This is a genomic window from Rahnella sp. JUb53, assembly GCF_004346065.1.
Taxonomy (GTDB): Bacteria; Pseudomonadota; Gammaproteobacteria; order Enterobacterales; family Enterobacteriaceae; genus Rahnella; species Rahnella variigena.
Window position 1 is genome coordinate 1 of sequence record NZ_SLYT01000004.1, and the last position, 461,373, is coordinate 461,373.

388 protein-coding genes and 2 tRNA genes (1 of these 390 only partly in view) are annotated in these 461,373 nt (G+C 51.4%); 166 read left to right on the plus strand and 224 right to left on the minus strand.

Features of this window, described 5'->3' with window-relative positions:
* The first annotated feature begins 115 nt into the window (after positions 1 to 115).
* The 5 genes from EC840_RS10575 (at position 116) to EC840_RS10595 (ending at position 6,374) form a co-directional block, all read left to right on the plus strand.
* Positions 116 to 736, plus strand: a complete 621-nt coding sequence (locus EC840_RS10575) for a DUF3320 domain-containing protein (protein WP_243701053.1) — start codon at positions 116 to 118, stop codon at positions 734 to 736.
* A gap of 175 nt (positions 737 to 911) precedes the next feature.
* On the plus strand, positions 912 to 1,610 hold the full coding sequence (locus tag EC840_RS10580) for an RluA family pseudouridine synthase (protein WP_132965230.1): 699 nt from the start codon (positions 912 to 914) through the stop codon (positions 1,608 to 1,610).
* 212 nt (positions 1,611 to 1,822) lie between these two features.
* Complete coding sequence (gene shiA, locus EC840_RS10585) at positions 1,823 to 3,142, plus strand: shikimate transporter (RefSeq protein WP_129639779.1); 1,320 nt, start codon at positions 1,823 to 1,825, stop codon at positions 3,140 to 3,142.
* A 119-nt stretch (positions 3,143 to 3,261) separates the two neighbouring features.
* Positions 3,262 to 4,710: an AMP nucleosidase gene (locus EC840_RS10590; protein WP_120161347.1), complete on the plus strand. Its 1,449-nt coding sequence runs from the start codon at positions 3,262 to 3,264 to the stop codon at positions 4,708 to 4,710.
* 233 nt (positions 4,711 to 4,943) lie between these two features.
* Positions 4,944 to 6,374 (plus strand): EmmdR/YeeO family multidrug/toxin efflux MATE transporter, encoded by a 1,431-nt coding sequence (locus EC840_RS10595; RefSeq protein ID WP_129639778.1) that lies wholly within the window; start codon positions 4,944 to 4,946, stop codon positions 6,372 to 6,374.
* 9 nt (positions 6,375 to 6,383) lie between these two features.
* Here EC840_RS10595 and EC840_RS10600 read toward each other — a convergent pair whose 3' ends face one another.
* Both EC840_RS10600 and EC840_RS10605 read right to left on the minus strand, forming a co-directional pair.
* Positions 6,384 to 7,070, minus strand: coding sequence for a response regulator (locus EC840_RS10600; RefSeq protein ID WP_129640096.1), 687 nt, complete (start codon positions 7,068 to 7,070; stop codon positions 6,384 to 6,386).
* Positions 7,070 to 8,722: a sensor histidine kinase gene (locus tag EC840_RS10605; protein WP_132965232.1), complete on the minus strand. Its 1,653-nt coding sequence runs from the start codon at positions 8,720 to 8,722 to the stop codon at positions 7,070 to 7,072. The genes EC840_RS10600 and EC840_RS10605 overlap by 1 nt, the downstream gene beginning before the upstream one ends.
* A 369-nt stretch (positions 8,723 to 9,091) precedes the next feature.
* On the opposite strand from EC840_RS10605, the gene EC840_RS10610 reads away from it, so the two are divergent.
* From EC840_RS10610 to citG, 8 genes are read left to right on the plus strand one after another with little or no spacing between them, the layout of a single operon-like run.
* The gene (locus EC840_RS10610; RefSeq protein ID WP_120161342.1) at positions 9,092 to 10,456 is read left to right on the plus strand and encodes a 2-hydroxycarboxylate transporter family protein; all 1,365 of its coding nucleotides are present in this window, start codon (positions 9,092 to 9,094) and stop codon (positions 10,454 to 10,456) included.
* A 34-nt stretch (positions 10,457 to 10,490) separates the two neighbouring features.
* Positions 10,491 to 11,378 carry a fumarylacetoacetate hydrolase family protein gene (locus tag EC840_RS10615; RefSeq protein ID WP_132965233.1) on the plus strand — a complete coding sequence of 296 codons (888 nt, stop codon included), beginning with the start codon at positions 10,491 to 10,493 and terminating at the stop codon, positions 11,376 to 11,378.
* The gene (gene citC / locus EC840_RS10620; protein WP_132965236.1) at positions 11,365 to 12,459 is read left to right on the plus strand and encodes a [citrate (pro-3S)-lyase] ligase; all 1,095 of its coding nucleotides are present in this window, start codon (positions 11,365 to 11,367) and stop codon (positions 12,457 to 12,459) included. The genes EC840_RS10615 and citC overlap by 14 nt, the downstream gene beginning before the upstream one ends.
* Before the next feature lie 15 nt (positions 12,460 to 12,474).
* Positions 12,475 to 12,765, plus strand: coding sequence for a citrate lyase acyl carrier protein (gene citD / locus EC840_RS10625; RefSeq protein WP_112289882.1), 291 nt, complete (start codon positions 12,475 to 12,477; stop codon positions 12,763 to 12,765).
* Positions 12,762 to 13,637, plus strand: a complete 876-nt coding sequence (citE, locus tag EC840_RS10630) for a citrate (pro-3S)-lyase subunit beta (RefSeq protein WP_132965238.1) — start codon at positions 12,762 to 12,764, stop codon at positions 13,635 to 13,637. The genes citD and citE overlap by 4 nt, the downstream gene beginning before the upstream one ends.
* Positions 13,638 to 13,667: 30 nt before the next feature.
* Positions 13,668 to 15,194 carry a citrate lyase subunit alpha gene (citF, locus tag EC840_RS10635; RefSeq protein ID WP_132965240.1) on the plus strand — a complete coding sequence of 509 codons (1,527 nt, stop codon included), beginning with the start codon at positions 13,668 to 13,670 and terminating at the stop codon, positions 15,192 to 15,194.
* Positions 15,194 to 15,733, plus strand: a complete 540-nt coding sequence (citX, locus tag EC840_RS10640) for a citrate lyase holo-[acyl-carrier protein] synthase (protein WP_132965242.1) — start codon at positions 15,194 to 15,196, stop codon at positions 15,731 to 15,733. Before citF ends, citX begins: the two co-directional genes overlap by 1 nt.
* Positions 15,711 to 16,550: a triphosphoribosyl-dephospho-CoA synthase CitG gene (citG, locus tag EC840_RS10645; RefSeq protein WP_132965245.1), complete on the plus strand. Its 840-nt coding sequence runs from the start codon at positions 15,711 to 15,713 to the stop codon at positions 16,548 to 16,550. Before citX ends, citG begins: the two co-directional genes overlap by 23 nt.
* Before the next feature lie 91 nt (positions 16,551 to 16,641).
* Here citG and EC840_RS10650 read toward each other — a convergent pair whose 3' ends face one another.
* Together EC840_RS10650 and EC840_RS10655 are read right to left on the minus strand one after the other, a co-directional pair.
* Complete coding sequence (locus EC840_RS10650) at positions 16,642 to 17,118, minus strand: DUF805 domain-containing protein (protein ID WP_129639769.1); 477 nt, start codon at positions 17,116 to 17,118, stop codon at positions 16,642 to 16,644.
* Positions 17,119 to 17,181: 63 nt separating this feature from the next.
* On the minus strand, positions 17,182 to 18,252 hold the full coding sequence (locus EC840_RS10655) for a LacI family DNA-binding transcriptional regulator (protein WP_129639768.1): 1,071 nt from the start codon (positions 18,250 to 18,252) through the stop codon (positions 17,182 to 17,184).
* Positions 18,253 to 18,530: 278 nt separating this feature from the next.
* Between EC840_RS10655 and EC840_RS10660 the strand changes: the two genes are divergently transcribed.
* Entirely contained in the window at positions 18,531 to 19,787 is a 1,257-nt protein-coding gene (locus EC840_RS10660) for a maltoporin (protein WP_112289868.1), read from the plus strand.
* Between the two features lie 322 nt (positions 19,788 to 20,109).
* Here the strand turns inward: EC840_RS10660 and EC840_RS10665 are convergent, their stop codons facing one another.
* The 6 genes from EC840_RS10665 to EC840_RS10690 all read right to left on the minus strand — a co-directional run bounded on the left by EC840_RS10665 (position 20,110) and on the right by EC840_RS10690 (position 27,347).
* Positions 20,110 to 20,427, minus strand: a complete 318-nt coding sequence (locus tag EC840_RS10665) for a glucose PTS transporter subunit EIIB (RefSeq protein ID WP_112289867.1) — start codon at positions 20,425 to 20,427, stop codon at positions 20,110 to 20,112.
* Between the two features lie 80 nt (positions 20,428 to 20,507).
* A complete protein-coding gene (locus EC840_RS10670) occupies positions 20,508 to 22,577 on the minus strand; it encodes a beta-galactosidase (protein ID WP_132965247.1) in 2,070 nt (689 codons plus the stop codon).
* Between the two features lie 65 nt (positions 22,578 to 22,642).
* A complete protein-coding gene (locus EC840_RS10675) occupies positions 22,643 to 23,794 on the minus strand; it encodes an arabinogalactan endo-beta-1,4-galactanase (RefSeq protein WP_243701064.1) in 1,152 nt (383 codons plus the stop codon).
* Positions 23,795 to 23,858: 64 nt separating this feature from the next.
* Positions 23,859 to 24,710 (minus strand): sugar ABC transporter permease, encoded by an 852-nt coding sequence (locus EC840_RS10680; protein ID WP_013574912.1) that lies wholly within the window; start codon positions 24,708 to 24,710, stop codon positions 23,859 to 23,861.
* 13 nt (positions 24,711 to 24,723) lie between these two features.
* On the minus strand, positions 24,724 to 26,025 hold the full coding sequence (locus tag EC840_RS10685; protein ID WP_132965653.1) for a sugar ABC transporter permease: 1,302 nt from the start codon (positions 26,023 to 26,025) through the stop codon (positions 24,724 to 24,726).
* A gap of 95 nt (positions 26,026 to 26,120) precedes the next feature.
* A complete protein-coding gene (locus EC840_RS10690) occupies positions 26,121 to 27,347 on the minus strand; it encodes an extracellular solute-binding protein (RefSeq protein WP_132965251.1) in 1,227 nt (408 codons plus the stop codon).
* 276 nt (positions 27,348 to 27,623) lie between these two features.
* Between EC840_RS10690 and ugpC the strand changes: the two genes are divergently transcribed.
* On the plus strand, positions 27,624 to 28,727 hold the full coding sequence (gene ugpC / locus EC840_RS10695; protein WP_129639764.1) for a sn-glycerol-3-phosphate ABC transporter ATP-binding protein UgpC: 1,104 nt from the start codon (positions 27,624 to 27,626) through the stop codon (positions 28,725 to 28,727).
* Between the two features lie 54 nt (positions 28,728 to 28,781).
* Here the strand turns inward: ugpC and EC840_RS10700 are convergent, their stop codons facing one another.
* A complete protein-coding gene (locus tag EC840_RS10700) occupies positions 28,782 to 29,051 on the minus strand; it encodes a PAAR domain-containing protein (RefSeq protein WP_112289855.1) in 270 nt (89 codons plus the stop codon).
* Between the two features lie 86 nt (positions 29,052 to 29,137).
* On the opposite strand from EC840_RS10700, the gene vgrG reads away from it, so the two are divergent.
* From vgrG to EC840_RS10730, 6 genes are all read left to right on the plus strand, one after another.
* Positions 29,138 to 31,681: a type VI secretion system Vgr family protein gene (vgrG, locus tag EC840_RS10705; protein WP_132965253.1), complete on the plus strand. Its 2,544-nt coding sequence runs from the start codon at positions 29,138 to 29,140 to the stop codon at positions 31,679 to 31,681.
* Between the two features lie 10 nt (positions 31,682 to 31,691).
* Positions 31,692 to 33,818: a DUF3274 domain-containing protein gene (locus tag EC840_RS10710; RefSeq protein ID WP_132965255.1), complete on the plus strand. Its 2,127-nt coding sequence runs from the start codon at positions 31,692 to 31,694 to the stop codon at positions 33,816 to 33,818.
* Entirely contained in the window at positions 33,815 to 34,507 is a 693-nt protein-coding gene (locus EC840_RS10715) for a hypothetical protein (protein WP_132965257.1), read from the plus strand. The genes EC840_RS10710 and EC840_RS10715 overlap by 4 nt, the downstream gene beginning before the upstream one ends.
* 222 nt (positions 34,508 to 34,729) lie before the next feature.
* A complete protein-coding gene (locus tag EC840_RS10720) occupies positions 34,730 to 35,836 on the plus strand; it encodes an ABC transporter substrate-binding protein (RefSeq protein WP_120161463.1) in 1,107 nt (368 codons plus the stop codon).
* A gap of 51 nt (positions 35,837 to 35,887) precedes the next feature.
* On the plus strand, positions 35,888 to 37,861 hold the full coding sequence (cirA, locus tag EC840_RS10725; RefSeq protein WP_132965259.1) for a catecholate siderophore receptor CirA: 1,974 nt from the start codon (positions 35,888 to 35,890) through the stop codon (positions 37,859 to 37,861).
* 84 nt (positions 37,862 to 37,945) lie between these two features.
* Positions 37,946 to 38,905 (plus strand): D-2-hydroxyacid dehydrogenase family protein, encoded by a 960-nt coding sequence (locus EC840_RS10730; protein WP_132965261.1) that lies wholly within the window; start codon positions 37,946 to 37,948, stop codon positions 38,903 to 38,905.
* A gap of 77 nt (positions 38,906 to 38,982) precedes the next feature.
* Here EC840_RS10730 and EC840_RS10735 read toward each other — a convergent pair whose 3' ends face one another.
* Entirely contained in the window at positions 38,983 to 39,315 is a 333-nt protein-coding gene (locus EC840_RS10735) for a DUF496 family protein (protein WP_013574907.1), read from the minus strand.
* Between the two features lie 157 nt (positions 39,316 to 39,472).
* Positions 39,473 to 40,570: an FUSC family protein gene (locus tag EC840_RS10740; RefSeq protein WP_112291615.1), complete on the minus strand. Its 1,098-nt coding sequence runs from the start codon at positions 40,568 to 40,570 to the stop codon at positions 39,473 to 39,475.
* 255 nt (positions 40,571 to 40,825) lie between these two features.
* On the opposite strand from EC840_RS10740, the gene EC840_RS10745 reads away from it, so the two are divergent.
* Both EC840_RS10745 and sbcB read left to right on the plus strand, forming a co-directional pair.
* Positions 40,826 to 41,884, plus strand: a complete 1,059-nt coding sequence (locus tag EC840_RS10745; RefSeq protein ID WP_132965263.1) for a lipopolysaccharide heptosyltransferase family protein — start codon at positions 40,826 to 40,828, stop codon at positions 41,882 to 41,884.
* 155 nt (positions 41,885 to 42,039) lie between these two features.
* Positions 42,040 to 43,467: an exodeoxyribonuclease I gene (sbcB, locus tag EC840_RS10750; RefSeq protein WP_132965265.1), complete on the plus strand. Its 1,428-nt coding sequence runs from the start codon at positions 42,040 to 42,042 to the stop codon at positions 43,465 to 43,467.
* A gap of 734 nt (positions 43,468 to 44,201) precedes the next feature.
* On the opposite strand, the gene EC840_RS10755 is transcribed toward sbcB, so the two are convergent.
* Together EC840_RS10755 and EC840_RS10765 are read right to left on the minus strand one after the other, a co-directional pair.
* A complete protein-coding gene (locus EC840_RS10755) occupies positions 44,202 to 45,578 on the minus strand; it encodes an APC family permease (protein WP_112291930.1) in 1,377 nt (458 codons plus the stop codon).
* Between the two features lie 460 nt (positions 45,579 to 46,038).
* Positions 46,039 to 47,457, minus strand: a complete 1,419-nt coding sequence (locus EC840_RS10765; protein WP_129639393.1) for a glutamine synthetase family protein — start codon at positions 47,455 to 47,457, stop codon at positions 46,039 to 46,041.
* A 392-nt stretch (positions 47,458 to 47,849) separates the two neighbouring features.
* On the opposite strand from EC840_RS10765, the gene puuD reads away from it, so the two are divergent.
* From puuD to EC840_RS10780, 3 genes are read left to right on the plus strand one after another with little or no spacing between them, the layout of a single operon-like run.
* On the plus strand, positions 47,850 to 48,653 hold the full coding sequence (puuD, locus tag EC840_RS10770; protein ID WP_132965268.1) for a gamma-glutamyl-gamma-aminobutyrate hydrolase: 804 nt from the start codon (positions 47,850 to 47,852) through the stop codon (positions 48,651 to 48,653).
* A gap of 4 nt (positions 48,654 to 48,657) precedes the next feature.
* Complete coding sequence (puuR, locus tag EC840_RS10775; RefSeq protein ID WP_112291936.1) at positions 48,658 to 49,215, plus strand: HTH-type transcriptional regulator PuuR; 558 nt, start codon at positions 48,658 to 48,660, stop codon at positions 49,213 to 49,215.
* A 50-nt stretch (positions 49,216 to 49,265) separates the two neighbouring features.
* On the plus strand, positions 49,266 to 50,579 hold the full coding sequence (locus EC840_RS10780; protein ID WP_132965270.1) for an FAD-binding oxidoreductase: 1,314 nt from the start codon (positions 49,266 to 49,268) through the stop codon (positions 50,577 to 50,579).
* A gap of 54 nt (positions 50,580 to 50,633) precedes the next feature.
* On the opposite strand, the gene EC840_RS10785 is transcribed toward EC840_RS10780, so the two are convergent.
* The gene (locus tag EC840_RS10785; protein WP_112291939.1) at positions 50,634 to 50,828 is read right to left on the minus strand and encodes a hypothetical protein; all 195 of its coding nucleotides are present in this window, start codon (positions 50,826 to 50,828) and stop codon (positions 50,634 to 50,636) included.
* A 194-nt stretch (positions 50,829 to 51,022) separates the two neighbouring features.
* On the opposite strand from EC840_RS10785, the gene EC840_RS10790 reads away from it, so the two are divergent.
* Positions 51,023 to 52,750, plus strand: a complete 1,728-nt coding sequence (locus EC840_RS10790) for a potassium/proton antiporter (protein ID WP_132965275.1) — start codon at positions 51,023 to 51,025, stop codon at positions 52,748 to 52,750.
* Between the two features lie 45 nt (positions 52,751 to 52,795).
* Here the strand turns inward: EC840_RS10790 and osmE are convergent, their stop codons facing one another.
* Complete coding sequence (gene osmE, locus EC840_RS10795; protein WP_112291944.1) at positions 52,796 to 53,128, minus strand: osmotically-inducible lipoprotein OsmE; 333 nt, start codon at positions 53,126 to 53,128, stop codon at positions 52,796 to 52,798.
* 242 nt (positions 53,129 to 53,370) lie between these two features.
* Here osmE and EC840_RS10800 point away from each other — a divergent pair, with 242 nt between their 5' ends.
* Positions 53,371 to 53,970 (plus strand): cupin, encoded by a 600-nt coding sequence (locus EC840_RS10800; protein WP_129638017.1) that lies wholly within the window; start codon positions 53,371 to 53,373, stop codon positions 53,968 to 53,970.
* A gap of 7 nt (positions 53,971 to 53,977) precedes the next feature.
* On the opposite strand, the gene EC840_RS10805 is transcribed toward EC840_RS10800, so the two are convergent.
* The 5 genes from EC840_RS10805 to EC840_RS10825 all read right to left on the minus strand — a co-directional run bounded on the left by EC840_RS10805 (position 53,978) and on the right by EC840_RS10825 (position 60,908).
* Positions 53,978 to 55,570, minus strand: a complete 1,593-nt coding sequence (locus tag EC840_RS10805) for a methyl-accepting chemotaxis protein (RefSeq protein ID WP_207914757.1) — start codon at positions 55,568 to 55,570, stop codon at positions 53,978 to 53,980.
* 244 nt (positions 55,571 to 55,814) lie between these two features.
* A complete protein-coding gene (locus EC840_RS10810) occupies positions 55,815 to 56,882 on the minus strand; it encodes an ABC transporter ATP-binding protein (RefSeq protein WP_120161291.1) in 1,068 nt (355 codons plus the stop codon).
* Complete coding sequence (locus tag EC840_RS10815; RefSeq protein ID WP_013574892.1) at positions 56,875 to 58,644, minus strand: iron ABC transporter permease; 1,770 nt, start codon at positions 58,642 to 58,644, stop codon at positions 56,875 to 56,877. The genes EC840_RS10810 and EC840_RS10815 overlap by 8 nt, the downstream gene beginning before the upstream one ends.
* 87 nt (positions 58,645 to 58,731) lie before the next feature.
* Complete coding sequence (locus tag EC840_RS10820) at positions 58,732 to 59,820, minus strand: ABC transporter substrate-binding protein (protein ID WP_132965279.1); 1,089 nt, start codon at positions 59,818 to 59,820, stop codon at positions 58,732 to 58,734.
* A 197-nt stretch (positions 59,821 to 60,017) separates the two neighbouring features.
* Positions 60,018 to 60,908 (minus strand): SDR family oxidoreductase, encoded by an 891-nt coding sequence (locus EC840_RS10825; RefSeq protein WP_132965281.1) that lies wholly within the window; start codon positions 60,906 to 60,908, stop codon positions 60,018 to 60,020.
* Positions 60,909 to 61,026: 118 nt separating this feature from the next.
* On the opposite strand from EC840_RS10825, the gene EC840_RS10830 reads away from it, so the two are divergent.
* Positions 61,027 to 61,971: an AraC family transcriptional regulator gene (locus EC840_RS10830; protein WP_132965283.1), complete on the plus strand. Its 945-nt coding sequence runs from the start codon at positions 61,027 to 61,029 to the stop codon at positions 61,969 to 61,971.
* A 59-nt stretch (positions 61,972 to 62,030) separates the two neighbouring features.
* Here the strand turns inward: EC840_RS10830 and EC840_RS10835 are convergent.
* Positions 62,031 to 62,118, minus strand: a tRNA-Ser gene (locus EC840_RS10835).
* Between the two features lie 195 nt (positions 62,119 to 62,313).
* Positions 62,314 to 62,401: transfer RNA gene (locus tag EC840_RS10840), tRNA-Ser, on the minus strand.
* Between the two features lie 387 nt (positions 62,402 to 62,788).
* Here EC840_RS10840 and yccA point away from each other — a divergent pair.
* Together yccA and tusE are read left to right on the plus strand one after the other, a co-directional pair.
* Positions 62,789 to 63,454 (plus strand): FtsH protease modulator YccA, encoded by a 666-nt coding sequence (gene yccA, locus EC840_RS10845; RefSeq protein WP_112287404.1) that lies wholly within the window; start codon positions 62,789 to 62,791, stop codon positions 63,452 to 63,454.
* A gap of 107 nt (positions 63,455 to 63,561) precedes the next feature.
* The gene (tusE, locus tag EC840_RS10850; RefSeq protein ID WP_112287395.1) at positions 63,562 to 63,891 is read left to right on the plus strand and encodes a sulfurtransferase TusE; all 330 of its coding nucleotides are present in this window, start codon (positions 63,562 to 63,564) and stop codon (positions 63,889 to 63,891) included.
* 6 nt (positions 63,892 to 63,897) lie between these two features.
* On the opposite strand, the gene yccX is transcribed toward tusE, so the two are convergent.
* The gene (yccX, locus tag EC840_RS10855; protein ID WP_112287394.1) at positions 63,898 to 64,176 is read right to left on the minus strand and encodes an acylphosphatase; all 279 of its coding nucleotides are present in this window, start codon (positions 64,174 to 64,176) and stop codon (positions 63,898 to 63,900) included.
* Between the two features lie 98 nt (positions 64,177 to 64,274).
* On the opposite strand from yccX, the gene rlmI reads away from it, so the two are divergent.
* Together rlmI and hspQ are read left to right on the plus strand one after the other, a co-directional pair.
* A complete protein-coding gene (gene rlmI, locus EC840_RS10860) occupies positions 64,275 to 65,468 on the plus strand; it encodes a 23S rRNA (cytosine(1962)-C(5))-methyltransferase RlmI (RefSeq protein WP_132965285.1) in 1,194 nt (397 codons plus the stop codon).
* 137 nt (positions 65,469 to 65,605) lie between these two features.
* Complete coding sequence (hspQ, locus tag EC840_RS10865; protein ID WP_112287392.1) at positions 65,606 to 65,923, plus strand: heat shock protein HspQ; 318 nt, start codon at positions 65,606 to 65,608, stop codon at positions 65,921 to 65,923.
* Positions 65,924 to 66,015: 92 nt separating this feature from the next.
* On the opposite strand, the gene EC840_RS10870 is transcribed toward hspQ, so the two are convergent.
* Positions 66,016 to 66,429, minus strand: coding sequence for a CoA-binding protein (locus tag EC840_RS10870; protein ID WP_120506888.1), 414 nt, complete (start codon positions 66,427 to 66,429; stop codon positions 66,016 to 66,018).
* Positions 66,430 to 66,617: 188 nt separating this feature from the next.
* Here EC840_RS10870 and EC840_RS10875 point away from each other — a divergent pair, with 188 nt between their 5' ends.
* Both EC840_RS10875 and mgsA read left to right on the plus strand, forming a co-directional pair.
* The gene (locus EC840_RS10875) at positions 66,618 to 67,268 is read left to right on the plus strand and encodes a DUF2057 family protein (protein ID WP_112287390.1); all 651 of its coding nucleotides are present in this window, start codon (positions 66,618 to 66,620) and stop codon (positions 67,266 to 67,268) included.
* A gap of 118 nt (positions 67,269 to 67,386) precedes the next feature.
* On the plus strand, positions 67,387 to 67,848 hold the full coding sequence (gene mgsA, locus EC840_RS10880; protein ID WP_112287389.1) for a methylglyoxal synthase: 462 nt from the start codon (positions 67,387 to 67,389) through the stop codon (positions 67,846 to 67,848).
* Positions 67,849 to 67,925: 77 nt separating this feature from the next.
* Here the strand turns inward: mgsA and helD are convergent, their stop codons facing one another.
* Complete coding sequence (helD, locus tag EC840_RS10885; RefSeq protein WP_132965287.1) at positions 67,926 to 69,980, minus strand: DNA helicase IV; 2,055 nt, start codon at positions 69,978 to 69,980, stop codon at positions 67,926 to 67,928.
* Positions 69,981 to 70,174: 194 nt separating this feature from the next.
* Here helD and EC840_RS10890 point away from each other — a divergent pair, with 194 nt between their 5' ends.
* Entirely contained in the window at positions 70,175 to 70,636 is a 462-nt protein-coding gene (locus EC840_RS10890; RefSeq protein ID WP_112287387.1) for a YccF domain-containing protein, read from the plus strand.
* 37 nt (positions 70,637 to 70,673) lie between these two features.
* The gene (gene yccS, locus EC840_RS10895; protein WP_132965289.1) at positions 70,674 to 72,818 is read left to right on the plus strand and encodes a YccS family putative transporter; all 2,145 of its coding nucleotides are present in this window, start codon (positions 70,674 to 70,676) and stop codon (positions 72,816 to 72,818) included.
* Between the two features lie 27 nt (positions 72,819 to 72,845).
* Here yccS and EC840_RS10900 read toward each other — a convergent pair whose 3' ends face one another.
* Entirely contained in the window at positions 72,846 to 73,475 is a 630-nt protein-coding gene (locus tag EC840_RS10900; protein WP_120161272.1) for a TfoX/Sxy family DNA transformation protein, read from the minus strand.
* Positions 73,476 to 73,691: 216 nt separating this feature from the next.
* Between EC840_RS10900 and sulA the strand changes: the two genes are divergently transcribed.
* Positions 73,692 to 74,198 (plus strand): SOS-induced cell division inhibitor SulA, encoded by a 507-nt coding sequence (sulA, locus tag EC840_RS10905; protein WP_132965291.1) that lies wholly within the window; start codon positions 73,692 to 73,694, stop codon positions 74,196 to 74,198.
* Positions 74,199 to 74,555: 357 nt separating this feature from the next.
* On the plus strand, positions 74,556 to 75,629 hold the full coding sequence (gene ompA, locus EC840_RS10910; protein ID WP_132965293.1) for a porin OmpA: 1,074 nt from the start codon (positions 74,556 to 74,558) through the stop codon (positions 75,627 to 75,629).
* A gap of 162 nt (positions 75,630 to 75,791) precedes the next feature.
* Here ompA and matP read toward each other — a convergent pair whose 3' ends face one another.
* Entirely contained in the window at positions 75,792 to 76,250 is a 459-nt protein-coding gene (matP, locus tag EC840_RS10915; protein ID WP_112287382.1) for a macrodomain Ter protein MatP, read from the minus strand.
* Positions 76,251 to 76,460: 210 nt separating this feature from the next.
* Between matP and EC840_RS10920 the strand changes: the two genes are divergently transcribed.
* Both EC840_RS10920 and fabA read left to right on the plus strand, forming a co-directional pair.
* On the plus strand, positions 76,461 to 78,227 hold the full coding sequence (locus EC840_RS10920; RefSeq protein WP_129638008.1) for a Lon protease family protein: 1,767 nt from the start codon (positions 76,461 to 76,463) through the stop codon (positions 78,225 to 78,227).
* 68 nt (positions 78,228 to 78,295) lie between these two features.
* A complete protein-coding gene (fabA, locus tag EC840_RS10925) occupies positions 78,296 to 78,814 on the plus strand; it encodes a bifunctional 3-hydroxydecanoyl-ACP dehydratase/trans-2-decenoyl-ACP isomerase (RefSeq protein ID WP_013574872.1) in 519 nt (172 codons plus the stop codon).
* Between the two features lie 155 nt (positions 78,815 to 78,969).
* Here fabA and rmf read toward each other — a convergent pair whose 3' ends face one another.
* From rmf to rlmKL, 6 genes are all read right to left on the minus strand, one after another.
* Positions 78,970 to 79,137, minus strand: a complete 168-nt coding sequence (rmf, locus tag EC840_RS10930; RefSeq protein ID WP_013574871.1) for a ribosome modulation factor — start codon at positions 79,135 to 79,137, stop codon at positions 78,970 to 78,972.
* A gap of 275 nt (positions 79,138 to 79,412) precedes the next feature.
* The gene (gene pqiC, locus EC840_RS10940; RefSeq protein ID WP_129638007.1) at positions 79,413 to 79,982 is read right to left on the minus strand and encodes a membrane integrity-associated transporter subunit PqiC; all 570 of its coding nucleotides are present in this window, start codon (positions 79,980 to 79,982) and stop codon (positions 79,413 to 79,415) included.
* Positions 79,982 to 81,619 carry an intermembrane transport protein PqiB gene (gene pqiB / locus EC840_RS10945; protein WP_165353165.1) on the minus strand — a complete coding sequence of 546 codons (1,638 nt, stop codon included), beginning with the start codon at positions 81,617 to 81,619 and terminating at the stop codon, positions 79,982 to 79,984. Before pqiB ends, pqiC begins: the two co-directional genes overlap by 1 nt.
* Before the next feature lies 1 nt (position 81,620).
* Positions 81,621 to 82,886: a membrane integrity-associated transporter subunit PqiA gene (gene pqiA, locus EC840_RS10950; protein ID WP_132965295.1), complete on the minus strand. Its 1,266-nt coding sequence runs from the start codon at positions 82,884 to 82,886 to the stop codon at positions 81,621 to 81,623.
* An 83-nt stretch (positions 82,887 to 82,969) separates the two neighbouring features.
* Entirely contained in the window at positions 82,970 to 84,874 is a 1,905-nt protein-coding gene (locus EC840_RS10955; protein WP_132965297.1) for an ABC transporter ATP-binding protein, read from the minus strand.
* A gap of 5 nt (positions 84,875 to 84,879) precedes the next feature.
* Positions 84,880 to 87,000, minus strand: a complete 2,121-nt coding sequence (rlmKL, locus tag EC840_RS10960; protein ID WP_132965299.1) for a bifunctional 23S rRNA (guanine(2069)-N(7))-methyltransferase RlmK/23S rRNA (guanine(2445)-N(2))-methyltransferase RlmL — start codon at positions 86,998 to 87,000, stop codon at positions 84,880 to 84,882.
* Positions 87,001 to 87,110: 110 nt separating this feature from the next.
* Between rlmKL and EC840_RS10965 the strand changes: the two genes are divergently transcribed.
* Positions 87,111 to 88,214 carry a YcbX family protein gene (locus EC840_RS10965; RefSeq protein WP_112287375.1) on the plus strand — a complete coding sequence of 368 codons (1,104 nt, stop codon included), beginning with the start codon at positions 87,111 to 87,113 and terminating at the stop codon, positions 88,212 to 88,214.
* A gap of 154 nt (positions 88,215 to 88,368) precedes the next feature.
* Here EC840_RS10965 and EC840_RS10970 read toward each other — a convergent pair whose 3' ends face one another.
* Together EC840_RS10970 and pyrD are read right to left on the minus strand one after the other, a co-directional pair.
* The gene (locus EC840_RS10970) at positions 88,369 to 88,914 is read right to left on the minus strand and encodes a cell division protein ZapC (protein WP_112287374.1); all 546 of its coding nucleotides are present in this window, start codon (positions 88,912 to 88,914) and stop codon (positions 88,369 to 88,371) included.
* 184 nt (positions 88,915 to 89,098) lie between these two features.
* The gene (gene pyrD, locus EC840_RS10975; RefSeq protein ID WP_129638004.1) at positions 89,099 to 90,109 is read right to left on the minus strand and encodes a quinone-dependent dihydroorotate dehydrogenase; all 1,011 of its coding nucleotides are present in this window, start codon (positions 90,107 to 90,109) and stop codon (positions 89,099 to 89,101) included.
* A 314-nt stretch (positions 90,110 to 90,423) separates the two neighbouring features.
* On the opposite strand from pyrD, the gene ssuE reads away from it, so the two are divergent.
* The 5 genes from ssuE to ssuB are packed head-to-tail and all read left to right on the plus strand — an operon-like array spanning position 90,424 to position 94,794.
* The gene (ssuE, locus tag EC840_RS10980; RefSeq protein ID WP_112287372.1) at positions 90,424 to 91,005 is read left to right on the plus strand and encodes an NADPH-dependent FMN reductase; all 582 of its coding nucleotides are present in this window, start codon (positions 90,424 to 90,426) and stop codon (positions 91,003 to 91,005) included.
* Positions 91,006 to 91,023: 18 nt separating this feature from the next.
* Positions 91,024 to 91,998, plus strand: a complete 975-nt coding sequence (locus tag EC840_RS10985) for a sulfonate ABC transporter substrate-binding protein (protein WP_132965301.1) — start codon at positions 91,024 to 91,026, stop codon at positions 91,996 to 91,998.
* A gap of 59 nt (positions 91,999 to 92,057) precedes the next feature.
* On the plus strand, positions 92,058 to 93,212 hold the full coding sequence (ssuD, locus tag EC840_RS10990) for an FMNH2-dependent alkanesulfonate monooxygenase (RefSeq protein WP_120161253.1): 1,155 nt from the start codon (positions 92,058 to 92,060) through the stop codon (positions 93,210 to 93,212).
* A gap of 11 nt (positions 93,213 to 93,223) precedes the next feature.
* Positions 93,224 to 94,015, plus strand: coding sequence for an aliphatic sulfonate ABC transporter permease SsuC (ssuC, locus tag EC840_RS10995; RefSeq protein ID WP_132965303.1), 792 nt, complete (start codon positions 93,224 to 93,226; stop codon positions 94,013 to 94,015).
* Positions 94,012 to 94,794 carry an aliphatic sulfonates ABC transporter ATP-binding protein gene (gene ssuB, locus EC840_RS11000; RefSeq protein WP_132965305.1) on the plus strand — a complete coding sequence of 261 codons (783 nt, stop codon included), beginning with the start codon at positions 94,012 to 94,014 and terminating at the stop codon, positions 94,792 to 94,794. Before ssuC ends, ssuB begins: the two co-directional genes overlap by 4 nt.
* Positions 94,795 to 94,878: 84 nt before the next feature.
* On the opposite strand, the gene pepN is transcribed toward ssuB, so the two are convergent.
* On the minus strand, positions 94,879 to 97,494 hold the full coding sequence (gene pepN / locus EC840_RS11005) for an aminopeptidase N (RefSeq protein ID WP_132965307.1): 2,616 nt from the start codon (positions 97,492 to 97,494) through the stop codon (positions 94,879 to 94,881).
* Between the two features lie 410 nt (positions 97,495 to 97,904).
* Here pepN and EC840_RS11010 point away from each other — a divergent pair, with 410 nt between their 5' ends.
* The 5 genes from EC840_RS11010 to EC840_RS11030 all read left to right on the plus strand — a co-directional run bounded on the left by EC840_RS11010 (position 97,905) and on the right by EC840_RS11030 (position 105,389).
* Positions 97,905 to 99,317: an MFS transporter gene (locus EC840_RS11010; protein ID WP_181955480.1), complete on the plus strand. Its 1,413-nt coding sequence runs from the start codon at positions 97,905 to 97,907 to the stop codon at positions 99,315 to 99,317.
* 336 nt (positions 99,318 to 99,653) lie between these two features.
* On the plus strand, positions 99,654 to 100,859 hold the full coding sequence (gene pncB / locus EC840_RS11015; protein ID WP_132965309.1) for a nicotinate phosphoribosyltransferase: 1,206 nt from the start codon (positions 99,654 to 99,656) through the stop codon (positions 100,857 to 100,859).
* 284 nt (positions 100,860 to 101,143) lie between these two features.
* The gene (gene asnS, locus EC840_RS11020) at positions 101,144 to 102,544 is read left to right on the plus strand and encodes an asparagine--tRNA ligase (protein WP_112287365.1); all 1,401 of its coding nucleotides are present in this window, start codon (positions 101,144 to 101,146) and stop codon (positions 102,542 to 102,544) included.
* Between the two features lie 300 nt (positions 102,545 to 102,844).
* Complete coding sequence (gene ompC, locus EC840_RS11025; RefSeq protein WP_276320299.1) at positions 102,845 to 103,957, plus strand: porin OmpC; 1,113 nt, start codon at positions 102,845 to 102,847, stop codon at positions 103,955 to 103,957.
* Between the two features lie 241 nt (positions 103,958 to 104,198).
* Positions 104,199 to 105,389, plus strand: a complete 1,191-nt coding sequence (locus EC840_RS11030) for an amino acid aminotransferase (RefSeq protein WP_132965311.1) — start codon at positions 104,199 to 104,201, stop codon at positions 105,387 to 105,389.
* Positions 105,390 to 105,464: 75 nt separating this feature from the next.
* Here the strand turns inward: EC840_RS11030 and EC840_RS11035 are convergent, their stop codons facing one another.
* The 7 genes from EC840_RS11035 to cmoM form a co-directional block, all read right to left on the minus strand.
* On the minus strand, positions 105,465 to 106,112 hold the full coding sequence (locus EC840_RS11035) for an MBL fold metallo-hydrolase (RefSeq protein ID WP_129637998.1): 648 nt from the start codon (positions 106,110 to 106,112) through the stop codon (positions 105,465 to 105,467).
* Positions 106,113 to 106,161: 49 nt separating this feature from the next.
* Entirely contained in the window at positions 106,162 to 106,713 is a 552-nt protein-coding gene (locus EC840_RS11040) for a YcbK family protein (RefSeq protein ID WP_112287402.1), read from the minus strand.
* A gap of 179 nt (positions 106,714 to 106,892) precedes the next feature.
* Complete coding sequence (ldtD, locus tag EC840_RS11045; RefSeq protein ID WP_132965313.1) at positions 106,893 to 108,743, minus strand: L,D-transpeptidase; 1,851 nt, start codon at positions 108,741 to 108,743, stop codon at positions 106,893 to 106,895.
* Positions 108,744 to 109,096: 353 nt separating this feature from the next.
* The gene (gene mukB, locus EC840_RS11050) at positions 109,097 to 113,545 is read right to left on the minus strand and encodes a chromosome partition protein MukB (protein WP_120161234.1); all 4,449 of its coding nucleotides are present in this window, start codon (positions 113,543 to 113,545) and stop codon (positions 109,097 to 109,099) included.
* Positions 113,542 to 114,273 carry a chromosome partition protein MukE gene (mukE, locus tag EC840_RS11055; RefSeq protein WP_112287359.1) on the minus strand — a complete coding sequence of 244 codons (732 nt, stop codon included), beginning with the start codon at positions 114,271 to 114,273 and terminating at the stop codon, positions 113,542 to 113,544. Before mukE ends, mukB begins: the two co-directional genes overlap by 4 nt.
* On the minus strand, positions 114,254 to 115,576 hold the full coding sequence (gene mukF, locus EC840_RS11060) for a chromosome partition protein MukF (RefSeq protein WP_112287358.1): 1,323 nt from the start codon (positions 115,574 to 115,576) through the stop codon (positions 114,254 to 114,256). Before mukF ends, mukE begins: the two co-directional genes overlap by 20 nt.
* Positions 115,573 to 116,358 carry a tRNA uridine 5-oxyacetic acid(34) methyltransferase CmoM gene (gene cmoM, locus EC840_RS11065; RefSeq protein WP_132965315.1) on the minus strand — a complete coding sequence of 262 codons (786 nt, stop codon included), beginning with the start codon at positions 116,356 to 116,358 and terminating at the stop codon, positions 115,573 to 115,575. Before cmoM ends, mukF begins: the two co-directional genes overlap by 4 nt.
* A gap of 147 nt (positions 116,359 to 116,505) precedes the next feature.
* Between cmoM and elyC the strand changes: the two genes are divergently transcribed.
* Positions 116,506 to 117,285 (plus strand): envelope biogenesis factor ElyC, encoded by a 780-nt coding sequence (gene elyC / locus EC840_RS11070; protein WP_132965317.1) that lies wholly within the window; start codon positions 116,506 to 116,508, stop codon positions 117,283 to 117,285.
* A gap of 10 nt (positions 117,286 to 117,295) precedes the next feature.
* Here elyC and EC840_RS11075 read toward each other — a convergent pair whose 3' ends face one another.
* The 15 genes from EC840_RS11075 to EC840_RS11145 all read right to left on the minus strand — a co-directional run bounded on the left by EC840_RS11075 (position 117,296) and on the right by EC840_RS11145 (position 133,771).
* On the minus strand, positions 117,296 to 118,189 hold the full coding sequence (locus tag EC840_RS11075; protein WP_112287355.1) for a YcbJ family phosphotransferase: 894 nt from the start codon (positions 118,187 to 118,189) through the stop codon (positions 117,296 to 117,298).
* 193 nt (positions 118,190 to 118,382) lie between these two features.
* Positions 118,383 to 119,135, minus strand: a complete 753-nt coding sequence (gene kdsB, locus EC840_RS11080) for a 3-deoxy-manno-octulosonate cytidylyltransferase (protein WP_132965319.1) — start codon at positions 119,133 to 119,135, stop codon at positions 118,383 to 118,385.
* A complete protein-coding gene (locus tag EC840_RS11085) occupies positions 119,132 to 119,314 on the minus strand; it encodes a Trm112 family protein (protein ID WP_056771818.1) in 183 nt (60 codons plus the stop codon). Before EC840_RS11085 ends, kdsB begins: the two co-directional genes overlap by 4 nt.
* 395 nt (positions 119,315 to 119,709) lie before the next feature.
* The gene (locus EC840_RS11090; RefSeq protein WP_132965321.1) at positions 119,710 to 120,933 is read right to left on the minus strand and encodes a winged helix-turn-helix domain-containing protein; all 1,224 of its coding nucleotides are present in this window, start codon (positions 120,931 to 120,933) and stop codon (positions 119,710 to 119,712) included.
* A 96-nt stretch (positions 120,934 to 121,029) separates the two neighbouring features.
* On the minus strand, positions 121,030 to 121,242 hold the full coding sequence (locus tag EC840_RS11095) for a cold-shock protein (protein WP_112287352.1): 213 nt from the start codon (positions 121,240 to 121,242) through the stop codon (positions 121,030 to 121,032).
* Positions 121,243 to 121,502: 260 nt separating this feature from the next.
* The gene (locus EC840_RS11100) at positions 121,503 to 121,712 is read right to left on the minus strand and encodes a cold-shock protein (RefSeq protein WP_013574839.1); all 210 of its coding nucleotides are present in this window, start codon (positions 121,710 to 121,712) and stop codon (positions 121,503 to 121,505) included.
* 349 nt (positions 121,713 to 122,061) lie between these two features.
* Entirely contained in the window at positions 122,062 to 123,051 is a 990-nt protein-coding gene (gene lpxK, locus EC840_RS11105) for a tetraacyldisaccharide 4'-kinase (protein ID WP_129637991.1), read from the minus strand.
* Positions 123,048 to 124,796, minus strand: coding sequence for a lipid A ABC transporter ATP-binding protein/permease MsbA (msbA, locus tag EC840_RS11110; protein WP_112287350.1), 1,749 nt, complete (start codon positions 124,794 to 124,796; stop codon positions 123,048 to 123,050). Before msbA ends, lpxK begins: the two co-directional genes overlap by 4 nt.
* Positions 124,797 to 124,834: 38 nt before the next feature.
* Positions 124,835 to 127,081, minus strand: coding sequence for a DNA internalization-related competence protein ComEC/Rec2 (locus EC840_RS11115; protein ID WP_132965323.1), 2,247 nt, complete (start codon positions 127,079 to 127,081; stop codon positions 124,835 to 124,837).
* A 282-nt stretch (positions 127,082 to 127,363) separates the two neighbouring features.
* Positions 127,364 to 127,648 carry an integration host factor subunit beta gene (ihfB, locus tag EC840_RS11120; protein ID WP_013574835.1) on the minus strand — a complete coding sequence of 95 codons (285 nt, stop codon included), beginning with the start codon at positions 127,646 to 127,648 and terminating at the stop codon, positions 127,364 to 127,366.
* A gap of 60 nt (positions 127,649 to 127,708) precedes the next feature.
* Positions 127,709 to 129,382: a 30S ribosomal protein S1 gene (gene rpsA, locus EC840_RS11125; protein WP_095925166.1), complete on the minus strand. Its 1,674-nt coding sequence runs from the start codon at positions 129,380 to 129,382 to the stop codon at positions 127,709 to 127,711.
* A gap of 156 nt (positions 129,383 to 129,538) precedes the next feature.
* Positions 129,539 to 130,237, minus strand: a complete 699-nt coding sequence (gene cmk / locus EC840_RS11130) for a (d)CMP kinase (RefSeq protein WP_112287348.1) — start codon at positions 130,235 to 130,237, stop codon at positions 129,539 to 129,541.
* Positions 130,238 to 130,435: 198 nt separating this feature from the next.
* Entirely contained in the window at positions 130,436 to 131,719 is a 1,284-nt protein-coding gene (gene aroA, locus EC840_RS11135; protein WP_112287347.1) for a 3-phosphoshikimate 1-carboxyvinyltransferase, read from the minus strand.
* 104 nt (positions 131,720 to 131,823) lie between these two features.
* Positions 131,824 to 132,909, minus strand: a complete 1,086-nt coding sequence (gene serC, locus EC840_RS11140; protein ID WP_132965326.1) for a 3-phosphoserine/phosphohydroxythreonine transaminase — start codon at positions 132,907 to 132,909, stop codon at positions 131,824 to 131,826.
* A gap of 172 nt (positions 132,910 to 133,081) precedes the next feature.
* Entirely contained in the window at positions 133,082 to 133,771 is a 690-nt protein-coding gene (locus tag EC840_RS11145; RefSeq protein ID WP_132965327.1) for a YetF domain-containing protein, read from the minus strand.
* Between the two features lie 160 nt (positions 133,772 to 133,931).
* Between EC840_RS11145 and ycaO the strand changes: the two genes are divergently transcribed.
* The 3 genes from ycaO (at position 133,932) to pflB (ending at position 139,412) form a co-directional block, all read left to right on the plus strand.
* Positions 133,932 to 135,695, plus strand: a complete 1,764-nt coding sequence (gene ycaO, locus EC840_RS11150) for a 30S ribosomal protein S12 methylthiotransferase accessory factor YcaO (protein WP_132965329.1) — start codon at positions 133,932 to 133,934, stop codon at positions 135,693 to 135,695.
* 501 nt (positions 135,696 to 136,196) lie between these two features.
* Complete coding sequence (gene focA, locus EC840_RS11155; protein WP_112287343.1) at positions 136,197 to 137,054, plus strand: formate transporter FocA; 858 nt, start codon at positions 136,197 to 136,199, stop codon at positions 137,052 to 137,054.
* Between the two features lie 75 nt (positions 137,055 to 137,129).
* Positions 137,130 to 139,412, plus strand: coding sequence for a formate C-acetyltransferase (gene pflB / locus EC840_RS11160; RefSeq protein ID WP_112287342.1), 2,283 nt, complete (start codon positions 137,130 to 137,132; stop codon positions 139,410 to 139,412).
* Positions 139,413 to 139,862: 450 nt separating this feature from the next.
* On the opposite strand, the gene EC840_RS11165 is transcribed toward pflB, so the two are convergent.
* Positions 139,863 to 140,123 carry a hypothetical protein gene (locus tag EC840_RS11165; protein ID WP_129637986.1) on the minus strand — a complete coding sequence of 87 codons (261 nt, stop codon included), beginning with the start codon at positions 140,121 to 140,123 and terminating at the stop codon, positions 139,863 to 139,865.
* A gap of 122 nt (positions 140,124 to 140,245) precedes the next feature.
* On the opposite strand from EC840_RS11165, the gene EC840_RS11170 reads away from it, so the two are divergent.
* A complete protein-coding gene (locus EC840_RS11170; protein WP_129637985.1) occupies positions 140,246 to 141,334 on the plus strand; it encodes a hypothetical protein in 1,089 nt (362 codons plus the stop codon).
* 34 nt (positions 141,335 to 141,368) lie between these two features.
* On the opposite strand, the gene EC840_RS11175 is transcribed toward EC840_RS11170, so the two are convergent.
* The 26 genes from EC840_RS11175 to EC840_RS11295 all read right to left on the minus strand — a co-directional run bounded on the left by EC840_RS11175 (position 141,369) and on the right by EC840_RS11295 (position 159,367).
* Positions 141,369 to 141,587: a DNA-binding transcriptional regulator gene (locus EC840_RS11175; protein ID WP_129637984.1), complete on the minus strand. Its 219-nt coding sequence runs from the start codon at positions 141,585 to 141,587 to the stop codon at positions 141,369 to 141,371.
* Between the two features lie 85 nt (positions 141,588 to 141,672).
* A complete protein-coding gene (locus tag EC840_RS11180) occupies positions 141,673 to 142,836 on the minus strand; it encodes a phage late control D family protein (RefSeq protein WP_129637983.1) in 1,164 nt (387 codons plus the stop codon).
* A 2-nt stretch (positions 142,837 to 142,838) separates the two neighbouring features.
* Positions 142,839 to 143,297, minus strand: coding sequence for a phage tail protein (locus EC840_RS11185; protein ID WP_129637982.1), 459 nt, complete (start codon positions 143,295 to 143,297; stop codon positions 142,839 to 142,841).
* Between the two features lie 12 nt (positions 143,298 to 143,309).
* Positions 143,310 to 145,775 (minus strand): phage tail tape measure protein, encoded by a 2,466-nt coding sequence (locus EC840_RS11190; RefSeq protein WP_132965331.1) that lies wholly within the window; start codon positions 145,773 to 145,775, stop codon positions 143,310 to 143,312.
* Positions 145,768 to 145,887 (minus strand): GpE family phage tail protein, encoded by a 120-nt coding sequence (locus EC840_RS11195; RefSeq protein ID WP_198659659.1) that lies wholly within the window; start codon positions 145,885 to 145,887, stop codon positions 145,768 to 145,770. Before EC840_RS11195 ends, EC840_RS11190 begins: the two co-directional genes overlap by 8 nt.
* 32 nt (positions 145,888 to 145,919) lie before the next feature.
* A complete protein-coding gene (locus EC840_RS11200; RefSeq protein ID WP_129637980.1) occupies positions 145,920 to 146,222 on the minus strand; it encodes a phage tail assembly protein in 303 nt (100 codons plus the stop codon).
* A 57-nt stretch (positions 146,223 to 146,279) separates the two neighbouring features.
* Positions 146,280 to 146,798 carry a phage major tail tube protein gene (locus EC840_RS11205; RefSeq protein WP_112287336.1) on the minus strand — a complete coding sequence of 173 codons (519 nt, stop codon included), beginning with the start codon at positions 146,796 to 146,798 and terminating at the stop codon, positions 146,280 to 146,282.
* Between the two features lie 11 nt (positions 146,799 to 146,809).
* A complete protein-coding gene (locus EC840_RS11210) occupies positions 146,810 to 147,997 on the minus strand; it encodes a phage tail sheath protein (RefSeq protein ID WP_112287335.1) in 1,188 nt (395 codons plus the stop codon).
* A 134-nt stretch (positions 147,998 to 148,131) separates the two neighbouring features.
* Positions 148,132 to 148,584 carry a tail fiber assembly protein gene (locus EC840_RS11215; protein ID WP_129637979.1) on the minus strand — a complete coding sequence of 151 codons (453 nt, stop codon included), beginning with the start codon at positions 148,582 to 148,584 and terminating at the stop codon, positions 148,132 to 148,134.
* A 7-nt stretch (positions 148,585 to 148,591) separates the two neighbouring features.
* A complete protein-coding gene (locus EC840_RS25505) occupies positions 148,592 to 150,376 on the minus strand; it encodes a phage tail protein (protein ID WP_240783281.1) in 1,785 nt (594 codons plus the stop codon).
* A 14-nt stretch (positions 150,377 to 150,390) separates the two neighbouring features.
* Positions 150,391 to 150,921, minus strand: a complete 531-nt coding sequence (locus EC840_RS11225) for a phage tail protein I (protein WP_129637978.1) — start codon at positions 150,919 to 150,921, stop codon at positions 150,391 to 150,393.
* Entirely contained in the window at positions 150,914 to 151,822 is a 909-nt protein-coding gene (locus EC840_RS11230; protein WP_129637977.1) for a baseplate assembly protein, read from the minus strand. Before EC840_RS11230 ends, EC840_RS11225 begins: the two co-directional genes overlap by 8 nt.
* A 4-nt stretch (positions 151,823 to 151,826) precedes the next feature.
* Positions 151,827 to 152,177, minus strand: coding sequence for a GPW/gp25 family protein (locus tag EC840_RS11235; RefSeq protein WP_129637976.1), 351 nt, complete (start codon positions 152,175 to 152,177; stop codon positions 151,827 to 151,829).
* A 17-nt stretch (positions 152,178 to 152,194) separates the two neighbouring features.
* Positions 152,195 to 152,836: a phage baseplate assembly protein V gene (locus tag EC840_RS11240; RefSeq protein ID WP_129637975.1), complete on the minus strand. Its 642-nt coding sequence runs from the start codon at positions 152,834 to 152,836 to the stop codon at positions 152,195 to 152,197.
* A gap of 147 nt (positions 152,837 to 152,983) precedes the next feature.
* The gene (locus EC840_RS11245; RefSeq protein ID WP_129637974.1) at positions 152,984 to 153,613 is read right to left on the minus strand and encodes a hypothetical protein; all 630 of its coding nucleotides are present in this window, start codon (positions 153,611 to 153,613) and stop codon (positions 152,984 to 152,986) included.
* An 87-nt stretch (positions 153,614 to 153,700) separates the two neighbouring features.
* Positions 153,701 to 154,159, minus strand: a complete 459-nt coding sequence (locus tag EC840_RS11250; RefSeq protein ID WP_132965333.1) for a phage virion morphogenesis protein — start codon at positions 154,157 to 154,159, stop codon at positions 153,701 to 153,703.
* Complete coding sequence (locus EC840_RS11255) at positions 154,152 to 154,619, minus strand: phage tail protein (protein ID WP_132965335.1); 468 nt, start codon at positions 154,617 to 154,619, stop codon at positions 154,152 to 154,154. Before EC840_RS11255 ends, EC840_RS11250 begins: the two co-directional genes overlap by 8 nt.
* On the minus strand, positions 154,582 to 154,827 hold the full coding sequence (lysC, locus tag EC840_RS25510) for an Rz1-like lysis system protein LysC (protein ID WP_243701054.1): 246 nt from the start codon (positions 154,825 to 154,827) through the stop codon (positions 154,582 to 154,584). Before lysC ends, EC840_RS11255 begins: the two co-directional genes overlap by 38 nt.
* Complete coding sequence (lysB, locus tag EC840_RS11260; RefSeq protein WP_132965337.1) at positions 154,709 to 155,131, minus strand: Rz-like lysis system protein LysB; 423 nt, start codon at positions 155,129 to 155,131, stop codon at positions 154,709 to 154,711. Before lysB ends, lysC begins: the two co-directional genes overlap by 119 nt.
* On the minus strand, positions 155,128 to 155,637 hold the full coding sequence (locus EC840_RS11265) for a lysozyme (protein WP_132965340.1): 510 nt from the start codon (positions 155,635 to 155,637) through the stop codon (positions 155,128 to 155,130). Before EC840_RS11265 ends, lysB begins: the two co-directional genes overlap by 4 nt.
* Positions 155,621 to 155,830 (minus strand): holin, encoded by a 210-nt coding sequence (locus tag EC840_RS11270; protein ID WP_015696635.1) that lies wholly within the window; start codon positions 155,828 to 155,830, stop codon positions 155,621 to 155,623. Before EC840_RS11270 ends, EC840_RS11265 begins: the two co-directional genes overlap by 17 nt.
* 2 nt (positions 155,831 to 155,832) lie before the next feature.
* Positions 155,833 to 156,036, minus strand: coding sequence for a tail protein X (locus EC840_RS11275; protein ID WP_132965342.1), 204 nt, complete (start codon positions 156,034 to 156,036; stop codon positions 155,833 to 155,835).
* The gene (locus EC840_RS11280) at positions 156,036 to 156,518 is read right to left on the minus strand and encodes a head completion/stabilization protein (RefSeq protein ID WP_165929031.1); all 483 of its coding nucleotides are present in this window, start codon (positions 156,516 to 156,518) and stop codon (positions 156,036 to 156,038) included. Before EC840_RS11280 ends, EC840_RS11275 begins: the two co-directional genes overlap by 1 nt.
* A 106-nt stretch (positions 156,519 to 156,624) precedes the next feature.
* On the minus strand, positions 156,625 to 157,374 hold the full coding sequence (gpM, locus tag EC840_RS11285) for a phage terminase small subunit (RefSeq protein ID WP_132965346.1): 750 nt from the start codon (positions 157,372 to 157,374) through the stop codon (positions 156,625 to 156,627).
* Between the two features lie 3 nt (positions 157,375 to 157,377).
* On the minus strand, positions 157,378 to 158,478 hold the full coding sequence (locus tag EC840_RS11290; RefSeq protein WP_132965348.1) for a phage major capsid protein, P2 family: 1,101 nt from the start codon (positions 158,476 to 158,478) through the stop codon (positions 157,378 to 157,380).
* A 43-nt stretch (positions 158,479 to 158,521) separates the two neighbouring features.
* Positions 158,522 to 159,367, minus strand: coding sequence for a GPO family capsid scaffolding protein (locus EC840_RS11295; RefSeq protein WP_132965350.1), 846 nt, complete (start codon positions 159,365 to 159,367; stop codon positions 158,522 to 158,524).
* 164 nt (positions 159,368 to 159,531) lie between these two features.
* Here EC840_RS11295 and EC840_RS11300 point away from each other — a divergent pair, with 164 nt between their 5' ends.
* From EC840_RS11300 to EC840_RS11320, 4 genes are all read left to right on the plus strand, one after another.
* Positions 159,532 to 161,301, plus strand: coding sequence for a terminase ATPase subunit family protein (locus tag EC840_RS11300; protein ID WP_132965352.1), 1,770 nt, complete (start codon positions 159,532 to 159,534; stop codon positions 161,299 to 161,301).
* 1 nt (position 161,302) lies between these two features.
* The gene (locus EC840_RS11305; protein ID WP_132965354.1) at positions 161,303 to 162,316 is read left to right on the plus strand and encodes a phage portal protein; all 1,014 of its coding nucleotides are present in this window, start codon (positions 161,303 to 161,305) and stop codon (positions 162,314 to 162,316) included.
* Between the two features lie 630 nt (positions 162,317 to 162,946).
* Positions 162,947 to 163,870: a DUF4747 family protein gene (locus EC840_RS11315; protein WP_132965358.1), complete on the plus strand. Its 924-nt coding sequence runs from the start codon at positions 162,947 to 162,949 to the stop codon at positions 163,868 to 163,870.
* A gap of 4 nt (positions 163,871 to 163,874) precedes the next feature.
* Positions 163,875 to 164,474: a hypothetical protein gene (locus EC840_RS11320; RefSeq protein WP_132965360.1), complete on the plus strand. Its 600-nt coding sequence runs from the start codon at positions 163,875 to 163,877 to the stop codon at positions 164,472 to 164,474.
* Between the two features lie 35 nt (positions 164,475 to 164,509).
* Here EC840_RS11320 and EC840_RS11325 read toward each other — a convergent pair whose 3' ends face one another.
* The 5 genes from EC840_RS11325 to EC840_RS11345 are packed head-to-tail and all read right to left on the minus strand — an operon-like array spanning position 164,510 to position 168,089.
* A complete protein-coding gene (locus EC840_RS11325; protein WP_132965654.1) occupies positions 164,510 to 166,780 on the minus strand; it encodes a replication endonuclease in 2,271 nt (756 codons plus the stop codon).
* Positions 166,781 to 166,787: 7 nt separating this feature from the next.
* On the minus strand, positions 166,788 to 167,066 hold the full coding sequence (locus EC840_RS11330) for a DUF5405 family protein (protein ID WP_132965362.1): 279 nt from the start codon (positions 167,064 to 167,066) through the stop codon (positions 166,788 to 166,790).
* Positions 167,067 to 167,068: 2 nt separating this feature from the next.
* Positions 167,069 to 167,287, minus strand: a complete 219-nt coding sequence (locus EC840_RS11335; protein WP_132965364.1) for a TraR/DksA family transcriptional regulator — start codon at positions 167,285 to 167,287, stop codon at positions 167,069 to 167,071.
* On the minus strand, positions 167,287 to 167,529 hold the full coding sequence (locus EC840_RS11340; RefSeq protein ID WP_037036054.1) for a DUF2732 domain-containing protein: 243 nt from the start codon (positions 167,527 to 167,529) through the stop codon (positions 167,287 to 167,289). Before EC840_RS11340 ends, EC840_RS11335 begins: the two co-directional genes overlap by 1 nt.
* Before the next feature lie 59 nt (positions 167,530 to 167,588).
* Positions 167,589 to 168,089, minus strand: a complete 501-nt coding sequence (locus EC840_RS11345; protein ID WP_013574791.1) for a hypothetical protein — start codon at positions 168,087 to 168,089, stop codon at positions 167,589 to 167,591.
* A 313-nt stretch (positions 168,090 to 168,402) separates the two neighbouring features.
* On the opposite strand from EC840_RS11345, the gene EC840_RS11350 reads away from it, so the two are divergent.
* On the plus strand, positions 168,403 to 168,675 hold the full coding sequence (locus tag EC840_RS11350) for a hypothetical protein (RefSeq protein ID WP_132965377.1): 273 nt from the start codon (positions 168,403 to 168,405) through the stop codon (positions 168,673 to 168,675).
* Here the strand turns inward: EC840_RS11350 and EC840_RS11355 are convergent.
* Both EC840_RS11355 and EC840_RS11360 read right to left on the minus strand, forming a co-directional pair.
* Complete coding sequence (locus tag EC840_RS11355) at positions 168,653 to 168,865, minus strand: hypothetical protein (protein ID WP_132965379.1); 213 nt, start codon at positions 168,863 to 168,865, stop codon at positions 168,653 to 168,655. The two genes, EC840_RS11350 and EC840_RS11355, sit on opposite strands and share 23 nt — an antisense overlap.
* Before the next feature lie 64 nt (positions 168,866 to 168,929).
* Positions 168,930 to 169,301, minus strand: coding sequence for a Cox family DNA-binding protein (locus EC840_RS11360; RefSeq protein ID WP_132965381.1), 372 nt, complete (start codon positions 169,299 to 169,301; stop codon positions 168,930 to 168,932).
* A gap of 100 nt (positions 169,302 to 169,401) precedes the next feature.
* Here EC840_RS11360 and EC840_RS11365 point away from each other — a divergent pair, with 100 nt between their 5' ends.
* From EC840_RS11365 to pflA, 3 genes are all read left to right on the plus strand, one after another.
* Complete coding sequence (locus tag EC840_RS11365; protein ID WP_015696620.1) at positions 169,402 to 169,701, plus strand: helix-turn-helix transcriptional regulator; 300 nt, start codon at positions 169,402 to 169,404, stop codon at positions 169,699 to 169,701.
* Between the two features lie 102 nt (positions 169,702 to 169,803).
* Positions 169,804 to 170,790 (plus strand): tyrosine-type recombinase/integrase, encoded by a 987-nt coding sequence (locus tag EC840_RS11370; RefSeq protein ID WP_015689581.1) that lies wholly within the window; start codon positions 169,804 to 169,806, stop codon positions 170,788 to 170,790.
* Positions 170,791 to 170,887: 97 nt separating this feature from the next.
* Positions 170,888 to 171,628, plus strand: a complete 741-nt coding sequence (pflA, locus tag EC840_RS11375; protein WP_120161208.1) for a pyruvate formate lyase 1-activating protein — start codon at positions 170,888 to 170,890, stop codon at positions 171,626 to 171,628.
* A 202-nt stretch (positions 171,629 to 171,830) separates the two neighbouring features.
* Here pflA and EC840_RS11380 read toward each other — a convergent pair whose 3' ends face one another.
* The 12 genes from EC840_RS11380 to lrp all read right to left on the minus strand — a co-directional run bounded on the left by EC840_RS11380 (position 171,831) and on the right by lrp (position 188,841).
* Positions 171,831 to 172,976: an MFS transporter gene (locus tag EC840_RS11380; protein ID WP_120161206.1), complete on the minus strand. Its 1,146-nt coding sequence runs from the start codon at positions 172,974 to 172,976 to the stop codon at positions 171,831 to 171,833.
* A gap of 133 nt (positions 172,977 to 173,109) precedes the next feature.
* Positions 173,110 to 173,682, minus strand: coding sequence for a ferredoxin-type protein NapF (locus EC840_RS11385; RefSeq protein WP_129638963.1), 573 nt, complete (start codon positions 173,680 to 173,682; stop codon positions 173,110 to 173,112).
* Positions 173,682 to 174,290 (minus strand): Tat proofreading chaperone DmsD, encoded by a 609-nt coding sequence (gene dmsD / locus EC840_RS11390; RefSeq protein WP_132965383.1) that lies wholly within the window; start codon positions 174,288 to 174,290, stop codon positions 173,682 to 173,684. The genes EC840_RS11385 and dmsD overlap by 1 nt, the downstream gene beginning before the upstream one ends.
* A 70-nt stretch (positions 174,291 to 174,360) precedes the next feature.
* Positions 174,361 to 175,218 (minus strand): dimethyl sulfoxide reductase anchor subunit family protein, encoded by an 858-nt coding sequence (locus EC840_RS11395; RefSeq protein ID WP_112287302.1) that lies wholly within the window; start codon positions 175,216 to 175,218, stop codon positions 174,361 to 174,363.
* A 1-nt stretch (position 175,219) separates the two neighbouring features.
* Positions 175,220 to 175,837: a DMSO/selenate family reductase complex B subunit gene (locus EC840_RS11400; RefSeq protein ID WP_132965385.1), complete on the minus strand. Its 618-nt coding sequence runs from the start codon at positions 175,835 to 175,837 to the stop codon at positions 175,220 to 175,222.
* An 11-nt stretch (positions 175,838 to 175,848) separates the two neighbouring features.
* Entirely contained in the window at positions 175,849 to 178,296 is a 2,448-nt protein-coding gene (gene dmsA / locus EC840_RS11405) for a dimethylsulfoxide reductase subunit A (protein ID WP_112287301.1), read from the minus strand.
* A gap of 81 nt (positions 178,297 to 178,377) precedes the next feature.
* Positions 178,378 to 180,834, minus strand: coding sequence for a selenate/tellurate reductase subunit YnfE (gene ynfE / locus EC840_RS11410; protein WP_132965388.1), 2,457 nt, complete (start codon positions 180,832 to 180,834; stop codon positions 178,378 to 178,380).
* A gap of 201 nt (positions 180,835 to 181,035) precedes the next feature.
* Positions 181,036 to 182,328 (minus strand): serine--tRNA ligase, encoded by a 1,293-nt coding sequence (gene serS, locus EC840_RS11415; protein ID WP_112287299.1) that lies wholly within the window; start codon positions 182,326 to 182,328, stop codon positions 181,036 to 181,038.
* A 107-nt stretch (positions 182,329 to 182,435) separates the two neighbouring features.
* Positions 182,436 to 183,779, minus strand: a complete 1,344-nt coding sequence (locus EC840_RS11420; protein ID WP_132965390.1) for a replication-associated recombination protein A — start codon at positions 183,777 to 183,779, stop codon at positions 182,436 to 182,438.
* A 7-nt stretch (positions 183,780 to 183,786) separates the two neighbouring features.
* Positions 183,787 to 184,398: an outer membrane lipoprotein chaperone LolA gene (gene lolA / locus EC840_RS11425; RefSeq protein ID WP_120161194.1), complete on the minus strand. Its 612-nt coding sequence runs from the start codon at positions 184,396 to 184,398 to the stop codon at positions 183,787 to 183,789.
* Positions 184,399 to 184,680: 282 nt separating this feature from the next.
* Positions 184,681 to 188,226 carry a DNA translocase FtsK 4TM domain-containing protein gene (locus EC840_RS11430; RefSeq protein ID WP_132965392.1) on the minus strand — a complete coding sequence of 1,182 codons (3,546 nt, stop codon included), beginning with the start codon at positions 188,224 to 188,226 and terminating at the stop codon, positions 184,681 to 184,683.
* Between the two features lie 120 nt (positions 188,227 to 188,346).
* Positions 188,347 to 188,841 carry a leucine-responsive transcriptional regulator Lrp gene (gene lrp / locus EC840_RS11435; protein ID WP_013574775.1) on the minus strand — a complete coding sequence of 165 codons (495 nt, stop codon included), beginning with the start codon at positions 188,839 to 188,841 and terminating at the stop codon, positions 188,347 to 188,349.
* A gap of 732 nt (positions 188,842 to 189,573) precedes the next feature.
* On the opposite strand from lrp, the gene trxB reads away from it, so the two are divergent.
* The 5 genes from trxB to infA all read left to right on the plus strand — a co-directional run bounded on the left by trxB (position 189,574) and on the right by infA (position 195,262).
* Positions 189,574 to 190,542, plus strand: coding sequence for a thioredoxin-disulfide reductase (gene trxB / locus EC840_RS11440; protein ID WP_120161190.1), 969 nt, complete (start codon positions 189,574 to 189,576; stop codon positions 190,540 to 190,542).
* A 129-nt stretch (positions 190,543 to 190,671) separates the two neighbouring features.
* The gene (gene cydD / locus EC840_RS11445) at positions 190,672 to 192,438 is read left to right on the plus strand and encodes a cysteine/glutathione ABC transporter permease/ATP-binding protein CydD (protein WP_129638971.1); all 1,767 of its coding nucleotides are present in this window, start codon (positions 190,672 to 190,674) and stop codon (positions 192,436 to 192,438) included.
* A 2-nt stretch (positions 192,439 to 192,440) separates the two neighbouring features.
* Positions 192,441 to 194,162 carry a cysteine/glutathione ABC transporter ATP-binding protein/permease CydC gene (cydC, locus tag EC840_RS11450; RefSeq protein ID WP_132965394.1) on the plus strand — a complete coding sequence of 574 codons (1,722 nt, stop codon included), beginning with the start codon at positions 192,441 to 192,443 and terminating at the stop codon, positions 194,160 to 194,162.
* A 53-nt stretch (positions 194,163 to 194,215) separates the two neighbouring features.
* A complete protein-coding gene (aat, locus tag EC840_RS11455) occupies positions 194,216 to 194,950 on the plus strand; it encodes a leucyl/phenylalanyl-tRNA--protein transferase (protein ID WP_129638973.1) in 735 nt (244 codons plus the stop codon).
* Positions 194,951 to 195,043: 93 nt separating this feature from the next.
* Positions 195,044 to 195,262 carry a translation initiation factor IF-1 gene (infA, locus tag EC840_RS11460; protein ID WP_002211347.1) on the plus strand — a complete coding sequence of 73 codons (219 nt, stop codon included), beginning with the start codon at positions 195,044 to 195,046 and terminating at the stop codon, positions 195,260 to 195,262.
* 231 nt (positions 195,263 to 195,493) lie between these two features.
* Here the strand turns inward: infA and clpA are convergent, their stop codons facing one another.
* Together clpA and clpS are read right to left on the minus strand one after the other, a co-directional pair.
* Complete coding sequence (gene clpA, locus EC840_RS11465) at positions 195,494 to 197,776, minus strand: ATP-dependent Clp protease ATP-binding subunit ClpA (protein WP_112287293.1); 2,283 nt, start codon at positions 197,774 to 197,776, stop codon at positions 195,494 to 195,496.
* Between the two features lie 27 nt (positions 197,777 to 197,803).
* Positions 197,804 to 198,124, minus strand: a complete 321-nt coding sequence (gene clpS / locus EC840_RS11470) for an ATP-dependent Clp protease adapter ClpS (RefSeq protein WP_013574769.1) — start codon at positions 198,122 to 198,124, stop codon at positions 197,804 to 197,806.
* 394 nt (positions 198,125 to 198,518) lie between these two features.
* Here clpS and cspD point away from each other — a divergent pair, with 394 nt between their 5' ends.
* The gene (cspD, locus tag EC840_RS11475; RefSeq protein WP_015696601.1) at positions 198,519 to 198,740 is read left to right on the plus strand and encodes a cold shock-like protein CspD; all 222 of its coding nucleotides are present in this window, start codon (positions 198,519 to 198,521) and stop codon (positions 198,738 to 198,740) included.
* A gap of 294 nt (positions 198,741 to 199,034) precedes the next feature.
* A complete protein-coding gene (locus EC840_RS11480) occupies positions 199,035 to 200,024 on the plus strand; it encodes a VirK/YbjX family protein (RefSeq protein WP_132965397.1) in 990 nt (329 codons plus the stop codon).
* On the opposite strand, the gene EC840_RS11485 is transcribed toward EC840_RS11480, so the two are convergent.
* On the minus strand, positions 200,021 to 201,754 hold the full coding sequence (locus EC840_RS11485) for an ATP-dependent endonuclease (protein WP_112287291.1): 1,734 nt from the start codon (positions 201,752 to 201,754) through the stop codon (positions 200,021 to 200,023). The two genes, EC840_RS11480 and EC840_RS11485, sit on opposite strands and share 4 nt — an antisense overlap.
* Before the next feature lie 189 nt (positions 201,755 to 201,943).
* Here EC840_RS11485 and EC840_RS11490 point away from each other — a divergent pair, with 189 nt between their 5' ends.
* The 7 genes from EC840_RS11490 (at position 201,944) to EC840_RS11520 (ending at position 211,631) form a co-directional block, all read left to right on the plus strand.
* Positions 201,944 to 202,843, plus strand: a complete 900-nt coding sequence (locus EC840_RS11490; RefSeq protein WP_112287398.1) for a lysine exporter LysO family protein — start codon at positions 201,944 to 201,946, stop codon at positions 202,841 to 202,843.
* A gap of 167 nt (positions 202,844 to 203,010) precedes the next feature.
* A complete protein-coding gene (gene hcp / locus EC840_RS11495) occupies positions 203,011 to 204,663 on the plus strand; it encodes a hydroxylamine reductase (protein ID WP_132965656.1) in 1,653 nt (550 codons plus the stop codon).
* Positions 204,664 to 204,669: 6 nt separating this feature from the next.
* A complete protein-coding gene (gene hcr / locus EC840_RS11500) occupies positions 204,670 to 205,683 on the plus strand; it encodes an NADH oxidoreductase (protein ID WP_132965399.1) in 1,014 nt (337 codons plus the stop codon).
* A gap of 294 nt (positions 205,684 to 205,977) precedes the next feature.
* Positions 205,978 to 207,699 (plus strand): ubiquinone-dependent pyruvate dehydrogenase, encoded by a 1,722-nt coding sequence (poxB, locus tag EC840_RS11505; RefSeq protein ID WP_132965401.1) that lies wholly within the window; start codon positions 205,978 to 205,980, stop codon positions 207,697 to 207,699.
* Between the two features lie 188 nt (positions 207,700 to 207,887).
* Positions 207,888 to 208,901 carry a low-specificity L-threonine aldolase gene (gene ltaE, locus EC840_RS11510; protein WP_132965403.1) on the plus strand — a complete coding sequence of 338 codons (1,014 nt, stop codon included), beginning with the start codon at positions 207,888 to 207,890 and terminating at the stop codon, positions 208,899 to 208,901.
* 84 nt (positions 208,902 to 208,985) lie between these two features.
* Positions 208,986 to 210,440, plus strand: coding sequence for a DUF2867 domain-containing protein (locus EC840_RS11515; RefSeq protein ID WP_132965658.1), 1,455 nt, complete (start codon positions 208,986 to 208,988; stop codon positions 210,438 to 210,440).
* 156 nt (positions 210,441 to 210,596) lie between these two features.
* A complete protein-coding gene (locus EC840_RS11520; RefSeq protein WP_112287286.1) occupies positions 210,597 to 211,631 on the plus strand; it encodes an NAD(P)-dependent oxidoreductase in 1,035 nt (344 codons plus the stop codon).
* A gap of 37 nt (positions 211,632 to 211,668) precedes the next feature.
* Here EC840_RS11520 and EC840_RS11525 read toward each other — a convergent pair whose 3' ends face one another.
* Positions 211,669 to 212,517 (minus strand): N-acetylmuramoyl-L-alanine amidase, encoded by an 849-nt coding sequence (locus EC840_RS11525; protein ID WP_129638980.1) that lies wholly within the window; start codon positions 212,515 to 212,517, stop codon positions 211,669 to 211,671.
* Positions 212,514 to 212,840 carry a heavy metal-binding domain-containing protein gene (locus tag EC840_RS11530; protein ID WP_112287284.1) on the minus strand — a complete coding sequence of 109 codons (327 nt, stop codon included), beginning with the start codon at positions 212,838 to 212,840 and terminating at the stop codon, positions 212,514 to 212,516. Before EC840_RS11530 ends, EC840_RS11525 begins: the two co-directional genes overlap by 4 nt.
* 189 nt (positions 212,841 to 213,029) lie before the next feature.
* Here EC840_RS11530 and EC840_RS11535 point away from each other — a divergent pair, with 189 nt between their 5' ends.
* The 9 genes from EC840_RS11535 to sanA all read left to right on the plus strand — a co-directional run bounded on the left by EC840_RS11535 (position 213,030) and on the right by sanA (position 221,871).
* Positions 213,030 to 213,611 carry a lipoprotein gene (locus EC840_RS11535; protein WP_112287283.1) on the plus strand — a complete coding sequence of 194 codons (582 nt, stop codon included), beginning with the start codon at positions 213,030 to 213,032 and terminating at the stop codon, positions 213,609 to 213,611.
* 210 nt (positions 213,612 to 213,821) lie between these two features.
* Positions 213,822 to 214,550, plus strand: a complete 729-nt coding sequence (artP, locus tag EC840_RS11540; RefSeq protein WP_112287396.1) for an arginine ABC transporter ATP-binding protein ArtP — start codon at positions 213,822 to 213,824, stop codon at positions 214,548 to 214,550.
* Between the two features lie 47 nt (positions 214,551 to 214,597).
* Entirely contained in the window at positions 214,598 to 215,329 is a 732-nt protein-coding gene (gene artJ / locus EC840_RS11545) for an arginine ABC transporter substrate-binding protein (RefSeq protein ID WP_112287282.1), read from the plus strand.
* Between the two features lie 12 nt (positions 215,330 to 215,341).
* Complete coding sequence (gene artQ / locus EC840_RS11550) at positions 215,342 to 216,058, plus strand: arginine ABC transporter permease ArtQ (RefSeq protein WP_013574753.1); 717 nt, start codon at positions 215,342 to 215,344, stop codon at positions 216,056 to 216,058.
* Entirely contained in the window at positions 216,058 to 216,726 is a 669-nt protein-coding gene (artM, locus tag EC840_RS11555) for an arginine ABC transporter permease ArtM (RefSeq protein ID WP_132965405.1), read from the plus strand. The genes artQ and artM overlap by 1 nt, the downstream gene beginning before the upstream one ends.
* A 226-nt stretch (positions 216,727 to 216,952) precedes the next feature.
* Positions 216,953 to 217,687 (plus strand): arginine ABC transporter substrate-binding protein, encoded by a 735-nt coding sequence (locus EC840_RS11560; RefSeq protein ID WP_129638982.1) that lies wholly within the window; start codon positions 216,953 to 216,955, stop codon positions 217,685 to 217,687.
* 298 nt (positions 217,688 to 217,985) lie between these two features.
* Complete coding sequence (gene cdd / locus EC840_RS11565) at positions 217,986 to 218,870, plus strand: cytidine deaminase (RefSeq protein WP_129638983.1); 885 nt, start codon at positions 217,986 to 217,988, stop codon at positions 218,868 to 218,870.
* 158 nt (positions 218,871 to 219,028) lie between these two features.
* A complete protein-coding gene (locus EC840_RS11570; RefSeq protein ID WP_120161169.1) occupies positions 219,029 to 220,726 on the plus strand; it encodes an NAD-dependent malic enzyme in 1,698 nt (565 codons plus the stop codon).
* Between the two features lie 227 nt (positions 220,727 to 220,953).
* Complete coding sequence (sanA, locus tag EC840_RS11575) at positions 220,954 to 221,871, plus strand: outer membrane permeability protein SanA (RefSeq protein WP_132965407.1); 918 nt, start codon at positions 220,954 to 220,956, stop codon at positions 221,869 to 221,871.
* A 105-nt stretch (positions 221,872 to 221,976) separates the two neighbouring features.
* Here the strand turns inward: sanA and mglC are convergent, their stop codons facing one another.
* The 7 genes from mglC to EC840_RS11610 form a co-directional block, all read right to left on the minus strand.
* The gene (mglC, locus tag EC840_RS11580) at positions 221,977 to 222,987 is read right to left on the minus strand and encodes a galactose/methyl galactoside ABC transporter permease MglC (RefSeq protein ID WP_112287276.1); all 1,011 of its coding nucleotides are present in this window, start codon (positions 222,985 to 222,987) and stop codon (positions 221,977 to 221,979) included.
* Positions 222,988 to 223,005: 18 nt separating this feature from the next.
* A complete protein-coding gene (gene mglA / locus EC840_RS11585; protein ID WP_112287275.1) occupies positions 223,006 to 224,541 on the minus strand; it encodes a galactose/methyl galactoside ABC transporter ATP-binding protein MglA in 1,536 nt (511 codons plus the stop codon).
* A 226-nt stretch (positions 224,542 to 224,767) separates the two neighbouring features.
* The gene (mglB, locus tag EC840_RS11590; RefSeq protein WP_132965409.1) at positions 224,768 to 225,766 is read right to left on the minus strand and encodes a galactose/glucose ABC transporter substrate-binding protein MglB; all 999 of its coding nucleotides are present in this window, start codon (positions 225,764 to 225,766) and stop codon (positions 224,768 to 224,770) included.
* A gap of 249 nt (positions 225,767 to 226,015) precedes the next feature.
* Complete coding sequence (galS, locus tag EC840_RS11595) at positions 226,016 to 227,059, minus strand: HTH-type transcriptional regulator GalS (RefSeq protein WP_129638987.1); 1,044 nt, start codon at positions 227,057 to 227,059, stop codon at positions 226,016 to 226,018.
* A gap of 270 nt (positions 227,060 to 227,329) precedes the next feature.
* Positions 227,330 to 228,484, minus strand: a complete 1,155-nt coding sequence (yeiB, locus tag EC840_RS11600) for a DUF418 domain-containing protein YeiB (RefSeq protein WP_129638988.1) — start codon at positions 228,482 to 228,484, stop codon at positions 227,330 to 227,332.
* A gap of 114 nt (positions 228,485 to 228,598) precedes the next feature.
* Positions 228,599 to 229,264 carry a GTP cyclohydrolase I FolE gene (gene folE, locus EC840_RS11605; protein ID WP_112287271.1) on the minus strand — a complete coding sequence of 222 codons (666 nt, stop codon included), beginning with the start codon at positions 229,262 to 229,264 and terminating at the stop codon, positions 228,599 to 228,601.
* A 126-nt stretch (positions 229,265 to 229,390) separates the two neighbouring features.
* Positions 229,391 to 230,518 (minus strand): YbfB/YjiJ family MFS transporter, encoded by a 1,128-nt coding sequence (locus tag EC840_RS11610; RefSeq protein WP_132965411.1) that lies wholly within the window; start codon positions 230,516 to 230,518, stop codon positions 229,391 to 229,393.
* A 199-nt stretch (positions 230,519 to 230,717) separates the two neighbouring features.
* On the opposite strand from EC840_RS11610, the gene EC840_RS11615 reads away from it, so the two are divergent.
* The 3 genes from EC840_RS11615 to fghA are packed head-to-tail and all read left to right on the plus strand — an operon-like array spanning position 230,718 to position 233,685.
* On the plus strand, positions 230,718 to 231,647 hold the full coding sequence (locus tag EC840_RS11615; RefSeq protein ID WP_132965414.1) for a LysR family transcriptional regulator: 930 nt from the start codon (positions 230,718 to 230,720) through the stop codon (positions 231,645 to 231,647).
* A 44-nt stretch (positions 231,648 to 231,691) separates the two neighbouring features.
* Positions 231,692 to 232,816: an S-(hydroxymethyl)glutathione dehydrogenase/class III alcohol dehydrogenase gene (locus tag EC840_RS11620; protein ID WP_112287268.1), complete on the plus strand. Its 1,125-nt coding sequence runs from the start codon at positions 231,692 to 231,694 to the stop codon at positions 232,814 to 232,816.
* Between the two features lie 11 nt (positions 232,817 to 232,827).
* The gene (gene fghA / locus EC840_RS11625; protein WP_129638990.1) at positions 232,828 to 233,685 is read left to right on the plus strand and encodes an S-formylglutathione hydrolase; all 858 of its coding nucleotides are present in this window, start codon (positions 232,828 to 232,830) and stop codon (positions 233,683 to 233,685) included.
* Between the two features lie 607 nt (positions 233,686 to 234,292).
* Here the strand turns inward: fghA and gsiD are convergent.
* The 5 genes from gsiD to EC840_RS11650 all read right to left on the minus strand — a co-directional run bounded on the left by gsiD (position 234,293) and on the right by EC840_RS11650 (position 240,728).
* Positions 234,293 to 235,213 carry a glutathione ABC transporter permease GsiD gene (gsiD, locus tag EC840_RS11630; RefSeq protein WP_112291500.1) on the minus strand — a complete coding sequence of 307 codons (921 nt, stop codon included), beginning with the start codon at positions 235,211 to 235,213 and terminating at the stop codon, positions 234,293 to 234,295.
* An 8-nt stretch (positions 235,214 to 235,221) separates the two neighbouring features.
* Positions 235,222 to 236,142 carry a glutathione ABC transporter permease GsiC gene (gene gsiC, locus EC840_RS11635; protein WP_112291498.1) on the minus strand — a complete coding sequence of 307 codons (921 nt, stop codon included), beginning with the start codon at positions 236,140 to 236,142 and terminating at the stop codon, positions 235,222 to 235,224.
* Between the two features lie 109 nt (positions 236,143 to 236,251).
* Complete coding sequence (gsiB, locus tag EC840_RS11640; protein ID WP_113877517.1) at positions 236,252 to 237,808, minus strand: glutathione ABC transporter substrate-binding protein GsiB; 1,557 nt, start codon at positions 237,806 to 237,808, stop codon at positions 236,252 to 236,254.
* Between the two features lie 59 nt (positions 237,809 to 237,867).
* Positions 237,868 to 239,724, minus strand: a complete 1,857-nt coding sequence (locus tag EC840_RS11645) for a dipeptide ABC transporter ATP-binding protein (RefSeq protein ID WP_132965415.1) — start codon at positions 239,722 to 239,724, stop codon at positions 237,868 to 237,870.
* On the minus strand, positions 239,721 to 240,728 hold the full coding sequence (locus EC840_RS11650) for an isoaspartyl peptidase/L-asparaginase (RefSeq protein ID WP_132965416.1): 1,008 nt from the start codon (positions 240,726 to 240,728) through the stop codon (positions 239,721 to 239,723). The genes EC840_RS11645 and EC840_RS11650 overlap by 4 nt, the downstream gene beginning before the upstream one ends.
* A 275-nt stretch (positions 240,729 to 241,003) precedes the next feature.
* Here EC840_RS11650 and tsgA point away from each other — a divergent pair, with 275 nt between their 5' ends.
* Complete coding sequence (gene tsgA / locus EC840_RS11655) at positions 241,004 to 242,200, plus strand: MFS transporter TsgA (RefSeq protein ID WP_113877514.1); 1,197 nt, start codon at positions 241,004 to 241,006, stop codon at positions 242,198 to 242,200.
* A 75-nt stretch (positions 242,201 to 242,275) separates the two neighbouring features.
* On the opposite strand, the gene EC840_RS11660 is transcribed toward tsgA, so the two are convergent.
* A complete protein-coding gene (locus EC840_RS11660; RefSeq protein WP_013574728.1) occupies positions 242,276 to 242,509 on the minus strand; it encodes a DeoR family transcriptional regulator in 234 nt (77 codons plus the stop codon).
* A 242-nt stretch (positions 242,510 to 242,751) separates the two neighbouring features.
* Here EC840_RS11660 and moeA point away from each other — a divergent pair, with 242 nt between their 5' ends.
* Together moeA and moeB are read left to right on the plus strand one after the other, a co-directional pair.
* Positions 242,752 to 243,996, plus strand: a complete 1,245-nt coding sequence (moeA, locus tag EC840_RS11665; protein WP_165929025.1) for a molybdopterin molybdotransferase MoeA — start codon at positions 242,752 to 242,754, stop codon at positions 243,994 to 243,996.
* A gap of 2 nt (positions 243,997 to 243,998) precedes the next feature.
* The gene (gene moeB / locus EC840_RS11670; protein ID WP_113877512.1) at positions 243,999 to 244,760 is read left to right on the plus strand and encodes a molybdopterin-synthase adenylyltransferase MoeB; all 762 of its coding nucleotides are present in this window, start codon (positions 243,999 to 244,001) and stop codon (positions 244,758 to 244,760) included.
* 183 nt (positions 244,761 to 244,943) lie between these two features.
* On the opposite strand, the gene EC840_RS11675 is transcribed toward moeB, so the two are convergent.
* Positions 244,944 to 246,536 carry an ABC-F family ATPase gene (locus EC840_RS11675; RefSeq protein WP_132965418.1) on the minus strand — a complete coding sequence of 531 codons (1,593 nt, stop codon included), beginning with the start codon at positions 246,534 to 246,536 and terminating at the stop codon, positions 244,944 to 244,946.
* Between the two features lie 40 nt (positions 246,537 to 246,576).
* Between EC840_RS11675 and EC840_RS11680 the strand changes: the two genes are divergently transcribed.
* The gene (locus EC840_RS11680; RefSeq protein ID WP_132965419.1) at positions 246,577 to 248,106 is read left to right on the plus strand and encodes a recombinase family protein; all 1,530 of its coding nucleotides are present in this window, start codon (positions 246,577 to 246,579) and stop codon (positions 248,104 to 248,106) included.
* 36 nt (positions 248,107 to 248,142) lie between these two features.
* On the opposite strand, the gene EC840_RS11685 is transcribed toward EC840_RS11680, so the two are convergent.
* Together EC840_RS11685 and EC840_RS11690 are read right to left on the minus strand one after the other, a co-directional pair.
* The gene (locus EC840_RS11685) at positions 248,143 to 248,631 is read right to left on the minus strand and encodes a glycoside hydrolase family protein (RefSeq protein WP_132965420.1); all 489 of its coding nucleotides are present in this window, start codon (positions 248,629 to 248,631) and stop codon (positions 248,143 to 248,145) included.
* A 9-nt stretch (positions 248,632 to 248,640) separates the two neighbouring features.
* A complete protein-coding gene (locus EC840_RS11690; RefSeq protein WP_132965421.1) occupies positions 248,641 to 249,003 on the minus strand; it encodes a hypothetical protein in 363 nt (120 codons plus the stop codon).
* Between the two features lie 37 nt (positions 249,004 to 249,040).
* On the opposite strand from EC840_RS11690, the gene EC840_RS11695 reads away from it, so the two are divergent.
* Entirely contained in the window at positions 249,041 to 249,649 is a 609-nt protein-coding gene (locus tag EC840_RS11695; RefSeq protein WP_243701055.1) for a GNAT family N-acetyltransferase, read from the plus strand.
* Positions 249,650 to 249,698: 49 nt separating this feature from the next.
* On the opposite strand, the gene EC840_RS11700 is transcribed toward EC840_RS11695, so the two are convergent.
* The 11 genes from EC840_RS11700 to EC840_RS11745 form a co-directional block, all read right to left on the minus strand.
* A complete protein-coding gene (locus EC840_RS11700; protein ID WP_132965422.1) occupies positions 249,699 to 250,232 on the minus strand; it encodes a hypothetical protein in 534 nt (177 codons plus the stop codon).
* Positions 250,225 to 250,392: a hypothetical protein gene (locus EC840_RS25280; protein ID WP_165929026.1), complete on the minus strand. Its 168-nt coding sequence runs from the start codon at positions 250,390 to 250,392 to the stop codon at positions 250,225 to 250,227. Before EC840_RS25280 ends, EC840_RS11700 begins: the two co-directional genes overlap by 8 nt.
* Positions 250,393 to 250,401: 9 nt before the next feature.
* Positions 250,402 to 250,866: an endonuclease domain-containing protein gene (locus tag EC840_RS11705; protein ID WP_132965423.1), complete on the minus strand. Its 465-nt coding sequence runs from the start codon at positions 250,864 to 250,866 to the stop codon at positions 250,402 to 250,404.
* On the minus strand, positions 250,841 to 251,146 hold the full coding sequence (locus EC840_RS11710) for a hypothetical protein (protein ID WP_132965425.1): 306 nt from the start codon (positions 251,144 to 251,146) through the stop codon (positions 250,841 to 250,843). The genes EC840_RS11705 and EC840_RS11710 overlap by 26 nt, the downstream gene beginning before the upstream one ends.
* A gap of 109 nt (positions 251,147 to 251,255) precedes the next feature.
* Positions 251,256 to 255,098: a hypothetical protein gene (locus EC840_RS11715; protein WP_132965427.1), complete on the minus strand. Its 3,843-nt coding sequence runs from the start codon at positions 255,096 to 255,098 to the stop codon at positions 251,256 to 251,258.
* Between the two features lies 1 nt (position 255,099).
* Entirely contained in the window at positions 255,100 to 255,513 is a 414-nt protein-coding gene (locus tag EC840_RS11720; protein ID WP_132965429.1) for a hypothetical protein, read from the minus strand.
* A 65-nt stretch (positions 255,514 to 255,578) separates the two neighbouring features.
* Positions 255,579 to 256,232, minus strand: a complete 654-nt coding sequence (locus EC840_RS11725; RefSeq protein WP_132965431.1) for a DUF2163 domain-containing protein — start codon at positions 256,230 to 256,232, stop codon at positions 255,579 to 255,581.
* A complete protein-coding gene (locus EC840_RS11730; protein ID WP_132965433.1) occupies positions 256,229 to 256,801 on the minus strand; it encodes a hypothetical protein in 573 nt (190 codons plus the stop codon). Before EC840_RS11730 ends, EC840_RS11725 begins: the two co-directional genes overlap by 4 nt.
* A 48-nt stretch (positions 256,802 to 256,849) precedes the next feature.
* The gene (locus EC840_RS11735) at positions 256,850 to 259,102 is read right to left on the minus strand and encodes an SHOCT domain-containing protein (protein WP_165929027.1); all 2,253 of its coding nucleotides are present in this window, start codon (positions 259,100 to 259,102) and stop codon (positions 256,850 to 256,852) included.
* Positions 259,103 to 259,166: 64 nt separating this feature from the next.
* The gene (locus EC840_RS11740) at positions 259,167 to 259,529 is read right to left on the minus strand and encodes a hypothetical protein (RefSeq protein WP_132965437.1); all 363 of its coding nucleotides are present in this window, start codon (positions 259,527 to 259,529) and stop codon (positions 259,167 to 259,169) included.
* Positions 259,529 to 259,870, minus strand: a complete 342-nt coding sequence (locus tag EC840_RS11745; protein WP_207914756.1) for a cytochrome — start codon at positions 259,868 to 259,870, stop codon at positions 259,529 to 259,531. Before EC840_RS11745 ends, EC840_RS11740 begins: the two co-directional genes overlap by 1 nt.
* A 129-nt stretch (positions 259,871 to 259,999) precedes the next feature.
* On the opposite strand from EC840_RS11745, the gene yecR reads away from it, so the two are divergent.
* Positions 260,000 to 260,323 (plus strand): YecR family lipoprotein, encoded by a 324-nt coding sequence (yecR, locus tag EC840_RS11750; protein WP_132965440.1) that lies wholly within the window; start codon positions 260,000 to 260,002, stop codon positions 260,321 to 260,323.
* A 193-nt stretch (positions 260,324 to 260,516) separates the two neighbouring features.
* Here the strand turns inward: yecR and EC840_RS11755 are convergent, their stop codons facing one another.
* The 10 genes from EC840_RS11755 to EC840_RS11800 form a co-directional block, all read right to left on the minus strand.
* Complete coding sequence (locus tag EC840_RS11755) at positions 260,517 to 260,990, minus strand: hypothetical protein (protein ID WP_132965442.1); 474 nt, start codon at positions 260,988 to 260,990, stop codon at positions 260,517 to 260,519.
* Between the two features lie 68 nt (positions 260,991 to 261,058).
* Positions 261,059 to 263,809, minus strand: a complete 2,751-nt coding sequence (locus EC840_RS11760) for a tail fiber domain-containing protein (protein ID WP_132965444.1) — start codon at positions 263,807 to 263,809, stop codon at positions 261,059 to 261,061.
* Between the two features lie 40 nt (positions 263,810 to 263,849).
* Entirely contained in the window at positions 263,850 to 265,520 is a 1,671-nt protein-coding gene (locus tag EC840_RS11765) for a hypothetical protein (protein ID WP_132965446.1), read from the minus strand.
* 10 nt (positions 265,521 to 265,530) lie between these two features.
* Positions 265,531 to 265,947 (minus strand): hypothetical protein, encoded by a 417-nt coding sequence (locus EC840_RS11770; protein WP_132965448.1) that lies wholly within the window; start codon positions 265,945 to 265,947, stop codon positions 265,531 to 265,533.
* Positions 265,922 to 266,233: a hypothetical protein gene (locus EC840_RS11775; protein WP_132965450.1), complete on the minus strand. Its 312-nt coding sequence runs from the start codon at positions 266,231 to 266,233 to the stop codon at positions 265,922 to 265,924. Before EC840_RS11775 ends, EC840_RS11770 begins: the two co-directional genes overlap by 26 nt.
* A gap of 70 nt (positions 266,234 to 266,303) precedes the next feature.
* Positions 266,304 to 268,241 (minus strand): phage major capsid protein, encoded by a 1,938-nt coding sequence (locus EC840_RS11780; protein ID WP_132965452.1) that lies wholly within the window; start codon positions 268,239 to 268,241, stop codon positions 266,304 to 266,306.
* A gap of 67 nt (positions 268,242 to 268,308) precedes the next feature.
* Positions 268,309 to 269,844 carry a phage portal protein gene (locus tag EC840_RS11785; protein WP_165929028.1) on the minus strand — a complete coding sequence of 512 codons (1,536 nt, stop codon included), beginning with the start codon at positions 269,842 to 269,844 and terminating at the stop codon, positions 268,309 to 268,311.
* A complete protein-coding gene (locus tag EC840_RS11790; RefSeq protein WP_132965456.1) occupies positions 269,831 to 270,316 on the minus strand; it encodes a hypothetical protein in 486 nt (161 codons plus the stop codon). Before EC840_RS11790 ends, EC840_RS11785 begins: the two co-directional genes overlap by 14 nt.
* Positions 270,317 to 270,355: 39 nt before the next feature.
* Complete coding sequence (locus tag EC840_RS11795; RefSeq protein WP_132965458.1) at positions 270,356 to 272,263, minus strand: terminase gpA endonuclease subunit; 1,908 nt, start codon at positions 272,261 to 272,263, stop codon at positions 270,356 to 270,358.
* A gap of 887 nt (positions 272,264 to 273,150) precedes the next feature.
* Complete coding sequence (locus tag EC840_RS11800; protein WP_132965460.1) at positions 273,151 to 273,651, minus strand: hypothetical protein; 501 nt, start codon at positions 273,649 to 273,651, stop codon at positions 273,151 to 273,153.
* A 579-nt stretch (positions 273,652 to 274,230) separates the two neighbouring features.
* Between EC840_RS11800 and EC840_RS11805 the strand changes: the two genes are divergently transcribed.
* Positions 274,231 to 275,085, plus strand: coding sequence for a phage antirepressor KilAC domain-containing protein (locus tag EC840_RS11805; protein WP_132965462.1), 855 nt, complete (start codon positions 274,231 to 274,233; stop codon positions 275,083 to 275,085).
* Between the two features lie 121 nt (positions 275,086 to 275,206).
* Entirely contained in the window at positions 275,207 to 275,953 is a 747-nt protein-coding gene (locus EC840_RS11810; RefSeq protein ID WP_132965464.1) for a hypothetical protein, read from the plus strand.
* Between the two features lie 123 nt (positions 275,954 to 276,076).
* Here EC840_RS11810 and EC840_RS11815 read toward each other — a convergent pair whose 3' ends face one another.
* From EC840_RS11815 to EC840_RS11835, 5 genes are all read right to left on the minus strand, one after another.
* A complete protein-coding gene (locus EC840_RS11815) occupies positions 276,077 to 276,973 on the minus strand; it encodes an abortive infection family protein (RefSeq protein ID WP_132965465.1) in 897 nt (298 codons plus the stop codon).
* A 548-nt stretch (positions 276,974 to 277,521) separates the two neighbouring features.
* Positions 277,522 to 278,109 (minus strand): hypothetical protein, encoded by a 588-nt coding sequence (locus EC840_RS11820; protein ID WP_132965467.1) that lies wholly within the window; start codon positions 278,107 to 278,109, stop codon positions 277,522 to 277,524.
* Between the two features lie 327 nt (positions 278,110 to 278,436).
* Positions 278,437 to 278,673, minus strand: a complete 237-nt coding sequence (locus EC840_RS11825; protein WP_132965469.1) for a hypothetical protein — start codon at positions 278,671 to 278,673, stop codon at positions 278,437 to 278,439.
* A gap of 121 nt (positions 278,674 to 278,794) precedes the next feature.
* Entirely contained in the window at positions 278,795 to 279,685 is an 891-nt protein-coding gene (locus EC840_RS11830) for a hypothetical protein (RefSeq protein ID WP_132965471.1), read from the minus strand.
* 293 nt (positions 279,686 to 279,978) lie between these two features.
* A complete protein-coding gene (locus EC840_RS11835; protein WP_112291485.1) occupies positions 279,979 to 280,866 on the minus strand; it encodes a nucleoside-specific channel-forming protein Tsx in 888 nt (295 codons plus the stop codon).
* Between the two features lie 352 nt (positions 280,867 to 281,218).
* On the opposite strand from EC840_RS11835, the gene EC840_RS11840 reads away from it, so the two are divergent.
* Positions 281,219 to 281,680 (plus strand): antitoxin Xre/MbcA/ParS toxin-binding domain-containing protein, encoded by a 462-nt coding sequence (locus EC840_RS11840; RefSeq protein ID WP_132965473.1) that lies wholly within the window; start codon positions 281,219 to 281,221, stop codon positions 281,678 to 281,680.
* Positions 281,677 to 282,135, plus strand: a complete 459-nt coding sequence (locus tag EC840_RS11845; RefSeq protein WP_129638996.1) for an RES family NAD+ phosphorylase — start codon at positions 281,677 to 281,679, stop codon at positions 282,133 to 282,135. Before EC840_RS11840 ends, EC840_RS11845 begins: the two co-directional genes overlap by 4 nt.
* Positions 282,136 to 282,172: 37 nt before the next feature.
* On the opposite strand, the gene EC840_RS11850 is transcribed toward EC840_RS11845, so the two are convergent.
* Together EC840_RS11850 and EC840_RS11855 are read right to left on the minus strand one after the other, a co-directional pair.
* Positions 282,173 to 282,625: a DMT family transporter gene (locus EC840_RS11850; RefSeq protein ID WP_112291479.1), complete on the minus strand. Its 453-nt coding sequence runs from the start codon at positions 282,623 to 282,625 to the stop codon at positions 282,173 to 282,175.
* A 3-nt stretch (positions 282,626 to 282,628) separates the two neighbouring features.
* Positions 282,629 to 283,063 (minus strand): DMT family transporter, encoded by a 435-nt coding sequence (locus EC840_RS11855; RefSeq protein ID WP_112291477.1) that lies wholly within the window; start codon positions 283,061 to 283,063, stop codon positions 282,629 to 282,631.
* Between the two features lie 102 nt (positions 283,064 to 283,165).
* Between EC840_RS11855 and EC840_RS11860 the strand changes: the two genes are divergently transcribed.
* The gene (locus EC840_RS11860) at positions 283,166 to 284,095 is read left to right on the plus strand and encodes a LysR family transcriptional regulator (RefSeq protein ID WP_112291475.1); all 930 of its coding nucleotides are present in this window, start codon (positions 283,166 to 283,168) and stop codon (positions 284,093 to 284,095) included.
* Between the two features lie 553 nt (positions 284,096 to 284,648).
* Here the strand turns inward: EC840_RS11860 and EC840_RS11865 are convergent.
* From EC840_RS11865 to betI, 4 genes are all read right to left on the minus strand, one after another.
* Positions 284,649 to 285,116, minus strand: coding sequence for a GNAT family N-acetyltransferase (locus tag EC840_RS11865; protein WP_132965475.1), 468 nt, complete (start codon positions 285,114 to 285,116; stop codon positions 284,649 to 284,651).
* Positions 285,117 to 285,204: 88 nt separating this feature from the next.
* On the minus strand, positions 285,205 to 286,890 hold the full coding sequence (betA, locus tag EC840_RS11870; protein ID WP_112289405.1) for a choline dehydrogenase: 1,686 nt from the start codon (positions 286,888 to 286,890) through the stop codon (positions 285,205 to 285,207).
* A gap of 24 nt (positions 286,891 to 286,914) precedes the next feature.
* Entirely contained in the window at positions 286,915 to 288,384 is a 1,470-nt protein-coding gene (gene betB, locus EC840_RS11875) for a betaine-aldehyde dehydrogenase (protein WP_132965477.1), read from the minus strand.
* Between the two features lie 44 nt (positions 288,385 to 288,428).
* Positions 288,429 to 289,010, minus strand: coding sequence for a transcriptional regulator BetI (gene betI, locus EC840_RS11880; protein WP_112289407.1), 582 nt, complete (start codon positions 289,008 to 289,010; stop codon positions 288,429 to 288,431).
* Between the two features lie 235 nt (positions 289,011 to 289,245).
* On the opposite strand from betI, the gene EC840_RS11885 reads away from it, so the two are divergent.
* Positions 289,246 to 291,300, plus strand: coding sequence for a choline transporter (locus tag EC840_RS11885; protein WP_112289408.1), 2,055 nt, complete (start codon positions 289,246 to 289,248; stop codon positions 291,298 to 291,300).
* Positions 291,301 to 291,375: 75 nt separating this feature from the next.
* Here EC840_RS11885 and EC840_RS11890 read toward each other — a convergent pair whose 3' ends face one another.
* Positions 291,376 to 292,251, minus strand: a complete 876-nt coding sequence (locus EC840_RS11890; protein WP_132965479.1) for an alpha/beta hydrolase — start codon at positions 292,249 to 292,251, stop codon at positions 291,376 to 291,378.
* 170 nt (positions 292,252 to 292,421) lie between these two features.
* Between EC840_RS11890 and leuC the strand changes: the two genes are divergently transcribed.
* Positions 292,422 to 293,852, plus strand: a complete 1,431-nt coding sequence (gene leuC, locus EC840_RS11895) for a 3-isopropylmalate dehydratase large subunit (protein WP_132965481.1) — start codon at positions 292,422 to 292,424, stop codon at positions 293,850 to 293,852.
* Complete coding sequence (gene leuD, locus EC840_RS11900) at positions 293,839 to 294,447, plus strand: 3-isopropylmalate dehydratase small subunit (protein ID WP_132965483.1); 609 nt, start codon at positions 293,839 to 293,841, stop codon at positions 294,445 to 294,447. The genes leuC and leuD overlap by 14 nt, the downstream gene beginning before the upstream one ends.
* A gap of 23 nt (positions 294,448 to 294,470) precedes the next feature.
* Here leuD and EC840_RS11905 read toward each other — a convergent pair whose 3' ends face one another.
* The 5 genes from EC840_RS11905 to EC840_RS11925 form a co-directional block, all read right to left on the minus strand.
* Positions 294,471 to 295,397, minus strand: a complete 927-nt coding sequence (locus tag EC840_RS11905) for a LysR substrate-binding domain-containing protein (protein WP_129639001.1) — start codon at positions 295,395 to 295,397, stop codon at positions 294,471 to 294,473.
* Positions 295,398 to 295,402: 5 nt separating this feature from the next.
* A complete protein-coding gene (locus tag EC840_RS11910; protein WP_113877503.1) occupies positions 295,403 to 296,512 on the minus strand; it encodes an endonuclease/exonuclease/phosphatase family protein in 1,110 nt (369 codons plus the stop codon).
* Positions 296,513 to 296,656: 144 nt separating this feature from the next.
* Entirely contained in the window at positions 296,657 to 298,333 is a 1,677-nt protein-coding gene (gene eptB / locus EC840_RS11915; RefSeq protein ID WP_132965485.1) for a kdo(2)-lipid A phosphoethanolamine 7''-transferase, read from the minus strand.
* 236 nt (positions 298,334 to 298,569) lie between these two features.
* Positions 298,570 to 300,003, minus strand: a complete 1,434-nt coding sequence (locus tag EC840_RS11920; RefSeq protein WP_243701056.1) for a heavy metal sensor histidine kinase — start codon at positions 300,001 to 300,003, stop codon at positions 298,570 to 298,572.
* Positions 299,996 to 300,670: a heavy metal response regulator transcription factor gene (locus EC840_RS11925; protein WP_113877501.1), complete on the minus strand. Its 675-nt coding sequence runs from the start codon at positions 300,668 to 300,670 to the stop codon at positions 299,996 to 299,998. Before EC840_RS11925 ends, EC840_RS11920 begins: the two co-directional genes overlap by 8 nt.
* A 213-nt stretch (positions 300,671 to 300,883) precedes the next feature.
* Between EC840_RS11925 and EC840_RS11930 the strand changes: the two genes are divergently transcribed.
* The 4 genes from EC840_RS11930 (at position 300,884) to EC840_RS11945 (ending at position 303,542) form a co-directional block, all read left to right on the plus strand.
* A complete protein-coding gene (locus tag EC840_RS11930; protein ID WP_112289412.1) occupies positions 300,884 to 301,507 on the plus strand; it encodes a hypothetical protein in 624 nt (207 codons plus the stop codon).
* A gap of 39 nt (positions 301,508 to 301,546) precedes the next feature.
* The gene (locus EC840_RS11935) at positions 301,547 to 302,188 is read left to right on the plus strand and encodes a cytochrome b/b6 domain-containing protein (RefSeq protein ID WP_132965487.1); all 642 of its coding nucleotides are present in this window, start codon (positions 301,547 to 301,549) and stop codon (positions 302,186 to 302,188) included.
* Positions 302,181 to 302,945 (plus strand): molybdopterin-dependent oxidoreductase, encoded by a 765-nt coding sequence (locus EC840_RS11940; protein ID WP_112289414.1) that lies wholly within the window; start codon positions 302,181 to 302,183, stop codon positions 302,943 to 302,945. Before EC840_RS11935 ends, EC840_RS11940 begins: the two co-directional genes overlap by 8 nt.
* An 87-nt stretch (positions 302,946 to 303,032) precedes the next feature.
* Positions 303,033 to 303,542, plus strand: a complete 510-nt coding sequence (locus EC840_RS11945; protein WP_132965489.1) for a helix-turn-helix domain-containing protein — start codon at positions 303,033 to 303,035, stop codon at positions 303,540 to 303,542.
* On the opposite strand, the gene EC840_RS25515 is transcribed toward EC840_RS11945, so the two are convergent.
* Positions 303,539 to 303,721, minus strand: coding sequence for a hypothetical protein (locus EC840_RS25515; RefSeq protein ID WP_243701057.1), 183 nt, complete (start codon positions 303,719 to 303,721; stop codon positions 303,539 to 303,541). The genes EC840_RS11945 and EC840_RS25515 overlap by 4 nt on opposite strands.
* 14 nt (positions 303,722 to 303,735) lie before the next feature.
* Here EC840_RS25515 and EC840_RS11955 point away from each other — a divergent pair, with 14 nt between their 5' ends.
* A complete protein-coding gene (locus EC840_RS11955) occupies positions 303,736 to 304,362 on the plus strand; it encodes an IS3 family transposase (protein WP_132965493.1) in 627 nt (208 codons plus the stop codon).
* 254 nt (positions 304,363 to 304,616) lie between these two features.
* Here EC840_RS11955 and ompX read toward each other — a convergent pair whose 3' ends face one another.
* Positions 304,617 to 305,144: an outer membrane protein OmpX gene (ompX, locus tag EC840_RS11960; protein WP_112289432.1), complete on the minus strand. Its 528-nt coding sequence runs from the start codon at positions 305,142 to 305,144 to the stop codon at positions 304,617 to 304,619.
* A gap of 411 nt (positions 305,145 to 305,555) precedes the next feature.
* Here ompX and rhtA point away from each other — a divergent pair, with 411 nt between their 5' ends.
* The 11 genes from rhtA (at position 305,556) to EC840_RS12015 (ending at position 317,161) form a co-directional block, all read left to right on the plus strand.
* Positions 305,556 to 306,539 (plus strand): threonine/homoserine exporter RhtA, encoded by a 984-nt coding sequence (gene rhtA, locus EC840_RS11965; protein ID WP_132965495.1) that lies wholly within the window; start codon positions 305,556 to 305,558, stop codon positions 306,537 to 306,539.
* 215 nt (positions 306,540 to 306,754) lie between these two features.
* On the plus strand, positions 306,755 to 307,318 hold the full coding sequence (locus EC840_RS11970) for a fasciclin domain-containing protein (protein ID WP_095922755.1): 564 nt from the start codon (positions 306,755 to 306,757) through the stop codon (positions 307,316 to 307,318).
* Positions 307,319 to 307,382: 64 nt separating this feature from the next.
* Complete coding sequence (locus EC840_RS11975) at positions 307,383 to 307,964, plus strand: sigma-70 family RNA polymerase sigma factor (protein WP_112289416.1); 582 nt, start codon at positions 307,383 to 307,385, stop codon at positions 307,962 to 307,964.
* Complete coding sequence (locus EC840_RS11980; protein WP_132965497.1) at positions 307,961 to 308,638, plus strand: anti-sigma factor; 678 nt, start codon at positions 307,961 to 307,963, stop codon at positions 308,636 to 308,638. Before EC840_RS11975 ends, EC840_RS11980 begins: the two co-directional genes overlap by 4 nt.
* 455 nt (positions 308,639 to 309,093) lie before the next feature.
* Complete coding sequence (gene dps, locus EC840_RS11985) at positions 309,094 to 309,597, plus strand: DNA starvation/stationary phase protection protein Dps (RefSeq protein WP_112289418.1); 504 nt, start codon at positions 309,094 to 309,096, stop codon at positions 309,595 to 309,597.
* A gap of 653 nt (positions 309,598 to 310,250) precedes the next feature.
* A complete protein-coding gene (locus EC840_RS11990) occupies positions 310,251 to 311,027 on the plus strand; it encodes an ABC transporter permease (RefSeq protein WP_132965499.1) in 777 nt (258 codons plus the stop codon).
* Entirely contained in the window at positions 311,024 to 311,689 is a 666-nt protein-coding gene (locus tag EC840_RS11995; protein ID WP_132965501.1) for an ABC transporter ATP-binding protein, read from the plus strand. The genes EC840_RS11990 and EC840_RS11995 overlap by 4 nt, the downstream gene beginning before the upstream one ends.
* A gap of 92 nt (positions 311,690 to 311,781) precedes the next feature.
* A complete protein-coding gene (locus EC840_RS12000; RefSeq protein ID WP_132965503.1) occupies positions 311,782 to 314,187 on the plus strand; it encodes a glycosyltransferase in 2,406 nt (801 codons plus the stop codon).
* Positions 314,187 to 315,092, plus strand: a complete 906-nt coding sequence (locus EC840_RS12005) for a hypothetical protein (protein ID WP_132965505.1) — start codon at positions 314,187 to 314,189, stop codon at positions 315,090 to 315,092. Before EC840_RS12000 ends, EC840_RS12005 begins: the two co-directional genes overlap by 1 nt.
* Before the next feature lie 12 nt (positions 315,093 to 315,104).
* Entirely contained in the window at positions 315,105 to 316,208 is a 1,104-nt protein-coding gene (locus EC840_RS12010; protein WP_243701058.1) for a stealth family protein, read from the plus strand.
* A gap of 161 nt (positions 316,209 to 316,369) precedes the next feature.
* Positions 316,370 to 317,161: a hypothetical protein gene (locus EC840_RS12015; RefSeq protein WP_132965507.1), complete on the plus strand. Its 792-nt coding sequence runs from the start codon at positions 316,370 to 316,372 to the stop codon at positions 317,159 to 317,161.
* A 57-nt stretch (positions 317,162 to 317,218) separates the two neighbouring features.
* On the opposite strand, the gene EC840_RS12020 is transcribed toward EC840_RS12015, so the two are convergent.
* From EC840_RS12020 to EC840_RS12045, 6 genes are all read right to left on the minus strand, one after another.
* Positions 317,219 to 318,769 carry a hypothetical protein gene (locus tag EC840_RS12020; protein ID WP_132965509.1) on the minus strand — a complete coding sequence of 517 codons (1,551 nt, stop codon included), beginning with the start codon at positions 318,767 to 318,769 and terminating at the stop codon, positions 317,219 to 317,221.
* Between the two features lie 102 nt (positions 318,770 to 318,871).
* The gene (locus EC840_RS12025; RefSeq protein WP_132965510.1) at positions 318,872 to 320,119 is read right to left on the minus strand and encodes a capsular biosynthesis protein; all 1,248 of its coding nucleotides are present in this window, start codon (positions 320,117 to 320,119) and stop codon (positions 318,872 to 318,874) included.
* A 42-nt stretch (positions 320,120 to 320,161) separates the two neighbouring features.
* Positions 320,162 to 322,195: a capsular polysaccharide biosynthesis protein gene (locus EC840_RS12030; protein WP_132965512.1), complete on the minus strand. Its 2,034-nt coding sequence runs from the start codon at positions 322,193 to 322,195 to the stop codon at positions 320,162 to 320,164.
* Positions 322,195 to 323,871, minus strand: coding sequence for a polysaccharide biosynthesis/export family protein (locus tag EC840_RS12035; RefSeq protein ID WP_112289426.1), 1,677 nt, complete (start codon positions 323,869 to 323,871; stop codon positions 322,195 to 322,197). Before EC840_RS12035 ends, EC840_RS12030 begins: the two co-directional genes overlap by 1 nt.
* 54 nt (positions 323,872 to 323,925) lie before the next feature.
* Positions 323,926 to 325,014, minus strand: a complete 1,089-nt coding sequence (locus EC840_RS12040; protein WP_181955487.1) for a capsule biosynthesis protein — start codon at positions 325,012 to 325,014, stop codon at positions 323,926 to 323,928.
* Between the two features lie 195 nt (positions 325,015 to 325,209).
* Positions 325,210 to 326,196, minus strand: coding sequence for a KpsF/GutQ family sugar-phosphate isomerase (locus tag EC840_RS12045; protein WP_132965514.1), 987 nt, complete (start codon positions 326,194 to 326,196; stop codon positions 325,210 to 325,212).
* Between the two features lie 533 nt (positions 326,197 to 326,729).
* Here EC840_RS12045 and EC840_RS12050 point away from each other — a divergent pair.
* From EC840_RS12050 to ybiO, 5 genes are all read left to right on the plus strand, one after another.
* Positions 326,730 to 326,996: a DksA/TraR family C4-type zinc finger protein gene (locus tag EC840_RS12050; protein WP_132965516.1), complete on the plus strand. Its 267-nt coding sequence runs from the start codon at positions 326,730 to 326,732 to the stop codon at positions 326,994 to 326,996.
* A 413-nt stretch (positions 326,997 to 327,409) separates the two neighbouring features.
* Positions 327,410 to 328,153, plus strand: a complete 744-nt coding sequence (gene glnH / locus EC840_RS12055) for a glutamine ABC transporter substrate-binding protein GlnH (protein ID WP_013574683.1) — start codon at positions 327,410 to 327,412, stop codon at positions 328,151 to 328,153.
* 111 nt (positions 328,154 to 328,264) lie between these two features.
* Positions 328,265 to 328,924, plus strand: a complete 660-nt coding sequence (gene glnP / locus EC840_RS12060) for a glutamine ABC transporter permease GlnP (RefSeq protein WP_013574682.1) — start codon at positions 328,265 to 328,267, stop codon at positions 328,922 to 328,924.
* Positions 328,921 to 329,643, plus strand: a complete 723-nt coding sequence (gene glnQ / locus EC840_RS12065; RefSeq protein WP_113877487.1) for a glutamine ABC transporter ATP-binding protein GlnQ — start codon at positions 328,921 to 328,923, stop codon at positions 329,641 to 329,643. The genes glnP and glnQ overlap by 4 nt, the downstream gene beginning before the upstream one ends.
* Positions 329,644 to 330,141: 498 nt before the next feature.
* On the plus strand, positions 330,142 to 332,349 hold the full coding sequence (gene ybiO, locus EC840_RS12070) for a mechanosensitive channel protein (RefSeq protein WP_240783310.1): 2,208 nt from the start codon (positions 330,142 to 330,144) through the stop codon (positions 332,347 to 332,349).
* Positions 332,350 to 332,751: 402 nt separating this feature from the next.
* Here ybiO and EC840_RS12075 read toward each other — a convergent pair whose 3' ends face one another.
* The 3 genes from EC840_RS12075 to rlmF form a co-directional block, all read right to left on the minus strand.
* Positions 332,752 to 333,021, minus strand: coding sequence for a helix-turn-helix transcriptional regulator (locus EC840_RS12075; protein WP_132965518.1), 270 nt, complete (start codon positions 333,019 to 333,021; stop codon positions 332,752 to 332,754).
* 582 nt (positions 333,022 to 333,603) lie between these two features.
* A complete protein-coding gene (locus EC840_RS12080) occupies positions 333,604 to 334,914 on the minus strand; it encodes a PAS domain-containing methyl-accepting chemotaxis protein (protein ID WP_113877485.1) in 1,311 nt (436 codons plus the stop codon).
* A 344-nt stretch (positions 334,915 to 335,258) separates the two neighbouring features.
* On the minus strand, positions 335,259 to 336,227 hold the full coding sequence (rlmF, locus tag EC840_RS12085) for a 23S rRNA (adenine(1618)-N(6))-methyltransferase RlmF (protein WP_112287765.1): 969 nt from the start codon (positions 336,225 to 336,227) through the stop codon (positions 335,259 to 335,261).
* 206 nt (positions 336,228 to 336,433) lie between these two features.
* Between rlmF and EC840_RS12090 the strand changes: the two genes are divergently transcribed.
* Complete coding sequence (locus tag EC840_RS12090) at positions 336,434 to 337,063, plus strand: flavin reductase family protein (RefSeq protein WP_132965520.1); 630 nt, start codon at positions 336,434 to 336,436, stop codon at positions 337,061 to 337,063.
* An 87-nt stretch (positions 337,064 to 337,150) separates the two neighbouring features.
* Here EC840_RS12090 and EC840_RS12095 read toward each other — a convergent pair whose 3' ends face one another.
* From EC840_RS12095 to dinG, 4 genes are all read right to left on the minus strand, one after another.
* The gene (locus EC840_RS12095; RefSeq protein ID WP_132965522.1) at positions 337,151 to 339,013 is read right to left on the minus strand and encodes a M3 family metallopeptidase; all 1,863 of its coding nucleotides are present in this window, start codon (positions 339,011 to 339,013) and stop codon (positions 337,151 to 337,153) included.
* A 112-nt stretch (positions 339,014 to 339,125) separates the two neighbouring features.
* Entirely contained in the window at positions 339,126 to 339,467 is a 342-nt protein-coding gene (locus EC840_RS12100) for a zinc ribbon domain-containing protein YjdM (RefSeq protein ID WP_112287762.1), read from the minus strand.
* A gap of 219 nt (positions 339,468 to 339,686) precedes the next feature.
* Entirely contained in the window at positions 339,687 to 340,649 is a 963-nt protein-coding gene (ybiB, locus tag EC840_RS12105; protein ID WP_132965524.1) for a DNA-binding protein YbiB, read from the minus strand.
* A 44-nt stretch (positions 340,650 to 340,693) separates the two neighbouring features.
* Positions 340,694 to 342,868 carry an ATP-dependent DNA helicase DinG gene (gene dinG / locus EC840_RS12110; RefSeq protein WP_112287760.1) on the minus strand — a complete coding sequence of 725 codons (2,175 nt, stop codon included), beginning with the start codon at positions 342,866 to 342,868 and terminating at the stop codon, positions 340,694 to 340,696.
* A 322-nt stretch (positions 342,869 to 343,190) separates the two neighbouring features.
* Between dinG and EC840_RS12115 the strand changes: the two genes are divergently transcribed.
* Both EC840_RS12115 and EC840_RS12120 read left to right on the plus strand, forming a co-directional pair.
* Positions 343,191 to 344,300, plus strand: coding sequence for a porin (locus tag EC840_RS12115; protein ID WP_113877481.1), 1,110 nt, complete (start codon positions 343,191 to 343,193; stop codon positions 344,298 to 344,300).
* 210 nt (positions 344,301 to 344,510) lie between these two features.
* Positions 344,511 to 345,317 (plus strand): 5'-nucleotidase, lipoprotein e(P4) family, encoded by an 807-nt coding sequence (locus EC840_RS12120; RefSeq protein WP_132965526.1) that lies wholly within the window; start codon positions 344,511 to 344,513, stop codon positions 345,315 to 345,317.
* A 561-nt stretch (positions 345,318 to 345,878) separates the two neighbouring features.
* Here EC840_RS12120 and EC840_RS12125 read toward each other — a convergent pair.
* The 4 genes from EC840_RS12125 to yieE form a co-directional block, all read right to left on the minus strand.
* Entirely contained in the window at positions 345,879 to 346,712 is an 834-nt protein-coding gene (locus EC840_RS12125; protein ID WP_113877479.1) for an ABC transporter ATP-binding protein, read from the minus strand.
* Positions 346,712 to 347,794, minus strand: a complete 1,083-nt coding sequence (locus EC840_RS12130) for an iron ABC transporter permease (RefSeq protein ID WP_112287858.1) — start codon at positions 347,792 to 347,794, stop codon at positions 346,712 to 346,714. The genes EC840_RS12125 and EC840_RS12130 overlap by 1 nt, the downstream gene beginning before the upstream one ends.
* A 243-nt stretch (positions 347,795 to 348,037) precedes the next feature.
* Entirely contained in the window at positions 348,038 to 349,513 is a 1,476-nt protein-coding gene (locus EC840_RS12135) for an amino acid permease (RefSeq protein ID WP_112287857.1), read from the minus strand.
* Between the two features lie 131 nt (positions 349,514 to 349,644).
* Complete coding sequence (gene yieE, locus EC840_RS12140; protein ID WP_112287856.1) at positions 349,645 to 350,517, minus strand: DNA-binding transcriptional regulator YeiE; 873 nt, start codon at positions 350,515 to 350,517, stop codon at positions 349,645 to 349,647.
* A 190-nt stretch (positions 350,518 to 350,707) separates the two neighbouring features.
* Between yieE and EC840_RS12145 the strand changes: the two genes are divergently transcribed.
* Entirely contained in the window at positions 350,708 to 351,820 is a 1,113-nt protein-coding gene (locus tag EC840_RS12145; protein ID WP_243701059.1) for a YeiH family protein, read from the plus strand.
* Between the two features lie 89 nt (positions 351,821 to 351,909).
* Positions 351,910 to 352,776 carry a deoxyribonuclease IV gene (gene nfo, locus EC840_RS12150; RefSeq protein ID WP_132965528.1) on the plus strand — a complete coding sequence of 289 codons (867 nt, stop codon included), beginning with the start codon at positions 351,910 to 351,912 and terminating at the stop codon, positions 352,774 to 352,776.
* Between the two features lie 80 nt (positions 352,777 to 352,856).
* Here nfo and fruA read toward each other — a convergent pair whose 3' ends face one another.
* Genes fruA through fruB form a run of 3 tightly spaced genes read right to left on the minus strand, consistent with a single transcriptional unit; the run spans position 352,857 to position 356,635 of the window.
* Complete coding sequence (gene fruA / locus EC840_RS12155; RefSeq protein ID WP_129639021.1) at positions 352,857 to 354,557, minus strand: PTS fructose transporter subunit IIBC; 1,701 nt, start codon at positions 354,555 to 354,557, stop codon at positions 352,857 to 352,859.
* Positions 354,558 to 354,572: 15 nt separating this feature from the next.
* A complete protein-coding gene (fruK, locus tag EC840_RS12160; RefSeq protein ID WP_056778537.1) occupies positions 354,573 to 355,508 on the minus strand; it encodes a 1-phosphofructokinase in 936 nt (311 codons plus the stop codon).
* Positions 355,505 to 356,635: a fused PTS fructose transporter subunit IIA/HPr protein gene (gene fruB / locus EC840_RS12165; protein ID WP_112287853.1), complete on the minus strand. Its 1,131-nt coding sequence runs from the start codon at positions 356,633 to 356,635 to the stop codon at positions 355,505 to 355,507. Before fruB ends, fruK begins: the two co-directional genes overlap by 4 nt.
* Positions 356,636 to 357,127: 492 nt before the next feature.
* Between fruB and EC840_RS12170 the strand changes: the two genes are divergently transcribed.
* The gene (locus EC840_RS12170) at positions 357,128 to 358,342 is read left to right on the plus strand and encodes a sugar efflux transporter (protein ID WP_129639022.1); all 1,215 of its coding nucleotides are present in this window, start codon (positions 357,128 to 357,130) and stop codon (positions 358,340 to 358,342) included.
* Here EC840_RS12170 and EC840_RS12175 read toward each other — a convergent pair.
* Positions 358,339 to 358,593 (minus strand): YkgJ family cysteine cluster protein, encoded by a 255-nt coding sequence (locus EC840_RS12175; protein ID WP_112287851.1) that lies wholly within the window; start codon positions 358,591 to 358,593, stop codon positions 358,339 to 358,341. The genes EC840_RS12170 and EC840_RS12175 overlap by 4 nt on opposite strands.
* A gap of 245 nt (positions 358,594 to 358,838) precedes the next feature.
* Here EC840_RS12175 and yeiP point away from each other — a divergent pair, with 245 nt between their 5' ends.
* Together yeiP and EC840_RS12185 are read left to right on the plus strand one after the other, a co-directional pair.
* Positions 358,839 to 359,411 carry an elongation factor P-like protein YeiP gene (gene yeiP / locus EC840_RS12180; protein ID WP_112287850.1) on the plus strand — a complete coding sequence of 191 codons (573 nt, stop codon included), beginning with the start codon at positions 358,839 to 358,841 and terminating at the stop codon, positions 359,409 to 359,411.
* A 294-nt stretch (positions 359,412 to 359,705) separates the two neighbouring features.
* A complete protein-coding gene (locus EC840_RS12185) occupies positions 359,706 to 361,175 on the plus strand; it encodes a fructuronate reductase (protein WP_132965530.1) in 1,470 nt (489 codons plus the stop codon).
* Between the two features lie 104 nt (positions 361,176 to 361,279).
* Here EC840_RS12185 and EC840_RS12190 read toward each other — a convergent pair whose 3' ends face one another.
* Together EC840_RS12190 and EC840_RS12195 are read right to left on the minus strand one after the other, a co-directional pair.
* Positions 361,280 to 362,011 (minus strand): FCD domain-containing protein, encoded by a 732-nt coding sequence (locus EC840_RS12190; protein ID WP_129639024.1) that lies wholly within the window; start codon positions 362,009 to 362,011, stop codon positions 361,280 to 361,282.
* Positions 362,012 to 362,260: 249 nt separating this feature from the next.
* Entirely contained in the window at positions 362,261 to 362,572 is a 312-nt protein-coding gene (locus tag EC840_RS12195; RefSeq protein WP_129639025.1) for a hypothetical protein, read from the minus strand.
* A gap of 211 nt (positions 362,573 to 362,783) precedes the next feature.
* On the opposite strand from EC840_RS12195, the gene EC840_RS12200 reads away from it, so the two are divergent.
* The 8 genes from EC840_RS12200 to yejF all read left to right on the plus strand — a co-directional run bounded on the left by EC840_RS12200 (position 362,784) and on the right by yejF (position 373,044).
* Positions 362,784 to 363,767, plus strand: a complete 984-nt coding sequence (locus tag EC840_RS12200) for a GTP-binding protein (RefSeq protein ID WP_132965532.1) — start codon at positions 362,784 to 362,786, stop codon at positions 363,765 to 363,767.
* Between the two features lie 51 nt (positions 363,768 to 363,818).
* A complete protein-coding gene (locus EC840_RS12205; protein WP_112287845.1) occupies positions 363,819 to 364,532 on the plus strand; it encodes a phosphatase PAP2 family protein in 714 nt (237 codons plus the stop codon).
* A 427-nt stretch (positions 364,533 to 364,959) separates the two neighbouring features.
* A complete protein-coding gene (gene mepS / locus EC840_RS12210) occupies positions 364,960 to 365,535 on the plus strand; it encodes a bifunctional murein DD-endopeptidase/murein LD-carboxypeptidase (RefSeq protein WP_113877468.1) in 576 nt (191 codons plus the stop codon).
* Positions 365,536 to 365,701: 166 nt separating this feature from the next.
* Positions 365,702 to 367,285, plus strand: coding sequence for a cyclic di-GMP phosphodiesterase (locus EC840_RS12215; RefSeq protein WP_243701060.1), 1,584 nt, complete (start codon positions 365,702 to 365,704; stop codon positions 367,283 to 367,285).
* Positions 367,286 to 367,481: 196 nt separating this feature from the next.
* Positions 367,482 to 369,287, plus strand: coding sequence for an extracellular solute-binding protein (locus EC840_RS12220; protein WP_113877467.1), 1,806 nt, complete (start codon positions 367,482 to 367,484; stop codon positions 369,285 to 369,287).
* 10 nt (positions 369,288 to 369,297) lie between these two features.
* Positions 369,298 to 370,392 carry a microcin C ABC transporter permease YejB gene (locus EC840_RS12225; protein WP_112287842.1) on the plus strand — a complete coding sequence of 365 codons (1,095 nt, stop codon included), beginning with the start codon at positions 369,298 to 369,300 and terminating at the stop codon, positions 370,390 to 370,392.
* Entirely contained in the window at positions 370,392 to 371,435 is a 1,044-nt protein-coding gene (locus EC840_RS12230) for a microcin C ABC transporter permease (protein WP_112287841.1), read from the plus strand. Before EC840_RS12225 ends, EC840_RS12230 begins: the two co-directional genes overlap by 1 nt.
* A gap of 1 nt (position 371,436) precedes the next feature.
* A complete protein-coding gene (yejF, locus tag EC840_RS12235) occupies positions 371,437 to 373,044 on the plus strand; it encodes a microcin C ABC transporter ATP-binding protein YejF (protein ID WP_132965534.1) in 1,608 nt (535 codons plus the stop codon).
* A gap of 55 nt (positions 373,045 to 373,099) precedes the next feature.
* Here the strand turns inward: yejF and EC840_RS12240 are convergent, their stop codons facing one another.
* Positions 373,100 to 373,444, minus strand: a complete 345-nt coding sequence (locus tag EC840_RS12240) for a YejG family protein (protein ID WP_112287839.1) — start codon at positions 373,442 to 373,444, stop codon at positions 373,100 to 373,102.
* Between the two features lie 679 nt (positions 373,445 to 374,123).
* Here EC840_RS12240 and EC840_RS12245 point away from each other — a divergent pair.
* The 3 genes from EC840_RS12245 to EC840_RS12255 are packed head-to-tail and all read left to right on the plus strand — an operon-like array spanning position 374,124 to position 377,805.
* Positions 374,124 to 374,741 (plus strand): sorbitol dehydrogenase family protein, encoded by a 618-nt coding sequence (locus EC840_RS12245; RefSeq protein WP_112287838.1) that lies wholly within the window; start codon positions 374,124 to 374,126, stop codon positions 374,739 to 374,741.
* The gene (locus tag EC840_RS12250) at positions 374,741 to 376,396 is read left to right on the plus strand and encodes a GMC family oxidoreductase (protein ID WP_113877465.1); all 1,656 of its coding nucleotides are present in this window, start codon (positions 374,741 to 374,743) and stop codon (positions 376,394 to 376,396) included. The genes EC840_RS12245 and EC840_RS12250 overlap by 1 nt, the downstream gene beginning before the upstream one ends.
* Positions 376,393 to 377,805: a cytochrome c gene (locus tag EC840_RS12255; RefSeq protein WP_132965536.1), complete on the plus strand. Its 1,413-nt coding sequence runs from the start codon at positions 376,393 to 376,395 to the stop codon at positions 377,803 to 377,805. Before EC840_RS12250 ends, EC840_RS12255 begins: the two co-directional genes overlap by 4 nt.
* Positions 377,806 to 377,860: 55 nt before the next feature.
* On the opposite strand, the gene EC840_RS12260 is transcribed toward EC840_RS12255, so the two are convergent.
* The 3 genes from EC840_RS12260 to idnO form a co-directional block, all read right to left on the minus strand.
* Positions 377,861 to 378,784 (minus strand): leucine-rich repeat domain-containing protein, encoded by a 924-nt coding sequence (locus EC840_RS12260; RefSeq protein WP_132965538.1) that lies wholly within the window; start codon positions 378,782 to 378,784, stop codon positions 377,861 to 377,863.
* 216 nt (positions 378,785 to 379,000) lie between these two features.
* On the minus strand, positions 379,001 to 379,744 hold the full coding sequence (locus EC840_RS12265) for an SDR family oxidoreductase (RefSeq protein WP_112287835.1): 744 nt from the start codon (positions 379,742 to 379,744) through the stop codon (positions 379,001 to 379,003).
* A gap of 8 nt (positions 379,745 to 379,752) precedes the next feature.
* The gene (idnO, locus tag EC840_RS12270) at positions 379,753 to 380,517 is read right to left on the minus strand and encodes a gluconate 5-dehydrogenase (protein WP_113877461.1); all 765 of its coding nucleotides are present in this window, start codon (positions 380,515 to 380,517) and stop codon (positions 379,753 to 379,755) included.
* A gap of 205 nt (positions 380,518 to 380,722) precedes the next feature.
* On the opposite strand from idnO, the gene EC840_RS12275 reads away from it, so the two are divergent.
* The gene (locus EC840_RS12275) at positions 380,723 to 381,706 is read left to right on the plus strand and encodes a LacI family DNA-binding transcriptional regulator (RefSeq protein ID WP_132965540.1); all 984 of its coding nucleotides are present in this window, start codon (positions 380,723 to 380,725) and stop codon (positions 381,704 to 381,706) included.
* A gap of 333 nt (positions 381,707 to 382,039) precedes the next feature.
* A complete protein-coding gene (locus EC840_RS12280) occupies positions 382,040 to 383,392 on the plus strand; it encodes an MFS transporter (protein WP_037036162.1) in 1,353 nt (450 codons plus the stop codon).
* Positions 383,393 to 383,437: 45 nt separating this feature from the next.
* Here the strand turns inward: EC840_RS12280 and EC840_RS12285 are convergent, their stop codons facing one another.
* Positions 383,438 to 384,643 (minus strand): Bcr/CflA family multidrug efflux MFS transporter, encoded by a 1,206-nt coding sequence (locus EC840_RS12285; protein WP_132965542.1) that lies wholly within the window; start codon positions 384,641 to 384,643, stop codon positions 383,438 to 383,440.
* A 27-nt stretch (positions 384,644 to 384,670) separates the two neighbouring features.
* Entirely contained in the window at positions 384,671 to 385,378 is a 708-nt protein-coding gene (rsuA, locus tag EC840_RS12290) for a 16S rRNA pseudouridine(516) synthase RsuA (protein ID WP_112290097.1), read from the minus strand.
* A 319-nt stretch (positions 385,379 to 385,697) separates the two neighbouring features.
* On the opposite strand from rsuA, the gene EC840_RS12295 reads away from it, so the two are divergent.
* Both EC840_RS12295 and rplY read left to right on the plus strand, forming a co-directional pair.
* Positions 385,698 to 387,461, plus strand: coding sequence for a DEAD/DEAH box helicase (locus EC840_RS12295; RefSeq protein WP_132965544.1), 1,764 nt, complete (start codon positions 385,698 to 385,700; stop codon positions 387,459 to 387,461).
* Between the two features lie 150 nt (positions 387,462 to 387,611).
* Positions 387,612 to 387,902, plus strand: coding sequence for a 50S ribosomal protein L25 (gene rplY, locus EC840_RS12300; protein WP_113877459.1), 291 nt, complete (start codon positions 387,612 to 387,614; stop codon positions 387,900 to 387,902).
* 233 nt (positions 387,903 to 388,135) lie between these two features.
* On the opposite strand, the gene yejK is transcribed toward rplY, so the two are convergent.
* A complete protein-coding gene (gene yejK / locus EC840_RS12305) occupies positions 388,136 to 389,140 on the minus strand; it encodes a nucleoid-associated protein YejK (protein ID WP_119822553.1) in 1,005 nt (334 codons plus the stop codon).
* A gap of 322 nt (positions 389,141 to 389,462) precedes the next feature.
* On the opposite strand from yejK, the gene EC840_RS12310 reads away from it, so the two are divergent.
* On the plus strand, positions 389,463 to 389,690 hold the full coding sequence (locus EC840_RS12310) for a YejL family protein (protein WP_104921319.1): 228 nt from the start codon (positions 389,463 to 389,465) through the stop codon (positions 389,688 to 389,690).
* A 24-nt stretch (positions 389,691 to 389,714) separates the two neighbouring features.
* The gene (gene yejM, locus EC840_RS12315) at positions 389,715 to 391,496 is read left to right on the plus strand and encodes an LPS biosynthesis-modulating metalloenzyme YejM (protein WP_120162038.1); all 1,782 of its coding nucleotides are present in this window, start codon (positions 389,715 to 389,717) and stop codon (positions 391,494 to 391,496) included.
* Positions 391,497 to 391,571: 75 nt separating this feature from the next.
* Here the strand turns inward: yejM and EC840_RS12320 are convergent, their stop codons facing one another.
* The 4 genes from EC840_RS12320 to EC840_RS12335 form a co-directional block, all read right to left on the minus strand.
* Positions 391,572 to 392,078, minus strand: a complete 507-nt coding sequence (locus EC840_RS12320; protein WP_132965546.1) for a protein disulfide oxidoreductase — start codon at positions 392,076 to 392,078, stop codon at positions 391,572 to 391,574.
* On the minus strand, positions 392,065 to 392,637 hold the full coding sequence (locus EC840_RS12325; RefSeq protein ID WP_240783350.1) for a DsbA family protein: 573 nt from the start codon (positions 392,635 to 392,637) through the stop codon (positions 392,065 to 392,067). Before EC840_RS12325 ends, EC840_RS12320 begins: the two co-directional genes overlap by 14 nt.
* A gap of 11 nt (positions 392,638 to 392,648) precedes the next feature.
* On the minus strand, positions 392,649 to 394,694 hold the full coding sequence (locus tag EC840_RS12330) for a protein-disulfide reductase DsbD domain-containing protein (RefSeq protein ID WP_132965548.1): 2,046 nt from the start codon (positions 394,692 to 394,694) through the stop codon (positions 392,649 to 392,651).
* A gap of 67 nt (positions 394,695 to 394,761) precedes the next feature.
* Positions 394,762 to 395,127: a copper resistance protein gene (locus tag EC840_RS12335; protein ID WP_113877454.1), complete on the minus strand. Its 366-nt coding sequence runs from the start codon at positions 395,125 to 395,127 to the stop codon at positions 394,762 to 394,764.
* A 193-nt stretch (positions 395,128 to 395,320) separates the two neighbouring features.
* On the opposite strand from EC840_RS12335, the gene EC840_RS12340 reads away from it, so the two are divergent.
* The 4 genes from EC840_RS12340 (at position 395,321) to EC840_RS12350 (ending at position 398,463) form a co-directional block, all read left to right on the plus strand.
* The gene (locus EC840_RS12340; protein WP_112289970.1) at positions 395,321 to 395,563 is read left to right on the plus strand and encodes a DinI family protein; all 243 of its coding nucleotides are present in this window, start codon (positions 395,321 to 395,323) and stop codon (positions 395,561 to 395,563) included.
* Between the two features lie 222 nt (positions 395,564 to 395,785).
* Positions 395,786 to 397,558: a penicillin-binding transpeptidase domain-containing protein gene (locus tag EC840_RS12345; protein ID WP_113877453.1), complete on the plus strand. Its 1,773-nt coding sequence runs from the start codon at positions 395,786 to 395,788 to the stop codon at positions 397,556 to 397,558.
* 245 nt (positions 397,559 to 397,803) lie between these two features.
* Positions 397,804 to 397,929, plus strand: a complete 126-nt coding sequence (locus EC840_RS25680) for a hypothetical protein (protein ID WP_255563977.1) — start codon at positions 397,804 to 397,806, stop codon at positions 397,927 to 397,929.
* Between the two features lie 147 nt (positions 397,930 to 398,076).
* Positions 398,077 to 398,463: a helix-turn-helix domain-containing protein gene (locus tag EC840_RS12350; protein WP_112289967.1), complete on the plus strand. Its 387-nt coding sequence runs from the start codon at positions 398,077 to 398,079 to the stop codon at positions 398,461 to 398,463.
* A gap of 120 nt (positions 398,464 to 398,583) precedes the next feature.
* Here the strand turns inward: EC840_RS12350 and ompC (EC840_RS12355) are convergent, their stop codons facing one another.
* The gene (gene ompC, locus EC840_RS12355) at positions 398,584 to 399,711 is read right to left on the minus strand and encodes a porin OmpC (protein WP_112289966.1); all 1,128 of its coding nucleotides are present in this window, start codon (positions 399,709 to 399,711) and stop codon (positions 398,584 to 398,586) included.
* Between the two features lie 777 nt (positions 399,712 to 400,488).
* On the opposite strand from ompC (EC840_RS12355), the gene EC840_RS12360 reads away from it, so the two are divergent.
* The 3 genes from EC840_RS12360 to EC840_RS12370 all read left to right on the plus strand — a co-directional run bounded on the left by EC840_RS12360 (position 400,489) and on the right by EC840_RS12370 (position 403,338).
* A complete protein-coding gene (locus tag EC840_RS12360; RefSeq protein ID WP_243701061.1) occupies positions 400,489 to 402,519 on the plus strand; it encodes a DUF4034 domain-containing protein in 2,031 nt (676 codons plus the stop codon).
* A gap of 97 nt (positions 402,520 to 402,616) precedes the next feature.
* Entirely contained in the window at positions 402,617 to 402,928 is a 312-nt protein-coding gene (locus tag EC840_RS12365) for a type II toxin-antitoxin system HigB family toxin (RefSeq protein ID WP_132965550.1), read from the plus strand.
* Positions 402,925 to 403,338, plus strand: a complete 414-nt coding sequence (locus EC840_RS12370; RefSeq protein WP_113877451.1) for a helix-turn-helix domain-containing protein — start codon at positions 402,925 to 402,927, stop codon at positions 403,336 to 403,338. Before EC840_RS12365 ends, EC840_RS12370 begins: the two co-directional genes overlap by 4 nt.
* A gap of 594 nt (positions 403,339 to 403,932) precedes the next feature.
* Here the strand turns inward: EC840_RS12370 and EC840_RS12375 are convergent.
* The 4 genes from EC840_RS12375 to EC840_RS12390 form a co-directional block, all read right to left on the minus strand.
* Entirely contained in the window at positions 403,933 to 405,102 is a 1,170-nt protein-coding gene (locus EC840_RS12375) for an HlyD family efflux transporter periplasmic adaptor subunit (protein ID WP_132965553.1), read from the minus strand.
* 17 nt (positions 405,103 to 405,119) lie between these two features.
* Positions 405,120 to 407,297 (minus strand): type I secretion system permease/ATPase, encoded by a 2,178-nt coding sequence (locus EC840_RS12380; RefSeq protein ID WP_132965555.1) that lies wholly within the window; start codon positions 407,295 to 407,297, stop codon positions 405,120 to 405,122.
* Between the two features lie 50 nt (positions 407,298 to 407,347).
* The gene (locus EC840_RS12385) at positions 407,348 to 408,724 is read right to left on the minus strand and encodes a TolC family outer membrane protein (protein ID WP_113877063.1); all 1,377 of its coding nucleotides are present in this window, start codon (positions 408,722 to 408,724) and stop codon (positions 407,348 to 407,350) included.
* 78 nt (positions 408,725 to 408,802) lie between these two features.
* Complete coding sequence (locus EC840_RS12390) at positions 408,803 to 422,689, minus strand: Ig-like domain-containing protein (protein WP_132965557.1); 13,887 nt, start codon at positions 422,687 to 422,689, stop codon at positions 408,803 to 408,805.
* A gap of 689 nt (positions 422,690 to 423,378) precedes the next feature.
* On the opposite strand from EC840_RS12390, the gene EC840_RS12395 reads away from it, so the two are divergent.
* Genes EC840_RS12395 through rcsB form a run of 3 tightly spaced genes read left to right on the plus strand, consistent with a single transcriptional unit; the run spans position 423,379 to position 427,934 of the window.
* On the plus strand, positions 423,379 to 424,548 hold the full coding sequence (locus EC840_RS12395; protein WP_112289502.1) for an MFS transporter: 1,170 nt from the start codon (positions 423,379 to 423,381) through the stop codon (positions 424,546 to 424,548).
* Positions 424,549 to 424,585: 37 nt separating this feature from the next.
* A complete protein-coding gene (rcsD, locus tag EC840_RS12400) occupies positions 424,586 to 427,279 on the plus strand; it encodes a phosphotransferase RcsD (RefSeq protein ID WP_129639040.1) in 2,694 nt (897 codons plus the stop codon).
* Between the two features lie 4 nt (positions 427,280 to 427,283).
* Entirely contained in the window at positions 427,284 to 427,934 is a 651-nt protein-coding gene (gene rcsB, locus EC840_RS12405; protein ID WP_013574620.1) for a response regulator transcription factor RcsB, read from the plus strand.
* A 64-nt stretch (positions 427,935 to 427,998) separates the two neighbouring features.
* On the opposite strand, the gene rcsC is transcribed toward rcsB, so the two are convergent.
* Entirely contained in the window at positions 427,999 to 430,857 is a 2,859-nt protein-coding gene (rcsC, locus tag EC840_RS12410; RefSeq protein ID WP_132965559.1) for a two-component system sensor histidine kinase RcsC, read from the minus strand.
* Positions 430,858 to 430,999: 142 nt separating this feature from the next.
* Positions 431,000 to 433,651: a DNA topoisomerase (ATP-hydrolyzing) subunit A gene (gene gyrA / locus EC840_RS12415; RefSeq protein WP_112289497.1), complete on the minus strand. Its 2,652-nt coding sequence runs from the start codon at positions 433,649 to 433,651 to the stop codon at positions 431,000 to 431,002.
* A 259-nt stretch (positions 433,652 to 433,910) separates the two neighbouring features.
* Here gyrA and ubiG point away from each other — a divergent pair, with 259 nt between their 5' ends.
* Complete coding sequence (ubiG, locus tag EC840_RS12420) at positions 433,911 to 434,633, plus strand: bifunctional 2-polyprenyl-6-hydroxyphenol methylase/3-demethylubiquinol 3-O-methyltransferase UbiG (RefSeq protein WP_112289498.1); 723 nt, start codon at positions 433,911 to 433,913, stop codon at positions 434,631 to 434,633.
* A 69-nt stretch (positions 434,634 to 434,702) separates the two neighbouring features.
* Here ubiG and EC840_RS12425 read toward each other — a convergent pair whose 3' ends face one another.
* Positions 434,703 to 438,491, minus strand: a complete 3,789-nt coding sequence (locus EC840_RS12425) for an autotransporter outer membrane beta-barrel domain-containing protein (RefSeq protein WP_132965561.1) — start codon at positions 438,489 to 438,491, stop codon at positions 434,703 to 434,705.
* A 709-nt stretch (positions 438,492 to 439,200) separates the two neighbouring features.
* On the opposite strand from EC840_RS12425, the gene nrdA reads away from it, so the two are divergent.
* The 3 genes from nrdA (at position 439,201) to yfaE (ending at position 442,947) form a co-directional block, all read left to right on the plus strand.
* On the plus strand, positions 439,201 to 441,483 hold the full coding sequence (gene nrdA, locus EC840_RS12430) for a class 1a ribonucleoside-diphosphate reductase subunit alpha (RefSeq protein ID WP_112289500.1): 2,283 nt from the start codon (positions 439,201 to 439,203) through the stop codon (positions 441,481 to 441,483).
* Between the two features lie 72 nt (positions 441,484 to 441,555).
* Positions 441,556 to 442,686 (plus strand): class Ia ribonucleoside-diphosphate reductase subunit beta, encoded by a 1,131-nt coding sequence (gene nrdB / locus EC840_RS12435; RefSeq protein WP_013574613.1) that lies wholly within the window; start codon positions 441,556 to 441,558, stop codon positions 442,684 to 442,686.
* Complete coding sequence (gene yfaE, locus EC840_RS12440; RefSeq protein ID WP_113877058.1) at positions 442,687 to 442,947, plus strand: class I ribonucleotide reductase maintenance protein YfaE; 261 nt, start codon at positions 442,687 to 442,689, stop codon at positions 442,945 to 442,947. It abuts the gene before it with no gap.
* A gap of 618 nt (positions 442,948 to 443,565) precedes the next feature.
* On the opposite strand, the gene EC840_RS12445 is transcribed toward yfaE, so the two are convergent.
* Both EC840_RS12445 and EC840_RS12450 read right to left on the minus strand, forming a co-directional pair.
* Positions 443,566 to 444,771 (minus strand): nicotinamide mononucleotide deamidase-related protein YfaY, encoded by a 1,206-nt coding sequence (locus tag EC840_RS12445; RefSeq protein ID WP_132965563.1) that lies wholly within the window; start codon positions 444,769 to 444,771, stop codon positions 443,566 to 443,568.
* Positions 444,772 to 445,020: 249 nt separating this feature from the next.
* The gene (locus tag EC840_RS12450; RefSeq protein WP_112289960.1) at positions 445,021 to 445,566 is read right to left on the minus strand and encodes a YfaZ family outer membrane protein; all 546 of its coding nucleotides are present in this window, start codon (positions 445,564 to 445,566) and stop codon (positions 445,021 to 445,023) included.
* A gap of 321 nt (positions 445,567 to 445,887) precedes the next feature.
* Here EC840_RS12450 and EC840_RS12455 point away from each other — a divergent pair, with 321 nt between their 5' ends.
* Positions 445,888 to 447,321, plus strand: a complete 1,434-nt coding sequence (locus EC840_RS12455; protein WP_113877056.1) for a catalase — start codon at positions 445,888 to 445,890, stop codon at positions 447,319 to 447,321.
* A gap of 101 nt (positions 447,322 to 447,422) precedes the next feature.
* On the opposite strand, the gene menE is transcribed toward EC840_RS12455, so the two are convergent.
* The 13 genes from menE to nuoJ all read right to left on the minus strand — a co-directional run.
* The gene (gene menE, locus EC840_RS12460) at positions 447,423 to 448,796 is read right to left on the minus strand and encodes an o-succinylbenzoate--CoA ligase (protein ID WP_132965669.1); all 1,374 of its coding nucleotides are present in this window, start codon (positions 448,794 to 448,796) and stop codon (positions 447,423 to 447,425) included.
* 17 nt (positions 448,797 to 448,813) lie between these two features.
* Entirely contained in the window at positions 448,814 to 449,815 is a 1,002-nt protein-coding gene (gene menC, locus EC840_RS12465; RefSeq protein ID WP_132965565.1) for an o-succinylbenzoate synthase, read from the minus strand.
* Entirely contained in the window at positions 449,815 to 450,672 is an 858-nt protein-coding gene (gene menB / locus EC840_RS12470; protein WP_112289949.1) for a 1,4-dihydroxy-2-naphthoyl-CoA synthase, read from the minus strand. Before menB ends, menC begins: the two co-directional genes overlap by 1 nt.
* On the minus strand, positions 450,659 to 451,456 hold the full coding sequence (menH, locus tag EC840_RS12475; RefSeq protein WP_132965567.1) for a 2-succinyl-6-hydroxy-2,4-cyclohexadiene-1-carboxylate synthase: 798 nt from the start codon (positions 451,454 to 451,456) through the stop codon (positions 450,659 to 450,661). Before menH ends, menB begins: the two co-directional genes overlap by 14 nt.
* Positions 451,453 to 453,126, minus strand: coding sequence for a 2-succinyl-5-enolpyruvyl-6-hydroxy-3-cyclohexene-1-carboxylic-acid synthase (gene menD, locus EC840_RS12480; RefSeq protein ID WP_113877052.1), 1,674 nt, complete (start codon positions 453,124 to 453,126; stop codon positions 451,453 to 451,455). The genes menH and menD overlap by 4 nt, the downstream gene beginning before the upstream one ends.
* 23 nt (positions 453,127 to 453,149) lie before the next feature.
* Positions 453,150 to 454,487, minus strand: coding sequence for an isochorismate synthase MenF (gene menF / locus EC840_RS12485; protein ID WP_132965569.1), 1,338 nt, complete (start codon positions 454,485 to 454,487; stop codon positions 453,150 to 453,152).
* A gap of 233 nt (positions 454,488 to 454,720) precedes the next feature.
* The gene (locus EC840_RS12490) at positions 454,721 to 455,029 is read right to left on the minus strand and encodes a DUF883 family protein (RefSeq protein ID WP_112289943.1); all 309 of its coding nucleotides are present in this window, start codon (positions 455,027 to 455,029) and stop codon (positions 454,721 to 454,723) included.
* Positions 455,030 to 455,146: 117 nt separating this feature from the next.
* Positions 455,147 to 455,662: a DUF1097 domain-containing protein gene (locus EC840_RS12495; RefSeq protein ID WP_113877051.1), complete on the minus strand. Its 516-nt coding sequence runs from the start codon at positions 455,660 to 455,662 to the stop codon at positions 455,147 to 455,149.
* A 205-nt stretch (positions 455,663 to 455,867) separates the two neighbouring features.
* Positions 455,868 to 457,328, minus strand: a complete 1,461-nt coding sequence (gene nuoN, locus EC840_RS12500) for an NADH-quinone oxidoreductase subunit NuoN (RefSeq protein WP_112289939.1) — start codon at positions 457,326 to 457,328, stop codon at positions 455,868 to 455,870.
* Positions 457,329 to 457,334: 6 nt separating this feature from the next.
* The gene (gene nuoM, locus EC840_RS12505) at positions 457,335 to 458,864 is read right to left on the minus strand and encodes an NADH-quinone oxidoreductase subunit M (protein WP_112289938.1); all 1,530 of its coding nucleotides are present in this window, start codon (positions 458,862 to 458,864) and stop codon (positions 457,335 to 457,337) included.
* A gap of 97 nt (positions 458,865 to 458,961) precedes the next feature.
* Positions 458,962 to 460,809, minus strand: coding sequence for an NADH-quinone oxidoreductase subunit L (gene nuoL, locus EC840_RS12510; RefSeq protein ID WP_132965571.1), 1,848 nt, complete (start codon positions 460,807 to 460,809; stop codon positions 458,962 to 458,964).
* Positions 460,806 to 461,108: an NADH-quinone oxidoreductase subunit NuoK gene (nuoK, locus tag EC840_RS12515; protein ID WP_004936014.1), complete on the minus strand. Its 303-nt coding sequence runs from the start codon at positions 461,106 to 461,108 to the stop codon at positions 460,806 to 460,808. Before nuoK ends, nuoL begins: the two co-directional genes overlap by 4 nt.
* A protein-coding gene (gene nuoJ / locus EC840_RS12520; RefSeq protein WP_120162063.1) for an NADH-quinone oxidoreductase subunit J crosses the window boundary here: on the minus strand, positions 461,105 to 461,373 show its 3' portion. 292 nt of this gene lie beyond the right edge of the window; only the last 269 of its 561 coding nucleotides appear in the window; its start codon lies off the right edge, out of view — the gene reads right to left on this strand; the stop codon is at positions 461,105 to 461,107. Before nuoJ ends, nuoK begins: the two co-directional genes overlap by 4 nt.

Sequence of the window (461,373 nt, forward strand, 5' to 3'; positions counted from 1 at the left end):
CCGCCACAGTGCCTGTGAGGATCAACCCCCTGCAGCTTATGAAAGTGCCTGGTTCATGAGGCACGGAACAGTCTAGGAAACTAGGGTCTATTCAGTCGCAAGTTTGATTTCACCTGTGGCAAATGATGAAGAAATTGCAGCCCCCATTGAGAGGGTCAGGCAAAAGGAGGCGGAAAATGACGATATTGGCAGCCCAGTGCCTGCCATAAAATATGCCTCTTCTGTCGTCCCGGATATTGCGAAAATCTCCCCTACGGGTAAGTACAAGATCAATGATTTGCAGGAATGGAGCAGCAAAACTAATGCCGAGAAATTTTATGACCCTGAATACAATGAAACGCTCAACGGCCTCATTGAGGCCGTAGTGACAACGGAATCACCTGTTCTTGAAACCACGTTAATACAACGAATTTCCCGGGTTCACGGTTTTAACCGGGCCGGCAGATTGATCAGGGAACGTGTGATGGAGGTCGTCGATAAGCACTATCATATTGCTACCGATCACTATGGCGAAAATTTTGTCTGGCTATCTGCCGGTCAGCGTGCCGACTGGAATAGCTATCGCTTACCAGCAACAGAAAATGATATCCGGCTGGTTGATGCCATTCCCAGCGAAGAACTGTGCGCGCTGGCGCTGGACACCAGTGGAGAGAACAAGATTGCTGAAATGGCTAAATCACTCGGCATTAAACGTCTGACGACTCAGGCAAGACAAAAGCTTGAATCTTTACTCTGATAATTCACTGGATTCTCAGGGTTAATTACTGACTGAGCCTGACCAGAAACGCCCGCTTAAGGAAACTTAAGCGGGCGTTTTGCTTTGGTGTGTTTCACTCTTCACCTGCCCGACAGGTCGCCACCTGCTTTAAAATTCGTTATCATCCGGTCCCACTCTTCCGCCGGTTAGTCTGATGTCTGCGATTATTGATACCTTTATTGCCCCGCCGTGCCATGAAACGATTGAGATCCTCTTTCAGGACGAGCATCTGGTGCTTATCAATAAACCCTCCGGACTACTCAGTCTCTCTGGGAAAAATCCGCAAAATTTGGATTCTGTTCATCACCGGCTGGTAAAGCTATTCCCCGGTTGCACCCTGATCCATCGTCTGGATTTCGGCACTTCCGGTCTGATGGTGCTCGCCCGTAATAAAGCGATAAATGCTGCCCTCTGCCAGCAGTTCAGCCAGCGCACCGTGACCAAAATCTACAGCGCATTGCTCTGCGGGCATTTGCAAGATGATGAAGGGGTGATAGACGCGCCGATTGCCAAAGACCCGGCGCTGTTCCCGCTGATGTCGATTTGTGCAATCACTGGCAAGCCTGCCCGCTCCGGCTATCAGGTGGTTGAGCGCTTTTATCATAAGCTGGAGGACGGAACGTCGCTGCCGTTAACACGGGTTCAGCTGATGCCGGAAACCGGGCGCACTCACCAGCTTCGCATCCACTGCCAGCAGATGGGTCATCCTATTTTAGGCTGTGACCTGTATGGCGGCCGCCTGCTGCCCGGCACAGAACAGACTCCGCGGCTGATGCTGCACGCCAGCGAACTGCACTTTGTACACCCTGTCAGCCTGGAGCGGATAGAAGCCCGCAATGCCAGCCCGTTCTGAATGAGAAATTTCCTGTAAAACCCCTGTCAGCCTCCTTCCCCGCATTAAATTCCCTTCACTTTGCAAAAGCGTTTTTAACCTGACGGTTGACGCTGTAGTCTCAGTAGCGGTTTTATTTTGCTGTGCGCCAGATGAAACCCGCTTAACTGTTTTAATAAATAAAAACGCTAATAACTAAAAGTTTAGAAATCTGAGGAACAGACAGGACAATTATGGACTCCATGCTCACCGCCCCCCGCCCCGATGAGGAGATAATTTCACATAACCGTGCCCGCCGGGCTGCCTGGGGCAGCTTCGTTGGCGCAGTCGTAGACTGGTTCGATTTTCTGCTGTACGGCATCACCGCAGCGCTGGTGTTTAACAGCGAGTTCTTCCCGCAAATCGACCCGGCAATGGGCACGCTCGCCGCATTTGCTACTTTCGGCGTCGGCTTTCTCTTTCGCCCGCTCGGCGGCATTGTCTTCGGCCATTTCGGCGATCGTCTGGGCCGCAAACGGATGCTGATGATGACCGTCTGGATCATGGGCATCGCCACCGCGTGCATCGGTATTCTTCCCTCTTTCGCGACGATTGGCTGGTGGGCTCCGGCGCTGCTGGTCACGCTGCGCGCTATTCAGGGGTTTGCCGTCGGGGGTGAATGGGGCGGCGCAGCGTTGCTGGCTGTCGAAAGTGCGCCTGCCGGAAAAAAAGCCTTCTACAGCAGCGGCATTCAGATGGGTTATGGCGTCGGCCTGTTACTCGCAACCGGTCTGGTGTCTTTGATAAGCAGCCTGACAACGGATGCGCAGTTCATGAGCTGGGGCTGGCGTTTGCCGTTCCTGTTCAGTGTTGTGCTGGTACTCGGCGCGCTGTGGGTGCGTAACGGTATGGAAGAGTCGGTCGAGTTTGAACGCGCTCAGGAAGAGCAGCCAAAAGAAGCAAAAAAACGCTTACCGGTATTCGAAGCACTGTTCCGCCATCCCGGCGCATTTCTGAAAATCATCCTCCTGCGCCTGTGTGAATTGCTGACGATGTACATTGTCACCGCGTTTGCACTTAACTATTCGACGCACAACCTTGGGATGTCGCGTGAACTGTTTCTGAATATCGGACTGCTGGTCGGCGGTATCAGTTGCCTGACTATTCCCCTGTTTGCCTGGCTTGCAGACCGTTACGGGCGTCGCCGCATTTACATTACCGGCGCACTCGTTGGCGCACTGAGCGCCTTCCCGTTCTTTATGGCGCTGGAAGCCCGCTCCATTGTTGGCGTAGTTATCTTCTCGTTGCTGCTGGCAAATATCGCCCACGATATGGTGGTCTGCGTCCAGCAACCGATGTTCACGGAAATGTTTGGCGCGGGTTACCGCTACAGCGGTGCGGGTGTGGGGTATCAGGTCGCCAGCGTGGTCGGCGGTGGATTTACGCCGTTTATTGCCGCTGCGTTGCTGAATTTCTCAGGAGGGGAATGGCATTCTGTCGCCATCTACCTGATGGCCGGTTGTGTGCTCTCGGCCCTCACGGCGATGTTTATGAAAACGTCTCAGCCGCACTGAACCGCCACCTGTTAAAAAAGCATCATCCGGAACAGTTGCGCGAATAAAACATTGGCGGCAGCGCGCAGACAAGCCATATTTAGAGTGAATGATGACGAAAGAAGCACAAAGGAAAACGTATGGATAACAAGTCCCTCACCGCTTCACAGGCGATTGAGAAGCTCGAAGAGATGTATAACAGCTCTGTGGCCGCATTGCGGGTGGCGATTAAAGACTTCATCGTTGAGGGGACACTGCCTGACATCAGTGCGCGTGCCGCCGGGTTGTTTGTTTACCCGGAATTACGTGTCACCTGGGACGGCGTAACGCCCGCTAAAAACCCGACCCGCGCTTATGGCCGTTTTTCCCATCCCGGCCGTTATGCCAACACCATCACGCACCCTGAATTGTTCCGTCACTATCTGCTCGAGCAGCTGTCCCTGCTGGAAGAGGAATATGAAGCGGTAATTGAAGTCGTCCCTTCCCAGCAGGAAATCCCGTATTCCTACGTGATTGACGGCTCAGATCTGATGCTTGACCGCTCAATGAGCGCGGGTCTGGCGAAGCATTTTCCGACCACCGAACTCTCGCAAATTGGCGATGAAACCGCAGATGGCCTCAGTTATCCCGGCGATATCTTCCCGCTGTCGCATTTTAATGCCCTGCGGGCGGACTTCTCGCTGGCGCGCCTGCGTCATTACACCGGCACACTGATCGAACACTTTCAGCCGTATGTACTTTTCACCAACTACACCCGCTACGTGGATGAATTCGTCAGCTGGGCGTGCGCGCAGATTGCCGATCCTGAAAGTCCTTACGAGGCGCTGGCCTGCGCGGGCAGTGTATTCATTACCGCAGAGACGCAGAATCCGGAACAGGCAGTGTCTGATCTGGCCTGGAAAAAGCATCAGATGCCTGCCTATCACCTGATTGCCCGCGACGGCTCGGGTATTACGCTGGTGAATATCGGCGTGGGTCCGGCGAACGCCAAAACCATTTGCGATCACCTGGCCGTCTTACGGCCACACGTATGGCTGATGATTGGTCACTGCGGTGGATTACGTGAAACGCAGTCGATTGGTGATTATGTTCTGGCACACGCCTATCTGCGTGACGATCACGTTCTGGATGCCGTTCTGCCGCCAGATATTCCTATCCCGAGCATCGCTGAAGTGCAGCGCGCACTTTACGACGCAACGAAAAAAATGAGCGGAATGCCGGGTGAGGAAGTGAAGCAACGGCTGCGCACCGGTACGGTTGTGACCACCGATGACCGTAACTGGGAACTACGTTACGCCGCGTCGGCACTGCGCTTTAATCTCAGCCGTGCCGTGGCCGTCGATATGGAAAGTGCGACAATTGCCGCGCAAGGTTACCGTTTCCGTGTGCCTTACGGCACGTTGCTGTGCGTATCGGATAAGCCATTGCACGGTGAAATCAAACTGCCGGGCCAGGCGAACAAATTCTACGAAGGCGCCATTTCAGAACATCTGCAAATTGGCATCTGCGCTATCGACCTGCTGCGCGCCGAAGGCGATCATCTGCATTCACGCAAATTGCGCACGTTTAATGAGCCGCCTTTCCGCTGAAAACCACTCTGAACTCCCCTGAATAGTTCGGGTTGCAGGCAGGCGGCAAGTTTGATAATCCCGATGAGCTGACATTCAGTCAGTGATTCGGGTTGTTAAACGCAGCCAGCGCATCTGCGGCACGAAATATGACGGGGAATTAAGGATTTCCATAAAAAGACTTTGCATATTGCGGAGTCTTTTACCATCATAAATTAAAACGCTGTTCTACTTTCTTCCACACTGGAACTCTCTTGCAAAACGTCATCGTCTCTTTGCGCAAAGCCATCGAGCGCACGCCCTGGTATCCGAAACGGCGTTCTTACCGCACGTTGTTCTGGCGCGAAATAACGCCCCTCGCTGTCCCGATCTTTTTTGAGAATGCCTGCGTCCTGCTGATGGGCGTACTGAGTACTTTTCTGGTCAGTTGGCTGGGTAAGGAAGCGATGGCGGGCGTTGGCCTGGCCGACAGTTTTAACATGGTGGTGATTTCGTTCTTCGCGGCGGTCGATCTGGGGACTACCGTTGTCGTTGCCTTCAGTCTGGGAAAACTCGACCATGAACGCGCCCGCGCTGCTGCCCGTCAGTCGCTGGCCATCATGACCGTTTTCGCGGTGCTTCTGGCCATACTTTTGCAATTTTCCGGGCATGTGATTATCGACATGATCGCCGGAAATGCGGAGCCGGAAGTCAAAGAACTGGCGCTGTCTTATCTGCAAATGAGTAGCTGGAGTTATCCGGCGGCGGCCATCGCACTGATAGGTTCCGGTGCGCTGCGGGGTGCGGGCAACACCAAAATCCCGATGTTATTGAATGGCGGGATGAACATCCTCAATCTGGTGATCAGCAGCGTGCTGATTTACGGCTGTTTTGGCTGGCACGGTCTGGGCTTTATCGGTGCCGGTCTGGGGCTGACTATCGCCCGTTATATCGGTGCGATTGCGGTCATTTTTGTGCTGATGGTCGGTTTCAACCCTTCGCTGAAAATCTCCCTGAAAAGTTATTTCCTGCCACTTAATACCAATATTTTGCGTGAAGTGCTGGGCATCGGTATCCCGGCCAGTATTGAATCCGTGCTGTTTAACGGCGGTAAATTACTGACACAGGTTTTTGTGGCGGGCATGGGCACCAATGTCATTGCCGGTAACTTTATTGCCTTCTCGATTGCCGCACTGATCAACCTGCCGGGGAATGCCCTGGGGTCAGCTTCTACCATCATTGTCGGTACGCGCCTGGGTAAAGGGCAAATTGCTCAATCCGAGCGCCAGTTGCGCCACATATTCTGGTTATCCACTTTCGGGCTGTGCGTGCTGGCGTTCCTTTCCGTGCCGTTTGCCGGATTGCTGGCGCGGTTTTACACCAATGAACAAGACGTTATCGACGTCGTAAAAATCCTCATCTGGCTGAACGCCGCCTTTATGCCTTTCTGGGCCGCGTCCTGGGTATTACCTGCAGGACTAAAAGGCGCACGTGACGCACGTTTCACAATGTACGTCTCGATGCTCGGCATGTGGGGTTGTCGTATTGTGGTGGGCTATTTCCTCGGTATTGTTCTTGGTTTTGGCGTGGTTGGCATCTGGCTGGGGATGTTCCTCGACTGGATCGTGCGCGGAATATTCTTTTACTGGCGCATGGCGAGCGGTCGCTGGCTGTGGAAATACCCGAAAACGAAAAGAACCGAATAGTTTTGACTGCTACGCCCGCCGGTACATCCGGCGGGGATGGCCAATTTTCCCGTACAGCATTTCGACTTTCAAATCTCCTTTCTGCACACAATGTTCAAGATAACGCCGGGCAGTGGTTTTACTCAAACCGGTTTCACTGACCACTTCATCCACTGAATAGCAACGCCCGCTCTCCTGGATAAAGATACCTTCCACAAGATTAAGTGTATTTTCCTCGATGCCTTTATTGCCCGCTTTCGGCGTAAAATCCTTCGCCTGTAGCTGGTAAAGACTGTCGACGTTTTGCTGATCCACCACTTTCCAGGCACGCTGCGTCTGGCTGAACTGAATAAAACGCTCCAGCGATTGTTGCAGCCGGTTCCACGACACAGGCTTCAAAATATAATCAAAAGCCCCGCAGCGGATCGCCTGACTGCACGTGTTCATGTCACTGGCCGCTGTAATAAAGATCACCGAACAGTGGGTCTTTTTAAGCAGGTCATTTTCAATTAATGAAATGCCCTGACCGTCAGGTAAATAGTTATCCAGCAGCAGGAGCTGCGGTCGTTTTGCTTCTATAAGTTCTCTGGCTTCGCGCAACGTTGTTGCTACACCCGCCAGTCTCAGCCAGGGATGATTGTCTATAAGTTCGGCATAAAGCTGTGCCAGCCGGTTTTCATCTTCCACAATCATTACGTCAATTATTTCAGCTTGCATCATTTACTCACTTCCGTATTTTCCGGTTGAAGGTACTCTGCTGTATGACCTGGAACTCCGTTACCGTTGGGGATAAAAACAGAGAAAACAGCACCGGTTGGCACATTGTCGGAAACCTCAATACTGCCGCCAGCATGGCTGACATAGCTGGCGACCAGATGCAGCCCAAGGCCGTGATCCCCTTCCGGCTTTGAAGTCACACCCATCGAAAATATGTCTTCCCGCCGTTCCTGCGTAATACCCACTCCGTGATCTGCCACTTCAATCACCAGTTCATCCTGGCTGCAAACGATATACACCTCGACCGGCCCTGCCTCGCTACCGCGCAGCAGCGTAGCTTCAATGGCGTTATCCAGCAGATTTCCGATAACTGACATCAGCTCAGTTTCACTCAGTGTTGCCGGCAACCGGGTTATCTCACAGGCCGGATCAAACTCCAGCACGACGCCCTTTTCACGGGCACGGGCATATTTACCCAGTAGCAATCCGCACAGTCTGGGTGAGCAAAAACGCGCCGAGACAAAATCCAGTATTTCCTGTGCATTTTCTGATTGCGCCTCGATGTAGCGTATGGCCTCGTCATAACGCCCCATATGCAACAAACCCGCGAGCGTCGCTGTCCAGTTAAGCTGTTCATGACGCATGATGCGCAGGTTATCGGCATAACGTTGCACCTGACTGAGCTGGATGCTGAGCCGGTCGATATCGCTGCAATCGCGGAAAGTAATCACCCAACCCTGCAGCTGATTTTCCAGCATGATCCGCACCCGGCTGGCGATCACCGTCAGGTTATTGAACAGGCAAATTTCATCGTGAATATCTTTTTCCAGCATCACCTGCGGAGTGAAAAAACCGACCGGAACGATGACCTGCTGAAGCGGGAGACCGCGCAATTCACGCGACGGCGCATCCAGATTCAGTAATTTTTTAGCGGCCTGGTTGACCACCGCCACGCGAAACTGGTCATCAATGGCGATCACGCCTTCGTAGATAGACTCCATCAGGGCTTTTTGCTGACGCACCAGCAGACCGATGTCGCGCGGTTCCAGCGAGAACATCTGCTTTTTGATCGAGCGGGAGAAAAACCAGGAGAAAGTAAACAACGCCACCAGCAACGTGGCTGCGGCCAGTAAAATGCTGATCACTTTCTCGAGTGTCAGGCTATTAATGTGGCTGGTCAGATACCCGACCGAGACGATACCGATCACCTGATTTTCAGCATTGCGGATGGGTGCTTTGCTGCGCAATGACAATCCGGCGCCTCCCAGCCTGATTGTGGTGGTACTTTTACCGGCCAGCACCTCTTTGTTATCACCGCCGATCAGCGTTGACCCCAGCCTGTCGGCATCGATGGAGTGAAACAGATGCATCGCTTTCCCGTCGCCGATCACCATATAACTGGCATCACTGTGTGCAGAGACATTCTTCATTAAATGGTTAATTGCTGAAATATCCTTATTTTCAACTGCGTTTATTAATGAGGGAATAAGTGCAATTTCGTCTGCCTGAACTTTTGCACGAATACCCATATCGTCATACAACTGTCTCTGAATATCCTGATAGTAATAAATGCCCACTATCGAAAGCAGCGCCATAAATAACATAACAAGATAAGTAAAAAGTTTTATCTGAAAAGAAGGCCGAAACCGCATCAGGCAACCTGTAAACAAACAGTGATATTAATAACAGTGCAGGGATATTATCACCGGGCGGTATTCCAGTCAGAGTGGAGAATAAAAGTTGCGAGGCGTGCCGCAGAACATCGCCCGCCAAAGCAAGCCACGGGTGGCGAGATACATAATTCACAACAGTTATTTCACCATAAATTAACAGCAATATTATAATTACAAATAACACCATAAAAACCACGAAAAAATAAACTCAGCCACTTTATGAATTTAATTAAAACCATAAAAACCTTTCACTCCTTTAAAATACCGTTTCTAATTTGTGGCACCTCACATATTAGCGGGCATTATCTCTCTTACACTCCCTGCACAAATTGACACAGGGGATTCATCATGAGTACAACCGACGACACCTATTCTGTTCCCGCGGGATCTTCACCCGCAAAACAGCTCTCATTAAAAGAAAAATGGTGGCATATTCTCGACACCTGGAAGATCGGCATTATTCCACTGCCTTTATTTGTCATGGCTGGCGTGCTGATCGCCATTGATTGCCTTGATGGAAAACTGCCCAGCGATATTGTGGTGATGGTCGCTACTTTAGCGTTCTTTGGTTTCGCCTGCGGTGAGTTCGGTAAGCGCCTGCCTTTCATCGGCAAGATGGGCGCGGCGGCGATTTGCGCCACCTTTATCCCTTCCGCACTGGTCTATTACGGCCTGCTGCCGGATGTGGTAGTGGAATCCACCACTAAGTTCTATAAAAGCACCAACATTCTTTACCTCTATATCTGCTGCATTATCGTCGGCAGCATTATGAGCATGGATCGCAAAGTGCTGATCCAGGGTTTCATGCGCATCTTCTTCCCGATGCTGTGCGGTGAAGTGGTCGGCATGTTAACCGGCATGGGCGTTGGCCTGGCGCTGGGCATGGAACCCTTCCAGATTTTCTTCTTCCTGATCCTGCCGATTATGGCCGGTGGCGTCGGTGAAGGGGCTATTCCGCTTTCCATCGGTTACGCGGCATTACTGCATATGGATCAGGGTGTGGCGCTCGGTCGCATTCTGCCGATCGTCATGCTGGGTGGTCTGACCGCTATCGTTATTTCCGGCTCACTCAATCAGTTAGGTAAACGCTATCCGCATCTGACCGGCGAAGGCCAGTTGATGCCGACGTCCAAAAATGCCACCGCTGACAGCAGCAAACTGAGCAGCACCGGCGGTAAAGTTGATGTCACCACCATTGCCGCAGGCGCGTTACTGGCCGTTCTGCTTTATATGGTGGGCATGCTGTTACACAAACTGATTGGTCTTCCTGCACCTGTCGGCATGCTGTTTGCGGCGGTTGCGCTGAAACTGGCGCACGGCGTTTCACCACGCCTGCTGGAAGGTTCTCAGGTGGTTTACAAATTCTTCCAGACATCTGTTACCTATCCGATTCTGTTCGCCGTGGGTGTGGCAATCACACCGTGGAATGAACTGGTCGCCGCATTCACCCTTTCTAATCTTTTGGTCATCGTCAGCACCGTTGCGGCGCTGGTTGCGACCGGTTTCTTCGTTGGCAAGAAAATTGGTATGCACCCGATTGATGTTGCCATTGTCTCCTGCTGCCAGAGCGGTCAGGGCGGAACCGGTGATGTCGCGATCCTGACCGCCGGTAACCGTATGCAACTCATGCCATTTGCGCAAATCGCCACCCGCATCGGCGGCGCGATCAATGTCTCCGTGTCGCTGCTGGTGCTCGGCAACTTCCTCGTCTGAGGCTGTGTGAAATCTCTTTAAATCAGGACCTAATATGAAACTGGCAAGCTATCTCTATCAGGGGCGCAAGTCCTACGGCATCGCGACCGACAAGGGCATGATCGACCTCGGTCGTCATCTCGGGAAGCGTTATCCGGACCTCAAAGCCCTGCTGGCAGGCAATGCGCTGTCGCAGGCTCAGGAACTCGCCGCCCTGCCCGCTGATCTGGATTTCGCCGACATCACGTTTCTGCCGGTGATTCAGAATCCGGAGAAAATTCTCTGTGTCGGCATGAACTACGCCGAAAAGCGCAAAGAGTTTGATCAGCATAATCCGGCACCGACGCTGTTTGTGCGGTTCGCTGATTCTCAGACAGGTCATGCCTCCCCCATCATCAAACCGAGCCGTTCCGTTGAGTTTGACTATGAAGGTGAACTGGCGGTGATTATCGGTTCTGCGGGGGAAAATATCGCACGTGAAGACGCCCTGTCGCATGTCGCCGGATACAGCTGTTACATGGACGGTTCCGCCCGCGACTGGCAGCACACGTGGTTTACCGCCGGTAAAAACTGGCGTCAGACCGGCGCATTTGGGCCGTGGATGACCACCGCCGATGAGATCCCCGATCCGCACACGCTGGCAATCCGTACCTGGCTCAACGGCAATATGGTGCAGGACGACAACACCTGCAGCATGATCCACAAAGTGGCTGAACTGATTGAATACATCAGCACCTTTACCTCGCTTCATGCCGGTGACGTGATCATCACAGGTTCACCCGGCGGTGTGGGCAAAAAACGTGTGCCGCCGCTGTTTATGAAACCCGGCGACCGCATTGAAGTGGAAATCGAAAAGATTGGTCATCTGAGCAATGTGATTGTCGCAGCAGACATGAAGATTGCCCCCCGTCGTCACGCGAGCCCGGCTTATGTTCAGTCGTAATACGCCTGACTTTCACGTCATCTCTGTCAGCAAGCCACCAAAAGGCATGATTGAGGACATTCGTGCCCTGCTTCAGCAAAGTCAGCTGGGCATGGATGATGACATTGAACAGTTTGTGGTGGCCTGTTCAGGCCACCGTGTAGTCGGCTGCGCAGGTCTGGTCAGTAACACCATTAAATGCGTCGCCGTCGCGTCCGGCTGGCGCGGTGAAAATCTCAGCGCCAGATTGCTCGGTGAAGTTGAGAACCTGGCGGTTCAGCGCGGTAATTTTCATCTGTTTCTCTATACCCGCCCTGCCAATCTGGAGCGTTTTCGCGGCTGCGGATTTTATCCGCTGGTGCAGTGGGATGATGTGGCCGTACTGATGGAAAACACGCCGGTGGGTATCAGTCATTACTGTCGTTCGCTGCAACGTCACCTTCACCACGGTCAGCGTATCGGTGCGGTGGTGATGAATGCTAATCCGTTTACCCTCGGCCACCGTTATCTGGCAGAACAGGCGGCCGCCACTTGTGACTGGCTGCATGTGTTTGTGGTCAGCGAAGACGTGTCGTATTTCCCGTTTCAGGAACGGCTTGAAATGGTGCGTCAGGGCGTCGCGGATTTGCCTAACGTGACCGTGCATGCCGGTTCGGAATATCTGATTTCGCGCGCGACCTTTCCCGGTTATTTCCTCAAGGATGCCGGGCTGGTCAATCAGGCATGGAGCGTGATGGATTTGCTGATTTTTCGTCAGTACATCGCTCCGGCATTAGGCATTACCCATCGGTTTGTCGGCAGCGAGCCTTTTTGTCCGGTCACCCATCAGTACAACTGCGACATGCATGACTGGCTGGAAACGCCCGGCCGCTCGGCCTCACCGCCACTGAGCGTTATCGAATTGCCACGGAAACGCCATGCCAGCGGCAGAGCCATTTCCGCATCCGAAGTGCGCGCATTGCTCAAAACGCAGCAGCTGGCCCGTATACGCGACATCGTTCCGCCCGGCACTTATGCGCACCTGAAACAGCATTATTGCGTCACGGCGGCGGTTGAAACGACGCACGACGACGCACTCACTATTTCACCCTCACTTTGTTAACTGCAGGAAAAACGAATGAAAATTATGAAGGAGGCGCTGGCAGGAACGGTTGAATCCAGCGATTTGCTGGTAAAAATCGCCCCGGCCAGTGAGCTGACGGTGATCATCAACAGTGAAGTCATCAAACAGTTTGGCGACCAAATCCGCAGCGTCGTCAATGAAACACTCAGCGCCCTCGCGGTCACTGAAGGTTTGCTGATTATCGACGACAAGGGCGCGCTTGATTGTGTGATCCGCGCGCGCGTTCAAAGTGCGGTAATGCGTGCTGCACAAGCCGAAGAGATTAACTGGGAGACATTACGATGAAGAAACTGCGCCGCAGTATGCTTTTCCTGCCCGGAGCCAGCGCCGCCATGCTCTCCACCGCGTTTATCTATCGCCCGGACTCCATCATGTTTGATCTCGAAGATGCTGTTTCCCTGCGCGAAAAAGATACCGCACGCATTCTGGTATTTCATGCGCTGCAACACCCGATGTATCGCGATATTGAAACCGTAGTGCGCATCAATCAGCTCAGCACACCGTTTGGCCTTAAAGATTTAGAAGCCGTAGTACGCGCAGGCGTGGATATCGTACGTTTGCCGAAAACTGATACGCCGGAAGATATCTTTGAGCTGGAAGCACATATAGAGCGCATCGAAAAAGAGTGTGGTCGCGAAGCGGGCTCCACCAAAATTATGGCTGCCATTGAATCGGCCATTGGCGTGATCAATGCCGTGGCGATCGCCCGCTGTTCACCGCGCCTGATCGGCATCGCACTGGCAGCTTTCGATTATGTGATGGATATGCAGACAGAACGCGGCGACGGCACAGAGCTGTTTTATGCCCGTTGCGCCCTGCTGCACGCGGCCCGTGCGGCGGGCATTGATGCCTTCGATGTGGTGTATTCCGACATCAACGATGAAGCCGGTTTCCTGCGCGAAGTCGAACTGATCCGCAAAATGGGCTTCAACGGAAAATCTCTGATCAACCCGCGTCAGATTGAGTTGCTGCATAACGCTTACGCACCGACCCCGGAAGACGTGGATTATGCGAAACGGGTGATTGCCGCCGCCGAAGAAGGTGAACGCAAAGGGCTGGGGGTGATCTCGCTCAACGGCAAGATGATCGATGGTCCGATCATTAATCACGCGCAGGTAGTGCTGGAACGCGCCAGTGCGTCTGGCGTCCGCCGCTAGCCCTCAAATTTGCACAGGAATATCAATACAATGAGTCATTTAACTGAAATTTTGCACAGCGAATATCCGCAGTTAAAACACCTGGTTGCCTTTGATGGTGCGCACCGGACGACACCTTATCTTTCTGATCCCGATGCCCGTTTGCACCGTAAACTTTGCACTTCACTGGAACAGGCGATTGCCCGCAGCGGCCTGAAAGACGGTATGACCATTTCCTTCCACCACGCGTTTCGTGAAGGCGATCAGGTCATTAATAACGTAGTCGCTATGCTTTCAAAACTCGGCTTTAAAAATCTCACGCTGGCGTCCAGTTCGCTGATGTCCTGCAACGATGCGCTGATTGAACATATCCGCAGCGGCGTCATCAGCCGGATTTACACCTCCGGAATGCGCGGCAAACTGGCCGACGCCATTTCTCACGGACTGATGGAAGAACCGGTACAAATTCACTCGCACGGCGGGCGGGTAAAATTGCTACAGGATGGCGAACTGAACATCGATGTCGCATTTCTCGGCGTGCCGTGCAGCGACGAATTCGGTAACGCCAACGGCACGCACGGAAAATCCTGCTGCGGTTCGCTGGGCTACGCGATGGTCGATGCGCAATTCGCTAAAACTGTGGTGCTGCTGACGGAAGAGCTGGTGCCCTTCCCTAATATGCCCGCCAGCCTGCTACAGGATCAGGTGGATTACATCGTCAAAGTCGAGCAGGTCGGTGACCCGGCCAAAATCAGCGTCGGTGCCGCCCGTGTCACCAGCAACCCGCGGGAGCTGATGATTGCCCGCACGGCCGCTGAAGTCATCGAATTTTCAGGCTATTTCAAACCCGGATTTTCGATGCAAACCGGATCCGGCGCAGCGGCCACAGCCTGCACCCGTTTCATGGAAGAAAAAATGGAACGCCACCAGATAACCGCCCGTTTTGCCCTCGGCGGTATCACCGGCAGCCTGGTGGATTTACATGAAAAAGGGCTGATTGAAACGTTGCTCGATACACAATGTTTTGACGGTCAGGCGGCGGCATCGCTCAGCCGTAATCCGCAACACATCGAGATTTCCACCAACGTCTATGCCAATCCGGGAGCCAAGGCGGCGAGTTGCGATCAGCTGGATATCGTTATTCTGAGCGCACTTGAAATCGACACCGGTTTCAATGTCAACGTGATCACCGGTTCCGACGGCGTGATGCGCGGTGCTTCCGGCGGTCATTGCGATGTGGCCAGTGCCGCCAATCTGACCATTGTCGTCGCGCCGTTGCTGCGCAGCCGCATTCCGACGGTCGTCCGTCGGGTCACGACCCGCGTGACACCGGGGGAAAGCATTGATGTGCTGGTGACTGACCACGGTATCGCCGTGAATCCTGCGCGACCGGAGATCCGCCAGCGGCTGGAAGACGCCGGAATGAAAGTGATGGATATCGAAGCGTTATACCAGCGCGCCATTTCTCTGAGCGGTGAGCCGAAACCGATTGCATTCACCGACCGCATCGTCGGCGTGATCCGCTATCGCGACGGCAGCGTGATCGACGTCGTTCATCAGGTCAGAGATGACGCATAATGACTATTGTGACGCCTGCACCCGCAGGCGTCAGTCTGGAGGATTTGCTGGCCGCAAAGGAACTGCGCGCCAGACGGCAAACCGACTGGCTGACACAATTCGAACAACCGCTGATTTCACTCACGCTGGTGACGCCGGGGCCGGTAAAAGATTCTGTTGACTGGCGTCAGGTCATGCGCGAAGCACTGCAACAGGCTGATGTCATGTTGCTTCAACACGGCTGGCCGGTGCTGAAGCATCAGGTTTTCTGGCTCCCGACAGGCGCAGAAGCGTTCTGGTGTGTGGCACATTATGCGCCAGAAGTGAAAGCGGCCACGGTTGAACTGGAACACTCTCACGCACTCGGGCGTTTATGGGATTTCGATGTTATCTGTCCGCAGGCAGGCGTTGTTGGCCGCCGTTCGCTGGATAATGCCAGCCGCCGCTGTCTGGTTTGCGACGGCCCCGCCCACGCGTGCGCCCGCTCGCGTAAACATCCGCTGTCTGAAGTGATGCAAAAAGTGGAGGCGCTGATTGATGGCTGGCATCGCATACTCTGAGCCCCTTTCTGCTGTCTGCATTGCCACGCTGGCGGCTGACGCCCTGCGCAGCGAAGTCTGGCTGACACCGAAACCAGGGCTGGTGGACAGTATCAATAATGGCTCGCACAGTGACATGGATTTGCCGCTTTTTTTGCGCAGCATCGATGCCATCACGCCGTGGCTGCATCAGTTTTACGCTCTCGGTCAGCAGGATTTTTTGCAACCTGCAAAGGCAATGCTGATGCGCATCCGTCCGACCGGAATTGCCTGTGAACAGGCCATGTTCGGCGCCACACAGGGCGTGAATACACATAAAGGCGGTATTTTTTCGCTGGGACTGTTATGTACAGCGGCTGGCAGGATCAGCACGCATCGCCAGCCACTGACCCGTCGCGGGATATGTCGCGAAGTGGCTGCCATGACACAAGGGCTGATTGAGCGTGAACTGCAAAGCTGTCACCAGCCGGTGACGGCGGGTGAACGGCTGTTTGTGGCACACGGCATGACCGGAGCACGCGGCGAAGTGCAGAGCGGATTCCTCACCCTGCGCCGTCACGTTTTACCTTACTGGTATCAGGAAAATAATCCTGAGCGCCGCAGCCTGAATGCCCTGCTGCGTCTGATGGCGTATAACCCTGACACTAATCTGGTATCACGTGGTGGTCTGAACGGACTGCATTTCGTGCAGGATTATGCCCGCCGGTTGCTGAAAAAAGGCTGGCAGAAAGAGGATTTGCAGGAGATGGACAGGCAGCTGATTGCCCGCCATCTCAGCCCCGGCGGCAGTGCTGATTTACTGGCGATTGCCACCGTGCTGATGGGTTTTCCGCCATGAACGCGATGCCAGAAATAAACCTGAGACGTTTGCCGCGCAACTGGCGGCAAACCGTTCTTATTCACTGCGGAACAGTACATCCGGTGTAGCGTTACTCCACAATACGGGTTTGGGTTGCCGGTGCAGGCTGAGATTTTTGGCAACACAGAAACACCATCACCAGCAGCGGGATCCAGCCCAGCACAATGCCCAGCGTGATTTTCATCCAGACATACGTTTCCGGTGACGCGTATTCCATCAGGATGGAATTCAGCAAACGCGAGACTATACCTGCCAGATAAACACCGCCAAACCACCAGCCGGAGCGGTTAATGTCATGCATGCGCCTGACGCCGACCGCCAGCAGCGGTAATGCCGTCGCCAGTGCAAACAGGGTATAAGCGACGCCCGCGTAGAAAACGCTGTAAGGATTTCCCACCAGCGTGAACCCGAATGACACACTCATTGTCAGCAAAATAATTATCAGCAAATTGCCCAGCGCAAAGGTCCAGAACTCCTTGCGGCTCGCACGTCCCCGGAAATCCACATACTTTTTCCAGCCCTGCACATAACTCTGCCATAACGTCATTGCTTCACTTCCTTTTGCTGTTCAGTCGTTTGCTTAACATAGTCCGGGGATTTAACCGGTTTATCACTGGCCGCGCAACTGCCTGGCCAGAATATCGAGCTGGTCGGCTATCTGATTAAGATCCTTATCTTGCACACCCGGCGCACTGGCAGAGTTTCTTACCACCAGTCTGGCGGGCAGCACTTTGGAAGGCATCCCGTCATTGTCTTCAGCCAGCAGATGTTCAACCGCTTCTTTACTTTGCAAATCGAGATCCAGCGATACCGTGGTCAGCGCCGGATGGAAGAATGCACTGTCATACGTATCGTCATAGCCCACGATAGAAACCTGCTGCGGGATAGCCACATTGTGCTGATGCAGCGCGCTGATCACGCCCAGCGCCATCTGGTCATTCCCGACAAGTATGGCGGTAAACTGCGGCGTTTCGCGCAGCATCTGTAATGCACTGTAATAACCACTTTTTGCGCTCCAGTCACCGTGGATCACGGTCACCGGCACAATGCCCTTTTCTGCCAGCGTTTCCTGCCAGCTTTGCAGCCGCAAACGTGAGGAAACCGAATCATCCGGCCCCGCCAGTAAGGCAAATTCACGGTGTCCCAGACTCAGCAAATATTCCACGCTGGCCCGTGAGCCGTCCGCCGGATTGAAGCAGACATTGAATACCGGACTGGTCGGATCGACATCTAAAAACAGACAAAGAATGTCGCGGTTATTTTCATAAATTCGCTCCGCCTCGGCACTTTCCAGCGGGATATTAATGATGACCTTTTCGACGCGCTGTGATTTCAGCTCGTTAATGGAGTCCTGGATGCTCTGATTGACGTCTTCATCAATCATGGAAATCAGCACCTGATACCCGGCCTGATGAGCATATTTCTTCACAGAAGCGGCAATCTGTGACGGCGCGTGCAATGCCAGCGATGTCGTCACCAGTCCGATGGTAAAGCTTTGTTTTCCAACCAGTTGTTGCGCCAGCCGGTTTGGCACGTAGCGCAATACTTCAATGGCCTGCTCGACCTTCAGACGCGTGGCGTCCGAAACATTGGCCGACTTGTTTAAAACCCGCGACACCGTCTGATACGAAACACCGGCATAGCGGGCAACATCTTCTAATGTCGAACTTTTTGATTTCATTCTTTCCCCAGACCGCAACCCGTGATTTTGCATAATTCTATGATAATCGAGCCAAAGTACGGGATCTCATTTAAAAGTTCAATCCGGACACCCTCCGGCTGCATAAGTTATACGTTAACATTGCATACAATCGTGATTTACATCACTTCAACTTTATCTTTAACGCATAAGTTGTAGACATATATCACATTTCACAATATGTAAAATTGATCATTATTGTTTCTGGGTATCTTATACATTTCGTAAATGTGAACGTCATACAATCATAAGGAAAAAAAATGAAACACAACTTACGCACTCTGGCTGTGGCGGTTTCGCTCGCCATCACAGCAGGCCCTGCAATGGCTAATGATATTGATTTTCATGGATATCTGCGTTCGGGGCTGGGGGTTTCTGGCGGTGGCAGTCTGGAGCAATTCCAGAAAAACAAGGTCGGGCGTCTGGGCAACGAAAACGACACATACGGCGAAGTAGAACTGGGCAGCGAAGTCTATAAAAAAGACGATGTGAGTTTTTATGTCGATTCGATGGTCAGCATGGTGTCTGACGGTTCGAATGATGATGAAAGCACAGTCGATGACGATGCACAGTTCGGTCTGCGTCAGCTAAATCTGCAAATAAAGGGGCTGGTGCCGTGGGATAAAGATGCGGTGATCTGGGGCGGTAAACGTTATTACCAGCGCCACGACTTGCACATCATCGATACCAAATACTGGAATATTTCCGGTGCCGGTGCCGGTATTGAAAACCTGAAAATGGGCGAAGGCGCGCTGTCTCTGGCGTGGATCCGCGGCGATGCGAATGACGTGGATTACCGCGTGGACGGCAATAACGACGTGAACATCAACTACATCGACGTACGTTATGCCGGCATCAAACCGTGGAGCGGCGCGTGGATGGAAGTCGGTGCCGACTACGCTATGCCAAACCTGTCGCATGATCAGAAAGAGTACGGCGGCCTTTACGACGCGGATAACGGCGTGATGCTGACCGGCGAAATCAGTCAGGATATGTGGGGCGGCTACAACAAACTGGTGTTGCAGTACGCCAACAAAGGTCTGGCGCAGAATATGATTTCGCAGGGCGGCGGCTGGTACGATATGTGGAACTACACCAATGACGCCACCGGTTATCGCGGCATCATCACCGGCCTTATTCCGATCACCAGCAAGTTCAGCCTCAACCACGTGCTGACGTATGGCCATGCCGAAAACATCACCGATTACACCGACACCACTGAGCTGGTATCTCTGGTGGGTCGTGCGCAATATCAGTGGACCGATTATGTGCGTACCATCGGCGAAGTCGGTACCTTCTACCAGAAAGATGATTACAAGAACGGTTCGAACTACAAACAAGGCGGTCAGAAATATACGCTGGCAATGGGTCTGGCGGCCGGTCCGGAGTTTATGTCACGCCCTGAACTGCGCGTGTTCGCGTCTTATCTGAATGATTCTGAGCATGGCGATACGTTTGACGACCATACTAAAGCGGATACGTGGAACTTTGGAGTTCAGGTGGAAGCGTGGTGGTAAATTTCCTTCATTCTTGAAGCTGTTGCTGCGTTGGCTGCGTTTACTCACCCGAATCACTGACTTCAGTCAGCTCATCGGGACTCGCTCACTTGCCGCCTGGCTACAACTCCAATAATTTTGGAAATGTGAAGTCATATTGTACAAAAAGAAATATCCTCATTGTGATAAAGCGACAGATAAAAACTTAATTTCTCTTGTAGGGGATCGTTACGTTTTTTCTCCGCACAGCAGCATCGTTATTATATTTTATAAAAAGCAGAAACAATAAAGGCAGCCTTGTGTCGGGCTGCCTTTATTTTTGGCGTTATTTAAATAACAGAGCTTAATTACTTTTTAAGCCAAACTTTTCAGTCATTAATTTTTTCAGGCTGTCGGACTGTTTGCCAAATATCGCATGTACTTCCTGACCGATAATCACCACGCCAATCGCGCCGGTTTGCTGGATAGCACCGGAGTTCACCCGTTTGAGTTCTTTTACCGTTACGCGCAGGCGGGTAATACAGGCATCAACATTCACGATATTATCGCGACCGCCGAGCGCATCAATTAATAACGCTACGTCAGTGGAGGGTGGCACTTCATTTTCCGGGGTTTTATTCTTCGCAGAGAATACATGCATAAAGTCTTTAATATTTACCATGATCAACACTCTCTTTCAGGAATGAAAAAAAAACGTGCAACCGGGAAACCTGATTGCACGTCAGTATTAAAAATAACGGGTTAAGAAATGGCAGATAAACGACGCGTCAGGATCTGATAACCAAATGCCGGAAGCGTCAGTTTGCGCGGTAAAGTGCCACCGTGAATCATGTCGCTGTAATCCGCGGTTAACGTGATTGTCTGACTCTGCGCCGCATAGTTTTGCAGGAAGATAAATTCACTTTCACCGTCAGTGCGTCGCGCCGCCGTCATCCCTTCCGGCAGCGTTGCCTCCAGCGCCCGTGGCAGCTTCATTTCCTGCGCCAGCGCGGTGTAAAAATCTGCGTGGAATGTCTGATCGTTTCGGGAGGCCAGATAATATGCCTGCCCTTTGCCAAACAGATTCACCGTCACAGCTGGCGTTCCGGCGTAGAAATCATCACCGTAAGTCGCCAGCGTAGCCGCGCCCTCCAGGTGGATCACTTCACACAGTTCGCTGGCGCGGTACGGACCGTTTAACCCGAGTGCATTGCCTTCGACGCCGCTGACACTGTTGTGCTGGTCGTCGGTCAGGCTGTCGATTTCTTCCGACCAGATACCGAGCACCTGACGCAATGGCCCCGGGAATCCGCTGAGGAAACACAAATCGCTTTCGTTAACGATGCCGCTCCAGTAGGTCGCGACGAAGCGTCCACCGGCCTGCACGAATGCGGTGATCCGCTCGCCGACGCCTGCACGCACCATATACAGCATCGGCGCGATCACCAGATCGTAGCTACTTAATTCGCAGTCGGCGTTGATTACATCCACCGCAATGCCCTGCGCCCACAGCGCACGATAATGTCCGGCGACAGTGTATTCATATTCCAGCCCCTGATTGCGCGGACCGAGGGAATCGTCCATCGCCCAGCGGCTTTCCCAGTCGAAAATAATCGCCACTTTCGCTTCCACACGGCTGCCCGCTACCGGTGCCAGCGCGGATAAAATTCCGCCCAGTTCCGACACTTCGCGCCCAACGCGGGTATTAATGTGTCCGACGTGATCGACAACCGCGCCGTGGAATTTCTCAGAAGAACCGCGGCTTTTACGCCACTGGAAATACTGCACCGAATCCGAACCGTGAGCGACCGCCTGCAAAGAAGACAGAATATGCATACCCGGCTTTTTCAGTTTGCTGACCGGCTGCCAGTTGGTGAAGCTCGGCGTGGATTCCATCAGTACAAAGGGCTGACCCTGTTTCAGCGTGCGCATCAGATCGTGATACATCGCGGTATACGCCGCCAGGCCGATATCGTCTTTGCGGGTGTGCCACATCGGATAGCTGTCCCACGAGATGAAATCCAGCACGCTGGCAAGTTTCCAGTAATCGTAATCGTAGAAATATTCCATGAAATTGGTGGTTGCCGGTAACGCCGGGTTCTCCGCTTTCAGCGGGCGGATTTCTTCGCTGCAAAAACGCGTGACCTGATCGGTGTTAAAACGACGCCAGTCAAGATTCAGGCCGTGAACGCCGCTTTCGCCCTGCGGCGATGGCGATTCAATCTGCGCCCACTCGGTATAGGTGTGGCTCCAGAAGGTGCTCCACCAGGCTTTATTCAGCGCATCGAGCGTGACGTAACGGGCTTTCAGCCAGTCACGAAAACGTCCCTGACAGTGGTTGCAATGACACTCGCCGCCGTATTCGTTGGAAATATGCCAGCCGATCACCGCCGGATGATGGGCGTAACGCTTCGCCAGCGCGCTGTTCATCAGCTGCACTTTTTCGGCATACACCGGCGAACTCATACAGTGATTGTGACGCCCGCCGTGCAGCGCTTTTACGCGGTCGCGTCCCACGCGCAGAACTTCAGGGTATTTTTGCGACATCCATGCAGGCCGCGCACCGCTTGGCGTGGCGAGAAATACCGAGATGCCGTTTTCATGCAACCTGTCCAGCACCTGATCCATCCAGCCAAAGGTGAAATGGCCTTCTTCAGGTTCCAGCGCCGACCAGCTGAAAATCCCGACAGACATGACATTACAACGAGCCTCTTTCATCATTTCGACATCGCGGATCAGGACATCAGGGCTTTCCAGCCACTGTTCCGGGTTGTAATCCGCGCCATGCAACAGCCCGGAAATCTTACTGCTCAGAAGAGGAAATTTCGTCATGCTTGGGTCCTTAGGAACTTTAAGAAAGTTAAACTCCCCGGCCAATGATGCCGGGGAAAAAGGGATTAATGGAAGACGTTGATGGAAGGAAGTACCTGACCGTCACAGCTGAACAACGCCTGATTTTCGCGGGCATTGCCCTCTTTCCAGTGGTCGTTGATATAGGTCATACCGGCAGGTGTCGCCCAGCCTGCGCCATCAACGGCGATCCAGGTCGGTTCCCAGTAGAACAACCCTTTGCCGCGATGATCCGGCACGGCGACCAGGCTTTTGATCATGTTGCTGAGGAAATCAGCCTGCCCCTGAACCGTGGCAGGATAGCCGCCGTCTTTAGCTTCTTTTTCGGTGAAGCTGTTTTCAGCGGCGTCGCAGTTTTTGGTGGTGTAGCCGTAGGCCACTTCGACGACGATTACGTCTTTGTTGTAGCGTTTGCTGATGTCATCCATGTTGGCCTGTAAGGCGGAAATCGGGCCATTCCAGTAGGTGTAAAACGACAAGCCGATGACGTCGTAAGGCACCTTGCGCTGATTGATTTCATCGAACCACCAGCGGAAAGTATCGTTCTTGGTGCCTTCGGCAAGATGCAGCATGATTTTGATATCAGTAGGATTTTTTTCATCAGCGCGGACACCGGCAATCGCGGCGTTCAGCAGTCCGGCCAGACGGTCAAACTCGCCGCCGCCCGCGCCCCAGCTTTTGCCCTCCGGCCATAAAATCCCGCCGTTCATTTCATTGCCGACCTGCACCATATCCGGCACGGTGCCCTGCTCGCGGAATTTAGCAATCACCTCGCGGCTGTAATCGTGAATGGCCGTTTTCAGCTGCGGATAATCCATTTTCTCCCAGCTTTTCGGCTTGAACTGCTTACCAGGATCGGTCCAGAAATCGCTGTAATGGAAATCGAGCAGGATTTTAAAGCCCTGCGCTTTGGCACGTTTCGCCAGCTCCAGCGTGGTAGCCAGATCGTTATTGCCCCCGCCGTACGGATGCCCTTGCGCGTCTTTTGGATCCACCCACAAGCGCAGGCGCACGTAGTTGAACCCGTTTTGTCTGAGGATCACCATCGCATCGGTCTGTTTGTGGTTCTGATCGAAGAACTTACCGCCGTGTTTTTCCACATCAATCAGCGTCGAGATATCCGCGCCTTTGATAAAATCTGCCGGGACGTTGGCGACTTTTTTTATCACCACATCCTGTGCCACCGTTGAAAATGACATCGCCAGCAGCACGCAGGCCATTGCGCTTTTTTTGAAAATCTTCTCAGAAAAGAAAGTCATCGGATTATCCTTTTGTACTGCCAGCCGTCAGGCCGGAAACGAAGTATTTTTGTAAGGCGAGATAGAAAATGGCGACCGGCACGGCGATCAGTACCGCGCCTGCGGCGTACATGGTGTAGTTGGCACCCATTTTTTGCGCGACCAGGTTGTACAGGCCAATCGGTAAGGTGTACTTATCCGGTGTGCGTAAAATGGTGCTGGAAAGAATGAAATCCCCCAGCGGTCCGGTGAAGGAGAACAGCGCGATCACCGCCAGTATCGGTTTCGATAGCGGCATGATGATTTCGATGAAAATGCGGAAATTACCCGCGCCGTCCATCCGCGCTGATTCATCCAGATCTTTCGGAATCGCGTCCAGATAGCCTTTCATCAGATAGGTGTTCATCGGGATCATGCCGCCGACGTAGATCAGCACCAGTGCCAGATGGCTGTTAATCAGACCGAGCAACTGTGCCAGCACAAAGATGGCGATCAGCGCCGAAAACTGCGGGATCATCTGCAATAACAGGAACAGCATCAGCCCGTCTTTACGGCCTTTAAAGCGAAAGCGCGAGAAGGAATAGGCGGTGAAGCTGACGCAAATCAGCGTCAGGATCATGGTCAGGAAGCTGATTTTCATCGAGTTCCAGTACCAGCCAACGTAATTCACTTCGCCGTTAAACAGGTCTTTGTAATGCTGGAACGACACGTTCTCCGGAATAATTGATGTGCTGAGCAGACTGTTACCGGCGTTCAGCGAGGCGCCGACGGTCCAGATCAGCGGATAAATGATGATCACCGCCACAATCAGCAACAGGAAATAACTCAGACCCAGGCGAATAAACCGGTTTCTTTTAATACTGCTGTTCTTACTCATGCCCTTCTCCCGGTTACGCCATATCATCTTGTTTAAAGGAATTGGTTGAGCGGAATTGCCATAGCGCAATACCGACCACAAATATCGACAGCAAAATCGTAATAGTCGCGGCTATGGCATATTGCGAAGATGACATGGTGAGTTTATATATCCAGGACACCAGAATATCCGTTCCGCCTGCATTAGAACCGGCCACTGCCGGGCCACCGTTATTAAACAGATAGATAATATTGAAGTTATTAAAGTTGAAGGTGTATTGCGTGATAATAATTGGCGCAATGGAATATAAGACCAGCGGCAGCGTAATGGTTTTCAGTTTCTTCCAGGTACTTGCCCCGTCCATGGTCGCCGCTTCATATAAATCGTTGGGAATAGCCTGCAATACGCCGGTGGTCATCGCAAATACAAACGGGAAACCCAGCCAGGTCTGCATCATGATCAGCGCGGTTTTGGTCCAGAACGGATCCGTCAGCCAGGCTTTCGGTTCAATACCCAAAGCAGCCAGAATGCCGTTGTTAATCACCCCAAACGAGTCATTGAACATACCGGCAAACACCAGAATGGTGACAAAGCCCGGCACCGCCCAAGGCAAAATCAGTACGGTGCGGATCAGCGCCTTGAAACGCAAATCTTTCTGGTTCACCAGAATTGCCAGCATCACGCCAACCGTACATTGCAGCGTGGTCGCCAGCACCGTCCAGACCACCGTCCATTGCAAGACGTCCAGCAATGTCGAGCGCCAGATATTCAGCGTGAAGATATTAATAAAGTTTTTGAACCCCACCCAGTCGACTAATTTAGCCGGTGGCGTGTGATACAAATTGTAATTGGTAAACGCAATCGAGAAGCCGAATATAATCGGGAAGACCACTACAAACACCAGCAAAATAAAGCCCGGCGTAATCATTAAATACGGAAAACCTTCACGCAGCAGTAAATGATATTGCTTGCGCACGCTGGGTAATTCCAACCCCTGATCGCGACGTTTACCGTTTGCCCAGGCGTCGCGCAGACTCCAGTAATAAAAGCCCACGCCGAACGCACCAATCAATACGCTGATAATGCCTTTGGCTAACAGGAATATCGAGTTATCACGCGGCACTTCTTCGCCCAGCGTATATAAACCCCATAATCCCTGACGCAGGAAATCATAGAACACGCCAGCGAAACAAATAAGAATGATAAAAAACAGTATTCCCTTGGCCCATTGCCGGTTATAGAACTGCCCAAAACCGGGGATCAGCGCCACAGCCAGCGCCACCGGTGCATGGTGGCTGGCGGAGAGTGGCGCCTGGTTTTCCTCATGAAGACGCATAGACACAAAGATGTTCCTTTCACTGGTGAGGGCGTGAATTCACGCCCTCCTTTCAGAAGTACGGATGTTTAACCGAAATAATTGCGTTTAACGGATTACTCGTTGCTGGCTTTCGCTGCCTCGATTTGCATCTGGATATTTTTCACCGCGTCGTTCAGGGCGGCGTCAACCGGTTGTTTGCCGGTCACACCCAGCTGGATACCGTTGTTAGCCGGGCCCCAGACTTCCTGCATTTCTGGTACACCCGGCATCGCCGTGGCGCGGGTTGACTGCTCGGCTACCGCGTTGGCTTTTTCATCGTTTTTAATCATCGGATCGTTAACCAGCGCCGTCAGTGCCGGGATTTCCTTGGTCACTTCGTAACGCACCTTGGCGTATTTCGGCTGGTTGATGAAGGTGATGAATTTCTCGGCCAGCGGCTTTTGCTTGCTGTAGGTCGAAACCGCATAACCTTTCACGCCGAGAAATGAACTCATCGGTTTGCCGTTCGGCAACAGCGGCAGCGCTTTCACGCCGTAGTTGATGCCCGCCGCTTCATACGGCTGGAATGCCCACGGGCCGGTGATCACCGCGGCCGCTTTCTTCTCAGTAAACAGCGAATCGATGGCATTCAGGCCGTTATCACCGACAATCCCCGCCGGGAATAATCCGTCGGCATAGAATTTTTTCAGGTAAGTAATGGCTTCGATGCTGCCCGGTTTGTTCAGGCCGATATCTTCAACGTTGATTTCGCCTTTGCCATCCTTACCGAAGATATAGCCGCCCATGGAAGCCATCGCACCATAGGCGTAATACACTTCGTCAAACTTGGCCAGCAGGCCGTATTTACCTTTCGCCCGCTCTTCTTTGGAGAAGGTGTAATACTCGTCGAGCGTCGCCGGAGCCTGTGGCAGCAAATCTTTGTTGTAAATCAGCACCAGCGTTTCCACCGCTTTCGGCACGCCGTAGGTCTGGCCTTTCAGCTGAAATGCGTTAATCGCCGATGGCGTAAAGCTGTCGGTAAACGCTTTATCAAGGGTCAGCGGTGCCAGTAATCCCTGCACCACCGCCGTGCCTACTTGGTCATTGGGAATGACCACCACGTCGGGGCCGATTCCCGCCGGACCATCCAGACGTAATTTCTCCGTTTGTTGTGCATAAGGCGTTTCCTGCACAACGACTTTGACGTTGTTCTCTTTTTCAAAATCTTTCACCGCATCGGAAATACCGGAAGATTTCTTAATATCTTCCCAGACAAGTAACTGTCCCTCTGCTGCCCGGACGGCCTGACTGCTGAGACTTAATGACATCAGTACCAGGGCAGTAAGGTGTGTAATTTTCATTGTTGCTCCTGAATGTGAAGGTATAACATTTTTGTAGGATACGCAGCGACACCAAATCCATCATTAACATTAAAAACCCGTTACAACCTGATTTATTGATGGTTAATGCCGTCATAAAAACTATGTTATACGTTAAACTTACAAGCCATAAATCACTACAAAAAGATGCGCATTGTGTGATCTTCTCTCCAAAATTCGAACCCGCTTGTGCAAACGCTTACACAAGGTGGTTATAGTCCGAAACATCAGCGGTATGAATTCTTTATGAGGTCAAACATGTCCAGCATCAGACTTAAAAATGTGGTCAAACGTTTCGATAAGACAGTGACGTTGCATGGCATCAACATTGATATTGAGGACGGCGAATTCACCGTTTTCGTCGGGCCGTCCGGGTGCGGGAAATCCACCCTGCTGCGCATGATTGCCGGGCTGGAAGATATTACGGAAGGAGACGTTTACATTGGCGAGCAGCGGGTGAATGACGTCGACCCTTCACGGCGTGGTGTGGCGATGGTGTTTCAGTCTTACGCGCTGTATCCGCACATGACGATTGCTGAAAACATGGGTTACGGCCTGAAAGTGAACGGTGTGCCGAAAGAAGAAATCCGCCATCAGGTTGAGATGGTCGCCAAAACTTTGCAGCTTTCTCATCTGCTGGACAGAAAACCGAAACAGCTTTCCGGTGGTCAGCGCCAGCGCACCGCCATCGGTCGCGCCATCGTGCGAAATCCGCAGGTGTTTATGTTCGATGAACCGCTGTCTAACCTCGATGCCGAACTGCGTGTGGATATGCGTTTACACATATCCAAACTGCATCAGGAACTGAAAACTACCATGGTCTACGTGACGCACGACCAGACCGAAGCCATGACGCTGGCCGATAAAATCGTGGTAATGAACTACGGCAAAGTCGAGCAGATGGGCGCACCGATGGATCTTTACTACAACCCGGTAAATCAGTTTGTGGCCGGATTTATCGGCTCGCCGAAGATGAATTTCCTGCCTGCGGAGGTGCTGAGCTGGCAGCCGGAACGGCTTGACGTGCGACTGACGCCGGAGAAAACCCTTTCACTGGCGCTAAGCACCCGTGAACTGGCCGCAGGCGATAAAGTCACGCTCGGCATTCGTCCTGAACATCTGCTGTCGCAGGAAACCGAAAACGTGCTGGAATTTAACTGCGAAGTGGTTGAGCGGCTTGGGAACAGCACCTATCTGTTCGGTCAGTGTTACGGCACAGACGGTTTTAAAATGCTGCTGCCGGGCGACATGGCCTTCAACCCTTATCAGAGTCTGACCACCTGGTTTGACGCCAAGCGTTGCATGGTCTTCAGCGAAGACGGTCTGCGCATCAGCGCGCCCAGCCTTTCACATCTGCATTAATTTATTCAGACCGCCCTTCACGGGCGGTTTTACCAGTATCTTTTAAACACCCCTTCAACCTTCAAACTCATTCACACCGCTTCCCCTGTGCAGGGCTTTTGCGCCGCAGGTGGCTTGATCCCCTTGCCTGATGCGCTGCCTTCCGTTGATCAGGATATTTGGCGCGCCGGTCAGAAAAACTGACCTCACTGCACATAGCGGACATAAAAAACCGTGACCAGTCAGCACGGCACAATGACCATCAACTTTAAAATCATATTCTCCCTCTCTTAATGTACCGCCGTGCGTTGTGGTATCTCCGGTGACGATTAATGGTTGCTTCATTTTTAATTCCCTTTATTTATTAAGTCTTCCGGGCGCTATAATAGCACCGGTTTAAAAAAGGATATCCAGCACAAGGAAATAAAAACATGGCCGGTCATGTCATTTCACTCGCGAAAGAAATTTTTAATCCTGTTAATAGTCAAAACCGTTATTTACTTCACTTATTTAATTCTGACGTTATTGCTGATATTGAATCATTCACCGGATATGACGCCTTAAGCACGCCTTATTACTACGTTATCCGCTTCACGTCACATCAGAAGGATATTCCCGACGCAAGCCTGTTAAAACAATACGCTTCTTTCGAGATGCGCATACCGGATCCGGCCTGGTCTGCTTATTTACCCGGTTCAGCATACTGGAAAAAAAACCGGCAGGTCGAAGGAGTCATTACTGCATTTCAGCGGATCAGTACCTCCGCAGACGAATCCCTTTATGAAATAACTTTATCTCATCCTATGGCTCTGATGAATAATACGCGGCGCTCCGCGATTTATCAGGATATTTCTGTACCGGAATTAGTGAAACAAATACTCAAAGAGCATCATTTCGAAGGTTACGAAATTAATTTTGATGATCTGGCGTGGGTTTATCCCCGCCGTGAAATGATCACACAATGGGGGGAAACGGATTTACAGTTTATCCGCCGTTTGCTTTCTGAGGTGGGGATCTGGTTCCGCTTTGGGAAACACCCGCAGCATGACGACATTGTCATGATGGTTTTTGCAGACAGTCAAAGTCAGTACCTGTTTAATCACGCTATCCGCCTGTATAACGAGGCCGGAATGTCAGGCAATGATTATACGATCCGCGAACTGAAATCCCGTCATCACGTCGTCCCGGCCAGCGTGATGACAAAAAACTACTATTACCCGCTGCGCAACTATGACACCACCACAGAAACCATAGACGTAACCCGCACTGACGAAAAAACGCAGGGTACGCAGTACATTTATGCGGACATACATCAGATACCCGGAGACAAGTACTCGCACGGGCGCGGCCAGACCGCTGAGACCAGCGCTTTTTATGCCCGCATTCGCCATGAACTTTTACTTAATGAACAACACCAGCTGACAGGGATAACAGACAGCCCGCAGATCACGCCAGGCACTGAATTAGTGATTGATGGCAACCTTTCCGAAGCCTTTAAAAACAGCTTTGTCGTTACGGCCATGACGGCGACCGGTTCGCGCAAAAATGCGTACAGGTCAGAATTAAGCGGCATTCCTTACAGTGAAGATGTGTGCTTCCGGCCTGAACGTCTGCCGCGCCCCTGCATTTCCGGCACTATTCCCGCCCGTATTTCAGCGTTAAAAATCAACGACACGTTAGCGCACATTGACGCCTTTGGGCGTTACCGCGTGAAGTTTCATTTTGATTTACAGGATGAATGGAAAAAAGGCTACGAAAGCCTGCCGGTCAGGCTGGCCCGCCCTTATGCCGGTGATACTTACGGTTTCCATTTCCCGTTGCAGGATAATACCGAAGTCGCCATAGCATTTGAGGGGGGCGATCCGGAAAGACCCTATATAGCCCATGCCCTGCACGACGCCACAAACCCCGATCTGGTCACCAGCCGCAACAACTCGCGCAACGTGATCCGCACACAGCGAAATAATAAATTGAGGATGGAGGATAAGCGGGGTCAGGAACATATCAAGCTTGCCACGGAATATGGCAAATCGCAGGCGAATTTAGGCCATCTGGTTGACGCCGGTGGAAAACAGCGCGGGGAAGGTTTCGAAGTCCGCACGGATAAACACGGCGCGTTACGTGCGGATCTGGGGCTACATATCACGACAGAAGCACAGCCAAAAGCCAGCGGCCATCAGCTGGACATGGCCGCGACGGTTGCACAGCTGCAGGCGGCTTTACAGTTAGCGCAATCTCTTGCAGCCAGCACCACGGCCAGCGATACCCCCGCCACCGACACCGGCAAACAACAGGCATTACGCCAGGCGGCTGACAAGCTGGCCGGACCGGTGATCGCACTCTATTCAGATGCAGGCATTGTCCAGACGACGCCAAAAACCGCACAAATCAGCGCCGGTGAAAACGTGATCACCACGTCGCATAAAGACACCTCGTTAAATGCCTTTGGCCGCTTTACGGTCGCGGCAGCGGAATTGTTTTCCGTCTTTGTGCGCAAGGCGGGGATTTTGCTTACCGCTGCGGGCGGACCGATCCACCTGAAAGCGCAAAAAGATGAAATCAAGTTAACGGCATTCGGGGACGTGATCACCACCAGCTCAAACGGGCGCATTTCTTTCAATGCTAAAAATGAGATCGTCCTGATGTCCGGCGGCGCGGGCATTCGTATAAAAAACGGCGTGGTTGAGGTGTTAGCCCCGCAGGGCATTCTTTATAAAACGATGGATGTCCGCTATCTGCCTGCGGCCAGCATTCAGGAGGCGTTACCGGTGTTTAAAGACGGCGAATTATCGCAGCAGTTTTTACTCTGCGCAGCAGGCGAACCGGATCACCCCCTTGCCAACCAGAAATTTATGCTGATTAAAAATGGCGTACAAACTCAGGGCATCACAGACGCTGACGGCCATTCACCCTTACTGAACCCGTCAGAACTGGAAAGTTGTTCGTTAAAACTCATTCACGACAAAAAAGAATAAGGAAATCATCATGACAGACAGCACAGAAAAAAAGACACCACCGCGCCCGCCGGTCTGGCTGGCGACCGGCTGCATCGGCGTGCCCACGGATGCGGGACCGTCAATGTACATAACTAAATGCGAAGTCCCGCGTCCCATGCCCTGCATTGTGATTTTGGTTCACGGCGTTAACGATGTGGGGGAAGCCTATCAGAATCAGGAAAAAGGCATTATCGCGGGGCTGAATCAGCGATTAGGCCGCAATGATCTGACGTGTCACGAATGGTCAGAGAAAGAATTCCAAATCAGGGACGCAGACGGAAAGCAGCAGACATGTACCGACACCGATAACAAACAGCGGGAAGTATTATCGGATGTGGCGTCCCCCGTTATTCCTTTTTACTGGGGTTACAAGCCGGTCGATCATGATACCTATGTGGCCGATCAGGAAGACTATATAAAGCAAATGCAAAAGACTTACCGCAGCCCCGAAACGCCGCTGCCGTATGACGCTTTTCAGGAATATGACAAATGGATAATTAAAAAACATGACAGAAAAAACATTGATAATTACGCCAACGTGTTAGACCCAAACTTTGCCAAAGGCGGCGGCACCTTTGCCAACGCCACAACAAATATCCCGGACATGTTCGGACCAGGCGCAAACGGGGCAATGATGGGCATACCCAAAGCCATGAGCCAGAACAACGCGCCGGACCGCACACACCCCATCTATGATAATCCGCACCGGATTTATCAGGCATTTGCCGCGCACCGGCTGGCCGATCTGATTATGCAAATCAGGCGAAATCCCACAACGGAAAAAGATGCGATCAATATCGTCGCCCACAGTCAGGGGACAATCATCACCATGTTAGCCAATATGATTGTTAAATCTAAGGATTTAAATCCCGCTGACTGCGTAATTTTCAATCATTCGCCCTATTCACTTGAAAACCGGATCATGGAAATGGGCTTGCCGGGTAATCAGCAAACCACCGCCGCCCGCGAAAAAACGTTTAAAAACTTCTGCGCACTCATGCGCACAAACGCAAGGTATCAGGACGGCGGCGACGGCCTGCACAGCGAAGCGGATACCCAAAAGCTTTACGATACGATTTGCATTAAAAAGGCCGGGCCGTGGTATCAGGATCCGCGCCACCGGCGTAATAATTACGGCAAGGTTTATAACTACTTTTGCCCGAATGATCAGACCGTATCCCTTGAACCGATACAGGGTTTCGGGTGGCGTGGCGTCCCCGACAAGATAGCCAACACCATCCCCAACCTGCGCCAGCGGGTATTCGCGCAGGATGAATTAGTGGGCGTGAAAGCCTCCGGCGCGGCGCACTGGTTTGCAAACGCTTCATACTCGTTTAATGATGTGACGGTGACGGGGGAAGAACTGCCGGAGCCATTTATTTTTGAATTGCAGGGGCAACGCCACCAGGGGGGCGAAAAATACCGTTCAAAAATGAGCGGGCCGGATATTGAGATCGCCAGCGCCAATCTTGCCAGTCAAACCACAATTTCAGAACGGTGGGAGGTTCCCCCCTATGATCCTTTTGTTCAGATGCAGGCGGGCCACTCTTTAACAATGAATGAATGCCGTATTCTGAGCGGCTATTTATATCCGGCAGGGCAAGCCGTTGTAGAAAATGCGGCCATCATTGATATTAATGGGGAAAAATATTTTTCATACCATCGGACAAAAACACCGGAAGAAATCAAAAAAGAAATCGACAAGGCACAATCCACGGTATTAAGTCAGCACTCATCGATTGTCATGAGTGACACAGCGCCAGCCATGGCAATGGCTTACGATCTGGCTATCGGCCAGTGCAAATCTCACGTTATTGAAGACGGAGAATTCTGGCGAAGCTTGTTGCACCGTGCGGACTGGCGGCGGGAATATAATCCCAATGAAGATACCGCAGAATATTACCGCAGCGGGAAATTAAACCCCTTTGATATAAAACCCTATATGAACAGACCAGACGAAATTTTACCAAAGGGAAAATTCGAGGCAGTTAATGATTACGGCCCGCGCACCCGTATTCATGCGGCCCGTTATCCTGAAATTCATAATCAGGAAATCCCTGTTTATCAGTGGCCGATGCCGCCTACGCTGACCGAAAAGGAATTAAAAAGAACATGAAAACACGCCCACGTATTGCCGCCGGTCTGGCGGCGCTTTTACTGGTTGCCGGATGTTATGGCCGCACCAGCGAAAAACCGGCGCAAATTATTTACCGTTTTGACGATCATCGCTATCTCGAATTAGTGGGTTATTATTGTCAAGGGGCGTTAAATTATGTCGATACAAAACGCGGTATAAAATCAGAAATAGTGAACAAGTTTTATCAAGCCTTTGGAGAAAAATATATTCACCCCTCTGAGCGTTATTTAGTGATACCGCATTGGGATGCACGAGCACTTATGATTTCTAAAGACTATGGCAGCACATGGAACGTGGCTTCAATCTCTGGAGATCACGCCCCAAGCAGCAAAGAAGCCAAATCAATCAGCGTTGTTAATGACCGTGGTTATTTTCTGACAAAAGACGGGCGGTTATACGTGAGTTCAGCGCCGTTTGATGATTTGCACGTCAGAAAAGGAGGGTCGGGAATTGATTATATTATAGACGGGGAAACAAAACATCTTAACCCGCTTTCCGCCGGACCTAGTTGGGGCTTGGATTTTGTCAAAGAAAAGGATATGCCTAATTTAATTTATCAATATCTTTCAAACTGGCAGGATTTCCCGCAAAAAGTCCCCGAGGTAAAAAATTATCAGGGATGGGATCATATGAAATGTAATCCAGGTTTGGGGCTGGATGACAAATGAAGAAACTCCCACGCATTGTACTGGATTAGCCCTTCCGATCTTACCTGCCGCCCCAGCCGGGCGGTTTTACCCTCCTCGGCTTCCTTCCCCTCTTCAAATGTAAACCGCATTGATAATCGTTATCGTTTCTTTTATTGTTAGCGCCTCTTCAGGGAAACGTAAAGGAATCGGAAGAAGATGAATTTTCAGCATAATCTTTTCACTACGCTGTGCGGTAAACGAATGGCGGGCGGATTAGCCGGGCTTACGCTCGGTGTGATAAGCGTTACGGCGCAGGCTGTCACCGTGACAGATATTGCCGGGCGCACGGTGACTGTGCCGGATGATGTTCAGCGCGTTGTGCTCGGAGAAGGCCGGTTGTTCTTCGCCCTTTCCCTGCTCGAAGGCCAGAAACCTTTCGACCGCATTGTCGGCTGGCAGGGAGATTTCCGTAAGCTTGACCCGCAAACCTACGCCACCTATCAGGCGAAATTCCCGCAAATCGACAAAATCCCGCTGATTGGCAATACCAGCGCTGACAGCATCAGTCCGGAAAAAGTGCTGACGCTGAATCCGCAGTTGGCGATCTTTGGTTTATCAGGCCACGGACCGGGCAAAGAAAGTGAGCTGGTGAACCAGCTTCAGAAAGCCGGTGTGCCGGTGGTGTTTGTGGATTTCCGCACTTCTCCGCTGAAAAACACCCTGCCAAGTATGGAACTGCTGGGCAAAGTGCTGAACCGCGAGCAACAGGCGCAGGACTATATCCGCTTCTATCAGGACAACATCAAACGCGTCACCGATGTGACCAAAGACATTCCTGAGCAGGACAAACCGAAAGTCTTTATCGAACTGCGCGCCTCGACGGCGGATGAATGCTGCCGCTCAGCCGGTAACGGAAATATGGGTGATTTTATCGATCAGGCGGGCGGCGTGAATATCGCCAAACCTTTGCTGCCGGGTCCTCTCGGTCAGGTGAATCTGGAAAAAGTCATCGCTTCGCAGCCTGATGTGTATCTGGTCAGCGGTGGCGGTAAACCAGCAAAAGCTGGCGATCCGCAACCCGCCGGTTTAGTGCTGGGCGCGCAGACCACGCCGGAACAGGCGAGCGCCAGTCTGAAACCGCTGCTGGCGCGTAAGGGCATCAGTACCCTGAAAGCTGTCGAAGATGGCCGCAGTTTTGGTATCTGGCACAACTATTACAATTCCCCGTATAACGTGCTGGCCGTGCAGGTCTTCGCCAAAGCGTTTTATCCGCAGAAGTTTGCCGATCTCAACCCGCAGCAAACTCAAAAACAACTTTATAAACAGTTCCTCGCCGTCGAACCGACCGGCACTTACTGGACAGAGTAAAAGGGACGCTGCCCCGGGCTGCCGGGGCTTTTTATCTCACGGAGAGAAGAAATGGTTAAGGTTAAATTTACACCGGCGGTTAAAGCCGGGCTGCTCGCACAACTGATTGCTGCCGCGATGCCGGTGATGGCGGAAGACACCAGCGAAGTCAAAGAAAAAGAAGATCAGATGGTGGTGACAGCCTCCTCCATCGAACAAAATCTTAAAGATGCCCCCGCCAGTATCAGCGTGATCACCCGCGAAGATCTGCAAAAGAAACCGGTACAAAACCTCAAAGACGTGCTGAAAGATGTTCCCGGCGTGCAAATCACTAATGAAAGTGACAACCGTCAGGGCGTCAGCATCCGGGGGCTGGGCAGCGGCTATACCCTGATTCTGGTTGATGGCAAACGAGTCAACTCCCGCAACGCGGTTTTCCGCCATAACGATTTCGATCTGAGCTGGATCCCCGCTGAATCTATCGAACGTATCGAAGTGGTGCGCGGTCCGATGTCTTCCTTATATGGCTCTGACGCGCTGGGTGGCGTGGTCAACATCATCACCCGCAAAGTCGGCACAAAGTGGCACGGCACGCTCAGCGCCGACACCACCGTTCAGGAACACCGCGATCGCGGCGACAGCGGCAACGGTAACTTCTTCGCCAGCGGCCCGCTGGTTGACGATTTACTGGGCGTGAAAGTTTACGGGGCGCTCGGTAAACGCGAGAAAGATCAGGCCAGTTCCGCCAGCGGCAGCACCGGTCAGCCACGTATCGAAGGTTACACGTCGCGCAACGCCAACGTCGAATTCTCGCTGACGCCGGATGAAGATCAGGACATCACCTTCGGTTACGGGATGGACCGTCAGGATCGCGATTCCGACACGCTGGATAAAAACCGTATCGAACGCGAAAACTACTCGCTCGGCCATAATGGTCGCTGGGGCTTAGCGAATACCGAACTGCGTTTCTACGGTGAAATCATTGAGAACAAAAACGCCGAAACCATCACCTCGAAAAACAACTCCCTCGACGGCAAAGTGGTGATCCCGCTCGGCGATTACAACCAGTTCCTGACGTTTGGCGGCGAATACCGCAACGACAAACTGGAAGACGGCGTGAACATGAAAAACGGCGGCAGCACGCAGGCTAATCAGTACGCGCTGTTCCTGGAAGATGAGTGGCGGATGTTCGAAAATCTGGCGCTGACCGGCGGCGTGCGCATGGATGACCATGAAAACTACGGCGTCAACTGGAGTCCCCGTGCCTATCTGGTATACAACGCCACCGACACCGTGACGATGAAAGGCGGCTGGGCGTCAGCCTTCAAAGCGCCCTCTCTGTTACAGCTCAGCCCGGACTGGCAAAGCGCCTCCTGCCGCGGAAGTTGTAACGTGGTCGGCAGTAAGGATCTGAAAGCAGAAACCAGCGAAAGCGTGGAATTCGGCCTGTATTACGCCGGTCAGGAAGGCTTGCTGGAAGACGTGACCGCCAGTGCGACGGTGTTCCAGAATGACATCGACGACATGATCACGGTTATCCGTACCGCCAACCGCAGTCTGGCACCGACCTATCAGAACTTTGCTGGTTTCGACGCCAGCGGCAATCCGATCTTCCAGTATTACAACGTGAATAAAGCAAGGATCCGCGGACTTGAAACCGAGCTTGGTTTACCGCTAACCGACCAGCTGAACCTCAGGCTGAATTACACCTACAACGACGCCCGCGACCTGAGTAACGGCGGCAACAAACCGTTGTCCGAACTGCCGTTCCACACCAGCAATGCGACGCTCGACTGGAAACCGCTGGATGCCTGGAGCTTCTATCTTTCCGCCAACTATAAAGGCAAAAGCCGCACCGTCACTGACGGCAACGCCACGCCTGGCGGATACACCATCTGGAACACCGGCGGTTCGTATGCGGTGAATAAAGCAGTGAAAATACGCGCCGGGGTGCTGAATCTGACCGATAAAGATCTCAACCGCGACGACTACAGTTATAACGAAGATGGCCGCAGATATTTCGCTGCTGTCGATTACAGTTTCTGACAATAACCTCAGGCCGGGACACTTCACGTCCCGGCTGTTTCAGTGCTATATCTCTTTATCATTATTTTCAGATAAGGGATTTCCATGCCACTGCAATGCCTCATTCTTGATGATTACCAGAACGTTTCCCTTTCGCTGGCTGACTGGCACTCACTGACGCCGCAGGTAGAATGCCGGGCGCTGACTGAACATACTACCGATGAAAACGCGCTGGCAGAATCGCTGAAAGATGCTGAGATTGTGGTGATTATGCGTGAGCGGACACCGTTCACCGCGGCGTTGTTTGCCCGTCTGCCCAAACTGAAACTCCTGATTACCTCGGGTATGCGCAATGCTTCCATAGATCTGGCTGCGGCAAAAAAACATGGCGTGACCGTTTGCGGTACCGGCAGCGGACAGGCCGCGCCGGTTGAGCTGACCTGGGCACTGATCCTCGGGCTGGCGCGGCATCTGGTCACAGAAAATAATGCGCTGCGCCAGAATGGCCCGTGGCAAAGCACGGTCGGTTTTGGCCTGAGCGGCAAGCGACTGGGTCTGCTGGGGCTGGGAAAAATTGGTCAGAAAGTGGCGCAGATAGCGAAAGCGTTTGGCATGGACGTCTGTGCCTGGAGCCAGAATCTTACCGCAGAACGCGCCGCAGAACATGGCGTGACGTTATGCGCATCGAAAGAAGAGTTGCTGCGAACCAGCGACGTGGTGTCCATTCATCTGGTGCTCGGCGACCGCACGCGCAACTTGCTGGGTGCGCAGGAACTGGCGAAGATGAAAGCCTCCGCTCTGCTGATCAATACCTCACGCGCCGCGATTGTTGATCAGCCCGCCCTGCTTGATGCGTTGCAAAACGGTGTGATTGCCGGTGCCGGGGTGGATGTGTTTGATGTCGAACCGCTGCCCGCTGACCACCCTTTCAGAACACAACCCAACGTACTGGCGACGCCGCATCTGGGCTACGTTTCCGATGGCAATTATCAGGTGTATTTCACCGAAGCCGTGGAAGATATTCAGGCGTTTCTGGCCGGTAAACCTGTAAGGGTTTTGGAATAAGGCTTAATCCTGAACGTAAATCACAGGCGTAAAAAAACCGGGTATCAACCCGGTTTTTGCTTTGAGAAGCGACGAAATTACTTGGTTTCGTTGGCTTTGATTTCGCCCATCGCTTTCAGCTTTTTGGACATTTCACGACGTTCTTTCGACAGGTCTGCATTGCGGATGATGTAATCATCTACACGATCTTCATAGTCGCCGCGCATGCTGGCAATGATTGCCTGGATTTCGTCGATGCTCATCCCTGGCTTGATGTAATCGCTCAGGTTGTCGAGCAGCAGAACACGTTTCTGGTTGTCACGGATTTTCTTCTCGTTGTCAGCAATTTCGCGTTGTAATTTGTTTTTACGACGGAAAATGCGCACAAACTCCAGAACGTCCTGGAAACTCGGCTTATTGATATTGTCCATTTTAACACCTTCGATTAAGTTACACAGATTCAGTGACTGACTTGTCGCAACCCGTTTTTGCCACCTGAAGAGTAGCGTAGCAAACACTGGCCTGCGAGCTCAGATAATCGTCCAATGGCTTCATCTTACCCGTTTTAGGCCACAGACAAAAATCCCTTCATGCTTTCGTTGTTTTAACGCTGTTTATTTGAGCTTCTTCTTTCTGCATCGTCATGGTGATGAGGTCGCCCATAGACTTCAGTTGTTCCGCCACCTGCGCGCTCAGCCATACATAACCGTAGACCTGCGCTTCCAGATGATTTGCCGCGTTCATTTCTGCCATCAGCGCTTTCAGTTCTTCAGCAGATTCATTGAGCTGATGATTGATAGTCAGCTCATCACCCTTCGTACCGTTCATCAGCATCAGACTGAGTTTTTCCAGCGTGCTGAGCATCAGCAACTGCGCACTGCGCAAGGTGCGGGCGTTGAGCATCAGGAAGTGGCTTTCGCGTGAACTCCAGTAAGCATCGGCCAGCAGTTCCAGCGTACACAGCAGATTGCGACTCAGCGTCTGGATTGCGTCAAACACTTCGCGCGGAATATGTGATTCTTTACTGGCAGGCGCGAAAAGCGAACGCATCTTGATCATCTGGCTCATAGACGTTTTCATTTTACCGTGCAGATGCGGACGCTCGAGCATGTTCGGCGACAACCACGCGCTGTAGAGTTTATTCAGCGACATCAGGTAATCGGCCATCTGTATACGCCAGTGAATAAACGCACGCTGCGGATAAATACTGGCGAAAAGCAGCGCCAGCAGGGAACCGAAAATCACATCGCCGGAACGCCACAGCGCGGTATTCATATCACCCGGCCCTGCGCCACAGACCACCGCCAGCGTAATACCTATCAACAGCGCCATATAAGGGCGTTTACCGAGGGTCAGATAGCCGCTGACAAACATCACCACAGCGCACCACACCATCATCAGCGGAAAGGAATACAGTTCGAGCCATAAGGCAATCAGCCCTGAAGCCGAGCCTAAAACGGTTCCGCTGATACGCTCAAGCACGCGCTGAACGACGTTTCCCCAAAACGAAATCGGCCCCATCACCACGACCATGGTGATCAGCGGCCAGGTGCCCTCGGGGATTTCAGTCAGACGCACGATCACAAAAGTCAGCAAAAATGCCACGGCGATACGCAGCCCGTGAGTAATGCGGTAATTACGGTAAATGACGTTATCCAGCGGAGAAATTTTCTTGTCGAGACGCACGTTAGGCCTGCCGTAAGGCTTGAATTCAAAGTAGGCAGTAGTTTAGCCGAGTTACCACAGGCATTCACCCCGGTTATGTCAGGGTTTTGGCCGATTGATAGTGGAAAATGAGGAAAGGAATGCAGTTAAACGTGAAAGGCGCCGGGGGCAAGATTGACTTGGCGGATTGCGGCTAGGTAAAATCAGAAAATAATTCTGACAGTTATAATATGTTATGAAATATTTTCATCTTGCTTAAATTAGGAAATTCAAGGAATGGCGTTTAAAAAACTCAGGCATTTAAACAGGAAAAAGAATATTTTCCTGAAAAAAGTCAAACTCGACGCCCAGTTATTATTCCTCGATAAAATAAAACGTCGCGAACCGGCACCCTTCTCAGAGAAGATGAATATCGTCATGCTCTGCAATGCGTTTGGTATTGGCGATGCGATTGTCATGAGCGGCCTGGTCAATGCCTTACATCAGCAGGGGCACAACATCACTATGCTGTGCGAAAAAAGAACGGCATTTATTTTCGAGCATTCCCCGCTGGTCGACAGTGTGATTGTTTTTGAAAAAACCAGTGACCTGAAAAAGATGCCGGTTAAATCCTATGACCTGCTGATTGATATCAATGATAAAAACCATTTAAGTCCGCTCAGATTTAAAATCATTAAAGCGCTGAATCCGAAAATCGCACTGACGCTGAACCAGAAAAAATACAAGATTTACGATATATCAATCGATTACCATCAGCCGCATAACCATACCAGCTGGCGTCACAGAGCCGTTCTTAATACGCTGGGCTATACGGATCCTGTGTGGCAATATGCGCTGACTATTCCGGCAGAGATTGAAGCCACAACAGCACAGTTTTTAAGCACGCTGAGTCCGGGAAAATTAGTGGTCATTAATCCATACTCCACCGAGCAAGCCCGCGATATGTCACCGGCTCAACTGGCAGGAATAACAACTTATCTGGCGAAAGACGCTCAAAATACGGTGGTGTATATCGGCACCCCAGCTCAGCTGGAAAAAATAGATAATGCTTCAGGAATTAAATTCTCGTCCCCTTCTTTCCTGCATGCTGCCGCGCTGATTAAAGCCGCTGATTTGGTTATTTCCCCCGACACTTCCGTGGTGCATTTGTGTAAGGTTTATAATAAAAATCTTATCTGTTTATACAACAACAAAGTGTATGGTCAGGGATATCAGAACAATATTGTGTGGGGGCCGGATTATGATAAAGCCACCCAGATTTTGTCACCGGGCAAGCGCGTTGATCAAATAACCTCCGAAACCCTCGTCGCCGCGCTGGAAACGTCGGGCTACTGAGGTTCCTGAACCGCACGTAACCTGCCAACATTCAGTATCTTCCTCAGCCATGGTATTCTCTGTGGCAGTGATTTCCTCTTTGCTTTGCACGCGTGACTCGCAGAAATATCACGCTGGCGTAAAGTGCCTTCGACTGAATAAGGCCTGCTTAACTAATGTCAGATAAACCGCAAAAAACCTTCTATTTTCATGACTATGAGACTTTCGGCAAGAATCCGGCGCTGGACAGACCGGCGCAGTTTGCCGGTGTCAGAACCGACGAAGATTTCAATATCATTGAAGAACCGCTGGTCATTTATTGCAGCCCTTCTGATGATTATCTGCCAGAACCGGAAGCGGTGATGATCACGGGTATTACCCCGCAAATCGCGCTGGAACGCGGCGTGATCGAAGCTGAGTTCACAGCGCAGATCCATAAAGCCTTCAGCGTACCGGGCACCTGCATTGTCGGATATAACAACATCCGTTTCGACGATGAAGTCAGCCGTAATATCCTTTATCGCAACTTTTACGACCCTTATGCCTACAGCTGGCAGAACGGCAATTCCCGCTGGGATTTGCTGGACGTGATGCGTGCCTGTTATGCGCTGCGCCCCGAAGGAATCAACTGGCCGGAAAATGATGACGGTTTCCCGAGTTTCCGCCTCGAACATCTGACCAAAGCCAACGGCATTGAACACGAGAATGCGCATGACGCAATGGCCGACGTGTACGCTACGATTGCGATGGCGAAGCTGGTGAAACAGGCGCAGCCACGTCTGTTTAGCTTTTTGCTCGAACACCGCAGCAAGCATAAGCTGAATACGCTGATCGACATTCCCTCGATGGCCCCGCTGGTGCATGTTTCCGGTATGTTTGGTGCCGCGCGCGGCAATACCGCGTGGGTCGCGCCGCTGGCATGGCATCCCGAAAACAAGAACGCTGTGATCATGTGCGATCTGGCCGGTGATATGTCGACGCTGTTAGATCTCAATCCTGATGAAATGCGCGAGCGTTTGTACAGCCGCCGCGACGCGTTACAGGCCGGGCAATCTCCGCTGCCGATTAAGCTGGTACATATCAATAAATGTCCGGTGCTGGCACCGGCAAAAACGCTGTTGCCGGAAAATGCCGAACATCTGGGCATAGATCGTCAGCGCTGTCTTGAGAATCTGCAACTGCTGCGTCAGAACCCGCAGGTACGGGAGAAAGTGGTCACGATGTTTGCCGAAGCCGAACCATTTACGCCGTCCGATGATGTGGATACCCGTTTGTACGACGGTTTCTTCAGCGATGCCGACCGCGCCGCGATGCGCATCATTCTGGAAACCCGCCCGGAGAATCTCCCCGCGCTGGATCTGACCTTTAACGATTCCCGCATTGAGCCGCTGTTGTTCCGTTTCCGTGCGCGCAACTACCCTGCCACGCTGACAGATGCCGAGCAAAAGCGATGGATGGCGCACCGGCAGACGAAGCTCACTGACGAACGTTTTCAGAATTATGCGTTAGAGCTTGAGGCGCTGTATAACTTGCATGAGGGGGATGTTGAGAAGATGGCGCTTCTCAAGGCGCTGTTTGAATATGGGAAGAAACTGGTGGGTTAATTTTTGGGGATTCCCCAAAGGCCCCTTCTGGAATAGTGAAAATTTCGGTTTTTCAAAAGCAGTGAGTACCCATCGTTAAAAACTGACCGAGTAAATTTCGGTTTCTCACGTGCAGTGATCACTTAATTCGTTGCGCCGAAACCGCCCAAAGGAGGGAAGTGCTTTCCCTCCTTTGGATTCCTCCCCGCTTTTTTACTGCTCGCTATCGCTGGCACGACGGACATATCCTGTGGCAATAGTGAATGGCGCAAAATGTCATCGCTATGCGATTCCCGAACTTCAGGATTCGAGCCTCTGGTCTCGAACCGTTCATTCGGTGCCATTTTTGATCGCGCCAATCAACATTTCTAAAAGATAAAAACCGTTTGCCTATGAATTTAAGATCGTGCGGGCGGTTCAGAAATCTTGCTGAACGGAGCGGCTTCGAGACCTTTGGCTCGAAGACCGAGAGAAGGTACCGCGCAGCGGCAAGATTTCCAGCCTGTCGCAATAGCACCTGAAACATTGTAACAAGCGAAGCGCGCAGTGAAAAAAGCGAGGAGAGTCGAGAGAGGAAAAGCACTTTCCTCTCTCGTCGGTTTCGGCGCGAAAAGCTGTATGACAACCGTTGTTGAAAAACCGAAACTTTCACTAAGCTACTTTAAAAGCCTCTTTTGCAGAGGCTTTTAAAGTAGAGCCGCCATTGCAGCGGCCATCTGCAAAGAAAGTTTCCTGCCCTTTTCAAAGGGCAAAAATCAAGCTTCCGGTGCAATCTCCCCGCTCATCTGCGGTGGCTGCTTGCGAAACGCATTAGTGATAAACGCCAGATACCCAAGGCCAATCGCGCCCCAGACTAAGCCCAATGTCATCGAACTCGATTCCAGGTTCAGCCACAGCGCACCGACGGTCAGCGCACCTATCACCGGTAAGACCAGATAGTTGATGTGATCTTTCAGCGTACGGTTACGTTTTTCACGGATGTAGAACTGTGAAATCACCGACAGGTTCACGAAGGTGAACGCCACCAGCGCACCAAAGTTAATCAGCGCAGTCGCCGTCACCAGATCAAAGGTCACCGCAGACATCGCCACAGCGCCGACCAGCAGGACGTTGAACGTCGGGGTACGCCATTTCGGATGCACATAACCGAACAGTTTTTCCGGGAACACGCCATCACGGCCCATCACATACAGCAGACGCGAAACACCGGCGTGCGCCGCCATACCCGATGCCAGAACGGTCACACAGCTGAAGCACAAAATGACGGACTGGAAGAACTTGCCTGCCACATACAGCATGATTTCGGGCTGTGACGCGTCCGGATCTTTAAAGCGCGAAATGTCCGGGAAGTACAGTTGCAGGAAGTAAGACACCACGACGAAGATGATGCCGCCAATCAGCGCGGTCAGAAAAATCGCTTTCGGGATGACTTTGCCCGCGTTTGGCGTTTCTTCTGACAACGAACTGATACCGTCGAAGCCCAGGAACGAGAAGCACAGAATGGTCGCCCCGGTGATCATCGGCACCACGTGCGCATTCTCACTGAAGAACGGCTTGGTGGTCGCCAGCGTGCCCATGCCCTCGCCCATGTAAACGCCACGGACTAACAGACCCAGGAACACCACCATGATCGCCACCTGCACCACAACAATGATGCTGTTCAGGTTGGCAACGACCTTGATGCCGCGCAGGTTGAACGCGGTCATCATGCCGACCAGCGCCACCACGAATATCCATGACGGTACGCCCGGGAAGATGGCTTCCAGGTAAATTTTCGCCAGCAGGATGTTGATCATCGGCATGAACAGGTAGTCCAGCAGTGATGACCAGCCGACCATAAAGCCGACGTGCGGGCTGATGGCTTTTTGCGCGTAAGTATAAGCAGAACCGGCAGACGGGAAACGCTGCACCAGTTTGCCGTAACTCACGGCAGTAAACAGAACGGCGATCAGCGCGAAGATATACGCGGTCGCGACGTGACCATCGGTCAGGCCGGACACAATGCCGAACGTATCAAAAATGGTCATCGGTTGCAGATAGGCAAGCCCCATCATCACAACCTGAACCAGAGTCAGGGTTTTACGCAGTTGTACACGCTGAGTGGCCGGAGCGGCAGATGCATTAGCAGACATGGTTCAGCCCTCCCTGAATTGCAAACACCGGGCGCTTAAACACCTCTGAAAGCAACATACAGGGAAAACTTCGTGAGTTATTACCAGTAAACGGGGGAGTGATCTTCACGTCGCTGAACGCGGAGGTGAAGGCTGTGCGAATGTGGCCGCAGCTGAAAGTAGTACCGGCGGGCACCGGTACAGGTTTGAAGTATTGCCCCATATTACATTTCCTCATAGTGGCGACCGTTTTTAATTTGGGATCGCACACGAACCTTGTTATCTATCCGGATCTGGGTCCGGCCTCTGTTGAATTAGTTTGGGTACTGCATATATAAAAAAATAACCGGCGCCTTTAAGCGTCGGTTATCTGCAGTGCGGCGTATTTTGCACAAATCACGCATAAATGACAACATTCAGACGCGTTGCGTTACAAATTCTTTTCCAGTATTGAACATAATGCGCGGATTCGTTAACCGTGCTACGCGTTGCGGAGCATCCAGTCTATCTCCGTCTCCGTCACGCGCCGTTCAAACTGCAACAACTCGTTCGATTTACAGGTGTGATAAACGTGCGAGAAACGCTCGCCAAGGATTTTTTTCAGCGCCGGCTGATCGTCAAAATCATACAGGGCATCGCTCTGGCGGATTGGCAGCGGAATACCTTCCTGTTCCAGACCGTTACCGGTCACTGGTTCCGGCAACGGCAAGTCGTTATCCAGTCCATGCAACATGCCCGCAAGCACGGTGGCGACCACTAAATACGGGTTGGCATCAGCACCGGCCACGCGGTATTCGACACGGTGATCGGCAGTTCCGCCGCACGGGACACGCAGTGCAACGGTACGGTTATTATGGCCCCACGACGCCTGCGTCGGCACATACATGCCCGGCTGGAAGCGGCGGAAAGCATTGACGTTAGGCGCTAATACCGCCATCGAGGCTGGCATTAAAGCAATCATTCCGGCGAGAGAGCGTTTCATCAGCTCAGAATCTTCGCCACCGGCACCGGCAAACAGGTTCTTACCGTTGTCGTCGAGCACGCTGAGATGGATGTGCATACCGCTGCCCGCATATTCGTCATACGGTTTCGCCATAAAAGTGGCGTCCATATCGTGATTTTCCGCGACCAGCCGCACCAGACGTTTGAGCATCAGGGCGTAATCGCAGGCGCGCAGAATGTTTTCGCTGTGGTGCAGATTGATTTCGAACTGGCCGGGAGAAGATTCCGCCACCGCGCCATCCGCAGGTAATCCCTGAATGTGTGCCAGACGGTCAATGTCACTGAGCACATCGGCAAAGTGATCCAGATTATCGACGGAATAAACCTGAGTATGCATGCTGCGTTCCTGCGTCCCCGGCGTACACGGCGGCTGAATGTAACCTTCCGCATCGCGCTGCCTGTCAAGCAGATAGAACTCCAGCTCTACCGCTACCACCGGGAACAAGCCCCGCTGGCGCAATGTTTGCCAGATATGGTTCAGCACATTGCGTGGTTCAACGTTAAAGGGAGTGCCATCTTCGTCAAGCATAGTCAGAAGCAACTGGCCGATATGTTCAGGGTCGGAAGCCGAGGGCGTCAAGGTGCCGGGAACCGGGATACAGGTGCGGTCGGGCTCGCCCAGTTCCTGGCCTAATCCGGCTTCTTCCACGACATTACCGAGAATGTCCATGGCGAAAACCGATGCCGGGAAATAACAGCCTTTTTCGAGTTTACGGAGTGCTGAGACGGGAATGCGTTTGCCGCGGAAGGAGCCATTGAGATCGGTGAGCAGGACGTCGACGTGAAGGGTTTGCGGGTGACGCTCCAGGTACTGAGTTACTTCATCCTGGAACGCGCTACTTCGCTCTTCAGCGTGCTTAGCGAGGGGTTCGCTAATCTCTTTCTTGATTTCGTTCATCAGTTCAGTCGCTTGCATAGGTTTTCCGCCATTTGCTGGTTTCCGGCATATCAGGCACCACCATGATGCCAGCCGGTTATCTTTACCGGGTCATTACCCTGTTCAACGCAGTGCTCTCATGTTGTCGCGATCCTCTCGAATGTGCTCAAGCCTTTTATGCTCAAACCGTATGCTCAAACCGTTCATTGCTCAAAATAACGGCCATTTGCACCCATATGATTAACCCTAGCCTTAACATTAATTATTTGCAACACCTACATTATCGCAACATATCCGTTTGAAAAGCGACCACAGCGCTGCTAAATTGGTCAATAACAGGTCAATATTCTGAGCAGTTTCGTGCGGGGAGGCGCGTGCTGTCAGCAAATTCATCTACTCAACGAGGCGGTATTATGGGCAATATATTTTCCACGACATCCACGGGAAAAGAGACGCGCTACAGACCGGTCATTGGGGTAGTTATGTGTGAGAACACTGTCGATGAAAACCCTGCTCTGACTGTCCATGAAAAATATCTGGACGCCATCTTTAATGCCGATGCCCTTCCCGTCTGTCTTCCGCATGAACTGGCAGCACGCGAAGGCGCGATAGACCAGATTCTGCGCGGTCTGGACGGCATCTTCCTCACCGGCAGCCCCAGCAATATTGAGCCCTATCAGTACGGTGAAGAAGGTGTCGAGGATCTGGCCGATCCCGGCCGCGACCGCCTGAGTTTGCAGTTAATCCGTGCGACGCTGGAGAAGAGAATCCCGCTGTTCGCCGCCTGCCGTGGATTGCAGGAACTGGTGGTTGCTACCGGCGGCAGTTTGCACCGTAAAGTGCAGGACGTGCCGGGCTATATGGACCACCGCGAAGACACTTCGTTGCCGCACGACGAGCAGTACGCGCTGGTGCATCCGGTGCATATTGAACCCGGCGGCTTACTTTCGGAATTGTTACCCGATTATCAGCAGTTTCAGGTGAACTCCCTTCACGGCCAGGGAGCCAACCGTCTGGGCGACGTGCTGACCGTGGAAGCACGCGCACCGGACAATCTGGTGGAAGCCGTGAGTGTCCGCAATCATCCGTTTGCCCTTGGTGTGCAGTGGCATCCGGAATGGCACAGTCTGACGGATCCCGTATCCCGCCAGCTGTTTGAGGCTTTTATCGCTGCCTGTCGCAAAGGCCATCAGGCCCGGAGCGCACGAGAGGAATAAACGGATGAGCGAAGTCAGTCTGGCGCCTGGTCGCCGGCTTTCTGAAATTCGCCAGCAACTCGGTATGTCCCAACGCAAAGCCGCCGAGTTGTCTGGCCTGACCCACAGCGCCATCAGCACCATCGAACAGGACAAAGTCAGCCCCGCCGTCAGTACGTTGCAAAAGTTATTGCGGGTTTACGGGCTGTCACTTTCAGAATTTTTCGCCGAGGAACATAAGAGCAACGAGCCGCGGATCGTGATTAATGCGGCGGATTTAATCGAAATCGGCAGCCGCGGCGTGTCCATGCGCATGGTCCACAACGGCACACCGAACCATACCGTCGCCATGTTGCTGGAAACCTATCAACCCGGCAGCACAACCGGCGATAAGATCAAGCATCAGGGCGAGGAAGTCGGCACCCTGTTAGAAGGAGAAATCATCTTAACCGTCAACGGTCAGAGTTACCCGCTGCGTGCGGGGCAAAGTTATGCCATTAACACCGCGAACCCTCACAGCTTTAGTAATATTTCGACGCGGATTTGCAGGATTGTTAGCGCACATACCCCTAATACCTTCTAGTTGTCATCGACTCCGGGCGAGGCAACGGGAACCCAAAGAAGGATGTCACCATGAGTGCTCAAACAGGAAGTCCCCGCGCTGCCGGTGTGCCCCACACCGACAGCTATTACGCCAGCTCCGCCAACAACCATGCGCCGTGGCCGGAACTGACTGACAATATTGAGTGCGATGTCTGTATTGTCGGTGCCGGTTATACCGGCATTTCTTCTGCTTTATATCTGTGCGAAGCCGGTTACGACGTGGTGGTGCTCGAAGCCGCCCGCGTCGGCTGGGGCGCCAGCGGACGAAACGGCGGACAGGTCGTTAATTCCTACAGCCGCGATATAGATGTGATTGAAGAACGTTACGGACGTCAGACCGCCGATATGCTCGGCAGCATGATGTTTGAAGGCGCGAATATTATCCGTCAGCGCATCGACCAGTACGCCATCGACTGCGACTATCGCCCCGGCTGTATTTTTGCCGCGCTCAGTGCGCGCCAGCTTACGAAATTGCGCGATCAGCAAAAGTTGTGGAATCGCTATGGTCATACCGAACTGCGGCTGCTGGATGAAACTGCCGTACGCCGCGAGATCGCCACCGACCGTTATGTCGGCGGCCTGCTGGATAAAAACGGCGGTCATCTTCACCCGCTGAATCTGGTGCTGGGCGAGGCCGAAGCGGTGCGCCGTCATGGCGGGCGTATTTTTGAAGGCTCGGCAGTGACACGTATTGACCACGGAGAACCGGCATTAGTGTATACCGCGAAAGGTCAGGTAAAAGCCAAATATGTGATTCTGGCGGGCAACGCTTATCTGAGTCAGCAGCTGGCGCCGCGCCTTACGCGCCTCAGCATGCCGTGCGGCTCGCAGATTGTGGCGACGGAACCGCTGTCGGATGACATCGCGTTATCGCTTTTGCCAAACAATTACTGTGTGGAAGACTGTAATTACCTGCTCGATTATTTCCGCCTGACCGCGGACAACCGCATGTTGTACGGCGGCGGCGTGACCTACGGCGGCAAAAATCCGCCGAATATCGATTCGGTGATCTTGCCCAAGCTCAACCGCACCTTCCCGCAGCTAAAAGGCGTGAAGATAGATTACCGCTGGGGCGGCAATTTCCTGCTGACGTTATCGCGCCTGCCGCAGTTTGGGCGGCTGGAAAACAACATCTATTACATGCAGGGAGACAGCGGGCACGGCGTGACGCTGACGCATCTGGCCGGGAAGCTCATCACCGAAATGCTGCGCGGCGACGCCGAACGTTTCGATGCGTTCGCCCGTCTGCCGCACATGCCGTTCTTCGGTGGCCGCAACTTCCAGGTGCCGTTTACCATGCTCGGCGCGGCGTACTATTCGCTGCGCGATCGTTTAGGCGTGTAGAACCTCAATCCCCGCAGAATTTCTGCGGGGAAAATTGACGCAACTAACGAGTTTTCAGCCTTTGCCCGCGACCGGAAAGTCACTGTCAGTGCCCACTTCGGGCAACTCATTCAGATCTGGCTCGATCCCCTGCGAAATGTAATCTTTTGCGGCTATCGACTGCTCATTGCCCGCCGCATCGCGGATCAGCACATGTTTGATCGCCCCGTCTTTCATCACCTCGCGGTGTACACCGGTATATTCACTCATTGTGGTTTCCTTTTTTATGAACTGCGCATAGATATCACTCATCTTTAAGCATAGTTTTTTATTCTTAACTGCAACTAATAAAAATCTTAAATGAGCCCAGCAACGCGCTCATTTTCCTGATAAATTAGGGGGATTGTCACTGATGACGACACCGCACGCCCCCGCACCACTCATGCCTTAAAAGGAGAACGCTCTTGGACGCCAGCACGATTAATACTCTTTTCTTTATTGGCGCCCTGTTAGTCGCAGCGAGCATTTTGCTCAGTTCGTTCTCTTCTAAGCTTGGCATCCCTATTTTGGTCATTTTCCTCGCCATCGGTATGCTGGCGGGCGTAGACGGAATTGGCGGCATTGCGTTTGATAATTACCCCGCCGCCTATCTGGTCAGTAACCTGGCGCTGGCCGTCATTTTGCTCGACGGCGGGATGCGTACCCGCGCCTCTTCCTTTCGCGTTGCGCTATGGCCCGCACTGTCGCTGGCGACCGTCGGCGTCCTGATTACTGCCGGTCTGACCGGGCTGGCTGCCGCGTGGCTGTTCAATATCAACCTGATGCAGGGTTTGCTGATTGGCGCGATTATCGGCTCAACCGATGCGGCGGCGGTGTTCTCACTTATCGGCGGTAAAGGCCTGAACGAACGTGTCAGCGCCACGCTGGAAATTGAATCCGGCAGCAACGACCCGATGGCGGTATTCCTGACCATCACCCTGATCGACATGATTTCCAAAGGCCAGCACGGCCTGAGCCTGATGTTTGTGGTGGATGTGGTGCGCCAGTTCGGCCTCGGCATTGTGTTTGGTGTCGGCGGTGGCTGGTTGCTGCACAAGCTGATTAATAAGATTACGCTGGCGGCCGGGCTGTATCCGTTACTGGCGTTCAGCGGCGGCTTGCTGGTTTACGCCGCCACCATGGCGCTGGAAGGCAGCGGCATTCTGGCGGTGTATCTGTGCGGCCTGATGCTCGGCAATATGCCGATCCGCAACCGTCACGGCATTTTGCAGACCTTCGACGGACTGGCGTGGCTCAGCCAGATTGGCATGTTCCTGGTGCTCGGTTTGCTGCTGACGCCGAGCGATCTGCTGCCGATTGCTATCGCGGCGCTGGCGTTGTCACTGTGGATGATCCTGCTGGCACGTCCGCTGTCGGTGTTTGTCAGCCTGATCCCGTTCAAAAACTTTACCCTGCGCGAACGCGTCTTTATTTCGTGGGTCGGCCTGCGTGGCGCGGTGCCTATCATTCTGGCGGTGTTCCCGATGATGGCCGGACTGCCTAACGCCACGCTGTATTTCAACGTCGCGTTCTTTATCGTGCTGGTTTCCCTGCTGCTTCAGGGTACGTCGCTGGGCTTTGCGGCGAGGAAAGCCAAAGTACTGGTGCCACCGCAGCCGACGCCGGTTTCCCGCGTCGGGCTGGATATCGACGTGTATAACGACTGGGAACAATTTATCTATCAGCTGGGCTCCGACAAATGGTGCGTCGGGGCGGCGTTGCGTGACCTGCAAATGCCAAAAGCGACGCGGATTGCGGCATTGTTTCGTGGCAAAGAAATGCTGCATCCGACCGGCAGTACGCGGCTCAAAGAAGGCGATATTCTGTGCGTGATCGGCCAGGAAAAGGATCTGCCGGAACTGGGTAAACTGTTCAGCGACAGCAATAAAGTGGTGCTGGATGACCGCTTCTTCGGTGACTTTATCTTGCAGGCAGATGCGCCGCTGGATGCGATTTCACAGCTTTATGGTCTGAATCTGGAAGAGACGGTGGATCAGTCGCAAACGCTGGGACATTTTGTGATCAGGCTGCTCGGTGGTGAACCGGTTATCGGTGACCATATCGAATGGGACGGGCTGACGTGGACGATCGCAGAAATGGACGGGAATCAGGTGAGTAAAGTCGGCGTGAGGATTGTGACGCAGAAGGCTTGATGATTTAACGCCTTCCCCTCTCACGAGGGGAAAGCGTTAATTGAATTACTGACCAGCCTGCGGGTCTTTATCGTAGTCTGAACAGGACTGATAACCCTTATTCATGACATGACCGGTGTCGTTATAGCTAACGAAGTAGGTCTGAGCTTTGCCATCACGCGGAGCAACCGCATAAGTCTGGCAAGTCCCTTTAGCATGGATAAGCGTGGCTTCAGTCGATGGTGGCCCTGCAATTGCACGAACCTGAGATTTGGTCATACCGACTTTAACGTCGCTGACGACAGGCTCTTTAACGTAGCTTGCTGCGCGATCGTAAGTCTGACACCCTGCCAATACAGAAACAGCTGTAGCAACCACAAGTAACATTTTCTTATTCATAAACTTCTCCTCCTGAGTACTTTTTGTATTGTTAAGCATAGAGGACATAAAGGATTTCGCCAGCCAATATGACTTTTATATGTTGATTGCTACATATTTTAAGTTTTTTCTGATAACAGTCTTCCTCCCGCAACCCTTCTCTCTCAAATGTTTTTATGTTTCCAAAAAGAGGATTTTCAGGTTCTTTTGTTCTATACATGAAAGAGGTAAGCCATTGATTGCGCGATAAGGAGCCCTGCCTGATGCTGTTGGATCGACGCCGGTTTGTTACTTTGCTGGGCGTGCTCGCCCTGATACCGATGCCACGTATGGCCTTCGCGACTGCCAGAGAGGTTGCTATGGATACACTGCTGATTAATAAACCCGACGGCGGTGTGCCGAATAACGCATTGCCGGTGCTGATTTATCACCGCGTCATTCCCCCCGATACCTCTGATAATGCGGAATACCTCGAACACCTTTTCCGTACCAACGGCTGGCCGCCGCAGTGGCGCTATCCGGTGTATACCTTTACGCATTTTCACTCCAACACTCATGAAGCGCTGGGTGTTTATGCCGGTAGCGCAAAGCTGCAACTCGGCGGCGAGCACGGAAAAATTATTGAGGTAAACGTAGGGGATGTGTTGTTGCTTCCGGCCGGGATCGGCCATAAACAGATTTCAGCCGATGAAGATTTCATGCTGGTCGGCGCGTATCCGCCGGATGTGAAAGCTGACCTTTGTCATGACGAACTGCCACAACTCGCAGCACGCACCAAAGCGGTAAATGCCGTGCCGCTGCCCGCTACGGATCCGGTGACCGGACACACTGAAGGCAGCATGCTGGTGTGGCATCAGAAATAAAGATTGATTACGCCGCCGTCAGGGCAAACCGCGCGACGGCCTTTTCCAGACGCTGCGACTGATCCAGTAACTGCTGGGAAGACGCCGCCGCATGATCGGCCAGTTTGCCGTTTTGCAGCGTCACATGATTAAGTGCGGTGATGCGTTCGGAGACATCGTGAACACTTTGCCCCTGATACAACGTCGCCTCTGAAATCTCACTGACCAGCGCACTCAGGCCGTTGAAGATATGGATAATCTCATCCAGGCTCTGACTGAGCACCGTCACAGACGCCGAACCACGGCCAATCTGCTGCACGGAATCATCAATCAGTTGATGGATACCCCGCGTTGAATGGCTGCTCTTTTGCGCCAGCAGGCCGATTTCTTTCGCCACCACCGCAAAGCCGCGTCCGTGCTGACCGGCGTGCGCCGCTTCAATCGCCGCATTCAGCGCCAGAATATTGGTCTGGAATGCCACGCTGTCAATCATAGAAACAATACTGCTCATTTCCGAGGACTGGCTGACAATCTCCTTCATCGCCGTGTCCACCTGCCCCATCACTTCGCCGCCGCGGGTCGCTACGCCTTTCGCCTGTTCGGCCTGTCGGGTGGCCTGCCGGGCATGGGCGGCATTTTCTTTCACGCGCTCATTGAGGTGAGTGATGTGTTCGGTGGCAGCTCGCAGTTCCCCGCTTTGAATCGCCGCCTGCGCCGACAATTCCTCGTTGCCTTTTGCCATCTGATCAATGTTCAGCATGATATGCGCCGAGGCGTCACGGACTTCGCTGACCAGTTTTTGCAGGCCGCGCTGCATATTGCGCAGGCTGACGCCCAGCTCACGGACTTCGATCACCCGCGCATTCTCGTCTTCGACATCCCGCGATAAATCCCCGGCAGCCAGCACGCTGATGTGCCCGATCATGCGTTGCAGCGGTCGGATAATCCACGCAGACACACCGCGCCAGACCAGTACCGCGATCACCGCCAGAATCATCAGCGCGCCCATAAACAGGGTTTTCGCCTGTGACAACGCATTCAGCAATCTGTCGCTGAGCGACACCGCCGTGTGCTCGTTAACGTCCAGATAAGCATAATATTTCTGGCTGAAGTCATCCTGAAACGCCTGGATCGGCACTTCAAAGAAGGAATCGATATTGTTGTTCTTTTGCAGGCCACCCGCCTGTTCGCGCAGACCGTCATAAAACATCTGGTAGCTGGCTTTTAGCTCCGTCGCGGCCTGATTGCCGTCTTTGGTCATCTCCTGAAACTGCGTGAAGGCTTTCTGCGATGCGGTCAGTGAGCCGAGCGATTCTTCCATCAGGCTGTTCCAGCTGCCGACCGAGCCGGTTTCTTTATCCTGCATGTAATAAATGCCAGCACGGTTGAGTTTGTCACTGGCCATCAGCAATTCCATGCGGGCTTTATCCATCACGGCTTGTTGCTGACGCAAATTTTCGGTGGCGATCACGTTGTTTCGCGCATCCTGAAGGATTTTGGTGAGCACGACAGTGGAGAAAATCTGCAAAGCAGAAAACAGGGTGATAACACAAATTACCCCAAAAAGTATTCCCCGTGGACGTCTGAAGAAAGCAGATCGAAACAATCTGCTGAATGGCATCTTACCAGTAAGTGAGCGAGTGGTTAAAATCATGATTATTCTGCATTATTTAAACAGGAAGCAGAATTTTACGCGCGGGAAATGACAGAAATATTTCAATAAATTGTCCGACTTCCGGTAATACCCTAAATAATTGAAGCTGCAGGAAGGCGGCAAGCGATGGGATCCCGATGAGCTTACATAAGTAAGTGATTCGGGTCCCTGGGCGTAGCCAACGCACCTGCAGCTTTAAGTATGACGGGTATTATTTGGGAAAGATCCAGACATGCTGTTCGGGTAGCTTCAGGTGGCAGTGCTGCGGATCTCGCACATCGGTGCCATACGCACGAATGACAAAATCATCGCCAGCCGTGCGGAACAGATATTCCCAGCGATCACCGAGATACATGCTGGTCAGCAACGGTAATTCCAGCTGATTCTCGCCCGGTCCGTCCGCCAGCACCACGCGTTCGACGCGGATCACTGCCGTGCCCTCCTGCCCGGCCTGCACGCCCTCTCCCGCCTGTCCCCACAGCACCCAGCCGCTGCCTTCGATGCGCGCTTTGCCGTCGCGCACTTCGGTGACTTTGCCGTGCAGACGGTTGTTGCTGCCCATAAACTCTGCGGTAAACAGTGTTTTCGGCGAGCCGTACATTTCCTGCGGCGTGCCCTGTTGTTCGATTTTGCCGTTATTGAGCAGCAGAATGCGGTCTGAAATCGCCATCGCTTCATTCTGGTCGTGCGTCACCATCAGCGCCGACAGCCCCAGTTTGATGATCAGTTCGCGCAGGAACACGCGCGCTTCTTCACGCAATTTGGCGTCGAGGTTCGACAGCGGCTCATCAAGCAAAATTACCGGCGGGTTGTACACAAGCGCACGGCCAATCGCCACGCGCTGTTGCTGACCACCGGAAAGCTGATGCGGATGGCGTTTGCCCAGATGTCCGAGGCCCAGCTGGTTCAGAACATCCTGCACACGCCGGGTGATTTCACCGGCAGAAACTTTGCGCAGTTTCAGCGGATACGCCACGTTCTCGAATACTGTTTTGTGCGGCCACAGGGCGTATGACTGGAATACCAGCCCGAGATTGCGTTCTTCGGCCGGAATTTCGCTGCGCGGAGTGCCGTCGTAAACTTTATTTTTGCCGATAACGATGGTGCCTTTGACTGGTTTTTCCAGTCCGGCGACCGCACGCAATAAAGTGGTTTTTCCGCTGCCGGAAGGTCCGAGCAGTGATACCACTTCGCCACGTTTCAGATCCATCGAAACGCCTTTTAACACCGGATTGTCGCCGTAGGTTAAGTGCAGATTGTCGACCGATAATTCAATCATGTAATTTGACTCCAAAACGAAGGGCAATACCCAGACCTAACACCACCAGCAGGATGTTAATAAAGGAGAGCGCGGCCACAATATCAATGGCACCCGCCGCCCACAGGGAAACCAGCATCGAGCCGATGGTTTCCGTACCCGGCGAAAGCAGATACACACCGGTGGAATATTCGCGCTCGAAAATCAGGAACATCAGCAGCCACGAGCCAATCAGACCGTAACGCGACAGCGGAATGGTGACGTGACGGGTGATCTGCCCGCGGGTTGCGCCGGTACTGCGCGCCGCTTCTTCCAGTTCCGGCCCGACCTGCAACAGCGTCGAGGAAATCAGCCGCAGACCATACGCCATCCACACCACGGTATACGCCAGCCAGACGCTAAAAATCGTGCTGCGCAGCGATCGCAGCCAGACCACCAGGTTATCGCGCAGCCACTGCGACCATGGCATACCCGAAAGCCAGCCGGATTTGAGCGCGTTATCCAGCCACATCGGCAGGAACAGGAACACCCACAGGAAGGCCAGACCGGCCAGCAGCCCCGGCACCGCACGCGGTACCAGCACGCTGTAATCGAGGAAGCGGGTGACGCCGTCCGGTTTACGGTGCATCGCGATGCCGATAAACAGATAACAGGCCACCGCCAGCGCGCCGCCGATAACACCAATGGCCATGGAGTTGACGATCGCACGCAGCAGGTTCGGCTGTTCCCAGATGGTGCGGAAAGTATTAAGCGACAGTTCGTCCCAAATGGAGACACCGACGCCCCAGTTGGAGATAAACGCCCGCAGCATCACGCCAATCAGCGGAACGCCGATAGTGACTGTCAGCCAGAACGCCACTACGGCACCGGCCACCCAGCGCCATTTGCCGAGCGGCAAGGCACGCGCCTGCGACGCTTTTCCTTTGACCGTGACGAAACGGTTGGCGGTACGCATCAGGCGGCGCTGCAACATGACCAGCGGAATAGTGATACAAATTAGCACCACGGCGACGGCAGCCATCAGATGATAAGACGGCGTGCCGAGTTTGTTGGTCAGCTGATACAGATAGGTCGCCAGCACCATGTTGCCTTCCGGGTCGCCGAGCACCAGCATCAGACCGAACACTTCCAGCCCGAGGAAGAACAGCAACACGGTGGCGTACAGGATCGACGGGCGCACCATCGGCAGACTGACCGCAGTCATCACCTGCAACGGCGAAGCACCGGCGGTTCGCGCGGCCTCTTCAACATCCGACCCGACGCTGCGCAGCGCCGAGGAGATATACAGGTACGCGTGCGGAACGTGCGTCAGACCGGCGATCACCACGATGCTCGACATGTCGTAAATGTTCCACGGGACGAACCCAAGAATAGCCTGCGCCCACAGCGAGAAGAACCCGACCGGACCGGCAGCCACTACGTAGCCGAAACCTAATACCATCGGCGAGACGAAAATCGGCACCAGGATCAGCGGTTCAATCACGCGTCTGCCCGGTAAATCCGTACGCACCATCAGGAACGCCAGGATACCGCCGAGCGGAATCGCGATCACCACCAGCCCGAAAGCCAGAATAAAACCGCTTTTCAGTGCCTTGTAGAAATCCGGATCGGTAAAGATGAATCCAAAAGATTCGAGGCTCCATTCTTTTGATGGGGAAAAGAACGGCGCGGAGAGGAAACTTTGTATCACGATGAACGACAACGGGATGTAGATAACCAGCGCCGTTATCAACACCACAATGCCGCGCGGCAGGCTCTGCCACTTTCTGCGCAATGCATTCATGTTACTTCCCTTCGGTTAGAAACAAGGAGAGCTAAATCAGGCAGGAAAAAGGAAGCGCGACAGAAAGTGACGCGCTTCGATATGCCACTACTTGGCAGCAGCGGTACGCCATTGTTTGATGTAATCCAGGCGTTTTTTCTGTTGCAGGTATTCCAGCAGGGTTTCATCGACCGGGATTGGCTTGAGCGCATTGCCTAACATTTTGGTCATGCCGTCGATGTCGTTTTTGCCTTCGATATCGTTGCGGATGGACGGAATGTCAGCCTGATTGGCCAGAATGCTCTGCCCTTTCTCTGACAAGACGTAGTCCAGCCACAGTTTGGCAGCATTGCTGTTTTTCGATTCCTGGCTGATGAAAGACACGCGGGAAAGTACCAGGGTGTAATCCTTCGGATAGGAAATCCCCAGCGACGGATCCGTTTTGGCGCGGGCTTCTGCGTACGATCCGAGAATATTGAAGCCGATCAGGTTTTCGCCGGAAGAAACGCGTTCCATCATGGTGCCGGTGGAAGACTGCACCGCTAAGCCACCTTTGGCGACGTCAGCCAGCGTTTTGAAATAATTCGGATCGGCTTTGAAATCTTGTACCGACAACATGAAGCCGAGACCGGATTTCTCGATATCGTACGTGGTGACTTTTTTGTTGAATTTTTCGGTCTGGCTGGCGATCAGTTTTGCCAGCGCTGCATGTGAATCAGGCACATCACCGGCCGGGATCAGACGCTTATTGTAGATAAACACCACCGGCTCATAGGTCGTGCCGTAGGCTTTGTCTTTCCACATCGCCCATTTTGGTAACTGACCCTGTTCAGGGGATTTATATTCCTGCGCGTAGTCTGTCGCCAGTTTCAGCGCGGTATCCATGGAAGAACTCCAGACGACATCACCGCTGGTGCCGCCCGCCGCCTGCTCACTGATATAACGGTTGTACAGTTCGGTGCTGTTCATGTCGTTATATTCGACTTTGATACCCGGATAAGTCGCCTCGAAGCCCTGGATCAGGGGGCCTGCGGCTTTGGTGTCGGTAGTGGAATACACCACAACTTTGCCTTCTTTGGTCGCCGCATCGACGATTTTTTGATAGTCGGCCGGATAACCCTGAGGTAATGCAGACATTGCAGAGGAAGACATCATTACAGCCACAGCAATCAGAGAGATACGTAATTTATTCGACATTATTGTTAACCTCTAGTTACATTTGAGAAACTAAAAATCAACATAACGCATAACATCGGACTGGCAATAGGGTAACGTTTTTATCTTCCCAATTTGTGATTCGGGGCGTTTTTTAGGCAATTAACACCATTAAAACCACGGCAAAAATGCAAAACAGGTCACCTGAATGACCTGTTTTGAGGGTCAGAAAACGGGAGTTATTTAAAATATCCGGCGGTCTCAATATCGGTCAGTAAATCCGGATGTACCGGTTTCCAGCCCAAAATATCGCGGGTGAACTGGCTGGACGTCGGGTTATTTAGCGAAGCAAAATGCGTGAACCAGCCAAAGTGTGCCGCCAGATCTTGCCCGTTTTTACTGACCACTGGCAGATTCAGGTGCTTACCAATCAGCGTGGCAATGTCGCGAAATGGTACGCCTTCCTCTGAGTTCGCATGATATATCGCATTCTCCGCGCCCTTCTCCAGCGCCAGCACAAATACCTTCGCGGCATCAAAACGGTTCACCGCGGGCCAGAGATTTTTGCCATCGCCCGGATACGCTGATTCGCCTTTTTCGCGGGCCGTCGCAATAATCAGCGGCACAAATCCGTGATCACCCGCACCATGCACCGAGGGCGGCAGACGCACCAGTGAAACCCGCACGCCCTCCTCTGCCAGCTTAGCAACGGCAAGATCAGACGCCACACGCGGATTTTGTCCCTGCGGATCGGGTAAATCATTTTCTGTCGCCAGACGTCCGGTACTCACCAGCGCCGTGCCGGAGGTCACGATCAGTGGTTTTTTTGTGCCTTTTAACGCTGCGCCTAAAGCACCAATCGCCAGCCGGTCTTTTTCACAGTTTTCCAGAAACTTCGAAAAGTCATGAATAAACGCGGTGTGGATCACTCCGTCGGCCTGCGCTGCGCCGGACGTCAGACTGTGCAGATCTTCAATACTGCCGCGATGCACATCGGCACCCACGTCTGTCAGCGCCTGCGCCGAAGCATCAGAACGCGCTAAACCGAGCACCTGATGGCCTGCGCGCAGTAATTCCTGTACCACCGCAGAACCGACAAAACCTGTTGCACCTGTCACGAATACACGCATTGCAAATTCCTCTTTAATTGGCTAAATCTGCTGCTTTCGTAAAAGAATATAGGCGCTGGAGAAAAGACGATCTATGCGCTAATGTCCGTAATATCTTTGCAATCGTCCGGAGTCACTGATGGATCCTCTTTCAGATGTGTTGTCACTGCTGAAGCCGCGCAGTTATATGTCCAAAGGTTTTGAAGCCGGTGGCGAATGGTCGGTGCAATTCCCTGACCATTATCAGTCAATTAAATGCAACGCCATCATTACGGGTGAATGCTGGCTGGCTGTTGATGGCGTGCCCGCCGCAGTCCATCTCAAAGCTGGTGATTGTTTTGTGTTACCGGGCGGACGCCCGTTCAGGCTGGCGAGCGATCTGAATCTTCCGCCTGTCGACGCCGGGCCGATTTTCCAGCAGGCGCAGGATGGTGGGACTGTTTCCTGCAACGGCGGCAAAGATTTCTTTCTCACCGGCAGCCGTTTTGCAGTCAGCGGCGCAAACGCCTCAACCCTGCTGGCAATGTTGCCGCCAGTGGTGCATATCTCGAAAGAATCCGACAGGCAAAGTTTGCGCTGGGCAGTGGAATGTATGATGCAGGAACTGCGCGATGAGCGGCCTGGCGGATTGCTGATCGCGCAGCATATGGCGCACATGATGCTGGTGCAGGCGCTGCGGATGCACGTCGATAATTCACCGGCAGGTGAAACCAGTGGCTGGTTTGCGGCGCTGGCGGATAAGCAACTTTCCAGGGCACTGAATGCAATGCATGAGGATCCCGCAAACCGCTGGACGGTGCAGATGCTGGCTGAACGGGCGGGTATGTCGCGTTCGGTGTTTTCGCAGAAATTTAAGCTGGCCGTCGGCAGTGCGCCGCTGGAATACCTGACGCGCTGGCGGATGTTGCTGGCCGGAGACCGGCTGGCGAACGGTAAAGAACCGGTGTCAGCTGTGGCGTTGTCGCTCGGGTACGAATCAGAAAGCGCGTTCAGTACGGCGTTCAAACGCACATTGGGATGTTCGCCGGGGAAGTACGGGCAGAAAGAAGAATCGGACGTAGAAAATACAGTAATTGCGGAATGAGTCGAATTTCAGACACAAAAAAAGCCGCTAATTGCTTAGCAGCTTTGATGTGTTGTTTATGGCGGAGGAGGAGAGATTCGAACTCTCGAATGGTTTCCCATCGCCGGTTTTCAAGACCGGTGCCTTCAGCCGCTCGGCCACCCCTCCGTAAACAACAAGCACTTCGCGATGTCAGTCGTTCAGTACGGGGCGTAGTATACAAGACCGAGGAAAAGATGCAATCATTATTTTCAGTCTAGTTTGTTGATTTTATGAGCATTTAAATTGTCTGCACAAAGTCGCGCATAAATCGCAGACACAAAAAAAGCCGCTAATCACTTAGCAGCTTTCTTGTGTTGTTTATGGCGGAGGAGAAGAGATTCGAACTCTTGAATGGTTTCCCATCGCCGGTTTTCAAGACCGGTGCCTTCAGCCGCTCGGCCACCCCTCCGCAACGAAGCGAACTATAAACAGTGCCGATCATCTTGTAAAGTCAGATTCTGTTCGTTTGCCTGAAAAACAGGCATTCGGCTTGCAAGCGGCGATTTAAGCATCATTTCGGCGATTTTGAAGCCAGGAAACCGCGTCCTGCCCGCCCTGAGCAGGTAAAGAAGGGTAAAACGTCTTTAATGACGCTCCGCAACTACTTACACTGCAACCTGTTTGTATTTTCACCGACTCCAATTAGATACCCAAAATAATTTGGGTCGCAGGAAGGCGGCAAGAGAGGGAATCCCGATGAGCTTACACAGGTAAGTGATTCGGGTGACCGGGCGAAGCTAACGCATCTGCGACACAAAGTATGAAGGGCTTAAGTGAGAATTTTATTATGAACCGCATGGATCGTATCGTTGCATCTTCGTCATCATCACGCGCTGGCTCGTTGCTAAGCACGCACCGGGTGCTGCGTAATACTTATTTTCTGCTGGCGCTGACTTTGGGCGTTTCCGCAATTACTGCGACGGCAAGTACGGTTCTGAGATTGCCGTCCCCCGGTTTTCTGCTGACCCTCGTTGGCTTCTATGGCCTGATGTTCCTGACTTACCGCACAGCGAATAGCCCTGCGGGTATTTTGTCCGCTTTCGCGCTGACCGGCTTTATGGGTTATACGCTCGGCCCTTTGCTGAGCTCGCTGCTTTCGGTCGGTGCCGGTGACATTATTATGCTGGCACTGGGCGGTACCGCACTGGTGTTCTTCTGTTGTTCAGCCTACGTGCTGACCACGCGCAAAGACATGTCGTTCCTTTCCGGCATGATGATGGCAGGTTTTGTTGTGCTGCTGGTGGCGGTGATCGCTAACCTGTTCCTGCAAATTCCGGCGCTGTCGCTGGCAATCAGTTGCCTGTTTATTCTGTTCTCTGCGGGCGCGATTTTGTGGGAAACCAGCAACATTATTCATGGCGGCGAAACCAACTATATTCGCGCGACCGTGAGCCTGTATGTCTCGCTGTACAACATCTTTGTCAGCCTGCTGAGCATCCTGGGTCTGTCATCGCGTAACTGATGATACCGGATGGTCCTCTAAGCCCCGCCCTTGTGCGGGGCTTTTTATTTTGTCTGACCGGCATTTTTGATAAACTGACCGCCGCATTTTTACGGGTTTGAGGTTGTATGCTGCAGTTTGAAGGTCAGGTTATTGAAACCGACGCTCAGGGTTACCTGAAAAACAGTCAGGACTGGCAGGAAGGCATGGCGCCCCTGCTGGCGGAAGAAGAAGGGATCGCGCTTACCGACGCCCACTGGGAAGTCGTGCGCTTCGTGCGCGAGTTTTATCTCGAATTCAATACCTCGCCTGCCGTACGCATGCTGGTGAAAGCGATGGCGCAGAAATATGGCGAAGAGAAAGGCAACAGCCGCTATTTATTCCGGCTGTTCCCGAAAGGCCCGGCCAAACAGGCGACCAAAATTGCCGGCCTTCCCAAGCCGGTGAAGTGCCTGTAAAAGGCTTCAGTATTTGATTTTGAAATCACTGTAATGGCCGGGTGCGGTCGGCTCGCTGAGCACACGATCTACCCGTGCATGCTTCGGCCCACCCTGCTTCAACCAGGCCAGCAGCTGTTCTACCTTTTCCTGTTCGCCGCACGCCACCACTTCGACGCTGCCATCCTCAAGATTTTTTGCGTAACCGGTCAGACCTAAACCGGTGGCCTGATGTTGGGTCGCAAAACGAAAACCCACGCCCTGCACCATGCCGTACACATAGGCGGCTATACTGACTGTTGCCATAATTTTCTCTCCGTTAGCGGTATGGTTCGTTGCAATTTCACCTGCATGACCGGACAATGTCGCTCTTTTTTGTCTCCGAACCGACAGAACCTAATTTTATGACTGCACGTTTAATTCTGGCCAAAGGCCGTGAAAAATCACTTCTCCGCCGCCATCCGTGGGTATTTTCCGGCGCGGTACACCGTGTCGAAGGCAAAGCCAGTTCCGGCGAGACTATAGATATTGTAGACAGTCAGGGAAAATGGCTGGCACGCGGTGCCTATTCACCGTCTTCTCAGATCCGTGCGCGTGTCTGGACGTTCAAGCAAGACGAAGATATCGACATTGAATTCTTTATTCGCCGTCTGCAACAAGCGCAAAACTGGCGCGATTATATCGCTAAGCGCGACGGGCTGGACGGTTACCGCCTGATTGCAGGTGAATCCGACTGTCTGCCGGGCATCACCATCGATCGCTTCCAGAATTTCCTGGTGCTGCAACTGCTGTCAGCAGGTGCCGAATATCAGCGTGCACCGCTGATTGCTGCGCTGCAACATTGCTATCCGGAATGCGCAATCTGGGACCGTTCGGACGTCGCCGTGCGTAAAAAAGAAGGCCTGGAACTGACTCAGGGACATGTGGTCGGCGATGAGCCGCCTGCCCTGCTACCAATTCAGGAACACGGCATGAGCCTGCTGGTGGATATCAAGGAAGGCCACAAAACCGGCTTCTACCTCGATCAGCGCGACAGCCGTCTTGCCGCACGTAACTATGCTGCAGGCCGCAACGTTCTGAACTGTTTCTCTTACACCGGCGCGTTTGCGGTATCTGCGCTGATGGGCGGCTGTACGAAAGTCACTAACGTGGATACCTCTCAGGCAGCGCTTGACGTGGCACGTCAGAACGTGGAACTGAACAAGCTGGATCTGTCGAAAGCCGAATTCGTGCGTGAAGACGTTTTCCAGCTGCTGCGTAAATACCGCACCGAAGGCCAGCACTTCGACATGATCGTAATGGATCCGCCGAAATTCGTTGAGAACAAAAACCAGCTGGCGAGCGCCTGTCGTGGCTACAAAGATATCAATATGCTGGCACTGCAACTGCTTCGCCCGGGCGGTATCCTGCTGAGTTTCTCCTGTTCCGGCTTGCTGCCAACAGATTTGTTCCAGAAAATTCTGGCCGATGCCGCACTCGATGCAGGACGCGAAATTCAGTTCGTTGAGCAATTCCGTCAGGCCGCCGATCATCCGGTGACCGGCGCCTATCCGGAAGGCTTGTATCTGAAAGGTTTCGCCTGCCTGGTGATGAACTGAAAAGAGTCTGACAGACTAAGCACGGCGTGCTGTACTGACGACACGCCGTCGAATTTTTAGCAGAATGAGCGGTCATAACTTGAAATAGCGCGTTTTATCTCCATATAGAGATCAATGAATTATTTTGGGAGGTGACTATGATTGCCAGTAAATTCGGTATCGGCCAGCAGGTTCGCCACAGACTGTTAGGTTACTTAGGTGTGGTGATTGATGTCGATGCAGAGTATTCGCTCGAAAAGCCCGGTGTCGACGATGTCGCCGCTGATGACTCCATGCGCACCGCTCCCTGGTATCATGTGGTGATGGAAGATGAAGAAGGCCAGCCGGTTCATACCTATCTGGCGGAGATTCAGATTGATCACGAAGCCGCGCGTTCTCATCCGGAGCAAACGTCTCTGGATGACCTGGCTGAATCAGTCCGCAGACAGCTGATGGCGCCACGCCTGCGTAACTAAGTCTGCTCCTGCGGCACACTCTTAAAATTAAAAACCGGCTTCGATGGCCGGTTTTTTTATTGCTAAATTTCTTTGCTGATTAAAGATGGCGGTTACTTTTCCATCCCCAGACGCGGGATTTCGATTTTTGGACAACGATCCATCACGACTTTTAATCCGGCCTCTTTTGCCAGTACGGCAGCCTGTTCATTGATAATATCTAACTGAAGCCACAGCACTTTGGCTTTAATGGCAATCGCCTCCTGCGCCACGCCATACGCGGCATCGACATTACGAAATACATCGACCATATCTACCGGATGCGGAATTTCTGCCAGTGAACCATAGGCTTTTTGCCCCAGTAACTCCTTGCCTGCCAGTTTCGGGCTGACCGGGATCACCTCATAGCCCTGAGAAAGCAGATACGCCATCACGCCATAGCTTGGACGCCCCGGATTGTCACTCGCACCGACCAGTGCGATAGTTTTCACTTCTTCAAGAATCTTGCGAATATCATTATCTTGCACGGGATTATCTCCTTTTACCTGTATTCGTTAAGTGTAACGCAGGCTGGCTATTCCGACAGCCCGTGGATCAAAAAGGCGACTTGCCTCACCTTGCTCGTGTTAATTAAAAACATTTTGTAAAACTTTGACACATTATCGCCATTGCTGAATAATAGACGATGAGCAATTTGGTATTTGGGGAGGGAAGAATGAAAGTCTGTCATGCGCTGGTCGCATTAGCGAGTCTCAGCCTGATGGCGTCAGCTTCGGCGACCTCACTCAAATTGTCTCCGGATGTTGACGTTCTGGTGATCGACGGCAAACAAATGTCTGGCGCTATTCTGAAAGGTGCGGACAGTCTGGAACTCGACGGCGGTCAGCATCAGATCCTGTTTCAGGTCAGCAAGAATCTTCGCGCCGGCTTGATGCCGATGTATCACTCCCCTGCGCTTATTGTGACGTTCAACGCTAAAAGCAGTCGTTCCGTTTCTTTCGTTTTGCCCAAACTGAGCAACGAAACCGAAGCAGCGCAATTTAATAAGCAAATGAACTATCAGCTGGTTGATGATCAGGGTCGCCAAATACCGACGCAGCGTGATGTGCTGAATATGTTTAATCCCGGACACACCTCGGACGCTGAAAAATTGATGGTCACGTACAATTTGTCCGGCGCGCGTGCAGCCGTACCTTTGTTCGCGAAAGGCTTCACGGATAAAAAAACGGCACTGGCTCAGGAAACACCGTCGAAAATTTCAATCACTTATCTCCATCCGCTATGGACACGACTGGCTGCTAACGCCAGCTTCGAACAATTTCTGCTCTGGTTTAAGCTGCCAGGTGAACAGGAACGGACGTCGTAACTTAACCTGCATCACGCAATCTCTCTGTAAACACTGAATTATCGCCCCCGCCCTTTGCAGTAAAACGGACTTTCAGTATTCTGTGATCCACTCTTACTTTCGCGTGGAAGGGAATTTGATGGAATACACGACCCGTACGATCGCAAAACAAAAACACATTGCTCTGGTCGCGCATGACCATTGTAAAAACACCCTGATGAAATGGGTCGACAAAAACGTCGCCGAACTTTCCAAACATGTTCTCTACGCTACCGGCACCACCGGTAATCTGGTACAGCGTAATACCGGCATCAATGTAAAAAGTATGCTGAGCGGCCCGATGGGTGGCGATCAGCAGGTTGGCGCGATGATTGCCGAAGGCAAAATCGATTTGCTGATTTTTCTGTGGGATCCGCTGAATGCGGTTCCGCATGACCCCGATGTGAAAGCCCTGCTGCGTCTGGCAACGGTGTGGAATATTCCGGTAGCGACCAATGTGGCGACAGCGGATTTCCTGATCAATTCCCCGTTATTCCAGTCTGAAGTCGATATTGTGATTCCCGACTATCAGCGCTATTTATGGTCGCGCCTGAAAGAGTGATTTAAATTCTCGCGCTGATAAATGCAGTAAGCATCAAAGCAAAAAAGAAAACCCGGCGATTGCCGGGTTTTCTCGTTTCAGGGTTTACGCTGCACCGGTACGCCAATATCTTCCAGTTGTTCCACAAATACTGACGGACGCTGTTTATCCTGCATCAGCCAGACCTGATGCTTCGCCCGCGTCATGGCCACATACAGTAAACGCCGCTCTTCAGCATCCATAAAGTCTTCAGGTTTCGGAAGCAGGACTTCTTCCAGAAGGGATTCGCGCGCCGCCGCCGGGAAACCGTCGCTCCCTTCATGCAGCCCGACGATAATCACATATTCCGCCTGTTGCCCTTTGCTGGCGTGAATGGTCATAAATTCCAGATTGAGTTTTGGCCAGCGCGTTGCCGCCTTCTCGAGAATTTGCGGACGCAGATGGTGATAGCGCGCCAGTACCAGAATCTTCTCGTCGGCTGTGACATATCCGCTGAGTTTATCCAGCAGTTTTTCCATCTGGTCCTCAGGCAGGATCACGACATTCTTCTTATTACCTTTGGTCAGACTGTTCAGCGGTTTTTTCAGCTGATGAGGGTTTTGCTGGACGAACTTATTAGCAATCTCACCGATACGATCGTTGAACCGGTATGTGGTATCCAGCGCACATTGCGCCCCTTCGCCAAAGTTTGTCGCAAAGGCAGTGGTAAGCGAAAGCTCGGCGCCACTGAAACGGTAAATCGCCTGCCAGTCGTCCCCGACCGCAAATAAACTGGTGTGTTTGTTGAGCTTGCGTAATGCCGAGAGCAGCAATGCGCGCTGTGGCGAAATATCCTGAAATTCATCGACCAGAATATGCTTCCACGGGCTGACAAAGCGGCCTTTTTCCAGAATATTCACCGCCTGATGGATGAGCCCAGAGAAATCTACCGCGCCCTCATCTTTGAGCGCGGTTTTCCAGACTTTCATCAGCGGCGCCATCAGGCGAATGCGTTTCGTGAACAGGTCTCTGACTTCTTCCGGCGCACTTTCAATCATTTCTGCCTGACTGCCGCCGTGCATCCGCATCAGGCTGAGCCAGCGTTCGAGGCGGCTACCGAGACGTTCTGCCAGCGATTTATTTTTCCAGTAATCGCCGTCAGGAACCGTCCATTCCAGCTCATCGGTCATCCACTGCCGCCAGCCGCTGGCCTGGACTTTTTTCTCCGCACACTGTTGCTGCCAGGTTTTGATCAGCAGCGAGCGACGCGCTTTAGCATCCGTTTCGAGTTTGCTTATCTTCGGCGCTTTTTTGCTCCCTTCCTGAATAATTTGTAACGCCAGCGCATGGAAGGTTTTGGCTTTAATCCCGTCAGTGTGCAGCCGTTCTTTAATACGTGTATTCATTTCATCCGCAGCCTGACGCCCGAAAGCCAGCAGAAGTATTTGCTCAGGAATTGCTTCCTGACGACGCAACAACCAGCCAGCACGCGCCACCAGCACGGATGTTTTACCGCTACCGGCACCGGCCAGCACCAGAACGGAGTCCTCACCATTGACCACGGCGCGACACTGACTTTCGTTAAGCGGCGAAACCTCAACGGTATCGAAAAAATCGCGATTATCCGCAATGACCCGATCGGTCCAGGCGAGATTACGTTGCGTGACGCTGCGCTTACCTTGCTCCAGCCAGCGCAGGCAGGTCTGGTAATCATCACGGCAATTGTCAAAATCATTAAGGCGTTCGACGGGCACCGGAACCGCAGAAAAGGCTTCCTGAATATCTTTTTGTACATCGGCTAAATCAGCTCGTTTGAACCATTTATCCTGCTGCTCAATCTGCGTGATTTTTTCGATTTGTCCGTGCAATACCCCCGCGCTAACCCCGCTCATTTCCTGACTCCAGGTCTGCCAGATATTAAGGAGGTACTGATAAAACCGCTGAGTTTCCTGCCATTCGGTACCATGAAGACGGACGACTTTCTGTTCCGGCAATTCAAATTCCAGCTCACCCCAGACAATGCCGCGCTTACAGCGGATCTGTATAAGCTGATTAAAAGGGATCAGGTAGTGATGTTTATCGCCACTGACTTCAACGCCCGCATTAAGCAGACGCACCCGGTTGTACGGATGCTGCGCCAGATGTTTCCCGAATGAGGTCGATTTCAATTCCATATCATCACACCGTATTTTCTCTAAAATTCCTGACGGAAAGGTAATGTTTATAATTTTACATGCAAGTGTATTTAAGAGTTTACCTTTGATAAGCGCAGGCGATCCACGTTCCAAAACAGGGTAGAATAAGAGGTATGTTTCCTTTTGGGAAACATGAATTCCTTTAACTTTTCATATCTTCGGGAAGAGCAGACATGCGCACAGTTCTCAATATTCTCAACTTTGTTTTAGGTGGTTTCTTTACCACTCTCGCCTGGCTATTTGCCACGCTGGTGAGCATCGTACTGATCTTTACCCTGCCCCTCACCCGCTCTTGCTGGGAGATCACCCGTCTGTCTTTGATGCCATTTGGCAACGAAGCCGTACATGTTGATGAATTGTATCCTGAAAAACGCAATGCGCTGATGTCCGGCGGTGGTACTCTGTTGAATATATTCTGGTTTATTTTCTTCGGCTGGTGGTTATGCTTGTCCCACATCATGGCGGGTATCGCTCAATGTATCAGTATTATCGGCATTCCGGTGGGCATCGCGAATTTTAAAATCGCCGTTATCGCACTGTGGCCGGTCGGACGCCGGGTGGTTTCCGTCGAGCTCGCCAGACAAGTTCGTGAAGCGAATGCCAGCCGTCTGATGAAAGATGGACGCATTCGCTGATTTTCATCATTTTTGATTTTTAAGGTGGGGTTTTTTAGTGCTTTCGATTGCACCGGGCTTAAGGCGTTACGCCTATAACAGCAATGTTCTTTATCACATCAGGATTTTCATTGCTCTGGCAGGCGCAGCCGCCGTTCCATGGTGGCTGGGTGAGATTACGCTGACCATTCCCCTGACGCTCGGTGTCGTCGCCGCCGCGCTGGCTGATCTTGACGATCGTCTTGCCGGCAGGCTGCGCAATTTACTGATTACGCTGGTATGCTTTTTTATCGCTTCAGCGTCGATCGAATTACTTTTCCCCTATCCCTGGCTATTTGCGCCGGGACTGATGCTTTCCACCTGCGGGTTTATTCTGCTTGGCGCACTCGGCCAGCGTTATGCCACCATTGCTTTCGGCGCGCTGCTGATCGCCATCTATACCATGCTTGGTACGAGCATGTATCACATCTGGTATCAGCAACCACTGCTCCTGCTGGCCGGTGCCATCTGGTATAACCTGCTGACGCTGGCGGGGCATATTATCTTTCCCATCCGGCCATTGCAGGATCAGATTTCACGCTGCTTCACTGAACTCGCGGCATATCTGGAAGCCAAAGCGACCTTGTTCGACCCTGATCAGGAAGATAATAATCAGCAACTGGTTGAGCTGGCGATGGCTAACGGACAGCTGGTTTCCACGCTTAATCAGACTAAAAATACGCTGCAAACCCGTCTGAAGGGTGACCGTGGGCAGAAAGGGACACGCAGAACTCTGCATTATTATTTCGTGGTGCAGGATATTCACGAACGCGCCAGTTCATCACATGTGAAGTATCTAAAGCTGAGTGAACAATTCCATCACAGTGACATTCTGTTCCGTTTCCAGCGGCTGATGAGTATGCAAGCCCGGGCCTGTTTGCAGCTGTCACAATGCATTTTATATCGTCAGAAATATCAGCATAACAGCCAATTTGAGCGGGCGTTTGCGCGGCTGGAAGAAGCATTGAAACGTCTGGAATCTCAGGGCGAGCATCGTGAAATGTTGCAGGCGTTGCGCCATCTTTTACGCAATCTGCACGCCATTGATGCACAACTGGCCAATATTGAATCCGAACAGTCACTGCCTGAGAATAATGAAACCGGGAAAAACACGTTTGCCGAAGATCGCCTGACGGGAGTTGATGATATCTGGCTGCGTATATCGCGGCACTTCACGCCGCAGTCAGTATTATTCCGCCATGCGGTGCGTATGTCAGTCGTTCTGTTTGTCGGTTACGTGTTTCTTCAGGTCAGTGGTTTACATCATGGCTACTGGATATTGCTCACCAGTTTGTTTGTCTGTCAACCGAACTACAGCGCCACACGCCGCAGGCTGGCGTTAAGGATTATCGGCACTCTTGCCGGTATCGCGCTGGGTATTCCGATACTGTACTTCGTGCCTTCGATTGACGGACAAATGATCCTGATCGTTATCAGCGGTTTATTATTCTTCGCCTTTCGCACTGTGCAATATGCGCAGGCAACGATGTTTATTACCCTGCTGGTGTTGTTGTGTTTCAACTTGCTGGGAGAGGGTTTTGAAATCGCCATACCCCGCGTCATCGATACGCTGATTGGGTGTGGTATTGCCTGGGCGGCAGTGACATTTATCTGGCCGGACTGGAAATTCAGGCAAATCGACCGCGTTGTCAGCAAAACTTTCGATGCCAACTGCCGCTACCTTGACGCAATTTTGGTGCAATACCATCAGGGAAAAGACAACAGTCTCGATTATCGTCTGGCACGCCGTGATGCGCATAACTGTGATGCGGAACTGGCGTCAGTTGTTTCGAATATGAGTTCGGAGAAGAATAACGACACAACGACCGTGGATGCCGCATTCCGCTTGCTGTGCCTCAACCATACGATGCTGAGCTATATTTCTGCGCTCGGCGCACATCGTGAAAAGCTTGAAGATGCTGAAACCCTGAGCTTGCTGGATGATGCAGTGTGCTGCGTGGACGGGGCTCTGCACCATCTGCCTGCTGAATCCGGGCGTATTCAGCAGGCTCTTGAAAATCTCAGTGCCCGCATTCAGATGAGAACCACGGATTCGGACAGTAAAGAACAGCTTGTATTGCAACAAATTGGATTACTGGTGGCTCATTTACCTGAACTCACCAGTCTTAACAGTAAAATCCTGCCTGCTCATAACCCGGTCTGACGACCCGCAGCCGTCATGTGCTGCGGGTTAGTGCGTCATCGGATACTTTTCTTGCTGATGGTTGAACCAGTGAGTTAAAAACTCTCTGGACGCCGTTGGCAAGGCTGCTTCATGAAACCCCAAAATTGCGCCTTCCAGTGCCATCAGCAAATTAATGCCCAAATTCTTTTTTTTTATTGCACACAATTTCAGGTATGCCCCGCACGCACCTTGCATCCGAAGGTCCCCCGAATTTTCGATACCGACTTGCCACAGCATCCGCTCAAGAGCCAGCGAGAGATTGGGTAAGTCTTTCAAACGTGATGCTTCACTGTTTTTCTTTGCTTCAATTTCACGACGCATCCCTTTGATAGAAACTCTCGCCAGTCTCAGCAAAATATGGGGATCACTCCATTGCTCATGACTGACTTTGAAATAGCGTAAATGCACATCCATCCCGCGCTTGCGGTAGATCAGACGTTCCATTTTTTTCCGGCAAAAGTGACCTTCTGTATCATCATTCGCCCTCAGGAATAATTCTCCGTCAGACACCAGACCAAACATGGCTCGATCGGCCGATAAACTGAATCCGCCAAACTGCGTTCGCGAGCGTATATTGCCCAGTGGGGCAAACAGTTCCAGACATTCAAGTACTCTTTTTTTTGATTTATTTATCATTGCGTTATCCTTTTCACATTCATTCCTGACTTCCAATTTGAATTACCAGAACCGCTAAATGCAAAATACGCAATGTCGTGAGTGGCAACAAACATAAAATGCAGTTGCAGTGTGTTGCCTTCAAAATTTGCGAGATGTCTTGGAAAAATTGGGTTGATCTTTGCCCATCGCCAGAGTACTGTACATCCATACAGTAACTCACTGGGGTACATCTCTATGCGAACTCAACACCATACAAATCATCATTTTAGTCAGCTTGCTTTGCCCGTTTCCCGTGCACAGGTAAATACGTCTGCATCCTTGAATAATGGTCTGATCACTGAGTTCGTCTATAGTGCGAGCCAACCTGCTTTTGCCCAGTTACTGCTGCCTCTGCTGCAACATCTCGGTATGCAATCACGCTGGTTGTTGTGGCTGACACCACAACAAAAATTGAGCCGTCATTGGTTATCAGAGTCCGGGCTACCGGTGGATAAAATGGTTCAGGTGAATCAGATCACTGCGATGTCTACTGTCGATGCGATGGAAAAAGCATTGCAAACGGGTAACTACAGTGTCGTGCTTGGATGGTTGCCAGATTTGAATGATGCAGAGAGGGAAAGATTACAAATTGCTGCCCGTCAGGGGGGAGCTTACGGCTTCATCATGAAGCCAACAAATGATCAGAATTCAGCTAGTGGACATCACTCAACAGTAAAAATTCACTCTTCTGTATACCATTAGTTCAAAATAGGAATGTTCCTACGAAAATAATGGGGAACTTAGTGATTTGTGCTGCGAAAGCTCCGGAACCCAGTAAAAACGGGCTTCCTGAATGTAGATTGTCTTCGAAAATTGTCAGTAATTGGTCAAAGCCGTTAAGAAATGTGTACGTTTTTCCCTTTTTTTCCACGGTGTTAACACATCAAGCTTGTAAGTTTCGCGCCACGTTGTAGACTTTACAACGCCAAGGTTGCTCAATAATGCCAACGTAAAGTGGCAAGTTCTGAAATGAAGCAATAATCTTGGCGTAAGGATTTTAACCAAGGGCTTAAAAAGCTTAAAGCTCAATTGCCTATTTGGATGATAACGAGGCGCAAAATGAAAAAGACAGCTATCGCATTAGCAGTGGCACTGGCAGGTTTCGCTACCGTAGCGCAAGCCGCCCCTAAAGATAACACCTGGTATACCGGTGGTAAATTGGGCTGGTCCCAATACCATGACACTGGTTTCGCAAATGCTTACAACGGTATCGGCAACGGCCCTACCCACGAGAGCCAACTGGGTGCAGGTGCGTTCTTGGGTTACCAAGCGAACCAATACCTGGGCTTTGAAATGGGATATGACTGGCTTGGCCGTATGCCTTACAAAGGCAGCGAAAACAATGGCGCGTTCAAAGCACAAGGCGTACAGCTGGCTGCTAAACTGAGCTACCCACTGGCTGACGACCTGGACATCTATACCCGTCTGGGTGGTATGGTTTGGCGTGCAGACGCTAAAGGTAACTTCGACAATGGCGCAGCTGGCCGCGTAAGCGATCACGACACCGGTGTTTCTCCACTGGCAGCCGTTGGTCTTGAATACGCTGTGACCAAAAACTGGGCTACCCGTCTGGATTACCAGTGGGTTAACAACATCGGTGACGCTGCTACTGTTGGCGCACGTCCTGATAACGCAATGCTGTCTGTAGGTGTTTCTTACCGTTTCGGTCAAGAAGAAGCTGCTCCAGTTGTTGCTCCAGCACCAGCACCAGCTCCAGTTGTTGAGACTAAGAAATTCACTCTGAAATCTGACGTTCTCTTCAACTTCAACAAAGCAACTCTGAAACCAGAAGGCCAACAGGCTCTGGATCAGCTGTACAGCCAGTTGAGCTCAATCGATCCTAAAGACGGTTCTGTTATCGTTCTGGGTTACACCGACCGTATCGGTTCAGAACAATACAACCAGAAACTGTCTGAGCAACGTGCTCAGAGCGTAGTAGATTACCTGGTATCTAAAGGTATCCCTGCTAACAAGATCTCTGCACAAGGCCAGGGTAAATCTAACCCAGTTACCGGTTCTACCTGTGACTCCGTTAAAGGCCGTGCTGCTCTGATCGACTGTCTGGCACCAGACCGTCGTGTAGAAATCGAAGTTAAAGGCTACAAAGATACTGTTACTCAGCCACAGGCTTAATAACACTCTTTAGCTTTTGCTACAGATATCAAAAACCCCGCCTCGGCGGGGTTTTTTTATGTCTTCAGTCAGTGAAGTGAAATGTTTCTTCTCATGAAAAGTCAGTGAAATGCCTTCTGATGAGAAAGTCTGTGAAGAATTCGGGGAGGGAAGAAGAGAGACTCAGCTCTCTTTTTTACCGAGGATTTGTTCCAGATCTTCTTTAAGTGAAGACATCTGATTTGCGTACTTCTCTTTACGTTCCGCATCTTCAAGCAACTGAATGATCGTATCAGACAATGTTGCTCCGCGCCTTTGCGCCAGTCCAGCCAGTCGCTGCCAGACAAGAAATTCCAGGTCAATGGACTTCTTACGCGTATGCTGATGTTCAGCATTAAAATGACGCTTACGGCGGGCACGGATGGTTTGTTTTAGCCGATTTTCCAGCGACGGATTCATATTATTAACGATCCAATCCGTCACCTTAACAGGCTCGTTTTCCAGCCTGAGAAGTTGATTCACGGATTCTTCAGCAGCGCTGTTTTCCAAATGACGAGTAATCCGCTCACCTTCCCGGTGTTTTTTCACCAGATACTTCCATTTCCAACCGCTTTCGAGATTTTCCAGTTGCTGATATTTCATCGTGAACTCTTCGGTGACCACGTAACTTTACTAAGCATAACAGCTTTAATTCAATTTTCACCCCAAATAAACCCGCTTATTTTGCCTGTTTTTTAAGCACCCGTTCAGCAATGTGCGCTAAGAGCATTTGTGCTGCGACTCTCATTGTATGCAGCCGGATTTATTCTTGTATAATCGCTCTTTCCCTTTTTATAGAAAACAGCTAACACATTGACCAATAACCGACTTGACTGGCAGCTTTTACTGCCCGATACCGCGCCTTACGAGGCAATTTTTGCAACGGCTTCCCAGTTAGCCCCTGTCGATTTCGCAGGCACACAGCCCCGGCTGGAAAATGGTTTAACGCTGTTTTGTCATCCCCGTTCGCGTGCGCGTTTTATGACGCTCAAAGCGCAGGAAAATCGCGAGTACCTGTCACGCATCGCTGATGTAGTCAGCAGCCTGCTGCCGGAACAAACTGAAGTTATTGGCAACCGCTATCATATTGACGGTAATAAGGTGACGCTGCTGGCGGCTAAATCTTCAGAAGATACCTTTGCTGCAAGCTTTACCTGCCAGTACCGCGAATGGATTGAGCCGGAACAATTGTTTGGCTGTGTTCGCCTGTTTAAGGATCAGATTCAACTCGAACCGGGTCTGGTTCATCAGGTCAATGGCGGTGTTTTAGTGCTGTCTATCCGCACACTCATCGCTCAGCCACTGATGTGGTTGCGACTTAAGCAAATGATCACTGAAGGCCAGTATCACTGGGTATCTCCGGATGAGACAAAACCGTTGCCAGTGACGGTTCCTCCGATGCCGCTGGATCTGCGTCTGATTCTGGTAGGAGATCGCTTGTCGCTGGGCGACCTCAGCGATATGGAACCGGAGCTGATGGATTCTGCCATCTATGGCGAATTTGAAGCGGACCTGCCACTGACCGAAGAAAGTGACATGGAAACCTGGTGTGGTTACGTTAACACGCTGGCCGATGAGCTTGAGATCCCGCGTCTTGCTGCCGATGCCTGGCCTGAGTTTCTGAAAATTGCCATTCGCCACAGCACCGATCAGGGAAGCCTGACGCTCGATCCTGTCTGGATAAATGCCCAGCTAAGCGAAGCCGCGCTTTATAATGAAGATGAGTTGCTCGGTGCCAAATCTCTTGAAGCGGCGGCGAATGCACGTGCATGGCGAGAAAGCTACCTGCAGGAACGTATGCAGGACGAAATTGAGCTTGGGCAAATCCGTATTGAAACCGAAGGTGAAGTCGTCGGGCAGATTAACGGCCTTTCCGTGCTGGAATATCCGGGTCATCCGCGCGCTTTAGGTGAACCTTCGCGTATTAGTTGTGTCGTACACACCGGCGACGGCGAATTTACCGACGTTGAACGCAAAGCTGAATTAGGCGGTAATCTGCATGCCAAAGGCATGATGATTATGCAGGCCTTTTTGATTTCCGAGTTAGAACTCGACCAGCCTCTGCCCTTCTCCGCTTCGATTGTGTTTGAGCAGTCTTACGGAGAAGTGGACGGCGACAGCGCATCTCTCGCTGAACTCTGCGCACTCATCAGTGCGTTGTCGATGCAGCCGATTAACCAGCAAATTGCGGTCACCGGCTCTGTCGATCAGTTTGGGAATGTGCAACCCATTGGTGGCGTGAATGAGAAAATCGAAGGTTTCTTCGAGGTTTGTCAGCGTCGCGGTTTGACCGGTAAGCAAGGGGTCATTCTGCCAACCAGCAACGTGCGTAATCTTTGCCTGCATCCGCAGGTTGTAGACGCCGTTCGCGAAGGCCAGTTTCACTTATGGGCAGTTGATAACGCAGCCGAAGCGCTGCCTATCCTGACCGGACTGATTTACACAAACGAAGAAGAAGCTGAAGAAGAGCGTCCGAGCCTGCTGGGATTAATTCAGCAGCGTATTGCGCTGGTCACATCGCAAGGTGGCCCGCGCTACCCGTGGCCTCTTCGCTGGTTGAACTGGTTCAGCCGCAGCTGATCGGAGTTGTTCGGCTTACAGCTGTAAGCTAAGCTTCGCCCTTCATTAAAATAAGGCTTACATAGAACATGGTAGATAAACGCGATTCCTATACGAAAGAAGACCTCGTAGCTTCTGGCCGCAGTGAACTGTTTGGCGCTGGCGGTCCTCCATTACCATCAGGCAATATGCTGATGATGGATCGCATCGTTAAGATGCAAGAAGATGGCGGCACCCATGGCAAAGGTTATGTTGAAGCTGAGTTAGATATCAATCCTGACCTGTGGTTCTTCGGCTGTCACTTTATTGGTGATCCGGTTATGCCAGGCTGTCTGGGTCTGGACGCAATGTGGCAGTTAGTCGGTTTCTATCTGGGCTGGCTCGGTGGCGAAGGCAAAGGCCGCGCACTGGGTGTAGGTGAAGTTAAATTCACCGGTCAGGTGTTGCCAACTGCAAAACTGGTTACATACCGCCTGAATTTCAAACGTGTTATCAACCGTAAACTGATCATGGGCGTCGCTGATGGTGAAGTTCTGGTTGATGGTGTGGTGATTTACACCGCAACTGACCTGAAAGTCGGTCTGTTCAAAGACGCCGCTGCTTTCTAAGAAAGCCGCATTGCTGAGTCTGATAAAACGGTGAGCCTGATGGCTCGCCGTTTTTTATGCGCATTTTTCAGCGCAGATGATATTAATGATGTTTATTACAAACAAAAACCTCCGCGCGCAGCGGAGGTTGTTCCTTATTCTGACAGGGGAGCCGCTTAAGCGGTAACGGCCCTGTCCTCCATGGCTTGTCGCCAACCCCCGAGCCAGTGTGATCGGGCATCTAATGATTGGTACGGACAAATCTCTTTTGAGCGTCCGCCAATACCTGCTTGATATCCACGTGATTGTGCCCGTTCCAGGCGATCGCGTTTTTGTCTCTTCATGCCTTATATCCCTCATTATTCAGGTCAGGTGGAAAGAAAACAGTGGCCCGCTTCTGCGTCCACACCTAACAAATAGCTGCTATCGGCAGAGAGGTCAATGCGCAAAATTCACGCCAATGTCATATTTGTGAGTTATATTATTAGATTGCGCGCGAGATAATCGTGCTGATAAACCCCTCATCTGGCTGATCACCATAAAAAAATCCCGGCTTCTGAAAAGTCAGAAACCGGGATTTTTTACGTTTTACTTAAAAAATATTAAGCTTAAAAAATAGTCATCTTATTTGTGAGGCAATCTGGCCTGCTTCTTGCTGCCATCCGGCAGCCAGCGTTTTCACTAGCGCATCATAGCCATCTTCGTTCTGTTTCAGGTTCAGCGTAAAGTCTCTCTGGATCATCTGCCCGCTGCGGCTCAGCGTCCAGCTTCCGCTGATAACTACCCTGCCATCATAACGACCATGGAATGCGGTCACATTCACGTTCAGCACATCCTGATCATCCGAACTGACAGCTTGGGTGGAAACCAGATACCCCGGCAAGTCCCGGCGCAGGTATGTCACAAGTGATTGCTGAAGTTGCTGATCCAGCGGACTGGCCCAGAGATTATTCTGGGTCAGCGTGTACTGCACATCATTGGTCTGATAAACCAGTCCGTTACCTGACAAGTAATCCGCCACACTGACCCTTTCCACCCACAGGTGACGTTGGGTAGTCATGCCTGATGACATTGCGCTGCCCGTTGCCGGGGCGCTGTTAAGCACCGGCAACTGGTAGTAAGTTTTCTGATCACTGCTGCTACAGGCAGTCAGGAATAATGCTAAGACGACAGGTATCCATTTCATCATTATTTGGCCTTCTTCGGCTGAGGATCATCTTGCCCTGGGGCGGCGAAAATCAGTGCATTACTTTTCTGGTTCAGCGTTTTCAATACCGGTTGCAGTTCACGCAGGGTCTTATCCAGACTTTGCATGTCATTCACCATATGTCCGTACGCCGGAGAACCAGGCTGGAAGCCTTTCAGGCTGCGGTTAAGCTGAATCAACGTCTGCTGCATATCCTGTGGCAGATTTTTCATTTCCTTGCTGCTGACAATGGCATTCAGGGACTCTATGGTCCGCTGCGTCGCTTTCATCGTCCTCTGACTTTCCGCCAGTGTGCTGGTGGCTTCACGCATCATCGGTTCGACCGGCAGATTGTTGATCTTATCGAGCGTGGTCATCAGTTTCTGTTGGATCTGCGCAAACCCGCCGCTCACCGTCGGCAACAGTTTTTGCCCGTCTATTTCCAGCGGCCCTTTCCACGGTTTTTCATTCGGATAGAAATCCAGATCGATATACATCGCGCCCGTTAACAGGTTGGCAGATTTCATCGAAGCACGCAGGCCATGAGCGATACCGTCACGGATATGCTCTTCGATATTAAAGTTACTGCCCAGCAACTGAGCAAAGCGGTCTGGTTCAATGCGGATCAGAACCGGAATACGGTAATCATCCGACATCTGCTGTTTCACCACATTCATCGGATAAGGCACTACGGCCACAGTCCCCAGACGGATGCCACGGAATTCAACTGGCGCGCCAGGTTGCAGGCCGCGAATAGAATCCGAGAAGAACATCACGTAATCCATGTGACGGGTATACAGCGATTCCTGAATGCTTTTCTGATCGTCGAAGAGCTTATAACTGTCACCATCTTTGGCTTCGTTGCCCTGCGTCCAGCCATTCGGAATATCAAAGCTGACACCACCGCTAAATAACGTGGTCAGTGAACCCATTTCGACACGCATACCGGCGGCAGACATATCGAAGTTCACACCGCTGTCTTTCCAGAAACGAACGTTGTCAGTTACCAGTGTGTCGTAAGGTGCCCGGATAAACAGCTGATATTTGATGTTGCGCGCTTTCGGATCAAAGTGACTGGTTTCCACTGTACCGACCTGGAAACCTCTGAACAGCACCGGATCCCCCGGATTCAGCTGGCCCGAACGTTCACTTTCCAGACTCACGCGTATACCTTTGGCATCAGGGGAAGCCAGCGGGGGTGAATCATCCAGTTTATATTCTGATTTTTCTGCGCCTTTATTGCCCGGCTGCAACTGAATATACGCACCCGACAATAACGTGCCCAAACCGGAAATACCTTCACGTCCGATTTGCGGTTTTACCACCCAGAATACAGAGTCGTCACGGAGCATTTTTTCCATGCCGGTATTCAGGCGCGCTTTGATAATGACCTGTTGCAGATCTTCGCTCAGGGTCACGCTTTCCACCTTACCGACATCGACGTTACGGCTTTTGATGGTGGTCTTTCCACCCTCGATGCCTTCAGCCGAGGTGGTGATTAACGTCACTTCCGGGCCCTGATGGCTATAGTGGTAAAACAGTATCCAGGCGCCGATCAGTGCCGTAACAATCGGCACAATCCACACCGGCGACCAGCGTTTAATCTTTTCTACTTTGGCAGTTCCGTCGTGCTCTGCCATATTATTTCCCGCCATCTTGTGGCTCCTTTGCAGACTTCATTACAGCGCGATCCCAAATGAGCCTTGGGTCAAACGTCATTGCAGCGAACATAGTGAGAATGACAACACTGGCAAAAAGCAGTGCGCCAATGTCCGGATAAATACTCATCAGTTGTCCCATCCTTACCAGAGCCGAAAGCACCGCAATAACGAACACGTCAATCATTGACCAGCGGCCAACAAATTCCACGACTTCATAAATCACGTGCAATCTTTCCCTGTCGATTTCCTTATTACTGTTTGCATCCCAGCATAACCAGCCAATCGCAATCATTTTCATCGTCGGCACCATGATACTGGCAATCAAAATCACCATAGCCACAGGATAAGAACCTTCACTCCACAGCAACACCACACCAGCCATAATGGTGGATGGCATCGGTGTGCCAAGTACCTGAGTAATCATGATCGGTAACAGATTGGCGGGGATATACAAAAAAATAGACGTAATGAGAAGTGCCATCGTCCATTGCAAACTGTTTTTGCGGCGCGCATGGCCGGATGTATCACAACGCCCGCACTGTTTTTGATCAACCGGCAAAATAGCCATACAACAATGGCATGAACGTAATCCCTGTGACAGTCCGCTCTCACCGACACGGAGCGGCATTTCCAGCTTCGGTGCACGAGCAACCTGCTGCCAGATCCAGTAACGGTCAGTACACTGAAAAGCCCTGAGCTGTAAAATACAGAACAGCACGAAGGGATAGAAACTGGTGCCGACACCGACATCACCATAAGCCATCAGCTTCACGAAGCTGACCAGAACACCTGCGAGGAAAATCTCGACCATGCACCAGGCCTTCAGGCGAAAATAGTTACGGGCAATGCTGATCTGCCAGTGGCTGGGTATCGATGTCCCCTGGCAAAGTATGATGATGAAAATCATGCCTAACGCAGGCATTAGTTGAACCAGAATCATAAACAGCGACGCCATGCTGGCGTAGTCGTCAGAAACTAAAACCTGGGGAATTTGAATCAGCGTGACTTCGCTTCCCAGGCCGGCAACTTTCATGTTCACGAAAGGGAAAAGGTTAGACAACAGCAGCATGAATAATGCGCTGACAGCATAGGCAATAGGGCGGCGACGCGGCTCTTTCCAGCGCGACGTCAGCGTCGTATGGCAACGCGGGCATTTTGCTTTTTGCCCGACAGCAATCTCAGGGATTGCCACCAGCAAATCGCATTGGGGGCATAAAATGTGCGGATCGTGGACATGAGAACACACAAGCCAACTCCTCAATTGCGGAACGTGCAATAGCATGTGCCGCAGGAACAATCCTTCATTCCACGGCACATGACGGGGCAGTGTTAGCCGTTTTTCTGCGCTTCCAGCGCTTCCCAACGTTCAAACGCCTGCTCTAACTCCTGCTCTGCGGCGGCTAAAGCGGTGATAACCTGCTGAGTTTCTTCATGAGGAAGTGTGAAGAAATTCGCATCACTCATTTGCTGTTGCAGCGCTTCAATTTTTTCTTCCAGCATGCTGATTTGCGCAGGCAATTGTTCAAGCTCGCGTTGTTGATTATAGCTGAGCTTATTCGCCGTGCGTTTTGCCGGTTCTGCTTTAGGTTGAGCTGCTGGTTTATTTTCGGTGACGGCCGCCTGACGGATTGGCTTCTGGTTACGGCGCTGATGCTGTGCGTCATGGTAACCGCCAACATAACTGTTGATCACGCCGTTGCCTTCATAAATCCAGCATTCGGTTGCTGAGTTATCAACAAATTCACGGTCATGGCTCACCAGCATTACCGTGCCCTGATAGCTGTCGATCATCTCTTCCAGCAGCTCGAGTGTTTCCACATCCAGGTCGTTGGTCGGTTCATCGAGGATCAGCAGGTTGCTGGGACGCAGGAACAGTTTTGCCAGCAGCAGACGGTTACGTTCGCCGCCTGACAGCGCTTTTACCGGCGTCATTGCACGTTTTGGATGGAACAGGAAGTCCTGCAGGTAGCCCAGCACGTGACGAGCACGACCGTTAACCATCACTTCCTGCTTACCTTCAGCAAGGTTATCCATCACGGTACGTTCAGGATCCAGCTCAGCACGGTGCTGGTCGAAATACGCGACTTCCAGTTTGGTACCGCAGTGAACGCGACCGCTGTCTGCCTTAATCTGACTCAACATCAGTTTCAGTAACGTCGTTTTACCGCAGCCGTTCGGGCCTATCAGTGCAATTTTGTCGCCACGCATAACCTGCGAAGAGAAATTGCTGACCAGTTGTTTACCGGCGATGCTGTAGTTAACGTCTTCCATTTCAAAGACAATCTTGCCGGAGCTTGCAGCTTCAACCACCTGCATTTTGGCGGTGCCCATCACTTCGCGGCGATCGGAACGTTCTTTACGCAGGGCTTTCAGGGCGCGTACGCGGCCTTCGTTACGGGTACGGCGGGCTTTGATACCCTGACGGATCCACACTTCTTCCTGCGCCAGTTTTTTATCGAACTCAGCATTTTGCAGCTCTTCAACGCGCAACGCTTCTTCTTTCGCCAGCAGATATTCTTCGTAATTACCCGGATAGGACACCAGTTTGCCGCGATCAAGATCGACAATGCGGGTCGCCATATTGCGGATGAAAGAACGGTCATGGGAAATGAAGATAATGCTGCCCTGGAATTCTTTCAAGAAATCTTCCAGCCACGCGATACTTTCGATATCCAGGTGGTTCGTCGGTTCGTCGAGCAGCAGAATGTGCGGCGCGCTGACCAGCGCACGGCCCAGCGCCGCTTTACGCAGCCAGCCACCGGACAGGGATTTAAGCTCTGTATCGGCATCCAAACCCAGTTTCAGTAATACTTCGTTGATACGGCTGTCGAGCTGCCACAGGCCCTGATGATCGAGAATTTCCATCACCTGAGCCAGTTTGTTCATGTTCTTTTCGCTCGGGTCAGTTTCAACCTGATGCGAAATCGCGTGATACGCTTTCAGGTGTTCAGCCTGCTCGAATACGCCTTCGGAGACGAAATCAAACACCGTACCTTCGACGTTGCGTGGCGGATCCTGTTGCAGACGCGCGACAATCAAATCCTGCTCATACACGATACGGCCGTCATCAAGCGGCACTTCGCGGTTCAGGATTTTCATCAGCGTCGATTTACCGGCGCCGTTACGGCCAACAAGACAGACGCGCTCATTTGGCTCGATGTGTAATTCGGTGTTATCCAACAGCGGCGAGTCACTGAATGACAGCCAGGCACCTGACATACTAATTAACGACATAAACTTTATTTTTCCTCGCCGGCATGGGACAGCAGCCAGCAGTTATGAATCTGACGATTACGGGCGAAATCCTGTGACAGGGTTTGGCTGGTGATTTCTTTCGCGCTCAGCCCCAGCTTGCTCAATCCATCGAGATCCATCTGGAAGCCGCGCTTGTTGTTGGAGAACATAATGGTGCCGTTGCGACGTAAAATGCGTTTCAGATCTTTCATCAGAGCCAGATGATCACGCTGTACGTCAAAACTTTCGGCCATACGTTTAGAGTTGGAGAACGTCGGCGGATCGATAAAGATCACATCGAACTGTTCGTCGCACATCCCGAGATAAGACAGACAATCTGCCTGGATCAGGCGATGCTGACGGCCGGTCAGACCGTTAGCGCGCAGGTTCTTTTCCGCCCATTCCAGATAGGTGCGAGACATATCTACCGTGGTAGTGCTGCGCGCGCCGCCCAGACCTGCATGAACACTGGCGGTGCCGGTGTAAGCAAACAGGTTGAGGAAGTCTTTACCCTTACTCATTTCACCGAGCATTTTACGGGCGATACGGTGGTCAAGGAACAAACCGGTATCAAGATAATCCGTCAGATTGACCCACAGCTTCGCGTTGAATTCTTCAACCAGCAGGAACTCGCCTTTTTGCGCCAGCTTCTCGTACTGACTGGTGCCCTTCTGGCGCTCACGGGTTTTCAGGATCAACTGGCTGGATGAAATATCCAGCACCGACAGGGTGGCATTGATCACGTCAAACAAGCGCTGACGTGCTTTTTGTGCATCCACAGTTTTTGGCGGCGCATATTCCTGCACGACCACTTTGCTGCCGTAGCGGTCAACCGCCACGTTGTAATCCGGCAAATCGGCGTCATACAAGCGGTAGCATTCAATGCCCTGCTGTTTAGCCCATTTTTCCAGTTTTTTGACGTTCTTACGCAGGCGGTTTGCATAATCTTCCGCCATTTGCGTCCCGGCAGCACCGGTCGGGTTTTCAGCCAGCTGGTAGTTTTTCTGCACACATTCCAGCGGACCGTTTTTAGCTTTGAACTGGCGCTCAGCGCGCAATTGCAGGCAGCTCAGCAATTCCGGTGACGCACTGAACAGCGACAACTTCCAGCCACCAAACTTAGTCTTCATGATGCGACCAAGCATGTTGTGCAGCGCAATCAGCGCCGGTTCGCTTTCCAGACGTTCACCGTATGGCGGGTTGCTGATGACCGTACCCACCGGACCTTCCGGCAACGGATTCACCAGTTTACCGACTTCAGCGGCTTCAAAGCTAATCAGCTCCGCCACACCGGCGCGACGGGCGTTGGCACGCGCCATCTCAATGACGCGGCGGTCAATATCAGAACCGAAGAAACGGGACGTGGTTTCCTGCACCGCACGGCGGGTACGGACCTGTGCTTCGGCGGTCAGTTCGCGCCACAGTTCGGCGTCAAATTTGTTCCAGCCGGTAAAGCCCCAGTGCTGGCGATGTAAGCCCGGCGCACGATCGGCGGCGATCATCGCTGCTTCAATCAGCAAGGTACCGGAACCACACATCGGGTCGACCATCGGCGTGCCAGCTTCCCAGCCTGAACGCATCACGATAGCCGCAGCCAGGTTTTCTTTCAGCGGTGCCTGACCGGTCAGATCACGGTAGCCACGCTGATGCAGGCCTTCGCCGCTGAGATCCAGCGCGACGCTGGCGGTATCACGTTGCAGGAAGACGTTTACACGAATATCGGGCTGCTGTTTCGCCACATTCGGACGCTCATCCATTTTGCGGGTAAAGCTGTCGACAATGGCGTCTTTCACTTTCAGCGCACCGTACTGGCTGTTACGGATTTCGTCATTCAGGCCGCTGAAATGCACGGCGAACGTTTTTTCCACGCCAAAAACGGACGGCCAGTCAATCGCCATCACGCCGAGATAAAGATCCAGATCGCTGTGAACTTTGAATTCGTTCAGCGGCAACAAGATGCGCGAAGCCAGACGGCTCCACAATAAGCTACGGTACAACAGGCGATCGTCACCTTCAAAATGCACCCCTCCCTGCACAACTTTGCAGGCTTGCGCACCCAGCGTTTCCAGTTCGCTTTTTAACAGTTCTTCCAGTCCACGCGCCGTGCTGGCAAACAAAGAGTTCATATCGACATATCACCAAAAATAAAATTGTTGCGCATTATAGCTAATCCCTGCCGCTTGTCATAAAGTCTCTGGTTATTCTTAAGACTTTATACTCTGAGAGGCAGTGTTCAGTGCCCATTCTTTCACGTTTATTTGTTCATCCGGTTAAATCGATGCGCGGCCTGCAAGTTTCGCACTCGCTGGTCACGCCAACAGGGCTGGCTTTCGACCGTCAGTTCATGATAACCGACCCGCAAGGCATGTTTATTACTGCCCGCCAATATCCGAACCTCGTCCTGTTCACCCCGGTTTTGTTACCTGATGGTCTGATGCTGAGTGCACCGGAAGGCGAAAGTATCAGCGTCAGATTTCGTGATTTCGCAGGCGTTGATTCGCCGACGGAAGTCTGGGGCAATCAGTTTACCTCACTCATCGCGCCGGAACCGGTAAATCGCTGGTTAAGTGGTTATTTAAAACGTGATGTGCAGCTGCGCTGGGTCGGTGACGAACCCACCCGCCGGGTGAAAAAGCATCCCGAAGTGCCGCTGTCGTTCGCCGACGGGTTCCCGTACCTGCTGATTAACGAAGCGTCAATGCAGGATTTGCAGCGCCGCTGTCCGGGCGGTGTCAGGGTTGAACAGTTCCGCCCCAATATTGTGGTCAGTGGTGCTGAGGCTTACGCAGAAGACAGCTGGCAGACCATCCGCATCGGAGAAGTCATTTTCGATCTGGTGAAGCCGTGCAGCCGCTGCATTTTTACTACGGTCAGCATCGAAAAAGGCCGTAAGCACCCGCGTGGCGAACCTCTGAAAACATTGCAAGGTTACCGTACTGCCAGCGATGGCGACGTCGATTTCGGTCAGAACATGATTGCCCGTAACAACGGTGTGATCCGCGCGGGTGACAGCGTTCAGGTGCTGGCGACCAAACCACCCCGCCCTTACAGCGCAGGCGACGTCGTCGAAAATGTCGAAGCGCCAAAAAGTACCGCTCAGGAAGTCCGCATTAATTACCAGGGCACGGAGTTTACCGGCAACAATCAGCAGATTTTGCTCGAACAACTGGAGTTGCAGGGATTACGTATCCCCTATTCCTGCCGTGCGGGAATTTGCGGTGCGTGCAGAATGACATTAAAAGAAGGAAATGTTGCGCCACTGAAAGAAAGTGCTGTGGGGAAAGACGGAACGATTCTGTCGTGCAGTTGCATACCGGCAACGGATATCGTGCTCGGCTAAAATATCCCGCAATTACCCAAATCCGCAATTACCCAAAATAGTTCGGGTTGCAAAAAGTCGGCAAGAGAAGGGATCCCGATGAGCTTACACAGTTAAGTGATTCGGGCGACTGAGCGCAGCCAACGCATCTGCAACTTGAAATATGAAGGGTAATTTACACTGCCTGATCGTAGACATCGCTGTCGACTCTGAACGCCGCTGGCATTAACCGGTCATGCATCACTTTAATGGCATCACCGAGCACCATACCGCGCCCTGCCACTGTCAGCCGCTCCTGCGCCAGCAGGCACAGGCTGGCGTTATCACCGGATTCTACCACCAGCAATGTCGCCTGTTCACCACTGTCCATCACCTGCACCTGAGCAAGCTGACCATTCTCTGGCTGGAAAGGGCGCATCTGCTGACTGAAATGCCAGCTCTTTGGCATCAGCGGTTTTAAAAAACGGAAAGCGACTAAGGCATTTAAAACTAATTCCGCACGTTGTTCAGCTGCCAGACGAATATGTTTGCACTGTTCTTCATAATCGAAATACAAAGCCGCATCATCGACACAGAATGACATATTTCCAAATGCATCAGGAGTTAACATTTTAGCCGGGAAACGGGAACGAAAAATCATGCCATTGGCGAGATCCAACATAAGCCGATCATGCTCTGCATCGAAGTACCAACGCCAATTATCATCTGGTTTGATTTTCATTTCGTCATCCTGTTTGCCCTCATGCCCTCTGCCTGACTTCATTTCCGGCTAATCTGTGAGAATAGATTTTTTTGGGAAGAAGTGATATCAGACAAATCCTGAGCCTGAATTACGGTCAGTGGACAAAATATAGACGAGCCGGGTTGATAAATAAACCCCTGACTCGCCTAAAGGATGAAAAATATTAGATGTGGTTAACAATATCTTTGATTAAACCCGGGCCTTTGAAGATAAAGCCGGAATAGATTTGAATTAATGACGCACCGGCCGCCATTTTTTCACGCGCGGCAGTTAATGAATCGATCCCGCCGACGCCAATAATTGGCAGACGTCCTTGCAATTCATTCGACAACATACGAATAATTTCTGTACTGCGCAGTTGCACCGGACGCCCGCTCAGGCCACCAACCTGCTCACAATAATTCAGCCCCTGAACCAGTTTACGATCGAGCGTGGTATTGGTGGCGATAACGCCGTCCATATTATGACGTACCAGACTGTCCGCTATTTGGATCAATTCTTCTTCAGAAAGATCCGGCGCGATCTTCACGGCAACCGGCACATATTTCTGGTGACGCTGCTGAAGTTCCAGCTGCTTATTCTTGATCGCCGCCAGTAAATCATCCAGCGCCTCACCGTATTGCAGTGAACGTAAGCCAGGGGTATTTGGCGATGAAATATTCACCGCGATATAACCGGCATACGGATATACCTTATCCATACAGGTCAGATAATCGTCAGCGCCGTGCTCAACAGGCGTGTCTTTATTCTTGCCAATATTAATCCCCAGAATGCCGCCAAAATGTGATTTTTTGACATTATTCACCAGATTATCCACGCCATGGTTATTAAAGCCCATGCGGTTAATCAGGCCTTCAGCTTCAACGATGCGGAATAAACGCGGCTTATCATTACCCGCCTGCGCACGCGGTGTCACCGTGCCGACTTCAATAAATCCAAAGCCCATTGCGCCGAGTGCATCAATACATTCGCCGTCTTTATCCAGGCCTGCGGCCAGTCCCAAAGGGTTCTTAAAGGATAATCCCATGCAGTTTACCGGTTTGGTTGGCACTGACTGGCGGATCAGGAATTCAAAAGGGGTGCCGGAAATGCGGCTCAACTGACGAAAGGTTAACTCGTGGGCGCGCTCTGGATCGAGCTGAAACAGTGCTTTCCTGACAAGAGGATAATACATGGAAACTCCTGGATTCCCGGTGGCTAGACGGGGCGGTATTATTGACTAAGCGCGGGACAATTGGAAATGATAACCGGCATATTGGGCAAATAATTGCTTCGCTGCGCAAACGATTACTTTTTAGTTACCTTTAATTCACTTTTCCTTCTTAACCTGTCTCCGCGTCAACACGCCATCTAAAGCGCTTTATGTGATTTGAAACTTTCCATAGCCAAAATTGAGATTTCCGCTCTGCCGCCTTCCCCTGCTAGGTTTACTTCACTTCGTTAATAAAAATGATAGTTCTATAACAGATTGTTATAAGGAATAAGTGAATGCGCGTAATCACACTGGCCGGCAGCCCCCGACAACCTTCCCGCTCCTCTTCCCTGCTGGCGCTCAGCCATCAGTGGCTGGCGAGCCGGGGCGTCGAAGTCTTTACCTACAATATTCAGGATTTTTCGGCTGATGATTTGTTATTTGCCAATTTTGCCAGCCCTCAGTTGAAGCAACTGAACGCTGAACTGGCAAGCGCAGATGGTCTGATTGTCGCCACGCCGGTGTACAAGGCGTCTTTTTCAGGTGCGCTGAAAACTCTGCTGGATTTACTGCCCGAGCGCGCTCTCGACCACAAAGTCGTTTTGCCACTGGCGACGGCCGGATCGATCGGCCACATGCTGGCCGTCGATTATGCGCTGAAACCTGTGCTGGCCTCGCTGAAAGCGCAGGAAGTTTTACAGGGTGTTTTCGCCGATGACAGTCTGATCACTGATTATCAGACGTTCCCGGCCAGGCTGGATCCGGCGCTGGAAGAACGTCTGACCGAATCGCTGGAAAACTTCTATCTGGCACTGAGCCGCCGCCGTCCGCAAATTCCGTCTGTCACTTCCCTTTCCGCGCAAGCCCTGCGCGTCTGAAATTAAAAGGAATTAATCATGCCTTCGTCTTTCTCTTTATTACGTCTGTTGCCCGTCGTCGCCGGACTGGTCACCAGCCTGATATTCGGCGCCACAGCGTCAGCACAGGAAAAAGATCCTGCGCAATTACGCATCGCTTATCAGAAAGGATCCGTCGGACTGGTGCTGGCCAAATCTCATCAGCTGCTGGAAAAACGTTTCCCGGACACCAAAATCAGCTGGGTGGAATTTCCTGCTGGTCCGCAGATCCTTGAAGCCCTGAACGTCGGCAGTATTGATTTGGGCGGTACCGGCGATTTACCGCCACTGTTTGCACAAGCGGCCGGGGCGGATCTTCTTTATATCGGTTCAGAACCACCGAAACCAAAAGCGGAAGTGATTCTGGTCGACAGTAACAGCCCGATCAAAACCGTGGCAGATCTCAAAGGCCATAAAGTCGCATTCCAGAAAGGCTCCAGTTCACACAACTTATTGCTTCGTGCCCTGCAACAGGCAGGTCTTAAATTCAGTGATATCCAGCCGGTCTATCTGACACCTGCCGACGCGCGCGCCGCGTTTCAGCAGCATGACGTCGATGCCTGGGCTATCTGGGATCCGTACTACTCCGCCGCAGAAGTTCAGGGTGATGTTCGCGTGCTGACCGACGGCTCGACGCTGCATCAGACCGGTTCCTTCTATCTTGCGCCGAAAAAATATACCGAGGCCAATCCTCAGTTCATCAGTCAGGTACTGGATGTGTTAACGCAGGCGAATGCGCTGACCAAAACTGACCGCGAACAAAGTATCAAACTGCTTTCTCAGTCGATGGGATTACCGGAAAAAGTGGTCGCCTCTTATCTGGATCATTTGCCGGATATGCCAATCACTCCGGTCAATGCCGAGACGGAAAAGCGCCAGCAGCAAACCGCCGACCTGTTTTATCAGAACCACATTTTGCCAAAGCCGGTTGAAATCAAAGACCGCATCTGGAAACCGGCTGTACAGGCCAACTGAACCCTAATTTAGCCGCCGCTGAGCGGTCATGAATCAAAAAACTTTGAGAGGAACATACTATGAGTCTGAACGTATTCTGGTTTTTACCCACCCATGGCGATGGTCGTTATTTAGGAACTGAAGAAGGTGCCCGTGTGGTAGACCACGGTTATCTCCAGCAGATTGCTCAGGCCGCGGACCGCTTAGGTTTCGGCGGTGTACTACTGCCGACCGGCCGTTCATGCGAAGACTCATGGCTCGTCGCGGCTTCTCTGATTTCTGTCACGCAACGCCTGAAATTCCTGGTGGCGCTGCGCCCGGGGATTATCTCCCCGACACTGGCCGCCCGTCAGGCGGCGACACTCGACCGGCTTTCCGGCGGTCGTGCACTGTTTAATCTGGTGACCGGCGGTGATCCGTCTGAACTGGCAGCGGAAGGTTTACATCTCAACCATAAAGAACGGTATGAAGCTTCAGCAGAATTTACCCGTATCTGGCGCCGCGTACTTGAAGGCGAAACGGTTGATTACGAAGGAAAACATATTCAGGTAAAAGGCGCGAGCCTGATGCATCCGCCGGTTCAGTACCCTCGCCCGCCGCTGTATTTCGGCGGATCTTCCGACGAAGCGCAGGATCTGGCTGCCGAGCAGGTGGAACTGTATCTGACCTGGGGCGAACCTCCGGCGTTAGTGAAAGAGAAAATTGAGCAAGTGCGTGCCAAAGCTGCCGCGAAAGGCCGCACAGTGCGTTTCGGTATTCGTCTGCACGTGATTGTGCGTGAAACCAACGAAGAAGCCTGGCGCGCCGCCGACAAACTGATCGCCAACGTGGATGACGAAACTATTCAGCGCGCACAGGCCGCTTTCGCCAAAACCGATTCCGTCGGTCAGCACCGCATGGCAGCGTTGCACGGCGGCGACCGCAACAAGCTGGAAATCTATCCGAATCTCTGGGCCGGTATCGGTCTGGTGCGTACCGGCGCAGGAACGGCGCTGGTCGGCGATGGCCCGACTGTTGCTGCGCGTATGCAGGAATATGCGGATCTTGGCATCGACACCTTTATTTTCTCCGGTTATCCGCATCTGGAAGAAGCGTACCGCGTCAGCGAATTACTGTTCCCGCATCTGGATCTGGCCAAACCGGAAGATGACAACACTGTGAAGAAAGCCATTTTGCCGCGCGGTGAACTGGTCGCTCATGACTTTGCGAACAAACGCACCGCCAGCCAGCATTAAGGAGAACGCAGATGACAACGACACAACGCTGGCTGAACCGCGTGGCTCCGTGGATTGTGCCGGTGGTACTTATCGGCGGCTGGCAGCTGGCGGTGGAAGCCGGCTGGCTATCCAACCGTATTCTGCCGGCACCGAGCGCCGTGGTGGAAGCCTTCTGGACACTGGCGAAAAGCGGTGACCTGTGGCAAAACCTGAAAATCAGTACCTTCCGCGCGTTGATTGGTTTCGCCATCGGCGGCAGTCTCGGGTTGCTGCTCGGTTTTATCACCGGGCTTTCCCGCTGGGGCGAGCGTCTGCTGGACAGTTCGCTGCAAATGCTGCGTAACATTCCGCATCTCGCGCTGATCCCGCTGGTGATTCTGTGGTTTGGCATTGACGAATCTGCCAAGATTTTCCTGGTGGCACTGGGAACGTTGTTCCCGATTTATCTCAATACTTATCACGGTATTCGCAACATTGACCGCGGCCTGCTTGAGATGTCGCGTAGCTACGGACTTTCTGGTTTCCCGCTGTTTATTCAGGTGGTGTTACCGGGTGCGTTGCCGTCGATAATGGTCGGCGTGCGCTTCGCGCTGGGGTTCATGTGGCTGACGCTGATTGTGGCGGAAACCATATCCGCCAACTCCGGGATTGGTTATCTGGCAATGAACGCCCGTGAGTTTTTACAAACTGACGTCGTGGTTGTCGCCATCGTGCTGTACGCCATTCTTGGCAAACTGGCCGATGTTCTTGCCCGCCTGCTGGAAAGTGTCTGGCTGCGCTGGCACCCTGCTTATCAGAAAAAACAAGGAGATGCCGCATGAGCGCACCCGCACGCATTCCGCAAGGCACGCCGGTGACTCTCTCCGGCATCACGAAAAAATACGGCAACCGCGCCGTGCTGAACGATATTAATATGCGCATTCCGCCCGGCCAGTTTGTGGCAGTAGTCGGTCGCAGCGGTTGTGGCAAAAGCACTCTGCTGCGTTTACTGGCCGGACTGGAGAAAACCACGCAGGGCGAGCTGCTCAGCGCCAGCGCGCCGCTAAGTCAGGTACGCGACGACACACGCCTTATGTTTCAGGATGACCGCCTGCTGCCGTGGAAAAAGGTCATTGATAACGTCGGTCTGGGTCTGAAAGGCAAATGGCGTGAAGCCGCACTGGCTGCGCTGGAAGAAGTCGGCCTGGCGGATCGTGCCGATGACTGGCCTTCTGCTTTATCCGGCGGACAGAAACAACGCGTGGCACTGGCACGTGCATTAATTCATCGCCCGCGTCTGTTATTGCTTGATGAACCGCTGGGCGCGCTGGATGCCCTGACGCGCATCGAGATGCAAAGTCTGATCGAACGTTTGTGGCAGCAGCACGATTTCACGGTTCTGCTGGTGACGCATGATGTCAGCGAAGCCGTGACCGTGGCTGACCGGGTGATCCTGATAGATCAGGGACAGATTGGTATGGATTTGACGGTTGACCTGCCGCGTCCGCGCCGTAAAGGTTCCGCGCGACTGGCGGAGCTGGAAGCTGAAGTGCTGGAACGTGTACTTACGCCGCAGCCGTTGCAAAATGTGGCTCAGGAAGCGAAGCGCGCACAAAACTGATTTCCACTTTTAGTGATTTAAAACGTAAAAAGGGCGATGTCTCCATCGCCCTTTTTTATTGCCGCTAGTTGCTGTTACAAGCGATTACGCCTCTAACGCTTTGGTAATTTTCTCGAACAAATCACCGGACAGATTTTCCAGCCCTTTCAGCTGTTCCAGCGCCTGACGCATCAGCGTCTGACGGTTCTGGTCATAGCGTTTCAGGCGGATCAGCGGCTCAATCATGCGCGCTGCAACCTGCGGGTTACGGGTGTTGAGATCTGTCAGCATTTCAGTCAGGAACTGATAACCGCTGCCGTCTGCCGCGTGGAATGCAGAAGGATTGGCAGAGGCAAATGCACCGACTAATGAACGGACACGGTTCGGGTTGCCCATGCTGAATGAACGGTGGTTCAGCAGTGAACGGACTTTCTGCAACACATCGGCTGCCGGGCTGGTCGCCTGCTGGATAAACCATTTATCCATGACCAGACCGTCGTGATGCCAGCGTTCGTCATAGGCCGCCATCAGCGATTCACGGCAAGGCAGCTGCGCGGAAACCGCCGCAGACATCGCTGCCAGAGAATCCGTCATGTTATCTGCCTGTTCAAATTGCGCCTTAACAAGCTGATCGGCCAGCGTCACATCGGCAAAAGCCAGATAATGCAGGCAGGTGTTACGCAGCGAACGTTTACCTATATCTTCATGCACGACACGGTACGCTGGCAGACGGTTAGCGTTGTAAACCGCCAGGAATTCATCGGCCATTTCGGTCGCCAGACAACGGGTAATCGCATCGTGAACGGCACTGATCGCTTCCGGATCGATAGTTTCGAACAGTTCAGCGATTTCGTTCTCAGATGGCAGAGTCAGGATCTGCGCCGCCAGTGCCGGATCGATATTCTCATCCAGCAATACCGCCCGGAACGCATCCGCCACATGCAGCGGCAGAGACAACGGTTGTTTCTGCTGATGACGCGCCACGTTCAGCTTGATGTAAATTGCCAGCAAACTTTGCGCCGCATCCCAGCGGGCGAAATCGTTACGCGCGTATTTCATCAGGAAAGTCAGCTGATGATCGCCCCATGTGTAATCGAGTTTCACCGGTGCGGAGAATTCACGTAATAAAGAAGGCACCGGCTGATATTCCACGTCGTCAAACACGAACGTTTGCTCAGTTTCGGTCACGTTCAGCACGTTGCTGACTGTCTGACCGTTTTGTTTCAGCGCAATCACGTTGCCCTGCGGGTCATACAGTTCGATATCCAGCGGAATGTGAAGTGGCAGCTTTTCAGTCTGATCAGGCGTCGCCGGTGTTTTCTGGCTGACAGTCAGAGTGTATTGCTGTTTTTCCACATCATAGTCGTCGCGCACGGTCAGCACTGGCGTACCGGACTGGCTGTACCAGCGGCGGAACAGTGACAGATCCACGTTTGACGCGTCTTCCATCGCCTGCACAAAGTCGTCACAGGTGGCGGCGCTGCCGTCATGACGCTCAAAGTACAATTGCATCCCGGCCTGGAATTTCTCTTCGCCGAGCAAAGTGTGCAGCATACGGATGACTTCTGAACCTTTCTCATACACCGTCAGGGTGTAGAAGTTGTTCATCTCAATGACTTTTTCCGGACGGATCGGGTGCGCCATCGGGCTGGCATCTTCAGAGAACTGTGCGCCACGCATAACGCGGACGTTATCGATACGGTTAACTGAACGCGATCCCAGATCAGAACTAAATTCCTGATCACGGAAAACGGTCAGGCCTTCTTTCAGGCTCAGCTGGAACCAGTCGCGGCAGGTCACGCGGTTACCAGTCCAGTTATGGAAGTATTCGTGGCCGATCACCGCTTCGATACCAAGATAATCTTTGTCTGTGGCGGTTTCGGCTTTCGCCAGCACGTATTTGGAGTTAAAGACGTTCAGGCCTTTGTTTTCCATCGCGCCCATGTTGAAGAAATCAACGGCAACAATCATAAAGATGTCGAGGTCGTATTCCAGATTGAAACGGGTTTCGTCCCATTTCATAGATTGCTTGAGGGATTCCATCGCCCAGCCGGCGCGATCCAGATTGCCGCGATCGACGAACAGTTCCAGCGCCACATCACGACCTGAGCGGGTTTTGAAGGAATCACGCAGGACATCGAAATCACCGGCGACCAGCGCAAACAGGTAGCAAGGTTTCGGGAACGGGTCTTCCCATTTGATCCAGTGCTTACCGCCTTCCAGTTCACCCTGATCAATACGGTTACCGTTGGACAGCAAAAAAGGATAACGGGCTTTGTCCGCCACGATGCGGGTGGTGAAACGCGCCAGAACGTCCGGGCGATCCAGATAATAGGTAATGTGGCGGAAACCTTCAGCTTCGCACTGGGTACACAGCGCTTCACCGGAAAGATACAACCCTTCCAATGCGGTATTTTTTGCAGGGTGAATTTCGTTAACAATCGCCAGTTCAAACGCTTCCGGCAGGCCGGTAACTTCCAGCACACCTTCTTTTAACTGATATTTCGGCCAGTCCTGACCGTTAATTTTCAGGCTGATCAGCGTCAGATCTTCACCGTTGAGCACCAGCGGCGCGCCTTCGGCACCTTGTCGTTTAATCTGACTGACAGCAGTCACGATGGTTTTCTGTGCATCAAGCTCAAAATTAAGGTCGATATCCGTGATGGTATAGTCCGGCGCACGATAGTCATGGCGGAACTTGGCTTGTGGCAGTTGAGTCATAAAAAACCTTTTGGCGTTTTCATTGTTTATGGTGATGACGATTCATGGCATCAAAGCGGGTGCTTTTCATCAGCAAATCGCTGCGCAGAGCCCTGGCGGCCTTCATACTTTTCTCTCTAAACTCTAACACAGGCATCAGAAAATCCCAGATTGTTGCCAGTTTGTGAGTGCGTATGCGCACCTTTCAACCAAAACACAGAAATTTGTCTTAAAGCGCCTTTTGGCGGTCAAAAGTGGAAGTCCGATCTGCATCACATTCTGAACCGATAAAACTGTACTTTTCACAATGTGTTTTTGCGCAGTTTTTTATGCTCTATTTTCTTATTCGTTACAAAAATTCAATATTTAAATCCGACCGGGAGTCATTAGCATGATCATTAATACGATGAATCACTAAGGCTAATAATAAAATGAGTGACACCTGCGCCCCCGGCATGGGGATACATAAACAAAAAACATTAAATAACAAGACATTATCAGCCCGCATTGACGCACTCCCTGCCTCCGCAGGACTCTGGCGCTTCATCATATTGCTGTCACTGGGTGGATTCTTCGAACTCTACGACCTTTTCGAAACCGGATACATTAGTTCAGGTTTACTGGCAGAGAACATATTTCATATCGGCACGGCGGGAGTATTTGGCATATCCGATCAGGCAGCCTTCGCTTCTTCCACATTTTTAGGTCTTTTTTTTGGCGCGAGTCTTCTGGCACCCAATGCTGACCGCTTCGGCCGACGCATGACATTCATGTTTGCGCTGGCGTGGTACGGCTGTTTTTCGCTGCTGATGTCGTTCCAGAACAGCGCTGAAGGCATCATTCTTTGTCGTTTTCTGGTCGGTGTTGGCCTGGGCCTTGAGCTGGTGACTATCGATACGTATCTCACCGAATGGGTGCCGAGTCATATGCGCAGCCGCGCTTTTGCTTTCGCCTTCTTTATTCAGTTTCTTTCTGTACCGGCTGTCGCACTAATGTCATGGTGGCTGGTACCGCAAACCTTTTTCGGGCTGACAGGCTGGCGTTACGTGGTGATCGCGGGTGCGTTGTGTTCGCTGGTTGTGTGGATTGTGCGTAAAAACCTGCCGGAGTCCGCCCGCTGGCTGGCGCAACAGGGACGTCACGAAGACGCACATAATGTCGTGAGCGCGATGGAAAAACGCTGCGGCGTAAGCAATAGTCCGGCGTACATCGCTGAAGAAAGCCACGCTGTATTGCCGCGAAAAGGCACGTTCAGGGAAATCTGGTCACCTGAATACCGCAAACGGACGCTCATGCTGACCGTCATGAACTTTTTCCAGGCCATTGGTTTCTTCGGCTTTGGCAACTGGCTGCCCGCCCTGCTTTCCGGCAAAGGCACGACCGTCACCCACAGTTTGCTGTACGCCTTCTTTATCACGCTGGCGTATCCTCTCGGCTCACTTATTTGCAGCCGATATGCGGATAAAATTGAAAACAAATGGCAAATTGTTCTCTCGTCATTAATGACAGTGGTTTTCGGCACCTTATTCGCTCTGCAGACCCATCCGGTGATGCTGGTGATTTGCGGCTTCCTGATCACTTATTCCAATGCCTGGCTGACCTTTAGCTATCACGCTTATCAGACAGAAGTATTCCCGACGCATATCCGGGCTCGCGCCGTTGGCTTTTGTTATTCATTCAGCCGCCTGTCGACCGTCTTCAGCAGCATCTTGATCGGCCTGATCCTGCAATATGCCGGAACGCAGGGCGTAATTGCGTTCATCGTCGTCAGCATGATCATTGTGATGCTGGTAATCGGCATTTTCGGACCTAAAACGCGGGGCATTAATTTAGAAAACATCTGATCGTTTACTATCGTGAACAAGCGAAGCGGAATACACACACAAAAATCGGGGTAAAAACGCCCCGATTTTTCTTTTTTGAATGTCAGGTAGATTAAATTTATGTAATCAATTTGTGCTTTTTTTAAACCGTAAAATCGCCTGTTTGCCCATATTCTCTATGTTTAAGCACAATTAAGCCTCGACCACCCGCAGACAATTATGATGTGATGAGGGTTCTTTGACAGGATAATACGGTATACTTCACAGACTTTGCTGTTTTATCCAGAACGTTTTTTTTACGGAACGGTTGTTTGTGTTCAAACACTCAGTTTCTGACGAGGATGCTGTAAGCGCGCTATGACTCCATACGCCTCCCCGATTTTGACTTCGCTGTTAGATACCGATGCCTACAAGCTTCATATGCAGCAAGCGGTTTACCATCGCTATCGCAATATTAGCGTGGTAGCCGAGTTCCGTTGCCGCGGCGATGAACTGCTGGGTGAATATGCCAGCGAGATTCGTGAGCAAATCCAGATGATGAGCCAGCTGGCCCTCACAAATGATGAGTTCACTTATCTCTCCGGCCTGCCCTTCTTTAAACACGACTATCTGAACTGGCTGAAGGCGTTCCGCTACAATCCAGAACACGTCACCGTTTCCGATCGCAACGGGCATTTGCACGTGCGTATTGAAGGGCCGTGGCGTGAAGTGATCATGTGGGAAGTGCCGCTGCTGGCGGTGATCAGCGAAGTGGTGCATCGTCACCGTTCGCCGCAAGTCACCGCGCAAATGGCCGTAGATCAGTTGCGTAAAAATCTTGCCAGTTTTAAAGAACAGGCCGCAGATATCGACCTCTCTGCCTTCCGTCTGATGGATTTCGGCACACGCCGTCGTTTCTCGGGCGAAGTTCAGGAAGCCATTGTCAGTACGCTGAAAAATGAATTCCCTTATCTGGTCGGCACCAGCAATTACGATGTAGCACATAAATTGCAGCTGACACCGGTTGGGACTCAGGCTCATGAATGGTTCCAGGCGCATCAGCAAATCAGTCCGGTTCTGGCAAACAGCCAGCGTGCTGCGTTACAGGCCTGGCTGGATGAATATCCGGACCAGCTCGGCATTGCACTGACTGACTGCATTACGATGGATGCTTTCCTGCGTGATTTCGGCAGCAATTTCGCCAATGCCTATCAGGGGCTGCGTCATGATTCCGGCGATCCATTTGAATGGGGTGAAAAAGCCATTGCGCATTATCAGGCACTGGGGATCGATCCGATGACCAAAACGCTGGTATTTTCCGATAACCTGGATCTGGATAAAGCGCTGCATCTTTATCGCCATTTCCATCAGCGTATCAATCTGGTGTTTGGGATTGGTACGCGTCTGACTTGTAATATTCCCGGCGTTAAGCCTCTGAATATTGTAATTAAATTGGTTCAGTGCGACGGTAAACCGGTCGCCAAGTTGTCTGACAGTCCGGGCAAAACCATTTGTCAGGACAAAGCCTTCGTGAAAGCGCTTCGGAAAGCCTTTGATTTACCGCTGGTTAAAAAAGCATCCTGAGTGTCAGTAAAGCGCCGGAAGTCACTCCGGCGCTTTATCGGAATTTTCTTTCCCAACTTTCTTTCCTTACTTTCTTTCCTTTATATAGATGCAATTTCATTCCGCTCGGCTTTTATTCGTTGTATCAATATTTCGTGTTATTCCTGTCAATTGTCCCTTAATTCTTCTTCACCAACGGTGATTTCTGCTTGTGTCCTGAGAAAGGCTAAGTAACATAGCAAAATCCCTTTTTACAGGGTGTCCAATATTTCTTAGCCAACATATATAAAGAAAGAGAGAAATCTATGAGCGTTGTGCCTGTAGTCGACGTACTGCAAGGCCGTGCTGCGGTTGACAGTGAAGTCACCGTACGCGGTTGGGTACGTACCCGGAGAGATTCTAAAGCTGGTATCTCATTCGTCGCCGTTTATGACGGCTCCTGCTTTAATCCTTTACAGGCCGTCATCAATAATTCTCTGCCCAATTATCAGGAAGACGTCCTGCGTCTGACGACGGGTTGTTCAGTAGAAGTGACCGGTACTGTTGTCGCATCTCCTGGCGAAGGCCAGAGTTTCGAACTGCAGGCAACCGCTGTTAAAGTTGTTGGCTGGGTGGATGACCCTGATACCTACCCGATGGCGGCAAAACGCCACAGTATCGAATACCTGCGTGAGGTGGCTCACCTTCGCCCGCGCACCAACCTGATTGGCGCCGTTGCACGTGTGCGCAACACCCTGTCTCAGGCGATTCACCGTTTCTATCATGAAAACGGCTACTTCTGGGTGTCCACTCCGCTGATCACTGCTTCCGATACCGAAGGTGCGGGTGAAATGTTCCGCGTTTCTACGTTGGATCTGCAAAACCTGCCGCGTACCGACAAAGGCGAAATCGACTTCAGCGAAGACTTTTTCGGTAAAGAAGCGTTCCTTACCGTTTCCGGTCAGCTTAACGGTGAAACCTATGCATGTGCGCTGTCCAAGGTTTATACCTTCGGCCCGACCTTCCGCGCAGAAAACTCAAATACCAGCCGTCACCTTGCTGAGTTCTGGATGGTTGAACCGGAAGTGGCTTTTGCTACGCTGGATGACATCGCGTCACTGGCTGAAAACATGCTTAAATATGTTTTCAAAGCCGTTTTAGACGAACGTGCAGACGATATGGCCTTTTTTGCCGATCGCGTAGACAAAGATGCTGTTGCGCGCCTTGAGCGATTTGTAACATCCGATTTCGCGCAAGTGGATTACACCGATGCTGTAGAAATCCTAATGAATTGTGGCCAGAAATTTGAAAACCCGGTTTCCTGGGGTGTTGATCTTTCTTCTGAACACGAACGTTACCTGGCTGAGCAGCATTTCAAAGCGCCTGTTGTGGTCAAAAACTACCCTAAAGATATCAAAGCCTTCTACATGCGTATGAACGATGATGGCAAAACTGTTGCCGCAATGGACGTTCTTGCGCCAGGTATTGGTGAGATTATCGGGGGTTCTCAGCGTGAAGAACGTCTGGATGTATTGGACGCGCGAATGGCTGAAATGGGTCTGAATAAAGAAGATTATTGGTGGTATCGCGATCTTCGCCGTTACGGCACTGTCCCGCATTCCGGCTTCGGGTTAGGTTTTGAACGTTTAGTTGCTTATGTGACCGGTGTTCAAAACGTTCGTGACGTGATCCCGTTCCCACGTACACCACGTAGTGCAACCTTCTAATTAATTAAACTATTTCTAATTAACAAAATAGTTACAAAACTAAGGCCAGCAATGCTGGCCTTAGTCATTTTGAAAGATAGATCCCTGTCACAAAGTTCCGTAAAATACACATTTTGTAATACATTTTTTCTGACTGAAACATATTTAGTAATTTAGTAGCATTTTCGCTATGGATTAAGCTTACATCGGATGGAATAGTGCGTTCAGACACAGGAGACACCAAACTTTCACGAATAGTTCCGTAAAGAATTGTTTAAGGCAGTGGCAGGTGTCCAAATAAAACCAATGAGGGTAATAATAATGATGAAGCGCAATATTCTTGCAGTGGTAATCCCTGCTCTGTTAGTTGCTGGTGCAGCTAACGCAGCTGAGATCTATAACAAAGACGGCAACAAACTGGATCTGTACGGTAAAGTTGACGCGCGTCACACCTTCTCTGACAACGCTGGCGACGATGGCGACCAGACCTATGTCCGTTTCGGCTTCAAAGGCGAAACTCAAATTACTGACCAACTGACCGGTTACGGCCAGTGGGAATACAACGTTCAGGCTAACCACGCAGAAAGCGCTGGCGACGAAGGCAACAAAACTCGTCTGGGCTTCGCTGGTCTGAAATTTGGCGATGCAGGTTCTTTCGACTACGGTCGTAACTACGGCGTAATCTACGACGTAATGTCCTACACCGACCAATTGCCAATCTTTGGCGATGACACCATGTACCAGAACAACGACAACTTCATGGTTGGTCGTGGTAATGGCATGGCAACTTACCGTAACAGCAACTTCTTCGGTCTGGTTGATGGCCTGAGCTTCGCTGTACAGTACCAGGGTAAAAACGACGAAGGTCGTGACGATCGTGGCGCAGTTGATTCCAATGGCGACGGCTGGGGTACTTCTGCCGCTTATGCTATCGGCGACTCCGGTGTTAGCCTGACAGGTGCTTACTTCTCTTCTAACCGTACCTCTCTGCAGAAGCGTGACGGTGCTGGTGATAAAGCTGACGCATACGCATTCGGCGCGAAATATGACGCTAACAACCTGTACCTGGCGACCTTCTACGGTGAATCACGTAACACCACTGATTACGGCAACCCGGGCTCTATTGCTAACAAAACTCAGAACTTCGAAGTTGTTGCTCAGTACCAGTTCGATTTCGGTCTGCGCCCATCTATCGCCTACCTGCAGTCTAAAGGTAAGGACCTGAACGGCTTCACCAAAAACGATTCAACCTACGGCGGCGGCGATGCTGACCTGGTTAAATACGTAGAAGTAGGTACTTACTACTACTTCAACAAAAACATGTCTACCTATGTTGACTACAAAATCAACCTGCTGGACGACAACAGCTACACCAAAGCATCTGGCCGTAGCACAGACGACGTCGTTGGTGTTGGTCTGCAATACCAGTTCTAATATCGCTTAACGATGCGCTTTCGGGCGCATCAAAGTGGATATCAAGGCAGAGCTTCGGCTCTGCCTTTTGCATTTAAACAATTCAAAAAACGAACTTTGCTACCCTCTTCCATAAAAAATTTTAATCTCACACGCCTTCTCACAACTCTGCTTTCTTTTTGCCGCAAACGGTTGGCAAACGACAGCGCTGGCGGTACCCTGATGCCCTCTTTCGTCATATCAGGCTATGGAATTTTCCGACATGTTTGAAAAAATCACTGCAGCACCTGCTGACCCTATTCTGGGTCTTACCGATCTTTTCCGCGCTGATGACCGCTCGAATAAAATCAATCTTGGGATTGGTGTTTATAAAGATGAAACGGGTAAAACGCCGGTTTTGGCCAGCGTGAAGAAAGCCGAACAGTTTCTGTTGGAAAATGAAACAACGAAAACCTATCTCAGCATCGACGGATTACCTGATTTTGCACATTGCACGCAGGAACTGCTGTTCGGTAAAGGCAGCACTGTGATTGCAGACAAGCGTGCGCGCACGGCACAAACGCCTGGCGGTACCGGTGCCCTGCGCATTGCAGCAGATTTTATTGCGACACAAACCAGCGCCAAACGCGTGTGGGTCAGTAATCCAAGCTGGCCGAACCATAAAGGCGTATTTTCCGCTTCAGGCCTGGAAGTTGCAGATTACAACTATTACGACGCAGCCAATCACAGTCTTGATTTCGACGGCATGCTGAAAAGCCTGAGCGAAGCGAAAGCCGGTGACGTAGTGTTGTTCCACGGTTGCTGCCACAACCCGACGGGTATCGACCCGACTGAAGAACAATGGGCGAAGCTGGCTGAATTGTCTGTGGCAAACGGCTGGTTACCGCTGTTCGATTTTGCTTATCAGGGTTTTGCTAAGGGTCTGCAAGAAGATGCCGCGGGTCTGCGCCTGTTTGTCGCCAGCCATAAAGAGTTACTGGTCGCCAGTTCTTACTCGAAAAACTTCGGCCTGTATAATGAACGTGTCGGCGCCTGTACGTTAGTCGCCACTGACGCTGAAACCGCCGATCGCGCGTTCAGTCAGATGAAATCGGTTATCCGTGCAAACTACTCTAACCCGCCAGCACACGGCGCAGCGGTTGTAGCTACCATTCTGGGTAACGAAGCCTTGCGCACGCTGTGGGAGCAGGAACTGAGCGATATGCGTCAGCGTATCCACCGTATGCGTCAGTTGTTTGTCAGCACCTTGCAGGAAAAAGGGGCGCAGCAGGATTTCAGCTTTATTATCAATCAGAACGGGATGTTCTCTTTCAGCGGCCTGACCAAAGATCAGGTATTGCGTTTACGTGATGAATTTGGTGTATACGCGGTGAATTCAGGACGTATCAACGTTGCGGGTATCACACTCGACAATATGGCACCACTGTGTGAAGCCATCGTCGCCGTACTGTAATCGTTAAGCACTGCTTCTCGATTAAAAAAGCCCGTCAGGACACTGACGGGCTTTTTGTATTCAGGCAATCAATAATTACCAGACCGGCATTTCATCCTGCAGGAAAGGATTGTTTTTACGCTCGTAACCAAAGTCAGACATCGGGCCATGACCTGGAATAAAGACCATGTCATCACCCAGAGGCAACAGCTTGGTTTTAATCGAGTGGATCAGCGCCTGATGATCACCGCGCGGGAAATCACTTCGCCCTACGCCGCCTTTGAAAATCACGTCACCGGAAACGGCAATACGCGCTTCATCATTGATGAAAACAATATGCCCCGGCGTATGACCCGGGCAATGTAATACGGATAAGATTTCTTCGCCCACGCTCACAGTGTCACCTTCTTCGAGCCAGGTATCAGGCGTCAGCGGGTCACAATGGTCAAGGCCAAACATCTGGCTCTGCGTCGGCAAAGCATCAAGCAGGAACTGATCTTCCTTCTGCGGTCCGATAACAGGCACCTGATAATGTGCAGCCAGTTCAGCGGCGGCACCTACGTGATCGAGATGACCGTGCGTGAGCAAAATTTGAGTAACCAGAACGCCTTTGGCAGACACTTCCTGAATAATACGTGCGGCTTCACCGCCGGGATCGACAATGGCGGCCTGATTAGTCTTTGTACACCAAATCAGAGAGCAGTTCTGGCTGAAGGCCGTGACGGTAATAAGATGGATTTTCATAGGGCTCCACAAAATGGCCTGCACATCGGCAGGCCATTAATTACACACATCACCAGGTCCGTGCGGGGCCGGTATCGATGTGCACAAAGTTACTTCGTGGATAATATCCTACACCACCCATCCGCATTTTTAACGCTGCTTTGCGGATATTGCTCAATTCGATTCCCTGAATATGGAAATCCATCGCCTGTCCGAGCGTGTGGTAACTGTGTTTTGCTACGCCGCTTCCTGGTTCACGCATGCTGTTATTAGTCGCCAGAGAGCGATAGCCGGAAATAAGCTGAACAGGTTTATTGGTGCCGCCGAGCATAACTTGCAGACGATAAAGATGATCGAATAAGGCGGGATCGATAGCTTTAACCTTTTCCGCCCGATAGTCTCTGAACAGATGATTCAATCGAGCCAACTCATCCTTGTTGTAACGCTTTCCATCAAAAAACTCTGTTTTGAGGGTTTCGCCGGTATTTAAGTTATTAACGACTAAAATACGCGGACGAGGAGTGGAAAGAGTAGCGAATGCACGACCCGGAAGGAATGCAATCCCCATAGCGGCACTGCCCAGTGCCAGCCATTTACGGCGATGTTTGTCGATTTCATTCATGAACAGTTTACTATCCGATAAGAGAGTCAAAAAGAAGTGCGATTTTTGCACCGTTTCGAACCTTAACCGCCAAATATCAGCGAGTCAAGCGACCCTGAAACGCAAAACGAGCGTGCCAGTGGCTCACGCTCGTTGTATGGCCAAATACTCTGACCCTTATCAGATTAGTTTTACTGCATTTATTGAAGCAAAATTTCTGCCTGAGGCAAAATTTGTGCTCCGGATCTCACTGTGGAATCATAATTGTAAATATCTGTGCGGAACTGCGGTTTACCATCATCTGCAACCCACGCCGTCAGATAAAACAGTTTTACCGGTATGTGATGTCGTATTGCCACGTAAGTGGTGTTACCGCCCTGCAAAGCAGATGAGATACGGGTGTCATTCCAGCCGGCATCCTGTAACAACATATTCGCCAGTTCAGACGCTTTATTGACCCTCACGCACCCTGAACTCAGCGCACGAATGTCTTTACTGAACAGGTTATGATTTGGCGTGTCATGCAGATAAATTGCATCAGAACTCGGCATATTAAATTTATACCGGCCAAGCGAGTTGCTGACTCCAGGAGCCTGACGGATACGGTAAGGGAAGTGATTAGGGGACACCATTGCCCAGTCGATCATGGAAGGATCGATGACTTCCGCGTCATTGCTCCAGCCTGACAATACCTGATAACCATGCTGCTGGAAGTAGCCCGGATTGTTCATGGCTTTCGGCACAATATCTTCACGCACTAATGTGGTCGGCACATTCCACGGTGGATTCACTACCACATTATTGAGCGCACTACTCATTAACGGAGTCTTACGGCTCGGACGTCCGACAATGACGCGTGAAGACAGAACTTCATTGCCATTGAGATAATAGGTGAGCTGATAGTTTGGAATGTTCACCATAATTCCGGTATTCACATTCCCTGGCAGAATTCGCAAACGCTGAATATTCAGCGCCAGTAAAGTGGCTCTCAGCTGTGGTGAAGCATTCAGCCACTGGCGCGTACGCCCGCCGATAATCCCATCCGCCTCAAGTCCCTGCCATTTCTGAAAACGTTTTACTGCTTCCACTAAATCTGGCGTGTACTGATTATTCGCAACAGCTACAGAAGCAGCCGGTGCCGGCGTTTCAGTGGACTGAACCGAAGGCAGAACATCCTGGACCGACGTCGCAGAAGGACTCACCGCTGGGGTGGCTGGCTGCGCTTTGTCTGCGGTTTCATCCACAGACAAATCATCATTCGCCGCGCTCCCCGGCGTATTCGGGGCTATCGTTTCATCCGTCGGTTTAGGCGCACTGGTTTCCTGCGGCGAGGCAACCATCATGCCCGTTCTGGTGAGGATCTCACGCAGCGCCGGAACATCATCACTGATTTGATCAGGTCGCAAGCTTGCTGAACCGCGCATCGCAGGCCACGGACGGTTGTCCGCCAGCATCGTTTTCAACGCGTCATGCATTTTGGCGTAATATGGGTGCTGTGGCGTCAGAGTCGACATATAGTGCGCGGTATCACCCTGGCGCACCGCCAGTTGCCACTGATTAATCACTGTCAGCGAAGGTGTGGTCATCTTGTACGGCGTCGTGCTGTAAAGCCACTTATCCCCGTTGGCTTCCACGCTGCTGGTAAATTGGAGATAGCCCAGCATCGCATCAGAGAGCACTACGTCGCGTGCCATACCGGTCACCTCCGGGTCAGTCAGCCATTTCACCCATTGGGTAAACTGCGGCTGAATACCGGAAATAGCCAGCTCAGCTAACTGCTGCTGGAATATTTGTATCGTTTCACGATCTTTCCACATCGGCTGCATATGGTTAGCGGCGTAAAGCGACGAGAGAGATGACAGATAGAGAGGCCGGATGCCTCTTGGCATCAATTCTGCCTGCAGCTGGCTCATGCTTTGCACGCTGGATAACGTGGTTTTTCCGACCGGCATAGTGGGAACTGCCGCCCAGGCAGCAAACCACGGAGACAGACCACTCGCCAGCAAACAGCTGGCGACTAAAAACTTGAGAGACCTTTGATTCATTAACATCTTCCCTTGCCTCCCGGTAAAGTGCCCAATTCATTCCCCAAAATTAAGCCAGCAATGTCTGGTTTAAGTATATAAACAGAATTCTTTTTTTGCGCGGTGGCTCAATGAAATGCAGTCCGCGTGTACCTGAAGACTCTAAGCCAGCCGTCAGACGAAATAAAGGTTTCATTGGGTACTTTCCATTCAATGACAATCCATCAGCTCAGATTTCATCCAGTGATTGAGATTATCTTTATCCTCTGATTAATCAGGGAAGAAATTTTCATAGAAATTTTATATAAATTAATCAATTAGCGCTAAGGCAAAAAAAAAGCCCCGACATAAGCCGGGGCATGATCATATTCTGAAAATAATCAGGAAACGTCAGCTTCCGTATTGGCCAGTGCAGGAAGTTCTGCGGCAAAACCGCGTAAACCCACCACATGCACATGTTCATTATTGCCAAATACTTTTCGCACCAGTTTATAGGTCGTCCCTTTTTCCGGGCTGATGTTTTCTGGCGCAGCGATAATCAGCTGCATTTCGAGACGGTCGCAAAGCTCGAACAGCGTGGCGATGGATTTCGCATCCAGACGCGCGGCTTCATCAAGGAACAGCAGACGACATGGCGAAATATCTTTGCCACGCATACGGCTCGACTCATCTTCCCAGCTCTGAACCACCATCACCAGAATCGACATACCGGTACCGATCGCTTCACCGGTCGACAGCGCGCCACTTTCCGCACGAAGCCAGCCGTCTGAACCACGGTTAACTTCCACTTCCATTTCCAGGTAGTTGCGGTAATCCAGAAGTTCTTCGCCGATGGTTTGTGGCGTACGCTGACCCATATCAATCTGCGGATTCAGACGCTGATACAGTTTGGCCAGCGCTTCCGAGAAGGTCAGACGATTACTGCTGAACAGATCCTGATGCTGTTCCTGCTGTTCAGAAAGAACATCCAGCAGTCCCGCATGTGCTTCACGCACGTTCACGTTCAGACGCACACTTTTTACCTGACCAAACGCCACGGCCTGCAGCCCCTGGTTGAGCTGACGGATACGGTTCTGCTCGCGCTGAATGGTTTTGCGGATGATGTTCGCCACACTTTTAGAACTGATGGCCAGTTGCTGTTCGCGGGCGGTCAGTTCTTCAGTCAGACGTCCCAGCTCGATTTCCATCTGTTCGATGGCTTCGACCGGATCGTCGGTGCGGATAATATCCTGACGAATACGTTCACGCAGATGCTGATACACGGCAATGTAGAACTGGATTTTGCGTTCCGGACGTTTCGGATCTTCTGAAAGACGCAGCACATCGCGCAGATGTTCGTTATCAGACACCGCCAGACGTAGCGCACCCAATGCTTTATCCGACATCGAACGCAGTTCGTCGCCATCCATGTAAGCCAGCTCACGACGGTGCAGACGACGCTCAACGCCGTTATCTTTCACCAGACGCATGACCGCACACCAGCCCGCTTTCGAGGACACCACCTGCTCACGGCTCTGGTGGTAATCGCGCTCAAGCTTACGCAGCTTTTTCTGCAGATTGTCCATTTCTGCTTCGCAGAAGGTGATCTGTTTTTCCAGCTGGTTGCAACGGGCACGGTTAGTGCTCAATGCAGTATGCAGCTCATCACGACGGGTTTTGGCTCGCGCTTCGGCATTCGGATCCGCCTGAACGCCGATATCCTGCAATTCCTGGCTCAGCTCTTTGAGCATATCGCGTTTGGCATCGAACGAACTTTTCAGCGAGGCCAGAACCTGACTGTACTGAGTCAGCTGAGTCTGATGCTGACGCATCTGCTCGCGGGCACGCGTACGTTCCGCTTCCGCATGTTCCAGACGCTGACGTAGTTTGTCGTTCAGGTCGCTGTTTTCGTTCAGCATGCCGGCAGAATCGGTATAGCTGAAGTGCGCACGACGCTGAACGACTTCGGTCAGCGCAAAGGCCTGCTGCTTCGCCAGACGCTGTGAATGCTGCGCCTGTGCGTAATCTTCTTTCAGTTGCTCATGCTGTTCCGGGTCACTTTGCAGCACTGACACCAGCGGTTCCAGCTTAGCCAGCGAAACACCGTGTTGCTGAATGAAACGGGCAGCATCCTGCGCCTCTTCCATTTCTTCGCGGATTTCTTCCACACGGTCGATCAGCGTTTCATCGCACAGTAAGCCTACGCGCGGCTGCAATTTATTGAGCATACCGATAGCGTCTTTCGCCTGCTCGTATTGCTGACGCTGTTGCTGATTCTGGCCTTCATGTGCATTGATGGCACGTTCCAGTTCGCCACGACGTCCGCTCAGGGTGCGGATTTCTGCTTCCGGATCGGCATCAAACGCAACGGCCAGATGGCTGCCGATGAAACGGCTGAATGCCTGATGCGCACGCTGGATTTTCTGCACGTCAAACGACAAGGTCGCATAACGCTCAGAAAGATTTTCGCGTTCTTTATGCAGAGTTTCGAGACGGTTTTCACGCGCCGCACGACCAAACAACGGTACCTGCGGGAAATGAGAATAACGCCACTGGCGGTCACCGGTTTTCACCAGCACCGCGCCCTGCATTTCTTCCACTTCAAACACGTTGTCATCAAATGACTGCGGATCCCCTTCAATCAGGTAGAGATCTTCAGGACAATCGTCCAGACCGTCCAGCTGATCGCGGATCAGAGACAAATCAGGCACGACAATCGCGTGGCGTGACGGACCATACAACGCGGAGAAGTAAGGCGCATCATCGATGGTAACGTCATCATAAATTTCAGATAACAGTACGCCACCAAAGCGTTCTGCCAGCGCGATCATGCGGGAATCTTCTGCACCGCTAGGCTGACTGAGGCGCGTTATCTGGCCTTCAATGCGACGTTTGCGGGCAGCGACTTCGTCACGCTCAACCGTGGTTTCGCGTTCCGTTTCCAGCAACTGCTGCATGTATTCGGTCACCTGCTGGCTGCTTTCCAGCGGTTCTTTACTTTGTTCACTCAGCTGGCTGAGGGCTTCCTGTGCGGCCAGCCAGACCGGGGCACGGGCGGTCAGCTCGCGAATACGCGACTGAACCTGCTCGAGTTCCTGACGCATTTGCATACGACGTTCACCGGCCTGCGAGACAACGCCCTGCAATTCTTCGATCTGTACTTCCAGCTCACGCTGCATTTCGTCCAGATCTTCCGGATGCACATCCTGACCGGTGCGTTTACAGAATTCCTGCAACTGACGCTCAGCATCCTGCTGTTCACGCAGACGGCCTTCCAGCTCGGACAAACGCATCCGCAGCGGTTCTACGCGTTCCGCCTGATGTTGCTGTGAAGACCAGTCGCGCAGCAATTCACGCGCGGTCTGCCAGGCTTCGCTGCGGCTCACTTCACCGGCGATTTTCACCACCAGCTGATAGGCATTTTCGAACTGATTATGCGCGGCAGACGCCACACTCATTTTCTGTTCCAGCATCAGCAAGATTTCAGTAGCTTCCTGCTCTTTACTCTGGAATGTTTCCAGCCATTCTTCACTGTTCTGAATACTCAGATCAGGGATCTGACAAAGGTCGCGCGCACGCTCAATAGCCTGTAGGGCTTGCTGATATTGGATCGCACGGGTTTGCTGAACGTCCAGCGCCTGCTGGTAATCGGCCAGCTGACTTTTCAGTTCGTCCACTTCCAGCTCAGCGGCTTCCGCACGTGCTTCGTGCTCTGCGTGCAGTTCGCTGGCTTCTGCGACGACTTCGTTCTGCTCTTCGAGACGGTACGTCAGCTCTTCGAGGTCACTTTCGTAACGCTCGATTTTTTCCTGCTGACGCATTGCGGTCTGAACCAGACTCAGATGATCGCTCGCAGCCTGATAATCGGTTTCCAGATCGCTCTGCGAACCGCTCTGCTCAGCCAGCTCACGCGCCATTTCAACATGACGATATTGCTCACTGGAAAGCTGTTTGCGGCTGGTCAGCAAATCATTACGCAGCACCAGCGCACCATCGAGATGAATGCGGCGTTCATTGGCATGACGCATATAGTCGGCGGCCACGTACGACGTTGCTTCCGAAATCAGATGCTTAAACAGGTCGCGGTCAGATTGCGTAACGCGGATCGCTTCCAGCGTCATGCGGTTTTCACGCAGCGCGGCTTCCATATCCTGGAAGGCTTTACGCACACCGCTGTTTTCCGGCAACAGGTAGTCGCGCAGGGAGCGGGTGATGGCGCTGGAGATACCGCCGTAAAGTGATGCTTCGATCAGGCGATAGAATTTACTGCGATCAGACGCTGAACGCAGACGACGCGGGATCACACCCAGATCGAACATCAGCGCATGGTAATCGGTTATCGAGTTGAACTGCTTGAACTGCACGCCTTCCATTGCTTCAACGCGCTCTTTCAGTTCATGCAAAGGCAACACGCGCGCCTGACGTTCGCCAACGGTTTCCGTCAGCATTTCTGTCGGGTTCACCGCAACCGGCAAGCCCTGAATGGTGAAAGGTTTGATATCGACTTTACGGTCACGCCCCGCAACCTGCTGCAGACGAACACCCACGACAATGCGCTGATGACGGGAGTTCACCACATCCAGAACGGAGTAACAGACACCGGCGCGTAATTTACCGTGCAGACCTTTATCACGTGAGCCGGAAGTTGCCCCCGCTTCGGTGGTATTACGAAAATGCAGCAACGTCAGATCGGGGATCAGCGCCGTGACAAAAGCGGCCATGGTCGTGGATTTACCCGCACCGTTACCACCGGAAAGCGTGGTGACCAGTGAATCGAGGTCAAATGTCCGGGCGAAAAAGCCGTTCCAGTTAACCAGCGTCAGTGAGCGAAATTTACCGCGTTCAATCATTCCTGTTCATCCTCTGCGCTTTCATGCCCTTGCTGCCCTGCCAGCGGTTCGCCGTCTTCATTTTCGTCGTTCAAGGACAACGCGCTGTCGACTGGCATCGCTTCGCCGTCGCGGATCATCCGCAACTGAGCTTCGCGCGCGTCATCGCCGCTGCGGACATCCGCACCAAAGCGAAATACTGCTTCTGTAATACGGAATTTAGTGCTGTCGACGCCCATGAAATACACCATGCCCAGACGGCGCAGGCGGTTCAGTGAAGTGCGGACTTTATCCTGCAACTTCTGGCGATCCAGGTCAGAGCCGGTAGAGCGCTGGTTGACGTATTTCAGCAATTTGCTTTCGTCGGCCAGACTCAGTAATTCATCATAAAGTTCCTGCTGGGTAAAAATCCCCTCATGCGCCAGACGTTCCGGGCTGAGATACAAATAGCAGAGAATTTTTCCGACCATCATGTCCAGCTCAGAGAGCACGGAACGCGGGATAAGCGTGGTGGAGCGCGGACGAAGATAGAAGAAACCTTCCGGGGCCCGGATTAATTCCACGCTGTAGCGGCTGTAAAACAGTTCCATTTCTTCCTGATAGTCCATCAGGAAAGCGTGGTTATCCAGTTCGTCAATGCCAATATGACGGCCAGAACGCAGCTGGCTGTCGAGAGCAGGAAACACTGAATTTGCCAGTGCCTGCGCCAGCTTAGCTGGCATTATGTGTTCAATATTTGTCGATGACATGGGCCTGCACCTTGGCTCCGTAATCATTGATTGCCTGCCATTCGGCATGCAACCCTGAAAAATCTGCTTCAGCCACACCAAGGCGTACCGCCTGGTCGACCACAATTCGCGCGACATCAAAGTGTCGGGCACGCGGATACTGCTTGAGGTATTCGCGCATTACCATGCCCAGATTGAGCGGCGTTTTTTGTTGCTGATAAACCTGTAATGCCTGTTCAATCAATGCCGCAAGTTGTTCGCGGATTTCGTTAAATTCTTCAAACTCGAGATCTGGCGGTAGTTCACCGGTCACTTCTTCGCTGCGCAGTGCCAGCTCTTCGTCACGCATATCCAGCAGACGATCGGCATTGGCAAAGGTGAGCGTCCACGGCTGGTCAAAGTAGTTTTGCACCGACTGACGCAGACGTTGAGCAAATACCCGGTTCTTATCCATGTCGATCGCAGTACGGATAAATTTATGCACATGGCGGTCATAACCAATCCACAGGTCAATGGCCTGCTGACCCCAGCTGGTAATACGATCGAGTTTGTTCTGTAAGTCGAACACCAGTTTATCGACGAAACTCAAATCGAGTTCGACCATGGTGGCGTCCTGAATGCGCATCAGATGCGCCTGCAACAGGTTACCGGCAGCTTCAAGCGTATCCTGTAGTTCACGCAGCGTGCCTGAGGTTTCTGACAGAAGGATTTCACAGCTGGAAATGGCCGCGCGCCAGTCTTTATTCAGCAGTGCAGCAATATCGTCTTTTACGCCCTGCTGCTGTTCGTCCATGATGCGCTGGGTCATGTCGATGCTGTCAAAAATCTCAGCAACAGAATATTTCAGCGGCGCGTAGACATTGCGATGCCAGTGGAAATCATCGCCGCCCTCTTCGGCCGCATCAGCAGCGCGTTTGAGTTCCTGCGCAACAATCGATAACTGCATAGACAACCGCAACGTGGAAAATTCACGCTGGCGGATGTAATAATCTGAAATGCCGATCGCCAGCGGTGTCAGGCGATAAATGGCATTGCCATCCGCCATTTCACTGACAAAACGGTTGAGCAAGCGCTGGCGCACCATGTCATTGATGGCGTTATTGGCACGTACGGTAATGGTTTCGTTTGTCTGCTCAAATCCTTTACTGACATGACGAAACGCATCGACCAGTTCACCCTCACTCATTTCCCCGTCAAGGCGCTCGCTGTTTAACGTGGCAATCGCCAGAAGAAAAGCCAGCCGCTCCGTTGGCAGCGAAATTGAGAAATCATTTTTCCGTGCCCAGGCGACCAGTTCGGGTACAGTCTGGGAAAATTCACTCATAATTCGTCCTTCAGAATGGGTTTGTGCGCCATCACATGGATGTAGCGTCCCAAACTAACAAAAGGTTCCTGACGGCAATAACGCTGCTCCAGCGCCAAAAGCTCGTCAAAATCCTGCTTATGTTGTTGTCTGTTTCGCAAATAATCGTGGAACACTCTAACACCGGTCTTGCCGCTTATCTGCATTCCCAGTTCTTCCAGCCACTGATAAACCTGCGCAGGTTCCAGCGGATGATCGGGTAACAGGGAGCTTTTTTTGATTTTAGGCACACCGGCTTCGACATGACCAAAGTTGCCGAGGATCATATGCCGCATGACCAGACCGTGGATATTGTAAAACATCAGCGATAATGCGCCACCCGGTGCCAGACAATCGACCAGCGCGGCAAGTGCCTGACGCGGTTCTGCCAGCCATTCAATGACCGCATGGAACAATATCAGATCAACCGGCTGTTCCAAATGTTCAGCAATGTGCTGAGCCGGACATTGTACAAATTGCATGTTCCCGCTCACACCTTTTTCCACCGCCGCGGCCTCGGCGCGTCGGATCATCTCACCGGAGAGATCGCACAACAAGACCTGATGTCCTAAAGCAGCAAGTTCACAGGCCATTTGCCCTTCACCGCCACCCGCATCAAGAATACGCAATGGTCGCTGAGGCAGCGTTTGTAGCAATTCTTGCAGATCCTGACCCAGCACAGCCTGACGGATACGTCCCTTAGTTGTGCCGTAGATATTGCGCGAAAACTTTTCCGCCATATCGTCGAAGTTACGATCCTGCATGAAGAGATACCTGTTCCTGATGGTGCATTCTGTTAAAGGGTTTATCAGCGCGACCTGCTATTTTGGCACAGGCTGGCATAGAATAAATCATCCTGACGCGGATTCATGCCCGGATGTCGTTTTTTCACCCAAAAGGACCGGTTTCTGATGTTATTTATCCTAAAAAAAACCTTCGGTGACCTGTTATTACCGCTGCCCTTTATTCTGGTGATCATGGCGGTTGCACTGGTTTTGTTGTGGGTGACCCGCTGGCAAAAAACCGGGAAAGTGTTTTTTTTACTGAGTTGGCTGCTTTTACTGCTGCTGAGTATACAGCCGGTCGCGGACAGTCTTCTGCGCCCGATTGAAACCAGGTATCCGACTTATCAGGTCACGGGGCATACGCCGGTTAAATTTGTGGTGGTTCTGGGTGGCGGTTATACCTATAACCCGGACTGGGCACCGAGTTCTAATCTCATCAGCAACAGTCTGCCACGTGTGACGGAAGGTATCCGTATTTACCGCGCAAATCCGGGATCAAAAATGATTTTTACCGGTGCGCAGGCGATGACAAATCCGGTCAGCAGTGCCGCCGTGGCCGGAAAAGTAGCGCAAAGTTTAGGAGTGCCTGATAGCGATATTATCCTGCTCGATAAACCCAGGGATACGCATCAGGAAGCACAGGAAGTGAAAGCACTGATAGCTGACCAGCCTTTCGTGCTGGTGACGTCAGCGAATCATTTGCCTCGGGCGATGGTGTTCTTCCGGCAGCAGGGATTGCATCCGATCCCCGCACCGGCGAATCAGCTGGCGATCGATTCCCCGCTTAATCCGTGGGAGCGTGCGCTGCCACAGGCCTTGTTCTTATCGCACAGCGAGCGGGCGTGGTATGAAACGTTGGGGCGCTTATGGCAATGGGTGACATCACCCGCGCCCGTAACGAAATAGTTAAGTCAGCTCAGTTAAGCCACGGCAGCAGTTGTTGCCGTGCAAAATCAAACTGGCGGCGATCAAGTTTGCCGGTGTGGATCATGTGCGCAACAGACTCCCACACCAGATACATCCAGCGGCGGGCAAGGAAGCTTTCAGAAACCGGCGCTTTTTGCAGATAGCCGAACAGCAACTGCTCGCTCATCCCTTTTTCCCACAGGCGGAACAAATCAAACTCACGTGGTGCCCACAGCACTGGTCCGGGATTGATCATCGCCAGCAACTGATCGCTGCGCGGGTCTTTTAGCATACTGCGTAACGACAGATTGCCGTGAACCAGCACCGGCGTGTCGTCAAAATCTTCAAACAGCGCGGGGATACAGGCACGGGAACGAAACAGCAGCGTGCGGTCTTCCGGCGTCAGATCAGGTGCCTGTAAATTCGTTAATGTTGCCCACAGCACTTCTATTCTTTGCGGATACCAGTTTTCCCACCGATTTTCCTGTGTACTGTCGACAGAACCCACGCAGCCGTGACTGTCGATACGGTGCCAGGCCAGCATCGCTTCGACAATTTGCTCCTGCAATATTGTCCAGCGTTCCGGCGTACGCGTCGGGGCCTCTGCGGAAACGCCGCGCAGGCGCTCAATGAGCAGGATTTCCTGATAAGGTTTCTGGTGCGTAGTGACCATGCCGTAGACCGTCGGAACCCGTACCACACCTTCTCTCGCCAGCATCGACAATTTATAGGCTTCCTGTCCGGCGATACCCTGACAAATAAAACTTTTCGCCAGCAAAGGCATGGCGTAACCCTGCTCATCATAAAGGGAGAAAAGATGGGCATAAGGCTGCTCACTCACACATTCCAGTCGGGACAAACGCTCCCCCAACACGATGCTCAATTCGGCTTTTAGCTGTTCCATAACATGTTCGCAGTGACGAAAAAGTTAATGTTTATGATGAAAGCTTCAGTGACGGATTACCCCGTTTCAGATCAAACAAAAACCGGATAATGAGGGCAGAAAAAGGAAGATGTCGCGCAAAACGCAGGGAAAGGTGGAAATGTAGAAACGGAATGCCGGGACATTCCGTCTTATTATTGTTGGCGCGTGGGTTTTATTTATGACCCAGGATTGCGCGCACGCGTTCTAAATCTTCTGCCGTGTCCACACCCACCGACGGAATGGCTTTCGCCACATCAACGTGGATTTTTTCACCGTACCACAGTACACGCAGCTGTTCGAGCAGTTCGATATGCTCAAGCTGGCTCGGTTCCCATTTTACATACTGGCGGATAAACCCTGCGCGGTAAGCATAAATGCCAATGTGGCGAAGGAAAGTATCCCCGACAGTTTCCTTAGAAACGGCAAAACGCTCACGTTCCCACGGAATGGTTGCACGTGAGAAATACAGCGCATAACCGCGTGCATCGCGAACGACTTTCACAGCATTCGGGTTGAACGCCTCTTCCGCGGTTTCGATAGGCACGGCCAGCGTCGCCATACCGGCTCCACTTTTCGCCAGATTATCGGCCACCTGACGAATGATCACCGGCGGGATCAGGGGCTCGTCACCCTGCACGTTGACGATGATTTCATCATCAGCAAACTGGCATAACTCAATCACTTCAGCCAGACGTTCAGTACCGGACTCATGGTCAGGACGGGTCAGGCAGACTTCGCCACCTGCCGCTTCGACGGCTTTCGCTACATCGGGGTGATCGGTCGCAACAATCACTCTTTTCGCCCCGGACTCGAGGGCGCGCTCCATCACATGCACAACCATCGGTTTACCGTTGATATCCGCCAGCGGCTTACCCGGCAAACGGCTTGACCCAAAACGGGCAGGAATAATGGCAATAAAACTCATGGATGCGTCTCATCAACAGAAAGCGGACGGGCTTCATTTTCTAATAATACAGGGATACCGTCACGGACCGGATAAGCCAGACTGTCTGCCTTACATACCAGTTCCTGTGATTCTTTATTAAAGTAGAGCTTGCCGTTGCAGACAGGGCACGCAACGATTTCAAGTAAACGATGATCCATAAGTTCCTCCCGGAGGCGAATACACTGCATTTTCAGCCAGGTGTAACGCAAAAAACATTGGAATACATAAGACAACGGTCCCAGAGGATAGCATAACCCCTGCTACCCGTTAATCCTCAGTTCGCCCGCAGGAATTTCTTAAAGGTTAATTCAATGTGAATGAAAAATTTCATCATGGAGCGATTGCGTTGCAGATTTAGTGGGAGTACAATTTTTTTGTGATGCAAGTCACACTATCAACCCCACAATAAGAGCTCGAAAATGAAAACCATTAACAAAATCATCGCAATGTTCGCTAACTTCAGTCAATAAGACTGTAGTCACACCTGCAATCATCGTGAAATAACGGCTGCCTGACGCAGCCGTTTCATTTTGCGGGATGACTTTTATGCGAATTAAACCTGCCAGTCAGTACCCCAAAGCGCCATCAGTGTCTCCGGCACATTTCCAGTCAACACGCTTTCCGCTCCCTGCCACTGCGCAAATCGCGTAATTGCACCGTGAACATCCTGCGCACGCCGGGCTGTCATTGTGATCTGCGGTTCAAGATGCAGACTTTTCACTTCCAGAATTTTTTCTTTACGATGCATCTTGGCATCCACACGCCCAATCAGTTCACCTCGCTGTAATATTGGCAGCGTGAAATAGCCATACTGACGTTTTGCCTCCGGCGTATAGCACTCAATCCGGTATTCAAAATTAAACAGCACCGATGCACGTTTGCGATCCCACACCACCGGATCAAAAGGTGAAAGCAGTGTAGTGATGGTTGAGCAAATTCGTGATTCAGTCGCTTGCTGTAACAAAGAAAACTGTTGCTGATGAACGTAAAAAATACCCTCAAGTCCTGTCACTTCGACGGGTGTGATTTCCTTATCAGCCAGCAGTTGTGCAATAACGGCTTTGGTATTCACACGCTTAAGACGGTAGTAGTCAGCCAGCCATTCCGGTTTGAAGATGCCGAGATATTGCGCCGAGCGACGCAGCATCTGGTACTCCGCTACGCCCTGATCAAGGGTCTGGCTGGCATCATCCCAGTCAGGCATTACGCGTTCGGCCAGGTCGTAAACCCGGTGGAAGTTACGCCGTTCAGATACCATCAGTTTTCCCGAGGTGAACAACGTTTCCAGATGCTTTTTGTGAGGCTTCCAGTCCCACCAACCACTGGCTGATTTTTTATCTGCGGTGAAATCTGCCGAGCGTACGGGACCGTTTTCAGCAATATGCCCCAGTAATGCCTGTATATCTGACTGATGTTCATCAAACCAGGCCTGAGAAAACTTCCAGCCCATTCCCTGCGGATTCAACATACGGTGGCGTAATAATCCGTAATCTTCGCTGGGAATAAAACAGGCTTCATGCGCCCAATATTCAAATATTTTTCCGCCGGAAAGCGCTTCTTCCAACCATTGCGGAGAATAGTGACCTAAGCGACTGAAGAGAACCAAATAAGGGCTACGTGCCACCACGCTGATAGTGTCGATTTGCAGCAATCCCATATCACGGATGGCCTGCACAACATCAGCAGCAGACGGTTTTCGGGTAAAGGGTTTTAAGAGATTTTGCGCAGATAAATGCAGGGTGCGGGCTGAAGCGAGAGATATAACCGGGTGAGACATATCGGTATCCAGGGCAGCAAGTAGACTGTGGATACCGATAGCATATTTTTACCGGAGCGTAAAATTCAGCTCAACGGGGAACAACAAAAACCAGACTCAGAACGCAATAACATCAGCCGCGGAAGGGCCATGTGCTACGCTGCGATAAGTGGTGAATTCGACCTTCTGGCCAGCGCTGAGTGATTTATTTCCGGTGTTCGCGATGGAAGTGCGCTGAACATAAATTTCAGAAGAACCATCAAGCGGACAAATAAAACCGTAGCCTTTAGCCTGGTTGTACCATTTAACTAAACCCATTTGTAACATCATAATTTCTATCCTTTATTTTGGGCATCCATGAACACACTTTTTTATTATTGTTCGGATGCGTTTGCCCATTTCTAAGTTATTTTTTTATAAAAAACCTCTAATGAGCGAATTATTTAACGATTATTTTTACTGTTATATTTTTTGTCAGGTATTGAAACCTAACTGACTTCTTCGCACTAAAAACCCGCCATGGGGCGGGCTTTATTCTGCTGATATAAATCACGATTCACGTTGTTTTATATCACCACGCCAGCCTCTTATCAGAGAGCAATAACGTTGGCAGCAGCCGGACCGCGCGGGCTGTCCTGAATGGTGTATTCTACACGCTGGCCTTCAGCCAGAGTTTTGAAACCATCGGTTGCGATTGCAGAAAAATGTACGAATACATCTTTGCCGCCATCAGCTTGCTCAATAAAACCAAAACCTTTGCTTTCATTGAACCACTTAACCTGACCATTTTTCTTAGACATATTTAAAACCTTTTTACTAAATATAAAATCCTGCCATTCGGCAATGTTGGCCAATAGTTCAGACAATTACTTATGGGGAGGACTTAGAAGGTTCGTCTTGGAAGCGGAATCATCGGGAAAGAGATAACGTCTGGGAGGAACTGCTTTACTCTACACTCATACATAAATAGCGCTGCAACACAGGCTGCATGCATTTACTCATAAGTGCTGCCTGATAGCAAGACACCTAACGTAATTATTTTCAGGAAAACAGTAATTTTAAATATAAACCTTTAAAAACAGTCACCTTGAGATTATATATTTACGTAAATTTTAAATCAGAATGTGAATTTTAATGAAAAATCCACGTTCAGCGGATGTTTTTCAGTATCAGATCGCTGATTTTTTGCAGTAATTTCTCGGCCAGAACTCCTTCAATCTTTGCGTCGACAGGCAGATACCACCAGTCGGGCTGAGCAAATGAGCGACATTTTACCGCGTCTTTTTCCGTCATCAGAAGAGCTTGCCCGGATTGTGCAACGCCTGAAAGCTTATCCAGCGTATAAGGCTGATGATCAGAAAATGCGACTTCTTTCTGCACATCCACGTCCAACTGTTTCAGCGTCGCAAAAAAGCGTGGCGGATGCCCGATGCCAGCCATTGCAACAACATTCTGTAATGAGGTTGGATTACGCTGCTCACCGGTCAGCAGATTGATAGCTTTTCCAGGCTGCAGGATCATCGCTAACTCACCTGAGTGTGCCGCGCCGCCGTTAGTTATCACAGCATCAACTGAGCGCAAACGTGAACGACGTTCCCGCATCGGTCCCGCCGGTAACCAGTGCCCGTTGCCGAAGCGCCTTATGCCATCAACCACTACAATTTCAACATCACGCGCAAGAGCATAATGTTGCAAACCATCGTCGGTAATAATCACGTCCAGTTCATGTGACGCAAGGAGTGCTTTTACTGCATCAGAGCGAACCGGAGACACCGCAACCGGTGCCCCCGTTCTCTGAAAAATCAGCACTGGCTCATCACCCGCTTGTGCCGTTGAAGTTTCTTCACAAAGCAGCAGCGGATAGCTTTCCGCTTTTCCGCCATACCCGCGTGAAACAACGCCGACACGAAAACCATGCTGTTGCAGCGTTTCAACCAGCCAGATGACCACCGGCGTTTTGCCGTTACCCCCGGCAGTCAGATTCCCGACCACCACGACGGGCACCGGAGCCCGCCAGCTTTTTTTCAGTCCCGCTTTATAGCTAAAACGGATCAGAGTTGAGATCAATCCGTAAAGCCAGGCCAGCGGAAGGAGTAACAAATATAACGGTGATTTCCCTGACCAGATGCGATCAATCATTGCCCGAATTGCATCCGGTAGAGTTGTGAGTAAACACCACGTTCTTCGAGAAGTTTCGCGTGTGAACCACGTTCCACGATACACCCATCCTCAATAACCAGGATTTCATCCGCTTTCTCGATAGTCGATAAACGGTGAGCGATAACCAGTGAGGTACGGTTTTTCTGCAATTCATCCAGCGCAGCCTGGATTGCGCGCTCAGACTCAGTATCCAGCGCAGAGGTTGCTTCATCGAGGATCAGAACTGGCGAATCACGTAACAAGGCACGTGCAATGGCAATACGCTGACGCTGACCGCCTGAAAGCAGAACGCCATTCTCGCCAATGACCGTGTCCAGCCCTTTGTCCATTTTACTGATAAAGTCCATCGCATACGCCATGGTGGCCGCTTTCTCGATTTCTTCGCGGGAATACATATCAGTTCGGGCGTAGGCGATATTGTTGGCAATGGTGTCGTTGAACAAATGGACGTTCTGGGAAACCAGTGCCACCTGATCGCGCAATGACGACAGGGTATATTCACGCAAATCATGTCCATCCATCAGGATTTTACCTTCCTGAATGTCATAGAAGCGTGTCAGCAAATTCGCGATGGTCGATTTACCGGAACCGGAACGTCCTACCAGTGCAACGGTTTTACCTTCTGGCAGGCCGAAGGAAATATTACGCAGTGCGGGAATATCACGACCGGGATAAGTGAAAGTCACATTTTTGAATTCCACATTACCTTTAACGCGTTTAACTTCCAGTTTACCTTCGTCTTTTTCCTGTTCCATATCCAAAATGGAGAACAGAGTCTGGCAGGCAGCCATACCGCGCTGGAACTGAGAGTTGACGTTAGTCAGAGATTTCAGCGGACGCATCAGGGCAATCATGGAAGAGAACACGACAGTGATGGTACCTGCGCTGAGCGTTTCCATAACAGACGGGAAGCTCGCCGCATACAACACGAAGGCCAGAGCCAGAGAAGCGATCAGCTGAATAATCGGGTCGGAAATTGAAGAAGCAGAAACCATACGCATACCTTGCTGACGCATGCGGTTACTGACTTTATCAAAACGCGCGGTTTCAACTTTCTGACCACCGAAGATCAACACTTCTTTATGGCCTTTCAGCATCTGCTCGGCGCTGGTTGTTACCTGCCCCATCGTGTTTTGCATCGTCTTACTGATATTACGGAAGCGCTTAGACACCACACGAATAACAACAGAAACAATCGGCGCAATCACTAACAGGATCACCGACAGCTGCCAGCTGTAATAGAACATCATGATAAACAGACCAATGATCGACGCGCCTTCACGTACGACTGTCACCAACGCACTGGAGGAGGAGGACGCGACCTGTTCTGAATCATAGGTAATGCGCGAAAGCAAGGTACCGGTAGATTGCTGGTCAAAGAAAGCGACCGGCATTCTCATCATATGGCCGAACAGACGGCGGCGCATATGCATCACCACTTTGCCCGACACCCATGAAATGCAGTAGCTGGAAATGTAGCCACTGATGCCACGAACGACCATCAGGCCGATAACGACCAGTGGCATCCAGAGAAGAATTGAGCGGTCAGCTTTACCAAAACCGTCATCCAGCAGCGGCTTCAGCAAGGACAGCATGAAAGTATCACTGGCGGCGTTAGCGACCAGAGCAATAGCCGCAGCGATAAGCCCGGCTTTAAAAGGTGTGATCATCGGCCACAAACGGCGGAATGTCTGCCATGTGGAGAGATCTTTATCGTTCATCATGCAATATCAACCAGCATCGAAAGAAATAGCGGTCTATTCTACTCATTATCTACTGATACTCCAAACTGACGGTGATACCAACGTGGGATTAATTGCTCGCGTAAGCCTTTAATTGTCCAATAATCATCATAAACGAACAGGCTCAACTGGCCTGATTCAGACGTCGAATGCCAGTCATAGCGCGCTTTGTTGTATCTGCTAACAACTTTATGCGCAGGCAGATGCCATTTATTGAAACGGGAAGCAGAAGCGAGTGAACTAACAGGTTTAACCGTTCTCAGGAAGGGCGGAGTCGACGATGTATTGCTTCCATGGTGGGGTACCTGTAACACTGTCGCCTGTAAACCCTGACGCCATTTCATGATGAGAGCCTTTTCTGTTTCCGCTTCAATATCTCCCGTCAGCAGCAAACTAAATGCCCCTTCACTGACGCGGATGACGCAACTTTCGTTGTTTCCCGCATCAGCAACCTGCCGCTCAGGCCACAGCACGTTGAACATCAGCCCTTGCCAGCGCCATTGCTCGCCAGCAATGCATCCCAAATGGCTCTGCGCCGATATTGAGTTTTCCCGAAGCCGGGCATCGGGATACCGGGTTTGTAGGGACTCCAGCCCGCCACGGTGATCCATGTCGTTGTGACTGATAATTATCTGCTCAAGCTGAATATTTCGTCGGTTCAGGAACGGAATAATATTCTGCTCAGCAGCTGAACCCCCTTCCCATCTGTTACCGGTGTCATACAGAATCCCTTTTCCGTTTCTGCTGATGAGGACTGAAAGACCATGACCGACATCCAGCATATCGATCCGCCACCTTTCCGGCGGAAACCGGAGAAACCAGGTCACGGAAAGAGCAAGCAAAGAAAGCACAAGTGAAAAAGAGTGTTTAACAGGAATGAGGCGCCAGCAAATAATTATTAGCCACCCCAAAAAGCTTAACACCAGAAACGACTCACCAAGCGGAGTCCAGCCCGCGGCAAAAGGTTTTACCCCCCACATGGCCAGACTCAGCGATGAATCAGCGAGTTGCCAGACAATAATTTTCGCATTAATCAGCCAGCCCGCTGGCAGCAAATTTGTGAGTAAGGACAACAAAACTAAAGGCACCGTGATCAGTGAAACAACCGGCACCGCCCACATATTAGCCAAAAAAGAATAAGCATTAACTCCCTGAAAAATAGTAATTTGTATCGGTAAAAGAAGAAGTGTCATGCCAGTCTGTAAGTGACCCCAGCGCAAGAATGACCAATACCAGGCATGGTGGAAACGTGCTGGAAGTGGCGCCCATTGGAACCAAAACACCAGCGAGGCCACGGCAAAACAGGATAACCAAAAGCTGTCTGACAGAAGATTCATGGGATCCAAAAGCAGTAGCAGAGCCACTCCCCACAGCCAAATCTGCCATGGATGACAACGGATGCGAAAAAAACGAAGTGTCAGCCACATTGATACCGCCAGAGCAGCTCGCATAGCCGGTGCATTCCCACCCGACAGCCAGGCATAGGTCAGCATAAATGCCCCACTCACTATTAACGGGAAGCGATAGTCAATCATTCTTACCGGCAGATAAAATTGCAGACCACGCGCCAGCCACCAGCCAAACAAGGCGGCAATACCAATATGCAGCCCTGATATAGCCACCAGATGCGCGATCCCGGTTCTCTGCAACAAAAGTTTTTCCGGTCCCTGAATCAGCCCTTTCTCCCCAAAAGCCAATGCCACTAACACTGGCGTATTTTCCAGCTGCGGCATCCCCTGCTGTACCCGCTTGATAAATTGCTGACGAAAGGTGCTGTTATTATCAAGCAACACTGCACTGCGGATTGTCGCGGTCATAGGAGCATGCTGAGAAAGGGCCCAACGTTGTGCGTCAAAACCGCCTTCGTTGAGCAGGCTATGAACAGGACGCAAGCTGACCTTCAACTGCCAGCGCTGACCGGCCTGCAGACTTTCCCCTCCCTCACGCCACTTTGTCCTGAACATAAGAGGTGGGAAGATTCTCTGACCTTCGAATTTTTCAATTTTGAAATACTGAGATTGTTCACTGGCATTCCCAAGATTGATAGTTTGCAGAGTTGCTGTTACGTTTCTGGACGCTCCCTGAAATGTATTTATCTGCTGTATCAGGATCCCTCCCTGAAAAGCCCCCCAGCTAAAACTGAGCAATGTGAGCGCAGATATCCTTAATACTTTTTGCTTTCCTCCGGCTAAATACCAGGCGAGACCACATAAAGCCGTAAGAACACCCGCAGAAGGTATTTGTGGGAGAAATATCAGTGGCAACATGCCGGTTATGACGGCTGCCGCCGCCTCATCCGTTGAGATTTTTATTTTTTACGCCCTTCAGTTTAACCACCAATACCTTCGGTAGCTTTCCGTACCGGAGTATGATTTTCAGGCGAATGATGAACAAGCAGAAGACAGAATCAATGCGGGACATTACGCAAAATATCGAAGGGAGACGGGTTATGAAGGGTTAATTATCAGTAATTAAAGCAAAAAAAACGGCACCCCGAAGGGTACCGTTTACGTTCGCTATAGGCAGACATTTATGTTCAGGCCAAAGCCTTAACCATAAATATTCGCGCGATCACGCAACTCTTTGCCTGGTTTAAAGTGAGGAACGTACTTGCCGTCCAGCTCAACTTTATCACCCGTTTTAGGGTTGCGCCCAACACGCGGAGCACGGTAGTGAAGAGAAAAACTGCCAAACCCACGGATTTCGATGCGTTCACCATCAGCCAAGGTTGCAGCCATATGCTCAAGCATCTCTTTCACTGCATCCTCAACAGCTTTCGCCGGGATATGAGAGTGCTGGCCAGCAAGTCTTTCAATAAGTTCAGACTTGGTCATAGTACCTCCAAGCTTTGCAGCTAAACTACCGTTTCGGGGCAACAGAGTTGCCCCCCGTCATTACTCGCCTTTTGCCGCTTTGAACGCTTCAGCCATAGCGTTAGAGAAGTTGCTTTCGTCTGGTTTGTTGTTAACAACAGCGATTGCATCTTTCTCGTCTGCTTCGTCCTTAGCACGGACGGACAGGCTTACTACGCGGTTCTTACGATCAACACCGGTGAATTTAGCTTCAACTTCATCACCAACGCTCAGAACCAGAGTTGCGTCTTCAATACGGTCGCGAGAAGCTTCTGAAGCGCGCAGGTAACCTTCTACGCCACCAGCTAATTCAACTGTAGCACCTTTGGCGTCAACTGCTGTGACTTTACCAGTAACAATAGTACCTTTCTTGTTAACAGACAGGTAGTTATTGAATGGATCTTCAGCCAGTTGCTTCACGCCCAGGGAGATACGTTCACGTTCTGCGTCAACTTGCAGGACCACAGCTGCGATTTCGTCGCCTTTTTTGTATTCACGTACTGCTTCTTCGCCTGCAACGTTCCAGGAGATGTCAGACAGGTGAACCAGGCCGTCGATGCCGCCGTCCAGACCAATGAAGATACCGAAGTCAGTGATTGACTTGATTTTACCTTCAACACGGTCGTTCTTGTTGTGGGTCTCTGCGAATTGCTGCCATGGGTTGTTTTTGCATTGTTTCAGGCCCAGGGAGATACGACGACGCTCTTCGTCGATATCCAGAACCATAACTTCAACAACATCGCCCACGTTAACAACTTTAGATGGGTGGATGTTTTTGTTAGTCCAATCCATTTCAGAAACGTGAACCAGACCTTCAACGCCTTCTTCGATTTCTACGAAGCAGCCGTAATCAGTCAGGTTGGTAACGCGACCAGTCAGTTTAGTACCTTCTGGGTAACGTTTAGCGATAGCGACCCATGGATCTTCGCCCAGTTGTTTCAGACCCAGTGACACACGGGTACGTTCGCGGTCGAATTTAAGGACTTTAACAGTGATTTCATCGCCGACATTAACGATTTCGCTTGGGTGCTTAACGCGTTTCCAGGCCATGTCAGTGATGTGCAGCAGGCCGTCAACGCCGCCCAGATCAACGAATGCACCGTAGTCAGTGAGGTTCTTAACGATACCTTTAACTTCCATGCCTTCCTGCAGGTTTTCCAGCAGCTGATCGCGCTCTGCGCTGTTCTCAGACTCAATTACTGCACGACGGGAAACAACAACGTTGTTGCGTTTCTGGTCCAGTTTGATGACTTTGAACTCAAGATCTTTGCCTTCGAGATGCAGCGTGTCGCGAACAGGACGAACGTCTACCAGTGAACCTGGCAGGAACGCACGGATACCGTTCAGCTCAACAGTGAAACCGCCTTTAACTTTACCGTTGATAACACCGGTAACAGTTGCAGATTCTTCGTAAGCTTTTTCCAGCGTGATCCAAGCTTCATGACGTTTAGCTTTTTCACGGGACAGCAGAGTTTCACCGAAGCCGTCTTCAACAGCGTCCAGCGCAACATCAACTTCGTCGCCAACCTGGATTTCCAGTTCGCCCTGTGCGTTTTTGAATTGTTCTGCCGGGATTGCAGACTCAGATTTCAGACCGGCGTCAACCAGTACGATATCTTTGTCGATTGACACAACAACACCACGAACGATGGAACCAGGACGGGTTTCGATTGTTTTTAAGGATTCTTCAAAGAGTTGAGCAAAAGATTCAGTCATGTTGATAATCTTTAGGTTCTTAAGTTTAACGTCCATCTGGCTTCCTGCTGGATGGGGTTGTTTCAAATGCCCCGCTACAGATCCTTGCGGCGAGGTTAAAAAAAACTATAGCCAAAACTGGCACTGAATATTCTTCAGCACCAGATTACGGCTCGATTACCGGGTTTGTTTTTGCGGCAATCCTAGAATTTCTGTGGCATAAGCCAGCGCTTTTTCGATGACTTCGTCGATGGACATGCTGGTTGAATCCAGCAATAACGCATCGGAAGCAGCCACTAAAGGCGCAATAGATCTATTACGATCACGATCATCGCGTTCTTTGATCTCGGCTAAAAGCCGTTCAAAGTTAACACTAAAGCCTTTTTCCTGCAACTGCAGCATTCTTCTGTTTGCACGTTCTTCGGAACTGGCATCCAGAAATATCTTTACAGGGGCATCAGGGAAAACCACGGTGCCCATATCGCGACCATCGGCAATCAGACCAGGTGTATCGCGGAATGCGCGCTGCCGGCGCAATAATGCTTCACGAACGCGGGGAAATGCCGCCGCCTGAGACGCCGTATTCCCAACGGTTTCGGTGCGGATTTCGTTGGTAACATCCTCACCTTCTAAAATAACGTGTAACTGCCCATCCTGAGCCACAAAACGAACATCGAGATGTGCGGCAAGCGGAACGAGCGCCTCTTCTGAGACAATATCAACCTGATGATGCAAAGCCGCCAGCGCTAATACGCGGTAAATCGCGCCGGAATCGAGCAGATGCCAGTTAAAGGCTTCGGCCAGTGCCTTGCACAACGTACCTTTACCTGCACCACTTGGCCCATCAACGGTGATTACCGGGGCTAAAGCCGTCATTTTTGTCTCCTTTCGGTGGGGTATACCCGCTTCATTAGTCTCACAGGACTAATTCAGGAGCGGCATTATACGCTGCCTTTACGACAACTGTTACCCCACATTTTTCAGTTGCCTAAAAAGCGGACGGTTCTGAGCCTGAAAACAAAAAAACGGACATCGTGTGATGTCCGTTCGCTCAGTGGCATTCACAGTGAAAGACTATGCCAGAGTGCTGATTCCTGCCAGACGTTCAAAATAGTCCGGGAATGTTTTCGCCGTGCATTTCGGGTCCAGAATAGTCACCGGTGTATCCGATAACGCCACCAGCGAGAAACACATCGCCATGCGGTGATCATTATAGGTTCCGATCTCAGCAAACTTCAGAGATTTAGGCGGTTCAACGCGAATATAATCTTCGCCCTCTTCGACCGTCGCACCGACTTTACGCAATTCTGTCGCCATTGCCGCCAGACGATCGGTTTCTTTAACGCGCCAGTTATAGATATTACGCAGCGTCGTCGGGCCTTCGGCAAACAATGCGGCGGTAGCAATGGTCATCGCAGCATCTGGAATATGGTTCATGTCCATGTCGATGCCTTTCAGCTCGCCACGGGTACATTCAATGTAGTCATCAGCCCAGTGAATGGTTGCGCCCATTTTTTCCAGCACATCTGCAAAACGAATATCACCCTGCATACTGTTTTTACCGATACCGGTCACGCGAACCGTGCCGCCTTTGATCGCAGCTGCGGCCAGGAAATAGGACGCGGAAGACGCATCGCCTTCGACCAGATAAGAACCCGGGGACACATATTGCTGACGACCTTTAATGCTGAATTTCTGATACTGGTGGTTTTCCACTTCAATACCGAAGGTTTTCATCAGGTTCAGGGTGATGTCGATATAAGGTTTGGAAACCAGATCACCTTTAATCTGAATCGTCGTGTCGTTGTCTGCCAGCGGAGCTGTCATTAACAGCGCAGTCAGGAACTGGCTGGAAACGCTGCCATCAACACTGACGTCGCCACCACTAAAACCACCGCGCAGACGCAGCGGCGGATAATTTTCCTGCTCCAGATAATCAATCTGCGCGCCGCCCTGACGAAGTGCATCCACCAGATGACCGATCGGACGCTCTTTCATACGCGGCTCGCCGGTCAGCACGACATCTTGTTCGCCCAGACATAACGCCGCAGCCAGCGGACGCATTGCGGTGCCCGCATTGCCCAGAAAAAGTTCCAGACCTTTAGCGTTGGAAAAAGCGTGGCCCAGACCATCAATTTCGCATTCGGTACGATCCGCCGATAAACGATGCGTAACGCCCAATTGCGTCAGTGCGGTGAGCATATGGCGAACATCGTCGCTGTCGAGCAGGTTAGTCAGGCGGGTAGTGCCCTGTGCAAAAGCAGCCAGTAAAAGTGCGCGGTTGGAAACACTTTTTGAGCCAGGTAAATTGATGCTGCCGTTAACCAGCGCAACGGGTTGTAATGTCAGGGATTCCACTCTTTCTCCAATTCTTCTTTTCATAAAATGACCCCGGACATTGAGCCGGGGTCATTTTTAAGGCTACTTACTTAAGCATTCTGCGGGCCCGAAAGCCAGCACGCTTAGCCGTGGCGTTTTTCAAACTCTGCCATGAAGTCGGTCAGTGCTTTCACGCCTTCAATCGGCATCGCATTATAAATAGATGCACGCATACCACCAGCCACACGGTGGCCTTTCAATGCCTGCAGACCGGCTTCCTGCGCCTGCTCAAGGAACAGTTTGTCCAGAGAAGCATCAGCCATCTGGAAAGGAACGTTCATCCACGAACGGTTTTCCGCAGCGACCGGGTTACGGTAGAAACCGGTACGGTCGATAGCACCATACAACAGTTCGGCTTTCGCGCGGTTGCGTTTTTCCATTTCACGCAGACCACCTTGCTCTTTCAGCCACTTGAATACCATGCCTGATAAATACCACGCGAAGGTCGGCGGGGTATTGAACATAGAGTCGTTCTCAGCCAGCACGGTATAATCAAGAATGGAAGGCAATTCAGTGCGCGCTTTACCCAGCAAGTCTTCGCGAACGATAACCAGTGTCAGGCCGGCAGGACCGATGTTTTTCTGTGCGCCGGCATAAATCACACCAAAACGGCTGACATCAATCGGGCGGGAGAGAATGCAGGATGAGTAATCCGCAACGACGATTTTGTCACCAAAATCAGGCATTTCGTCGATAGCGATACCATCGATAGTTTCATTTGGGCAGTAATGAACGTAGGCAGAATCTGCATTCAGCTTCCATTCATTCATTGGCAGAATGCCACGTTTACCGTCAACGGTCGTCGTGACATCAATAACATTCGGTGTGCAATATTTTTTCGCTTCGTTGACTGCGCTGTGAGCCCAGTAACCACCATCAATATAATCGGCTGAGGATTTATCACCCAGCAGGTTCATTGGGACAGCAGCAAATTGCGCGCGTGCGCCACCGTGGCAAAAGAGCACTTTGTAGTTCGAGGGAATATTCAGCAGATCACGGATATCCTTTTCGGACTCTTCAGCAACCTGGATAAACTCCTTACTGCGGTGACTGATTTCCATCACCGAGGTACCCAGTCCGTGCCAGTTACAAAGTTCCTGTTCCGCACGACGCAACACTTCAGCCGGGATCATTGCCGGACCTGCACTAAAATTATAAACCTGAGTCATTTCCCCTCACCACTTCTCTGAGACAGCCACATAGTTGCCTTTAATTTACCGGTTTTATCATTGGAAACAAGCCATCTGTAACGGTTATTCCTCATGACCTGATAAAGCGCGTTGAGATCTGCGTCACAAGGTTATTTACTCCCTGGAAAGCTGATTTAACAGGATTATATGTTCACATTCGCACAGTGCTCAGTGCCCTCACCCAGGTGATATTCTGACACCGCGGGCAGCTGGCTTTTTCCCCTACTTTGAATGACTTAATCAGGCTGCACCGATGGCAGGCATAGAGCCCGCTGGTCATCATCAGGGTTTCGATATCGATATAATCTTCGGGTAAAACCGGCAACCCCGGCTCTACATCGCCATCCTGACGGAAGTAAACGCTCAGGCCGCCATTGGCTTCCAGAAAAGCCAGCCGGACCTGTCCGAGATGTTCGACACCTTTTTGGCGCAACTCCATATAAAACTCGCCTTTGGTAATATTTTCCCTCGCCATGGTTTCCCACTCGAACATACCGTCGCGAATAATGATCAGCGGTTTGCCTTCCATCCAGTTCTGAAAATGGCGGCTTTTATCCATCAGCCAGGTAGAAAGACGGTAAAGCAGCAGGATGGAGAAGAAGACCGCAAACACAGGCAGCAAAGGTACATCATCATAGAAAGTGACGTCACCGGCCGCAGAGCCCAGCGTCAGAATAATCACCACTTCGAATAAAGAAAGCTGGTTGACCCCGCGACGCCCGGTGAGTTTCAGAAATATAAACACCACTACAAAGATGAAAAAACAGCGGAATGTTACCTCTCCCAGATACTCCAGAGGGAACTTATCCAGTGTCATACGTTTGATATCAAAAGCCTGCATAGATGCCTCACGGGAAGTGAAAACAGCGGCTTATGGACCGCGGATTTACAGACAAGCTTAGCGCGTTACAACGCGATTACATTCTTAACACGAATACATGGAGCTAATACGTAAAACCCCGTATCATTGCGCGTTTTTAGCACGCTCAAAAGTGAACTCAATGACGCAAACTTTTATTCCTGGTAAAGACGCGGCGCTGGAAGACTCCATTTCCCGCTTCCAACAAAAACTCACCGATCTCGGCTTTAATATCGAAGAAGCTTCTTGGCTGAATCCGGTTCCCCACGTCTGGTCAGTGCACATTCGCGACCGCGACTGCCCGCTGTGCTTCACCAACGGTAAAGGCGCCAGCAAAAAAGCCGCTCTGGCTTCTGCTCTGGGTGAATATTTTGAACGTCTGTCGACCAACTATTTCTTCGCGGATTTCTATCTTGGCGAAGACATCGCCAATGGCGATTTCGTCCACTATCCGAATGAGAAGTGGTTCCCGCTGCCGGAAGATGACAGCCTGCCAACTGGCATTCTGGATGAACGCCTGCACGATTTTTATGACGCTGAGAAAGAACTGGTTGCCAGTGATCTGATCGACCTGCAATCCGGCAATCCTGATCGTGGTATCTGCGCCCTGCCGTTTACCCGTCAGTCAGATCTGCAAACCGTTTATATTCCGATGAACATCATCGGCAACCTGTACGTTTCCAACGGGATGTCCGCGGGTAACACCGCTAATGAAGCGCGCGTTCAGGGTCTGTCCGAAGTCTTCGAGCGTTACGTCAAAAACCGCATCATTGCAGAATCCATCAGCCTGCCAGAAATTCCTGCTGAGGTTCTGGCGCGCTATCCGGGTGTGGTTGAAGCCATCGCCAAACTGGAAGAAGAAGGTTTCCCTATTCTTTCTTATGACGCCTCTCTGGGCGGCAATTATCCGGTTATTTGTGTGGTTCTTTTCAACCCGGCGAACGGCACCTGTTTCGCTTCCTTTGGTGCGCACCCGGATTTCGGCGTGGCACTGGAACGTACCGTCACTGAGCTGTTGCAGGGCCGCAGCCTGAAAGATCTGGATGTCTTCACTGCACCGACCTTCGATGACGAAGAAGTGGCCGAGCACGCCAACCTTGAAACCCACTTCATCGATTCAAGCGGTCTGATTTCGTGGGATATGTTCAAGCAGGACGCAGACTATCCGTTTGCAGACTGGAGCTTCAGCGGCACCACTGAAGAAGAATTCGCCACACTGATGGCTATCTTCGATAAAGAAGATGCGGAAGTGTATATCGCTGATTACGAACATCTGGACGTGTATGCCTGCCGCATTATCGTTCCGGGCATGTCCGACATCTATCCTGCAGAAGATCTGCTGCTGGCAAACAACAGCATGGGTGCGCATCTGCGTGACCAACTGCTGGCGTTACCGGACAGTGACCTGCCAAAAGAAACCTATCTTAAGATGATCACCCAGCTCGATGATGAAGGTCTGGATGACTTCACCCGCGTGCGTGAACTGCTGGGCATTGCCAGCGGCAAAGACAACGGCTGGTACACGCTGCGTGTCGGTGAGCTGAAATCTATGCTGGCACTGGCCGGTGGTGATTTGGATCAGGCGCTGACCTGGGCTGAATGGGCGCATGAGTTCAACTCTTCTGTCTACAGCGATGAGCGCAACAACTACTATCGTTGTCTGCAAACTCTGCTGCAGCTGTCTCTGGAAGAAGATCGCGAACCCGCACAGTACTACAACGCCTTCGTGAAAATGTACGGTCAGAAAGCGGTTGAAGATGCTTCTGCAGCTATCAGCGGTGAAGTTCGTTTCCATAGCCTGTTTGCTGTTGATCCTGAACTTAAAGCATTACCAGCCCACCAGGCGCTGCTTGGCGCATACGAAAAACTGCAAGTCGCAAAACGTCGTCACTGGTCGAAAGCGTAATCGAACGGACATGATGAATTGATTAAAGCCAGCGGGATTTCCTGCTGGCTTTTTTGTTTATACATTCAATGCAGATCCTGCGCATGTGCTGCTCTCTTTGTCCGCAAAGGTTTGACTCAGCCATTAAAATGACGTGTAATTCCGCGCGAAATAATGTGCTTTTGGCGTTTTTACGACAAAAATATGACACTTATTTTTGTGCATTTTTTTATGGGTTAAATCAAAGTGAAATTTACAGACTAAAAATAGTGATATTAATTAACATTAAAGCCTCATTATTAACCCGAAAGTAAAAATAATTTTGAGCACCCTCAACTTTATTTGCAAAAATTAAAATGTTTTTATATCAGCTTTTTCAATGAGTTAATACCAAAACCACCCCTTCAGTAGTACGCCGAAAACCACCAAAAACCGCCTCGTATGATCCACGTCAATTTTTACGTTATACTGCTTTGCTAGTATCTCGTTGCGCAGTGCATAGCCCTGAATAAGAGAGTTAATGTGAAAGCTGACAACCCCTTCGATCTCATTTTACCCGCCGCTACAGCAAAAGTTGCTGAAGATGCCGGCGTTTATAAAGCCACCAAACAGCCGTTAAAAACATTCTTTTTAGCCATTACTGCTGGCGTCTTTATTTCTATTGCTTTTGCTTTTTATATCACCGCCACCACAGGCACCGGAACCGTACCTTATGGTCTTGCAAAACTCGTCGGGGGCATCTGCTTCTCACTGGGTCTGATGCTGGTCGTAGTGTGTGGCGCCGACCTGTTTACTTCCACTGTGCTTATCGTAATTGCCAAAGCCAGCGGGCGTATCACCTGGGGGCAATTGGCACGCAATTGGGTCAATGTCTATTTTGGTAACCTGATTGGCTGCCTGTTTTTTGTGGCTCTGATTTGGTTCTCCGGTGAATACATGGTCGATAATGGCTTGTGGGGCCTTAATGTCTTGCAAACCGCTGACCATAAAATGCATCACACATTTATCGAAGCCGTATGTCTTGGGATCCTCGCTAACCTGATGGTTTGTCTGGCGGTATGGATGAGTTACTCCGGCCGTAGCTTGATGGACAAAATGTTCGCCATGATTTTGCCAGTAGGTATGTTCGTCGCCAGCGGCTTTGAACACAGCATTGCCAACATGTTCATGATCCCTTTAGGCATCGTAGTGAAAAACTTTGCGACACCAGAATTCTGGCAGGCTGTCGGAGCAACACCGGCACAATTCGCAGAACTAAACATCTCTAACTTTATCATCGACAATCTCATCCCTGTGACCATAGGTAACATCATCGGGGGCGGTTTGCTGGTAGGGTTAACGTACTGGGTTATATATCTTCGCGATGAGAAGCACCACTGATACAACGTGGCAGTCTTGTTACGACAGTTTTACTCGTGATTTTTAAAGAAATCCAAATTAGAAGGTAGGTGCAAAATGTCCAAGCTCAATGAAAAATTGACCAACGCATGGCAAGGTTTTAGTGCTGGTGAATGGCAGAATGGCGTAAACGTCCGTGACTTCATTCAGAAGAACTACACACCGTATGAAGGTGATGAGTCCTTCCTGGCTGGCGCTACCGAAGCGACAACCACCCTGTGGGATAAAGTAATGGATGGTATCAAACTGGAGAACCGCACTAAGGCTCCTGTTGATTTCGATACTGACGTTGCCTCTACCATCACTTCTCACGATGCCGGTTACATCAATAAATCTCTGGAAACTATCGTTGGTCTGCAAACTGACGCGCCATTGAAACGTGCTCTGATCCCATTCGGCGGCATCAAAATGGTCGAAGGTTCATGTAAAGTTTATGGCCGTGAACTGGATCCAGCGCTGAAGAAAGTTTTCACTGATTATCGTAAAACGCACAACCAGGGCGTATTTGATGTTTACACCAAAGACATCCTGAACTGCCGTAAATCCGGTGTTCTGACTGGTCTTCCAGATGCGTATGGCCGTGGCCGTATCATCGGTGACTACCGTCGCGTTGCACTGTACGGTATCGACTTCCTGATGGCCGATAAATACGCACAATTCCAGTCTCTGCAAGACGACCTGGAAAATGGCGTAAACCTGGAAATGACCATCCAGCTGCGTGAAGAAATCTCTGAACAACACCGTGCACTGGGCCAGATTAAAGAAATGGCTGCTAAATACGGTTGCGACATTTCTGGTCCTGCGACTAACGCACAGGAAGCTGTACAGTGGACTTACTTCGGCTACCTGGCTGCAGTTAAATCTCAGAACGGCGCTGCAATGTCCTTCGGCCGCGTATCTACTTTCCTTGACGTGTTCATCGAACGTGATATTAAAGCTGGCAAACTGACTGAAGAACAAGCTCAGGAACTGATTGACCATCTGGTTATGAAACTGCGTATGGTTCGTTTCCTGCGTACACCTGAGTATGATGAACTGTTCTCCGGTGACCCAATCTGGGCAACTGAATCTCTGGCAGGTATGGGCGTTGACGGCCGTACTCTGGTTACCAAAAGCAGCTTCCGCTTCCTGAATACCCTGTACACCATGGGGCCTTCACCAGAGCCGAACATGACCATCCTGTGGTCTGAAAAACTGCCAATGAACTTCAAAAAGTACGCAGCGAAAGTGTCTATCGATACCTCATCAGTACAGTATGAGAACGATGACCTGATGCGTCCTGACTTCAACAACGATGATTATGCTATCGCTTGTTGTGTGAGCCCGATGGTTGTGGGTAAACAAATGCAGTTCTTCGGCGCTCGTGCAAACCTGGCAAAAACCATGTTGTACGCAATCAACGGCGGCGTTGATGAAAAAATGAAAATCCAGGTTGGTCCTAAAGAAGCACCAATGATGGATGAAGTCCTGACCTTTGATAAAGTCATGGACCGCATGGATCACTTCATGGACTGGTTGGCTAAACAGTACGTGACTGCGCTGAACATCATTCACTACATGCATGACAAATACAGCTACGAAGCATCGCTGATGGCTCTGCATGACCGTGACGTTTATCGCACCATGGCGTGTGGTATCGCAGGTCTGTCAGTTGCTGCTGACTCCCTGTCCGCTATCAAATACGCAAAAGTTAGCACCATCCGTGACGAAGACGGCCTGGCTGTAGACTTCAAAATTGAAGGCGAATATCCACAGTTCGGTAACAACGATTCTCGCGTAGATGACATCGCTTGTGACCTGGTAGAACGTTTCATGAAGAAAATTCAGAAACTGCGTACCTACCGTGGCGCTGTAGCAACTCAGTCTGTTCTGACCATCACCTCTAACGTGGTTTATGGTAAGAAAACGGGTAACACTCCAGACGGTCGTCGCGCTGGCGCTCCATTTGGTCCAGGTGCTAACCCAATGCACGGTCGTGACCAGAAAGGTGCGGTTGCCTCTCTGACTTCTGTTGCTAAACTGCCGTTTGCTTACGCGAAAGATGGTATTTCTTATACCTTCTCTATCGTTCCAAATGCGCTGGGTAAAGACGATGATGTGCGTAAAGCAAACCTCGCTGGCCTGATGGATGGTTACTTCCACCACGAAGCGTCCATTGAAGGTGGTCAACACCTGAACGTGAACGTGATGAACCGCGAAATGCTGTTAGATGCGATGGAACATCCTGAAAACTATCCTCAGCTGACCATCCGTGTTTCTGGTTACGCAGTGCGTTTCAACTCACTGACTAAAGAACAGCAACAAGACGTTATTACTCGTACTTTCACCAAGTCCCTGTAATAACTCAGCCTTGTAATCTGGTCTGATAAAAGGCTCCACAGTGTGGAGCCTTTGTTTCATCTCTCCCTGCCCTGCACTGTCTGCACGACAGTCTGTTTTGCTAGAGCGCTATACGTTGTGGATCTCTGGCAAAGCAGTAGCACCATTGCTGACAATCAACCTTATTGATTGTCTGGTATCATAAACCTGTGGTTTTCAGTTTATCTCTGCCAGGCCAGCACCCGCACATGTAGACTGCTATTCATTGGTCAATATGGAGAATAACCCGCAATGTCAGTTCAAGGTGACATAATTTAGGGTTTATTTTATTGAAATATAAGGATTTATTTCAAGCCACGTCCACATATTGACCATTTCGAGATTTAACGACAAAAAAGCCCCGCATTTAACTGTGCGGGGCTGTTGAGCATCAGAAAATGAGGACTAAATCGCCTCATTGAAAAACAGCATCTATTTAATAGACCCGGGGAGCTCAATATCACCTGAAATTAATCCTTGTGATATGTTCAAAAACCCAGTTAATTCACTGTCACCATAGTCAGTGAGATCGTCAAAAACGCCTCTCATCTGGTCAAAAGTGAGCCCTTGATCTTTAGCACGTAGAAGGACTGTCGTTCCAGCTACTAACCGAGCTGTACCTGCAGGATTCTTGGCAGCGGCTTTAGTTGCCTGTACAAAAGTAGAAATAAAAGCTTCCTTCTTCTTACTCATAATATTTTCCTATGGCCCTTGCCTAGTTACTTGAGAGTTGTAAATCTACATCGAAGTTGTTTTTTTGAAAATGAATGTTCATAATATTAACCTCATGCATTGACAAAGCTGGAAAATCAAGAATGGACTTCATAAAAAATGATGAGTGTGATGCAAATATCCTTCAAGATTTCGAAATCCTGACAAAATTTGAACTCTATAAAAGAGCTCTGAAAATAAATCATGAGAAAGAACTTCAACAAGTTTCAGAATTGATAGCTGAAATCGAAGCTACTTTTGTAAGAGAGGGATTTAATGCGCTCTTTGAAGACGAGAGTAAGTGTAATGCAGTAGCATTTTTTGTTATGCAATGTTTGCAGACTGGGGATAACCATGAGTATTTAGCAGCACGTAGCTTTGGCGAGCTATCTCTAAATATCAATCATCCATTTTACCTTGATGACATAATCTCCAGTAAAGCGGTGAGTATTTTCAATAAATACTTTCAAAACGCAAAAATAAAATTACCCAATCGTTATTTTTGGAACACACTTCTCCAAGAAAACGATATACCTACCGCACTAGAGTATTGGTTGTACATTTTAGACAATGATAATCGTATGAAAAATAACTTGCGAGGGAGTTATGGGAATGTAGGCGTTCAAGGTAATACCATCACTAATTTCAATCAGCCATTTAATGCACCGAGGGAAATAACTTTCACTAAAGAAAAAACTAGTAGTTATGTTATAAAACCAAAATATGAAAACATTGCATCTATTGGAGGGGAGATCAACATTGTAACGAAGGTAGCATTAATTATAGACATTAATAATGGCCTCAATGATTTTGATGATTTAATTAATGAGTTTAAAGAAAAAATCAACTTATACTCTTCAGAAAATAACATCACCAAAATGAACGCCGGGTTTGTTGATGATAATGAAATTAGGCTGCCAACTTTATCTTACGGGCAGAAAAATATTAAAAAAAATAATGAAAATACCTACATTACAAATAAAAATAGCATAACAAAATTCTTAACGGGATTATACTGCTATGACCTCCATGTTTTTGATAAAATGAGTATCGTAAGTGCCGCTGAAAATATTATTAATAATCATACCAAAGACAATTTAGAATATAAGGTTGAGACAATAGTCAAAAATTACCACATGGTCAGGGCGCATATTAAAAAATTATCAATTGATATTGACAAAGAAATAAAATAGTCCCGAGCCAAATTTGGGTGACCCGGAACTATTGTTACATCAGGAAGGTTTGCTGACCGTGTGAGGTTGGGTGAGGCATCACTGCGTTGATATGACCCGGCTTCATAATTGAACCGTCGAATGACTCCATTGTCTTGAAGGTATGGCCACAATTTATGTTCTGGCACTGGTTATAACGTTCTTTGGTGTTCTCACTCAGGTAACGGCTGGAACGGGTATGTGCAGCGTATTTGCAGATTGGACAATGGAACATGATCACCACCTCAATGAATCACTTTAAGATGAGTTTATTTTAATCAATAAAACCAATTAAAACAAATATTTAAGCAATAAACTCATCATTCTCCCTGCGTATCAAACTCTACATCTGAAAGCCTTACCTCAAGGTCTAGGGACGTCGTGTAGCCACCATTGCTGAGTGAGTGAACCACCTTAGTGATAATCCATAACTGGTCATCTATGACACGCTTAAACCCTTTAACCTGCACCGGCGTTTCAGGATATAAATCCGCGCGCCCCATAGCCAGATTAATGGAGAATTCGGCCACCCCACGTTGCAACTTATCCCACTTCGCCGCCGCTGCGCGCATGGCCTGCGCTTTGCTTGCGTAGATGGTAGTCAGTGCAAACACGTTATCCGCTTCACCGGCCATGTATTCACCTTCTTTGGCTTCGGGGGTTTTGACTGCCGCCACCTTGGCTTTAACCGGTTTCGCTTTGGGGTGTTGCAGTGCGCGCAGCTGTTTAAACTTGGGCTTTCGCTGGATTTTGATCTTTTGCTTTTTCGGCTCAGGGTCTTTGGTATGTAACCACTTGGCCGTTACGCCGGTGTAAGCGCCCCGGTCAGCAATGGCGAACTGATGCCGGTCACCGTCGGCGCGTTCAATCGTCATGGCCGGTATAGGTTTACCGCTGGCGGTGGTGCCGCTCCCAGCTTTCAGAAAAAGTAACTTACCGGCTTTCACTGAGACATCAGCCCCGTTGCGCGTGGCCAGACGGGTTAAAAACTTGGCGTCAGATTCCTGAGACTGATCGATGTGCGGAATAGTAATGGCGTTCAGCTGCGTGGCTATGCTGGCCGTAAGCTTATTACGCGCGGCGATTTGCTCCACCACCTGACCGAGCGTGGTGTCGTGGTAAGACATTTCACGCCGTGAGTTCAGGGTGCCGCGAAAATCAGCACTGCGCGCCCGGATGGTCAGCGTATCCGGCGCGCCACGGTGTTCAACTTCATCAACCGTAAATTGCCCCTTACCCAGCAGCGCCGCACCCTGCCAGCCTAAGAACAGGGTGAGAACTGCACCGCGCGCAGGCATCTCCACCTGACCGTCGCTGTCATCGAGCTCAATGTCGAGCTGGTCAGCGTCAAACCCCCTGTTATCCGTGAGCGTCAGAGATAACAGCCGGGCGCTGATATCTTTCGTGATGTCATTCCCCGCCTGCGTCAGCATAAACGCCGGAGCCAGTTTCGCCCCGGCATCGAGTGTCATACCCGTGATCATGACTATACCCCCTGCCCCGCCGAGCTGGCTTTATTCAGCAATCCGTCAGCCTGCGCCTGCAAGTCACCAAACATGGAAGTCAGGGTCTCATCCACGCGGGTGAGCGTTAGCGTAAATTCAATGCTTCGCGCGCTGCCATCGGCAAAGAATTCACTCCGGGTTTCACTGAGGCTTTCCACAACAAACATGCCATAAATAGTGCCGGAGCCCTCCAGCAGCGGCCACGCCTTGCCCTCATCCGCCATCTGGTTAAGTACCAGCAGTGACATGCGTCCGCCGGTGATTTCCGGCATTAGCACCCCTGACAGGGTAATTTTTTCCTCATTCACACCGAGAAATTGCAGTGCGGGACGCTGGCCAACTCGGCTGTTTGACGGCCAGCGGTAATCAACATTGCGTTGCAGGCTCTGATAAGGGACGGTCTGAAGCTGAAACACAAATAATCCGAGCGTTAACATCATACGAATATCTCCTTAGTCATAACCTAGCCGTGAGCGTAAATCTGCACGCCGCTGGCGTTCACGGGCTTCCAGCGCATCCATCACCTGACGGCTGGTATCCTGTGCGCCCATACCGGCACCGACGGAAATCTGATAATTGTTTTTGCTGTTATCGGTGTAAGAACGCCCGCCACCCGCCGACACAGGCACGTAGCCGTAACTGAATCCAAAATTACCGCCCGGCGGCTGGTACGGTTCTGAACTTGCGGCCTCTGAATTACCGCTCTCTGATTTAGCACGCTGCTCCGCCTTGTCTGCGGTTTTGTTGATATCCTCAGACTCACCTTTGATAAGCCCGAGCTTTTCCAGCAACCAGTCAACTCCGCGACGCAGTTTGTTGAATACCTGCAAAGGTGCTGTGAGCGCATTAGCCACGGCCTGACCAAAAAGCACCCCGGCATTTTTGCAACTCTCCAGCGTTTCCTGCGTGGATTTCACCGGCGCAATTAACTCCTTGAACCACTGCCATGTTTTTTTAAGCATCTGCCCCAAGCCGTCAAATACCGGCTTAAGCGGCGCAAAAAGCTCTTTGATAGGCTCAAAGGCAACGCCCAAACCCTCAACTACACCGGAGAAAAAGGCGCTGATAGGTTCCCAGTATTTACGGATAAGCAGAGCCGCAGCGACGAACAGCGCGCCGACGGCCAGCACAGGCCAAGTGATTGCACCCAGCGCAGTGACAATGGCCGTTCCCGCCGTGCTGAATATCACCCCGAGCGTACCGGCGACGGCGATAATCGCATTAATGCCCGCTATCACCGGCCACGCGATAAGACCAATTCCGCCCAGTACGCCGATGATGGCCAGCGCACCGGAGGCCACAGCAAAAAGTGTTTTCGTCAGCTCTGGATTGGCTTTTGTCCATGCCCCGATTTTCCCTAACCAGTCGGTAGCCGAGGTGGTCAGGCGGCGTAGGGTCTTATCCTGTTTCTCGAACACCTCAATCTGTAAATCTTCCCATGCCGAGGCGAGGTTTTTTAAATCCCCGTCGAGATTGTCGGTCTGGACTTTGGCGATACGTTCCGTGGTACCGGCAGAGTTTTTAATCGCCCCTTGCTTCTCAGCAAGGTTGCCGTTGCCCGCAGCGGCCACCAGCTTAACCGCGCCCTTCATGGCCTCTTCACCAAAAATAACTTTCAGGTATTCAGCCTGCTGCGCGGTGCCGAGTTTGTTCTTTTTAAAAGACCGGTCAATCGACTGGAGGATCCCCACCACCGGCAGCATGTTGCCTTTTGCGTCTCGGGTTTTAATACCCAGCTCATTAAGCGCCGCAGGAGCCTGACCAACGGGAGCTTGCAGACGGCTGAAAATAGCACTTGCTCCTGTTCCGGCCATCGACCCCTTAATGCCGTTATCTGCCATCACGCCGAGCATGGCCGTCGTATCTTCGATGCTGGCACCCGCCGCCTCTGCAATGGGTGCCACATATTTCATCGCTTCGCCAAGCTCAATCAGCCCGGTATTTGACGAGGTAAACCCCTTGGTCATTACGTCTGCTACGCGCTGAATTTCCGTGGTCGGCAGGTTAAACGCCGATTGCATATTGGTGATGATGTCGGCGGCTTCGGCGATATCCACATCCGCCGCAAGGCTCAGGTTAACCGTGGATCCCGTTGCGGCCAGCACTGAATCGGCGTCATAGCCCGAGCGGGCAAGCGTGGTCTGCGTGCGGGCAACGTCGCCCGGAGAAAACGCCGTTGTCGCGCCGATATCACGCGCCTGTTTACGAATTTGGCCGAGTTTCTCATCGCCTTTATCAAGACCCAGAATGGCCTGCGTGCCTGACATCTGTTTATCAAAACCAATGCCCGGCGCGATAAACCGGGCTTCCCCATACAGCCCGGCGGCAGCCACACCGACGCCAGCCATGCCCGCCCCGCGCGCACCGGCGGCTAACTGCTTGCCGGATTCATAGCGCTTTTTTACCGTGCCGAGTCTGGCCTGCTGCGCACTGACGCGGGCGAGCGCATCACGCTGACGGTTGAGCTGTGCCGTGGCCTCACTGACTGAGGTTTTCAGGCGGCGCTCATCGGCTGACAGCGTGCGCGTATTGATACCGGCCTGCGCCAGTTCCTGACGCTGACGCTGCACCGATTGCCGCAGTCCGTTGTATTTAATTTGCAGGTCAGACGCGGCACGCTTGGCATCTTCCAGCGCCTTGGCCTGCGCCCGCGTTGGATTGGTGGTGTTTTTAAACTGGACAGCCAGCGCGGCGGCTTCCTGTTTTGCATTTTTGAGAGACTGGCCGGTAACGGCAAGCTGACCGCTCGTTTTACGAAATCCCTCAATACGCCCGGCTTGGGCGTTCAGGGATTTGAGGGAGTTTTGAGTATTTCGGATATCCCCGGACAGCGACTTACTCGCTGTCTGAATGGATTTAAACGGGCGACTTGCTTGGTCAACGGCCTTGAGCAGAACCTGCAACTTAACGTTACTCATTGGCGTGTCCACTTCGTTCGATTGCCTTTGCGCGCCATTGTGCGAGCTCGGCGGGGCTCATCGGATAGAGCTCTGACGGTGGCCAGTGAAAGACCACCGCCACGTCAGCCATCAGGTCATCTACCCCAAAGCGGGGCGGGAACGTCAGTGTTCCGAATTCGGCGATAAAAAACCAATCACCTTGCCCGCCAGCGCCACAAGGTCTGGCAGTTCCAGCGCGTTGCACTCTTCTTTTGTCAGGCTCGGGTAAGTGATGCGCGGCAGTACCACCAGCAGCGCATCAACCTGCGCATTTGCCACGTCAGCCAGACCGACGCCGCGCAATGCTCCGGCAGTGGGACGGATAACCGTCACCGAATCAATCAGGGTTTCGCCGCGCTTGAGGGGATTATCCAGCGTCACGACGTTGGTGTTTTCGTCGGCGGTAGTCAGGTTTTTATTGCTCATCAGATTATCTCCACGTCAGTTTATGGACGCGGCCAGCACTCACTGGCCACGCGGTAATTACAGGCCGATATTGCGGCGGTGTTTTTCCAGCATGTCGGTGCCGTTGACGATTTCGACCATGTTCACGGTATCGATTTCAATCAGCGTATTACCGTCGATCACCAGCTTGTAATACGTACACTGCGTGGTGATTTTGCTTTCGGTGTCTTCGCCCTGCTTCATGTCGCCGGTGTCGATTTCTTTGTGACGCCCCCGCATGACGATTTCCACGGCGGAGGTATCGCCGGTGTCGTCGCGCTGGAATGATCCGGCAAAACGCAGCGGCACATCCGCCGCACCGGCGGCGGCATACTGTGCCCACAGGGTTTCGTCCGGGAGCCCGCCCATTGACCACTCAACGGTCAGCGCGTCGTCGTCCAGCCCAAAATCCACCGGCGCGGAGCCGTTCATACCACCGCCGCGATAGTTCTCAAGCTTGCGGGTCAGCTTGGGCAGCGTGACAGACTGCACCACGCCCATGTAGCTCAGACCGTCGTTAAACAGGTTGAGGTATTTCAGTTTGCGAGGAAGTGCCATTGTGATTTCCCTTAGCTGTTGACGGATGCGGCCAGATTAACAAGGTAGGTGTCCGTGATACGCTGACGCAGGGTCAGGCTCTCCAGTGGCGGCACCGGCGTGTAGTCATAATCTATATAAAGTTTCCCGGCTTTCAGGGTGTCTTTATCGTTGGCCGATTCATCAAACCAGCAGGTGCCGTCAATAATGTAGCCATTCGATTTGAGCTCACGGAATTTGGCGTTGATGCCGTCGATGATGTCGCGGATAAGCGAGGCGGTCATCGGTTTATCCACCGCCCACATATGCGCTTCGGCCATCGTATCAGCCAGCACCTGCGCGGTGCGGGTGTAGTTCTCAAACAGGAAAAGCGGGTCATCAGAACAGGTGCGGTTACCCCAAAAACGGAAGCCGTCTTTACGCACCAGCGTCGTGACACCGGCCTCATTGAGCAGGTCAGCATCGGTGCCGGATGCCTGCAAATCCCAAAACACCGAGGCGCTGATACCGGTCACGCCGTTAACGCCAACGTTAGACAGGGTTTTATGCCAGCCGGTGTCTTGGTCAATTTTGGCGCGCAGACCTAACGCGCGCGCCGTGGCGTACGCGGTAGAGCTGGCGTTTAGTTTAGTGTCCCATGAAATAAAATCAGGCCAGATAAGCATCAGTTCACGCTGGCTGAAATTGTCCCGGTACTTAATCGCATCAGAGATCGTTTTGCATTCCCACGCGCTGATATAGCCGAAAGCGCGCAGCGACTGACAAACCGTGGCCAGCGCCGTAGCAACTGCCTGCGGATCCAGCCCCGGCACGCCGAGAATGCGCGGTTTAACACCGGTGGCCGCTTCGGCGGTGAGCAATGCTTTCATGCCCGTATACTGACCATTTTCATCAGCCCCGCCGATGATGTTAGAAAGGGTTTCGGCGGCGGCGGCTTCCTCGTCTTCGTTTTCTGATTCCGCCACGCGCACCACAACGGTGACCGGCTTGCACTGGTCGCCAATGGCCGTCAGCGCCGGTAACAGCGTGCCGGTTTTTCCCGCCTTGCCCTGCGCGGCGATCACATCGGTGATTAACACCGGTGTGTTAAGAGGAAAAACTTTTTCGTCAGCATCGTTGGCCGTGCAGACCATGCCAATAATGGCCGTGGATACGGTGGTAATGACGCGCGTTCCGTCGTTGATTTCGACGACCTGCACGCCGTGGTGAAAATCACTCATCGGCTTAACTCCGTTAAAATAGGCAAGGTAATTTTGTTGTTTAACGGGAGTCAGGGCGAGGGATTAGCGTTGGGAGGGAGTCAGTACAACATGCGAAAAAAAGCCCCTTTCGGGGCAATGAGACCAAGCATAAATTAGCCCGGGTATTGTGGCCATTCGATATCAGGTGCAGCGGATAAATCCAGACGGTTAAGAGCTATGCGGTATGCCTTCCAGACTTTCAACTCCGCTATACCAGCCTCTGTACTCAGATCCAAATCTATTTCATCCTGCAATATATTGATGCGGATGGTCGCTTCAGAAATCTTGGACGCGGCGATAGTTTTCGCTGCTTCTGCCGTAAGTTCGACGACCCTTGGCGCTCCCTGAATAACTTCACCATCAATATATTGGGAATCCTGCCCGATAGACTCAAATACATCAGCAGATAACATCAGAAGCCCCTGCTGTGTATAGGTTTCCGCCTCCTCTGCGGTAAATGCAATCATCATGCTATTGACGTAATTGTTATTATCCACACCAATGAAATATCGTGTTTCGTAAACAGGTTGCTCAATATCACTGTCCGGCTCAATATTTGTATTCATAATTTACTCACCAAATTGCTAATAAATTGACGTTCAAAGCGGAATTGCTGGCGTTATAAATATTCGCACCGCTGCCAGAGGCACCGTTGAACCACGCCTTCAGCTCCCCGTTGAACGTCGAAATAAATAAAGCCGGAGTACCGGAAAAACCGGCGGGGAATGTCCACGTTGTTGTCGTATTGGCCGGTAAAGATAAGTTTTGTCTACACCATTGCGGACCATTGGGCAGTTTAACCCATGCCCCATTCCCATTGCTGCCAGACTGGAATTGGTCAAGACGCACCGCGTGCCCCCATGACGTGGCCTGCGCGACATCAAATGTCTGCACCGTAGAGCCTGCAAGCAATGCCCTTTTCGCCGCTGCGGCATTAAGCTGCGCGAGATTGACGGCATGCCCGTTAGCCGTAGCGGCAGCGCCAATCAATGGACCGCTACAGAAGAAAGTCCCATCATTTCGATGATTAAAATAACCTTCATTTCCGCCACCAAACACATGAAAATCTAGGGAGTGGTAATTCCCCGTGCTTTCATAATGGTACACATCAACTTTAGCGTCAGAGCTTGACCGGCCATTAATACGCGTCCAGTTAGTCTGGTAGTCATTGCCGGATGCATAGTTACCGTTTTTGGTCATCCAGTCAGAGCCAGTCACCGCCAGATAGGGGGTGCTCACCCCGTCACCGCCAACCGTGCCACCCTGCGCAGGAAAAGCGCCCACACCGGCGGCGGTAATACTGATGTCTTTCGTGCCGTCAAAATCAATACCCGCAATTTTCCGCGCCGTCGCCAGCTTGGTTGCTGCGGCAGCCGTTCCGGCGGCAGGCAAAGCCCCGACACCGGCGGCGGTAATACTGATGTCTTTCGTACCATCAAAATCAACACCGGCAATTTTTCGCACCGTCGCCAGCTTGGTCGCTGCGGCAGCAGTTCCGGCGGCAGGTAAAGCCCCAACACCGGCTGCGGTAATGCTGATGTCTTTCGTACCATCAAAATCAACACCGGCAATTTTTCGCGCCGTCGCCAGCTTGGTCGCTGCGGCAGCAGTTCCGGCGGCAGGTAAAGCCCCGACATCGGCAGCGGTAATGCTGATGTCTTTCGTACCATCGAAATCAACACCTGCCACTTTGCGAGCAGTGGCCAGCTTACTGGCCGCTTGCGCCGTTCCATCAGATGGTAAACGCCCGTTTGCATTGTCATTGGCTGCCTTTACCGCTTTTGGTGTTGCGGCCAATGACTCGCTATCACTGGTAACAGAGTTGCTAAGCTGTACAAATCCTTTATCTGTCAGGGTGCCGTCCGGGTGGTGACGTGATTTTTCATGTGCCGATAGCTTTTCGTCCACATAATCTTGAGTGGCCATCACCGTGGAGCCGTCAATGCTCAGTGCGACGGAGTCAATTTCACTGACGATGAGTACCATCCGCAGCGTCTGTAACCGGCCTGACCCTTCATCCAGTTTCGGCTTATAGCTTTCAGCCATATTACTGACGGCAATCAGCGTCCCATTGGCGTCATACAAACCCATTTCACGCATCCAGAAGCCGCCAATGTCAGGTTGGATCACCAATTCGGCCACCAGATAATTACTGTTTTTAGCGTCAATACTCAGCCTGTTGAGGTTGGCGCGATAAACCTCATTAACCAGCTTGATTTGCTTTGGGTCAGGCGTCGGGAGTTTTCCGCCCCCATCACCAACAGCCATACGTGTGATGTTGACCTGCGTTCCACCAGCCGTGGCGGCCGCGATTTTGGCTGCTCCGGCGGTAGTAAGTAATGCTTTATAAGTCGCCATGAGTTTTCCTCTGCTTAGGCCGGATAAACGGTGATGACGTCGCCGTCGTAAGAAAGCGCGCCGACAAAAATATGTCCGGGGATATCCTGAATGATGGTTAGAGTCTCAAGGTGGCGACTGGCGGGTTTCGCATCTGCAATGAGCCGCTCCATCTCCTGATACATTTCTTCGGTGATGCCGCTTTCCAGTACACCGATATCGAGGCGAAACGTGCCGGGCGGGCTGTTGGTTTCCCACCATTCAGAAATATTGATGACGTACCCCAGCGGCTCAACCACCCGGCGGATTGCGCTGATGGTGCCTTTATGGGTATGGATGAAATAAGCCGACTGGATCACGCCGCGTTTTGTTACCTCCGGCCAGCTTTCGTCCCAGCGGTCTACCGAAAACGCCCATGCCAGATAAGGTAAAAACTTCGCCGGGCAGGTCTGTGGGTTCCATAAGTCACGCAGCGGCACAGGAACAGCGGTCAGCTCGGCGCAGGCCGCTGCTGCGGCAACCTCCAACGGAGAAGAACCCACAGGTAAAAGGCGCACATTACTCATCGGTGCCCCCAATAGTGATTGAGGACTCAGTGCAATATGATGCTTGCGTGTCATCCAGTACGATATCGGCCAGCGGCTGCGTGAGTTCAACCCGCTGAACGCCTTCAACATGCAGCGCGGCATAGATGGCCGAGAGACGAATATCACGCCCCAGCCGGTGCTGTGCCAGCGTGTAAGCATTGAGCTTATCCACTGCGGCCAGCCTGACGGGCTCTAATTCCGGCCCCGGATAAACATAGAGCTTGGCGGTAATCTGATAAGCGACAATCTGCGCAGACTGTACCGTCACGCGGTCAGCTACCGGGCGCACGTCTTCCGCATTCAGCGCCGTATTTACAATCCCGATAAGTTCGGCGCTGGCCGTACCGTCACCCTCTCGTGAGAGTACTGAGATAGTCACACTGGCCGGTTCCGGGCTAATCACCGACACATCCGCCACCCGGCCATCAGCACTGCGGCCATGAAACTGATAAGCACCCGTTGAACCGGCCACGCTCAGCCCCTCAAAAGCCTGCTGGATACGCACGCGGAAATCACTGTCACTTTCCAGCACCTCGGCAACCGGAGGTAGCACCGTATCATCAGCCTCCGTGATAACCAGCCGCGCAACGTTATAGTTTGCGCCGAGCTGGTCGAGGTCAGCGCCGGTGGCGTAGGCCAGCATATTGGCGCGCGCCGCTTCGTTTACACGCTGACGCAAAATTACTTCACGGTAAGCGTTCTCCTGCAAGAGCTTGACGATAGGCTCAGATTCCAGCGCTAAGGTGCGGGCAACGGCCTCCCGCTCGCTCTCGTCATAAAGTGACAGCAACGTGGCTTTACGTTCTTCAAACAGGGTTTCATAGTCCAGCTCTTCGACAACGTCCGGCGCGGGGAGCAGGCTTAAATCAATCGTGGCCATAGCGTTAACTCAGTGAGATGGAAGAAGAAAAACCGCCGGGGGAATCATTACGGTTGCCGGTAATGTTGACCACCATTTCCCCGGTGTAAGTGGTTTCAAAAGTGATGCCAGTCAGGCTGACGCGCGGCTCCCATTTGAGGATCGCCGAATAACACGCGGCCATGATTTGCAGACGTAACGCCGTGTTCTGTGGCTGGTCAGTCAGTTCGGAAAGCAACGAGCCATAATTTCGGCGCATGACCCGAGAACCTACAGGTGTTCGCAAGATGTCGCTGACCGACTGGTTGATATGCGCTATGTCTTCAACAGCGCGCCCGGTATTGCGGGACATGCCGATATACCTCGCATTACTCATTATCAAAACCTCACCTATCAATTCGGTTTACCGGTATTTCCGCCACCGGTCTGAACGCCGCCGTGTGTATGGGTATCTACCTGCACACCGTTGGAGGTAAACGCGCCGCCGCTGTGTGCAATATTGCCTTTCATCGCACCGCCTTGTTTCACCTCTAATGAGCCGGTAGTTAGTTTGTTGGTACACACCACCTCGGGCGTATCGAGCGTAATTTTTCCGCTGGCCGTTACCGTCACATTAGGGGCGGTAGCTTGAATAGATTTTGAGGCGGTGATTTCTGCGGTCTGAATACCCTTCACAGTCAGCGCACCGCTGGCCGGTTCATATTGAAATTGAGCGCCGTCAGAAAAGCTGACGTGATACGCCTCTGCGGAGACGGACGGTGCGGGAAAGTCATCGCTGTAAACCCCCGGCAAAACAAACCCGGTATCGAGCTCACCACCCAGTGATAAAAGCAGAACCTGCTCACCGACGGAAGGAGCCCACCACGTGCGCGAACTACCGGCGCGGGGCGTCAGCCAGTGCAGCCAATCAGTCAGGATTCCGCCCGTCTGGACGCGGCAAAGAGCCAGCTCGGTATCAACTTCTGCAACCACGCCAATACGGATAATGTCGCGCATCGCGCGGGCAAGTTCGGAAAGCGTTTCGTGTGTATTCATAATGGAAAGGATGCCGCCGGAGAGATCCGGCGACAACATGCGGGCGTAGGACTATCGGTGATACAACAACGGGGGTCGTCTATTGCATACTGGCATTTAACACATTATCAATTAAATCTTAGCTACTCATGGATGCTGCAAAGATATTTATTCTGGAACTTTAATTTTTGCCAATTCTAAATTAATTTTATCGATGGTATTTTTGGTTGGAGAAAGGCTTAAAAAATATAACCCAAGGAACTCGTAGACCACAGAAATCATAAGAAACGCGAGCATTACTATAACACTCTTCCCTTCATAGACAGAAATGAGACCCAAAGCAATGCACATAAAAAAAACAGCACCTAAGATAATAGACATAAATCTGTTAAACATAAATAAAAAACCAAAACGACTTGCTTTAATAAAAAATCGACCATCAACCCTTTCCATATCATTTTGTAGATTGCAAATATCTTTTATATACTGCTTCTTTTCAAGATTATTAAAAATATAAACAAGCTCCTTCCTGTTATTAATTGATGGGATTTTAGTTATATCTCTCATTATCTCATCATTAATACGATATCGAGTGTAGGCTTTATCACTCTCACTCATGTACTCACTATATTTATTTAGATACATTATTTGCTTTACGACTTTCTTAGGCTCTCTAAACTTGTAGCTGAAATAAAACTTTTTCATTGCCGCGGCAAAAGTCATAGACACAACAGCAATAAACGATGTGATCTTTGTCAATGATTCTACATGATCTACCAAATACTTGAATAACTCCATAACTCCCTCTTAAATCCGCAATATTATTTTACCTTAATATATCGCTACAGAGCGTGATTAAAAAGTAACAATGTTAAAAGTTAGCATTTACTTCATCTCATCAACGTAATGTCGAAGGAGCACATCTTCAAAAATCTGTCGGTCAGCAGCATTAAATCCCAGTAGAGGACGGATGTCATACTGCACCGGCTGGCTGTAGCGGTTGGGTTTGTCTTTTAGCCCCTCCTGATGAACTCGCGCAATCCGCTGCACCCTCCCAACAAACTCAACCACTGCCGCATCGGGTGAGCCATTCGCTTTTAGGTATCGCGCCGTGCGCAACTTGGCAAACATCTCACGCTTTACCCTGCCCTTTTTGCCCCTGACAGGCTGACGCTTACGGGCTGCATACGGCGTACCGTCCGGTGCCTTTTGTTGCTTGATGCGCTGCTGCTGGCTGGCTCGCAGCTTTTTAGCTATTTCAGCGGCCATCTTGCGACGGCCAGCGGGGGACAGACTGGCCAGCAATCCGGCGAGCTTATCGTCAAAGGGCTTGAGCTCATTCATCCCATTTACTCACAAGCTCTCCATGCACATACAGCTCGATTGGTCGGTGTACCGGCACCGGCAATGGCGGCTCATCCAGTGGCGTAACAGTGAGCCTGCGGTCAGCTTCTTTGACGATGGTGCGCTCGGTCAGTTGCAGACTCATACGCACGTCTTTGCTGTCGTCGTTATTAATATCCGCTACGTAAGTGAAGCCGCGTTTTTTCCCTTCATCTGTGGTCATGATGTCCGGCTGATGCTCACGCAGCCAAACGTTAACCGGCACAATCAGCAGGTTTAAATCCCCGGTGTAATCCGTGACGACAATATCCAGCGTGTAGCGATTCTCAAAAGATAACGACGTGGCCAGCGTGGCATTAATCGTGCCGCCATCAACAAACATGTGCAGCATGTCCGGGTTATGGCGCAGCAACGGAACAGACTTAAAGATCGCGTTTTTCAGACTGGCGGGCTTCAACATCGTGGGACTCCTGACACTGTTTAACGGTCTCGACTTGCAGCGCACAGTTCACCAGCGCGCTTTCCAGTTGGCGATTGTCTTCGCTTAAATCACCGTTGGTTTTCGGGTTGCTTTCCGGTATCGGACAACTGCTGACTTTCGGACAGCCAACGTAAATAATCGCCGGGTTTGTCGAACGCGGGGCGGGTGTGCAGCCGGATAATGTCATCAGGCAAAGGAGACTGAAACCAGCCGCGCAGTGCTTCATTTTCATTGAGTAACCTCGTGATCGTCTGATTCCGACGCGCGGCCAGCGAACCCGCCGCATTAACCTGCTGACGGAGCACAAGCAGCGCGCGCTCATTACGCTGACCGCTGGCTTTCAGTTCACTGATAACCAGCGCGTTGGCTTCCAATGTCGTTTTTAATTGCTGAACGTGCTGATTGGCCGCTGCCACTTTCTGATTTGCTCCCCGCCACGCTAAGAGCGCACCCGCGAGGGTCAGCACTAACACCGTGATGATGTATTTCATGGCACCCCCTTCATGCAGTGTTTCAGCTCAACCGCCCGGCGGTTGTTGAGTCCCTTATTCCACACGCCATTGACGTACACCCAGCGGGGAAGCTGCTGGCAGGCTTGTGACCATTCACCGTGCCTGATGAAATTGGCCAGCCTGGAATTACACGCTGCCCCCGTGCCGATGTTAAACGCCAGACTGATCACGGCGTCATACACCGGCTGCGGCATGGTCACCGGCATACATTTATCCACGGCGCGCTCCGTCATGATGATGTCAGCAATCAGATTACGGGCGGCGTCCTGCTCCGTAATGTTCTGCGCGGGCTTCACCCCCGCAGTGTGGCCAATGCCAGATGTCCAGACTCCGGCGCTGCACTGGTACGGATTCAGGCGACATCCTTCGAGGTTGGCAATAATGGCCAGACCCTCAGCGGAGGTTTTGACAAGCCGGTAATCAGGCATCAGCGCGGCCAGTGCCAGCACGATGGCCACACTGCAACGTTTAACGATTGAGCTCATCGAAAACCCTCTGACTCAGGCCGTTACGCTCCAGCAATTTGTAGCTTTTGCGCCGGTAGTACCAGTTAACGAAAAACGTACCCACGGCCACCGCAGCCCCCACCAGAAAGGCAAAATCCTGCGGCGTCAGCGCGCCGATAAAAGCCAGCAATGCCGCGAGCCCATAGGCAAACATTGAAGAAATTTTTTCCATCGTCAGTCCCATAGCTGGACGGTTTCAGAAGTGGGGGCGGTGTCAACGTCTGGCAAAATCACAGTGGTGCCGTGCGGCAGGACTTCGCCTAATTCAGCCAGACCGGGATTCGCGGTAAGTACCGTCTCAACGACGCCCGCAGTTCGCCCGTAGTAGCGAAAACACAGAGCGTCGAGCGTGTCGCCCTGCTGTGCGATAACTTTCATCAGAGCTGGCTCACCATGCCGCGCGCCTGCCCCTGTAACCGGGATAAATGCCAGCGCATGTCACGCCACTGGTCATCCACCGACACCTCCAGCGCATCGGCCTTTTTGTCACCCTTCGCGCTGGCGTCATAGCTGCGGTAACGCTCATAAATCACGGCGGTGGTCATCGCACAGACCGCGCTTAGGTAGTGGAAACACTTCACGCTTTCCCCGTCGAGCGCTTCAGCAGGCACATCCGCCAGCGTTTTAAATCCCGCCTCGATCTGCGCCTCCCGGAAAAGATAAAGCTCGGCGTTGACCTCAGCCATTGCGGACTTAATCGCGGCGCGCAGTCTTTCATCCGTCACGACGTGACCAAGGCGGATACGTTCGCTCACCAGTTTTGGGTCAACGTCCGGGAAAAAGAACGTATTGGTGATAACGGGAATGACCACCTGCTCAGGGGGGATCACTACGGTGGAGCTCGCCGCTGCTGCGGTCATGACAATATCCATGTTCAAACCTCAAATAGGTGGACGGTGGACGCAGGCGTCAGACTAGGTAAAACCTGCATCGGCCTGCGTGCCGTCCGGCGCGGGGCGCTTTCTGTTAACAACTGGCGGGCTTTGCCTTACGCGGGCGACCACGCTTAGCAGGGGCGGCTTTAGGGTTAGTTTTGCGCTGGGCGGTGTCAGGCTTCGCAGTCACCGCCACTGACCGCAGCGCCCTCTCCAGTTGCTCTATGTCTTTTTTCACACCGGCGACGTTATCAAGCTGCATCGCGCGCTTTAGCTGAGTAAGCGCCTGTTCGGACTGTCCGTTGTCACGCAGTACCAGACCGGTAATTTTGTGCAGTTTGGCACGTACAGGATCCGGCATGTCGTGCGGGAGGGTCATATCAATCACGGTCAGCAGGTCATCAACGCTGACGGATTCCCCGGCACTGCGGGCACGCATCGCGGCCAGCGCAACATCTTCGGCAAATAAATACGGCGTCGGGCGCTTGTTATTCGGCACATTGAGGCCATGTTTTAGCGCATAGCGCGCCATATCGAACGTGCCGCGAATGTCCCCGGCATCGAGTGACCACTGCAACATCGTCATCAGGACGTCATCCTGATTTCCGGCATCGCTGGCCAGCACACCGGCAATCCACGGCGCATAGGCTGGCAACATGTCGCGCTTGCGTCGGGCTTTGTCTTCAACGGAATAAATGGATTTGAGTATCTGGCGGTCTCCGCGCAGCTTCATCAGCATCTGACCGTATGGCAGTGCCGAACGCAGCGGATCACTGACCCGCTGCGATGAGGCTTTTTCAGCAGAGACCCGCATCATGTGACGCTGTGCGGGACTCAGCATGGGTTATGCCTCGGTTTCAGGTTGGGTTTCGGTCGCCTGTGATGAAGCCGGTTCGGTTTTTTCAGGGGTAAAATCGCCGAGCTCAATGTTTTCAATCATCGCCGCGCAGCCATAATCTTCGACCACAAAGTCAATTTTCAGGGACTCGTAATTTTCGATGCGGTCACGGCGCGCTACTTCTTCGATATGGCGACGGTGTGAGCTGTCCATGATGTAGATAGACAGGTTATCCAGACGGGTGATCAGCAGAGCATTGTCCGGGAAGTAAGGCACACGCACCGCAGGCAAATTACCGATGCGTTTCTGGCTGACGATAATGTCACCGGCCAGTTTTTCGCTGTTTTCCTGCGACTTGTTAATCAGCGGGAAATACTTATCGGAAAGCATTTTGCGGCCGCAAATCACTACCAGTCCGGGGTCTTCTGAATGCCACGCGTCCAGCAGAAAATCGGTGGCGTTCATGACCGCAGCGTCGATATTTTCGAAATCGCCCTTCACACCGATGCGCACGGTGTCGGAAACCACCGCGCCGGTGTCGTCAGTGATTTTATCCATCACTCGCTCGGCCGCATCGTTACGCAGCTTTTGCAGCCAGCCGACAGCCACGTCCTGCAACATCTGGAACTTGCTGCGGTCAGACGTTTCCGCGCGGCTTACGCCGTTGAAACCGGCCATGATGTAATCCAGCGCCTGACGTTTAGCGATTGCATCGCGCAGACGTGTCTGGAAGTCCTGATAACGCGCCCACAAATCGAGGGTGTTGTAACGGATATGGAAATCGAAATTGACCTGCTCACACTTATATTTGCGTGAAGCCAGCGCCTGAAAATCTGCGGTTTTACGCTCGCTGCCGCCGTCGGTATCCGTGGTACTGGCAATAGAGCCGGTCACGCCAAGGCCGATTTTTTCACCTTCTTGTTCATCCACCGGCACCATGTTGATGCGGCTCAGAAATTCTGAGGACTCCTGCACGGTGGTGATAAGGGTCTGCGTTACTGAAGGTTCAACGCTGAATTTTTTACTTAAATCCTCCACATCGACGCCGTTCAGCTCGGCCAGACGGGACAGGTAGGCATTAAATTTAAAACGGGTGTTCTTACGCATGTTTCTCTCACTGTTTATCAGGAATAAAGGGGAACGCCGCCGGTTAGCAGTTCGTCAAAAAGGTGCTTTCACCGTTGCCACCCGGAGAGATCGGACGTTTCGGTTGTTTGAAACTTTCGGTGCTGTCGAGGGAGGTTTTTAATGAGGTAAGCGCCGCATCGCTGGTTTTTACCTGCCCTTTCAGCGAGGTAATTTCCTGCTCCAGTTCAGAGAAGCGTTTTGCGGTGGTTTCACCGGCGGTTTGTAATTCCTCGGCCACGACAGTGATCGCGCCCTGCACGTCAGAAAAACGTGCGTCATCGCTGGTCTGTTTGGTGCTGAACATCCCTTTGATCTTTTCCGTCAGGCTGGTAAGCAGGTTGTCGGGCAGGTCTTCGAAATCCAGCTCGGCAATGGTGGCCACGGAGAACAAATCATCCGGTTGGTCTTTCTTACCGGCGAACGGGTTGACCTTAGCGCGGGCGCTGAATTCGAGCATCTCCGTTCCAAGGCTGGCGGGGTCATCAGTCACGGCCAGACCGACCAGATAGGCTTTACCGGTGTTGGCGAAATTCGGGCGAATTTCCATGGAGGTATAAATTTTCTGCCCCGCTTTGACCATTGCGGCCAGCTCGTCAGTCGGGGTGATTTTGGCAAACAGCGCCCACTTACCTTTCAGAGCTGAATCATCATCAATTTTCTCGCCTTTCAGTTCTACGACATCACCGAGGCGCTTAAAGTCACCGCTGGGTAATAAGCCTCTGATGTGCTCCAGATTGATGCGGCAACCGTAGACGCGCGGATCAAACGCTGCGGCCATTTGCTGAATGTCGCTTGCCTCAATATTGCGGCCGTCGCAGGTATCACCCTCAACGCCGATTCGAAACCATTTCGATACTTTCTTTGCCATTGTTCAGATGTCCTGAGTGGGAGTTAGGTTCGGGGCTAGTTTCCCGACCTGACGCCTGAACGGCCAGCGGTGGCCGTCTGACGATCCATTACACAACAGGGGGTTAATGCGAGGGTGTGAGCGGTTGCGTAGCGTGACGCATATCCATTCAGCGGAGCGACACAATGACCGAGAACAACGCAGGATTAATCAGCGACCCGCGCAGACAGGCGGCACTGCTTTACTGGCAGGGTTTTTCCGTCACGCAAATAGCGGAAATGCTCAGTCTGAAAAAACCCACAGTGCAGAGCTGGAAACAGCGCGAAAAATGGGATGCCGTCGCCCCGATTTCGCGCATTGAAACCAGCATCGAGGCGCGGGTCATTCAACTGGTGATGAAGAGTAAAAAAGAGGGGCAGGATTTTAAAGAAATCGACCTGCTAGGCCGACAGATTGAGCGCCTCGCAAGGGTTAACCGCTACATGACCACCGGCAGCGAAGCAGATTTAAATCCGAACGTGGCGAACCGCAACAAAGGGGAGCGAAAAAAGGCGGAGAAAAATGTTTTCACGGATGACGCTATCGCCAAACTCAGTGACATTTTTCTCGATGAGGCGTTTGAGTATCAGCGCGGCTGGCATCAGGCGGGTTTACAGCACCGCATCCGCAATATTCTCAAATCTCGCCAGATTGGCGCGACCTTCTTTTTTGCCCGCGAGGCGCTGCTTGATGCGCTGACCACCGGACGTAATCAGATATTTATCTCGGCCAGTAAATCACAGGCGCACGTCTTTAAAAATTACATCATCGACTTTGCCCGTCAGGTTGACGTAGACCTCAAAGGCGACCCGATGCAGCTTTCAAACGGAGCGCGCCTGTTCTTTCTCGGAACAAATATCCGTACAGCTCAGAGCTACACCGGCAATCTCTATCTGGATGAATATTTCTGGATCCCCAAATTTCAGGAGCTGCGCAAAGTGGCCTCCGGGATGTCACTGCATAAAAAATGGCGTACCACCTATTTCTCCACGCCGTCGAGCCTAGCCCACAGCGCCTATCCGTTCTGGTCGGGGGAGCTCTTTAACAAAGGTCAGCGCGATAAAAGTAAGCGTATTCAGCTTGACCTCAGCCACAGTCATTTAGCCGCAGGGGTTAAATGTGACGACGGCCAGTGGCGGCAGATTGTCACCATAGATGATGCGCTGGCCGGTGGCTGCGATCTGTTCGACCTCGACCAGCTTTGTCTGGAATATGCCCCGTCGGAATATCAGAACCTGCTGATGTGCGAATTTGTCGATGATAAAGCGTCGGTATTTCCGTTCGAATCGTTGCAGGGCTGCATGGTGGACAGTCTCGAAGAGTGGCCAGACTTTAATCCCTACGTATTTCACCCGTTCGATGACAATCCGGTGTGGATTGGTTACGACCCGTCGGAAGCGAACGGCGGCGACAGTGCCGGGTGTGTGGTCATTGCTCCACCCGATCAGCCGGGCGGCATTTTCCGCATTCTGGAACGTCACCAGTGGCAGGGTATGGATTTTGATGCGCAGGCCAAAGCCATCGAAGCACTGACAGAAAAATATAACGTTGAATACATCGGTATCGATGCCACCACCGTCGGTCAGGGCGTTTATCAGCTCGTCAGGCAGTTTTACCCGGCGGCGCGTGAAATCAAATACACGCCGGAAGTGAAGACGGAAATGGTGCTGAAAGCGAAAAACACCATCCATCGCGGCTGTCTGCAATACGACGCTGGCCACACTGATATCACGGCGTCATTCATGGCCATTCAGAAAACAATGACGGCCAGCGGGGCGAAATCAACCTACCGCGCGAGCCGCAGTGAAGAAGCCAGCCACGCCGACGTCGCGTGGGCAACGATGCACGTTTTGATTAACGAGCCGCTGACCGCCGCCTCCGGCAAACAAATAAAATCCACCTTGGTGATGTTCTGATATGACCCGTAAAAAAAACCGCATCAATAAAAAACTGACGCCGCAATCCGACGCCCAGAAAAGTGAGATTTTCCGCTTTGACGAACCGGCCACGGTGATGGATCGCCGCGATATTCTTAATTATCTGGAATGCCTCAGCAACGGGAAATGGTACGAACCGCCGGTCACTTTCTCGGGGCTGGCTAAAAGCTTCCGCGCCGCCGTTCACCACAGCTCGCCGATGTATGTTAAGCGTAATATTCTGGCGAGTACGTTCATCCCTCATCCACTGCTTTCTCAGCAGCAATTCAGCCGCTACGCGCTGGACTACATTGTTTTTGGTAACGCGTTCATCGAAAAACGCCTGAGCGTGACCGGCCAGCTTCTCAAACTGGAGGCATCACCGGCCAAGTACACGCGCCGAGGTGTTGAGGACGGTGTTTACTGGTTCGTGGAGAATTACATAACCCCTCATGCCTTTGGTCAGGGGGGCGTATTTCATTTGCAAGAGCCGGACATTAATCAGGAACTGTACGGCCTGCCGGAATACCTCAGCGCATTAAATAGCGCATGGCTGAATGAGTCAGCAACGCTTTACCGTCGAAAGTATTTCCTCAACGGTGCGCACGCGGGCTATGTCATGTATGTGACGGACCCGGCGCAAAACTCGCAGGACGTGACCGCACTGCGCGACATGATGACGAAATCGAAGGGTTCGGGTAATTTTAAAAATATTTTCTACCACGCACCCGGCGGAAAATCGGATGCGATCAAAATCATTCCCCTCAGCGAAGTGGCGACCAAAGATGATTTCTTTAACATCAAGAACGCGACGCGTGATGACCTGCTCAGCGCGCACCGGGTACCTCCGCAGATGATGGGCATTATCCCGAACAACACCGGCGGGTTTGGTGACGTTGAGAAAGCAGCAAAAGTATTTGTGCGTAATGAGTTGGTTCCTTTGCAGGAGCGCATGAAGGAGTTAAACGAGTGGGTAGGAAAAGAGGTGGTCAGGTTTACTGATTATGAACTTTAAAACCAACCACTGATAAACTGAACATAACCGCCGGGACAATGGCGGTTTTTTATGCCCGATTCAAGGCCATGAGCGCCGCGATACGGAGCGAACACACCGAACCGCCCCAAGACCTGACCCAATCCATAGAACACCGCCACGGCGAGCTCACGCGCGAGAATAAATAGAAAAATGCGGGTTTGCGCGCAATGCTATCCCCGCCACGCCTGTCCGCTTTATGTGTCGCTTTTAATGCAGTTGCCTGAGATGATGAAAGCCACACCAACGCAGGTGTAGTATAGGATTAATACATGTATTTAATCAGGTGCAAATGCATGCAGCATGAATGCAGTAAGGCTCGAGCGGAGTTATCCTTTTTCATTCAAAATCAGATGCTTTGAGCGCATGCATAAGTACATCAGTCACACAATCACTATTTGCAAGCATTGAAGCAACTTAACTACTTGATTAGATGAATTTAATATGCTTTATTTATTCATCTGATAGACCGCATATCGATTAAGGATGATGTTATCGCATGGAATTTTACAAAACTACCACTTGTAAACTATTCGCTGCAACAAAATAATATCGTTAAAATCTCAACCTAAAAAAACATTATATTTAATAGAATTTAAGAAGGAATTTTTTATGGCTGTTTTCATATTTTACAATATTCAGTTACTACCAAATGATGATTCCGCTGAGGTTGGTGTTCAAGGTTATAAAAAATTATTCACGCTACTAAGGGATAAAAATAAAAATAAAGTTAGAGAAAAAAGACATCTTGATTACCATTTCAATTTAAATAAAAACTCTTATATTGGCCCATATAATTTTTTTTCTGAAACTGGCGCAATAAATGGTAATTTCGTTAGATACTCTGATACCGATAATGTTAGTGAGCTTTTAACTGATAAAGCCATTTTCGACCACGAGAGCAAGCCAAATATAGTTGTCGTTGGAAAAAAGAAATTTCCATTTATATTTGATGCTAAGAAGCATATTTTGGGCATTGAAAAAAATGCAGCTCCCGCTGAAGACTTTATTAAATTAGAGGAAATATTAATGTATTTCCTGAAAGATATTAGTGATGAGCATTTTCCAGAGTATACCCTAACCGTGAATTTGATGTCTTCCCCTAATGAATTAGAAAGGATTCTAGATAACGCTATTTATTACAAATCAGTAGAAGTTAACCTCATAGCACCGAATGGTGAGGATGCTGAGGATATCTTAGATGAGATGCGCACAAGCAAAATGCAAAGATTGCTTATAAAAGGTAGCAGCGGTGGTGCCAATATGAGCAGCCTTCCCGATTTTATAAAAAACATTTTGCCATCAGCACAAACTCATGGAAAAATAAAGCTCAGATATGTTACCAAAATTCCAAATTCTACTAACAATGAGACTAAAATCTCCTCATATGACTCAGAGAAATCGCCCTTAACCTTTACACTAAGAACTTCAAAAAGCGATTCTGATGAACGTAATTTCTTGAGGCGTTGCTTAAGAAGGGCTGTTGCATTCTTAGAAAGAAAAGAATCTGAACAAGTTTCCCATGATGAGGACTGAAAAAATGTTTAATTTTTTCAAAAGAATACCAATACTGGGAACTATTGTATATATAACCAATAGTTATATATACAATGGAGACATTAATTCAAATAAAAAATTTGCGCCTATAAAATTATGGATTAAAAAACTAACCTTAAAATTCCTACTATGCTCTCTTTTGACCATGCTGGTTTTCAAAGATTTTATTTATAACATCTATATTAATCACACGTTAAATTATTCTTTATTACTGCCTTTATCACTTAACCCAGGAGATAAAATAACCGCAACATTCCCATCATTAATTGGTTTTGGTATAGGTGTTTATGCTTTACTTTTCGCCCTTGATAAATCTGTAGTAGGAGAGGTTCAAAAAGCAATATCAAATTCAACAAAGACATCTGGTAGTGTATTAATGTTAAGTTCAGACCTTGCTTATCCATTAATTATATTAATAATTACACTTGGTATTGGTATATTACAGACTGTTTTTTCCAAATCACTCTATTTGTGTGCTATATCATGGTTCATGCTCTGGTACAGTTTTGTAGTCATAATCGAAATGATTGGGGTTTTATTTGGTTTAACTAACAATAGTTTACTTGATAAGCTTGATGATTAGGCTTTAAATCACTGTTTTAATCGAGTGATTAAATCTCACCATTTATCTTCGGTGCGATATATGAATTTTTTACCGTTATACTCAACAGTCGCTCCTCTGGCAAGAGCAACAACCTCCCAATTTTGGGGGGTAATGCCATTTATTAATAAATCATGTTTTATATTTAACATTTTTTTCCGTTCCTGCTGTGTTAATCGTGCTGAAGGTGCAAGCATATACGATTTTGACGAATCAAAACTCTGCTGATGATTATGAACTGCCGGTAATTGCCGTCTTGCAGCGTCTCCCAGCACCCTAGCAACATCAGGCTCATCCCATCTAACATTCCCACTCTCAACTAATTTCATCACTGCAGTGGCGTACTCAGAAGGTGTCGGAGACAATCCCTGTCGGAGTCCTTTCTGTACCTCCCCACAGTTATTGACAGGACTCCGAGGCGCGCCGGAGGCGCTTATTAAATTCAAAGGATGAACGGCAACTTCAACAGACTTGGCGACAATGCGCCATTTTGTTGTGCGTGTTTCGTGGATGAGGTCAGTGCCAAGATGAGGGGCATAAACGCCGATGATTTTCTGGATCTCTTCGTCGTACTCGTTTAATTCATCAATCACTTGGCGGGCGGTTCTTACCGTTTGCTCGTCGCGAGGGACATTCGCCCCACCCTGCGCAGAAATATATGCGGCGAAGTCGCCACCGTCGGCTGCTGCTCTTGTAGCTTCGACAATATCGTCAAACTCGCTTGCGATACTCACGCCACGCGGCAACCTGCGCAGCTCACGATAGGCTCCCATTGTTGGTACACCGATTGATTTAAATTGCGGGATGCGCCACGTAGAAGCCCATGCAGTAACGGCTGCGGCAGTCTCTGACAATGATCGGCCAGTCTCATGGTCTATCTCACCTTCCAGAGCATAACCATCAATATTCTTGGCTATGTATTTAGCGATATAGCCTGCTGCCCCGCCTTTATTTAAATGCTTACACTCAAAACGCTGAGCTTGTGCCCCTCGTTCATCTCCATCTTCTTGGAGTGCATAGCGGCGCATGATGTCAACGGCAGGCTGACGGTGAGCTTTATCGCAAAACAGCATCATATGCCAGTGAGGTGTAGCGTCGTGGTGAGGCTCAACTACGCGCATTCCGTAAACCTTGATGCCGTTGTCTTTGAATGCTGTCCGCATCTTGCCCCAGATTTTCACCAGATAGCGCTGGCCATCCTTTGGTGAAAATGCCTCTTCATCCCACTTATGATTGAAATTAACGCGTCGATCAGTCTTTTTTCCGACAATGCGTGTTGGATGGTATTTTGACGGAGTGGTTATCGTGAGGAACATGCCGACATGACCAACTTCTGAGGCATATTTTTCAATACCTGCAATAGTGCTCATCAACTCCATACGACGGATTTCAGGGTTAGAAATACTCCCCATAACCTTATCGATGAGATCTATACGTTCCCCAGTTTCGATGTTTTCTAAATCGCAGGATTTCAGATATTCCATGTTTGCTAAGCGGCGTGCCCGAACATCCCGAATAGCCTGTTTGCTGGCATAGCCAGACTTTTGCAGACTAACCTCGCCAACAGCAATCAGGAGAGATTCGCGCCACTGCGTGCGCTGCGCTTTTAATTGTCGAATCCACCACTCATCATTTACCAATCGCGCGATGCTGGAAAACGCTGAGCGCATATCCAGTTTGCGTTTACAGTATTTTTGCCAGTGCATTGGAGTGATATTAAAAACGCGGGCAGCACCAGCAACCTCACCATAGATTTTTTGCTGTGCGCTGTCGGTGAATAGCTTGGCTTGTACTCCGTTGTGCTGACTAAGAAGCTGATCGCTCTGCTCTTCATATTCTGTGAACAGCCGCGATGTGATTTGCATAGCGAGACGTTTCAGCGCTTTATCATTCATTCCAGCTAACTGGCGATAACTCTCAGCCTCATCAGTAAAAATTTCATTAGCTCTGCCACTTAAGGCCAACGCATATTTAGCCTGTACAACCTCGATACGTGGCCAAATTCTTGGCATAAAAACATTGATGAGGTAACGATGTGCAGCCAGCCCCCCTGAGCTTTCTTTAAGGTATTCATACCGGCCAGAGAAAATGCCACTGAGAAAAAATGGCAACGCTTGAATTTTGCGTAAGGCATCTTGCCCCTGATCGAATTCATCACGGGTAAGAGGTCTTTCTTTTGAGATTGCAGGACGGGGAGCGTTCCAAGGGTATGCGCCGACAAAAGGAACCTTGTCGGCTTTTATTAGTTTAGGTGGTGGCGAGGGCGCGATACGCCCTCTCGCATTCATCAGCACATTATTTACCGGACTGCGTCACGTTAAAAGCAACCCGGCAAAGATCTCCAATACTCGCTATCTCATCGGCCAGTTCCGCGAGGGTACGGACATCAGAATCTCTGATATGAAAGTGCAGTAATCCTTTCACCAACTGGTCAATCTTTGCGTAGTAAGCCGTGGCTTCTAAATATTCCTGCCCTTTCTTATCTCCAGAAAGAACAGTTTTCTTTTTGTTGAGAATGAACTGGTAGCAGTCGCTCGTCACAACCCAATTGTCACCTACAGAAATTCGAATCATGCTTAGCTCCTGAAATGTTTTTTCTGTTGTTCGGTGATTTCTTGGCATGGCACACAACGCACGACACCGGGAAATGCAGCACGACGAGCCAAAGAGATTGGCTGGTCACAGTCTTCACAGACTGAGGCCGATACCCCATTGCTATGAATACGATGTGCAGCTACCTGATGAGTCAAAATTTCGAGATTTCTTTCCTGCACGGAATCCATTAAATCTGGCATTACATCACCCCTTTATTTTCTAAACCTTCGTTGTGAAAACGAATGGATTCTTGTCCAAGTAATTCAAGGATTTGAACCCTGTCTAATTGCTCTTGAATCGCGTGACTAATTAGCGAATCCAGATGCGAAGAAAAGGTGATTGCTGCATCAGCCTTAGCCTGATTTCGTGCCTGATTTAACATCCAATTCGTTGCTTCGCTGTCTGCTTTATTTCTCATTTCTTGACCAACTGTTAAGCTCATCTCTGGCTCCAGACAAAGGGATCCCCTACGCAATCAAGCGCAGAATTAAAAATGGTTAATTAGTGGAGGTAAGTTTCGGGGCGAACCGACGTTAATACAGTCGGCGCATTTTCGAACAGGCTAAATAATTCCCGTAGTGCCCGGAATAAAGCCTCTCTCCATGAGCAGGTTTCGTCATCGATTCGCCAATATGGCTGGCTGAATTCTTCTTCCGTTAATCCTGCATGAAAATATAAAGTGCGGCGTTCGCTAATATTTAAACGTCCGATAAAACATGACTTGGTGATCCTGAAACTGCGGTACTTTGCAAAAGCAGCCCGGAGCTCATCAATTGCACAGACAATACGTTCACGATCGCAATCGTTCATTTCCTGCAACTTCATTACGGAATGGCGTTGTCTTAACTGAGCATGAAAACAGATGGTCAGACGTTCACGTTCGCTCATCTTGTTATAGAAATCACAAGAGGTTTGCCAGCGAGCGGGCGCAAGGCGTTCCCCAACAGCAGCGCGAAGCCCGGCAGGCTGATTCATTACAATGGCCGCAGTGATTACTGTCATTTTCTCCCCCATGATAAAAACCGTTTTACCGCTACCGTGCGCATAGAACGGCGTGAACAGATAATGATTCCTTTGCGGCCTTTCCCATGTGTAATTGAATCGTTTATAGAACGCTCAATTTGGTGCTTCCAAAGTAACGATGATAACGAGATCGGGTGTTGCATCACTCTTTCCTTATTCAAAATTGCCTATTCGATGACAACCATCCATTAGAGGACTGCGAATAAAACAGAAAATTTTATCCATAACTCGCGCAAGGTCTTGTGATAGGATTGGTCAGCTAAAACAATCACCTATCAATGAAGGAGCACATATGGATATCCAAAAACTTGAAACTTTCTTTGAGCAAGCTAAAAGCTCGCGCCTCAAGCATTCAACTGGTGACCGGCTAATAGCACTTGAAGTTATGGTTTGTGCAATTGGAGCCTCGCTTGAAGGCAATAGCAGAGAGCAATTCTTGAACACAATGAATACCTTCTCTGAAAATTGGGATCCAATGAAAGATACAACTATCAAAGCAATTGCAGACTTAAATGTTTTGAGTTCAGATTTCGTGACCATATTTAATCAATCTGCAAATAAGTAACAAAAGCTTCTACAGCTCTTTTTAATTCAGCCTCTCTTTCGGGGCTGTTCCTCCCCCAGCACTCAACTCTGTAATAAACATTCCCATCGTGAGCGCCATTGTAGTAATGCTTGGCCACGTGAAAGTTTTGTTCTTTGAAAGCACTATCAATTGGTTCACTAACTTTAATTTCCAAAAATTTGTGTTTCATTTCTATATCCCTTTCATAAATGATGAATAAATGACTCAGATGCTAAATCTACTATTACTCAGCTCTATGCTGCGCTGCCGCGTCCACGGCAAGGCTTACTCGCACTAATACGGTCTTTCCACCCGTGCCATTCTGCCGGTGCATCTTCAACAAGCTGATCAGCAAACTTGTCCCACTCTTTACGGCTAATCCATAACTCTGCATGTCCTCCGGGCTTTAGTGGATCAGCCATGTAAAAAGCTGGGAGTTTTCCAGCCTTGGCCATGGCTACAATCGCGGCTGGGGTTTTACCCACGTAAAGCGCAAAACCCTCCTTTGAAAGTAGGTTGCCGGGCTTTTCCGACAAACTGACTGGTTTGCGTTTAACGATACCGCCGCTTTCCCCTAAAAGTTCGTCATCATTCGACTGGTCTGATGTTTTAGCTTTCGTATTCATTTGGTATTCTCCTATTTCCTTTCCGATCTGACACCATTTAGACCTATCTAATGTCTTATCGGGTATCTCAATGCTTATAAAATAAGAGATCTGATATTTTATGTCAACTGAACAGTCAGAAAAGCTAAAGCTGATCCGTGAGTCTGAACGACTAAAAGTTAAGGAAGCCGCTGAATTAGTTGGATTAAATTATGTGACTTACCATGGCTATGAATCTGGTAAGTCGAAAATGTCTATGGAAGCGGGGATGAAGTTCTTTAAACACCCGCGTTTTCGCAAGTATCGCGATTGGTTCATGTTTGACGAAACCGACCCAGCTTCCGGCCAAATTGCGCCGGCACTCGCACACTTTGGGCCAGAAAATCCAACCTCATCCCACTCAGACCAAAAGACTGGCTGACCATATACGCCGCACAAATATGTGATTTTTGTACAGTGGCCGACTGTTACAGCCACAAACAGACAGTACCGAACAAAGTTGTAACCATTGGAGGGCTTCGCTATGTCAATTAAGAAGCTCGATGATGGTCGATATGAAGTGGACGTAAGGCCGCAGGGTTCCGAGGGAAGAAGAATCCGGCGCAAATTTAATACGAAAGGTGAGGCTCAGATTTATGAGCGTCATGTGCTGGTTAACTACCATAATAAAGAGTGGTTAGAGAAACCGGCAGACCGCCGCAAACTGACTGATTTGCTGGAATTGTGGTGGCTATACCACGGTAAGCACCATAACCGTGGTCTGATAGAAAAAGGCAGGCTTTCAGCAATCATGATTAAGTTTGCTGAAATCGGGGTGACCAGAGCTGACCAGATAACCAAGAAAGCTATAACGGATTATCGGGTTAAGATGATGAATGAAGGCTTGAAACCAGCCAGCGTGAACCGTCATCAGGCTATATTCAGCGGCATGTTTACCAAGCTGATTGATGCCAATGAATATCACAGCGAGCATCCTTTCAGAGGCGTGAAAAAGCTTAAAGAGGCTGAGCCAGAAATGGCGTTTCTTTCTACTGAAGAAATCACGCAGTTGCTCGATATGCTGGAAGGAGACAACCGCAACGCCGTGTTGCTTTGTCTGGCCACCGGTGGCCGCTGGAGTGAAGTTGCAGATCTTAAAGCTGAGCACATTATTAACTGCATGCTGACATTCATGAAAACGAAGAATGGTAGACGCAGAACAATACCGCTGTCAGAGGGCTTGGTTAAAATGGTGAAAAAACGTAGTACCGGAAAACTGTTTACGCCCAATTACGACACGGTGCGAAACACACTGCGAACAATGAAGCCAGACCTACCCGCCGGACAGGCTGTCCATGTACTGCGGCACACATTCGCCACGCATTTTATGATGAATGGAGGTAATATTATTACACTACAGCGAATTTTAGGGCATTCCACCGTACAACAGACCATGGTTTATGCGCACTTTGCACCGGACTTTTTGCAGGATGCAGTCTCATTAAACCCACTTAACGGAGTGTCCATATAATGTCCACGAATCTGCACTATTTAGGACTAAGTGAAACTTTATGAGTAACTTAACTGATTGTATTTCCACGGAAAGCACCACTGAGTCAGGGGGGCATATGTCCGTTCAAGGTCGCATCCACTCATATGAATCCTGTGGCACCGTTGACGGCCCAGGTATCCGTTTCATTGTTTTCTTTCAGGGCTGCCTGATGCGTTGCATGTATTGCCATAACCGCGATACCTGGGACACGCACGGCGGGACAGAGATCAATGTTGATGATTTAATGAAAGAAGTCGTGACCTATCGCCACTTTATGAATGCTTCCGGCGGTGGTGTGACGGCGTCAGGTGGCGAAGCCATCCTTCAGGCAGAATTTGTGCGTGACTGGTTCCGCGCCTGCCAGAAAGAAGGGATTAATACCTGTCTGGACACCAACGGTTTTGTCCGCCGTTATGATCCGGTGATCGACGAATTACTGGATGTCTCAGATCTGGTTATGCTCGATCTTAAGCAAATGAATGACGATATTCACCAGAATCTGGTCGGCGTATCTAACCACCGTACGCTGGACTTTGCCCGCTATCTGGCAAAACGTAATCAGCGCACCTGGATCCGTTATGTTGTTGTACCGGGCTGGTCAGACGATGATGAGTCCGCGCATAAACTCGGCGAGTTCACCAAAGACATGACTAACATCGAGAAGATTGAACTGTTGCCATATCATGAACTCGGCAAACATAAATGGACGGCAATGGGCGAGAAATATGGACTGGACGGCGTCAATCCGCCGACCAAAGAAATCATGGAAAGAGTGAAAAACATTCTCGCCAGCTACGGGCATAAAGTTATCTATTAAACACAGATATCCAGCCCATTAAAAAGACGCCATTTGGCGTCTTTTTTGCTTTGTGAGACTAAGATTCTCAATGAAACCATACCCAAAATAATTGGAGTTGCAATAAGGCGCCAAGTGAGGAGATCCCGATGAGCTGACATAAGTCAGTGATACGGGTCCCGGAGCGTAACTAACGCAGTTGCAGCGTCAAAAATGAAGAGTACTACGCTGCGGCCACAGGATTATGAGTATGATCCGCTTTACGCATCAGCATCATTAGATAGACCAGCGAAACCACTGCGATCATCACAAACAGCAAACGGTCAGAATAACTCTGCATCAGCATCGCGGTCATTGTCGGTCCCGCAAGGCTGCCGATGGTGTAACTCATTAGCAACGCCTGATTCATCGCCACCAGCTCATCAGCACTCACTTTCTCACAGGCCCATGACATCGCGACCGGATACAGCGTAAAGCCCGCACATCCGAGGATAAACAGCGTCGGCGCCATCGCATACCCACTGAGCATGGCAATACTGCCGAGGATCACACAAAATATCTGGATGCGTAAAACCATCAGGCGACCATAGCGATCTGCCAAACGTCCTACCGGCCACTGTCCGATAATCCCCGCGCTGACCAGCAATGCCATCCAGTAACCTACGTTCGCATCACTCATTCCCTGATGCGCCAGGAACAGCGGCATCAGTCCGTAAAGTGAACCGAGGACAATACCGGAAATAATACAGCCGTTTATCCCCAGACGTGCATTACGCCGTCTGAACATCGGCATCACCGCATGGCGCGGTTGTTCACTGTCCTGATCCTCAATATGCGTTAACAGCAAAGGCAGCATCGCAATCACAATCAGTGCAGTCACCCAAGGTAAAACGCTGAAGATTGCCGTTGGTACGGTTCCGACGAGTAACTGCCCTGCTACCGTTCCGATGTAATACATGATCATATACGCCGCCAGCAGCTGGCCACGGTTTTTGACTGTTCCGCTACGTAACAGCGCACTTTCCACCACCACCCAGATCAGCGCACACCCAATCCCCGCTACAAAACGCGCCGATACCCAGGTCCAGAAGCTCATGGAAAGCGCCAGCCCTGCGGTGGCGACCGCAAATATTACACAGGAAAGGTAATAGCTACGGTTGAAACCGATGCGTTTTATCAGCCCGCCTGCGAGCAACGTGCCCAGCAGGTTACCGGTAAAATACGATGAGCTGACCAGCCCGACCTGCCAGGTCGGTAGCTGTTCATGGCTGAGCCAAAGGGGTACCAGCGTGTTTAAAACGGCGATTGAAATCGTCAGCAAAAGGAGTCCGCACAAGAGCAGAGAAACGGGGCGAGAATAGGCGGACATAGGACGTTGATGACCACAAACAGGAGGAAATTGCGCGCATCATGCCACTGACGGATTAAAAGTCAATCTGGCAAAAATTGACCTGAGCACAAACTGCAGAGTGATGATTGAAATCGTTAATCAAGCGCGTGTATCAGGAATCATGATGCTTTAATGACAAGTCAATATCACCATGATAACAAACGAGTTTGCATTTACCGCAACCGTTACATTTTGCGCTATCAACGCTGGGTTGATTTTGTTGATTAAAAAATATTGCCGTGCGCGGACACGCAATTTCGCACATCCTGCACAAGTCATCCATGCGACCAAGACATTGCGGCAAAATCACCGGACGCAAACCGGTATCCATCACGACAGTGGCATCCAGTGCACCATTCTCGCAGGATGACGTACAGGCGCCACAAGCATCACATTCCGCATACTCAATGGCCAGTGTCGCCTTCCCTTCACGGATACTCAAAATACCCACCGGGCAAGCCTCTCCACAGCGACCACAGCCATCGCATTTTTGGATAAACAGCGACTCTGCTATTGCCTGAGGCGGACGCGCGCGCTGGCGAACCAGGAATGTTTTCTCCGGGCTGACAGTCTGTTCAATAACCTGTTTTGCGGGTGACAACAAACCGCGGAATAATCCCCGGCGGCTGACGGTTCTGCTGCTCATCCAGGTCCGGTAAAAGCCAGCGTCGCGTGGATCGCTCATCAGAAATACAGATCCGCTGTTACCACATCCAGACCCTGCTGCTGGATCCAGCCACAGAGCGTGGATTCCGCCAGTAAAGCCACACCCACGTAAAACGGATGATCAGCTTTCTGCCGCAACAATTCCAGATAACGCCCTGACCACGGCAGCAAATGCATTGTCAGAAATTCATTCAACAATGCCGGAGAGTTTTCCGCCAGCCACGCAGACATCATCAGTAGTAAACCAATGTGATCCTCTGGTTCTGCCTGTGTCAGGTGCGGTTCGATGCCGTTTTCGCGCATCCACTGCCGAAGCGCCAGCGTTGAATCGCCAAACACGACAGACTCTTTATCCAGATAGACCGAGCCCCACGGCGGTGCTGGCAGCGCGTAAGGGCCCACAAACAGGCGCTGATAGGCGTCCGCGAGGCTTTCTTGCGCCTGATCGATCTGGCTGAAATATTCAGTAACCTGCGCTTTGGCATCTTCAGTGGCACAGGGCCACAAGGGTGCCCATTCGCTGCTTTCCAGTAATGCAATTAAGGGCTGAACTTCGCGGGAATCTGGCGGATAAAATAATACGGCACCTAAAATCTTACCGGTTAAACTGATTGATTCTGCTGACATAATTCACTCTGCTTAGAGAGAACACGCCACCGCAAGCGACGTGTTCTCTGATAAATAGGACTACTGATCGTTAGCCGCTGACGGCCATTCCCACTGTCATATGCAAACCATAGAAAATGGCACGACCAATCAGCTCACCGGCAAATACCAGTACGAACGCCAGAATCATTGATGCCAGTGCCGGACGCTTGCGCATAATCAGCGGACAGAACCAGCAGCCGAGACCGAGAATTACCAGCACCAGTCGCCAGACTGACAGCGAACCATATTGCGGGATCAGGGCAGAAGCCGCCTGAACAGAACTGTTGATGCCTGCCAGACTTGCGCTTTGCAGCATAACGACCGCTATACTCACGACCAGCGCAGCAAGACTGATAACCGGCAACAGGCGCAGCCCGCAACCATTGATATTTGCACCACGAAGCAGCAGATAACCCAAAACCGGACCACCGATCAGCACCGTCAGCCCGAAATGGAAGAAGGTATACGCATTATCCCAGGTCGGCACGGTATCAATTTCATAAACGCGGCACATCGCGTAGACAAAGCCGATACCCGCCAGCATGGTGACGATCAACCAGATTTTGCCCAGTGCGCGCGGCATCTTATTAACCATCGCCAGCAGCCAGTAAATCCCGCCTAAGGCAAAGAAGAATGATCCGCTACCGATTTCATTGCTCAGCGGCGACGCCCCCAGCCGGTTCAGCGAGTTAAATGCACGCAGGGGTGAACCCAGATGCAGAACCGAAGCAACAAAAGCAATCGCCATCAGCGCCCACAGGAAGAACATCGAAAGATGTATCCTTCGGGCCTCTTCTTTACTGCGTTGGGTGAGAAGCGCAATAGCCAGCACAATAAATGCACCCACCACACACTGCCCCAGAACCGTAAAGACCATTAAAGGCCATTCATGCCATCCGTTTCCCATCTCAAACCTCCTTCGGGTTAGCCAGATAACCCTTGGTATCGCCTACAGGACGGCAATTCGCATTGGGTTTGATGACGATATTTGGGTGAGTAAAATGTGAAGCCGGCAAAGGAGCCACTTCAGCCAGATCACCGTATTTTGCACGCAGCTCTTCAATCGGCGCCATATCCAGTGCACGTAACGGGCAGGATTCCACACAAATCGGTTTCTTACCTTCCGCAATACGCTCATAGCAGCCGTCGCATTTGGTCATATGACCTTTAGCTTCGTTGTACTGTGGCGCACCGTACGGACACGCCATGTGACAATAACGGCAACCGATGCAAACGTCTTCGTTGACCACCACGAACCCATCTTCACGCTTATGCATCGCGCCGCTCGGACACACTTTGGTACAGGCTGGATCTGCGCAGTGGTTGCAGGAAATCGACAGATAATACGCGAAGACATTCTGATGCCAGCCATCGCCGTCCTTTTGCCAGTCGCCACCGGCATATTCATAGATGCGGCGGAAACTGACGTCCGGCGTTAAGTTTTTGAAATCTTTACAGGCCAGTTCGCAGGTTTTGCATCCTGTGCAGCGGCTTGAGTCAATATAAAAACCATATTGAGTTGTCATGTTTTACTCCGTTAAACCTTAGCCACTTGCACAAGGTTGGTATGAGAGGGGTTACCTTTCGCCAGCGGTGAAGGTCTTTGAGAAGTCAGTACGTTAATGCTACCCGCACGGTCGATCTTTTTGCTGTCAGGGGAATACCAGGCACCTTCTCCAAGTGCGACAACGCCCGGCATCATGCGCGGCGTCACTTTGGCAGCAATCTGAACTTCGCCACGATCGTTGAAGATGCGGATCATGTCGCCGTTGGTGATACCGCGCTGCGCAGCATCCATCGGGTTGATCCACATTTCCTGCCGGCATGCTGCCTTCAGCACATCAACGTTGCCGTAAGTGGAGTGCGTACGCGCCTTGTAGTGGAAACCGGTCAGCTGTAACGGATATTTGCTGGCCAGCGGATCGTCATAGTTTTCGAAACCAGCGGCATAGACCGGCAACGGATCAATGACATCGTCTTTAGAGAGTTCCCACTCAGAGGCAATTTTCGCCAGTTCAGCGGAGTAGATTTCGATTTTGCCAGACGGCGTGCTCAGCGGATTGGCCGCCGGATCTTCACGGAATGCTTTGTAAGCGACGTGATGCTGTTCAGGATCGCGTTTTTTGAACATGCCCTGTTTGCGGAAGGTGTCGAAATCCGGCAGTTCAGGCAATGCTTCACGGGATTGCTGATACAAATGACGCAACCACTCTTCCTGCGTACGGCCTTCGGTGAACTGCTGCTCAACACCCATACGGCGGGACAACTCGCTGGTCATCTCATAAATGTTTTTGCACTGGAAGCGAGGCGTGATCGCCTGATCGGCAAAAATGATGTAATCCATGTTGCCGCACGACGCATCGAGGCAGAAATCCATCTGCTCAGAGGCGGTACAGTCAGGCAGGATAATGTCGGCGTATTTAGCCGAAGACGTCATGTGGTTATCAATCACCACAATCATCTCGCATTGCTGGTCATCCTGCAGAATATTGTGGGTGCGGTTGATATCAGAATGCTGGTTAATCAGGCAGTTACCGGCGTAGTTCCAGATAAATTTGATCGGCACATCCAGCTTCGCTTTTCCGCGCACGCCATCTTTAGTGGCAGTCATTTGCGGACCACGCACAATCGCGTCCGTCCACATAAACATGGATATGCTGGTCTGAACCGGGTTTTCGAGCGTTGGCATACGAACAAACGGAATTTCGTAAGAGCCTTCGCGGGCACCGGAATTGCCGCCATGAACGCCGACATTACCGGTCAGAATTGCCAGCATAGCGATCGCACGGGTGGCGATCTCACCATTTGCATGACGCTGCGGCCCCCAGCCCTGGGTGATAAATGCTGGTTTCGCCTGACCGATTTCGCGCCCCAGCTTGACGATTTTATCGACAGAAATACCGGTGATTTTTGATGCCCATTCCGGCGTTTTTGCCACGCCATCGGGGCCGGTTCCGAGAATATATGCTTTATAATGCGCATTCTGCGGTACGCCTGCCGGTAAGGTTTTTTCGTCATAACCGACGCAATATTTGTCGAGGAAAGGCTGATCGACCAGATTTTCAGTGATCATGACATGCGCGAGCGCCGCAGCCAGTGCGCCATCCGTACCCGGTCGGATCGGCACCCATTCGTCTTCACGGCCGGCACCGGTATCGGTATAACGCGGATCGACAATGATCATGCGGGCGTTGGAACGCTGACGAGCCTGCTCGAGGTAATACGTCACGCCCCCGCCGCTCATGCGCGTTTCGCCCGGATTATTACCAAACAGCACCACCAGTTTGCTGTTTTCGATATCAGACGGACTATTGCCATCCGCCCAGCCACCGTAGGTATAATTCAGACCGGCAGCGATTTGTGCCGAACTGTAGTCACCATAATGATTAAGATAACCGCCGCAGCAGTTCATCAGACGGGCAATCAGCGTTTTACCTGGCGGCCATGAACGGGTCATGGTGCCACCTAGCGTGCCGGTGCCATAATTCAGATAAATGGCCTCATTGCCATAACGGCTGATAATGCCTTTCAGGCTGCCAGCCAGGGTATCGAACGCTTCGTCCCAGCTGATTGGCTTGAATTTACCCTCGCCACGTTTCCCTACACGCTTCATCGGATACTTCAGGCGGTCAGGGTTATAAACACGGCGACGCATGGAACGCCCGCGCAGACAGGCGCGAACCTGATGCAATCCTTCATAATTATCATCACCGGTATTATCGGTTTCGACATAACGGATCTCGTTATCAACGACGTGCATTCTCAGCGGACAGCGGCTGCCGCAGTTTACGGTGCAGGCACTCCAGACAATTTTCTCGTCTGCGGTTTTAACCGAATCCTGACGTGTTTCAGCACGTATTGATTTAAACGGCAGTGATATGCCCCCGACGGCAGCTGCCATACCGGCGAGCGTAGTTCCCTTAACCAGGTCACGGCGACTGATCCCTCCGCCTGAACCCGTTTTCTTACTGTTTGAATCCGACATTACTTACTCCGTTGCGCCCTCATCTGAAGGGCGAAAATTTAACAACCATGCCATCGAGCCTGGCTCCTGGGCCGTAGCTTCTTAGACTTTTTCTATTTGAATCAAATTCGTATGCTGAGGATTTCCTTTCGCCAGCGGAGACGGGCGTTGGGTCGTCAGCGTATTCATGCAGGCACCATGGTCAATACGGTCACCACTCATATTGGCCTGATGCCATGCGCCCTGCCCCATAGCAACAACGCCGGGCATGATGCGCGGCGTAACTTTGGCTGCCACACGCACTTCGCCACGGTCATTAAACACTTTCACTTTGTCACCGTTCTCAATACCACGGGTTTTGGCATCCAGCGGATTGATCCACACTTCCTGACGGCAGGCCGCCTGCAGCACGTCGATATTGCCGTAAGTGGAATGGGTGCGGGCTTTGTAGTGGAAGCCGAACATCTGTAGAGGGAACTGGCTGCGTTTCGGGTCATCCCAGCCTTCAAAGGTTGAGGCATAGACCGGCAGCGGGCTGATTGTTTCGTCTTTTTGCAGCTCCCATTCACTGGCAATTTTCGCCAGTGCCGAGGAATAAATTTCGATCTTTCCTGAGGGTGTTTTCAGCGGATTAGCGACAGGATCCTGACGGAATTTTTTATAGGCCACAAAATGCCCTGCCGGATCTTTACGTTTATAAATTCCCATTTCGCGCAATTCTTCATACGCAGGTAACGCCGGGTCTTTCGCCAGCATTTTGGTGTACAGATACTGCAACCATTCCCGCTGGCTGCGGCCTTCGGTGAATTTGTTGTAAACATCCGGACCAAGACGACGCGCCACTTCGCTCATCATCTCGTAAATTCCTTTGCGCTCGAATTTGGCAGAGGTCGCGGGCTGGATGAAAATCAGGTATCCCATATTGCCGGCGTAATCGTTGGGAATAATGTCTTCCTGTTCGACGGTCATAAGATCCGGCAGCAGGATATCGGCGTATTTCGCCGATGACGTCATGAAGTTTTCCAGCACCACGATCATTTCGCACTGCGAGTCATCCTGCAGAATATCGTGGGTTTTATTGATGTCGGAATGCTGGTTGGTGATGGTGTTACCGGCATAGTTCCAGATGAATTTGATCGGCACATCCAGCTTGTCTTTACCGCGCACGCCATCTGCTTTGGCAGTCATTTCAGGTCCGCGCGCAATGGCATCGGTCCAGCTAAAACAGGAAATCTGTGTCTTCACCGGATTTTCCAGCACCGGCATTCTTTCGATAGTAATGGTATAGGTTGATTCACGCGCACCGCTGTTACCACCATTGATCCCGACATTGCCGGTCAGAATCGGCAGCATGGCGATGGCGCGGGACGTCAGCTCACCATTAGCCTGACGCTGCGGGCCCCAGCCCTGAGAAATATACGCCGGTTTGGCTTGTCCGATTTCCCGGGCCAGTTTAACAATACGCTCTGCCGGAATACCGGTAATACGGGATGCCCATGCAGGCGTCTTCGCCGTCCCATCTTCCCCCTGACCGAGAATGTACGCTTTGTAGTGGCTGTTGGCCGGTGCGTCCGCGGGCAATGTTTTTTCGTCGTAGCCCACGCAACAGGCATCGAGGAAAGGCTGATCGACCATATTTTCGGTGATCAACACATGCGCAAGACCGGCGACCAGCGCAGCATCCGTTCCCGGACGGATCGGGATCCACTCATCTTCACGGCCAGCGGCAGTGTCAGTGTAGCGCGGGTCGATCACGATCATACGGGCACTGGAACGCTGACGCGCCTGCTCGAGGTAATAGGTGATGCCGCCACCGCTCATGCGCGTTTCCGCAGGATTATTACCGAAAAGCACCACCAGCTTACTGTTTTCAATATCTGATGTGCTGTTGCCATCATTACTGCCATAAGTGTATGGCATGGCGCAGGCGATTTGCGCGGTACTGTAAGTCCCGTAATGACTGAGGAAGCCGCCGTAACAGTTCATCAGGCGGGCAACCAGCGAGGCGTAAGGGGAAGAACGGGTGATATTGCCGCCGACAACGCCGGAGGTGTAGTTGATATACACGGCCTCATTGCCATATTTAGCAACAATACGCTTCAGGTTATTGGCGATTTCATCAAAGGCTTCTTCCCAGCTGATGCGCCTGAATTTACCTTCGCCACGTTTACCGACGCGCTTCATCGGGTAATTCAAACGCTCCGGATGGTTCATTCGCCGGCGGATTGAGCGACCACGCAGACAGGCGCGAACCTGATGGTCACCGTAGATGTCATGTCCGGTATTATCGGTTTCAACCCAGTACACTTCATCATCACGTACATGTAATCGCAGGGCGCAGCGGCTGCCGCAGTTAACCGAGCAGGCACCCCAGACCACTTTGTCTTCAGGTGCGGAATTTTTGGCCTCGCCCACAGCCTGTGCCAGTGCTTTGCGGCTGAATGGCAGAGATACGCCGCCCGCGGCAATGGCCAGTCCTGCCAGCGTTGATGTTTTCATCAGCGCCCGGCGGCTGATACCACTTTTTATCGTGATGACTTCAGGTTCGATTACCGACATTTTCCCGCTCCGGTCATAAAGTAGTTACCCACTCAGAATGCAGGGATACTACTAATAAGGGGGTAGGAAACTTTGTCTGCTATCAAAAAAGGCAGGGTTGTGTTGGCGGAAATGAGGAATTCTTAACGCAGCGCACGATTTTATGCATAAAAAAAGCGCCCTCAGGCGCTTTTTCGCTATATTACTGCATATATAACGGGATTAGCCGATATATTCTAAACCGCCCATGTAAGGACGTAATACTTCCGGCACTTCAATACGGCCGTCAGCTTGCTGGTAGTTTTCCAGCACAGCCACCAGCGTACGACCCACAGCCAGACCAGAACCATTCAGGGTATGAACCAGACGTGGTTTTTTGTCAGTTTTGCTGCGGCAGCGCGCCTGCATACGGCGAGCCTGGAAATCACCCATGTTTGAACATGAAGAAATTTCGCGGTAAGTATCCTGCGCTGGCAGCCAGACTTCCAGATCGTAGGTTTTGCATGAGCCAAAGCCCATGTCGCCGGTACACAGCAGAACCTTGCGGTACGGCAGATTCAGCAACTGAAGCACTTTTTCTGCATGACCGGTAAGTTCTTCCAGAGCATCCATCGATTCTTCCGGACGAACAATCTGTACCATCTCGACCTTGTCAAACTGGTGCATACGGATCAGACCACGGGTATCACGACCGTAAGACCCGGCCTCTGAACGGAAGCAAGGCGTGTGCGCCGTCATTTTCAGTGGCAGAGATTCTTCTTCAAGAATTTCATCACGTGTCAGGTTGGTCAGTGGAACTTCAGCTGTCGGGATCAGCGCATAGTTGCTGCTGCCGGCTTCTTCACCGAGCGGTTTAGTATGGAACAGGTCTTCGCCAAATTTCGGCAACTGACCAGTACCGTACAACGTTTCCTGGTTGACCAGATACGGTACGTACGTTTCCAGATAACCGTGCTGTTCGGTGTGCAAGTCCAGCATGAACTGGGACAGTGCGCGATGCATACGGGCGATTTGCCCTTTCATCACTACAAAACGCGCACCGGTCAGCTTAACAGCCGCGGCAAAATCAAGACCACCGGCCATTTCGCCAAGCGACACGTGATCACGGACAGTGAAATCGTACTGACGCGGCGTGCCCCAGCGGCTCACTTCCTGATTGTCGTTTTCGTCTTTACCAGCAGGTACGGAATCATCAGGCAGGTTCGGAATAGCAGAAGCGATATCACGGATATCATTTTGCAATGCTTCCAGTTCCGCCTTCGCGGCATCCAGCTTCTCACCCAGCGTATTCACTTCCAGACGCAAAGGTTCGATGTCTTCGCCACGGGCTTTTGCCTGACCGATAGTTTTCGATCGTGCGTTACGTTCAGCCTGGAGAGTTTCCGTTTCTACCTGCAAGACTTTGCGGCGTTCTTCCTGAGAACGCAGCGTTTCCACATCGAGTTTAAAACCTCTGCGAGCGAGTTTTTCTGCAACTGCGTCTAGCTCATTACGCAGCATATTGGGATCGAGCATGCTAATCCTGTACGTGTCATTATTGAATGTTATTTTGATGATGCACGCTGACTGAAACGGCAGCGTGTCAAAGAGTTATCACGGGTAACCTTACCGCAACGATAAAGTTAGCGGTAGCGTTTTGTCGGGCTATTTTGATCTTGCTCGGCAAGCCATGCCAGCTTTTCGCCGATCTTGCCTTCAAGCCCGCGTGACGTCGGGTAATAATACTGCGTACTGGCCATTTCAGGTGGGAAATAATCTTCGCCAGCCGCGTAGGCGTTGGGTTCATCATGTGCATAACGATACTCCGCACCCAACCCCATTTCTTTCATCAGCTTGGTCGGCGCATTACGCAGATGTTCCGGAACATCGTAATCCGCCATTTCGCGCGCATCGCGCATCGCCGATTTGAACGCGGTATAAACAGCATTACTTTTCGGCGCACACGCCAGATACACAATGGCCTGAGCAATCGCACGCTCACCTTCCGCCGGACCGACGCGGGTGAAACAATCCCAGGCAGAAATGGCGACCTGCATACCGCGCGGATCCGCATTGCCGACATCTTCTGAGGCAATCGCCAGCAAACGGCGCGCCACATACAGCGGATCGCCGCCAGCAGTGATGATTCTGGCATACCAGTAAAGTGCGGCATCAGGCGAGGAGCCACGGACTGATTTATGCAACGCAGAGATTAAATCGTAAAAACGATCGCCTTTATTATCGAAACGCGCACTGCGCTCACCGGCTATTTCCGTGAGCAATTCTGGCGTTAACGTCCGGTAACCTTTGACGTCAATTTCGGCCATATCGGCCATCATCTCAATACTATTCAAAGCACGGCGCGCGTCACCATTTACCAGTTCCGAAAGCATACGGCGGGTTTCCGGCGGGACACGGATTTTTTCATTGGCATAACCGCGCTCAGCGTTGGTCAGTGCCTGATCGATCACTTTCTCAATATCTTCCGCTGTCAGTGATTTGAGCAGATAAACACGTGCGCGGGAAAGCAATGCGGAATTGAGTTCGAACGAAGGGTTTTCAGTCGTCGCACCAATGAACGTTATGGTGCCGTCTTCTATGTGCGGCAGGAAAGCATCCTGCTGACTTTTGTTGAAACGATGGACCTCATCAACGAACAAGATCGTACGACGCCCGGCATCACGATTCTGTCGGGCACGTTCAATCGCTTCACGGATATCTTTCACGCCTGATGTGACCGCCGAAATACGCTCAACATCGGCATTAGCATAGCGGCCAATCAGTTCTGCCAGCGTCGTTTTCCCGGTACCCGGCGGCCCCCACAAAATCATCGAATGCAGCTGCCCTGCTTCAATCGCCCGCGGCAGAGGTTTGCCCGGCGCTAACAGATGCTGCTGCCCGATATATTCTGCAAGGGTTACGGGCCGCATACGGGCGGCCAGTGGCTGGAATTCGTTTTGGGAAAAATCGAGTGACAGATTACTCAAACTAACCTCACTGACGCTGGTCATCCACCGTCACACCCTTAGGTGGAGTAAATTTAAATTTAGCATCATCTACAGCCGCATTTTGCTCGCCCTTCAGGGTATAAGCACTTTTTTGGCCGTCCTGCTCAACCGCAGTAAAACTTTTGATGGTGCCGGTCGGCGTGACTGTGATTGCGAATTGCTTCAGATTGCCGGTAGAAGCTTTTGGCGTTAATTCAAAATCATCGCCTTTCTGCTTCACGTTGTATTTAGCCCAGTCGCTGCTGTCGTTACGGGTGATCAGCATGAACGGCGTATTGCCGGTCGCGTTTTTCAGCCAGGTCGCCGTGACCTGCTCAACGAACGGGTTGTAGAACCACAGGGTTTTGCCGTCAGAAACCAGAATGCTTTCATCTGGCGTCGTCATATGCCAGTTAAACAGGTTCGGACGTTTGACCCAAAGCTGACCTTCGCCCTGCTGGACGGCGGCACCATCATCGCTGGTGACAGTCTGAGTGAAGCTGGCGTGGAAAGTATTGAGTTTGCCCAGACGGGATTTGAGATCACTGCTTGCGTCCGCTAATACGGAAGCGGAGGTAAATGCGGTCAGTAAACACCCTACCATTAACAATTTTTTCATTCTTATACTTACCTCAGAAATCCATAAACTTCAGACGATGCCTTTTACACAGGCAAAAGACGTATGGTGCGAACTCTATCCGAGGCAGCGCTCCGGTGGTAGCTCAATCATCTGAAAAACATGTGTTTTACGCATCTTTGCAAATATCCTTCATCATTCGAACTGCCTCTGCGTTGGCTGCCTTCTATCACCCCAGTCACTTAGTAAGTTAAGCTCCCGGGGTTAGGTCAGTTGCCGCCTTGAACCAGCCCGAATGACTTTGGATATTAATTTTGGAAGGATTTACTCATGCGATGGCGGTGCCAGTACTTCACGGTTGCCGTTATGGCCCGGCGTACTGACAATGCCCTGCGCTTCCATTTGTTCAACGATACGTGCCGCGCGGTTGTAACCGATACGGAACTGACGCTGAACGCCTGAAATTGATGCACGACGTTTGTCGACGACAAATGCCACAGCCTGATCAAACAGAGCATCAAGCTCTTCATCACCGTCCAGACCTAAACCGCCACCTTCACCATCGTCACCACCGGAAACAATGCTTTCGATGTATTTCGGACGACCGCGGGCTTTCCAGTCCTGAACTACCGCATGAACTTCCTGGTCACGGACGAACGCACCGTGAACACGCACCGGAATCGAGGAGTTTGGCGCCATGTACAACATGTCACCCATCCCTAACAGTGATTCAGCACCGCCCTGATCCAGAATGGTACGGGAGTCGATTTTACTCGACACCGTAAAGGCGATACGGGTAGGGATGTTCGCTTTAATCAGACCGGTAATCACATCGACAGAAGGTCGCTGCGTAGCCAGAACCAGGTGAATACCTGCGGCACGTGCTTTCTGGGCCAGACGTGCGATCAGCTCTTCTACCTTTTTACCGACGGTCATCATCAGATCGGCAAACTCATCGACCATCACCACGATAAACGGTTCTTTTTGCAGGTATGGCGGCTCAGCAGCCATGCCATCACCCGGCTTCCAGAATGGATCAGGAATTGGACGTCCCATCGCTTCCGCTTCCAGAATTCGTTCGTTATAGCCCGCAAGGTTACGTACACCCAGCGCCGACATCAGTTTATAGCGACGTTCCATCTCGCCGACACACCAGCGCAACGCATTGGCTGCATCTTTCATATCGGTGACGACTTCAGTCAGCAAATGCGGAATGCCTTCATATACCGACAACTCGAGCATTTTCGGGTCGATCATAATGAAGCGCACATCTTCCGGTTTGGATTTGTAAAGCATACTCAGGATCATAGCGTTAACGCCGACAGACTTACCGGAACCGGTCGTACCAGCCACCAGCAAGTGAGGCATTTTCGCCAAATCGGCGATAACCGGCTCACCCGAAATATCTTTACCCAGCACAATCGTCAGCGGAGACGTACTTTCTTTAAATTTCGCACAGTCCAGCACTTCCCGCAGATACACGGTCTGACGTTTCTTGTTTGGCAATTCCAGGCCGACATAAGGCTTGCCGGGAATAACTTCCACGACACGCACCGCAACGGCAGACAATGAACGTGCAAGGTCACGCGAAAGGTTAGAAATACGCGCGGCTTTAACGCCCGGCGCCAGATCCAGTTCGAAACGTGTAATGACCGGACCCGGTAATTTGCCGACGACGTCTGCTTTGATGCGGTAATCATTCAGGCGGGCTTCGATAAGGTTACCCATCTGTTCCAGCGCGAACTCGTCCACAGGTTCCGCTTCCGCCGGAGGCGATGTCAGCAAATCCAGTGATGGCAGCGGCGTAGTCGGTTTCACCAGCGGCTGTTCATTACGCATCAGGAACGGGTGGATCAGGCTGTCCATGTCAGGCTGCGCCGATGGCGATGACTGACGTGGCGCTTCATACTCCTGCGCATGTTGCACCGGTTCCGAAGCCGCAGCGCGCTGATAAGGTTGCTGAGCAAACGCTGCAGGTTGCGGTTCTTCTTCCGCTTGGGCTGACAACGTGAACAATGGCTCAGAAGGCGTATCGTCCACCAGATCCGCCATTGGCGAGAAGCTGAAAGCATCGTGCTGGCTGAGTTTCATCGCGGCAGCAGCAAAATCATCGGCAGGAGAATGGGAAATTTCTGCCTGATTATTTTGCGAATGATGATGCTGAACCAGACCGCTTTGTGGCTCGACTTCTTGCTGATAACGAGCCTGCTCGCGCGCAGCGAAGGCATTGCGTAGTTCAGCTTCCTGCAAGGCGGCTTCAGCATCCGGTTCATTTTCAGTCACCGCATCGCCGTAACGCTCTTGCTGCTGTTCGGCAAACGCCTGCTGCAATGCGGCTTCCTGCCTGGCTTCCTCGTCGGCCTGAGCCAGAGGATCGTTATGCCAGGTTTCCTGTCCGGCATTTTGCTGGGCCGCAGCTTGCGCGTTTTCCTGTTGTTCGGCCATACGCTGAGACGGCAATTTAATGCCGTACGACGCCAGCTCGCGACGCGTTGGAATACGCACCGGATTTGGACGCGGCAATTCTGGGCCAAACCCTTTTTTCACCTGCGGATTTTCATCACTTACAGCGCTGAAAGCAGGCATAAAGGTATTAGTTGCAGAAGATGCTGCAGACTGTCCTGCCTGAGCCAGCCCCGTAGCAAGTGCAGCCGTAGCAGCGACGCTGGCGGCCTGCGCGGCATCGGGTACCGGCGAACTGAAATCAAACGGTGAACGGCTGGGTTCAACGGCTGTTTGCCAGTTCCCGAGACTCGGGCCATCTTCCTGATTGCGCTCAACCGGCGCAGGAGAAGGTGATTGCTGTACCGGCTGCGGATGGCGCGGCACCGGCGTTTCTTCCGGGATTTCGAAATTATAGAGCGGCGGCGCCGTTGAAACCGGCGTAGACGGATAGGGTGAAATCTCAGCCACCGGCGGTTCTGCAGCATAAGGATCAGCTGCTGGCGCTGGTGTCACGACCGAAACCGGTTCAGCAACTGCCGCGGTTGTTTCAGGAACAGCAGAAGAAACAGGAGCAGAAGCTGTTGGTGCTGGTGCTGGTGCTGGTGCTGGTGCTGGTGCTGCTTGATGCTCATTAACTGAAGGCGCAGAGAACAGCACGTCATCGTCATCGGGTTCCGCAGTCGCTGCGGCAGCCGCAGGGATCGCCGCTGCACCTGCGACGACAGGAGCAACTTTAGCTACCGGTTTGGCTTCGTCGTCTTCCAGTAACGGATCGTCGTGCTCGTCGTAGTCATAATCATCGTCACGACGGGAACGGTTGGTCACGATATTGGTGACACCGAGCACGGCACCGCCAATTTTCTCGGCAATGGTCAGCCATGACCAGCCGGTAAACAGTGTCAGTCCGGCTGCCCACACACATAACAACACCAGCGTCGCGCCAACATTGTTGAAATACGGCGTCATCGCTGTACTCAACAAACTGCCGATGACACCACCGGAAGCGAAGTAGTAAAGGTCATCGATATTGACTGATGCCAGACCACAAGACGTGACAATAAGCGCCAGCGTCCCGATAAGGCGCAGCGAAAGGGCAAAATAATCGACGAAATCCTGTTTATCCCGCTGACGAAACGCCGCCCAGCAGAGGCACAGAATAATAGGGGGAATAGCGTAACCAAATACGCCAAAGATGAAGAACAGCGTGTCAGCCATCCAGGCTCCCACACCACCGCCCCAGTTGTGAATTGGCCCATGCCATGCGGTCTGAGACCAGCTTGGATCAGAGGGGTTAAAACTCACCAATGCTGCCATTAAATAAGCAGCAAAAATCGCTACCACCACCAGCAAAGCCTCCAGAAGACGGCGACCATTGCTCAGCTTTTTAAGGGTAACTTCTTTATCTTCTGTATATTCCTGGCTCAAGAAAGGCTCTCCAGGTTCCTGTGAACTGAGAAAAAGCAACAGCGCCGAGAGTCCCCGGCGCCATAGCTGTATAGATACACAGGAGTGTAGCTAAAATTACAAGGTTTTGCACCTGAACAATTACCGGGTTTTGATGACCAGGCGATTTGTCTGTTTTACTTCTTCCATGACCACATAGGTTCGGGTGTCGTTAACACCTGGAAGACGAAGTAATGTCTCACCTAACAGTTTACGGTAGGCGGACATGTCAGGTACGCGGGTTTTCAACAAATAGTCGAAGTCCCCTGAAACCAAGTGACACTCCTGAATATCTTCGAGTTTTTGTACTGCCGCATTAAATTGCTCAAACACATCCGGCGCGCCACGGTTGAGGGTAATCTCAACAAACACCAGCAACGAGGCATCCAGATAATGCGGGTTTAGCAATGCGGTATAACCATTGATGAAGCCCTGACGTTCCAGACGACGAACGCGCTCCAGACATGGAGTTGGAGATAATCCCACACGTTTGGAAAGCTCGACGTTTGAAATCCGGCCATCCTTTTGCAATTCATTGAGGATGTTACGGTCAATACGGTCGAGATCTTTTCCCGGACGTTTTTTGTTGTCTACCATTATTATTGTCTCTCTGCTGTCCTTCCCTGCACCTGCCATACCCCAGCCAACTTCAATGTCTAAGGGTTGTCCCAAGCGAAGACCCGATTATTAAGGTTTACGCATCCAAAAGCCGCGTTGATCCCCTGTCAAAAGGAACACGACCGTAAAACGGATACTCAAAAGAAATAACCCTGCGAAATTAATAGATTGCATACAGCCAACCTGATTCACTAAACCCTGCTGCAACAAAAACGCCAAAAAGCAAGACCAGAACGGGTCCGGTAGCAGCCAATTGCATAAATTCAAGTCACAGACAGGCAGTTAATTTCTTCTTCCCCTGATGTTTTCGCAAATGCACAGCGGATTGTCAAAGTAAAAGAAGCAAAATCAGAAGAACGTGCCAACCTGAAAAGCTGATCCCCCCTTTTTAGCTGTCTTTTCTCTTTGAACAATAACAACTCAATGCGCGAAATAATTCAGCCAAATCCCCACAACCTGCCGTGAATTGTGACTAAAAGACCGCACTCTGTTAAACAACATTCACAGCCGCTGACATCACCGCCGTTGTTTTTCACGCTGTTCATCAAACAGTTAAGTGTCTGATAATCAGCAAAGGAAACCTTTTTACCCGTGTTTCACTGTAAAAACTATCAGACAAATCGTTAACAACATCTGAGTTTGCTTTTTTTACTGCGCCGTTTTCCCTACAATCGGTCTATCGCTTGTCGCTACCGCGGAGATGAATTACGCATGAGTACGGTTAAACACAGTAAATTATTGATTTTAGGTTCTGGTCCTGCGGGTTATACCGCAGCAGTTTATGCAGCACGCGCCAACCTTAATCCGGTTTTGATTACCGGTGTTGAAAAAGGCGGTCAGCTGACCACAACCACAGAAGTCGAAAACTGGCCGGGCGATCCTGAAGGTCTGACCGGTCCGGGTCTGATGGAACGTATGCATGAACATGCGACCAAATTTAATACCGAGATTATTTTCGACCACATTAACAAAGTCGATTTGCAGAACCGTCCGTTCCGTCTCACCGGCGACAGCGGCGAATACACCTGTGACGCGCTGATCATCGCCACCGGCGCATCCGCACGTTACATCGGTCTGCCTTCTGAAGAAGCGTTCAAAGGTCGCGGCGTTTCTGCCTGCGCCACCTGTGATGGTTTCTTCTACCGTAATCAAAAAGTCGCAGTGGTTGGTGGCGGGAATACCGCAGTCGAAGAAGCGCTTTATCTGGCGAACATTGCCTCTGAAGTACACCTGATCCACCGTCGCGACAGTTTCCGTGCTGAAAAAATTCTGGTAGACCGTCTGAATGACAAAGTGGCCAGCGGTAATATTGTTCTGCACACCCACAAAACCCTGAATGAAGTGGTCGGCGATCAGATGGGTGTTACCGGCGCGAGCTTGCTCGACGTGCGCACTGACGAGAAATCTCAGGTGGATGTTGCCGGTGTATTCATCGCTATCGGTCACAGCCCGAACACCGGCATTTTCGAAGGCCAGCTGGAACTGAAAGACGGCTACATCAAGGTGCAGTCCGGTTCACACGGCAATGCGACACAAACCAGCATTCCGGGTGTTTTCGCCGCAGGCGATGTCATGGACCATATTTACCGTCAGGCGATCACGTCCGCCGGTACCGGTTGTATGGCCGCGCTGGATGCCGAGCGCTATCTGGACGGTTTATCGCAAGCACCGGATTTGTAAGCATCTCCCCTTCTGTTTGCCCTTAAAAAGAGGCGGCGTAATTGCCGCCTTTTTCATATTTTCAGTTTGCGGTCCGAGCATGTAACATAAGCGCCCTCCCATCCGGATTGCTGCACAGACTGAAGCCTGATGAATAAAACACGACAACAAGAACTTACCCGCTGGTTAAAACAACAAAGCTCCCGCGCCAAAGGCTGGATCCGTCTGTCTATGATGCTGGGTCTGCTTTCTGGTTTACTGATCCTCGCACAGGCCTGGCTGATGGCCGGATTACTGCACAGCCTGATCATCGAGCACACTCCGCGTGATGCGCTGCTGCAAAGTTTCCTGTTAATGGCACTGACCTTTGTGTTGCGTGCCGTCGTGACCTGGCTACGTGAACAGGTGGGCTTTATCTGCGGACGCGTTATCCGCCAGGAAATGCGCAAACTGGTGCTGGATCGTCTGGAAAAACTGGGGCCTGCATGGATCCAGGGCAAACCAGCCGGCAGCTGGGCCAGCATCATTCTTGAACAAATCGAAGATATGCAGGATTACTATTCCCGCTATCTGCCACAAATTGCTCTTGCCGGTATTATTCCACTGCTGATTTTAGTCAGTGTCTTCCCGATTAACTGGGCCGCAGGGCTGATCCTGCTGGTTACCGCACCGCTGATCCCGCTGTTTATGGCGCTGGTCGGAATGGGTGCGGCAGATGCTAACCGCCGCAACTTTGTCGCGCTGGCGCGTCTTAGCGGAAACTTCCTCGACAGTCTGCGCGGTCTGGATACACTTCGCCTGTTCCACCGCGGCACGGCAGAAATCGACCAGATCAAACGCTCAACGGAACACTTTCGCGCCCGCACAATGGACGTTCTGCGTCTGGCCTTTTTATCTTCCGCAGTCCTGGAATTCTTCGCTTCCATCTCCATTGCGGTTGTCGCGGTGTACTTCGGTTTCTCTTATCTGGGCGAACTGAACTTTGGCAGCTACGGCACGCCTGTGACCCTTTTCGCCGGTTTTCTGGTGCTGATACTTGCCCCGGAGTTTTTCCAGCCTCTGCGTGATCTGGGCGCGTTTTATCACGCCAAAGCGCAGGCCGTCGGCGCAGCAGAAAGTCTGGTGACGTTCCTGAGTGCTGAAAGTGCCGATATGGGTGACGGTGACCAGAATTTCCCGGCCGGTAAAACGGTGGAACTGGAAGCCCGCGATCTGATTATTCAGTCGCCACAGGGTAAAACGCTGGCCGGTCCGCTGACCTTCAGTATTCCGGCAGGACAACGTATCGCCATCGTCGGCCTGAGCGGTGCGGGTAAAAGTTCATTGCTAAACGCCCTGCTCGGCTTCCTGCCTTATCAGGGTTCAATTACCGTCAGCGGTATGGAACTGAAATCATTACGCAACGATGAATGGCGTAAACAGCTGAGCTGGGTCGGCCAGAACCCACATCTGCCCGAACAAACCCTGCGTGCCAACATTCTGCTCAATCAGCCGGATGTCAGCGATGAACAGCTTCAGTCTGCCATCGACCGTGCGTATGTGAGTGAATTCCTGCCGCTGTTACCGCAGGGACTGGAAACCGAACTGGGCGACAGCGCGGCGCGTTTATCCATCGGTCAGGCGCAGCGCGTGGCCGTAGCCCGCGCCCTGCTCTCGCCGTGCAGTTTATTACTGCTTGATGAACCCACCGCCAGCCTCGACGCACACAGCGAAAAACGGGTAATGAGCGCGCTGAACGACGCGTCTAAAGCACAAACCTCCCTGCTGGTGACGCATCAGCTGGAAGACACCCGGGACTACGACGAAATCTGGGTGATGGATAAAGGCCTGATCGCTGAGCGTGGCACATTTGCGCAACTGGTGGCTCAGAACGGATTATTCACCAGCCTGCTTTCCCAGCGGAATAAGGAGCTGTAATCATGAAAACTCTTCTGCCTTATCTCGCGCTGTATCGCCGTCACTGGTTCCGCCTGTCTCTGGGCATCATTCTGGCTATCGTCACTTTACTGGCGAGCATCGGGCTGCTGACGCTTTCGGGATGGTTCCTCGCGGCCTCCGCCGTGGCGGGTATCGCCGGTTTATACAGTTTCAACTACATGCTTCCTGCCGCCGGTGTGCGCGGGGCGGCGATATTTCGTACTGCAGGCCGCTATGCCGAGCGTCTGGTCAGCCACGACGCGACATTCCGTGTGCTCGCACATCTGCGCGTGTTTACTTTCACCAAAATCATGCCGCTGTCTCCGGGCGGTATTGCCCGTTTTCGTCAGGCCGATTTACTGAACCGGCTGGTTGCCGATGTCGATACGCTGGATCATTTGTATCTGCGGGTGATTTCTCCGCTGGTAAGTGCGCTGGTGGTGATCCTGCTGGTGACGTTTGGCCTGAGTTTCCTCGATGTGAAACTGGCGCTGACCCTCGGTGCGATCATGCTGGTGCTGATGCTGCTTCTGCCGGTGATTTTCTACCGGGCGGGTAAACCGGCTGGCCGCGAACTGACGGCGCTGCGCAGTGATTACCGCATGCAGCTGACGTCATGGTTACAGGGTCAGTCCGAGCTGGTGGTCTTTGGCGCTCAGCCACGATTCCGCCAGCAACTGAACGATATCGAGCGCCGCTGGATGTTGCGCCAGCAGCAGCAGGCAAAACTGACCGGTTTGTCGCAGGCGATGGTGATTGCAGCAGCCGGTCTGACCGTGACGCTAATGCTGTGGCTGGCCGCGGGTGGCATCAGCCAGTTCCCGCAGCCCGGCGCACTGATTGCTTTGTTCGTATTTACTCCGCTGGCCGCTTTCGAAGCGCTGGGGCCGGTCGCTGCGGCATTCCAGCATCTGGGGCAAGTCATCGCTTCGGCTCAGCGCGTCAGCCAGATTATTGACCAGCCTGCCGACGTAACCTTCCCGACACAAGGTCCTGTTGCCGCTGAACACGTCAGCCTGTCGCTGCAAAATCTGAACTTCACCTATCCCGGACAACCGCTTCCGGTGCTGAAAAACGTCACGCTGGATGTCAGGGCCGGTGAACATATCGCCCTGCTCGGCCAGACTGGTTGTGGCAAATCTACCCTGCTGCAATTGCTGACCCGCGGCTGGGATATCACCAGCGGCACGCTTGAAATCAATGGCCATGCTATCGGTGCCTACGATGAAACAACGCTGCGTAAGATGATCACCGTTGTCAGTCAGCGAGCACATGTCTTTAACACTACGCTGCGCGAAAACCTGCGCATGGCATCACCGGATTGCACCGATGAGCAGATCGCGGAAGTCCTGAGACAGGTTGATTTACATGTGTTGTTGGAAAATGAAGGCCTGAACGCCTGGCTCGGTGAAGGTGGACGTCAGCTTTCCGGTGGCGAACAGCGTCGTATCGGGCTGGCACGTGCTTTGCTGCATGATGCTCCGCTGTGGTTGCTTGATGAACCGACAGAAGGACTTGATGCGGAAACGGAACAACATATTTTGGCTCTGCTGCACAAGCATTGTCAGAATAAAACGCTACTCTTAGTGACGCACCGGCTGCACGGTCTGGAAACTTTCGACAGGATTTGCGTCATGGAGGAAGGTCAGATTGTGGAGCAAGGTGATCATGCGTCGTTAATTGCTGCACAGGGCCGGTACGCGCGGTTTTTGTCACGTACCTGACGTCGTAGTTGCCAGTTTAGCGGCGGCCCGTGAGTCGCCGGATAAGGAGATCTATGCGGTTAGTAAAGCTTGAGGCCAATTCGGTTAATTTTCCGGATCCTGAAACTGCCTTGCAGGACCCAAATGGCCTGCTGGCTATCGGAGGTGATCTCACCGCCCCTCGCCTGCTTTCCGCGTATCAGTACGGCGTTTTCCCCTGGTTTGAACCGGGAGAGATGATCCTGTGGTGGTCACCCGATCCCCGTGCAATTTTAGTTCCGGATGAACGTCACGTCAGCCGGAGTCTGAAACGTTTCATGCGCAAAATGCCTTTTCGTTTCACACTTAACCAGCAATTTGAAAAGGTCATACGTGCGTGTGCGATGCAGCGTGAGGACGGTACCTGGATCGGACCGCTGGTTCAGCGCGGTTATCAGGAGTTACACGAAGCCGGACGCGCGCATTCAGTTGAAGTCTGGGAAGGAAATGAACTGGTTGGCGGATTATACGGTGTTTCTGTTGGCGGGTTATTTTGCGGCGAGTCGATGTTCAGTCGCCGTGAAAACGCTTCAAAAGCCGCGCTGATGGTTTTTTGCCAACATTTTTCCCGCAATGGTGGAGAACTGATTGACTGTCAGGTGCTCAACCCTCACACTGCGTCGCTGGGTGCGAGAGAGATCCCCCGCCGCCAATTTTTGCAGCAGTTATCCGAACTTTCGCAACGAGCGTTAGCGCCGGATTGCTGGTTGCCACAAGACTTATCCCCACATGATGAAGACCTGCCGGTGTTCCCGAAGGATAGGGAATAGGTGCGGTCATGGACCATACTTCTTTACATAATGTGGGTTTTTCGGCATTATCTTGCCGGTTAAAAACTATGGTAGTTAGACCTAGAGGATTCGATGGCCAAAGAAGACAACATTGAAATGCAAGGCACCGTACTTGATACGCTGCCAAACACTATGTTCCGCGTAGAATTAGAAAACGGACACGTAGTTACCGCACACATCTCCGGTAAAATGCGTAAGAACTACATCCGCATCCTGACGGGCGACAAAGTCACTGTAGAGCTGACCCCGTACGACCTGAGCAAAGGCCGCATTGTCTTCCGTAGCCGTTAATAAGCGGCTCACTCATCGCTGATTTTCCGGCGATACCTGAGGATACCCTTTTCGCCCTTCCTGCTGTTGCAAGGGCGTTTTGTGGTATCCGCAATCCGGCATTTGTTCCACGATGTATTCCCCTATCCTTTCTGAAATCCCTCACTAATTACTGCAATTAAATAAAGAATTTCGGAAAGAAAAAAGGCGATGTTTTCACATCGCCTTTTGTTTTTTCATCACAGATGAAAATTAATGCACCGCACCTTCCGGTTTTTTCTTCTGCGCACTCATGAAGTGATAAGTGAGCTTGTCAGCCGCTTTATCCAAAGCCACAGAGACGGAACCGCCATCCACCAGTGAACCAAACAGCAGTTCGTTGGCGAGTGGTTTCTTCAGGTTTTCCTGAACGGTACGGGTCATCGGACGCGCACCCATCGCACGGTCGTAGCCTTTCACGGTCAGCCAGTCGCGAGCTTCATCGCTGACTTCGAGAGAAACGCCTTTCGCATCCAGCTGCGCCTGCAGTTCAACGATAAACTTATCGACAACCTGCTGAATAACTTCCGTAGACAGATGGTTGAACCAAATAACGTTGTCGAGACGGTTACGGAATTCCGGCGTAAAGGTACGTTTGATCTCTTCCATCGCATCCGGACTGTTGTCCTGATGAATCAGACCAATCGATTTACGTTCCGTTTCACGCACACCGGCGTTAGTGGTCATTACCAAAATCACGTTACGGAAATCAGCCTTGCGCCCGTTGTTATCAGTCAGCGTGCCGTTGTCCATCACCTGCAATAGCAGGTTGAAGACATCCGGATGCGCCTTTTCGATTTCATCGAGCAGCACCACGGCGTGAGGATGTTTAATCACCGCATCCGTCAGCAAACCGCCCTGGTCAAAGCCGACATAACCCGGAGGCGCACCGATCAGACGACTGACCGTATGACGTTCCATGTATTCCGACATATCAAAGCGCAGCAGTTCGATATCCAGCGCTTTCGCCAGCTGTACCGTGACTTCTGTTTTACCCACACCGGTAGGACCGGCGAACAGGAACGAACCGACAGGCTTGTGATCCTGACCCAGACCGGCGCGGCTCATTTTGATCGCTTCAGTCAGTGCTTCAATCGCAGGATCCTGTCCGAAGACCAGCATTTTCAGACGATCGCCCAGATTTTTCAGCACATCGCGGTCTGTCGCAGACACGGTTTTTTCCGGAATGCGGGCAATACGCGCCACAACGCTTTCGATATCGCTGACGTTAACGGTTTTCTTGCGTTTGCTGACCGGCATTAACCGGCTGCGCGCGCCCGCTTCGTCGATGACGTCGATGGCTTTGTCCGGCAGATGACGGTCATTGATATATTTGACCGACAACTCAACCGCCGCACGCACCGCTTTCGCGGTGTAACGCACATCGTGATGCGCTTCGTATTTGGTTTTCAGGCCGTTAATGATCTGAACCGTTTCTTCCACGCTTGGCTCAGTAATATCAATTTTCTGGAAGCGACGTGCCAGAGCACGGTCTTTCTCAAAGATATTGCTGAATTCCTGATACGTGGTGGAACCGATCACGCGGATTTTCCCGCTGGAAAGCAATGGCTTGATGAGGTTTGCCGCATCCACCTGACCGCCCGATGCCGCACCGGCACCAATGATCGTGTGAATTTCATCAATAAACAGGATGCTGTTCTTATCCTGCTCCAGCTGTTTCAGCAGAGATTTGAAACGTTTTTCGAAATCACCGCGGTATTTAGTGCCCGCCAGCAACGAACCGATATCCAGAGAATACAGGGTGCAGTCGGCCATCACTTCCGGCACATCGCCCTGCTCGATTCGCCATGCCAGACCTTCGGCAATCGCGGTTTTACCCACGCCGGATTCACCCACCAGCAGCGGGTTATTCTTACGGCGACGGCAGAGCACCTGAATGGCGCGCTCCAGTTCTTTGTCACGGCCAATCAGCGGATCAATACCACCTACACGCGCTAACTGGTTGAGATTAGTGGTGAAGTTCTCCATACGATCTTCCCCCGCCGACTGCTCTTCGTTAACTGGGTTTTCCGCATTGTTTTGCGCCTGGCTGCCCGATTCATCTTTACGGGTGCCATGCGAAATAAAGTTCACCACATCAAGGCGGCTGACGTCATGTTTGCGCAGGAGATAGGCTGCCTGAGATTCCTGTTCGCTGAAAATCGCGACCAGAACGTTAGCGCCCGAGACTTCGCTGCGGCCAGAAGATTGCACGTGGAATACCGCACGTTGCAGAACGCGCTGGAAACTCAGCGTAGGCTGGGTGTCACGTTCCTCTTCACTGGCGGGTAAGGTGGGTGTGGTTTGCTCGATGAAGGCTTCCAGCTCCTGGCGTAATGCCACCAGATCGACTGTACAAGCTTCAAGCGCTTCACGGGCAGCAGGGTTGCTGAGCAACGCCAGCAACAGGTGCTCCACGGTCATAAACTCATGCCGGTGCTCACGGGCTCTTGCGAAAGCCATGTTGAGACTGAGTTCAAGTTCTTGATTGAGCATAGGCACCTCCCAAATAGATTGCCTTAATCAGGCTTTTTCCAGCGTACACAGCAACGGATGCTCATTCTCCTTGGCGTACTCATTTACGTGTGCGACCTTGGTTTCCGCGACTTCGGCTGTATAAACACCGCATATCGCTTTGCCTCTGTAGTGCACCTGGAGCATCAGTTGCGTTGCACGTTCAATATCATAAGAAAAGAACTTTTGCAGAACGTCAATCACAAATTCCATTGGAGTGTAATCGTCGTTGTTTAATATAACTTTATACATAGATGGCGGTTTTACCTCATCCTTTTGCTTATCCGCCGCCAAATGTTCAAAATTTAGCCAGTCTTGATTATTGCCCATTGCCTGTTCATCACCTGTGAAGATCGTATCGGAAGCCAAATACACAAGCATGAAGGCTTTCTGCAGAGCCTCACGCCGTTATTACCGTATTTTACCATCTCTGGCCTCACCTTGCCGCTGCACAAAATGTTTTACGTGCAACCGATAACGCGGATGAAAATTTAACAAAATATGTCAATAGCGTTACCTGCTTCAAACTTTGGTTATCTGCTCCCCCGGGACAAATGCCGTTTCCTTGACGTCTTTCTCTATTCCACTAGAGTGTAAATTCGTGAGCCGGACGGGGTTTAAACCGGCCTGAACAGGCACTTATCGCCGACGTTCTGGCCTACGTGCTCACTCAACTGGCTTTATCTATTTACTACCAGACTAGTCATGAGAGGGATGTAGAAGCATGCAGACGGGTACGGTTAAATGGTTCAATAATGCTAAAGGCTTTGGCTTCATTTGCCCGCAAAATGGCGGTGAAGACATCTTCGCTCACTACTCCACAATACAGATGGAGGGTTACCGGACTTTAAAAGCCGGCCAGCAGGTCAATTTCGACGTTCATGAAGGCCCAAAGGGGAATCATGCCAGCCTCATTATTCCAGTGGAAAGTGAAGCGGTCGCCTGACCGGTTCAGCATCACGTCTCAGATAACACGTCTACTGCAAATGCCGGTCACTCACTGACTGGCATTTTTATTTATGGGGGAGAATGGCTCAGGCTTCAAGCCCTCTTTACGAAAATAAAGTACATTTTTTAGACACCAATTGCTAAGACACGACATAAACAAAATCAAATCTAAACACAATCTCAACAAATCACGTTCAATTTCTCCATACTTTTCCCCGTTGCACAGTCGTTTATGCAGCTCCTGTTGAAATATCGGTAACAAAAACCCGGTTGCAAATAACAGGTAAAGACCATGACGACTCTCCATTATCCTGGCGTAGAAAAAGCCCCGCTTTCAGGCTTGCAGTTGATGAAGGCACTCCTCACCAACCGCATCACGCCGGGGCCGTCCTGGAAATTACCGCGCTATCGCCTTAAATTCCTTTTCCGCACGCTGAAGCAGCCGCGCAGAACGTTTGCACTGCTCGATTATCTGGCGCAGCATCCGCAACGTGATGAAATTCTGTTGGCAATGCCCGGCCTGCCAGCGAAATTACATCGCACCTATCAGGCAGCCAATATCAATCAGGCTCAGGCCCTGAAGCGGATCACCGATCATTACGATATGATCCAGGACTGCCTGCCGGACGCCATTAATCACGGCTATCTGAATAAAAAACCGATGGCGATTGCCACCCTGACCGGTAAAGAAGATCAGCGTTATGCCATTACCTTTAACGCCGTCAGCCGTCTGGATAAAGAAGGCGAAGCGACGCTGTCCTTCAATAATCAGCAGGGAGAACCGATTGCTATCGTGACGTTCTCTTTTATTGAGTATCAGGGTCAGCCGACGCTGTTTATTGGCGCATTGCAGGGGCCGCGCGCCCATGTGGATCACCAGGAAATTCAGACAGCTACTAAAGCCTGCCATGGGTTGTTCCCGAAACGTCTGGTGATTGAAGCGCTGACAACGCTGGCGGATGTAACAGGCATGACGCAACTGATTGCCGTCGGCAACCACACGCATATTTATGAGGATCCGCGTTACAAAAAACGTAAAGGGATGGTGTATGCCGATTACGACAGCTTCTGGGAAACGCTGGATGCAAAACAGGGCGAAGACGGTTATTTCCATCTGCCCCGCCAGATTGCGCACCGCCCGCTGGAAGAAATCGCCAGTAAACGCCGTTCCGAGTACCGCCGCCGTTATCTGCTGTTAGATGACCTGGAAAGCCAGATCCGCCAGACATTCACCAGCGGACACGGCAATCCGGTTACTGTCGCCCAAACTCAGGCTGCTTAATCGGCTCTCCCGCGCGCCAGCCAGGCCACGCGGGAAAACATCTGTCGCAGCAACGGGGGAATCGATGAGGTTCCCCGCAACGATGCCGCCATCGCCACGTCTATTGCCAGATCCGGCTTCGAACTGCGGTGAACAGCTTTATCAAGAATGCGCCTTGGCGACATTGGCGCGTTATCCGGTATTCCCGCATTTTTGCGGTAAACATCTTCAAAACCCTCGCGATACAGAAAATATTCAATGTCCTGTGCAGGTAAGGCCGTCAGCCGGTAACGCAACGTATCTTCATGGCTTTCCACATTAGCCATCACCGTCGCGGCGTATTTTCGCCCCGCTTCATCACCATCGACCAGCGCATGCCATTCAATACCCATTTGCCGGGCAAAACGCAGCAACGGCTTAAGCCCGCACTGCGCAAACTCAATGACCTTGATCCCTTCAGATTCAAAATGATAACCACATTGCCGCGCCAGCTGATTCAGCAACCAGACTTCCGTTTCCCCTTCAACCAGCAACCAGCAACGGGCGAACAAAGAAGACGGCCGGTTGAAGCGAATATGAAACGCAATGCGGCGGCTGTCTTCCAGACTCAGCCCTTCCGGACCAATGCCATACGCAGCCACGCGACCGGATTCACGCACCAGACGACAAATTTGTTCGACCGGTACCAGGGAAAGCAAATCGCCAGAATTGGTGGTGGTGATCCGCTGCAACGGCAGCTGATCCAGCAGGCCCCACGCCACAGAAAGCATGATCGGATGCAGGCGGGTTTCGGGGTCTTCGATAAGCAACAGCGGTCTGGCATCGGGATGCAACACCACTGATCCTTTAGCCTGTAACAGCGTCGAGAACATGCCAAGCAGCATCACCCGCATACTGCGGCTGTTGGGTTCGGCAATCATACGGTTGATGTTATCCAGAGAACGCCATGCCCGGCGGCTTTCTGCGCGGCCATGACGTTTTTGCTGCCACGGCACACTGTTCGATGTCCCCTGCTCGGCAAAATAATGTTCCAGCAACTGCTGCATCGCCGAAAGTCCGCTGCGCAGTTCGCTGTTTTTCAGCGTCTGCGGGCTGTGGACCAGCTCCCGTGTCAGTTCATCCAGTTGTTTTGCCAGTTCTTCGTTATTAGCCGCCAGCCGTGGCGCCAGTGTTTCACTGCGCAGACGGCGGATAAAACGCGCATCGCGTAAACGTAATACCGGATTGAGGCGGATCAAAGCCTGCGCCAGCGGATCAATCGTCGTCAGATTTAAAGGCTGACCGCTGGACGACAGGAAGCTGCGCAGCGTCATGACGCTGCCGTCGTCGTCAAGTTCGCCTTCCAGCCGGTAATAAATCCGGTTGAGTTTGTCAGCACATTTCACCCAAAGCGGTGAGAGTGAATTAAACCGCGGCGACATATGATGACCGGCCTGATTCTCACAGAACGTAAATACCACGTGCAGGTACTGGGATTTGGATTCCTCCTCGCCGGCGGGGAAATAGAAGTCCTCTTCTTTAAAGCAGTACAGTTTGGGTTCCGGAGAAAGCAGCAGAGTTAACGCGTCGAGCAGACTGGATTTACCCCAGGCATTCTCACCGATGAGAACGGTGTTGGTCGGAAAGGATTCGCCCTCCCCCTGTCGGGAGGCGCCGGTAATCGATGCGCCACGTTGAGCGGGCTGTGTCAGCGTTAAAGACAGGCGGTTAATCCCGCGAAAACCGACAATATCAATACGTTCCAGATACATCAGACGCCTCCTGTGCGCTCAAAACTTTCCTGAGCATGGCGTTAAAAAATGGTTCAGGTCAAGCGTGCAAAGATATCTCTGCGTGCCGAAGCTGCTTTACAGTCAGATAACTTTTCGTTAGCGTGGCGGGCGGCCTTTTCTGCGCCGCGTTCCACTTATGGGATCTCACTTTTCAGGGACTTTTGCATCATGTATTCCGGGCTGTTAATTATTCTCCTGCCGCTGATCGCCGGCTACCTTATTCCGCTAAAAAACCGGCCCCTGCTGCATATTGTTAATCAGTTGCTGAGCTGGATGGTGTACGTCATCCTTTTCATTATGGGCATCAGTCTGGCTTTCCTCGATAATCTCAGCACAAATTTACTGCTGATTTTCAAATATGCGGCAGTGTGTTTCCTGTGCATTTTTGTGATGAACTACGCCGCGTTGTGGCTGCTCGAACGCCGCCGTCCGTGGAAATCAGAGCACAAACAGGAAAAACTGCCGTCGCGTATTCACATGGCGCTGGAATCGTTGAAGTTATGCGGTGTGGTGATCGGTGGTTTCGCGCTCGGCCTGACCCAATGGCACTGGCTGACCTTCGCCTCGCAAGCCAGCGAAATTGCGCTGTTATTCCTGCTGGCACTGGTCGGTATACAGCTTCGCAACAGCAGCATGACGCTGCGACAGATTATCCTTAACCGTCGCGGAATGATGGTCGGGGTGGTGGTCGCCGTCAGCGCCTTAGCTGGTGGTGCAATCGCCGCGTTATTGCTCGGCCTGCCGCTGAAAACCGGCCTTGCGCTCGCCTCCGGCTACGGCTGGTATTCGCTTTCCGGCATTGTGCTTACCGATTCTTTTGGCCCGGTGATCGGCAGCGCCGCGTTCTTTAACGACCTGGCCCGCGAACTGTGCGCCATTATGCTGATCCCGACGCTGGTGCGTACCAGCCGCTCGACGGCGCTCGGCTTGTGCGGTGCCACGTCAATGGACTTCACCCTGCCGGTGTTACAGCGCAGTGGCGGCCTGGATATGGTTCCGCCCGCCGTCGTTCACGGATTCGTATTAAGCCTGATAGCGCCTGTGCTGATGGCCTTTTTCTCCGCCTGATACTTGTTTTCCCGCTGCTTTCCGGCAGCGGGCACTCACCTGTAAAACTTGCGATAAATCAATTCCCCTTCACTTAGTCCTAAAAACCCCTTCATTTCCGTCCCTGCCAGTTTTAGGCTTGCATTAAAACAAGCATTTAAAATGCAACTTTAAAAAAGGACCTCATGATGTTTTGTGTGCAATGTGAACAAACAGTCCGTACCCCGGCGGGCAATGGCTGCGCTTATGCGCAGGGAATGTGTGGCAAAACGGCGGAAACCTCTGATTTACAAGATTTACTGGTCGCCGTGCTCGAAGGCCTGTCCGCATGGGCGCTGACCGCACGAGGCTACGGGATTATCGATGAAGAGATCGACAGCTTCGCGCCCCGCGCCTTTTTCTCCACCCTGACTAATGTGAATTTCGATTCTGACCGCATCGTCGGCTACGCCCGTGAAGCCATTACCCACCGCGAATCTCTGGCCGTGCGTTGCCGCCTGATGGATCCGCAAATCACCGTCAGCCATCCGCTGGCGGCGCTGGAACTGGTCAGCGATAAACTCCACGAGCTGCAAAAACAGGCGCAGCATTTTGCGCTGAACGGCGACAAAGCGCAGATTGGCGATGACATTCATGGCCTGCGGATGCTGTGTTTGTACGGCCTGAAAGGTGCAGCGGCATACATGGAGCACGCGCACGTTTTGGGTCAGTCTGACCCCGCTATTTACGCCGAATATCACCGTCTGATGGCGTGGCTCGGCACGCAGCCAGCGGACATGGGGGAACTGCTCGCAAACGCGATGGCAATCGGCAAAATGAACTTTGGTGTGATGGAAATTCTGGATAAGGGCGAAACCGATGCCTATGGTCACCCTCAGCCGACCAACGTCAATGTCCGTCCGCTGGCGGGTAAAGCGATTCTGATTTCAGGCCATGACCTGAAAGATTTGCAGATGCTGCTCGAGCAAACCGCCGGTACCGGCATCAATATTTATACCCACGGCGAAATGCTGCCTGCCCACGGTTATCCGGAACTGAAAAAATTCCCGCATCTGGCCGGTAACTACGGCAGCGGCTGGCAAAATCAGCAGGTGGAATTCGCGAAATTCCCGGGGCCGGTGGTGATGACGTCCAACTGCATTATTGACCCGAACGTCGGCAACTACGGCGACCGGATCTGGACACGCAGCATCGTCGGCTGGCCGGGCGTCCAGCATCTGGAAGGTGAAAATTTTGCGCCGGTGATCGCGCAGGCCTTGCAGCTTCCGGGCTTCCGTTACAGCGAAATTGAGCAGGAAATAACGGTCGGATTTGGCCGCCAGACGTTGCTCGGCGCGGCGGATACCGTGATTGATCTCGTCGCCGCTAAAAAACTGCGCCATATCTTCCTGATCGGCGGGTGCGACGGCAGCCGCGGCGAGCGCAGTTACTTCACCGATCTGGCACGCAGCGTACCGCAGGATTGCCTGATCATGACGCTGGCCTGTGGCAAATACCGCTTTAACAAACTGGATTTCGGTTCCATCGAAGGCCTGCCGCGCCTGCTGGACGTCGGCCAGTGTAACGACGCCTACTCTGCCATTATTCTGGCGGTCAATCTGGCCGAGAAATTAGGCTGCGGTGTGAATGATTTACCGCTGAGTCTGGTGCTTTCCTGGTTTGAACAAAAAGCCATTGTGATCCTGCTGACGCTGCTGTCGCTCGGCGTAAAAAATATCGCTACCGGTCCGACAGCACCTGCCTTCCTGACCGATAACCTGCTGGCAATCCTGAATGAAAAATTTGGCCTGCGCGCAATCACTTCGGTTGAGCAGGATCTGAAAACCATGCTGCCGGAGTAAGCTGAAATGAATTTTCCTTTATTTCCCGATCAGCCGACCGCGCTGTGCCAGAACCGTATGCAGGTGTATTCCGTCACGCAGGAAACACCGGATGTCCGCACGCTGTCGCTGATAAATCACGATGTATATCCGTATCGCCCCGGCCAGTTTGCGCTGGTCAATATCGGCCAGAGTGGCGACGTACAGCGCGCATATACGCTGTCTTCCACTCCGGGCCAGAGCCGTTTTATTCAGCTGACGGTGCGCCGCATTGAAGGAGGCGCAGGTTCAGAGTGGCTGAATGAGCAGGTAAAACCCGGTGATTATCTGTGGCTGAGTGACGCGCAAGGGGAATTCACCTGCGACACGGAACAGCCCTTGCTCTTACTGGCTGCAGGTTGCGGCGTGACGCCGGTGATGTCGATCACGCGCGATGTTCTGGCACATCATCCGGCGCAAAGCGTACAGGTGTTTTACAGCGTGCGCAGCCCGCAGGACACTATCTTTGCCAGCGAATGGCAGCAGCTGGCGGCGCGCTATCCGCAACTGAATCTGACCCTTCTTGCTGAAAATGGTGCACTGCCGGGGCAAATCGCAGGGCGTCTGAGTCAGGATTTACTGCAAAGCCGGGTGCCGGATATTAAGACACGACGCGTGATGATTTGTGGCCCCGCGCCCTATATGCAACTGGCGGGTGACTGGGCAAAAGAACTCGGTGTGGCGGCGGGCAACATCGTCAAAGAGCAATTTCAGGCGATTGAAACCGTGGTATCTGCCGATCAGCAACTGACGCTGACACGCCTGATGCCGTTACAGAATTACCGCGTTCCGGTGGGAACGACATTGCTGGCTGCCATGGAACAGCATAGTTTGCCGGTCACCGCTGCCTGCCGTGCAGGCGTCTGCGGCAGTTGTAAAACCCGGATACTTTCCGGCGATTATCAGACCACCAGCCGCATGACGCTGACCGATGAAGAAGTCGCCAAGGGTTATGTGCTGGCCTGTAGCTGTCAGCTTCAGGGTGACGTCACCCTCGCCTGATCACGCATTAACTCACTGCCCGCACATGACTTTTTACAGTCTTCGCGGGCAGATTTACAAATCTTCACCTCCCTACCCCGCATATTTTTGTATGGTTTAAGGCTGAACATTCAAGGATGTAATCAGTGGACTATGCTTAATCCACTTATTTGAAAATTAGCCCTAAATCATTCGAGTTGGATCAAGGCGGCAACTGAGTGAATTCCCGGGAGCATACATAAGTATGTGACCGGGGTTCGCGAAAGCAGCCTACGCAGAGGCAGCTCGAAGGATGACGGGCGCACCGGAGGGACTATGAAACAAAGCGTAGCAGCATACCTGGCGAAAACTCTTGAAGCAGCAGGCGTAAAAAGGATCTGGGGCGTCACCGGCGACTCCCTGAACGGGCTCAGCGACAGCCTGAACCGCATGGGGACTATTGAATGGCTGGGCACGCGCCACGAAGAAGTCGCCGCCTTTGCCGCCGGTGCCGAAGCGCAAATTACCGGTGAACTGGCGGTGTGCGCCGGTTCCTGCGGGCCCGGCAACCTGCATCTGATCAACGGTTTGTTCGACTGCCACCGTAATCATGTTCCGGTGGTGGCGATTGCCGCGCATATTCCGTCGAGCGAAATCGGCAGCGGCTATTTTCAGGAAACCCATCCGACAGAATTATTCCGCGAATGCAGCCACTACTGCGAGCTGATCAGTAATCCCGAACAGTTGCCGCAGGTGCTGGCGATTGCCATGCGCAAAGCCATTCTCAACCGTGGCGTGTCCGTGATTGTGCTGCCAGGCGACGTGGCGCTTAAACCTGCGCCGGAAGACGCCAAAGTCAGCTGGTATCCGCCCGTACTGCCTAAAGTCACACCACAGCCTACCGAACTGGAAAAGCTGGCCGAACTGCTGAATGGTTCGACGAACATTACGATGATGTGCGGCAGCGGTTGTGCGGGTGCGCATGACGAAGTGATTAAGCTGGCTGAAACCCTGAAAGCGCCGGTTGTCCATGCACTGCGCGGTAAAGAACATATCGAATGGGACAATCCTTACAGCGTCGGGATGACCGGTCTGATCGGATTTTCTTCCGGTTACCACGCCATGCTCAATGCCGACACGCTGATCCTGCTCGGCACGCAATTCCCGTATCGGGCGTTTTATCCGACCGATGCCAAAATCATTCAGATTGATATCAATCCGGGCAGCATCGGCGCGCATTGTCACGTGGATATGGCGCTGGTCGGCGACATCAAATCTACCCTGACCGCCCTTCTGCCGCAGTTGCAGGTGAAGAACGAACGCAAATTCCTCGACAAAGCGCTGAAGCATTACGAAGAGGCACGTAAAGATCTCGACGGGCTGGCCACGCCGAACGACAAGCAGGCCATTCACCCGCAATATCTGGCACAGCAGATCAGCCGTTTTGCCGCAGCAGATGCGATTTTCACCTGCGACGTCGGTACGCCGACCGTGTGGGCATGTCGTTATCTGCAAATGAACGGCCAGCGCCGTTTGCTCGGTTCCTTCAACCACGGCTCAATGGCTAACGCCATGCCACAGGCAATTGGCGCGCAGGCCATCGACCGTTCGCGTCAAGTCGTTGCGCTGTGCGGTGACGGCGGTTTCGCGATGCTGATGGGGGATTTCCTGACGCTGGCGCAGCAAAAGCTGCCGGTGAAAATCATCATTTTCAACAACAGCGTGCTGGGCTTTGTGGCGATGGAAATGAAGTCAGGCGGTTACCTGACTGACGGTACCGAACTGAAAAACCCGGATTTCGCCGCCATTGCCGAAGCCGCGGGTATCAAAGGGATCCGTGTCGAGAAAGCGTCTGATATCGACACGGCTTTGCAGGATGCCTTCGCCTACGAAGGGCCGGTACTGATTGACGTGATCACCGCCACCGAAGAACTGGCAATGCCGCCGCAGATTAAATTCGAGCAGGCAAAAGGCTTCAGCCTTTACATGTTGCGCGCAGTGATCAGCGGCCGCGGCGACGAAGTGGTCGATCTGGCAAAAACCAACTGGCTGCGATAACCCTGACAGGGCTATAGTGCATGATTAGACAAACTCTCATATGCAGCCCTAAATAGTCCGGATTGAAATAAGGCGACAAGTTTGCGAGTCCCCGGAAGCTTAGATAACTAAGTGACCGGGGTGAGTAAACGCAGTCAACGCATCAGCAATTCGAGGTATGACGGGCATTCACCCAGAAGGAAGCCACGTTGATCGACTTACGCAGTGATACCGTAACCCGCCCCAGTGAAGCTATGCGTCAGGCCATGGCCAGCGCTGAAGTCGGCGATGATGTCTACGGCGATGACCCAACGGTAAACGCTTTACAGGACATGGCGGCACAACTTTGCGGCAAAGAAGCCGCGCTGTTTTTACCGACCGGAACGCAGGCCAATCTGGTGGCGTTACTGACGCACTGCCAGCGTGGCGAAGAATATATTGTCGGCCAGAAAGCCCACAACTATATGTATGAAGCAGGCGGCGCTGCGGTACTCGGCAGCATTCAGCCGCAGCCTCTGGACATGGACGCCGACGGTTCTATTCCGCTGGATAAAGTGGCCGCAGCCATCAAACCCGATGATATCCATTTCGCGCGTACCCGCCTGCTGAGCCTGGAAAACACGCACAGCGGCAAAGTGCTTCCGCTGGATTATCTGCAAAAGGCCTACGCGTTCACCCGTGAAAAAGGACTGGCATTGCATATCGACGGCGCGCGCATTATGAATGCGGCCGTGGCGCAAAACGTTGAACTGCGTGAAATTACACAGTATTGCGACACGCTGACCATTTGCCTGTCGAAAGGTCTGGGTGCGCCGGTTGGCTCACTGCTGGTCGGCAGCAAAGAGTATATCCAGCGTGCTAACCGCTGGCGCAAAATGACCGGCGGCGGTATGCGTCAGTCGGGCATTCTGGCAGCGGCGGCGATTTATGCGCTGGAAAATAACGTCGCACGTCTGAAAGATGACCACGACAATGCGCAGTGGCTGGCAGAAGAACTAAGCAAAATCGGCGTTGAAATCGCAGAGCCCGGTGCGCAAACCAACGTGCTCTACATCAAGCAAAGCGCGGAACTGGCTGCTAAAATGGGCCCGTGGATGCGCGAGCGCGGCGTGATCATCAGCGCAGGTCCTGTGACCCGCGTGCTGACGCACATCAATATCAGCCGCGAAGACCTGCAAAAAGTGGTCGCACTGTGGCAGGAATTCCTGCACCAGCACGCCTGATAGTCCGTTATGTCTGCGGCGGTAACCTGCGGGTTATCGCCGTACTTTCTGAATTCTCGCCCTACACTGACTGAGCAAATGGAAATGCCAATCTCGACACAAACTGGCCGGGTCGTCATTCTCGGTGCCAGCGGATATATAGGACAACACCTTACCGCCCACCTGAGCCGGAATGGTTTTCAGGTGACGGCAGCCGCACGCCGGATAGAGTGGCTGCAACAGCAAAAATGGCCGCATGTGCGCTGCTGTTTTGCCGATGTTTATCAGAGTAAAACACTGGCCGCTGCCTTTGAAGGCGCTGACGTGCTGGTGTATCTGGTTCACGCCATGACGGAAGATGATGACCTTCTGGAGAAAGAGCGGCAGGCGGCGCAGCATACCCTGCTGGCACTGAAAGACTCTCAGATAAAGCACATCGTTTATCTCGGTTCGATGCAGCCTGAAGACAATCACTCCCCGCATTTACAGGCCAGAAAACTGACCGGTGATTTGCTGCGCATGAGCAATATTCCGGTGACCGAGCTGCGCACCGGCATTGTCATTGGCGCGGGTTCAGCGGCGTTCGAAGTGATGCGGGACATGGTCTATAACCTGCCGGTACTGACGCCACCTCGCTGGGTGCGTTCAAAATCCTCACCGGTTGCGCTGGAAAATCTGCTCAATTATTTACAGGGCCTGGTGACATTACCGGCCACTGAGAACCGTGTTCTGGAAGCCGCCGGGCCGGAGTACATCAGCTATCAGACGTTGTTTGAACGCTTTATCGCCATGAGCGGAAAACGCCGCTGGCTGATCCCCATTCCCCTGCCGACTTCTTTTGTTTCGGTGTATTTTCTCAGTCTGATCACGTCTGTTCCGACGTCGCTCGCAAAGGCACTTATCCAGGGGCTGAACCATGATTTGCCCGCCGACAGCGCAGAATTGCAAAGATTGATTCCACAGGATTTGATCTCAATTGATGACGCGATCTGCAGCACGCTTGAGCAGGAACAAAAGCAGGTGATGGATTCACCGGACTGGGGATATGATCCGGATGCCCGTGCGCGCTGGCGTCCCGGTTACGGTTATTACCCGAAGCAAGCCGGTTTCACGCTGGAAACGTCCGCCTCAAAAGCCTCGCTTTGGAAAGTCGTGCAGCAACTTGGCGGTCAGGAAGGCTATTATTATGCCAACGGATTATGGAAAACCCGCGCGCGCATGGACGATCTACTCGGCGGCGGTGTGAAATACGGTCGTCCGGATCGGGATTTCCTGAAAATTGGCGATAAAATTGATGGCTGGAAAGTGATCGGTCTGAAACCTCAGCGCGAACTGGCGTTGCTGTTCGGCATGAAAGCGCCGGGTTTAGGACGTCTGACCTTCACCATCACCGATAATGGTGAAAGCCGCAGTCTGGATGTTCGTGCGTGGTGGCACCCTGCCGGATTCAGCGGTCTGCTGTACTGGTTCAGTATGATGCCCGCTCATCAGTTTATTTTTCGTGGCATGGCAAAGCGTATCGCCAGCCTGGCCCGTCAGAAAGATCGTTGCGGACGCTAAAGGGGGTTAATTAATCCGCTTTCGCACACAGCTTGCACCCTTTCTCATTGCAACCCGCACAATTTCACGAAAGAATGGCACCCTTATTGCTCAGGGGTGCCAGAACTCCGACGCAGCAAACATTTTTTCTCTATTTCTGAAGGCATTGGCCTGTATATGAAGGTTTTGGTTACCGGCGCGAGCAGCGGTTTAGGGCGTAACGCCGTCGAGTTTCTGCGAAATAAAGGCATTAAAGTCAGAGCGACAGGACGTAATGCCGCTATGGGCTCACTTTTGCAAAAAATGGGCGCAGAATTTATTCATGCCGATCTCACCACGCTTATCTCCTCGCAGGCGAAAGCACTGCTGGCCGATATCGATACCGTCTGGCACTGTTCGGGGCTGATGTCGCCCTGGGGCAGCGAACAGGAATTCGAACTGGCGAATGTGCGCGCGACGCGACGTCTGGGCGAGTGGTCTGCGGCTTATGGCGTAGAAAACTTCGTCCATATTTCATCACCGGCCATCTATTTCGATTTCCATCATCATCGGGATATTCAGGAAGACTTCCGTCCGCACCGTTTCGCCAACTCTTTTGCGCGCAGTAAAGCCGCCGGTGAGCAGGTGATCCACACGCTGGCGATGTCTAACCCGCAAACCCATTTCACTATTTTGCGACCACAGGGTATTTTCGGCCCGCACGATAACGTGCTGTTGCCGCGCCTGATGCAGATGCTGAAATATGGCGGAACGCTGATGCTGCCGCGCGGCGGTGAAGCGCTGGTAGACATGACGTATGTTGAAAACGCCGTCCATGCGATGTGGCTGGCAACCCAAACACAAGCCACAGAATCTGGCCGCGCATTCAATATCACTAATCAGCAACCCCGCCCGCTGCGTACGCTGGTCAAACAGCTGATGGAAAATCTGGATATCAAATACCGCATCCGCTCAGTGCCGTATCCGCTGCTGGATATGATGGCGCGGGGCATGGAGCGCATCAGCAAAAGCTCCCATAAAGAACCGGTGCTGACACATTACAGCGTGGCAAAACTGAATTTTGACCTGACGCTGGATACCCAACGTGCGCAGAAAGAACTTGGCTACGTGCCGGTGATTTCGCTCGATCAGGGGATTATCCGCACCGCCGACTGGCTGCGCGATCACGGTAAACTTCAGGGACTGCACGGTATCGGGCCAAAACGAGACTGACAAAAGTGCGACTGACCGCAATGGTCAGCCGCGCTGATCAGCTATTGGGATCCGGATACTGCTGCAACAACGCCTGCGCAATGGCTTCGGTCTGGGCATCCGCATTCCCGCGATAATCACTCTGCCTGAAATGCATCTGGAACGCTGCAATCACCCGCTTTTGTTGCTGCGGTGTCATATTATCGTCCACTGTGTATCCGTACGCTTTCAGCAAGGCCAGTAAATGCGCCTGATCCACCGGCTGTTGCGGATTGCGCCCCGCAAGATACTGCTTCACCACATTCGCATCCGGCCAGGCGCCCACGCCGCGTTTCGCCATTTCCTGCCACGGAAATAACGGCCCGGGATCGTCCTTGCGCTGCGGCGCAATATCACTGTGTCCCACCACATTGCGTGGCTCAATCTGATAACGTGCGACAATCTCTTTGCTCAAATTTGCCAGCAAATCAATTTGCGCAGGCGGGAACGGATAGAACTTTTTGCCGAGCAGATAATGGCTGTAGCCTTTGTTTTCCAGCTCGATACCCACCGACGTATCGTTCAGATTGGTGCGCCCGCGCCAGCCACTGGCACCCGCGTGCCAGGCACGCATATTTTCCGGTACCAGTTGCCACGCCACCGGTTTACCGTCTTCCAGCGGCGGTTTTGCCGGAATAAGGTAATGCGCACTGACGTGCTCATCGGTTAGCGTATTTAATGCGTTGTGGAAATCTTCCGCAGTATAGTGGATGACCAGAAAGCGGATCCGCTGATCCGCACCCTGCGCCTGTCGCGTAGTTTCCAGCCGGAACGGTGCATCGTCCGGCTGTTGGCTGGCGTGCTGACAACCGGCCAGCATCAGTAAAGCGGCGGTTAACAGACCACGCCTGATACGCTGGCCGATCATTTGCGATGCACAATGACAGCCGTACCGGAGACGCTCACCATCAGCATGCTGCTGTCTTTGCCCACGGTTTCATAATCGATATCAATACCGACAACGGCATTCGCGCCACGTTCTTTCGCCTGTTCTTCCAGTTCACGGAAAGCAATTTCACGCGCCTTGCGCAGCTCTTTTTCATACGCGCCTGAGCGCCCGCCGACGATATCGCGCACACCGGCAAAGAAATCACGGAAAATATTCGCGCCTAAAATCGCTTCGCCTGTCACCACGCCACAATATTCAGCGATAGTGAAACCTTCGAGGGTCGGAGTAGTTGAAACTTGCATGAGTATTCCTTATCAGTTGTCGTCCAAAGCCTGGCATTCATTTCATTTACAGCATAAACCATGCGTGCGGCATCGAGGTATCAGCCGGTGACTGATTTTCTCTTCGCCATGCATTAAGCCAAATCGGTTTTATACTGTATGGTAAAGAAAGTCATGGTGAAAATGTTCAATCTTTCAGTAAGGAATACGATGAAAAAGAAAACTCTTGTCGCCGCAATCCCGTTGGTGTTCATGTTAAATGCCTGCACCACGGTCGAACCTGCATACAAGGACATTGGCAGCCGTACCGCGCCGTGTGTCGACGGCGGCCCGGACAGCGTGGCTCAGCAATTCTATGATTTCCGCATTAAGCAAGGCGGCAGCGGTTTACCAAACTCCAGCCAGCTTGCCGCTTACCGGCCTTACCTGAGTACGGCGTTGTATAATGCGTTACTCAAAGCGCAGTCACAGCCTAAAGTGGATCTCGCCGCCACACCGAATGAAAAAACCGGTAACGGCGCAGTCGACGGCGATATCTTCTCCAGCCTGTTTGATGGCCCGACGTCCGCTTCTGTGGACAGCGCCTCAACCATTCCAAACACTGACGCCCGCAACATTCCTCTGCGCGTGACCTTCACACATGAGAAGGACAAAGGCGCATCCACCAGCTGGAAAGATGAAGTGTTAATGGTACGCGAAGGGAAATGCTGGACCGTCGATGATGTCCGCTACATGGCGAATCTTGATTTTGCTTCCAGCGGAACATTACGCCAGGTTTTAGAACACCAGTAACCGCTCTGCTTTCTAAAAATACCTCGTGAAAAAGGTTGGTCAGTGATGAATAACGTCATTGACCAACACCCCCGTCACAGATAGTTAACAATATGTTGTGCTAGACTTTAGCCTTCCTGCGGCAACACATAATTTTTAAGCCGCGATCGTTGCATAACTATGCTGTGGAAGTTACCATCTGCGGCATCAATGGCTATTCACTATTTGCGCATGAGTATTCAACTTAATAGCATCAACTGCTTCTACGGCGTGCATCAGGCGCTTTTTGACATTCAGCTTAACTGCCCCGCCGGTGAGACTTTGGTTTTACTCGGACCCAGTGGCGCAGGTAAAAGCTCCCTGTTACGTGTTCTGAACCTGCTGGAAATGCCGCGTTCAGGGACGTTGCAAATCGCCGGTAATACCTTCGATTTCACCCGTAAACCGGACGAGAAAGCCGTTCGTGAACTGCGTCAGAATGTCGGAATGGTCTTCCAGCAATACAATCTGTGGCCGCACCGCACCGTGCTCGACAACTTACTGGAAGCCCCGATGCGTGTTCTGGGTCTGACCAAAGATGTCGCGATGCAACGCGCCGAGAAATTGCTGACCCGTCTGCGTCTGACCGATTACGCGGATCGTTTTCCGCTGCACCTTTCCGGTGGCCAGCAACAGCGAGTTGCGATTGCCCGTGCGCTGATGATGGAGCCTCAGGTTCTGCTGTTTGATGAACCGACGGCGGCGCTGGATCCGGAAATCACTGCTCAGATCGTCAGCATTATTCGCGAACTGGCTGGCACCGGCATTACCCAGGTTATCGTGACCCATGAGGTTGAAGTGGCGCGTAAAACCGCCAGCCGCGTGGTGTATATGGAAAATGGCCGCATCGTCGAACAGGGTGATGCCTCCATTTTCGCCCAGCCGCAAACCAAAGAGTTTGCCAGCTATCTTTCCCATTAACTGTATTTTCACCAATACATTGATTGATGTTTTCTACGGAGTTAGCGATGAAAAAATTAGTAATTGCCGCGGTTCTGGCTACCGTCAGTTTGTCAGCCAGCGCGGCTGATACCATCCGTTTTGCGATGGAAGCGTCTTATCCTCCGTTTGAGTTTGTAGACTCCAGCAATCAGATTCAGGGCTTCGATGTCGATCTGGCTAATGCGATGTGTAAAGAGATGCAGGCAACCTGTACTTTTACCAACCAGGCCTTCGACAGTCTGATCCCAAGCCTGAAATTCCGCCGTTTTGACGCGGTGATTTCCGGTATGGACATCACGCCTGAACGTGAAAAACAAGTGTCCTTCACCAACGCTTACTACGACAACTCCGCTATTTTCATCGCGCATTCTGGTCAGTTCGCTGATGTTGCTGCGCTGAAAGGCAAACGTGTCGGTATGCAAAACGGCACCACTCATCAGAAATTCCTGATGGATAAGCATCCTGAAATCACTGCCGTGCCTTACGACAGCTATCAGAATGCCGTGCTGGATCTGAAAAATGGTCGTCTGGACGCGGTATTCGGTGACACCGCAGTGGTGAACGAATGGCTGAAGCAGAACAAAAACCTGGCCGCTGTCGGTGACAAAATCACTGACCCGACATACTTCGGTACCGGTCTGGGTGTTGCGGTTCGTCAGAACAATACTGAATTGCTGACTAAACTGAATGATGCTCTGGCAAAAGTGAAAGCAGACGGCACTTACAAAACGCTGTATTCAAAATGGTTCCAGCAATAAGTTTGCCTATCAATGACTGAATTCCAACCTTTAGCAAGCGCCGCCGGGATGACCGTCGGCCTTGCCGTTTGTGCGCTGATCCTCGGCCTGGTGCTGGCGATGATCTTCGCTGTCTGGGAATCCGCGCCGTGGAAGCCGCTTAGCTGGCTGGGCACCGCGTGGGTCACCGTGCTGCGCGGCCTGCCGGAAATCCTGGTGGTGCTGTTCATCTATTTCGGTTCTTCTCAGCTGCTGATGGTGCTGGCCGATGGCTTTAGCATCAATCTTGGTCTGTTCGCGATCCCGATCAAGCTGCCGATTGAGAATTTCGAAGTCAGCCCGTTCGTCTGTGGCGTGATCGCCCTTTCCCTGCTGTATTCGGCTTATGCATCGCAGACTTTACGTGGCGCACTGAAAGCCGTGCCGCAAGGTCAGTGGGAATCCGGTCAGGTGCTGGGCATGAAAAAATCAGCGATTTTCTTTCGCCTGATCATGCCGCAAATGTGGCGTCATGCATTGCCGGGGCTGAGCAATCAGTGGCTGGTGCTGCTGAAAGATACCGCGCTGGTGTCGCTTATCAGCGTGAATGACCTGATGCTGCAAACCAAAAGCATCGCGACCCGTACTCAGGAGCCGTTTACCTGGTATGTGATTGCGGCCTGCATTTATCTGCTTGTCACCCTGTTCAGCCAGTTCGTGATTAAACGCATCGAACTGCGTACCACCCGCTTTGAACGGAGTGCTTCCTGATGTGGGAATATTTACCTGAAGTCCTCAAAGGATTGCACACCAGCCTGACGCTGACTGTCGCGGCGCTGATTGTGGCGCTGCTGCTGGCGATGATTTTCACCGTGATTCTGACGCTGAAAGTGCCGGTCGCCAGCCAGATTGTGAAAGGTTACATCACGCTGTTTACCGGCACCCCGTTGCTGGTGCAGATCTTCCTGATTTACTACGGTCCGGGTCAGTTTCCTTCGATCCGTGAAATTCCGTGGTTATGGGAAGTGCTGTCGCAACCGTGGCTATGCGCGATGTTTGCTCTGGCGCTGAACAGCGCGGCATATACCACGCAGCTGTTTACCGGTGCGGTACGCGCCATTCCTTCCGGTCAGTGGCAATCTTGTGAAGCGTTGGGTATGTCGAAGCCGCAGACCCTGCGCATTCTGCTGCCCTTCGCGTTTAAGCGTGCGCTGTCGTCGTACTCCAACGAAGTGGTGCTGGTGTTTAAAAGTACCTCGCTGGCCTACACCATCACGCTGATGGATGTTATGGGTCACAGCCAGCTGATGTATGGCCGCACGTATGACGTGATGGTCTTTGGTGCAGCCGGTCTGGTGTATCTGTGCGTCAACGGTTTACTGACCCTGATGATGCGTCTGATTGAACGCCGTGCGCTGGCATTTGAACGCCGCAACTGATTAAGCAGAAAATACCTGAAGGGACGAGAAATCGTCCCTTTTTTTTGTGCCTGTAAAACCGGCCTCATGCCAGTTTATAATTTTTTAATCAAATTTATTGCATACAAATTCATTTAATGGCACTTTAATTACCGGTCTCACTTCCTGCCAGTTACCCGATTATATTAATAAAATCAGTAAACTGTACCGTGAAGGGAATGTCATTTTTTGAACAGGAATGTATTGCATGAAAAAGCTGATCCTCGCTGCCCTTTTGTCTGCCACTGCTTTTGCTGCCACTGCTGCAGATACTATTCGTTTCGGTACTTCCGCCACGTATCCGCCGTTTGAATCGATCGGTGCTGATAATCAGATTATTGGTTTTGATATCGATCTGGCGAACGCGCTGTGTAAGCAAATGCAGGAAACCTGCACCTTTACCAATCAGCCGTTTGATGGTCTGATCCCGGCGCTTAAATTCCGTCGTTTCGATGTGATCATTTCCGGCATGGACATTACCGAAGAGCGCAGCAAGCAGGTCACCTTTACCCAGCCTTACTACGCTAATACCGCGATGATCATCGGGCCAAAAGGCAAGTTCGCGTCCATCGCTGACCTGAAAGGCAAACGCGTCGGACTGGAAAATGGCACCACACACCAGAAATACCTGATGGAAAAACACCCTGAAATCACCACCGTCGGGTATGACAGCTATCAGAATGCGATTCTGGATCTGAAAAGTGGTCGCCTGGACGGCCTGTTAGGCGACACCGCGGTGCTAAATGGCTGGCTGAAATCCAACCCGAATCTCGGTGAAGTGGGTGAACTGATTAAAGATCCGCAATACTTTGGTACCGGCGTCGGCATGGCGGTGCGTCCTGATAATAAGGAACTGCTGGCGAAACTGAACACGGCGCTCGAAGGCATCAAAGCCAACGGCGAATTCCAAAAGATCAATGATAAGTGGTTCCCGTCCCACTGATCCCCCGTCATCCTTCGAGCTGACGCTGCGTTGGCCGCGTACCAATCTGCTCCCGGCAGATTGGTCACTCACCCCGGTCACATACTGATGTATGCTCCCGGGGTTCACTCAGTTACCGCCTGGATTCAGCTCGAATGATTTTGGGGAACGGACTAAAAAGGCGGCTGTTCTGCGTAACATCTCTCAAAAATGTAATCTGCCAGAACTTATTACATCGAAAAAGTGATATCCGTCACACTACATTCATGGAATGACTTTTAAACTGTTCAACCGTAATCACTGTCGAGATCGAATGTTTATGCACGCACGTTTTCATACCGCCTTTGCGGCACTCCCTGAAAATTTATCCTCCGCGCTTGAGCCATTTCTGCGACATGACGACTTTCCGGCAATGTTCTCTGCGGCGGATGTTGCAGAGATAAAACAAGCGACAGGATTGAATGACGATGCGCTGGCCTTTGCTTTACTGCCGCTGGCCGCCGCCTGTTCCGTCACGCCTATTTCTCATTTCCACGTCGGTGCCATTGCCCGCGGTATTTCCGGCAATCTGTATTTCGGTGCCAATATGGAATTCGCCGGTGCGCCAATGCAGCAAACGGTTCACGCCGAGCAATCTGCAGTCACACATGCCTGGCTGCGGGGCGAAACCCGTCTGGCTTCCATCACCGTGAACTACACGCCTTGCGGTCACTGCCGTCAGTTTATGAATGAACTGACCAGCGGAACGGCGCTGAATATTCATCTGCCGGACAGAGACGTCGCCACGCTGGGCGATTATCTGCCGCATTCATTCGGACCGAAGGATCTGGATATCACCACCCTGCTGATGGATAAGGTCGATCACGGTTTCAAAACCGATACGACTGATGCGCTGGCGCTGCTTGCGCTGGATGCCTGTAACCAGAGTCATGCGCCTTACAGCAAATCGCACAGTGGTGTGGCACTGGAAACATCCAGCGGCAAACAGTTTGCTGGTCGCTACGCAGAAAACGCTGCGTTTAACCCAAGCCTGCCTCCGTTACAGGCCGCATTAATCTTGCTGAATATGTCGGGAGAAGATTGCCTGAACGTTCGTCGCGCGGTGCTGGTTGAGCAAAAAGAGGCGCTGATCACCCAAAAAGATGCCACACGCGCCACCTTAAACGCGCTGGGCTGTCAGGATGTGAGCACGCTGACCTGCTGATAGTGTGAGCGGGTTAACACTAAAGACTCCAATTCCGGAGTCTTTAGTTACATAACATTGTCATTACATTTGTCATTTGAAATCCTTATTTCCTCTCTGTTACCCTCACCGCTCCGAAATATAAAAAACAACATTCTGAACACCGGAAGAGTAAAACGATGGAACTTGAATACGAAAGTAAACGTCCCCTGTACATCCCTCACGCTGGCCCGATCCTGTTAGAATTCCCGCTGCTGAATAAAGGCAGTGCGTTCACCGAAGAAGAACGCAGCAATTTCAACCTCCACGGGTTGCTCCCGGAAGCGGTTGAAACTATCGAGGAACAAGCCGACCGTGCTTACCGCCAGTTTCAGAATTTCAAAACCGACATCGATAAGCATATCTATCTGAGAAACATTCAGGACACCAACGAAACACTGTTCTACCGCCTTCTCGACAGCCATCTCAGCGAAATGATGCCGGTGATTTATACCCCGACCGTCGGCGAAGCCTGTGAACACTTTTCTGATATTTACCGCCGCGCACGTGGCCTGTTTATCTCTTATCCGAACCGCGCTCACATTGATGACATGCTGCAAAACGCCACCAAACAACATGTAAAAGTCGTGGTGGTAACTGACGGTGAACGCATCCTTGGACTGGGCGATCAGGGCATCGGCGGGATGGGCATTCCGATTGGTAAGCTGTCTCTTTACACCGCGTGTGGCGGCATCAGCCCGGCCTACACCCTGCCGGTCGTGCTCGACGCGGGGACAAACAATCCGCAACTGCTTAATGACCCGCTGTATATGGGCTGGCGTCATCCGCGCATTACCGGTGAAGAGTATGAAGCCTTCGTCGATCAGTTCATTCAGGCAGTAAAAATCCGCTGGCCGAACGTGCTGTTGCAGTTTGAAGATTTCGCGCAGAAGAACGCCATGCCGCTCCTCGAACGTTATCGCGACGAGCTGTGCTGCTTTAACGATGATATTCAGGGCACAGCTTCCGTGGCGCTGGGCAGCCTGATTGCCGCCAGCAAAGCCGCCGGTGGCAAACTGAGTGATCAGACTGTCGCTTTCCTGGGTGCGGGTTCCGCCGGTTGTGGTATCGCCGAGCAAATCGTTGCGCAGATGAAATCAGAAGGCCTGAGCGAAGAAGAAGCCCGTGCGAAAGTCTTCATGGTGGATCGCTTTGGTTTGCTGACTGACAAACTGCCAAACCTGCTGGATTTCCAGAGCAAACTGGTGCAGAAAAGCAGCGCACTGGCAAGCTGGGGTATGGCGAATGACAGCATTTCGTTGCTGGATGTGGTGCGTAACGCCAGGCCGACTGTGCTTATCGGCGTATCCGGCCAGCCGGGTCTGTTCACCGAAGAAATCATCCGCGAAATGCATAAACATTGTGCGCGTCCGGTGGTAATGCCGCTGAGCAACCCGACATCGCGCGTAGAAGCCACGCCTGCCGATATCCTGAACTGGACCGACGGCGCGGCGCTGGTGGCCACCGGAAGCCCGTTTGCACCGGTAAGCCATAAAGGCACGCTTTACCCTATTGCCCAGTGCAATAACTCCTTTATCTTCCCGGGCATCGGTCTGGGTGTCATTGCTTCAGGCGCTACCCGCGTCACTGACGGTATGCTGATGGCTGCAAGCCGTACACTGGCAGAGTGTTCTCCGCTGGCGACCGAAGGTAAAGGCTCCCTGCTGCCGGACGTCGATGATATTCAGGGCGTGTCTAAATGCATCGCGCTGGAAGTCGGCAAAGCCGCACAGTTGCAGGGCGTGGCGATGGTGACGTCGGAAGATTCGCTGTCGAAAGCGATTGAGCACAACTTCTGGGCACCGCAATACCGCAGCTATAAACGCACCTCTTTCTGATAGCATTTTCGTCAAAAGCTGACTGACCATGATCCAGACCAATGCCCTGCGCATTGGTCTTTTTTTTCGGCTAAATTGCAGCGCATTACGCAGATTCGAAAGTAATTGCCTGAAAAGTGCTGAAAAAACCCGCGAAGCCGGCCGATGCAGAGTCCAACGTATTGCGAACCCCGAAGAGGTAAAGTAGCCTTGGATCCGATTTCCATCTGGTCATAACAGGGATACCTATGATTAAGCGACTTATAGCTGGCGTTTTCGGCATCATTATTCTGATGCTGGCTGTCGCTATTGGGCTTGATCAGTGGATCAGCTTACGCACCCAGCCTTATATTTACGACGAAGTACAGACCCTGCCACATCGTCAGGTCGGCGTGGTACTCGGAACGTCAAAATATTACCGCACCGGCGTGATCAACCAGTATTACCTGTACCGCATACAGGGCGCGATTAATGCTTACAACAGCGGTAAGGTAAAATACCTGCTGCTCAGTGGTGATAATGCGCAGCAAAGTTACAATGAGCCGAGCACCATGCGACGTGACCTCATCGCCGCCGGGATCCCCGCCAGCGACATTGTGCTCGATTACGCCGGATTCAGGACGCTCGATTCCATCGTGCGCACGCGTAAAGTCTTCGACACCAACGATTTCATCATTATTACCCAGCGTTTCCACTGTGAACGTGCGCTGTTTATCGCGTTGCATATGGGGATTCAGGCACAATGTTTTGCCGTCCCTTCGCCGAAAAACATGCTCAGCGTCCGCAGCCGTGAAATCTTCGCCCGTCTGGGCGCGCTGACCGATTTGTATCTGCTTAAACGCGAGCCGCGCTTCCTTGGCCCGTTGATCCCAATCCCTGCGATACACAATATTCCTGATGATGCCCAGGGCTATCCGGCGGTGACGCCTGAGCAGTTACTGGCTCTGCAACAACAGCTGGAAGACGAGAAGAAAGCCGCTATCGCCAAAGCCGCGGCTGATAAAGCAGCAGCAGATAAAGCGGCTGCGGATAAAGCCGCCGAAGAACAAGCGGCAAAATTGAAAGCCGAGCAGGAAGCCAATGAAGCCGCTCAGGCTGAAACCGAGGATGCCGCTCCTCAACCTGAACCGGCGAAACCGGTGGGCAGAAATCCATTCCAGCAGTGAAAACCACACAGCTCCCACCCCTGCGAAGGGGGTAGCAGTCCGGTTCCGTATTTACGACAGCAAAAAGGCCGCATACGCGGCCTTTTGTTTTTACTACCCGATAACTTATTTTTTCTTGGCGTATTTCAAAGAGTCCAGCGCCACCGCGAAGATGATGATGCTGCCTTTGATGATGTACTGCCAGTAAGGGTTCACGCCGATATAGGTCAGACCGTAGTTGATGACGGTGAAGATCAGCACACCGGTTACCACGCCTGCCACAGAACCCACACCACCGGCGAATGATACGCCACCGACCACGCACGCTGCGATGGCATCGAGTTCGTACATAAAGCCGAGGTTGTTGGTCGCACTGCCGATACGCCCTGCTTCCAGCAAACCACCGAAGGCATAGAACACACCAGAGAGCGCGTAAATCATGATCAGGTTTAACGGTACGTTAACGCCTGATACTTTCGCAGCTTCCGGGTTACCGCCGATGGCGAAGATGTTTTTACCAAAGCGCGTTTTGTTCCACAACACCCAGACGAAGGCGATAGCAATGACCGCATAGAAGGTGATGTAGGAAAGCTTCAGGCCGCCCAGGTGGATAAAGCCCTGTGCAAACTTGGAGAAAGCAGGATCGAAACCGGCAATCGGTGAGGAGCCCACATAGTCGTAATACAGGGAGTTAATCCCGTAAACGATAATCATGGTACCCAACGTAGTGATAAACGGCGTCACGTTCAGGTAAGCGATGATAATACCGTTAAGCAAACCGATCAGCGCGCCGACGATACACACGGTAAGAATGACCAGCGGGATCGGCACCACTTCCAGATGTGGGAAGACTTTGTTGACGTTGTCCATTGCCTGCAACATGGTGGCTGCGACAACCGCCGCTAAACCAACCTGACGACCGGCAGACAGGTCGGTACCTTGTGTGACAATCAGACCCGCCACACCAAGCGCAATAATCACGCGCACAGAAGATTGCGTAAGAATGTTACTTAAGTTAACCAGACTGAGGAAGCTGGGATCCTGGATGATAATAATGGCCAGTAAGACCAGCAGTACCACATAAATCCCGCCCTCTTTTAAATAAGTGAGCACACTTTTCTTATTTAATGCTTTCATAATAAGAACCCTTAAAAATTAGAGATGCAAGGAAGCCAGGCGTAATATTTCATTCTGCGAAGTCGTTTTTGTGTCAACAATACCCGCAACCTGTCCATTACTCATAACCAATATTCTGTCAGTAATACCCAGCAACTCAGGCATTTCAGAGGAGATAATAATGATCCCCTTCTCTTTTTTAGCCAACTCGGTGATTAACTGGTAAATTTCAAATTTAGCGCCAACGTCAATCCCACGAGTTGGTTCATCCAGCATTAATATTTCAGGATTGGTTAATAACCAGCGCCCGATAATGACTTTTTGCTGGTTCCCGCCAGACAAAGAGCCAATACTGGTTTTATGCCCTGGTGTTTTCACGCGCATGGAATCGATAACCCACTGGGTATCGCTTTTCATACGGGCGGTGTCGAGCAATCCGGCTTTATTTTTATATTGACGGATGTTCGAAATCAGCGAGTTAAAACCGATATCCAGATACGCATAAATACCGGTTGAACGACGCTCTTCAGTCACCAGCGCAAACCCGTGATTAATGGCTTCATTGGCGCTGTGATTGTTAATTTTTTTGCCGTGCAGTTTAATGGTTCCGGATACTTTCTCACGGATGCCAAATAAGGTTTCAACGATATCCGTACGTTTCGCACCGACCAGACCGGCAATTCCGAGGATTTCCCCTTTATGTAAATCAAAGGAAATATCGCGGATCGAAGGCTGACGCAGTGAAGTCAGATTACGGACTTCGAGGATCACTTCACCCGGGACGTTCTGACGATCCGGGAAGCGCTGACTGAGTGAACGACCGACCATCATGGAAATGATTCTGTCCATGTCGAGGCCTTCCAGCGACTGAGTGGCAATCCACTGACCGTCACGCAGGATGGTGATTTCATCACACAGCTGGAAAATTTCTTCCATCTTATGAGAGATATACACAATGCCGCAGCCGCGATCTTTCAGCTTACGAATAATCGTGAACAGGTGGTTCACTTCCTTTTCCGTCAGGGAAGATGTCGGTTCGTCCATAATGACGATTTTGGCATTGTAGGAAAACGCCTTGGCGATTTCGATCATCTGCATCTGGGAAACAGACAATTTACCGACCTTATCACGCGGATCGATATCGATATCCAGCTCATCAAAAATCGCTTTGGTGTCTTTGTACATTTTGTCCTGATCGACAAAAATGCCTTTGGTCGGATAACGTCCCAGCCACATGTTGTCCATGACGGTACGTTGTAACACCAGGTTTAATTCCTGATGCACCATCGACACACCTTGTTCAAGCGCCTCTTTGGAACTTTTAAAATTAACTTCCTGTCCCTGAAAAAGAATCGTACCCGAGTCTTTGCTGTAAATTCCAAAAAGACATTTTAATAATGTGGATTTACCCGCGCCATTTTCACCCATTAAGGCATGGATAGAATGCGGACGCACTTTTAAATTCACATTATCTAACGCCTTAACGCCCGGGAATGATTTATTAATGCCGCTCATTTCCAGCAGGAATTCACCTGGCTTTTCTGTTTTTGTGTCAGATAACGAAATATCGGCCATAGTTGTACCTGGCTAAAGATAAAAATAAACGGATGTATTAATACCTGATGTCAGCCCTGCGTATGGCCGGTATACGCACCACACGCAGAGCGACATGACGTCCTGTCAGATAAGCATTAACGTCTAATCATACTTAGTCTTTATTTACGGCTTAACCGCAATTATTTTTGCCACTGCTTAGCTTTGTTTTTTATTGCTGTCTGTCTTTACTGCTGCTGACGTCGACTTATTTCACGAAAGTAGACAGATTATCTTTATCTACAGCCACGTAAGGAATACGAACGACTTTATTTTCAACTTTCCAGCTGGTGCCATCAGCTGCGGATTTGCCTGCAGCCAGATTTTTAGCCAGCTCAAAGGTTGCTTTAGCCTGGTTGCTTGCATCGTTCAGCACGGTACCGGCCATTGCGCCAGATTTAACCAGGGCCAGCGCTTCTGGCAACGCATCCACACCGAAGACCGGAATGCTGGATTTGTTATGAGATTTCAGTGCTTCTACAGCGCCCATTGCCATTGCGTCGTTGTTGGCGATAACCACTTCGATTTTGTTAGCGTTAGGACCGGACAACCATGCGTCCATTTTGTCTTTCGCCTGAGCGGTATCCCACATGGCGGTATCGAGCTGCAGCTGATCAGTTTTCAGGCCTTCTTTGCCATTCAGGGTGCTGATCACGTATTTAGTACGCGCTTCAGCATCCGGGTGACCCGGCTCGCCTTTGATCAGTACGTACTGGATGGTGCCGTCTTTGTTCAGATCCCAGGCCGGGTTAGCTTTCCAGTGTTTAGCAATCAGCTCACCCTGGATAACGCCGGATTCTTTAGAGTCAGTCCCGACGTAATACGCTTTGTCGTAGCTGTCTAAATCTTTACGGGAAGGTTCTTTGTTATAGAAAACAACAGGAATGCCAGCACCGCGGGCTTTCTCGATAATTACCGGGGCAGCAGCCGGGTCAACCAGGTTGATGGCTAACGCTTTAACACCCTTCGCCAGCATAACGTCAACCTGGTCATTCTGGGTGGACTGGCTGTTTTGCGAGTCATTCATCAGCAGTTGCACATCTGGAGACGCTTTTGCATCTTTCTCAATGGCTTTGCGAACTTCGGACATGAAGTTGTCATCATATTTGTAGACGGTGACGCCGATTTTTGTATCAGCAGCATGCGCGGCAAAACCAAACATCATGCTTGCAGCCAGAGTCGCCAGGGTGAAGACCTTCTTATTCATTTGTATCTCCGGTTATGTAGGGTGTTACAGAATGTGGCACCGGAAATCCATGCGGGAGCAGTACAGATCCACGCTATGTTTGCGGGTGCCTGCCATCCTTGACTTATAACGTCCTGACTCGCTGTGAAACAAGTCCGCCAGGCGGACCCAAATTGAATCATATTGAAAACGAATGAATCATAATGTGCGTGATGTTAATAAACTGTGAAAGTTCTCACAGATTGAAAACGGTTACATCGCGTTATTTGATCAATAAGTGACGGGCGCCACATTTTGCCACGGTGACACCGAATGGCGTCTGACCAGCGTCGGCATAAAACAATGCGATACGCCCGCAGATAGCTGTTCTGCCGCACCTTTTAGCGCCAGTTCGGTCGCCAGTGTTGCCATCGAAACGATCGGATAGCGCACCGTCGTCATCTTCGGACTGGTATAACGGGCAATCGGAATATCATCAAAACCAATCAAAGAAAAATCGTCTGGAATGTTAATTCCGTTTTCTTTCAACACGGCCATCGCACCCGCCGCCATCGAATCGTTATACGCAAACACCGCACTCAGATGTAAATTACGGCCAAGCAATTCCACCATCGCCGCCTCCCCGCCCTGCAGATCCGGCGAACTTTGCGCCCGCCATGCGGCAGGTGGCGCATCACCGCTCTGATGTGCCTGCGTCATTGCTTGAGTCATTGCCTGTGAGTAACCCTGATAACGCTGCAAATCGTCTTCGATTCCGTGACTGGAACCGATATAACCAATGCGCTGATGCCCCTGAGATAGCAGTAAACGGGTCGCCATTTCCGCACCGCTGACGTTATCAAGCCAGACGCAACGGTGTTCGTAGCCCGGAATAACCCGGTTAATCAGCACCATGCCGGAAACCTGATCCATAAAGCGGGAAAGCTCGTCATCGCCCAGTGCTTTGGAATGCACAATCAGCGCGTTACAGCGTTGTCGAATCAAAACTTCAATAGCATGCCTTTCTTTTTCGGCAATATGATAGCTGTTACCTATCAGGACATATTTCTGATGCTGCTGTGCAACGGTATCCACCGCTTTCACCAGCGCGCCAAAAAACGGATCGGAAACGTCCATCACGACAACGCCAATGGTGTCGCTGGTTTGAGTTGCCAGCGCCTGCGCATTGGCATTTGGCCGGTATCCCAGCGTGGCGACCGCCTGTAAAACTTGTTCGCGCGCTTCTTTGCTGGCGATTGCCGGATTGTTCAGAACACGTGAAACGGTGGCGACAGAAACGCCCGCCAGCCGGGCGACATCACGAATGGTGACCATGCGTCGCTCCGTGATCAGCCAGAGAATGGTAAGGAGGAATACGGAAATTTCTAACCCAGGAAGTAAAAAATGCAGACAAAGAGAAGCGAGGTGAAGTGCTCATGGCGTTTCCTTTATTAGTGTAGTGGTCGTCGGACTGGCACGACCGCTATCCTAATCATTTTGTGAAAACGCCTGCGTGAATCTCGTCACAGGAAAGAAAACGTTTACATACAATTTTGCAACCTTCATCCCAAATCCATCATTTAGGATGATGTATCGACATCAGGCTCAGGTGGTTTTCAGTTCTTCGCCTGCGGCTTTCGCCGTCAGAAGACGCCATAACCATTCCACCGGCCCCTGCCTGAAACGGCGCAACCACAGCAGCGTCACCAGCAGATTACATGCCCAGACCAGCGGCACCAGCGCCACCAGTTGCAGGCGGTCGAAGTGCTGGTAGAAGCCGAAAATGTTGAAGAAGGTGGTGCAGATGAGAGTCTGTAACAGATAGTTTGTCAGCGCCATGCGACCAATCATTGATACCCAGCGCGTCAGTCGCCAGCGGGAGATCTGCGGCCAGAAGCCGTAACACAGGGCCAGATAGCTGACGGCCTGCATCAGCGAGCCAATTTCACGCGGCACCTGCAACAAAAAACCACTCCAGCGGTAGTCCCAGCCGGTGCGGTATTGCATGTATATCGCCGGAATTTGTATCAGCAATGAAAGCGGTAACAGCACTGCGGCAACTTTACGGTAATGCGAGGGACGAAACCCACCTTTCAGCCAGCCGCTGCGCATCAGACCGGAACCTATAAGCATTGCGCCCGCCAGTTCCCAGCCATATTGCGCGCCGATCGCCAGAAGACTCGACGACAGCAAATCGAGCCGGTTCTGAATCGCTTCCCAGCCGCCTTTCAGCCGCCAGTATTGTTCATATTGAATCTCCGCTGGTCCCGGAAGCCAGAAACTGCCGGGCTTGGGCGAACTGATAAGCCCGAGCATGGCCAGTACCGCCACGCCAATCAGATACAAAATAATGCCCGTGGAAATCAGCGACTGACTGCTGCGCCCTTCCCGCACCATCCGCCAGCACACCAGACCGATCAGTCCGTAAGACAGCAAAATATCGCCATCCCACAGCAAGGTCGCGTGTAAAAATCCGCACAGCAACAGAATCGAAAGACGCGCCTGGATCCAGTGTTTACCACGCGGCAGCAACAAATACAGTCCGCCGCCAAACAGCATGGCGAACATCATCAGGAATTTGCCCTGCGCCACGACGTCGAGCACCGCCCATGTCCAGGTATCAGAAGTCGAGGGTGTACCGGCAAATGCCGGATTCAGGTAAGCGGCTTTCGGTAAACCGAAGGCGCTGATATTGAGCAGAAGAATGCCAAAAATGGCGAGACCACGGGCAAAGTCGAGCGTGGCAATACGTGAGCGCATACCTGGCGTTCCTGTTAACGGTAAGGAGCTGATAATTGTGCGGGCTCCAGACAGACTAACGGCACCCTGAAGGTGCCGCAATATTAAAGTGTCTGACTGTTTAAAACGCTGCTGTTAGCTGGCGTGTCTTACGGTTCTTAAAAATTCTTGTCGCGTATTCTGGCTGGATTTGAAAAGTCCACCGAGTGATGTTGTCGTCGTTGCGCTGGTCGCGTCACGCACACCGCGCGCTTTCACGCAGTAATGCACCGCATCAATGGAAACCGCCACGTTGGTGGTGCCGAGCAGGGTCTGCAAGGCCACCAGAATCTGCTGGGTCAGACGTTCCTGAACCTGCGGACGCTGCGAGAAGAACTGCACGATGCGGTTGATTTTCGACAGACCAATCACGGTGTCTTTCGGGATGTACGCCACGGTCGCTTTACCGTCGATGGTCACGAAATGGTGTTCACAGGTGCTGGTCAGCGTAATGTCGCGCACGGTGACCATTTCATCCACTTTCATCTTATTTTCGATGACGGTGATTTTCGGGAAGTTGGCGTAATCGAGCCCGGAGAAAATTTCATCCACATACATCTTGGCGATGCGGTGCGGCGTTTCCGCCAGACTGTCATCGGAAAGATCCAGATTAAGAAGCTGCATGATACCGGTCATATGTTCCTGGATCCGCTGCTTGCGCGTTTCATTATCGATCGGCAAAGCTTCACGCAGAGGGGTTTCCAGACCACGGGCTAACAGGGCCTCGTGAACCAAATTGGCTTCTTTACTCAGGATTGGCATTCTTTCTTTCTCCGGCAGATGTAATCACTTTGACGCAGATCACGCTAAAGTGAGGTGGCTTACTGTAGAGGAGAGCCGGTTCAGAATCCAGTGATAGTGTTTCATGATGGATGAAATAGCTGCAACTTATCGGTTATGCCGGAAGACCAGCGCCCCTGCAATAATGAAACCAGCCAGCGCGACGTACAACGCAGGCTCCAGCTGATGCGTCAGCGCGGTAGAAATCGCCGACAGAACCGGGCCAAATAACTGACCGACGGCGTAACCGGTGGTCAGCAATCCGGCCATATAACGGCTGTGATTCGGCGCCAGTTCACGGCTGCACTGCAAAGCGAGTTGAACCACGCTGAGGAAACCGCCGCCGGTAAGCAATGCGCCGAGCACCAGACCGGTCACGCCCGGCACAACTTCCGCACATAAAATTCCCAGCCCCTGCGCCCATAATGTCAGCGCCAGACGTGTATGCGTCGTCAGGCGGTGCCGGGTCAGAATGCCGATGATAATACCGATAACCGCCGCGCCGCCAAACACCGGCCAGACGAACTGCGCGAACAGGCTGTCAGGAAAACGCGCACTCGCCATTTGCGATAAAAACGTCGCCGGAAGGATGTAACCAAAGCCAGCCAGACTGTAACTCCACACCAGACGTTTCAGCGCAGGCGTCATCACCAGCGGTTCCGTCGCCACATGGGAACGGTGCAGATCGCCTTTGCGCGGCAGATTCGGGGTGATAATCGCCACAAAAATCAGTGCCAGCACGCCGTAGACGCACCAGGCCTGCGCCGAGGTCAGGTGTAAGCTATGAATACCCACCGCTAACATGCCGCTGAGGAAAATCCCCGCCCCTGGCCCGGCGAAAACCGCCGCACTCAGTGCCGGACGGCCATAATGCGCCAGCCGTTCGTTACACCACGCCGACACCATCACCATCGCCCAGCCGCTGGTCCAGCCAATCATGAAGCGCACAATGCTGTGCAGCACTTCACCGGAAATCACCGCGGATAATAACGTGAGAACTACCCCGCCCCACACGCCGAGCCACAGACGGCGTTCGAGATGTTTGCTGGCACGCATTCCATCGAATGCGCCGCACAGATAACCAAGATAGTTGAAGGCCGCGACCAGCCCGGCGCCGGTCAGGCTGAACTGATGTTCAGCTATCATTAAAGGAACCTGCGGCGTAAAGGCGAAGCGCCCGATACCCATCGCGACCACAAAAGCCAGAAAACCACTTAATGCAATACGAAAAGCCATAACTGCTCCGTCAGAAGAAACCGCGATGCAACATGTCAGAAACAATGAATAAACATACTCAAAGCCTGTTGCCGAAAACAGCAGATTTCTTAAAAGAAAGTTAATTGGAAGTTGTGGCTATGATGCCTTATGAGTACAATCACGAAAACTGAATAATACAAACCAACTTGCTTACGATAAGAGAACACAGGAACCCATCATGGATCTGACTCAGTTACGGATGTTTTGCTGCGTAGCGGAAACCGGTTCGCTGGCGCGTGCGGCAGAGCAGTTACACCGCGTGCCATCAAACCTGACCACCCGTTTACGCCAGCTCGAACTCGAACTGGGTACAGATTTGTTCATCCGTGAAAAACAGCGCATCCGCCTTTCCGCGATGGGTCACAACTTCCTTAACTACGCCGAACGTATTCTGGCGCTGAGTGATGAAGCCATGAGCATCACACATGCCGGAGAACCTGCCGGGAACTTCGCGCTGGGCTCGATGGAAAGCACGGCAGCAACGCGTCTGCCTTCGTTGCTGGCGGCCTATCATCAGAAATTCCCGCAGGTGGCATTGTCGCTGGTGACCGCCACGTCCGGCGAAACCATCGACAACGTGCGTGCGGGACGTCTCGCGGCGGCGCTGGTTGATGGCCCGATCGATTTTGACGACATCAACGGTTGTATCTCTTTTCGCGAACGCATGGTGGTGATCAGTCCGCTGGGCGAATCACCGCTCGACGTGCCCGCCGGTCGCAGCGGTCATACCGTTTTTGCGTTTCGCCCGAGCTGTTCCTACCGCCAGCGTTTGCAGGGCTGGATTAAGCATATGAATGTGCCGGTTGCCAACACGATGGAGATCCAGTCCTATCATTCAATGATGGCCTGTGTCGCCAGCGGTGCGGGTATCGCGATGATCCCGCGTTCGGTGCTGGAACAATTGCCCGGGCACGAACGGGTAGAAATTCACGAAATTCCGGATGAATTCGCCGATACCGCCACCTGGCTTATCTGGCGCAGGGATGCGTTCAGCCCGAATGTCCGGGCGCTGAAAGAACTGATTATTGAACAGAATGACGGTGTGATCCCGTTACTGAAACACCCGCTGGCTGGCGAACATGACCCGGCTTTGCATCCGACGTATTAACCTGAAATCTGATTAAGCTAAAAACACCTGACTGGAGCTACATAATGGAAATGATTAAAACGCGTGCGGCCGTCGCCTGGGGCCCGAATCAACCTCTGTCCATCGAAGAGGTCGATTTGATGCCACCACAAAAAGGCGAAGTGCTGGTGCGTATCGTCGCCACCGGTGTTTGTCATACAGATGCTTACACGCTGTCCGGCAAAGATCCGGAAGGCGTTTTCCCGGCAATCCTCGGTCATGAAGGCGGCGGTATCGTTGAAGCCGTTGGCGAAGGCGTCACCAGCCTGGCCGTCGGCGACCACGTGATCCCGCTGTACACGCCGGAATGTGGCGAGTGTAAGTACTGTAAATCCGGCAAAACCAACCTGTGTCAGGCGATCCGCACCACACAAGGTAAAGGCCTGATGCCGGACGGCACCACCCGTTTCTTCAAAGACGGCAAGCCGATTTTCCATTACATGGGCACTTCGACTTTCTCCGAATACACCGTTGTTCCTGAAATCTCCCTGGCGAAAATCAACAAAGAAGCGCCGCTGGAAGAAGTGTGTCTGCTCGGTTGCGGCGTGACCACCGGCATGGGCGCGGTAATGAACACGGCTAAAGTCAAAAAAGGCGACACCGTGGCGATCTTCGGTCTGGGTGGCATTGGCCTTTCAGCGATTATCGGCGCAGTGATGGCCGGCGCAGGCCGCATCATCGGTATCGATCTGAACACCAGCAAGTTCGATCTGGCACGTAAACTCGGCGCAACAGATCTGATCAACCCGAAAGATTACGACAAGCCGATTCAGGAAGTGATCGTTGAAATGACCGACGGCGGCGTGGACTTCTCCTTTGAATGTATCGGCAACGTCAACGTGATGCGTTCCGCACTGGAATGCTGCCACAAAGGCTGGGGCGAATCCGTCATTATCGGCGTGGCCGGTGCCGGTGAAGAAATCTCCACCCGTCCGTTCCAGCTGGTGACCGGTCGTGTATGGCGTGGTTCCGCATTTGGTGGCGTGAAAGGCCGCAGCCAGTTGCCGGGCATTGTGCAGCGTTATATGGACGGTGAATTCGCCCTGAACGATTTCATCACCCATACCCTGCCGCTGGAAGAAATCAACGAAGCGTTTGACCTGATGCACGAAGGGAAATCTATCCGCACGGTTATTCATTTTAATAAGTAAGGAATGTTTCGATGAGCAGCTCGATTGAACTACTCGAAGAACACCGGATGTTTGGCGGCTGGCAGCAGCGCTACCGTCATACGTCTGCGAGCCTGAATTGCAGCATGACGTTCAGCATCTATCTGCCACCGGCAAAAGACGATGCACCGCCGCCGGTACTGTACTGGCTGTCGGGCCTGACCTGTAATGATGAAAACTTCACCCTTAAAGCCGGGGCGCAGCGCGTCGCGGCTGAGCTGGGGCTGATTCTGGTGATGCCGGACACCAGTCCGCGCGGTGAAGGTGTCGCCAACGACGAAGGCTACGACCTCGGTCAGGGCGCAGGTTTTTACCTTAACGCCACGCAGTCGCCGTGGGCAGCGCATTACCGGATGTACGATTACCTGCTCGATGAGTTGCCTGCGCTGATCAGCGGGCATTTCAAGGTCAGCGACCGGCAGTCAATCTTCGGCCATTCGATGGGTGGCCACGGCGCGCTGATGCTGGCGTTGCGTAATCCGCAGCGTTTCTGTTCTGTGTCCGCGTTTGCGCCGATTGTGAACCCGGCTCAGGTGCCGTGGGGGCGTAAAGCTTTCACTGCGTATCTGGGGGATGACGAAAGCCAGTGGCTGCAATACGACAGTTGCCATCTGCTGAGTGCATTGCCTGCGGATCAGAAAACGTTCCCGATTTTAGTTGATCAGGGCGACGGCGATCAGTTCCTGGCGGATCAGTTGCAGCCGTCAAAACTGGCAGAAATCGCCCGTCAGCGCGGCTGGCCTTTACAGCTGCGCGCCCAGCCGGGGTACGATCACAGTTACTTCACGATTGCCTCGTTTGTGGAAGATCACCTGCGATTCCATGCGGAGTTTTTGCACTCCGGGGCATGAGTGCGTAATGCCTTTTGATGCTGAATGAGAAAATTTCGGTTTCTCAATGGCAGTGATCACCTGATTCATTGCGTCGAAACCGCCCAAAAGGGGAAGTGCTTTTCCCCTTTTGGATTTCCCCTCGCTTTTTAACTCCCCGCTATCGCTGTCACGACGGACATGTTCTGGTACATCAGTGAGTGGCGCAAAATGTCATCGCTTTGCGATTCCCTCATTTCAGGATTCGAGCCTTGGGTCTCGAACCATTCATTCGGTGCCATTTTTGATCGCGTCAATCAACTTTTTTAAAAGATGAAAAACTGTCCGCTGTGATTTTAAGATCATGCGGGCGATTCAGAAAGCTTGCTGAATGAGAGGTTGCAGACCCAAGGCTGCAATCCCGAAATGAAGGCACCGCCTGGCGGCAAGATTTCCAGCCTGTCGCGGTGATACCTGAAACATAGCCAGCGAGCGAAGCGTGCAGTTTGAGACGTGGAGATTCCAAAGAGGGCTCGTCTTAGCCCTCTTTGGTCGGTTTCAAACACAGCAGGTCATGTGAAAGTTGTTATTAAGAAACCGAAATCTTCGCGATTCAGTTAAAAAAGGGGGCTTTGGGGATCCCCAAAAATCAATTCTTCAATTTCGGATCCAGCGCATCCCTTAACCCATCCCCCAGCAAATTAAACGCCAGTACGGTCAGGAATATCGCCAGACTTGGGAAGATTGCCACGTGCGGCGCCATGACCATATCGGCGCGGGCCTCGTTGAGCATCGCGCCCCACTCCGGCGTTGGCGGCTGTGCGCCCATTCCGAGGAACGACAGGCTGGCAGCGGTGATAATCGATGTGCCGATACGCATGGTGAAATACACCACGATTGATGACAACGTGCCCGGCAAAATGTGACGGAACAAAATCGTGGCGTCGGATGCGCCGATACTGCGCGCCGATTCAATATAGGTTTGCTGTTTGAGCACCAGCGTGTTGCCGCGAACAAGACGTGCGAATGCCGGGATACTGAAGATAGCGACCGCGATGATCACGTTCGACATACCGTTGCCCATCACCGCCACCACGGCAATCGCCAGCAGAATACCGGGGAAGGCAAACAGCACGTCGCAAACGCGCATGGTGATGCGGTCCCACCAGCCTTCGTAGTATCCGGCCAGTAATCCGAACACCGTGCCGATCGCTGCACCGAGCACCACAGAAAGTACGCCCGCGGTGAGTGATATCCGCGTGCCCATCAGAATCCGGCTGAAAATATCGCGCCCCAGTGAATCCACGCCGAGCCAGTGGATCAGCGATGGCCCTTCGTTCAGACGGTCATAATCGAAATAGTTTTCCGGATCAAACGGCACCAGCCACGGCGCAAACATCGCGGCGACAATCAGTAACAGGATAAAAGCACCCGCTATCATCGCAATATGCTGCCTGCGGAAACGCCGCCAGAACGCTTTCCACGGTGTGCGAACCGCCTGCGATTGCGCAGTTCCCGGTGTGATAATCGGCAAACTCGCGAGTACGGCATTTCGCCGCCAGTTTTTCATGCGTTCACTCACTTGTATCGGATGGAAGGGTTGATGACGGCGTACAGCATGTCCACCAGCAGATTGATGAGGATGAACTCCAGCGAAAACAGCAACACTTCTGCCTGTATCACCGGATAATCACGCATCTCAACGGAATCGACCAGCAACCGCCCTAACCCCGGCCAGTTGAAGACTTTTTCCACGACAATCGAGCCGCCAAGCAGGAAGCCAAATTGCAGCCCCATCATGGTGACCACCGGGATCATCGCGTTTCGCAGACCGTGTTTAACCACCACCACAGCCTCATGCACGCCTTTAGCGCGAGCGGTGCGCATGTAATCTTCCTGCATGACCTCGACAAATGAAGCGCGGGTAAAACGGGCCATGATCGCCGCGACCGCTGCGCCGAGCGTTACGGAAGGCAGAATGTAATGCTGCCAGCTGTCAGCACCCACCGTCGGCAACCAGCCCAGTTCAACGGAAAAGATTTGCATCAGCAACATGCCCAGCGCAAACGCCGGGAAGGAAATACCAGAGACGGCCAGCGCCATACCGAGACGATCCGGCCAGCGGTTACGCCAGACGGCAGACACCACGCCAATGACCAGCCCGAAAATCACCGACCACAGCATACTGGTCATCGTCAGCCAGAAAGTCGGCATAAAGCGGGAACTGATTTCATCAATGACCGGGCGTTTTGACACCATCGAGTGACCGAAATCACCGGTCAGCGCATTGCCGAAAAAAGTGAGGAATTGCTGATAAAGCGGTTTATCCAGCCCGAGATCCTGACGTACCAGCTCTACAACGCTGGCGTCGGCGTCCTGTCCGGCCATCAGCCGCGCCGGATCCCCCGGCAGCAGATGCACAAATAAAAACACCAGCACCGCCACAATCAGCAGTGTCGGGATCAGTCCGAGTAATCGTTTTAAAAAATAATTAAGCATGATTCGCTGTCTGTGATTTCACGGTTCGACATCCATGTTCCGGACCCGGAACACACGAGTTCAGGGCGCGCACGCTATGCGCCACACGCCCTGAAAGCTTCACCGCGTATTATTTCACGTCTGCATCATCAAAACTGAACGCCGTATCCGGCATCACATAGAACCCGGTCAGGCGTTTGTTTTTCGCCGACACCAGACGTTCGGTCACCAGGAATGCCCACGGTGCATCGGTCCAGATTTGTTTCTGGGCATCGGCGTACAATTTGGCTTTCTCGGCTTTGTCGGTGGTTTTCAGCGCGTCAGACAGATCTTTATCCACCTGCGCATTGCTGTAGAACGCGGTGTTGAACTGCTTCGGTGGCGCAGCCTGCGTGGAAAACAGCGGCGACAGCGCCCAGTCGGCTTCGCCGGTAGACGCCGACCAGCCGGTATAGAACATGCGGATACCCGCCTCTTTCTGCCCGACGTTCTCAACCTGCGCGGCACGCTGCGCTGCATCCATGGCGGTGACTGTCACCTTGATACCGACCTGCGCCAGTTGCTGCTGGGTGAACTGCAACACTTTCTGCGCCGTGCTGTTATTGTGCGACGACCACAGCGTAGTGGTGAAACCGTCCGGATAACCGGCTTCTTTCAGCAATTGTTTGGCTTTAGCCGGGTCATACGGCCACGGTTTGAATTTCGCGGCGTATTCGATGCCCTGCGGCAACGGCCCTTCTGATGGCACCGCGTAACCGGCAAAGGCCACTTTAATCAGCGCCTGTTTGTTGATGGCGTAGTTGATGGCCTCACGCACTTTGACGTTATCGAAAGGCTTTTGCGTCACGTTAAAACTGATGTAACGGTGCAGAATTGACGGCGCGGTGACCAGATCCAGCTTATCGTTTTTCTCCAGCAACGCGGCCTGCTCGTAAGGCACCGGGAACGCCAGATCCGCTTCACCGGTTTGCAGCATCGCGGCGCGGGTATTGTTATCCACGACCGGACGCCAGGTGATGGTGTCGAGTTTCGGCTCGCCCTTTTTCCAGTAACCGTCGAATTTCTTCACTTTCACGAAGTCGGTCTGGTTCCACTGTTCCAGCGTGTACGGGCCGGTACCGACCGGATGGAAGCCGATGTCTTTGCCGTATTTAGTCAGTGCCGCCGGAGAAATAATCACCGCAGACGGATGCGCCAGAATGTTGATGAACGCGGAGAACGGTTCTTTCAGCGTAATTTTTACCGTGGTGTCATCGACCGCTTCGGTGCTGGCAATATTTTTAAACAGGTTATAGCGTTTGAGGTGGCTGTCCGGATTACTCGCACGGTCAAAGTTAACTTTTACCGCCGCAGCGTTGAAGTCCGTCCCGTCCTGGAATTTGATGCCGGGATGCAGTTTGATGGTATAAACCAGACCGTCTTTGCTGACCGTGTAGCTGTCGGCCAGCACGTTTTCCAGCTTCATATCCTTATCAAAGCCAAACAGCCCCTGATAGAAAGATTTGGCCACTGCCTGCGACAAGGTGTCGTTGGCATCATAAGGATCAAGCGAGGTGAAGTTAGAACCTACCGCGACAACCACGTCTTTTGCCGCCCAGGCAGACGCCGATGCCAGCGAACCGAAAACAGCGGCAGCGAGCACGGCCTGACGGACTACGTTCTTACCTTTATGTTTATGCTGATTCATATCAGTTCCTTTCCTGTCTTACCCGTTAAAAAGTGGCTCAAGATGAGCCACCATAAAAATTAGTAAACACCGGCAATGGCGTGCCGGGCAACAAAATGCCCTTCCGCCACCTGAACCAGCGGTGCGACAACCGGCTCATCATTAAGCGCACGAATCGGACTGGGAATTTCATCCACCAGCAGCGCCTGATCTTTACGCTTATGACCCGGATCGGCCACCGGCACCGCCGCCATCAGTTTGCGGGTATACGGATGCTGCGGATTTTCAAACACCGCGCGGCGCGAGCCGATTTCCACAATCTGACCGAGATACATCACGGCAACGCGATGACTGATGCGTTCCACCACCGCCATATCGTGTGAAATAAACAAAAATGCCAGCCCGAACTCTTTCTGCAAATCCATCAGCAGGTTGACGATTTGCGCGCGGATCGACACATCCAGCGCCGACACCGACTCGTCAGCAATCACCACTTTGGGATTGAGCGCCAGTGCGCGGGCGATACAAATTCGCTGCCGCTGACCGCCGGAAAATTCGTGAGGATAGCGCTGCGCATGTTCCGGCAGCAGCCCGACTTTCTCCAGCAACCACGCGACGCGCGCTTCCGCCTCTGCGCCCTTTGCCAGGTTATGCACCAGCAACGGCTCCATAATTGAATACCCGACCGTCAGACGCGGGTCGAGTGACGCATAAGGATCCTGGAAAATAAACTGAATATCACGCCGCAGATGTTGCAGTGCGCTGCCGCTGATATCTGTCAGCGTCTTGCCATCAAAGGTGATGGTTCCGCCCTGACTTTTCACCAGTTTGAGCAACGAACGGCCGGTGGTGGATTTTCCGCAACCGGATTCGCCCACCAGCGCCAGCGTTTCGCCGGGATGTAAATCAAAACTGACTTTTTCAACCGCATGCACACGACGCGTCACGCGGTTGAAAATACCGCTGCGCAGGTCAAAACGGGTCACCAGATCACGCACCTGCAATATCGGCGGCACGCCGGGTGTCAGGGTGTTTTGAATCAGTTCGGGATCGCTTTCCTGCTGGTCGGGCGCAGGGAAGCGGGCGGGCAGTGGTTTACCGGCCATGGATCCGAGCTTTGGCACGGCCGCCAGCAACGTCTGCGTGTAAGGCTGTTGCGGTGTACGAAATATCGCGCCCGCGTCACCGGTTTCCACGCTGTTACCCTGATGCATGACCAGAACGCGATCGGCGATTTCCGCCACCACGCCCATATCGTGGGTGATGAAAATCACGCCCATGTGCATCTCTTTTTGCAGCACACGGATCAGCTGTAAAATCTGCGCCTGAATGGTCACATCCAGCGCCGTAGTCGGTTCGTCGGCAATCAGTAACGCCGGTTTACACGACAGCGCCATCGCGATCATCACCCGCTGGCGCATACCGCCGGAAAGCTGATGCGGATAGCTATCGAGAATGTTTTTGGCTTCAGGAATGCGCACCAGATCCAGCATACGTAAGGCTTCGGCACGGGCGGCGCGATGATCTTTATCCTGATGTAAACGGATAGACTCGGCGATCTGTTCGCCTACCGGAAATACCGGATTGAGCGAGGTCATCGGCTCCTGAAATATCATCGCCATGTCCGCACCGCGCAGGCTGCGCATGGCGGGTTGCGTTGCTGCCATCAGATCAACGACTTCACCGTTACGACGGCGAAATTGCATTTCACCCTGGGTGATCTGCCCGCCGCCCTGCTCCACCAGACGCATCAGCGCCAGCGAGGTAACGGATTTACCTGAGCCGGATTCACCGACTATCGCCAGCGTTTCGCCGCGCTTCACGTGAAAACTGAGCTGATTCACCGCGGGGATGATGTGCCCGTCATGCGCGAACTGCACGCTGAGCTGGCTGACCGCCAGAACGTGGTCGGGAGGCAGAGTCAGGGAATTATTCATGAGCGGTAAATACTGACGACAGGTGCTTCGCCCACGCGGGCAAAGCCGCGATACATACCTTCACTGTTGAAAGGCAGTTCCACGTTGCCAAATTTATCGACGGCAATCATCCCGCCGCTCCCGCCCAGTGGCAGCAGTTTTTCCTGCACCACTTTGTGTGTCGCTTCTGCCAGCGTTAAACCGGCGTATTCCATCAGCGCCGCCACGTCGTAGGCAGCCACGGTGCGCATAAACACTTCACCGGTGCCGGTGCTGGAAATCGCAACCGTATCGTTGCTGGCGTAACATCCGGCGCCAATAATCGGCGAATCACCGACGCGTCCGGCCTGTTTGTTGGTCATTCCGCCGGTCGATGTTGCCGCCGCCAGATTACCGAGTTCATCTATCGCCACCGCGCCTACGGTGCCAAATTTACTTTCCGGATCAATCGGGTCGCCTGAAGCATTCAGCGACGCCCCGTCGTGATCGAGCATTACGCCGGTATCCGCGGCAATAGCGCGCTGCAACTGGTCATAACGTTCCTGAGTGAAGAAATACGCTGGTTCCACCATTTCCAGACCATTGGCACGGGCAAAATCTTCTGCGCCTGCACCGGTGAACAGGACGTGCGGGCTGTTTTCCAGCACCTTACGGGCGGTCAGAACAGGATTGCGGATATGGCTGACGCCGCAAATCGCACCGGCATCCAGCGTGCGGCCATCCATAATGCAGGCATCTAATTCATGCGTACCCTGATGGGTAAATACCGCACCTTTACCGGCATTAAATAACGGGCATTCTTCCAGCAGGCGCACGGCTTCGGTTACGGCGTCCAGTGCGCTGCCACCCGCGGCCAGAATCGCCTGCCCGGCACTGACAATCCTTTCCAGTTCGGCCAGGTAAAGTTGTTCTTTTTCGGCGCTCATTGCCGCACGGGTTATTGCCCCGGCACCACCATGAATAGCAATGACCGGACGCTTCTTGTTCGAAACGGAAGCCGCTGAATTATCAGTAGAAGAACTCATTAGCACTGCACCTTTCGATGTTGTATTTATGTATGGAAGATGTTGACCTGTTTTTTGACTATATTTAGCCCGCTACAGTATGTAAAGCAGAAATGCATCGCCACCAAAATGGCGCTAATTGCTTAGATTGTTTAGGAAAAACAAATGCTGCAATTGAATATACATGCGGGACAAATCACCAGAGAACAGCAATAATAAACGTCCTAATCGCGGCAAAAGCACCTCTGGATAAGCTTACCGCGACTTTTTATTTTCTCTTTTTAGGAAATCAGTTTATGGAAACTGTTTATAACCGCCGCCGGATTAATGTGATCTCATGGCTAAGTTACTTTTTTACAGGGGGCCTCGTCTCCACTCTGGGTATTGTTATCGGGCCAGTCGCGACGGCTTTTAATAAAGATCCGGCCTTTATCGGCCTCATGTTCTCACTGATGAACATCGGTTTATTCCTGCCGATTATGATCAGTGGCATCCTGATGCGTAAGTTCGATCTGGGCAAGCAGCTGATCACCGGGTCAATTGTCACCATCCTGACCTGTATCGCGCTGTTCGTGATGCCGTCGATTACCCTGTTCGGCATCGGCGTTTTCCTGATTGGTGCGACAGCTGGCCTGATGATGTCGATTGGCAGCTATCTGGTTGTGCGTATTAATGACGACCCGAAAAAGCGTTCCGCCAACTTAATCTTCACCGACTTCTTCTTTGCGCTTTCCGGCATGACGTTGTCTCTGGTGCTCGGTTTCCTGTTCAAGCATGGCGCGAGCTGGCTGGCGATGTACGGCATCATGGGTACGCTGAGCGTGCTGATGATCCTGCTGTGTGTGGGTCAGAAATTCCCGACCGTTGCGCAGCCGGAAAAAGTGGCGAAAAGCGAGCGGGAAGCGAAAGAGCCGTGGGGCTTCGCGGCGTACGTGCTATGTTTTGCCCTGTTCGCCTTCGTCTTCAGCGAGCTGGTTTTCACCCTGTGGATGCCAAGCTGGTTGCATGAGCATTTCGGTCTGGACACTGACAAAGCGGCGATCTACATCACCACTTACTGGATGGTGAAAGCGATTGGCCTGTTCCTGAACCAGTTCACCGTGCGTTTTGTGAAACTGCGTACCTTCCTGTTTGCGTCGGCCATCGTCGGGTTAATCAGCCTGTTTGTGGTGACACACAACGAAAACACCACGCTGGTGATGATTGCCGTTGGCCTGTTCGGCTTCTGTAACTCCGGTATGTTCTCCGGCCTGATGAGCTACGGCAGCCTGCAGGTGAAAAACTCACCTCCAACGCTGACCTCTGCGCTGCTGACGACGGCTTCAGTCGGTACGCTGATTTTCGCTTCCTTCTCATCATTCATTTACCGCGAATACGGCCTGTTCTGGGCACTGAATATTGCGACCGTATCTTACGTTCTGCTGGTGCTGGCGGTGATCATCGCCGGTGTGCGCAGTAAAGCGGAAAAAATCCACCGCGAAATGGCGGCATAACATTTACTACGCATAAATTCATGCATAAAAAAGGGAAGGCTTAAAAGCCTTCCCTTTTCTTATTTAGCTGCGCCTTTAAAGCTGCGGGCAACGCTGCAAACTGTTTAGCCAGGATGTTTCTGGCTGAGCGGCCAGACGACGCGCGCGTCCATGGCGGCGTAAAATCAATCCCTTGTCCTGCATTTCACTCAAATCACGTCGGATCGTTTCAAGACTCACATCCAGCGATTGTGCCAGTTCGCTAACCTGTAACACTTCATGTTGTTCTACCAACTGAAGGATGGCCTGATGGCGATTTTTTTTAAGCACCGGTTATTCCTGTGTATATGACAGATATGTGACACAAATCACAAATAACGGTAACTATGATAACCGCGTTACATCCGTAATTTTGGGATCGATCTCAATTTTTCAGAAATCCCCACGAAGTTTTTACGCCTTCAGCGGTTTTTGGTTCGTCCCGATTCTCTGTCATACTATGCTCATGCCCCATTTTCCCGTCCGTCGCCGGTGAGTACGCCCGCGTCGCCGGACTGAATCACTAAGGAATTTTGATGGAATTCAACACTGCAGGTTTGATCTCACTTCAGGAAGCGCTGGATAAAATGCGCGCTTACGTTCCGAAAAAAACAGCGCAGGATGCCGAATCGTTGCCACTGGCAACCGCCGCTGGCCGTATTACTGCGGCGCCGGTGCTTTCCCCGATTTTTGTCCCGCCTTTTGATAACTCCGCGATGGACGGTTATGCCCTGCGCATTGAAGATCTGCACGAGGGCGCTGTCCTCCCGGTGGCGGGAAAAGCCTTTGCCGGCGCGCCTTTTCATGGCGAATGGCCTGCCGGAACCTGTATCCGCATCATGACCGGTGCGCCGGTTCCGGCCGGTGCCGACACAGTGATCATGCAGGAACAGGCAGAAGTTTCAGACGCGGGAATACGTTTCACAGCAACGGCGCAAAAAGGCCAGAATATCCGCCTGATGGGTGACGACATTAAGCAAGGCGACAGCGTTTTGCCTGCGGGCGTGCGTCTGGGGGCGGCCGAATTACCGCTGCTGGCGTCCCTTGGCGTGACTGAAGTACAGGTCTGGAAGCCGCTGAAAGTCGCCGTATTTTCCACCGGTGATGAGCTGCAACCTGTCGGTACGCCTCTGCAGGAAGGCCAGATTTATGACACGAACCGGTTTGCCGTGCGGCTGATGCTCGAGCAACTCGGCTGTACGGTGCTGGATTTAGGCATTATCCGCGACGATCCGCAGGCATTGCGTAAAGCGTTTGAAGAAGCCAATGAATTTGTCGATTTGGTGATTTCCAGCGGCGGTGTTTCCGTCGGTGAGGCCGATTACACCAAACAGATGCTGGATGAACTGGGCGAAATTGGTTTCTGGAAACTGGCCATGAAACCGGGCAAACCGTTTGCTTTCGGAAAACTGAAAGACAGCTGGTTCTGCGGACTGCCGGGGAATCCGGTGTCGGCTGCACTGACGTTTTATCAGCTGGTTCAGCCATTTATCGCTCAGCTTTCCGGTCACAGTGCCTGGCAGTTCCCGCCACGCCTGAAAGCGAAAGCCGTAACGCCACTGAAAAAATCGCCCGGCCGCCTCGATTTCCAGCGCGGTATTTTCAGCACCAATGCAGAAGGTCAGCTGGAAGTGCGCACTACCGGCCATCAGGGATCGCACGTCTTCAGCTCCTTCAGCCAGGCTAACTGTTTTATCGTGCTTGAGCGTGAACGCGACAATGTTACGGCTGGTGAAATCGTTGAAGTCGAGCCTTTTAACGCGCTGCTGCGGAGCTGAACATGGCGACTCTGCCGGAACTGACGGACGCTGAAGCCCTGCGCTATAACCGCCAGATAGTACTGAAAGGGTTTGATTTTGATGCGCAGGAACAGCTGAAAGCCAGCCACGCGCTGATTGTCGGGCTGGGAGGTTTAGGCTGCGCCGCCGCGCAATATCTGGCGGCGGCAGGCACCGGTACGTTAACGCTGCTGGATTTCGATACGGTATCGCTCTCAAACCTGCAACGCCAGACGCTGCACACTGACGCGCGGATCGGGATGCCGAAAGTCGACTCCGCCGCCATAGCGCTGGCGGCAATCAATCCGCACATCCGCTTAAATCAGGTAAATGCTCAGGCGGATGACGATTTATTACGCGAACTGATCGCCGCCTGCGACGTGGTGGTGGATTGCACCGACAATGTCACGACGCGTAATCAGCTGAACAGTGAATGTTTCGCGCAGAAAAAACCGCTGGTCTCCGGCGCCGCCATCCGTATGGAAGGTCAGCTCAGCGTATTTACCTACCAGCCGCAGGAACCCTGCTACCGCTGCCTGAGCCGGTTATTCGGTGAAAATGCGCTGACCTGCGTGGAAGCTGGCGTCATGGCCCCGCTGGTCGGCACCATCGGCAGCTTGCAGGCGATGGAAACCATCAAACTGCTGACAAAATTTGGCGAAACCCCGCGCGGAAAACTGCTGATGTTCGACGCCATGACGTTGCAGTTTCGCGAAATGAAACTGATGAAAGATCCGCATTGTGAAGTGTGTGGTGATTGTTGAATCAGTAAATTCAGACACAAAAAAACCGCCTTTATCGGCGGCGGTTTTTAAATAATAAGAACCTCTAAATCATTCGAGTTGTATCAAGGCGGCAACTGAACAAATCCCCGGGAGCATACATCAGTATGTGACCGGGGTTTGTGAGGAAAGCCAACGCAGAGACAGCTTGAAGGATGACGAGGTTTAATTGATGCCCTGGCTACGCAGGTAGTCTTCGTAGTTACCAGAGAAATCAATCACGCGCGTCGGGGTCATTTCCAGAATACGCGTTGCCAGTGAGCTGACGAATTCACGGTCGTGGGAAACGAAGATCAGCGTTCCTTCATACATTTCCAGCGCCATGTTCAGTGACTCGATGGATTCCATATCAAGGTGGTTGGTTGGTTCATCCATAATCAGGATGTTTGGACGTTGCATCATCAGTTTCCCGAATAACATACGACCTTTCTCACCACCGGAAAGCACTTTCACTTTCTTCTTGATATCGTCCTGACCGAACAGCAGACGGCCTAACACACCGCGTACAGCCTGCTCGTCATCTTTCTCGGATTTCCACTGGCTCATCCAGTCGAATACGTTCAGGGTATCGTCGAATTCGTATTCGTGATCCTGCGCGTAATAACCGATTTTAGAGTTTTCAGACCATTTCACTGAACCGCTTTCCGGCTCATGCTCACCGACCAGCGTTTTCAGCAGGGTCGATTTACCGATACCGTTAGCACCCAGAATCGCGACTTTTTCGCCGACTTCCAGCATCAGGCCGAGGTTTTTAAACAGCGGACCGTTGTCGAAACCTTTGGTGATCTTTTCCACTTCCAGCGCATTACGGAATAGTTTCTTGTCCTGTTCGAAACGCATGTAAGGGTTCTGACGGCTGGACGCCTTGATTTCATCGAGCTGAATTTTATCAATCTGACGGGCGCGGGACGTTGCCTGTTTAGATTTAGAGGCGTTGGCGCTGAAGCGGCTGACGAACGATTGCAGTTCAGCAATCTGCGCTTTCTTCTTGGCGTTATTAGCTGTGAGAAGTTCACGAGCCTGCGTGGCCGCCGTCATGTATTCATCATAGTTGCCCGGATATACGCGCAGTTCGCCGTAGTCCAGATCCGCCATGTGCGTACACACCATGTTCAGGAAGTGACGGTCATGCGAAATGATGATCATGGTGCTGTTACGTTCGTTCAGCACCTGCTCCAGCCAGCGAATAGTATCGATGTCCAGGTTGTTCGTTGGTTCGTCGAGCAGAAGAATTTCCGGATCCGAGAACAGTGCCTGCGCCAGAAGCACACGCAGTTTAAAGCCCGGCGCGATTTCGCTCATCGGACCATAATGTTGCTCAACAGGAATGCCTACGCCCAGCAGCAGTTCGCCGGCACGGGATTCTGCGCTGTAGCCGTCCATTTCACCGTAAGCGACTTCCAGATCAGCCACTTTGTAGCCGTCTTCTTCGCTCATTTCCGCCATGGCGTAAATGCGGTCGCGCTCTTCCTTCACTTCCCACAATTCGGTGTGGCCCATGATCACGGTGTCCAGCACGCTGAACTGTTCGAAGGCGAACTGATCCTGGCGTAATTTACCCAGACGTTCGTTCGGATCAAGAACGACGTTACCGCCAGAAGGCACTAAATCGCCACCGAGGATCTTCATGAAAGTGGACTTGCCACAACCGTTCGCGCCAATCAGGCCATAACGGTTACCGCCGCCAAATTTCACGTTAATGTTTTCAAATAACGGCTTGCTGCCGAATTGCATGGTAATGTTGTAACTTGTTAACAAAGGAATTCACTCTTTAGATAAACGGGATTTTGGTCACATTATGCCACAACCAAACAACGGTATCGCCTACAGTTACGTTCGTTTTTCAAGCAAACGTCAGGAACAGGGTGATAGTTTGCGCAGACAGTCTGAAATGGCAGAAGAATATGCGTTGAAAAACAACCTCAAACTTTCAAGTAAGAACTTTCAAGACTTAGGGATCAGTGCTTTCAAAGAGGGTAAAAGGCCATCGCTAGTCGATATGCTATCCGCCATTGATGAAGGTCAAATTACATCAGGAAGTACAATCATCATTGAGGCCTTAGACCGTTTATCCCGTCGCGGTATAGATGCAACCCAAGAAACTGTGAAAGAAATACTGCGCAAAGACGTGCAAGTCGTTTCGCTATCTGATGGATTGTTACTGACTAAGGATTCATTGAATGATCTCAATAGCGTAATTCGTATCGCTGTTGCTGCTGATCTTGCGCATAAAGAGTCTGAGCGTAAAGCTGAACGGTTACGGCAGACCAAAGGACAGCAACGCGAAGCTGCATTAGCCGGTAAGCCCATCAATAAAATCCTTCCGTTCTGGTTGGTACGTACGACTGCTGGTTATGCATTCAGCGATAAAGCAGATGTAGCCCGAAAGATTATTAGACTCAAGCAGTCTGGTAAGGGGTCGAATATGATTGCCAAGATTCTAAACAATGAAGGAATCGCTGGTATCAGGGCTGCGCAATGGAATCATGGTTCGATAACCAAGATGGTAAAACATCCTGCCCTGTATGGTGCGTATCAGACTGGCGAGACAAACAAAGAACGACACTTCATCATCGGTGAATTAATTGAAAATTACTTTCCTGCTCTGATCACCAAAGAAGAATGGTTGTTACTTCAATCAGACCAGAGCAAATCTAAGAGGGGAACTAGAACAGAGGACAACCCTTACAGTGGTTTACTGCGCTGTTCTTGTGGTGGCTCGCTGGTGAAGGTTAAAACGACGGTTCGCGATAAGTTGTACGTCTATCACAAATGTCTGAACGCTAAAGATGGTCGATGTACTCAAAAGCTTTCGATTAAAGGTCTGGATGATGCTTTACCTAAGATCCTTGGTCGGCTCGAATTCAAGAAATCCCAGACTCCCGACCAGTCGTCGATTGAGGAAGTCAAACAGCTTGAGCAACGTATCAATCATCTTAATGAACAGCTAATGACCCTCACTGAACCACCATTATCAGTCATGCAAACCATTAGCCGTCTGGAGATCCAAAAGAAAACGCTTACCGATACAATCACACGCAGCCAACGCGAACAACAGGGCATCGATTCTATCAAGCCAGAGATGCTATCTACTGTTACGGGATTAGAACTCAATATGATGCTTAAGCGTGTTCTCGAGTGCATCACCGTGTCCCCTGCTGGTACGAATTGGCGGGTTCAAATCAAGCATATTTCCGGTGACACACAGGGCTTCATTCTAACCGACGGCGAAGTACGTTTTGTGTCGGATACCATCCAGTTAAGACGGCAGTTAGCTGAATTCAAAGACGGTTACCGTGAAGAAGATAACCACTCTGATAATGATTAAAACAAAGCCCCTTCCGAATGGTTGGGGCTTTGGGATTTAGACAGAATAAGAATTGAGAGTACCGGTAGACATTACTGCGGTTACACGCCTTGCCCTGTTTGGAGTTTGACGCGCCCATTTGCTGTTCGATGCTTCAAGGGATGCAGCACGATAATTTCCGGCATTCAGATGATTGATCATCTTTCGGAATCCCAACACACCGGCAACGCCTAACTGATAAACCATGTTCACCAGAGCCATTCTGCGGGGTTCACCCATCATATTGTATGTTTCACTGAGAGTAGATGATTGAATGCCTCTGAGTGCGTTCTGGATGCCTTTATTGAAGAGTATTTCTGATTCCTGTGGTGTTATTTTACCATTGGTCGATCGCGATAGCAGTTTATCCAAAATTTTAATAGCTCCTATTTTGCATGGTAGTTTTGTGATCAATAAACCGACACCGATCGTCCAATAACCCTCGGTGTCTTTATAAAGCTCGAGTTTCAATCCTTCATCAAAGCGAAGCATGTCGTATAGATTCATATTCCCGCCCTACAAGAACTGGAAGAAATATGAAATGACACGCGTACCTTTTATGGCTGACTGAATATGCCCACAGCAAATTGCACGTTCACCGTAAGCCCACGGATTTTCAATATCTATTTCTTGCGATACTTTAAAGTGATATTTAGGTTTTTTGAACTGTGTGCTTACGACAAACACGTCATTGCTATTACGCAAGAATTCAGAAATTCTTTTTTCTTTAACATTCTTCGCATCGTAGGGATACGTCATGTCGTCTGGTTGGATACCAGCAATCTTTATTTGCTTTAAGTCGTCAAGACTGTAATATGGAAATGTCGGCATAATAACCTCTGGAGAGTTGATGGTTATATTTATGCCTATCAAATACATACAGCATCCCTAAAATTTAATAGAGGCTAAAACTGCCATGACACAGATGCAACAAGCTCCCCAAGATGTCATTGAAAAATTCTTGCCGATGATATTCGAAAATGAAGCAAAGGGTATTTTATCCGACTTGCAAGTTCAGCCCGTAATTTCAATCCAGTTTATGTGGTTTACCGAGTCTGAAACAAAGTTAGCGATTGAATACGTTGTTGGAGTTCTACTTGAGTGTTATCGTGCTGGACATCTCAAAGTTGTAGTTAGCCATGAAGATGATCGCCTATACGGTTACGCCATGTTTTTCATTCATCCTGATCCGTCAATTTCACGATATTGCCATAAAATATATGTATTTGAACAATATCGAGGAAATGGTATAGGAAGTCGACTACTTGATGGAGTTCTGCAAGATTCGCAAAGTACCAGCTTACTTTGCGGTCATAATTTAATTCCATTTTATGAACAAGCTGGAATGGAATACAAAGGTGATTTTTCTCCACCTGCTGCATCCGAGGGATTTTCGCTCACCAGAGGAATGTATAGTGGGTTAGCTTTAATGGGTAAATCCGATGCAAATGGTGCAGCACCAGTTTTCATGCTAAATGACTCTGATGTGAATAAAATAATTAATCTAATTGGTACAAATTCATAAATCATTATTAATATGCGCACTTTATTATTAAGTGCGCATTTGATTATCATCATCGCATGACTACTCTATTCACTTGCTGAATCATCTGATCGGACAATTCACTCCATGTCCCCACTCGGTGTATACGACGTGCTTTTTTGAATATTGCGATTAAACGTTTGTTTTGCTTTTTAGCTGTTGTCTTGATCAGTGCAATACGTGTCACACCATTACGTTTCTGTGTTATCTTTTTGAGATTCTTCATGTTCTTGAGACCAGTAATGTTACCAAAGCTGTTGGTGTATCCTTGCAGTGGTACAAACTTACTGACTTCTTTATTTGAATCGATCAAGGGTGCCAAATAACGGGCTTGAGCATCTTTGATGTAAATTCGGTTAACTGAACCAATCCGATCAATCTTGAAAGAAAACCCTACCGCCTGTTGAGTGAAGTTCGTAGGCCGGTCAATTCTTCCATTAATCTTTCGTTGTAGATTTACAGATGCCAATTTGGAAGCTTTTGTCACCTTTTTACAGAATGAGTCAGTTTCCTTTATTCGCCACTTTTCTAAATCCCGCTGTATGTCTCTTGCATTTCTAGCCACTGATACCCCCAAACATCATTAATATTTTAACCGCTTCGTCGATGATGATGGGGGGAAATGGAAATCCGGCAACGACAGACAGAGGAACGATGATCATGTTATAAACAACCGCAAGCGCCAATATTGCTCTCATTACATCGGTTAATTTAATATTTTTCATTTTTTGCTCCTACTGAGCGTATAAAACCTTTATTGTTTTCCTGTATATCTTGATATCTTCTTCCTTTGATGCACCGGCTAAAGCACCGAGGCGTTCAAGAATTGATTTTTGGTCTTTCCGTGTAGATTTACTGAATTTCCTTACCGAATCCGTAATAAACTTCGGATGATATGGCTTGTCACCATAGTCATTTAACAGATATTCAGTCAGATTTTTGAAGAATACACCTAACTCAATTTTAGTCGTCAACCCCGACCGACTAAATTTATGTCTGATCATTCCTTCCAAAAGATTGCATTGTGCGTGCAACAACCCCCGACACTTACCCGCATTATTTCCGGTGAGGTCGTGGCTATGATCTAAATGTGATTCATTAACAGAACCAAGTTCATGATTGCATAATGGACATATTCCATTCTGTTGCGCGTACAATGTTTCTTTATATTGTTTAACCTCGGCGATTGAAACTAACATTTTTTGAAACCTGTTTATGATCTAATAATGTCAGAACACGCACGATGTTATTACCTTGTTCGATCATACTCTTTTCGATACTTTCCAACCGACGATCAATATTTGAAATTTTACTTTCAAGATTACCCACCCGATTATCAGTAACATTATGTCGTGATTCTAATGCACCCAATCGACGCTCGACTGAAATGTTCTTTCCGCTAATGGTGGAATGAAACTTCCACAAGCTACCCACAACAGTACATATACCAACTAAAATGGCAATGATTCCGCCTTCCATATTTTTTCCTTTACAGCCTGCTTTTGGACTGATTTATTATTTGAAAAATGCCCGAGTTTGGGCATTGTTATTTACGCCAAATGTTTCAGCCATCCCTGGCTTGTTGTATTTAACTTTCCCAACGGTTGAAACGATCATTACGTAATGGATACGCAGCAATCGTGAAGTCAGATATTTGACAATAATCCCCGTCATCACCATTGATTTGATAGAATGTCCATGTTTGAGCACCTGCACCAGCGGGAATATCAAAACTTAAAGAAGTTGTTACGCCTTCACGTCCTAACCATTCTCTGATTTGAGTACCATTTTGAGTTAATCTCACATTCAAACGTGTCTTTTTGTTTGGGTTCCATGTTAATGCCACGCCAATCAACGTGACACGTACCGCATAATCCATTCCACCCGCATAAGAAAAACTCAAGTTAGACATATTCTTACCAACTTGTTTACCGACGATAGTTTGCATTGAGGCAATATCACCCTCAATTTTATTCGCCTTAACTGTTCCGTAGAAATAACCATCTGTAGCTTGGATTGAACCTCTGAATACACCAGCATTCGCGTTTACAGTACCGTTAAAAGTACCTGAATTTGCTTCGATATGACCACGCACAGTAACGTTATTAAAGACTGAGTTACCATTCTTGTTGATTGCCCAACCAGTTGTATCACCATTCCAGTTATCGGAAGATATCTGTTGGGATATCTGAGCATTACCAATGGCAGCGTTCTGAATCTTCGCAGATGTAATTTGCGCATCACCAATCTTCGCAGTGGAAATTGATGCATCGCGAATCTGTGCCGTACCGATACTTGCATCTGCAATCATTGCAGATTTGATATAGGTGCGAGAACCGTTCACTTCAAACGGAATGGTTGCAGCAGAGACTACGCCTGTAGATGGAACTATAGCGAATTTGTCTACCGCAAAGTACGCAGCAGAGTTTTTCACCGGACCATCGGTAGCCTGTAATTTAAAACCTGCATACACGCCATTGGCATTCACTGTCATGCTGTAATCGGCGTTAACCTGATTGGTTAATTTATCAACAGATGCTTTCCATTCGGTGTTAATCGATGCTACTTGACCATCGACGGATGCTTTCAATTGATCTACACGTTGCGTCTGGGCTTTATCATTTGCCGCAACTTGACTGCTCAGTGTCGATATTGATGAAGCATTTTTTGAATCTCCCTTCTCCCATTCTACTTTTGAACTATCGTATGACTTCTTGATCGCGCCGGTATTAGTATCAAGAATTTCAGTACGCAGAGCCGTAACGTTACTTGAAACGCTGGATACATCCCCTTTCACTGTGTTGATTTGCGTGGTCAAATCCTGTTTAACCAGCTTGTCCGCTGCCTGATAATCCGTCGAGACCTTGTTGATCTGGGTAGTAAGATTACCGTTCGTTTTAGTCTCAGAAGTTTTAATCGTTGCGTCTGTGTACTTCGTTGCCAAATCGTTGGCATCTTTAACCGCATTGTCGAACGTATCGTCTAATTTATCCTTCAACCCGATCAGGTCTTCAATTGCCTGTGCATCTTGTTGTTCCCATGGGATTTGAGTCGCAATTTCTACAAAAATAGCCTCTGACCAAACCAATTCAATCAGACCAAATACGTCATAATGAGCAGCACGGATATACCAATCACCATCTTCGATATCAAAAGAATGGCTGAACTCACTGGATGTGCTTAAAGATTTCACATCTTTGGTAAAGTTCTGGTCTTTCGCTACCTGAATCTGAGTGCCCGCGTAGTCTGGTTCCAACGCTGTTGCCCATGAAACAAATATCTGACTGAACCCACCACGAGCAGCGAAACCTTTAACCGGTAGATGCTGGCTGTTTTTGACAACCAATTTTGTTTCGGTCGATTTCATGTTCCCAAATCCAATTGCCGTAACGCCGATCGTAATCTGACGTGAAAGCCCTTGGTTCTGGTTCATAGCCCACGTGTAGATGAAGCTCACGTCCCGAGTTCGATAGACCGTTGTCTTAGATCCTGTAATCTTGACCTCATACTCTTTGAACAAGTCTGCAAATGTCTGTGACGTACCGTTGATGTTCACCTTCAATGCTTGCTGATCGTTCCAGCCGAATCGGAACTCTGTCGAGTTGGTGGTAGTTGCGTTCGTTGTTGGGTTCAGTAGTACCAAACCGGTTGGCGCGGGTATCTGATAAACAATCGCAGGATTCTGGTTAACGATTTCAATCCATTCAGAACGCGCAAGCAGGCCGAAAGCACAGACTCGGAAATCATATGTATACTGCGAGTCCAGACTATAGATACTGTAATTGTTGCCAGAAGTCGTACCGGCATTAATCCAGTCCTGCGACCCTGATACTTTGTACTGAATACGAAAAGCGTAACGGTTGAAGTCTTCGTCTGACTCCCAAGCCAACATGACTGATTTACCATATACCGTCTCGGCAATCGCTTTTGAGGTTAAATTACGTGGTGGATTGACCACGGTTGCATTAGGTATATTTGAGCCGTTGTTGTTCGGATTCTTTGCAAAATCCAAATCGGTATAAACACGGGAATCATATTCGACGCAGCTTAACTGAATGTTACCCGCGACAGTTCCTGATAGTGATCGGTTTACACCGACAACACGCCATAATGAATCGATCAGTTTAAGTTCACCGTAGGATACTTTGATCACGTCGTTCACTTGCACGGTGTATGCATCAAAGGTTGAGAAGCTTAATGATTGCTTCAACATCGCCTTGTTGCGTTCGATCGCCGCTAGCTTATCCAGTTGTGCTTTATTTTTAACGAAACGATAGTTGATATCTTTTGCGATAATGCGTTTGTCTTCCTTTATCAGCGCATCATTGACGGTATCTGACGGATAACGAAGAACTTGATCGGAATAATCAATCGCGGGATCCTGATAAGACACATTCAGCGTGTTGTAATACCCGTTCGATTCCCCGTCTTTGAGTGTGATCATTGACTGACTGATATTGTCCTCATCGAATGTGTATTGAACAACACCTGGCTGATCAACTGCACACGTTAATTTGCCGAAGGACTCATATACCAACCCACCAAACGAACCACAGATCTGAGTGATATTCGATTTGAAAGTCGCATTAGGATCAGTCGTACCGTTCGAGTAGAACTGATTCTGATAAGCCAGTTGTGCAGAGTCTTTAAATGAATCGATATCTACTAGTTCCAGATCGACACCAAGGCCATAACGCTGGTTGGTCATGTAATCCAATAACTGTGACGGTCCGTTCGTTGATGCCTTTCTGGTGCCGTCAACAAGGTCAGTGATCATCAGGCCGGTAACGTCTACCCCGATCTGACTGTTCGGCTGTAGAATGTCAACACCGTCCTGTAAACCTTGGTTTGTTTTGTGCATCACAATGCAACCAGTAACCACATTATTACCGGTGAAATTGTCAGGCCATTGGTCTTTTCCAAGGTATTGCTGTGCTAACTGAGATACACGCCCATTCGTACCACCCAAACTAAATTCGATATCAACATACTTGCTGAATTTTGGATCTATATTTGCTTTTGGAACAATACCGTCCTTGAGTTGTAACCCGCCCGTCAGGATCCGTTTATTATCCAGATAAAGATTGTTGATTGATTCAACGGGACCTTCGCAAATTGCAAATAACGTCACCAGATACGTATTATTGGTTGGTGAAATATCTTTCCATACGACGATACCGCCTGTGCGTTGTTTCCCATAAATGACAGGCAATACCGTTTTTGGATCTGTTGATGTTCCAATTGTTGCCCCCATATCCGCACTGTTGAATGTCGGGACGCTTTGCTGCATAGACATATAAGACATTACGCCTGATACGACAGCGACGGCAGCACCAATGGCAAGTGATACCATTAAGGTCATACCCGCAACGTAGGCAGCAGATGCAGCAGAGGCACCCGCGATAATTGCGGCGACTGCGATAATTGCCATATTATTTCCTTATCCTGTAAATCTCCGCGAACTCGATATCGTCGAGATCCACCAGAGAGTAATAATTATCTTTTTCGACTAATGCTTTATTCCCCCAAACAATTGAGGTTGAGTAATATTTCGGTCTGCCAGACTTATGCTCTTGAAGTAATATGTCACCGTTAATTGGTTGTTCTACTTTTTCAGCGACTTTTTCAAGAATGTTCTTTGCAGATATAAAACCGATACTCTTTGCAACTTTTACTCCTGATTTGATATCAGTGTATTGTTCGAAAAGCTTTTCGTGATAATCACTATCGGTAAGCGTATCGATATATTTTGCGAGGATCAGATTACAGTCAGTCACACCGTATACATGCGCCTGCCCTATGTATGTATTTAAGAGGTCGGTTATTCTTGCTTGTGTAATAAACATTGATATTTCTCCTGTATAGGAATATTTATCAATGTCTAAAAAAGGAAAAGGAACCCGAGGGTTCCTTATTGTTTAGTCTTCCAGATATGTTCTGAGTTCCACGCCCCGATTCGGGAAAAGAATCCATCATTTTCATTACCGGCATACGAACGATGAACACCGTCAGAAGCATGTTGTCGTGCCGACTTATCGAGAACCTCCCACAAACTATTCAGAGCAATTTCAGATTCGTTGGTAGACTCGTCGTCTTTAATTTCAACGTTGATGTTTATCGAGTCAACCGCCCCACTGAACACGGGAAATGTGTTTGCTACAGTCCCTTTATTCGGATTCATGAATGCCAGACGAATATCTACGTTAGCCTTACCGAATCGCTTTGCACGGATTAACTCAATGTATTCAGGTCGGACGTTACTGATCTTAACGTTCAGTCCTTTATTGTTGATTTCTTTTTCTTCTGAGGTTGAAGCAATGTCAAGAAAGTCACCCGTTGCCAGATAAATCTTTCCTTCATGAGAAACATCAAAAAAGCCATCGGTCAGATTTAACTCTGCCCCATCTTTCATCTTGATGTCTACAATATTGAATAATGTACCGGTTGACATCAACTGTGCTTCTGTCAACACAGAAAGTGTCGTGCCGTTGAAATCATTATAGGCTGAAATAAAGTCTTCATCGCTGCAAAGCTGTTTGAACTTTTGTCTAATTTCATCTCTCATAAAATATACTCCAATGCTGTGAATGTGAATTTTCCAATCGCAGACACAGGAAATGTAAATTTTTCATTTGTTAAAACGAATTTACCTTTTACGTTCTGGTAGTTTACTTTTTCACCTTGATTGACATCTTGATATAAAGCAGGAAATATTTTCGCGGTGGCGTTTTCCCCACCAATAATCGCTTCGGTGATAGTGTACAGTTTCGAATGGTTTTGAAATTGAACAACTGTTCCTGCGGGTAATGTACCAATGAATGAACCAAGGGGTATTAAACGAGACCCTTTGTTTACCTTTTGTGAACTGACAACAGAAGAAGCTACGCCATTGAACTGAGTAAAATAACTCATTGGGAATTCGAAGGGTGTATTAAACTTGTGTTCAGCGATAAAACGCTTTACGTCTGAAATATCATCAGACATCCAGTTCGCAGTAAATTTTAATGAAAAGAATTGTGGTCCCACAACACGTTTCTGATACTTCCCGCTCAAAGATTTTGTTTGGAAGTATGCTGTATTATCTTCGACGGTTACATCCGATATTTTTATTTTCTTCGTGTCTAAAAATGACATAAGAGGTTCCTCTGTTAATACACTTATTTATCAACAGAGGAATTCCGATTACATTTTACGCCTGTTAGCATCTTGAACAATCTGTGCGACAGCCTGAGACTGTTTCTTCATTGCTGCGAGTATTTGTTTGTCGCCATCGATTACAGAGCCGGAGACATTGATTGAGGCGTCAATATTTGTTCTCCCTGTTCCACCACTACTGTCTTTGTCACCAAGGAAATCTTTCAAATCTTGGTTCAGACGTTTATCAACAACCCGCTCACCGCTTTCGAGCAAATACGTACCCGTATTGGGGACGTTATCGATCCCGTCATGGAACTGACCACCAACAGATTTCATTTGCATTACGTTACCGATGGCCTGCGCATAACTGGTTGCAGCCAACGCAATACCGATCGGACCCGGATACATAGCCATTGATTTTGTTGCTGCTTCGTTGGCGTTGATTAAGCCTTGCGCAATGCTCAACCCTTTAGTGATCGCAAAACTTGCTTTCGCTGCCTTGCTGTTCTCGCCTGCGATACCGCTTATAATCCCCGACATTCCGGAAGCAAAACCCTGATACATACCCATCTTCATTTTGATTTCAGAGTTCGCGATGGACTGAGACTTCAAAGAATACGCAGTGTCGAGTTTTTCTTTCTGGGCTAAAAACTGTGCATGATCAATTGCGCCTTGGTTGTACATAGCCAAATTTGCGTTCTGAAATTGTTGAGCCTGCTTGTCGAGCTGCGCCTGTTGCAAGGTCATATCGTCTTGCGTGGTGTTAACGCCCATATCAGTGTTCATCTGAGCCTGAACGCTGTTCACGTCAATACCCTTGATGTCCTGCATACGGCTGTTGTGTTCTTGCTCTGTCTGCTCCAACTGTTGCTGATAGGTCTTTGCGTCAATCAGTCCCTGCTCTCTTCGTGCTTTCAGGTCATCTAAAGAGTTTTGGTACTGGACTGACACAGAATCAAGAATTTCTGTCAGTTGCTGTGGTGACGCGCCAAGTAGCAATGTCTGGAAGTCACCGGACGATGCAGCAATCAACTGTTGACGCTTCTGGTTGTATTGAGCCTGCGATATGTAGCCTTTATCCAAAAGCCCATTCAGAGAGTTCAAACTGGCTTGTAATTGCTGCGATGTAGAAACCAGTTGGGCACCAGAACCATTGTACAGTTTGGTGTTCAGTGAATTCAGCGTAGTCATGGCAGACATTCGATCCGCGATCATTTTGTCATGGGTACGTTTAGATTCTGCTGCAGCTTTATCGGCGGCAGCTTTAGCCTGAACAGCGGCTTTATCTGCGGCTGTCTTCGCGTCACTGGCCTCTTGATCTAATATCTTTTTCCGTGATGCGGCCTCTTCGTTAGCCTGATCGGTGACTTTCTTCTGTGCTGCATAAAGATCATCAGCCATTTGACCAATCGCTTTCTTTTGCTCTTTAACAGCCGGTGAATAATCCGCACCGTCTACACCATCAACCCATCGGTTAAATTTGGCTACCGCGTTATCACCGCCATACCAAAAATCTTTCAAAATCTGGTTTAGGTCAGTATTTGTCCAATCTTTACTGAACAAGTCATAGAGATCATTAATTTCATTGATCAGCGGGGAAACGCCTTGCACGGTAAGTTCAGCAATATTCGTCTTGAATTTGTCTAAGTTTTTCTGAAATTCCTGATACTCTTTTGCCGTTTCATTGGTAATACCAGCGTGTTGGCCTTGAATATGAATTAAGGCTTCTGTTGCCGAACCGTATTGTTGCAGTGTACTCACCAGATGACTGGAATCTGATGCCATACTTTCCATGGCGTTTGTAATTTCAGCAGAACTCGCACCGGCTGCTTTCATTTTGTAGAACAGATCGATAACCGCTTTGATCCCGCCTTCGGAATCGCCTACGTATTTTGTGAAGTCTTTGAAATTAAGCCCCCACTCTTTGATGTCGTCGGCAATACCACCTTTGCCACCGCCACGAACCGAATCACCGATTTTGTCCAATGCATCTTTGTTAAAGTCGCCGAATTTATCGATTTCGAGTCCGGTTGAACTAAATTCACTGCGCAACTTTTGGAGCATCTCGATCGAGACACCTGTTGATGTAGAAATCTGGTTCATGCTGTTTACATATTCTGTAGCAAAGCTTAAAGCCTTAAATGCGATGCCAGCAGCGGCTCCAGCAGCGCCTAATGCGATCATGCTTGGTGTCATACCGGATAAGGCGTTAAGTGCGCCAAAAGCCTTCCCTGCGCCGCCTGAGATACCATCAAAGAACCCACCTGCATGACTGGATAATTCGTCCAATTGATTCATGGATTCCGAGACTGACCTGTTGAACCGAGAGTTATCGCCTAATATCTCCAGTTCATATCTTGATCTAGCCATTTATTTCACCTCTTGTTCTTTTTTCTATTTGGGTCAATACAGTTGGATCTGTGAACTGAGAAAGAATTGCTTTATTACGATTTATGTTTTTCTCTTTTTCCATCAACGCTAACTCTTCCGGTGTTTTGAAGACGTTACCCTTATTCAATGTCATAAACTCGGAAAGCTTTATTCCTTTCGCAGCCTTCTTCGTCATATTCGGTGAGGTCATATACATTGTGTAGCGATTTAACGCAGAGTGGATATCTTCTGCAACGGGACCTTGCGGTTCCAGAAAAGTATCGAAAATCCACATTTCGTAATATTGAGTAACCGGCATATTACTGATTTCTTTTTCCGTCAGACCACGGCGCATTATTTGTCTGTATTTGAACTGTTTGACCCAACTGTCTTTACTGATTGTTCAACTTCAACAGGCGGTAAGAAAATTGTCATGGTTGCAACTGCCATCGCCAACTCATTACGCACCGTTGAATACAATGCTTTCACTCGTTCGATGGAATCAAAAATGGGTTTTCCTTCATCATCTTCAATACAATTCAGGATTGCTAAATCATCACGTTCATTTTTATTTGGATTACTGATATGTGCACTAAATTCGGATACGGTCATGGGACGGGCATAGAAGCTATGACCACCGATAACGGTTGCATTACGCTTTGGTGCAAGGTCTGAAAACATTTCTTCGAAATTCATTTTTACTTCCTCATTTGATGTATGACTATATTTAGGTCTACAAAAAATAAGATTTCATTGTTCAACACGATTGCCTCGAAGTATAAATGTGTTAAGATATTTCTGATTGCAACCAAAGGAAAAACATGAATGAAGAAGCTTACAATTGTCGTTATTAGCGCGTTAATTATTTCAGGCTGTGCAGCTCGTAAAGATATGGTACCAATGGGTGGAAGCAAAGCGGATGGAACAGTAAAAATGGGATATAGTTTTTCCTCATTTGAAAAGCCTGTTGTAGATCTGAACCAAGCTGCAGAACTTGCTGGTAAGAAATGTAAGACTTGGGGTTATGAAGGTGCCGAAGCATTTGGTGGGCAAACCAGTCAGTGCGCACAGGCAGGTCCATATGGGTGTGAACAGATGAACGTACAAGTAGAGTATCAATGTACTGGCGGGAAAGCATCGCAGAACTGATGTCCTGCGTGCAATTAAATGAATTGTGGATGATGATTCTCGTTGAAACAGTTCTGTGAATGCACTTTTATCTCATTCCTCGAAGTGTACTGAAAGACAGAGGTTTTTAGTCTTCTGTCTTTCAGTAAGACTCGACGATTTGAGCGTGATGTTTTATCGAGCAGCATCAGTTCAATAAATTATATTCTCTATATTACTGACCCGATTCAGTAGTATCAACGATACCCTGAGCGACGGGACCACCGTCAACTTCAAATGTGAATGCGCGTGTTACCGCATCAGACTCACCGCCACCGTTAACAGCTTTGGACAAAAAGCCGTTATAGACGATCGCTGTACCCGCGGTTTTGGTTGCATCGAACCAATAAATGAACTTGATCTGAATGCGTTTACCGTCTTCACAGGCAGTGATCAGCTTGTCGTGAGAAGAACCCGGTACATAATTAACGGTCATATCGATCGACGGTACAGAAGCACGTCCAACCAATTTACGGCCATATTTATGAGAGTAGTTGGCGGGGGTGATAACCTCACGCTCAATACCAGATTCAGGGAATGCAGCGACTTCAAAAATTTCAGTGTAGTCTTTGCCTGCAATGGTTGTATTTGTTAAGTCTTCGCTGTAATACGCAGAGACATAAGATCCTGCGAAAATGTCATAGGCCATTTTGTTTTACCTTGTTTGTATTCCAATATTGGATATATGTATTTATGCCGTCCGAAAACGGCATTTCTTTATTTTTTCAATTCTTCAACATCTGATTGAAGTTGCTTAATTATTTTTTGTTGTTCATGACAAGTGGTCATTAATAAACCGAGAACTTCAAGCGGATCTAAAGCTTTCTTACCATCAGCATGAGTGATTACACCTTCTGGTAAAAGTTTTTCAAATTCCTGAGCAATTACACCATATTGGTGTTCACCGCCTTTCTGTACGTTATTTACTTCTACATCATTACCTTCATCATCTTTTTCTGTAGTTGTATAGTTGTAGTCTTTAAACTTATACGATACTGGACGGATGTTTTCGATAATGTCTAATGCTTTCTTACTGTCGGCGTTTTCAATATTTTCTTTTAATGTCTCGTCTGAGTCAAAGAAGTTAATACCTTTGGAATTACCATCGACAAATACTTCAAGGTATGTAGAAGCAACATTGGAAAATGCCCTTACCCGACCATTAACAGACTGACTACCATTAGGAGCATTGAAAATACCAGTAGGAGCCATTTGGAAAGTGGACTGATTACCTGTTGTTGATGTTACACCAGCTTGGAAGTTAATAAATCCATACTGTTCACAATAGATAATAGCACGGTTATCACCGCCAGGATTCCTGAATACATAGTGACAGTTAGCGGCTGATGATGTTGCATAAGTACCGATAACACCACTTGCACCAATAATATCACCTACAGATCTAACGCTTTGGAATTCTGCTCCACCTGTAGTACCTGAAATACGTATAGGGCGTAATCCATTATATGAACCATCAACTGTATCTGAGATCATAAAGTACCAGTCGTTACCATCCCAACGTTGGAATACAGACTTACCAGTTGATGTAGCAAGACGATATGTATTAAATCCATTTTTAGTGCCACTGGTTGAAACAAACCCACCTACGTTAGATGCATCAGTTAATGTTAATCCGAATGCCGATACTCCTAATTTACCGAGTGTTGTTGAAGAACCACCCGTTGAAATAATACGAGCATCAAAATCACTTGTAGTACCTGAGCTATGGAAATCAATAAATGAAGATCCTGCTGTAGTAGTTGAACCTAATTCAAGTCCAGTAGAACCCGTATTAGCTGCACCTACTGAGATATTTCCAAATGCCTGAGTAGCTGACCATGTATTAGCAGTGCTTAGTAGTGGTATCGTCGCACCACTTGTGCCGGTATTAACAATCGCTGCTGTACCTAATCCAAGGTTAGTACGTGCTGCGGGTGCTGTAGCTGCACCTGTGCCACCATTAGAAATGCTTAAGTTATTTGTAAGATTTAAAGAGTTTGCAGTTAATACGCCACTGACATTGGTCTTAGCAAAACTTGATTCACCGGTTACATTCAATGCGCCTAATAGGTTGGTGTCCTTCGCAACTCGTAAACCTAATTGTGTATCAACCGAAGTAGTGCCTTTACCACGGAAATAATGACTATAAACAGGTGCATCAGCCGTACCGCCGTTATGACCAATATATGTACTCGCTGCGCCACTCGTTCCTGTATCACGGGTCGCTACACCAAGCAAATATTGCCCATTCGCCGGAGCATTGGTTAAATTTGTCAATGAGCCAATGTATGCCGTGCCTTGGAACGTAGTCTGACCATTGATGTCGCGGTTTTTGATTCCGATATTACCAGTAGCAGAATACAGATCGATCATTGTATTGGCGCCATTGGCATCATACGTTGCCATCTGGGTAATACCATTACCAGCAGGGTCTAACCATGATTGATATGCTGCGATTGCACGACCACCGTAGTCGTCAGTCGTTGTTGAAGCGACTTTTGATTCTATTCGGCCAATAACACGGTTTGATTTAGGCAATAAATCACCATCACCAATATCTTTCTGAACAAAAGTGATATAAGGATTAACATTACCATTTGGATTAGCCTCACGAATCAGACCAATACGATAGTTGTTCTGGAATGTGCGAGCTGCACCAATTTGATAAACACTACCATCAAAACTTGTATCTCCGCCACGAACTAGTGTCAAACCATTCATTTGAGTAATATCAGAGTTAACGCCAGATTTTGCCGCACCTAATTCAGCTAAAGATGGTAAAACAGCAGAGTCAAAATTCTTTCTCCAACCATTTGCATCTGCACCAGATGTCAAACCGTTCCATTTCCAATCACCTACTGTTGTAATACTTCCTGATGTACGAACGAACGAGACGCCTCCATTGGTATATAGGTATTGAGCTAACACCATACCCGCGTTATAAGCCCTGCGGATATTAACAAGAACAGATGCCGATAATTGAGAACTATACCCAATTGGTCCATCTGTGATGCCGCTGCTATTGATAGTGACTGTCTGATTCTTTTCAGTTAATCGTGTGTCACCTAAAGAAGTGATTACAACGCCCGTACCTTGGAATTGCTCTAAAGGCATAGGACGCATCGATTCCACTTCAATATTATCGAGCATCGCCTTTAAATTAATAATCCCCTGCCCTGATAATTCAGAAAAGCGGTTAGAGATTGCTAATGAACCGGTGTCATTCGAATTCAGTGTAATATTACCGGATAAAGGTTTCCCGTTGATGGTGGTTGTTTTAAGAGCATACTTAGCGTCTGTTTCAGACTGTGAATATCCTAACTGGACAATAGCCCCTTTACTGTCTTTCGTGAAAATATTTTTGTCGGCAATATTAATCGCTAACGATCCTTCATCTAATTGAGCAGCAGTCGGGACTTTCTTGGCTGTTTCTGTTCGTAGAAATTGTAATTTTGAAATATTTGCCATGATAATACCTTCATTGTTGTATTATCGTATTTATGGCATTCTAAAACGTTCCAAAATCTACAACAGAGTTCAGAGCGATTGCACCAATTTCAACAGGCGTCGGTTTGTTCCCTTCATGATATATCACGTAATCAGTTGAACCTTTCCGTACAACAGGATTAGAGGTTGTTTTGGATAAAATAACTATATCACCGCCAGCAGAACCTAACCCAATTTTGTCATCAGTCGTGATACCTGCAATTCTGGTCGCTGTGCCTGTTGTCATCAGTCCATCTAACGTCACGTTGTTTGATAAACGAACGCCACCCACTTTAACCTGAATTTGTCCTGACACTTCTGCCCCGTTGAATACAATGGTTCCTGTCGGGGTGATACTGAAAATCTTGTCAAGCTTTGCAGAATCCCCATTCCAGAAACTAAAGCCACCAGTACCAGTTCCCTTGTGAGTAATAAAGTCCGTACCGCTCGAACCCTTGTAATCATACGTCGTGTATCCACCTGCGACGGTTGGTGTAAATGCTGTCTCACCAGTGCCAGTGACTTGCGTCGTCTTGGATTTCAAATTGGGAACTGTCAAATCCCCCGTCATCACATCCCCAGATTTAGATACCTGTTTAAGGATCTCACCATCGACGTAATCTTTGCGTGTTGACGCCCTCACGTCTGTAGATTGCGCAGCCGTCAGGAAAACCCGTTGGCCTGTCACTGTTCCATCTATACCGATCTGCACTTGGTTTGAAGTGGATGCATCACCATTCGGACGTAACAATATCGATTGCTTTGGTGCGCCCAAAATAAGGCTCCCAGCGGAATTTCCATGGACTGTTGACCCGTTCAAGTACAGGAATGCGTCAGCTTTCTGAATCTTCAAATCACCAGTCATTGTGTCGCCAGTCTTGGCAACAGCGTTGATATCAGATGGTTTCGGTAAGTTATTCTCAGTGATTACGCGGATCCACGGTGATTTTACTACCGCGCTGCCATTGTCCTGAATGTTTCTGATCCGTAAGTCAGGAAAGCCGGTTGTTGATGCTGCAATTTGCCATGCTGTACTTTTATTGGGCTGGCTGTGAATAATTGTCGTATCAGCACCAAAAGGGTTATCGGAACTTGATGCCAAAGCGGTTCGCCATGAATTGCCAAACAGTGACAGCGTATCCTTTGGACCAGGAAAACCGTCAACACCGGCACCGACACCATAATCACCCTGTCTAACCACATCACCTGTCTCAGCAACACCTTGAGCGAGAATTGCGCCAGTAGGCTGCAAAGTAAAACTCAACTGAGTTGCAGAAGAATTAGAGCCTGTTCTGGTATAGCCCGATACGTAAGCGTCATATATTTGGTATACCCCTTGCTCACTGTTCGTCGAACTTTCACCTGTATCGATCACGTAAAAGTTTTTGAATCGAACGAGAGTCTTGTCCTCTGCGGCTTGTATTAATGTTCCTTGAATCGGATCGCTGGGGATTTCGTTAACAACTAACGTCGTTTCTTGAATCTGTTTGTCACCGGAGAGTCGTGCAGAATAATCCTGATCATAAACCTCAATCTCTTGCATATTGGTATTGATTGCCACCTGCGGAAATGCAGCAAGTTCAGGGATGACAACATACCCTTGATCATAGAAACCTGCGGTATCGGAATCAGTGTTTAATGTGAATGACACATCAACACGGGATCCCGTAAAAATATCTTGTTTCTCGGCCATTATTTTATCCTTACATAAAATAGATTATTTCGAGTGTAATATAAGCGTCAACATGCCCCTGAGAAGACTCAGAAACGTATTGCGTCCCGCTTGATGTAGGTTTGAATGACTTTATTCTGTACGTCGGGAGATTGGGACTTGAAGCGTTTAATTCCATTAATTTTAAAATAGCTTCATGCACACCAGTTTCGTTTATTTCACTGAAAATATTAGTGGTGATATTGAGTGTTGCTATCAAAGCAGAAGAATTCAATTGCGGGCGTTCATATGTCTCTTCTGTTTGTGTAACCATTGCCTGAACTTGTTTTTGGACGCCGGTTTTAAAACCATCTTCAACAACTCTGACTCCCGATTGCTTTAACACTTTCTCAATCATTTCTTTGAACATTACCCGAGGCATTTTAGACGTATTTGCTGGTGCGGCCATTTTCATCTCCAATTAAAGAAAGATAACAATCAACCAACCCTGAGAGATCGTTGTCGATATATGAAATTTCGAAAACTTCGCCATTGAGCAAAATATGATTCCCTTGTAATACTTCATCGGCATCGGCTGTAATGTAAATCGTTGCACTTACTTCATTTTCCGTATCGATTAATTTTCGTTCTGGAATAGCACGAATATTTACCCAACCAGACTCTTTTTTTATTTTTAAATCATGTCCCATCCGTTTGAGGAATGACTCACGACTTTTTTTGCTGAAATCAAACATAATAATTCTCCTATGTTTGATTATTTAGGATTGTTATAAATGCAAAAAGGGACTCCGAAGAGTCCCCTTTTTATTTACCAGCAGCAGGAACTTGCATAACAACCAATGAGTCAGGTTGAGTAACAGCCCAATCCATATCGACCCATACACGTGGAACTACAGCGCCTTGGTTTCGATAAGTGGTATCATCCAGATCCAGTTCCAGACCTTCCCATTCAGCAATCGTCAGACCGGAGAAGTCACCGGCAATGACGGAACCAGCTTCAACAACACCGCTCGAAACTACATCGCTACCGCCGAGTTTATTGTCGTCAGAGATAATGTAATCGTGAACATTGCTATCACGCAGGGTTGATTTCAGCTCGGAAGCAAGTGCACCACGCATCACAAACTTAATGGTCACAGCATCAACGCCGGAGTCAGTCAGTTCAGCAACAGCAGCCAAGAATGCTTTGTAAGTCATTTGACCTGTTTTAACGCGACCCGCATCTACCAGCAGTTTCACCAGACCATCGCGAGCGTTGGCATTGGCAACAGCAGAGAAAATCATTTTTTCCAGTTTGATACGGGAAGCTTTAACGATGTGATCTGCAATGAAAGAGCCGATATTTGGAACAGTCAGCATAGACTGACGGCTAATCGGGTTACCACCGGTGAACGTGCGTGGAGACATCGGGATATTGTCAAAACCGCTTTTGCCTTCTGGACTCACACCGTTCTCGGAGACGAAACCGAAGCTTTCGACGCTTGAACTGGTCATGCGTGGAATTGCCACAGGGTTTTTCAGACCTGTCAGGGTGTTAACATTCAGTTGACCCAATACTGATTTTTCCATCAGAAGTTCGACAAAGGAATCGTAACGAATAACTTCGTCGGTCACTTTTGCCAGACTTGCAGTGGTGTTACCAGCAGATGCAGCACGCAAAGCTTGAACTGGAATGAAAGCACCGTTAGAACGCGCAATACGTCCACGCTGCATAGCTTTACGAGCCATTTCCTGAGAATATTCAGCTTCTGCACCACGCAGGGTTTTGCCTTCCGCAAGCGCACGGGCAACGTTGTCCAGAGAATAACGCTTCTCCAGATTATCTTTTGTATCTTTATTCATTTTGGTGATCACCGTTGAGGCTTGAGGTTTAATAGAACGTTTGAACTGTCGGGCAGTCAGATTTTTAGAAAGTGCACGAGCGACTTCTTTTTGAGGAACCTTATAACGTTCAGCAATTTCGAGAATTTCTTCGTTTTCTTCTTCTCGTTCTTCGTCGGTCAATTCATCAGCTTCGGCTTTATCAGCCGCAGCGGCTGTTTCTTCTTCTTCGCGTTTAGCTCGTTCTTCTGGCTTCTCTGTGATTGCTTCTTCACGCTTCGCACGATCTTCATCAGACAGCGCTTCAATTTCTGCGATAGTCATGTCCTGCAATTCTTCGATGGACATATCTTTAATGGCTTTGGTCATTTTCATTTCCTTGGTTTTTTTATTTTTTTGTGCATCTGCACTTGATTCATTTGTATTTAGAGCGCGTCCCAAACCTACTTTGTCGTCGGCTGGAACAGTAACGAAAGAAATTTCATACGGTGCCCATTTAGTGACAAATAAATCGTCACCCTCTAAGTGATATTCAACGAGGTCATATCCAAATGAAATTTTGGAAACAGTACCTTCCTTTACCTTTGCAGAAATTTCCTGCGCCAGTTCACCATGCTGGCTGAATTTAACTTTTGCTCGACCAATGCGATCTGAATCAATTCGAACAGAGTTCGGAATAACGATCCCAAGATGCTGGTTGAAGTCGTGGTTAAAAAGTAATGCTGCATTGTTATTTAGACGAGATAGATCTGCATTTTCGATCGAGTCATGTACAAGAATTTCTTTTACTTCTCGTACCTGCCCGTAATCATCAGTAATTTCACGCACTACAGGAGTTTCAGAAGAAAAGGCAATTTCAAACACACCACCTTCTGATTCAGAAATATCCTGCGCGGTGAAATCACGGCGTAATTTCAACATGGCAATTCCTTAAAAATATCGAAAGGATTTCGCCTCTCGCTTGTATAGTTTTATTTATGGTGCGATTTTATGTGTCTTCAACTTCGGCAATAGGGGCTTGTGCAACCTCGACTTTATTTGCCTGTTTCGGAACATAGAGATTTTTTTCAGAATCAATCTGTGCAAACACACTTTGAGGATCTTGCCCAGACTCAAGGATTACATCTGATCGTGATTTGAAACCTGACTCTACTTTCGCAATTTCTGTATTAACGTCTTTCTGCGGATCAACACTTTCGTATTTCGGAACTGTCCACGTTGTCGAATTAATAATTTCATGAACTTTCGTCATTGGAATATCTAACTTATCGGTCAGAATCGCCCATGCCAGCCATCGTTCGTAGATCACCTCAAGGACAACTTCCTGCAACGTTCGTTGGATACTGCGGAATAACTGGCGTTGAGCCATATCACCGAACCGTGCAGATGAATAGTTCACTCCAGCGGTATCTCCCAGCCAGCCTTGCTTATAGAAGCCAAAGCCCATCGCCATCTGCCCTTCCAGTTTCGAACTGAATGTATCGAAGCCATCACCACCCTGAGTAGTCGTGAACTGCTTCACATCCATACCAGCAGGCAATTTATGGATAGTTCCGGCCTCAAATTCCTGGATAATTTCAGGAGGTTCGTACTGGTCATCTTCTTCGCCATCAAGCCCCAGATCCATTGGAGTGGCGCTGTCTTTGTCTTGGGTGATGAAACCCATTGATGAAGCAGCAGCTCGCTTCTGAACGAGTGTTGCTTTGCTGTAAGCGTCGTATTGGATCAGGGTTGAAATATTCGCTACAAATTCTGGGATCCCGCGAAGCTGTCCGACAAACATCTCACTGTAATAATGGATACATTCAGATGCCGGTACGCCATAACGACCGCCAGTTTTACACTGGTTCATAAAATCGTATTGGGTAAACCAATATCTTACGGCCTTACCACTTTCAACGTCGTATTCGATACCGTTCAGAATGGTATTACCGTTTTCGCATAATTCTGACTGACCATACTCACAGCGTTCAGCTTCAATAAGTTCAATTTTGAATTCGTCACCTTCATGAATTCGGATAAAGACTTCACCATCCGTCATTCGTGCACGTTCGATCAATTGGCTGAATGTTCGAAAGTTCATCCGTCCATTACGACTAAACCGTTCTCGGCTGAAACTCCAATGCTGGAAAGCCCGCAAGATTTCATCGTTTACAACTTTATTCAGGTTACCCTTATTATCCATAACTCGGGGTTGTGGATTAATTCCATCTGCACCGATGATATTATCAATTTGGTATTGCACTGCTCGTTTACCAAATGGACTATTCACAGCAATGGTTCGAGACTGATCACGAACCTGCACAGCGCTGGCACGAATCGCTTTATTAATGCTTCCAGTGATCATCTGTTCTTGGAAATCACCATCTAATCGGCTGGTTGAAACTCCAATAGTACGTTTCATCAAATATTTTTCGAACGATTCACCGTTATCAATAATCAGTTTATTTTTGCGGCTTACAGTTTTCTGTTGCTTATGTTCCACACGCTTAAAGCGAGCGAATAATTTTTCAATTCCCAGCATTTCTAAATCTCGCTTTAATGGTTGTGATAGGCGACTTGCCTTTTTTAATTTCATCGGCTTGCAATGAATTTGTTAAATCTTTGACAAACTTGCTGCGTGCAATCATTAACGACTCGAGCGTTTCATAAACGAAACTCTTTCCATTGATGGTCATTTGCTGAATCGCGTCTTCATTATTCGTCATACGGGCAGTGATCAATGAATCGATAGAATTGATCATTTCGCGCAATTGATTATTTTTGTTTTCTTTTATAAATGGCGATTTGACTTTCAATAATTCAGTAGAAACGAATGTACCGTGTTTCATAATCACGATTGAATAAGAACCGGCTTTAAACCCATCGGTGGAAATTTTCATATTGGCGGGACAATTATCACCGGCGAATATGACTGTTTTCTCAGAACCAATAGTGATTGAAACTAAATCATCGTTTTGAATTTGAAGGTCTTCGCCGATGTAAATTTCTTTCATCGTGAAGTTCCTTAGAGATATATTCTATTTATACCGCCGTTACAACCAACCTCTTTTTCTTGCGGGTTTGGGACGACTCATAGGCTTGGAATAAGGTTTATCCAATTTAGGTGTAGTCTCAGGCACCTTTTCTTTTAAAACGTCGTGGGCATAGTTTAGAGGCTGTTCCGTGACTTTATTTATGGGCTGGTTTTTATTCGCCATCTTTCGCCATTCATGCCACTTTATTTCGTCTGCAACTTGTCGGCGAGCAGCGTATGCATATACGAAACAGTCCAGTGTTTCATTTCGTGATACGCCTTGTTTTTTCTCCCAACGTACCGTGTTACCAGATCGCTTTAATTCCTCAGACATAAGCTGTTCGTTATAGTCGTCTGGTACGCTGTCGGAAATCTCAAGGGTTTCAGATTTATGCACATTGGATTTGGTATTGCGGTTGATCAATTCACGGACAATGTTTTTGCCTTGGTTGACTCCCAACATGTACAACTCATATCCACCAGTCTTTGTAATCTTTACAGGGATATAAGGCGCATCGACTTGGTTATGACCCTTGATCGATTTGATGTTTGCCCACGTACTCGAGAACCGGTATACAGTCTTTGTGGCCTGCCCGTTACCGCTATCGATATTTGCCCGAGCCATTAAAACCCTTCGGCCTGAAACAGTCTTAAATGGGGCTTTGAGGAACGCCAGTAACTCGCGGTAAGCTTTCGATTCCAAGACATTCACGTTAACGTCGTAAAAGGAACGATGATCCAGTACGTAAACCTTATCCTGAGCATGACCCATCGTAGTGATTTCAAGACGGTCTTGCTGTTGGTCAATCCCTGCGGTGAGAAACAAAACGTCATCCGGAATATTTTCGATTCCAATAGCCGTTTTCAGTTTGTCGATGGCTGAAAGTTCTACATCTTCGTTCAGGCTGTCGTACGGAATGCCGAGTGCAGTGTTGTAAAACGTACTGAGGCTAAACGTCTGGAAGGCAGCGCTGTAATCTTCCACTACCGATTTGATCGTGCTCATAGGGCTGTAAAGTCGGTTGATGTGGAACCCTACTACGTTACTGTCAGGGTTGGTTACGACCCACTCCCCATTTTTCACTGCACGTAAACGGTCGCCCTCAGTGAACGCATGTTCGCATTCAGGACACTGGTATTTCGCAGTTGTCGGATCTGGAACAGATTTACCTTCAATTACTTTCCAGTCAAACTTCACGTTCTCCCAGATCATTTCTTGAGAATGACCGCAATTCGGGCATGGAACATGAAACTTCCTCTTGTCGCTGGCTTCGTACTCTTTATTGATTGCCCCCGATTTGCCTGTTGGTGTTGAACAAATAACAATTCGGGCATCCTCACCGAACGTAGTTGCACGCTGTTCAGCGATAATGATTGGGTTGCCTTCATCAGATTCGGTTTCAACAGCGTCTACTTCATCCAGAAGCATCAAGGGAAGCGTTTTACCGCGAAGATGGCTAGGGCTGTTCAGAGACATGAAGTACCAGAACCCACCATTCCGAAGCTGTACCTGTGACGTGTTGTTCACAGCATTCCGATCGTTCTTGTCAGTAATGTACTTTTGCATTTCTGGTGAAGCATCAATCATTGGTCGGATCTTGCCAGCCAACCATTGTGATGTTTCTTTGCCGGTCGCTTGCAGTACACCAGCGTTGCCGGGATTATTTGCGGTCTTGAAGAAAAGAATCCCGTTCAGAATGGTGGTTTTCCCAACCTGCGCGCTGGTCATGAGAACGATTTTTCGCTTCTTTTCGTTTATGACATCGATCATCCCTTCCTGAAAAGAGTACAAAGTCATTGGGCGACCGGCTTTTGGTCCATCAGGAAAAATCAAATTGGCCTTCACCCATTCGGAAGGAGTCAGGACAGGCGGTGGTAAAATAAATTTTTGTGCGTTTTTTAGTATGGTGAGAAGTTTGGTTTTCATGGCGAGGCTCCCTAATAGAGGTATTTATCGGGAAGCATTGAAAGGCGTTTGGTGGGAAGGGATTTGAAAGCGGAATTGTTGCGCTTAGTTACTGCCCTATCGTTTTCATCCGTTACTCTAGATAGCTCGCAGCTTTTTTTGCCGTTACTCTAGATAGCTCGCAGGCCGCATTCTACCGTTTCGCGCCGTTACTCTAGGTCGTCCGCAGCCCTTGCAGTACGAGGGATCCGGCAAGATAATAATATAAGCAATTCTTAGAAATCACTGAGTTCGGGCTACGCCCTCACGTATAAAATCAAAATCAAAAAAGACGAGCGAAGCGAGTGCGCGAAGCGCTAGTTAATCATTCTATGAATTGAATGATTAAGATTGGTAACTGAAATGATTTTTCTGAAATGATTAAGAATGGTAATTGTCATCTTCGGCTTCGCCTCGATGATCTCGCTTCGCTCGGATTTAAGTTTTTCTGAAATGATTTAGATTGGTGATTGAAATAATTTCAACTACGAGGCGTAGCCGAGTTTCACGCAGTGAGCGAAGCGAACAAGTGAATATCCTGAATGGTTAATTGATAACTAAATCGTTCAAAAAGCAGGCTATTATGGGTAGTTTTCTCTTATATAAAATATATATATTACTAAACTACCCATACCCCAAAACTACCAATCATCTTCGGCTTCGCCTCGATGAATTCGGGCTACGCCCTCATAATCCTTAGTTTGATAATTATTTTTTTGAAATGACTTCATTTGCCGTATCACAATCGCTCACCAGAGCCATTCTAAGCAATTCAAATTTGAAAGCCATACCATTATCATTTTTATTGAGAAAGCCTCTTAGGAGGCGTTACAGGAGGCTTTACAGCTATGTTTGGTGTTATAACAGCTTCACGGAAAATCAGTCCTGACTAAATTACGATATGAAGCCCACCCCAATATGAATTGGCGGAGTTCTTTTACACGCGGGGCCTCGTTTATCTGTCCATTCCTGACCTGCAAGGTAGCACCATTCTTCAACAGATAATCTCGCAGCTCAAAGTTATCTTCATATGAGCTGTTATCGTCGAAGCCTGGATTCAACCACTGAACAAATACTTCATAGCCTTCGTGAAAGAAAAAGTCGAAAGTTTCTCGTACATCTTCACGATACTGGGTTGAACAGAGAACAATTTGAGGTAAGGATTCTGGTGGAAGTATTTCACTGACATACATTTCTCTTTCTTCAGGCGAACCACTCACGAGAAAAACTTCAACCCATTGTGCGCCATTGAGATAGAGGCGGCGTTTGTTTTTTCCGGTTTTCACCGTACCGTCGAAGAGCCGGTTCCACGTTGTGGATTTTCCTGAATCCCGATTTCCGAGCACAGCAATTAAAAGTCGATCAGACATTTAACACCTACTAAACATTTGGTTTTTTTGAGCATTACACTTTCCCATGATTCTATACGAAACGACAATTATAAATTCACGGTATCCCATCTGAATTTTTCCAAAAATGCGCCGCTAAATACTCGTATGGAATGACTACTCAACGTCATCCAGAAAATCCATTTTCTTGCCTAATCCTACATTTAGTTTCAAGAAAACGAGATTTTAAGGTCACCTGCTAATTTTTTGGTTAAACAATACACAGCAAACCTTGCCTAATCCTGCAAATGGGTGGGGAAACAACACCACCTTAAATAACCATAGCGATTCGAAGGAATCGTTTTTTTAACCACTTTATATGGACACTATCCAACATGAGCCGAACAGCAAAATTAAACGAACACAGTGTGAAAGAACTCGCATCAAAATATTTGGCGGCTGCTCCCGCTGAAAAGAAAGCACTCTTGAAACAATATGGTGTCGTGAAACAGACACTTCACAACACAATGGCACGGTACGGAATCCAATTTGTGCGAGTGATGAATTAACAAAATAAAGAAGCCTTGCAATGGTGCAGGGACGACAAATAGAGAAAACCAAATGAATAACTTATTAACAGTAGTATCAAATAACACCCTGACCGCTCAACCGGTAATGATGGGTTCAAAAGAGTTGGCCGATGTGATCAACCGAAATAAAGATCATGAAAAAATCCCGAATGATATCCGCCACGACAAGGTGATTCGAGCGATTGAAACTATGTTGAGTAATCTGGGGCATTCCCCTCTAGGGGGGAATGACAAAAATCAACAAGTTACGATTACTACAGGGGTCATTTTGAAAACTGACTATCGAGGATTCAAAGAAGAATACTTGCTGGATCGTGACCATGCAATCTGTCTGGTCGCAGGTTATAGCACCGCGATCCGCATGGGTGTTATTCGTCGATTGCATGAACTTGAACAGCAGCAACAGCCAGCGTTTCCCGTGCCGCAGACGTTCGCAGAGGCTTTAATTTTGGCAGGCAAGCTTGAAGCCGAACGAGTTCAGTTATTACTCGAGAATAAAGAAAAGGAATCGATGCTGATTCAACAGGAAAAGGAACATGAAATCTTTGTCGACTCATTCTTCGATACAAAGCAAGCGATCCCCATCGGACAATTCGCAAAGATTACCGGCGTATTAGGAAAAAACCAGATGTTTGAATATCTGCGAAATACAGGTGTCATGATGTCCTCATTAGACCGCAACGAACCGTATCAGCAATACATGAAGCATTTCATTATTCGTGGTCAGTACGGAACACCTTTGCTGAAATGCACCAGCGCCAAATGGTTACTGAATCGTATGGTCAAAAGTGGCTTAATCAGTTCGGCCAAAAAAGAAATGTGTTATGGAGATATCCAAGCGAAATATTCTAACGATCTCGATGTCCTTCTAAACATCGCGGCATAAGAACAATGGGGCGAAAGCCCCTTCGTGAAACCCTCAACGAGGATTACAGAATGATAGGTATAAAAAAGCCCCCTGCGTCAACAGGAGGCTTCAAATGAACAACTAACTCACAGGTATTTATATGTCCCGTTTCAGCACAAATTTATTTCCACGCCCATACATCGACAATTGTTTTTCAGTTTATAGCATCCAGTCAAAAACCGATGAACTGCAACCGGTAACTTATTGGGGCGGCAACTTTGTTGAACTCAAAGACTCACTAAAGAAAGTTGGCCTGTATACCGGCGCAATGCGAAAAAGAATCAAAACTGTTTCCGATAAAGTAAATGAATTGATCCTGCCGGAAGAGATAATCAGCTACGTGTTCTTTCAGACCAATAATAAAATGACTAAACCGGCGATTTTTATTTGCCTTGAAAACAACGACAGCAAAGAGGGTCGCTTAATCTGTTCATCGGTAAACATGATCATTGAAGCTGGTCACCATGTCTTCGGTAACCGGTGTGATTTTTATCTCGGTTCATGGGAGGCGAGAACATCACACAAGGGCAAGCCGTATATCTGGGTCAATATGTGGGATAGTATTTCGGAGAACCCTATCGTGTTTCGTGGTAAATCTAAAAAAAGCATAAGTGACATTAAACATGAGCCTGAAACCGCACCGGCCGCATCCGAAACGTTTATTGATCCTGAGCCAATACAGTCCTATGTTGATTTGATGGTGGGCTGTATGGCATTGCCAACTGGCTTTAATAAGCAATGCAAGAAAACAAAACAAATCACTTATTCCGGTTTGACCGATGAAGAAAAATCAGCACGTGATTATAGGTCTAAACTTATAACTGATAAATACCAAAGCGAACAATAATGGTTAATATATTATGGTTTATGTCAACTGTTCCGATCGCGAGTCGTTGAATGAACGGCATGAGGTAGCAGATATCTTGTCATTTTTAAGCTGCTCCCTCACATTAGTTGAATTGGATGCACGCTATCTATCTTTATGGGTCTCAAATAAAAAGACTGCCAAAGTAGAGGCCGCTCCTATTGCAAGTCTTGCGTGTCGTGCTCCTAGCCCCTTGGTTTTCGCACTTTTACCGTGGCCTGTCCCGTAACTATTACGTAGTTCAGCTATACCGCTGGTGATGGTAACGAGGTTGCTTAAAATTCGTTTGATGCTATCAGCGGCCTTTGCAGAATCAGAAATATCAGGGGGGGTTAGCTTTAGTTCCTTGACTGTGAGTCTTACAAGCTTCGGTAATTCCAGAGAATCATAATCATCAATACCGCGTTCATCGAGAATAGTTTTACATACAGATTCAATCAGCTCCTTAGCCGTCCCAATCGCCAAGCCAGGATCATCATTGACTGCACTTTCCATTCGCGTAATTTGCCGAACTAAATAGTCACTATCGGCAGTTTCGAATTTTCCTTTTAAGGCGTTGAGATGTGTATCGGTTGAGGGTGAAATCCTCTTGGCTGCGTATAGCGAACGCCCGTTGATGCTTGTCTTGGCTACTAGCTCGTAGTCAGCATCCTTAAGCAGAAGATTAAAACTGTCTTTTAGTTGTTCAACCTCAGTTGGATTTGATCTCACTACAGGGTGTAGACATTCACAGAGAAATTTTAGAAATTTTTCATCGCTATCGTCCAATAAACCGAATCTGTTATCTCTAAGAATCCAGTTGTCTTGCCAGTCATCATTGTTGATGCGGTGTTGCCAGATATCTTGTTCAGCATTGCTGTATCGAGCATCGTGCGAGGGCATTCCTTGCAGATTATATAGGCGAGACAGGAATTCGGTTTCTTCAAGTCTGCCAGCCCAAAAGAGATTATGGATATCAAAATAATCAAAAATATCGCGACGTAAGCTTTCAGAAATCGTCATCGAAGGGATCCTAAGATTGTATTATTTAGTTGTAAGAGAAACGTGAGTAAAATTGCGGATAAGCACCTTACTAAGGCTACAACAATTTGTATAGGGTGTAGATTTCCAAACGTCCGGTTCTGGTATACGATCATCTGTCTGCCAAGCATGATTATACACCACAAGTTTCTGTTGCAACGTTGATTGTCTGTCAGGGTGACAAAATCCCCCCAATCACGGAACGCATCCAGTGGCCGAGAAAATCGATCACCGTAACGCAACACATCGTTCAGGTAACTGAAATAAGATGGTAACAAAAAGCCCCCGATCATAGGACCGAGGGCTTTAATTGAATTCGTCAACATGTCTAAGTATTAACGACAAAGCAATCTTGAAAAATTGCTTTAGCATGTATTTAGGTTGTGGCCGAAATTATGAGTTCAAGTTTTTTTTGTATTTGTTCCAATGCGTATACAACCAAAAATAATAAACCAATTACTGTTGCTGCAAGCGTTATTGTCAACATGATGTTCCCCTTTCATGCATGTATTTAGGGAAGTATTTTCAGGCTAATATTCCAATTCGATACTGGTCTGTTCTTGGGTATCCGAACTATCATCTTCTGGAACAGGATCGGTTGTTTCGCTATCGTCTGGAAGTACGATCGATTCCATCATTTCTTCTGAAATGAGCAGATCCCCTATCTCTGTCAGAGCATGGTTTATAATTTCAGCAAGCTTTTCTTTCGTGCTGCTTTGGTCGATTGCCGCTTCCATAACCTCAACCGCTTTTTCGTTTGGAATGAGACGGATCACATCTTTGAACTTAGTGAGATACTGATTCAGCGCTGACTGAACCTGTTCTGTAGAGATCAACTGCCCAGACTCTTTGAACGATGCGTATTCTGCCATATCGCTCTTAGCCTTTTGTTCACGCAACTTTTCCCTGTCCATTTCATCTTTGACGGACATGTTCCTCATAGGGTTGATTTTGTTCTCGACGATCCATCGCGTAGCCTCAGATTCAATGCAACTCTTCTTAACATCGTCGAACGGTAATCCTTCTGCACGCCACGATTTTACCGCATTAAAAGAGTAACCATAACGGTGGGCTAAATCGCTGAGGGTGACTATCGCGGGTGGTTTAGGTTTTGCCATTTTATTCTACCTTTCAATAACGTATGTGATTATATTTTTCTATACTGTTATTTAGAGGCATGGATTACATCCGATATTATGTTGAACTGAACACGTTTTAAAAACCCACACGCGCCACAAACATTGGGCGGCTGAAACATCTCGACGTCTAGATGGCTAAAAAGAACCTATCAATTTCGAGCTGCACGTTCCAAAAGAGAGCATCATCGGATTTTCATCGAGTAAGGTATTGCAGTTGGTCTACTTGGCTTATAGCGGGTAAGAAAATCGATAGTCTAAGGACATTAAGCCCACAATTTCGTGGGCTCGATAGAAGACTATGCTAGGTTATTTTTTAACGATTATTGTATAAGTTTCGTAACCTGGAAGTTCATTATCAGTCATGATTGTTGCATTAACAACTCTAGCAGTGCCGTTATTGATATTATCCGATAGCATTTTGATTGTCCCAGATGCATTACCCGTGAAGTCGAATAATGTAGCATCTGACTGATTAGCGATATAATTTTTATCCTGATCTGACAGACCGTCTAACTGGTCAGCCTTAATACCATTATTATTCATTCTGCTTCCTTTTTTAATTGTACGAACCGATAACGGTTTTACATCAAATCTAAACATTTCAAAAGGGAAATCTATCAGTCGTGTTCACATATGACTTATGACACATTGAGCCCCATTGACATCAACTGTCCCTGTTTTTCGTTTTCTTTCCTTCTCGCTTGTGTAATTGCTGCATTACTAACCATTCGACTGGGCTAAGCGGTCTATTTTCGGTAAAGAATTTTCCTTTGGGGCTATCATGGATCTCAACAGCTTTAGTGGATATCAAATCCTTGAATATAAATTTCTTATCAGCGTTGCTTAAGTTACTTAACTGTTCCAAGGGTGATGAACCAAGCTTTGCCATCCTTGTGGATTGACTCGAAAATTTCGATTCCTCTGCAATTCGTTCATGCATGCTAATGACATAGTTATCGATATACTCACTCACAGGGATACCTGTCAGTGTTATGATTCGCCCCGAAATATGATGTGAAAAACAATTGTCAATTTCGTATTGTATTGAAGATTTCATTTCATTGTAATCATCACCTGAAATATTCAATGAGTGTTTCTGCACAAGGAAATAGATATCCACAGCAAAGTTAAAGATCGCAGGATATATATCTACATAATTTTCGTAAAAATTAAAAACTTCACGAATATATCTTTTAGTTTGGTCAGTCGGCGTTTTATCTATAACATTTTCTACTATCTTTACAGGTAACAAACAAAGAATACTCAACTCCGCACGCACATTACCCATATCTTGTGATTTGATCCCTTTCGAATCATTCAATAATTCAGATTTATGAAGTGCGTAATTTCGTAATGCTTTTAAAGAAAGGTATCGTTTATTGTCCTTGCTGACAATTACGCCAGTTGCTAATTCAAGTTTTTCGATAGAACTACATAACGAGTTAAGCAAGTTGTTCAAATCATCTGAATCCGATGATGATGTAAACGTGTAGTATCTTTTGAAAAATCTGGATATCTCAATTTCACAACTTTCTTTTGGTGTCAAAATGTCCATGCGTGAGTTCTCCTTAGAGGTATTCAGGTCAATAAAAGTGTATGGAATGGGTAAAAACATTGTTTGAAATTAAGTAACAACATGGTGATGTTGTAAGTACTTAGCACAACGCTCGCTCTTAATTGGGAAATGTGATTTGGCGCGCATTATGCCACAACGGCGCGTTGGGATCGCCTCCCCTTGTGTACATTTTTCGCGCAATAGCTAAAAAAGTTCCCTGCACACTCAATGATCGTGGGGAAATAAAAACAAAAACCCGACATAAGCCGGGTTTTACAGGTCAGATTCGGGGATCAGAAGTTGTAGCCGATCACGCCGTAGTAACCCCAGCCGGTGGACTTCACATCGAAGTTACCGTTGCCGAAGTTCAGCTCTGCGCCGTCAGCCCACTGGCCGCCGTTGTGGAAGTAACGCGCCACGAACGAGTAATGCCAGTGCGTGTAGTTCAGGGACAGAATATGGCTTGAGGCGATAGAGTTGTTAGAACGCGCTTTGTTGCCGTTCACGTCACGCATATCGTCATCACCCAGTGAGGAGCCCCAGTCGAAGTTGGTGAACCCGATATAGCTCAGGTTGCCGCCCCACAACTGAGTCAGCGGAACAAAGTATTTCACTTTGAAACGGTAACCGTCCCAGCTGTTTTCGTTGGCAGCGTTGTAGTTTTCCCACTGGTATTTTGCATACACGTTCAGAGACAGGCTCATCGGCAGGCCGGTATCGATATCGGTGCCCAGACCCATGTACCAGGTGTTCTGACGGTTTTCGCTGTCCGGACCCATATCGTAGATATAGTTGTTCGCGAAATACCATTCTTTGAACGGACCAAAGCTCAGATCAGTGCCGGTCAGCTTATCGATAGAGAAGCGCGGTTCGATTTCCATAAACAGCGGAGAACCGTTTTTATCCCAGATACCGGTGTCGTTACCGTTACCGGCGCCGAAGGTTTTAGGAATATCGATATAGCCGTAGAAATCAAACCAGTCTTTGTGCGCAAACGCTTCATATTCAAGGTAAACATCGTTACGCAGTGTCGGCCCGAAACGGGTATCTGCGCTGCCTACAACGTTAACACTCTGGTGCCACCAGTCAGAAACAAATTCGCCCTTGCTATCATCAGCGAGCACGGTCGCGCTGTAGGACAAAGCCATCAAAGCGCCTGCTGCAATAATTTTATTTTTCATATTTATACCAGAAGCGGGGGGTGGGACAACGCCTTGCCACTTTCAGACGTTGCATAAAACAAACCCTAAAACTGTGATCCGCAACCGATTGCTGCACATAGTGCATAAAACCTGCAATTTCCAGTTACTTCCTACAAGAGTCGACTTTTCTTAGCTAATAAATAGATTTGGTCAAGGTTTGTCAATTTCTGTTTCATTCTGATACATCCCGAATGTGATATTGATCACACATATGTTTCAGGTGTATTTCATTCACGTGATCAGGGGCCAGAAAAAAACATCGTTCATAAAATGAACATTCGTTATTTGTCATGCTATAGTAATGACAAATAACGGTACGGAGGAACGCAGTATGAGTTCAAAAATTTCCGGGCTGTCTTCCAGCCTTTTGCAAAAACCTGCAACACCGCTTTGGCAATCTGCGGGACTTCCCGCAAGCAGCGGAATTAGTTTGATTAATGCCATACAAAAGGGATTTCCGGTTGATAGTATCAGCCGTCTTAATACTGAGCTGGGATGGCCGAAAATGGTGTTACTGGAAATAATGGGGATTAACGAACGTAATTATGCGCGTCGTAAAGCCGGGAACGGATTGCTGAAAAGTGAAGAGAGCGAGCGAGTGGCGCGGCTGGTACGCATCGTAGATGCCGCCACCGATTTGTTTGAAGGGGATCGTGTCGCTGCGCTCGAGTGGTTCACCCGCCCTGCTCCGGCACTGGATGGCTCCCGCCCGCTGGAACTGCTGTCCTCTGAAGCGGGTGCGGTGGAAGTCAGCCGTTTGATCGGTCGTCTTGAGCACGGTGTTTTCAATTGAAGCTGTATCGTATCGTGCAAACCCGCCATCTGGCGACAGCCTGGTCTGGCGCAGGTGCGCAGCTTTACGGCGGGCGCTGGAATCCACCGGGCAGGCCGGTGGTTTATGTCACCACCAGTATTTCGCTGGCGATCCTGGAAATCCTGGTGCATTTGCAAAACAGTATGCTGATGCGGTCGTATACCTTGCTCAGTATTGAAGTGCCGGAGGAACTGCTGGATACGCTGGAAGTTTCCGAACTGGCATCTGACTGGCGGAGTGCATCGCCGCCGGACAGCACACAACGCCAGGGTGACGCCTGGCTCGAGGAAGGTGATTATGTCGGGCTGAAAGTGCCGTCGGTCATTGTGCCGTCGGAATACAACGTGTTGCTGAATCCGCAGCATCCGGCTTTTGTCGATTTACTGAGTTCAGCAGAACGCGAGCCGATGATATTTGACCCGCGCCTGCAATAGCCACTATTACAGAGACGGGTCTTTTTACTTTCAGAGATTATTCCGCTTTCCGGTTACTGCGGTATATCAGCGCCAGCGCAATGATCAGGCAGGGAATAGCCGCCAGCCGGTGCCATGACAACGCAATTTGCGGATTATCCAGCCAGCCGAAATTATCGATCAACATCCCCATACTCAGCTGTCCGAGGATGACTGCAACAGTCGCCGCTGCAGTACCGACACGCGGGACGGCAGTCACCATCACAATGATGTACGGCACACCAAATAATGCCCCCGCAAGTTGCCATTTCGGTACCGTCAGCAAGGTTTCCGGTTGCGGTGTTTGCAGGAATAACACCAGCACGGCAGTAATTGCTGCGCCGACGCTGAATGTCAGAAAGGCGCTTTTCAGCACACCGACCTTTTCCCCTAACTGCCCGTTGACTGCCGCCTGCATACTCAGCGCAGCACCTGCGACAATCGCAAGAATAATCATAATCATTTCAGTCATGTTTCAGCCCCAGGCAATCAGAATAAGTGCAGCAACGATAAACAGCAGAGCCAGCAGGCGTTCACCGCCGACTTTCTTATGCGGCGTACCAAACCAGCCGTAATGGTCGATCAGCACACTTTTCGCCACCTGCCCTGATAAAATCGCAATCATTGTCATGCCAATACCAATGACCGGTGTCGCGAGGGTCAGCACCACGACATACACGGGACCGAGGACGCCACCCAGCAGTTTCCAGCCCGGTTGTTCTGTGAAAGACGGCGCATTACGCGGGCTAAAAAACAGCACCAGCAAACCGGTCAGTACGGCACCGACACCGAAAATACTCAGTGTTGCCCACAGATGCCCGACTTCTGTTCCCAGCGGACCAATCAGTCCTGCCTCCAGCGACAGCCCCATCCCCGCCAGAATGACCAGCGGAATTAACATCAGATTCATTTTTACCCTGCTTTTTGTTTTTTGAGAGGCGGCGACTATAGCGTGACAGAACTATGCGAAAAACAGCACAATGAGGAAAATACCTTTGCAGGAATTGCACAGATGAAAGGTTTTAATCAGATCAATATTCAGGCGTTACGGCTGTATGTCGCCGTACTGGATCAGGGCAGTTTCTCTGAAGTGGCGCGCCGGGAAGCGATGTCGCCGTCAACCGTATCGCGGGTGATTTCACAACTGGAACAGGCGTTACAAACGCAGCTTTTGTACCGAAATACGCGTGCCGTCAGTCCGACAGAATCGGGCAAACTGCTGGCAGAACATGCGCGTCAGGTACTGGCTCAGCTGGATCTCGCCGCGCTGGATTTACAGGAACAGGACAGCGAACCCGGCGGACTGATCCGCATCAATGCTCCCGTAGTGTTTGGCCAGCGCCACCTTGCGCCGTGGCTGCATGAGCTCAACGCACGATACCCGCGCCTGAATATTGAACTGATGCAAACCGATGATTTCATCGACCCGTTACAGGACAGCGTGGATTTGCTGATCCGCATCGGCGTGATGACAGATTCCACTTTGCAGGCGCGTACGCTTGGCCACCAGAATTTCCGCCTTGCCGCGAGTCCGGCGTATCTTGCCCGCGCAGGAACGCCGAAAACGCCGGACGATTTAGCCAGTCACAGTTGTCTGGTTTTCAAAGGATTTGCCGGTTCGCAGCGCTGGTATTTCCGTCAGCCTGAACAGGAATGGCGCTCGCTAAACCTGCGGGGATCACTGACCAGTAATAATGCAGAAACCCTGACGCAGGCGGGGATCGACGCCATGGGGCTGGTTGTATTTCCTACCTGGCTGATAGGCGATGCATTGCGGGACGGTCGTCTGGTCAGCGTGCTTGAAGACTATCAGGTATCGACGTCACCGGAGCCGCAAACCATATCGGCGCTGTACCCGAACAGCCGACGCCCTTCGATCAAAGTACGGGCGGTGATTGATTTTCTGGTGGAGAAGTTTGGCAGCCCGGCGTATTGGGAGTGAGGCAGTTGCACCAGGAGGGTTATTGAATAGTCCGAGACAATTTCGGTTTTTCAAGTGCTGTGATCACCTGACTCGCCGCGCCGAAACCGACCAGAGGGGAAAGGCTTTTCCCCTCTGAACTCCCCTCGCCTTTTTCAACACGCGCTCCGCTCGCTGGCTATGTTTCAGATATCTCCGCGACAGGCTGGAAATCTTGCCGCTGTGCGGTTCCCTCTCTCGGTCCTGAAGCCATTGGTCTTCAGGCCGCTCCGTTCGGCAAGATTTCTGAACCGCCCGCAGGATCTTAGATTCAAAACCAAAGGGTTTATCTTTTAGAATAGTTGATTGGCGTGCTCAAAATTCAGCTGAACGGAGCGGCTTCGAGACCTATGGCTCGAAGACCGAGAGAAGGCAGTGCGAAGCACCTGAATTTGCGCCACTTACTAATGCATCAGAACACGTCCATCGTCCCAGCGGCAGCGCGCAGTAAAAGAGCCGGAGATTCTTAAGAGACGCGGCGATAGGCGCCTCTTAAGGCCGGTGTGGGTGGCAACCCACGGTGTTGGTGTTAAAGCTAGAGGCTACCGCCGCCTAACTCCATCCCCACATGCGCAATCCCATCTTCATCATAAATCTCCGTATACGCCACAAACCCCAGCCGGCCATAGAATCCCTGCAAATGAGCCTGCGCGGAAATCGCGACGCGCGCGCCCGGCCAGTGTTTCTGGCAGGCTGCCAGTGCCTGTTCCATCAGCTGATATCCCAGTTTCATGCCACGTGCGGAAGGGGCAACAATCACCCGTCCGATTGCCACCTCATCATCGGAACGCAGAATACGCGCATAGGCGGCTATTTTACCGTCCAGCCACGCAACGATATGACGGTTTTCACCGGTCAGATCCTGCCCGTCGATGTCCTGATATACGCAGGTTTGCTCGACCACAAACACTTCGCTGCGCAGTGACAGAATGGCGTAAAGCTGTGCCGTGTTGAGTTCGCTGTGATGGTAATCCTGCCAGTGAAGCGATGAAGATCCGGTCATGAGTAAGTGCCCTGCCTTTTCTGAAAGCCAAAAAAAAGAGATATTCCTGAGAATATCTCTTTTTAACACAGATTTTACAGCCAATTTATCAGGCAGATTTCTTCAGCGGTGTCGTGCGAACCGGTGCATCGCCTGCGGTGTAATATTCTGCGGTACTGCGCGGTAACGGCTGACGCCCGCGGATTTTATCGGCAATCTTTTCTGCGATCATAATCGTCGTCGCGTTCAGGTTGCCGGTAATGATCTGCGGCATGATGGAGGCATCCACCACGCGCAGGCTTTCTACCCCGTGAACGCGCCCTTCTCCATCCACCACTGCCATCTCATCAGTACCCATTTTGCAGGAGCACGAAGGATGGAACGCCGTTTCGGCGTGCTCGCGGATAAACGCATCCAGTTCTTCATCAGTCTGTACGTTTTCACCCGGACTGATTTCACGACCACGGTAAGGATCCAGCGCTGGCTGATTCATGATTTCACGCGTGATGCGGATAGCGTCGCGGAACTCGTGCCAGTCCTGCTCGGTTGCCATGTAATTAAACAGGATGCTCGGATGCTGGCGCGGATCTTTCGATTTCACCTGCACGCGGCCACGGCTTGGCGAACGCATGGAACCCACGTGCGCCTGAAAACCATGCTCTTTCACCGCGTTGCTGCCGTTGTAGTTAATCGCCACCGGCAGGAAGTGATACTGAATATTCGGCCAGGCAAACTCTTCGCGGCTGCGGATAAAACCACCCGCTTCGAACTGATTGCTTGCGCCGACACCGGTACCTTTAAACAACCATTCTGCACCAATCGCGGGCTGGTTATGCATCTGCAAGGCCGGGTATAAAGACACCGGCTGAGTGCAGCTGTATTGCAGGTACATCTCCAGATGATCCTGCAGATTCTCGCCGACGCCCGGCAAATCATGAACCAGCGGAATCTCCAGACGGTTGAGCAGCTCCGCTGCGCCGACACCCGAACGTTGCAGAATTTGCGGTGACGCAATCGCGCCGCTGCACAGCAACACTTCACGTTTCGCTTTCGCCGTTTTAGCGTTGTAGTCGTCACCGTGGAAATAGCTGACGCCCGTGGCGCGCTTGCCTTCAAACAGAATTCTGTCAGTCAGCGCGTGCGTCACGATAGTCAGATTGGCACGCGGTTTGGCCTGATCCAGATACCCGCGCGCTGTACTTGCACGACGGCCTTTCGGTGTAACGGTTCTGTCCATCGGACCAAAACCTTCCTGCTGATAACCGTTCAGATCGTCGGTACGCGGATACCCTGCCTGCACACCGGCTTCAATCATCGCGTGGAACAGCGGGTTATTGCCTTTTTTCGGCGTCGCCACACTGACCGGTCCGTCGCCACCGTGAAAATCATTCGGACCGATATCGCGGGTTTCGGCTTTGCGGAAATACGGCAGGCAGTCCAGATAACTCCAGTCTTCCAGACCCGGCGCTTTCGCCCAGTTATCGAAATCCATCGCGTTACCGCGGATGTAACACATACCGTTAATCAGCGAAGAACCGCCCAGACCTTTACCGCGCCCGCATTCCATACGGCGGTTATTCATATGCGGTTCCGGGTCGGTTTCATACGCCCAGTTATAACGACGGCCCTGTAACGGGAACGCCAGCGCAGCAGGCATCTGTGTGCGGAAATCCAGACGATAATCCGGGCCTCCCGCTTCCAGCAGCAACACGCTGACATTGCTGTCTTCGGTCAGCCGGGTGGCGAGAACGTTGCCGGCAGAACCGGCACCAATAATGATGTAATCGTAATCCATTAAAATCTCCTCTGTCGCGGCGGATTAAAAGACTGAGCTGAATTCGCCCAGTTCGACCTGCACGGATTTGATTTGGGTGTAATGCTCAAGCGTGGTGACGCCGTTTTCACGACCAACGCCGGAGTGCTTATAGCCGCCGACCGGCATTTCTGCCGCCGATTCGCCCCACGTATTGACCCAGCAAATCCCGGCTTCAAGTTTGTGAATAACACGATGCGCACGGTTAAGATCCTGCGTCACCAGCCCGGCAGCCAGACCGTATTCGGTATCGTTGGCGCGGCGGATCACTTCCTCTTCACTTTCATACGTCAGAATGCTCATCACCGGTCCGAAGATTTCTTCACGGACAATCAGCATGTCATCGCGGCAGTCGGTAAAGACCGTCGGGGCGACATAAGCGCCTTTCGCGTATTCGCCGGAAGTCACGCGTTCGCCGCCGGTCAGTAACGTCGCGCCTTCACGCTTGCCGCTGTCGATGTAACGCAGCACGGATTCCATGTGTGCGAAGCTGACCAGCGGGCCGAAGTTGATGTTTTCGTCAGTTGGATCGCCCAGACGGATACGCTTCACGCGTTCCAGAACTTTAGCTTCAAACGCTTTGTGCAGTGCTTTTGGCACAAACACGCGGGTGCCGTTAGTACACACCTGGCCGGAGCTGTAGAAGTTCGCCATCATGGCGATGTCAGCCGCTTTATCGAGATCCGCGTCTTCAAAGATGATCAGCGGAGATTTGCCGCCCAGTTCCATCGTCACTTCTTTCAGCGTGGACGCCGACGCGCTGGCCATGACTTTCTTGCCAGTTTTAATGCCGCCGGTGAACGAAACTTTGGCGATATCAGGATGATCGGTTAACGCCTGGCCGACGCTGGCTGCACCGGTGACTACGCTGAACACGCCGTCCGGCACGCCCGCTTCGGTGTAGATTTCCGCCAGTTTCAGTGCGGTCAGCGAGGTGTTTTCGCTCGGTTTGAACACCATCGCGTTTCCTGCCGCCAGCGCAGGTGCGGATTTCCACAGCGCAATCTGAATTGGGTAGTTCCATGCGCCGATACCTGCGACCACGCCCAGCGGCTCGCGGCGGGTATACACGAAGGAAGAATCGCGCAGCGGAATTTGCTGGCCTTCGATGGCAGGGATCAGCCCGGCGTAATATTCCAGCACGTCTGCGCCGGTGACGATATCCACCGCCAGCGTTTCCGACAGCGGCTTGCCGGTATCGGCGGTTTCAATCGCCGCCAGCTCGTCGTTGCGTTCACGCAGAATATCCACGGCGCGGCGCAGAATACGTGCGCGGCTCATGGCCGTCATTGCCGCCCAGACTTTCTGGCCTTTCTGCGCGGATTTCACCGCCAGATCGACATCGGCGTGCGTGGCGGATGGCAGCGTGGCAATCACGTCGCCATTGGCCGGGTTCACTGCATCGAAGGTTTCATCACCGGTACTGTCCTGAAAACGTCCGTTGATATAAAGTTTTTGCGTGCCGTAGCGGGACATAAATCTCTCCTCGGTCTGTGCGGTCTGAAGGTTTTCTGCCTGGCTCATGTGAGCTGCGATTCGATGTGGCGGCGGGTGATTTGCATCGCCTCGGCGCGGTTAAATTCTTTACCGCTAAGTGCGCCGCGCAGCCACAGGCCATCAATCAGTGCGGCGGTGCTTTGTGCCGCCAGACGTGCCTCACTTTTGGGCAGAAAACGTCTGAATTCAGAACATAAGTTTGAATAGAGCCGGCGGCTGTTGACCTGTTGCAGACGGTACAACTGCGGGTGATGCATGCTGCTCGCCCAGAAGGCCAGCCAGGTTTTCATCGCCGCGCTGTTGGTCTGACTGTCGTCAAAATTGGCTTCTGCAATCGCATGCAGTCGCGCCGTCGGTGCAGTATCTGTCAGCTGCGCTAACCGCAACTGCACCCCTTCCCCCAAATGACTGAGCAAATAACGCATGGTCGCTTCCAGCAGCCCATTCTTGTCACGAAAGTAGTGACTGATGATGCCGTTGGAAACGCCTGCACGGCGTGCGATCTGCGAAATCGACGCATCGTGCATCCCGACTTCGTTGACCGCCGCCAGGGTTGCCTCAATCAATTGCTGCCGTCTTATCGGCTGCATTCCTACTTTGGGCATGGTTCCGGCTCCTGAAAATGAGCGGGTTGAAACGCGCTTAAAAACCGTTTTTTTACGCTTTCGTACAACCTTGTTAACGCTCTTACGCCACCTATTTAACTTTTTTTTGATTGAACGTTCAATTAAAAATGCATATATTTTATTACCAATACGTTAGTAATTTGTATGAATTTTGGAGTTGGTAAGAAGCCAATTTATTGAAAAACAGTGATTAATTAGCAAGACAGGGGAAAAAATGGCGATTGCCGATACGACAGATAAACAGAGCGAAAAACCTCGCGACCAGCTCAACAAGGTGGTGTTCTTCACCTCCGCAGGTTTGATTTTAGCCTTCACATTAATGACCATTTTCTTCACCGATTTATCGGGAAAATGGATCAGCCTGACCCTCAACTGGGTGTCTGCTACATTTGGCTGGTATTACATGCTGGCGGCGACGCTGTACATCGTGTTTGTAGTGTTCATAGCCTGCTCGCGCTTCGGCTCGATCAAACTGGGCCCTGAACAATCCAAACCCGAATTCAGCATGATGAGCTGGGCGGCCATGTTATTTGCCGCCGGGATCGGCATCGACCTGATGTTTTTCTCGGTCGCCGAACCGGTAACGCAGTACATGCTGCCGCCGGAAGGTAACGGCCAGACGCTGGAAGCCGCACGACAGGCAATGACCTGGACGCTGTTCCACTACGGCCTGACCGGCTGGGCAATGTATGCGCTGATGGGGATCGCGCTGGGCTATTTCAGCTACCGCTATAACCTGCCACTGACCATCCGTTCGGCGCTGTACCCGATTTTCGGCAAACGCATCAACGGCCCGATCGGTCACAGCGTGGATATTGCCGCCGTCGTCGGCACCATTTTTGGTATCGCGACAACGCTCGGTATTGGCGTGGTGCAGCTCAATTACGGGCTGAAAGTGCTGTTCCATATTCCGGAAAACCTGACCGTTCAGGCCGCCCTGATCCTGCTTTCGGTGATCATGGCGACGGTATCGGTCACGTCTGGCGTGAACAAAGGCATCCGAATTCTTTCGGAACTCAACGTGCTGCTGGCGCTGGGGCTGATCCTGTTCCTGCTGTTCTTTGGCAATACCGAATTCCTGCTCAATGCGCTGGTGCTCAACATCGGGGATTACATCAACCGCTTTATGGGCATGACGCTCAATACCTTTGCGTTTGATCGCCCGACGGAATGGATGAACAGCTGGACCCTGTTCTTCTGGGCATGGTGGGTGGCCTGGTCGCCGTTTGTCGGCCTGTTCCTGGCGCGTATTTCACGCGGGCGCACCATCCGTCAGTTCGTGCTCGGCACGCTGATCATTCCGTTTGTCTTCACCCTGTTGTGGCTGTCGATTTTCGGTAACAGTGCGCTGTATCAGATCCTGCACGGCAATCTGGATTTCGCCAACGAAGTGATTGCGCACCCTGAGCGCGGCGTTTACAGCCTGCTGGCGCAGTATCCCGGCTTTACGCTGAGTGCTTCTGTCGCCACCATCACCGGCCTGCTGTTTTATGTCACCTCGGCGGATTCCGGTTCACTGGTGCTGGGTAACTTCACCTCAAAACTGGCGGACATTAATAACGATGCGCCGAACTGGCTGCGGATTTTCTGGTCAGTCACCATCGGCGTGCTGACGCTGGGGATGCTGATGACCGACGGCGTTTCCGCGCTGCAAAACACCACGGTGATTATGGGGCTGCCGTTCAGCTTTGTGATTTTCTTCATCATGGCCGGATTATATAAATCGCTGCGGCTGGAAGATTACCGCCGCGCCAGCACCCAGCAGAATCTGGCGCCGATGCCTTCAACCAGCGACGCGGCGCTGAACTGGAAACAGCGTCTGTCACGGGTGATGAACTATCCGGGCACGCGCCATACGCAGAAAATGATGGATACCGTCTGCCGTCCGGCGATGCAGGAAGTGGCGCAGGAACTGGAACTGCGCGGGGCGAAAGTGACGTTCAACGAACATGAGCCACAGGAAGACGAGAAAATCGGGCCGCTGGAATTGCAGGTGGCGCTGGGCGAAGAACAGAACTTTGTGTATCAGATCTGGCCGGTGCGTTATGCCGTCCCCGCCTTTACCTATCGCGCACGTGCCGGTAAATCGAATTATTACCGTCTGGAAACCTTCCTGCTGGAAGGTACGCAGGGCAATGACCTGATGGACTTCACCAAACATCAGGTAATCAATGACATTCTGGATCAGTACGAACGTCATCTGAACTTCCTGCACATTAACCGCGAAGCGCCGGGGAATACCCTGACCTTCCCGGAACAGCCGGTTTAATCACCTAAACCTGATAACAACGACCTCACAAAAAACCCGCGTAATGCGGGTTTTTTTATGTCCGGAAACGTGCGCTTAACGTAAAAATGGCAGGACTTTTTCCAGCAGCAGTTCCGGCTGTTCTTCGGCGATGTAATGCCCGCAAGGCAGCGCCTCACCCTGCACGTTTTCTGCCACCTTTTCCCACTCCGCCAGCGGCGCAAAACATTTCCCCACCGTGCCCTGTTCCCCCCACAGAACCAAAAGCGGACACTTCACTTTGCGGCCTGCATTCACATCCGCTTCGTCGTGTTGCAGATCGATACCCGCCGACGCGCGGTAGTCCTCGCAAATCCCGCGTGCCGTGCCATCCAGTTGCAGACAACGCAAATAATCTGCGTAAGCTTCTTCGGTGAAAGGCTGCATACCGGCGCTGCGGCTGCCCATTACGCTGCGCAGATAGAGATCGGCATCGGCCATGATTAATGCTTCCGGCAGCGGTGCCGGGCGGATCAGGAAAAACCAGTGCCAGTAAGCGCGGGCGAAGGTTTCAGTCGTCTGGCGATACATGGAAAGCGTCGGAGCGATATCCATCAGCACCAGTCGCCTCACCGCCTGCGGATGATCCAGCGCCAGCCGGTGCGCCACACGGGCACCGCGATCGTGAGCGACCACGCTGAACTGATTAAAACCGAGCGCGGCCATCAGCTCAAACTGATCCTGTGCCATTTCGCGCTTGCTGTAGCGCAGATGCTCCGCATCCGGCTCCGGTTTACCGCTGTCCCCATAACCGCGTAAATCGGCAAGTACCACGGTGAACTGAGACGTCAGATAAGGCGCGACTTTATGCCAGATCGCCTGAGTCTGCGGGTGTCCGTGCAGCAATAACAACGGTTCCCCCTGACCGGCAATGCGGCAGGCAATTTCGGTGCCGTTAACGGCCATCCGCCTTTGGGTAAAATGTACAAACATAGGTTTTCTCCTTTTTTACCCATCTTAGTCGCTGATGAACCGGCAACAAGGCCGCAAGTGGAGATTGCCGCTTCACGGATCGTGTTTTAACGCTCCACACTCAGCCCGTTGCCCGATACGCGTGAGTTTGCGACGCTGACGTTATCCACTTCGTTTATCAGGGCAATGCAATGAAGCCAAGAACGCTATACGAAAAACATATCGACAGCCACACCGTGCGTACGCTCGACGATAAAGGCCACGTGTTGCTCTACATCGACCGGCAGGTGATTAACGAATACACCAGCCCGCAGGCCTTCAGCGGATTGCGTGAAGCAGGCCGCCGCGTATGGCGTCCGAAAACGTCGCTGGCGGTGGTCGATCACGTCAACCCGACGGCACCCTTGCGTACGCGCCAGATGCCGGACGCCGGTGGCGCGCGTCAGGTTTCCTATCTGGCAGAAAATTGCCAGGAATTTGGCATTGAGCTGTTCGATATTCTCGACAGCCGTCAGGGGATTGAGCACGTTGTCGCCCCCGAACAGGGCTTTATTTTGCCGGGTATGGTGATTGCCGCCGGAGACAGCCACACCACCACATACGGCGCATTAGGCGCGTTCGGATTTGGTATCGGCACCTCGGAAATCGAACACCTTCTGGCGACCCAGACGCTGGTTTATAAACGCCTGAAAACCCTGCGGGTCACCGTTAACGGTACGCTCGCCAGAGGTATAACCGCCAAAGACGTGGTCATGGCGCTGGTGGCAAAAATCGGTGCGGCGGGAGCCACCGGCTACGCCATTGAATTTTGCGGTGAAGGCATCGACGCGCTGAGTGTGGAAGGCCGTATGACGATGTGCAATATGGCGGTTGAAGCCGGTGCCCGCGGGGCATTTATGGCACCTGACGACAAAGTTTTTGATTACCTGAAAGACAAACCGCGTGCGCCGAAAGGCCCGCAATGGTCGGCGGCGGTAAATGTCTGGCGTGAGTTACACAGCGATGCGGATGCCGTTTTCGACCACGAAGTTGAACTGAGCGCCGCAGAAATCGCGCCGATGGTGAGCTGGGGAACCAGCCCGGATCAGGCACTGGCAATCAGCGGCCAGGTGCCGGATCCGCTGGCAGAATCCGATGCCTCACGCCGCAAGGATTTACAGCGTGCGCTGCAATACATGGGACTGCAGGCCGGTCAGCCGCTGAAAAGCATCAGCATCAGTCATGCCTTTATCGGGTCCTGCACTAACGCGCGCATCGAAGATTTACGTGCCGCCGCCGAAGTGGTTCGCGGAAAAACCGTCGCACCTGCCGTTCGCGCGATGATCGTGCCCGGCTCAAGTCAGGTTCGCGCGCAGGCCGAGCAGGAAGGTCTGGCGGAGATCTTCACCCGCGCCGGTTTTGAATGGCGTCAGTCGGGCTGCTCGATGTGTCTGGCGATGAACGACGATGTGCTCTCGCCGGGCGACCGCTGTGCCTCCAGCACCAATCGTAATTTCGAAGGGCGTCAGGGCGCGGGAGCGCGTACCCATTTGATGAGCCCGGCAATGGTAGCTGCTGCGGCAATTTCCGGTCATCTGACCGATATCCGGGAACTGGAAGGAGAAAACAATGCAGGCTTTTAACGTACTAACCGGCGTAGCTGCGCCGTTACCCGCCGCGAATGTCGATACCGATGTGATCATGCCGAAGCAATTTTTAAAAGGCATCGACCGCAACGGGTTAGATCTCGGGGTATTTTTCGATTTGCGTTTTCTGGCGGACGGTTCTCCGGATCCGGCGTTTATCCTCAATCAGCCTGACTGGCAGAATGCCAGATTCCTGCTGGTCGGGCCGAACTTCGGTTGCGGCTCCAGTCGCGAACATGCGGTATGGGGATTAAAACAGCTGGGGATCCGTGCCTTGATCGGCACGACGTTTGCGGGGATTTTTTTCGATAACTGCCAGCGTAACGGCGTACTGACGGTACAGCTGAGTCCTGAACAGTGGCAACAGGTCGCACAGGAAGTGACTCTCGCGGTCAGCAACGAAATCACCGTCGATTTGCCACAGCAGAAGATTGTTTTGCATAACGGCAACGTGATTGATTTTGCCATTGATGAGCTGAGCAAACTCTCTTTGCTTAACGGATTAGATGCTGTCGGTAATACGCTGCGGTACAGCGAGGACATTCGTCAGTTTCAGCAGTCACATCTGCAAAAAAATCCGTGGCTGGCCTGAGCCACAGATATCTGATGTGCCCTCTAAAAACGGCGCCAGGTCAGTAACTGACTGAACCGCTGCTGAAGGAATTCGACGCAAACCCGCAGCTTGGCAGAATCCGCAAGGCGTGTCGGGTAAACCGCCCACACGCTGGCGGGTTGCGAATAGTCTGGCAATATCTGAACCAGTTCACCGCGTTCGATATAAGGACGTACGTCCCACTCTGAACGCAGGATAATGCCGTGATCTTTCAGTGCCCATTGCAGAACCACTTCGCCGCTGTTCGATGAAAGCGGCCCTTTTACACGGGCGCGAACCTCTTTGTCTCTGGCGGTGAGAGTCCAGATGCCAAAGGGGTTATCGCGCTCTTTTAATACCAGACACTGATGCTGCGCCAGCGCATCCGTTGACTCCGGCACGCCATGCGCGGCCAGATATGCCGGAGACGCACACAAAATACGCTGATGCTGCGCCAGCTTTTTACCGATGTGCTGCTCGGGAATATCGTCACCGACAAGAATTTCCAAATCGATCCCGTCGGCGACCAGATCCACTACCCGGTCGAATAAATCCAGTCGCAGATTCAGCAGCGGATACTGTTCCGCCAGTTCAGCCACCGCAGGTGCAACGTGACAACGCCCGAAACCGAACGAGCTGCAAATATGCACATTGCCTCGCGGTTCAGTGCGGGAGTCTGACAGGTCACCGATAAACTGATCGAAGTTATCCAGAATTTGCAGCGCCCAGCGGCGGGCTCTTTCACCCTCGTCGGTTAAGCGCACACCCCGTGTGGAACGGTGCAGCAGACGGGCATTCAGCGACTCTTCAAGGATCTGGATCCGCTTGCTGACATAGGCCGGAGACTGACCGAGCTCAGTGGCGGCAGCGGCAAAACTTTGTTTATTTACCACCGCCAGAAACACCCGTAAATCTTCTGCCAGTGGCAGACGATCGCGTTCACTTGTCATAGTGATTACCCGCAGACAGGCATGTTGAGCTTTTCCGCCCGGTGTACATCAGTGCTTTTCACCCCGGCGTTAGCCAGTTTTTCTTCCGCCTCGTCGAGGTCTTCCTCATCGATTTCCAGCGATTCCTGATCCTGCCCCTCACAAGGGGTCAGCGCCAGTTCCACCAGGATCGGGAAATGATCCGACCCCATAAACCCAAGACGCTGAAGACTGACCAGCGTGAAATCTTTGCTATGGAAAACGTGATCCAGCGGCCAGCGCAGGAAAGGATAACTGGCGTGGAAAGTATTGAACATACCCCGGCCACGGCGCGGATCGAGCAGGCCGCTGACTTTCATAAACAGGCGCGTGGTGCGCGACCATGCCACATCATTCAGGTCACCGGTCACAATCGTTGGATAGGTCGCTTTCGCCGCCGTATGACCGACAGCAACCAGCTCGCCATCGCGGTCAGTGGATTCGTCGGCTTCCGTCGGGCTTGGCGGCATCGGGTGCAGGCAGTGCATCACCACCTGTTCGCCGGAAGGCAGTTCGGCGCGAAAATGCATCGACGGAATATCGTCTGCCACCAGAAATTGAATTTTTGCCGAATGCATCGGCAGACGGGAATAGACGTGCATTCCGTAGAGATTATCCAGCGGGCAACGCAGGCTGTGCGGGTAATCCGCGTCCAGCACCGCCATCTGGTCTTCCCACCACTGATCTGTTTCCAGCAACACCAGAATATCCGGCTGATGCTCGCGTATTTGTGCAATCAGCGCGCCGGCTTTGCGGTTGGTGGTCAGCACGTTGCTGTTCATGATTTTGATACGTGAATGACTGCCGGAGACGGTTTTCTTCACCTGCACCCGGTAAAAGGGGGTGTAAGGCAAAATCCACCAGCTCTGATAGGCCATACAAGCCACCGTTAAAATAATGATTGTGGTGGAAATTCCGTCGCTTAACGGCATGATCATCAGCTCGGTCAGCAGAAATAGCAGACACAACGTTGCCATCTGCAAACGCGGGAAATCCCAGACCCGTACCCACCAGCGCTGATTGCGGGAAAAAGGCAGCAGCGTCAGCAAGGTCATGATGACCGTCAGGACACAAAGGGTAATTCGAAAAGCATGCATCGGTTATCGACCCTGATAAAAAAATAGCAGAAGAGAAACTCTCAATACCTTGTTAACCGATTGTGACTTAAAAAACGGAGGGCGACCAGAAGGATGTCACCGCCCTTTCCATTGTTCCGAAAAAGGCGGCATTTTTAGCGGTAATTATTTTGCAGCGGCGGCCTGATCAGGCACATGACACCAGTTGTGTTGCTCGACAATCCCGCCATTTGGCGAGGTGTAACCGATACAGCCCAGAATGGTGTCGTACAGTTTTTCATGGAAAGCCGGTTTCTTTTCAGCGGCCATTTTCTGCAACTGTTCGAAGCCCGCTTTGTTCTGGTCGTTTGACAGGAACTTGTCTGACGCCCAGACCATGATCGGCACAGTACGTTGCTCAATCGGCGCATGATCGCGCGGTGTGCCGTGGAAATGCATACTTTTGGAAATCGATTCACCGTGATCGGAGGCATAAAACACAATCGCATTCTTGTCGCGCAGCTGATCAAACACCTGCGACAGGAAATAGTCGGTATACAACAGCGAGTTGTCGTAAGCGTTGATCATCTCTTCCGTAGAACAGGAATCATCAATACCCATGCATTCCGGCTTATATTTGGCGAAAGAACGCGGATAACGGTCGGAATAAAGATAATGCGAGCCTTTGGTATGCAGAATAATCAGGTGCTTACCCTGCGGATGATTGCTCATCGAATCTTTCATTTCGTTGATGAGCAGCATGTCATCCACCGGCTTACCGGCATTGCGCTTCTCAGAGGCAATGTTTTCACGCAGTGAATAATCGTCAGCGCGGGTTTTATTGTAGAACCACGCTTCGCTTTGCATGGAATAAAGCTCAGAGCTCCAGCCATTGCTTTTCAGAACGGAAAACACGTTAGCTTCTTTCAGGGTACGCTGCGGTTCTTCAGAGGCTCCGCCCTCGCGCACAAACATGCAGCGCAGGGAAAGTTTGGTGGCGGTATCACAGGAATAGCCCTGCAACGCGACCAGATTTTTCTCTTTGTCGAGATTCGGCGTGTTGTCACGGTCGTAGCCGTACAGCCCCATATGGTCACGACGCGCACTTTCGCCGATCACAAACACCACATACATATCTTTGGCATCAGCCGGTGCGGTGTAAGTGAAATGTTTGGCCGGATCGAACAGGTTTTTATTGTCTTCGGCTTTGCTGTAGCTGCTGTAGGTGTATAAACCCAGCGCGGAAAGCCAGTTCGACGGCGAATACGTACCGGCAACCACGCCGCCATAACTCGCCATCATGCGGTTATTGACGATATCGTGACGATCCTGCACTTTGCCCATCAGACGCAGCGGCATATAACAAATCAGCCCGGAAACCGCGAGCAGCACGGTTCTCACCGCCAGCTTTTTAAAGGTGGTTTGTCTGAGCGCCGCACCCGGCATTTTGCTCAGCCACAACAGCAGAACGGGGATCAGGCTGACCAGAACCGTCCAAGCGATGAAGTGCGTTCCGACAGATTCTTTCGATAAATCAATCGAGTCCGATGCCAGCGCCGCCGCCAAAATACCGTAACCGATATCGACGTTGAACAGGATCATGTAATAGCTGGCGGCAGCGGAGGAAATAACAATGGCCGTCATCAGCACACGGAAAACGGTTTTTCCGGTATAAGACAGCAACATACAAAGGAAATAGACCAGCGCGAAACAGGCGATCGCTTCAACAGCAATGGACAAGGCATTGTCATAATGCAGCTGCTCGAAACGACGGAAGAAGATCGGAAGGTTCAGTAAAATCCCAAGATAAAGTGCAATGAACAAAGAGATGCTCTGTTGCGAAAGTGTTCGTAATTTATGCATTAGAAATAAATGGCTCTTTTGTGAGTCTGTTTACGTCGTAAAGACCGCTCGTACCGGAGGATGGAACCTGCTCCTTAGGACAATTCAGACCCCGGAACGCCTATAATCGTTCAAAGTCATTGGTGACTTCCAATGTGATAATGTTACAAAATTAACGAATTGCTTATGTTTCAAAGCCATAGAAATGTGGGTTTCATACTTTTCCGACTCATTTTTTGAAATCTGTTGAGCAATTATTAAGAATCTTTGTGACCCGCATCAGGAAAGGACAGCGTGAAGCGCGTCTCTCCCTGCGCTGAACTTTCAACACTGACACTGCCCTGATGCAGCGCCATAATGGCCTGAACAATCGATAAACCGAGCCCGCTGGAACTGCCACCTTCACTGCGCGATGCATCTGCACGATAGAAACGGTCGAAAAGTTTTCCGAGCTTATCTGCCGGTATCGGATCGCCCTGACTGATAACGTGAATATCCATGCCTTTATCATGAGGTTCGGCGCGTAATACCACTTCGGTTCCTTCACGGCCATAACGCACCGCATTGGCAACCAGATTACTCAGCGCACGCTGGAACAAAATAGCATCCGCGTGTAATACACCGCGCCCCTCGCCATGCAGGGTCATTTCCCGCTCTTCTGCCAGCCCTTCAAAATATTCCTGGATACGCGTAATTTCTGATGAAACATCAATGCTGGTTATGGTGAGAACCGACCGCGCATCCGAAGCACGCGCCAGAAAAAGGATGTTTTCGACCATCCGCGAGATGCGTTCCAGTTCTTCCATATTGTTAGCCAGCAGCGTTTCATATTCTTCAACCGTGCGTGGCTGATACAACGCCACCTGACAATGCCCCATCAGCGCGCCCACCGGCGTGCGGATTTCATGGGCCAGATCAGCGGAAAACTGCGTCAGGCGCTGATAACCTTCCGCCAGCCTTTCCAGCATATCGTTGAAAGAAAGGATGAGTTGCTGTAATTCCTGCGGCGCTTTGTCTGTACTCAGGCGCGTCGATAAGCTGGCCGGGTGGATTTGCGTCGCTTCCCGCGCCATATTGCGCAGCGGCCTCAACCCGCGGCGGATGACCAGATAACCCAGTGCGGCAATCAGCACATACGAAAACAACACTGCGCCGATAATTTCCCAGCGGAAGGTTTCTAACAGGCGCGATTCTTCGGTCATGAAATGGCCTGCGGTAATTTCAACCGTGCGTCCGTCCTGAATTTTTACCGCAGCACGGGCAAAACGCACCGGCGTGCCATCTGGCGCCTTTTGCCCGTGAACCGTTTTCAGCGTCAGCGGCTGGCCTTCGGGTACCGCGGCAAACGGCGGCAAAACAAGGTGTGAAGGATTGACGTTGATTAACGGCGGTTCACCGGAAAGGCTGAAGGTCAGAATATCGCGCTCATTGCCGAGCATATTTTCAAACAGGCCAGGATTACGGCTCAGCTGTGACAGCGGGAATTCATTCGCCAGCAGATGGCGAAAATACTGCACGCGCCCGCTGACCTGATAATCCGCACGGCGCACCAGTTCTTTGTCCATCGAATAGTAGAGATAAAAGCCCACGGCACTGACCACCAGCGAGGCCAGCAGCGCAAAAAGTAATGTGGCGCGCAGCGTCAGCGACATGGCCCGTGCAGGCTTTTTAGCGGAGGTTAAATCAGTCATTGCGCACTTCACAGACGTAGCCGATGCCGCGCACGGTGTGGATCAGTTTCAGCTCAAAGCCACGGTCAACTTTGGCGCGCAGACGCTTAATGGCGACATCCACCACATTGGTGTCACTGTCGAAATTCATATCCCATACCTGCGAGGCGATCATGGTGCGCGACAGCACTTCGCCTTCGCGACGCATCAGCAGCTGCAATAACATGAATTCTTTATTGGTCAGCGCGATGGTCTGATCCTGACGGGTTACGCGACGGCGTAGCACATCAAGATGCAGGTCAGCGACCGAGTAAATATCCGGCTCACGCGCTGCCGGACGGCGCAGCAACGTGCGGATACGCAATACCAGTTCGGTAAAGGAAAACGGTTTGATCAGATAATCGTCAGCGCCCAGTTCCAGCCCGTGGATGCGATCCTGCACTTCATCACGTGCGGTGAGAAACAGCACCGGCACGTCGCTTTTCTTGCGCAGAACTTCCATCACCTGCCAGCCGTCGAGGCCGGGCAGCATGACATCGAGGATCACCGTGTCATAGCCCTCTTCCAGCGCCAGAAACAGGCCATCGGCCCCGTTACGCGCCAGATCGACGCTGTAACCGGCTTCGGTCAGCCCTTTTTTCAGGTAATCGCCCGTACTGACATCGTCTTCAATCACCAGTATCCGCATTCAGGCCCTCAGCGCCGCAATACCATTCTCCCAAAGAATGATTCATGGGGAAGTTTATCAGTTTCGCCAGACACCTTTGATGACAATTTTGTCATCAATTTGTCATCAGCCAATCCCGGTTTATCGTCCACTCTTAATGAAGCTATTCATCACTGGCAGGGTCAGTGATTCTTCTAACCAAATGAAATAATGCCGGAAACTGGAGAGTTAATAATGAATACCACCAAACGTCTTGCGGGTCTGTTACTGGGTTCACTGCTGATGAGCAGCACAATGGCATCGGCTTTTGCCGCCGATAACGTGATCAAACCAACACGCGGAACCATTGATTCTGTTAATGACTCATCAGTACAAATCACCACCCGTCAGGGCGAAAAGCTCGACGTTAAGCTGACGGATAAAACCCGTATCAACTCCGTCACCAAAGGCCAGATCAGCGATATCAAAGCCGACAGCTTCATCGGTACGGCGGCAGTACCTCAGGCCAACGGCACACTGAAAGCGCTGGAAGTTCACGTATTTGCGCCAAGCCTGCGCGGCAGCGGCGAAGGTTTCAATCCGTTTGAATCGCCGGACGGCAAAATCAACACCATGACCAACGGCACCGTCGGCAAACTGGTTAACAGCAATGGCCGCACGCTGACTGTGAAATACCATGATGCAGAGAAAACCGTTGTCGTTCCTGACGATGTACCGGTCGTTCTGCTGGCACCGGGTGACCGCAGTCTGCTGAAACCGGGCACCAAAGTCGTGCTGTTCGCGATGAAAGATGACAAAGGCTCCCTGGTTGCACGCGGCATTTCTGCGGGCAAAGACGGCGTTACGCCACCAATGTAATCCGGCCTGACGGCCTTACCGGACAACAGGAGTTTTTCCGTGAAACCTCAGCCCTCTCCACTTCGCAAACGCAGGGTGCATTCCTGGCCAGTGCGCATTTGTCACTGGATTAATCTGCTGGCAATGATCGGCATGGTAATGAGCGGCTGGGGGATTTATAACGCCGACCCGATTTTCTCGTTTACCTTTCCCCAAAGCACGACCCTCGGCGGCTGGCTGGGCGGCAACATCGCCTGGCATCTGGCAGTCATGTGGATGCTGGCGGCCAATGCCCTTTTCTATGTGCTGTGGGGCATGTTCAGCGGCCATTTCCGCCGCGACTTTTACCCCTTTTCGCCGCGCTCCGTCTGGCGCGATACCGTTCGCGCGCTGACATTCAAACTTCCCCACAAACTCGGGCAGTACAACGCCGTGCAAAAACTGATGTACAGCGGCGTGCTGTTGCTCGGCGTATTGCTTTTGCTTTCCGGTTTGTCCATCTGGAAACCGGTACAGTTCAGCGGTCTGGTGTGGTTGTTTGGCGGTTTTGATATCGCGCGTTATGTGCATTTTTTTGCGATGAGCGGCGTGATGCTGTTCGTCATTATTCACGTACTGATGGTTCTGCTGGTGCCAAAAACCTTCTTGGCAATGCTGACCGGCGGCAAAAAAATAAGTACGGAGGAAAGCGCCGATGAGTGATAAATCACGCCGGCCAAAAATTATTCTTGAGCCCGATCAGCGCAAGCAACTGGTCAATATTCAGCGCCGCATGTTATTGCGTGGCGGTCTCACGTTAGGCGCGGTATCGATGCTCACCGGCTGTAATCTGCAGGACGGTGACGAAGTCGATAAAGTGCTGTGGGCGATGTCACGCTGGAATGACCGCGTGCAAGGCTGGCTGTTCAGCGGACAAAAACTGGCGCAAACCTATCGCGCTGACCAGATCACCACGCCGTTTCGCTTCAATGCTTATTATCCGGAATACAACGTGCCGGAAATAGACATTCCCAATTACCGGCTTGAAGTCTCCGGTCTGGTGCAAAAGAAAGCCTCGTGGACGCTGGAACAGTTACAGCGACTGCCGCAGGAAAGTCAGATCACCCGTCTGATTTGCATTGAAGGCTGGAGCGCAATTGGTCAGTGGAAAGGCGTGCCGCTGAAAACGTTTTTGCAGCACATCGGCGCAGATCTGACCGCTAAATACGTCGGATTCAAATGTGACGACCGCTATTATTCCAGCATCGATATGGCGACGGCGCTGCATCCGCAAACCATTCTGGCGCTGGATTTCGGCGGCAAACCGCTACCGCCGGATTTCGGTTACCCGTTACGCCTGAGAATGCCCACCAAGCTTGGCTTCAAAAACGCCAAACACATCGGCGCGATTTTCGTGACCAACGAATATCCCGGCGGCTACTGGGAAGATCAGGGATATAACTGGTACAGCGGAATTTGAGTTACCTGCTAAACCCCCTCCCCGCCTCCCCCTTCGCTGAACTGAACCCCGAATGTTGGACTTTTTAAACCTTCATTCGGAGTTCATATGAAATACAATTTTCAAATCAAACTTATGGCCGTCAGGCATTACCTTGATGGTCGTGACGGCTATAAACTCACTGCCCGCCAATATCAGGTTCCCGCCTCTTCACTTCGGGCATGGACTGCGGCTTACCGGCTTCACGGTCAGGCCGCTTTATTAGCCAAAACATCCATCACCTATCCTGCCCATTTTCGTGCCCACGTGGCAGATGTCGTACTTCGTGAACATCTTTCTATGCGTACCGCCGCTGCGCGGTTTAATATTTCTGACTACAAGACTGTCGGACGCTGGGTTCAGGAGGCCACAAAGGCCACCGCCCCGGCAGAGAAAGAGAGAAATCACATGGCGCAGAAAGCTCAAAAACCCGCAAAACAGCCTGAAGAAATGACGCCCGCAGAACTGCTGGAAGAAGTCCGCTATCTGCGCGCTGAACGTGCTTACCACGAAAAGTTAGACGCCCTGATGAAAGCAAAAGCAGAACAGAAGAAAAAATCAACGCCATCAGGGCATTAATCGGCGAGCATCGTCTGCGTGACCTGCTGAAATCCGCGATGCTGCCACGCAGCACCTGGTACTGGTGGCAATCGCGTGAGGCGATCGGTTGCGACGTGGCGCTGTGCGATATCATCCGGCAGATAGCCATCCGCCACAAAAGGCGCTACGGCTACCGGCGCGTCACTGCCACACTGCATAACCAGGGCTGCGGGTGAATCATAAAAAGGTCAGCCGTCTTATGGCCGAAATGGGCGTGCAGGCACGTGTGCGGGCTAAAAAATACCGAAGCTGGAAAGGCGAAATCGGCATGGGTCCGGCGCCGGACCTGCTCAAAAGAGAATTTACGGCTTCCGGTCCCGGTGTGAAGCTGGTGACAGATGTCACGGAGTTCAAAGTAGCGGGAAGCAAGCTGTATTTATCGCCGGTCATGGATCTGTATAACGGTGAAATCGTGGCGATGAGTATGGGAGCGCGGCCGACATATGAGCTGACAGAAAGAATGTTAAAGCAGTTACTTACGTCAGGCCATGCGAGAAAAAATGCGTTACTTCACAGCGATCAGGGCTGGCAATACCGCATGAGTGCATGGCAGAAACAGGTGAGTGATGCGGGGTTGCGGCAGAGTATGTCGCGCAAAGGTAACTGCTATGATAATGCGGCGATGGAAAGCTTCTTCGCGGTGTTAAAAACGGAAATGTTCCACGGGAAAACTTACGCGGGTACAGAAGAACTGGCGGCGTCGATAAAGGAATATATCGGGTACTACAATCGCGACCGGATCAAAATGAAACTGGGTGGTATGAGTCCGGTAGCCTACCGGACTCATATGTTCCCCTGACGTAGTTCTGATGTCCAACTTCAGGGGGTCAGTTCATCGCAGGGGGAGGCGGGGAGGGGTATTGATGGCAACCCGATAGTAAAGTTTGCAATAAACCAACACCCCATCCCGGCCTTCCCCTCGTAAGCGGGAAAGGTGCAAATAACGGTCCCGTCTCCACTACCCGCTGAAAAAAGTCATAAAAAAAACCGCTCAGTTGAGCGGTTTTTGTTTTCGCGGGTGTGTAACGACGAAACGTTACGCAGGGCGAAGAATTAGAAGCTGTAACCCACGCCTGCGATCCAGGTACCAACATCAACACTGCGGATGCGGGACTGTTCGTAGGACACGTCCAGAGCAACGTTCTGGATTGGGTTGAACTGCAGACCAGCACCGTAAGAGAAGCCGTAATCGCTTGAATCGTATTTTTCACGGCTGGTAGATGCCGCTGATTCGTTGTACTGAGTTTTACCGTAACCCACACCCACAACACCGTAGATGGAAGCCCAGTCATTCAGACGGTAAGCTGGACCAGCAGTCAGACCGTAGTACTGTGCTTTACGGTAGTCGCCAGATGCCGGTGTGCTGTCATCTTCGATGTAGGTGAAAGAACCGATAACGCCCAGTGGGTTGCTATCTTGTTCCCAGCGGTATTTTAAGTTGAAGCCGTTTGCTTTGTTAGCAACGCCTTGCATATCACCCTGAGCATAACCAGCGGTAACGGTGCTGGTGTCAGCGAATGCGCTTGATGCGCCCAGTGCAACTACACAAGCTAATGCGGAAAGACATGCGATTTTTTTCATCATAACCACCTCAAATAAGAAACCAAAGTAACCTTCACGTTCCAAAATATAACAAAAACTAGTGTGAAACTCTGCCTCATTTAAGATGTCCAAAGCATCATATGGTGTAACAGGAAGTTTCCAGCACACCCTATCCATATAATTTAATTGGGATTTTCGTCACATAAACTATAAGATAAACTTATTGAACTTTTTGAAATTAGCAGATAATTCCTAATTATCTGGGCAAAAAATGGACACTTTTCAGGCGTTTTTTCGCTTCTTTTAAAAAAACACGTTCTGAAAAAAACTTTTTATCAGGATTTTTTCTGTCCCGCTTTCCCTCTACACTGACCTTGCTTTACCTTTCTTTTCAAAACTATAAATCTAAAAGATTCTTAATTTATGGAATCACCTCAAAAGGCTCAAAGGATGACTCATTCAGGAAAGAACACGCCGGAAACGCAGACGACTCTGCCGCCTGCGACAAATAACAACAGCCCCCCGATCCCGGCGTTACCTAAAAAAGCGTCTCCCCTGGTCGCGATCCTGTTGCTGCTGATCGCCATGCTCTCATTACAGGGCGGCGCGTCACTGGCCAAAACGTTGTTCCCGGTAGTCGGGCCACAAGGTGTCACCGCGCTGCGACTGGGTATCGGCTCGATTCTGTTGCTGCTCTATTTCCGTCCGTGGCGCCTGAAAATGCGCGGCGGCAATCTGCGTTCACTGCTGATGTATGGTCTGGCACTGGGCTGCATGAATTATTCCTTTTATCTGGCACTGCGCACCGTGCCGCTGGGCATTGCCGTTGCACTGGAATTTACCGGCCCGCTGGCCGTGGCGATGTTTTCTTCACGCAGACCTGTCGATTTTATCTGGGTCGTGCTGGCCGTCATCGGATTGCTGTTCCTGCTGCCGCTCGGCCAGAGCGCGGGCGGTGTTGATCTCAAAGGCGCGTGTTTTGCGCTGATTGCGGGTGCGTGCTGGGCGATTTATATTCTTGCCGGACAACGAGCTGGCAGCAGCTACGGCCCCGGCACTGCCGCGATGGGCTCGCTGATTGCCGCACTGATCTTCTTCCCTGTCGGTGTCATCCAGGCGAAGACCTCCATATTCAGCTGGGAGATCCTGCCGCTGGGCCTGCTGATCGCCCTGCTCACGTCAGCTATTCCTTATTCACTGGAAATGATGGCGCTGACCAAACTGCCCGCTAAAACTTTCGGCACGCTGATGAGCATGGAACCGGCGATGGCCGCGCTTTCCGGCATTATCTTCCTCGGCGAGTTCCTGACGGGAACACAGTGGCTTGGGCTGGCGGCAATTATCGCAGCCTCGGCAGGTTCGACGCTGACGATTCAGCGTAAAACAAAAATAGAAACGGTCGATATCGCCGGGAATAATCCTTCCGGTAAATAGCCTTTCGGCAAATAGCCCTGCGTTTTTCTGTCAAAAAGCCACGTTCATCCGACGTGGCTTTTTCTTTTCTGTTTGTTCTTTTTTATCAATGCATTGCAAATTACTTTCATTAATTTCGATTTTTTTTCATTTTTCCTGCATCCAAAAGCGGGGGTCCGTTCGTATGTATAGATGTGAGGCAAGACCTTACCTACTCAACGACAAAGGACTACATCATGAAAACATTACTCCGTACCGCTATCTGTGCATCTCTTCTGCTGAGCACCGCGTCAATGGCTGCAATGATGTCCCAAAGCACCACCATGGTCGGTGGCGCTGAAATGTATCCTTCTAAAAATATCGTAGAAAATGCCCTGAACTCGAAAGACCACACCACCCTGGTCGCCGCCGTGAAAGCGGCGGGTCTGGTGGATACGTTGCAGGGTAAAGGCCCGTTCACTGTGTTTGCGCCGACCAACGCCGCTTTCGCTAAACTGCCAGCCGGGACTGTCGACAATCTGGTGAAACCGGAAAACAAAGCCACGCTGACCAGCATCCTGACCTACCACGTGGTGGCGGGTAAGTATGAAATGAAAGATCTGGAAAAACTGCTGAAAAAAGGCAACGGCACGGCGGAACTGAAAACCGTCAACGGCCAGCCGCTGTGGATCATGAATAATGGCCCGCACAATATTCAGCTGAAAGATGGCAAAGGGAATGTCGCCAATATCAGTACTTATGACGTCCAGCAGAAGAACGGTGTGATCGACGTCATTGATACCGTCCTGATGCCAAAATAATACCGACTATACTGAGGGCATGATTTCTTTATGAAACAGCACCTCAGTAAGTCAGGACGGGCGAATGCATGACAATTTTTTAGTTAAGCCAACACCAGAGAAAGCACAGGAAGTACAGCGTGAACTGATGAGCGCCATGGCCGTTGGCGACCGACAGGCATTTGAGCAATTGTACCGTCTGACGTCCCCCCGGCTGTTTGCCGTCGCGCTGAGAATGCTGCGCCGGCATGCCTGGGCAGAAGAAGTGTTGCATGACAGCTATATCACCGCGTGGAACCGTGCCGGGTCGTATAATCCGGCGCTGAGTTCCCCGATGACCTGGCTCACCCATATTGTCCGCAACCGCGCTATCGACTGGATGCGCGGGAGCGACAACCAGTTAGAAGAACTGGATGACAACCTGGGAGAAAACGATGCCAGCGACCACGATGAACCCTTACAACGGTTGCAGCAGGACAGCGAAGCCAAAATACTGGCCGACTGTCTCGCGCACCTTCCCGCCGAACAGAGACAAAGCCTGACTCTTGCCTATTATCAGGGCCTGTCACACGGTGAAGTCTCATCGCATTTACAACAACCTCTGGGGACGATTAAAAGCTGGATCCGTCGCGCCCTGGATCACTTAAAGAGCTGCGCAGGCCTATGAAAAGCAGAAGCCATTATCATGCTGCCCTCGCGGCTGAATATGCGCTCGGCACCTTACGCGGCGCAGCGCGGATTCAGTTCGAGCAAAAAATGCGGGAAGACCCTGAACTGGCGGCTGAAGTCGCCCGCTGGCAGGAAGCTTTCACACAACTGGATAATCAGATTGTCCCGGTCATTCCGCCCGCTTCGGTGTGGAAACGCATTCAGCACAACCTTGCATTACAACCGGCCAGATTACCGGTTCCCGTTAAAAGACCGGTGCGCACATATCTTGGCTGGGCGCTGGCCGCCGGGCTTGCGGCGCTGTTACTCATCCCGCGCCTTCTGGTGCAACCTGAAACGCCGACACCGGTGGCTGTTCTCGCCAGCAGTGCCGGTGCGCAGAACGGGCAATGGGTGGTGAGCGTGGATATGAGTACCCGCAGCCTGATGCTGACGCCGCTTAAGGCGCAAGGTATCGCCGGTGACCATAGTCTGGAACTATGGGCCATTCCGCCTGGCGGCAAACCCCGCTCCCTCGGCCTGCTGAATACACAACAACCGACGCAACTGGCACTGGCGGAAAAGATGCCTGATCCGGGTTATACGCTGGCAATCAGTCTGGAACCACGCGGAGGCTCACCGACCGGACAACCGACAGGTGCAGTGCTGTACAGCGGTGCTCTGGCACTTTGATTCACTGCGATACCCTGCGATCGACGTTATGAAATATAAAACGGCAGGCTTTTCCTGCCGTTATGTTTTCAAAAGAATAATTTATGCCAGTAACTATTTTCAGTGCATGAATCGTTTTCAGTAAATAAATGACGACTTCCGTTGAAACCAGAACCAGGATATATATCCCCACACGTCAGCTTACATTTAATAATATCTGACCGCTGTAATGAAAATTATTATCACTGGCATCTAATGATTTTCGCACTAATAATTTATCTGTTCAGGAGGATTCCTATCCACCTTATAAATCAGTGTGATAAGGTGTTTCCTCAAATACGGAATTGTCTATTAGACAGATGCTATCGAAGCGATAGGAAATGCTGTCCTGCAAAATTTCGATTTATTGCTATACTGAATGCAGTTGAGAAACACGTTTGTAGCAATTAATTTTAATGAAACAAGGAGATATGAATATGAGTACCGCTAAACTGGTCAAAACGAAATCTTCTGAGCTTATTTATACACGCAACGATTTAGATGAAAGCGTCAAGCTGGATACTATCAAGGTGCTGAACCGTCTGGTGGCCGAATATATTGATCTGTCACTGATTATCAAACAAGCACACTGGAACATGCGTGGCGCTAACTTCATCGCCGTCCACGAAATGCTAGATGGATTCCGTACTGCAGTTATTGATCACCAGGACACCATCGCAGAACGTGTGGTGCAGTTAGGTGGCGTGGCGCTGGGTACCGTTCAGGTTGTTAACGATAAAACTCCGCTGAAAAGCTACCCGACCAACATCCATACCGTGCAGGAACATCTGAAAGCGCTGGCAGATCGTTTTGCTGTAGTCGCTAACGATACCCGTAAAGCCATTGGTGAAGTTGAAGATGAAGATACCGCAGATATTTTCACCGCCGCATCGCGCGACCTGGATAAATTCCTGTGGTTCATCGAATCAAATATCGAGTAATCAGATAATCATTATCGGGTAAATGTTGCCCGATACCGCAGAATCAGGCTGCGGAACTCTGAGTGATTAATGCGAAAGGCCAGTGACGAAAGTCGCTGGCTTTTTTATGTCCGCTATCCAGCCCCGCTCCCCTTTTGTAAAAATTTGACTTAAAACCCGCCATACTGAGTAACTTTGCATCAGAATTTAATAATACCCCTGATGAATAGTTACAATTTCAACTATATCCGCAACTTAGACCCATGGAACCGGTTTCAATATCTCACTGAAAAACCGAGACTTTATTTATCCCCTCAGAGAATTCTTAGACCAATAGGTCGTATGAATGATTTAATACAAATTAATAGTTCAAAGCAATTTTACATAGGTGTGGTCACCCCTGAAACTTGCTGAAATATTTTTTCGCAACCTTTGCATTTTTGTGAAAAGGGTATCTCACTCTAACCTTATAAAAAATAGAGATATTTACCAGGGATGTTCCCCCGGCATCAGTCCTCTATACGCAACTTATGGATAAGTGACTCCCCCGCTCCAGACACATCTTTGATGTGTTATGCACAACCGACTCCCCACAATCCGACCCGATCCTGAGCGCATTGGCTGCTGTAAGCCAGGGGCGGTAGCGTGGAAATGTTAAACACTGGAATAATCCGATGGCACGTAGTGGCTTAGAAGTTCAGAAGGCGGCGGTAAAAGCGCTGTTTTTGAGAGAAATTAAGACTCGTTTTGGTAAGTTCAGACTGGGTTATCTGTGGGCAGCACTGGAGCCGATGGCACATATGCTGATTATGCTGGCCATATTTGGTTATTTCATGCACAGAACAATGCCAGATATATCATTTCCAGTTTTTTTGATTAATGGCATTATTCCTTTCTTTGTTTTCAGCAATATTACCAACCGATCTATAGGCGCTATTGAAGCCAATCAAGGGTTGTTTAACTATCGACCTGTACGCCCAATTGATACTATCCTCGCCAGAGCAATCTTAGAAACCTTGATATACGCCGTGGTTTACATATTGCTAATGGCCATAGTAGGTTTGCTGGGTGAACAATTTGAAGTCACTAAGCTTATTACTCTGATTCTGGTCTGGGTACTGTTAGTTTTATTCTCTTGTGGAGTCGGGCTGATATTCATGGTTGTCGGGAAGTCATTCCCTGAAACCGAAAAGTTCTTACCTATTTTGATTAAACCGCTCTATTTTGTTTCCTGCATTATGTTTTCGCTGCACAACATCCCGAAAGAATACTGGCCGTATTTGCTATGGAACCCGATCGTTCACGTCGTAGAACTTTGCCGTGAATCCGTTGTTCCGGGTTATATCAGCGAAGGCGTCAGCCTGAATTATCTGGCCGCCTGTACTCTGGTTGTATTATTCATCGGATTAGCCCTCTACCGAAACCGTGAAGAGGCGATGCTGACATCATGATAAAAATCGAAAACCTGACAAAATCCTACCGCACACCGAAAGGCCGCCATTACGTTTTTAAAGATCTCAACGTTGAACTGCCTTCTGGTAAAAGCGTGGCGTTAATTGGGAGAAATGGCGCCGGTAAATCAACCCTGTTACGCGTTATCGGCGGCATTGACCGTCCTGATTCCGGCAAGATTCACACCGATAAAACCATATCCTGGCCGGTCGGCCTGGCTGGTGGCTTTCAGGGCAGTCTGACCGGACGGGAAAATGTAAAATTCGTCGCCCGCCTCTATTCCACACCAGACCAGTTACGCGAAAAAGTCGCCTTCGTCGAAGAGTTTGCCGAACTGGGTAAATACTTTGATATGCCGATTAAAACTTATTCCTCCGGCATGAAATCCCGTCTGGGTTTTGGCCTGAGTATGGCATTCAAATTTGATTACTATCTTGTCGATGAGGTCACAGCCGTCGGCGATGCCAGATTCAAACAGAAATGCGCTGACTTGTTTAAAGCACGGCATGAAGAAGCCAGCTTTTTGATGGTGTCCCATAGCCTGGGATCACTGAAAGAGTTTTGCGATGTAGCTTTGTTTATCGGCAGGGACAATCTTGTCAAATACTTTGAGTCAGTTGATGAGGCGATCGAATTATACAAATCGGATGAAGGACTATAACATCAGCTACATTAATCACTCAATTTATTAGAAAAGTCATTTAATATATTGAGAATAAACACTTACTACATTAACGATCAAGTAAAAATAAAATGAAAATTAATACATCGAGTGACTTGCTCATATTGATAAGTGAAAAAGGTGGCAAGCAAGCTAGAGATAATGGATTTGCATATTTCAAACACAGAATGACGAAAGGGTTTAAAAATACGTACTATGTTCATACAAAGGATAATTTAGATTTAGAAAAATTAACCTTATACCCAAAAAATATCGTTCTTAAAAATAGCAGAAAACATAAATCATTGTTTTATAAAGCAGATTATCTCGTTTTAAATGATGGCTATATGGATGTATTTCCCTCATTTAAGACAAAGCCACTTTCTCAGGGTTGGTCATCTATAGCCTACTTACAACATGGAATTATAACTTACAAGAGAGTTCATTTCTATAAAGGCCATTACAATGGAAGGATTAGATATTTTCATACATCACTGAGAAGCGAAAAAAAGATAGTTAATAATGTATTGCAGCAGAAAAAAGACCATAGTGAGGCATTTAAATTAATCAAAAAATATAACTTCCCTCATTTTAAAAGTAATGTATCAAGATTAGATTTAGAAGAATTATATAGCTCTTTACTTACAGATTATTATAAAAAAAATAACACTGTCGATGTAGAAGATTTACAAAGTATAAAAAGGTTAATTACCAATATTGGTTTTCTAGATTGCAGGGTAGTCAACAGTGGATTATCGAGGCACTTAAATCTCGAAGCCGGAAATAGAAATAGCAAAAAAAATATATTATTCTTCTTTACATGGCGTGATGAATGGACACATCAAAGTGATAACAATAAATTTATAGAACTGGTAAATAGCATATATAGTAGTAAGGGAATTATAGATTATGCGAGAAAAGAAAAAAGAGAAATTGTATTTTACCTTCATGAGAAAATATTACATTTAAAACATAGAATTGATAGAATTTTCAATGGAAGAGTGAAATTTGTGGGTCAAGATGATTTCACAAAGGTTTTAAATGAAACTTCACTGTGTATAACAGATTACTCGTCTATTGCGTTTGAATTTAATTTGAACAAGACACCAGTGATTTTCTTACAATTTGATTATGACCAATATAAACATGAGAGAGGCCATTATCTCAATTCTCCTTGTGATTTTTTAGGAATAACAGTAAGTAACTTAACTGAGTTAGAGAAAGTTCTTGAAAGAAATAAAATCAAGGCAGCATTAAAAGGTCAAGTTACTAACAACTTCAAAACTGTCAGATTAGACTATGAAAATTATAAAAAAACGAATGAAATATTAGATTTGCAGTTTGAACATAAACAAAAAAGCATTACCTATTTTTGTTATAACGCATACGGTATTGGGGGTACTGTACAAACCATTATAAACCAAGCTAACTACCTTGTATCTATAGGATACCTAGTAACCGTTATATCTTTGCGTAGAACAGATTTTCAACCGAAAGCCCATTTAGATCCAAGTGTTAGGTTAGAATATTTGAATGATGTCAGAAGTAAAGGGAAATATAGATCAAAGTGGGAAAATATTTTAGCACAATTCCCATCTAAATTATTTAGAAAAACAGAAGACCTGTATCAAGGCCTCTCTCTGCTAACTGACATAAAACTGTACAAAATATTGCAAACAATTAATAACACTATCATTGTTGGTTCATTCCCAGGTTTGTGTGTTAATATTGTTAAGTATTCCCCCAAGAGTAATACCTTAATATTACAAGAACATAAAGAATTTAGTTCTCATAGTGCTGAAATACAAAGAGATATATTAAAGAACTATGGTAAAGCAAATAAAGTTATAGGACTGACTAAGTTTCAAAACATAGAATATCAAGAAAATGGGATAAAAAACGTCACGAATATACCAAATGGCATGCCAGACCGCTTGCCGCTCTTACAGAAAACCTCCATAAACTCCAATCCTAAACGAATAGTTTCTTTCGGTAGGCTCGTTAAAGATAAGCAATTTGATCTACTAATAAAATCATTTTCTATTATTGCAAAAAAATATCCAGATTGGGCGGTAGATATTTATGGGGATGGAGATGAGAAAGAATATCTTGAATCCCTAATTATTGAATTGAGTTTAACTTCCCAAGTTTCAATACATGCTGCAACCTCACTCGTTTATGAAGAAATTTATAATAGTTCATTCTGTGCGTTAACGACTCTTAAAGAGGGTTTCGGTATGGTTTATATTGAAAGTTTCAGCATGGGAAAACCCGTAGTAAGTTTTGACATAGGTTACGGTCCAAAAGAATTTCTTATTAATAATTATAACTCTCTAGTTGCAGAATGTTTCTCGATTGAAAAATTCTCAGTGTGTCTTGAAAATTTAATAAATGATGAATTCTTACTGAAATTTTTAGGTGAAAACGCCAGAAAAACTTATTTAGAGAATTATGAAATATCAAAAGTAATGTCTCGTTTTTTAAGGGAGTGCAAATAATGTCAAAACTTTCAAAATTAATAAAAACACCTGACCTATATTTTAAAGACGCTATGAATAAGCGTTTCTCTAGAAAGAAAATAATAGTAGATACAAAAAAACAATCACAGAGGGAGGTCATAAAAACCTCTCCTAAAACCGTAGTAAAGCATTCCATAGACATTACAAAGACAAAGATAAATATAGTAATCCTTGACAATATTAAAATAAATGCAAACAACAAAAAAAACATCGTGAAATATCAATTAAGAAGTATAGAAAAATACTCAAACTTTTCCAGCATCAGTTATATCTCTGAAGACATACTTATTAGTGACAATAAAGTTTCTATTTTCAAAAGTTACGCAGACTTTTATAAAGAAAAGGTCTTATCTACATATCCTAAGATTGAAAATTATGTTTTCGTTAATTTGAATTTCTTCTTTCTTAAAAAAGTATCTTATTCTAATTTCATAAGTGATAATGGTAAAAAAATAACATACTTTAAGAAAAACAAAGGTAAAACAACCAACCTAGATCATATTATTAGTAAAATCATTGACGGAGGTAACTACAATTTTACCCCTATGGAAAATTTTAGCATAATAGACACAGTTAGTTTAATCTATCTTGAGGAAATTAACACAAACAACATATCTAAAAATGAATTTATATTTAAATTACCTCCAATAATTGATGCTATCCTAAACAATAACATTTTAGTAGAGTCTCCAATTCAATATGCCAGGCTCGACTCTGGTTATATTGAGAAGTTTGTGTGGATACAATCTGTTCACGGTTCAAATCGTTGCCCATTAGCAATAACTTTCGATAAAGAAGCAAGTAATGACGCTCATTACAACGATTTCTTAGATAGCCTATTCCCACACGCTAGTTCATTTGAAGCTGCAATTAAAATAATATAATCAGAATTAATGATGATGACATTAAGAAAAATCAAAAAAATAATTTTCAACCCGGGATTCTTTTTTCGAGACTTTTTGATAAAAAGATATCCAATATTACAAAATCAAAATAATGTAAAATTTCTAAGTGAGGAGATTTTACTAGACAATGAAGAGGTGTTATTACACTCTTTCGATCCAACATTTGAAATTGATTTGGTATATACCTGGGTCAACTCAAATGATACTAATTGGTTAAAGTCTAAAAACCTCCACGTTCCTTCAGGTGATACTTGTCTACAAAGTTTTTCTACAGATGAAGCAAGGTTCGAAAACCATAATGAAATATTTTATTCATTATTGGGTGTTGCTAAGTATATGCCATGGGTTCGTAAAATATTTATTATTACTGATAATCAAATTCCAAAAACCCCGAAGTCGTTAGTCGACAAAATCAAGATAATTGATCACAAAGAGATAATACCTTCAGAATATTTACCGACTTTCAATTCTCATGTGATTGAGGCCCATCTTCATAAAATACCAGAATTAAGTGAAAACTTTATTTATTTCAACGATGATTTTTTTGTATCGAGACCACTAAAACCATCTCACTTTTATCGTTCTAATGGTTTGTGTAGTATATTTGTAAGCGCGAAAAGCCTTAAACAAATGGATAGCAAGGGTGTATCAACAGCTACGCTTACTGCATCTAATAATTGCAACAAACTGTTTATGGAAAACTTCAATGTTTCATTTGACACTCCATTGACTCACACTTATGTACCATTAAAAAAAAGCGCTTATAATTTAGCTTTTGACGTTTTTGAAAAAGAAATTGAGGAATTTTCAGTAAATAAATTTAGAGGTGATAATGATTTAAATATGGCAACTTTCCTAGTTCCCTATTTACAATACATTAAGGGGATAGCAACTCCTCATCTAGATATAAGTTATTACTTTAACATTAGATCGCCTAATGCAAAATCTTTATATAATAATCTAATGGCAGTGAAAGATAAATCTAATGCACCTCATTCATTTTGCGCCAACGATTTCAATGCAGTGAATTTTAAACATAATACAAACTATAAACTGGAACTGCAAGATTTCCTAAAAAAATACTTTACATATTGATATTTATACTATGAATGGTTTTTTATGATCAATAAATTATATTAATCGCGATCAATCGATCACAATTATTATTCAAATATCCTATTGATAAATTTTTCCATAATAATTATATTATTATTGTACATAATTTAATTTTAGCGCCATTACATATAGGTAAACTCGTGGGTTTTACAGAAAAATTATACAAAGCTAATAACGGTACAGAATTGACATATATTGAGGATCCGTACCCTTTTGAAAATAGTATCGGTGAAAGTAAGATTTTGTTTATATTTCAATCGTTAGGCGACGAAAAATCCGAAGATCCTGTAAAAAGATTTCCCTATACACTTCTTTCTGGATTGAGATATTTCAATTGCCGTAAAATTTACATTAAAGATGATAAAGGAATAGTTGGAGATTATTACCTTGGTTCAAATGGGAGTTTTGATACAAAGCACGCTGTTATTGAGTTAATGACCAATAAAATTAGAGAATACAAGATCCTTATGGAAAATGTAACTCTTTTTGGTTTCTCGAAAGGTGGTTATGCGGCTTTACTCTTTGGTCATGAAATTAGTGTAGGTGCAGTTATTTGTGCTGTCCCCCAATTTGATCTTGTAAAATGGATAGATAAATATAAGAGTCATCTTTCTTATATTTATCCTGAGAACCCGACCGAAGAGCAGAAATCAGTCTATGCAAGTTATCTCAAGGAAATAATTGAAAAATCGATACACTCTCCAAAAAGAATATATATAATAACTTCACATAATGATGACACATATATTGACCACATACCTCCACTAATCCTATCGATTCAGAATAAAGGACAAAGCATCCTTAAAGCTTTCCACAATGACGAGTTTTTTGTCACTCGGCATAACAATGTTGTGAAAAACTCGATGAATGAAATACTTGCCATTTTAAGTTATGAATTATCTGAGTTAAGAAAAAATAGTTTTTTTATGTAGAAAAAATAATTATTGTTACAGGCTAGGGTTTTAACGAACCCTACTCGATTTGATTTCTCATTTATAAATAACCCCATCATCGGTAATCATGTTAACTTCATTATTAGCGTTTTTATAAGTTGATTTATTTGCAGTAATACATCCTCCTTCATTTATTTGTAAATCAAAAAATCTCCCACCTATAATTTTTGCATTATTGATATCAATTTTGCTGCCCGATTTTGAGTAAACACAAGCATCACCTGCAGATTTTATCTGTATTTCCCTTGCTGAAATATGGCTACCATACTCGGAAAAAATTGCATAGACACCGCTATTATCAATTTTGGCTCCTCTCAAAGTCACTGAACTTCCATCAAGAGCATGCACAGCAATAAGATGAGTATCGCTGATAATTGCTTCTGTTGCCTCTATTTGACTTCCATCCTTAGCTAGTATAGCGTTCGTAGTGCAATTTCTCGCGGTTATTTGAAAAGCAACGATTTTTGCACCATATATAGCCATAAGGCCGTAAACACAATTTACTGCCTTTGACTTTCCAGTGCATATAATTTCTCCCCCTCTGAATGCTAAATAACCAACCCCGCCAAAATCCCAATTTTCAATGACTGAATTCGTTGTATTAGATGCTGAACTATTATGAGCATTAATTCTTCCTCCTGTATCAGCGCGGTAACCATTTCCTTTACAGTTATTTGCATGACTATCGGATGCGGAAATAACACCTTCTCGATGCGCCCAAAAACCAACAGTACATCCATTAGCGTTTACACTATCTGCATTCACAACTCCTCCTCGAGTTACAACGACCCCTCCCTGGCGAGAATTAGACACATCAGAAAACTCAGCGTGTATAATGCTATTTCGTTCGCAGTAAATACTATTCAAATGACAATTTATGGCTAGGGTATTCTCGCAAACTAATACACTACCTTCTTGCGCCAAGAAGGTAGCATGAAGAAAATTCATTCCACCAGAAATTTTTTCCTTATTTGCCTTTTCCTCTGTACTGCTTTGGAGTCTATCAGACCATCCGGTAGACCCGCCCAAAGCAAAATAGAGAGTCCTTGCAATATGTCGACCATCGATAATACATCCTAATACTGGGCCGCGCGCATGGTAAGCTAAAATAACAGTGCCATCTGTAATTGTTTTTATGCCATCGGGACCAAAAACCCCGACGAAATTATCTGCCACTTCTACGATTGGCTCTTCAGATTGAATATAAAATCTTGAAAAATCCCCATGTTCAACTTTCAACCCTGAAGATAATTTGTACCCCGCTTCAATATTTAGCACAACATATTCTTTATTGCTTAGCGTTTTTGCATAAAGATCATCTATCGCCTCTTGCAAATCTAAATAGTCACTAGGTATATTAAATTTACTTGGCTTATTGAAATCACTTTTGAAGACTCTTTTCTCTAAACCATCTAATCTTGAGTCGATTTTTTGTAAAGAGTTTTCAAATTTAGTATTCAAACCCTGACATCTTGAACTATTAACAGTATCTGTCTCTATATTTGAAAATGATTTTTTGGGTGCTATTAAGGCAACTATAGATGAAGGAATTAAGTAATTGAATAATTTTCTTCTTGTAATTCCCATTTCTGGTTCCTATTTTACTATCAGAGTACATTAAAAAATGTAACTACTCTAAAAACATCCTCATAACTACTTTCAAAAAATCTATAAAGATAATTTCACATTCTATAAGTTAGCAACTTTACTGATTAAGGTTGAATTAATAATTATTGAATTTTGACTCTTCATTTCTTTAGCCACATGTCCATAATACACCGCATTAATCTGTGTATTCTTCAGCAAGTATAGACGGAACTGTTTGAAAAGCTTCATATCCGGCTTAAATCCTGAGGTCCAGAACTGGTTCAGATGTCCCTGATAGGTCATGCCTTTGATGTCATACAGCGCCCTGCCCATCACCTTCAGCGGCTTATTATGAATAAGCGCAGAGATCCCGGCAGTGCTGTTAATCGTCACCACGGCTTTCGAATGGGTCAGCAGTTCCGGCATCGGCAGGTCGTGGACGTAGATCACACGGTTATTAATGCCGTATTTTTTACCCAGCTGGCAGATAAGCGGTCCGTATAAACGGTGTCCTCTGTCCATCGGGTGATGCTTAATCACCAGAAACTCCGTTGACGGCGCTTTCTTCGCGAACGAGTGCATCACTTCATTGATGTAATCACGCACGTCTTTATACGGGCTGTGATTGCGGATCTGGCTGTCGTTATATACCTGCAAAATCGCCAGATAATAGCGCTGATCCAGATCCGTCTGCAGCCGCTGCAACACATTGCGCTGGCGGAAGGCATACAGTTTTTTACGCCACGCAGCGCGGGTCCAGCAACGCGCCTCATACCACGGCGAGAAGGATTTATGATGCCGATATTTCGGGAAGTCGTGGCGATAGCGCCAGCCGGCCAGATAATACAGGGTGGCATGACGGACGCGCTGCCAGCCTGAAGGTTTCAGGTGCTCGATTTCCGGCATGGTCATCGGTGGCAGGCTGCGGTAAAACTCCGCATCGCGCGGCAGGCTGGAATAGGCATTTACACCGTTCTGTTCCAGCGTGATGTAATGCGGGCGCAGATAGCCTTCTTCAAACGCGAGGAAGCGCACGCCTTTTGCCTGCGCCCAGCGTTTTGCGGCCTGATGCAGCGGGCGACAATCCCCGAAACACACGATGGTGTCGAAGTCGTATTCCTGCCAGGTGGCTTTCAGCCAGGTCGGAAACTCATCAGGCGTCTGCTTATACAAGCGGTATTCACGCTTACGCGAATACAACCTGTCTCCGCCGTTAAAAACGACGTTCACCGCTTCCCGCCCCAGAGACTCAAGCCACTGCGCCAAATCACTGAAGAAAGGTCCCATCGGGCCCTGCAACAGCAAGTATTTTTTTCCAGAAAGTAATGTTGTAAGCGCCTTACTGTCCATTTTCATCCACGCTAAAAACTTATATAAGAGCCTGACCCGTGATTAAAAAATCACATTGATCAGCATGAGTAGTTTTCTGCTGTAGCGGGCTATATTGTCCACTTTTGTTTTTATCAATTTCATCTCAGCCTTTGGCGTAGTAGCGAGAAGTTCAACCGCCTGCTCCGCCAAAATGGGCTCCCGACTTTGCGGGTCGATATACGACGGGTACGCGATCAGCGCCTGGTAAACCACGTCGTCTACACTGAGGCTGCGCAGCCGGCGTGAACATTCATGCTCATCCTGCGTCAGTCCCCATCCGGCATAAAACGGCATGCCGTAACACGCCACTTTTTTGCCATGTAATAAGGCTTCAAATCCCGACAACGACGTCAGGGTATGCAGCTCATCAGCAGCCTGGATACACTGAATAATGTCAGCATCCAGCGCCTGACTGTTTGCCCAGCGGCTGACATCTTCCGCAGGAATATGTCCCTGCCGGTTGCCCACCAGAACATCCGGGTGAGGCTTATAAATGATGTAGGCGTCGGGATTACGCTCCCGCACCGTGCGCAGCAAATCACTGTTGGTGCAAATCGACATCGTTCCCGTCAGGATCGACGCGTCATCTTCCACCTGTCCCGGCACCAGAATCACCGTTTTACCCGCAGCTTCGGCTGGCAAGGTAAACGCAGCGCCGAGGTTATATTTACTGACTTTACTGGCGACCAGACGCTGACGCAGCGCAGCGGCACGTTGTTGCTGAAATGCCGTCAGCTGACTGTGGTTCAGCAAGTGCTCAAGGTCGCTCGGTCGCGTGGCATCGTAATAAATGCCCGATTTATCCAGCACCAGCGACAGCGGCGGATGCAGGTCAGAACCCAGACCAGCCGAGCGCAGAAAGCCGTCTTCCATACGCCATTGCGGGATCTGCTGTTGCGCGGTCTGCGCACCCCAGCGTGATTCGCCTTTAATACCCCACACCACGCAGGCGCTTTCACCGGCATAGCGTTTACTGAAATTCACTTTGTTGCTTCTGGTTCGCAGAAACGGCGCCAGAATGCTGCGCTTCCACAACGTCAGCCCCGGCGACCATAAGCGTCCTGCCCGCTGCTGGTGATGACGTCGTTGCATCGAAAGCCAGCTAAGTACATCAAATAACGTGCCACTCTTGCCGCTCACCGGATTGATGTACCGGCTGTAACGCAAACAGGCCGCGCTGAAGATATCTTCCAGACTGGCTGTACCGCGCCGCGCACGAAGCGGTTCAGACTGAGCATGACGGTCGTCCGTTAATCCCCAGCCCGCATACCACGGCTGTCCGAACACGCTGACCGGTTTACCTGCCATCAGCGCCTCAAAGCCATAGTTGGACGTCACCACATACACGCGATCGACCAGACGCAGCAAAGATTGCGGACTGACGTTTTCCGCCAGCAGTTTGATCCGCGGCTCCTGTTGCGCCAGTCTGGCAATCTGAGTGAAATAGCCCGCTTTCTTACCGTGCAAAACGTCCGGGTGGATCTTCACCCAAATCTCAGACTGCGGATTGTCAGCTATCGCCGACCGCAGCATGTCATCAAACTGTTCAGCGCCGGCATTGCCGTAAATCACCGCCATATCGCCGAAGGTCTGATCGACCACCAGCACCGCGCCCTGTTCCGGACGGATCAGCGTACACGCCGGTGCCTGGTTGTATTTCGACAGGTCACCGTCAACAATCATCTGCATGGCCTGACGTGCGGCATCATGCAGCGGCTGGTTCTCTTCCCGCTGGTGGATCAGCCGCTCAAGCGTGCTGGGCTGCGAGGCGTCGTAATACATGCCCTCTGTATCCAGCACCATGGAAAGCGGCGCAGCGCCACTAACGCCCAGCTCCAGAGAACGGATAAATCCGTCCTCGAGGCGCAATACCGGCAGGCCTGATTTTGCGGCCAGTGCGACGGCTTTATCACCGGTTGGCCGGTATCCCCACACGGCAATCTGCGTGATGTCTTCCGGCACCGGCCGCAGCAGAGAAAGCTTGCGGCACGGCTGACCGAGAAACTCATCCAGATGCGGGATGCGCTGAATTCCCGCAGAAAAGATCCCAATCATTAAATTGTCAGAACCACTTTCGCGGCAACGGCCAGCTGATACAGGATCGTTGAAATACCGCGTGTGACCTCGATGTTCTTCGATTCATATTTCGGCAGCACCATCAGCTCATCGCCAGGTTGCAGCGTTTTCACGTCTTCCGCGTTAATCGCTTCGCCGTTCTGTTTGATCAGGATGACTTTCGAGTTACCCGCTTTCTGCGTATAACCGCCGACTTTGTCGATGTAATCATCCGGGCTCAGACCTTTCTGCCAGCTCACCGCATTCGGGAACAGCACTTCGCCGTGGATCATAACCAGCGAGGTTTTCTCAGGAATATTGATGACGTCGCCATCTTCGAGGATCACCTGATTCAGGTTTGTTTCGCTCAGCACCACTTCACCTTTCGGCACCACCTGACGGGCTTTCGCCACGAAACGGCTGACCAGCTGGGCTTCCTGCGCACGCAGACGCCCTTCTTCCTGCGTCGAGGATTGTGCGGACAGAGACGCTTCTTCCAGTTTCTGCAACGTCAGATCCAGCATCTCTTTCTGACGCAATGCGACAGAACGGCGATAAAGCTGGATGGAGTTAATCTGCGACATAGAGTTGGTGCGGATTTTCGGCAGCAGCTGGCTCATGGTGGCGCCATACGGCAGCACAACGGCGTGTTCACCGGAATGCGCGCCTTCGATGCGCACCTGAATGGTGCCCGCGTAACGGTCAGAGCTGACAATCAGTTTGTCGCCATCCTGCAATGACCGACCCGGCGCGGAGCCCAGCGGATAATACTCGCTGCGCTTCATGCTGCCCTGCTGGCGGATAATGGTCATGTGCGTCGCGCCCGGCTTCGGACGCGCCCAGCTCAGGGCTTCGCTGACCGGAATAGTGCTGTCACGGAATTCAAAGTCGTAGCTGTTAAAGACATCGCCTTCCACGCTGAACGTGTGCTGACGCGGCCCGACCACGATGGTATCGCCATCAGAGAACTGCGACAGGCGCAGGTCACCGTTGAGCAGGAAATCGTACAGATTGATGCGCGAACGCACGCGGTCGTTATGTTTCACCACGATGTCGACATAGCTGCCGCGCTCGGTATCCACGCCACCGGCTTTGCTCAGGTAAGAAAGCAGTGAGTCAGACGCCACGCCACCGTACAGGCCAGGATTGGTGACATAACCGGTGACAAACACTTTCACCGGCTGCGCCTGAAGCAGTGAGGCATATACGTTCACGTTAGCCTGATAAACCTGTTTCACTTTAGTGGTGATCACGCTGTTCAGCTGGCTGTTAGACACACCGGCGACTTTCAGCGGCCCGACGTTCGGCAGGAAGATATTACCTTTCGGATCAACGGTCAGCGCGCCGTCAAAATTGAACGCGCCCCACAAACGGATTTGAACCTGATCGCCCAGGCCGACAATGTAATTCGGGTTGAATCCGATGCTGGCCGCATTATCAGCCGCCGCACTGCCGGTAAATAACTGCGCACCGAACATACGGCTCATGACCGCAGGCACCGGAGGCGGTGGCGAATCATCAAAACCGGTATCAGAACCGGTCTGCTGCGTCTGCCCGGTTAGAAAAGTCGGCAGCGGCGCGGCGCCGGTCATGTTCGGATCGGCGTTGATCCCGATGGCATTTGCCTGGGTAAGCTGGCAGGCCAGCAAAATTAAAACGGACTTCAATAATTTCATAACAAGCTCTGTGTGCGATTCTTCAGGCAAAAAGGGATAGCGGTACAAACCACATCAATCTTTATGGTCATCGATAACGGCCAGCAATAATTTAATCGTTCCGAATAACAGGCAGCACACCAGCAGCCAGCTTGCGATCATATAAGGGATATTCGGGAACGTGGTTTCTTGCGGGAGCTGCGGTGAGCTGATCACCGAGAGCACCTTCAGTTTTCGTGCCGCTTCAACACGGGTTTTCTCCACCGATGTCAGCGTGAGTTTGTAGAGTTCAGTATCAAACTCGACTTTCGATTTAATGCTGTCGAAATCTACCGCCATGCTGTTCAGCTGATGGCCATCCGGCGCGGTAATTTTGCTTTTTTCCTGATCAATCTGCTTACCCAGAGAGGTAATGGCGTTCTGCGCGCTGATCACCTGCGGCGCATCATCGCGCAGGTAGGTCAGCAGGTTGCGCAGTTCCGCTTCCATCTGGATTTTTTGCCCCATCAGCGTATTCACCAGCGTGGTCGCTGCAATCGCCTGAGCCTGCGGATCGAGAATATTGTTGTGGTTCTGATACGCCAGCAGCTGGGTTTTGCTTTCATCCAGACGGGCGCGGGCTTCACGCATTTCGTTTTCAGCAAAAGCCTGCTGGTCGCGGGCAATCTTATGCGTGATTTCGTTGATGAAACGTTCGGATTCTTTGAGAACCGCCTGGTTGAACTGCTCGGCAAATTCCGGGGTGAAGCCCTGCGTGCCGATGGTCAGCATGCCCGATTTATCGTCATACGTGACGGCAATCCGGTCGCGGTAGTAATTCAGGAACTGCTCACTGCTCGCATCTTTTGGCAGGTGATACAGAAAATCCAGACCGCTTTTACCGAAAACGGAACGGAAATCGAGTTGCTTATCCAGAACGGCCAGCATGTCAGGGGAGTTGATGTATTCTTTTAAATACATGGCGTCCTGAGCGGTGCTGGGATTCCCGGCGCCCAGCAGCAGGCCAACGTTCAGGCTGGAGCCACTGATGTCGTTAGAGCTTTTGATGGCGACGGTAGATTCGCTGAGATAGCGCGGACGGCTGAAGATCACCAGATAGATGATCAGCAACGCCATCGGCAGGCCGATCACAATTTTGCCCAGATTGCGGTTCAGCGTGGCCATATTAAGATGAGGAGATCGACGAACCCGGGCAATGTGTTCCCCTGGCCATGCGGACTTCAATTTTTCAATAAACATTTATTATCATCATGACAAACAGCACGTTTTTAGTGTCGTGCTTTATTAAAAGTACCGTGAAAACCTCATTTCCCTCGCATAAGGATCACGGTGCGCAAAGAGTTTAATCGTGCTTCATCGTCAGTCGAAAATACGAACCAGGCCTGCGACGTTCTTTTCTTTATCCGTCACCAGCAACACCGAAACGCGGTGCTTTTGCATCAGCATTTCAGCATCCGTAATCATCATGTCAGCCGGTAAGGTCAGCGGCGAACGGGTCATCATGTCTCTGGCACACGCGCTGTCGAGCTGCGCATTCTTTTCCATATAACGACGTAAATCGCCATCGGTAATGATGCCGGCCAGCTGGTTCTGCGCATCATTTACCGCCACCATGCCCTGACAACCGCAGGTGATCGCCGAGATAACCTGGCGGAACTGAGTGTCTTCGGTAATGGTCGGCACATTTGCCTGCATCACGTCGGAAACGCGGGTCAGCAAACGGCGCCCCAGCGAGCCGCCCGGATGGTAACGGGCAAAATCTGTCGGCAGGAATTTACGCTGATGTATAAGTGCCACCGCCAGCGCATCGCCGATCGCCATGGTCAGCGTGGTCGATGTCGTCGGTGCGAGATTATTCGGACAGCTTTCGCTTTCCATCATCAGTTCAAGCGTCGCATCAGCATGTTTAGCCAGCGTCGATTCGCTGTGGTTGGTGATCGCAATAATGCGGTTACCAAACTGACGTAATGAAGGAATAAGCTTAAGGATTTCGTCGGTTTCCCCGCTGGCTGAAATCAGGATCAGCAGGTCATACGGCGTAATCATCCCCAGGTCACCGTGGAAGGCTTCTGCAGGATGAATAAAGAAACTGGGGGTTCCGGTTGAGGCCAGCGTCGCAGAAATTTTGCGCCCGACATGTCCGGATTTTCCCATTCCGGAGAGGATCACGTGGCCTTTGCATTCAACAATCAGCTTCAGCGCCTTCTGGTACTGAACGCTGTCGAGGTGTGAAGAAAGACGGTGTAAGGCGTCAGCCTGTTCAGAAAGCGTACTGCGCACCGAATCAATCAGACCGGGCTGTAGTGATACAAGACCAGCGCTTCCAACTACCTGATTATCTGCCACTTTAATACCCTGAATACCCTTCCGGGATAAAACTCACTCAGCGACTACACTTAAGAGTGGTTATTTATTTTGGTTAGCCGATCAAGTAAATGCACGGAGACGAATTCCATTTCCTGGTCTGGCCGGTCGACGCTGCCTGGCAGCTGGAGGGAATTGAATGAGAAAAGCGAGAATCTGAACGATGCAGAGGCTCGCGAGCAAAACATGAACTTACAAACACGCGAAAAATGAAACAGATTCACATGGGTTATTGATAACCGAAATACATTCATTCAATTCACGCGTTTTTTTAACATAGGGCACGAAATAACACAAACTCTATCAGACTTGTCCTAGGAATTTATGACATTTCGCTATGTTGTTGTGACGAATAAAATTTATCAACCCCCTGTTTTATAACCATTTACACTTAGCTAGCACAATTAATCATAGCGAATTAGCACTATAAGCAGCCTATTATTAACCAATAGAAATTTAGCCGTGAATAAATGTTTCAAATGAGTGATTTAAATTAATGTTTCAAGGAGGCCATTATGGCAAGCGGATGGGCGCAAGATGGCGCGGTACAAGATCAGATTGATTCCACAGTGAACGACGCGGTTGAACGAGCGCGTCAGTCGCTCGGCCATGGCGAAAGTGCGCATTTTTGTAAGGAGTGCGGTGACCCCATTCCTGAAGCACGCCGGGAAGCGCTGCAGGGCGTGCAATATTGTGTGAAATGTCAGGCAGAGATAGACAAAAAACAGCAGGATCATGCCGGATACAACCGGCGCGGCAGCAAAGACAGTCAGTTGCGCTAGCATTTTTCCTTATGACCGGTTGCACCATTTTGGTTCACCCAGGGCGAATTCCGGCCTGAATTTCGCCCTTCCCTTCTTAACATCTGCTTCAAAACTGAGCACTGGTTTTGCTCAGGTTCTAATAAAGTTAGAGCGAGTTATCATTTGAGCAGCACAATTGTTAATTAATGATTGTTTAAAATACAACATCTGGTTAATGATGAAGCCATGCACCATCAAAGAACATTTCAACATGTAACAACGCACCATAATGGTGCTTTGATTCATAAAAATGCCGCTTGATCGGTTCAGCAGCGCGATAACCTATTGAATTTTAATATGCATAATTTCCCGCATAAATTCTGGCATAAATTTTGCATTAAAGCGCCGTAACCCAATGCCGTTCCCATAATATGTACAAAGGAAATTCACTGATGAAGTCACTGTTAAAAGTTTCCCTGGCCGCGTTGACTCTGGCCTTTGCCGTTAGCTCCCACGCAGCAGACAAAAAACTGATCGTAGCTACCGACACTGCGTTTGTACCGTTTGAATTCAAACAAGGCGACAAGTACGTCGGCTTCGACATTGACCTCTGGGACGCGGTCGCCAAAGAGATGAAAGTCTCTTATGAACTGAAACCAATGGATTTCGGCGGCATCATTCCTGCCCTGCAAACACACAACATCGACCTGGCACTGGCCGGTATCACCATCACCCCTGAGCGTAAAAAAGCCATCGACTTCTCTGATGGTTACTACAACAGCGGCCTGATGGTAATGGTTAAAAGCAATAACGACGCCATCAAAAGCGTTGCTGACCTGAAAGGCAAAACCGTTGCAGTGAAAAGCGGCACCAGCTCCGTTGATTACATGAAAGCCAACGTGCAGACCAAAGATCTGCGTCAGTTCCCGAACATCGACAGCGCTTACATGGAACTGGGCACGGGCCGTGCTGATGCGGTCATGCACGACACGCCAAACATTCTGTACTTCATCAAAACTGCCGGTAAAGGTCAGTTCAAAGCGGTCGGCGATTCACTGGCTGGCCAGCAATACGGTATCGCATTCCCGCAAGGCAGTGACCTGCGTGAGAAAGCCAACGCCGCGCTGAAAACCATCAAAGAGAATGGTACTTACGCAGCAATCTACAAAAAATGGTTTGATACCGAACCTAAATAAGCTGTTTTTAATTTAAGTCGTTCCTTTTTTAAGAAAGAGCACTTGAGAAGAAGCGCCTGTCAGATGCAAATCTGCACAGGCGCAGTTTGTTGTTTTACCAGGAGATAATCCATGCAGTTTGACTGGAGCGTAATTTGGCCCGCTCTGCCTATCCTGCTCGAAGGCGCTAAAATGACATTGTGGATTTCGGTCCTCGGTCTGGTTGGCGGTCTGATTATTGGTGTGATTGCGGGTTTTGCCCGCGCGTTTGGTGGCTGGTTTAGCAGCAACGTCGCACTGGTCTTTATCGAGCTCATTCGCGGTACGCCTATTGTCGTACAGGTAATGTTCATTTATTTCGCACTGCCGATGATGGTTCCCGATCTGCGTATCGACCCGTTCAGCGCGGCGGTGGTGACCATCATCATCAACTCCGGTGCTTATATCGCTGAAATTACGCGTGGCGCGGTGTTGTCAATTCACAACGGATTCCGTGAAGCGGGTCTGGCGCTGGGTCTGTCGCGCCGTGCGACACTGCGCTACATCATCATGCCGCTGGCGCTGCGCCGCATGTTGCCACCGCTGGGTAACCAGTGGATCGTCAGCATCAAAGACACCTCACTGTTTATCGTTATCGGTGTCGCCGAACTGACCCGTCAGGGCCAGGAAATCATCGCCGGCAACTTCCGCGCCATGGAAATCTGGAGTGCGGTTGCTGTTATCTATCTGATCATCACGCTGGCTCTGAGCTTTGTTCTGCGCCGCTTAGAACGCAAACTGAAAATTATATGATTGAATTCAAGAACGTCTCAAAACACTTTGGTAAAACCCAGGTGCTCCACGACATCGATCTGAACATTTCTCAGGGTGAAGTCGTGGTTATCATCGGGCCATCCGGCTCGGGTAAATCCACACTGCTGCGTTGCATCAACAAGCTGGAAGAAATTACCTCCGGCGAGCTGATTGTTGATGGCCTGAAAGTGAACGACCCGAAAGTCGACGAACGCCTGATCCGCCAGGAAGCGGGCATGGTATTCCAGCAGTTTTATCTGTTCCCTCACATGACCGCACTGGAAAACGTGGCGTTCGGCCCGATCCGTGTGCGTGGCGCGTCGAAGGAAGAAGCCAATAAACTGGCGAAAGAGTTGCTGGCAAAAGTCGGTCTTTCCGAGCGTGGTAATCACTATCCGTCAGAGCTTTCCGGTGGACAGCAGCAGCGCGTGGCCATCGCCCGTGCGCTGGCGGTTAAACCAAAACTGATGCTGTTTGATGAGCCAACCTCTGCGCTGGATCCTGAACTGCGTCACGAAGTGCTGACGGTAATGAAGCAGCTGGCAGAAGAAGGCATGACGATGGTTATCGTGACCCACGAAGTCGGCTTTGCCGAGAAAGTGGCTTCACGTCTGATCTTCATCGACAAAGGTCGTATCGCCGAAGACGGTAAACCGTCTGAACTGGTGAACAACCCGCCAAGCGAACGTCTGCGCGAGTTCCTGCAACACGTTTCCTGATGCCAAAGGCCGCGGCAAGAGCGGCTTTTAACTCTGACCGGAATTATTTCGGTTTCTTCACTCGCCGTGAAGGCTGAATTGTGAAAATTTCGGTTTCTCAGGTGCGGTGATCGCTTAACGTGTTGTGCCGAAACCGCCCAAGAGAGGGAAGTGCGTTCCCTCTCTTGGATCTCTCCCCGCTTTTACAATACGCGCTCCGCTCGCTGGCTATGTTCCAGTTACTACCGTGACAGGCTGGAAATCTTGCCGCTGAGCGGTGCCTTCTCTCGGTCCTGAAGCCTAAGGTCTTCAGGCCGCTCCGTTCAGCAAGATTTCTGAATCGCCCGTGAGTTTCAATACACTCGATCAGCCACTCACCCGCTTATGGCACGTCACCCCACAACTTTTTGCCACAAATTATCTACAATACGGCCACTTATGCTTTACCCTTAGGCAGCTTTACGCCGATTAATTGCTATTTTTGAGAGAGGAACAATGCCGCATAACGACAGGACTCCGTTGGCTCACCGCATCCAGACACACGTATTTTCCACCTTGCTGTTCATCACGCTGGCCCTGTTCAGCGCTTTCAGTCACGCGGCAGAACAACCTGCCGGTGCCGATCAGCAAAAAGCCTCATACACCGCGCTGGCCGATATACTTCAGGATGATAAGGCCCGGGCTGAATTAATTTCACATCTGCGTGAAGCCGCCAAAACTCAAACGGCAGAACCGGCTCCCGCCGCTGAAAAGAGCGAACCTAAGCCGGAACAGCTTTCCCTGATCGACGAACTGGTCGATACCACGCAAGGTACCGTCGCGCAGCTCAGGCAGCGCGTAGAAAAACTCAAAGACACTATCGATTCCGGCCCGCAGCACAGCTTTCGCGCTGACCGCTTTTTTACGGCGCTGGGGTATTTCCTGCTCACCGTTGCCGTGACCTTTGCGCTGTTTCATCTGATCCGTAAACTGGTGGGTCCGCTGTATGTGCGTCTTGGCCGCTGGGGAAATAACGCGCGGCTGAAACAGGCGCACTGGTATCAGCTGCCCGCCAGTATTCTGGGTGCGTTCGTCATCGATTTGGTTATTTTGCTGCTGACCGTCGCCGCCGGAAATCTGTTCACGCAATATATGAACGGCGGCAGCGCGCTGATTGCGCGTCAGCAGGCCTTATTCCTCAGCGCCTTTGCGGTCATTGAATTCTTCAAAGCCGTATTGCGACTGATTTTTGCGCCCGGCTTCAGCTATCTTCGCCCGTTCCCGCTGACTGACATGACTGCCCGTTACTGGAATACCCGCCTGGCCTGGGTCAGCGGCCTGATTGGTTATGCGCTGATGGTCGGCGTGCCGGTAGTGGCGACGCAAATCAACTACACCACCGCCGCCGTGGTCAATTTTGTGGTGATGCTGGGGCTGACGATTTATGCCAGCTGGCTGATCCTGCATAACCGACGCACTATCCACCGCGAATTCAATCTGCTGGCCGAACGCTCGATGGCGTTTTTCAGCGTGATCCTGCGCGCCCTCGGACACGTCTGGCACCTGCTCGCGGTGAGTTATTTCGTGGTGCTGTTTTTCCTGTCACAGTTTGATTTTGCCGGCAGCCTGCGGTTTATGATGACCGCAACGGTGAAAAGTCTGGTGGTCATTGCGCTCGGTGCCTTGATTTCCGGCCTGCTTTCCCGCTGGATCAGCCGCCGCATTACCCTGCCTGATGACGTGAACCGCCGCTATCCGCTGTTGCAAAAACGCATCAACTCGTACATTCCGGCAGGTCTGAAAATTATCCGCGTGCTGGTGGTGCTCAGCGTGACCTTGTTCCTGCTCGATGCCTGGCACATCTTCAATCTCAATAAATGGTTCATGACCGAAAGCGGCGAGAAGGTGATCAGCGGGCTTGGGCATATCCTGTTTATCTTGTGCTTTGCGATTGTTGGCTGGACGCTGCTGGCCAGCATGATTGAGCATCGTCTGGGGCAGGAACTGACTAACGGCGCACGACCAAGTGCCCGCGAGCGGACATTGCTGACGCTGTTCCGTAACGTGCTCGCTATCGTGATCTGCACCATCACCGTGATGATCATGCTCTCGCAAATCGGGCTGAATATTGCGCCTCTGCTCGCCGGTGCCGGTGCACTGGGTCTGGCGGTCAGCTTCGGTGCGCAAACGCTGGTCAAAGACGTCATCACCGGGATCTTCATCCAGTTTGAAAACGGCATGAACACCGGCGAATACGTCACCGTCATGGGGATCACCGGTACGGTCGAAAGCATGACCATCCGCTCAATTGGCCTGCGCGATATTTACGGCGTGTTCCACATCGTGCCTTATTCTTCCATCACCACCCTCTCCAACTACGAGCGCGAGTTCGGTGTGTACCGCGCCAGCTATAACGTCAGCCGCGACGAAGACGTAGATAAGGCCAATGATGTGCTGCGTCAGGCGGTAGAAGAGTTGCAGCAGGATGAGAAAATCAAACCTCTGCTGCTCGGCGAACCGACCTTCCAGGGCGTTGTGGGATTAGGCGATCAGTTCTTCACCATCCGCGTACTGGTACGCACCAGAGCGCTGGAGCAATGGACGGTGCAATACGCGCTGGACAGACTGGTGAAAATTCACTTCGAGAAAGCGGGCATGGTGATGCCGAGGCAGGCAGTGCAGATATATAAAGATGAAGGAGATGCTGGCGGTGGAGGCACCTTACCGGTAGTGGGGCCAGTCAGGTGATGTGCTGGCCGCAGGGCTGAAGCTGTATCGAGATAATTTCGGTTTCTTCACTCGCCGTGGGGGCTTGATCGAGAATATTTCGGTTTTTTAAGCGCAGCGATCACTTATCGCACTGCGCCGAAACCGACCAGAGGGGAAAGGCTTTTCCCCTCTGAACTCCCCTCGCTTTTTCAACACGCGCTAACGCTCGCTGGCTATGTTTCAGGTGTCGCAGTGACAGGCTGGAAATCTTGCCGCTGCGCGGTGCCTTCTCTCGGTCCTGAAGCCTAAGGTCTTCAGGCCGCTCCGTTCAGCAAGATTTCTGAATCGCCCGCACGATCTTAAATTCAAAAGAAGACTGTTTTCCATCTTTTAGAGATGTGGATTGCCATTTTTGAGCGCGCCATTCGACAAATTCAAAAACTAGTCTCTTGATTTATCATGGCTATTTCTTAATGACTTACTGATGAGTTGACCTTTTGCATCGAAATAACGACTCGGCCAAATTTGTGCTGGTGCAATATTGAGTGCAGAAGCAATCAGCATTTCGCCTTTCGGCCACGAACGTGACAATGCATTGGAAAGAGTCGAAGAGGACAAACCCGCTGCGCGTGAAACGGCGGCAAGCGTTGTTCCTTGCTTACGCAGTGCGGCAATAATGTCAGCCTGATGCCAGTCGGTATAGGTTTTCATTGGATACCTCCATGCCAGAGAACAAAGTGACGAAACGATCTCGTTGAACGTTCCTTACCTCCAGTAATCTGGGCCGCAACTCCCAACTGCGGATGAGCCGCAGCGAAGTGATCATACCGTAATGACTTACCGCGTGCCAATTGCGAAATCATGAAGTTGAGAACTTGATTCAGAGTAAATTTAAGTCGTTACATGGAGTTACATCAGAGACAGGTTCTTTGCCCAAGGGCGCTTTCAGAAAACTTGCTGAACGGAGCGGCTTCGAGACCTGTGGCTCGAAGACCGAGAGAAGGCACCGCGAAGCGGCAAGATTTCGCGCCTGTCGCTGTGATAACTGGAACATAGCCAGCCAGCGATAGCGCGGAGTAAAAAAGCGGGGAGAGATCCAAGAGAGGGAAAGCACTTCCCTCTCTTGGGCGGTTTCGGCGCAGCGCGTTGAGTGATCACCGCACTTGAGAAACCGAAATTTACTCAATCCAACTTTCACGGTGAGTGAAAAAACCGAAATTTTCTCGCTCCAGCCCTCACGGCGAGTGAAATTCCCTTATCCATTGGCCGCCCCGTTGCAGCGCCCCCCTGCCACTAATGCCTCGTCTGCCCCTGCTCCCCCGTGATAACGGAAAACTCCGCCATCATTCGCACCAGATCCTGCATCCCCAGGTTCACCTGATTGATCACATCACCCGCATTGCGGCTCAGCGCCACGCCACCACCGGCGCGGTTGACGCAATTCCCCATGCCATCAATCGCCGCCATCACGCCATCGCGGATGCTTTGTGTAAGCTGGTCAATTTCGACGGCGGCTTTGCGGGACTGATCGGCCAGTGAGCGGACTTCTCCGGCGACCACCGCGAATCCCCTGCCCTGTTCTCCGGCATGTGCCGCTTCAATCGTCGCGTTGATGGCCAGCAGATTGGTCTGGGATGAAATCCGGCGGATGGTATCCACCATTTCGCCAATGCGTTCGGAGGTCTGCCCCAGTTGCCCGATAATCTCTGAAGTACGGCGCGCCAGCGCTTCCACTTCCTGCATATCTTCCACCGCTTTCTGCACGATGGTCACACCTTCAGCCGCCGTTTTATCCGTGGTCAGGGAAAGCTCATGCACATGCGTCATCATGCTTTCCTGCTGGCGCTGCTGTGCCATCTGACTGGTAATGTCCTGGGCGATTTTGACAATTTTTATCACTTTGCCGTCGTCGTCGATCACCGGGTTATAACTCGCCTCCAGCCAGATTGCCTGACCCCGGCCATTCATACGCTCGAAGCGCCCGAGAATAAACTCGCCGTTTCTGAGACGTTGCCAGTGGTTGCGGTAATCGTGTGAATCGCGGTATTGCGCAAGACAAAACATCGAATGGGGATGACCCTTAATTTGTTGCAGAGAATAACCCATGACTTTCAGGAAGTTATTGTTTGCAGAAATTACATGACCGTCGGGAGTAAAGGTAATCAGCGCCATTGAGCGTTCCAGCGCCTGAAGAATTCCCTGGTGTTCGTGAGATTCATTAATTCTTTCGGAGACATCACTGGCAATTTTAATTATCTCAGTGACTTTGCCTTGTTTATTTTTGACAGGTATGTACGTTGCTTCCAGCCAGATTATGCTTCCGTTTTTCTGGACGCGTTTAATATTTCCGCTGACCGATTTTCCCTGCCGCAATGCTTCCCAGTGCAAACGATACGCATCGCTGGCAACAAACTCCGGCGTACAAAAAATCCGGTGTGGCTGCCCCATCACCTCATTCCTGTTGTACCCCATGCTGCTCAGAAACAGATCGTTGACCTCAAGCACCACGCCTTCTGGCGTGAAAGCGATCATCGGAACTGCCTGCTGAATAGCAGCGAATTTATCACGCCATGCCGTACTAAACTGATGAGAAAATAATTGCATAGGACAGACACCCTGTGGCTGATAACGTGAATTAATGCGCGATCGCAATTAATTGAAATAAACACGTGCTAATTCCCGCAGGTTATTAGTAAGGTCACTAATAAATAGCGAAAAATAGTCTGACCCCTGGGTGGGTGGCAGGAAGATTGCTCGGGCAGTCAAAACATTACGCGGTGAAAAATAAAGTCACGCGCAAAATCATTACTCTGTTAATTAATCAACTTTCTTATAGTGAATTAAGCATAATTTATTCCACTGAAAAAGAAAGGGGGGCGCGGGAGTATTTTTTTCAGCCTGTTCACCGTCAGATGAACAGGCTGAAATCAGGGCAGTTCACATCGTGATCAAACTGACCAGCGTTTGATTGCCCAGCTTTTTTGCTGTGAAGGCGTGAGGAATGTCCAGGCCACGAAACGGCTGATCTTGTTACCGTGAACCATTTCGACAGTGCGGACATCCGTCGCACCCTCTTCACTCAGCGCGTCATACAGTAACGGCAATGTCGTTTTTTTAGAAACCAGCACCGTGTACCAGAAACAGTTCTGCGCTTTACCGGCGCTTTCTTCTGCCATGCGAACCACAAACGCTTCTTCACCGCCTTCACACCACAATTCGTTGTGCTGGCCGCCAAAGTTCAGTTCTGCGGTACCGGCACGACGATCCAGACCGAGGTTCTGACGTTTACGCTGACTGCCAGACGCCGCATCTGCCGCCGACGCATGGAATGGCGGATTACACAGCACTGCGTCATAACGCTCATCGTGGCGGATAATGGTGTCGAGAATACGCTGCGGTTTAGCCTGTAAACGGAAACGCACCTGATTGGTCAGCAGCGGATTGGTCGCGACAATTTTCTTGGCCGCGGCCATAGAAACCGCATCAATCTCACTGGCGGTAAAGCGCCAGCCATATTCACGCAGGCCGATAATCGGATAAATACAGTTCGCGCCAACACCGATATCCAGCACGGAAATGTCTTTGCCCTGCGGGATCTTGCCGTTGTTGCTGCCTGCCAGTAAATCAGCCAGATGATGAATATAATCCGCACGCCCCGGAATTGGCGGGCACAGATAATCGGCAGGAATATCCCAGTTTTCAATCTGATAGCAATCGCGCAGCAAGGCACGATTCAGGGCTTTAACTGCCTGAGCGTTGGCGAAATCAACGGACAAATCGCCCCATTTATTTTCGACAACAAACGGTGCCAGTTCCGGGCTGCTGGCAATCAGGGCCGGGAAATCATAGCGGCTGCGATGACGATTTCGCGGGTGAAGACCGCTTTTTTCCTGAGGGAAGACTTTCTTTTTTTCCACCTGAGTGACTCTCCGAGAGGTGTGCGCGACGCATAAAATATGCGATGGGGCGTTAGATATTCATGAATGGCGCACAAGATACCACAAAGCGCCGCCGCCTGCCGGATGCATCCGGGCTGACGCGGGCACATAAAAACGGTCAGCGTCTGATTAAATCGGGTAATGTACAAATCATAGTCTTTATGAATTATTTGCTGAGGAAAATCATGAGCACTGATGAACGCTACTATTACGAACCAGCCAAAGGCCACGGCCTGCCCCATGACCCGTTAAACGCTATTGTCGGTCCACGTCCGATAGGCTGGATTTCCTCCCGCAATGCCGCCGGACAGCGCAATCTGGCGCCTTACAGTTTCTTCAACTGTTTCAATTACCGTCCGCCGATCATTGGTTTTGCCAGCAGCGGCTGGAAAGACAGCGTGGCGAATATCGTGGAAACCGGTGAGTTCGTCTGGAATCTCACCACCCGACCGCTGGCGGTGAAAATGAATGAAAGTTCGGCCTCGCTGGAACACGGTGCAGATGAGTTTGATTTCGCAGGTCTGACGCCGCAACCGGGAACACGGGTTGCCGCGGATCGCGTGCTGGAAAGCCCGGTGAATTTTGAGTGCAAACTGACACAGTGTATTCAGCTGAAAACGGCGGCCGGTGGCGATATCGATACCTGGCTGGTGCTGGGTGAAGTGGTTGCCGTACATATTGCGCCACATCTGCTGATTGACGGGATTTATCAAACCTCGCTGGCCGAACCGGTATTACGCGCCGGAGGCCCTTCTGCCTACTACGGCATTTCTGAAGATTTACGCTTTGACCTGATACGCCCGGACGCCCGCTGAGTTCTGATCTTCACTGTAAAAAAAAAGCCACCGTGCGATTTACACCGCCGGTGGCTTTTTCATTAAGGGGATTATTTTGTAACGTAGCTATTTATGGTTGTAATTCTGCTCGACGAAATCCGCAAAATCCTGGCACATCGCGTCATCACCGTCGGCGCTGTCAGCTAAAATTCTGGCGCCATCTACCACGCGGATGTGCACATTCAGGTCGAAATCGGCTGCGGGCTGCTCACGTTTTAATGCCATTTCAATGGTCTGCTGCGCATCCTGCCACGCCGAATCCACCGTCTGATTACAGGCCTGCGCCAGATAATCGGGATTGAACCCCTCGCCGGTCAGGCTGCGCAAGGTATCGTCGTGGCTGACGCTGTTACCCGGCGTCCAGTAATGCTTCGCCAGATCCGGGCCGATGGCCGGATTGTCGGTCAGGTAGCCATCGCGTTTCAGGAAGAAGGCGCGGGTCTGTTCCACGGCCATCATCGCCAGCAGATAGCCCTGATAAGAACAGGCGGATTCCATGGAAAGCAGATGCGGGATTGCCAGCGTCGGACGCGGACTGCCGGTCACACCAAGAATATGCGTTTCAACATCACGCGCCAGCGCAGTCATGGCTTCCGGCGTGCGTTTTTCATCTGGCCACTGATAAAGCTGCCACTCGAAATACGGCACCAGCAGAATGTGACGCTCATTGAACGAACGCATCGGCTGACGGGCCTCGATACTGGCGCGGATCAGTTCGTCCGGCACCGGCTCACCGGCGGTATTTTTCGCGTAACGCTTCAGCCAGTCAGCGTCATCGAGGAGGCTGTCGCAGAACATGGACTGCGTTTCAGCATACGCCATCGACGTCGGCGGGAATTCTTGTGAGAAGCACGGTGCGTTCTGGCGGATATTGGCGAAATGCGCCGCATGTCCTCCTTCATGGAACAAGGTATTCAGACCCGTGGCGCCGCTGCCAATCTGATCCGGTTTTGCCAGACTGGTGAAGTTAATCACCGCTGGCACCCATTTGCCGTTGTCATAGAACGGCGGCACCGGCCCGTGCATAAATCCGTTCTCGTATTTGCCTTCGCGGACCAGCAAATCGAGCTGCATTTCTGCGCCGTTAAAACCGATATTCAGGCGTTTGAAGCTGTCAATCCAGCGGCGCAGGGAATCGGCAAACGGGAAGTAAGGATCGAGCTGACGGGTGACGTCACCGGCGCTGGCGAAACGGATATTCCACGGCAGCAGTGCGGCATCACCTTCGCGTGCTACCAGTTCATTGAGGCTGCGCGTGTTGCTTTCGCGGGTGCGTTCTTCGAACCGGTCGAGGATAGCGAATAACTGTTCCGGCGACATCCGCTCGGTTTTATTCACTTTATAGTCGAAATAGTTACGGTAACCGAGCTGGCGGGCAAAACGGTTACGCAGGCCGATCAGTTCAGGCAAGCCGTTGTGCAGCAGCCAGTCTTCCAGATCGCGCAACGCATTCTGGGAACTGCGGCGGTAAGCTTCATTTTCGTTATTGGCCTGGTTAGTCAGCAGTTCGCCGAGAGAGGCACTGACGCGCTCGCCTTTGCTGTTGATGTGGGTCATGCGGTACTGCTTACGCTTACCAAACAGCACGGATTCGGCCTGAATGATTTCATCCATCAGCGCCTGGGCTTTGGGATCTTCAATCACATTACAGTCGAAGAAATTCAGCCAGCCGCGCAGACCGTGGAGCAGCGCATCACGCTCGTCGCTGGCACTGTGTTTTTCCAGACTGGCGATGGCGTCACGAATTTCCTGCGGACGGGAAGGTTCAGCGATAAAGCGTTTGTAAGCAGTTTCGGCAGCGGAGAAAGCGTCGGAGACATTTTCATCACCGGTGCCCATGTAGTTTTGCCAGAACAAGTTTTCTTTGTTCTGATGCACGTTGAGGTAATCGCGATTGAGGGCGTTAAAATAGTCCTGAGCCTGTTTCATGTAATCTTCTCTGCTGAATGTTAAAGAGATTTTACATTGAGTGTATGTTCGCAAAGCGGTTATGTCGATATGGCAAAACCGCTTTTGAATGTCAGGCAGGATTATGCGGAAATCAGTTTTTCTTCACGAACTCGGATTTGAGTTTCATCTGACCAAAACCGTCAATTTTGCAGTCGATATTGTGATCGCCTTCAACCAGACGGATGCCCTTCACTTTAGTCCCGATTTTCAGCATTGAAGAACTGCCTTTCACTTTCAGGTCTTTGATTACGGTGACAGAATCGCCATCTGCCAGCAGGTTACCGTTGGCATCGACCACTTTCAGCACGTCATCTTCCGCGCTGTTTTCACCGCTCATTGACCAGACATGTCCACATTCAGGACAGTTAAGCATTTCACCGTCCTGCCAGGTGAATTCGGACTGACACGTCGGGCAAGCTGGCAACGTTTCCATATTTAAATCTCCATAAAACTTTATAAAAAAAACGAATGAAATCAGTAAATAGATTCCGTAGTCCCTTTATTTTAGCCTTTAACCACACTTTTGAACAGGGTAAGGGAGATTTTGGGGAGATGAGACGGGCCTAAACGCAGGATTTATAGAGTAATAAGGGATGTTTTATAACCCCTCACCTTCGCAGGTGAGGGGGCGATCGAGTTCGCCAGAACGTAATCAGAAAATCTGATCCACAATCATTTTGGCCTCAGCCATATCGCCACACACTTCTGCTGCCACCAGACAACATGCCAGCTGATTCAGAATCGCCTGCGGGACAGCGCGTTCGCCCTTCAGGCATTCCTGAATGTAGTTCACGGTGGCGTCGACGTCTTTGGTCGACAGCACATCGGCGGCAAAAATCTCTTCTTTTTCTGCCAGCAAACTCAGTTCACCACCGGCGATAAAGTGCGTTTGCGGGAAACGTGACGGATTGGCATACACTTCCCCTTCCGTCCCTTGCGTCAGCAATGCACGGCCATCAATCTGGCGGAAAAATGAGGAGACGCGCTGAATATATTCGGGATGAGAAACGCTGGATAAACGCAACGCATCCTGCCCGATGAAAGGTGTGATGAGTTTCGCCAGCGTATGGCTGCTGTTACGCACGCCCATCTGCCAGCGCAGTGCCAGTTGCTTTTCGATCGGCGCGCACATGACCGAAACCGGCACAAAGACCGGGCCGTTTCCGGCATCAAGCTGCTGCTGCGCCTGTTGCTGGTTTTGAGCAGCGTCGATACCTGATGCGCGGAAAATCTCCGCGCTGGTGATACGGGTAGGATCTTCATCCACGCCATGCACTACCACCGGCAAACCCAGACGGCTGAGCAGCATCGCCAGCAACGGCGTCAGATTCGCCTGCTTACGGGCGCCGTTGTAGGTCGGAATGACCACCGGCAGCGGACGATTTTCCGGTGCCTGCAGACGCATCACGCGCTCTTCCATCGCGGCATAAAACCCGAGCATCTCTTCTTCCGCTTCGCCTTTGATACGAAACGCAATCAGCAGCGCACCCAGCTGTAAATCCGGCACTTCACCGGCCAGAATTTCGCGGTACAACGCAAGCGACTGCTCACGATCCAAATCACGGGCATGATTCTTTCCACGCCCCACTTCTTTGATGAGTTTGGTGTAATCCATCGTAGCGTTACCTTCTCTGTGTAATGACTTTTCTTGAGGAAAAATTATCGCCGGCGGGCGCGACGGCGAACCGGATCTTTCTTCGCTGTTTTCAGGATATCAGGGCGTTTCACCGAACCGGGCGCAGGCATTTCGCGCTGTTCAATAGGAAACACCGGTAATGCCGCGAGCAGGCGCGAACCGTAGCTTTTGGTCAGCAGACGCTTGTCATAAATCACGATTTCGCCAGTGCATTCATGGCTGCGGATCAGACGCCCGACCTGCTGGATCAGGTTGAAAGACGCACTGGGTAAACTCTGCACTTCAAACGGATAGCGCTTCAGCGTTTTCAGCCACTCGCCTTCGGTCAGGATCACCGGGCTGTCGATCGGCGGAAACGCAATTTTATGGATGTGCACCTGCGTCAGCAATTCACCTTTCAGATCCAGCCCTTCTGCGAAAGATTGCAGGCCGATCAGCACGCTGGTTGTACCCGCGGCGACGCGCTTGCGGTGCTCCTCGACCAGCCGGTAACGGGGCTGATCACCCTGCACCAGCAGCATCAGGCGTAAATCCGGCAGCAAAGAAACGAATTGCTGCAACGCACGGTTACTGGCGAATAACACCAGCTGGCCGGTGTGCTGTCCTTTTGCCAGTTCTGCGCGGAAGAAATCGGCCATCTCCTGCAAATGCGCAGCTTCGTTAGCCATCAGCGGCTCCAGCGTCATTTGCGGGATCACCAGTTTACCCTGCGTGACATGGCTGAACGGCGAATCCAGACTGACGAAAAGGTCGCCGGCTTTTTCCGTCAGGCCGGTCATTTCCTGCAAGCGGGAGAAACTGTTCAGCGAGCGCAACGTCGCAGAGGTAATCACCACGTGCGGCACTTTGCGCCACAGCATTTTTTCCAGCTGCTCGCTGACGCGTATCCCCGCGCAATGGAAGACCAGATGCGTCTGGTTATCGAAATAAGTCCGCGTCACCCATTTGCCAATCGGCGCATTGGACGCTTTATCCAGCGCCGCCAGCCGCCACAGTTTGCTCATGGTTTCGAGATAGCCCTGCATCCGGCTCATGTGCAAAATCGCGCGATGCAGACGCATAATGTCGTGTTTGCCGGTCTTCTCGCTGAGGTCATTCACCATGTATTCCGCCAGACTGCGCAGACCATCGGTGAGTTTAAACAGGCGGCTGCACTGCTCTGTCAGCTCCGGCGGTAATAATCCCAGTTCGAAACGGTATTCGGCTTCCGGCTCATCCGGGGGTAAATACTGTCCCACGGTCTGTTCAATCGACAGCAGCAGTTCGCGCATTTCGGCGCAGTGATTATGCAGACGCTCGGCATTGGTCAGCGGCGGCGGATTCTTCGGCGTAAACAGCGCCAGACATTGTTCAATCTGACGGACAAAATTATCGAGTTGCAGGTTATTCCACATCGCGGTGATTTCCGCGTCGACTTCCAGCGCGTCGCGGGCCACTTCCGGCAGATGATGTCCTTCGTCGAGCACCAGCAGCAGGTCTTTTGCCGGTGGCAGCACGGATTCTGACTCCAGCGCGGCCATCACCAGCGCGTGGTTGGTCACTACTACATCTGCGCTTTCAATTTCTTTGCGCGCCACAAAATACGGGCATTCGCGAAAGTAATGACAGTTACGGCTGAGGCAGTTGGCTTTATCTGTGCTGATTTTGATCCACAGCGGATCGTCGATAGTCTTCTGGTAGTGATCGCGTAAACCATCCCACTCGTAACGTGACAGCGCGGTTTCCAGCGTTTTACACAGTTTCTGTTCTTCGCCGCTGGAAGGTGCCAGTTCATCACCAAGAAATAATCCCAGATCGCCCTGCGCATTTTCATTGCTCATCGCCGCCAGATTTCGCGGACACACGTAACGCCCGCGACCAAAAGCGCCGGTAAATTTCAGATCCGGAATGATTTTTTTCAGCAGCGGTAAATCTTTGCTGAAAATCTGATCCTGCAACGCCACGTTTGCCGTGCTGACAATCAGCGGTTTTTCTTCTTCACGACTGACAGCAATGCCGGGGATGAGATAAGACAACGTTTTCCCGACGCCGGTCGGCGCTTCGATGGCCAGATGCCGTGCAGAATCCCCCGAGAACGCCTTCGCCACTTCTGCAATCATCTGACGTTGCGGAGCGCGGGAAATGAAATCCGGGATTTGCTGTTGCAGGGCTTTGTACCACTGGCTTATCTGATTTTTTACTGCGGGGGAAAGCGCCATGCATCTCTTTTTTTGTTGGAAGTGAGACAGGAATGTCCCGGCTATTGTCCCACAGACCGGCTTCTGGCGCAGCCCGAAATCTTGGTTAAGGGCATTTCCTGTGGTGTAAATTTATGCAGAAAAAAAGGAGGACGTGTAAAAAAAGAAAAAGTTCATTTCTGACTGTCATAAATTGATCACAAATATACGGTAAAAAACTCTCGCTGAGAAAAATCCGAGTCCATACGGAATGCACAGCAAAAATGATGATTAGCGTCTTTCCACAAGACTTCATATAAAGCTTTTATGAAAAGCTTTTAATAAAGAATGCAGGGTAAAATTCATGAAACGTAATATTCTGGCACTTTTAATTCCTGGTTTATTGATTGCATCAGGCGCACACGCAGCGGAAGTTTATAATAAAGACGGCAATAAACTGGACCTGTACGGAAAAGTGAAAGGTCTGCATTATTTCTCTGATGCTCCCGGCAGTGATGGCGACCAGAGTTACGTGCGTTTCGGTTTTAAAGGCCAGACCCAAATTAATGACCTGATCACCGGCTACGGCCAGTGGGAATACAACGTCATGGCTAACCATGCTGAATCTGACAGCAAAACGCCAAGCACCACCGGCACCAAAACCCGTCTGGGCTTTGCCGGTCTGAAATTCGGTCAATACGGTTCCGTCGACTATGGCCGTAACTACGGCGCACTGTACGACGTTGAAGCCTGGACCGATATGTTCCCTGAATTTGGCGGTGACGGTTACACCAAAGCTGACCGCTTCATGACGGGCCGTACCAATGGCGTCGCCACGTACCGTAACCGCGGCTTCTTCGGCCTGGTTGACGGTCTGAACGTAGCCGTTCAGTACCAGGGTAAAAATGAAAACGACGGTCGCGGCAGCAGCACAGCCAACGGTGACGGCTATTCACTGTCTACCACTTACGCACTGGGTGATACCGGCGTGAGCTTCGGCGGCGCGTATGCGTCTTCTGACCGCACCACGGCGCAGAGTAATTCCGCTTACGGCAAAGGCGATAAAGCTGACGCATGGACTGGCGGCATGAAATATGACGACAATGGCGTTTATTTAGCCGCCATGTATGCTGAAACCCGTAATATGCTGGCCATTACCGTACCAGGCGGAATTGCAGGCGCACCGGCAGGAAGTGGTTTTGCAAATAAAACCCAGACCTTCGAAGCCGTTGCACAATATCAGTTCGAAAATGGCCTGCGCCCTTCACTGGGTTATGTCCAGACTAAAGCAAAAGATATTGAAAACATCGGTGATGCAGACCTGGTTAAATATGTTGACGTAGCAGCAACCTATTATTTCAACAAAAACATGTCTGCCTATGTTGATTATAAAATCAACCAGCTGTCCGACGATAATAAACTGGCTCTGAACAACGACGACATTACCGCCGTTGGTCTGGTCTATCAGTTCTGATAATTAGTTCTAAAAACAGGCGCTTTACCACCTCATTATTCTCTGTCTTGACATTCTTCGGCCGGACTCACCCTCCGGCCTTTTTTATTTGTGTTATTTCTCGGCGCACCTCGCGTAAATCGCCATTTAGGCTTCCACACCCCCCTGAATCTGCTACAGTTTTAACGATTTTGATGAATGCGAATCTTTCTTAACAAGCAGGGATAACCCATGAATAAAATTTCGCTTTGCACCACCAGTGCTTTAATCATGCTGGCCCTCAGCGGCTGCGCGCAGCAAAAAACGGACGCCCAACAGAAACTGAACGATCAGTCGGTGATGGCGCTGAACTGGTTCCAGCAATCCGGTGAGTACCAGGCGCTGGCTTATCAGGCCTTTAACACGGCGAAAATGGCGTTTGATAACGCCCAGCCGCTGGCCGGACAGAAGAAAGCCGTCGTCGTCGATCTCGACGAAACGATGCTCGATAACAGCGCGTACAGTGCGTGGCAGGTGAAAGCGAATAAGCCATTCGACAGCAAAACCTGGTCCCAATGGACAGCAGCGCGTCAGGCTACCGCCGTGCCTGGCGCTGTGGAGTTTGCTAACTACGTCAACACACATGGCGGCACGATGTTCTACGTGTCTAACCGTAAAACCAGCGAATACGCCGCGACGCTCGACAACATGAACCGCCTGGGCTTTACCGGCGCGAATGAAAAAACCATGCTGTTAAGTTCAGACACGTCCAACAAACAAGCGCGTTTCGACTCGATTAAAGCCGCGGGTTATCACGTGGTGATTTACATCGGCGACAACCTGAATGACTTTGGTTCTGCGACCTATCATCAGGGTAACGAACAACGCCGTGCCTTTGTGAATCAGAACCATCAGCACTTCGGCACGCAATACATCGTGCTGCCAAATCCGCTTTACGGCGACTGGGAAAGTGGTCTGGCGAAGGATTACAACAAGCTGACACCTGAGCAGAAATTGTCTGCGCGGGAGCAGAATCTGAAGGCGTGGAATGGGAAGTAAGCTTTTAGAAAGCTGACAAATTTCTCACTTGCAGTGAGGGCAACACCTTGGGCTCGCCGCCCAAACTGGCCCAGAGGACGCGTAAGCGCGCGCCCTCTGGACTCCCGCGCTTTTTAACTGCGCGCTGTCGCGGGTATGACGGACATGTTCTGACGCAATCATGAGTGGCGCAAAATGTCATCGCTGCGCGATTCCCGAATTTCAGGTTTCGAGCCTCTGGTCTCGAACCGTTCATTCGGTGCCATTTTTGATCACGCCAATAAACTTATCTAAAAGATAAATCCATTTCGTTTTTGAATTTAAGATCGTGTGGGCGATTCAGAAAGCTTGCTGAACGGAGCGGCCTGGAGACCGAAGGCTCCAGGACCGAGAGAAGGCACCGCGCAGCGGCAAGATTTCCAGCCTGTCGCTGCGATACCTGAAACATAGCCAGCGAGCGGAGCGCGCAGTGAAAGAGCCGGAGATTCCTAAGAGGCGCGGCGATAGGCGCCTCTTAGGGCCAGTTTGGGTGGCAACCCAAGGTGTTGGTGTTGACCTTAAATTGGGCCCAGTTTGGGTGGCTTACCCGATGTCCCCCACTAATCCATCAATCAATATCTGCGGTGTCCCCTGCGAGCAGCGTTCAATCCGCCCGCGGACGCCGTAAACACGCGCCAGACTGTCGGCGGTGATCACGTCTTCCGGTTCGCCATCGGCTATCAGATTACCGTCTTTAAGCATCAGCACGCGGTCGCCATGGCGCAGCGCGATATTGATGTCATGCACAACCACCACGGTCACGATATTGCGTTTCTGCGTCTCTTTGCGTACCAGATCCATGACGTGGAACTGATAGTTAAGATCAAGCGCGCTGAGCGGTTCGTCGAGCAGCAGTAAGGAAGGCTGGCGGATCAGAGATTGCGCCAGACCGACCAGCTGTTTCTGACCGCCGGAAAGCTGATCAAGATAACTCAGCGCCAGATGCTCGATACCCAGCTGACGCAACAACGTCATCACTTTATCGGTGCCTTCCGAGACTTTGCCCTTCCCGCCAGACGCACGCTGCGCCACGATGATGGACTCCAGCACATGCAGATGCACACCCGCAGGCAGCGTTTGTGGCAGGTAAACAACCTGCTCCGCACGGCGCGCAAAAGGCATAGGCATTAAATCGTGCCCGTCGAGAAACAACTGCCCTTCCGCGCGGTTAAGTCCGGCGAGGGAACGCAGCAACGTCGATTTTCCGCTGCCGTTTGGCCCGAGCAGCACGGTGATTTTTCCACGCGGCAGCATCGGGACATTGAGATGGCGGATCACGTGGCGCTTCGGATAGCCCGCGTTGAAATCGCGGATTTGCAGCCCCTGCGTGGCGGCATTCAGTAAATCTTGTGGCTGCGTTTCTGGCATTGCGGACATCAGACGTTCCCCCGGTGACGAAGAATAATACTCAGGAAGAACGGCACGCCGACCAGCGAGGTGACGATCCCCACCGGAATAATGACGCCCGGCACCAGATTTTTTGAGGCCACCGATGCCATTGAAAGCACCAGCGCACCAATCAGCGCACTGGCTGGCAGGTAGAAACGGTGGTCTTCACCAAACATAAGACGGGCGATGTGTGGCGCGACAAGACCGATAAATCCAATCGGGCCGACAAATGCGACTGCCAGCGCGGAAAGAATACTGATACGCAGCAAGGTGCCGAGACGCAAACGGCGCACGTCGATACCAAAACTCACCGCGCGATCTTCCCCCAGACGCAGCGCCGTCAGCTTCCACGCGCTCATCATCGACCATGGCAGCAGAACCAGGAATGCCAGCAGCATCACGCCCAGTTTCACCCATGACGCACGCGCCAGACTGCCCATTGTCCAGAAAACCAGTCCCTGCAAGGTGTCTTCGGTGGCGATAAACTGCATCAGAGAAACCAGTGCGTTGAAAGTAAACACCAGCGCGATACCGAACAGCACTACGCCGGAACTGGCGACACGCGTCCAGCGCGTGATCCCATCCAGCATCAGCGCGGCCAGTAAGGCAAAAATAAAGGCGTTAGCAGAGATAAACCACTGGTCGGGAATGCCCGGAATACCGATACCCAGCACAATCGCCAGCGCTGCGCCAAACGCCGCCGCAGAAGAAACACCGAGTGTGAACGGACTGGCGAGCGGATTGTTGAGGATAGTCTGCATTTCCGCACCGGCAAGACCGAGCGACATGCCGACTGCCACCGCCATCAGCGCATACGGCAAACGGATATCCCAGACAATCACGCGCGTACCCGGATCGGCTGCCGCCGCATCAAACAGGGTTTTCCACAGCGTACCGAGCGACAACCCCGAAGGCCCCATAATGAAATCAATCACCAGCGAGACGACGATCGCCAGCACCAGGACCAGCATGATTAACAGACGGCGGCGTACGATATTCTGGTATCGCCCCATCACGCCGTCCGGGGCGTTGCCTTTCACCGCCAGAGCGGGTTCGGTTGTTGCACTCATTTTCGCTTCAATCTCATTAAGTTAAAAACTTATGGCGGGAACAGATGTTCTGCTATTCCCAAAGAAAGGGAATAAATGATAATAATTATCAATGTGTTTTGCAAAACCTATCAGACTAAGACGTTAAACTCAGCGGTAACAAAGCATGATGTTGTCCGTTTTGTTTTGCTGAATTGCAGACGTAAAAAAGCGGAGCCTGAGCTCCGCTTTTCAACGATATGAATATTTCAAAATCCCAGCCGGTTACTTATCGACGTGATCCGGGAATTCCATTTCGCTGTATTTCACCACTTTGGTGCCTTTGGTCAGCTTATAGCCGAACCAGATAATCAGGAACAGCGGCAGGCCGATGTAAGTCGCGGCAACGCCGTACCAGTCGATGGTGTCTTTCAGGAACGCCTGATAGTTCTGCCCCAGCGTAATAATCAGACACAGCACAAAGGCAAACACCGGACCAAACGGGAAGAAGCCCGAAAGGTATGGTAGTTTTTTCAGGTCTCGCCCCTGTGACACATAACCACGACGGAAGCGGTAATGGCTGATAGCAATGCCGAGCCAGGCAATAAAGCCGGTCATACCGGACGTGTTCAGCAGCCACAGGTAAACGGTCTGATTACCAAACATTGAGCTCAGGAAGCACAGCGCAGCCACAATCGTGGTGGCATACAGCGCGTTACGCGGTACACCGCCTTTCGACAGTTTGGCGAAAATACGCGGTGCTTTGCCTTCGCTTGCCAGCGTAAACAGCATACGGGTAGACGCGTACATCCCTGAGTTACCAGCAGACAGCACGGCGGTCAGGATAACCGCATTCATCACCGCCGCCGCTGACAGCAGACCGGCATTACGGAACACCAGCGTGAACGGGCTGACCGAAATATCGCCGACTTCGTTACGCAGCAGGTTCGGATCGGTATAAGGAATGATCAGGCTGATGACCAGAATCGCCAGAATATAGAACAGCAGGATACGCCAGAATACCTGACGAACCGCACGCGGGATGTTTTTGGCCGGGTTTTCGGATTCACCTGCCGCGACGCCAATCAGTTCGGTGCCCTGGAAGGAGAAGCCGACGATCATCGCCACGCCTATCATCGACGCAAAGCCGCCTGCAAACGGCGCATCACCGATAGCCCAGTTATGCCAGCCAGCCGTTTCGCCGCCGCGCATAATGCCGGTGATCATCAGTACGCCCACGGCGATAAAGATGATGACAGTGACCACTTTGATCAGCGAGAACCAGTATTCCGCTTCGCCGAAACCGCGAACAGAAATGTAGTTGAGGAGGAAAATCAGGCCGAGGAACAAGGCGCTCCAGATCCAGCCCGGCGTGTCCGGGAACCAGTAGTTCATCACCAGCTGTGAGGCAACCAGGTCAACCGCGATGGTGACTGCCCAGTTGTACCAGTAGTTCCAGCCCAGTGCGAAACCGAAGCCTTCTTCTACATAGCGGGAACCGTAGGTGGAGAATGAGCCGGAAACCGGCATGAACGCCGCCAGTTCACCGAGGCTGGTCATCAGGAAGTACACCATGATGCCGATTAATGCGTATGAGAGCAGCGCGCCACCCGGGCCTGCCTGTGAAACTGTCGCACCGGATGCAACGAATAATCCCGTACCAATTGAACCGCCGATGGCGATCATCGTTAAGTGACGTGCCTTCAGCTCGCGACGCAGTGTGGGAGCCACCTGCGCATTTTTTGTAGGTTGTTGAGCCATTTTTTCCCTATATCCGCTCGTCATGTGGAAATTTAAGCGCGGATTGTAGCAAAACCTGCCGCTCTGAATAGCAGGAACGACCTGTTATAAGACACCTTCATAACAGGCCGTGGATCATTAGCGAAAGACCGTTATTGAACTTCGCGGCAGTACGTTAAAAAACGCGATAACGCGCCGGAGATGTGTTTCTGACGATGATGTATAAGGTAAAGTTTGCGTACCAGCGGCGCGACCGGCAGGTGGATTTCCACCAGTGAGCCGCTGGCCAGCTGCTCAGCAATCACCCGCCGGGAGAGACAGCTAATGCCAATCCCATGGCGGACGGCGTGCTTGATGGCTTCAGAATTACCCAGTTCCATCACCAGATTGAAATCAGGTAATTGCGGTAACAACAAATGGTCGAGCACTTCGCGGGTACCCGAACCGCGTTCACGTAAGATCCACGGTTCACGCGCCAGTGATTCAAGCGAAACGACCTGCCCCGCCAGCGGATTTTCGGGGGCAACGAATACCACTAACTCATCGTCCAGCCAGGGCTGAGTGATAAGCTCGGGCATCTGACAGGGGCCTTCGATCAGCCCCAGATCGACACGAAAATCCGCCACCGCATTGATGACGTCATTGGTGTTGCCGACGTTAAGCTCAAGCGGCGTATGAGGAAAATCCAGCCTGTAATCAGCAATCATCCCCGGCAGCATATAGTTGCCAATGGTACTGCTGGCGCCAATGCGCAGCGAACCGTTGTCCTGATTAAACAGACGTTCGATTTCCCCCGCCTGTTCCAGCAATGCCAGTGCTTTCGGGTACAGCAGACGTCCGTGCTCATTAATCACCAGCCGCTTCCCGACACGGTCAAATAACTGCACGCCGAGCTGCCCTTCGATATCAGCCAGCGCCGCACTGACTGCCGATTGTGATAATGAAAGCACAACCGACGCCTGAGTGGTCGAACCGCTTTTCAGCACCTCGGCGAAAACTTCAAGTTGTCGCAATGTTATGTGCATAAATGTCCCGCTGTTCTCATGCGCCTGACTGCACGCTTGTTCTGTTTAGTATAGACCCTTGGCTTGCAGGTCTCTTTTGAATGAAATCTTTATACCAGTTTTTCCGATAGGTTATAAAATTATAATCAATTTCATTTTTATATAAGCGCGGCGTAGCCTTATGTCATCACTCCTGAACGAGGAACGGACGATGACCCAATTTTCACTCAATAAAAGCGACGCGCTTAAACATGATGTTGACCAGCCTGCGCTGCAAAAACGTGGCGGATACAGCCGCCTGCTGCCGGGCCTGGCCCTGACCGGTGCCATTACCGGGCTGGCGGTCTGGCTGAGCAATTTCCCGTCGCTGAGCCATCTCGGTCTCAGCGCGCTGACGCTGGCGATTGTCATCGGCATGGTCGTCGGCAACACGGTTTATCCGGCCGCCAGACCCTGGTGCGACAGCGGCGTTACACTGGCAAAACAACGCCTGCTGCGTCTGGGGATTATCTTGTACGGTCTGCGTCTGACGTTCGCGCAAATCGCCGACGTCGGCGCAACAGGGATCCTCATCGATGCCCTGATGTTGTGCTCCACCTTCGCCCTTGCCTGCTGGCTGGGACAACGGGTATTTAAATTAGACCGTGATACGTCGATGCTGATCGGCGCGGGCAGCAGTATTTGTGGTGCTGCCGCTGTGATGGCGACCGAACCGGTGCTGGATGCCAAAGCAGAAAAAGTGACCGTTGCCGTTGCCACTGTCGTTATCTTCGGTACAGCGGCCATCTTCCTGTATCCGTGGTTATGGCATCTGAACGAGCAATATCACTGGCTGAGTTTTACCGCGTCACAGTTTGGGATTTACACCGGTTCGACGGTGCATGAAGTCGCGCAGGTGGTAGCGGCCGGTCAGGGTGTCAGCCCGGACGCTGAAAATGCAGCAGTAATCGCCAAAATGATCCGCGTGATGATGCTGGCACCGTTCCTGTTGCTGCTCTCTGGCTGGAAATCACGTAAAGAGGTTCAGCACGGCGGTCAGAACAGCGGTATGCGCAATATCACCATTCCGTGGTTCGCCCTGTTGTTTATTCTGGTCGCGGCGTTCAACTCGCTGGATATCCTGCCGCACAGCTGGATCCCACCGCTGATTACGCTGGATACCGTGTTACTGGCGATGGCGATGGCGGCGCTGGGTCTGACAACCCACATGAGTGCCCTGCGTCAGGCGGGTCTGAAACCGATGCTGCTGGCGGCAATACTGTTTATCTGGCTGATTGTCGGCGGTGCCGGTATCAACCAGCTGGTGCATCATCTTTTTGGCTGATGTTGCGGCTTTTAACATTCCGATGCTGCGCCTCCTGCCCGGAGGCGCTATCATTCGTGAATAAACGCGATGAAAACTGAGGAGCAAAAATGAAGTTTGTGGGAGCACACGTCAGTGCAGCCGGTGGTGTCGATCAGGCGGTATCGCGCGCACATGAGCTGGAAGCCACGGCTTTTGCGCTTTTCACCAAGAATCAGCGTCAGTGGAAAGCCGCACCTTTGCCGGAAGATGTGATTGAAAAATTCAAACTGGCTTGTGAAAAATACGGCTACAAGAGCAATCAGATTTTACCACACGACAGCTATTTGATTAATCTCGGACATCCGGTGACGGAAGCGCTGGAAAAATCCCGCGACGCTTTCCTTGATGAATTGCAGCGCTGTGAGCAGTTAGGTCTGTCGCTGCTGAATTTCCATCCGGGCAGCCATCTGATGCAAATCGAGGAAGACAAATGCCTCGAACTGATTTCTGAATCCCTGAACATTGCGCTGGATAAAACTAAAGGCGTCACTGCCGTTATCGAAAATACCGCCGGTCAGGGCAGCAATCTCGGTTTCCGCTTCGAACATCTGGCGAAAATTATCGACGGCGTGGAAGACAAAAGCCGCGTTGGAGTCTGCATCGATACCTGTCACGCGTTTGCGGCCGGTTACGATTTGCGCACGGCAGAAGAATGCGAGAAAACGTTTAAACATTTCGAAGAAGTTGTGGGCTTTAAATACCTGCGCGGTATGCATCTGAACGATGCGAAAAGTGAATTCAACAGCCGCGTTGACCGTCACCACAGCCTCGGTGAAGGGAATATCGGCAATACCGTGTTCAGCTGGATGATGAAAGATGCCCGCTTCGACGGCATCCCGATGATCCTCGAAACCGTCAATCCTGATATCTGGAAAGATGAAATCGCCTGGCTGAAAGCGCAGCAGAAGTCGGAGAATGACGAAGCCGCAGCTTAATCATTAGTTGCTTTTACGAAAGCAATAAAAAAGGCGCGACATGTGAATGTCGCGCCTTTCTGTTATTTACAGCCTGCTGATTATGCAGCGGCTTTCGCAGCTAACGCAGCATCTGAACGTTTCAGAATCGCGTAAGCACCACCGGCCAGAACGGTACCGGCGATAATCGCCACCAGATAACCCAGGATCGGAGTGATTGCCCCCGGGATTAGCAGCACGAACAGACCGCCGTGTGGCGCCATCAGTTGTGCATGGAAGGCCATTGACAGAGCACCGGTCAGTGCGCCACCTGCGATACAGCATGGCAGAACACGCATCGGGTCACGGGCCGCGAACGGAATGGCCCCTTCAGTAATGAAGCACAGACCCAGCACCATGGCAGCTTTGCCGCCTTCGCGCTCGCCCTGCTCGAACTTCTTACTCGCCAGAATCGTTGCCAGACCCATTGCCAGCGGTGGCACCATACCGGCAGCCATGATGGCAGCCATCGGGCCGTACACAGAAGAACTCAACAATGCCACGCCGAATGCGTAAGAGGCTTTGTTTACCGGGCCACCCATGTCGGTACACATCATCGCACCGAGGATCGCGCCGAGCAGAACCGCGTTCGCTGTACCCAGAGATTGCAACCAGTTAGTCAGACCAACCATGATTTTAGCGACCGGCGTACCGACGATGTAAATCATCACCAGACCGGTAATCAGGCTCGCGACCAATGGAATGATCAGGATAGGCTTCAGGGCTTCCATACTTTGCGGTAATTTCAGCTTGCCGCTGATGGCTTTCGCCACATAACCCGCCAGGAAACCGGCGATGATACCGCCAAGGAACCCTGCACCCGTGCTCACTGCCAGCATACCGCCGATAAGACCCGGCGTCAGACCCGGACGGTCAGCGATGGAGAAGGCAATGAAGCCCGCCAGCACAGGCACCATCAGAGCAAAGGCTGAACCACCACCGATTTGCATCAGCGCCGCAGCCAGCGTGCCTTTCACTTCAAAGGCTTTGATACCGAACACGAACGAAAGCGCGATACACAAACCGCCCGCCACAACCATTGGCAGCATGTAAGATACGCCGGTCAGCAGGTGACGATACGGCCCGGTGCCGCCCGCTTCTTTCTTCTTCGCACCTGTTGCCGCGCCCTGAGATTTCGGCTCAAAAACTTCAGCTTCAACCAGCGCTTTATCCAGTTCCTGTTTGGTCTTTTTCAGTGCCAGACCGGTAGAAGTGCGGTACATCGGCTTACCGGCAAATTTAGCCAGATCCACTTCGATATCAGCCGCGACAATCACCAGATCGGCCGCTGCAACTTCTTCAGGCGTGATGGCATTGCCCGCACCCACGGAACCGCGGGTTTCGACTTTCACCCACCAGCCACGTTTTTTCGCTTCACTTTCAATGGCTTCAGCAGCCATAAAGGTATGTGCTACGCCGGTCGGACACGCAGTCACAGCAACAATGCGTTTTGGACCGCTGGCAGCCGGAGCCGCGACAGCAGTAGCCACCGGAGCAACATAAGGTTTGGCTTCGGTCAGCGCACGTTGCAGGAATGCCTGCGGATCACGTACAGCATCCGCCACATCACCGGTATAAATATTTTTGCCCGCCAGCGCGGCGTCGTTTGGCACAGTTTCACCGGCAACAATGACGACTTCAGCGTCAGCGGCCTGTTCAACCACCTGATGCCCTGCCTTCACAGCAGCGGCAGCAAGCAAATTTTTCGCCAGATGGCTGCGAGCCTGTCCGAGCGAACTGTCTATCATCAGCAGCGTTTTCATTCTGCCTCCTGCGGATTAAAAGGGTTTCAGGTCAACACGGGCCATCATCGCCGCAAGTTGCGGACGATCGGTGACACCGACATTACTCTGGCTGACAGCCAGCGCGGCAACAGCCGTTGCCAGTCGCAGCGTATGTTCACTGGATTCGCGCATCAGTAAGCCGTAGATCAGGCCACCGACCATGGAATCACCGGCACCCACGGTGCTGACTACTTCACAGGCTGGCGGTTTAGCAATCCACGCACCAGATGCGTTAACCCACAATGCCCCTTCTGCGCCCAGTGAAATCACCACGTGGGCAATTCCCTGATCACGCAAGGCATGCGCAGCTTCTACCACATCGCTCAGTTCCGGCAATTTACGGCCAGCCCAGATTTCCAGTTCGCGACGGTTTGGTTTGACCAGCCACGGTGCCGCTTTCAGACCGGCGACCAGTGCTTCACGGCTGCTGTCAAAGATGATGCACGGACATTGCGCACGCAGGCGTTTCATCCAGTCGGTGAACGCATCAGGATCAACGCCCGCTGGCAGGCTGCCACTGACGGCAACCATGTCAAACTGGCCCAGCCACGACAGAGAATCCGTCACGAAACGTTCCCAGTCGGCAGGAGTGACGTTGAAACCGGAGAAGTTGAAGTCGCTGACTTCGCCGTCTTTTTCGGTCAGTTTCACGTTGATGCGGGTACGGCCATTCACCACCTGGAAGCGGTTAGCAATGCCCAGATCGCTGAATAACAGCTGGAACCCGTCCTGATTTTCTTTACCGAGGAAACCACCCACGGTGACGTCGATGCCGAGATCTTTCAGCACTTTCGCTACGTTGATGCCTTTACCTGCGGCGTGCAGACCGGTGGTTTGCACCAGATTGACTTCACCGCGTTCGATTTCCGGCACATAGCCGACTAAATCGTACGCCGGGTTTAAGGTAATTGTGGCAACTCTGCGGCTCATGCGCCCTCCCCAAGACCTTCTGAAATAGCTTCACCGATGGTTTTCAGCGCCAGTTCCGCATCTTCACCTTTGGCGGTGAAGCGCAGGTGATGACCTTTTTTCACGCCCAGCGCCACGACTTTCATCAGGCTGCGGCCGTTGGCAGGTTTACCGCTGCCATCAAGATTCGTCACTGTGATTTCGCTGCTGAACTGTTTGATCACGTTCACCAGTGCAGTACCCGGACGGGCATGCAAACCGTGTTCGTTACGGATAACGTATTCCGCCGTCAGCACGTTGGCTTGTTCTTCGACTTCGCTGGTCAGCAATGCCAGCACACCCACAGGATCTGCCGTCAGCAAGCGTTCAGCTTTATTCGCTATCAGCAAATCACTGAGGTAATTCAGAATATTGAGCGGCTGATCATCTGCGACGGAAATCGTCAGCAACAATGAGACTTTTTCGCCATCGAGATCAAAGGCCTGCTTCGCACGGCTTACCGTTGCTGCACTTTTCAGGTTGCCTTCGGTGCTGTCACTCAGCCAGATGCCCTGCCCGAGGTTCAGCGGCTTACGGCTGATAACGTCGCTGACAAAAGCAGTATCCACTGCGCCGATCTCTTTCAGACGACCCGCGTTCAGCGCCTGTAAGGTGATCAGGTTTTCAGCAGCCACATCGACCGCGATCAGCTGAGTATCAAACAGGAATTCAGCGGCATTCTTTTCGCCCATCAGCAGGCTGCGTAATTCTTCAGCTGAATCTGTTTTTGCCAGACGATCGGCCACGCTGTCGTCACTTAAGACGTGCGTCAGCTGACGCAGCAAACCGAGGTGTTCGTCAGAACGCGCAGCGATACCGATAACCACATATGCGGTCTGGCCTTCGCCCCACGTAATACCCTGCGGGAATTGGAAAACTTGCACGCCGGTATCGAGCACCAGATCACGGGTATCAGTAGTGCCGTGAGGAATAGCGATGCCGTTACCCAGATAAGTAGAGGTTTGCAGCTCACGCGCTAACATGCCGTCTACATAGCCTTCGCTGACGCGACCGGCCTGTGTCAGTGCTGCTGCAACCTGGCGAATTGCTTCCTGCTTGTCGCTGGCAGCCGCACCGAGATGAATATCTTGCTGTGACAGTTGGAACATAATTCTCCTCTCCTGCTGAAATTGAATCGTTTCAGCTTTACTGAGAAAAAAGGAGCGCCATCAGATTTCATGAGAATAGCTGACAACGCTGAAACGTTTCAGGAAGTCTTAATCGGGGCTGTTTTTAAATCAAGCTTTCCCTGATTTTGCGTGACAATTTTTTGATGCTACGCACAGTTTCCTTTCTAAACCCTTTCCGAAACAGATGATTTAACGTAAATGCTGAAGTCAGGCTGACGCGAAAAGCTGACGTAAGCTGAACCTCATTTGTGGTGACTATTTGGGTGGATATCAGAAACCTCGCCTGGTTGTTTTTGACACAAAGTGCGGTTTTATTATTCAGTATGGCAAATTCACTCCGGTTTACATTTTTGATGATCAAAACCTGTTTTTGTTTTTTTTAAACTGACGTAACATTCGCGCAAATTTCGTCCCCTTCCCGACTTCTGGTCCATATAACCCTGGTCCACATAACCCTGGTTCACATAACTCATGCGAATTTCTACAACGTCAGCCCGCCGTTTACCCGACATGACGTCGACCGCTTTTCTGATCATCGCTTTTCTGACCGGCATTGCCGGCGCTTTGCAGACGCCAACGCTGAGCCTGTTCCTGACATCTCAGGTTCACGTCAGTCCGTTCATGGTCGGGATTTTCTTCACCGGCAGCGCGGTGATCGGCATTTTCGTCAGTCAGTTGCTCGCGACGTGGTCGGATAAACGTGGCGACCGCAAAACGCTGATTTTGTATTGCTGCATTCTGGGGGCGCTGGCCTGTGTACTGTTCGCCTTCAACCGCAATTACTTCATCCTGCTGTTGATCGGCGTATTGCTGTCGAGCTTCGGTTCCACCGCCAACCCGCAGATGTTTGCTCTGGCGCGTGAGCATTCTGAAAAGACTGGCCGTGAAGCCGTCATGTTCAGCTCTATTTTACGCGCCCAGGTTTCGCTGGCCTGGGTCGTCGGCCCGCCGCTGGCCTTCGCCCTGTCGATGGGCTTTGGTTTTACCTTCATGTACTGCGCTGCCGCGCTGGCGTTCCTGCTTTGCGGAGTGATGGTATATATGTTCCTGCCCTCCATGCCTAAAGCACACATCAAAACCACGGCGACGCTGGAAGCGCCCCGTCGCAACCGTCGGGACACGCTGATGCTTTTCATCGCGTGTTCACTGATGTGGGCAGCTAACAGTATTTATCTCATCAATATGCCGCTGTATGTGGTGCGTGAATTAGGTCTGCCGGAAAAACTGGCGGGCGTGCTGATGGGCAGTGCGGCGTGTCTGGAAATCCCGACCATGCTGATTGCCGGATATCTGGCTAAACAGCTGGGCAAACGCTTCCTGATGCGGTTTGCGGTAGTCGCAGGGGTGATTTTCTACGGCTGTCTGTTGTTTACCACCGGTGCCGCCATGCTGATTGCTTTACAGCTGCTGAACGCGATTTTCATCGGCATTCTGGCAGGGATCGGCATGCTGTATTTTCAGGATCTGATGCCGGGACAGGCCGGTGCGGCGACCACGCTGTTCACCAACTCCACCCGTGCGGGCTGGATCCTTGCCGGTTCTCTGGCGGGGGTGATTGCGCAGTTCTGGACATACCATGCTGTGTTTTATGCCGCACTGGCAATGGTGGTAGGTTCGGTGTTGTGTATCTGGAATGTGAAAAATGTCGATAAACCGGCAGAAGAAACGCCGGAAGCCGTCGCTTAAGGCGCGGTATCCGCTTCGAGCTTAATCAGATAAGTCAGCGCCTGGTCGCGATGGGTAAAACACATTTCGCGGCTGGCCTGTAAACTGGCGCACACTTTCGGGCGCAGCGGCGAGGTGAAAATCTTGCACATGAAATTATCAGCCAGTTGCACACAACGGGTATTCGCCGGTTTGCCGTCAGGCATTCCGGGTATCGGGCTGGAAATTGAAGGCGCTATGCAACAGGCTCCGCAATCGGTACGACAGTCCATCAACAGCCTCCTCAGGCCTCATTTTGAGGCGCGACAATAGCAGGCGGTGATATGCGCCACCAGCGAAATATTTACTATCCTTTAACAGGCTATACCGAACATTTTTTACGCAGGCAGAACACACGCAAAAAATGCGTCAAAAAGCGGGTTTTTCGCGACTCTTTTTGCGCTATCTGCTTGCCTGAAATCAGCGGCGCGGGTAACGTGTCGCAAATTATTTATCTCTCTGCTGACAGGTTATTTATATGGCACGTGCTAACGAAATTAAACGCGGCTTCGTTGTGAACTACGACGGCAAATTGCTGCTGGTTAAAGATATTGATGTTCAGAGCCCAAGCGCCCGTGGTGCCAGCACCTTGTACAAAATGCGTTTCGCTGATGTACGTACTGGCGGCAAAGTAGAAGAACGCTTCAAAGGCGACGATATTCTGGATACCGTCAGCCTGACCCGTCGTAAAGTGAACTTCTCTTACGTCGATGGCGACGAATACGTGTTTATGGATGATGAAGATTTCACGCCATACACCTTCAATAAGGCGCAGATCGAAGACGAACTGTTGTTTATTCCTGAAGAAGGTTTACAGGGTATGCAGGTTCTGACGCTCGACAGCCAGCTGCTGGCGCTGGAAATGCCACAGACGGTAGATCTGGAAATCGTCGAAACGGCACCGGGCATCAAAGGCGCATCTGCCAGCTCCCGTACCAAACCGGCAGTGATGGCAACTGGCCTGAGCATTCAGGTGCCGGAATATCTGAGTTCCGGCGATAAAATTCGCATTCATATCGCAGAACGCCGTTATATGGGCCGCGCGGATTAATCAGCGCCCTGCTTGTCCCGCCAGGTATGTGGCCAGGTAAGTATTGAAGGAACGCTCCGGCGTTCCTTTTTTATTGCCCTGATTTTGCCGTTAATGCGGCAGACTCTCGATCTGCATCACAAAATCAGTGGCCGTGCGGACTTACCAATTCCCCTTTCTATCATATGACTTTACACTCTAAGCCCTGATTTCGGCTTAAATCGTCGCTTTATCCAGCACAAAATTAAACTGACGGGTAAACTGCCCCAATTTGGCCTGACCAATTATTTATTTCTGACTTGCCTGGAGTATTGCATGAAAACTATTGCCACAGCGTCTCTGCCCGCAGCAGTGTCATTGCCAGCTTATGATCGCGATGCACTGAAAAGCCGCATCGTTCATCTCGGCTTTGGCGCATTCCACCGTGCCCACCAGGCGCTGCTTACAAACCGCGTCTTAAACCTTCAGGGCGGAGACTGGGGCATTTGCGAAATCAGCCTCTTCGGTAATGAAACGTTGATAAAAAGTCTGCGTCAGCAAGATCACCTGTTTACCGTGCTGGAGAAAGGGGCGGAAGGCAATCAGGCGATTATCATTGGTTCTGCTCATGAATCTGTCCACGGCGGTATCGACGGGCTTGATGCCGTGCTGGAAAAACTGACCGAACCTCAGGTGGCGATTGTTTCCCTGACCATCACCGAAAAAGGTTACTGCATCGAGCCGGGAACGGGCGAACTGGATCTGCAAAACCCGAAAATTCAGCAGGATCTGGCCGGTGGTCAGGCGCCATGTACCGCGCCGGGTGTGTTAGTTGAAGCACTGCGTCTGCGTCATGAACGCGGTCTGCCGGGCTTCACCGTTTTATGCTGCGATAACATTCCTGAAAATGGTCTGGTGGTGAAAAACGCTGTGCTGGGTATGGCGAAAGCACGCTCCGCAGAATTGGCAAAATGGATCAGCGCAAACGTCTCTTTCCCGAGCACCATGGTTGACCGCATCGTTCCGGCAGCCACAGAAACCACACTGGATGAAATCACCGAAGCGCTGGGTGGTGTAACAGACCCTTGTGGTATCGCCTGTGAACCCTTCATCCAGTGGGTGGTAGAAGACCACTTCGTCGCGGGTCGTCCGGACTGGGAAAAAGCCGGTGCGCAGATGGTGTCCGACGTTCTGCCGTTTGAGCAGATGAAACTGCGTATGCTGAATGGCAGTCACTCTTTCCTCGCTTATCTGGGTTATCTGGCCGGTTATCAGCACATCAATGATTGTATGGATGACGATAACTATAAAGCCGCTGCGCATCACCTGATGCTGCATGAACAGGCGCCGACACTGAGCGTTGAAGGTGTGGATCTTACCGCTTATGCAGACAGCCTGATTGCACGTTACAGCAATCCGGCGCTGAAACATCGCACCTGGCAAATCGCGATGGACGGCACGATGAAACTGCCGCAACGTATGCTCGATTCGATCCGCTGGCATGTGAAAAACGGCGGTTCTTATGAATTGCTGGCGCTGGGCGTGGCTGGCTGGATGCGTTATGTCGGTGGCACCGATGATGCCGGTCAGCCTATTGAGATTAAAGATCCGATGGCGGAAACGCTGGCAGAAATCGTCGCCTCTACTGCGGATGGCGAAGAACGCGTGAAAGCGCTGCTGGCGCTGAACGGCGTTTTCGGTGAGCAGTTGCCACAGGAAGAGAAAGTGGTACAGGCTATTCAGGCCGCATATGCGGATCTGCAAAGGATCGGCGCGAAGAAAACCGTGGCTAAATACGTGGGTTAAGTCAGTACAGTGAGACGACTTAACGCGACATGACTATCGGTAAAAGAATATCGGTAAATATTGAACGGCTGCTCAGGCAGCCGTTTTTATTGGTGCGCCGCCTCTCATTCATTCAGCTCTGAAGGAACGGACGAAAACAGGAAACCATCAAAGGACGGATCGTCAGCGTCAGAAACCTGCAACAGCATATCTTTTACGTTCTCCAGATGCTGCCACATCGCCTGCTTTGCGGCTTTAGGATCCCGGCGTAAAACCGCCTGCAGAATGGTCTGATGATCCTGTAACCAGATCTGATGGTAGCTTTTATCAACCACATGCTGATGGATCCCTTCCCACATCGAACTGCGCTGGCGGATCTGCCAGAGGTCATCGACCAGTTTTACCAGCACACTGTTCTGCGATGCCTGTGCCAGTAAAGCGTGAAACCGCTGATCCTCCGCTTCGTCTGTCACACCACGGGCAATGCAATCACGCTGGGCTTCAATCGCATCGCGCATCTGCAAAATATCCGTTTTCGTCGCCTGCATGGCGGCAAATGCGGCGACTTCGCTTTCCAGCAACTGACGCGCCTGCAGCAATTCGAACGGGCCGTAGCCGCTGTCAGCCAGTTCCGGCTGGGTGTTTTCAGGCTGTTTCAGCACATACACACCCGAGCCTTTGCGCACTTCCACGATTTTCTCGAGCTCAAGCATGATCAGCGCTTCACGCACCACGCTGCGGCTGACGGAATAGGATTCTGCAATATCACGTTCGGGAGGAAGACGATCGCCGGAGGTATATTTTCCGGCATGGATATCACGGCGCAAATGACCGCCGATTTCCTGATAAAGTCGCATATGTTTTCCCCTGTCTGTGACACGCACTCAATTGGTCTGACAACTGATGACATGCACTGATGCCTGAAATAAGAGAGAAAATTATAACATGTTGGCACAAAGGGAAAGGACGGGAGATGAAAACTGGCGGCCCGATCAAAACAGGGCCAGCCAGTTTGCGAAGTTGTCCGACCAAATCAAGATAGATTGCGTTATCACGATCATTGTCCGGCACGAAATGCATTAAATATGTTAATTATTTATGGGTATTTAGTTATAGCTCACCGTGACCACTGCAAGATGAGGATCATTGTTAATATGCCTGGTGGTGACTTGCCCGAGAGACAGGGGCAGCGCGAAAGAAGAAGGTGTTTGCACATTCAACGTGTGAACTTGCGACACCTGTTTTCCGCCGCGATCACAGTCGCTGATCACCCTGTTACTCGCGGCCTTGAAGTTACATCCCCCTTCAACAATTGCCCCCGTGAAATGTATGACGCCGCCTGTAGCAGCCGCATTGGCAAACTGAATCGTCCCTGAGGCCATAATTCCCAAAAACAGTAAACTGGTCATTCTGTTCATGGTGACACCTCGTTGTAATTATAGAATTTAAAATTTACGCAACCGCCATTTAACATTAATACATCTAATGGAATTTACATGGCGAACGGCAAAATAATTTGTTGCCCTTTCGGGCTGAATTAAGCAATCCATGTTATTCATCGGCACAAAACTGGATTTTCTTAACCGGTCGCTGCAAATTGATGGGTGAATTTTTAAAAGGATGTGACCCATGACCAAAACCAACCTGATCACCGGCTTTCTGGGAAGCGGTAAAACCACCACGCTACGCCACCTGCTGACGCTGAAGCCTGAAGGTGAAAAATGGGCCGTGCTGGTCAATGAGTTCGGAGAGATTGGAATCGATGGCGCGCTGCTGGCGGAAAGTGGTGCAGTATTGAAGGAAATCCCCGGCGGATGCATGTGCTGCGTTAATGGCTTACCGATGCAGGTCGGGCTAAACATGTTATTGCAGCAGACAAAACCTGACCGGCTGCTGATCGAACCCACCGGCCTCGGTCATCCGAAGCAAATCCTTTCTTTATTAACCTCTGACGTCTACAGCAACTGGCTGACGCTGAATGCCACATTGTGTTTGCTCGATCCGCGCCAGCTGAGTGAACAGCGCGTCATTGAAAATGAAAACTTCCGCGACCAGCTTGCCGCGGCGGATGTGATTGTTGCCAACAAAGCGGATGTGACGCAGGAAAGTGACCGGCAGGCGCTGGAAAAATGGTTTAGCGAAAATGGCCGTGAACGCCGCTTGGTGGTGGCTTCTCAGGGTGAGATTGCCCCTGCCCTGCTGGATTTACCGCGCCTTAATCACACCGAATTGCCTGACGGCCAGCATCATCATGCTCATATAACAAAGCGCGGACTGGCGGCACTGAGTCTGCCTGAAAAGCAGCGCTGGAGACGTGCGCTCAATGAAGCCGGCGGTTTTACCAGTTGCGGCTGGATATTTGATGGCGAAACGGTTTTTGACACCGCGGGCATACTCGACTGGGCACGAGCCGCGCCGGTTGATCGCGTGAAAGGCATCATTCGTATTAAAGAAGGCGCGCTGATGATTAACCGCCAGGGCAATGATTTGGAAATCGAAACAAGGTCGATGGCGCCTTTAGACAGCAGAATTGAGCTCATTACGCAAAATGAAACCCAGTGGAATGTTCTGCAATCGTCTTTGTTGAGGATTCGTTTAAGTTGTAAGAATTAAGTTAACGTCCATTACGTTAATCGTTACCCTGCTAAGAATAGGTCTTCATATATGTGGCGCCGAAATATTCCTGCAATCCTGGTACTCAATGTATTAGGTGTTGCTCTTTTTCTATCTTTCTATTTACCTGCAAACCACGGTTTCTGGTTCCCGATTGATAAGTCGATCTTCTTCTTTTTCAACCAGCATCTGGCGACTGACGCGTGGTTCCTGCATCTGGTCGCAGTGACCAATAACCGCGCCTTTGATCTGATCTCATTGCTGGCCATGGGTTTGCTCTATCTGAGCTATTTCCTGAAGCAGGACACTGCCGGGCGCCGCCGTTACATCATTATTGGTTTCGTGATGCTGCTGACCGCCGTGGTGCTTAACCAGCTCGGTCATTTACTGCCGGTCAGTCACAAGAGCCCTTCGCTGAGCTTTCCGGGTGTAAACCGGGTCAGCCAGCTGACCGGTATCCCGACAAAAGATGCGTCCTCTGACAGCTTCCCCGGCGACCACGGCATGATGCTGATTATTTTTTCCTGCTTTATGCTGCGCTATCTGAGTAAATCAGCCTTCTTTATTGCCCTGATGATCACCATCATCTTCTCGCTGCCGCGTGTGATGATTGGCGCACACTGGTTTACGGACATTGCCGTGGGTTCAATGTCCGTCGTCCTGGTGGGTGCAAGCTGGTGGCTGATGACACCGGCCAGCGATATATTGATTAACTGGCTCGAGGGCAAACTGCCGGGTAAAAAAATTCCTAAAAAAACGGCATAATTTTGCATTCATACAAATAAATTATGGTCAGGCAGATGTTGATGATCTGCCTGACCTTTTTTTCATCCAATTCCCGGATATACTTTGCTGAAATTTGCACGTGGAAGCCGCTTGTGGCGCGGTTTTAACCCAAATTAGTATATAAATCATCCATCCTTTTTAACATCTTTACTAACATCAGCTTACATCACAATTTCTTATAAAAAATCCCACAAAACCTCTCGCAATCCCTTATTCATTACGGTACTCTCCAAATCGCCCGCATAGAAATGTGACAAAAACACCCGTATTGAAGGAAAAAACGTGCTCTAACGCACATTTTACCCGTCTGGTATTTGTCCCCACTAATTGTGGCAGGTAGTCTCGCTTCGTTTGGCAATTTTAATAACGATTTCATCGTTAAGGACAGCAAGGGATAACAACAATAATGGTCAAGTCTCAACCGTTTATGAGATATATCACGCGGATGATTCCCGCAATTGGCGCAGCAATTCTTCTCTCTGCGTGTAGTGGTATGCATTCTTCGAACACAGAAAGCGCACAAACTGATATGCGTGCAGTAAATGACAAAGACGGTCTTCTACTGCAAGCCTCTCAGGATGAATTCGAAGCAATGGTTCGTAGCGTCAACGTTAAATCCAAAATTATGGATCAGTACGCTGACTGGAAAGGCGTTCGTTATCGGTTAGGCGGCGACAGCAAGCGTGGTATCGATTGCTCAGCGTTCGTTCAGGTAACATTCCGCGAACAATTTGGTATGGATCTCCCTCGTTCGACTTATGAACAGGAAGAAAAGGGCAAGAAAGTTCAGCGCACGAAATTGCGTCCGGGTGATCTGGTTCTGTTCCGTGCAGGTTCTACAGGCCGTCACGTCGGTATTTATTTAGGTAATGATCAGTTTGTTCATGCATCCACCAGCAACGGTGTGATGATTTCAAATCTGAAAGAATCCTACTGGAATGCCCGTTATCGTGAAGCAAGACGAGTTTTAGCTAACGGTTAATCCCGTTACCTTATGATTTAGTTCTTGTTGTCCTATGCCAAGCGAATAAAAAAACGTCATCTCCGGATGGCGTTTTTTTATGCCTGTAATAAAGTGTATTTAGTGTCTGCTGTTTTTTTGACTACGTTATACTTTTATTTCCTCGGCGAGAAAAAGGGCAAAACATATGGGTTTAAAAACGGCGTTAACACACACCGTATTACCCAAGCGCCGATATTTAAAACAAAGCCTCCTTTTTTCAACTCTGTTTTTTATTTTTTTTACTGCCGTCACCCTGACCGTCATTAAAACCAATACCCTTCGCGAGCAAGAACAAATCGCTCAGCGAACCGCCCGTTATGCGGCTGATTATTTACATCAACTCTCCGACACGATGGGTAAAATTGCATTACTCACGGATGAGCCCTGCAACTCCATTGCGGGTGAATTAAATCGATATGCCGCATTCAGCGTGGGTGTGCGTGATTTTCAGCTGGTGCGCGATGGAATGGTTTATTGTTCTTCTGCCTCCGGCAACCAGAATATTCCCGCCAACAGTTCACTGCATGACATCAGTTTCGATAAAACGATGAGTATCGATCTGCAAATGGGGATGCCCGCCGTGCCTAACCGTGCGGTGATCATCGTCTGGCAGCGCAATCCCGGTGCGTATAATGATGGCGTGATCGCCACGCTTGAGCTGACGCTCTCGCCGTATATGCTGTTTGCTCAACCGGGTACCGGTTATCGTGGATTCGCCTTGCTGGTCGGGGATTCAGCACTGATCTCAGCCCAGGATCAGCTGGTTCCAGTGAGTAAATTACCGGACAGCCATTTTACGGAGGCCAAAATTGAAGGCTATCCGTTTACCGTGCGTCTCTACTCCCCTACCCTGACCGGTGATGGCGTGCTGTTTACAATGTCCGGTGGATTGCTGCTGAGCCTGATGGTGTGCGCCCTGATTTATCACAGCCTGCTAAACCGCCATGATGTTGAGCGCGTGATCCTGCGTGGTCTGAAAAATAAAGAGTTCTTTGTTGAATACCAGCCGGTTATCGATTCAAAAAGCCTGAAAGTGTCCGGCGTGGAGGCCTTGCTGCGCTGGCAGCATCCGATTGAGGGCCGTATCCCACCGGATGTTTTTATCGGCTACGCCGAAAATCAGGGACTAATCGTCGAACTGACCCAACACATGATGGCACTGGTGGCGGCTGACGCCCATACCTTGCAACATGCTTTTCCTGAACACGCAAAACTCAGTATTAACATTTCTCCTCATCATATGAATAAAATCAGTTTTCATGACGATGTGATGAATTTTATCGAGGCTTTACCGGAGAATGCTTTTCAGGTGGTGTTTGAAATCACTGAACGCGGCATGATTGATACCGAAGGTGCGTTACGGGAATTTAACTGGCTGCGCCGTCATAAGATTGAAATCGCCATCGATGACTTCGGCACCGGCCACAGCGCCCTGATTTATCTTGAGAAGTTTACGCTGGATTATCTGAAAATTGACCGCGGTTTTGTAATGTCTATCGATCAGAAGACCCTGATTGCGCCGGTGCTGGATACCGTCCTCAGGCTCACGGAAGAACTGAAGATCAAAACTGTTGCAGAAGGCGTCGAAACTGAAATGCAGGCAGAATATCTGCGCAATCACGGCGTGACCTATTTGCAGGGATATCTGTATAGCAAGTCGTTAGGCGTACCCGAGCTTCTGGTCTTTATCCGGGATTTCAACGAAAAAGATGCCACCTGGCAGATTTGACCTGCATCAGCCCCGCATCTTTTGTGCCATTTTTCTTTTAGGCGTCTGCATCTGGTTGTGATAAAAAGGCCGGAATCAGGGATGAAATCTAAGGCTGATGCGTTACAAGGTCTTAGCGATCAATTGATTAAGCCCGAACAATAATCTGCGGCATGGCCGCATGATGCTCTCACCCTCACAGGAGTGCTGATTCAGGATGTTTTCTCGCGTGTTTGCCGGTGTGCTGTGCCTGCTGAGCCTCAGCGCACAAGCCGAAGTCATACAGGACAGCTATGCGTTTGCTATTTTGGGCGAACCTAAATACGTCTCTAACTTCACCAGTTTTGACTACGTCAATCCCGCCGCGCCGAAGGGCGGACAGATTACGCTGGCCGCTATCGGCACCTATGACAACTTTAACCGCTTTGCCTCACGGGGCAATCCGGCGGCACGCAGCGGCTCGCTTTACGACAGCCTGTTTACCACTTCCAGCGACGAAATCGGCAGTTATTACCCGCTGATTGCCGACTCAGCCCGTTATGACAGCCAGTACCGCTGGGTCGAAGTGGACATCAATCCGCGCGCACGTTTTAACGACAACACGCCAATTACCGCCAGCGACGTGGCATTCAGCTTCAAAAAGTTCATGACCGAAGGCGTACCGCAATTTCGTGTGGTTTATAAAGGTGTGGAAGTTAAAGCTATATCACGTCTGACGGTGCGGATGGTCTTGCCGAAACCGGATAAAGACATGATGCTCGGCCTGCTGGGTTTGCCTGTTTTGCCTCAGGTGTTTTGGGAAAAACATAAATTCAACGAACCGCTGAGCACGCCACCACCGGGCAGCGGGCCTTACCGCATCAGCGATTATAAGCTCGGTCAGTACATCACTTATTCGCGCGTTCCTGACTACTGGGCCGCCAATTTACCGGTAAACCGCGGGCGTTATAATTTCGATACCATCCGCTACGACTATTATCTGGATGATAATGTCGCGCTGGAAGCCTTTAAATCCGGTGCCTTTGATTTCCGTATGGAATCCTCGCCAAAAAACTGGGCAACACAGTATCAGGGCGGCAATTTCAGCAAAAATTTCATCGTGAAAGCCGATGAAGAAAATCAGGCCGCGCAGGATACACGCTGGCTGGCTTTCAATCTTCACCGCCCGCAATTTGCCGACCGCAAAGTGCGCGAGGCCATTACTCTGGCGTTCGATTTTGACTGGATGAATAAGGCGCTCTATTTCGGTGCCTACCAGCGGGTGAACAGCTATTTCCAGAATACCGAATATGCGGCAAAAGATTATCCGAACTCTGCCGAACTGGCCTGGCTCGGGCCGCTGAAAGGTCAGGTGCCTGCGGAAGTCTTTACCTCGCTGTATCAGCCGCCCCGTTCCGATGGCAGCGGTAATGACCGCGCCAATCTGCTGAAAGCCACGGCACTGCTGAAAGAAGCGGGCTGGGAAGTAAAAGATCAGGTGCTGGTGAATTCTAAAACCGGCAAGCCGTTTACGTTTGAACTGCTGCTGCCGGGCGGCGGAAACTCGCAGTACGTGTTGCCGTTCCAGCATAATCTGCAACGTCTCGGCATCAAAATGTCGATCCGCGAAGTGGATAACTCGCAGTTCGTGCGCCGTATGCGCCAGCGAGATTACGATATGATCCCGACGGTTTATCCTGCGACGTCTTATCCGAGCAGCGATTTGCGGATTTACTGGAATACCCAATATCTGGATTCCACGTATAACAAATCGGGTATCAGCGATCCGGCCATCGATAAACTGACCGATGACATTGCAGCGAATCAGGGCAAACCCGACGCGCTGTTAGCTCTCGGACATGCGCTGGATCGCGTTCTGACCTGGAATAGGGTGATGATCCCGATGTGGTACACCAATCATGAACGCTATGCGTACTGGGATAAATTCTCGATGCCCGCTGTCGCCCCGTCCAACGGAATGGAACTCGACACGTGGTGGTACGACGTGAACCGCGCAGCCCGTTTACCTGCGCAACGCCGCTGAGGAGCAGAGTGTGGCCGCCTATCTGTTAAGACGACTCCTTCTGGTGATCCCAACGCTGTGGGCGATCATCACGATTAACTTTTTCATTGTGCAAATTGCGCCCGGCGGACCGGTCGATCAGGCCATTGCCGCCATTGAAATGGGGCAATCCAGTGGCTTACCTGGCGCCAGTTCCGGCAGTGGCAATGGTAAAGCGTCACCGGGTCTGGCGCAGTTTGGCGAAGGTCAGTATCGTGGCGCACGCGGCCTTGACCCGGAAGTGATCGCCGAGATAACCCACCGTTTCGGTTTCGATAAGCCTCTGCATGAACGGTATTTTGAGATGTTATCAAACTACGTTCGCTTCGATTTTGGCGACAGCCTGTTCCGCGGTTCTTCCGTGATGGGTCTGGTGAAAAGCGCGCTGCCGGTTTCCGTCACTATCGGCCTGTGGAGCACGCTGATTATCTATCTGGTGTCTGTTCCGCTTGGCATTCGCAAAGCCGTACGCAACGGCTCTCGGTTCGATACCTGGAGCAGTTCGGTGATTATCGTCGGCTATGCCGTCCCTTCCTTTTTATTCGCTATCTTATTGATTGTGCTGTTTACCGGCGGCAGTTATCTCGACTGGTTCCCGTTGCGCGGCCTGACGTCGCCGAATTTCGATACCCTGCCGTGGTACGGCAAAGTGACCGATTATCTCTGGCACATCACATTGCCGGTGCTGGCAACGGTGATAGGCGGATTTGCCACCTTGACCATGCTGACTAAAAACTCGTTTATGGATGAAGTAGGCAAGCAATATGTGGTGACCGCGCGGGCTAAAGGGCTGAACGAGAAACAGATTTTGTACCGGCATGTGTTTCGCAACGCGATGCTGCTGGTGATCGCCGGGTTTCCTGCCACTTTTATCAGCATGTTTTTCACCGGCTCGTTGCTAATTGAAGTGATGTTCTCCTTACAGGGGCTGGGATTGCTTGGCTACGACGCCATCGTACAGCGCGATTTCCCGGTGATTTTCGGCACGCTGTATGTTTTCACGCTGATTGGATTACTGCTTAATATCGTCAGCGACATCACTTACACGCTGGTTGACCCGCGTATCGATTTTGAGGGCCGCCAGTAATGAGCCTTTTTAAACTGAACTCCGTCAGTCAGGCGCGCTGGGCGCGTTTTTGCCAGAACCGCCGTGGTTACTGGTCACTTTGGATTTTCATGGTGATGCTGATCCTGGTGCTGTTATCCAACGTCCTCGCCAACGACAAACCGCTGCTGGCACGTTATCAGGGACATCTCTATGTGCCGTTTCTGGTGAATTACAGCGAAACGACATTTGGTGGTGAGCTGGAAACGCCAACCGATTATCAGGATCCGTTTGTCGTGCGCCAGATTGAAGACCACGGCTGGGCGATCTGGGCACCGATCCGCAGCAGTTATAACTCCATTAACTTTTCTACCGCGCAGCCCTTCCCTTCACCGCCTTCTTCTCAAAACTGGCTGGGCACCGACAGCAACGGTCACGATGTGCTGGCGCAAATTCTCTACGGCCTGCGGATTTCACTGTTCTTCGGCATTATGCTGACCGTACTGACTTCAGTGATTGGCATTATGGCCGGTGCCACACAGGGCTATTACGGCGGGCTGATTGATCTGCTCGGGCAGCGTTTTATCGAAGTGTGGTCCAGTATTCCGACGTTGTTCCTGATTATCATTCTGGCAAGCGTCGTACAGCCTAATTTCTGGTGGCTGCTGCTGATCACGGTGCTTTCTGGCTGGATGACGCTGGTGAGCGTGGTGCGCGCCGAATTCCTGCGTACCCGTAACTTCGATTATATCCGCGCCGCGCAGGCCATGGGCGTCAGTGACAGCGCCATTATGCGCCGCCATATGCTGCCCAATGCCATGGTGGCGACGCTGACGTATCTGCCGTTTATCCTGTGTGGTTCCATTACTACCCTGACGTCGCTGGACTTCCTCGGCTTCGGACTGCCGCTGGGTTCGCCGTCACTCGGTACCTTGCTGATGGAAGGTAAAAACAATTTGCAGGCGCCGTGGCTTGGCATCAGCGCATTCGTGGTGCTGGCTGCCTTACTGTCATTACTGATTTTCATTGGTGAAGCCGTTCGCGACGCCTTTAATCCGTCCGCACATCATCATGAGGCGCTCTGAAATGGCAGACTCTCCTCTCTTACAAATCAAAAATCTCAGCGTCGCCTTCCGTCAGGGTAGCCAGCAGCGGGAAGTGGCCACCGATGTGTCGCTCACTATTCATGCCGGTGAAACCTTAGCACTGGTCGGTGAATCCGGATCCGGCAAAAGCGTTACCGCGCTGTCGGTATTACGCCTGCTGCCCTCTTCGGTGAGTTATCCGCAGGGCGATATCGTGTTTGCCGGGCAATCGCTACTTCATGCTGACAGCACTACCCTGCGCCGGATCCGTGGCAATGAAATTTCGATGATCTTTCAGGAACCGATGGTGTCGCTCAATCCGCTGCATACGCTGGAAAAACAGCTCGCAGAAGTGCTGATGCTGCACCGTAATCTGCGCGGTGAGGCGGCACGCAGCGAAATTCTGCGTTGTCTGGATCGCGTGGGTATCCGTCAGGCCGCCTCGCGCCTGAGAGATTTTCCGCATCAGCTTTCCGGCGGTGAACGCCAGCGCGTGATGATTGCCATGGCGGTGCTGACCCGCCCGAAACTGCTGATTGCCGATGAACCGACCACCGCGCTGGATGTTTCCGTTCAGGCACAGATTTTATCGCTGCTGGATGAACTCAAGCAGGAAATGGGCATGGCGATGCTGTTTATCACCCATAACCTGCGCATAGTGCGCCGTCTGGCGGACACCGTGGCGGTGATGCAGAACGGTCGCGTGGTGGAACAGCAACCCCGCGCCACGCTGTTCAGCCAGCCACAGCACCCGTATACGCGCCAGTTATTACAAGCTGAACCTCAGGGTCACCCGCAACCGCTGAAAGGCGATGCTTCCGTGCTGCTCGACGTCAAAAATCTGGATGTGGGTTTCCCGATAAAACGTGGACTGTTGCGCCGGACCGTGGGTATCAAACATGCGGTGAATCAGGTGAGTTTTCAGTTGCGTCGCGGCGAAAGCCTTGGCGTGGTGGGTGAATCCGGTTCAGGTAAAAGCACCACCGGTCTGGCGTTGCTGCGTCTGATGAGGTCACAGGGCGAAATCTGGTTCGACGGCCAGCCGCTGCACACCTTTTCGCGCAAAAAAATGCTGCCGTTCCGCAGCCGGATACAGGTGGTATTTCAGGATCCGTTCTCGGCACTGAATCCGCGATTCACGGTCGGGCAGATTATTGCTGAAGGTTTGCTGGTTCACCGGAAAATCAGCGAACAGGAGCGGGAACAGGAAGTGATCCGCGCCATGCGGGAAGTAGGATTAGATCCGAAGTCGCGCCATCGCTATCCAACGGAGTTTTCCGGCGGTCAGCGCCAGCGTATTGCGATTGCCCGCGCGCTGATTTTACAGCCGGAAATGCTGATCCTGGATGAGCCGACGTCATCGCTGGATAAATCGGTGCAGGCGCAGATTCTGACGATCCTCAGTGAGCTGCAACAGCGCCACGGCCTGACGTATCTGTTTATCAGCCATGATTTGCACGTGGTGCGGTCTTTATGCCACCAGCTGATGGTATTGCGAAACGGGGAAGTGGTCGAACAGGGAGATTGCGAGCAGATTTTTACCGCGCCGCAGCAGACTTATACCCGCGAGTTACTGGCAGCGTCGGACGCATTCGACCTAATCGAATAGTACCGGCTAACAGGTGCAGAAGGAAATCGCCTGAAAGCATGTCGTTTCAGGCGGTTCAGAAAGGATAAAGTGCGGTGACGGATTCTGCGATCGCGGCGCCGATATTCTTCAGGCAGCAAAGCGTGGCGCTTTCATCTTCACGATGAACAAACAGGCAGGGTTCACCGTCAATTTCTACGATTGCGGCTTTAACCTGAATATCTTCTAACGCATTCGTCAGCTGGTGCATAACCTGCCAGGCGAGTTCACCCTCATGGCTGAGCAGTTTCAGGCCAATCAGATTGTTATCTTCATCGTTACCAGGCAGCGGAATCGGTTCAACTTTGATACCGGCAAAACCCGACAACCAGCGATAACTTTGCGGTAAACGATGTACTACCGAAAGTTGGATATTATTCACGTGGTTCCCCAGACAGTGATTCACACATCTTATACGAGATGTTTTTACAAAATCGCTACAACCGTACAGCTTAAGTTATAGCCGACAGTCTCCGCTTTGCCCAACTTGCGCTCAAATAATTAACATTAAATTAACGTCGCCAGATACAAAACTGCAGACTGAGCTTATTTTTATGTCTGTCTCCGGATAATCTGAGAGGCAGATCTCATTTTGGCCTATTTGTAACCTTTTCCGGCTTGATCTACAACCATTTTAATCATTTGGCGTTACTTTTAATTGCTTATTCGTTTACATTTAATATACAAATGACAATCCCGAAAAATGCCACAAGCTCATATTATTTCTTATATATTAAACAATTACAGACTAATTACGTTAAGTAACTGTCAAAGACAGTTGTTAATTTCAGCCTGAAATGAACCAGTTGGTTACAAAATTTTCCGCGGCGCATCATACGTTAAAATCTGGATCTAATGTTAATAAATCCGCACAATTTGTTTGCACAAATCCCTCATCTTTGGCTTATCATCCGCACCGTTATAAGTGGTATACCCTATCGGGACAGATATTGGCTGGAACTAACCCGCTGATAAATCTCACATTACGCAAATTATAATAAGAATCAGACAAGCGAATTCACTGCCGTTTGGCAAAACAACCCATTCCCAGCGAGAAAGAGATGGAAAACGATCCTTCAATCATTGGAAGCAACTCACCCGAAAATGGAACCGGTTTCAGTCGTCGTGAACTGCTGAAAGGTCTCACCTCCGCGATGGTGGCGACCACCCTGCTCGGCTTCCCGTTCCTGAGCCAGGCGGAGAAAGAAACCGCCACGCAAGAGCCGGTCATCTTCGGTCAGTTCTATCTGGTATCACAGGCCATCACTGAGCATAAAAATATCAGCGAAGGTTCTTCCGCACAGATTTTTAACGCCTTTTATCGTTCACAGCCTGATTTCCCCGCACAGGTCAGCAAGTTACATGCGCTGGTAAAACCGGGTCAGGCGGCGAAAGATTTGCAGGAGGTAGCAAAGCAAAACGGTCTGGGTGAACTGGTCACCAGTATCGTCACTGCGTGGTATACCGGCACGGTCGGACATGGAACCGATTCCATTTTGATTTCATACAAAGATGCGCTGATGTATCGCCCGGTGAGTGACGGTCTGATTGTGCCGACTTACTGCGGTAATGGTCCGCTGTACTTCACCGCTGCGCCCCCTGCTGCCGCGATGCCGGAATCCATGAACGCCGATCGTTTTACCAATCCTTCTGAAACAAATGTTGTGAGCAAAGCCTGATGAAAAAACCAGAATTTACTGCAGACGGCGATGCGTCTGCTGATGTGATTGTTGTCGGTTCCGGCATCGTGGGCGGCATGATTGCCGATCAGCTGGTCAGCCAGGGACATTCCGTGCTGGTGCTGGAAGCAGGCTTACGCATTGAGCGCGCTCAGGCTGTGGAAAACTGGCGCAATATGCCTTTCGAAAACCGCGCGGGTTCTGACTTCCAGGGTTTGTATCCGCAGTCAGAAAAAGCCCCTGCTCCGCTGTACTTCCCGGAAAATAATTACGTCCACCTGACCGGGCCGAGCGCCAGCAGTTTCAAACAGGGTTATCTGCGCACCGTCGGTGGCACCACCTGGCACTGGGCGGCGTCCTGCTGGCGTCACGTTCCTAACGATTTCAAAATGAAAACGTTATACGGCGTGGGCCGCGACTGGCCGATTTCATACGATGAACTCGAACCTTATTATTGCCGCGCGGAAGAAGAAATTGGCGTCGCGGGCCCGAATGATCCTGAGCTGCAATCCCCTTCCGAGCGCAGCAAACCCTATCCGATGGAACAGGTGCCATACGGTTACGGCGATACGCGTTTCGCTGAAATTGTGAACCCGCACGGTTACCGTTCGGTGCCAATCCCACAAGGTCGCAGCACGCGTCCGTGGAACGGTCGTCCAACCTGTTGCGGTAACAACAACTGCCAGCCGATCTGCCCGATTGGCGCGATGTATAACGGTATTGCTCACGTGGAGCGCGCAGAAAACAAAGGCGCCGTGGTGCTGGCCGAAGCGGTGGTCTACAAAATCGACACCGATGAAAACAACAATGTGACCGCCGTTCACTGGCTGGACAGCGATAAAAAATCGCACAAAGCCACCGGTAAAGTTTTCGCACTGGCCTGTAACGGTATCGAAACTCCGCGTCTGCTGCTGATGGCGGCTAACGAAAAGAACCCGAACGGCATCGCCAACTCGTCTGATCACGTTGGCCGTAACATGATGGACCACTCCGGTTTCCACTGTACGTTCATCGCCAAAGAGCCGCTGTGGATTGGTCGCGGTCCGGCGCAGAGCAGTTGTCTGGTCGGCCCGCGCGACGGCGATTTCCGCAAAGATTATTCTGCCAACAAAATGATCCTCAACAACATCAGTCGCGTGATCCCGGCGACGTCCAAAGCGTTGCAGATGGGGCTGGTCGGTAAAGAGCTGGATGAGGAAATTCGCCGCCGCTCGATCTTTGGCGTGGACTTATCTATCAGCCTGGAACCGTTGCCGGATCCGAATAACCGCCTGACGCTCAGCACCACCCGTAAAGATCCGCACGGTCTGCCGTGCCCGGACATTCATTACGATGTCGGCGATTACGTGCGTAAAGGTGCAGAAGCCGCGCATAAGCAGCTGGAACACATTGGTTCTCTGTTTATGGCCGAAGAATTCAACATCACCACCAGCCTGAACGCCAATAACCACATCATGGGCGGCACCATCATGGGCAGTGATCCGAAAGATTCCGTGGTGAACGGCGAATGCCGTGCGCACGACCACGCTAACCTGTGGTTGCCGGGCGGCGGTGCGATTCCGTCGTCCAGCGTGGTCAACAGCACGCTGACTATGGCCGCACTCGGTCTGAAAGCGGCAGACGACATGGCGAAAAAACTGGCAGGTGCAGCATGAAAAAACTTCTCACCGCCTGTCTGCTGAGCGCCGCGTTCGGGGGCTTTGCCGCCAGCGCGATGGCCGATGACACTCAGGCTGCACTTATCCATCAGGGTCAGGACGTCGCGACAGCCGCTGACTGTCAGGCCTGTCATACCGCGCCGGAAGGCGGCAAGCCGTTTGCCGGTGGCTATGAAATCCACTCGCCGATGGGCACGATTTACACCACCAACATCACGCCGTCGAAGCAGTTTGGTATCGGTAATTACACCGAAGAACAGTTTACCCGTGCGGTACGTGAAGGCGTTCGCCCTGACGGTGCAAACCTGTATCCGGCCATGCCTTACACCTCTTACAGCCATATGAGCGATGCCGACATGCACGCGCTGTATGTCTATTTCCAGCAAGGGGTGAAGCCGGTCGAGCAGCCGAATGTTGAAACTGCCCTGCCGTTCCCGTTCAACATGCGTATTGCCATGGCGGGCTGGAACATGATGTACCTCGACAGCACGCCGTTTAAGCCGGATCCGTCGAAAAGCGAGCAATGGAACCGTGGCGCCTATCTGGTGAACGGTGCCGGTCACTGTGATACCTGCCACACGCCACGTAACCTGATGATGGGGTCGGTGACGGATAAACCCCTGGCGGGCGGCATGGTTGGCCCGTGGTATGCGCCTAATATCAGTTCTGATCCGGTCAGCGGTATCGGTAACTGGTCGCAGGCTCAGCTGGTGGAATACCTGAAAACCGGTCGTACCGCTGGCAAAAACCAGGCGGCAGGCGGCATGGCAGAAGCGGTGCAAAACAGCCTGCAATACATGTCTGACACTGACCTGAACGCGATTGCCTTCTACCTGAAAAACAGCACGCCGGTACGTGACCCGCGTGATACGCAGGCGGCGGATACTTTCGGTAAGCCGGTGAATGTTGAAGAAGGTCTGCGCGGTGCACATCCGTATAACGCGAACAAAACCATCGATAACGGGGCAGCATTGTTCAGCGGCTATTGCGCCAGCTGCCATCAGCCGGATGGCTCCGGCAGCGAGAATCAGGCGTATCCGTCGCTGTTCAACAACACTGCGACTGGTATGGGCAACGCATCTAACCTGATTTCCGCCATTCTGTATGGCGTGGATCGTCAGGTCGGCGACCATCACGTGCTGATGCCAAAATTTGGCGTGGGTTCGTATGTCGGTCAGCTCGACGATCAGCAGATTGCCGATATCTCTAACTATGTGCTGAAGAACTACGGCAACGCGGCTATTCAGGTCAGCGCACAGGATGTCGCGGTGTTACGTGCAGGCGGTCCGGTCACCTTGCTGGCAAAACTGCAGCCGTTTATGGCTCCGGCAATGGTCGCGGGCGTCATAATTCTGCTGGTGCTGATTTTCTGGCTTGGCCGGAAACGCAAAACCAAAGCGGCGTAATGCGGAAACTGAAATGCAAAACGGCCCATCACGGGCCGTTTTTTACTTAACAGATTTATTCTAAATATTGAGTTACAGTCCCGTCGAAGGGCACTTCCAGACCATCAAACTCAATTTCCTGACCGAAATCAAAACTGACACTGTCAATCCCGGCCGGAATAGTAGTCCAGACAATTTTTCCCTCCTGATAAACGCCGCCATTACTGATATAAGTCGGGGGGACGGGTGTCCCATTAATACTTATCACAGGATTATTAATCGTAAGGGAACCCGTGTTAGGTACAGGATTAAGCTGGATATCTTGTCCTTTGATGAGCAATGATGTCAGCGCATTCATTCCTGCCAGAGGTGACATGTCTGCGATATGATTTGTATCAATACTCAGTTGTTTCAACTGGGTCAACGTTGAGAACTCTGAAATATCCAAAATATTGGAGCTTTGCAAATAAAGATTTTCCAGTGAGGTAAGATTCTCTATCCCAGGATATGTTTTTATCATATTTGCACTCAGATTCAGACTCACTAAATTACGCATTTCTGAAATAAAATCAGCATCGTACATATCGTTATTGTTCATATCCAAATCTTTAAGATTGATCAACCCCTTAAGCGATGCGCCGCTGGCAATGTGGTTACCACCCACAGAAAGTTTTGTCAGTTGTGTAAGTCCGGCCAGGGGATCAACAGCAGTCAGTTTATTATATTCAAGATTCAGATTATCGATATTTATTAAATATTCCGCACCGGTAATATCTGCAGTCCCGGTTTCCGCACAAGATATTAAACCGGTCAGACTGGCTAGTTGCGTATCTGTGATTGGTGCAAGAGGATAGTCAGACTGCTTAAGATGGCCATTCAGACATTTATGAAATTTATTATCGGGAACATTGACGATCTGAGTTGCAAAACTTACAGAGGTAAACAGTGTGCTCGTCAACATAAGGAGTAAAGCGGGGAAATTATTCTTTTTGAAATCCATAATCTACATCTCCATATTAGCTTGCTAGGTTAATTTCAAACTCACCATATCATTAATATTAAGTTTTGAAATTAGCTAATTAAATTAGTAGATCATGTGTTTTATAATCTTCCTTTTTGGAAAAATTAAATACACCATTAAAAAAAGTTAATGCTTTATATGAATGTATAACTGGCTGGAAATAGATATACCACCATTATTTCCAGCTCAGTGCATTTAACCGCGTCCCACCAGCGGCATGGCGCTCGCCATGACGGTCATGGTCAGCACGTTGGTATCCAGCGGTAAACCGGCCATAAACGCCACCGCCTCGCCGACGCGTTCCACCGGGATCACCGGTTCTTCGGCAATATGTCCGTCGGCTTGCATTCTGCCCGCCAGCGCCTTATTGCCCATATCTGTGGCCGCATTACCGATATCAATTTGCCCGCAGGCAATATTAAACGCTCGCCCGTCCAGCGCCGTGGACTTGGTCAGCCCGGTAATGGCGTGTTTGCTGGCGGTGTAGGGTGCGGAATTCGGGCGCGGCGACTGTGCTGAAATCGAGCCGTTATTGATGATGCGTCCGCCCTGCGGCGATTGCTGTTTCATCAGTTTCACCGCCGCCTGCGTACATAAAAATGCGCCGGTCAGATTGGTATTGATCACCGACAGCCAGTCTTCCACCGGCAGTTCTTCGATTGGAACATCCTTTACGTTATTACCGGCGTTATTGAACAGTAAATCCAGACGCCCGAAGGTTTCCTGAATATCCTGGAACAGCGCGGCGACCGATTGCGGGCTGGTCACATCCAGCTGGCGCGCCACCGCCTGTCCCGGCGCAAACAGCGCGACAGCCTGCTCCAGCTTTTCTTTGTTTCGTCCGGCCAGGATCACGGTAAATCCAGTCGCTTCCAGCGCTTTGGCGGCGCTCAGGCCAATACCGCTGCCCCCGCCAGTGATTAATGCGATTTTGTTCATTGGGCCTCCTAGACCGCAGCTAACATGCCGCCATCGATGAATAAAAGATGACCATTTACAAAATCTGAGGCCTTAGACGACAGATAAACCGCGCCGCCGACCAGCTCTTCCGGATTGCCCCAGCGTGCAGCCGGAGTGCGTTTGCACAACCATTCTGAGAACTCTTTGTTATCCACCAGGGCCTGTGTCATATCCGTTTTGAAATAGCCCGGCGCGATGCCGTTGACCTGAATATTGTAGCGCGCCAGCTCGACACACATGCCGCGGGTCAGCATTTTTACCGCACCCTTTGAAGCGGCGTATGGCGTGATGGTGTCGCGACCCAGCTCACTTTGCATCGAACCGATATTGATGATTTTGCCGCGCTCGCGCTGGATCATGTATCGCGCTACCGCCTGAGAAACCAGGAATACAGATTTCTGATTCACGGCAATCACGTCGTCCCAGTCTTTTTCCGGAAACTCAGTGAATTTATGGCGACGCTGAATACCGGCGTTATTTACCAGCACATCAATCGGCCCGATGGTGCTTTCGATATGATCGATCGCCTGATTCACCGCCTGACTGCTGGTGACATCAAAAGAAACGGCATGGGCGATAAAGCCTTCAGCACGCAGGGCTTCAGCGGCTTTTTGTGTCGACTCCGGTTGTGTGCCGTTGACGATAATTTCTGCGCCATGCTGCGCCAGCCCTTTCGCCAGCAGGAAACCCAGACCGCGCGTCGAGCCGGTAATCAGAATCTTTTTATTATCCAGTGAAAAGAGATTTGTCATGACGTTGGCCTTATTGAATGCAGATTTGAAAAGTTAGCTTCACTACACCGGTTTACCCCGCGCCAAACTGTGATGCAGATCACCTCACGGAATGTTAAAAAACCCTGTTACTCCCGGTGTGATCCTCATCATTTTGATAACAATTTCCGGCGCTTTCTGTTTCAATAACAAGGTATCTTTGCAGGCCCAATCAGGAAAATTCCGCATGAGAAATCAGCGCGTGACATTACAGGACATCGCCCAACTGGCGGACGTCACAAAGATGACGGTCAGCCGTTTTCTGCGCACGCCGGAAAAGGTGTCTCCTGAAACCCGCGAACGCATTACGAAGGTGATGGAAGAAGTGGGATATCCGCTGGAAGAAGCCCGCGGACCGGCCAAAGCGCCGCGTATCGGCATCTTAGTGCCCTCGTTCAACAACCAGATTTTCTCCGATTTGCTGGCTGGCATTGAGTCGGTCACTTCCGCACAGGGCTTTCAGACGCTGGTGGTCAATTACGATTACAGCAAAGAACGCGAAGAAGAACATATCGTCAATCTGCTGGGTTATCAGCTGGCAGGGCTGATCCTGACCGATTCCGTGCATACGCTGAAAGCCGATAAGTACCTGAATGCTTCTGAAATTCCTGTCGCACAGGTGATGGATCTCGATGACACGCACGGGCGCATTGCGGTCGGTTTTGATAATCAGCAGGCCGGTTACGATATGGCGAATACCCTCCTCGCCAGCGGCAAAGAGCATGTGGTGTATTTCGGTTCGATGTCGGATGCCCGTGACCAGAAACGTTATCAGGGTTACAGCCGCGCCATGACTGAACGGGGTCTGACGCCGGTACATATCACGCCCAATAAAGTTTCATCGGTGTCTATCGGCGCCGGAATGTTAGCCATGGCGCGTCAGTTATATCCGCAAACTAACGCGATTTTATGTACCAATGACGATATTGCGGTCGGCGTGTTACAGGAATGTATCAAATTAGGCATCCGCGTTCCGCAGGACATGGCGATTTCGGGCTTCCATGGATTAGATATCGGGCTGGCGACCACACCATTACTGGCGAGCGTGATCACGCCGCGCTTTGAGATGGGTAAAGTGGTGGCTGAGATTTTGCTTAAAAAAATCAGAAAGTTGCCGACAATCGAACGCGTGGATCTGCACTACCGAATTTCCCTCGGCGGCACGATTTAATTCTTCTTTCAGCCTCCATTTCGCCCCTCAATCCTGCACGCGAACTCCGGTGCAGGATCACGTATGTGGTAACACCTTTTCTTAACATAATTCAACGTGACGCCTGTCACGAAATACTTTCCTCAAAATGCTTTTATTAAGTCATCGCCGAAAGACGAAATAGTAATTAGTAAATTAAACGTCGCATTGAACATGCTCTAAATAATTCGGGTTGCGGGAAGGCGGCAAGGCCGTTAATCCCCGGGAGCTTACACAAGTAAGTGACCGGGCTTGGCGGGCGCAGCCAACGCATCTGCAACCTGAAGTATGACGAGCATCACCGAGGATCACAGAATGGATAATAAGATTCCTAAGGCCCGCTGGTTACGTGTTATTACACCAATACTTATCGCCTGCATTATTTCCTTCATGGACAGGGTTAATATTAGTTTCGCCATGCCCGGCGGTATGGACGCGGAATTAGGGATTACCGCTTCAATGGCCGGACTGGCCGCCGGTATATTCTTTATCGGTTATCTATTCCTGCAGGTTCCGGGTGGCAGTCTGGCGGTTCACGGCAGCGGACGGAAATTTATCGCCTGCTCGCTGATTGCCTGGGCGGTGATCTCCATCCTGACCGGCTTTATCACCAATCAGTATCAGTTGCTGTTCCTGCGCTTTGCGCTGGGTGTGGCAGAAGGCGGGATGTTGCCGGTGGTGCTGACCATGGTTAGCAACTGGTTCCCGGATAAGGAGCGCGGTCGCGCCAATGCTTACGTGCTGATGTTCGCGCCGCTCGGCGGGATGATCACCGCGCCGCTTTCGGGTCTGATTCTGGATACGCTCGACTGGCGCTGGTTGTTCATCATCGAAGGGGCATTGTCTTTCGTGGTGATGATTTTCTGGTGGTTCACCATCAGCGACCGTCCGGAAGAAGCGAAATGGCTGTCAGAGCGTGAACGCGACTACCTGGTGACGGAGCTGAACCGCGAACGTGAAGCCCTGAAAGCGCTGGCACCGGTGAATAACGCGCCGCTGAAAGAGGTGTTCCGTAACAAGTCTATCGTCAAACTGATCATCATAAACTTCTTCTACCAGACCGGGATTTACGGCTATACATTATGGCTGCCGACCATTTTGAAAAACCTGACCGGCGGTGACATGAGTTCAGTCGGCATGCTGGCGATTATCCCTTACGTCGGCACCATGCTGGGGATTTTGGCGATGTCGGTGCTGTCGGATAAAACCGGTAAACGCCGTATGTTCATCGCCCTGCCGCTGTGTGGTTTCGCAGCCTGCCTGGCGGCGTCCGTGGCGTTCGGTCATAACATTATGGCGGCCTACGGGTTCCTGGTCGGTGCCGGTTTCTTCCTGCAAGCCGCGACCAGCGCCTTCTGGACTATTCCGGGCAAAGTCACCACGCCGGAAGTTGCGGGCAGCGCACGCGGTGTGATTAACGGTCTGGGGAATCTGGGTGGTTTCTGCGGGCCATATCTGGTCGGCGTGCTGGTCAGCCTGTACGGTCAGAGCACCGCGATTTATGCGCTGGTAGCCTCATTGCTGATTGCCGCCGCGGTCACGACGTTACTGCCGAAAGAGTGCGATATGGCGCTGGTGCCGGGCGCAAAAGCCAAAGCCATGGCCGACGAATATGCCCGTGCCAAAGCAGCGCGACGCGTTCAGGGAGTGAAAGCAGAAGTGATTTAATGCTTCTGCTCTTTCCCCTCTTACGAGGGGAAAGAGCAGTCTGAGTTATGCCGTTTCCGCAGTGACTTTCGCCGGACGGCTGGCGTAGAGATACAGCAGCGTCGCAGCCAGAATACAGAACGCCATTGAACCGACCATCGGCCAGGCGCTTTTTGCAGTAAACAGTGACAGGACCGAACCAATCGCTGCACCGGTGCCGAAGCGGATCGTCCCCGCCAGTGAAGCCGCAGTACCGGCCATATGCGGGAAGTCATCCATAATCACCGCCATGGCGTTTGACGTGACCATCGCAATCACACCGACATATCCCGCCACACCAATCACCATCGCCCAGAACGGCAAACCGAAGGTACAGACGATCACCAGCCACATGCCCATCGTCAGCTGCACAAACAGCCCGAAGCGGAACATCTTCACCGCGCCCGCACGGCGCACATTACGGCTGTTAATGAGAGTCAGGATCACCAGCGCCACAATGTTCAGCGCGAAGTAAAAACCGAAGTGCTGCGGCGAAACGCCATTCAGTTCGATATAGACAAACGGACCGGCGCTGAGGAAGGAGAACATCCCGGCGAACGAGAAACCACTCGCCAGCATATAGCTCAGCACGCGTTTATGGCGGAACAGTGAGGCAAAGTTACCGACGCTGGTACGCAGATGAAACTTCTGCCGTCGTTCTTTGGGCAGCGTCTCTTTGATATAGACGCCCACCAGCGTGGCGGCGATCAGCGCGGCAATTGCCATCGCCCAGAAAATCGCGTGCCAGCTGAAAACCGCCATCAGCAGCCCCCCGAGCATCGGCGCCAGCAGCGGTGCGACGGTCATGACCAGCACCACAAAAGACATCATTCGCGAGAATTCGTCTTTGGTGAACATATCGCGCATCAGCGCATTGATAACGACACTGGCGGCGGCGGCGGCAAGACCATGCAGGAAGCGCATCCAGACCAGCTGTTCGACCGATTGCGCCAGCGCACAGGCACCGGCAGCGACGGCAAAAACCAGCACGCCCCAGAAGATAACCGGCTTACGCCCGAGGCTGTCCGCCATCGGTCCGTAAAACAACTGCCCTATCGCAAAACCCAGCACATAGGCGCTGAGCGTCATTTGCACACTGCCCGCCGGAACACCATATTCCTGCGCGATGACGGGCATACTTGGCAGATACATATCGATGGCCAGTGGCATCAGCATCGATATCAATCCCAGGATGAAAATCAGTCCGATGTGGGATACCGGTTTTTCTTGCACTTTCAGCTGCTCCAGTTTTAGGAAAAACTAGCGCGAGGGAACGCCAACGCTGGCAATTTCCTGCGCGGTTAAAGGCCGGTACTGACCCGGTTCTAAATCTTCATCCATCACGATTTCACCGATACGTTCACGATGCAGACCCACCACGCGGTTACCCACGGCGGCAAACATGCGTTTCACCTGATGATAACGGCCTTCGCTGATGGTCAGGCGCACCAGGCAATCTTCGATTTTCTCGAGTTGTGCCGGTTTGGTCAGGGAATCTTCGTTATGCAGCTGAACACCCGCTTCAAACTGCGCAGCGGTATCGTCAGCCAGCGGATGTTCGAGATTAACCAGATAGGTTTTTTCGCAGTGATGACGCGGTGAGGTGATGCGGTGTGACCACTGGCCGTCGTCGGTCATCAGTACCAGACCGGTGGTGTCGATATCCAGACGCCCTGCCGCATGCAGCTTGTAGGCCACCGGTTCTTCGAGGAAATACAACACGGTCGGATGATCAGGGTCATCGGTAGAACACACGTAGCCCTGCGGTTTGTTGAGCATGAAATAACGCGGGCCGGTGATTTGATCCAGTACGTTGCCGTCAAATTCGACACGCTGCTCAGGGCTGATTTTCATCGCACCCGTTTTAACGATTTCGCCGTCAACGGTGACACGTTTGTTGCGAAGCTCACGCAAAACCAGCGCGCGGCTTACACCTAATTGCTGAGATAGAAACTTGTCCAGACGCATTGAGTAGACTTGCCTTCATGGCGATCTGAGTGATCGCGTTACTGATAAAACACAAGACCCCGCCGTCGCTATAGGCAACTGACAGGGTTCAGGGTTGTTCGATTCGTAATAATTGCAACGAGTTATTATTACTTAGAGGAGGCAGACAGGCTGCCACATTGAGGCGAACAGTATAGCCGCGCAACCGGTCAGGAAGAAGGAAAATAAGCAGGCTAAACATTCACGTCAGGTGATTTTTTTGCTCATCGCTATAGCCCTGATTTCTTGGCATACTCCACCACTGTCTTTATTAACAGTAAAACTACAGGTGACTGTTGCCGTGACCGCTTTTACGCTTCGCCCCTATCAGCAGGATGCCGTGGATGCCACCCTGCGTCATTTCCGCCAGCATGACGAACCGGCAGTGATCGTATTGCCGACCGGCGCGGGGAAAAGTCTGGTGATTGCCGAGCTGGCGAGAGTAGCGCGCGGCCGCGTTCTGGTGCTCGCCCACGTCAAAGAGCTGGTGGCGCAAAACCACAGTAAATACCTTTCTTACGGCCTGGAGGCGGATATTTTCGCCGCTGGCCTGAATCTCAAGCAAAGCAGCGGCAAAGTGGTGTTTGGCAGCGTGCAGTCCGTCGCGCCTAATCTGGCAGAATTCAGCGGTGAGTTTTCCCTGCTGATTGTCGATGAATGCCACCGGATTTCCGACGATGACAACAGTCAGTATCAGCAGATCATCGGCCATCTTAAGGCACAAAATCCGCGTCTGCGCCTGCTCGGCCTGACCGCCACACCTTACCGTTTAGGCAAGGGCTGGATTTATCAGTATCACCATCAGGGCATTGTGCGTGGCGATGCGAACAGTCTGTTTCGCGACTGCATTTATGAACTGCCGCTGCGTTACATGATTAAAAACGGTTTTCTGGTGCCACCTGAGCGGCTCGATATGCCGGTGGTGAGCTACGATTTCAGCCGGTTGCAGGCCAACAGCAACGGGCTGTTCAGCGAAGCAGATATGAATGACGAACTGCGTCAGCAAAAGCGTATCACGCCGCACATCATCAGCCAGATTGTTGAATTTGCGCAGGATCGCAAAGGCGTGATGATTTTCGCCTCGACGGTGGAACACGCGGGTGAAATCTTCGGTCTGCTGCCCGACGGCGAAGCGGCGCTGATCAGCGCACAAACGCACGCCGTCGAGCGCGACCGGCTGATCAATGCGTTTAAAGCGCAGCAGTTACGCTATCTGGTGAATGTGTCTGTGCTGACTACCGGCTTCGATGCGCCGCATGTGGATCTGATCGCCATCCTGCGCCCGACCGAATCCGTCAGCCTGTATCAGCAAATCGTCGGCCGCGGGCTGCGGCTGGCGCCGGGCAAAACCGACTGCCTTATCCTCGATTACGCCGGTAATCCGCACGATCTGTTTACGCCGGAAGTCGGCAGCCATAAGCCTGCGGGCGATAACAAACCGGTGCAGGTGTTCTGTCCCGCCTGCGGTTTTGCCAATATCTTCTGGGGGAAAACTACGGAAGACGGCACCATCATTGAGCATTTTGGCCGCCGTTGTCAGGGCGTGCTGGAGGATGACGAGGGCAATCGCGAACAGTGCGATTTCCGTTTCCGCTTTAAAAGCTGCCCGCACTGCGGCGCGGAAAACGATATCGCCGCGCGACGCTGTCATCAGTGTCAGGAAATTCTGGTTGATCCGGACGATATGCTGAAAGCCGCGCTGCGCCTGAAAGATGCGCTGGTGCTGCGCTGCGGCGGCATGAACCTGGAAAACGGTCGCGATGACAAAGGCGAATGGCTGAAGATCACCTATTACGATGAGGACGGCGCGGACGTTTCCGAGCGTTTTCGCCTGACGACGCCCGCCCAGCGCATGGCGTTTTTACATAATTTCCTGCGTCCGCACCAGCGTGCGCCGGGCGTGCCACTGGAATGGAATACCGCTGCGGATATCGTCGCGCAGCAGGTTTTACTGCGTCATCCGGATTTTGTGGTGGCACGCATGAAAGGCCAGTTCTGGCAGGTACGCGAAAAAATGTTCGATTATGAAGGCCGGTACCGGCGCGCAAATGAGCTGCGCGGGTGAGTAAACCAGCGATTTGTATTGCTGCCGTTGCCCTGCTCCGGTATCATACCGCCCGCTTTCGCCTTGTGTGAAAGCCGCAGTACTCAACTCGTCACTCGGTCGCAGGTGGCGGGGCACATTTTAGAAGTAGTTCTAATCGAGAAACATACAATGATCACTATCAATGTAGAAGTACGTCCACAGGACGAGCAGGGCAAAGGTGCGAGCCGCCGCCTGCGTACAGCTAACAAATTCCCAGCTATCGTTTACGGTGGCTCAGCTGCTCCGGTTTCTATCAAACTGGACCATGATTCTGTTAAGAACATGGAAGTTAAAGCGGAGTTCTACTCTGAAGTTATTACTCTGGTCATCGACGGTAAAGAAACCAAAGTTAAAGTTCAGGCTGTACAGCGTCACCCGTTCAAGCCAAAACTGGCTCACATTGACTTCGTTCGCGTTTAATAACGCGACTTTACTCTCTGAGTAAAAAGTTAGTGCGCATCGGGACGCCGTGCGAGAACAAATAAAAAACACCGCCCAGGCGGTGTTTTTTATTGCCTGAAATCTGCCGATACCCTAAATAATTCAGGTTGCAGAAAGGCGGCAAGTTCGTGAATCCCCGGGAGCTTAGATAGCTAAGTGACCGGGGTGAGCAAACGCAGCCAACGCATCTGCAGCCTGAAGTATGACGGGTATTATTTATTGCCCGCTTTACGCTGTAACTGATCCCGCAAATTCGGCGGTGTGCCTTTAATGGTCAGGGTATCGGTCGCCGGATCCCAGAAAATGCGTTCGCCCATCAGCATGGCATCGAAGTTGATGCTCAGCCCGCCGCCGCTGCCGGCGAATTTGGTCAGCTGACGCAAGGTACTGCGATCCGCCGGGAAGGTTTCTTCCAGCTGATAGCCCTGTTCCTGGGTAAATTCTTTGAATTTCTTATCATTCCACGGGGGCAGCTCTTCGGACAAATCATCCAGAGCGATTTCTTCGCCCGCCTGCAACTGCTCGTTACAGTAGGTATAAACCTGCTGACGGTAATTCTGACGCTCGTTCTTATCGAGCTGCGCTTCGGTACAGAAATCATCAACCGCCTGCAACAGGCCGCGGTTCTGTGCTTTGGTATCCAGACCTTCAGACGCGCCCAGGAAATCCATAAAGAAATCAGAAACTTTTCGCCCTACCCGGCCTTTGAGGAAAGTCAGGTAACGGGTAGATTCCGGATTGGTTTCCCATTCGGTCAGATCAATGCGCGCCACGATATCGGCATGATTGATATCGAGGTAATGAATGCTGCTGACATCCAGTTGCTCGTTGACGCGCATACTGCTGCGGCTGTTAAGCACCGCCACCAGTAAATATTCCACCGCCAGGAAGCGGTAATGACAAAACAGCACCACGCCGCCTTCGGCAAACGGATACTTCGCCAGCTCATCACGCAGACGGCCGGTCGCAGCGCGGCTGAATGACAGAAAATCGTCGTCCCCTTTGCGGCAACTGCGCAACGCCACAGCCAGTTCGCTGTCTTCATTGAACAGACCGTAGGCTTTGCTTTTAGCGCTGTAGACGCGGTGCAGCTCGGCCATCATTTCATCAACGGCCGCATTCGGCGTCAGAAGCGTATCGCGCAGCACAACATCCAGCGTTTGCTCGTCACGTTTGTTCAACTGGTGCAGAGCAATCTGCTCAATATCCAGACTCATGGGGACTTTCTCCTGTGTGAATTGCAGCCGTGTAAGAAGGGTTTGCCTGCGGGGCGTATTCAAACACCGAAGCTCTAAAGCCGCAACCGCTCATACCTTAGAAATGGGGATTTAATGAGATAAAAACCCCAAAATAATTCGTGTTTCAGGAAGGCGGCAAACGAAGAAATCCCGATGAGCTTACTCCGGTAAGTGATTCAGGTGACTGCGCGCAGCCAACGCATCTGTAACCCGAAGTATGAAGGGGTTATAAAAATGCGGAAAGTAGGTCTGTGATCGGCTAAGATATTGGACTTTGTCAGATCAAGAAGCACAATACTCTATGGCACAATCATCCCGTTACAGTGACGAACACGTTGAACAGATCCTTTCCGAGCTGGCGACTGTTCTCGAAAAGCACCGCGCCCCGACAGACCTTTCTTTGATGGTTCTGGGCAATATGGTGACTAACCTTATTAATACCAGCGTCGCTCCTGCACAACGCAAAGCCTTGTCCCAGTCTTTTGCTAAAGCGTTGCAAGCGTCGATAAGAGAAGATAAAGCCCATTAATTCACAAACTGCCCAATACCTCTCATGGTGACAAATCGTCAGCGCTATCGCGAAAAAGTATCCCAGATGATCAGCTGGGGGCACTGGTTCGCCCTGTTTAATATCCTGCTCATTCTCGGGCTCGGCAGCCGCTACCTGTTTGTTTCAGACTGGCCTTCTTCTTTGCAAGGGCGTATTTACGCGCTGGTTAGCTGGCTTGGGCATTTCAGCTTTATCGGATTCTCTGCTTATTTGCTGATTATCTTCCCGCTGACCTTTGTGGTGATGTCGCAACGGCTGCTGCGGTTCTTGTCTGCCATTCTGGCGACCGCCGGACTGACGTTGCTGCTGGTTGATACCGAGGTCTTTACCCGTTTCCATCTGCATATCAATCCGGTGGTGTGGGAACTGGTGGTTAACCCCGGACAAGGCGAAATGGCGCGAGACTGGCAGCTGATGTTTATTGCTGTGCCGGTCATTTTCCTGCTCGAAATGCTGTTTGGCACCTGGGCATGGCAGAAACTGCGCAGCCTGAACCGCCGTAATTTCGCCAAGCCGATTGTGGTGCTATTCATTGCCAGTTTCTTTGCGTCGCACCTGATGTATATCTGGGCGGATGCCAATTTCTATCGTCCGATCACCATGCAGCGCGCGAATCTTCCGCTCTCGTATCCGATGACGGCACGTAAATTCCTTGAGAAACACGGCCTGCTGAATGCCGAGGAATACCAGAAACGGCTGATCGAACAAGGGAATCCCGAAGCGCTGGCAGTGGAATATCCGCTGAACTCCATCAGCTTTGCGAAAACCGGTTCAAAATATAATTTGCTGATGATTGTGGTGGATGGTGTTCATACCGCCACGCTGGATAAAGATATGCCAGCGCTGAGTGATTTCGCCAATCATAACATCCGTTTTGACCAGCATTTCAGCTCCGGCAACCGTAATGATACCGGCCAGTTCGGCCTGTTCTACGGGATTTCCCCAAGCTATATGCAGGGCATTCTGGCGGCTCGCAAACCTTCTGCACTGGTGACGTCGCTGGAGCAACAGGGTTATGAATTTGGTCTGTTTGCCTCGGACGGCTTTAACAGCCCGTTGTACCGTCAGGCCTTGCTGACCGATTTCACCTTGCCGCCGCCGGTTAAACAGTCCGATGGGCAAACCGTGAGTCAGTGGCAGCAGTGGCTGAACGTGCGGGGTAATGGCCCGTGGTTCTCTTACGTCAATCTGAACGGCATCAGCGCGGCGTTACGTCAGGACAGTGAAAGTGTGCCGACAGGTAACACCTTCATTCACCGCTATCAGGCCGGTGCTCTGAGCGTTGATGACCAGATCAAGTCCATTCTGCAATCGCTGAAAGACCGCGGTGAGCTGGATAAAACCGTAGTGGTGATCACGGCGTCTCACGGTATTGAATTCAACGAGAACGGCACCTGGGGTTCAGGCAATGCCATGAACCGCCGCCAGCTGCAGGTTCCGCTGATCATTCACTGGCCGGGCACACCTGCGCAAAGTATCAATAAGCTGACTGACCATGCGGATGTGATGACGACGCTGATGCAGCGTCTGTTGCACGTCACGACGTCACCGGCGGATTATTCGCAGGGTGAAGATTTGTTTGCTGCCAAGCGTCGCCATAACTGGGTAACCACCAGCGATGACGGAACGCTTATCATCACGACACCAGATCAGACGCTGGAACTGGAAAGCAACGGCGATTACCGCGCCTTTGATACCGACGGCAAACGGATTAAAGATCAGAAACCGGAGCTGGGTTTACTGCTTCAGGTGCTGACCGATGAGAAACGGTTCCTCGCGAACTGATTTCCCAGCCATAAACGTAATATGAAGAAAGGCCTTCACCACGGTGAAGGCCTTTTGTTTTCTGAAAGCAGCCAATCAGGCGCGGATTTTCGCCCACCACATCCGCGCTTTCATCCCCCGGTAAGAGGTCCAGCCCGTTGTCGTGGCGATAACCTGCCCTTTATCAATAATGATAAACGTCGGGGTGACGCCGATATCCCATTGCGCCGACAAATCGCCACGTGAATCATTAACCACCGGCATCTGAATGCCCTTTCCTTGCAGATAACGCGCCAGCGCCGCGTTGTCGCCCGAACGCAACGCCACGGTCAGAACGTTCTCTCCTTCTTCTGACAGCCGGGCAACGGAAGGTGTGGTCATTTTGCAGACGCCGCACCACGTTGCCCAGAAGTAGACCAGCAGCGGACGCTGCTGGCTTTGCTCGTCGAGCGTCAGGGACTGATTGCTGAGCGTCTGCAACGGCTGGCTGCCGAAACTGGCGGGAGCCTGCGGCGCACGCAGAAAATCCATTCCCAGCATCACCACCATAATCAGCACAACAAGAATCGCACCTTCGCGCGCCCAGCGTTTAAGTCTGGTCATGTGTTGCCTTCGCCAGTTGTTCCTTCACGACTTTCTGCAAATCCTCATAAGAGATAGCGCCTGCGATCAGCTGATCGCCAATAATGGTCGCTGGCGTCCCCTGAATCCCCAACACTTCGGCAATCTCCACATTGGTTTTCAGTTCAAGGTAACTGGCTGGCGTCACGCGTATAGGTTCCAGCCCGGCATATTTCACGGCCTCCAGTGCGCTGGCCTCATCATGCTGCCCTTTTTTAGACATCAGCCGCTGATGCACGAGCAGAAACTTTTCCGGATGTTGTTCCCACACGGTCATCGCCGCACGACCGGCAATAATGGAACTCGCACCGCGGAAAGGCAGCAGTTTAATCACCACTTTTACGTCAGGATTTTCTTCCGCGACCTTTTCCAGCATCGGGTCAAACTGCTTACAATAAGGACAGTTGTAGTCAGTAAAAGACACGATCGTCAGCCGGGGATTTTTCGCGCCAAACCACGGTGAGGCCGGATTATTAAACAGGGTATCTTCCGGCGTCATCGCCAGAACAGCCGGTGAAATAACCATCATCATAATCAGCATTAATGTTTTCATTATCGGGCTCCACGGGCATCTTCCAGCCCCTGTAATACGGCATCACGGGTAAGCAACGGCGATAAAATTTCACCGGCAGGATTATGCGGACCATAAATTTGATTAAACGGCACGGCGACGCTGCCGCGTTTTTGCAGGAATTCAGTGATCGGTTTTGACGGCAACGTCCAGTCACCGCGCAGTGCCACGACGTCGTTTTCCGTCAGGGCTTTCTGCACGTCTTCACTCATCAGTACGTTGTATTTGTTGGCTTTACAGGTCACACACCAGTCGGCGGTAACATCCACAAAGACCACTTTTTTAGCCGCCAGCGCACTCTGAATCGCCTCTTCGGACAGCGGTTGCCAGGCAATATCATCGCGCAGCGGTTTGCCGCCAGCGCCTGAAAACTGCGTGACAATCACCATCGCGGCGCCGGCCATAAGTACGCCCGCACCAGCGGTCAACGCACAATTGCGCAGGCCATAGCGTCGCAGGGATAAGGCAAACAGCATCACCAGCAATACACCTGCCAGCACGGCGACAAACAACGCAGAGAAATGGTTTTGCAAAAGGCTCAGCAACCAGAGACAGGCCGACAGCATCAGCGCGCCGAGGAAAAGCCGCAGCCGTAACATCCAGCGACCGGGACGCGGCAGGCACATCGCCAGCCCCGGCCATAAGGCAATCATCAGCCACGGCAGACTCATGCCGATGCCCAGCATCAGGAACAGTCCCCACAGCACCGGCAGCGGTGCGGCCAGTGCAAACGCCACCGCGGTGCCGAGAAACGGTGCCGAACAGGGCGTCGCCAGCAGCGTGGCAAACGCGCCTTCAGCGAAGTGTCCGCTGAGACCCGAACGCTGATGCGTCGCCAGACGTGTCGTCATCTTTGACGGCAGATTGATTTCAAATAATCCCAGCAGATTGGCGGTAAACACCGCCGTGACCAGCACCATCAGACCAATAAACCACGGATTCTGAAACTGAATGCCCCAGCCCAGCGTCTGACTGGTGTAACGGAGCAGCGTCATCAGCAATGCCAGCGCCAGAAACGAGGTGATGATGCCGCCTGACGACGCCAGAAACTGCACGCGAATGCTTTTACGGTTGCGCTGTTCCACCTGCAAAATACTGCCCAGTTTCATGCCCAGAACCGGCAGAACACAAGGCATAAGATTGAGGATGAAGCCCCCGGCCAGCGCCATCAGCGCCACCTGCCAGAGAGCGATACTGCCGGGCGCATCGGCGGGAAGCGCGCTCACGTCCAGGATAATCTGCTGCGCCAGACCGTTATCAGACAACACAATACTCAGCGTTTTTCCTCTGATATCCTGTGCTTTATCGCCCCACTCGTCCGTCACCGGCAGCGTGAAAAGCGCCCGTTGCCCGTTCACTCTCACCACCGGTTTGCCCAGTGAACTGCCTTCCAGCGTATCGGTAAACACCTGCGGATTTTGCCAGCCTTGCTCGCGGTGAGCGGTAATATGCAGTAACCCCGCGCGATAGCCCGCTGTCACGCTGTCCGCCAGACCTTCCGCAATCGGCACCTTGCCCATCGCGGCGGCGAACTGGCGCGCAAAATCTGCGTTGCCTCCGGCAGAACTGAGATCCAGACTAAAAGGATAGTCGGTGAGAATGCACACGTTGCTGCACACCGGCAGCGTCAGCGTTCCGGCGATTGTGGCAGGCGCGCTGCCGCTGAGGGTGACGGGCAGCGTGACGTCATCGTGATAGCCCTGAGTTGTCATGCCCGCCACATCAAACCGTGCGGGTGTCGGCCAGAACCATTTAACCTGTTGCGCAGTGACCGGCTTTTGCCACTCTACCGACGGCGCAATACCGCCCTCGCCCGGCGAACGCCAGTAGGTTTTCCAGCCCTTTTCGAGGCTGACAGAAAGCAGCAGACGGGTTTCCTGCTCAGAAGAATCGGCGGACTGCGCCTGTATGCGCACTTTTGCATGGGTATTTTGCGGGCTTTGCAGCCAGCCGGTGTCAGCAGCATATCCGGTATGCAGCCAGAGCATCAGCAGACAGCCAGCGGCCGCCCTGAATAAACTTCGCATAGATTTTCTCCAAAAATAAAATGTCACATCCTGATGAATAACAGGGGTGTTTTTATTCCCGGAGTTTTTATTCCCGAAATACACAGAGCCGCAAATGCACCCGCAGGCGCGGCACAGGGACGGCTTCCGGCACAAGCAGGCGGATCGCCGCCATATTGCCGCGCGACAAGAATGCAAGCAGCAGACTCAGCGCCAGAAACGCAAATTCTAATAGAAGAGGAGGAACAGAAAGCAGCGATTTGCTGCTGAGCTCACAGGGAGCCGGGATTTTGTCGATTTCGGAAATCGTAGATGACGCCTGAGCCGTCGTCGTTTCCTGATGCAGGATCGAGGACAACGCATTCAGCCCGGCGATACGCTGTGTCATACACGTCAGTATGACCAGACAGGCCAGGCAAAAAAATATCAGTGCTGAACGCCGTTGTTTATCCACATTTCCCTCACAGACTGGCCGCCATTCTAACGGCCGCCCAAACATTCACAAGATGTATGAATCATGAATTACATGAATTTACGCTTACAAATCTGAACTGCGTTCCCAGGTTCAGGCGAAAAATCACTAGAGCGGCCTGCGCGGATACTGTATATTTAGCCAGTTAATAAAATTATATATAATGAGGAAAACCATGCGGGTTGAACTGATTTTTGACAAACGGAATGTCTCCGGCATCCCTAACGCCAGTGAAAAAATTGAAGCGGAACTGGTAAAACGCGTACACCGGATGTTCCCGGATGCGGAAGTTAAGGTAAAACCGATGCAGGCCAACGGGCTGAATACGCAAGGGGCCAGCAAGCAGGAACGTTCGCAATTAAACCAAATGCTGGAAGAAATGTTTGAAGAAGCGGACGAATGGCTGTCCGTCGAGTAAAAAACGGTTTCTCCGTTGCACTTGCTTACAAAGAGCAATTGAAATAAACAATCCATCGCTATGGCTTAATATAAGATGTGCATGTATACGAAATTCATTATCTTTCAGAGCGATGAGCTGTATTTTTATCGGACACCGGCCGGCATCATTTGATGCGGTGAATGGGTTCTCCGGCGCCATCGCTTTTCGCTTCAAACGCGTCAATGACTTTGCGAAACTGCCATGCCACCGAGCTCAAAAAAATCCAGCGCCCAACCGCATTTTTACACCAAGCGCTTTGCGCTGATTTGTCTCGGCATCGTCTTTTGTCTGGCGCTCCTGCTTGGCCGCGTAGGCTATCTGCAACTTCTTAATCAGCCGATGCTGGAAAAAGAAGCCGATTCCCGCTCACTGCGCTCCAGCGTCATTCCTGCCGGACGCGGTACCATTGTTGACCGCAACGGACATCCGCTGGCACTGAGCGTCGCCTCCAAAGACATTATCGCTGACCCGTTCCGCGTGCTTGAATTACACAGCGACCTGAACAGCCCGAAATGGCAATATCTGGCCTCTGCGCTGAATATGCCGCTTTCCCAGTTACAGCAAACCATCACCAGCGATCCGCAGCGCCGCTTTGTCTATCTTGGTCGCAAAATAGAAGAAGGCATTGCTGCCGATATCAGCCAGCTGCATCTGGGTGGCATCAGCACTCAGCTTGATGACAGCCGTTATTATCCGATGAGTGAAGCCGCAGCTAACCTGGTCGGCGTCGTCGGGACAGATAACGAAGGCCTGACAGGCGTGGAAAAAGGCTTTAACGCCCTGCTTCAGGGTAAACCTGGCATGCGCGAATACCGTCAGGATCGCCACGGTAATGTCATCGGTATTCTCAAAGAAGTCGCGCCACAACAGCCGCCGACCATTAATCTCAGCATCGACAGTTTTATGCAATACGTATTGTATTCGCGGCTGCGCGATGGCGTGACGCTCAACCAGGCAGAGTCCGGCGCAGCCGTTCTGGTGGATGTGAACACCGGTGAAATTTTAGGGATGGCGTCCTACCCTTCCTACAACCCGAACAATTACGCCGGCGTGCAGCCAAAAAACATGCGAAATGTGGCGATCAGCGACAGCTTCGAACCGGGTTCGACGGTAAAACCGCTGGTGGTGATGGCCGGTCTGAACCGCCATATGATCCGCCCTGATTCCGTTCTCGATACTCATCCCTACACCGTTAACGGGCACCTGATCCGCGACGTTGGCCACTGGCCGGCACTGACCATCACCGGTATTTTGCAAAAATCCAGTGACATCGCGGTATCGCACATCGCGCTGGCGATGCCTGCGAACGTGCTGGTTCAGCTTTACCAGTCATTCGGTTTGGGTAAAGCCACTGATTTAGGTATCGGTGGCGAGAGCAGCGGTTATTTCCCTGCGCACCGTGACCGCTGGGCGGATATCGAACGTGCAACTTTCTCATTCGGTTATGGCCTGCGCGTCACGCCACTGCAAATCGCCCGTGAATACGCCACGATTGGCGCGGAAGGCATTTACCGCCCGTTGTCGATTACCAAGGTTACACCGCCAGTGTTAGGCACCCGCGTAATGTCGGCTGACGTGGTCAGAACGGTCATTCATATGATGGAAAGTGACGCTCTGCCGGGAGGTTCCGGCCTCAGTGCGGCGGTGCCGGGATATCGTCTGGCGATTAAAACCGGTACAGCGGAAAAAATGGGGTCCAGTGGTAAATACGATGGCGGTTACATCAACTATACCGCCGGTGTAGCACCCGCCAGCAACCCGCGCGTGGCGCTGGTGGTGATGGTTAACAATCCGCAAGCCGGTAAACACTTCGGTGGTTCGGTTGCAGGGCCAATCTTCGGGCAAATCATGGGCGAAATTCTTAACCATATGAACATTGCTCCGGATGCACTGGTACCGGAAACACCGCCAACCACGGTCATAAATGGCGGTCAGAAAACCGATCTGGTGCGACGCCCGGCAACCGATGGTTAAACGAAACCTATAAAAATCGTTTTAAATTCCTGACAGGCTGGATCTCAGCGGAAGAAGCAGTTAACGTTCGCAAGAATTAATCGTTGGCTAATGATCCACGCTGGAGGAAGAGCGCAAGCTCTGTAAAAAGAATGAAACGGCTTCTTATCGTTTTTCTGATATTTGTTGTGGTGTGTCTGGCTGTAATTGCATTGAATATGCAGGGCAGCGGCCCATGGTAACTGAATTTTATGCCCTGAACGGGGATGAAGGGAGAAACCACGTTGCCAACCGGTAAGAACTTTTACATCATCATTGTTCTTATCCTCGTCGGGATCGTTCTGGTTGACGACGGTATCGCCCGCCTGATTCACTGGATCCTGTTACGCTAAATGATGACCCGTCAGAGTGCCAGAGCACTCCTTTTCAGCGGGCCATTTATGTCACTTCTGTTGTCATACACCTCAGAGCAACACCTGCCACGCCATCACGGCGAAGTCGTGTATAATAGCGATATTCAACCTTAAAACAGACTGGTTATGGCTCAAGATATTCATATCGCTATCGTCTGCGCACTCAGCAAATGGATTGAAGGCCATCTTGGTCGTGTCATCCACCTTGAAGAACTGGCTGAGTATTCAGGCTATTCGCTCTGGCACATGCAAAAATTGTTCAAAGAATCGACAGGCATTTCTCTGGGGAAGTACATCAGGGAACGTCGTCTGGCGAGTGCTGTTTATCAGCTGAGCAGCAGTGATACCCCGATTTTCGACATCGCGATGGATTTCGGCTTCGGCTCGCAGTCACACTTTACCTACATGTTCCGCAAGCGTTTCAATATCACGCCGCATGAATTCCGCCAGAATCCTGAAATCGAACTTGATGTTTCTCCCCCGCTGCATCTGATCCACCAGAAATCAGCCTGAGGCTGTCAGATCTCCTGCTTTTTGCCATAAAAAAACGCGGCCATCAGCGACCGCGTTCTTTTTACTGCTTGTTCTTTTGACTCAAATCTAAACGCTATTCTGTGTCTGAGAAAGGCACGCTTAGAACTGATACACCAGACCTACAGCGGTAACGTCATCGGTGTTGATACCGGCGTTATCGGTGAAGGTGCTGCTGTCGATCAGGTTGATTTTGTAGTCAACATAGGCCGACATATTTTTATTGAAGTAGTAAGTCGCACCCAGGTCGACAAATTTCACCAGATCCTGATCCTGGTAGTTGTTGCCCAGACGGTCGGAACCTAAATCTTTACCGCGAGTTTGGTTATAGGCCACGAACGGACGCAGACCGAAATCGAACTGATAGCTTGCGTAAGCTTCAAATGCCTGTGACTGGTTAGCATAACCGTAAGCTTCTGAATCGGTTGAACCGAAGCGGGAAGCGTTATAAGCCTGAGTAAACATGGCAGCAAGGTAAACGTTGTTAGCGTCATATTTCAGACCGCCGGTGTAGCCTTCCGCTTTTTTACCGTCGCCCATGATGCCCGGTGCACTATTTTGCTCATCAGTACGGTCAGAGTTGAAGAATGCACCTGCCACGCTGACGCCCGCGCCAATGTCGTAGCTCAGGGACATACCGTAACCGTCGCCGTTCTGAGTCAGCACATCACGTGTACCTGGCTCACCGCCGCCGCTGTCATTTTTGCCCTGATATTGCAGAGCAAAGTGCAGGCCATCCACCAGCCCGAAGAAGTTCTCGTTACGATACGTTGCAACGCCGTTGGTACGCTGATACAGGAACTGGTCAGCGCCGTAGGTTGAACCATCGAACTCTGGCTGCAAGTCGGTCCAGGCGGCCACGTCATACATAACGCCGTTGTTACGACCGTAGTCAAAGGAACCCATGTCGCCGAATTTCAGACCGGCGAAACCGTAACGGGTAAAGGCGCGGTCGCCGTCATCAGAGCTTTCAGCCTGGTTAGCCTGAACCTGATATTCCCACTGGCCGTAACCGGTCAGCTGGTCAGTGATCTGAGTTTCGCCTTTGAAACCAAGACGGATATAGCTCTGATCGCCGTCAGAACCCTTGTCGTTAGAGAAGTAGTGCAAACCATCAACTAAACCGTACAGGTCGAGTTTATTACCATCTTTATTATAAACTTCTGCCGCACTTGCAGATCCTGCGACCACTAATGCAGGGATCATGAGTGAAAGAACGCGGAGTTTCATTTTTCTGTCCTCGATAGGTGTCGGACCGTGCCACTGAATGTAAAGTACACGTTTTTACTGATTTAAATCTGCTTAACGCTTGTTGGTATCTGTATAAAAGTTGGCCCGACATGGCAAATCCATTCTCTTGATATAAATACTTTTAATCCAGAAAGAAAATGATACGAAATTAGTTAATATATTTCGGAAGTATTTAAAGGTGTAACATTTTATTAATATCGGGTAAAATTAAACCTATGTTTAGATGTTAAAATAAAGCACGCAAAGCTAAATTAACCAATAATCCTTTAAAATCAGTTAATTATACAAAATGATTACCGCACTAACTGATAAAGCATCTATTCACCGATAATATATAATCATTCTCGCTATCATCATTATTTGTTATTTATTACCCTCATTCCCCGTTTTGTGGAAACAACAGCCGGCCCTTAGTGGTCGGTTTTTTTTTTGTTTTGCAAAGAGATGATTACCGCCTGTGACATTCATCAATCATTATATTTTCCTGCTGAAATGTATTTCTCCATAATTACCTCACACTTTCTCCATCTTTGAGATTTTGATTTTCTTAATAGTTGATATCTAATCTCCTCAATTAATAAGGGATTTCAGGGTAATTATTAATCTTTATTATGCAGAGGCTTTGTTGGTCAGTGGCGGTTCGGATCCGTTACTATAACCAAAGTCAGACCAATCCCGCTGATCGCGCAGGGGAAGAAAGGTAGACTTCGGGTGCCGCGCAAAACACCGTTTTTACTCAATAGCTCAGGGAACCTCATGCCACATCAGGACCAGCACGACAACATTTCCAAAGCCAGAATGCTTCTGGCGACCCGCCGTTTTCTTAAACTCGACGAGTGGCTGTTGTCACAGATGCGTGGCTGGCAGAATCAGGGCGAAGGTCACAGCGATTACGGGCTGCTGATGCATCCGGCTACACTGTTTACCGGCACGGAATCCCCCCCGCTCAACCCGCTGGAGATCCTCAGTGACTGGGCGCAGCAATGCCCGCAGAGCTATCACGCCCACACTTTGCTGGGTATGGTCTGGCATGAAAATGCCTGGATTATCCGCCAGCCCCAGGAAGGTGAAGACGTCGCTGATCACCAGTGGCTGGGGGCACAGTTATGCTGTGATTACGCGGTACTGTCATTTTTACGTGCTATTGAACTGCATCCGCGCCCGACACATGCCCTGCGCCACATGATGAATCTGAGCGGCGGTTTCGGCGAGCCGTACTGGCTGAAAGCGTTGTTTGCCGGTGAAATCCCCAAACCTTTGCATGAAAAGTTTTCGATTCAGGGCAGTGAAATCTGGCAGGCGGGTGTCGCACACATCCACGCACTGGGATTCGAGCCCGCAACACACTGGCCGCAGATACTTCCCGCGGCGTTGCAACAAACCCGTAAAAATGATGAAGAAGCGCTGGATTACTGGCTGCGCATGGCGATGTCAGTCCGCCACGCCGACGTTGGCACCATGGAATCCTACCTTTTATTCCATTCCGCTTTCTGGGGCGGCAGTGACGCGCAACAGATGCAAATCATCGACAGTCCGCTGTGCGCAGAATTTAGTGAAGAAGAACGTAATCAGTTCCGCGCCAACGCGCTTTGCGATGCGCTTTCCGGTGATATCGCCGACAGAGAATCGCCTCAGGCGCAGGAACTCCAGTCACGCTTAGCTGCATTACTGGCTCAACCGCTGGCGCCGGAAACGCGAGTCCGTCTGCTGGATCTGGCCGGGATCTGCATCGCCTACTGGCAGGACGACGATCAGGCTGGGCTAGCTGTCTATAACGATTTATTTGCTGTTTCACCACAGGCGATGCCCGGTCACGCCGCGCGGATGTTTATCTCCCGTGCCGTGCTGGCCAATGGCCATCAGGAAGGTTTACCGGTACTGACCCAGCTGCTGACCCGGGGTCTGAGTCAGGCAAATGATCCGGTACTGGTGGCGTTTGCCGCAACGGCCTTGCAATCAGGTCTGTACGGATTACCGCCGCGTCCTGAATTATGTCAGGGGCTGATGGAACATGCGTGGTCGCTTATTCAGCAAGCGGGCGACGAACAACCGGTAAACGATCTGGTGACACTGGCGCACGACATGGCGATCAATGACGATCTGGACGCCGCACATTTTCTGATGACCGAAATGGCCCGCCACGGCAGCGCGATCCACTGCTACGAGTTGTACTTTTTCTACCGCAACGGCTGGCATCAGGATGTTCCTGAGCAGTATCACAACGACAGTAATGCGATGGACTGCGTGCTGAGTGCCGCCCGTTCAGGCATGGTGCCCGCTATGTTCACCTGCGCCAATGCGCTGCGTGAAGGGCTCGGCGGCGAACCCGATTATGAACAGGCCATGCACTGGTATCAGCGGGCGATGGACGCCGGCCATTTATCCGCCGCCTATTTCCGTGCGAGTTGCGCACTGGATAACGGTTCGGACGCCGAAAAGCGTCAGGCTGCCGAAGTCTGGCTGCCGGAAATCCTGCATAACGCGCAACATCCCGATCGCGCCGAAGCCGCTTATACACTGGGCATGGCGTGGCTGACCGGTACCGGCGTGAAGAAAAACCGTTATACCGCTGATAAATTCATGGAATTCGTACTCGAACTCAATCCTGAATCCGAAGCCGCGAAGCAGGTGCATGAAGACCTCAGCGGCTCGCTGCGGGCGCGGATGAATTTGTGGCAGGACAAGCGGAAAGCGGAGGTGGAAGATCCGGTAGCCATTTACCACATCGTTCATCATGCTGACCCAGAAACTTCTCTGGAAGATGTGCCGCAATCTGACAACAAGTAAACCCCGTCCCCTCCTGCAAAAGGTTATTGTGGTTTACAGCTTGTAAACCACAACATTAACCTTTATATTGTTCACAGGATGTGAACTCAGGAGTGCTATGCATGTTATAGCCAAAGAAGCATTCGACCGGGCGATGCGGCAGTATCCCAATGATAAAACCGCCTTGCTGGCAACCTGTCGCGGGCTCAAAGAAGGCGACTTTCCGACGCCAGATTCCCTGAAATCCGTCTTTTCCAGCCTCGACAATTTCCGCTACCGGCCAAAATGGTGGGTTATGAACGTCGGCGGCAATAATCTTCGCCTCATTGCTTATATCAATTTCGTCAACAAGCGGGTGTATGTAAAACATATCGTCACTCATGCGCTTTACGACCAGTTGAACAAACATTACAGGACTTACACAAAATGATTGCTGAAGCTATCGAAGCCAGTAAAGCGCTGGTTAAAGCGGTTCCTCTGCTGGGAGGAAGTACCAGCACAGCCGATTATAAAAGTGCGCTTGAGCTGATTGATTATCTGATTGAGCATGATGACGAAAACCCGCTAATCGAGTTTCTGAGTGCAAAGATTGAAAGCTATGAGCGCCAGCATACCGATTTCGTCCCCTTTAATCAGGCGTTGGAAAATCTCCCGCGCGGCGTGGAAGCACTTCGCCAGCTGATGAAGGATTACGGATTAAAGCAGAGTGATCTAAGAGAGGAAATCGGCGGAAAATCGCTGGTCAGTCAGATCCTGAGCGGTAAGCGTTCGCTGACTGTCGAACATATCCGGGCGCTGGCGGTGCGGTTTAATGTACCGACGAGTTTATTTATTGACTGAAGGTTTGCAGGAGCCGCTGCAATAGCGGGTGATATCCTGGCGTTGCCACCCAATTAGTTTTAAGGTCAACACCGTGGGCTCGCCGCCCACACGGGCCCAAAGGGTTTTAAACGAAACCCTTTGGAATCCTGCGTTTTTTTTAACTGCGCGCTATCGCTTGCTGACCATGTTTCAGGTATCACTGCGACAGGCTGGAAATCTTGCCGCTGCGCGGTTCCTTCTCTCGGTCTTCGAGCCACAGGTCTCGAAGCCGCTCCGTTCAGCAAGATTTCTGAATCGCCCGCACGATCTTAAATTCAAAAACGGTAATGGATTTATCTTTTAGATAAGTTTATTGGCGTGCTCAAAAATGGCACCGAATGAATGGTTCGAGACCAGAGGCTCGACACCTGAAATTCGGGAATCGCGCAGCGATGACATTTTGCGCCACCCACATTTGCGTCAGAACATGTCCGTCGTGCCCGCGAAGCGCGCAGTGAAAGAGCCCGGGGGGTCTTGGGGGGCGGCGGCGATAAGCCGTCCCCCAAGTCGGTGTGGGCCGACGCCCACGACCTTGAAGTTGAAGTTGAAGCCGCACAAGCAGCGGCCTCCTGCTTACCTCTCCCTCAACGATTCCTTCACCTTATTCAGCGGCTTAATCAAATAATCCAGCACACTTTTCTGGCCGGTTTTGATGTCTACGTTCGCCACCATCCCCGGCACAATCGGGAACTGGCGGCCGGCTTTATTGGTCAGGAAGGCTTTGTCGGTGCGCACGTAGACACGGTAATAATATTGATCGCGTTTCACTTCATCCTGCAAGGTGTCCGGCGACACGCCCTCGACTTTGCCCTCGAGGTCACCGTAAATGGACGAATCGTACGCCGAGATTTTTACCGTCGCCGGTAAGCCCGGACGGATATAGGCGATGTCGCGCGGGTTGATGCGGGTTTCTATCAGCAGTTGATCTTCAATCGGCACGATTTCCATCAGTTTACCGCCTGGCTGCAACACGCCGCCGACGGTGGAAACCTGAATGTCTTTCACGATACCGTGTACCGGCGAATAAAGTTCGGAACGCGTCACCTGATCCTCTTTCCCTGCCATGACCTGCAATTCGGCGTCCAGATCGGCGTTATTCTTCACCTGCTCTTCGCGGGCGCGCACTGCGTACTGGTTCGTTGCATCGTCGATTTTGCCGCGCAGTTCGCTGGCCTGACGTTTAAGGCGGATCACTTCCACCTGCCCCGCCGCGCCTTTCGCCACCAGAGGCTGGGTCATGTTGATTTCATCATTCACCAGTTTGAGCGACTGCTGCAGGTTGCTGACGGTTTCGTCACGGTTCTGTTTACGCGATAAATACAGCTGGCGTTCACGCGCCACCAGTTCCGGCGATTTCATGGTCTCCGGGCTGAATTTCAGCGGCGCACCGGTCAGTTCAGCACTCAGACGTTCAGATGAGGCCCGCAGGGTCCGCACGCGGGAAGCGGCTTCACCGAAGTTCGACTGCGAGCGCGTCGGGTCGAGCTGCGCCAGCAACTGGCCGCGATTGACTACCGAGCCTTCCTGCACCATCAGTTTTAAAATAACGCCGCCGTCGAGCGAGTCGATTTGCTGCGCTTTACTCGATGGCGTGACCTTGCCGGTGCCGACAGTAACTTCATCGAGCAGGGAAAACCGCGCCCAGACGAAGAAAATCAGCAGGCAAGCCAGCGATACCCAGATGATCCACGACACTTTGCGGCCTTCTGCTTCCAGTTCATCATGCAAAGTAAGATGTGCCATGCGATGTCCTCAGCAGCTCAGGCTGCGCCTTGTTTGTTGTCCGCCACCACGGCCGCAGCCGGAGCGGGCGTATTGCTGGCCGCTTTCGCGAGGATCTGATCCCGCGGTCCGTCGGCTACCACCCGTCCGTTGTCCATCACCACAATCCGGTCTGCCAGCTTGAGCAGTGCCGGGCGGTGCGTGACAACAATCAGGGTGCGTCCGACCAGCCAGGCATGAAGCTGGCGGATCACATATTCTTCAAGCTGTTCATCCATCGAGGCCGTCGGTTCGTCCATCAGCACCACCTGCGGATTGCGCAGGATCATGCGGCTCAGCATCACCATCTGACGCTGCCCGCCAGACAATCCGCGCCCGCCTTCGTTGATGATTTTATCCAGACTCGAAGCATCGGCCTGCACCATACTCAGCGCGCCGCTGATGCGCAGCGCCTGCAGCATTTCCTGATCGGAGGCATGGGGATAACCAAGCATCAGGTTCTGGCGCAGCGTGCCGAAGAAAAGCCGCGAATCCTGCGACAAATACCCCAGCTGACGGCGGACATCTGCCGGTTCGATTTTGGTCATGTCCACGCCGTCGATCAGGATTTTACCCTGCGACGGACTGGCCTGACCGGAGAGCAATTTCAGCAGTGTGGATTTCCCCGCGCCCACTTTGCCGAGGATCGCCACACGTTCACCGGGTTTGATTTCCAGCTGGCCGATGCCGAGCACATTCGGCGCATTTTCTTTGTCGTAGGTGTATTGCAGATTACGCACGTTGAAATGACCGCTGAGCGACGGACAATGCGACAGTTCTGCATCCGCTGGCCGGTCGATCGGTTTTTTCAGCAACTCATCCAGCCCGTGCATGGCGCTTTTGGCATGCTGCCAGCGGGAAAACACCATCGTCAGCTGCATCAGCGGTGCAATGGTGCGTGACGACAACATGCTGGCGGCGACCAGCGTACCGGTGGTGATATCGCCGTTCAGCACCAGATACACCCCGAACACCAGCATCCCGCCATAGGTCAGTTGCTGGACGGTAGATGCCCAGCCGGTCAGGCGTGCGCCCCACAGACGCTGTTTCATGCCGACCGCTGCGCTGACTTCGTGCGTCTGTTCCCACTGGCGCTGGAAATAGGCTTCGGCCTGCAAGGCTTTGATGTCTTCGATGCCTTCGATAGTTTCCACCAGCACTGCGTTTCGCAGCGCACTTTCGCGCATCCCTTCTCTCGCCAGTTTCGCCATCGGCCACTGGATCAGAATGCCGGGAATAACGATCAGCGGGATCGCCAGCAGCGGGATGATCACCAGCGGACCGCCGATGAAGAACATGATGCCGAGGAACAGCAGCACGAACGGCATATCGGCGGCGGCGCTGACGGTAGTTGACGTCAGCAGTTCGCGCACCTGGTCGATCTCGCGTAACTGAGAGATAAACGAACCGGTGGATTTTGGCCGGTCGTCATTTTTGATGTTCATCGCCCGCACGAAAAACAGCGAAGAAACTTTGAGGTCGATTTTCTTCCCCATCAGATCGGACACCAGCGTGCGCATCAGGCGGATGACGTATTCCATGCCTGCCGCCAGCACCACGCCGAAGAACAGTACCCATAAAGTCGGGAAAGATTGTGCCGGAATAACGCGGTCATAAACCTGCATTGAGAATAAAATCCCTGCCAGCGCCAGCACGTTGCCGAGAATGGAGGCCAGCGAAATTTCCGCGATTTTCCGCCCGCTGCCGCGAAAGTTTTCCCAGAACCAGTGTTTTTTATGCGGCTGAACAAACTGATCGATACGCTCATCACGCCCGCGCGCCGCCACACCCACCAGAAATACCGGCCCGGCGCTTTGTTCCAGCAGCGTAACCAGCTCCGCCGAGCGCAGCAGGTCGCCGCCGTCGCTCAGCCAGTAATCCACTTTGCCGTCATCGTGTAACTGCTCAAGCACCGCAATGCCGCCCTGCTCCAGGGTTATTACGGCGGGTAATACTTCCTGCCGCCAGCGCACCTGATTCCAGCTGACCATGCCCACCTGTAACCCCATCAGCCCGCTCAGACGGTCGAGCTGACGGCGCAGCGGCTGATGTTCAAACCATCGCATTTGCTGGCGAAGATAGAGCGGATCTGCTGGCTTACCGAATGTTTCGGCCACGCGCCCCATGGCGCTTATCCAGACGTCGATCGACAAAGGTGTTGTTGTTTCGTTGCTCATTTCAACCTCGGTATCGAATGCTTCTGGGTTTTCCCACGGCCTGTTTCGCCTTACAGCGCCGGGATGGTGTCACCTGTTTGTTTCTGCCGGTCGATGCCTAACATATCGACCAGATTGTCCACGGCGGCGGCATAGCGCACGGTGGCATCCCACCCGTCGTAGAGCGCGCCAATGCGTGACGTGTCGGCCTGAAATACGTCCTGCTCAACGCTGAGCAAATCGTTCAGGCTGCGTTTGCTGAGTTTGTATTCGTCCTGATAGACGCTGCGGGTGTGCGTGGCGCTGGCATACTGCTCTTCGCCCGCGACCTGCCGCTGCTGCCCGCCGATCATGTCGGCGTAAGCGGTGGACGCTTTTTGGTTGATATCCAGCTTGGCTTTTTCGACATCCGCCTGTGCCGCCTGCCGTTGCCCTTCTGCCGCCCGGACTTTGGCACTGACCGCGCCGCCCTGATATACCGGGGCGTCTACCGCCAGCTGGAGCTGATCATCCCAGTAAGAACCGGTGTTGCCGTTGTTGTCATAACGGGTGCGACCGGCCTGAACTTTGACCGTCGGCCAGTGTTGCGCTTCCGCCTGATTAACCTGCTCAATCGCAGCCTGTTGCTTGGCCTGCGCGGCACGCACCAGTGTGCTGTTTTCGTAGGGGATTTTATCGAGAGTGACTTTCTGATTGAGAAGGCTTTCCGGCAGATCCGGCAAGTTATTTGAGACAACACCGGTCAGCACGGTCAGCTGCGCCTGTGCGGAGCGTTCCTGAGCGCGATATTGTTCAACGGTGGCACGCATCCCGGCAATGCGGGTTTCCGCCTGCAACACGTCAGACTGAGAACTCAGCCCGGCGTCAGAGCGCAGTTTCGCGGTATCTTTCACGCGGGTGAGCGATTCAATATTGTCCTGCGCCGCCACGCTTAACGCCTGAAAGCGTTTCACCGAGAGGTACGCCTGCATGGTGCTCAGCGCCACGTCGGTCATGGTGCTGTAAAGAGAAAAGCGATAGGAATCAGACAGGTATTCCTGCTCACCGATACTGCCGTTGGTTTTGCCAAAATCCCACAGCAACTGACTGAGCTGAATACCCGCCGATCCGTTGCTGCTCTGATCGCCTGATGAATAGGTTTGCCGGGATTGTCCCGCTGACCCTTGTAATGAAACCTGCGGATACCACGCACTTTTCGCCGCATCCAGATTCCCGCCGCCAACGCGGATTTGCGCCGCCGCTTCCGCGATTTGCGGGTTACGCGCGAACGCCCGCAAAATGGCATCCCGTAACGTCAGGCTGGCGCGCATTTCCTCCGTCGGTGCCGCCTGCCAGTTAAATTCCGGCTGTTTTTCCGCCGCCATCACACCCGTATTCCCTGTTAATCCCGTCAGACACAAGGTGCCCAACACAACGGCGATTTGCCGTATTACTCTCTTTTTTTTCATTACCGACACCACTTAATTACGCCGATTTTTTTTGTTTTTTACTGATTCCTCCCCCTTTGCAGGGGGAGGCGCACTGCATTAACTCTGTTGTACGTGCAGACCGTGTTGCACCAGAACGTCTCCCAGGGTGTTCGAGGTATCCATTGACGCGTTGTGATAAACGTCGAAGGTCAGGCCATCCACCGTGCGTTGCCCGGTTTCGTTCCATGCGCCGTCGGTGCCCATTTGCAGATTGACCAGACTGCCCTCGCCCCCTTTGATGATCACTTCATCGGTCGGGTTATCCTTCACGTTCAGCGCCTCATGCAGGTTCAGGGAAATGCTGTTGGTGCCGGAATTGCCCAGGTCGAAGATGTCGATATGCTCGACTTTCAGCCCGAGTACGGTCAGATCCAGATGCTGATTGGTGCCCGCCAGCAGTAAGGTATCGACACCGGTGCCGCCGTCGATTTGCGAGAAATCGAGGGTATGAACCGAGATGGTGTCGTCACCCGCGCCGCCGATGGCCACCCCGTCAGTTGCCGTCAGGTCGATGGTGATACCGCCAATGGAGAACGCAGTGTCCGCGTGCGCGGTAGTGTCCGCCGTGGTGGTGTCGTGCGTGGTGGTGGTTGAAGCACTGGTATCAGTTGTCACCAGCGGATCCGTCAGCGTGCTGGCGGCGTGCGTCACTGAGGTATCCGTAGTTGTACTGGTATCGGTGGTGTGAACCGCCGCCAGCGTATGGGTATCGTCCACTGACAGCGACTGAACCTGCGCAACGTTGGCGTCCGCCGGCAATGTTGAACCTACCGTCAGCCCGACGTGCGCATCGAATCCGTTACCGGCCGCATCGACCGCTTTCAGTTCAACCACCGCGCCGAGCAGTGCGTTCAGTAAGCCAATCACGCCGTAACTGCTCAGCAGTGCACTGGAAAGTTTCACTGTCCACGAACCGTCCGCCTGCACGGTTCCCGCCAGCGTATTGCCCAGCAGCGTGACGCTGACCAGACCACCTTGCGCGATGTTGCGGCTGGTCCCGCTCAGGGTCAGACCCTGACCACCCAGAATGCCGCCTACCACACCGAGCGTCAGTCCGAGAACCGGGTTCAGTGCCACCTGCGGAAGTGCATGCGTCAGTACGCTCAGCGGGTTAGACACAATCGCGGTATTACCCACAAGATCCGCAACCGAGACGGAAACCTGCGTTGAACCATCCGCCAGCCCTTTCAGTTCTGCCGAGGTGAACGGCACACTCCATGCACCGTTAGTGATGGTGCCGGTGTGTGTCACGCCACCAATACTGACCGATACCGTGCCGTTGAGCAGGTTTGAAGTCCCGGTAATGTTGGTGTTAGCGCCCGCTTCGGCAGCATTCAGGTAACCGTCGCCGCCAAACAGTGAGCCGAGTGACAGCGTTGGCAGGGTGTGAATACCGACCGTTGCCGTTGCGCTGCCGCTGGTTGAATGGCCGGCGGCGTTAGTGATTGACGCACCGACATTCAGCGTGCCGTCGAGCAGGCTTGCCAGCGTCTGCTGCGGAACAGCGACGCTGAAGGTGCCATCCGCTTTTACCAGCGCCGTCAGGGTATTGCCGCCGACGTTCAGGGTTACGGTCGATCCCTGCGCGTTAGTGGTGGTACCGCTGATGGTTTGTGTCAGCAATGCATCCGCCGCGTTCAGCAGGCCATCGCCAAACAGCGGATTCAGCGTAATGGTTGGCAGAGACTGGGCTACCACGCTCAGCAGATTGGTGACTGACGCCGTATTACCAGAACCATCCACCAGGCTGGCGACCACCGACTGTGTGCCGTTGAGAATGGCGCCCAGATCCGTCACCGGCACCGTCACGCTGAACACACCACCGACCCCCACATTGGCAAGGTAGTTTTTGCCATTCAGGGAAATCTGCACTTGTGTGCCCTGCGCGACATTAGTCGCGATACCGCTGATGGTCTGGCCGGTCAGCAGGTCAACCACGTTCAGTACGCCATCGCCAAAGACCGGATTCAGGACAATCGACGGCAGATTGTGAATACCGACATTCAGCCCCACGGTATTCGACGCCGTGTTACCCACTTCATCGGTCACGCTGGTGACGATGGTCAGATTGCCGTCAAGCAATCCGGCAAGTTGCAGCGGCGTCAGTGAAGCGGAGAATTTGCCGTCACTGCCGACGGTTGCCGTCAGGTTGATCAGGCCGCCGCCGACGTTAATGTTGACCGTTTCGCCGACATGCCCGTTGGTGACCGTACCGCTGATGGTTTGCGTCAGCAGTGCTTCCGCCGCGTTCAGGATGCCGTCTGCGCCGAAAACAGGATCCAGCACAATTTTCGGTACTGCGTTGATGATGGAAGTCAGCGTGCTGCTGCTGGTGCTGGTATTACCGCCAGCATCGGTAACAGAAACCACGACCGGGAAGGTGCCGTCGCCCAGCGCTTTCAGGTCACCCGGTTGCAGGGTGATACTGAATGCGCCCGTACCGTCGGTCGCACCGAGGAAGGTTTTCCCGCCCAGCGAGACCTGCACCTGCGTCCCTGCCGCGACGCCGCCAACGGTACCGCCAATCACCTGCGTGGTCAGCGCGTCAGCCGCATTCAGCAAGCCGTCGCCCAGTACCGAGGTGAGATTAATCACCGGTTGGACCAGATCCAGCACCGCGTTCGCCGCCGCACTGCCGACGTTACCGGCAGCATCTGCTACCGTCACGCTGACTGCTGCGGTCGTGCCACTCAGTAAGCCGAGGACGGACGGCGGGACGGTGACCAGGAAATGCCCGGTCGCATCCACTACGCCGTTAATGGTTTGTGTCCCAACCTGCACCGCAATGGCTGTACCCGCCGCCACATTGGAAACAGTACCGCTGATCGTCTGATTGACCAGCAGATCGGCGATATTCAGCACGCCGTCGCCAAACACGGTGTTGAGCACCACCTGCGGCAGATTGTGGATGGCAATCCCCACCGGGATAGTGGTGGAAGAGGTGTTGCCTGCCGGATCTGTCAGGGTGATACCCAGATTCAGATTGCCATCAAGCAGCGCGCGCAGATCGCCCGGCTGGATCTGGATGTTCCAGGTGCCCGCCGTCACGGTAGTGTTGTAGGTTTTTCCGCCGAGGGTCACGGTCACAAGAGTACCGTCAACAGCCGTCGCGACGCCGCCGATAGTTTGCGCCAGCAGAGATTCCGCCGCATTCAGCAGGCCGTTGCCACCAAAGATAGGATCCAGATTGCCGAGCACCGGCAGCGATTTAATGACATCCAGATTCAGCACGGAGGCTGTCACGTTGCCTGCCGCATCGGTCAGGTTAAGATTCAGCACCTGCTGACCGTCACCCAGTGCGCCGAGCACCGCCGCCGGAATGTTCAGCGACCACACACCGTTAGCCCCGACAATTGCCGAGAGCGGCGTGCCGTTGATGACGGTCGAGACCACAGAACCCACGCCTGCACCAATCGCCGTCCCGCTGATGGTTTGCGCCACCTGCGATTCCGCCAGATTGAGGAAGCCATCCGTCAGCCCCAGACCGCTGGTCACATTCAGTGCGAGCAGTTTGTTGAAGAAGATGTCCAGACCGGTACTGACGCTGGTGGTGTTACCCGCCTGATCCGTTACCGTCGCCGCCAGTGTAAGTGTGCCGTCGTTAAGCAACAGCAACTGCGCTGGCGTCAGGTTGAGCGACCATGCCCCGCCCGGCTGGATCAACGCCGTACCGATGGATGCACCGCCCAGCGTGACGTTGACGGTCTGACCGTCTGCCCCGCTGGACGTCCCGCCGACCAGTACGTTGGCCAGCGATTCCACCAGGTTAATGACGTTATTCCCGGCCACCACATCCAGCGCCAGCAACGGCGCGGTGGTATCGACGGTGATCGGATGCGGTGTCGCACTCCCTGTATTCCCTGCGGCATCTGTCAGCGTTGCAGTAATAGTGTTGTTACCGACGCCTTGTGGTAATGCCTGCAAATCGGCTGCCGGTACACTGACTGACCAGGTGCCGCCCGTCTGCACAATTGCCGTGTAGTTTTTACCGTTGAGCGTGACAGTCACCACACTGCCCACGTCATTATTGTTGTTGTCAACCACCGTTCCTGAAATGGTTTGAGCCGATTTCGATTCGGTATTGTTGAGCGTGTCATCGACAGCAAAAGTGTTGATGGTCAGCACTGGCGCAGTGAGATCCACCAGCACGTTGCTGGTCGCACTGGTCGGTGGAGTTAAGGTGGTCGCGGTTATAACCGTGGTGCCGCCATTGGTAAAGTCACTGGCGGGTACTGCAATTGACCAGACACCGCCGGTCACCGTGGCAATATGCGGATCTCCCCCGACGGTAACGGTGACCAAAGTGGTATCCGGGACATTGAGCACCTTACCGGACACCGTAATAGTGGTCGGGCTGCCGTCCGCCACATTAAGAATGTTGTCGCCGGTCACCGGATCGATGCTCAGCGTTGGGGTTACCGGTAGTGTCAGATCTACAGTAATAGCCTGAGGCGCCAGCAGATTTGCCGTGTTACCCGCCAGATCATTAACAGTTGCCGTGATCGTATCCGTACTGTCCAGCGTTGCCAGTTCCGCAGGTGTAAAGGTGGCACTCCAGGTGCCATCGCCCTGCACGGTAGCCTGATGACTTATGCCCCCAACTGAAACCGTCACCTGCTGTCCGGCCTGCACATTCACTGTCGAACCGGTGATGGTTTGCGGATTCTGGCTTTCGGCATAGGTCAGGTCAAAACCAGCACCGGCGAATGACGTTACCGCCACGGCCGGAAGCTGGGTGACGGCAATGCCGATATCAGTTGAAGCCGAACCGGTATTACCGCCACCGTCCGTCACCGTGACAGAGATTTGCTGTGCGCCCTGCGGCAAATCGGCGATTTCACCCGAGTTCAGAGAAACCGTCCAGTTACCGTTCGCATCCACCGTCGCGCCCGGAATAGGGATCCCCCCGACAAGCACCACCACACTTTGTCCGGTGCCAGTCAGTCCCGTCGTCCCGCTGAGAACTATTGGCGTTGTGGCAGCCGCTGCTGCTTCGGCAGCACTCAGATAACCATCGCCAAACGGCGTATTGATGGTGACATCCGGCACGGTGAGATAGCTGGTGAATGGCAATGTCGCTGGCGTGGTGTTGCCTGCAGCATCCGTCACCGTCACGTTGATATCGTGCGTGCCACTGCCCAGAGAGTTCAGCACGCCCGCAGGCAGGCTGACCGCCCAGTCGCCTGTCGTCGGATCGACGGTTGCGGTATAGGTGGTGCCGCCTACGTCGATGGTCAGTTTCACGTTCTGGTTGTCGCCGGTGATGCCGGTGTTACCGGTGATGACGTTCACACCCGCGGCTTCGGCAATATTCAGACTACCGTCAAGGAAAGGTTCATTGATAACAGGTACCGGCCCGGACAGATGTGAAGTGAAGCTGATGGTCGTATCGTTATGGTTACCAACAGAATCGGTCGCCGTGACGGTAATGTCGTGGGACGCCGTCAATGTCCCCAGCGATGCCAGCTGCACTGGCGTCAGGTTCAGGGTCCAGTTTCCGGTATCCGGATCGACGGCTGCCGCAAACGGACTGCCGGTCATGCCCGCGATCGCCACGCTGACGGTTTGTCCTGTGCCCGTTACGCCGGTGGAACCGGTGAGCGTCTGGCCGCCAACAGCCGCAGATTCCTCAATGTTCAGGGTGCCGTCACCGAATGGCAGATCAATCGTCGGTTGCGGAATGTTATTGATCCGCACATCAACCGATGCCGTCAGCGGCGAGGTGTTGCCCGCACTGTCGGTCACGGTCACGACGACCGGCCATGTGCCATCCTGCAAGCCCAGCAACTGCGCTGGCGTCAGAGTGACAGTCCAGGTTCCGGCAGCAGAATCCACCACCACCGGCACTGCGTTACCGTTAATGACCACTGTGACGGTTTGCCCCGGCGAGGTGATACCGGTGGTACCGGTAATGCTGCCGCCCGCGGTCGCTTCATCCAGATTCAGGATGCCATCACCAAACGGCGTATTGATTCCAGCCTGCGGCAGAACCTGCGTCACCGACGTGAAATCAAGGGTACCGGCCGCACTGGTATTCCCTGCGCTGTCGGTTGCCGTCACGCTGATGGTATGCGTGTCATCCGCCAGCCCCTGAAGCACGCCGGAAGGCACGGTCGCCGTCCAGGTGCCGTCATTGGCGACGGTGGCCAACACCGGCGTGCCATCAACAGTCACCAGAACGGTCTGACCCGCGCCGGTAATGCCGGTGGTACCGGTAATCAGCTGATTACCCGCCGCTTCGGTGGCGTTAAGAACGCCATCAACAAACGGCGTATTGATGGTCGGTAAAGGCAGCGCAGACAGTTCGATATCCAGACTTGCGCTGGAAGATGCCGGGTTACCGGCCACATCTTCTGCCGTCACGGTCACCTGTACGATACCGGTAGTCAGCCCGCTGAGCAGATTTGGCGCAACGATGGCAGTCCAGCCGAGTCCGTCAGGGTTCACCATACCGGAAATCGGATCCGCCAGCCCCGGCACCGTAACCTGCACGACAGTTCCCGGCGCCAGACCTGAACTGCTTCCGCTCAGGTTAAAACCATTGGCCGCTTCAGTGATGTTCAAAATACCGTCGCCGGCAATCACGCCAATGGTCAGCGTTGGTAATGCGTGCGAGGAGAGCGTGAAATCAGCCGAAGTAGTGAGGTTGTTCCCGGCAGCATCGGTCACGCTGACGCCGATGGTCTTAGTGCCATCGGTGGTGATGGCCTGCACATCCACGCCCGGAATGGTCAGGCTCCAGACGCCAGTACCGTCGGCGATGGTGGTGTAATCTTTTCCGTTGAGCGTGACGGTCACGGTCAGGTTTGGATCCGTGGTGCCACTGACCGGAATACCCAGCGCCGCTTCTGCCAGATTGATGATGTCATCACCGCCGGTATCCACGGTCACAGTCAGTATCGGCGCAGTTGTATCAACAGCCACGTCATGCGTTGCAGTGGCGACGTTTTGCGCCACATCATCCGCAGTCGCGGTGAAGGTATTGTTGCCCGCCGGCATTGCCTGAACCTGCGCCGCCGTCATCGGGAAGCTCCAGCTGCCGTCGGCCTGCACGGTAGCGGTATAGGTCGCCGTGTAGGCTTCGCCGGTAATAACCACCGTCACCGTACCGCCCACAGGAACGTGGGTGGAGGTGCCGCTGACGGTCATCCCCTGATTGTGCTCAATGATATTGATGTAATCATCGCCGGAAATGGCGTTGATGCTCAGCGTTGGCAGGTCGCCCGGCTGGGCGATCACGGTGGCGTTATGCGACGCTGACGCCGGGTTACCGGCCAGATCAGCTGAGGTCGCTGTTACGGTAATTGGCCCGTCGGACAAGGTAGCCAGATCCGCCAGCGGCACGGTTGCCGTCCAGTCGCCATTCGCACCGACGAGGGCGTTGTAGTTTTTGCCGTTAAAGCTCACCACCACCGTCTGTCCGACTTCGAGATTGGTGGATGTCCCGGTGATCGGGATATCGGCGCCTTTCTCTGCCGCATTAATGTAATCATCTTCCGACACCGCCGTGATGGTCAGCGTTGGCAAGTCAGCCGCCGCTGCATCCACGGTGAAGGTATGATCGCCTGTGGTGGTGTTACCGGCCGCATCGGTGATGGTCGCTGACAGCGTGTAAGTGGTATCAGCCAGCGCCTGCACCACAGAACTTGGCAGCGTGAAGCTCCAGGTGCCGTCCGGCTGGACGACTGCGGTATACGTCACGTTGTTGAAGCTCAGCACCACAGAAACGGTTTGTCCTGCATCCGGGATATCGGATGTGCCGCTGATCACCACCGGCTGCAAGGTTTCAGCAGCATTAATGATGTCGTCGGTCGCCACCGGATCAAAGCTCAGCGTTGGCAGCGTGTAATCCACGGTGATGGCGCTGTTGGCCGTGCCCGTGTTTCCGGCGCTGTCGGTCGCCGTGACCACAATGTTTTGCGGGCCTTCGGTAATTAACTGCAAATCGGCCGCACTGATATTAACCGTCCAGATACCGGCCGCATCGACAGTCGCCGTATGATCCACGCCGCCGATATTTACAACGACGGACTGACCTGCACCTGTGACGCCGGTGGTGCCGGTAAGCGTCTGATCGGTGTCTGCTTCGCGCTGATTGAGGAAAGTATCGCCAAATGGCGTTTCGATGGTCGGCACTGGCGGATTCGCGGCGACTACGGTGAACGTTTCCGGAACGGTCGTAGTATTACCCGCCAGGTCAGACAGCGTCGCGGTCAGTGTATAGCTGCCGTCTGCCAGACCGGCCAGCGCGCCCGCCGGAACGTTGGTTGACCAGGAGCCATCGCCCTGAACGGTTGCCTGATAGGTCTGACCGTTAAATTGCAGCGTGACTATCTGACCGGCATCCGCCACATCGGCAGTACCCGACAGCTCGATGACGCCAGCCACTTCCTGCGCATTGATCACGTTGTCTGTCGCGACCGGGTTGAGCGTCAGCGTTGGCGATGTGAAATCGACATTCACAGAACCGGTGGTGGTGCCGGGGTTACCTGCGGCATCAGTAACGTTGACTACAACTGGCGTCGGGCCTTCTGCCGAACCAGTTAATGTGCCAGCCGGTACGGTGACTGTCCAGGTACCGTCAGTCGCTACGGTACCTGTCAGGGTATTGCCGCCAATCACCACGGTCACTGTCTGACCGTCGCCGGTCAGCCCGGTAGAACCGGTCAGAGTCTGTGTTGCAGCCGCTTCGTCGGTGCCTAACTGACCATCGCCGAACGGCGGGTTCAGGGTCGGTACCGGCGGTTGGGTATAAATACCAATATCCTGCTGCGTGGTCACCGCGCCAAGGTCGGTTGAAATCGTGGTGGCAATCACATGGCTGGTGCCATCGGCCAGACTACTGAGATCATTCGCCGGGATCGGCACAGTCCAGTTACCTTGCGCGTCGGTCGTAGTGGTGTAGGTTTTCCCACCCAGACTGACTGTCACGGTCGTGCCCTGTGGAACATTGGATGTCGAACCACTGATGTTTACACCCGCCGCTGCTTCCGCCACGTTGATATTGTTGTCACCGGCGATGGTATCGATAGAAATACCACCAAGCGTTGAGTTGACGGTAATCGCATCGCTGCCCTGCGCCGGGTTACCAGCCACATCCGTCACGGTGGCGTTGATCGTCGCCGGACCGTCGCCGAGTGTTTGCAAATCGACAGCCGGAACAGAAACACTCCATGCGCCGCTGGCCTGCACGGTCGCGGTGTACTGAAGTGTGCCGAGTGTGATGAGGACGGTTTGTCCCGCTTCCACATTCGTGGTGGTGCCGCTTATCACCTGCGCGGTCTGCTGCTCTGCGCCATCGAGCGTGTTGTCACCTGCAAATGCGGAGACAGTCAGCGTTGGCAGTAAGGCCGGATCCGCTTTTACAGTGACCGGTGCGGTCGCCGTGCCTGCGTTGCCTGCGGCATCGGTGACTGTCGCTGTCAGGGTGTACGTTCCGTTCGCCACGTTTGTCAGTGCATCGGCCGGAATGTTGACCGTCCAGCCGCCACCTGCCGCGACCGTGCCGGTATAAGTGTGCCCGCCAAGCGCGATGGTGACGGTATCGCCCGCCTCACCCGCGCCCGCCGTACCGCTGACCGGAATGATCGCCCCGGCTTCGGCCGCATTGATGGTACCGTCGCCCGCGATCGGCGTTGTGATGGTGACAACCGGCGCAACGGTATCGACTGATACCGGCACAGATATGTTACTGGTGTTGCCTGCCGCATCCGTTACCGCAACCAGCACGGCTGTCGGGCCTTGTCCGACGGCAGTCAGTACCGATGACGGCACGGACACCGAGAACGAACCGTCGGCGGCGACAACGGCGGTGTAATCCTGGCCGCCAAAGGTCACAATTGCCGTCTGGCCGCTGCCGGAAACGCCGGTATTCCCGGTCAGTGTCTGGCTGACGCCCGCTTCAGCGGCATTGAGAATGCTGTCGCCGAAAGGCGTATCGAGTGTGGCATTTGGCAGATTGTGAATGATGACGTTCAGCACATCGCTGCCGGTGACCGGTTGCCCGACGGCATCGGTGGCACTGACGGTGATGGTGTGTTTGCCGTCACTCAATGTGGCGAGATCTGCCGCAGAGACCTGCGCGCTCCAGCCGCCACCCACGCCGACAGTTGCGGTGTAGGTTTTGCCGTTGAGCGTTATCGTCACCACGCCGTTAACCGGCACATTAACTGAGGTGCCGCTGATGGTGACGCCCGCTGCCGCTTCCTGGGCATTCAGCTGGTTATCGCCGGTGACCGGATCCACAGACAGGCCGCTTAGCGTGTTATCTACGGTAAAGGATTCGCTGCCGGTGGCCTGATTTCCGGCCTTATCCAGTACGGCGACGTCAATTTGCAGTGTGCCGTTGGTCAGTGCGCCCAATGCGGAAGACGGAATGCTGACGCTCCAGCTGCCATCGGCCTGCACGGTCGCGTTGTAAACCACGCTGTTAAGGGTAATATTGACGACCTGCCCGGCTTCGACATGCGTCGTCGTCCCGCTGAGGGTCTGAGCCGTTTGCTGCTCTGCGCCATCGAGAATATTGTCACCAGCAAAGGCGTTCAGGGTGATGGTCGGCGCTGACGCAGGATCGGCTGCCAGCTGAACATTTGAAGTAATCGTGGTGCTGTTACCCGCCGCATCAGAAAGCTGCACGGTGACAGGATATTGCCCGTCCGCCACGCCCGCCAGGGCGCCAGCCGGAACAGTCACCGTCCACTGCCCGTTTGCCGCCACAATGCCGGTGTAAGGCTGGCCGTTTATCGTCACCGTGACGGTGTTGCCGGCCTCGGTAATCGACGCAGTACCGGTCACGGCAATATCAGCCGCCGCTTCGGCGTTATTGATATAACCATCGCCGGAAATCGGATTGATGGTCAGGGTTGGCGCGGTTAAATCGACAGTGGCAGTACCGTTAAGCGTCGCGGTGTTGCCCGCGCTGTCAGTCACATTCACCACAATCGCATTATTGCCTGCGGGTAGTGCCTGCAAATCAGCAGAAGGCAGGCTCACCGACCATGCACCAGCACCATCCACCGTGGCGTTATAGGTATGGCCGCCAATCGTTACAGTGACTGTCTGACCATCACCGGCTTTGCCAGTGGTACCGCTCAGGGTTTCAGCCGTTGCCGCTTCGGCAATATTCAGATAGCCGTCGCCAAACGGCGTGTTAAGGGTTGGCACGGGGGCCTGATTATCCAGCCCGACAGAGATGCTGTTATTCAGCGTGGTGCCATCCAGCGCTTCCACGCTGGCAGAAAGCGGCAGACCCGCCGGATCGGCACCCAGAGATTGCAGATCTGCTGATGACAGCGCCAGAGACCATTTGCCGTCTGGCTGAACCAGCGCCAGGCGGATCAGCGAACCGAAAGTCACCGTCACCAGCGCAAACGGCGCGACGCCCAGCGTGGTGCCGGTGATCAAAATACCGTCATTGGTTTCAGTCACGTTGATGACGTTGTCGCCGGTCACCGGATCAATGGCGATGCCTTCCTGCGCAGTATCCACGTTAAAGGTGTCAGTGCCCGGCGCGGCTTCGTTCCCGGCTTTATCAGACACAGTCGCCGTAATGGTTTGCGGGCCGTTAGCCAGCACAATCATATCCGCCGCAGGAACAATCACGCTCCAGTTTCCGCCGGTCCCCACGGTCGCCGTATAGGTATGGCCGTTCAGGGTGATGGTGACAATTTGCCCAACTTCAACGCGCGTCGTGGTACCGCTCAACGTTTGTGCGGTCTGGCGTTCAGCACCATCGACAATATTATCTGACGCGAAAGTATTCACCGTGATCAGCGGCGGAAGAGCCGGGTCAGAAGCAACGTGAATAGTGCTGGTGTTGGTGGTGGCGTTACCCGCGGCATCCGTCAGCGTCGCAGTGACCGTCACATCCTGACTGAGATTGCTCAGGGAACCGGCCGGAATGTTCACGCTCCAGCTGCCATCCGGCTGAACAATCGCGCCCGTATAATCAACGCCGTTAATGGTCACGACAACCGGACGACCGGCTTCGGATACCGACGCCGTACCGGTCAGGGTCATTTGTGATGCGGCTTCCGCCACGCTGATATACCCGTCGCCTTCCAGCGGATTGACCGTCAGGGTCGGTGCGACCGTATCCACAGTCACCGGCGTGGTAATGGTGTTGTGGTTGCCCGCCGGATCCGTCACGGTGACCACGATATTATTGCTGCCCTGCGGCAAAGTGCCGAGCACGGATGGCGGAACCTGGACGGTAAACGTGCCGTCCGACGCTACGGTGCCGGTAATTTGCTGGCCGCCAATGGTGACGGTCACCGTCTGGCCGTCGCCGGTCAGACCGGTGTGGCCGGTCAGCGTCTGGCTGGTGGTGGATTCGCTGGCATCCAGCGTATTGTCGCCACCGAATACCGGATCAAGGGTCGGCGGAACACCGTGAATAGCGACAATCAGATCCGTCGTCTGGCTGATGGTATTGCCCTGAGAATCCACCATGCTGACCGTCACGGTTGTCGAACCGTCAGTCAGGGCCTGCAAATCAGCCGGGGAAAGGGTCAGGCTCCATCCGCCACCCGCCGTGGTGGTGGTGTTATACACCGTGCTGCCCACGGTGACGGTAATTGGTGTGCCCACGGGCACATTGGACGTCGTGCCGGTGATCACCAGCGCGCTTTGTGCTTCGCTGGCATTGAGCTGCCCGTCACCGGAAATCGGATTAACGGTCAGAACGCCCGCGCTGTCACTGATGACAAAACTTTCCGGCGTGGACGTCGAGTTACCGGCCGCATCGGTCAGGGAAGCCGTCAGCTGGTAATTACCCTCTGCCAGCGCAGAAACGACACTGGCCGGGATGGTCACAGACCAGACGCCGTCCGCACCGACGGTCGTGCTGTAATGCACGCCGTTAAGTACCACATCCACCGACCGGCCCGCTTCAGAAACGGATGCCGTACCGGTGAGAGTCAGAGGTTGCTGATGCTCATTGGCATCAATTACATTGTCGCCGTCGATGGGATCAACGGTCAGCGTTGGCGGCGTGGTATCCACCACCACGGTCACGCTTTTAGTAACGGTTTCACCCGACGTATTGGTCAGGGTAACGGAAATCACATAAGTCCCGTCGGCCAGTGTTTGCAGTTCGCTGGCAGACAACGGAACGTTCCAGTTACCGCTGCCATCCACCGTCGTAGTGAAGGTTTTGCCGTTGATGGTCAGCACAATGGTACTGCCTGCGGCGGCGTTGGTTGAGCTACCGCTGAAAGTCTGAGTGCTTTGTACAGCAGACTGGTTGACGATATTTTCATTGGCAAAGGCTGCCAGCGTCAGGGTTGGTGCTACTCCGCCGACAGTGCCGCCCCCCGTGTTCCCACCACCGGTATCACCTCCGCCGGTATTACCACCACCGGTATTACCGCCACCAGTATTTCCCCCACCCGTATTGCCTCCGCCGGTATTGCCGCCACCGGTGTTTCCACCGCCGTCGCTGCCGCCGTTGTTACTGCTGCTGCCACCGCCGCCGCCACCGCCACTCCCTGCCGCAATGGCAATACCGGCACCGAGCGCAAGCACGCCCAGCACGGCACCTAAAACAGCGGGATCAAAATTAGAGGAGTCGAGGACCAGGGCACCGACGTCAGGAATGGTTTCATACGCGGGAACAACCGGGACGGCGGCTGCCGTCGCGCCGGTATCGACAAACGCGGCATGTTCGATCGGGTGTACGCCGTCGTCAAAAATCAGTTCGCTGTGGTGCCCTTTGCCGTCGGTATCAAAGAAGCTGTGGTAGCGGACTGTGCGGCCATCTTTCATGTGGATGACCAGATCGTTGCCGACACGCTCATAGCTGGTGACGGCGTCGCGCGTCGCGTGGACGCGTACGATACTGATTTGATTGAGGGTTACGTCCTGGCTGGCGTTTGAGACCTGAGAAACTACTGCGCCATTTGTACGAGAAAGAATATCAATAACAACGCTACCGTTCTGAGCCATGTTGTACCCCTGTTACACCAGTTGTTGCCCACACACGCTAAATACCGCTCTCTCCTTTTTAAGGAAAAAGCGGCGTGTCGTGATGTGAAGACCATTAATAAAAAATGGGTATACTTCCAACTGGTGTCAGGGAATGACATAGACTACAAATCGAACAAATAAAAGCGTCGTGAATACATTAAGATATTTTTTATGACTTTAATGATTCATTGTTTCGGTAGTTTTTTGCCCGAAACTCCATAAGTTATATGCATGATTTGGGATAAGTGCTATAAAAAAACAAAATCATCAGGACAAGAAAATTTCATTAAAGAATCACAAAACTTACGTTTGACGAGGATTGAAATGTCATCTAGCTTACTGAGAATTAAAACAAATCCATAAAAAACAACATATTATTAACTTTTACGCAAAGAGTAAGCCAGATCATTATTAATGAAATCAAGCATTAGCCCGCTGAAACACCCATCAAAATGACTTACCAATTGTGTGATCGTGTTTTAGATTTTTTATCGCTAATGTATTGCCCTGAGAAATAATTAAGACTTTGTGCAATCACAGTAACTTATGCTTTCTGATAAAGTGTCCGGTCAGTCAGACAGGTGGAAACTGAGTCAGTGTTTTTGTATCGAAAAGGCGTATCTGAAAGGTATACCTAAAAGGAATTTCCAAAGATGTCTCCAGAACCGATGACGACAGCGTCGTCACCTGAATATCCCCTGACTGCTGCGCCGGTTCCGGGCAGAGCGCAACAACATGCCACCCGGCTGATTTTCTTATTGTCCGGTTTTGCCATGGCCGCCTGGGCACCGCTGGTGCCCTTTGTTAAATTGCGGCTGGCAATCAGTGACGGCACATTAGGATTACTGTTGCTATGCATTGGCGCAGGATCGACCTTTTCGATGCCGCTCACCGGTTTTCTCACCGGAAAACTGGGATGTAAAACCGTGATTTTGATTGCCAGCGTGTTACTGCTGCTGGCATTGCCCCTGCTGACGCTGATGGACAGCACCGCCGGTATGGCCGTGGTGTTGCTGGTGTTCGGGGCGGCGATAGGCATGATTGATGTGGCCATGAACGTCCACGCGATAGTCGTTGAGAAAGCCAGTGGCCGCGCGATGATGTCCGGGTTTCATGGCTTTTTTAGCATGGGCAGCATTTTTGGCGCGCTGGCCGTCACCGGTTTATTATTTTTCGGGCTGACGCCTTTTGAGTCGGTAATGCTGGTCGTGATTTTACTGGCCGTTCTGACGGTGGTGACCAGCCCGCACTTGTGGCGCGAAACCCGTCATGACGGCGATGGCCCTATTTTTGTCCTGCCCCGCGGCTGGGTCATTTTGCTGGGCTTTTTATGTTTTGTGATGTTTTTGACCGAAGGATCGATGCTGGACTGGGGCGCACTGTTCCTCACCACGGAACGCGGCGTTGCAGCACATCAGGCCGGACTTGGCTACGCTGTTTTCTCGGTCGCCATGACCGCTGGACGTCTGACCGGTGACAAAATTATCGCCGCGTTCGGGCGTTATAAAGTACTGATGTACGGCAGTCTTTGTGCCAGTCTCGGGCTGATTTTGCTGACGCTGGTGGATAATCTGTGGATCGCCGGTCTGGGCTTTGTCATGATCGGATTTGGTGCCTCGAATCTGGTACCGATTATGTTCAGCGCGGCAGGTAATCAGACATCAATGCCTGCCAGCATGGCTATCGCCTCCGTGACAACTCTGGGTTATGCCGGTATTTTGGCGGGCCCTGCGCTGATAGGTTTTATCGCGCAGGTCAGTAGTTTGTCTTTTGCATTAGGTTGCGTTGCGGCGATGATGCTTTGCGTCACCGCCTGCGCCAGAGCCGTTGTCCGGTAAAGAGTAATAACAAGAATGAAGGAAAAAACTCATCATCATGGCTGGTAAATATTTATCGCTGACATCGACCAATATCACGCGCTTCTTTTGGTTGTTCATTGTCCTTCTGGTGATGGGACTGGGCCTGTATGGTTACAATTACACCAATGCCTATCTGAACGATAAGATGCGAACGGTGCAAAACACCGCCGAACTGCTGCAAAAACGCATCGATAAATTCCGTTACATGACCTACCAGATTTATGACAACTATTCGGGTCAGCCTATGACACCGGATGCGGTCAGTGCTCAGGAAGTCCGTCTGCGTCAGGACATGTATCTAGTCTCCAAACCTCATAAAAAAACCGATGCGCTTATTTTAGGCACCCATGACAGCTCTACGCTGGATTTAACCCTGAAAATCTCGTCGTTTCTGGATGATCAGTGGGGCTCAAACACGCTGCCCTACTCGCTGTATTACCTGAACGGTCAGGACAACAGTATGCTGGTGGTCACGACCGTTCCCTTGCAGCAACAAGATTCGCGCCTGAAGGAAAACGCATTCACCAGCACATTGCAGGCGCGTCGCGCTGAAATGCTGCAACAGGCCAATACGCTGGATGAACGTGAAAGCTATTCTCCGTTGAGAAAATCGCGTCAGGGCAGCGACTATTCATTCTCCCTGCGCACCACGTTTAATAATCCCGGACATCTGGCGACTGTTATCGCCTTTGATCTGCCGATAACTGACCTGGTTCCGTACAACATGGCGCGGGACAATTTCCAGTTAAACGGTAACACCACGGCGGTAAATGAAGGCGATCCGGAAGACGATAGCGCCGAGGCCAGCAGCATCGTGATGCAAGGCTGGACACTGGTGTTTGACGTTCCGCTGAGTAATTCGCCGCTGTCGCTGACCTATCACGTTCCCTTGTTCAGTCTGATCGTTGACCTTTCACGCAATAACTTCTGGCTGATCCTGATTAATCTGTTCCTGATGGGTCTGGCGATGGCCAGCATTTACTTTATCCGCCATCAGTACATCCGCCCGAGCGAAAATATGGCTGCCCAGTTGCAGATGCAGCAGGCGCTGAACCAGGAAATTATCTCCGGACTGCCGCTCGGTTTGCTGGTGTATAACTTCAGCAATCACAGCGTGGTGCTGAGCAATAAAATTGCCGACCAGCTGTTGCCGCATCTGAGCCTGAATAAAATCGCCAATATGGCCGAACAGCATCACGGCACCATTCAGGCCACGGTCAATAACGAAGTCTATGAAATCCGCATGATCCGCAGTCAGATCTCACCGGAAACTTACCTGTTTATGCTGCATGATCAGGATAAAGAAGTGATGGTGAACCGCACGCTGCAACAGGCAAAACGCGAGTTTGAGAAAAACCTGCAGGCCCGCAAGCTGATGCTGCACAATTTAGGCATTGAGCTGAATCAGCCACTGCAGGAGCTGAACGGACTGGCGGTGGCGCTGGTGGAAGAGCAAAGCCCGGAAGCGCGCCAGACGCTGGAAGGCAAGCTGCTCAATGAATCACGCAATGCGCTGACGCTGGTGGATAACATCACCTTGCTGACGCGGCTGGAAACGCAAGACTGGCAACCGGCTGGCGAAAAGTACGTGTTATCCGCCATGATTGATGAACTGTTGCTTGAAGCCCTGCCCCGCCTGAACCAGAAAGGTCTTGGCTTACTCAATCACTTCCAGATTGCCCCGGAAGCCACCTTTATCGGCGACGTGCAGGCGGTGAAGAAAATCCTTTCGCTGCTGCTCGATTATGCCATCGTCACCACGTCTCTGGGTAAAGTGACACTGACCAGCGAACAGGACGAAGATCGTCCGGATCAGTTGATTTTCCACATTAACGACACCGGTAGCGGAATTTCCAAGGAAGAATTAAGCAATCTGAATTATCCTTTCCTGAGCCAGACACTGGTTGACCGTTTCAATCACGGCTCCGGCCTGACATTCTTCCTGTGTAATCAGCTGTGTAAAAAGCTTGGCGGCCAGTTAGAAATCCGCAGCAAGCTTGATATTGGTACACGCTATACTGTACGTGTTAAACAGCGTCAGGAAGCGCAGGAACTTGAAGCTGAACATGAAAAATTACTGAATGATGTGACGGTCTTGCTCGACATCACGTCTGAAGAAGTTCGCGGTATTATCACCCGGACCATGAATGCCTATGGTGCCGTATGCATCGTGGCAGATGACCGGCAGGTTGCGCGGGAATACGACGTTTTACTGACAGATAACCCGCAGAACAGCGACAAATTTACGCTTTTGCTGACTGATGATGAGTCAGGTTTCCAGCAGCTTGAAAAGCATTATATTCGCGTCAATTACAACATCAGCAGTGCGCTGATTGACGCAACCCTACTGTTAATCGAACAGCAATTTTCTGTTTCCGATGACAGTGTTTCATCCGAAGAACCCGGTGAAGACTCTCTCGACTATTATGAAAAGCAGTTAAAATCAAGCGATTACTATCAGCTTTTCGTCGAGACAGTACCGGAAGATCTTGAGAAACTGTATAATGAGAACCAACGTCGTGATTTCACGTCACTTTCACAAACAGCACATCGTCTCAAGGGGGTGTTCGCTATGCTGAACCTGACCCCAGGCAAGCAAATGTGTGAATCGTTAGAGCAATACATCGCAGATGGCGATGCTTTACAGATTACTGAAACCATCAATCACATTGATTCTTTTGTCTCCAGACTGCTCCAGCAAGGTAGCTAATCACATGAATAATATGAACGTAATTATTGCTGATGACCATCCTATCGTCCTGTTTGGTATTCGTAAGTCCCTTGAACAAATTGAATGGGTGAATGTTGTAGGCGAGTTCGAGGACTCCACCGCACTGGTTAACAGCTTAAGCAAACTTGATGCTCACGTGCTGATCACCGACCTGTCCATGCCGGGCGATAAATTCGGCGATGGCATCACGTTGATCAAATACATCAAACGCCATTACCCGCAGTTATCCATTATTGTTCTGACCATGAATAATAACCCGGCGATCCTGAGCTCTGTTCTGGATCTGGATATCGAAGGGATTGTGCTTAAGCAAGGCGCGCCAACTGACCTGCCTAAAGCACTGGCTGCATTGCAGAAAGGCAAGAAGTTCACACCGGACAGCGTGGCGAAATTGCTGGAAAAAATCAGCGCCAACGGTTACGGCGACAAACGCCTGTCTCCGAAGGAAAGCGAAGTTCTGCGCCTGTTCGCAGAAGGCTTCCTGGTGACCGAGATTGCCAAAAAGCTGAACCGCAGCATTAAAACCATCAGCAGCCAGAAGAAATCTGCGATGCTGAAACTGGGCGTTGAAAATGATATCGCCCTGCTGAACTACCTGTCTTCCGTCAGCTCACAGCCGGTGGATAAAGACTAACGTTTCAGTCTAAATGATTAAGAAATGAAAAAGGCACCTTCGCGGTGCCTTTTGTTTTGGTGTTTTAACTGTCGCGCTTTCTGCGAACCAGCGCGCTGTAATAACGCAGCGTATCGCGCAGGGTTTCCAGTGTGACAGGCTTGGATAAACAGTTATCCATACCGGCTTCCAGACAGCGCTGACGCTGTTCGGCCAGCGCATTGGCGGTCACGCCAATCACCGGCAGCGTGTGACCGAGTTCGCGCAGTTTCTGCGTCAGGCCATAACCATCGAGTCGCGGCATGTTAACGTCGCTCAGCACAATATCAATTTCATGCGCACGCATGGCGTCCAGCGCATCCATCCCGTCATTCGCCGTCACCACGATGTACCCCATGGTTCCCAGCTGGTCAGCAAGCAGACGACGGTTAATCGGATGGTCATCGACCACCAGCAAGGTCACATCGCTGTAATCCTGCGCCGTGGCTTCTGGAAGAGCCGGTGTGCCCTCTTCCGTTTCAGCCTCAAGGCGGTAAATACGATTCAGCAGCGCGGTGATTTCCAGCGGCGTTGACGTGCTGTGAACCCAGTAACCCGGACGCGTTTCGACCGGCGGACCGATATGATCGATAGAAAACTCGATTTGCGCCGCAAGCTCTCCATTATGGATGAACGGCGTATCGGTGATTAACACGTCTTCACGCTGACTTTGCAGCCCCGGTTCGCAGCGCTGAACATTCGCACCGTTGTAGCGCATCAGCTGCATCAGGTAGCTTTCCAGATACGCATTACGCACATCCAGCCAGACCGTTTTATCCTGCCAGTCATCCAGCGGCTCGCCCGACGGGAACGTGGCGTTATAGAGCGGAATTCGCACCGTAAACGAACTGCCCAGCCCCGGCTCGGATTCAACGTCGATATCACCGTCCATCAGGTTGATCAGTTTTTCACAAATCGCCAGACCAAGACCGGTCCCCTGGAAGTGGCGCTGTACACCGGTACCGACCTGGAAGAACGGGTCAAACAGACGGGTGATCTCACGTTCAGGGATCCCCACGCCGGTATCACGTACCTGGAATTCGAGGTAATTCCCGCAGGTTCTGACATTCAGAACGATGCAGCCGGTATCGGTAAATTTAATCGCGTTATTGAGAATATTGGAAATAACCTGCTGCAAACGTACCGGGTCACCGTTAAATGACAGCGGCACGTTGTGTTCGATAAAGCAGTACAGCCCCAGACGCTTTTTCACCACCAGCGGCAGATAGTTACCGGCAATATGGGTGATCACTTCACGGCAGGAGAATTCCTGTGGCTCAATTTTTAGCTGCTCGGATTCAATTTTCGAGAAATCGAGAATGTCGCTGATAATTTTCAGCAGCAGCGCCGAAGAGTTATTCATCGCCGTCACCAGCCGGTCAACGCCCTGCGGCAGCCCCTGCGTTTGCAGTAAATCCAGGTTACCGATGATGCCGTACAACGGCGTTCGCAATTCATGGCTGACCGTCGCAAGGAACATCGATTTCGACTGGCTGGCCTGCTCGGCGGCATTGGCCATTTCCTGCAGCGATTCTTCCATCCTGACGCGCGAACTGACGTCGATCAGCACGCAGATCGCCACGTCTTCATTACGGTAACGCGAATGCACGAAGCTGAGCTGGATGTTGTTATTGTTCTTGGTGATGACATCGACGAAATTCGTTTGCTGATCGCAGATGATGCGCGTAATGCGTTGCCTGTCTTCCTGCGTCAGCATATTGATGTAGTTATGCGCCAGTTCATTACTCAGAATATTGACGCCATCGCTGATACGCAGAATCGAAATACCGACCGGTGCCGAGGCCACGATTTTATGGTTGAACTGCTCATGCTCTTCAAGACGGAAGGCGTTTTCCTCGGCAGGTAAGAACATTTTGCGCTCAAAAACCCAGGCCAGAATAAACAGCAGCAGGCCTGAGAAAATGTTGAGTAACACGGCGTTGAATATCAGGATTTTAAAACGCTCGATGACGGTATTAAACGGCATCGAATACACCACGCTCAGCGAGGAAGGCGTCAGCGGCTTTTTATAGACCAGATCCTTGTAACCATTCACATAACCAAAGAATGAACTTTCTTCAGGGATATTGGCGATGGGTGCGGTGGCGCGGTTATCCTCAGAAATGTTGAGCAGCGGCTGATCGTCCGCATCCAGCAGCGTGACGGAGGTGTGTTGCGCATTCGGATTAACCAAATCTTCCATACGAAGATTTTGCTGAATGCCCATCAATGCTTCCAGCTTATTGCCGACATAAATCGGCGTCAGAACATACAGATAACCGGAATCTTTGTTGCTGCCCTGCGACACCCAGTACATACTATTTTCTTTGTCCTGGCTCTTGCCGTTGCGGTATTGCAGAATTTTTTCATGCAATGACTTGAGCTGATCCTGACTGGCACGTTCGAACGGTTCACTGCTGATACCAAAATCTACCAGGCACAGATTCGCCCCGCCAATGAAGAACACCCGGTTCAGATCGTACGCATCGGAAAAATTATCTTTCCAGTAATGGATCATGTTACCGAGCGTACTCAGAGAGTTGCGGTAGCTGTCATTAATCTGCGAACAATCGGACTCTGGGAAAAGGGAAAGATACGTCGGCTGAACATTTTTGGTGCTGATCATGCCATTGATGATATCCAGCCCGTTCATTGAATCGCTAAGCCGCTTTTCCGCCATGAACTTAATACTGTGCATGACGTCATTAGAGTTCTTGATGTAGCTCTGCGCGAGATCGTAATTGAAGTTGTCTTCATCACGGATTTCAGATTCTTTGTTGTGGAAAATATTGAGCACATAGAAGGTGGTGAGCAACACACCCAGTGTCCACAACATGAGCGCCAGCACCCGGAACAGATAGCGGGATATTTTTAGCGTTGTTCGAAACGAAGCAAGATATTTCAAGGATTAACCATTGATGTTACGGCTCTGTGAGCGGGTTAGGTTTTGAATTCAGAATACACTATTGTCGCAGTTTCTAAAAAATACGATGTTATAAAAAAGGGCATAACAATGTTATGCCCTTTTGTCATCTGAAGAAGAAAACTTATTCTTCTTCGTCGTCAGCTGGCTGATCGTCTTCACTTTCCGCGTCGTCTGGCAAATCGGCTGCTTGTGCCGCTTCCAGTTCGCCCGCTTCGGTGGCTACACCATCCAGCTCTTCGTCTTCTACCGGTTCTGCAACACGTTGCAGGCCGACTACGTGCTCATCGTCTGCGGTACGGATAAGCGTCACACCCTGGGTGTTACGACCTACAGTACTCACTTCGGAAACACGGGTACGCACCAGTGTGCCGGCATCGGTGATCATCATGATCTGATCCGCTTCATCAACCTGGATCGCGCCAACAACCGGTCCGTTACGCTCGCTCACTTTGATCGAGATAACGCCCTGCGTTGCACGGGATTTGGTTGGGTATTCGGTGGATTCAGTACGTTTACCGAAGCCGTTTTCTGTCACAGTCAGAATACAGCCGTCGCCGCGTGGAATAATCAGCGACACAACGCTGTCGCCTTCGCCCAGACGGATACCGCGAACACCGGTCGCCGTACGACCCATTGAGCGGACCGCTGCTTCAGAGAAGCGCACCACTTTACCAGCCGCAGAGAACAGCATGACTTCGTCTTTACCGTCAGTCAGGTCAACACCAATCAGCTCATCACCCTCGTTGAGGTTGATGGCGATGATGCCGGCGCTGCGTGGACGGCTGAAATCGGTCAGTGCAGTTTTCTTCACGGTACCGCTCGCCGTTGCCATGAACACATGACGGCCTTCTTCGTACTCGCGTACTGGCAGAATGGCGGTAATACGTTCGTTCGGCTCAAGCGGCAACAGGTTGACGATAGGACGACCGCGGGCACCGCGGCTGGCTTCCGGCAACTGATAGACTTTCATCCAGTACAGACGTCCGCGACTTGAGAACATCAGAATGGTGTCATGGGTATTAGCCACCAGCAGACGGTCAATGAAGTCTTCTTCTTTAATACGTGCTGCTGACTTGCCTTTACCGCCGCGACGCTGCGCCTCGTAATCGGTCAGAGGCTGATATTTCACGTAGCCCTGATGCGACAAGGTCACCACAACGTCTTCCTGATTGATCAGGTCTTCGATGTTGATGTCCGACGTATTGGCAGTGATTTCGGTACGACGCGGATCGTTGTACTGATCGCGGATCGCTTCCAGTTCTTCACGAATGACTTCCATCAGACGGTCAGGGCTGGACAGGATGAACAGCAGCTCGGCGATTTGCACCAGCAGCTCTTTGTATTCATCCAGCAGTTTTTCGTGCTCGAGGCCGGTCAGTTTCTGCAAGCGCAGATCCAGAATTGCCTGCGCCTGTTGTTCAGTCAGGAAGTATTTCCCGTCGTGAATACCAAACTGCGGCTCCAGCCATTCCGGACGCGCTGCGTCATCACCGGCGCTTGCCAGCATGGCAGACACGTTGCCCAGATCCCATGAGCGCGCAACCAGGCCAGCTTTCGCTTCTGCCGGCGTCGGTGCAGCACGGATTAATTCAATGATCGGGTCGATGTTTGCCAGCGCGATGGCCAGTGCTTCAAGGATATGAGCACGGTCGCGGGCTTTACGCAGTTCGAAGATGGTACGACGCGTGACGACTTCGCGGCGGTGACGAACGAACGCAGACAGGATTTCTTTCAGACCGAGAATTTTCGGCTGACCCTGGTGCAGTGCCACCATGTTGATACCGAAAGACGTCTGCAGTTGCGTCAGTGAATACAGGTTATTCAGCACCACTTCACCGACTGCATCACGTTTGATTTCAATGACGATACGCATGCCGTCTTTGTCAGACTCATCGCGCAGCGCACTGATACCTTCAACGCGTTTTTCTTTCACCAGCTCGGCGATCTTTTCGATCAGACGGGCTTTGTTCACCTGATACGGGATCTCGTGAACAATGATAGTTTCGCGACCGGTTTTCGCATCAGCTTCCACTTCAGCACGGGCACGGATATAAATCTTGCCACGGCCGGTACGGTAAGCTTCTTCGATACCACGGCGGCCGTTGATGATGGCCGCTGTCGGGAAGTCTGGTCCCGGGATGTGTTCCATCAGCCCTTCAATGCTGATGTTTTCATCTTCAATGTACGCCAGACAGCCGTTGATAACCTCAGTGAGGTTATGCGGCGGAATGTTCGTCGCCATACCTACCGCGATACCGGACGAGCCGTTAACCAGCAGGTTTGGAATGCGCGTAGGCATAACAGAAGGAATTTGTTCGGTGCCGTCATAGTTTGGCACGAAGTCGACAGTTTCTTTTTCTAAGTCTGCCAGCAATTCGTGAGCAATTTTTGACATGCGGATTTCGGTATAACGCATGGCAGCTGCGGAGTCGCCATCCACTGACCCGAAGTTACCCTGCCCGTCCACCAGCATATAGCGAAGTGAGAAAGGCTGAGCCATACGAACGATGGTGTCATAAACCGCGGTATCACCGTGTGGGTGATATTTACCGATAACGTCACCGACCACACGGGCCGATTTTTTGTAGGCTTTATTCCAGTCGTTACCGAGGACATTCATTGCGAAAAGTACGCGGCGGTGCACCGGTTTCAAACCATCGCGCACATCTGGTAACGCACGTCCGACAATAACGGACATCGCATAATCCAAATAAGAGTTTTTAAGCTCTTCTTCGATGTTAATCGGTGTGATTTCTCTGGCAAGGTCGCTCATGGAGCTGCTATCCCTCTACTGATTATTCATGGCCGCTGCCCACGTAGGCATATATAGCGCAAAGGTGTAAAACTATACCACAAACCAGCCAAACGTGGAAAACAACCGCCCCCTTTTGCGTACTATTATCCAACGCGTTTCAAACCTTTGCACGCAGGGCTTCATTTCGTATAAACATTAACCAAAACGACAAAACTGAGCCAAAGCAGATGGAATATGTATAATCCGCTAATCAAGTGATAAGGAGTTACTCACGCTCATGACAACCACACCGTCTGCAAAACCGCAAAACATCGACCACGAAGAAATCGCCAAATTTGAAGCCGTCGCCTCGCGCTGGTGGGATCTGGAAGGCGAATTCAAACCGCTGCACCGTATCAATCCGCTGCGCCTGAACTACATTCTCGAACGTGCTGATGGCCTGTTCGGCAAAAACGTGCTGGATGTAGGTTGTGGTGGCGGGATTTTGAGTGAAAGCATGGCGGTAGCAGGTGCGAATGTTACCGGTCTGGACATGGGCGGTGAGCCATTACAGGTGGCACGTTTACATGCGCTGGAAAGTGGCGTGAAAGTGGATTACGTACAGGAAACGGTAGAATCTCATGCCGACGCACATCCGCAGCAATATGATGTGGTGACCTGCATGGAAATGCTCGAGCACGTGCCGGATCCGGCTTCTGTCGTTGCCGCCTGCGCGCGTCTGGTGAAACCCGGCGGTCATGTGTTCTTCTCTACCATCAACCGTAACAATAAAGCCTGGCTGATGGCGATTTTCGGCGCTGAGTATGTGCTGAAAATGGTGCCTAAGGGCACGCACGACATCAAGAAATTCATCAAGCCTTCTGAATTGCTGGGTATGATCGACCGCACATCGCTGTTTGAGCGTCACATTATGGGTCTGCACTACAACCCGCTGACCGACCATTTCAAGCTCGGGCCAAATGTAGATGTGAACTACATGATCCACACGCAGGCCCTGTAAAATAAGGCCAGCAAAAAAGGGTGACAGATCCGTCTGTCACCCTTTTTTTATGCTTTCTTTCCAGCCGTTTTACCAGCGGACAGTCAACCCGACTGAGCCTTCGGTTTGCGAAAAATCATCCGACCCTTTTTGCTGTCCGATTTTGCCCCAGACCGTGGTATTTGCGCCCAGATTGCCACTGACCCCGGCACTCAGTTCCGCACTGTCTTTTGCGGTGTTGTCGGTAAAATTCACGCCATCGACATTCAGCGCCGTTTCCGCACTGTTATGGCGATAATTCGCTTCGATAAAAGGTTTGAGATGCAGCGCCGGTGCCGTCTGAATATCCCATTCGCTGCGCAATCCTAAGCGCGTCTGAACGTTATTATCGCCCTCTTGTGTCACTTTCGACTGATTCGAGGCGGTAAAGTCTTTCTGCTTCACCCCCTGATAAATCACCTGCGCCTGCGGTAGCAAGGTCCAGTTCCACTGATTTCCCTGCATCAGGGTGAAGCGGTAACCGCCTTCCAGCGAGGCCAGAAGACCGGAAGAGTGATAATTATCGTCACCCGTGCCGTCTTCGCTGACGCTGTTATCAAACCAGGCATATTGCAGCCAGCTGTCGAGATAGGCTCCCTGATGCGCCTGCGCATCCTGATACCAGGAAGCGGTCAGCCCTGCGGCGTATCCCTGAATATCATTATCTGATTTTCGCCCGGTCAGCGCGCTGGTGCTGTCGCCGTGGCTGTTACTGTAACCGCCGACGATACCGGCCAGAATTTCGCCGTCACCTACATTATCGCGCAGGAAATTGGTGCTGATCTGCGCGACGGTAGTGTCATTACTGCTGTCAATCTGATTGCTGAATGTGGAACTTTCATGCGCAGTCACCACACGCAATTTGATGTTGTCATCTGCCGCACCGGCGTGATCTTGTGCTGTCATGCTGAACGCATTATTGGCAATGCGCAGGTTGCTCATATAGCCGCCCATTTTAGGGTTCAGCACCGGTGAAAAATCTTCCCCGCCAGAGGCTGGCACAGGTTGTGGCTGCGGTGTTGGTTGTGGCTGGACATCAGGATCGGGCTCAGGTTGCGGATCAGGCGTCACCACCTGCGAACGCAGATACCAGTCCTGATTATCCTGCACCAGCGAATAATCGTAGGCGCCCATATTGATATATTGCTGATTGCCCGCCAGATGGAAATCGGCTGCGTTGTTATAGCTTTGCGGATCGGCAACAAAATCGACAACTTTGATGCCATTCTGCGTGGCCTGTCCGATACCGCCGACCGGCACAATCGCCAGGGCAGTATCTCCTGAGGTATTGCCATTGAGGATCAGTTGATCGGTAGCCGATGTATCGCCGTTCAGCTCGGTTTCCAGCACCACGGTGCCGCCGCCGGTGTAATCACCGTTCACCGTCAGCGTATCGCCCGCTGTGCCATTTTGCATGCTGGCGGTTCCTGCGCTGTTATCCAGATTGCCATTCACCGTGACACCGGCCAGATAGGTTAAGGCATCAAGGGACATATTGGTGTTCAGCGTGCCTTGCAGACTCATGCCGGACGTGGCATTCACCAGCGTGCCGCCCGTGCCGGTAAACAGGCTGGCATCCAGCGCCGAAGCCGTGTCCTGATGGGTCAGTACCAGCTGAGTGTCATCGGAAATCAACACCGTACCAGCGGAATCTGTATCGATGCTTCGCACCTGCTGATCCATGCCGGTGACGAACGCGGCATTTTCACCGACATACAATGAAGAGGCGTCAGCGATAATATTTTCAGCGCCGCCCTGCAAGCTGCCCTGTTCGACACGCACAGCGGAATGACTGCTGCCTGAATCACTGAGTATCAGCGTACCGTTACCGGTTTTGGTGAACGTGCTGTTAACGTCCGCCTGCCCGCCGGTGCTGTCAGCCGTTAAGCCGCCCCATTGCGTGGTCACGCCGTCGTCCACCTGCATCGTCCCTGAGGCCCGCATTTCAATGTCCCGCGCCTTACCGGTCTGTGCTGATGTGGTATCGACCTGTCCGCTGGCATCGCCAGGAGCAGCAACTTCCAGCGTACTGGCCTGTGCCGGATCGGTGAAAATCACCTGCCGGTTATACGTTTCATCGCCCAGCTGAGAATTAGCGGTGACCTGCAAAGTGCCGGAGGCGATTTGTGTTGTGCCCAGATAAGCATTGTTATCCGCCAGCGTGACACGTCCGTTTCCGGCATTAATCACCGCATAAACGCCGTCACCGGCTGAGGTACCGTCACCAATGTGATAACCGGTGCCCGCCCCGAGCGTAACCAGATCGGCATTGCCAATCACCGTGCCGCCGGAACCGGTGATCGTCAGGCCGTCGTTTATCTGATTCGTTGTACCGTTAAACGTCGACATATCTGATAAATCCAGTACACCGCCGTCTAACACAATGGACTGCGGATCCGCCTGCAACAGGGCTAAATCATCCGCATCTCCCTGCAGGCTGAGAACCGCATTTTGCTCCACCACAATATCGCCCTCCAGCCCCATGGACTGCGCGCCGCTCAGGGTGAAACTGCCATTTTCAGCCACGGTCAGGTCGCCAGCCCCAGTGGTTGTCCCCGCCATGTAGCCGCTGTTAACAATGACATTACCGCCAGCATCAATATTCAGCGTGCTGTTTTCGTAGCCGGTAAAGGTATTTTTGAAGGTTTGCTGGGTACTGCCGACATTGAGGATCGCGGTATCATTCGCGGCAGTGTCACTGCCTAATATTATGCCCTGACAGGAATCCGGTTCAGTCTGGCAATGGTTATCGCCCACGTTAATTAAGGTGTTGTCACGCCCGAGCGTGACCGTACCTTCTAAGACCTGGAAGATGCCGGTAAAGCCACTGTTATCAGCATTCAGTACCAGTTCACCCTCGCCGCGTTTGAAAATAGCCCCTTCACCCGCAATAGAGTCATAAGCACCTTCATTAGCCGTGTTGCCGATGATCAGCGTTTTATCTTTGGCAATATCAAAATCGGCCTCGCTTTGGCCGAGGTACATGAAACCACCGCCACCCGCGTCCGCATCATTACCGTAGCTGTACGCAACATTATCGTGGTAGTACGCCACGCCGTCGTTATCTTCATAATTTTCATCAATATTGATATCGACGAGGAATGGCGTGGACGCACTGTCAGTATAAATCGCGCCGCCCTGACCCTCTGCCTGATTGCCGGTAAATTCGCTGTTGGTGATTACCAGGTTGCCGTTAGAGTCCGTCGTATTATCAGTGGCGTCGATCGCGCCGCCGCTGCCATTACCGTTGTTGCCGTTTCCGCTGGTTTTCGCCTGATTATCCTCAAATAAAACATTCGTCAGGCGAACTTTGTTATTCAGGGAATAGATGGCACCGCCCTTTCCTTCACTGGCAATATTGCCTGAAAATACGCCATTGATAATGGTGAGATCACCCACACCACGGTCATTCGAACCATTCATATAAATGGCGCCGCCATAATCATTGGCAACATTATCCGTAAAATCCGTATTTTCTAAATAAACGGAAGAGTTTTCATTGGCATAAATCGCCCCGCCGCTGCCATTGCTTTTATTTTGGGAGAACAGGCTATAACCGGTAGAGTTTTCAGGAATGATCGCCAGTGACGTATTGCTGTCCAGATGGACAGCGCCGCCGGATGCGTCTGAGACCGTCAGCCCGGAGAACTGCATTTCAGCCCCGTCAGCAACGGTGTAGGTGTTGAGTGTTTCATTTCCCAGAGTGGTAGCATTTGCATGACAGCTTTCGGTGATTTGCATACCCGAACAAGCCGGCAGCGTTTCAGCAAAAACAACGTCTGCCAATGGCAGTAAATTAAAGGCTAAAAATAAACACACCGTTACTTTATTGAACATCATTCAAATTCATTCCCGCGCCTGATGAAGAGCGGGAAAGTTAATACTCACGCGGCAGGGAGGCCACTTAATGATAAATTTAGAATATGTAAACAACATCATTTATTCATGATATGTATTTATAATACGGCTCATTTTCCTCAAAAGTGCATTTTTCAGAAAAGTGGATAAAAGAAGGGTTCTGATGTTGTCCCGGCGCGCCTTGCCGGCAATGCGGTAACGCCAAATCGTCAGCAGTTGCAAGTCATTTTTTCGGCCTGATGGGCAGGATTTGCGTTAAGGAATGGGGCATGAAAGGGTTAAAACGTTAGTTTTTAACGCGTTGGTTCGCGGGGACGCCGCAACATGATTTTTTAGAATAGTTATCCAGATCAATATAGCGTTTTTTTCTAACGTTTAATAAACCGGCAGTCGATCACCTTTCTTAAAAATATAAGAAAATCGTATCTCAGATATTGACAGGATTGTCGCGCCAGCAATGGCGGACTCTTCAGGCAGGGCTCAAAAATTTCTCCCCAACTTATCCACAAATCTGCCCGTTTTGTTCACTTGCAAAAGGGCCATTCAGTCACTATCTTGTCATCAGAAAATAACAAACCCACAATATATTGTGTTTATATCCTGACCAGCACACTAGGGACCTCTTGTGCTGCTGCGCGTGTTTTACGCGGCCAGGTCAGACCCTTTATAAACCTTTGAGGTATCGCCCCGAATGAACCAAAGTCTGCTTGTAACTAAACGTGATGGCCGCACAGAACGCATCAATCTTGATAAAATCCACCGTGTCATTGACTGGGCAGCGGAAGGTCTTCAAAACGTATCAGTTTCTCAGGTAGAACTTCGTTCACACATCCAGTTCTATGACGGAATCAAAACCGCTGACATTCACGAAACCATTATCAAAGCAGCGGCTGACCTGATCTCTAAAGATGCACCGGATTATCAATATCTGGCTGCACGTCTGGCTATCTTCCACCTGCGTAAAAAAGCCTACGGCCAGTTTGAACCACCAAAACTGATCGACCAGGTGACCCGCATGGTTGAAATGGGTAAATACGACAGACATCTGCTGGAAGACTACACGACTGAAGAGTTCGAGCAGATGGACAGTTTTATTGACCACTGGCGTGACATGAATTTCTCCTACGCGGCGGTTAAGCAGCTGGAAGGGAAATATCTGGCACAGAACCGCGTGACCGGCGATATCTACGAAAGCGCACAGTTCCTGTACATTCTGGTCGCGGCATGCCTGTTCTCCGGCTACCCGCGCGAAACCCGTCTGGATTACATCAAACGTTTCTACGACGCGATTTCTACCTTCAAAATTTCTCTGCCTACGCCAATCATGTCCGGCGTGCGCACCCCAACCCGTCAGTTCAGTTCTTGTGTTCTGATCGAATGTGGCGACAGCCTGGATTCCATTAATGCCACCTCCAGCGCCATCGTGAAATACGTTTCCCAACGTGCCGGTATCGGCATCAACGCCGGTCGCATCCGTGCGCTGGGTAGCCCGATCCGTGGCGGTGAAGCGTTCCACACCGGTTGTATCCCGTTCTATAAACATTTCCAGACCGCGGTGAAATCCTGTTCTCAGGGTGGCGTGCGTGGCGGCGCAGCGACGCTGTTCTACCCGATGTGGCATCTGGAAGTCGAAAGCCTGCTGGTTCTGAAAAACAACCGTGGTGTTGAAGGCAACCGCGTCCGTCATATGGACTATGGCGTGCAGATCAACAAACTGATGTATCAGCGTCTGGTGAAAGGCGGCGACATCACCCTGTTCAGCCCGTCTGACGTGCCTGGCCTGTACGATGCATTCTTTGCCGATCAGGACGAGTTCGAGCGTCTGTATGAAAAATACGAGCAGGACGCCAGCATCCGTAAGCAGAAAGTGAAAGCGGTTGAACTGTTCTCGCTGATGATGCAGGAACGTGCTTCTACCGGACGTATCTACATTCAGCACGTTGACCACTGCAACACGCATAGCCCGTTTGATCCGGCTATCGCGCCTGTTCGCCAGTCCAACCTGTGTCTGGAAATCGCGCTGCCAACCAAACCGCTGGATGATGTTAACGACGAAAACGGCGAAATCGCGCTGTGTACGCTGTCTGCCTTCAACCTCGGCGCTATTGAAAGCCTGGACGATCTGGAAGAACTGGCGGTTCTGGCGGTTCGTGCCCTCGACGCCCTGCTCGATTATCAGGATTACCCGATTAAAGCCGCAAAACGTGGCGCGATGGGTCGTCGTACTCTGGGTATCGGCGTGATTAACTACGCTTACTATCTGGCGAAAAACGGCGTGCGTTATTCCGACGGCAGCGCAAACAACCTCACGCACAAAACGTTTGAAGCCATTCAGTATTACCTGCTGAAAGCGTCGAACGAACTGGCGAAAGAGCAAGGCGCGTGCCAGTGGTTCAATGAAACCACTTATTCACAGGGCATCATGCCGGTGGATACCTACAAGAAAGATCTGGATGCGATTTGCAACGAGCCGTTGCATCTGGACTGGGATACGCTGCGTGAAAGCATCAAAACGCACGGCCTGCGTAACTCCACGCTGTCTGCGCTGATGCCGTCCGAGACCTCTTCGCAGATCTCCAACGCTACCAACGGTATCGAGCCACCGCGCGGCCATATCAGTATTAAAGCGTCGAAAGACGGGATCCTGCGTCAGGTCGTGCCGGAGTATGAGCGTCTGAAAGATCAGTACGAACTGCTGTGGGATATGCCGAACAACGACGGCTATCTGCAACTGGTTGGCGTGATGCAGAAATTCATCGATCAGGCGATTTCGTCCAACACCAACTATGACCCGTCGCGCTTCCCGAACAGTAAAGTGCCGATGAAACAGTTGTTGAAAGACTTGCTGACAGCCTACAAATTTGGCGTCAAAACGCTGTATTATCAGAACACCCGCGACGGTGCTGATGATGTGCAGGAAGATATGAAAGCCGACGTGGCTGACGACTGCGAAAGCGGCGCCTGCAAAATCTAATCATCTGTTTTAACTAAATATATTATTCAAAACCCCCGTCAGGGGGTTTTTGCCGAGAATGTCGAGGAAGTTATGGCTTACAGTACTTTTTCCCAGAATAAAAACGATCAGCTTCTTGAGCCAATGTTCTTTGGCCAGTCGGTTAACGTTGCCCGTTTCGACCAGCAGAAGCATGAAATCTTTGAAAAACTGATCGAAAAGCAGCTGTCCTTCTTCTGGCGTCCGGAAGAGATTGATGTTTCCCGCGACCGTATCGATTTTCAGGCGTTACCGGATCACGAAAAACACATCTTCCTGAGCAATCTGAAATACCAGACGCTGCTCGATTCCATTCAGGGTCGCAGCCCGAACGTGGCACTGTTACCCCTGATTTCTATTCCTGAACTGGAAACCTGGGTCGAAACCTGGGCGTTTTCAGAAACCATTCACTCACGCTCTTACACACACATTATCCGTAACATCGTGAACGATCCGGCGATTGTGTTTGACGATATCGTCACCAACGAAGAGATCCTCAAGCGTGCGAAAGACATCTCGGGTTATTACGACACACTGATCGAGATGACCAGCTACTACCATCTGCTGGGCGAAGGCACGCATCAGGTCAACGGCAAAACGGTCGTGGTAAACCTGCGTGAGCTGAAGAAAAAACTCTACATCTGTCTGATGAGCGTGAACGCGCTGGAAGCCGTCCGTTTTTACGTCAGCTTCGCCTGTTCATTTGCGTTCGCTGAACGTGAACTGATGGAAGGCAACGCAAAAATCATCAAGATGATTGCCCGTGACGAAGCCCTGCATCTGACCGGTACTCAGCACGCACTGAACCTGCTGCGTTCAGGTCAGGACGACCCGGAAATGGCAGAAATCGCGCTGGAATGTCAGCAGGAATGTCACGACCTGTTCGTGCTCGCGGCACAGCAGGAAAAAGACTGGGCGGAATACCTGTTCAAAGACGGTTCGATGATTGGCCTGAACAAAGACATTCTGTGTCAGTACGTGGAATACATCACCAACATCCGTATGCAGGCTGTGGGTCTGGACGCGCCGTTCAAAACCCGTTCCAACCCAATCCCGTGGATCAACGCCTGGCTGGTGTCTGATAACGTGCAGGTTGCGCCGCAGGAAGTGGAAGTGAGCTCCTATCTCGTGGGTCAGATCGATTCTGAAGTTCACGCAGACGACCTGAGTGATTTCGAGCTGTAAATGACGGACAGAACCATCACACTTTCAGCAAATGGCCAGCAACTGGCGTGTAAGTCAGAGCACCGGAATTTGCTGGAAGTGTTTGAACATCATCAGGTTGAAGTGGAATACCAGTGTCGCGAAGGTTATTGCGGATCTTGCCGGATGAAGCTGATCAACGGTGCCGTTGAGTACAGTGAGAAACCTTTAGCGTTCATCTCTGACGGCGAGATTTTGCCGTGTTGTTGCATGCCGGTTGGGGATATTGAGATTGCATTTTGATGGGCTGCTGCCCATGCCTGCCTTTAGCTTTTAGCCTTCAACATCAAGATATTGGGCTCGCCGCCCAAACTGACCTAAGGTCGTGGGCTTCGGCCCACACCGACCAGAGGACGCGTAAGCGCGCGCCCTCTGGACTCCCCCGCTTTTTCACTGCGCGCTCCGCCAGACACTATGTTTCAGGTATCACTGGGACAGGCTGGAAATCTTGCCGCTGCGCGGTACCTTCTCTCGGTCTTCGAGCCATAGGTCTCGAAGCCGCTCCGTTCAGCAAAATTTCTGAATCGCCCGCACGATCTTAAATTCAAAGACAGACTATTTTTCATCTTTTAAATAAGTTGATTGGCGTGCTCAAAAATGGCACCGAATGAACGGTTCGAGACCTATGGCTCGAAACCTGAAATTCGGGAATCGCGAAGCGATGACATTTTGCGCCACCTACAATTGCGTCAGAAACATGTCCGTCGTGCCCGCGATAGCGCGCAGTGAAAGAGCCCGGGGGGGCTTGGGGGGCGGCGGCGATAAGCCGTCCCCTAAGTCGGTGTGGGCCGACGCCCACGACCTTGATCTTAAGGCCAGTTTGGCTGGCAACCCAAGGTCTTGACCTGGCTTTTGTAAAAGCTAAACCTTAGCGACCCGATCCAACCACGGGTAATCCGCCACCGGTTCCCACCCGTTCAGGTAACGCCTGAGAAGATCCATCGCCACCATTGCCATCGTCTCCTGCCGTAAAGCCAGACCGTGACGCGTGGCGGTATAACGAATGGTTAATCCGCTGGTGCCGGATGGCGTATGAAGCGCCAGACTGAGTTGATCCCCTGACAGCGCACCGACGGCAAGAGCCAGTTGTGCGCCGGTGGTTTCTGCCAGACTCTGCGCGCGCGCCAGCAGGCATTCGAGGGATTTCTCTGGTGAGGCTTCGTCGCCCTGTGGCAATAACTCGCCGTTGACCAGCGGAACGCCGGCGCTTTGCAGACGCCAGTTCAGCAGGCCACCGGTGAAACTTTCGCTGACCGCCAGACGTAAATCCTGCGCCAGCAGACGCTCCGCCAGACGATCCGGCAGGCTGCCGAGTCCTTCGAAAATGGTGCTCTCCCCCGCCACTTCACGCACGCGCTCAAACGCTTTGTGCATGACTGCTTCCTGCGAGCGCGGACCAGTGACTTTCAGCTCGATAATCGGTGATGATGAACGGTACCCCATCACCACGCCTTCCGGCAGTTCGAGTTTATCCAGCTCCGTCGCAAGATCACTTTCACCACGACCAAACGTCGTGAGACGCAGACAAAGCGGGGCTTCCAGCGCCGGAAATTGTTTATGCAGACGCGGAACGATTTGCTGCTCCACCATCACTTTGAATTCAGAAGGCACGCCCGGGGTGAAGAAAATCTGACAACGGTTGAGCTTGACGCTGAAGCCGCAGGCAGTGCCGACCGGGTTATCCAGTAACTCAGCATTGGCCGGGATCTGCGCCTGTTTGCGATTAGATTCGGCCATCGGGCGGCCACGTTCGTTAAAGAACGCCTGCATGGTTTTAATCCAGCCGGCATCTTCAACCAGCTCAACGCCGCAGGCTTTCGCCGCAGCCAGCGCGCTTAAATCATCCGTCGTTGGCCCTAAGCCGCCGTTCACGATCAGCACATCGGCGATATGGCTGCGTTCTTCGAGAACAGCCACCAGCGCGTCCAGGCTGTCGCCCACGGTTTCACGGCTGGTCATCGGTAAACCCTGTTCGAACAGATAATTCGCCAGCCACGCCGAATTGGTATCCACAATCTGGCCGTGCAGCACTTCATCACCCGTACTCAGCATCTCAACCCTAAGCATCCCGTTCTCCTTCTGTTTTTTGTCATTCCACTGTAGAAAGGCTGAGACAGAAAAACAATCTTTGGGGCACAAAGTGATATTACAGACAATAAAAAAGCCTGCTAAGCAGGCTTTAAACAGAGTAATACCCAAAAGATTTCATGGTGCAGGAAGGCGGCAAGCGCGCGAATCCCCGGGAGCTGACACAGGTCAGTGACCGGGGTGAGCAAGTACAGCTAACGCATCTGCAACTTGAAAGATGACGGGTATTTAGAAGTTGATCGCGCCACCTAAATACGCGCCATCTGCCACCACGTTATCGCGGTTGCCGTCTTTGCCGTCCATCGCCATGTAGCGGTAACCCACGCTCACGGTCACCAGTGGAATGGCGGTCAGACGGATGCCTGCGTTCGCTTCTTCATAGTTTGCGATGCCGCTGGAGAGTGAATCCGGGGAATAGTAATAGTCACCGTACAGGGTGAACATTTTTGCGATTGGCAATTGCAGACCACCGCCGACCGCAGCCGCGTAACCTTCGTCGCCGTCTTTCGGATTGGTATACAGACCTTTACCGCCAACGGTTGCCATGAAAGGCCCTAAAGGAATGTTGTAACCTAAACCAACGCCAGCCACATCACCGTCGTCATCGTTGTGAGTGTAATCACCGCTCAGAGCCAGTCCCGGAGAAGTGGTACCAAAGCCCACGCCCAGGTGCGTGTAGTGTTCGCCGACTTCACCGTTAACACTGATGGCGTTCGCAGAAGCCGCGGCAAACATCAGGCTGGCAGCGGCGCCAGCGACAAGGATCTTTTTCATTATTTTTCCCAAATAATAGCTAAACGACATTAAATCTTCCGCCCGAAGTCTAAAGCAATTCACTCTGTTGTAACAACTTTTTGGGACTTTTAAACATTCAGCGGAGCATAGAAAATTGTAAGAAACATCGTTCTCATTGATGAAACGAAGTTTTCCCATCGAAATGATAACTCCCACCTATTTGCCCCTGATCAACATATGGTTTATTTGTAATGGGTAGAGTTAATTTGGCTTAGGAGAGCAACCCGCAAACACGGAATGTTAACGATCTACAACGCTTCTTTTACCTACACACCCCGTTTTCACTGGAAGGAATTTGTTATGACCAAGAAAGGTTTAACTACTGCCGCTGGCGCGCCCGTCGTCGATAATAATAACGTAATAACGGCGGGTCGCCGTGGCCCGTTACTTCTGCAGGATGTCTGGTTTCTTGAGAAATTAGCGCACTTCGACCGCGAAGTGATCCCTGAGCGCCGTATGCACGCGAAAGGTTCCGGCGCTCACGGTACATTTACCGTCACCCACGATATTACCGCTTACACCCGCGCGAAAATCTTCTCCGAAATTGGCAAGCAAACTGACATGTTTATCCGTTTCTCAACGGTGGCCGGTGAACGCGGTGCGGCAGATGCAGAGCGTGATATCCGCGGTTTCTCAATGAAGTTTTACACCGAAGAAGGTAACTGGGATTTAGTCGGCAATAATACGCCGGTGTTTTATCTGCGTGACCCGCTGAAATTCCCTGACCTGAACCACGTCGTTAAACGTGACCCGCGCACTAACTTGCGTAATCCGGCGTATAAATGGGACTTCTTCTCGCATCTTCCGGAAGCCCTGCATCAGCTGACCATCGACGTCAGTGACCGCGGTCTGCCCACCTCTTACCGTCATATTCATGGTTTTGGCAGCCATACATTCAGCTTTATTAATGCAGAAAATGAACGTTTCTGGGTGAAATTCCACTTCCGCTGCCAGCAGGGTATTGAAAACCTGATGGACGATGAAGCAGAAAAACTGGTGGGTACCGACCGCGAAAGCTCCCAGCGTGACCTGTACGAAGCGATTGAACGTGGCGATTTCCCACGCTGGAAGCTGTTCGTGCAAATCATGCCGGAAGCGGATGCCTCAAAACTGCCGTACAACCCGTTTGACCTGACTAAAGTCTGGCTGCACAGCGACTATCCGCTGATCGAAGTCGGTGAATTCGAACTGAACCGCAATCCGGAAAACTACTTTGCCGAAGTGGAACAGGTCGCCATGAGCCCCGCGAATGTGGTCCCTGGTATTGGTTTCTCACCAGATCGCATGTTACAGGGACGTCTGTTCTCCTACGGCGACGCGCACCGCTACCGTCTGGGCGTGAACCATCATCAGATCCCGGTGAACGCGCCAAAATGCCCGTTCCATAATTATCACCGTGACGGCGCAATGCGTGTGGACGGTAACAGCGGCAACGGGGTGACCTACGAGCCAAACAACGCCGGTCTGTTCCAGGAACAACCTGATTTCAGCGAACCGCCACTGAGCATTGAAGGCGCGGCCGATCACTGGAATCACCGTGAAGATGACGATTACTTCACCCAGCCGCGTCTGCTGTTCAATCTGCTGTCTGAAGCCGAACATCAGCGCATGTTTGCGCGTATTGCCGGTGAACTGAAACATGCGTCGCCGGACACGCAGGCACGTCAGGTCGCACTGTTCTATAAAGTCGACCCTGCTTATGGTGCAGGTGTTGAGAAAGCTCTGAAAGACTGATTTTAGCGCCGCATAAATGACAAGGGCCGCAATGCGCGGCCCTTTCTGTTTTTTGCAAAAGAATGTTTTCTGCAAAAGAATGTTTTCTGCAAAAGCATATTTTACGAAAGCATGTCTATCCACTGGCGGACGCTGGCCCGCGAGATTTTAATCCCACCCTGTGCAAGAGTTTCAGGCAGCGAATGATAGGCCACCGGCAACTGAAAGCGCGGGAGTTTATTGCTCAGCCAGAGATTGAGTTCCTCATACAACAGCCCGGCTTGCGCTTCGAGCACGGCGACCGGCCGCTGTCCAAATTGCTCATCTTCCACCGGTATCACAAACGCCTGAGAAACCTGCGGATGGCTTACCAGCACTTTCTCGATATCTTCAGGCTGTATCCCTTCCCCGCCGCTGAAAAAGAGATTATCCAGCCGTCCGGCGATCAGCAGTTCACCATCCCGCCATTCTCCCCGGTCACGCGTATGTAACCAGCCGTCAGTACTGACAACCGGCGTCAGCGCGCCATTTTTCCAGTAACCGCAGGCCAGACTGTCGCTGCGGATCAGGACTTCCTGATCGACGATTTTGACGTCTTTACCGCTGAGCGGCAGCCCGACGCCCGCAGATCCATCTGCCCGTTTTGCCGTCACGGTCGACGCCGTTTCGGTCATGCCATATCCGCACCAGCAGCGGATACCGGCGCGTTCTGCTTGCTGGGTTAATTCCGGCGGGATCTGCGCCCCACCCAGCAGGACGTCTTTGAGTTTTTCAGGCAACGGCGTGCCTTTGAGCAGGCGCCACAGTTGAGTCGGCACCAGTGAGGCATGGCTGCATTCCTGCAGCGCCGCTTCAAACGGTTGCCCGTCGGCCAGCACCAGCGTCGCGCCAGCCAGCAACCAGCGCCAGATGATGCCCTGTCCGGAAACGTGGAATTGAGGCAACGAGAGCAGCCAGCTGTCGTGCTGTGTAAAATTGATAAGCCTCAGCACCCCGGCCGCACTGGCGAGATGAGCGGAGGCGGTATGCGCGGCGGCTTTAGGTAAACCCGTGGAGCCGGAGGTCAGCGTCAGGGTTGCCACGCGATCCGGTTGCCATGCCACGGCGCTGACGGACCAGTCATTTTGCAGCGAAAGCGCGGGGATATTTAAACCCAGCGCCGTTTCAGCCAGGTCGAGCATAAAATCAATATTGAGCTGAGAAAGCAGTTCATCGCATAACGTCTGAGGAAGTTGCGGATTAAGCGGCAATAAACGCGCGCCGGTCTGTAACAGCGCCAGATAACTCAGCAACGCATCCAGATTATTTTTACTGCGCAACACCACGCCAGTGCCTTCCGTCACGCCCTGCGCAATGAATCCGGCGGCCAGCGAGTCAACGCGGTGCTGCAAATCGCGCCAGCACCAGCTGACGTCTCCGGCTTTGAGCGCCACCGCAAAAGGAGTTTGCGCAGACCTCTGCCGCCACGGCCAGTCCGTCATTATTTGCTCTGCCATACTATTTATCTGCTTCTCTATCTGCTCTGCCATACAATCTCCAGCGCAGAAACATCGGTCAGCGGAAGCGCGGAATCCGGCCAGCGGCGAACCAGCTGCGCCTGCATCAGATCCAGCGTATCCAGACCGGGAACCGCATCTGGTGTCAGCCACTGCGCAATACGTGCCAGTTGTGTCAGTCCCAGACTGGATTCAATGGATGAGCTGATCACCGCTTCCAGCCCGGCGGCGTGCGCCTGCGCTATCAGCTGACGACAACGCATCAGACTACCGGTGAGCGTAGGTTTAATGATGATAGCCGCCACACCGGGCTCAGCCTGCACGGTAAAACCGGCTTCGCGCACGCTTTCATCCCAGGCGATTGCGATACCGGTCAGACGGGCAAAGTCGCGGGACTGTTCGCGGGTCAGGCAGGGTTCTTCGATAAACGTGATGCGGGACCGCAGTTCCGGCGCAACATGGCGAGCAAATCCTGCGGCTTTCACCGGCGTCCAGCTGCGGTTAGCATCGAGACGCAGATGCAAATCCGGTAAGGCTTCCAGCAGCATACTGACATTCAGGCCGTCACCGACAGATTCGTACAGTCCGACTTTTACTTTGGCGACTTTGCGGCCATGCGCATCTGCGGGTAATGCGCCGAGACGTGCATAAAGCTCATTCGGATCGCCGTGGCACAAAGGCGCACAGCGCGTACTCAGCACCTGCGGCAGTTCATCGCGCAGTTCGGCATCGGCACAGCTCAGCCCGAAAGCCACTGAAGGCAACGCGCTGAATGCTGAGGCAACCGCCGTCAGCGACGCGCCCTGTATCCACTGACTCAGGCCATGCTGAACGGCTTCCTGCGCTTGAGGCAAATCTTCCTGACTAAATCCGGGCAGCGGCGCAATCTCGCCCCAGCCAGTTTTATCGTCCTGCCACAATGAAACCAGCAGCCCGTCGCGCGTTTTGAGACGCTGGTTGCGCAGCACCACGCCCGCTTCCATCGGCAGGCAATACCGGTACACCGTGGCGCGGCGCATTATGGATTTCGCTTAAATTTGCTGAAGTCCGGCTGGCGTTTTTCGTTAAACGCGTTGCGGCCTTCCTGACCTTCGTCAGTCATGTAGAACAGCATGGTGGCGTTACCCGCCAGTTCCTGCAAACCAGCCTGACCGTCGCAATCCGCGTTCAGAGCCGCTTTCAGGCAACGCAGCGCCATCGGGCTGTTTTCCAGCATTTCACGACACCAGCGCACGGTTTCTTTTTCCAGATCCGCCAGCGGAACCACGGTGTTGACCAGTCCCATCTCCAGCGCGGCTTTAGCGTCGTACTGACGGCACAGGAACCAGATTTCACGGGCTTTTTTCTGGCCGACGATGCGCGCCATATAGGATGCGCCCCAGCCGCCGTCGAAGGATCCGACTTTCGGGCCGGTCTGGCCGAAGATGGCATTATCTGCCGCAATCGTCAGGTCGCACATCATATGCAGCACGTGGCCACCGCCGATGGAATAACCCGCCACCATCGCCACAACCGGTTTCGGGCAGGTGCGGATCTGGCGCTGAAAATCCAGCACATTCAGATGATGCACGCCGCTGGCATCCTGATAGCCGCCGTAGTCGCCACGGACTTTCTGGTCACCGCCGGCACAGAAGGCTTTTTCGCCTTCACCGGTCAGCACGATCACACCGATACCTTCGTCGTTACGGGCGTCATCGAGGGCGCGGATCATTTCTTTCACCGTCAGCGGGCGGAAGGCATTACGCACCTGAGGGCGGTTGATGGTGATTTTAGCGATGCCATCGGTGGATTTGTGATAACGAATATCTTCAAACTCACCGGTGCAGTCACGCCATTCGACCGGCGCGTAAAGTTCTTTTTCATCAGGATAAATCATGTGCAACGTCCTTTAAGACAGGTGAAGTAATATATGCCAGCGCCTGACGGACAAATTCCGCCGGATTTTCACGGTGGGCGTTATGCCCGGCATTGGCGATAGTGCGCAGTTCGAAACCGGAATTCTGCGCGAGATGAATAAATTTGGTGTCATGACTGCCGCATAACCAGATCAGGGGCAGCGAAAGCTGATGCAGTTGTCCGCGCAAATCGGGTTGGACAGAAAGCGATGTCGCCGTGAGCATCGCAGCCACAGTGTGGGGATTGTTGTTTTCCCGCAGCAAAATCAGCTGCTGTCGCTGTTCATCGGTCAGGCCGGAAAACACCGGCTGGCGATACCAGCTGGCGAGCGCCTGTTTCCACGGCAGTTGCAAAAAACGCGTCGCCCATTGCTGATCGTGATGACGACGCTGCGCGCGTTCGGCCTGACAGGTCAGCCCGGGATGCGCACCTTCGACCAGCACGCCCTGCAATCCGCTGCGATCCCCCTGACAGGCGTGATACAAACTGATGCGTCCGCCGAGCGAGTAGCCAATAAGCCAGTACGACGATATCCCCTGCTGATGCAAAGTATCGGTCAGTAACTGGCTGACATCCGCAAAACCGGCGGCGGTTAATTGCGCTGAACGCCCGTGTCCCGGCAAATCGATAAAAAGACAAGGCCAGCCTTCCAGCGACGCCTGTAACGGCTGCCAGTCTTGCGCACTGCCCAGCAGGCCATGGAGAAATACCAGCCACGGACGGCCTGTGGCTCCGGCATTTAGCGAAGTACAGGCCAGCGTCATGATGCGCTCATCTGGCGGATCAGCGTGCGCAGGCTTTCTGCTCCGTCCGTCTCACTGACTTTCAGTTCGATCAGCTTCACGCCGCCGTGCTGCCAGCATTCGCTGACAGCCTGATACAGCGCAGGCACTGATGTCGGGCAGGCATAATCCAGACCAAACATCGCCGCCGCGTGACTGAAACTGACGTTCTGCGGCATGCAGTAAAATCGCTGGCGCTCAGCTTCCGGCGTCGGTAGCAGCGAGAAAATCTGTCCGCCGTTGTTGTTAACGATAATGATGACGGTTGGCGCTGAGCACTGACGCATCAGCGCCAGTGCGTTCAAATCATACAGCGCAGAGATATCGCCGAGCAGCACCAGCGTCGGTTTGCAGGTTGCGCGCTGCACGCCCGCAGCGGTGGAAAGCAAACCATCAATACCGCTTGCACCGCGATTGGCATAAACAGGATAACCGGCGGGCAGTTTTGCAAAGGCATCGACCAGCCGGACAATCAGGCTGTTGCCGAGGAATAACTGGCCGTGCGCGGGTAATAATGCCGGAAGCTGCCATGCGGCGGCGGCCTCTCCAAAAGTGCCATCGAGATGAGTTTTCACCGCCTGACTGGCACGTTGCGAACAGGATCCAAGCTCTTCCGCCCAGTCAGGCTGTGGCTGAGCCGGATGCGTCAGCAACCAGTCAGCGACGGTCGCCTGTATCCTGCGGCCACGGTGCTGCGCCGGATCCTGACGCCCCGGCAATGTATCAATCAGCCAGTATTCCTCGGGTTCACACGCTGCCTGCCATTGCAGTAAACGTTTACCGGTTAAACCGCCGCCAAACTGAATCACCAACTGAGCGCGTGCCAGCACAGCCTGTGCCTGCGGTGAAGCCAGCCATAAATCGGCACAGGGAAGCGGGTTACCCGTAGAAGCCTGAACGTCGCTGATCAGCGGCCAGCCAAGTAGTTCGGCCCAGCGCGCGACGGACTCGCTTTCCTGCGCTGAAATGCGACCGGCAATAATCACGCCGCGCTTTTGCCGCCAGGAAAACCAGTCTGGCTGTGCGGTCGTATGCTCAACCGGCGAGTAATTCAGCCACGGCTGATGCCCCTGCCACCAGTCGCCCAGCTGTTGCAGCCAGTCCAGATATTCACCGCTGTCTTCACCATACAGCGGTTCGGGGAAGGGACAGTTAATATGCACCGCGCCGTGTGTCTGCTGCGCCAGTGCATTATCCAGCGCGGAGACCAGCCAGCGGGCACTGATTTCCGGCGTCGGACGCGGCAAATCCAGGGTGTGTACAGGATGGCTGGCAAACATGCCGGTCTGGCGGATAGCCTGATTCGCGCCACAATCGATAAGCTCCGGCGGACGGTCGGCAGTGAGCAATACCAGCTTTTCGCCGGTCAGCCCGGCTTCGATCAGCGCCGGATAAAGATTGGCTACCGCTGTGCCGGAGGTGACAATGATCGCCACACGCTGCCCGCTGGCTTTTGCCAGCCCAAGCGCCAGATGGCCGAGGCCGCGTTCATCAAAATGGGTATGGCAGATAAGGTGTGGATGCGCTGCGGCGGCAAGTGTCAGCGGCGTGGAGCGGGAACCGGGCGCAATGCAAACGTGTTGCACCTGATGGCGGGTCAGTGTTTCGAGGAGCAGCGTCGCCCAGCGGCGGTTAAAAACGGCAACAGACATGGTCAACTTACTCCGGCAAAGGATTATCCGGCCTGAACGGCAGGCGTGTAGTGCTCTTCCAGCAAAGTACGCAATCCTGCGGCTTTGTTTTCGATTTCCTGCCACTCCTGTGCAGCGTCAGAACCGGCGACAATTCCCGCGCCAGCGTAGAGTTCCAGATGATGTCCTTTCACCGCCGCAGAACGCAGCGCGACGGTAAACTCCGTCTGTTCAGCGCTGATGTACCCGGCGGAACCGGCATACCATTCGCGGTCAAAAGGCTCAAATTCAGCGATAAATTCGCGGGCTGCCTGACGCGGCAATCCGGCGACGGCCGCCGTCGGTTGTAAACGTTGCAGACAACCGGCGTCATCGGATTCCGTCAGTTCGCCATGAATACTGCGGCGCAGATGCTGTACTTTGCGCAGACGTAAAATCTCGGCAGGCATGATGTCGAGGGTTTGCGCCCCGCCCTGCAAACGCTGGCAAATGTCATCCACCACCAGCAGGTTTTCTCGCTGATTTTTGCAGTCGTTCAGCAGCCAGTCGCCCAGTTCCTGTGCTTTAAAATCATCAGGATCGTTGGCGACGGTGCCCGCCAGCGCTTCGGTATATAACTCATCGTGGTTGCGCAGGAACAGGCGTTCAGGGCTGGAACCCAGGAAAGCCTGTTGTGGCGTGAATGCCAGCATAAAGTGATAGCAGTGGTGGTTCACCGCACGACTGGCAGCCAGAAATGCGCAGGCGTTCAGAGGCTGGCTGAGAGTCAGCGTAGTTTTTCGCGCCAGCACGACTTTGTCGAATTGCTGCGCTTCAATGCAGTTCAGTGCGCGGGTAATCAGCTGATTCCACTGCGGCTGCGCCGGTAAATGCTGGTGCTGTAAGACGCGGGAGGCGATCGGCGGTAAAGCCTGACTGGCAACCAGAGATCGCAGGAACAAACGCGTGCGGCGAGCTTCCACACGTAAAGAATGCGCACTGAAAAGCGTACAACGCAACCAGTAGCGGCTGCCCTGACGGCAAAGTTCGACGCGCGGGAGAAACAGTGCATTGGCAGCAAAGGCGGAGCTGTCAGCGCCATTGAAGGCGTTCAGCCCCCAGATGTGCAGATCAGGTACATCCTGATGTTCGCGGATAAAAGCCTGCGCCTGTGCCGTATCGCCAAAAGCGTAAGCATCGCCACAAACGGCGGCTTCTTCATTGCCATCACGCTGTTGCCAGTAGAATTTAGGGTAGCAGGGTTGCGCAGACAACCATTCCAGCAGGCCGGTGTCTGGCTGTTTTTGCAGAGAATAACTGAACTGCCGGATCCCCGCTGTATCAGGCCATTCGCCTGCCAGTGTTGTATCAAGCTGCTCAATGATTGCTGATATTTGTTTCACCGCTACCTCGGGCCATACCGGATGTTTAGTGACGGGCAGAAATACCCTTCTGGATCAAAAAACGGGTTGGATCAATTACGGATGAATTATGCGGCGATACGAAAAATGAAAATATGCGACAGATCAAGCTGAAGTGAGTGCTGTTAGCTAAGAGGGAGTATAGGAGCAGACAAAGGAGTTATCAAATGCGTTAAGAGCAGGAGCAGCAGGACGCTGCCCCTGAAGGAATGACATTAGCGACGCAACAACAGGCCTACAACCAGGCCGACGGCGGCACCGACGCCCACGCCATGCCACGGATTTTCACGCACATAGCTGTCAGTCTGTTCCGCGACGTGACGGGCTTTCTTGCAGTAAGAACGGGCGGAAGGGTCAATACGGGATTTAATGTCTTTCAGTGCGTTTTCAGCACGTGCTTTAATTTGCACGTATTTCTCATCCGCTTTATCGCCGGAAGATTTCAGCACTTCTTCCAGAGTTTCAGTCAGCATACGCAAATCGTCATCTAACGAATTCTGCTGTGTCTCAAATTGGTCAGCCATGGTTATCTCCTTATGATGTGTTCGGGTCTTCTAAAAACTTATGCTGCCATTAACCCTAGCGCAGTTCCGCCTGAATTGCCCGACAGATCATCAGAAAACTGTCGTAAAAACGGGGTTTTAAGAACCTTCTGACCCTTTGACATCCGGTAAAATGGCGGCATTTTTAGCGCCATTCAGCTGCTTTTCGCGCTGTTTCGCCAGCCATAATCCGCTGTTTTTCATCGCGTAACCGAATACCAGACCGACCAGCAATGACACCACCACCTGCCGCCAGTCGCCCTGTGCGGCGAAAGTCGCACAGGCACCGATAAAGGTGCCCGGAACAAACGCCAGCCACTGCTGACGCGCCTGAATGCACATCAGGAAGGCGACGACGCCGGTCAGCATATAACCCAGAATGCTCCATTCGGGACGCATAGCGCTGCCCGTGATGATCACTACCGCCCAGAACACGCCGCTGAGACAGGTCAGCGTGCTGATCAGTAATCCGCGCAGCCCGCCCTGCGGACAGGCGAAATACGCCGTGCATCCGAGGAATCCCGCCCAGCTTATCAGGCCAAGGCTGATAGCCACCCAGCCCCAGATACCGGAGAGGATGCCGGTGGTAATGGCAATCATCACTAAAACATTCATGGCGTAATTCCATACGAATTTGAACAAGCGCGCAGTGTACGCAATGGCAGGAATAATGGAATGGGGAAGATCACAAAATGAATGTAATATTTAGCTGAACGTACATATAAATGTGATATTAATCACATTTATCAACCAATACGATTAAAAAAGCCGCTCATGTGAGCGGCTTCGTCAGCTTTTCAGACTGCGTCTGCAGACTTTATCAGAGCAGCGGTTGCGCCATCTGTACCAGCGAAATCAGCGGTTGCGGGAAGATACCCAGCAGCAGCACCAGAATCGCGGAAATCAGTACGACTACCCCACCCGCCGTGAGCGCCCAGTTGTTTGGCGTATCACGAACCAGCGTTTCAGGCGCGCTCAGATACAAGCTCACCGTTACGCGCAGGTAGTAGTAAAGACCAATCGCAGAACCAACAACCACAGCACCGGTCAGCCACCACAGATGCGCGGTCACACCGGTCGCAATCACGTAGAACTTACCGATAAAGCCCAGCGTCATCGGAATACCGGCCAGTGACAGCATCATCACGGTCATTACCGCAGACAGGATTGGCTTATGCCAGAACAGACCACGGTAGGAGAACAGCGATTCTGCGTCCGGGCCTTTGTACGGGCTGGACATCAGGCTGACCACACCGAAAGCACCGAGGCTGCTGAACAGGTAACCGGCCAGATACACGCCAACGGTTTCCATCGACAGCTGATGCGTTTGTACGGCAATCAGCGCCACCAGCAGATAACCCAGGTGAGCGATGGAAGAGTAACCGAGCAGACGTTTGATATTGCTCTGGCTGATCGCCATCAGGTTACCGACCAGAATCGAGCAGAAGGCGATAATCGCCAGCACGATACGAATCGATTCGCTGTCAGCCACCGGCGCGTACAGGAACAAACGCATCACCACAGCGAAGATTGCGATTTTGCTGGCGGTTGCCAGGAAAGTCGAAACCGGTGCAGGTGCGCCCTGATACACGTCTGGCGTCCACAGGTGGAACGGAACCAGCGACAGCTTGAAGCCCAGACCAACAATCATCATGCCCAGACCGGCCATCAGCAGCGGCTGGTGCAGCATCACGCCGTCGCCCAGGTTTTTGCCCAGTGACGCAAAGGACAAATCACCGGACTGTGCGTACAGCAGCGCCATACCAAACAGCAGGAAGGAAGACGCAGCAGCCGACAGCAGCATATATTTGATCGCCGCTTCCAGCGAGCGTTTCTGGCGGTAGGCGTAACCAATCAGGCCGAACAATGGCAGGGAAATCAGTTCGATCCCGAGAAACATTGACGCCAGATGGTTAGAGCATGCCAGCAGAATGCCGCCCATGGCCGCAATGAGAACTAACAGGTAGAACTCTTCGCGGTTATCCGGATAACCGGCCAGCCAGGGATAAGCAAACGTACTGGTGGCCAGACTCGCCAGCAGCACCAGCCCGATGTAGAACATCGAGTAGCCGTCAACGCGCAGCAACGGTGTGACGTCCTGCGGGCCGACCTGCCCGACGTAGTAAAGAGAAAGTAAGGCAACGTTCAGCCCGATGACTGTCAGTGTGGCATTAAGAAAATGGTCGCGTCGCCACGCAATGGACAGCATCACCACCACCACCGTCAATCCGACGATCATCAGCGGTAATAGTGCGATCAGATTTTGAAGTGTAAATGTCATGGCGAGTTACGGCCTTGTCGTTGAAATAGTGGAAACTGAAGACCCGAACCAGTGCTGAATGTTGCTCATCGCGGCACTTGAAGTATCCAGAATTGGCTGCGGGTATAAGCCCAGCGCCACCAGCAATACAACAAGTAACAAGATGATCGACAGTTCGCGTGAGGTCATGCCCGGCAGCGGTTCGTCAGATTTTGCTTTGCCGTAGTAAGCGCGCTGCATCATCACCAGTGAGTAAACCGAAGCGAACACCAGACCAAAGGTTGAGATGACAGTGATCACCGGCACAACCGGGTAGCTGCCGAACAGGATCTGGAATTCACCGACGAAGTTACCTGTACCCGGCATCCCTAAAGTAGCGACGGCGAAGAACAGCGACAACGCTGGCAGGTATTTGATTCGTCCCCACAATCCGCCCATCTGGCGCATATCACGGGTATGCAGACGTTCGTACAGCTGACCACAGATGATGAACATACCGGCTGCGGACAAACCATGTGCAATCATCTGGATAACTGCGCCCTGGTACGCCAGCTGGCTGCCGGTGTAGATAGCAATCAGCACGAAGCCCATGTGCGAAACGGAGGTGTAAGCAATCAGACGTTTAATATCAGTCTGGCAGAACGCCATCCACGCACCGTAGAAGATACCAATCACACCCAGCCACATGGCAATCGGTGCGAACTGGTGAGACGCTTCCGGGAACAGTGGCAGACAGAAACGCAACATCCCGTAGGCCGCGGTTTTCAGCAAGATACCGGCTAAGTCGACGGAACCGGCGGTTGGTGCCTGACTGTGTGCATCCGGCAACCAGCCGTGCAGTGGCACAACCGGCATTTTCACCGCGAAGGCGATGAAGAAGCCCAGCATCAGCAGATATTCAACACCGTGCGACATTGGCGTTTTCAGCAGGTCAGCGTAGTTGAATGTCCACACTCCGGTGGCGTTGTAATGCACAAACACCAGACCAAGGATGGCAATCAACATCACCAGACCGCTGGACTGCGTATAGATGAAGAATTTGGTTGCTGCGCTGATACGCGTTTTACCGTCTGACGCTTTGTGTCCCCACAAGGCAATCAGGAAGTACATCGGCACCAGCATCATTTCCCAGAAGAAGAAGAACAGGAACATGTCGATGGCGAGGAACACGCCGATCACGCCGCCGAGGATCCACAGTAAGTTCAGGTGGAAGAAACCCTGATACTTCTGGATTTCACGCCACGAACAGAGGATCGCCAGAACACCCAACAGACCGGTCAGAACCACCATCAGCAGGGACAAACCGTCCAGAGCCAGATGGAAGCTGATGCCAAAACGAGGGATCCACGGCACCGAAAACTCGGATTGCCACTGTGGAATACCCGCAGGCGTCGTTAATGAATATCCTCCCTGCAACCACAATTGCACGGAAAGAGCCAGCGTCAGCCCCATCGCAATTAACGCGATCCAGCGCGGTACTTTGCTCCCAAAGCGCTCAGTCTGCCAGCACAGCAGCCCGCCGATAAAGGGGATAAATATTAGCCAAGGTAATAGCATGGCGTGTCGTTCCCTTCTTTTATGCCCGAAGGCTATTTCACTTGCCGGTCCGTAACACCAACAGACCGGCATTGATAACTACACCCGTAATGCAGGCTTAAATCACCAGCAGCAGCGCCAGAACGACAACTGCACCGAGCCCCATTGACGCGACGTACCAACGAACCTGACCGTTTTCGCTGAGAGTCAGACCACGGTTACCCAGACGGGCAAACAGCGCAGGCAGATTCATCATTGAGTTCAGTGGATCACGTTGCAGGAGTTTCGCAACCAGCAGATAAGGTTTCACGAAAATCATGTCGTACAGCCAGTCGAAGCCCCAGGCATGGAACCACCAGGTCGTGAAGAAACGGCCCGGTGCGCTTTTCGCAATGCTGTTGACCAGTGAGCGTTTCCCCAGATACAGGGCAGCCGCCAGCAGAATGCCCGCAATTGCAATCACGCCTGATGTGATTTCCAGCGTCAGCACACTGCCATGCGCCAGCTCAGTGGTATCCGGCAGTACGCCTTTCAGTGGCGGAACAATCATCGCGCCAATAAAGGTGGACAGAACCAGTAACACCAGCAGCGGCAGGTGGTGAGTGATGCCTTTACCCGCATGCGCTTTGATTTTCTCTTCGCCGTGGAAGACGATGAAGATCATGCGGTAGGTGTACAGCGAGGTCATAAACGCACCGACCAGACCCGCAACCATCAGATTCAGGTGGCCGTTAGCCAGCGCACCCGCGAGGATTTCATCTTTACTGAAGAAGCCCGCAGTGATGATTGGCAAGGCGGACAGCGCCGCGCCACCGACCAGGAAGCAGATATAGACAAGAGGAATGGATTTACGTAATCCGCCCATTTTGAAAATGTTCTGTTCGTGGTGGCAGGCCAAAATGACCGAACCGGAAGAAAGGAACAACAGTGCTTTAAAGAATGCGTGCGTCATCAGGTGGAAGATAGCGGCATCCCACGCCTGAACGCCCAGCGCCAGGAACATGTAACCAATCTGGCTCATGGTCGAGTACGCGAGAACACGTTTGATATCGGTTTGCACCAGCGCAGCGAAACCGGCCAGAACCAGCGTGACCGCACCGATAATGCCCACCAGATGCAGGATTTCAGGCGCCATCAGGAACAGGCCATGAGTACGTGCAATCAGGTAAACACCGGCGGTGACCATGGTCGCGGCGTGGATCAGCGCGGAAACCGGCGTCGGACCGGCCATGGCGTCTGCCAGCCAGGTCTGAAGCGGAAGCTGTGCGGATTTACCCACTGCGCCGCCCAGTAACATCAGGGTCGCCCAGGTAATTGCCGTGTCGCCTACTGCCAGTTTCTGCGGTGCCAGGATCATCAGTTCACGGAAGTTCAGCGTGCCCAGTTCGCGGTACAGGATGAACAGTGCGAAAGCCAGGAACACGTCACCCACACGGGTCACGATAAATGCTTTCATCGCTGCCGCGCCGTTTGCCGGATGGGTATAGTAGAAACCGATCAACAGGTAACTGCACAGACCCACACCTTCCCAACCGAGGTACATCAGCAACAGGTTGTCTGCCAGTACCAGAATCACCATGCTGGCGATAAACAGGTTGGTGTACGCGAAGAAGCGTGAGTAGCCTTCTTCACCGCGCATGTACCAGGAAGCGAACATGTGGATGAAGAAACCGACGCCGGTCACCACGGACAGCATGGTCATCGACAAACCGTCGAGCGTCAGTGTGACAGGAATATTGAAGTCACCAACCTGCATCCAGTTCCACAGATGCTGATTAAAGACTTCCACGCCCGCCGCTTTCTGGCTGAGGAAATTGATGCCCACATAAATGGTGGTCACTGCTGCCAGACCAATGGAACCTACGCCAATGGTAGCAGAGGTATTTTCAGACCAGCGACCGCGTGAAAAGGCCAGTAACAGGAAGCCAATCAGCGGGAACAAAATTGTTAAATAGAGTAAGTTCATCCGCGCATCTCACTGACAGTATCAATATTGAGAGTGTGGCGACGGCGATACAGTTGCAGCAGCAACGCCAGACCAATACTGGCCTCCGCCGCAGCCAGGCTGATGGCCAGAATGTACATCACCTGCCCGTCTGCCTGACCCCAGTAGCTTCCCGCCACGATAAACGCCAGCGCTGCCGCGTTAATCATCACTTCAAGACTGATCAGCATAAACAGCAAATTACGACGAACCAGCAGCCCGGTAAGCCCCAAAACAAAGAGGATCGCGGCCAGAATCAGACCATGTTGTAGAGGGATCATGCTCTCTCCTCCGGTTTTCTTTTTGTTGCCATTTCGGTCGTAACCGGTGCGTCACCGAAGACTTCACCCGGTTTGTGTTCACGACCAATATGGAATGCCACGACCAGACCGGCCAGCAACAGCATTGACGCCAGTTCAACAGCCAGAACGTAAGGCCCGAACAGCGCGATGCCCACTGCTTTCGCATCAATCATGTCGCCTTTGATACCGTGATCATGCACGCCGAGGATTGACATAATCATCACCACCAGCAGGATGACTGACA

Bases quoted from the DNA above. Each gene is read 5' to 3' on its own strand.
- cydC (WP_132965394.1), top strand. From the start codon at position 192,441: ATGAAAACTCTTCTGCCTTATCTCGCGCTGTATCGCCGTCACTGGTTC.
- gsiC (WP_112291498.1), bottom strand. From the start codon at position 236,142: ATGCTTAATTATTTTTTAAAACGATTACTCGGACTGATCCCGACACTG.
- menH (WP_132965567.1), bottom strand. From the start codon at position 451,456: ATGACGCTGGCCTGTACTTCGCTAAATGCCGGAGCCACAGGCCGTCCG.
- EC840_RS11230 (WP_129637977.1), bottom strand. From the start codon at position 151,822: ATGGCCACGATTGATTTAAGCCTGCTCCCCGCGCCGGACGTTGTCGAA.
- EC840_RS11825 (WP_132965469.1), bottom strand. From the start codon at position 278,673: ATGAATAATAATGGTATTAAGGCTGACCAGTTAGACGGTCTGTCAGAT.
- EC840_RS12490 (WP_112289943.1), bottom strand. From the start codon at position 455,029: ATGGCTGACCAATTTGAGACACAGCAGAATTCGTTAGATGACGATTTG.
- EC840_RS12010 (WP_243701058.1), top strand. From the start codon at position 315,105: ATGATGACATTAAGAAAAATCAAAAAAATAATTTTCAACCCGGGATTC.
- citF (WP_132965240.1), top strand. From the start codon at position 13,668: ATGAGTCATTTAACTGAAATTTTGCACAGCGAATATCCGCAGTTAAAA.
- sbcB (WP_132965265.1), top strand. From the start codon at position 42,040: ATGTCAGATAAACCGCAAAAAACCTTCTATTTTCATGACTATGAGACT.
- EC840_RS11765 (WP_132965446.1), bottom strand. From the start codon at position 265,520: ATGGCCGAGAAACAAGATATTTTTACGGGATCCCGTGTTGATGTGTCA.
- sulA (WP_132965291.1), top strand. From the start codon at position 73,692: ATGCGAACTCAACACCATACAAATCATCATTTTAGTCAGCTTGCTTTG.
- pncB (WP_132965309.1), top strand. From the start codon at position 99,654: ATGACTCCATACGCCTCCCCGATTTTGACTTCGCTGTTAGATACCGAT.
- EC840_RS11755 (WP_132965442.1), bottom strand. From the start codon at position 260,990: ATGGCCTATGACATTTTCGCAGGATCTTATGTCTCTGCGTATTACAGC.
- EC840_RS12265 (WP_112287835.1), bottom strand. From the start codon at position 379,744: ATGAACAAAATCGCATTAATCACTGGCGGGGGCAGCGGTATTGGCCTG.
- EC840_RS10680 (WP_013574912.1), bottom strand. From the start codon at position 24,710: ATGAGTAAGAACAGCAGTATTAAAAGAAACCGGTTTATTCGCCTGGGT.
- EC840_RS12185 (WP_132965530.1), top strand. From the start codon at position 359,706: ATGAAAACTATTGCCACAGCGTCTCTGCCCGCAGCAGTGTCATTGCCA.
- EC840_RS11245 (WP_129637974.1), bottom strand. From the start codon at position 153,613: ATGGAGTTATTCAAGTATTTGGTAGATCATGTAGAATCATTGACAAAG.
- EC840_RS11225 (WP_129637978.1), bottom strand. From the start codon at position 150,921: ATGAGTAATGTGCGCCTTTTACCTGTGGGTTCTTCTCCGTTGGAGGTT.
- EC840_RS12075 (WP_132965518.1), bottom strand. From the start codon at position 333,021: ATGAAAACCTATACCGACTGGCATCAGGCTGACATTATTGCCGCACTG.
- EC840_RS10605 (WP_132965232.1), bottom strand. From the start codon at position 8,722: ATGCGGTTTCGGCCTTCTTTTCAGATAAAACTTTTTACTTATCTTGTT.
- EC840_RS10690 (WP_132965251.1), bottom strand. From the start codon at position 27,347: ATGAAAATTACACACCTTACTGCCCTGGTACTGATGTCATTAAGTCTC.
- EC840_RS11075 (WP_112287355.1), bottom strand. From the start codon at position 118,189: ATGGAACAGCTAAAAGCCGAATTGAGCATCGTGTTGGGGGAGCGTTTG.
- cdd (WP_129638983.1), top strand. From the start codon at position 217,986: ATGCACGCACGTTTTCATACCGCCTTTGCGGCACTCCCTGAAAATTTA.
- EC840_RS12280 (WP_037036162.1), top strand. From the start codon at position 382,040: ATGGATAATAAGATTCCTAAGGCCCGCTGGTTACGTGTTATTACACCA.
- gyrA (WP_112289497.1), bottom strand. From the start codon at position 433,651: ATGAGCGACCTTGCCAGAGAAATCACACCGATTAACATCGAAGAAGAG.
- EC840_RS10805 (WP_207914757.1), bottom strand. From the start codon at position 55,570: ATGCCATTCAGCAGATTGTTTCGATCTGCTTTCTTCAGACGTCCACGG.
- pqiB (WP_165353165.1), bottom strand. From the start codon at position 81,619: ATGGCAGAGCACGACGGAACTGCCAAAGTAGAAAAGATTAAACGCTGG.
- EC840_RS11970 (WP_095922755.1), top strand. From the start codon at position 306,755: ATGAAAACATTACTCCGTACCGCTATCTGTGCATCTCTTCTGCTGAGC.
- EC840_RS12050 (WP_132965516.1), top strand. From the start codon at position 326,730: ATGGCAAGCGGATGGGCGCAAGATGGCGCGGTACAAGATCAGATTGAT.
- yejM (WP_120162038.1), top strand. From the start codon at position 389,715: ATGGTGACAAATCGTCAGCGCTATCGCGAAAAAGTATCCCAGATGATC.
- EC840_RS10720 (WP_120161463.1), top strand. From the start codon at position 34,730: ATGGCGGGCGGATTAGCCGGGCTTACGCTCGGTGTGATAAGCGTTACG.
- EC840_RS12425 (WP_132965561.1), bottom strand. From the start codon at position 438,491: ATGATGTTCAATAAAGTAACGGTGTGTTTATTTTTAGCCTTTAATTTA.
- poxB (WP_132965401.1), top strand. From the start codon at position 205,978: ATGAAACAAAGCGTAGCAGCATACCTGGCGAAAACTCTTGAAGCAGCA.
- EC840_RS12360 (WP_243701061.1), top strand. From the start codon at position 400,489: ATGCCACATCAGGACCAGCACGACAACATTTCCAAAGCCAGAATGCTT.
- EC840_RS11300 (WP_132965352.1), top strand. From the start codon at position 159,532: ATGACCGAGAACAACGCAGGATTAATCAGCGACCCGCGCAGACAGGCG.
- idnO (WP_113877461.1), bottom strand. From the start codon at position 380,517: ATGACAAATCTCTTTTCACTGGATAATAAAAAGATTCTGATTACCGGC.
- EC840_RS12115 (WP_113877481.1), top strand. From the start codon at position 343,191: ATGAAACGTAATATTCTGGCACTTTTAATTCCTGGTTTATTGATTGCA.
- EC840_RS11850 (WP_112291479.1), bottom strand. From the start codon at position 282,625: ATGACTGAAATGATTATGATTATTCTTGCGATTGTCGCAGGTGCTGCG.
- ompX (WP_112289432.1), bottom strand. From the start codon at position 305,144: ATGAAAAAAATCGCATGTCTTTCCGCATTAGCTTGTGTAGTTGCACTG.
- EC840_RS10580 (WP_132965230.1), top strand. From the start codon at position 912: ATGTCTGCGATTATTGATACCTTTATTGCCCCGCCGTGCCATGAAACG.
- EC840_RS12395 (WP_112289502.1), top strand. From the start codon at position 423,379: ATGACGACAGCGTCGTCACCTGAATATCCCCTGACTGCTGCGCCGGTT.
- EC840_RS25515 (WP_243701057.1), bottom strand. From the start codon at position 303,721: ATGCAGTGTGGCAGTGACGCGCCGGTAGCCGTAGCGCCTTTTGTGGCG.
- EC840_RS11090 (WP_132965321.1), bottom strand. From the start codon at position 120,933: ATGTCTCACCCGGTTATATCTCTCGCTTCAGCCCGCACCCTGCATTTA.
- fruA (WP_129639021.1), bottom strand. From the start codon at position 354,557: ATGAAAACGCTGCTGATGATAGACAGTTCGCTCGGACAGGCTCGCAGC.
- EC840_RS12195 (WP_129639025.1), bottom strand. From the start codon at position 362,572: ATGAACAGAATGACCAGTTTACTGTTTTTGGGAATTATGGCCTCAGGG.
- EC840_RS10615 (WP_132965233.1), top strand. From the start codon at position 10,491: ATGAAACTGGCAAGCTATCTCTATCAGGGGCGCAAGTCCTACGGCATC.
- EC840_RS12025 (WP_132965510.1), bottom strand. From the start codon at position 320,119: ATGGACAGTAAGGCGCTTACAACATTACTTTCTGGAAAAAAATACTTG.
- EC840_RS11255 (WP_132965335.1), bottom strand. From the start codon at position 154,619: ATGTTGAAGCCCGCCAGTCTGAAAAACGCGATCTTTAAGTCTGTTCCG.
- EC840_RS12230 (WP_112287841.1), top strand. From the start codon at position 370,392: ATGAGCCTTTTTAAACTGAACTCCGTCAGTCAGGCGCGCTGGGCGCGT.
- tsgA (WP_113877514.1), top strand. From the start codon at position 241,004: ATGGAAACTGTTTATAACCGCCGCCGGATTAATGTGATCTCATGGCTA.
- lysC (WP_243701054.1), bottom strand. From the start codon at position 154,827: ATGACATTATCCGGCTGCACACCCGCCCCGCGTTCGACAAACCCGGCG.
- EC840_RS12250 (WP_113877465.1), top strand. From the start codon at position 374,741: ATGAAAAAACCAGAATTTACTGCAGACGGCGATGCGTCTGCTGATGTG.
- EC840_RS12445 (WP_132965563.1), bottom strand. From the start codon at position 444,771: ATGCTTAGGGTTGAGATGCTGAGTACGGGTGATGAAGTGCTGCACGGC.
- betA (WP_112289405.1), bottom strand. From the start codon at position 286,890: ATGGATTACGATTACATCATTATTGGTGCCGGTTCTGCCGGCAACGTT.
- EC840_RS11205 (WP_112287336.1), bottom strand. From the start codon at position 146,798: ATGGCACTTCCTCGCAAACTGAAATACCTCAACCTGTTTAACGACGGT.
- moeB (WP_113877512.1), top strand. From the start codon at position 243,999: ATGGCGACTCTGCCGGAACTGACGGACGCTGAAGCCCTGCGCTATAAC.
- citD (WP_112289882.1), top strand. From the start codon at position 12,475: ATGAAAATTATGAAGGAGGCGCTGGCAGGAACGGTTGAATCCAGCGAT.
- EC840_RS10660 (WP_112289868.1), top strand. From the start codon at position 18,531: ATGAAACACAACTTACGCACTCTGGCTGTGGCGGTTTCGCTCGCCATC.
- EC840_RS11560 (WP_129638982.1), top strand. From the start codon at position 216,953: ATGAAAAAGCTGATCCTCGCTGCCCTTTTGTCTGCCACTGCTTTTGCT.
- EC840_RS11905 (WP_129639001.1), bottom strand. From the start codon at position 295,397: ATGACAAGTGAACGCGATCGTCTGCCACTGGCAGAAGATTTACGGGTG.
- EC840_RS11190 (WP_132965331.1), bottom strand. From the start codon at position 145,775: ATGAGTAACGTTAAGTTGCAGGTTCTGCTCAAGGCCGTTGACCAAGCA.
- citE (WP_132965238.1), top strand. From the start codon at position 12,762: ATGAAGAAACTGCGCCGCAGTATGCTTTTCCTGCCCGGAGCCAGCGCC.
- EC840_RS25505 (WP_240783281.1), bottom strand. From the start codon at position 150,376: ATGGCGACTTATAAAGCATTACTTACTACCGCCGGAGCAGCCAAAATC.
- EC840_RS11705 (WP_132965423.1), bottom strand. From the start codon at position 250,866: ATGTTAGTTTCAATCGCCGAGGTTAAACAATATAAAGAAACATTGTAC.
- EC840_RS11515 (WP_132965658.1), top strand. From the start codon at position 208,986: ATGCCAATCTCGACACAAACTGGCCGGGTCGTCATTCTCGGTGCCAGC.
- puuD (WP_132965268.1), top strand. From the start codon at position 47,850: ATGGGCAATATATTTTCCACGACATCCACGGGAAAAGAGACGCGCTAC.
- EC840_RS11395 (WP_112287302.1), bottom strand. From the start codon at position 175,218: ATGGGAAACGGATGGCATGAATGGCCTTTAATGGTCTTTACGGTTCTG.
- yccA (WP_112287404.1), top strand. From the start codon at position 62,789: ATGGATCGTATCGTTGCATCTTCGTCATCATCACGCGCTGGCTCGTTG.
- artQ (WP_013574753.1), top strand. From the start codon at position 215,342: ATGACTGAATTCCAACCTTTAGCAAGCGCCGCCGGGATGACCGTCGGC.
- EC840_RS10825 (WP_132965281.1), bottom strand. From the start codon at position 60,908: ATGCGTGTATTCGTGACAGGTGCAACAGGTTTTGTCGGTTCTGCGGTG.
- EC840_RS11200 (WP_129637980.1), bottom strand. From the start codon at position 146,222: ATGAGCAATAAAAACCTGACTACCGCCGACGAAAACACCAACGTCGTG.
- EC840_RS11685 (WP_132965420.1), bottom strand. From the start codon at position 248,631: ATGAATCTATACGACATGCTTCGCTTTGATGAAGGATTGAAACTCGAG.
- EC840_RS10715 (WP_132965257.1), top strand. From the start codon at position 33,815: ATGAAAACACGCCCACGTATTGCCGCCGGTCTGGCGGCGCTTTTACTG.
- artM (WP_132965405.1), top strand. From the start codon at position 216,058: ATGTGGGAATATTTACCTGAAGTCCTCAAAGGATTGCACACCAGCCTG.
- EC840_RS11730 (WP_132965433.1), bottom strand. From the start codon at position 256,801: ATGTCATTTTTAGACACGAAGAAAATAAAAATATCGGATGTAACCGTC.
- dps (WP_112289418.1), top strand. From the start codon at position 309,094: ATGAGTACCGCTAAACTGGTCAAAACGAAATCTTCTGAGCTTATTTAT.
- yieE (WP_112287856.1), bottom strand. From the start codon at position 350,517: ATGCACATAACATTGCGACAACTTGAAGTTTTCGCCGAGGTGCTGAAA.
- lpxK (WP_129637991.1), bottom strand. From the start codon at position 123,051: ATGATTGATCGCATCTGGTCAGGGAAATCACCGTTATATTTGTTACTC.
- EC840_RS12040 (WP_181955487.1), bottom strand. From the start codon at position 325,014: ATGGCCACGCTGAACCGCAATCTGGGCAAAATTGTGATCGGCCTGCCG.
- betB (WP_132965477.1), bottom strand. From the start codon at position 288,384: ATGTCCCGCTACGGCACGCAAAAACTTTATATCAACGGACGTTTTCAG.
- mglA (WP_112287275.1), bottom strand. From the start codon at position 224,541: ATGGCCGATATTTCGTTATCTGACACAAAAACAGAAAAGCCAGGTGAA.
- EC840_RS11250 (WP_132965333.1), bottom strand. From the start codon at position 154,159: ATGAATGAGCTCAAGCCCTTTGACGATAAGCTCGCCGGATTGCTGGCC.
- betI (WP_112289407.1), bottom strand. From the start codon at position 289,010: ATGCCCAAAGTAGGAATGCAGCCGATAAGACGGCAGCAATTGATTGAG.
- EC840_RS12100 (WP_112287762.1), bottom strand. From the start codon at position 339,467: ATGGAAACGTTGCCAGCTTGCCCGACGTGTCAGTCCGAATTCACCTGG.
- EC840_RS12275 (WP_132965540.1), top strand. From the start codon at position 380,723: ATGAGAAATCAGCGCGTGACATTACAGGACATCGCCCAACTGGCGGAC.
- EC840_RS25680 (WP_255563977.1), top strand. From the start codon at position 397,804: ATGAAGGGAGAAACCACGTTGCCAACCGGTAAGAACTTTTACATCATC.
- EC840_RS11165 (WP_129637986.1), bottom strand. From the start codon at position 140,123: ATGAGTAAGAAGAAGGAAGCTTTTATTTCTACTTTTGTACAGGCAACT.
- yejF (WP_132965534.1), top strand. From the start codon at position 371,437: ATGGCAGACTCTCCTCTCTTACAAATCAAAAATCTCAGCGTCGCCTTC.
- EC840_RS12090 (WP_132965520.1), top strand. From the start codon at position 336,434: ATGAGCACTGATGAACGCTACTATTACGAACCAGCCAAAGGCCACGGC.
- rcsD (WP_129639040.1), top strand. From the start codon at position 424,586: ATGGCTGGTAAATATTTATCGCTGACATCGACCAATATCACGCGCTTC.
- ycaO (WP_132965329.1), top strand. From the start codon at position 133,932: ATGACGCAAACTTTTATTCCTGGTAAAGACGCGGCGCTGGAAGACTCC.
- ssuD (WP_120161253.1), top strand. From the start codon at position 92,058: ATGAGTCTGAACGTATTCTGGTTTTTACCCACCCATGGCGATGGTCGT.
- EC840_RS11170 (WP_129637985.1), top strand. From the start codon at position 140,246: ATGGACTTCATAAAAAATGATGAGTGTGATGCAAATATCCTTCAAGAT.
- yejK (WP_119822553.1), bottom strand. From the start codon at position 389,140: ATGAGTCTGGATATTGAGCAGATTGCTCTGCACCAGTTGAACAAACGT.
- fruK (WP_056778537.1), bottom strand. From the start codon at position 355,508: ATGAGCCGCAGAGTTGCCACAATTACCTTAAACCCGGCGTACGATTTA.
- EC840_RS11525 (WP_129638980.1), bottom strand. From the start codon at position 212,517: ATGATCGGCCAGCGTATCAGGCGTGGTCTGTTAACCGCCGCTTTACTG.
- EC840_RS10650 (WP_129639769.1), bottom strand. From the start codon at position 17,118: ATGACGTTATGGCAGAGTTATGTGCAGGGCTGGAAAAAGTATGTGGAT.
- EC840_RS12220 (WP_113877467.1), top strand. From the start codon at position 367,482: ATGTTTTCTCGCGTGTTTGCCGGTGTGCTGTGCCTGCTGAGCCTCAGC.
- EC840_RS11095 (WP_112287352.1), bottom strand. From the start codon at position 121,242: ATGATGTTACAAATGGGTTTAGTTAAATGGTACAACCAGGCTAAAGGC.
- EC840_RS11040 (WP_112287402.1), bottom strand. From the start codon at position 106,713: ATGAATGAAATCGACAAACATCGCCGTAAATGGCTGGCACTGGGCAGT.
- tusE (WP_112287395.1), top strand. From the start codon at position 63,562: ATGCTGCAGTTTGAAGGTCAGGTTATTGAAACCGACGCTCAGGGTTAC.
- EC840_RS11770 (WP_132965448.1), bottom strand. From the start codon at position 265,947: ATGGCCGCACCAGCAAATACGTCTAAAATGCCTCGGGTAATGTTCAAA.
- rcsB (WP_013574620.1), top strand. From the start codon at position 427,284: ATGAATAATATGAACGTAATTATTGCTGATGACCATCCTATCGTCCTG.
- EC840_RS10875 (WP_112287390.1), top strand. From the start codon at position 66,618: ATGAAAGTCTGTCATGCGCTGGTCGCATTAGCGAGTCTCAGCCTGATG.
- nuoN (WP_112289939.1), bottom strand. From the start codon at position 457,328: ATGACATTTACACTTCAAAATCTGATCGCACTATTACCGCTGATGATC.
- galS (WP_129638987.1), bottom strand. From the start codon at position 227,059: ATGGTCACCATTCGTGATGTCGCCCGGCTGGCGGGCGTTTCTGTCGCC.
- mglC (WP_112287276.1), bottom strand. From the start codon at position 222,987: ATGAAAGCATTAAATAAGAAAAGTGTGCTCACTTATTTAAAAGAGGGC.
- EC840_RS11745 (WP_207914756.1), bottom strand. From the start codon at position 259,870: ATGAATTTCGAAGAAATGTTTTCAGACCTTGCACCAAAGCGTAATGCA.
- EC840_RS11865 (WP_132965475.1), bottom strand. From the start codon at position 285,116: ATGACCGGATCTTCATCGCTTCACTGGCAGGATTACCATCACAGCGAA.
- EC840_RS11100 (WP_013574839.1), bottom strand. From the start codon at position 121,712: ATGTCTAAGAAAAATGGTCAGGTTAAGTGGTTCAATGAAAGCAAAGGT.
- yecR (WP_132965440.1), top strand. From the start codon at position 260,000: ATGAAGAAGCTTACAATTGTCGTTATTAGCGCGTTAATTATTTCAGGC.
- EC840_RS11930 (WP_112289412.1), top strand. From the start codon at position 300,884: ATGAATACCACCAAACGTCTTGCGGGTCTGTTACTGGGTTCACTGCTG.
- artJ (WP_112287282.1), top strand. From the start codon at position 214,598: ATGAAAAAATTAGTAATTGCCGCGGTTCTGGCTACCGTCAGTTTGTCA.
- EC840_RS12135 (WP_112287857.1), bottom strand. From the start codon at position 349,513: ATGGCTCAACAACCTACAAAAAATGCGCAGGTGGCTCCCACACTGCGT.
- EC840_RS11290 (WP_132965348.1), bottom strand. From the start codon at position 158,478: ATGCGTAAGAACACCCGTTTTAAATTTAATGCCTACCTGTCCCGTCTG.
- EC840_RS10755 (WP_112291930.1), bottom strand. From the start codon at position 45,578: ATGTCTGCTAATGCATCTGCCGCTCCGGCCACTCAGCGTGTACAACTG.
- EC840_RS11275 (WP_132965342.1), bottom strand. From the start codon at position 156,036: ATGAAAGTTATCGCACAGCAGGGCGACACGCTCGACGCTCTGTGTTTT.
- leuC (WP_132965481.1), top strand. From the start codon at position 292,422: ATGAAGCCAAGAACGCTATACGAAAAACATATCGACAGCCACACCGTG.
- sanA (WP_132965407.1), top strand. From the start codon at position 220,954: ATGATTAAGCGACTTATAGCTGGCGTTTTCGGCATCATTATTCTGATG.
- EC840_RS11085 (WP_056771818.1), bottom strand. From the start codon at position 119,314: ATGGATCATCGTTTACTTGAAATCGTTGCGTGCCCTGTCTGCAACGGC.
- rlmI (WP_132965285.1), top strand. From the start codon at position 64,275: ATGACTGCACGTTTAATTCTGGCCAAAGGCCGTGAAAAATCACTTCTC.
- EC840_RS12380 (WP_132965555.1), bottom strand. From the start codon at position 407,297: ATGAGCAACGAAACAACAACACCTTTGTCGATCGACGTCTGGATAAGC.
- folE (WP_112287271.1), bottom strand. From the start codon at position 229,264: ATGCCAATCCTGAGTAAAGAAGCCAATTTGGTTCACGAGGCCCTGTTA.
- pepN (WP_132965307.1), bottom strand. From the start codon at position 97,494: ATGACTCAACTGCCACAAGCCAAGTTCCGCCATGACTATCGTGCGCCG.
- EC840_RS12000 (WP_132965503.1), top strand. From the start codon at position 311,782: ATGAAAATTAATACATCGAGTGACTTGCTCATATTGATAAGTGAAAAA.
- ompA (WP_132965293.1), top strand. From the start codon at position 74,556: ATGAAAAAGACAGCTATCGCATTAGCAGTGGCACTGGCAGGTTTCGCT.
- pflA (WP_120161208.1), top strand. From the start codon at position 170,888: ATGTCCGTTCAAGGTCGCATCCACTCATATGAATCCTGTGGCACCGTT.
- asnS (WP_112287365.1), top strand. From the start codon at position 101,144: ATGAGCGTTGTGCCTGTAGTCGACGTACTGCAAGGCCGTGCTGCGGTT.
- lolA (WP_120161194.1), bottom strand. From the start codon at position 184,398: ATGAAAAAATTGTTAATGGTAGGGTGTTTACTGACCGCATTTACCTCC.
- EC840_RS12255 (WP_132965536.1), top strand. From the start codon at position 376,393: ATGAAAAAACTTCTCACCGCCTGTCTGCTGAGCGCCGCGTTCGGGGGC.
- EC840_RS10735 (WP_013574907.1), bottom strand. From the start codon at position 39,315: ATGGACAATATCAATAAGCCGAGTTTCCAGGACGTTCTGGAGTTTGTG.
- hspQ (WP_112287392.1), top strand. From the start codon at position 65,606: ATGATTGCCAGTAAATTCGGTATCGGCCAGCAGGTTCGCCACAGACTG.
- EC840_RS10675 (WP_243701064.1), bottom strand. From the start codon at position 23,794: ATGTCATTTTCAACGGTGGCACAGGATGTGGTGATAAAAAAAGTCGCC.
- pyrD (WP_129638004.1), bottom strand. From the start codon at position 90,109: ATGTATTATCCTCTTGTCAGGAAAGCACTGTTTCAGCTCGATCCAGAG.
- EC840_RS12320 (WP_132965546.1), bottom strand. From the start codon at position 392,078: ATGACCAGACTTAAACGCTGGGCGCGCGAAGGTGCGATTCTTGTTGTG.
- EC840_RS11735 (WP_165929027.1), bottom strand. From the start codon at position 259,102: ATGAATCAATTGGACGAATTATCCAGTCATGCAGGTGGGTTCTTTGAT.
- rmf (WP_013574871.1), bottom strand. From the start codon at position 79,137: ATGAAGAGACAAAAACGCGATCGCCTGGAACGGGCACAATCACGTGGA.
- mgsA (WP_112287389.1), top strand. From the start codon at position 67,387: ATGGAATACACGACCCGTACGATCGCAAAACAAAAACACATTGCTCTG.
- EC840_RS11840 (WP_132965473.1), top strand. From the start codon at position 281,219: ATGAGTTCAAAAATTTCCGGGCTGTCTTCCAGCCTTTTGCAAAAACCT.
- EC840_RS12145 (WP_243701059.1), top strand. From the start codon at position 350,708: ATGACCCAATTTTCACTCAATAAAAGCGACGCGCTTAAACATGATGTT.
- EC840_RS12365 (WP_132965550.1), top strand. From the start codon at position 402,617: ATGCATGTTATAGCCAAAGAAGCATTCGACCGGGCGATGCGGCAGTAT.
- yeiB (WP_129638988.1), bottom strand. From the start codon at position 228,484: ATGCGCTCACGTATTGCCACGCTCGACTTTGCCCGTGGTCTCGCCATT.
- gsiB (WP_113877517.1), bottom strand. From the start codon at position 237,808: ATGAATCAGCATAAACATAAAGGTAAGAACGTAGTCCGTCAGGCCGTG.
- EC840_RS10655 (WP_129639768.1), bottom strand. From the start codon at position 18,252: ATGAAATCAAAAAGTTCGACATTAGAAGATGTTGCCCGCTATGCCGGT.
- EC840_RS11645 (WP_132965415.1), bottom strand. From the start codon at position 239,724: ATGAATAATTCCCTGACTCTGCCTCCCGACCACGTTCTGGCGGTCAGC.
- serS (WP_112287299.1), bottom strand. From the start codon at position 182,328: ATGCTCGATCCCAATATGCTGCGTAATGAGCTAGACGCAGTTGCAGAA.
- EC840_RS10785 (WP_112291939.1), bottom strand. From the start codon at position 50,828: ATGAGTGAATATACCGGTGTACACCGCGAGGTGATGAAAGACGGGGCG.
- cydD (WP_129638971.1), top strand. From the start codon at position 190,672: ATGAATAAAACACGACAACAAGAACTTACCCGCTGGTTAAAACAACAA.
- EC840_RS12095 (WP_132965522.1), bottom strand. From the start codon at position 339,013: ATGAAACAGGCTCAGGACTATTTTAACGCCCTCAATCGCGATTACCTC.
- EC840_RS12030 (WP_132965512.1), bottom strand. From the start codon at position 322,195: ATGATTGGGATCTTTTCTGCGGGAATTCAGCGCATCCCGCATCTGGAT.
- EC840_RS11805 (WP_132965462.1), top strand. From the start codon at position 274,231: ATGAATAACTTATTAACAGTAGTATCAAATAACACCCTGACCGCTCAA.
- EC840_RS11345 (WP_013574791.1), bottom strand. From the start codon at position 168,089: ATGACAGTAATCACTGCGGCCATTGTAATGAATCAGCCTGCCGGGCTT.
- EC840_RS11240 (WP_129637975.1), bottom strand. From the start codon at position 152,836: ATGAATACACACGAAACGCTTTCCGAACTTGCCCGCGCGATGCGCGAC.
- EC840_RS11365 (WP_015696620.1), top strand. From the start codon at position 169,402: ATGTCAACTGAACAGTCAGAAAAGCTAAAGCTGATCCGTGAGTCTGAA.
- EC840_RS11380 (WP_120161206.1), bottom strand. From the start codon at position 172,976: ATGTCCGCCTATTCTCGCCCCGTTTCTCTGCTCTTGTGCGGACTCCTT.
- EC840_RS12130 (WP_112287858.1), bottom strand. From the start codon at position 347,794: ATGAGTGCAACAACCGAACCCGCTCTGGCGGTGAAAGGCAACGCCCCG.
- EC840_RS11775 (WP_132965450.1), bottom strand. From the start codon at position 266,233: ATGTTTGATTTCAGCAAAAAAAGTCGTGAGTCATTCCTCAAACGGATG.
- ompC (WP_112289966.1), bottom strand. From the start codon at position 399,711: ATGAAACTCCGCGTTCTTTCACTCATGATCCCTGCATTAGTGGTCGCA.
- EC840_RS11570 (WP_120161169.1), top strand. From the start codon at position 219,029: ATGGAACTTGAATACGAAAGTAAACGTCCCCTGTACATCCCTCACGCT.
- EC840_RS11715 (WP_132965427.1), bottom strand. From the start codon at position 255,098: ATGGCAATTATCGCAGTCGCCGCAATTATCGCGGGTGCCTCTGCTGCA.
- EC840_RS11885 (WP_112289408.1), top strand. From the start codon at position 289,246: ATGGCGATTGCCGATACGACAGATAAACAGAGCGAAAAACCTCGCGAC.
- EC840_RS11305 (WP_132965354.1), top strand. From the start codon at position 161,303: ATGACCCGTAAAAAAAACCGCATCAATAAAAAACTGACGCCGCAATCC.
- EC840_RS12495 (WP_113877051.1), bottom strand. From the start codon at position 455,662: ATGAATGTTTTAGTGATGATTGCCATTACCACCGGCATCCTCTCCGGT.
- hcr (WP_132965399.1), top strand. From the start codon at position 204,670: ATGAATTTTCCTTTATTTCCCGATCAGCCGACCGCGCTGTGCCAGAAC.
- msbA (WP_112287350.1), bottom strand. From the start codon at position 124,796: ATGATGAACGATAAAGATCTCTCCACATGGCAGACATTCCGCCGTTTG.
- ynfE (WP_132965388.1), bottom strand. From the start codon at position 180,834: ATGTCGGTAATCGAACCTGAAGTCATCACGATAAAAAGTGGTATCAGC.
- ldtD (WP_132965313.1), bottom strand. From the start codon at position 108,743: ATGTTAATGAATCAAAGGTCTCTCAAGTTTTTAGTCGCCAGCTGTTTG.
- EC840_RS11490 (WP_112287398.1), top strand. From the start codon at position 201,944: ATGTATTCCGGGCTGTTAATTATTCTCCTGCCGCTGATCGCCGGCTAC.
- EC840_RS11035 (WP_129637998.1), bottom strand. From the start codon at position 106,112: ATGAAAATCCATCTTATTACCGTCACGGCCTTCAGCCAGAACTGCTCT.
- EC840_RS11520 (WP_112287286.1), top strand. From the start codon at position 210,597: ATGAAGGTTTTGGTTACCGGCGCGAGCAGCGGTTTAGGGCGTAACGCC.
- EC840_RS12215 (WP_243701060.1), top strand. From the start codon at position 365,702: ATGGGTTTAAAAACGGCGTTAACACACACCGTATTACCCAAGCGCCGA.
- EC840_RS12245 (WP_112287838.1), top strand. From the start codon at position 374,124: ATGGAAAACGATCCTTCAATCATTGGAAGCAACTCACCCGAAAATGGA.
- lysB (WP_132965337.1), bottom strand. From the start codon at position 155,131: ATGAAATACATCATCACGGTGTTAGTGCTGACCCTCGCGGGTGCGCTC.
- nuoM (WP_112289938.1), bottom strand. From the start codon at position 458,864: ATGCTATTACCTTGGCTAATATTTATCCCCTTTATCGGCGGGCTGCTG.
- aat (WP_129638973.1), top strand. From the start codon at position 194,216: ATGCGGTTAGTAAAGCTTGAGGCCAATTCGGTTAATTTTCCGGATCCT.
- EC840_RS11195 (WP_198659659.1), bottom strand. From the start codon at position 145,887: ATGGCTGACGTGGCGGTGGTCTTTCACTGGCCACCGTCAGAGCTCTAT.
- EC840_RS10890 (WP_112287387.1), top strand. From the start codon at position 70,175: ATGCGCACAGTTCTCAATATTCTCAACTTTGTTTTAGGTGGTTTCTTT.
- EC840_RS12325 (WP_240783350.1), bottom strand. From the start codon at position 392,637: ATGCTGATTATGATGATGGTTATTTCACCGGCTGTTCTGGCGATGACG.
- EC840_RS12310 (WP_104921319.1), top strand. From the start codon at position 389,463: ATGGCACAATCATCCCGTTACAGTGACGAACACGTTGAACAGATCCTT.
- EC840_RS12385 (WP_113877063.1), bottom strand. From the start codon at position 408,724: ATGAAAAAAAAGAGAGTAATACGGCAAATCGCCGTTGTGTTGGGCACC.
- clpA (WP_112287293.1), bottom strand. From the start codon at position 197,776: ATGCTCAATCAAGAACTTGAACTCAGTCTCAACATGGCTTTCGCAAGA.
- trxB (WP_120161190.1), top strand. From the start codon at position 189,574: ATGAGTACGGTTAAACACAGTAAATTATTGATTTTAGGTTCTGGTCCT.
- EC840_RS10970 (WP_112287374.1), bottom strand. From the start codon at position 88,914: ATGAAAATCAAACCAGATGATAATTGGCGTTGGTACTTCGATGCAGAG.
- rplY (WP_113877459.1), top strand. From the start codon at position 387,612: ATGATCACTATCAATGTAGAAGTACGTCCACAGGACGAGCAGGGCAAA.
- EC840_RS11185 (WP_129637982.1), bottom strand. From the start codon at position 143,297: ATGATGTTAACGCTCGGATTATTTGTGTTTCAGCTTCAGACCGTCCCT.
- EC840_RS12080 (WP_113877485.1), bottom strand. From the start codon at position 334,914: ATGCAATTATTTTCTCATCAGTTTAGTACGGCATGGCGTGATAAATTC.
- rhtA (WP_132965495.1), top strand. From the start codon at position 305,556: ATGACTCATTCAGGAAAGAACACGCCGGAAACGCAGACGACTCTGCCG.
- EC840_RS11740 (WP_132965437.1), bottom strand. From the start codon at position 259,529: ATGCGCCGTGGTCTGACGGAAAAAGAAATCAGTAATATGCCGGTTACT.
- cmk (WP_112287348.1), bottom strand. From the start codon at position 130,237: ATGACGGCTTTAGCCCCGGTAATCACCGTTGATGGGCCAAGTGGTGCA.
- leuD (WP_132965483.1), top strand. From the start codon at position 293,839: ATGCAGGCTTTTAACGTACTAACCGGCGTAGCTGCGCCGTTACCCGCC.
- EC840_RS11400 (WP_132965385.1), bottom strand. From the start codon at position 175,837: ATGACAACTCAATATGGTTTTTATATTGACTCAAGCCGCTGCACAGGA.
- pflB (WP_112287342.1), top strand. From the start codon at position 137,130: ATGTCCAAGCTCAATGAAAAATTGACCAACGCATGGCAAGGTTTTAGT.
- EC840_RS12125 (WP_113877479.1), bottom strand. From the start codon at position 346,712: ATGTCCGCAATGCCAGAAACGCAGCCACAAGATTTACTGAATGCCGCC.
- EC840_RS11215 (WP_129637979.1), bottom strand. From the start codon at position 148,584: ATGAATACAAATATTGAGCCGGACAGTGATATTGAGCAACCTGTTTAC.
- EC840_RS12370 (WP_113877451.1), top strand. From the start codon at position 402,925: ATGATTGCTGAAGCTATCGAAGCCAGTAAAGCGCTGGTTAAAGCGGTT.
- EC840_RS11925 (WP_113877501.1), bottom strand. From the start codon at position 300,670: ATGCGGATACTGGTGATTGAAGACGATGTCAGTACGGGCGATTACCTG.
- EC840_RS12205 (WP_112287845.1), top strand. From the start codon at position 363,819: ATGTGGCGCCGAAATATTCCTGCAATCCTGGTACTCAATGTATTAGGT.
- EC840_RS11325 (WP_132965654.1), bottom strand. From the start codon at position 166,780: ATGAATGCGAGAGGGCGTATCGCGCCCTCGCCACCACCTAAACTAATA.
- EC840_RS12035 (WP_112289426.1), bottom strand. From the start codon at position 323,871: ATGAAATTATTGAAGTCCGTTTTAATTTTGCTGGCCTGCCAGCTTACC.
- EC840_RS11835 (WP_112291485.1), bottom strand. From the start codon at position 280,866: ATGAAAAATAAAATTATTGCAGCAGGCGCTTTGATGGCTTTGTCCTAC.
- cirA (WP_132965259.1), top strand. From the start codon at position 35,888: ATGGTTAAGGTTAAATTTACACCGGCGGTTAAAGCCGGGCTGCTCGCA.
- EC840_RS11995 (WP_132965501.1), top strand. From the start codon at position 311,024: ATGATAAAAATCGAAAACCTGACAAAATCCTACCGCACACCGAAAGGC.
- EC840_RS11795 (WP_132965458.1), bottom strand. From the start codon at position 272,263: ATGAAAACCAAACTTCTCACCATACTAAAAAACGCACAAAAATTTATT.
- EC840_RS11360 (WP_132965381.1), bottom strand. From the start codon at position 169,301: ATGAATACGAAAGCTAAAACATCAGACCAGTCGAATGATGACGAACTT.
- serC (WP_132965326.1), bottom strand. From the start codon at position 132,909: ATGACTCAGGTTTATAATTTTAGTGCAGGTCCGGCAATGATCCCGGCT.
- osmE (WP_112291944.1), bottom strand. From the start codon at position 53,128: ATGAATAAGAAAATGTTACTTGTGGTTGCTACAGCTGTTTCTGTATTG.
- nfo (WP_132965528.1), top strand. From the start codon at position 351,910: ATGAAGTTTGTGGGAGCACACGTCAGTGCAGCCGGTGGTGTCGATCAG.
- EC840_RS12120 (WP_132965526.1), top strand. From the start codon at position 344,511: ATGAATAAAATTTCGCTTTGCACCACCAGTGCTTTAATCATGCTGGCC.
- EC840_RS12455 (WP_113877056.1), top strand. From the start codon at position 445,888: ATGACCAAGAAAGGTTTAACTACTGCCGCTGGCGCGCCCGTCGTCGAT.
- yfaE (WP_113877058.1), top strand. From the start codon at position 442,687: ATGACGGACAGAACCATCACACTTTCAGCAAATGGCCAGCAACTGGCG.
- EC840_RS25280 (WP_165929026.1), bottom strand. From the start codon at position 250,392: ATGAAAAATATTAAATTAACCGATGTAATGAGAGCAATATTGGCGCTT.
- ssuB (WP_132965305.1), top strand. From the start codon at position 94,012: ATGAGCGCACCCGCACGCATTCCGCAAGGCACGCCGGTGACTCTCTCC.
- EC840_RS11355 (WP_132965379.1), bottom strand. From the start codon at position 168,865: ATGAAACACAAATTTTTGGAAATTAAAGTTAGTGAACCAATTGATAGT.
- EC840_RS11480 (WP_132965397.1), top strand. From the start codon at position 199,035: ATGACGACTCTCCATTATCCTGGCGTAGAAAAAGCCCCGCTTTCAGGC.
- EC840_RS11940 (WP_112289414.1), top strand. From the start codon at position 302,181: ATGAGTGATAAATCACGCCGGCCAAAAATTATTCTTGAGCCCGATCAG.
- yccX (WP_112287394.1), bottom strand. From the start codon at position 64,176: ATGGCAACAGTCAGTATAGCCGCCTATGTGTACGGCATGGTGCAGGGC.
- EC840_RS10665 (WP_112289867.1), bottom strand. From the start codon at position 20,427: ATGGTAAATATTAAAGACTTTATGCATGTATTCTCTGCGAAGAATAAA.
- rpsA (WP_095925166.1), bottom strand. From the start codon at position 129,382: ATGACTGAATCTTTTGCTCAACTCTTTGAAGAATCCTTAAAAACAATC.
- EC840_RS11370 (WP_015689581.1), top strand. From the start codon at position 169,804: ATGTCAATTAAGAAGCTCGATGATGGTCGATATGAAGTGGACGTAAGG.
- EC840_RS11115 (WP_132965323.1), bottom strand. From the start codon at position 127,081: ATGTTGCCACTGATATTTCTCCCACAAATACCTTCTGCGGGTGTTCTT.
- rsuA (WP_112290097.1), bottom strand. From the start codon at position 385,378: ATGCGTCTGGACAAGTTTCTATCTCAGCAATTAGGTGTAAGCCGCGCG.
- EC840_RS12390 (WP_132965557.1), bottom strand. From the start codon at position 422,689: ATGGCTCAGAACGGTAGCGTTGTTATTGATATTCTTTCTCGTACAAAT.
- EC840_RS12020 (WP_132965509.1), bottom strand. From the start codon at position 318,769: ATGGGAATTACAAGAAGAAAATTATTCAATTACTTAATTCCTTCATCT.
- EC840_RS10900 (WP_120161272.1), bottom strand. From the start codon at position 73,475: ATGATAAATAAATCAAAAAAAAGAGTACTTGAATGTCTGGAACTGTTT.
- EC840_RS12345 (WP_113877453.1), top strand. From the start codon at position 395,786: ATGCCACCGAGCTCAAAAAAATCCAGCGCCCAACCGCATTTTTACACC.
- EC840_RS11295 (WP_132965350.1), bottom strand. From the start codon at position 159,367: ATGGCAAAGAAAGTATCGAAATGGTTTCGAATCGGCGTTGAGGGTGAT.
- EC840_RS11335 (WP_132965364.1), bottom strand. From the start codon at position 167,287: ATGCCAGATTTAATGGATTCCGTGCAGGAAAGAAATCTCGAAATTTTG.
- EC840_RS11790 (WP_132965456.1), bottom strand. From the start codon at position 270,316: ATGAAAGAAATTTACATCGGCGAAGACCTTCAAATTCAAAACGATGAT.
- ssuC (WP_132965303.1), top strand. From the start codon at position 93,224: ATGACAACGACACAACGCTGGCTGAACCGCGTGGCTCCGTGGATTGTG.
- EC840_RS11725 (WP_132965431.1), bottom strand. From the start codon at position 256,232: ATGAGAGATGAAATTAGACAAAAGTTCAAACAGCTTTGCAGCGATGAA.
- EC840_RS10590 (WP_120161347.1), top strand. From the start codon at position 3,262: ATGGATAACAAGTCCCTCACCGCTTCACAGGCGATTGAGAAGCTCGAA.
- EC840_RS11620 (WP_112287268.1), top strand. From the start codon at position 231,692: ATGGAAATGATTAAAACGCGTGCGGCCGTCGCCTGGGGCCCGAATCAA.
- EC840_RS11535 (WP_112287283.1), top strand. From the start codon at position 213,030: ATGAAAAAGAAAACTCTTGTCGCCGCAATCCCGTTGGTGTTCATGTTA.
- EC840_RS11340 (WP_037036054.1), bottom strand. From the start codon at position 167,529: ATGAGCTTAACAGTTGGTCAAGAAATGAGAAATAAAGCAGACAGCGAA.
- shiA (WP_129639779.1), top strand. From the start codon at position 1,823: ATGGACTCCATGCTCACCGCCCCCCGCCCCGATGAGGAGATAATTTCA.
- EC840_RS10800 (WP_129638017.1), top strand. From the start codon at position 53,371: ATGCTGTTGGATCGACGCCGGTTTGTTACTTTGCTGGGCGTGCTCGCC.
- EC840_RS11975 (WP_112289416.1), top strand. From the start codon at position 307,383: ATGCATGACAATTTTTTAGTTAAGCCAACACCAGAGAAAGCACAGGAA.
- mglB (WP_132965409.1), bottom strand. From the start codon at position 225,766: ATGAATAAGAAGGTCTTCACCCTGGCGACTCTGGCTGCAAGCATGATG.
- EC840_RS10830 (WP_132965283.1), top strand. From the start codon at position 61,027: ATGGATCCTCTTTCAGATGTGTTGTCACTGCTGAAGCCGCGCAGTTAT.
- EC840_RS10815 (WP_013574892.1), bottom strand. From the start codon at position 58,644: ATGAATGCATTGCGCAGAAAGTGGCAGAGCCTGCCGCGCGGCATTGTG.
- EC840_RS10710 (WP_132965255.1), top strand. From the start codon at position 31,692: ATGACAGACAGCACAGAAAAAAAGACACCACCGCGCCCGCCGGTCTGG.
- EC840_RS10820 (WP_132965279.1), bottom strand. From the start codon at position 59,820: ATGTCGAATAAATTACGTATCTCTCTGATTGCTGTGGCTGTAATGATG.
- EC840_RS10780 (WP_132965270.1), top strand. From the start codon at position 49,266: ATGAGTGCTCAAACAGGAAGTCCCCGCGCTGCCGGTGTGCCCCACACC.
- menD (WP_113877052.1), bottom strand. From the start codon at position 453,126: ATGTCTGTTGCCGTTTTTAACCGCCGCTGGGCGACGCTGCTCCTCGAA.
- EC840_RS11695 (WP_243701055.1), top strand. From the start codon at position 249,041: ATGACACAGATGCAACAAGCTCCCCAAGATGTCATTGAAAAATTCTTG.
- EC840_RS10685 (WP_132965653.1), bottom strand. From the start codon at position 26,025: ATGCGTCTTCATGAGGAAAACCAGGCGCCACTCTCCGCCAGCCACCAT.
- fruB (WP_112287853.1), bottom strand. From the start codon at position 356,635: ATGTTCCAACTGTCACAGCAAGATATTCATCTCGGTGCGGCTGCCAGC.
- EC840_RS10610 (WP_120161342.1), top strand. From the start codon at position 9,092: ATGAGTACAACCGACGACACCTATTCTGTTCCCGCGGGATCTTCACCC.
- matP (WP_112287382.1), bottom strand. From the start codon at position 76,250: ATGAAATATCAGCAACTGGAAAATCTCGAAAGCGGTTGGAAATGGAAG.
- artP (WP_112287396.1), top strand. From the start codon at position 213,822: ATGAGTATTCAACTTAATAGCATCAACTGCTTCTACGGCGTGCATCAG.
- mukF (WP_112287358.1), bottom strand. From the start codon at position 115,576: ATGAGTGAATTTTCCCAGACTGTACCCGAACTGGTCGCCTGGGCACGG.
- dinG (WP_112287760.1), bottom strand. From the start codon at position 342,868: ATGGCGCTTTCCCCCGCAGTAAAAAATCAGATAAGCCAGTGGTACAAA.
- EC840_RS11145 (WP_132965327.1), bottom strand. From the start codon at position 133,771: ATGCAGGCTTTTGATATCAAACGTATGACACTGGATAAGTTCCCTCTG.
- infA (WP_002211347.1), top strand. From the start codon at position 195,044: ATGGCCAAAGAAGACAACATTGAAATGCAAGGCACCGTACTTGATACG.
- dmsD (WP_132965383.1), bottom strand. From the start codon at position 174,290: ATGTCAGCAGAATCAATCAGTTTAACCGGTAAGATTTTAGGTGCCGTA.
- EC840_RS11485 (WP_112287291.1), bottom strand. From the start codon at position 201,754: ATGTATCTGGAACGTATTGATATTGTCGGTTTTCGCGGGATTAACCGC.
- nrdA (WP_112289500.1), top strand. From the start codon at position 439,201: ATGAACCAAAGTCTGCTTGTAACTAAACGTGATGGCCGCACAGAACGC.
- EC840_RS11235 (WP_129637976.1), bottom strand. From the start codon at position 152,177: ATGAGTAATGCGAGGTATATCGGCATGTCCCGCAATACCGGGCGCGCT.
- EC840_RS10730 (WP_132965261.1), top strand. From the start codon at position 37,946: ATGCCACTGCAATGCCTCATTCTTGATGATTACCAGAACGTTTCCCTT.
- EC840_RS12375 (WP_132965553.1), bottom strand. From the start codon at position 405,102: ATGGCACATCTTACTTTGCATGATGAACTGGAAGCAGAAGGCCGCAAA.
- mepS (WP_113877468.1), top strand. From the start codon at position 364,960: ATGGTCAAGTCTCAACCGTTTATGAGATATATCACGCGGATGATTCCC.
- EC840_RS11270 (WP_015696635.1), bottom strand. From the start codon at position 155,830: ATGGAAAAAATTTCTTCAATGTTTGCCTATGGGCTCGCGGCATTGCTG.
- EC840_RS11385 (WP_129638963.1), bottom strand. From the start codon at position 173,682: ATGAGCGATCCACGCGACGCTGGCTTTTACCGGACCTGGATGAGCAGC.
- EC840_RS10955 (WP_132965297.1), bottom strand. From the start codon at position 84,874: ATGTCGTTAATTAGTATGTCAGGTGCCTGGCTGTCATTCAGTGACTCG.
- EC840_RS12350 (WP_112289967.1), top strand. From the start codon at position 398,077: ATGGCTCAAGATATTCATATCGCTATCGTCTGCGCACTCAGCAAATGG.
- kdsB (WP_132965319.1), bottom strand. From the start codon at position 119,135: ATGAGTTTTATTGCCATTATTCCTGCCCGTTTTGGGTCAAGCCGTTTG.
- EC840_RS11760 (WP_132965444.1), bottom strand. From the start codon at position 263,809: ATGGCAAATATTTCAAAATTACAATTTCTACGAACAGAAACAGCCAAG.
- glnP (WP_013574682.1), top strand. From the start codon at position 328,265: ATGCAGTTTGACTGGAGCGTAATTTGGCCCGCTCTGCCTATCCTGCTC.
- EC840_RS10600 (WP_129640096.1), bottom strand. From the start codon at position 7,070: ATGCAAGCTGAAATAATTGACGTAATGATTGTGGAAGATGAAAACCGG.
- ompC (WP_276320299.1), top strand. From the start codon at position 102,845: ATGATGAAGCGCAATATTCTTGCAGTGGTAATCCCTGCTCTGTTAGTT.
- EC840_RS11800 (WP_132965460.1), bottom strand. From the start codon at position 273,651: ATGTCTGATCGACTTTTAATTGCTGTGCTCGGAAATCGGGATTCAGGA.
- EC840_RS11720 (WP_132965429.1), bottom strand. From the start codon at position 255,513: ATGTTTATTACACAAGCAAGAATAACCGACCTCTTAAATACATACATA.
- EC840_RS10810 (WP_120161291.1), bottom strand. From the start codon at position 56,882: ATGATTGAATTATCGGTCGACAATCTGCACTTAACCTACGGCGACAAT.
- ssuE (WP_112287372.1), top strand. From the start codon at position 90,424: ATGCGCGTAATCACACTGGCCGGCAGCCCCCGACAACCTTCCCGCTCC.
- EC840_RS12330 (WP_132965548.1), bottom strand. From the start codon at position 394,694: ATGCGAAGTTTATTCAGGGCGGCCGCTGGCTGTCTGCTGATGCTCTGG.
- EC840_RS11990 (WP_132965499.1), top strand. From the start codon at position 310,251: ATGGCACGTAGTGGCTTAGAAGTTCAGAAGGCGGCGGTAAAAGCGCTG.
- EC840_RS11820 (WP_132965467.1), bottom strand. From the start codon at position 278,109: ATGGCAAAACCTAAACCACCCGCGATAGTCACCCTCAGCGATTTAGCC.
- EC840_RS11780 (WP_132965452.1), bottom strand. From the start codon at position 268,241: ATGTTGAAATTACGCCGTGATTTCACCGCGCAGGATATTTCTGAATCA.
- EC840_RS11945 (WP_132965489.1), top strand. From the start codon at position 303,033: ATGAAATACAATTTTCAAATCAAACTTATGGCCGTCAGGCATTACCTT.
- EC840_RS11010 (WP_181955480.1), top strand. From the start codon at position 97,905: ATGAGTGACACCTGCGCCCCCGGCATGGGGATACATAAACAAAAAACA.
- EC840_RS11280 (WP_165929031.1), bottom strand. From the start codon at position 156,518: ATGACCGCAGCAGCGGCGAGCTCCACCGTAGTGATCCCCCCTGAGCAG.
- EC840_RS12340 (WP_112289970.1), top strand. From the start codon at position 395,321: ATGCGGGTTGAACTGATTTTTGACAAACGGAATGTCTCCGGCATCCCT.
- EC840_RS12175 (WP_112287851.1), bottom strand. From the start codon at position 358,593: ATGGACTGTCGTACCGATTGCGGAGCCTGTTGCATAGCGCCTTCAATT.
- mukE (WP_112287359.1), bottom strand. From the start codon at position 114,273: ATGTCATCGACAAATATTGAACACATAATGCCAGCTAAGCTGGCGCAG.
- EC840_RS11855 (WP_112291477.1), bottom strand. From the start codon at position 283,063: ATGAATCTGATGTTAATTCCGCTGGTCATTCTGGCGGGGATGGGGCTG.
- ubiG (WP_112289498.1), top strand. From the start codon at position 433,911: ATGACAACCACACCGTCTGCAAAACCGCAAAACATCGACCACGAAGAA.
- EC840_RS11615 (WP_132965414.1), top strand. From the start codon at position 230,718: ATGGATCTGACTCAGTTACGGATGTTTTGCTGCGTAGCGGAAACCGGT.
- ihfB (WP_013574835.1), bottom strand. From the start codon at position 127,648: ATGACCAAGTCTGAACTTATTGAAAGACTTGCTGGCCAGCACTCTCAT.
- EC840_RS11210 (WP_112287335.1), bottom strand. From the start codon at position 147,997: ATGAGTGATTTTCACCACGGCGTGCAGGTCGTCGAAATCAACGACGGA.
- puuR (WP_112291936.1), top strand. From the start codon at position 48,658: ATGAGCGAAGTCAGTCTGGCGCCTGGTCGCCGGCTTTCTGAAATTCGC.
- EC840_RS11175 (WP_129637984.1), bottom strand. From the start codon at position 141,587: ATGTTCCATTGTCCAATCTGCAAATACGCTGCACATACCCGTTCCAGC.
- dmsA (WP_112287301.1), bottom strand. From the start codon at position 178,296: ATGTCGGATTCAAACAGTAAGAAAACGGGTTCAGGCGGAGGGATCAGT.
- elyC (WP_132965317.1), top strand. From the start codon at position 116,506: ATGTTATTTATCCTAAAAAAAACCTTCGGTGACCTGTTATTACCGCTG.
- menC (WP_132965565.1), bottom strand. From the start codon at position 449,815: ATGCGCCGCGCCACGGTGTACCGGTATTGCCTGCCGATGGAAGCGGGC.
- EC840_RS11860 (WP_112291475.1), top strand. From the start codon at position 283,166: ATGAAAGGTTTTAATCAGATCAATATTCAGGCGTTACGGCTGTATGTC.
- menE (WP_132965669.1), bottom strand. From the start codon at position 448,796: ATGGCAGAGCAAATAATGACGGACTGGCCGTGGCGGCAGAGGTCTGCG.
- EC840_RS11180 (WP_129637983.1), bottom strand. From the start codon at position 142,836: ATGATCACGGGTATGACACTCGATGCCGGGGCGAAACTGGCTCCGGCG.
- nuoL (WP_132965571.1), bottom strand. From the start codon at position 460,809: ATGAACTTACTCTATTTAACAATTTTGTTCCCGCTGATTGGCTTCCTG.
- menB (WP_112289949.1), bottom strand. From the start codon at position 450,672: ATGATTTATCCTGATGAAAAAGAACTTTACGCGCCGGTCGAATGGCGT.
- gpM (WP_132965346.1), bottom strand. From the start codon at position 157,374: ATGCTGAGTCCCGCACAGCGTCACATGATGCGGGTCTCTGCTGAAAAA.
- nuoK (WP_004936014.1), bottom strand. From the start codon at position 461,108: ATGATCCCTCTACAACATGGTCTGATTCTGGCCGCGATCCTCTTTGTT.
- EC840_RS10700 (WP_112289855.1), bottom strand. From the start codon at position 29,051: ATGAAGCAACCATTAATCGTCACCGGAGATACCACAACGCACGGCGGT.
- lrp (WP_013574775.1), bottom strand. From the start codon at position 188,841: ATGGTAGACAACAAAAAACGTCCGGGAAAAGATCTCGACCGTATTGAC.
- EC840_RS11320 (WP_132965360.1), top strand. From the start codon at position 163,875: ATGTTTAATTTTTTCAAAAGAATACCAATACTGGGAACTATTGTATAT.
- clpS (WP_013574769.1), bottom strand. From the start codon at position 198,124: ATGGGCAATAATCAAGACTGGCTAAATTTTGAACATTTGGCGGCGGAT.
- EC840_RS11830 (WP_132965471.1), bottom strand. From the start codon at position 279,685: ATGGACATTTTGACACCAAAAGAAAGTTGTGAAATTGAGATATCCAGA.
- rlmKL (WP_132965299.1), bottom strand. From the start codon at position 87,000: ATGAACTCTTTGTTTGCCAGCACGGCGCGTGGACTGGAAGAACTGTTA.
- ybiB (WP_132965524.1), bottom strand. From the start codon at position 340,649: ATGGATTACACCAAACTCATCAAAGAAGTGGGGCGTGGAAAGAATCAT.
- EC840_RS11690 (WP_132965421.1), bottom strand. From the start codon at position 249,003: ATGTATTTGATAGGCATAAATATAACCATCAACTCTCCAGAGGTTATT.
- fghA (WP_129638990.1), top strand. From the start codon at position 232,828: ATGAGCAGCTCGATTGAACTACTCGAAGAACACCGGATGTTTGGCGGC.
- mukB (WP_120161234.1), bottom strand. From the start codon at position 113,545: ATGATTGAACGCGGTAAATTTCGCTCACTGACGCTGGTTAACTGGAAC.
- EC840_RS12005 (WP_132965505.1), top strand. From the start codon at position 314,187: ATGTCAAAACTTTCAAAATTAATAAAAACACCTGACCTATATTTTAAA.
- citX (WP_132965242.1), top strand. From the start codon at position 15,194: ATGACTATTGTGACGCCTGCACCCGCAGGCGTCAGTCTGGAGGATTTG.
- EC840_RS11815 (WP_132965465.1), bottom strand. From the start codon at position 276,973: ATGACGATTTCTGAAAGCTTACGTCGCGATATTTTTGATTATTTTGAT.
- EC840_RS11610 (WP_132965411.1), bottom strand. From the start codon at position 230,518: ATGGCTTTTCGTATTGCATTAAGTGGTTTTCTGGCTTTTGTGGTCGCG.
- EC840_RS11890 (WP_132965479.1), bottom strand. From the start codon at position 292,251: ATGTTTGTACATTTTACCCAAAGGCGGATGGCCGTTAACGGCACCGAA.
- EC840_RS12450 (WP_112289960.1), bottom strand. From the start codon at position 445,566: ATGAAAAAGATCCTTGTCGCTGGCGCCGCTGCCAGCCTGATGTTTGCC.
- hcp (WP_132965656.1), top strand. From the start codon at position 203,011: ATGTTTTGTGTGCAATGTGAACAAACAGTCCGTACCCCGGCGGGCAAT.
- fabA (WP_013574872.1), top strand. From the start codon at position 78,296: ATGGTAGATAAACGCGATTCCTATACGAAAGAAGACCTCGTAGCTTCT.
- EC840_RS11910 (WP_113877503.1), bottom strand. From the start codon at position 296,512: ATGCATGCTTTTCGAATTACCCTTTGTGTCCTGACGGTCATCATGACC.
- EC840_RS11350 (WP_132965377.1), top strand. From the start codon at position 168,403: ATGGATATCCAAAAACTTGAAACTTTCTTTGAGCAAGCTAAAAGCTCG.
- EC840_RS11920 (WP_243701056.1), bottom strand. From the start codon at position 300,003: ATGACTGATTTAACCTCCGCTAAAAAGCCTGCACGGGCCATGTCGCTG.
- citC (WP_132965236.1), top strand. From the start codon at position 11,365: ATGTTCAGTCGTAATACGCCTGACTTTCACGTCATCTCTGTCAGCAAG.
- cspD (WP_015696601.1), top strand. From the start codon at position 198,519: ATGCAGACGGGTACGGTTAAATGGTTCAATAATGCTAAAGGCTTTGGC.
- EC840_RS11265 (WP_132965340.1), bottom strand. From the start codon at position 155,637: ATGAGCTCAATCGTTAAACGTTGCAGTGTGGCCATCGTGCTGGCACTG.
- ugpC (WP_129639764.1), top strand. From the start codon at position 27,624: ATGTCCAGCATCAGACTTAAAAATGTGGTCAAACGTTTCGATAAGACA.
- EC840_RS11650 (WP_132965416.1), bottom strand. From the start codon at position 240,728: ATGAGTTCTTCTACTGATAATTCAGCGGCTTCCGTTTCGAACAAGAAG.
- EC840_RS12260 (WP_132965538.1), bottom strand. From the start codon at position 378,784: ATGGATTTCAAAAAGAATAATTTCCCCGCTTTACTCCTTATGTTGACG.
- pqiC (WP_129638007.1), bottom strand. From the start codon at position 79,982: ATGATGAAATGGATACCTGTCGTCTTAGCATTATTCCTGACTGCCTGT.
- EC840_RS11030 (WP_132965311.1), top strand. From the start codon at position 104,199: ATGTTTGAAAAAATCACTGCAGCACCTGCTGACCCTATTCTGGGTCTT.
- EC840_RS11680 (WP_132965419.1), top strand. From the start codon at position 246,577: ATGCCACAACCAAACAACGGTATCGCCTACAGTTACGTTCGTTTTTCA.
- helD (WP_132965287.1), bottom strand. From the start codon at position 69,980: ATGGAATTGAAATCGACCTCATTCGGGAAACATCTGGCGCAGCATCCG.
- EC840_RS11785 (WP_165929028.1), bottom strand. From the start codon at position 269,844: ATGCTGGGAATTGAAAAATTATTCGCTCGCTTTAAGCGTGTGGAACAT.
- EC840_RS10670 (WP_132965247.1), bottom strand. From the start codon at position 22,577: ATGACGAAATTTCCTCTTCTGAGCAGTAAGATTTCCGGGCTGTTGCAT.
- cmoM (WP_132965315.1), bottom strand. From the start codon at position 116,358: ATGCAGGATCGTAACTTCGACGATATGGCGGAAAAGTTTTCGCGCAAT.
- EC840_RS11315 (WP_132965358.1), top strand. From the start codon at position 162,947: ATGGCTGTTTTCATATTTTACAATATTCAGTTACTACCAAATGATGAT.
- EC840_RS12170 (WP_129639022.1), top strand. From the start codon at position 357,128: ATGCGAATTTCTACAACGTCAGCCCGCCGTTTACCCGACATGACGTCG.
- EC840_RS11710 (WP_132965425.1), bottom strand. From the start codon at position 251,146: ATGGAAGGCGGAATCATTGCCATTTTAGTTGGTATATGTACTGTTGTG.
- EC840_RS10985 (WP_132965301.1), top strand. From the start codon at position 91,024: ATGCCTTCGTCTTTCTCTTTATTACGTCTGTTGCCCGTCGTCGCCGGA.
- gsiD (WP_112291500.1), bottom strand. From the start codon at position 235,213: ATGAAAAACTGGCGGCGAAATGCCGTACTCGCGAGTTTGCCGATTATC.
- eptB (WP_132965485.1), bottom strand. From the start codon at position 298,333: ATGCATAAATTACGAACACTTTCGCAACAGAGCATCTCTTTGTTCATT.
- nrdB (WP_013574613.1), top strand. From the start codon at position 441,556: ATGGCTTACAGTACTTTTTCCCAGAATAAAAACGATCAGCTTCTTGAG.
- EC840_RS11810 (WP_132965464.1), top strand. From the start codon at position 275,207: ATGTCCCGTTTCAGCACAAATTTATTTCCACGCCCATACATCGACAAT.
- EC840_RS12190 (WP_129639024.1), bottom strand. From the start codon at position 362,011: ATGCGACTTTATCAGGAAATCGGCGGTCATTTGCGCCGTGATATCCAT.
- EC840_RS11330 (WP_132965362.1), bottom strand. From the start codon at position 167,066: ATGATTCGAATTTCTGTAGGTGACAATTGGGTTGTGACGAGCGACTGC.
- vgrG (WP_132965253.1), top strand. From the start codon at position 29,138: ATGGCCGGTCATGTCATTTCACTCGCGAAAGAAATTTTTAATCCTGTT.
- EC840_RS10745 (WP_132965263.1), top strand. From the start codon at position 40,826: ATGGCGTTTAAAAAACTCAGGCATTTAAACAGGAAAAAGAATATTTTC.
- yeiP (WP_112287850.1), top strand. From the start codon at position 358,839: ATGGCACGTGCTAACGAAATTAAACGCGGCTTCGTTGTGAACTACGAC.
- EC840_RS11530 (WP_112287284.1), bottom strand. From the start codon at position 212,840: ATGCAAGTTTCAACTACTCCGACCCTCGAAGGTTTCACTATCGCTGAA.
- EC840_RS10765 (WP_129639393.1), bottom strand. From the start codon at position 47,457: ATGAACGAAATCAAGAAAGAGATTAGCGAACCCCTCGCTAAGCACGCT.
- citG (WP_132965245.1), top strand. From the start codon at position 15,711: ATGGCTGGCATCGCATACTCTGAGCCCCTTTCTGCTGTCTGCATTGCC.
- EC840_RS11980 (WP_132965497.1), top strand. From the start codon at position 307,961: ATGAAAAGCAGAAGCCATTATCATGCTGCCCTCGCGGCTGAATATGCG.
- glnQ (WP_113877487.1), top strand. From the start codon at position 328,921: ATGATTGAATTCAAGAACGTCTCAAAACACTTTGGTAAAACCCAGGTG.
- EC840_RS12200 (WP_132965532.1), top strand. From the start codon at position 362,784: ATGACCAAAACCAACCTGATCACCGGCTTTCTGGGAAGCGGTAAAACC.
- glnH (WP_013574683.1), top strand. From the start codon at position 327,410: ATGAAGTCACTGTTAAAAGTTTCCCTGGCCGCGTTGACTCTGGCCTTT.